The sequence below is a fragment of the Candidatus Blochmannia ocreatus genome (genome assembly GCF_023585745.1).
GTDB classification, from domain to species: Bacteria; Pseudomonadota; Gammaproteobacteria; order Enterobacterales; family Enterobacteriaceae; genus Blochmanniella; species Blochmanniella ocreatus.
Window position 1 is genome coordinate 403701 of the sequence record NZ_CP097762.1, and the last position, 342621, is coordinate 746321.

General features: G+C 27.7%; 258 protein-coding genes, 21 tRNA genes, 2 rRNA genes, 1 other RNA gene and 4 pseudogenes (1 of these 286 cut by a window edge). 110 read left to right on the forward strand and 176 right to left on the reverse strand.

The features are described from left to right. On the forward strand, positions 1–897 hold the 3' portion of the coding sequence (locus M9405_RS01795) for an inverse autotransporter beta domain-containing protein (protein ID WP_250223002.1). It extends 1110 nt beyond the left edge of the window; the window shows 897 of its 2007 coding nt (coding positions 1111–2007); its start codon lies off the left edge, out of view; it ends in the stop codon at positions 895–897. A gap of 105 nt (positions 898–1002) precedes the next feature. On the opposite strand, the gene M9405_RS01800 is transcribed toward M9405_RS01795, so the two are convergent. The 12 genes from M9405_RS01800 to M9405_RS01855 all read right to left on the reverse strand — a co-directional run bounded on the left by M9405_RS01800 (position 1003) and on the right by M9405_RS01855 (position 16825). Beyond that, positions 1003–1599 (reverse strand): UbiX family flavin prenyltransferase, encoded by a 597-nt coding sequence (locus M9405_RS01800; protein ID WP_250223003.1) that lies wholly within the window; start codon positions 1597–1599, stop codon positions 1003–1005. Between the two features lie 138 nt (positions 1600–1737). Then, positions 1738–2526 carry a 3-deoxy-manno-octulosonate cytidylyltransferase gene (gene kdsB / locus M9405_RS01805; RefSeq protein WP_250223005.1) on the reverse strand — a complete coding sequence of 263 codons (789 nt, stop codon included), beginning with the start codon at positions 2524–2526 and terminating at the stop codon, positions 1738–1740. A gap of 25 nt (positions 2527–2551) precedes the next feature. Then, the gene (locus M9405_RS01810) at positions 2552–2707 is read right to left on the reverse strand and encodes a Trm112 family protein (RefSeq protein ID WP_250223552.1); all 156 of its coding nucleotides are present in this window, start codon (positions 2705–2707) and stop codon (positions 2552–2554) included. 120 nt (positions 2708–2827) lie between these two features. Continuing rightward, positions 2828–3829: a tetraacyldisaccharide 4'-kinase gene (gene lpxK, locus M9405_RS01815; protein ID WP_250223006.1), complete on the reverse strand. Its 1002-nt coding sequence runs from the start codon at positions 3827–3829 to the stop codon at positions 2828–2830. A gap of 1 nt (position 3830) precedes the next feature. Then, on the reverse strand, positions 3831–5585 hold the full coding sequence (gene msbA, locus M9405_RS01820; RefSeq protein WP_250223007.1) for a lipid A ABC transporter ATP-binding protein/permease MsbA: 1755 nt from the start codon (positions 5583–5585) through the stop codon (positions 3831–3833). Positions 5586–6194: 609 nt separating this feature from the next. Continuing rightward, a complete protein-coding gene (gene rpsA / locus M9405_RS01825; protein ID WP_250223008.1) occupies positions 6195–7889 on the reverse strand; it encodes a 30S ribosomal protein S1 in 1695 nt (564 codons plus the stop codon). A gap of 75 nt (positions 7890–7964) precedes the next feature. Continuing rightward, positions 7965–8690, reverse strand: a complete 726-nt coding sequence (gene cmk / locus M9405_RS01830) for a (d)CMP kinase (protein ID WP_250223009.1) — start codon at positions 8688–8690, stop codon at positions 7965–7967. 107 nt (positions 8691–8797) lie between these two features. Then, a complete protein-coding gene (aroA, locus tag M9405_RS01835) occupies positions 8798–10099 on the reverse strand; it encodes a 3-phosphoshikimate 1-carboxyvinyltransferase (protein ID WP_250223011.1) in 1302 nt (433 codons plus the stop codon). Between the two features lie 130 nt (positions 10100–10229). Continuing rightward, positions 10230–11324, reverse strand: coding sequence for a 3-phosphoserine/phosphohydroxythreonine transaminase (serC, locus tag M9405_RS01840; RefSeq protein ID WP_250223013.1), 1095 nt, complete (start codon positions 11322–11324; stop codon positions 10230–10232). 376 nt (positions 11325–11700) lie between these two features. Next, positions 11701–12990 carry a serine--tRNA ligase gene (gene serS, locus M9405_RS01845; RefSeq protein WP_250223014.1) on the reverse strand — a complete coding sequence of 430 codons (1290 nt, stop codon included), beginning with the start codon at positions 12988–12990 and terminating at the stop codon, positions 11701–11703. 763 nt (positions 12991–13753) lie between these two features. After that, on the reverse strand, positions 13754–14347 hold the full coding sequence (gene lolA / locus M9405_RS01850; RefSeq protein WP_250223015.1) for an outer membrane lipoprotein chaperone LolA: 594 nt from the start codon (positions 14345–14347) through the stop codon (positions 13754–13756). Between the two features lie 138 nt (positions 14348–14485). Continuing rightward, a complete protein-coding gene (locus M9405_RS01855; protein WP_423775032.1) occupies positions 14486–16825 on the reverse strand; it encodes a DNA translocase FtsK 4TM domain-containing protein in 2340 nt (779 codons plus the stop codon). A 527-nt stretch (positions 16826–17352) separates the two neighbouring features. Here M9405_RS01855 and trxB point away from each other — a divergent pair. Further along, complete coding sequence (gene trxB, locus M9405_RS01865) at positions 17353–18309, forward strand: thioredoxin-disulfide reductase (RefSeq protein WP_250223553.1); 957 nt, start codon at positions 17353–17355, stop codon at positions 18307–18309. A 282-nt stretch (positions 18310–18591) separates the two neighbouring features. Continuing rightward, positions 18592–18810 (forward strand): translation initiation factor IF-1, encoded by a 219-nt coding sequence (infA, locus tag M9405_RS01870; protein ID WP_250223016.1) that lies wholly within the window; start codon positions 18592–18594, stop codon positions 18808–18810. 166 nt (positions 18811–18976) lie between these two features. On the opposite strand, the gene M9405_RS01875 is transcribed toward infA, so the two are convergent. Further along, on the reverse strand, positions 18977–21178 hold the full coding sequence (locus M9405_RS01875) for a TonB-dependent receptor domain-containing protein (RefSeq protein WP_250223017.1): 2202 nt from the start codon (positions 21176–21178) through the stop codon (positions 18977–18979). Positions 21179–21677: 499 nt separating this feature from the next. Here M9405_RS01875 and M9405_RS01880 point away from each other — a divergent pair, with 499 nt between their 5' ends. Further along, positions 21678–22364, forward strand: a complete 687-nt coding sequence (locus M9405_RS01880; protein WP_250223018.1) for a winged helix-turn-helix domain-containing protein — start codon at positions 21678–21680, stop codon at positions 22362–22364. A gap of 251 nt (positions 22365–22615) precedes the next feature. Here M9405_RS01880 and M9405_RS01885 read toward each other — a convergent pair whose 3' ends face one another. Together M9405_RS01885 and mntR are read right to left on the reverse strand one after the other, a co-directional pair. After that, positions 22616–23266 (reverse strand): transglycosylase SLT domain-containing protein, encoded by a 651-nt coding sequence (locus M9405_RS01885; RefSeq protein ID WP_250223019.1) that lies wholly within the window; start codon positions 23264–23266, stop codon positions 22616–22618. A gap of 198 nt (positions 23267–23464) precedes the next feature. Next, positions 23465–23929 (reverse strand): manganese-binding transcriptional regulator MntR, encoded by a 465-nt coding sequence (gene mntR / locus M9405_RS01890; protein WP_250223020.1) that lies wholly within the window; start codon positions 23927–23929, stop codon positions 23465–23467. Positions 23930–24528: 599 nt separating this feature from the next. Here mntR and mnmA point away from each other — a divergent pair. After that, a complete protein-coding gene (gene mnmA, locus M9405_RS01895; RefSeq protein WP_250223021.1) occupies positions 24529–25644 on the forward strand; it encodes a tRNA 2-thiouridine(34) synthase MnmA in 1116 nt (371 codons plus the stop codon). Between the two features lie 290 nt (positions 25645–25934). Beyond that, positions 25935–27317, forward strand: coding sequence for an adenylosuccinate lyase (purB, locus tag M9405_RS01900; RefSeq protein ID WP_250223554.1), 1383 nt, complete (start codon positions 25935–25937; stop codon positions 27315–27317). Positions 27318–27684: 367 nt separating this feature from the next. On the opposite strand, the gene M9405_RS01905 is transcribed toward purB, so the two are convergent. From M9405_RS01905 to rluC, 16 genes are all read right to left on the reverse strand, one after another. Then, positions 27685–28926: an FtsX-like permease family protein gene (locus M9405_RS01905; protein ID WP_250223023.1), complete on the reverse strand. Its 1242-nt coding sequence runs from the start codon at positions 28924–28926 to the stop codon at positions 27685–27687. A 1-nt stretch (position 28927) separates the two neighbouring features. Continuing rightward, positions 28928–29638 (reverse strand): ABC transporter ATP-binding protein, encoded by a 711-nt coding sequence (locus M9405_RS01910; protein WP_250223024.1) that lies wholly within the window; start codon positions 29636–29638, stop codon positions 28928–28930. Then, on the reverse strand, positions 29631–30842 hold the full coding sequence (locus tag M9405_RS01915; RefSeq protein ID WP_250223025.1) for an FtsX-like permease family protein: 1212 nt from the start codon (positions 30840–30842) through the stop codon (positions 29631–29633). Before M9405_RS01915 ends, M9405_RS01910 begins: the two co-directional genes overlap by 8 nt. Before the next feature lie 154 nt (positions 30843–30996). Then, the gene (locus M9405_RS01920) at positions 30997–31497 is read right to left on the reverse strand and encodes a penicillin-binding protein activator LpoB (protein ID WP_250223026.1); all 501 of its coding nucleotides are present in this window, start codon (positions 31495–31497) and stop codon (positions 30997–30999) included. Positions 31498–31724: 227 nt separating this feature from the next. Continuing rightward, the gene (locus M9405_RS01925; protein ID WP_250223027.1) at positions 31725–32078 is read right to left on the reverse strand and encodes an HIT domain-containing protein; all 354 of its coding nucleotides are present in this window, start codon (positions 32076–32078) and stop codon (positions 31725–31727) included. A 247-nt stretch (positions 32079–32325) separates the two neighbouring features. Then, positions 32326–33114 (reverse strand): YchF/TatD family DNA exonuclease, encoded by a 789-nt coding sequence (locus tag M9405_RS01930; RefSeq protein WP_250223029.1) that lies wholly within the window; start codon positions 33112–33114, stop codon positions 32326–32328. 6 nt (positions 33115–33120) lie between these two features. Further along, complete coding sequence (locus M9405_RS01935) at positions 33121–34128, reverse strand: DNA polymerase III subunit delta' C-terminal domain-containing protein (protein WP_250223030.1); 1008 nt, start codon at positions 34126–34128, stop codon at positions 33121–33123. 5 nt (positions 34129–34133) lie between these two features. Further along, positions 34134–34781, reverse strand: a complete 648-nt coding sequence (tmk, locus tag M9405_RS01940; RefSeq protein WP_250223033.1) for a dTMP kinase — start codon at positions 34779–34781, stop codon at positions 34134–34136. 342 nt (positions 34782–35123) lie between these two features. Further along, entirely contained in the window at positions 35124–35954 is an 831-nt protein-coding gene (pabC, locus tag M9405_RS01945) for an aminodeoxychorismate lyase (protein WP_250223034.1), read from the reverse strand. 358 nt (positions 35955–36312) lie between these two features. Next, positions 36313–36567: an acyl carrier protein gene (gene acpP / locus M9405_RS01950; protein WP_250223035.1), complete on the reverse strand. Its 255-nt coding sequence runs from the start codon at positions 36565–36567 to the stop codon at positions 36313–36315. A 117-nt stretch (positions 36568–36684) separates the two neighbouring features. Then, positions 36685–37419 carry a 3-oxoacyl-ACP reductase FabG gene (gene fabG, locus M9405_RS01955; protein WP_250223036.1) on the reverse strand — a complete coding sequence of 245 codons (735 nt, stop codon included), beginning with the start codon at positions 37417–37419 and terminating at the stop codon, positions 36685–36687. Positions 37420–37445: 26 nt separating this feature from the next. Beyond that, the gene (gene fabD, locus M9405_RS01960; RefSeq protein ID WP_250223037.1) at positions 37446–38399 is read right to left on the reverse strand and encodes an ACP S-malonyltransferase; all 954 of its coding nucleotides are present in this window, start codon (positions 38397–38399) and stop codon (positions 37446–37448) included. Positions 38400–38430: 31 nt separating this feature from the next. Next, the gene (locus M9405_RS01965) at positions 38431–39387 is read right to left on the reverse strand and encodes a beta-ketoacyl-ACP synthase III (RefSeq protein WP_250223039.1); all 957 of its coding nucleotides are present in this window, start codon (positions 39385–39387) and stop codon (positions 38431–38433) included. Positions 39388–39395: 8 nt separating this feature from the next. Continuing rightward, positions 39396–40409 (reverse strand): phosphate acyltransferase PlsX, encoded by a 1014-nt coding sequence (plsX, locus tag M9405_RS01970; RefSeq protein ID WP_250223555.1) that lies wholly within the window; start codon positions 40407–40409, stop codon positions 39396–39398. A 70-nt stretch (positions 40410–40479) separates the two neighbouring features. Continuing rightward, the gene (rpmF, locus tag M9405_RS01975) at positions 40480–40650 is read right to left on the reverse strand and encodes a 50S ribosomal protein L32 (RefSeq protein WP_250223041.1); all 171 of its coding nucleotides are present in this window, start codon (positions 40648–40650) and stop codon (positions 40480–40482) included. Between the two features lie 793 nt (positions 40651–41443). After that, positions 41444–42448 (reverse strand): 23S rRNA pseudouridine(955/2504/2580) synthase RluC, encoded by a 1005-nt coding sequence (gene rluC / locus M9405_RS01980; protein ID WP_250223043.1) that lies wholly within the window; start codon positions 42446–42448, stop codon positions 41444–41446. Between the two features lie 486 nt (positions 42449–42934). On the opposite strand from rluC, the gene rne reads away from it, so the two are divergent. Both rne and lpxL read left to right on the forward strand, forming a co-directional pair. Then, positions 42935–45556 (forward strand): ribonuclease E, encoded by a 2622-nt coding sequence (gene rne / locus M9405_RS03240; RefSeq protein ID WP_250223045.1) that lies wholly within the window; start codon positions 42935–42937, stop codon positions 45554–45556. Positions 45557–45891: 335 nt separating this feature from the next. Further along, positions 45892–46815 (forward strand): LpxL/LpxP family Kdo(2)-lipid IV(A) lauroyl/palmitoleoyl acyltransferase, encoded by a 924-nt coding sequence (gene lpxL / locus M9405_RS01990; protein WP_250223046.1) that lies wholly within the window; start codon positions 45892–45894, stop codon positions 46813–46815. A 1424-nt stretch (positions 46816–48239) separates the two neighbouring features. On the opposite strand, the gene M9405_RS01995 is transcribed toward lpxL, so the two are convergent. After that, positions 48240–48322: transfer RNA gene (locus M9405_RS01995), tRNA-Leu, on the reverse strand. 617 nt (positions 48323–48939) lie between these two features. After that, positions 48940–49506, reverse strand: coding sequence for a CDP-diacylglycerol--glycerol-3-phosphate 3-phosphatidyltransferase (gene pgsA, locus M9405_RS02000; RefSeq protein ID WP_250223047.1), 567 nt, complete (start codon positions 49504–49506; stop codon positions 48940–48942). Positions 49507–49937: 431 nt separating this feature from the next. Here pgsA and M9405_RS02005 point away from each other — a divergent pair. Continuing rightward, positions 49938–50010, forward strand: a tRNA-Lys gene (locus M9405_RS02005). A gap of 338 nt (positions 50011–50348) precedes the next feature. Here M9405_RS02005 and M9405_RS02010 read toward each other — a convergent pair. Next, positions 50349–50435 (reverse strand) — tRNA-Ser (locus M9405_RS02010). Positions 50436–51174: 739 nt separating this feature from the next. Here M9405_RS02010 and hspQ point away from each other — a divergent pair. The 4 genes from hspQ (at position 51175) to M9405_RS02030 (ending at position 55751) form a co-directional block, all read left to right on the forward strand. Then, on the forward strand, positions 51175–51492 hold the full coding sequence (gene hspQ / locus M9405_RS02015; protein WP_250223048.1) for a heat shock protein HspQ: 318 nt from the start codon (positions 51175–51177) through the stop codon (positions 51490–51492). 571 nt (positions 51493–52063) lie between these two features. Further along, on the forward strand, positions 52064–52582 hold the full coding sequence (gene fabA, locus M9405_RS02020) for a bifunctional 3-hydroxydecanoyl-ACP dehydratase/trans-2-decenoyl-ACP isomerase (protein ID WP_250223049.1): 519 nt from the start codon (positions 52064–52066) through the stop codon (positions 52580–52582). A 343-nt stretch (positions 52583–52925) separates the two neighbouring features. Further along, entirely contained in the window at positions 52926–54338 is a 1413-nt protein-coding gene (gene asnS, locus M9405_RS02025) for an asparagine--tRNA ligase (protein WP_250223050.1), read from the forward strand. Positions 54339–54551: 213 nt separating this feature from the next. Continuing rightward, positions 54552–55751 (forward strand): amino acid aminotransferase, encoded by a 1200-nt coding sequence (locus M9405_RS02030; RefSeq protein ID WP_250223051.1) that lies wholly within the window; start codon positions 54552–54554, stop codon positions 55749–55751. A gap of 127 nt (positions 55752–55878) precedes the next feature. Here the strand turns inward: M9405_RS02030 and M9405_RS02035 are convergent, their stop codons facing one another. After that, positions 55879–56520, reverse strand: a complete 642-nt coding sequence (locus M9405_RS02035) for an MBL fold metallo-hydrolase (RefSeq protein WP_250223052.1) — start codon at positions 56518–56520, stop codon at positions 55879–55881. A gap of 234 nt (positions 56521–56754) precedes the next feature. After that, complete coding sequence (locus M9405_RS02040; protein ID WP_250223053.1) at positions 56755–57540, reverse strand: enoyl-ACP reductase FabI; 786 nt, start codon at positions 57538–57540, stop codon at positions 56755–56757. Positions 57541–58843: 1303 nt separating this feature from the next. On the opposite strand from M9405_RS02040, the gene ribA reads away from it, so the two are divergent. The 7 genes from ribA to trpA all read left to right on the forward strand — a co-directional run bounded on the left by ribA (position 58844) and on the right by trpA (position 67455). Then, positions 58844–59428, forward strand: coding sequence for a GTP cyclohydrolase II (gene ribA / locus M9405_RS02045; protein WP_250223054.1), 585 nt, complete (start codon positions 58844–58846; stop codon positions 59426–59428). 1415 nt (positions 59429–60843) lie between these two features. After that, positions 60844–62409 (forward strand): anthranilate synthase component 1, encoded by a 1566-nt coding sequence (locus tag M9405_RS02050; protein WP_250223055.1) that lies wholly within the window; start codon positions 60844–60846, stop codon positions 62407–62409. A 2-nt stretch (positions 62410–62411) separates the two neighbouring features. Further along, positions 62412–63014 carry a glutamine amidotransferase-related protein gene (locus M9405_RS02055; protein ID WP_250223056.1) on the forward strand — a complete coding sequence of 201 codons (603 nt, stop codon included), beginning with the start codon at positions 62412–62414 and terminating at the stop codon, positions 63012–63014. Position 63015: 1 nt separating this feature from the next. Then, positions 63016–64008 carry an anthranilate phosphoribosyltransferase gene (gene trpD / locus M9405_RS02060; RefSeq protein ID WP_250223057.1) on the forward strand — a complete coding sequence of 331 codons (993 nt, stop codon included), beginning with the start codon at positions 63016–63018 and terminating at the stop codon, positions 64006–64008. Positions 64009–64019: 11 nt separating this feature from the next. Further along, on the forward strand, positions 64020–65390 hold the full coding sequence (gene trpCF / locus M9405_RS02065; RefSeq protein ID WP_250223058.1) for a bifunctional indole-3-glycerol-phosphate synthase TrpC/phosphoribosylanthranilate isomerase TrpF: 1371 nt from the start codon (positions 64020–64022) through the stop codon (positions 65388–65390). 34 nt (positions 65391–65424) lie between these two features. Further along, positions 65425–66594, forward strand: a complete 1170-nt coding sequence (trpB, locus tag M9405_RS02070; protein WP_250223059.1) for a tryptophan synthase subunit beta — start codon at positions 65425–65427, stop codon at positions 66592–66594. Between the two features lie 24 nt (positions 66595–66618). Continuing rightward, positions 66619–67455, forward strand: a complete 837-nt coding sequence (trpA, locus tag M9405_RS02075) for a tryptophan synthase subunit alpha (RefSeq protein ID WP_250223060.1) — start codon at positions 66619–66621, stop codon at positions 67453–67455. 769 nt (positions 67456–68224) lie between these two features. On the opposite strand, the gene M9405_RS02080 is transcribed toward trpA, so the two are convergent. Further along, positions 68225–68770, reverse strand: a complete 546-nt coding sequence (locus M9405_RS02080) for a TonB family protein (protein WP_250223061.1) — start codon at positions 68768–68770, stop codon at positions 68225–68227. 772 nt (positions 68771–69542) lie between these two features. Between M9405_RS02080 and cls the strand changes: the two genes are divergently transcribed. Further along, the gene (gene cls, locus M9405_RS02085) at positions 69543–71006 is read left to right on the forward strand and encodes a cardiolipin synthase (RefSeq protein WP_250223062.1); all 1464 of its coding nucleotides are present in this window, start codon (positions 69543–69545) and stop codon (positions 71004–71006) included. 283 nt (positions 71007–71289) lie between these two features. On the opposite strand, the gene M9405_RS02090 is transcribed toward cls, so the two are convergent. Next, on the reverse strand, positions 71290–71883 hold the full coding sequence (locus M9405_RS02090; protein WP_250223063.1) for a thymidine kinase: 594 nt from the start codon (positions 71881–71883) through the stop codon (positions 71290–71292). Between the two features lie 488 nt (positions 71884–72371). Here M9405_RS02090 and hns point away from each other — a divergent pair, with 488 nt between their 5' ends. The 8 genes from hns to M9405_RS02130 all read left to right on the forward strand — a co-directional run bounded on the left by hns (position 72372) and on the right by M9405_RS02130 (position 81151). Next, the gene (gene hns / locus M9405_RS02095) at positions 72372–72782 is read left to right on the forward strand and encodes a histone-like nucleoid-structuring protein H-NS (RefSeq protein WP_250223064.1); all 411 of its coding nucleotides are present in this window, start codon (positions 72372–72374) and stop codon (positions 72780–72782) included. Between the two features lie 1130 nt (positions 72783–73912). Further along, positions 73913–74722, forward strand: coding sequence for an exodeoxyribonuclease III (xthA, locus tag M9405_RS02100; protein ID WP_250223065.1), 810 nt, complete (start codon positions 73913–73915; stop codon positions 74720–74722). Positions 74723–74895: 173 nt separating this feature from the next. After that, entirely contained in the window at positions 74896–76779 is a 1884-nt protein-coding gene (gene sppA / locus M9405_RS02105; protein WP_250223066.1) for a signal peptide peptidase SppA, read from the forward strand. Positions 76780–77128: 349 nt separating this feature from the next. After that, positions 77129–78127, forward strand: a complete 999-nt coding sequence (gene gap / locus M9405_RS02110) for a type I glyceraldehyde-3-phosphate dehydrogenase (RefSeq protein WP_250223067.1) — start codon at positions 77129–77131, stop codon at positions 78125–78127. A gap of 320 nt (positions 78128–78447) precedes the next feature. Beyond that, on the forward strand, positions 78448–78981 hold the full coding sequence (gene dsbB, locus M9405_RS02115) for a disulfide bond formation protein DsbB (RefSeq protein WP_250223068.1): 534 nt from the start codon (positions 78448–78450) through the stop codon (positions 78979–78981). 377 nt (positions 78982–79358) lie between these two features. Further along, positions 79359–80039 (forward strand): septum site-determining protein MinC, encoded by a 681-nt coding sequence (gene minC, locus M9405_RS02120; RefSeq protein WP_250223069.1) that lies wholly within the window; start codon positions 79359–79361, stop codon positions 80037–80039. A 16-nt stretch (positions 80040–80055) separates the two neighbouring features. Next, positions 80056–80871 (forward strand): septum site-determining protein MinD, encoded by an 816-nt coding sequence (minD, locus tag M9405_RS02125; protein ID WP_250223070.1) that lies wholly within the window; start codon positions 80056–80058, stop codon positions 80869–80871. Between the two features lie 7 nt (positions 80872–80878). Then, on the forward strand, positions 80879–81151 hold the full coding sequence (locus M9405_RS02130; RefSeq protein ID WP_250223071.1) for a cell division topological specificity factor MinE: 273 nt from the start codon (positions 80879–80881) through the stop codon (positions 81149–81151). A 341-nt stretch (positions 81152–81492) separates the two neighbouring features. Here M9405_RS02130 and tsaB read toward each other — a convergent pair whose 3' ends face one another. Beyond that, positions 81493–82200 carry a tRNA (adenosine(37)-N6)-threonylcarbamoyltransferase complex dimerization subunit type 1 TsaB gene (tsaB, locus tag M9405_RS02135; protein WP_250223072.1) on the reverse strand — a complete coding sequence of 236 codons (708 nt, stop codon included), beginning with the start codon at positions 82198–82200 and terminating at the stop codon, positions 81493–81495. 342 nt (positions 82201–82542) lie between these two features. Here tsaB and pabB point away from each other — a divergent pair, with 342 nt between their 5' ends. Further along, a complete protein-coding gene (gene pabB, locus M9405_RS02140) occupies positions 82543–83931 on the forward strand; it encodes an aminodeoxychorismate synthase component I (RefSeq protein WP_250223073.1) in 1389 nt (462 codons plus the stop codon). A gap of 61 nt (positions 83932–83992) precedes the next feature. On the opposite strand, the gene M9405_RS02145 is transcribed toward pabB, so the two are convergent. Continuing rightward, positions 83993–85558 (reverse strand): TerC family protein, encoded by a 1566-nt coding sequence (locus M9405_RS02145; RefSeq protein ID WP_250223074.1) that lies wholly within the window; start codon positions 85556–85558, stop codon positions 83993–83995. A 508-nt stretch (positions 85559–86066) separates the two neighbouring features. Between M9405_RS02145 and manX the strand changes: the two genes are divergently transcribed. The 3 genes from manX to M9405_RS02160 are packed head-to-tail and all read left to right on the forward strand — an operon-like array spanning position 86067 to position 88785. After that, positions 86067–87041: a PTS mannose transporter subunit IIAB gene (gene manX, locus M9405_RS02150; protein WP_250223556.1), complete on the forward strand. Its 975-nt coding sequence runs from the start codon at positions 86067–86069 to the stop codon at positions 87039–87041. A gap of 58 nt (positions 87042–87099) precedes the next feature. Continuing rightward, on the forward strand, positions 87100–87912 hold the full coding sequence (locus M9405_RS02155) for a PTS mannose/fructose/sorbose transporter subunit IIC (RefSeq protein WP_250223075.1): 813 nt from the start codon (positions 87100–87102) through the stop codon (positions 87910–87912). Between the two features lie 12 nt (positions 87913–87924). Next, positions 87925–88785 (forward strand): PTS mannose transporter subunit IID, encoded by an 861-nt coding sequence (locus M9405_RS02160; RefSeq protein ID WP_250223076.1) that lies wholly within the window; start codon positions 87925–87927, stop codon positions 88783–88785. A gap of 326 nt (positions 88786–89111) precedes the next feature. Here M9405_RS02160 and cspE read toward each other — a convergent pair whose 3' ends face one another. The 3 genes from cspE to zwf all read right to left on the reverse strand — a co-directional run bounded on the left by cspE (position 89112) and on the right by zwf (position 92502). Next, the gene (gene cspE / locus M9405_RS02165; RefSeq protein ID WP_250223077.1) at positions 89112–89321 is read right to left on the reverse strand and encodes a transcription antiterminator/RNA stability regulator CspE; all 210 of its coding nucleotides are present in this window, start codon (positions 89319–89321) and stop codon (positions 89112–89114) included. 592 nt (positions 89322–89913) lie between these two features. Then, positions 89914–90831, reverse strand: a complete 918-nt coding sequence (gene htpX, locus M9405_RS02170; protein ID WP_250223078.1) for a protease HtpX — start codon at positions 90829–90831, stop codon at positions 89914–89916. Positions 90832–91020: 189 nt separating this feature from the next. Continuing rightward, a complete protein-coding gene (gene zwf / locus M9405_RS02175) occupies positions 91021–92502 on the reverse strand; it encodes a glucose-6-phosphate dehydrogenase (protein WP_423775050.1) in 1482 nt (493 codons plus the stop codon). Between the two features lie 534 nt (positions 92503–93036). Here zwf and pyk point away from each other — a divergent pair. After that, on the forward strand, positions 93037–94479 hold the full coding sequence (gene pyk / locus M9405_RS02180; protein WP_250223080.1) for a pyruvate kinase: 1443 nt from the start codon (positions 93037–93039) through the stop codon (positions 94477–94479). Positions 94480–94632: 153 nt separating this feature from the next. Here pyk and mepM read toward each other — a convergent pair whose 3' ends face one another. Beyond that, on the reverse strand, positions 94633–96051 hold the full coding sequence (gene mepM / locus M9405_RS02185) for a murein DD-endopeptidase MepM (protein ID WP_250223081.1): 1419 nt from the start codon (positions 96049–96051) through the stop codon (positions 94633–94635). A gap of 277 nt (positions 96052–96328) precedes the next feature. After that, the gene (gene aspS, locus M9405_RS02190; RefSeq protein WP_250223082.1) at positions 96329–98056 is read right to left on the reverse strand and encodes an aspartate--tRNA ligase; all 1728 of its coding nucleotides are present in this window, start codon (positions 98054–98056) and stop codon (positions 96329–96331) included. 465 nt (positions 98057–98521) lie between these two features. Here aspS and argS point away from each other — a divergent pair, with 465 nt between their 5' ends. Beyond that, on the forward strand, positions 98522–100288 hold the full coding sequence (gene argS, locus M9405_RS02195; RefSeq protein WP_250223083.1) for an arginine--tRNA ligase: 1767 nt from the start codon (positions 98522–98524) through the stop codon (positions 100286–100288). Positions 100289–100304: 16 nt separating this feature from the next. On the opposite strand, the gene murJ is transcribed toward argS, so the two are convergent. Next, complete coding sequence (gene murJ, locus M9405_RS02200) at positions 100305–101849, reverse strand: murein biosynthesis integral membrane protein MurJ (protein WP_284345866.1); 1545 nt, start codon at positions 101847–101849, stop codon at positions 100305–100307. A gap of 564 nt (positions 101850–102413) precedes the next feature. Between murJ and mdtH the strand changes: the two genes are divergently transcribed. After that, positions 102414–103637: a multidrug efflux MFS transporter MdtH gene (mdtH, locus tag M9405_RS02205; RefSeq protein ID WP_250223085.1), complete on the forward strand. Its 1224-nt coding sequence runs from the start codon at positions 102414–102416 to the stop codon at positions 103635–103637. Between the two features lie 222 nt (positions 103638–103859). Beyond that, positions 103860–103951 (forward strand) — tRNA-Ser (locus M9405_RS02210). Between the two features lie 612 nt (positions 103952–104563). Here the strand turns inward: M9405_RS02210 and M9405_RS02215 are convergent. Beyond that, a tRNA-Ser gene (locus M9405_RS02215) sits at positions 104564–104657 on the reverse strand. Between the two features lie 200 nt (positions 104658–104857). Between M9405_RS02215 and M9405_RS02220 the strand changes: the two genes are divergently transcribed. Then, positions 104858–104930 (forward strand) — tRNA-Asn (locus tag M9405_RS02220). A 99-nt stretch (positions 104931–105029) separates the two neighbouring features. On the opposite strand, the gene gutQ is transcribed toward M9405_RS02220, so the two are convergent. Both gutQ and M9405_RS02230 read right to left on the reverse strand, forming a co-directional pair. After that, positions 105030–106007 (reverse strand): arabinose-5-phosphate isomerase GutQ, encoded by a 978-nt coding sequence (gene gutQ / locus M9405_RS02225; RefSeq protein ID WP_250223557.1) that lies wholly within the window; start codon positions 106005–106007, stop codon positions 105030–105032. A 173-nt stretch (positions 106008–106180) separates the two neighbouring features. Further along, complete coding sequence (locus M9405_RS02230; RefSeq protein ID WP_250223086.1) at positions 106181–106504, reverse strand: DUF496 family protein; 324 nt, start codon at positions 106502–106504, stop codon at positions 106181–106183. A 1517-nt stretch (positions 106505–108021) separates the two neighbouring features. On the opposite strand from M9405_RS02230, the gene hisG reads away from it, so the two are divergent. The 8 genes and pseudogenes from hisG to hisIE all read left to right on the forward strand — a co-directional run bounded on the left by hisG (position 108022) and on the right by hisIE (position 115201). After that, a complete protein-coding gene (gene hisG / locus M9405_RS02235) occupies positions 108022–108921 on the forward strand; it encodes an ATP phosphoribosyltransferase (protein ID WP_250223087.1) in 900 nt (299 codons plus the stop codon). A 6-nt stretch (positions 108922–108927) separates the two neighbouring features. Continuing rightward, on the forward strand, positions 108928–110259 hold the full coding sequence (gene hisD, locus M9405_RS02240; protein WP_250223088.1) for a histidinol dehydrogenase: 1332 nt from the start codon (positions 108928–108930) through the stop codon (positions 110257–110259). Then, complete coding sequence (gene hisC, locus M9405_RS02245; protein ID WP_250223089.1) at positions 110237–111304, forward strand: histidinol-phosphate transaminase; 1068 nt, start codon at positions 110237–110239, stop codon at positions 111302–111304. The genes hisD and hisC overlap by 23 nt, the downstream gene beginning before the upstream one ends. 43 nt (positions 111305–111347) lie before the next feature. Then, the gene (hisB, locus tag M9405_RS02250; protein WP_250223090.1) at positions 111348–112427 is read left to right on the forward strand and encodes a bifunctional histidinol-phosphatase/imidazoleglycerol-phosphate dehydratase HisB; all 1080 of its coding nucleotides are present in this window, start codon (positions 111348–111350) and stop codon (positions 112425–112427) included. Then, positions 112424–113016, forward strand: a pseudogene (gene hisH, locus M9405_RS02255) (imidazole glycerol phosphate synthase subunit HisH). Before hisB ends, hisH begins: the two are co-directional and overlap by 4 nt. 3 nt (positions 113017–113019) lie before the next feature. Further along, entirely contained in the window at positions 113020–113760 is a 741-nt protein-coding gene (gene hisA / locus M9405_RS02260; protein WP_250223091.1) for a 1-(5-phosphoribosyl)-5-[(5-phosphoribosylamino)methylideneamino]imidazole-4-carboxamide isomerase, read from the forward strand. After that, positions 113742–114521 (forward strand): imidazole glycerol phosphate synthase subunit HisF, encoded by a 780-nt coding sequence (gene hisF, locus M9405_RS02265; protein ID WP_250223092.1) that lies wholly within the window; start codon positions 113742–113744, stop codon positions 114519–114521. The genes hisA and hisF overlap by 19 nt, the downstream gene beginning before the upstream one ends. Beyond that, the gene (gene hisIE, locus M9405_RS02270; protein WP_250223093.1) at positions 114515–115201 is read left to right on the forward strand and encodes a bifunctional phosphoribosyl-AMP cyclohydrolase/phosphoribosyl-ATP diphosphatase HisIE; all 687 of its coding nucleotides are present in this window, start codon (positions 114515–114517) and stop codon (positions 115199–115201) included. The genes hisF and hisIE overlap by 7 nt, the downstream gene beginning before the upstream one ends. A 262-nt stretch (positions 115202–115463) precedes the next feature. Here hisIE and gndA read toward each other — a convergent pair whose 3' ends face one another. Beyond that, positions 115464–116876 (reverse strand): NADP-dependent phosphogluconate dehydrogenase, encoded by a 1413-nt coding sequence (gene gndA / locus M9405_RS02275; protein WP_250223094.1) that lies wholly within the window; start codon positions 116874–116876, stop codon positions 115464–115466. Positions 116877–117258: 382 nt separating this feature from the next. Here gndA and metG point away from each other — a divergent pair, with 382 nt between their 5' ends. Continuing rightward, positions 117259–118914, forward strand: coding sequence for a methionine--tRNA ligase (gene metG, locus M9405_RS02280; protein WP_423775051.1), 1656 nt, complete (start codon positions 117259–117261; stop codon positions 118912–118914). A 537-nt stretch (positions 118915–119451) separates the two neighbouring features. On the opposite strand, the gene folE is transcribed toward metG, so the two are convergent. Then, a complete protein-coding gene (gene folE / locus M9405_RS02285) occupies positions 119452–120117 on the reverse strand; it encodes a GTP cyclohydrolase I FolE (RefSeq protein ID WP_250223095.1) in 666 nt (221 codons plus the stop codon). A gap of 690 nt (positions 120118–120807) precedes the next feature. Here folE and rplY point away from each other — a divergent pair. Further along, positions 120808–121104 carry a 50S ribosomal protein L25 gene (gene rplY, locus M9405_RS02290; RefSeq protein WP_250223096.1) on the forward strand — a complete coding sequence of 99 codons (297 nt, stop codon included), beginning with the start codon at positions 120808–120810 and terminating at the stop codon, positions 121102–121104. 248 nt (positions 121105–121352) lie between these two features. After that, positions 121353–121426, forward strand: a tRNA-Pro gene (locus M9405_RS02295). Between the two features lie 63 nt (positions 121427–121489). On the opposite strand, the gene M9405_RS02300 is transcribed toward M9405_RS02295, so the two are convergent. The 3 genes from M9405_RS02300 to gyrA form a co-directional block, all read right to left on the reverse strand. Further along, positions 121490–122560 carry a D-alanine--D-alanine ligase family protein gene (locus M9405_RS02300; protein WP_250223097.1) on the reverse strand — a complete coding sequence of 357 codons (1071 nt, stop codon included), beginning with the start codon at positions 122558–122560 and terminating at the stop codon, positions 121490–121492. Positions 122561–122727: 167 nt separating this feature from the next. Then, positions 122728–123849: a porin gene (locus M9405_RS02305; RefSeq protein WP_250223098.1), complete on the reverse strand. Its 1122-nt coding sequence runs from the start codon at positions 123847–123849 to the stop codon at positions 122728–122730. Positions 123850–124457: 608 nt separating this feature from the next. Then, the gene (gene gyrA, locus M9405_RS02310; protein ID WP_250223099.1) at positions 124458–127010 is read right to left on the reverse strand and encodes a DNA gyrase subunit A; all 2553 of its coding nucleotides are present in this window, start codon (positions 127008–127010) and stop codon (positions 124458–124460) included. Positions 127011–127278: 268 nt separating this feature from the next. Between gyrA and ubiG the strand changes: the two genes are divergently transcribed. From ubiG to yfaE, 4 genes are all read left to right on the forward strand, one after another. Continuing rightward, on the forward strand, positions 127279–127983 hold the full coding sequence (gene ubiG, locus M9405_RS02315; RefSeq protein ID WP_250223100.1) for a bifunctional 2-polyprenyl-6-hydroxyphenol methylase/3-demethylubiquinol 3-O-methyltransferase UbiG: 705 nt from the start codon (positions 127279–127281) through the stop codon (positions 127981–127983). Between the two features lie 450 nt (positions 127984–128433). Further along, positions 128434–130731: a class 1a ribonucleoside-diphosphate reductase subunit alpha gene (gene nrdA, locus M9405_RS02320; RefSeq protein ID WP_250223101.1), complete on the forward strand. Its 2298-nt coding sequence runs from the start codon at positions 128434–128436 to the stop codon at positions 130729–130731. Between the two features lie 72 nt (positions 130732–130803). After that, positions 130804–131934 carry a class Ia ribonucleoside-diphosphate reductase subunit beta gene (gene nrdB, locus M9405_RS02325; RefSeq protein ID WP_250223102.1) on the forward strand — a complete coding sequence of 377 codons (1131 nt, stop codon included), beginning with the start codon at positions 130804–130806 and terminating at the stop codon, positions 131932–131934. Beyond that, complete coding sequence (gene yfaE / locus M9405_RS02330; protein ID WP_250223103.1) at positions 131909–132202, forward strand: class I ribonucleotide reductase maintenance protein YfaE; 294 nt, start codon at positions 131909–131911, stop codon at positions 132200–132202. The genes nrdB and yfaE overlap by 26 nt, the downstream gene beginning before the upstream one ends. A 122-nt stretch (positions 132203–132324) precedes the next feature. Here the strand turns inward: yfaE and M9405_RS02335 are convergent, their stop codons facing one another. The 18 genes and pseudogenes from M9405_RS02335 to fabB all read right to left on the reverse strand — a co-directional run bounded on the left by M9405_RS02335 (position 132325) and on the right by fabB (position 154452). Further along, entirely contained in the window at positions 132325–133830 is a 1506-nt protein-coding gene (locus tag M9405_RS02335) for an NADH-quinone oxidoreductase subunit N (RefSeq protein WP_250223104.1), read from the reverse strand. 34 nt (positions 133831–133864) lie between these two features. After that, on the reverse strand, positions 133865–135397 hold the full coding sequence (gene nuoM, locus M9405_RS02340) for an NADH-quinone oxidoreductase subunit M (protein ID WP_250223105.1): 1533 nt from the start codon (positions 135395–135397) through the stop codon (positions 133865–133867). A 47-nt stretch (positions 135398–135444) separates the two neighbouring features. Next, on the reverse strand, positions 135445–137343 hold the full coding sequence (nuoL, locus tag M9405_RS02345; protein WP_250223106.1) for an NADH-quinone oxidoreductase subunit L: 1899 nt from the start codon (positions 137341–137343) through the stop codon (positions 135445–135447). Continuing rightward, positions 137340–137642: an NADH-quinone oxidoreductase subunit NuoK gene (nuoK, locus tag M9405_RS02350; protein ID WP_250223107.1), complete on the reverse strand. Its 303-nt coding sequence runs from the start codon at positions 137640–137642 to the stop codon at positions 137340–137342. Before nuoK ends, nuoL begins: the two co-directional genes overlap by 4 nt. After that, the gene (locus M9405_RS02355) at positions 137639–138196 is read right to left on the reverse strand and encodes an NADH-quinone oxidoreductase subunit J (RefSeq protein ID WP_250223108.1); all 558 of its coding nucleotides are present in this window, start codon (positions 138194–138196) and stop codon (positions 137639–137641) included. The genes nuoK and M9405_RS02355 overlap by 4 nt, the downstream gene beginning before the upstream one ends. Before the next feature lie 29 nt (positions 138197–138225). After that, positions 138226–138768, reverse strand: a complete 543-nt coding sequence (gene nuoI / locus M9405_RS02360; RefSeq protein WP_250223558.1) for an NADH-quinone oxidoreductase subunit NuoI — start codon at positions 138766–138768, stop codon at positions 138226–138228. Positions 138769–138796: 28 nt separating this feature from the next. Continuing rightward, positions 138797–139741: an NADH-quinone oxidoreductase subunit NuoH gene (nuoH, locus tag M9405_RS02365; RefSeq protein WP_250223109.1), complete on the reverse strand. Its 945-nt coding sequence runs from the start codon at positions 139739–139741 to the stop codon at positions 138797–138799. 23 nt (positions 139742–139764) lie between these two features. Next, positions 139765–142530, reverse strand: a complete 2766-nt coding sequence (gene nuoG / locus M9405_RS02370; RefSeq protein ID WP_250223559.1) for an NADH-quinone oxidoreductase subunit NuoG — start codon at positions 142528–142530, stop codon at positions 139765–139767. A 107-nt stretch (positions 142531–142637) separates the two neighbouring features. Beyond that, positions 142638–143981: an NADH-quinone oxidoreductase subunit NuoF gene (gene nuoF / locus M9405_RS02375; protein WP_250223110.1), complete on the reverse strand. Its 1344-nt coding sequence runs from the start codon at positions 143979–143981 to the stop codon at positions 142638–142640. Next, on the reverse strand, positions 143978–144508 hold the full coding sequence (gene nuoE / locus M9405_RS02380; RefSeq protein WP_250223111.1) for an NADH-quinone oxidoreductase subunit NuoE: 531 nt from the start codon (positions 144506–144508) through the stop codon (positions 143978–143980). Before nuoE ends, nuoF begins: the two co-directional genes overlap by 4 nt. 12 nt (positions 144509–144520) lie before the next feature. After that, entirely contained in the window at positions 144521–146308 is a 1788-nt protein-coding gene (gene nuoC / locus M9405_RS02385) for an NADH-quinone oxidoreductase subunit C/D (RefSeq protein ID WP_250223112.1), read from the reverse strand. A 101-nt stretch (positions 146309–146409) separates the two neighbouring features. After that, positions 146410–147087: pseudogene (locus tag M9405_RS02390) on the reverse strand (NuoB/complex I 20 kDa subunit family protein). 52 nt (positions 147088–147139) lie between these two features. Beyond that, positions 147140–147536, reverse strand: a pseudogene (ndhC, locus tag M9405_RS02395) (NADH-quinone oxidoreductase subunit A). 518 nt (positions 147537–148054) lie between these two features. Beyond that, complete coding sequence (gene folC, locus M9405_RS02400) at positions 148055–149332, reverse strand: bifunctional tetrahydrofolate synthase/dihydrofolate synthase (RefSeq protein WP_250223113.1); 1278 nt, start codon at positions 149330–149332, stop codon at positions 148055–148057. A gap of 60 nt (positions 149333–149392) precedes the next feature. Continuing rightward, on the reverse strand, positions 149393–150262 hold the full coding sequence (gene accD, locus M9405_RS02405; protein WP_250223560.1) for an acetyl-CoA carboxylase, carboxyltransferase subunit beta: 870 nt from the start codon (positions 150260–150262) through the stop codon (positions 149393–149395). 278 nt (positions 150263–150540) lie between these two features. Then, positions 150541–151332: a tRNA pseudouridine(38-40) synthase TruA gene (gene truA / locus M9405_RS02410; protein WP_250223114.1), complete on the reverse strand. Its 792-nt coding sequence runs from the start codon at positions 151330–151332 to the stop codon at positions 150541–150543. Positions 151333–151796: 464 nt separating this feature from the next. Next, complete coding sequence (locus M9405_RS02415; protein ID WP_250223115.1) at positions 151797–152921, reverse strand: 4-phosphoerythronate dehydrogenase; 1125 nt, start codon at positions 152919–152921, stop codon at positions 151797–151799. A gap of 313 nt (positions 152922–153234) precedes the next feature. Then, positions 153235–154452 (reverse strand): beta-ketoacyl-ACP synthase I, encoded by a 1218-nt coding sequence (gene fabB / locus M9405_RS02420; protein WP_250223116.1) that lies wholly within the window; start codon positions 154450–154452, stop codon positions 153235–153237. A gap of 762 nt (positions 154453–155214) precedes the next feature. On the opposite strand from fabB, the gene prmB reads away from it, so the two are divergent. The 3 genes from prmB (at position 155215) to M9405_RS02435 (ending at position 157462) form a co-directional block, all read left to right on the forward strand. Further along, positions 155215–156147 (forward strand): 50S ribosomal protein L3 N(5)-glutamine methyltransferase, encoded by a 933-nt coding sequence (gene prmB / locus M9405_RS02425; RefSeq protein WP_250223117.1) that lies wholly within the window; start codon positions 155215–155217, stop codon positions 156145–156147. Between the two features lie 2 nt (positions 156148–156149). After that, positions 156150–157223, forward strand: coding sequence for a chorismate synthase (gene aroC / locus M9405_RS02430; protein ID WP_250223118.1), 1074 nt, complete (start codon positions 156150–156152; stop codon positions 157221–157223). A 167-nt stretch (positions 157224–157390) separates the two neighbouring features. Further along, positions 157391–157462: transfer RNA gene (locus M9405_RS02435), tRNA-Arg, on the forward strand. A 193-nt stretch (positions 157463–157655) separates the two neighbouring features. Here the strand turns inward: M9405_RS02435 and M9405_RS02440 are convergent. Beyond that, a complete protein-coding gene (locus M9405_RS02440) occupies positions 157656–158903 on the reverse strand; it encodes an Nramp family divalent metal transporter (RefSeq protein WP_250223119.1) in 1248 nt (415 codons plus the stop codon). A gap of 295 nt (positions 158904–159198) precedes the next feature. Between M9405_RS02440 and M9405_RS02445 the strand changes: the two genes are divergently transcribed. After that, on the forward strand, positions 159199–160401 hold the full coding sequence (locus tag M9405_RS02445) for a NupC/NupG family nucleoside CNT transporter (protein WP_250223120.1): 1203 nt from the start codon (positions 159199–159201) through the stop codon (positions 160399–160401). A 90-nt stretch (positions 160402–160491) separates the two neighbouring features. Here the strand turns inward: M9405_RS02445 and M9405_RS02450 are convergent. Beyond that, a tRNA-Ala gene (locus M9405_RS02450) sits at positions 160492–160564 on the reverse strand. A gap of 275 nt (positions 160565–160839) precedes the next feature. Then, positions 160840–162264, reverse strand: coding sequence for a glutamate--tRNA ligase (gene gltX / locus M9405_RS02455; RefSeq protein ID WP_250223121.1), 1425 nt, complete (start codon positions 162262–162264; stop codon positions 160840–160842). Between the two features lie 175 nt (positions 162265–162439). Between gltX and M9405_RS02460 the strand changes: the two genes are divergently transcribed. Both M9405_RS02460 and M9405_RS02465 read left to right on the forward strand, forming a co-directional pair. Continuing rightward, positions 162440–162514: transfer RNA gene (locus M9405_RS02460), tRNA-Val, on the forward strand. A gap of 44 nt (positions 162515–162558) precedes the next feature. Further along, positions 162559–162631 (forward strand) — tRNA-Lys (locus M9405_RS02465). A gap of 152 nt (positions 162632–162783) precedes the next feature. Here the strand turns inward: M9405_RS02465 and ligA are convergent. Next, entirely contained in the window at positions 162784–164574 is a 1791-nt protein-coding gene (ligA, locus tag M9405_RS02470) for an NAD-dependent DNA ligase LigA (RefSeq protein WP_250223122.1), read from the reverse strand. A 220-nt stretch (positions 164575–164794) separates the two neighbouring features. Between ligA and cysK the strand changes: the two genes are divergently transcribed. The 3 genes from cysK to ptsI all read left to right on the forward strand — a co-directional run bounded on the left by cysK (position 164795) and on the right by ptsI (position 168084). After that, positions 164795–165742, forward strand: a complete 948-nt coding sequence (cysK, locus tag M9405_RS02475) for a cysteine synthase A (protein WP_250223123.1) — start codon at positions 164795–164797, stop codon at positions 165740–165742. A 315-nt stretch (positions 165743–166057) separates the two neighbouring features. Continuing rightward, positions 166058–166315: an HPr family phosphocarrier protein gene (locus tag M9405_RS02480; RefSeq protein ID WP_250223124.1), complete on the forward strand. Its 258-nt coding sequence runs from the start codon at positions 166058–166060 to the stop codon at positions 166313–166315. A 56-nt stretch (positions 166316–166371) separates the two neighbouring features. Next, positions 166372–168084, forward strand: coding sequence for a phosphoenolpyruvate-protein phosphotransferase PtsI (ptsI, locus tag M9405_RS02485; protein WP_250223125.1), 1713 nt, complete (start codon positions 166372–166374; stop codon positions 168082–168084). A gap of 395 nt (positions 168085–168479) precedes the next feature. On the opposite strand, the gene cysA is transcribed toward ptsI, so the two are convergent. Genes cysA through cysP form a run of 4 tightly spaced genes read right to left on the reverse strand, consistent with a single transcriptional unit; the run spans position 168480 to position 172289 of the window. Next, positions 168480–169547, reverse strand: coding sequence for a sulfate/thiosulfate ABC transporter ATP-binding protein CysA (gene cysA, locus M9405_RS02490; RefSeq protein ID WP_250223126.1), 1068 nt, complete (start codon positions 169545–169547; stop codon positions 168480–168482). Positions 169548–169574: 27 nt separating this feature from the next. Next, the gene (locus M9405_RS02495; RefSeq protein WP_250223127.1) at positions 169575–170402 is read right to left on the reverse strand and encodes a sulfate ABC transporter permease; all 828 of its coding nucleotides are present in this window, start codon (positions 170400–170402) and stop codon (positions 169575–169577) included. 24 nt (positions 170403–170426) lie between these two features. Next, the gene (gene cysT / locus M9405_RS02500) at positions 170427–171263 is read right to left on the reverse strand and encodes a sulfate/thiosulfate ABC transporter permease CysT (RefSeq protein ID WP_250223128.1); all 837 of its coding nucleotides are present in this window, start codon (positions 171261–171263) and stop codon (positions 170427–170429) included. Positions 171264–171266: 3 nt separating this feature from the next. Beyond that, positions 171267–172289 (reverse strand): thiosulfate ABC transporter substrate-binding protein CysP, encoded by a 1023-nt coding sequence (gene cysP, locus M9405_RS02505; RefSeq protein ID WP_423775052.1) that lies wholly within the window; start codon positions 172287–172289, stop codon positions 171267–171269. A gap of 1453 nt (positions 172290–173742) precedes the next feature. Here cysP and tkt point away from each other — a divergent pair. Beyond that, positions 173743–175770, forward strand: coding sequence for a transketolase (gene tkt / locus M9405_RS02510; protein ID WP_250223129.1), 2028 nt, complete (start codon positions 173743–173745; stop codon positions 175768–175770). Between the two features lie 141 nt (positions 175771–175911). After that, complete coding sequence (dapE, locus tag M9405_RS02515) at positions 175912–177102, forward strand: succinyl-diaminopimelate desuccinylase (protein WP_250223130.1); 1191 nt, start codon at positions 175912–175914, stop codon at positions 177100–177102. Between the two features lie 146 nt (positions 177103–177248). Here the strand turns inward: dapE and M9405_RS02520 are convergent, their stop codons facing one another. The 11 genes from M9405_RS02520 to guaB all read right to left on the reverse strand — a co-directional run bounded on the left by M9405_RS02520 (position 177249) and on the right by guaB (position 188841). Further along, the gene (locus M9405_RS02520; RefSeq protein ID WP_250223131.1) at positions 177249–177578 is read right to left on the reverse strand and encodes a hypothetical protein; all 330 of its coding nucleotides are present in this window, start codon (positions 177576–177578) and stop codon (positions 177249–177251) included. 24 nt (positions 177579–177602) lie between these two features. Further along, positions 177603–178514, reverse strand: a complete 912-nt coding sequence (gene dapA / locus M9405_RS02525) for a 4-hydroxy-tetrahydrodipicolinate synthase (protein WP_250223132.1) — start codon at positions 178512–178514, stop codon at positions 177603–177605. A 749-nt stretch (positions 178515–179263) separates the two neighbouring features. Further along, positions 179264–179890 (reverse strand): uracil phosphoribosyltransferase, encoded by a 627-nt coding sequence (gene upp, locus M9405_RS02530; protein ID WP_250223133.1) that lies wholly within the window; start codon positions 179888–179890, stop codon positions 179264–179266. 737 nt (positions 179891–180627) lie between these two features. Further along, positions 180628–181236, reverse strand: coding sequence for an urease accessory protein UreG (gene ureG / locus M9405_RS02535; protein ID WP_250223134.1), 609 nt, complete (start codon positions 181234–181236; stop codon positions 180628–180630). A gap of 72 nt (positions 181237–181308) precedes the next feature. Further along, on the reverse strand, positions 181309–182010 hold the full coding sequence (locus M9405_RS02540) for an urease accessory protein UreF (RefSeq protein WP_250223135.1): 702 nt from the start codon (positions 182008–182010) through the stop codon (positions 181309–181311). Between the two features lie 340 nt (positions 182011–182350). After that, positions 182351–184060: an urease subunit alpha gene (gene ureC, locus M9405_RS02545; protein ID WP_250223136.1), complete on the reverse strand. Its 1710-nt coding sequence runs from the start codon at positions 184058–184060 to the stop codon at positions 182351–182353. A gap of 4 nt (positions 184061–184064) precedes the next feature. Beyond that, positions 184065–184379 carry an urease subunit beta gene (locus M9405_RS02550; protein ID WP_250223137.1) on the reverse strand — a complete coding sequence of 105 codons (315 nt, stop codon included), beginning with the start codon at positions 184377–184379 and terminating at the stop codon, positions 184065–184067. 33 nt (positions 184380–184412) lie between these two features. Next, entirely contained in the window at positions 184413–184715 is a 303-nt protein-coding gene (locus tag M9405_RS02555) for an urease subunit gamma (protein ID WP_250223562.1), read from the reverse strand. A 10-nt stretch (positions 184716–184725) separates the two neighbouring features. Then, the gene (locus M9405_RS02560) at positions 184726–185550 is read right to left on the reverse strand and encodes an urease accessory protein UreD (protein WP_250223138.1); all 825 of its coding nucleotides are present in this window, start codon (positions 185548–185550) and stop codon (positions 184726–184728) included. A 106-nt stretch (positions 185551–185656) separates the two neighbouring features. Next, the gene (gene guaA, locus M9405_RS02565) at positions 185657–187279 is read right to left on the reverse strand and encodes a glutamine-hydrolyzing GMP synthase (RefSeq protein ID WP_250223139.1); all 1623 of its coding nucleotides are present in this window, start codon (positions 187277–187279) and stop codon (positions 185657–185659) included. A 95-nt stretch (positions 187280–187374) separates the two neighbouring features. Continuing rightward, on the reverse strand, positions 187375–188841 hold the full coding sequence (gene guaB, locus M9405_RS02570) for an IMP dehydrogenase (RefSeq protein ID WP_250223140.1): 1467 nt from the start codon (positions 188839–188841) through the stop codon (positions 187375–187377). Between the two features lie 398 nt (positions 188842–189239). On the opposite strand from guaB, the gene mqo reads away from it, so the two are divergent. Then, a complete protein-coding gene (gene mqo / locus M9405_RS02575; protein WP_250223141.1) occupies positions 189240–190805 on the forward strand; it encodes a malate dehydrogenase (quinone) in 1566 nt (521 codons plus the stop codon). Between the two features lie 49 nt (positions 190806–190854). On the opposite strand, the gene der is transcribed toward mqo, so the two are convergent. The 6 genes from der to M9405_RS02605 form a co-directional block, all read right to left on the reverse strand. After that, positions 190855–192327, reverse strand: coding sequence for a ribosome biogenesis GTPase Der (gene der / locus M9405_RS02580; RefSeq protein ID WP_250223142.1), 1473 nt, complete (start codon positions 192325–192327; stop codon positions 190855–190857). A 214-nt stretch (positions 192328–192541) separates the two neighbouring features. Beyond that, a complete protein-coding gene (gene hisS, locus M9405_RS02585; protein ID WP_250223143.1) occupies positions 192542–193834 on the reverse strand; it encodes a histidine--tRNA ligase in 1293 nt (430 codons plus the stop codon). 56 nt (positions 193835–193890) lie between these two features. Then, positions 193891–194976, reverse strand: a complete 1086-nt coding sequence (gene ispG / locus M9405_RS02590) for a flavodoxin-dependent (E)-4-hydroxy-3-methylbut-2-enyl-diphosphate synthase (protein WP_250223144.1) — start codon at positions 194974–194976, stop codon at positions 193891–193893. Positions 194977–195211: 235 nt separating this feature from the next. Beyond that, the gene (gene rlmN / locus M9405_RS02595) at positions 195212–196342 is read right to left on the reverse strand and encodes a 23S rRNA (adenine(2503)-C(2))-methyltransferase RlmN (protein ID WP_250223145.1); all 1131 of its coding nucleotides are present in this window, start codon (positions 196340–196342) and stop codon (positions 195212–195214) included. A gap of 248 nt (positions 196343–196590) precedes the next feature. Further along, positions 196591–196992 carry a nucleoside-diphosphate kinase gene (gene ndk / locus M9405_RS02600; protein WP_250223563.1) on the reverse strand — a complete coding sequence of 134 codons (402 nt, stop codon included), beginning with the start codon at positions 196990–196992 and terminating at the stop codon, positions 196591–196593. A gap of 230 nt (positions 196993–197222) precedes the next feature. After that, on the reverse strand, positions 197223–198395 hold the full coding sequence (locus tag M9405_RS02605) for an IscS subfamily cysteine desulfurase (protein ID WP_250223146.1): 1173 nt from the start codon (positions 198393–198395) through the stop codon (positions 197223–197225). Positions 198396–199008: 613 nt separating this feature from the next. On the opposite strand from M9405_RS02605, the gene M9405_RS02610 reads away from it, so the two are divergent. Continuing rightward, complete coding sequence (locus M9405_RS02610; RefSeq protein WP_250223147.1) at positions 199009–199821, forward strand: inositol monophosphatase family protein; 813 nt, start codon at positions 199009–199011, stop codon at positions 199819–199821. 100 nt (positions 199822–199921) lie between these two features. On the opposite strand, the gene glyA is transcribed toward M9405_RS02610, so the two are convergent. The 7 genes from glyA to lepA form a co-directional block, all read right to left on the reverse strand. Further along, on the reverse strand, positions 199922–201178 hold the full coding sequence (gene glyA / locus M9405_RS02615) for a serine hydroxymethyltransferase (protein WP_423775034.1): 1257 nt from the start codon (positions 201176–201178) through the stop codon (positions 199922–199924). Between the two features lie 374 nt (positions 201179–201552). Beyond that, complete coding sequence (tadA, locus tag M9405_RS02620) at positions 201553–202041, reverse strand: tRNA adenosine(34) deaminase TadA (RefSeq protein ID WP_250223148.1); 489 nt, start codon at positions 202039–202041, stop codon at positions 201553–201555. 75 nt (positions 202042–202116) lie between these two features. Then, positions 202117–202500: a holo-ACP synthase gene (gene acpS / locus M9405_RS02625; RefSeq protein ID WP_250223149.1), complete on the reverse strand. Its 384-nt coding sequence runs from the start codon at positions 202498–202500 to the stop codon at positions 202117–202119. After that, a complete protein-coding gene (gene pdxJ, locus M9405_RS02630) occupies positions 202497–203237 on the reverse strand; it encodes a pyridoxine 5'-phosphate synthase (RefSeq protein WP_250223150.1) in 741 nt (246 codons plus the stop codon). Before pdxJ ends, acpS begins: the two co-directional genes overlap by 4 nt. Positions 203238–203763: 526 nt before the next feature. After that, on the reverse strand, positions 203764–204459 hold the full coding sequence (rnc, locus tag M9405_RS02635; RefSeq protein WP_250223151.1) for a ribonuclease III: 696 nt from the start codon (positions 204457–204459) through the stop codon (positions 203764–203766). Positions 204460–204588: 129 nt separating this feature from the next. Next, positions 204589–205587, reverse strand: a complete 999-nt coding sequence (gene lepB, locus M9405_RS02640) for a signal peptidase I (protein WP_250223152.1) — start codon at positions 205585–205587, stop codon at positions 204589–204591. An 18-nt stretch (positions 205588–205605) separates the two neighbouring features. Continuing rightward, complete coding sequence (lepA, locus tag M9405_RS02645; protein WP_250223153.1) at positions 205606–207408, reverse strand: translation elongation factor 4; 1803 nt, start codon at positions 207406–207408, stop codon at positions 205606–205608. 290 nt (positions 207409–207698) lie between these two features. On the opposite strand from lepA, the pseudogene ung reads away from it, so the two are divergent. Continuing rightward, a pseudogene (ung, locus tag M9405_RS02650) lies at positions 207699–208369 on the forward strand (uracil-DNA glycosylase). 256 nt (positions 208370–208625) lie between these two features. Here the strand turns inward: ung and grpE are convergent. After that, positions 208626–209204, reverse strand: coding sequence for a nucleotide exchange factor GrpE (grpE, locus tag M9405_RS02655; RefSeq protein ID WP_250223154.1), 579 nt, complete (start codon positions 209202–209204; stop codon positions 208626–208628). 128 nt (positions 209205–209332) lie between these two features. Here grpE and nadK point away from each other — a divergent pair, with 128 nt between their 5' ends. Both nadK and M9405_RS02665 read left to right on the forward strand, forming a co-directional pair. Further along, positions 209333–210223: an NAD(+) kinase gene (gene nadK / locus M9405_RS02660; RefSeq protein ID WP_250223155.1), complete on the forward strand. Its 891-nt coding sequence runs from the start codon at positions 209333–209335 to the stop codon at positions 210221–210223. A 50-nt stretch (positions 210224–210273) separates the two neighbouring features. Beyond that, a complete protein-coding gene (locus M9405_RS02665) occupies positions 210274–210624 on the forward strand; it encodes an outer membrane protein assembly factor BamE (protein ID WP_250223156.1) in 351 nt (116 codons plus the stop codon). 57 nt (positions 210625–210681) lie between these two features. On the opposite strand, the gene M9405_RS02670 is transcribed toward M9405_RS02665, so the two are convergent. After that, on the reverse strand, positions 210682–211140 hold the full coding sequence (locus M9405_RS02670; protein WP_250223157.1) for a type II toxin-antitoxin system RatA family toxin: 459 nt from the start codon (positions 211138–211140) through the stop codon (positions 210682–210684). Positions 211141–211267: 127 nt separating this feature from the next. On the opposite strand from M9405_RS02670, the gene smpB reads away from it, so the two are divergent. The 4 genes from smpB to pssA all read left to right on the forward strand — a co-directional run bounded on the left by smpB (position 211268) and on the right by pssA (position 214442). Then, positions 211268–211738: an SsrA-binding protein SmpB gene (gene smpB, locus M9405_RS02675; protein ID WP_250223158.1), complete on the forward strand. Its 471-nt coding sequence runs from the start codon at positions 211268–211270 to the stop codon at positions 211736–211738. Between the two features lie 74 nt (positions 211739–211812). Continuing rightward, positions 211813–212215: a transfer-messenger RNA gene (ssrA, locus tag M9405_RS02680) on the forward strand. 279 nt (positions 212216–212494) lie between these two features. Continuing rightward, entirely contained in the window at positions 212495–212824 is a 330-nt protein-coding gene (locus tag M9405_RS02685) for a DMT family transporter (protein ID WP_250223159.1), read from the forward strand. A 226-nt stretch (positions 212825–213050) separates the two neighbouring features. Beyond that, the gene (gene pssA / locus M9405_RS02690) at positions 213051–214442 is read left to right on the forward strand and encodes a CDP-diacylglycerol--serine O-phosphatidyltransferase (RefSeq protein ID WP_250223160.1); all 1392 of its coding nucleotides are present in this window, start codon (positions 213051–213053) and stop codon (positions 214440–214442) included. A gap of 110 nt (positions 214443–214552) precedes the next feature. On the opposite strand, the gene M9405_RS02695 is transcribed toward pssA, so the two are convergent. The 3 genes from M9405_RS02695 to M9405_RS02705 all read right to left on the reverse strand — a co-directional run bounded on the left by M9405_RS02695 (position 214553) and on the right by M9405_RS02705 (position 219614). After that, a 23S ribosomal RNA gene (locus M9405_RS02695) occupies positions 214553–217597 on the reverse strand. 206 nt (positions 217598–217803) lie between these two features. Continuing rightward, positions 217804–217876, reverse strand: a tRNA-Glu gene (locus M9405_RS02700). A 154-nt stretch (positions 217877–218030) separates the two neighbouring features. Next, positions 218031–219614: ribosomal RNA gene (locus M9405_RS02705) — 16S ribosomal RNA — on the reverse strand. The 16S and 23S rRNA genes sit together here with 1 tRNA gene alongside, the layout of an rRNA operon. Before the next feature lie 398 nt (positions 219615–220012). On the opposite strand from M9405_RS02705, the gene purH reads away from it, so the two are divergent. Continuing rightward, positions 220013–221653 carry a bifunctional phosphoribosylaminoimidazolecarboxamide formyltransferase/IMP cyclohydrolase gene (gene purH, locus M9405_RS02710; RefSeq protein WP_250223161.1) on the forward strand — a complete coding sequence of 547 codons (1641 nt, stop codon included), beginning with the start codon at positions 220013–220015 and terminating at the stop codon, positions 221651–221653. Positions 221654–221986: 333 nt separating this feature from the next. Here the strand turns inward: purH and rpoC are convergent, their stop codons facing one another. The 17 genes from rpoC to aroK form a co-directional block, all read right to left on the reverse strand. Next, positions 221987–226321, reverse strand: coding sequence for a DNA-directed RNA polymerase subunit beta' (rpoC, locus tag M9405_RS02715; protein ID WP_250223162.1), 4335 nt, complete (start codon positions 226319–226321; stop codon positions 221987–221989). An 83-nt stretch (positions 226322–226404) separates the two neighbouring features. Then, a complete protein-coding gene (gene rpoB / locus M9405_RS02720; RefSeq protein WP_250223163.1) occupies positions 226405–230430 on the reverse strand; it encodes a DNA-directed RNA polymerase subunit beta in 4026 nt (1341 codons plus the stop codon). A 231-nt stretch (positions 230431–230661) separates the two neighbouring features. Then, positions 230662–231033 carry a 50S ribosomal protein L7/L12 gene (gene rplL / locus M9405_RS02725; RefSeq protein ID WP_250223164.1) on the reverse strand — a complete coding sequence of 124 codons (372 nt, stop codon included), beginning with the start codon at positions 231031–231033 and terminating at the stop codon, positions 230662–230664. Between the two features lie 86 nt (positions 231034–231119). After that, the gene (rplJ, locus tag M9405_RS02730) at positions 231120–231626 is read right to left on the reverse strand and encodes a 50S ribosomal protein L10 (RefSeq protein WP_250223165.1); all 507 of its coding nucleotides are present in this window, start codon (positions 231624–231626) and stop codon (positions 231120–231122) included. Positions 231627–232047: 421 nt separating this feature from the next. Next, positions 232048–232764: a 50S ribosomal protein L1 gene (gene rplA, locus M9405_RS02735; protein ID WP_250223166.1), complete on the reverse strand. Its 717-nt coding sequence runs from the start codon at positions 232762–232764 to the stop codon at positions 232048–232050. Between the two features lie 6 nt (positions 232765–232770). Beyond that, positions 232771–233202 carry a 50S ribosomal protein L11 gene (rplK, locus tag M9405_RS02740; protein WP_250223167.1) on the reverse strand — a complete coding sequence of 144 codons (432 nt, stop codon included), beginning with the start codon at positions 233200–233202 and terminating at the stop codon, positions 232771–232773. A 116-nt stretch (positions 233203–233318) separates the two neighbouring features. Further along, complete coding sequence (gene nusG, locus M9405_RS02745; RefSeq protein ID WP_250223168.1) at positions 233319–233867, reverse strand: transcription termination/antitermination protein NusG; 549 nt, start codon at positions 233865–233867, stop codon at positions 233319–233321. 4 nt (positions 233868–233871) lie between these two features. Beyond that, complete coding sequence (gene secE / locus M9405_RS02750) at positions 233872–234246, reverse strand: preprotein translocase subunit SecE (RefSeq protein WP_250223169.1); 375 nt, start codon at positions 234244–234246, stop codon at positions 233872–233874. 78 nt (positions 234247–234324) lie between these two features. After that, the gene (tuf, locus tag M9405_RS02755; protein ID WP_250223170.1) at positions 234325–235509 is read right to left on the reverse strand and encodes an elongation factor Tu; all 1185 of its coding nucleotides are present in this window, start codon (positions 235507–235509) and stop codon (positions 234325–234327) included. 47 nt (positions 235510–235556) lie between these two features. Further along, positions 235557–237680, reverse strand: coding sequence for an elongation factor G (gene fusA, locus M9405_RS02760; RefSeq protein ID WP_250223171.1), 2124 nt, complete (start codon positions 237678–237680; stop codon positions 235557–235559). Between the two features lie 173 nt (positions 237681–237853). Beyond that, positions 237854–238345 (reverse strand): 30S ribosomal protein S7, encoded by a 492-nt coding sequence (gene rpsG, locus M9405_RS02765; protein WP_250223172.1) that lies wholly within the window; start codon positions 238343–238345, stop codon positions 237854–237856. Between the two features lie 140 nt (positions 238346–238485). Beyond that, entirely contained in the window at positions 238486–238863 is a 378-nt protein-coding gene (gene rpsL / locus M9405_RS02770; protein ID WP_250223173.1) for a 30S ribosomal protein S12, read from the reverse strand. Positions 238864–240544: 1681 nt separating this feature from the next. Continuing rightward, positions 240545–241123, reverse strand: coding sequence for an anthranilate synthase component II (locus M9405_RS02775; RefSeq protein ID WP_250223174.1), 579 nt, complete (start codon positions 241121–241123; stop codon positions 240545–240547). A 253-nt stretch (positions 241124–241376) separates the two neighbouring features. After that, positions 241377–242387 carry a tryptophan--tRNA ligase gene (gene trpS, locus M9405_RS02780; protein ID WP_250223175.1) on the reverse strand — a complete coding sequence of 337 codons (1011 nt, stop codon included), beginning with the start codon at positions 242385–242387 and terminating at the stop codon, positions 241377–241379. 207 nt (positions 242388–242594) lie between these two features. Next, complete coding sequence (gene rpe / locus M9405_RS02785; protein WP_250223176.1) at positions 242595–243263, reverse strand: ribulose-phosphate 3-epimerase; 669 nt, start codon at positions 243261–243263, stop codon at positions 242595–242597. A gap of 377 nt (positions 243264–243640) precedes the next feature. Then, complete coding sequence (aroB, locus tag M9405_RS02790; protein WP_250223177.1) at positions 243641–244729, reverse strand: 3-dehydroquinate synthase; 1089 nt, start codon at positions 244727–244729, stop codon at positions 243641–243643. A gap of 53 nt (positions 244730–244782) precedes the next feature. Beyond that, positions 244783–245319, reverse strand: a complete 537-nt coding sequence (gene aroK, locus M9405_RS02795; RefSeq protein ID WP_250223178.1) for a shikimate kinase AroK — start codon at positions 245317–245319, stop codon at positions 244783–244785. Between the two features lie 1281 nt (positions 245320–246600). On the opposite strand from aroK, the gene M9405_RS02800 reads away from it, so the two are divergent. Then, positions 246601–247194, forward strand: coding sequence for an NfuA family Fe-S biogenesis protein (locus tag M9405_RS02800; RefSeq protein WP_250223179.1), 594 nt, complete (start codon positions 246601–246603; stop codon positions 247192–247194). Positions 247195–247388: 194 nt separating this feature from the next. Here the strand turns inward: M9405_RS02800 and asd are convergent, their stop codons facing one another. Beyond that, positions 247389–248513, reverse strand: a complete 1125-nt coding sequence (asd, locus tag M9405_RS02805; RefSeq protein WP_250223180.1) for an aspartate-semialdehyde dehydrogenase — start codon at positions 248511–248513, stop codon at positions 247389–247391. Between the two features lie 217 nt (positions 248514–248730). Between asd and M9405_RS02810 the strand changes: the two genes are divergently transcribed. Continuing rightward, entirely contained in the window at positions 248731–249324 is a 594-nt protein-coding gene (locus tag M9405_RS02810) for a YhgN family NAAT transporter (RefSeq protein ID WP_250223181.1), read from the forward strand. 478 nt (positions 249325–249802) lie between these two features. On the opposite strand, the gene yigL is transcribed toward M9405_RS02810, so the two are convergent. From yigL to dapF, 4 genes are all read right to left on the reverse strand, one after another. After that, positions 249803–250612 carry a sugar/pyridoxal phosphate phosphatase YigL gene (gene yigL, locus M9405_RS02815; protein WP_250223182.1) on the reverse strand — a complete coding sequence of 270 codons (810 nt, stop codon included), beginning with the start codon at positions 250610–250612 and terminating at the stop codon, positions 249803–249805. 236 nt (positions 250613–250848) lie between these two features. Beyond that, entirely contained in the window at positions 250849–251793 is a 945-nt protein-coding gene (corA, locus tag M9405_RS02820; RefSeq protein WP_250223183.1) for a magnesium/cobalt transporter CorA, read from the reverse strand. Between the two features lie 1073 nt (positions 251794–252866). Then, the gene (gene yigB / locus M9405_RS02825) at positions 252867–253589 is read right to left on the reverse strand and encodes a 5-amino-6-(5-phospho-D-ribitylamino)uracil phosphatase YigB (RefSeq protein ID WP_250223184.1); all 723 of its coding nucleotides are present in this window, start codon (positions 253587–253589) and stop codon (positions 252867–252869) included. 177 nt (positions 253590–253766) lie between these two features. Then, positions 253767–254597 carry a diaminopimelate epimerase gene (gene dapF, locus M9405_RS02830; protein ID WP_250223185.1) on the reverse strand — a complete coding sequence of 277 codons (831 nt, stop codon included), beginning with the start codon at positions 254595–254597 and terminating at the stop codon, positions 253767–253769. 648 nt (positions 254598–255245) lie between these two features. Between dapF and hemC the strand changes: the two genes are divergently transcribed. Beyond that, positions 255246–256163 (forward strand): hydroxymethylbilane synthase, encoded by a 918-nt coding sequence (hemC, locus tag M9405_RS02835; RefSeq protein ID WP_250223186.1) that lies wholly within the window; start codon positions 255246–255248, stop codon positions 256161–256163. A gap of 32 nt (positions 256164–256195) precedes the next feature. Next, positions 256196–256945, forward strand: a complete 750-nt coding sequence (gene hemD / locus M9405_RS02840) for a uroporphyrinogen-III synthase (RefSeq protein WP_250223187.1) — start codon at positions 256196–256198, stop codon at positions 256943–256945. Positions 256946–257025: 80 nt separating this feature from the next. On the opposite strand, the gene M9405_RS02845 is transcribed toward hemD, so the two are convergent. The 18 genes from M9405_RS02845 to rpmE form a co-directional block, all read right to left on the reverse strand. Further along, positions 257026–257099 (reverse strand) — tRNA-Pro (locus M9405_RS02845). A 135-nt stretch (positions 257100–257234) separates the two neighbouring features. Further along, a tRNA-Leu gene (locus M9405_RS02850) sits at positions 257235–257323 on the reverse strand. Between the two features lie 61 nt (positions 257324–257384). After that, a tRNA-His gene (locus M9405_RS02855) sits at positions 257385–257457 on the reverse strand. Between the two features lie 96 nt (positions 257458–257553). After that, positions 257554–257627: transfer RNA gene (locus tag M9405_RS02860), tRNA-Arg, on the reverse strand. A 353-nt stretch (positions 257628–257980) separates the two neighbouring features. Beyond that, positions 257981–259240: a transcription termination factor Rho gene (gene rho, locus M9405_RS02865; protein ID WP_250223188.1), complete on the reverse strand. Its 1260-nt coding sequence runs from the start codon at positions 259238–259240 to the stop codon at positions 257981–257983. Between the two features lie 363 nt (positions 259241–259603). Next, a complete protein-coding gene (gene trxA / locus M9405_RS02870) occupies positions 259604–259948 on the reverse strand; it encodes a thioredoxin (protein ID WP_250223189.1) in 345 nt (114 codons plus the stop codon). Positions 259949–260110: 162 nt separating this feature from the next. Further along, a complete protein-coding gene (gene ilvC / locus M9405_RS02875) occupies positions 260111–261592 on the reverse strand; it encodes a ketol-acid reductoisomerase (RefSeq protein ID WP_250223565.1) in 1482 nt (493 codons plus the stop codon). 61 nt (positions 261593–261653) lie between these two features. After that, the gene (ilvA, locus tag M9405_RS02880) at positions 261654–263198 is read right to left on the reverse strand and encodes a threonine ammonia-lyase, biosynthetic (protein ID WP_250223190.1); all 1545 of its coding nucleotides are present in this window, start codon (positions 263196–263198) and stop codon (positions 261654–261656) included. A 9-nt stretch (positions 263199–263207) separates the two neighbouring features. After that, positions 263208–265064: a dihydroxy-acid dehydratase gene (gene ilvD / locus M9405_RS02885; protein WP_250223191.1), complete on the reverse strand. Its 1857-nt coding sequence runs from the start codon at positions 265062–265064 to the stop codon at positions 263208–263210. An 80-nt stretch (positions 265065–265144) separates the two neighbouring features. After that, on the reverse strand, positions 265145–266065 hold the full coding sequence (locus tag M9405_RS02890) for a branched-chain amino acid transaminase (protein WP_250223192.1): 921 nt from the start codon (positions 266063–266065) through the stop codon (positions 265145–265147). 54 nt (positions 266066–266119) lie between these two features. Next, positions 266120–266359, reverse strand: a complete 240-nt coding sequence (ilvM, locus tag M9405_RS02895) for an acetolactate synthase 2 small subunit (RefSeq protein WP_250223193.1) — start codon at positions 266357–266359, stop codon at positions 266120–266122. 6 nt (positions 266360–266365) lie between these two features. Continuing rightward, positions 266366–268015 carry an acetolactate synthase 2 catalytic subunit gene (ilvG, locus tag M9405_RS02900; RefSeq protein WP_250223194.1) on the reverse strand — a complete coding sequence of 550 codons (1650 nt, stop codon included), beginning with the start codon at positions 268013–268015 and terminating at the stop codon, positions 266366–266368. 567 nt (positions 268016–268582) lie between these two features. Continuing rightward, positions 268583–268654: transfer RNA gene (locus tag M9405_RS02905), tRNA-Trp, on the reverse strand. A 21-nt stretch (positions 268655–268675) separates the two neighbouring features. Continuing rightward, positions 268676–268750, reverse strand: a tRNA-Asp gene (locus tag M9405_RS02910). A gap of 87 nt (positions 268751–268837) precedes the next feature. Next, positions 268838–268910, reverse strand: a tRNA-Ala gene (locus M9405_RS02915). A gap of 1065 nt (positions 268911–269975) precedes the next feature. Beyond that, positions 269976–270866: a methylenetetrahydrofolate reductase gene (metF, locus tag M9405_RS02920; protein WP_250223195.1), complete on the reverse strand. Its 891-nt coding sequence runs from the start codon at positions 270864–270866 to the stop codon at positions 269976–269978. A gap of 439 nt (positions 270867–271305) precedes the next feature. Further along, positions 271306–272454, reverse strand: a complete 1149-nt coding sequence (gene metB, locus M9405_RS02925; protein ID WP_250223566.1) for a cystathionine gamma-synthase — start codon at positions 272452–272454, stop codon at positions 271306–271308. 205 nt (positions 272455–272659) lie between these two features. Next, positions 272660–272872 carry a 50S ribosomal protein L31 gene (gene rpmE, locus M9405_RS02930; RefSeq protein ID WP_250223196.1) on the reverse strand — a complete coding sequence of 71 codons (213 nt, stop codon included), beginning with the start codon at positions 272870–272872 and terminating at the stop codon, positions 272660–272662. Positions 272873–273722: 850 nt separating this feature from the next. On the opposite strand from rpmE, the gene M9405_RS02935 reads away from it, so the two are divergent. Further along, positions 273723–274478: an FAD-binding oxidoreductase gene (locus tag M9405_RS02935; protein ID WP_250223197.1), complete on the forward strand. Its 756-nt coding sequence runs from the start codon at positions 273723–273725 to the stop codon at positions 274476–274478. Positions 274479–274641: 163 nt separating this feature from the next. After that, on the forward strand, positions 274642–275409 hold the full coding sequence (tpiA, locus tag M9405_RS02940; RefSeq protein ID WP_250223198.1) for a triose-phosphate isomerase: 768 nt from the start codon (positions 274642–274644) through the stop codon (positions 275407–275409). 198 nt (positions 275410–275607) lie between these two features. Here tpiA and pfkA read toward each other — a convergent pair whose 3' ends face one another. The 6 genes from pfkA to M9405_RS02970 all read right to left on the reverse strand — a co-directional run bounded on the left by pfkA (position 275608) and on the right by M9405_RS02970 (position 280187). Then, the gene (gene pfkA / locus M9405_RS02945) at positions 275608–276570 is read right to left on the reverse strand and encodes a 6-phosphofructokinase (RefSeq protein WP_250223199.1); all 963 of its coding nucleotides are present in this window, start codon (positions 276568–276570) and stop codon (positions 275608–275610) included. A 498-nt stretch (positions 276571–277068) separates the two neighbouring features. Next, a complete protein-coding gene (cysE, locus tag M9405_RS02950) occupies positions 277069–277848 on the reverse strand; it encodes a serine O-acetyltransferase (RefSeq protein WP_250223200.1) in 780 nt (259 codons plus the stop codon). A gap of 1 nt (position 277849) precedes the next feature. After that, on the reverse strand, positions 277850–278905 hold the full coding sequence (gene gpsA, locus M9405_RS02955; protein ID WP_250223201.1) for an NAD(P)H-dependent glycerol-3-phosphate dehydrogenase: 1056 nt from the start codon (positions 278903–278905) through the stop codon (positions 277850–277852). A gap of 30 nt (positions 278906–278935) precedes the next feature. Next, positions 278936–279391, reverse strand: a complete 456-nt coding sequence (secB, locus tag M9405_RS02960; protein ID WP_250223202.1) for a protein-export chaperone SecB — start codon at positions 279389–279391, stop codon at positions 278936–278938. A gap of 59 nt (positions 279392–279450) precedes the next feature. After that, positions 279451–279714, reverse strand: a complete 264-nt coding sequence (gene grxC / locus M9405_RS02965; RefSeq protein WP_250223203.1) for a glutaredoxin 3 — start codon at positions 279712–279714, stop codon at positions 279451–279453. Positions 279715–279749: 35 nt separating this feature from the next. Then, positions 279750–280187: a rhodanese-like domain-containing protein gene (locus M9405_RS02970; protein ID WP_250223204.1), complete on the reverse strand. Its 438-nt coding sequence runs from the start codon at positions 280185–280187 to the stop codon at positions 279750–279752. Between the two features lie 504 nt (positions 280188–280691). Here M9405_RS02970 and rfaD point away from each other — a divergent pair. From rfaD to coaD, 5 genes are all read left to right on the forward strand, one after another. Then, a complete protein-coding gene (gene rfaD / locus M9405_RS02975) occupies positions 280692–281633 on the forward strand; it encodes an ADP-glyceromanno-heptose 6-epimerase (RefSeq protein ID WP_250223567.1) in 942 nt (313 codons plus the stop codon). 42 nt (positions 281634–281675) lie between these two features. Beyond that, positions 281676–282728 carry a lipopolysaccharide heptosyltransferase II gene (gene waaF, locus M9405_RS02980; protein WP_250223205.1) on the forward strand — a complete coding sequence of 351 codons (1053 nt, stop codon included), beginning with the start codon at positions 281676–281678 and terminating at the stop codon, positions 282726–282728. A gap of 30 nt (positions 282729–282758) precedes the next feature. After that, positions 282759–283724 (forward strand): lipopolysaccharide heptosyltransferase I, encoded by a 966-nt coding sequence (gene waaC / locus M9405_RS02985; protein ID WP_250223206.1) that lies wholly within the window; start codon positions 282759–282761, stop codon positions 283722–283724. 1148 nt (positions 283725–284872) lie between these two features. Next, a complete protein-coding gene (gene waaA / locus M9405_RS02990) occupies positions 284873–286153 on the forward strand; it encodes a lipid IV(A) 3-deoxy-D-manno-octulosonic acid transferase (protein WP_250223207.1) in 1281 nt (426 codons plus the stop codon). A gap of 555 nt (positions 286154–286708) precedes the next feature. After that, entirely contained in the window at positions 286709–287209 is a 501-nt protein-coding gene (gene coaD, locus M9405_RS02995) for a pantetheine-phosphate adenylyltransferase (protein WP_250223208.1), read from the forward strand. A 39-nt stretch (positions 287210–287248) separates the two neighbouring features. Here the strand turns inward: coaD and rpmG are convergent, their stop codons facing one another. Next, on the reverse strand, positions 287249–287419 hold the full coding sequence (gene rpmG / locus M9405_RS03000; RefSeq protein WP_250223209.1) for a 50S ribosomal protein L33: 171 nt from the start codon (positions 287417–287419) through the stop codon (positions 287249–287251). A 21-nt stretch (positions 287420–287440) separates the two neighbouring features. After that, on the reverse strand, positions 287441–287671 hold the full coding sequence (gene rpmB, locus M9405_RS03005; RefSeq protein ID WP_423775036.1) for a 50S ribosomal protein L28: 231 nt from the start codon (positions 287669–287671) through the stop codon (positions 287441–287443). 381 nt (positions 287672–288052) lie between these two features. On the opposite strand from rpmB, the gene coaBC reads away from it, so the two are divergent. The 8 genes from coaBC (at position 288053) to yihA (ending at position 296325) form a co-directional block, all read left to right on the forward strand. Continuing rightward, positions 288053–289261 (forward strand): bifunctional phosphopantothenoylcysteine decarboxylase/phosphopantothenate--cysteine ligase CoaBC, encoded by a 1209-nt coding sequence (gene coaBC / locus M9405_RS03010; RefSeq protein ID WP_250223210.1) that lies wholly within the window; start codon positions 288053–288055, stop codon positions 289259–289261. After that, positions 289245–289700: a dUTP diphosphatase gene (gene dut, locus M9405_RS03015; protein WP_250223569.1), complete on the forward strand. Its 456-nt coding sequence runs from the start codon at positions 289245–289247 to the stop codon at positions 289698–289700. The genes coaBC and dut overlap by 17 nt, the downstream gene beginning before the upstream one ends. 768 nt (positions 289701–290468) lie before the next feature. After that, positions 290469–291341, forward strand: a complete 873-nt coding sequence (locus M9405_RS03020; protein WP_250223211.1) for a YicC/YloC family endoribonuclease — start codon at positions 290469–290471, stop codon at positions 291339–291341. Between the two features lie 902 nt (positions 291342–292243). Further along, complete coding sequence (locus tag M9405_RS03025) at positions 292244–292696, forward strand: MarR family winged helix-turn-helix transcriptional regulator (RefSeq protein WP_250223212.1); 453 nt, start codon at positions 292244–292246, stop codon at positions 292694–292696. Positions 292697–292933: 237 nt separating this feature from the next. Then, positions 292934–293569 (forward strand): guanylate kinase, encoded by a 636-nt coding sequence (gene gmk / locus M9405_RS03030; protein ID WP_250223213.1) that lies wholly within the window; start codon positions 292934–292936, stop codon positions 293567–293569. A gap of 91 nt (positions 293570–293660) precedes the next feature. Beyond that, on the forward strand, positions 293661–293861 hold the full coding sequence (rpoZ, locus tag M9405_RS03035; RefSeq protein WP_423775037.1) for a DNA-directed RNA polymerase subunit omega: 201 nt from the start codon (positions 293661–293663) through the stop codon (positions 293859–293861). 286 nt (positions 293862–294147) lie between these two features. Further along, complete coding sequence (gene glnA / locus M9405_RS03040) at positions 294148–295581, forward strand: type I glutamate--ammonia ligase (protein WP_250223571.1); 1434 nt, start codon at positions 294148–294150, stop codon at positions 295579–295581. Between the two features lie 144 nt (positions 295582–295725). Next, positions 295726–296325, forward strand: a complete 600-nt coding sequence (gene yihA / locus M9405_RS03045) for a ribosome biogenesis GTP-binding protein YihA/YsxC (protein WP_250223214.1) — start codon at positions 295726–295728, stop codon at positions 296323–296325. A gap of 81 nt (positions 296326–296406) precedes the next feature. Here the strand turns inward: yihA and polA are convergent, their stop codons facing one another. The 10 genes from polA to ftsY all read right to left on the reverse strand — a co-directional run bounded on the left by polA (position 296407) and on the right by ftsY (position 312767). Further along, entirely contained in the window at positions 296407–299223 is a 2817-nt protein-coding gene (gene polA / locus M9405_RS03050) for a DNA polymerase I (RefSeq protein ID WP_250223215.1), read from the reverse strand. 279 nt (positions 299224–299502) lie between these two features. Continuing rightward, entirely contained in the window at positions 299503–300132 is a 630-nt protein-coding gene (gene dsbA, locus M9405_RS03055) for a thiol:disulfide interchange protein DsbA (protein ID WP_250223216.1), read from the reverse strand. A 391-nt stretch (positions 300133–300523) separates the two neighbouring features. Beyond that, the gene (ubiD, locus tag M9405_RS03060; RefSeq protein WP_250223217.1) at positions 300524–302023 is read right to left on the reverse strand and encodes a 4-hydroxy-3-polyprenylbenzoate decarboxylase; all 1500 of its coding nucleotides are present in this window, start codon (positions 302021–302023) and stop codon (positions 300524–300526) included. 181 nt (positions 302024–302204) lie between these two features. Then, entirely contained in the window at positions 302205–303842 is a 1638-nt protein-coding gene (gene ubiB, locus M9405_RS03065; RefSeq protein ID WP_250223218.1) for a ubiquinone biosynthesis regulatory protein kinase UbiB, read from the reverse strand. Positions 303843–304265: 423 nt separating this feature from the next. Further along, positions 304266–305024: a bifunctional demethylmenaquinone methyltransferase/2-methoxy-6-polyprenyl-1,4-benzoquinol methylase UbiE gene (ubiE, locus tag M9405_RS03070; protein WP_250223219.1), complete on the reverse strand. Its 759-nt coding sequence runs from the start codon at positions 305022–305024 to the stop codon at positions 304266–304268. Between the two features lie 144 nt (positions 305025–305168). Continuing rightward, positions 305169–306650: a DNA recombination protein RmuC gene (rmuC, locus tag M9405_RS03075; RefSeq protein WP_250223220.1), complete on the reverse strand. Its 1482-nt coding sequence runs from the start codon at positions 306648–306650 to the stop codon at positions 305169–305171. A 233-nt stretch (positions 306651–306883) separates the two neighbouring features. Then, positions 306884–307666, reverse strand: a complete 783-nt coding sequence (gene udp / locus M9405_RS03080) for a uridine phosphorylase (RefSeq protein WP_250223221.1) — start codon at positions 307664–307666, stop codon at positions 306884–306886. Positions 307667–307901: 235 nt separating this feature from the next. Then, positions 307902–310193, reverse strand: coding sequence for a 5-methyltetrahydropteroyltriglutamate--homocysteine S-methyltransferase (gene metE, locus M9405_RS03085; protein WP_250223222.1), 2292 nt, complete (start codon positions 310191–310193; stop codon positions 307902–307904). A gap of 266 nt (positions 310194–310459) precedes the next feature. Then, complete coding sequence (rpoH, locus tag M9405_RS03090; RefSeq protein WP_250223223.1) at positions 310460–311326, reverse strand: RNA polymerase sigma factor RpoH; 867 nt, start codon at positions 311324–311326, stop codon at positions 310460–310462. Positions 311327–311834: 508 nt separating this feature from the next. Next, positions 311835–312767 (reverse strand): signal recognition particle-docking protein FtsY, encoded by a 933-nt coding sequence (gene ftsY / locus M9405_RS03095; protein ID WP_250223224.1) that lies wholly within the window; start codon positions 312765–312767, stop codon positions 311835–311837. A gap of 380 nt (positions 312768–313147) precedes the next feature. Here ftsY and rsmD point away from each other — a divergent pair, with 380 nt between their 5' ends. Next, entirely contained in the window at positions 313148–313714 is a 567-nt protein-coding gene (gene rsmD, locus M9405_RS03100) for a 16S rRNA (guanine(966)-N(2))-methyltransferase RsmD (protein ID WP_250223225.1), read from the forward strand. 127 nt (positions 313715–313841) lie between these two features. Here the strand turns inward: rsmD and pgi are convergent, their stop codons facing one another. From pgi to M9405_RS03115, 3 genes are all read right to left on the reverse strand, one after another. Beyond that, positions 313842–315497 carry a glucose-6-phosphate isomerase gene (gene pgi, locus M9405_RS03105; RefSeq protein WP_250223226.1) on the reverse strand — a complete coding sequence of 552 codons (1656 nt, stop codon included), beginning with the start codon at positions 315495–315497 and terminating at the stop codon, positions 313842–313844. 382 nt (positions 315498–315879) lie between these two features. Beyond that, entirely contained in the window at positions 315880–316764 is an 885-nt protein-coding gene (locus M9405_RS03110) for a homoserine O-succinyltransferase (RefSeq protein ID WP_250223227.1), read from the reverse strand. A 278-nt stretch (positions 316765–317042) separates the two neighbouring features. Beyond that, positions 317043–317117, reverse strand: a tRNA-Ile gene (locus M9405_RS03115). A 560-nt stretch (positions 317118–317677) separates the two neighbouring features. On the opposite strand from M9405_RS03115, the gene mnmG reads away from it, so the two are divergent. The 10 genes from mnmG to glmU all read left to right on the forward strand — a co-directional run bounded on the left by mnmG (position 317678) and on the right by glmU (position 328034). Then, positions 317678–319585 (forward strand): tRNA uridine-5-carboxymethylaminomethyl(34) synthesis enzyme MnmG, encoded by a 1908-nt coding sequence (mnmG, locus tag M9405_RS03120; RefSeq protein ID WP_250223228.1) that lies wholly within the window; start codon positions 317678–317680, stop codon positions 319583–319585. Positions 319586–319909: 324 nt separating this feature from the next. Further along, entirely contained in the window at positions 319910–320725 is an 816-nt protein-coding gene (atpB, locus tag M9405_RS03125) for a F0F1 ATP synthase subunit A (RefSeq protein WP_250223229.1), read from the forward strand. Between the two features lie 56 nt (positions 320726–320781). Continuing rightward, the gene (gene atpE / locus M9405_RS03130; protein WP_250223230.1) at positions 320782–321021 is read left to right on the forward strand and encodes a F0F1 ATP synthase subunit C; all 240 of its coding nucleotides are present in this window, start codon (positions 320782–320784) and stop codon (positions 321019–321021) included. A 67-nt stretch (positions 321022–321088) separates the two neighbouring features. Beyond that, positions 321089–321571 carry a F0F1 ATP synthase subunit B gene (locus M9405_RS03135; RefSeq protein ID WP_250223231.1) on the forward strand — a complete coding sequence of 161 codons (483 nt, stop codon included), beginning with the start codon at positions 321089–321091 and terminating at the stop codon, positions 321569–321571. Continuing rightward, positions 321572–322120: a F0F1 ATP synthase subunit delta gene (locus M9405_RS03140; RefSeq protein WP_250223232.1), complete on the forward strand. Its 549-nt coding sequence runs from the start codon at positions 321572–321574 to the stop codon at positions 322118–322120. It begins immediately after the preceding gene. Positions 322121–322149: 29 nt separating this feature from the next. After that, a complete protein-coding gene (gene atpA, locus M9405_RS03145; protein WP_250223233.1) occupies positions 322150–323691 on the forward strand; it encodes a F0F1 ATP synthase subunit alpha in 1542 nt (513 codons plus the stop codon). Positions 323692–323729: 38 nt separating this feature from the next. Next, the gene (gene atpG, locus M9405_RS03150) at positions 323730–324605 is read left to right on the forward strand and encodes a F0F1 ATP synthase subunit gamma (RefSeq protein ID WP_250223234.1); all 876 of its coding nucleotides are present in this window, start codon (positions 323730–323732) and stop codon (positions 324603–324605) included. A 37-nt stretch (positions 324606–324642) separates the two neighbouring features. Beyond that, positions 324643–326040, forward strand: a complete 1398-nt coding sequence (atpD, locus tag M9405_RS03155) for a F0F1 ATP synthase subunit beta (protein ID WP_250223235.1) — start codon at positions 324643–324645, stop codon at positions 326038–326040. Between the two features lie 41 nt (positions 326041–326081). After that, positions 326082–326537 (forward strand): F0F1 ATP synthase subunit epsilon, encoded by a 456-nt coding sequence (locus M9405_RS03160; protein ID WP_423775038.1) that lies wholly within the window; start codon positions 326082–326084, stop codon positions 326535–326537. A 93-nt stretch (positions 326538–326630) separates the two neighbouring features. Then, entirely contained in the window at positions 326631–328034 is a 1404-nt protein-coding gene (glmU, locus tag M9405_RS03165) for a bifunctional UDP-N-acetylglucosamine diphosphorylase/glucosamine-1-phosphate N-acetyltransferase GlmU (RefSeq protein WP_250223236.1), read from the forward strand. Positions 328035–328274: 240 nt separating this feature from the next. Here the strand turns inward: glmU and mnmE are convergent, their stop codons facing one another. Genes mnmE through rpmH form a run of 4 tightly spaced genes read right to left on the reverse strand, consistent with a single transcriptional unit; the run spans position 328275 to position 332186 of the window. Further along, positions 328275–329714, reverse strand: a complete 1440-nt coding sequence (mnmE, locus tag M9405_RS03170; protein ID WP_250223237.1) for a tRNA uridine-5-carboxymethylaminomethyl(34) synthesis GTPase MnmE — start codon at positions 329712–329714, stop codon at positions 328275–328277. Positions 329715–329756: 42 nt separating this feature from the next. Next, on the reverse strand, positions 329757–331688 hold the full coding sequence (gene yidC, locus M9405_RS03175; protein ID WP_250223238.1) for a membrane protein insertase YidC: 1932 nt from the start codon (positions 331686–331688) through the stop codon (positions 329757–329759). Continuing rightward, positions 331652–332014, reverse strand: a complete 363-nt coding sequence (gene rnpA / locus M9405_RS03180) for a ribonuclease P protein component (protein ID WP_250223239.1) — start codon at positions 332012–332014, stop codon at positions 331652–331654. Before rnpA ends, yidC begins: the two co-directional genes overlap by 37 nt. Positions 332015–332045: 31 nt before the next feature. Further along, positions 332046–332186, reverse strand: a complete 141-nt coding sequence (gene rpmH / locus M9405_RS03185) for a 50S ribosomal protein L34 (RefSeq protein WP_250223240.1) — start codon at positions 332184–332186, stop codon at positions 332046–332048. Between the two features lie 313 nt (positions 332187–332499). Between rpmH and dnaN the strand changes: the two genes are divergently transcribed. The 3 genes from dnaN (at position 332500) to M9405_RS03200 (ending at position 336972) form a co-directional block, all read left to right on the forward strand. Continuing rightward, positions 332500–333612, forward strand: a complete 1113-nt coding sequence (gene dnaN, locus M9405_RS03190) for a DNA polymerase III subunit beta (protein ID WP_250223241.1) — start codon at positions 332500–332502, stop codon at positions 333610–333612. A gap of 303 nt (positions 333613–333915) precedes the next feature. After that, entirely contained in the window at positions 333916–336327 is a 2412-nt protein-coding gene (gyrB, locus tag M9405_RS03195) for a DNA topoisomerase (ATP-hydrolyzing) subunit B (RefSeq protein ID WP_250223242.1), read from the forward strand. 234 nt (positions 336328–336561) lie between these two features. After that, on the forward strand, positions 336562–336972 hold the full coding sequence (locus M9405_RS03200) for an Hsp20 family protein (protein ID WP_250223243.1): 411 nt from the start codon (positions 336562–336564) through the stop codon (positions 336970–336972). 135 nt (positions 336973–337107) lie between these two features. On the opposite strand, the gene M9405_RS03205 is transcribed toward M9405_RS03200, so the two are convergent. Next, positions 337108–338121, reverse strand: a complete 1014-nt coding sequence (locus M9405_RS03205) for an AI-2E family transporter (RefSeq protein WP_250223244.1) — start codon at positions 338119–338121, stop codon at positions 337108–337110. Positions 338122–338470: 349 nt separating this feature from the next. Between M9405_RS03205 and glyQ the strand changes: the two genes are divergently transcribed. Beyond that, a complete protein-coding gene (gene glyQ, locus M9405_RS03210; protein ID WP_250223245.1) occupies positions 338471–339391 on the forward strand; it encodes a glycine--tRNA ligase subunit alpha in 921 nt (306 codons plus the stop codon). An 18-nt stretch (positions 339392–339409) separates the two neighbouring features. After that, positions 339410–341512, forward strand: coding sequence for a glycine--tRNA ligase subunit beta (gene glyS / locus M9405_RS03215; RefSeq protein ID WP_250223246.1), 2103 nt, complete (start codon positions 339410–339412; stop codon positions 341510–341512). A 129-nt stretch (positions 341513–341641) separates the two neighbouring features. Here glyS and M9405_RS03220 read toward each other — a convergent pair whose 3' ends face one another. Next, positions 341642–342262, reverse strand: coding sequence for a Fe-Mn family superoxide dismutase (locus tag M9405_RS03220; protein ID WP_250223247.1), 621 nt, complete (start codon positions 342260–342262; stop codon positions 341642–341644). A gap of 283 nt (positions 342263–342545) precedes the next feature. On the opposite strand from M9405_RS03220, the gene M9405_RS03225 reads away from it, so the two are divergent. Then, positions 342546–342619: transfer RNA gene (locus M9405_RS03225), tRNA-Pro, on the forward strand. Positions 342620–342621: the final 2 nt, after the last annotated feature.

A 342621-nucleotide genomic window follows, 5' to 3' on the forward strand; every position in this document is an offset into this window, starting at 1 on the left:
ACAGTAGACAATACACAATCATTAATAAATCCAGGAGATAATATTGTCGCATTAAACAATGACGCTTATATTGTTCGCTTATCTAACACCCCTGAAACAACAGAAGTTATAGATATAACATATACTAAAAGCCAAAATAAAACCAATAAACTAAATGAATTACGCGTTATAACAAAAAGCTTTCCAAAAAATACTATTCCTGATCAACAAATTAATGACCCCGATATTAACACTAGTGATGAATTCAAAATAAACCTTAAAAATAATACTATTCAACAAAATAAACAAACACATGAAATAATACCAACAATCAATTCAAATAATTCAAAATATGACAGCAGTGATGATGATAACATCATATTAGATCAAATCCCATACATAGAAAATCAATATGATGATACAACTATAAAAACAAATGATTTTGTATTTCCAACGCCACCACCTATGTTAGAATCTCTAGAACTTTTTTCAACAAACACGACAGAAACGCCTCCAAGTAGAGCAACATCAACACAAAATGATAATAATAATAAAATTCCAACAACAACTGCTGCAGAATTCCAAGAAATGGAACCAACTCCTCTATCATCAAGCTTATCAACAAAAAAAAATGACAATTCTATTCACACAGAAGAAAATTATCAAAACAATGCATTAAATATGCAAGATGATAATCTTTCATTATCAATGCTATTAATTAATAACAAAAATAAAAATTTCTCTTCCATAGGAACCCAAGAATATCTTGATAAAATTGAAAATACTATAAAAACTCAAAAGAACACTAAAAGATACAGTGATATAGAAAAAGTATTTATGAAATTACATCAAACTGATTCTTCTTCTTCCATAAGTGAAGATTGTTTAACTGATGACAGTAATAACAGTTACTACTAAAATTGATTAGTACATCAAAATCTTTGTAAATACAAAAATAATATCTACAACAATCCCTTACTAATACTAGTATTAGTAAGGGATTGATAAAAAATATCATAATTATTACTTTTTATGAATTGAGTTAATTCCCAACCAAGCAGAAGCAATACTATTGGTATTAATACCAAACAAATTAAGAGCTCTTGCTACTGTATAACACACAATATCATCTATAGTTTTGGGATGCGAATAATACGCAGGAACTGGCGGCATAATCACAGCCCCAAATTCTGCCAGTTTAACCATGGTACGCAAATGTCCTAAATGTAATGGAGTTTCGCGTACCATTAACACTAATTTACGTTTTTCTTTTAAAGTTACATCTGCAGCTCGACCAATTAAAGAAGATGTTACCCCAGAACTAATCTCAGACATAGTCTTAATAGAACATGGTGCCACTAACATTCCCAATGTTAAATAAGATCCACTAGCTATAGACGCCCCTATATCCTGCGGACAATATACTACATCCGCTAATTCATACACAGCTTTCTTATTGATCTGAAATTCTTGGCGTAATGTTAACAACGCATTCCTAGTTACGATAAGATGTGATTCTATATTAATATTACATCTTTTTAATATAGTTAATGCTCGCAATCCATATATTCCCCCAGAAGCACCAGATATCCCTATTACTAAACGCAACGGTTTTGCCATTATATATTCCATAATGAAATATTACCTAATTATACTTTTTCATAAAAATACTCTAGAACCTCTCACAGATCAATAACGTACAAATACAATTTCAACAAAAAGCACACTAACACATATACTATATATATTATAGTATAACTAAATATTATTTTTAAATAAAATATTTACCTGTTCTAATGATTCTAAAGTATTAACACTAACATTAAATTCAGTATTAACTATAGATACATATATTAAACCTTGATTCCATAACACCCTTAGTTGTTCCAATTTTTCCAAACGTTCTAAAGGACTAACATCCCAATTTACATAATTATGTAAAAATTTAGCTTTATACAAATAAACACCCATATGACATAACAAAAAATCAGATAATTTTTTCATATTATTATCCCGATCTTTGCTGACATTACATATATTAATCCATGGAATCATAGAACGAGAAAAATAAAGAGCATAATTTTTGGAATCTATAACAACCTTAACTATATCAGAGTTACACGCTTCCTTATAAGAAGATATAGGCGTAGCCAATGTAACCATCATATTATCAGTAATATTAATTAAACTAGCAGCATTCACTAATTCATGAATCATATCTGTCGAAATTAATGGTTCATCTCCTTGAAGATGTACTATTATTTGATCATCTGGTATTTTATAATGAACTACTATTTCAGCGATACGCTCAGTCCCAGACTGGTGATTTAGTTTTGTTATATATACTGATAAATTACTAAATTTCTGTGATTTAATAACTTTAGCTATACGCATACTATCAGTAGCTACTATTACTGTATTAGCATTAGAATTTAACGCATTTTCTAACACCCTTATAATCATAGGCTTTCCGTGTATACTTGCTAATGCTTTTCCTGGTAAACGCTTAGAAAAAAATCTAACAGGAACAACTATAATAAAATTCATATATCAATACTTATAATATCAAATCTCAAATTTTATTTTTCAAAAGTACTGGAATACCATAACGTATTGGAAATATTACATTATCAATGTTACATACTAACTCCTCTCGTTTCGAGTTAAAAGATAATTTCCTATAACATATAGGGCACACAATAATCTGAAATAATAACTCTTTTCTCACCAAAATAAGAAATCCCAAAAAAATTCATTATTAAACATAATGTTCTGAATTAAATCAAACATCACTATTGTACAAACAGTATTTTCTAATACACATTTAAAATTCAACAACTAACATAAATCACCCCCTATAATATCTAATTTTATCTTCTACCATACTTAACAAATGCGCTGTATCTATTTTGTTTATTTGCACTTCTAAATAAACATACCACCAATTTTCATGAGCAAAATCAAAACACTTAACTGCATCCTTTTCCGTCATTAATAAAATTTCATCTTTTTTAGTTAGAGAAACTAAAGTTTTTTCAGAATATATATAATGATCAGCGAACGAAATAACTCTTACAGGATTTAACCCAAATCTTCGTAAAGTATCAAAAAATTTCATAGGATATCCAATTCCTGCAATAGCAACAACATTTTTCAAAAAATTAATAGGTTTACATTCTCCAGTTAATATATTTATTGCAGTACTTGGAAAAAATTGCATTAATATTTCTCCAGCATTTACTTTATAATCAAAACCGTTTATAATAATAGCTTGTACTTTCTTCAACCTACTAATACGCTCCCGCATTGGACCAGCAGGTAACCAACAACCATTTCCAAAACGTAAATTACTATTAATTATTACCCATTCTATATCTCTAAAAAGAGCATAATGCTGTAATCCATCATCACTAATAATTACATCTAATTCTTTATGTCTCCTTAACAATGCAAACACTGCATCTACTCGCTTTGGAGATACTGCTACTGATACTCCAGTACGCTTCCAAAGCAAAATTGGCTCATCACCACATTCATCAGCATGACTATTAACATCAATAACTATTGGATAATTATTAGATTTACCTTTATACCCCCTGGAAATAACTCCAACTCTCCATCCACGAATTTTTAATTGTTCTACTAACCATAACACCATTGGTGTTTTTCCATTACCTCCTATTGTTAAATTACCAATAATTACTATAGGTACTGAAAACCTGTGCACTCTACGCCATCCACGCTGATAACTAATTCTATTAATTAAACTCACTAAACCATATATCCAAGACAACGGCAACAAAAATAAATAAAAAAAAGACGATTTAAACCAAATACTACTAATAAACATTTTAAGAAAATTGCAACTTATATAAATTAGCGTATACTCCTTTACTATTCATTAATACTGAATGCACCCCACGTTCTACAATACAACCATTTTCTACTACTAATATTTGATCTGCATTTTCAACTGTAGACAAACGATGAGCAATAATTAATAAAGTTCTATGTTTTTTTAATGAAAAAATAGATCTTTTAATAAAATATTCTGATTTTAAATCTAAAGCAGATGTAGCTTCATCTAAAATTACAATAGGACAATTGCGTAACAAAGCACGTGCAATTGCAATACGTTGACACTGACCACTCGACAACAATACTCCATTTTCACCTATTACTGTATCTAAACCGTATTTCATTTTAGAAATAAAATCCATAGCATACGCCATGTGTGCTGCTGTCTCAATTGATTTTCTAGAATAGAAATTCTTACGTGCATATGCAATATTATTTGCAATAGTATCATTAAATAAATGCACTTTTTGAGAAACTACAGCTATTTGATTACGTAAAGAAGATAATTTATAATCATTCAAATTAAAGCCATCTAATAAAATTCGGCCCTTATACATATCATAAAAACGAGTTAATAAATCTACTATAGTAGATTTACCTGAACCAGATCGTCCTACTAACGCAACAGTTTGTCCCGCTTTAATAGTAAAATTAATGTTAGAAAGTGACGGTGTGTTTCTTTCTGGATAAATAAAAGTAACATTATCGAATACAATATGTCCATTAACTCGTTTAATATCAATAAAACCATGATCTTTTTCAGTTTCTAAATCTAGAATAGAAAACAAAGTCTGACAGGCCGCCATACCTCGTTGAAATTGCGCGCTAACATTAGTTAGCGATTTTAATGGCTTCATTAATACTATCATCGACGAAAAAATAACAGTTACAGTACCAGCCGTAAGAACTTCCATAACACCAGGAATACTAGCTGTATAAATCACACAAGCTAACGCTAATGAAGCTAAAAACTGAATTAACGGATCAAAAACAGATAATGTCTGTACCATTTTCATACTTTGCTGTCGTATTCTATTGCTCACGCAATTAAATCTAATTTTTTCTGTATGTTGTCCACCAAAAATTAATACCTCCTTATGTCCTTTTAGCATTTGTTCAGCGCTACTAGTTAACTGACCCATAACACTTTGCATTTTTTTACTAATCATTCTAAATCTATATGATACAAATTTAATTGATATAGATACTATTGGGGCAATGACAACTAGAATTAACGATAATTGCCAACTATAATAAAACATCATTGTACACAAACCTATAATAGACGCTCCCTCTCTAATTACTGTAATTAATGCCCCAGACGAAGAAGAAGCAACTTGCTCAGAATCATAAGTAATTCTAGATACCAATGTGCCAGTAGACTGTTTTACAAAAAAAGATACTGGCATATCCATGATATGCTTAAATAATTTACATCTAATCTGCATTACTACTTTTCCGGATACCCAAGATATACAATAAGTAGATATAAAACTACTTATACCCCTAATCCCCATTAATCCAATAAGAGCTAAGGGCATCCATAAAAACACTTCTTTATCAGAGCGTCCAAACCCATCATCCAGTAAAGGTTTCAATAAAGATAACATAAACGCATCACTTGTCGCATTTACAACTAAAGTGATGGACGCAATGATTAAACCTGCTCTAAACGGGAAAATTATAGGCCAAAGACGTCGGAAAGTACTCCAGGTAGAAGCGTGCTGCTGATCACTATACTGTAACATTTATACCTTAGAATTAGATTTTGATGTTTGTATAAAAATTTAACACTAATTTTATAAATATAAAACTATATAAACTTATTTATATTTCAAGTATTTAATATGAGTTCTTACTCAAGATAACGATATTTTACAATAAACCCTGATTTTTTTATAACAAAAATATTTTATCAGAGCACCAAAAAAAATTAACTTTTTTATATTTTAGCATATTAACATTCAAATAACATATACATTATTATATCTACTTATAATAGATATAATACTTGAATACTAATCACTATATATAAACATTTACTATACAAATAAAACATCTATTTATTGCTGCGACATGATACTTAAAACTTAATTCTATTCAAATAATAAAATCAAAACTTTATAAAAATAAAAAGTATTTATACCAAATAACAAAACAATCAATAACACATCATCACCGATGATGACACATTTTTTTAAAAATAAACAAATTAATTATAAAATAATAAAATAAAAATATTGTAACATGAATATATTGTTTATTCTGTCTACACAATTAAATATGACATAACTACGCATCTAATATAATAATATTACCCACTATAATGATAATATATAAAAACTTTATAACACATATTACTCATTTTTAGTTGCAGCTTTAAATGCTTCAACCATAACATTAGAAAAATGCCGATCTTTTTCCTGCTTATTACTACTAATAGAATGCGCCTCTGCTTTCTTATTTAGTTCACATAAGTTATATTCAGACAAATTAATAATTCTATTTTTACGATCTACCCCGTCCAAAATAGCTTGAATTTCACTACCTACGATCCACGGTTTATCAAATTTATTATTCATAATACTATTATGTAATGATTCAGATAAGAACAAACGACCTAAAATAATATTCTTGTCTAACGTTACAGTAACACCTTTTTCATCTATAGCAATAATCTCCCCAGACACAACACTTCCTTTTTTATGCGCTGATAAATAAATATTTAATGGGTCTTCAGTTAACTGCTTTATACCTAAAGAAATACGTTCACGCTCTGAATCTACCTGTAAAACAACCGCCATGATATTATCACCCTTTTTATATGTCTTCATAACCTCTTCAGCTGATAAGTACCAAGATACATCAGATAAATGCACCAAACCATCTATTCCTTCATCTAAACCTATGAAAATTCCAAAATCAGTAACAGACTTAATTTTTCCCGTAACTCGCGCTCCACGATCATATATCTCTGAAAATCTCTGCCAAGGATTAACTGTACACTGCTTTAATCCTAAAGAAATTCTTCTACGCTCTTCATCAATATCTAAAATCATCACTTCTATTACATCTCCTACTGATACTACTTTAGAAGGGTGAATGTTTTTATTAGTCCAATCCATTTCAGACACATGCACCAATCCTTCTACACCCTCTTCAATTTCAATAAAACATCCATAATCAGTTAAATTAGTGACTTTTCCGGTTAATTTTCCTCCTTCAGAATAACGTTGTACAATTGCTGACCAAGGATCTTCCTCCAATTGCTTTAATCCTAAAGACACCCTAACACGCTCTTTATCAAATTTTAACACTTTCACAACAATTTCATCACCAATACTGACTATATCGCTAGGATGTTTAACACGTTTCCAAGCCATATCAGTAATATGTAACAACCCATCTACACCTCCTAAATCAATAAAAGCACCATAATCTGTTAAATTTTTAACTACGCCCTTAATTTCTATGCCTTCATGTAATTGATGCAATAACTGATCACGTTCAAAACTATTTTCAGATTCAATTACAGCGCGACGTGATACTACAACGTTATTACGTTTATGATCTAATTTAATAACTTTAAACAAAAGCGATTGTCCTTCTAGCAAAAAAGAAGTATCACGTATCGGTTTCACATCTACTAAAGAACCCGGCAAAAACGCGCGAACCCCATTTAATTCAACAGTAAAACCACCTTTAACTTTACCGTTAATAATTCCTGTAACAGTAGTCATATCTCTATGCGCTTGCTCCAATAACAACCAAGATTCATAACGTTTTGCTTTTTCACGAGATAAAACAGTCTCTCCAAAACCATCTTCCACTGCATCTAACGTCACATCTACACAATCACCTACTGCAACTTCTAATTCTCCCTGAGCATTAAAAAATTGTTCAATAGGAATAGCAGATTCCGATTTTAATCCAGCATCTACTAACACTATCTCTTTAGATATAGAAACCACCACTCCTTTAATAATCGCACCAGGATAAATTTCTATTTCTTTTAAAGATTCTTCAAATAATTGAGCAAACGATTCTGTCATTTTCATAATTTTCAATTTTTAATTAACTTCCATCATATATCCATTATTGATGGTCTATTAAGAAATATCTAATCACTATCTTCCTTGATTATGAATGCAATTATATAATACTCTCGGTGGTAACACCATAATACTTTCTTTGATATGCATAAGAACTATAGAATTTACTTCCTCTTCTGATAAATACGTAGAATCCAATACCAACGCATCAATTGCAGGAACTAATGGCGCTAATCTACGATTAAAATCACGATCATCACGTTCTCTGATGTGAGATAAAAACTCTTTATAATTAACACTATTTTTTTTCTCCTTTAATTGATACAAACGCCGCTTTTCTCTTTCTTCACAAGAAGCATAAAGAAAAATTTTCAATAATGCGTTAGGAAATACCACTGTACCCATATCACGTCCATCAGCCACCAAACCAGGCCACTTACAAAAGGCACGTTGATATATTAATAAATTTTTACGCACTGTAGATAAAGCAGCAATTTTAGATGCATAATTCCCTATAGTTTCTGTATAAATATCTTGTGTAACTCTGATTCCATTAAATAATATAATAAAACTATCGTAACTTTTTACAAAATTAATTTTTATAACTTTAATAAGTTCCAATATTTTTTCTTCATAATTTATATCAACTTTATATATCAACATTATTAATGCTAAAACTCGATAAATTATGCCAGAATCCAATAAATTCCATCCAAGAATTTTTGCTAATTTTCTAGATAAAGTTCCTTTTCCTGATCCGCTAGGACCATCAATAGTAATGACTGGAAATACGTCACTCACAATTTCATCTCTAACATAAAATAATTATTATTTATTTAATACATTACTAATCATTTAGTTCAAATTTTATACATACAACACATTATAATCATAATTTATACTCTATACTATTGAAATATACTAATATTAGACAATTGCACAAAAAAATCTGGAAAAGTTTTATAAGTACATTTAGGATTATTAATTGTAATATGAGCATCAGATAATGCAGCTAGAGAGAAACACATTGCTATACGATGATCATCGTATGTATGTATACAGGACGATTTAACTTTAATAGGAGGAAAAATATATAAAAAATCCAACCCTTCTTTAACTATAGCGCCTAATTTTTGCAATTCAGTAGCCATAGCAGATAATCTATCACTTTCCTTAACTCTCCAATTGTAAATATTACGTAATATCATAGGTCCATCTCTGACAAATAGCGCCATAACAGCTAAAGTCATAGCTACATCCGGAATTTCATTCGCATCTAAATCAACAGCACTTAATTTATTTCCACGACTACATTCAATATAATTCTCCCCCCATATTATTATAGCACCCATCTTCTCTAAGATATTAACAAAACCAATATCTCCTTGTATACTATCTCGACCAACTCCTATGGTACGAACAGTACCCCCTTTAATAGCTGATGCTGCCAAAAAATAAGATGCACTAGAAGCATCACCTTCTACTAAATAAGAGCCAGGAGATTTATATACTGAATTTCCTTTACAATAAAAAACACGATAATCTTCATGATCCACGTAAACTCCAAAACTCTTCATCACAGATAGAGTAATGTCAATATATGGTTTAGATACCAACATTCCTTCTATTTTTATACATGTATCTTTAGGAGCTAATGGAGCCATCATAAGTATAGAAGATAAAAATTGACTAGAAATATTCCCTTTAATTTTAATATTCCCTCCGCAATATCCACCATTTAATCGTATTGGAGGATATTGATCATGTTCCATATAATCAACATATGCTCCGCCTTGCCTTAAAGCCTCCACTAAATGTGATATAGGTCTTTTCAACATACGAGCATTACCAGTAAGTATAATATCTTGTGGTTTAATAGACAATGCTGCTAATAAGGGGCGCATAACAGTACCAGCATTTTCTACAGAAATAATTAATTTATTATAAATATTTCTTCCCTGCAAAGCACCGCCAACTCCATTAACTGTACAAATCTTTCTGTCCTTCGATAAGTGAAAAATCACTCCCAAATTGCACAAAGCATTCAACATACAACGCACATCACCACTATCTAACAAATTAATTAATCTTGTGGTACCTACAGATTGTGCAGCTAACAACAAAGCACGATTCGATATACTTTTAGAGCCTGGTAAATAAACAACGCCCTGAATTTTTTTAATAGGATCTAATTTAATAAAATCACTCACACAACACCAAATATTTTTATATGTATTAGATTTTAAAATCTGTCTCTTATCATAAATTTATATATTTATAACTACAAATCATTTAATAATAAACAATACATTGTTATTTCTAAAAAATTAATAAATAATGCTAACTATATTTTTTAGAAAAAAAATTCATAAACTCAACTAATCTTTTTACTCCTCGCAGTGACATAGCATTATATAATGACGCTCTTATGCCACCTACAGATCTATGACCTGATAATCCATATAATCCAAAACTAATAGACTCCTGTAAAAAAATATTAGTTAACTTTTTATTTCTTAAAAAGAACGGAACATTTATACAAGAACGATTAACCCTATCAATATCATTATAATAAAAATCACTAGAATCAATAGCAGCATATAAAACTTTTGATTTTTCTAAATTATGTCTATTAATCATTTCTAACCCACCCTGATTTTTTAACCACCTCAACACTAAACTAGCAATATACCAAGAAATAGTAACAGGAGTATTAAACATAGAATAATTTTTAGCTAAAATTTTATAATTTAAAATAGATGGAACTTCTTCTCGAGAAACTTTTAGTAAATCCCTACGAATAATTACAACTGTCAATCCAGATATACCAATATTCTTTTGCGAAGCCGCATAAATTATACCAAAACGACTCACATCAATAGGACATGTTAACAACATTGATGAACAATCTGCTACTACTATTTTATTAAAAAACTTTGGGGGGTGGTCATATACAGCTATTCCATCAATTGTTTCATTAGGGCAGTAATGAATATAAATACTATCTGATGAAATATCCCATGCATGTATTGATTGAATACTGCGTATTCCATTATTTTTAACTCTAACATCAATGACACGAGGGACACAATACTTTTTTGCTTCTAGAGCTGCGCTATATGACCAATATCCGGTATTTATATAATCAGCGTGTTTTGATGTCGTCTTACATAATAAATTCATAGGAATTGCAGAAAATTGACCGCGAGCTCCACCATGACAAAATAAAACTTCATAGTTTTCTGGAATATTAAGAAGTTCACAAAAGTCCTTTTTCATACTATGCATTAATTGTACAAATTCTTCACTACGATGACTCACTTCCATCACTGATACACCCATATTATTCCAACTATGTAACTCTTCTTTAACTTGATGTAAAACTGAATGAGGTAACATTGCTGGACCGGCGCTAAAATTAAATATCATCTGCATAATAAATACATACCAATTAGTAATAACACTGATTAAAAATAATGATTCTTATAAAAATAACACTGCAATCTTCATGGATTTTCAAAAATATACAAATTCATAGTCATTTTGCACCCTGTAAATATTTTTATAAAATATGGAACTAATAAAAATCTAATTAAATAATTAAATTTATAAATACTAAAAAATCAATAAAACAATAAATCAACAATTATTATACAATGTATGTATTATTATTACTCATAAAGATATATAAACCTCATCGCACCACTGACTAAAACACAACACATATTATATATTGTAAAGATTATCCAAATACTAATCCTTTGATAATCAAATATCATTATGAATAATTTATATATCTCTAGTAAAAATATTAACTAATATAACTAGTACCATTCATATATGGTAATAATACTTGGGGTACTTCGATTCGTCCATCTTGTAATTGATAATTTTCCAAAACCGCGGCTAAAGCTCTCCCTACAGCTACTCCAGAAGCATTCAAAGTATGTAAAAATTTTGTTTTTTTACTTAATTTCTCTCTATATCGCGCTTTTATGCGACGTGCTTGAAAATCTCCTACATTTGAACAAGACGCAATTTCACAATAAGATTTTTGAGAAGGAAACCATACTTCTAAATCATACGTTTTGCATGCAGAAAAACCAATACTTCCTGTGCATAACAACATTTTTCTATATGGTAATTTAAGTTTCTGTAACACATGCTCTGAATGACCAGTAATTTCTTCCAACGTATATGTTGATTTATCTGGATGTACAAATTGCACCATTTCAACTTTATCAAATTGATGCATTCTAATTAATCCGCGAGTACTATGACCATATGATCCAGCTTCGGCTCGAAAACATGGAGTATGCGCAACCATTTTCATGGGTAATTCCCGTTCATCTATTATTATATTACGTACTAAATTTATTAAAGGAACTTCACCTGTTGATATCAACGTATAAAAATTCATAGAAGATGACTCTGTATTCTTTATATGAAATAAATCATTATAAAATTTTGGTAATTGACCCGCTCCATATAAAGACTCTTTATTCACCAAATATGGTAAATAATACTCTTCATATCCATGATATTTGACATGAAAATCCATCATAAATTGAATTAAAGCACGATGCAAAGATGCTATCTTCCCTTTCATAACGACAAAACGAGAACCAGTCAATTTTGCGGCACTAAAAAAATCTAAACCACCTATAGATTTACCTAAATCTATATGATCTTTTAATGGAAAACTACACCGTTGCGTATTACCCCAACGCATAATTTCTAAATTATCTTCATCCCCTAAACCATTAGGAATCTCATCATCGGGTATATTTGGTATGGATAACGCATATTCTGTCATATTGCATTGCAATGCTCTATATTTTAATTTTAAAGATGTTAATTCTTTCGCTAGAACATGTGCTTCTTGACACAAAGATTCCACATTTTTTCCAATAGATTTCTCTTCACCTATAATTCTAGCCATATTTTTACGTTTAATACGCAAAACCTCTAGTTTTTTTTGCAAAAACTTACGTAAACTTTCCTGTTGAAGAAATCTATCGATATCAAAAATAAATTTTCTACGAGCTAGCTTTTTAGCAACTAAATTAATATTTTTACGTAACAAACTAGGACTCAACATATATAACAACTATTCCACATTTATAAAATTCCATTCTCAATTTAAAATTAAAAATAAATATATTTTATAAACTTATAATTTATATTTCTAATAATAATATATTGTACATTAATTACAATACAGATATAATATATCTGAACGCTACTTACATATTTATATTAATAATAATTTACATATATTTATCATAAATCATTAATATGTATCGTATGTACGATACCAAATTAAAATTTCCATATACACATATTTATTTGCATAACAAATTAAAAATATAAACTTTAATATAAATATTTTTATACTATTAATAATAGTAAAAATCACTTAATTAATACTGCATTAATTTTTTATATGTTTTAACAACTATTTATTTTAACATACTTATATATAAAATCTCAATATATACACTGAAACGTATATATGTGCACTATACACATAAAAACTCTAAACTTATATATTAATTTAAATAATAAAAAGATTACATAAAAATTTACATAAAGTTCTATATTTCAGAATATTATTTAATAATAACTAAAATTTATTAAAATACTTAATCAATACTTTAATACTCTGAAAGCATTACTTCTAAAAATTTATGTATAATATACTTATAATAATAAGTATTACTATAAAAATAAAAACGCATTTATATCGCATAAAACAATTTTTACATGCAAACCCACATTATTTAATGTACTATTTAAATATAAAAAATTTTATTTTTTATAAAAAATAATATCTATTAATGTAAAATTCATATAGCCTATACTTATCTTATATAAGACCATAGTCGTTGATCATCTAATTGAATTTCTTTATCAAGAAAAAAATAAAACTTATTAATATCTATTATATTACTAACTTGATTTAAAAAAATATAATTTATATATTGTCCTGATTTTTCAAAAACTCTAAAACTTTTTAATACTCCAGACGCAGTAATTTCAATTACACATTTTTTAAAATTAAAATTATTGCATGTTGGTACTAAAATAAATACATCATCTTGATTTAATACATTAAAATGGTTCCATTTAGATAATTTATCATCAAAAAATAACAGAAAAAAAATATTGTCAGTAATATCTGTCAACCAATATGCAGTAACCTGTTTAATCGCAGGAATATAAAACCAAAGCGTTATTCCATCAGATATCAAAAAATTCTCTTCCGGTCCTACTGTATGCCAATTAAATAAATTAGGACGTTTTACCCAAAATGTTCCATTATTTTCTAATAACACTTTATTATTAGAAGTCACTACTTGTTGCACAAACTTTGCATGAAAACTCTTTATTTTTCCAAGACGTTCATGCAAATCAACTACCGATAAATCATTGGCATATACTGATACTATCATCATAATTAGATAAAAAATAAACATTATCCACTTAATTATATTAAAACACCTACTCCTTACAATCATATAAAATATATTTATTACCTATACGAAATTTATAAAAACATTTTAAATATTTCCATAATAATTTACATATATGCATTAATTATTACTTTTCCAAAAATTTACTACTGCATATATTTCTTTATCGCTTACAAATGCTCCGTGCGCTCTAATAAAAATAGAAGAATTAGATCCTAAATACAACATATCACCCATACCTAATAATAATTCTGCTCCAGAGTGACCTAAAATAGTACGAGAATCTATCGTACTAGATACGGTAAACGCAACACGCGCTGGAATATTTGCTTTAATTAATCCGGTAATTACATTAACTGAAGGTCTTTGAGTAGCTAATATCATATGAATTCCCGCAGCCCGTGCTTTTTGTGTTAATCGTACAACTAATTCCTCTATTCTTTTACCAATTGTTATTATTAAATCAGCAAATTCATCTATTACAATTATAATATAAGGTAATTCTTCCAAAACACTTGGTTCATATACAGAACGATTTTCATTAAAATTTAAATTTTCTCTGCTCATTCTTAAATTCTTTTTAGAATTTAATTCCAATACATAAGAATTAAATTGCTCCAAATTACGAACCCCGAAACTAACCATTAATTTATAACGTCGCTCCATTTCTTCTATACACCACTGTAATACCGAATATGATTCTTCTACATCAGTGACAACTGGTTTCAAAAGGTGCGGTAACCCTGAATATACTGATAATTCTAACATTTTAGGATCAATCATAATAAAACGTACTTCTTTTGGAGTAGCTCTATATAACAAGCCAATAATTATAGAATTAATACTTACTGACTTACCAGATCCAGTAGTACCTGCGATTAATAAATGTGGCATTGATCTCAGATCAACAATCAACGGTACTCCTGATATATCTTTGCCCAATACTAAAGGTAATGAATGATTAATTTTTCTAAACTGATCTGACACAATTATATCGCCTAAACATACTGTACTACGTATCTTATTAGGAATTTCTAAACCAACATATGGCGTCCCAGGAATTACTTCTACAACTCTAACAGAAGCAATAGATAAGACACGAGCTAAATCACGAGATAAACCAGAAATTCTTGAAGATTTTACACCAGGTGATAAGTTTAATTCAAATCTAGTAAGCACTGGGCCTGCAGTAATGTTCACAACATGCGCCGAAATACGGTATTCCAGTAATTTTTCTTCTAATAATTGCGAAACTATTTTAAATTCCTGAAAATTGATCAACATGTCTTGAGGAGACATAGTTAATAACTTTATATCTGGAAAGATAATAGGTTGTTTTTTACAAAGTAACTTTTTGTTATTTACAGATATAAGTTTTTTATATTTATATGAAGAAATATTTTTCATTATCTCATCACTATAAAAAATTTTTTCTTTTCCATCTTCATGATCATAACGAATGATATTCGGTTTTATTTTCATACCAAGTACAAAAAAAAATTTATTCTTTATTTTTTTTTGAGAAATACCATTATCTTCCTTAACATTATCAAAAATTATTTTTTTATTTTTATTCTTTTTTTTCAAAAATTGTTGAGATTCAATAAACACATTGTGATTTTTTTTCTGATCATTATCATAAATTGAAAATAATTTCTTCACAAAAATCCAAAAATTGACTAACACCTTCTTTGTATTATAAATAATATATTTTTTAATACTAAAAAAAAACATCTTAATTAATTCATTATTTTTTTTTAAAATATTAAAAACCACATATATATTTAATATACTATTTTTTAATTTTGTTAAAAAATTTTTATTTTTATAAAATAAAACTAAAAAACTTATGAAGTTTTCCTTATAAAATTTTTTATAATTAAATTGATTAAGAATTTTTTGATAATTAACCATTAAAATATTTACGTTATATGTAAAACTAAATAATTTTCTTTGTAAAATATTTAAAAATATTCCAAAAAATCTATAAAAACTCAATATAACATTAGTTATTAAAATTAATAAAAATATGATTAAATTATCAAAAGTACTAAAATTAGTATAATGTGACATACAATCACATAAAATACTACCTATAATTCCACCGGCATCAAAATAAAAAAAATCATAAAAAACTAAATGCATTATACTACATAATGCAAATAACGATGCCAAAATTCTAACCAACTTTAAAAAAACATTAAAAAAATCAATACTTAACCGTTTAAAAAAACATCTCCATAAATAAAATAAAATAAATATTGGAACTATATATGCTGAAATACCAAAAACAAAAAATAAAAAATCAGCTATCCGTGCGCCCAATAAACCACCAAGATTATAAATTGATCCATGCCAAGTACTCTGCATCCAACCAGGGTCATTAGGACTAAAACTAAGTAATATAATAATTAAATACAACAACAACACATTGGTACTAACTAATATGATTATTATCATAATAAAAACATATTAATTAAACATTAATTAATAATTTTATACTTAATTATATCCATTTGTATTAAATATTTCTATTTAAACAAAACAGTTACTTGGTATATAAATACTTTCATATGTATAAATCATATAATTACTCTTATTAAGGATATCATGATATTCCATAAAATTAATTCAAACTCACTTGAAAATTATTTTTATAAAAAAATCAAATATTAAAAATTAATTCACAGCATAAATAAATTATTTATTAAATATTTAGATAATAACTAAATACTCAAAATGTATAATACTGAATTATTCTCTTATTTTAACCTATAAAATACTTTTTATAAAAAAAATTAAAAACATAATTATACTGCACAAACATAAAATTTTAATTGAATAATAAAAAATACTAAATATTCAACAACATAAAATATTATTTCATACACATGATATGTGTTATACTTATATGCATAATTTTTATTATTACATATTAATGCTAATTTTAAAAAATAAAATCTAGATATATTAGGTATATTATGACAATAATAACAAAAAAACACTGTAAACTCCTTATACTAGGAGCGGGTCCTGCTGGATACACCGCAGCTATTTATGCAGCACGCGCTAATTTGCACCCTGTATTAATCACTGGTTTAATACCAGGAGGACAACTCAGTACCACAACAGACATAGAAAATTGGCCTGGAGATGCAAAAAACTTAACAGGCCCTATATTAATGGATCGTATGTATGCACATGCATCTAATCTAGACACTAATATAATTTCTGATTGCATTATTAATGTTAACTTAAAAAAATATCCCTTTCAATTGTATGGAAATATACATGAATACACATGTAACGCATTAATCATAAGTACAGGTGGATCCGCGCGTACTCTCGGAATACCGTCTGAAGAAAAATATAAAGGAAAAGGTGTGTCATCCTGCGCAACTTGTGATGGATTCTTTTTTTCTAAACAAATTGTAGCAGTTATTGGAGGCGGTAATACAGCAGTAGAAGAAAGTTTATATTTATCTAACATTGCTTCTGAAGTACATCTTATACACCGTCGAAACAAACTACGCTCAGAAAAAATACTAATTGATCGATTTATGTATAAAGTACATAACAGCAATATTTTTTTACACACTGATTGTGTTGTAGAAGAAATACTAGGCAATGATACTGAAGTAACTGGATTACTTATAAAAAATAAAAAAGAAAATAATAACTATGTCCTTTCTGTACAAGGAGTATTTATTGCAATCGGATATGATCCAAACACCTCTATTTTTAGTCAAGAACTGGAATTACACAATGGATATATATCTGTACAATCCGGTACAGATGGCAATGCAACAGCCACCTCTGTACCAGGAGTTTTCGCGGCAGGTGATGTTATGGATCATAATTACCGCCAAGCAATTACTGCTGCAGGCTCAGGTTGCATGGCTGCAATAGATGCAGAACGTTATTTGTCTCATTCTCAACCTTAATTTAAAATTAATTCATTTAAAACAATTAAATATAAATTTAATCATATTAAAACCCACAAATTATATTTAAATTCACTAAAAGTTAAAAACTTAATTAAAACTTATCATTTAACTTAAAACATCCAAAAACTATAATTTTAATAATTTAATATCATTAAAGCATTTTAATGAGTACTTTTAAATCGCCACATAATATTAATTTTTATATATAAATTCATTATTGAACACATATAAATATTATGATAAAATGAAAAATATCATTTAACTCATTCTATATATAAAATGGCCAAAGAAGATAATTTTGAAATGCATGGAGTAGTATTAGATACTTTGCCAAATACAATGTTTCGAGTCAAACTAGAAAATGGACATACAGTATTAGCGCATATTTCTGGAAAAATAAGAAAGAATTATATCCGTATATTGACTGGAGACAAAGTAACTGTAGAACTGACACCATATGATTTAAGTAAAGGAAGGATTACTTTTCGTAGTAGATAAAACAAACGCACAATATACTTCCTCACTGTGAATCAGTTGTACATTTAAAAAATTATTTTTAAATATAAAAATCTAAAAATTAAATAGAATAATATTCTTATTATAAATATCAATAAACTATGACTCTATACTCTCAAGCATAAAATAGTGATATAATTTTGATGTTTTATAAAATCATGCCTAATTTTACCCACCAGACACGACCTGGTTCATTAATTGGTTTACCCGCAGTCATAACACCAAATCTCTTATGAATACGTGCACTCAAATACTCTCGATAAGAATGATTTAACAAATTATCCACGCCGATACTAAATTTATAATATTTAGAACCATTCCATACTAAATATGTTGATAAAGTCCCGCATCCTGCAACACGATCCACTATATTTTCCTGAGAAATAAATACGTTATTACTACGATTACATAATAAATTTTGAGATAATATAATACACTTATTAGATCGAGGCGCAAATAATCTCCATAAAAAATTAACACTATAGTCCCCATGAATCCATTGACCAATAATCCTACCTTCTAACGGAGGCATCTGCGTCAAAGAACAACGATCATCCGAATTATATCCCCAAGCCCAAAACATGTTACTCTCAACACAGCAATAATTACTAAATTTATACTGTACCCCTGCTTCAGCACCGCATGTTTTAACATGCGCATTTTTTATTATGTTACTCTCTTTACTAAACAGCAAATAATTATTCTGTGCAGTAGAAATAACAAAATCTTTAATATATCCCGCGTAAGACGATACCCAACCATTAATATTCAAAAACTGAAAATTTGCACCAATATCTAACTGTATAGTCCTTTCAGGTTTTAATTTACACACTAAATCATTATTTTTTGACACATTCTCATCATTATAAACTAAATTAGTCGAAATAAACTCCCAATAATTAGGAAAACATAAACTCGTTCCACAACCAATATAATATAACAACAATGGATTAACATTATTCTCATAACGTATAAATCCAGCAGGGTATATCTTACTATATCCTTCACTCCAGATAAAACTATCAAAATCAAATATACTATGTTCCAAACGCATTCCTCCAATCCATCTCATATTAGAAACAGAATCTAAAACTAATTCAGTAAACACACCAAAATCCTGAGAAATAACATTTTTTTTCCAACTATAGTTAGTCCTATCAAACCTTCTATGCCGATTAATCTGCACATCTATACCGCTAGAACATTGAATATCTTGCAACTGAGTAACAGTAATACCACGAAACCCCCATATTAAACGATCAACATTATTAATATTACTATTATTATCATTACAATGATAATCTTTCTTATCAGAAATACCGCAACACATATCTATAAACAATTCTGGGTTCGAATATTTTGTATTATATCCCATAACATGGTTAATATAATAATACCAAAATTGCAATTCTAATTTATCTAATAATGGCATAAAATCTATATTTTCTATTTTTATACCATAACTTTCTCTTGCAAAACATAATCCATCCATAGATCGATCAGCATAATTCGCATAACCATTCCCTTGTCCTAAATTAATTTCCAAATGCGTATTATTTTCATAAAAATTATATGATAATGTTGCATCAGCGTTCCATTTATACCATCCAGAATGGAAATAATTTTTATGTCCATCACAATAATCATTAGAATAAGCAGTATTACCTATTAATCTAATATAACCAGATTTATCACCTACAATAGTATCAATATTTTTAATAATTTTATTATTCGAGCCAACTAATGCATTACTACGCAATTGAATGTTTGATCTGTAAAAATTAGGACAATAACGTTCAAATTGCAGTGTACTTCCAGAAACCATAGGACCCCATAAGACTGTTTGGGGTCCTTTAATAATATTTAAAATATCAAAATTTTCTGCTGTAATATATGCGCTAGAAGGATCCATATGCGATGCGCAGGCACCTAATATTTCTCCGTGATCCATCAAAATACGCATTCTAGATCCAGACATCCCACGAAATAATAATTCATTATTTACTCCACCATGACGCCTAATAGAAAATCCAGAAATAGTCTTCAAATAATCAGCTGTATCAGTGATATTTGATGATTGTAAAGATATTACAGGTGAATAAATAAGAATGGTCGGAGAACTTTTCTCATCAAAAATTGTTATAATATCACCATATTCTCTATTACTTAGTAATAGAGAAGTATCATGATCTGTATTGAACTGTAATTCATCAAAATTAGTATTTCTACTAAAATGTATATCTTTTACACTAGAGTGAATTGTTGTACTAAAAAAAAATATAATTGATAAAAAATATATTAAAAAAACAAATGTTAAATTAAACAATGTTCTATATAAATAACATTTCATAACACATATCCATATATAAATTTATTTTTTTAATAAAAATTAAAAACCTTTTATCACTAGAAATAACTAAATGCACCACATATATAAATAATTTGTTTTAATCTATAAATTTTATATATTAAATTTTAAATATCTAAAAAATTTTAGAAAAATATTATATAAACCATATATATAAAACATATAAGAATTTTAAAAATATACACTTATATTTTTTATCAATATCAATAAACTGCTAAATACTGTTTAAAACATAGTATAATACATTAAGTATTTGTGATATATATATTAAATAATCTAAAAATTTATAAATTTAATTCATGTGTTAATATTAACACACTAGATTTTAAAATCTAAAATGTATTATTTATAATAAACTATAAATATTTAAAATATTACAATTAAATATGTCCACTTAACATCATTATATGTAATTAATATTACAATATTATATTGTAATAGAATATTGATCTGACACAGAACTTTTATATATAGAATACGTATGAAATATATTATTCAATCAATCATAGAATTTAATACCACCGAATATATTTTAATATCATTAATTGATTCTAAAAAAATAATAAAATTATCAAACTCTGCCGGACGCATATTAGAAGAACTTATTGAAAAACGTAATATAAATACACCAGTAACTCGAGAACATTTGTTCTCAGTAGTATGGAGAACATTTGGTTTAGAACCATCTCATGGTAATTTAAATCAACAAATTAGCTTAATAAGAAAAAGTTTACTATGTTTAGGGTTAAAAACCCCACCTATTATCACTATCCCTAAAAGGGGATTAAAAATTAATGATAAATTAATTATAAAAAAACTTACTGAAAATAAACCCTATCTGTCTTCTGATACCCAAATAAATTGCAGCAAAAATAATTTATATAATTCAACAATCCTATTAAATTTTAAAAATCATATAAGGTATATGATTTTATTCACAATAACTATAATTATAATATTTATTATAGGAATTTTTTTATTACATCACAAACAACATAAAACTAAAATTTATTGTTGCAAAGAATTAAATACATGCAAGATCTGCGCTTTTAATACAGAAATAGGATCAGAACATTGTGAAAGCGTGATGCAATGCACCGAAATCACAGAAAATCAACAAAAACGCTCCAATTTACATCAAAATAAACCACCCTGCCATCATTCTTAATACAATAAAGCAACTGTAATAATTATTTTATTTATAAAAATTGCAGCAAACCAATTACTATAAATATTTCTATGCATATTCATAAATGTAATATAATAAAAAAATTTGCATTTAATACACACAAATAACTACTTTAATAAAGTATTACACTTGTAAATACATATTAACACACTGATAAAAATAAATTGAAACAATTCATATCTAACTAAATAACAATGCCAAAAATTATGTTTTAATGATAAAAAATTATATTATCCGCTATGAACAACATAAATAGCATTAACTTTAGCTAAATAACGTTTAGCCTGTTGAGAAGGATGATGTGATTGTATATATTCATAAAATTGCACTGAGTCAAGTTGATTTATTTTTGCAATTGCATTGTTATGGTCAGCATCAAATATTCTGAATAAAGCGTTTAAACCATTTACATATGCAACGATCAGAGCATAACGTCTGGTATTATCATCAATAATTCCATTTAATTTTTTTTGTAATATAGATAAATACGCCGTACCAATATCAATATTAATTGCAGCATTTTTTAATTCATTAATACTAGGTTTTCCCATCCATCCTTTTAAACGATAAGCATCCCTACCCGCAGTATCAGCTTTAACTTGCATTAATCCAATAGCTTTAGATTTACTAACAACAGTAGGATTATAATTAGATTCTACTTGAATGATTGATTTTACCAAAGATTCTTCTACTCCATAATTAACTGCATAATAATGTATATAATCATGATACAAATCGCAATTATCCTTGTTAGGATAATTTAAAATCTCATATTTTAAATGAACAGGAAACTTATTATACATAGTATATTTTTCAACATTTTTCCACGCACAACTTGTCAAAAATAAAATTATTATCAAATACAACACTTGTATTTTCATAATCCTACAATAAATAACATACATTTCACATATAAAATCATATTTTATATATAAGATTAAAATTCAGACATATATCCGACATATTTAGCATTAAAACTATACTACATATTGTAATACAATATGTAATTGTATACAGATAATACTTACACTAAAAATAATTTATTCTAAAATAGAACATTTTAAAAAATCCATAAAATTTTATCTGTATATATTGTTAGAAAATTGACTAAATGCCAATAAAGTTTCATAACTAACATGATGTTCCATACCTTCCGCATCTCGCTGTGCAGTTTGCTGACTAATACCTAAAGCCATAAGAAAAGTCTGTACAATCTTATGCCGTCTATGATTTTCATATGCCAATTGTCTACCTTTTTTAGTTAAAAACACCCCACGATAACGTGGATGCTGAATTAATTCAGAAGCAATCAATTTTTTTAACATTTTTGCTACTGTAGGTTGCTTAACACCCAGTCTTAAGGCTAAATCTACTTGACGTGCTTCACCAAATTCCCGAATTAAATCCGCAATCAACTCAATATAATCATCAATAAGTTCACGACGATGTGCAGCCCTAACCTGCATAAACCCTTGCAAATCATCTGTTTTTTTTATAAAAAACGATAAATCCTTAGACACTGATCTAATATTATTCTTAGTCATAAAAGCTCGTTTAAAATTATAAAAATATTTACACTACTAAGAATAGTATATCAAAAAATAAAAAAAATTCATTGTAGAACAACTCTATCGTAAAATAAATAACATTTTAATTTTAATTTAAACGTAAATATTAAATAACATATATAAATAAAAATTTATATACACCAATGCTTATGCAGTGATAAATATATCAACATATATAATTACGTATTAAATACATTTAATAAAATATTAAAATACTAGAAATAATTATATTATAATTAATATCGTTATGATTCTTATAAATTTAAAAAATTTTTCATTAAAAATTAATAATTAAAACACCAAACACTATTTATAATCAAATTATAGATATATAAATAATACAATAACTATTTTTAAAGAAAATTAACCAAAAAATTTTATTTAATAAATATTAATTTCATTTTTAAAATATTAAAATATATATAAATTATTTTTATATGTATAAAAATTATTACATTTAAACATTCCTAAATAAAAAATTTGATAATAAATTAAATTTAATAATGAAACAAAATTTTGTTCTTTAAAAAAATTATATATAATATAGATAATTAATATTTAAATACAATGATATTATGACTAACAATCATAAAAAAAAAGTTATAGTTGGAATGTCTGGAGGAGTAGATTCTTCTGTAGCCGCGTGGATATTAAAACAACAAGGCTACAAAGTAGAAGGATTATTTATGAATAATTGGGAAGAAAATGATGAAGAAACAGAATATTGTACTGAAGCTGCTGATTTATCTGATGCTTTCACAGTATGTGACGATTTAAATATATATCTACATACTATAAACTTCTCTAAAGAATATAACGGGAAAGTATTTAAAATATTTTTACAAAAATACAAATCTGGATGCACTCCGAATCCTGATGTTCTTTGTAATAAAGAAATTAAATTTAATACTTTTTTAAAATTTGCTTTAAAAAATTTGCAAGCAGATTTAATAGCAACTGGTCACTATGTTCGTAACATTAATACAAACACTAATACTTATCTAATAAAAGGAACCGATAAAAATAAAGATCAAAGTTATTTTTTGCACACAATTAGTCATAAAAAATTAAAAAAATGTTTATTTCCTATTGGAACATTAAAAAAAACACAAGTTCGAGATATTGCTAGAAAATTAAAATTAAAAATAGCTAATAAAAAAGATTCAACTGGTATTTGTTTTATTGCACCCAAAAATTTTAGAAAATTTATACAAAATTATATACCAATACAACCAGGCAATATCTTAAATACAGATGGTAATATAATTGGCGCACACCAAGGCACATCGTTTTACACATTAGGACAAAGAAAAGGATTAAAGATAGGAGGTATAAAGACAGGAAATGGGCAACCGTGGTATGTAGTAGATAAAAATACAGCACATAATACATTAATTGTAGCTCAAGGTAAAAATCATCCACGCCTTATGTCTAAAGAATTTATAACTGAAAAAGTATTATGGATAGAAAGGAAGATACTAAAATATCCTTTATATTGTACAGTTAAAACTAGATACAGACAACCTGATATTCAATGTTGTATATATCCTATTTTTAAAAATAATCTTAAAGTAATTTTAAAACATCCAATTGCAGCAATCACACCAGGACAATCTGCGGTATTTTATCTAAAAGAACGATGTTTAGGAGGAGGGATAATTTATAAAACATTTCCTATTATCACTGTCTAATTCTAAATTAGAAACTAAATATAAAAGTAATTATTATTTACTTATTAATAGTAGTATTAATAAGATTAATTTCACAAATCAAAAATTTATATATTAAATATGATATAATTTATTTATAAAGTAAATTACTATTAAATCAATCTGCGCATTAAATGCAACTATTTTTTATAACTGTATAAAACTACAATATATATTTAATCAGATAAATATATAGAGATAATAATAGATATCTAATAAACAGATGTATACTTATATGTATATGTAAATTAAAATAATATAGGAATAACGTGATACAATTATCTCCATTAACTGCTATTTCACCCATAGATGGGCGCTATTACAAACAAACTACACATTTGCGTAATATTTTTAATGAATTTAATCTAATAAAATTTAGATTATACATAGAAATTCACTGGTTAAAAAAACTATCTAATACCACAGAAATTAAAGAAATACCTTTCTTTACCCCAAAAGAACACTATTTCTTAAATAATATAATAAAAAATTTTTCTATGCAGGATGCAAAAAATATAAAAAAAATAGAAAAAATTACTCAACACGATATAAAAGCAATAGAATATTTTTTAAAAGAAAAAGTCGATATTTTACCTAATCTAAAAAAAATCAGCGAATTTATCCATTTTGGATGTACTTCAGATGATATTAATAATCTCGCATATGGATTAATGCTAAAAAATACTAAAAAAATAGTGCTATTACCTATGTGGAAAAAAATTATTGATGAAATAAAAAAAATGAGTGTTAACTATAAAAACATCCCATTTTTATCTAGAACACATGGACAACCTGCCACTCCTTCTACAATGGGAAAAGAAATGGCTAATATTGCGTATCGACTAATACGACAATATCATCAATTAAAATCAATAAAAATTCTGGGAAAAATGAATGGAGCAGTGGGCAATTACAATGCCCATATATTAGCGTACCCAAAAATAAATTGGAGAAATATCAGTAGAGAATTTGTTACATCTTTAGGGATCACATGGAATCCATACACTACGCAAATAGAACCACATGACTATATTGCAGAATTATCTAACTGTATTAGATTATTTAATACTATTTTAATAAAATTTAATAGAGATATATGGGGTTATATAACCCTAAATTATTTTACACAAAATCGTAACAATATGACTATTGGTTCTTCTACAATGCCGCATAAAACAAACCCTATAGAATTTGAAAATTCTGAAGGAAATTTAGGACTAGCTAATACGCTGCTTAATCATTTCTCTCATAAACTACCAATATCACGTTGGCAACGTGATTTAAGTGATTCTACTGTACTAAGAAGTTTAGGTACAGCAATAGGATATGGTATAATAGCATACCATAATTTACTAAAAGGTATTAATAAACTAATAATTAATAAACAACATATATCAAACGAATTAAATAATAACTGGATAATATTAAGCGAAGCTATTCAAATAATTTTAAGAAAAAATAAAATTCACAAATCTTATGAGCACACCAAAAAATTTTTTGACAATAATACAAAAATTAATTCTGAAACAATAAAAAAATTTATACAATCACTTCCTCTACCTAAATCAGAAAAACTACGTTTAGAAAAAACTACTCCATCTAACTATATTGGCTTATCTAAGGAAATAACTAATGACATTACAGATATTACATAACCTCCATAATAAAATATATTTAATACAAATTAGTACCAGTAAATTTTACATTTCAACAATAAAACATTGCAATATTAATTTTATTAAATAAAAATAAAACAAAAATTAAATATTTAATTCAAAAATATTAACAGTTTAATGCATTTAAAAACACCAAAAATATTTTTATATACTACACGCCTCAAAAATATAATCAGTTTTTTATAATCATAATGACAAATAACTTCATATTCTTGAAATAATATACACATCTCAATATACAATATGTTTTATAGCATTAATATTATAATAAACACAACATACACTGAACATTATGAATTATTTAAATAATTAATAAAATATATCCATTATAAACAATTACTATAAATTATTTTAATATTTGACATAAATTTATTGATTTTATTGTTTTTGATACTGTATAATAACTAGTTGTTATACCAAACAATAATGTTAATACTAATATCAGTAGTATATCCCAGATATCTAGTTTAGAAGGCAAAAAATCAATAAAATAAATTTTTGATAAAAAAATTTTTTTATTTAAAAATTTCTCAATAAATATAACTAAGTTATTTAAATTTAAAGATAGTAATATACTTAATACAGATCCTAAAATACTAGAAATTATATAAATAAGTAATCCATACCAAAAAAAAACACTTTCTATAAAAAAAGCCTTAGCCCCTAATGCACTAAATATTGCAATGTCGTGCTGTTTGTGTTTTATTGACAAAATAAGCGTTGCAATAACATTAAACACAGAAATTCCCACAATTAAAATCATTATTATATATATAATAATATATACCATATAAATATCCTTATAAATATATCCATAATTATCTATCCAACTGTAAATATATACTTTTTCTTTTAAAACTTTTCTAATTTTCTGTACAACACTATTAACTGTAAAAATATTATTTACTTTAATCTCTACTCCTATAATATTAAACAACTCATTACAATAACTTTCTGCCTCTAAAAAAGATATAACTGCAAGATTACAATCTAATTGGCTCTGCAAATTTAACACTCCAGCTACTTGTAAAAATATTTTTTTGCATAGATAACGGTTATCTTGAGAAAAAAAATTATTATCAATTGCAATAGAAACCCAATCTCCTATTGTAACACCTAAAAAATCCGCTAATCCTTTTCCTAAAATAATTTGTTTTGTTTTTTTACAGAAAAAATTCCAAGAATTTTTATCTACAAAATCATATAGATCACTCGTCGCGCAAAAATTCTGATCAATATATACACTTCTAATACTAACTAAATGCCACTTATAATTACACTCAATAATTCCGGAGAAATTAATGTAAGGATTCGCATATATAATATCTTTAATACCCTTAATACGGGGTAAAATAACCTTCCAATCAATACAAACTCCTTCAGCTGGCCTAATCTCCCCATGTGGAATCACTGCCAAAATACGATGACCCAATTCATATTTAAAACCATTTATTGTGCTTAACGTTACTATAGACATAGTAATACCTACTATAATCCCAAGAATAGAAATCACAGATACTAAAGATATTAGTGCATTATTTTTTATACCTCTGTGTAATTTAAAAGCAATTCGTAATGATAGTATCATGCTACACAACCATATCCTGATGGATACGTGTACAAGTTACCAACTTTCCATTAGATATCGTTAATATTTTATGACATTTTTTAGCTAAATTTAAATCATGTGTAGCAATTAAAAAAGTTGTTCCATAATTAACATTAATTTTTTTTAACAACTTAAAAATACTATTCGAATTTTTTTGATCTAAATTACCAGTAGGTTCATCTGCTAAAATTAAATCTGGATTATTTATTAATGCTCTAGCTATAGTAACTCGTTGATTTTCTCCTCCAGATAATTCAGACGGAAAAAAATTAACACGATTTTTTAATCCAACGGATTCCAATGCACAATATGCCTTATCTTTTGCTTTTTTATACTCCATACCTCCAATTAATAAAGGCATCGCTACATTCTCTACTATATTAAAATCTAGCAATAAATGATGGGATTGATAAATAAAACCTAAAAACTTATTACGTATCATAGCACGTGTGCTATCAGATAAATCATGTAACGCATATCCTTTAAAAAATATGGTTCCAGAAGTAGGATGATCTAATCCCCCTAATAAATGCAACAATGTACTTTTGCCAGAACCTGATATCCCAATAACAGAAATCATTTGATTACTTTGTATACTTAAAGTAACACCATCTAATACTTTAACTAAAGAATTAGCAACCTTATAATATTTAGTTAACTGAATGCAATGCAATAATGAAATATTAGTCATAACGTAATATTTTAGCGGGGTAAACAGACGCCGCCTTCCATGCAGGATATAAAGTAACTAAAAAAATTATGGAAAATGTCATAAAAATTATACTCAACACTTGAAAATACCATAATTCTATAGGAAGCTGATAAACAGCAGGAAACACTCTTAATAAATACAATATTTGATTTAAATTTTTAGCTAAAAAAATCCCTAACCCTGTTCCTAATATAATGCCAAATACACCATTGCTCATACCCTGAATTATAAAAATTAATAAAATCTGTACACGAGTTATACCATATGTTCGCAACACAGCAATTTCTATTTGTTTTTCCGAAATTAACAACACTAAAAATGCAATAATATTAAAACTTGCTGTCACTATAATAATACTTAATAATAAAGACATGATATTTTTTTCTATTTTTATTGCTTGAAATAATGATCCCTTATATTCTTTCCAATCTTTATAAATCCAATCCTTGGAAAAACCTAAATAATTTTTTTTGTAAATTAAAAATGGATCATGCAACCATATGTGCCAGCCAGTAATACACTGAAACGGATAATGCATTAAAACAGCAGCATCCGAGTAATTTACTAATATTCGATCAGAATAACCAACCTCTTCAGTAATATCAGTATAAATATTTAATACTGTAAACAAACGCTGACTCGGAATACAACCAATAGGAGTAATTTGTATTACAGAAGGAACAATTAATCGAATTTGATCATTTACACATACACCAAGTGCTTTAGCTATTGATGATCCAATAATTATATAATACTTGCCTAAAACTAATGCCCGTATATATTTACTATCGATATAATCTGATAAAGGCTCACAGTTATTTGGATCAATTCCTAACATTATTCCACAAGCTAACTGTCTATTACTCTGCAGTATGACATTAGATATAACTAATGGTTTTAATGATACTTCATTATTTAAATCATTAAATATTACACTTGGCTTATTAACAATGCTAACATAACCTGCTAAATTCGTAAGTAATATATGGGGAATAAAATTCAAAAGATCTTTCTTAAATTCATTCTCAAATCCATTTAATACAGATGACACAACAATCATTGCCATTACACCTAATGCGACCGCAAAACCAGATGTCCAATAAATATACCGACTAAATTTATTGATTGATTTGCCCCACACATAACGTAATGCTATTGTGAATAACACAGTTAGTCGAGCCATTATAAATGCTTTTAAATACCGATTGAACCTATCTTTACTTCTCTTTAAAATCAGAATATAAGTATAATATATATAATCAATTTATTAAATGTTCTATATATGATATTAATTTTTAGTAATAGACATTATTATACTGAATACTTTAAAACTTTATCTATGCAGCACCATACATAACATATATTATTTCTCCGGATTTTACTGATATTAACTGAAACTCTAAATTCGGTTTGTCTGCATTTCCACATGCAATGCTATATAATACATAATTAGCTTTTAAATAATTTGCAATTTTTATCGAAAAATTGTAAGAATTTTCATTATATTCTGGAAATACGCCAAATATTCGGTAAGCATAATATAACGTATCCATGTTGATAACGCTATAACTTTTAACGTTCTCTATTATACATTGAATTAATGTGTTGGTAATATTATATATTTGTAATATACCATTAGTATTATTTTTTATAATATTTACTAACAACACACTATCCTTTTCAAGGATATCAAAAAAAAGATTTTTTTTTAAAATATTTAATAAAATTGGTTTCCAATCGACTAAACTAATTTTTTTTGGCGATAAAACAACTGGCGTTGTACATAACAAATCTATATTTTTACTGGACATACCGACGCCGTTACAAAAAAAAACCATACTAAAAAATAACAAAAATTTTAATATTTGTATGTACGTAATGTTTATAAAATACCTATAATAATTTATGTTATTCAAATAATTTTAAAATCAATAAAATTGAACAATTAAAACTAAATTTACTTAATCAAAAATTTTCACATGTTAAATAACTATGTTGTATATAAACATTATGTACAACATAAATAAAACAATTCTTCATAAATATAACACACAAAAATTTAATTTTATATGATTGATAATAAAGGACCTAAAAACTGACCACCTAATAAATGCATATGAATATGATACACTTCTTGACCAGAATGGTAATTACAGTTAATTATCAAACGATAACCTGAATTATGTATATTATTAAATTTTGCTATTTTCGCTGCTACTGTAAATAATCTGCCTAACATCTGTTCATCTTGGTCAGTAACATCGTTAACTGTAGGAATTAATTTATTAGGCACAATTAATACATGAACAGGTGCTTTGGGATTCTTATCATGAAATGCAGTCACTAAATCATCCTGATACAGGATGTCTGTTTTTATTTTTCCAGTAATAATGTCTATAAAAATATTATCTTTTTTCATATTTTAGACGGACACACTCATTCTACACATTACTTACTATATAAATATTAATTTTCTTAACTCTAAATTACCAAAAAATCCAAATTTAGATGCATAAAAGCAAAATTTGTTCTTATTAAATACCACAATAAAACAATTTCATACAAACTTAAAATTTCTATATGTACATAATACATATTCATTAATATATAAAAATCACTTTAAAATATAATTTTTTATTATAAATAATTCAAAAAAATCCTTTCTTTTAAGATTCTAACTGAAATAAAGCAAAAAAATTTTTTGTAGTAACCATAGCTAATTCATCAAGATCCACATTCTTTATATGTGCTACATATTTAGCAATTTCATATACGTAAGCTGGCTGGTTTTCCAAACCACGATATGGAACTGGAGTGAGATACGGAGAATCCGTTTCTAATAAAATTCGATCTATAGGAACATATTTAATTACTTCTCTCAACATATAAAATTTATTAAATGTTACCATACCAGAAAAAGATATATAAAAATTAAGATTTAATAACAATCTTGCATTTTCTAAATCTTCACTAAAACAATGCAATACACCGCTGCACTCTATAGCCTTTTCTTTACGCAATATAACAATGGTATCTTGAATAGAATTACGACTATGCACAATAATTGGTTTCTTTATTGACTTAGCAACATGAATATGCTCTTGAAACACTTTTTTTTGTTTTATTTTATCCTGCACATTCGAACTATGATAATAATCTAAACCAGTTTCTCCAATAGCAACAACATTTGTTTTAGATGATAAAATATATAACATATCACTACTAAAATTTATTTCATTAAACACACAAGTAGGATGTACTCCACAAGAAAACACAACATCTTTCCTACATCCTACAAGTTTCACCATATTATCATAATCCGACATCACAGTACTGACTGACAAAAATAAATTTACCCCTTTTTTATTTGCTTTATTTAAAGCGTCTGAAACATTAGCATGAATACTTGTATAATTTAATTTATTTAAATGACAATGCGAATCTACTAAAAACATAATGTTTTATATACTCCAAGAGTTTAAACAATCTTCAGTAATATCATATTTCCAATTTAATAATCTATAAGTTAATAATAATTCACGATTAATATTAGTATACTGTTTTAAACAACGCAAAAGTACCCACCATTTTTGTAAATGGTCACTAAGAGATAAAATATCCCATCTATCTGCAATAGCACTAATTAATTCTAGTTGATCTAAATTCATTAGAAATATATTCTTTACCCCCTGTTTCCACTTTAATGCATCTAAAATTATAGTAATCAACCAATATAAACACATATTTTCTATATAACTCAATCTAGATGAAAGTTTTAAAAAATCTCCATTAGTGATAATAGTATATGTAAATTTAAATAATTCCAATCGCTGTTCCCATAAATTTGATTTAAAAATATTTTTTGCTGCTATAGGAAATCCATCGCATAAACGTAATGCACACCTTGCTGATACAATATCAGCAGTAACTTGTTGTTTCATTAACCATCGCAATCCAATTTCTTCTTTTGGAGAAGTAATACACCAACGCATACATCGACTCAATAAAGTCATTGATACCTGATTATAATCTTTAGTATGAAAGAAAAAAAAAGTATTTACAGGAGGCTCATCAATTATTTTTAATAAAGAATTAACAGCGGCATCCGTTAAACATTCCAAACGGCGTACAAATACAATTTTTGTTTTATTAGCATAAGCGCACTTATATATAGAATTTATACAAACACGTATAGTATCAACACCGACAATTCCAATGCTATCTTTCGCAATTATATCATAATAATTAGGATGATTACCAACATGCATTAACTTACAATCATAACAAGCATTACAATATTTAGTATTGTATGGTTTCATACAAAATAACCAACGTATAATAAAATAAATTAAAACATCAACACCATTATCTTGTTTACTACTAAAAAGTAACGCATGATGTCCTTTTTTGTTCTTGTAAATACCTAATATTTTATTATAAATATAGCTTAACCAAGGATACAAATACATAAGCATTACACTCTTAAAAGATCTTGTAACCACCAATCTAAAAACTTAAAAACAATACGACAAACCGAGTATAAACTTTGAGAGGCATCAATTACAATAATTTTTTCTGTCGAATCAGAAATTAATTCCCAGTAACAAGATCGCACCTTTCTAAAAAAAATTAAAGACTCCTTCTCAATACGATCTAAAAACATTCTGTTTTTTATACGAGATACACTGATTTCTGGAGAAATGTCAAGATATAATGTGAGATTTGGAGATAAAAAATCCATAATTTTTTTAGATAAAATTTTTAATAACAACTCATCAACCCCTCTTCCCCCTCCTTGATATGCCTGAGAAGATAAATTATATCTATCTCCTATTACCCAATAACCCTGAGATAAAGCTGGTTTTATAACATTGGTCACTAATTGGAATCTTGCAGCATAAATCATCAATAATTCTGATATATCATGCACTGACTCATCAGCATAGCCACCATATTTTATCAGTGTACGCAATAAATCAGCTACCGCAGTACCTCCAGGATCACGAGTAGTTGTTATTTTAACAATACCATATTTTTTATATAAATATCTTTTTATTGCATAAACAACAGTTGTTTTTCCTGATCCATCTAATCCTTCAACAACTATAAACTTGCTATTCACACTGCTCTCTAAATTTAGATATCAATTCCAGCAATAATATTCAATATACCTATATTAACTTTATGTAATAACATTAATTAAAATGCATACATATAAATATCTTTAAATTATTAAGAATTAAATATAACTTTGAAAATATTTCCATAAAAAAGAAACAAACACCAATAATCAAATTTCAATATATATAAAATACCAACAAATAATTAAACATTAAAACAATTATTATAATTTTTCCAAATTTTAATTATAAAAAGAATAAATTCTCACTAATAAATACTATTTACATGATATTTTATGCAAATTATTTATTTTTTTCATGAATTACTTCAAAAATAAAAAAATCTATAAAATTAGATTATTCTTAATATAAGAGTTTAACAAATTAAATAATGTCTTCTTTGAATATACACAATCATCAATAGATTTTACAGATACTATTGGTAATAAAGTATTAGTAATAAATACCTCATCAGCACATTTTAAATGTTTTGGTCCCACCATAACTTGATTTACACTAAATCCTAATTCTGACAGCAATTTTATTACTAATTGTCTCATAATTCCATTAACACCAGCATAATACAAAGACGGTGTAAATACTTCATATTTATATCGCCAAAAAATATTAGCACTACAACATTCTACAACGTTCCCATCAGTATCTAACACAAGCGCTTCATCTGCATCTGAATTTTTACCTATCCAATTAGCAATCATAACTTGTTCTAATCTATTAATATGTTTGATACCTGACAAAATATCATTCCTAGACAACCGTATAATTGCCGTTTTTAATCTAATGCCTAAATTAACCCATTGTTCATAACAATTGGATAATTTACTTACACAAATAATACGCAACGGTTCAATATCACTTATATATCTGTATTTACACGGTGCATTATACAGATCAGATCTCACGATAATTACTTTAATAACATCGAATTTACCACTGCAACTTGCCGCACTTAACATTTCTTTACGTATCACATTTATATCAAAACAATTAAACATTAATCTATTTGATGATATAATTAACCTATCTAAATGCAAGTCTAAAAATTCTATTTTTCCATTATTTAATTTAGCAGTAGTAAAAAATCCATCTCCAAAATGTAAACCTCTATTATTTAAAGAAATCTTTTTATGGGGCACGCCATTTAACCAATACATTTTATACCAAAATATTAAATTAATGATATTATAACTTATATGTATTTTGATTATCTAAAAATAAATAATATGAATCAGTATTTATCATTTTAGTAACATCTTCATACTGCAAAGCAACCAAATATTATTAGCAATAATAATATTATAACAGTATCTTTATCATTCAAATAAAAACAATACACCATATAACAACTTCTACGTATATCAAGATTATTTATAATAACTTATATATAAGTATAGACTAAAAAATCTACGTAATTACAAAGAGTTATTTATAAATTTAAAATTTATACAACTATATATTTTATATACTATATATTTACATGTTCTTTGTCAATTAAACATTAAAAATACCAAATTAATCAGTAATAACATTATTTTGATCATTATTACTTATAAAATCAATTGCTGCTTGTACAGTTGTAATTTTTTCAGCTGCTTCATCCGAAATTTCAATATCAAACTCCTCCTCTAAAGCCATAACTAATTCAACAGTATCAAGAGAATCAGCGCCAAGATCATTTACAAATGAAGCATGATTAACTACTTCTTCTATTTTTACCCCTAATTGTTCAGCAACTATTTTTTTAACTTTTTCTTCTATAGTACTCATGTCTTTACTTTCCTATCAAAATAAATAGTTTTGCATCAAAATACAATACTATATTATCTATGTATCATTAAGATGATATTAAATTTTCTGTGCAATTAATAATACTACTACGTATATTTACCCCATATACATTCCTCCATTAATATGAATAGTTTGTCCAGTAATATATTTTGCGGCATCAGAAGCAAAAAAAATCACCGTAAAAGCTACATCCTGTGGATCCCCAAATTTCTTAACAGGTATTTTTAATAAAATATCATTTTTTTGTTTATCAGTTAATTTATTTACCATATCTGTGCAAATAAATCCTGGTGCTACTAAGTTTACTGTAATCCCTCGAGAAGCAATTTCACGAGCTAAAGATCTAGTGAAACCAATTAATCCTGATTTAGCAGCAGAATAATTAACCTGACCTGAATTACCTGTAAAACCGACCACAGAACTAATACTAATAATCCTACCATAACGTTTTTTAATCATAGATTTTATCACTGCTTTAGACATACGATAAGCAGCAATTAAATTAACATCAATTACAGAATGCCATTCATCATCTTTCATATGTAATAAAAGGTTGTCCTTAGTAATACCAGCATTATTTATTAATATATCAACACTACCAAATTCTCTATATATCTGTTCTAAACCAGTATTAATAGAATATTGTTCGGTAACATCAAGCCTAATACCTTTGCCATTCTTTCCTAAAAAAATATTAATATCCTCTACACCCGATGCATTAGTTGCTGTACCTACTACAGTTGCTCCGTGTTCTGCAAACATTTCAATAATAGCGCGACCAATCCCACGTCTTGCGCCAGTTACCAAAACAATTTTGTCGCTAAAATTCATCAAAAATAACACTCCTATACTGATATTTACATATCAACAATTAATTTTATAGATTTTTTTAAAGAACACATACTATTTACCGATATGCTCAACACATTACTAACTAAATTTTTTAATAATTTAGTTAAAATATTTCCGGGTCCTATTTCTACAAAATGACTAATCTTTTTTTTATCCATACAATACCGTATTATTTCATACCAACGCACCGGAGTATATAATTGTCGTATTAACGATTCTCGAATTATATCAGGATCCCATACAATACGCACATCAGTATTATTTATCACTGGTATAGTAGGGGGGTTAATAACAATATTTTTTAATATGTTTGAAAACTTATGAATCATGGGTTTCATTAACGCACAATGTGAAGGAACACTAATAGGGAGTATAAACACATGTTTCGCTCCAGCATTTTTACACAAGTTATTAACGCTATCTACTGCTTCTTTATCACCAGAAATAACTACATACCCAGGCGCATTAAAACCTGCAGGAGATACAACTTGCCCTGTTTTTTCTACTTCATTACATAGTTCACAAATAATTTCATCATGCAACCCAATAATCACTGACATAGCCCCTTTCCCATAAGGAACCAATTCCTGCATTAAAGCCCCACGCATCTCTACTAATTTGACTGCAGAACGTAATTCTATACTTTCTGAGCATACTAAAGCAGTGTATTCCCCTAAACTATGACCAGCCATAATACTTGGCATACAACCACCAATTTGAGACCATATTTTCCACACTGCTACTGAAGCCGTTAAAATAGCTGGTTGCGCCTTATAAGTTTTGTTTAGCTCTGAAACAGGTCCATATTGAATTAATCTCCATAAGTCATACCCCAACTCCTCTGATGCTTCAAAGAATATTTTTTTTACTATAGAATAATGCAACGATAAATCTTTTAACATACCGACTTTTTGAGATGCTTGACCTGGAAATATTACAGCTAATGTATTACTATTCATAATGCCGTTTAATCCTATATATAACTAATAGTCAAAATCTTAATAATACAGAACCCCAAGTAAAACCAGCGCCAAATGCTTCCAATAATACCAATTGATCCGGCTTAATTCGACCATCACGTACAGATGCGTCTAATGCCAAAGGTACAGACGCTGCAGATGTGTTACCATGTCTATCGAGAGTAACAATTACCTTTTTCATATCTATACTTAATTTCTTAGCAACTGCAGAAATAATTCTTAGATTAGCTTGATGTGGGATCAGCCAATCTAATTCGTCTTGACATAAATTATTCACATCAAGAGCCTCATTAATAACACGCGTTACAATAGATACAGCCATCTTAAATACTTTATTGCCAGACATTTTTAAATAATTATCAGACATAGAAGAACTATATCTATTATAATTAGATAAAGTTAATAAATTCCCATAATAACCGTCCGCATGCAAATGCGTAGAAATAATTCCCGGAGTTTTTGATCTTCCAAGTATCACAGCTCCTGCTCCATCTCCAAATAAAATTAATGTTCCTCTATCCGTAGGATCTAAAGTATGACTTAATATATCTGAACCAACAACTAAAGCATATTCTACATTTCCATGTTTAACATACTGATTTGCTATATCTAAAGCATACACAAATCCAGAGCAAGCTGCAGACAAATCAAAAGCAATAGTATCTTTTATACGTAAATCACGTTGAATTTGGCACGCAGAACTTGGAAAAGCATGACTAGAAGTAGTAGTTGCAACAATAATAATACCTACTTTCTCAGCATGAAGACAAGACATTTCTAAAGCTTTTTTAGCAGCAAAATACCCCATTTTAGCAACAGTTTCATTTGCATTGGAAATATGACGCTCCTGAATACCAGTGCGCGCAACAATCCACTCATGCGATGTATTAATCATCTTTTCTAATAAAGCATTAGATCTAATATATTTTGGTAAATAACTACCTGTTCCAAATATTCTAGTAAACATGTATTGTTTTAACTATCTTTTTTAGACAGCACTGTTCTTAATCGCGTAAAAATTTTTTCTGGTACTCTACACTCTATAGAATGAATCGCTTGTTTAATCGCAGAAACAAATGCGCGTCGATTAGCTGCTCCATGACTTTTTATCACTGTGCTCTTTAAACCCACTAAATGCGCACCGTTATACCAATCAGGATGTAATCTACTAAATTTATTAAAAAAATATTTATTTAATAAAAATCTAATCAGCTTAGTAAACCAACGCAATTTATTATATTGCTTACCAGATAATTTCATAGTTGATAAAATAATGCGTATTACCCCTTCCATAGTTTTCAAAGTAATATTTCCTGAGAATCCATCACATACTAAAACATCTGATTTTCCCATAAGAAGGTCATTTGCTTCTATATAACCAATATAACGAATCAACGGGATATTATGTAATATTTTGGAAGCATAACGAATATTATCTAAACCTTTAGTTTCTTCTGATCCAATATTTAATAGTGCTACTCTAGGATTATTAATGCCTAAAATCTGTTCTGATAACACTGATCCCATAATTGCAAACTGCACCAACATTTCCCCATTACACACAATGTTAGCACCTAAATCTAATATAACGGTTTTACCTGTTTCACTATATGGTAGCAGTGTCGTTAAAGCAGGGCGCTCAATACCATCTATAGATTTAAGTATTAATTTAGATAAACCCATAAGAGCGCCTGTATTACCGGCGCTTACGCAAGCGTCTGCATGGCCAGAACTAATAAGCTCTAAGGCAACACGCATTGATGTATTTCTACTAATCCTAATAGCATGACCAGGTCTAATATTAGAGCTAATAACTGAATCAGTTGGAACCACAGTAAGTCTGTTAATACGAGATAACTTATTGTATTCCGATAAAATAGGCATAATCACTGCAGGCGTTCCAACAAGCAACAACTTAAGCGTAGGATGCAAAGATAATGCTTCTAAAGCTGCTGGCACAGTGACAGTGGGACCGAAATCGCCACCCATCGCATCTAATGCGAGTACTAAATTTTTAGATTGCACACTATTACTACCATTATCATCATTACTCAAAAAATTATTTCTCCATCACTTTTTTTCCACGATAAAATCCATCACAAGATATATGATGACGTTTATGAGTTTTACCAGAGACACAATCTACTGATATAGATGCGAGCTTCAACGCATGATGCGCCCTGCGCTTCCCTCTAGTAGCACGAGTTGATTTATTTTTCTGTACTGCCATGTTTTTGCGCCTCCCCTATTTTCCATATTTCTAGGCAATAACCTTAATAAACTTAATAACATTAATAAAATCATTATATTCACATGCTAATATACCACGAACTAATGGCTATATATTATAAATCTTGGAAAAATAAATATAACGCATTATCTATCTAATACTAATTGTTTAAAATTTAAAATGATATATCTATAAAAATTTGTTGAATGTACCAACATTATAGCAACTCAACAAAAAATTAATTTTATCCATCATAGAAATACTCAAAAAATAATATTTTTAATTAATCGAATTTAGAAGCTCTTTACATAAAGAGATTATCTATAACTATCAGCACTTATTCAACACCTTTTCAAGATATTATATTGTTGTAGATAATCCATATAATTAAATACCAACATAACTAATTTAAATAAAATTAATCTTTACTTTAAATAAAGTTTTTAATATACAAACCATATATAAAACTTATATATAAACACATATCTTAACAATCAATATACTATATATCCTAAACATAATTTATTTAACATTCTAAACTTCAACCATCAACAAAAGTCAATTACGATTAATACACAATACATACTCTAATGAACATAATTGCATTATTTAATTATTAAAAATTAATATATAATCATAATATCAAAATATTATTTAATCGTATACTATACGAATTTTCTAAACATTAAATATATAATAAATGTATAAAATCAATAATAATACCTTCAAATATTTAATATAAATAAATATTTAAAAATGATGTACCTATGAACTGATATTTCATTGTGAAATATTAAAGCTTTTCTAATACTTTTAATGCAGAAATATAACGAGTAGTAGCTAAATTTCTTAAAAAGAATAAACAATCATAAAATAATTGATCTAACGATGCTTGCACAAAAAAAAATTTTTTTGTATATGGATGTATAAAACATAACATATAAGCATGTAAAAATAATCTATTAAAACCAAACTGTTTAAATTTAATATCAAATTCATAATTTCCATAAATCTTGTCTCCTATTATAGGATGCTGTGCATATTGAGCGTGTACTCTAATTTGATGAGTACGTCCGGTAATAGGTCTAATATCTAAATAAGTTGCTGTATTAGCATACTTTTCTATTATCTGAAAATGAGTAGTGGCAATTTTACCATTCCTTGAAACTACACGCATTATCTTCTTATTAGAAGTATAAAAAACATTAGTTTTTAATAAAGATTTAGAGACTGTGCCTAAACTGGCATCCCATACACCATGTACTAAAGCTAAATATTTTTTTTCTATATTTTTTAGACGCAGTTGTTCATTTAAATACAACAAAAAAGTACGATTTTTAGCAACTAATAACACACCAGAAGTTTCTCTATCTAAACGATGCACTAATTCTAAAAATTGTGCTCTAGGACGCAACATACGTAACCCTTCAATTACTCCAAATTTAAGTCCGCTGCCTCCATGCACAGCAATACCAGCCGGTTTATTAATCGCTAAAAAACAATCATCTTCATAAATAATAAAACTTTCTAAAAATTTAATTTCTTCTAAAGATTGTATATTGCATTTATTGATGTTTATATTTTTTATAATAGGGATCTTTAATATATCTCCTATGCGTAATTTATAATAGAATTTGATTCTTTTTTTATTAACACGTACAACACCAGTTCTAATTATTCTATAAATCATAGATTTTGGCACTGTCTTTAAGTAACACAACAAAAAATTATCGACTCTTTGTCCAACAAAATTTACAGAAATTTTAATAAATTGTGCATGAATGTTACTCTCTTTCATAAGAAACCATAGAAATTACAGCAACGTTTTAATATAATAAGAGTATATAATAAATATCTAATTATAGAATATATAAAATTCAGTAAAATCTATTAAACAACACATATAAATTAATAATACTATTTGTATGTCTAATATATACATACTAATGTAAATAACATTTTACTATCCACTACAAGTGAGTATCTTATAATCTATAACTATAATAAAATTTTCTTTTAAGAACAAATTAACCTCAAAATAACAAACAATCATCATGCATTACAATAACAATAAATATTTTATTAAGAATCATAAACACATATATAAATGTGTAGCATATACTATTAATAATTTTACATTATCTATATAAAATATATGTATGTATTACTGTACAAAATAAAAACCTAATAAATATAAAATTATAAGCTACCAAAATAATTACAGTATACCAATCAAAAACGTATATCTATATTCCAAAACATCACACATTGAGCAAAAATTATCATGAAAAGAATGTTAATTAACGCTACTCAACATGAAGAACTAAGAGTAGCATTAGTAGATGGACAAAAATTATATGATCTAGATATAGAAACAATAGGTCATGAACAGAAAAAATCAAACATTTACAAAGGGATAATTACTCGTATTGAACCGAGTTTGGAAGCAGCATTTGTAGATTATGGAGTAGAAAAACACGGATTTTTACCTGTGAAAGAAATTGCTCGTGAATACTTCAATAATATATCATGTTCTTATAATAAAAATAATATCAAAGAAATATTATATGAAGGACAAGAATTAATTGTGCAAATAGATAAAGAAGAAAGAGGTAATAAAGGCGCAGCATTAACCACTTTTATCAGTTTAGCTGGTAGCTATTTAGTCCTTATGCCAAATAATCCTAAAGCTGGGGGCATATCAAGACGTATTGAAGGAAATGATCGTATTGAATTAAAAGAAATTCTATCGACTTTAGAATTACCAGAAGGAATGAGTCTAATTATTAGAACTGCTGGTATGGGAAAATCTACTGAAGCATTAGAATGGGATTTGACTTCCCGGTTAAAACATTGGCAAACTATTAAAAATACTGCTGCTACAAAATTAGCACCCTTTTTAATACATCAAGACAACAATGTAATTGTACGTGCATTTCGAGATTATTTACGGCCAGATATAGGTGAAATTTTAATTGATAATCCCAAAATTCTGAAATTAGCTAAGGAACATATGAACTCTTTAGGTAGACCAGATTTTGCTAAAAAAATAAAACTATATAACGGTGATATTCCTTTATTTAGTCATTATCAAATAGAGTCACAAATTGAGTCTGCATTTCAACGAGAAGTAAGATTACCATCTGGAGGATCTATTGTCATTGATACTACTGAAGCATTAACTGCAATTGATATAAATTCTTCTCGTTCTACTAAAGGAATAGATATTGAAGATACAGCTTTTAATACTAACTTAGAAGCTGCTGACGAAATAGCACGCCAACTACGCCTAAGAGACGTAGGGGGGTTAGTAGTAATAGATTTTATAGATATGACATTAATTAAACATCAAAAAGAAATTACAAATAATCTTAAACTTGCAGTACATCAAGATCGCGCGCGAATTCAAATAGGCCGTATCTCTAAATTTGGCCTATTAGAATTATCACGGCAAAGACTCAGCCCATCTCTAGGCGAGTCAAGTTACTATGTGTGTCCACGCTGCAATGGAATGGGTAACATACGAGATAATGAATCACTTTCTTTATCTATTTTACGTTTAATTGAAGAAGAATCATTAAAAGATAATACTTATGAAGTACACGCTATTGTACCTATAGCCATCGCTTCATATTTACTAAATGAAAAAAGAAAAGCTATCAATGATATTGAGCAACGCCAAAAAGGCGTACGTGCAATCATTGTGCCTAATGAATACATGCACACTCCAAATTATGAAGTAAGACGTATTCGAAAAGGCGAAACGATAACTAACAAACCTAGTTATTTGTTAGCTAAAACGTTCCAATATAACGATCAAATACTAATTCAGTCATCATCAACAACAATACAAAATAATAAAGCAACATCTACAAATCCTGATAACATACTATCGTTAAAGCAATCAAAAAACTCAACTCTATCAAGAGTCATATATATTATGATATATAATATACTATACTACAATAAATTACTATATTTATCGTATTATAAATACATAAGTAAAAATTTTTGGTTTAATATATTAAACAGTTGGTACATTTTTTTTAATAAACTCATAAAAAACTTCAATATACTTAAAAAGTATTTTTTTAAAACAATCAAAAAAAACACTAAATCCACACTTAAATATTTTTTTTATAAAAAATCAGCGTTTCAAACATTAGACAATATACATCATTATGATCAAGTAATACATGCAATAAAAAATAATACAATACAGCATAAAACATATAACATAAAAAATTTTATTAACATCAATAATCAAAAAAACAATACTATGTATTTAGCATACAACTGCAAAAGACGTGATAAAACTCATTTAATGTCTTGTCCACTGTATTCAAAAAATATTATTCATAAAAAAAATAATAAAACCCTTACTAATATTAAAAAATATAATAAACAATATCAATATACTGAACATCATAAAAACTTAAAAAAAACATGTTCAACACAATACAACATATATTTAAAATATAATAATTCTAAACACTCTAGAACACCTGCTCCGGGGTATACAACAGAAAAAAAATCCATTATGCACATCCAACAACCCCACAAAATAAAAAAACTATCCAAAAATATAAATCTATTCTCAAAAAAACTTATTGATTTATCTAAAAAAAACAACATCAAAGCTAATAATAACAATATTGTTATGCCTTCCCATTTTAAATTAAAGCCATTAGACATTACAAGTAATACGCATCAAAAAAATATCATACATAACAACAACTCACATACAAATAATAATAACCGATATTATAATAAGACAATATTCCACCAATTAAAAAATAATACTCATACACCAACAATAATGCGTTACTTCCGAATAAATTATAAAAATCAACTCCATCAACATAAAGACAAACAATATTTTAAAATTAAAAAACATAATAAATAAATAATTACATACTATTTTAGTACTGTACTCAATATTAAAAATGAATGTATTTTAATTATTTATACTAAATATGCTAACTAACTATTCTCATTTAAAATGCTGTGTAAAATTATATACAAAACAATATATATAAATATTCAAAAATCAATTATTTTTTTAATTAAATAATTCTATTATAGTTTCTAACAGATCAGCGCAAATACCTGCATTAATTTTAAATAAAACTTAATGTATATTATACAATCTGTCTTTAAAGACAGCTATAATAATATTGATATAATCCATAATATATATTGTATAATATACATCTATTAAATTCTTAATAAGAAAATTGTATGCATAAAATTCCAAAATTTCACTACTACTTCCTGCATCCAAAATTTTGGCTAATTTGGATAGGAATAGGAATACTATATGTTATAGTATCTTTGCCTTATTCTGTTATATATTATCTCGGAATTCGATTAGGACGAATGACGAAATATTTTTTATTACATCGTATGCATATAATTAAAAGAAATTTAGACCTCTGTTTCCCGAATTTATCTACCAAAGAAAAAAAAGATTTATTCAATAAAAACTGTGAATCGATAGGAATGGGAGTGTTAGAAACCGGTATGGCTTGGTTCTGGTCAGAACACAGAATTAAACGTTGGTTTAAAATTAAAGGATTAAAAAATATTACTCAAGCTAGAAAAAACAAAACCGGAATCTTATTAATAGGTATACACTTTCTTACGCTAGAATTAGGCGCAAGAATTTTAGGCACACTGAATCCAGGAATAGGCGTATATCGTCCTAATGACAACCCATTATTAGATTGGATACAAACTAAAGGAAGATTAAGATCTAATAAAAAAATGTTAATCTGCACCAATGTTACAGGTATGATTAAAGCCTTAAAAAATGGCGAAATAGTCTGGTACGCGCCAGACCACGACTATGGACGAAAAAACAGTGTTTTTGTACCATTATTTGCTGTACCAAAAGCAGCTAGTACTATAGGAACTTATATTCTGACTAAAATCGCAAAACCGGCGCTTATCCCGTTTATAGCCCGTAGACTACCAAATTCTTTTGGATATGAATTAATTATTTTCCCAAATAAAAAAAACGAAGTTCCCCTAAACACCAGTACCGACATGATCAAATATATAAATAAAATAATAGAACAAATAATATTACTAGCTCCCGACCAATACATGTGGCTACATCGTAGATTTAAAACGCGACCACCTGGAGAACCATACTTATACTAATAGTATAATACACGACCCGTTACTATTAATACAGTTATTATTCAATTATTCAAATACATAACGCGCCCATTGTTTAACAAAAACAATTTATAAACTTATTATAATACAATATTGTATTGTATTTTTGTTATTTCACTCTGTAAATTTACATAAAACAATTTATTGTATAATTTTTAATACCCAACATCCGTGCTAAATTAAAACAACAATTAATATTGTTATATAGTTTATTAATAAAATAAACTTATTTTAAATGCATAAACCATGCCCTAATTTAGGATTAAGCATAACTTTATATTATATAAAGCATAATAAAATTATTTAAGTAATATACGAAAATACAAATTAAAAATATATATATACTCTATATAACACTAATTATAATAATTAATATTATATGTAGTTATCCTTCATATATAATTACTTATAGGTAACCTAAAAATAATGATAGATTCATCGAAAAAATATAATAATTTCTATTTAAAAATAACCAATTTTCCCAGAATGCTTTGCGAACAAATTTACAGAAGATATAATAAATAATATATTAACGTCACCAAACCAAGATTAGTATATCTTTCAAGACCAAAAAATACAATTAACTATTCCACGTCAATTAAGTGATTCTGCCTAACACACCACACATAGATATTATTAATAATACTTAAAATACGATTAATCATACTTTTATCCTAAAACAGATCATTCCATTATAGTATTACCCATAACAATCGGTACGATTAAAAATCGTACCGATTGTATTGTCACACCTTAATAAAACATAAACAATCCAGTTGGATGCTCATTAAAATATGCGTAATGAATATCTAAAACATAAAAAATATTGACTAAAATATTTTCATTAGCACCTAATAAATTCCATGGGCTGATATATATATTGTATTGTGCCTACACAATAATTTTGCTATTCACAAAACTAATTGTAGTTTTAGAATTAGACCAAGAGTTATAAGAGAGTGTATCAAATTACATCCAAAGAACATCAAATTATTTTTAATATTAATAAAATTAGAACAAAAGTGCGATTTATCAATGCACCTATGATACCTATTATCATATAATTAAATCAGATGACATATAATATCTAGAAATCCACAGTTCTTATCTTATACAAAACACAAATATTTTTTCAAATGAAAGAATAAAAAAATACTTAAAAAATAAAATCAACTGTACAAGTTGGTACACACATCAACTATAATAATATATTTAAAAAATGCACAACAACGTTCTGGAATCCTGTCAACATTACTTCAAAAAACTTAGAAAAATAATTCAATCATATTAATGACTTAACAATCAGTTATATTTAAAATTTATAATAATTAAAATGAACAGTCCACTACTATATCTATATATAAAAATACTCATGCACATAAAATAAGTCGCAATTACCTATTTATTACCCGGGACGAGACTTGAACTCGTATAGCAAAAAGCTGAGGGATTTTAAGTCCCTTGTGTCTACCAATTCCACCACCCGGGCTTTAAAATAAATGCTTCAATAAAATTTACATATAATATACCTTATTTATTAAGGCGCGCCTCGGAATTGAACCGAGCTAAACGGATTTGCAATCCGCTACATAATCCAATCTGTCAACGCGCCTCATTTTTATCCATTTATTGTAGCATTCATTATTAATGCTATAATAATATATACAAACAATCAATTAAATTTGCAATCATTCATCATGATTCCAAAATTACATATTAAATATTAATTTATTATTTATCCAAATAAAAAAATAAAAACACACTCTAATAAAATTTAAAACTATAATAAATCATATTAATAATAAGACTTTATTTTTAATAAAATAACTAAAAATACAATCTCAATATATAAATACGATATACAATTAATATATACCGATTCACTTAAAGTACACATAAAAATTAATGCACTAAAAAATAACAAAACATAAAACAAAACTTATTTTACTGTAATAAATAAAAAATGTCTTTATAATACTAATATAAAACGTATAACTCTTAAACAAATATCATAGTATATATACAATTGATTAAAAAAATACTTAGCATACTGACGAACACAGCTAATTAACATATATAACATATAATAACGTAAGATCTCAGAAATTAACAACGCAAAAATAATTTATGACGAGCAGTATACATATACATAATCATCGACCAAAAAGTCAATAACACTGCTACATACAACGCTACAATGCCAGTAGTTATTATCCAAATATCAGGGCTCCATAGTAAAGCGGTTAATGCTAACATCTGAACGCATGTCTTAATTTTGCTAACATAAGATACTTCAATTCTTTTATTATTAATACTAATCTCGGCAACCCACTCACGTAAAGCTAATACAATAACTTCACGAATAATCATACCTGACACAGGTAATGTGACCCACCACACATGAAAATTTTCTTCTATTAACACTAAAGCTGTAACTATCATAACTTTATCTACAACTGGATCTAAAAATCCACCAAATCTAGTAATCTGATTCAAACGACGCGCTAAAAACCCATCTATCCAATCTGTAATTGCTGCAATAAAAAAAATAATAGTACAAACCATTGGAGCCCAACACATAGGTAAATAAAAAACTGTAGTAAAACAAGGCACCATAATTAAACGAAACAAGGTCAAATACGTCGGGATGTTAATGACATCTGTAATAAACATAAAAATTACTTAAAGTTATAACTTTACTAATTTTAATAAAATTAAATTGTTTAAAAAATATTATCAAGCATATTTAAATCATTTACATAATACTACTGCAATATATATTGCATATTTTACAATAAAATTGTAATATCATATTTGTGCCAAAATTTTACACCTGTTTTGATATAAAATAATCAAACCAAATAAAAAAATATGCTATCCTATACTGAATTATTAAAAATAAACCAATATTTAAACATAAAATCAACACTGATTGCAATATATCAACAATAATAACAATATATACTGAAATTCTATTAAAAATTACAATCAACTATTAGCATTAAATGAACTATTTATACAAAAATATTTTTATACTAAAAATTAATAAAGCAAATAAATCTGATATAAATCTTATATAAATACTTACCTATTAACGACAAATCGGGTCGTTAGCTCAGATGGTAGAGCAGTTGACTCTTAATCAATTGGTGGTAGGTTCGAATCCTACACGACCCAAATACTTTTTCATAAACAACCCTTGTTTAATTACAAAATAAAAAAATAATTAAATATAAAATACATCATTAATTAACATCTAATTTTATTAGATATATATAAAATGATCTGTTATACACAAAAATAATTTTTGCGATAAATTATTTTATAAAATTTATTCACAAAAAGTTACATAACTAAAACTATGTAATAGTTACAAACGCTATATACATATATCTAATTTTGCAATATTGCTAAAAATATCTATTTTATACCCATATAAACAAAAATAAAACTATTTTTATACATCCTACACATATAAATAAAAGCTATTAAATTCTAAAAATCTTATTAAAAATAGGAGGAGTAGAGATTCGAACTCTAGAATGCTAAAAAACATTATTGGTTTTCAAAACCAACGCCTTAAGCCACTCGGCCACTCCTCCAAATATTGAAATACACATCAATACTTACAATAATAATATATTATTATATTATTGATATCCCTAATGTAATTAAAACTATAAAACCAACCCTCTTCTCATGCACTTAATAAAAATGTAATCACATATAATACTATTATACGCTCCCAATTTTAGAAAAATCTACATATTAAATAATGAATATTAACAATAATACTTATGCATGTAAGTACAACAAATTATTTATAAAAACATCTATATCATACAAGATTTTTATAAAAACCCAATGCAAGATTACGCTAACATCTAAAAATATTTAATATGCATTAAAACAACACACAAATATTATAAATAACATTTGTTATACAATTAGAATAATCTTCTATTATCTATACTAACAAATTATATATTCTATGCAAACATGCTACATGCTATTTAATATGACTCAAAATATTTGATGACTAAAAAATATCATCATACTTAAATAAAAAATCAAGAAACAATTAATATTTATACATCTTTTCTCTTTAAATCATAATAAAATTACTAAATTTCCTAATAGATTAAGCTTAAAAATTTAAATATACTTTATGTTATATAACGATAATTAATATAGTTATGCTGCATTATAAAAACATATATAAATATATTGTATTAAATAATTTAATATATGTTAATAACGCTATTTATTAACACATTGCCCTTGATTTTGTAATCTTCTCCCACATCTCACTCTAGAGTGCAATCCACACATGAGGTATTTATGATATTAAGCAAATTCAGTATAGGACAACAAGTACGACATAAATTACTAGGCTACTTAGGTGTTATAATAGATGTTGATCCAGAATACTCTTTAGATAAACCTATGTTAGACGAAATTACCAAAAATGATTCTTTAAAAAAATCTCCGTGGTACCATGTTGTTATGGAAGATGAAGAAGGTAAACCGATACATACTTATTTAGCAGAAGCGCAACTAGGATACGAAAATACTCATATGCATTTAGAAAAGACAACTCTTGACGAGCTATCTGAGTCTATTCGTTTGCAACTTCAAACACCAAGATTAAGAAATTAATCTTAAAACATATAAAAACTTATATTGTCATAACAGTACAATCAAGTAACTAATTAAATCCTTTTAATTACATGATAACAACAAATAAAAATTAAATTAATGCAATTATATATCTCAGCACAGCAATAAAATACAAACATTGAAGTTGTCTATTATAATATTATTAAATAATATATCAAGTTAACATACTTATTATTATTCTATTTATAAGACGCCTATTGACTTAATAAATTCATATCTTTTGTATACAGATAAAATCTGTAATTACATATTATCCAACCTCATAGAAAATACTATTACCGAAAAATATTCAAATATATTATATTTTGCGTGAACACTATTCCGTGAATAAAATATATTAATTCATAGTATAAAAAACTTATATAAAAATTTAGAGATAAATCAATATTCTTATATGTATGCAAATACATCATATGAAAAATACAATTTTTAATTAGAAATATAGAATACTTTGATAAACAACTAATTCATAATGTTAAAATATTAACAATATCTAAATATCTAATAATTTTATTAAAAACATAAATAAAAAAATTCGGGAAAATATATTATGCTTAGTAAACGTGAATTTTACACTAAAGAAGATCTATTAGCCTCTAGTAGAGGTGAGCTATTTGGGAAAAATGGCCCTACACTACCAGCACCTAATATGCTAATGATGGACAGAATTATAAAAATGACTAGAAACGGAGGTAATTATAATAAAGGATTTATAGAAGCAGAATTAGATATTAACTCAAACATGTGGTTTTTTCATTGTCATTTTATAAAAGATCCTGTTATGCCAGGATGTTTGGGGTTAGATGCGATGTGGCAACTAGTAGGGTTCTATTTAGGTTGGTTAGGGGGTCAAGGAAAAGGACGAGCGTTAGGAGTAAAAGAAGTAAAATTTACTGGTCAAATTTTACCTACATCTAAAAAAGTGACTTATTTTATTCATTTAAGAAAAGTAATTAATAGAAAATTAACTATGGGAACAGCCGATGGCGAAGTGTCATGTGATGGAAAAACTATCTATACTGCTACTGATTTAAAAGTCGGATTATTCAATAAAATAACAGCATTTTAAATTTTCAAATAATACACAATATTTGTGTATCCATAAAACACATATCCACTCCAATACTATATTTTGAGCCAAACTGCATAATATTTCATTATACATATGAAATATTATGAAATAAACAACATATTTACTACCATAATTAATACATTTATACTAATAATGTAAAATTATTACAGTTATTTTTAATAACACAATACATTTAAACTAAATTTAATCTCTGCGATTTACAACGCAGAATTCTTCTGATCAGAAGAAATATACATTCTTATAAACAGAATTAGATTCTAATAAAATTTGCATAACTCAATAAAATATCATTAATTTAAATATAATTGGAGATCACGATATGTATGTAGTGTCAGTAGCAGATGTATTATACGGCTACGTATCAAAAAATACCGAAATTACCATAAACGGTTGGATCCGTACCAAAAGAAATTCTAAAGCTAAAATTTCTTTTCTTGATTTATATGATGGTTCTTGCCTTGCCTCATTACAAATTATAGCAAACCATAATTTACACAATTACAGTAACGAAATATCACGTGTAACTAGTGGTTGTTCCGTCACAATTATTGGAACAATAATTGAATCTTTAGGAACAAAACAACATGTAGAAGTAATCGCAAAAAACATCACAATTTTAGGATGGATAGAAAATCCTAGCACTTATCCTATAACTGCCAAACATCATACTATGCAATATTTACGAGAAGTTTCTCACCTAAGACCACGAACTAACATTATCGGAATAATTTCTCGAGTAAGAGATACGTTATCTCATGCTATTCATAAATTTATGAATAAACATAAATTTATTTGGATTCCCACTCCTATAATTACTTCCTCTGATACTGAAGGCATAGGAAAAATGTTTTGCGTATCTACAGAAAAAACAAAAAAAAATATTAATTGTTCAAAAAACGAAGAAAAAATCAAAAAATATTGTCCATATGATTTCTTTGGAAAAGAAGCATTTTTAACAGTATCAGGCCAATTAAACGCAGAAGCTTACGCTTGCGCTTTATCAAAAGTGTATACTTTTGGCCCAACATTTAGAGCGGAATACTCAAACACTAATCGTCATTTAGCTGAATTCTGGATGGTAGAGCCAGAAGCAGCATTTGTTAATTTAAACGAAATTATTATTTTAGCCGAATCTTTTCTGAAAAATGTCATTAAAACCATTTTAGAAAAATGTTCAGATGATTTAAAATATATCGCAAATCACATAGATAGTGACATCATATCTCGTTTAGAAAATTTCATTAACACTAGTTTTATACACATTGAATATACTGAAGCAATTAATTTATTAAAAAAATCCCATAAAAAATTCAAAAATTCAATATATTGGGGATCTGATTTATTTTCTGAACATGAAAAATATCTGTCAGAAAAATATTTCAACGCACCTGTAGTTATAAAAAATTATCCAAAAAAAATCAAAGCTTTTTATATGCGTTTAAATAAAGATAATAAAACGGTTGCTTCTATGGATATTTTAGTACCTGGAATTGGCGAAATCATTGGAGGTTCACAAAGAGAAGAAAGACTATCAAATTTAGATGAAAGACTGCGAGAAAATAATTTAACACAAGAAAATTATTGGTGGTATCGTGATTTAAGACGTTATGGAACAGTGCCTCATTCAGGATTTGGGTTAGGTCTAGAAAGACTAATACTATATATAACTGGAGTAAAAAATATCCGAGATGTTATTCCATTTCCCAGATCCACAAAAAATATTAATTTTTAATAAAAAATATTAAATATTTATTTTTTTATATGTATTATACATAATATTAATTTTAAAAATTAAACTATTTTTTTATAAAACTCTATCAAAATTATTATTTTGATAATTTTTAATTTTAAATTAAAATATTTATATAAATAATTGGCAAATAATAATAGTTTTGATATATATAAAATATTTTATATCACAATTACAATATATAAGGTTTATACTATGTTTAAATTTATTAAAATGGCTCCTGCTGATCCTATTCTAGGTTTATCAGAAATTTATGATAATGATGTAAGAGAAGACAAAATTAATCTGGGTATAGGAGTATACATACATAAAAATAATAATGCTCCTATCTTAAATAGTGTAAAAAAAGCAGAAGAATGGCTTTTAAAACATGAAACTAGTAAAAATTATCTTAATATAGAAGGAATGCAAACTTTTAATACCGCTACACAAGATCTATTGTTTCAGGATATACACCACCAAGTCATCGTACCAAAACAGTATATGAACACAGTTCAGACCCCTGGCGGAACAGGCGCGTTACGAATAGCAGCAGAATTTATTATAAGCAACACCAATACCAAACGTATTTGGATTAGTTCTCCAAGCTGGATTAATCATAAAAATATATTTCTTGCTGCAGGTTTAGAAATACACACTTACCCTTACTACGATGATATAACTGATACATTAAATTTTGATGAATTATATTCATCCTTGAAAAATATTCAATCAAACGATATTGTATTATTCCATGGATGTTGTCACAATCCTACAGGTATTGATTTAAATGCTGAACAATGGGAAATTATATCAGATCTATCAATAAAAAATAAATGGCTACCTTTATTTGATATAGCTTACCAAGGTTTTTCCTGTGGAATAAAAGAAGATCTTAAAGGATTATATATTTTCTGTAAAAAAAATATAGAACTAATAGTATGTAATTCTTATTCAAAAAATTTTGGATTATATAATGAACGTATTGGTGCTTGCACCATTGTAACTAATAATACTAAAAAAACAACTCATATATTAAGCCAACTACGAGCTATTATCAGAGCTAATTATTCTAATCCTCCAGCACATGGAGCATCCATAGTATCACTCATTTTAAATAATAAAATATTAAAATACGAATGGGAAACCGAACTAAATAATATGAGAATGCATATCAATAATATACGAAAATTATTTTTTTATACTTTACAAAAAAATAATAACAACAAAAAAGATTTCAGTTTTATTAATAATCAAACTGGAATGTTTGCATATCTCAACTTGAATACAGACCAAGTAATAAAATTAAGAAAAGAATTTGGAATATATTTAGTAGGTTCTGGTCGAATTAACCTAGCTGGAATAACTAATGAAAATGTAAACCGTGTATGCCAGTCAATTATAAATGTTTTATAAAGTATCATCGACTATTTAGAAATAAAATATCTTATATCTATACAAGATAATCGATGACGTTCACTATATAAAATATGATTACATATTACTTTTATATGTAATATGTATTACGAGCCTTTTTAAAAAATCACACGATAAAACTATTATGTACTCGTTCATCTCCTAAAGTTGATATAGCACCATGACCGGGTAAAAACATAATATCATCACCTAATGTAAATAACTTATTCTTAATAGAACTCATTAAAATCTTAAAATCCCCCCCGGGTAAATCTGTTCTACCAACACTATTTTTAAATAAAACATCACCCATAACTATAAATTTTTGCATTTTATTCCAATAAACTATATGCCCTGGAGAATGCCCAGGACAATGCAATACATATAATACCTCACGTCCAATATGAATTTCATCCCCATCGTCTAACCAAATATCCGGAGAAACTGAAACCTTCATGCTATATGGAAAGGGTATACCTAGCGCATTACATTGAGTACGCAAATCATTCAATAATAATCGGTCCGCTTGATTAGGACCAAAGATTAAAACATTATAATAATGCTTTAATTCCATTGCACAACCAACATGGTCAACATGACCATGCGTCAATAAAATTTTGCTAATTTTAATTTCTAATGTATTTATTTTATTTACTAATTTATCAAAATTTCCTCCAGGATCAACTATAGCGGCTTCACGGGTTACATCACACCAAATTATCGAACAGTTTTGCTTAAAACAAGTAACTTGTATAATACAATATTGCATATTTTATCCTATATATATATACAAAAAATTGATAAAATTTTTTTAATTTTATGAAAAATTGAAGAAATAAATACTACCTAATAATATAGGCTCACAATTTAAAAAAAATCAAACTAATGTTAAATATTAACAATATCCTTAAAAATATCCCCTAAATCAATGAGCTTTTCACGCACTAGAAATACAGCTTACAAAAAATAGTAATCACACAATACATATAGATATGTATATCTATTACATAGAATAATCCACATTCATAACAATATTAACACCACCATCAACATAAATTATTTCACCAGTAATTCCAGAAGATAAATCAGAACATAAAAAAGCTGCAACATTCCCAATTTCTTCAATTGAAATATTACGCCGAATAGGTGATATATTTTTGCAATATGATAACATCTTATTAAAATCTTTAATTCCAAAAGACGCTAAAGTACGAACAGGACCACAAGAAATTGCATTAACTCTAATACCATCTTTTCCCATAGAACTAGCCATATAACGAGTATTAGCCTCTAGAGAGGCTTTAGCTAATCCCATAACATTATAATTCGGTATAGCACGCATTGCTCCCAAATAAGTTAATGTTACTAAAGATGCTTTATCACTCAACATATCTCTACAAAATTTCGCCATACTAACAAAACTGTATGAACTAATTTCATGAGCCGTGATAAAACCTTCCCTGGTCACATTATTAACATAATCACCCGTTAACTGATCTGTAGAAACAAATGCTATTGCATGAATAAAACCATCGAAAGTTAACCATCTTTTCTTTAATTCAATAAATAACCGATTTATAGATGTTTCTTTAGATACATCACATGGTAATATAATATCAGAATTAAAATTCTTAGACAACGTTTGTACCCTTGCTTTTAATTTTTCAGTATAATAAGTAAACGCTAACTCCGCTCCTTCTTTATGCAATACTTTTGCAATACCATATGCTATAGATTTACTGTTAGCCATACCAGTGATTAAAATACGCTTATTACTAAGCCATCCCATATTTATCTCCAAAAATTTTAACAAATTTAATTTATATAATTTTTACATTTTATAAAAAATTTTTACGCTTAATCAATACTACTATTTTTTTAATAAAAATATTCAAATCAATTTAATAAAACAAAATATAACACAAATATTATAAATATAATATGTATAATCTTAAACATAGTATAAAATACACATATATTTTAATTTTTAAACAATAATTTTCTTAAAGTGTAAAATTTAAATACATAAAACATGCTACAGTACTTTATGAAGTAAATAAAACTATATATTTTCATTAACAAACCATAAATATTTAATGATATTTCAGATAAATATCTGACATAAATAAATTAATAAAAACTTTATATTCCTATAATATATTTTATAGTTAATTATGTATTTCTTAAGTTTTATAAATGAAATAATTTTCATAACAACCTAAATTTAGATCAATATCATATAATCATATCAATAATTTTTTATTATGATAAAACCATAAATATAAAAATAGTTTATTTTTCAACAAATTATAAATATAATATTTTTTAAATTATTTTAAACTTTTTAAAATAATTTAAAAAAATCACCAATAATCAATATTAAATTATATTAATAAATATATTAATATCATTAAAACTAAAAAACAATTATAACACATATAAAAATCAATATAATTGAGTAAAAATAAAAAATTTCATACAAATTAATTTTTATAAAACTTTAAATAATATATATTAATATAATCAAAATTATAATATATTGAACAATATATTACATGTGTAATACAATAAATATTGTTATAATTTTTACATATAAAATACAATAACTATTATATAACGTAATAATTAAATTCTAATAAAAAACATCAAATTTAATTTAATTAATATTAATAATTCTATATAAAAATATTTAATTTTATAAAAATAAAAACACATAACTATCATAGATACTATTATAAATTTTAAAATCAAAAGCTATACAATAAAAACATATGAAATAAATAATTTTTATTATATATCACATAATTTTAATTAATTAAAAATAATACAATAATTATTCATAAATTTTATATAATATATTATAATTATTATACTTCTAATTACACGCAAAATTTCTATACATAAAATATATTAATATTATACTTTATTAATAAAAATTATATTCAAATATATTAAATAAAAAATTTTTATAATCAAATTTTAATAATCATAAAATTCATTAAAAAATAAATTCTTATAAAGAAAAGAATACTAATATTATAGTTGTAACACAATATTTAAATTAAAAATTATATCTTTACAGGAAGAATACAATGAGAATTAGGCGTGTAACAGAAGCTAAACTACCAACATTTTGGGGTAATTTTCTAGTAATAGGATTTGAAGAAAATTCTACTGGACATCATCATATAGCGCTAGTACATGGAAACATATCTGGATCAGATCCAGTGTTAACGCGAATACATTCTGAATGTCTAACGGGCGATGCTTTATTTAGCTTACGTTGTGATTGTGGATTCCAACTAAAAACAGCATTACATTACATTGCAAAAGAAAAACGAGGCATCTTAATCTATCACAGACAAGAAGGACGTAATATCGGATTATTAAATAAGATACGCGCGTATTCCCTACAAGATAATGGAGCCGATACAGTCGAAGCCAATCAATGTTTAGGATTTGCTGCAGATGAAAGAGATTTCACAATTTGTGCAGATATTTTAAAATTACTGTGCGTAAAAACAATACGTATTCTTACTAACAACCCCAAGAAAATAGAAATCCTAAATAAATCATGTATTCATATTACAGAAAGAATTCCACTAATAACAGGAAGGAATCCAGAAAATTCTAAATATTTAAATACTAAATTATCTAAATTAGGACATTTATTGTGATAATCTTACATCTACAATAATTACAAGTATATTATATATAATATTCTAATAGAATATAATTTTTTTTTAAATTCAGGATAAATTATCCTGAAATTACTTAAAATAATATGAATATTATATTATTCAACAATTTAAAATTTATATAAAAACTATTAATTAATTTTTTATTTATCAGCAACACAAACATAAAATTATAAATAATAATTATAAATTTTTATTGAAATACTTTACAATTCACTATTCCATATATAAATATGTTATAGATTATTCATCTATATAAAATTATAGACTAAAAATATTAATAAAATTAAATATAAAAATATTTATTTAATAAATAAAAAATAATTTGTAATTATCAAACAATTTATTTTTTAATAATAAAATAAAAAATAAAACTTATTATGAACATTTATTTCAAACTATAATTTAATTATATTATATTTAATAATATAATTACTCATTTATATTTATAAAATAAATTAAATATTATTAAATTAAATTAAAAAATTTTAAAAACTTTATATTATATTAAATATATATATAATAATTATATAATATTTTTAATTATTAATAAATATAAAAATTTTAAATAATTCTGTTAATATAACATTGATACGATTTAACATTAAATCATTAAATTTCAAAAATATTCATTTTACTAAATTTTAGTCTAAATAAATATAAAAAAAATTAACTAACACTATATAAACAAATAAAATTATTTATAGATAAATGTCTATATAACAATCAGAATATAAATCTTATTATATGTAATAAAAAAATTATAAAAATTTACAATAATATATACAACATAACTTATAAAATTATATTATTAATAATACATAATATATTTGTTCTTCATAACAGTAATCCCATGAATTCAATTAATTCATTAATATATTATAAATAATTTTAATAAAAATATTTTAAAATTAAATTTGAACAATTTTTAAAATTTTTTAAATAAATTTATATAACATTAAAAAATATAAAAATAATATGAACTCATTTATTAAACATAATTAAAAATTTTTTTATAACTTTAAAATTAAATAATTAACATAATTTAATCTGAAAAATACAAAAACAGTAATACAATAATTAATAATAAAATATATATTGTTAATATAGTAACATTATATATTAATAATATTAATAAAATTTTATTAATAAGTTATTTATAAAATAATAAATTTCATTATTATATATTTAATATTTTATTATATATTATATATTTAAAAAAATAATATTTCTGTTAAAATTAATACATATATATCAAATTAAATATATATAAAAAATCACAAAAACTATATTTTATTATTCAAAAATACCAACCATATAATATATATAAATTACCTTAATAATATAATAAAATATAAGTAAATTATTAAATAAATAACTAGGAAAAATAAACAATGGATTTGAAAAAAAACCAAATAGAATGTTTAACTGTTCCAGTACAGTATCATGCAAACCCTACAACCGTTTTTAATCAATTATGTAATAAACGTAATTCAACATTATTATTAGAATCATCAGAAATTAACAAAAAATACAATATAGAAAGCATGATGATTATTGACAGCGCATTAAGAATTACTGCATATGGTACAACTGTCACTATACATGCACTAACTCAAAATGGAGCTAGTCTTTTACCTATACTAAAAAAAACATTCCCTAATCAAATAAGAATTTGTAGTAATTTCAACACAATAAAATTAATATTTCCTACAACACAAACAATAATGGATGAAGACACACGTTTACATGCTATATCAATATTTGATAGTTTAAGAACATTACTAAAAATTTTACAATCTCCTAAAAATCATCATAAATCTATTTTTCTAGGAGGCTTATTTTCTTATGATTTAATATCATGTTTCGAACATTTTCCAAATTTAACAAACTCTTACATATGCCCAGATTTCTGCTTTTATTTAGCAGAAACATTATTAATTTTCAATCACAAAAAATACACATCTTTCCTGCAAAGCACTATATTTAGTGCAAAAAATACTTTAGAAAAACAACGTCTTCAAAACAGAATAAAACAATTAAGTATACAATTGAGACAAGAACCCAAAACCATTCCATTCAAAAAAATACGCAACATGAAATTACATTGTCATCCAAACGATGCACAATATAAAAAAATTATAGAAAATATACAATATTCCATACGTACAGGAGAGATTTTACAAGCCGTCCCATCAAGACGTTTTTTTCTGCCTTGTCCTTCTCCACTAGCAGCATATCATGTATTAAAACAACATAATCCTAGTCCCTATATGTTTTTCATGCAAGATTCAATATTTACATTATTCGGAACTTCCCCAGAAAGTTCTCTAAAATATAATGCAAATACTAGACAAATTGAAATACATCCTATCGCCGGGACACGTGCCAGAGCTTTTTGTTCCGATGGATCATTAGATACTGATGCAGATAACCGAGTAGAATTAGAAATGCGCTTAAACCATAAAGAATTATCTGAACATTTAATGTTAGTAGATTTAGCAAGAAATGATTTAGCACGTGTTTGTACACCAGGCAGCAGATATGTAGCTGATCTATTAAAAGTAGATAAATACTCTTATGTTATGCATTTAGTATCTAAAGTTATTGGAGAATTACGACCAGATCTTGATGCGCTACACGCTTATCGCGCATGTATGAATATGGGTACATTAACTGGAGCTCCCAAAACAAGAGCTATGCAAATTATCTACGAAACAGAAGGTGTCCGTAGAAATACCTATGGTGGAGCTATAGGATATTTAACTGGATCTGGAAATCTAGATACATGTATTATAATTCGATCAGCTTATGTTACTAAACAAATCGCTACAATACAAGCAGGGGCAGGAGTAGTTATAGATTCTATTCCGCAAGAAGAAATTAATGAGAGCTGTAACAAAGCACGCGCTGTTCTACGTGCTATTGCTATAGCACACGATGCCGAGGAGATATTTTAATAATGGCAAATGCAATATTATTAGATAATACCGATTCATTTACATATAATTTAGTAGATCAATTAAGGACCAACGGACACCAAGTTTTGGTTTATACCAATCAAGTACCAATATCAATAATTACAAAAACACTAACACATACAACCGATCCAGTTTTAATACTGTCGCCAGGTCCTGGCACTCCTAATCAATCTGGTTGTATGATGCAACTAATACAAAAAGCAAATAAAAAAATTCCGATTATCGGAATCTGCTTAGGATATCAAGCTATTATAGAATTTTATGGCGGACATATAATACAGGCAAAAGAAATTTTTCATGGCAAGTCATCTTTGATATACCATGATAATTTATTTATGTTTAAAAACATACCAAATCCTTTATTAGTAGGAAGATATCATTCATTAATAGGCAAAAATATACCAAACACTCTAACAATTAACGCTCATTACAATAAACAAATAGCAATGGCAGTACGTAATGATCCCGACAGAGTTTGCGGCTTTCAATTTCATCCAGAATCAATATTAACTACTCAGGGGACACGGTTAATTCAACAAACCATTAAATGGGCAATAAAACTTTATAAAAGGAATGAAAAATAACATGCAAAATATTCTCGAGGTTCTATATCATGGGCATCATCTAAACCAAGAACAAATTGAAACGCTATTGCATAATATAATAAATAAGCAACTGTCTTCCATACAAATTACAGCAGCACTTATCAGTATGAAAGTTCTTGGAGAAACGTATGAAGAAATAGCAGGAGCAGTAAAGATATTATCACGTTATTCTAAAAATTTTCCTAGACCAAACGCATTATTTGCTGATATAACTGGAACTGGAGGCGATAAAAAAAATACCATTAACATTTCTACTATAAGTGCAATAGTAGCGTCAACCTGTGGAGTAAAAATTATTAAACACGGAAACAACCATATATCCAGTAATGTAGGATCTGTAGATATATTAAAAAAACACAATTTATATGCTACACATAGCGTAAACGAATCATGTAAAATTTTTGAAAAATTAGGAATATGTTTCTTACACGCCCCTCAATATTATGAGGTATTTAATGATATAATGTCAATACGTCAAGAACTAAAAACACCAACGCTATTTAATATAATAGGACCTCTGCTTAATCCATCAAAACCCCCAATTACATTAATCGGGGTATATAAAAAAAAATTAATATCACCTATCATCCAAGTACTAAAATTATTTAAGTATCATCGAGCTATAGTAGTACACTGTGATGGAATAGACGAAGTAGGGCTACATGCTCCCACTCATGTTGCTGAACTAAATAATAACAATATATACAACTATATTATAACAGCATCAGATTTTGGCCTAAATTATTATCCTCTAGAGGATATATGTTGTGCTTCAAAATATCAAGCATACGAACACATGACTAATATACTAAAAGGTAAAGGCAACCCTGCTCATTCTGCTGTAATAGCTGCTAATGTATCATTATTATTAAAATTATTTGGAAATGATAACCTACGTTCTAACGCACAGTTAGCTTTACAAAAAATGCAATCTGGCATACCATACACACAGCTATTATCTTTGTCAAGATAAGGGTATAAAATATGCAACATTCAGTGCTTCACAAAATTTTATTGTACAAAAAACAATGGATATCTAAAAAAAAACAATATTACCCATTACATATCTTACAAAATACAATAAAAAAAAGTAAACGTAATTTCTATAAAGCTCTATCTAACCAAACACACCAAACAATACTTATATTAGAATGCAAAAAAGCTTCTCCTTCTAATGGAATTATTTGCAACAATTTTAATCCTATTGAAATTGCAAAAATCTATAAAAATTACGCTACTATAATATCAGTACTAACTGATAAAAAATATTTTCACGGAAATTTTAACATTCTAAAAAATATCAGCAACCATGTGGAACAGCCAATATTATGTAAAGACTTTTTTATATCAGAATGGCAAATTTATTTTGCACGATTTTATCAAGCTGATGCTATTTTACTAATACTATCAATTTTAGACGATGCAACATATCAACAATTAGTATATATAGCTCATAAATTATGTATGGGTGTACTTACAGAAATTTCAAATGAAAATGAATTACATCGAGCGAAATATTTAGGAGCTAAAGTTATAGGAATAAATAACCGTAATTTACATAATCTTTCAATTGATTTAAATCGTACCATTATTCTCGGTAAAAAAATACCTAAACATATTACATCTATTAGTGAATCTGGTATCGAATGTTACGCTCATATAAAAAAACTCAAACACTATGTCAACGGATTTTTAATTGGCACAAAATTAATGAGTCAACCAAAATTAGATATAGCAATAAAAAAACTAATTTTTGGAGAAAATAAAATATGTGGGTTAACTAAAACACAAGATGCAAAATTTATTGACAAATTAGGAGCAATATACGGCGGATTAATTTTTGTACCTAATTCAATGCGATACATTAGTATCAAATCTGCAGAAAACATTGTTTCTGGCACTAAAAGATTATGCTATGTTGGAGTATTTGCTAATGAAAATATTTCTCATATTATTAATATAGTAAATATATTACATCTATCTGCAATACAATTGCATGGTGCGGAAGATCAAAATTACATTAATATTTTACGAAATCAATTACCTTCTACATGTCATATATGGAAATATATTGATATGAATCATACTGTATTAATAAAGCAACATAAATTAATTAATGTTCATCGTTATTTAGCAGATAACGGAGGCGGAAGTGGAAAAACGTTTAATTGGACACTATTATCTACTATGAAACGAAGAAAAACCATTCTAGCAGGCGGATTGACAATAGATAATTGCGCTAAAGCTGCACAAATGGGTTGCGCAGGTTTAGATTTTAATTCTGGAGTAGAAATTCTACCAGGAATTAAAGATCATCAAAAACTTACTAAAATATTCCGCATACTACACGTATAATAAAATAATTATTAAAGGAATTAAATAAATTTATATGAAAAGATTAAAATCTTACTTTGGTGAATTTGGAGGTATGTATGTACCACAAATATTAGTTCCAGCACTCATACAATTAGAAAAATCGTTTATATCTGCAAAAAATGATCCTACATTTCAAAAAAAACTAAAACACCTTTTAAATAATTATGCTGGAAGACCTACACCATTAACACTGTGCAAAAACCTTACAAAAAATACTAATACTAAACTATACCTAAAACGTGAAGATTTACTGCATGGAGGATCACATAAAACCAACCAAGTTCTAGGTCAAGCATTATTAGCTAAACGCATGTTAAAAACTGAAATAATTGCTGAAACAGGCGCGGGTCAACACGGAGTAGCTGTATCTATTGCATCATCTCTACTGAATTTAAAATGTCGCATTTATATGGGAGCAAAAGATATAAAAAGACAACGATCCAATGTACTAAAAATGCAATTAATGGGAACAAAAATAATACCAGTACACCACGGAACTGCCACATTAAAAGACGCTTGTAACGAAGCTATGAGAGCATGGTCTAAAACCTATGAATATACACATTACATGATTGGTACAGCAGCTGGTCCACATCCATTTCCCACAATTGTTAAAGAATTTCAAAGCATCATTGGAGTAGAAACATACAAACAAATACAATTATATGAAAAAAGATTACCAGATACTATTATTGCTTGTATTGGTGGTGGATCTAATGCAATTGGAATATTTTCTAAATTTCTTAAAACACCATCCGTACAGTTATTAGGAATAGAAGCTGGAGGATTAGGAATTGATACTGCAAAACATGGTGCTTCTTTACAAAAAGGACAAACGGGAATACATTTTGGTATGAAAACTAAAATTTTACAATCTTCAGAGGGTCAAATAAAAAATTCTCATTCTATTGCTGCAGGATTAGATTTTCCATCTGTAGGCCCAGAACATGCTCATTTAAAAAATATTGGTAGAGCACAATATATCTCTGTTAATGATATAGAAGCGATAAAAGCTTTTAAAATCTTATCAACACAAGAAGGTATCATACCAGCATTAGAATCTGCTCACGCTTTAGCTCACGCCTTAAAAATTATCGCAAAACATCCTGATAAATCTCAAATTTTAGTAGTTAATCTATCTGGACGCGGAGATAAAGATATAGAAACAATTTCTAATGTATAAAACACACCAATTAAGATATATAAAATGAACCGTTATAAAAAATTATTCAAATTTTTAAATAAAAAAAAATCTGGAGCATTCGTACCATTTGTTACGGTCGGTGACCCAGATCCTATTATTTTTATGAAAATTGTCAATACACTAATTACGTCTGGAGCTGATGCAATAGAATTAGGAATACCATTTTCTGATCCTATATCAGATGGTCCTATAATACAAAGAAGCATAGAACGTGCTTTCAAATCTGGCATAAATCTGTCTAATTGTTTATCTATGATAAATACCATACGTAAAAATTATCCATATTTACCTTTAGGATTACTAATATACTCAAATTTAATATTTAAAAAAGGACTAAATAATTTCTATACATGCTGCTCAAATCTAAATATAGATTCTGTTTTAATTCCTGATCTTCCTCTAGAAGAGAGCAAACCATTCTGTAAAATTTCTGCAAAACAAAAAATTTCGCAAATATTCATTTGCCCAACTAATGCTGATGAAAAATTAATACAAAATATTATTTCTAAAGGACAAGGATATATATATTTATTATCCCGACCAGGTATTACTGGAATACAGTCCAATACAGAAAACGATAAGATCGAACACTATGACAATATATTACACAAATTAATTATATCTATAAAAAAACAAAAAAACACACTTCCTATACTACAAGGATTCGGAATATACACACCAAATCAAGCTAAAAAATCATTACTATTAGGTACCTCCGGAATCATCGTGGGTTCTGCAATTGCCCAAATCATTGAAGAAAACATTGATCATTCAGAATTAATTCTAAAAAAATTACAAAAATTCGTATTTTCCATGAAAAGATCTATGAAAATAATTTAAATTACATTAATAATAATTTATTATTACACTTATATTAAGCAATAATTAATATTAATTTCAAATACTTAAGATAAATATAATATGTGCTTCTCATCCTATTTCATAAAGATAAATTTAAAAATTTCAAAAAAATAACAAAACATTTATAGATACATATAAATTATGTTAAAATATAATTTTTCCTATTTATTAGTATCTCAAGCGCACAACTTTAAATAAAAAACCAGTATTTTCTATAAAAATACTAAATTAAAAATATGAAAAATTCATAAAACCTTTCAGTATTCTCAATAATGCAGAGTAAATAATTAACGTACATTATGAAACATAAAAAATATATTACTATCTAATAATATATAAAAAATTAAATTTGCAATGTGCAATATATTGATAATATTAATAAATTCTATTAATTAATAATAATTACATAATTTTCTGAAAATTACTATAATTCTATTAAAAATAATCATACTATCATATTAGTACCTAATTAAAGCACACAATTTTCGATAATATTGATTATTATTTAATTTATTACATTTTAAAGATTATATATTAATAATATAAATTATTTTTAATATGCAGTTAAAATTTAAAAATTTTTCAAAAATAAAAAATATATATCACTCTATTAAAATAGATATTTAACTATCATTTAATATTTATTGCTAATATAAGTTACTAATATTTTAAGTAATTTTAAAACTAATCCAATACATACAGTTACTAACTTTTAATATATTAAAAATTTATTAAGTCTCAAAAAATCTTATTTTTTATGAACTTTATAACTACTATCTTTAATAACTATTTTATCATGTAAACAAAATCTAAATGTAACAACTAAATTTTTTTCTGGTCTATTACTTTCATACCGCCAAGTACGCATTGCTGCATTCACACACTTCTCAAATACCCCAACAGGACTTGCCAATAAAATACGTATATTTTTAACTGTTCCATTGACATTGATATCATACTGTACAATTATTCTCCCTTCAATACCTAATACCTTAGCTTTTCTAGGATATTCCGGATTAACTCTATGAATAAAGTGCACTCTCAAACCTCTAGAAGAGACTAATTGATCTTTCTTAGGTAACACAACAGCATCAGTTTTAGGGCAAGAAATATCAGCGCTATATTTTAATGATGAAACATCATGTGTTTTAGATGACAGTTTATTAGCAATATTACGATTAATCACCGTGTTTTCTATACAGTTTTTAACTTTAATATCATATTTATCCTGAAGATTTTTTTTTATATGAGGGGATTGTGGATGCTCCAATATTTTTTGAGAACATTGATGCATATTTAATATGGATACTGAAATTGTCTCATGTTTCTGTATATGAATGGTCTGATTGAAAAAATAAGAAAAATAATAAAATAACGCAATTATAACTAATGTGTGTATTATACATGATAAAAAATAACAAAAAAACATCAACATAAATATTGTATTTTTACATAATCTAATTAATCTTTAAAAACCATTTTTTCAATATAATAAGAAATTCTATTTTGCATAAAATTCTATGTATACACAACATACTTGTTTACAACAAGTATTTTTATAAACACATAATTTTATTTAAAATACCAAATTACATATTTAAATCACTAATTTTATACGCTCTTATATTATATATAAATTATATAAATTTTTTTATAAAAGACCAATCTTCTTATATTAAATATAATAATTTATGTATTCATATTAACGATATCTTTTAAAAATATTAAAATCATTATAATTACATAATTATAAAATATTTACACAAAAATAATCATATTTTTTTAATTTTTTAAAATTTTGTAAAATTTGAAAAAAATATATTATATTAAAATATAGTATAAATACTTTAAAAAAATTATTTTATATTTTATTATCTTATCAGTAAACACTTATCAAGTCATAATAAACATAAAATCTTACAACACAAGGTTTGTTTAAAATATTATTAAATATATTTAATACATAAACTTTCTATATACTGAATATTATGTAAATAATTACATGCAATAAATATAATAACTTACCATTCTTATTAAGAAGATCATAAATAAGGTTTATCATAAATATGATTGCAGCTCATACTATATTGAATTATATTTTTTTCTGCAGTTATTGGTTAATTATCTTGTTAGTTACATACAAAATTCTTATAAAACGCAGAGCCATTCCATCATCTATGGCATGGTTATTAATAATTTATGTAATACCATTAATAGGTGCTATCACATATTTATTATTTGGAGAATATAATCTTGGCAAACACAGATCGAATCGAATTAAAATAGCATGGAATTCTACTATGGATCGTATTAAAAAACTTAAAACTTACAAACACATATTTCCCACAAAACACAGTAGAATAGCTGCTTCATTATTTAAATTATGTGAACATCGTCAAGGTATCGGAGCGCTCAAAGGCAACAAAATACAATTATTTAAACAAACTCAAGATACTATCTTATCAATAATAAAAGATATTGAGTTGGCAAAAAATAGCATTGATATGGTCTTTTACATTTGGGAATCAGGAGGGTTGGTTGATCAAGTTATCACAAAACTGATCACAGCAGCCAAAAAAGGAATTCGATGCAGAATCTTGTTAGACTCTGCTGGATGCGCCAATTTTTTTAACAGTTCATATCCTGATATTATGAGACAATCTGGTATTAATATCGTAGAAGCATTACACGTTAATTTACTAAGAATTTTTCTACGTCGTATGGATTTACGACAACATAGAAAAATGATATTAATTGATGACCATATTGCATATACCGGCAGTATGAATATGGTAGATCCACAAATCTTTAAACAAAACATTGGAATAGGACAATGGATAGATATTATGGTTCGTATAGATGGCCCAGTGACCTCAGCAATGAGTATAATATTTTCTTCCGACTGGGCTGTTGAAACTGGACAGTATTCTTTATTTCCACTACTTCTAAATCCATGCACAAACACACATAAAGTAATTACAGGACACACTATACAAATTATTCCCTCCGGTCCTGGATACCCAGAAGGAATAATGCACCAAATATTACTAATGTCATTATATGAAGCACGAAAAAAGCTTATTATTACTACTCCATATCTAATACCTAGCGATGACTTACTATATGCTATTTGCACAGCAGCACAACGAGGCGTCGAGGTACATATTATTATACCAAAATACAACGATTCAATATTAGTAAAATGGGCTAGCAGAGCTTTTTTCAGCGAACTACTAAATGCTGGAGTATTAATACATCAATTTCAAAATGGATTATTACATGTAAAAAGTGTGCTAATCGACCAACAAATTAGCTTAATAGGTAGTGTGAATTTAGATATACGTAGCTTGTGGTTAAACTTAGAGATTACTCTAATAATAGATAGTAAAGATTTCAGTAACAAATTAGAAAAAATACAAAACAATTATATTAATCTTTCTCAAAAACTCGACCCAAAAAAATGGGCTAACAGACCCTGCTGGGAACGAATTGTTGAACGCTTATTCTATTTCTTAAGTCCACTATTATAATAAATCTATATTTTTACACTCGTAAAACAAATAAATACTGCACTGCTCAATAAAATAACCATTAGCATAATATTCATTATCAAACATAAATCTGCTTTAAAATTTTCAATATTTTATAAGCCTATAAAATATATTTTCTATCAAAATAATATTTTGAAAAACTAAATTATAAAATTATGTATCTAACATTTTAGATGAGTATAATATTCTTAATTATATTGAAACTTATAAACGAATAAAATTCGTAACAAATGTTATCTCAAAAAAAATTGGATACTGTAGATTATGATGGTAATTTGATTTTATCTATAAAATGCTTACGACACACAGAAACATAACGATCATTTCCTCCCAGCAAAATTTGATCGCCATCGCTTGTCACTGCACCTTTTTTATCTAATCTTAATACTCTATTAGCTTTTCTTCCGCAGTAACAAATAGTCTTTAATTCAATTAATTTGTCCGCCCAAGCTAATAACCAAGCACTTCCTGCAAATAAATCTCCTCTAAAATCAGTACGTAAACCATAGCATAATACTGGAATATTCAAAATATCTACTATTTTACTTAAATCTACAACCTGATCACGATTCAAAAAATGACACTCATCTATTAAAACGCAGTGCACAATACTATTGTGATTTATCTCTGTTATTTGATAAAAAAAATTAGTTGTCTTATTGAAAATTCTCGCAGATGAAGTTAATCCAATACGAGATCTAATGATTTTATTTATAAAATGCGATTTTAAAGACTCTATTTCAAAAGTATATAATACTGTATGCATACCTCTCTCTTTATAATTATAAGAAGATTGTAATAAAGAGGTAGTTTTTCCTGCATTCATTGCAGAATAATAAAAATATAATTGCGCCATATAATGTATATCCTTTTCTTACAAAAATAAAACATCTATTTAATTAATAATAAAACTTTCAAAAACAAAAAATCTTTTATAAACTATATGCTCATTAAACTAAATAATTTTAACAAATTATTTATAAAAAAATAAATGTTATTTATTATATAGAACTATTGAAAACAATATGTATATTCTAATATTATTCATATAATGAAAATTATAATATGACAACAAGACTAATACTTAAATCTAATTTTTGCGATTATTTAATAAAATTAAATAATATATATTATAAATAATTAATGAAAATTAAATAATAAGGTTACTTAAAATATAAAATAAAATTAATAATGATTTTTAATCATATAAAATAAAAACTTAAATTATAATAATTTATTGCATAATTAATCTTATTAAAATGTTAATATATAAATATTATAGTAGTTAACATTTTCTATCCCAATCAATAAAATTTATCAATTAAAATATTTGAGATTCAATCTATGAAAGAGGCATTTAAAATTCTTAATAATATCCGTACTCTACGCGCAAAAACTAGAGCATTAACTCTTGAGACACTAGAAGAAATGCTAAAAAAATTAAAAATTATTGTTAATGAACGTCGCGAAGCTAATAATCAAGCTCAAGCTAAAATAGAAAAACACACTAGAAAATTACAACAATACCGAGATATGCTAATGGCTGATGGCATAAATCCTAATGAATTATTACAAAATACAAATAAAATAAAAAAACTATTACATAAAAATAAACGCACATCACGACCAGCAAAATATAAGTATATTAACAAATTCGGTGAAATAAAAACATGGACAGGTCAAGGACGAACACCTGCAATAATTAAAAATGCTATAAACACACAAAAAAAAACACTAAAAGACTTTTTATTGTAAATAAAAATTTTCTATAGTTACATGTTATCGTGAAATAATAACATGTAACTATATCGTGCGCCTAACATTAAATTTAAAATACATAAATGCAAAAAACTATTATAAATATCTTAAGGACTATATTTTACATTCATAAAATCTAATATTTCTTTATGAGAACAAAACAACAATACCCTAAAAAACTTATGTTTATAAGTCTCTATTAATTTGAACAAATACTAAAATATTATATTTTATAATATAATTTGAGTTAATTTAAATACATTCAATCATCAATATGTAAATATAAACATTCCTAATAATATTATTATATCAATATAATTTTATGATCCCAAAAAATCTTGTACTTTAAAAAACTAAATAAAAATAAATTCAATCATTGTGTTTGAAACAGTAACAACTTATAAAAGTTTCACTCAATATTAATAATAAAATCAATAAACAAGACAACACTGTATTTAAAAATGAAATTATAAAAATGTTCTATTTTTATAACACTTAATATAAAAATACTATTTTTAGTGCATATATCTTAATATAAAATATCCCTGTAAATCATATTCATATTATGATCATCACCAATACTTCTATTAAAGTTATTAAATAACATTTCATGCTACATAAAATTATTAATTTATATAAACAAAACCAGATATTAGTATATTTGAATAAAATTATTAATTTAAAAATCATTGCTACATTGAAATTAAATTAATAATTATGATACTAGTTAACTTTTAAAAACAAATAAAATATCTTATTTAATAAGAATTAATATTTTTTATAATAAAAATAACACATCAAAAATCCAATCTAAATTTATAAAAATTTACTATTATCAATAAACTTGTAGCGTTATAATAAATTTATTTATAAATATAATATTCTAAAGAATTGAAAAATTATATTTACTATACAAAATAACTAATTTCATGTAAATTTAACCAATACATAATACGCTCGGAGAAACTAAATATTTTACATACACAAAAACAATAAAAAATTTAAATTTACTATATCATTAATAATATAAAATATTACAAATATACTGTATAATATAATGTAGGATTTACACACTACAAAATAATATTGTATCTTACAACATAAAAAATTTAAAAATTCTTATAAAGATGAGATTTGTTTCTTTTAATATAAATGGAATACGCGCCCACATACATCAATTAAATTCAATTATCAACAAATTAAAACCTGATGTAATTGGATTGCAAGAAACTAAAGTACATGATGATTCTTTTCCTATAAAGGAAATATCACAATATGGATATTATGTATATTTTTATGGTCAAAAAAAATATCATGGAGTTGCACTTTTTTTAAAAAAAAAACCAATTTCTGTCTTATATGGATTTAATGATGATAACCAATTGTCTCAAAAAAGAATAATTACAGCTAATATAGCAACACCCATTGGAAATTTAACTATTATAAATGCTTACTTTCCTCAAGGTGAAAATAGAAATCATGAAGAAAAATTTGGTTATAAAAAATATTTTTACGAAAAATTACAAACACATATAGAACTCAGTTATAATAATAATGCATTATTATTAATAATGGGAGATATGAATATTAGCCCAACAGATTATGATATAGGTATTAATGATAAAAACAAACAAAATTGGATACAAACAGGACGTTGTTCTTTCTTACCTGAAGAAAGAAAATGGATAAACAATTTAATTAATTGGGGATTAATTGATATATATAGAAAATTACACCCACAAAACAAAAAACGCTATTCTTGGTTTAGCTATCAATCAAATAGCTTCAAAAATAATATAGGACTACGTATAGATTTAATATTAGTTACACATCCTTTAGCAAATCTATGTGAAAGCATTGGTATTTGTTATAATATTCGAAATATGCATAAACCTTCTGATCATGCGCCAATATACGCAGATTTTTATTTATCATAAGTAATTTTAATTATTAAAAAAATAAGTAATAAAACTATTATCTTAAAATATAAATATTATTTCCATCTTACCTAGTAAGATCATTAAATTAAGTAATTAATATAATTCGCGTTTAACTTAACATTTAAATGCATAAAATATAACAAACAGAACATGTATGTAGGATGCAAAGAATGTCTTTCATAAAGAAAACGTATATATGGAATATATATAGAATTTTATATAAAGTGCTAAAATATAGCATAAAATTTTTACATTTCGTTCGCATTACAATAACAAACATACTGTTCATGCTACTTATAATATTAATTATTATTATATACTTAAATGTACGTAATCCTGTAAAATCACTACCAAAAAACACTGCATTAGTTTTAGATATTAATGGCACAATAGTAGATAAACCTGCAACATATAATACATTTAAAAAAATTAGCCAAAATTTACTAAATACAACCACACCCAATACTCAAGAAAACTCTCTTTTTGATGTTATAAATATAATACGTCAAGCTAAAAACGATTCTAATATAACTGGATTAATATTGTCACTAAAAAATTTCTCGGGTTGTAACCAGACATCATTAGAATATATAGGAAAAGTTTTACGAGAATTTCAAAGTTCCGGAAAAGTAATTTATGCTATTTCTGATTACTATAGTCAATCACAATATTTTCTAGCAAGTTATGCAAATAAAATATTTCTTACTCCACAAGGAACAGTAGATTTAAGAGGTATGTACACTAATCGATTTTATTACAAATCTTTACTAGATAATTTAAAAATTAATACACATATTTTCAGAGTGGGAGAATACAAATCGGCTGTCGAACCTTTTATGCAAAATCAAATGTCGCTTCATGTACGTAATGAAGAAAAAAAATTAATAAATTATCTATGGAATCAATACTTAAATATTGTTGCTATCAATAGAAAAACAACAATACAAAAAATTTTTCCGGGTATCACCACTATAATAAATGGATTATCTCAAGCCCATGGAAATACAGCGGTTTACGCACTAAAAAATAACTGGATTGATGAAATTGCGCCTTATTCCGAAATAGAAAACAAAATGAAAAAAATATTTGGGTACGACATAACCAATTCATCACTCCATGCAATTAGCATGTATGATTATCATATAAAAACTCCCAAAAAACACAATAATCAAATAGCCATTATTTGTGTAAATGGACCGATTATCGATGGCACTGATAATGCAGGCATAATTGGTGGAGATACTATCGTACAAAACATTCGTAATGCTCGACTCAATCCTAAAGTTAAAGCAATAGTACTCAGAGTAAATAGCCCAGGAGGCAGTGTTAATGCTTCAGAATTAATTAGACTTGAACTAATATCTACTAAAAACTCTGGAAAACCAATAGTTGTATGCATGGGAAGCATAGCAGCTTCAGGAGGGTACTGGATTTCAACTCCAGCTAATGTTATTATTGCTAATAATAATACTCTCACCGGTTCAATAGGAATATTTGGTATTATTAATACATTCGAAAAATCTCTTGATTCTATAGGAATACATAGTGATGGCGTAGATACATCGCCTATAGCCAACATTTCCTCGACTAAATCGTTACCCCCGGAATATGTTAACATGATGCAAATTTACGTAAACACTAACTATCATTATTTTGTTAACACTGTAGCTACCGCACGTTGCAAAACTATAAATGATGTTAAAAAAATCGCTCAAGGCCATATATGGCTGGGACATGATGCAATACGTTATGGTTTAATAGACTGTATCGGAGACCTAGATGATGCAATTAACACAGCTGCTAATTTAGCTAATTTAAAGGAGTACCAAATTAACTGGTATAAAGATCAAGCAAACTGGATCGATTCTTTAATGAAAGCAACTAATAAAATTTTATTAAATATAATAACTGACCTATTCAACCAACATAATCTATTTACTAATTTCAATAAAAATATACAAATAAACTATTCTGACATAATCTCACCATTCAAATGGAATGATCCTAAAAATTGCTATGCCCTTTATTCAAATTATGACCCATTTATAAAATAAATGATTCATAAAAACATTTTTATACAAAAACTATACATATCACATCGATATCATACAATGTACTTGTATATAATATTTATATAATCTGAAACAAAATTTTCACACATGATTTTCATTTATTAAAAAGTATAATACAATACCAAATTGGTAAAATATTTACTATTAAACTCTAATAAAGATACAAATAAACAGTCAAAACACTATTGACATGTTTATATAACACCTATATTAAATAGCATCTTTAAGATCTAATAAACTGGATGACATTTTTATATGGTCTACATAAAAATGTTTTTTAGACAAAAATAATATCATACAATATATTTTGATTAAAATAGGAGTAAAATCTATGGTAGTAAAAATAGGTATTAATGGATTTGGTAGAATAGGTCGAGTAATTTTTAGAAACGCACAAGATAGAAAAGACGTAGAAATTGTAGCTATTAATGATATACTAAGCATTGAACATATAGCATATCTACTAAAATATGACTCCACCCATGGAAAATTTAATGGAACTATTTATACAAAAAAAAATTGTTTAATTATAAATAATAAAGTTGTTCATTATACCTCAGAAAAAGACCCAAAAAAATTATTTTGGAAAAAATTTCATGTAGATGTTGTTGCTGAATCCACAGGAGCTTTTCTAACTCAAGAAAAATCTTACGGACATATACTATCTGGCGCCCAAAAGGTAATACTAACAGCACCACCAAAAGATAATACTCCTATGTTTGTTATGGGAGTAAACCATAACTTATATAATGGAGAAAAAATAATATCTAACGCATCATGTACCACTAATTGTTTAGCACCTTTAGCAAAAACTGTCCATGAAAATTTCGAAATCACTGAAGGCATGATGACTACTGTACATGCAGTCACTGCTACTCAAAAGACTGTAGATGCTCCAACACATAAAGATTGGAAAATTGGACGCAGCGCATACCAAAATATAATACCATCTTCTACTGGAGCAACTCAAGCTTTAGGAAAAGTGATTACAGAATTATCTGGAAAATTAATAGGAATGTCATTCAGAGTACCTGTGGCAAATGTATCTGTTGTAGATTTAACTGTACATTTAAAAAAATCCACATCTTATAAAGATATTTGCGACGCAATACAACATGCCGCTCAAAACCAATTAAAGGGTATTATGGGGTATACCAATGAAAAATTAGTATCTAGTGATTTTAATGGAGAAAAATTAATTTCTATATTTGACGCGCACACTAGTCTAGCATTAAATAACAATTTTTTTAAGTTAATATCTTGGTATGATAACGAGACAGGATATTCTGATAAAATATTAGATTTAAGCGTATTTATTTCTAATAAATAAACTTATATTTAATATAAATACAAATAATAATACCGTTAATTTTATATTTTTATAACTTTTAAAATTAAATAAAATAATATATAAAATAAACCAAATTAATTCTTTGCATTTTATATAAAAAATTTAATCTTTGATACTTTAAAAAATTTTTTATAACACATAATAAACATGTGCTACTATACAATTTAAGATACAAAATAAAATGGTATAATATTTTTATACATGCAGCAAGTGAAATAATATGAAAACATTTATCTAAATTAGATAATTTTAAAAAATTCCTATATCACGTTAATATAATTAATTTTAGATGATGGTCTATGCTGTTGTTCTTACGTAACTGTTCTAAAATTAGAAAATACTGGTTTTTATTAATTCTAACAATTATTACCTTAGAATTAACTGCTTTATATCTACAACATATCTCTATATTTATACCCTGTATATTATGTATATATCAAAGATGCGCTTTGGGCGGCATAGGAATTGCAGGTATAATAGCAATAATTTCCCCAAAAATTTATATTATAAGAATGTTAGCTGTATGTATTTGGATATACAGCGCTTGGAAAGGTTTTTTACTAGCTAAAGAACAAATCAATATACAATCAAACCCCTCCCCATTTCTTACATGTGACCTATTTGTCCAATTTCCTAACTGGATCCCCTTAAACAAATGGTGGCCTAACGTATTTGAAGGACAAGGAGACTGTGCTACAAATACACAACATTTTCTATTCCTAGAAATATCTCAATGGATGATAATAATTTTTACCAGCTATTTACTAATATCAATACTAATATTTCTCTCACACATCCTTCACACAAAAAAAAGAAAAAACCCATTACTATAGATAAAACACACTCCATAAAAATTATTTATTTAATATTTTTTTAAAATAAACAACACTAATTGTACAATATAACTAATATATTTCGATACCAAAATATAAATTTTAAAAACATTTTTGTAAAAAGCTGATCTATTTAAAAAAAACTATAATAATATTATACAATGACTTATAAAGTAAAAAATCTACATTGTTAAATAACATTTAAATAAAAACAAATTAGTACTATTATTCTATATAATATGATATTCTTATTCAGTAGAATATACACCAAAATTTACTATTAACTATTAAAATAATTAATTATATATTATGTACACTTAATAAGTTACTATTAAATTGCATGTTTCTGCAACATACAAAACTGTGAAAAAATTAATGTGTCTATTAGCATAAAAACAACCAACTTCTCCTTATTAGTAGTGCATATTTACAGCGCATGCTTAAAAACAATAAAAATTTCATTAATAGAAAAAATCAAAAAAGCGCCATATTTTTTATCAGAAAATACACCAGTTTTAATAAATGTTGAAAATCTCAACCATCAAAGCAACTGGCATGCTATATATCAAATAATATCAGATTCTGGATTGTTAATAGTTGGAGTATGTTGTTGTTACAACGAAAAATTAAAAGAAATTATTGCTTCTAGTGGTATACCAATTTTCCCTAAACAAAATAATTATATTATAGGAAATAACTTAACAAAAAAACATAAAGATAATTCAATTAATTACAAAACAAAATTAATTAATACACCAATACGATCTGGACAAAAAATATACGCTCGTCTCAGGGACCTCATTATTGTAGCAAATGTTAACGCAGGAGCAGAAATTATCTCTGATGGTAATATACATATATATGGAACAATGCGGGGACGTGTATTAGCAGGCGCATCTGGAAATAAAGAATCTCAAATATTCTGCACCCATTTATCTCCAGAATTAGTGTCTATTGGCGGGAAATATTGGCTCAACGATCAAATCCCGCAAGAATTTTCAGGAAAATCAGTTAGACTCAGTCTAAAAAACAACAAACTTATCATTCAAAATTTATAATACTCGGAATGTATGCATGACCAGAATCATAGTTATAACATCAGGTAAAGGTGGTGTAGGAAAAACAACATCAAGCGCTGCGATTGCTACCGGATTAGCATTAAAAGGTAAAAAAACCGCTGTAATTGATTTTGATATCGGACTTCGAAATCTTGATTTAATTATGGGATGTGAACGTAGAGTGGTATATGATTTCATCAATGTCATACAGGGAGATGCTACACTAAATCAAGCTTTAATTAAAGATAAACATACTGCGCATTTATATATTTTACCTGCTTCACAAACAAAAGATAAAAACTCTTTAACTCTAATAGGAATAAAAGAAATATTTAATAATCTTAATAAAATGAATTTTGAATTTATAATATGTGACTCACCAGCAGGAATAGATAGTGGTGCTTTAGCCGCTTTATATTTTGCTGATGAAGCTATAATAACCACTAATCCAGAAGTTTCTTCAGTACATGATTCAGATCGTATGCTAGGTCTTTTATCATCAAAATCTAAACGCGCCGAAAATAATATAGAAGAATCTATAAAAGAATATCTATTATTGACCCGATATAACCCCGATCGCGTTAAAAACGGAGATATGTTAAGTTTAGAGGATGTAATGGAAATACTAAGAATACCTTTAATAGGAGTAATACCTGAAGATAAATCAGTACTAAGAGCATCTAATCAGGGCACGCCTATTATTTTAGACAAAGCATCAAAAGCGGGGCACGCATATTCAGATACAGTGAAGCGCTTATTAGGCGAATCATGCCCATTCAGATTTACTGAAGAAAAAAAAATAAGCTTCCTTAAGCGAATTTTTGGAAGGTAATACTATTATGGTATTATTAAATATCTTTTCCTTAAAAAGAAAAACACCAGCTAATATTGCTAAACAAAGATTAAAAAATATTATTTCTAAAAACTTAAAAAACAAAAATATTACAAATCCTTATTTCTTAGCTCAACTAAAACTTGATTTAATACAAGTAATAAATAAATATATACACAAACCACATGTACTCACAGTACGATTGGAACAAAAAGAAAATGATATATCTTTACTAAGATGCAAAATAATTATATTCGAAAAAAAAAGCAAAATTATTTAATTTAAAACAAACAATTTCATTAATAAATTAGACAATTAATATATCTTATTATGTGCATATAATAAGCTAAAAGTACGATATTTCTTTACTTTTAAAAAACCACATACATCTAATTCACCAATAATAATGTATATTATACTGAACAAGTATCACCAACAAACAAATTAATATCTCTATAAAATAATCAATACAACACTACGTACTATGTAGTTCTATAAAATTTTAGAAATCAACATCCTAAATTAAAATATAAAATTAAATATTCAATAAAATTATTATACATGAAATATATACACATAAATGCAATATATACAATAACTATTGTTCACATAAATAAACTATTACTTCTTTATAATATTTAAATCACGCAAATACACAGGCCTTACTTGATAGGGTGTAATAAATCTCTTATTTTTCCAACTACACATGCCCACCAATAACATATCCTGCGCTTCAGGATACATAATGCTTCTTTTTAAGATAAATTCATTACATGCATTTATTTCTTGCAACACCAAATATTTATTCCAACCTGTTCCTACAAAACCCCAATTTCCTAAAAATAAATTACCAAAAAATAGCAATTTTTCTGCTATAAATTCCGCTTTTGACCGAAATTCATTAATATAGCTAACCCAACAATTACAATCACTTAACTTATAATAATACGCCCAATATAATTCACCCATCTGCGCATCAATCACAGATATTACATGCTTAGTAGAAAAAATACGAAAAGCTCCTTGAGCTAATACCTCTAAAGACGATACTGCTACTAATGGCAAATCAGCACCTAACGCTAAACCTTGGGCTACACTTATTCCAACACGCACACCAACAAAACTCCCAGGACCTCTATTAAATATAATACAATCAAGGGATTTTAAATTAATACCAACCTCTATTAATAACGTATCAATCATACATAATATTTTTTCCGCATGTTTTCTAGCAGCTATTACCTTATTGCTATAAATATGATTATTAATCATTAAAGCAACAGAACATAAATCAGTAGTAGTATCAAAAGCTAAAATCCGAATTGGCATATTATTAAATGATTAAAACACAAATTATTAAAACAAATAATAAATTTTAAAGTATTTTTTTACAACACTAATTTAAAATATAAAATTTTATTGCAATTGTATTCATAATATTGAACACATACAAAAATAAAATTCAAAATTAAAATATTTATTATTAGTAATATATAGTGTTCTCTGCAAACAAATACAATTTGTAAGTTTTACAATATATATACTATTTATTTACTGAGCAATAGCATGTATAATTACATATTTAATATCCAATTAAATAAATCATAAAAATAATGTTTCATCTCATTAAAGAAAATATATATATATTAATCACTGCAAGGTTTACGTTTAATGCAAACACAGATTATAGAGTTATCGTATTATCCTGATATCACAGTTAATCTTTTTGCGCCTTTATCTCACATCAACTGGTCTATATTATTATATTCTGGAGATAATAATAAACATTTAGGTGGTAGATTCGATATATTAGTCACTAATCCCATTCTGACTCTAGTTTCTCAACATAACATTACTAAAATTTCATATAATAAAAAATACCACATTAGTAATATGAATCCATTTCTTTTGCTAAAAAAATATCTTCATAATACCAATATACGCATACATAATGATTGTCACATACCTTTTCAAGGAGGATTATTAGGAGTATTTGGATATGATCTCATAAGATATATGGAAGAATCAATTCCAACAATAGCACAAAACGACTTATTACTACCAGATATGGCGGTCGGGTTATATAAATGGGCTATCATAACAGATCATAAACTATACAAAAGCTATTTAGTTGCTCAAGATAATCCTAAAAAAATACTATCTTGGCTATATAATCAGAAATATATATATTATAAAAAAATTTTTTTAAAACAACAATTTAATATTAAACAACCTTGGAAAAGCAATATAAATAAACACGAATATTCAAAAAAATTTGATATTATTAAAAATAATATAATTCTGGGAAATTGCTATCAAACATGTCTTGCTCAACGATTTTATACATTATATTCAGGTAATGAATGGTTAGCATTTCGCCATCTATTGCGTCACAATCACGCACCTTTTTCTGCTTTTATTAGGTTACCTAATAAAATTAGCATATTGAGTTTATCTCCAGAACGCTTTCTAAAATTACATAACTCCAAAATAAAAACACAACCAATCAAAGGAACATTACCAATATTAGAAAATAAACAGGATAATTTACAACAAATCATTAAACTATCACGCTCAAAAAAAAATCAAGCAGAAAACTTGATGATTGTTGATTTATTAAGAAATGATTTAGGAAAAGTATCTATACCAGGCAGTATTCGTGTCACTAAATTATTTGATATACAGTCATTTTCAGGAGTGCATCACATGGTTAGCACAATCACAGGAATACTGGAAAAACATTATTCCGCTTGCGACTTATTGAACGCGTGTTTTCCTGGTGGATCAATAACTGGCGCGCCAAAAATCCAAGCGATTAAATTAATCGAGCAATTAGAACCACAACGTCGAAATATTTGGTCAGGTAGTATTGGATATTTAAGTTACTGTGGTAATATGGATTCTAATATTGCAATTAGAACATTATTAACTACAAAACAAAAAATATTCTGTTCTGTAGGAAGTGGTATTATTTTTGATAGCAAAAAAGATGCAGAATACCAAGAAATACAAGATAAAGCATTTACTCTACTACAACCACTATTAGATAAATTTTATTAACAATAACTATTATAATAAATAAATTTTATTGTATTTAATACTAAAAATAAGATTGTCAATACTAATTAGGTTTATTATTATTAATAAACCGCTCAATTTCAACTAATTCAATACGATATTCTATCATCTTTCTAATTATAAATTTCCATGTATTAATTATTAGTATATCACCTTCTTTGGGTATATGATCACAACGAGATAATAACAATCCTGCTAAAGATACTATATGATCATCACAGCGATGTACTAAATCATATGTTTGTAAAGCTTGCTGCAAAGCATGTAAGTCCATACCACCTTTTGCTAACCAACCTGTTCCGTTGTTAATACTTTCAATTTCTGGAGTTTCATCTTCATCGGGAAATTCACCCGCTATAGCTTCTAATACATCTAAAGGAGTAATTAAACCTTGTATAATACCAAATTCATTTGATACTATCACCATACTACCTTTTGCGCGACGTAATTCTCTTAATAAATTTAAAACATCTAAAGTTTCCGGAACTACGACAGGAGCGCTATCTGCAGCAAATTGCGCAACTTGCTCACCAAGAGAAATAGCCGCCATTAAATCTTTAGCGCGCACTATACCTATCAGTTGATCTAACTCACCATCACATACTGGAAACATATTATGTGGAGTATTCATTAATATAGAATATAATTCTTGCACGGGCTTTTGAGCATCTAACCATGAAATTTTATTTCTAGGAGTCATTATACTCCGTAAAGTACGAGAAGCCAATGATAATACTCCAGTAATCATATGACGTTCTTCTTCAGCAAAATGCGTTTCTGATACAGACACAACAGAGCATTTCTCTGCAATAGGACTCCGTTCTGTCATATTATCTCCACCCATTAATCGCATAATAGCTTCCGCTGTACGTTCTCGCATTGATGTAGTCGACTGATTTTTTATAAAATTACAATGAGCAATCTGATTAAATAATTCAATCAAAACAGAAAATCCAATCGCAACATATAAATATCCTTTTGGAATATAAAAACCTATCCCTTCTGCAATTAAACTTAAACCAATAATTAATAAAAAACTTAAACATAAAACTACTACAGTTTGATGATTACTAATAAAATTAATTAACACACGCGATAATAACACCATTAAAATTGTTGCAATCACTACTGATAATACCATTACTATTAAATTTTCTACAGTACCAACTGCTGTTATTACTGCATCAATTGAAAAAATAGCATCAAATACCACAATTTGTATAATTACCACCCAAAAACTAGCATATCCACGATGACTAGAATGATTATGAGATTTATGCTCTAATTGTTGATGTAATTCAGTAGTTGCTTTAAATAACAAAAAAATACCACCAAACAATAAGATTAAATCTCTTCCAGAAAATAAAAAAGAAAAAATTCTACACAAAGGATGGGTAAGCGTTGCCAACCATGAAATTAAAGACAATAATCCTACACGCATTATTAATGCAAAAGTCAACCCAATAATACACGCACGTTCACGCTGCTTTTTCGGTAATTTATCAGCTAAAATAGTAATAAATATTAAATTATCAACACCTAATACAATTTCTAAAATTACTAAAGTTAATAATCCGACCCACATCGATATGTCTGTTAAAAAATCCATAATTCTATTCTCCATTAAATATTAAATAACAAACCACTATATGATGTATTTATATTTAAAATATACATATTAAATAATCGATCACATAATTAATGACAAGAAATGAATTAAATAATAACTAATATAATTTAGTATCAGAGGAGGTTATTGCTCAAAGAATCAATATATAAAAATATCATATACCTATTATTTTATAGCATGCTATTATCATAATGTAGTACACAAAATACTTTTTATCAAATATTCTATTAATTAATAGAAATATAAAAAAATCAACTTTTATTGTGCTAAAAAACAGTATAATATACTTCATATTTTTATAATTTTTACTAATTAATTCAATACATACTACGTATATATAAATAATTCAGATACAATAACAAAATATTGATATATTTTTATAAAGTTAATTTTCTATTAAAAATAAATAAAATAGTGAACTTTTATAAAGCAAACGCCTATTCTTAATAGAATAAATTTGCGCAAATCTATACAAGAGGACAATATAGTGACTATTGCTATCATACTAGGAGCTCATGGTACTGTATCGGAACAATTAATTAGAACTGCAGAAATTATTGCAGGAAAACAAAAAAATGTAGCATGGGTTAATTTACTGCCTGAGGAAAATACTGAAATATTAATTAAAAAATATAATGAACATTTATCAAAACTTGATATAAATATTGGTCTATTATTTCTAATAGATACGTGGGGGGGCAGCCCTTTTAATGCTGCACATAATATTATTTCATATAAAAAAAATTGTGATATAATCACTGGTGTTAATATACCCATGTTAATAGAAATATTTCTAGCACGAGAACATATAAATTCTCTCCAAAAATTAGTCAAAATTGCATTAACATCTGGAATAGAAAGTGTAAAATCCGTAAGATTTTCAGAAAATATCGACAATGAACATACAATACACGATGTTGACAAACCCATTACTCAATTCGATATTTTAAATAAAAAAAATAGTAATAATATGCTCATTTGCATAGCACGTATAGATGATAGACTAATTCATGGACAAGTAGTAACGCGTTGGGTAAAAGAATATAATATTCAACGCATTATCGTAGTAAATGATAATATCGCTAAAGATTCAATTAGAAAAACTTTACTTACTCAAGTTACCCCTCCCGGGGTGACCGCCCATGTATTAGATGTAGAAAAAACTATACGTGTATATAATAACCCAAAATATGCTGAAAATAGAGTAATTATGTTATTCACAAATCCCACAGATGTCTTAAGATTAGTTGAAGGCGGAGTACCTATACGTTCAGTAAATATTGGAGGAATGGCATTTTATGAAAACAAAAAACAAATTAACAATGTTATATCAGTAGATAAAAAAGATATAGAAGCTTTTAAAAAACTCGATACATATGGAATCGAATTAGAAGCACGTAAAGTACCATCAGATCCACCAACAAAAATTATGCAAATAATAAATACAATAAATAACTTATAACTAAGTTACCTACATAATATAAATATTATATTATTTTGTATATATTCAGGAAACCAACATGGAAATTAGTACACTTCAAATTACATTATTATTTATTGTCTCTTGTGTCATAGGTATGGGCTCAATATTAGACGAGTTTCAATGTCATAGGCCGTTAATTGCATGTACACTAATAGGATTAATACTAGGAGATATAAAAACCGGTATTATGATAGGAGGAACCTTAGAAATGATAGCGTTAGGATGGATGAATATAGGAGCTGCAGTGGCGCCTGATACTGCCTTAGCATCTATCATATCTACTATTTTAGTAATTTTAGGAAAACAACCTATAGGAACAGGAATAGCATTAGCTATTCCTTTAGCAGCAGCGGGACAAGTATTAACCATTATTGTTCGTACTATTACTGTAGCCTTTCAACACGCCGCTGATACAGCAGCAGAAAAATGTAATATAACAATACTAAATTGGATTCATATTTTAGCACTAATGTTACAGGCTATGCGAGTTGCCATTCCAGCTACCGTAGTTGGAATTTCTGTAGGAACTGAAATTGTACATAGTATGCTACGTGCAATTCCAGAAGTAATAACTAATGGTTTAAATGTTGCTGGGGGTATAATTGTCGTAGTAGGATACGCTATGGTTATTAATATGATGCGAGCTGGATATTTAATGCCATTTTTTTATCTAGGATTTGTTATTACAGCATTCAGTGACTTTAATTTAGTCGCATTAGGTATAATTGGCGTTATACTAGCTATATTATATATACAGCTTTCTCCACGTTATAATCAAGCTCCAAAAAATAATAACCCTCATACATCAACTATTCAATCTACAAATACACTGGACAATGAACTAGATTAATAGGTAATAATAATGATTAATACTTCTAAAATGATCAAAGATACTCAACAAATAAAAAAAATAAACAACAGTGATATACGTGCTGTTTTTATTCGTTCTAATATTTTTCAAGGGTCCTGGAATTTTGAACGTATGCAAGCTTTAGGGTTTTGTTTTTCTATGATTCCAGTAATAAAACGTTTATATACTAAAAATAGTACAGAACAAAAAGAAGCAATTAAAAGACATTTAGAATTTTTTAATACACACCCATATGTTGCTGCTCCTATATTAGGAGTCACTATGGCAATGGAAGAAAAAAAAGCTAATGGCGCCTCTGTAGATAATGCTGCTATAAATGGATTAAAAGTAGGATTAATGGGTCCATTTGCTGGAATAGGAGACCCAATATTTTGGGGCACTGCTAGACCAGTGTTTGCAGCATTGGGGGCTGGAATTGCTATTAGTGGAAATTTATTAGGACCATGTCTATTTTTCATACTATTTAATATAACACGATTAATAGTACGTTACTATGGAATAGTATATGGTTATAAAAAAGGAATTAATATCGTTAATGATATGGGAAAAGGTGTATTACAAAAATTAACAGAAGGTGCTTCTATTTTAGGTCTATTTGTGATGGGCGCGTTAGTAAATAAATGGACTCATATCAACATGCCATATGTATTATCTACTGTTACCGATAATAGCGGCAATGTAACTATTACTACCGTTCAAAATATCTTGGATCAACTAATGCCGGGTTTTGTGCCTTTATTATTAACATTTATGTGTATGTGGTTGTTAAACAATAAAATTAACGCATTATGGATAATTATGGGATTTTTTGGATTTGGAATTTTTGGGTATTGGTTTGGTATTTTGAGTTAAAATTATTATATATTAGTTACCACTAAAATAGAGAGTGAGGGCGCATCAACACAACATTCGCCCTCACTCTCTATTTTAGTGGTAACTAATATATAATAATTTTCCTAATTTCATATATATAATATCTATAATGAATTATACCAAAACACTAACAACTATTATATTAACTCAAAAAAATCAACTTACAATATATATTAGCATATCACGTATACCATCAATAACTTACTACTTATACAATATAATAATCTCCTTGAAGATTTATTTAAAAACACCTAATTATACTATGCAAAATGCTAATAAAAATTAGTATTTTGTACTTAAAATTATCACAATGCTATAACATTAACAGCGGACGGACCTTTATGACCATCTTGAATTTCAAATTCAACGTTTTGTCCCTCAGCAAGAGTTTTAAATCCATTACCTTGAATAGCAGAAAAATGTACAAATACATCTTTACTACCATCCGACGGAGTAATAAAACCAAAACCTTTAGATTCATTAAACCACTTTACTTGACCTTTAATTTTTGCCATCTTACATATTTCCTTTAAAGTATTTACATTTACCACAACAACGATTAAAAGACAAACCGAACTTATTATCTCGAGCAATATTTAAATAAAAGGAAATTACAGTATAGTACAATACTCTCTTTACTAAATTTACTAAAACATCACCTGCACACAGAAACATATATCGGTTTACCTAACATTTATTATATACCTTATAACTAAAATAAAAAACACAAAACAATTATATTGTACATAACACTTCTATATTAGAATATAGAAAATTTCTATTTCTAATACTAAAATAATAAAAATTTAATATAACTAACCTATAATAACTACCCTCCAATCTACAAGATATTTCAAATTAAAAAACAATAAAAATATTAATAATAATTAAACCAACCTACCTTAATCATTACATTGACAATATAACATTTATTCTTTAATTTGTAAATCTCATGAAACAACCATTTAAATACACAAACAAACAACCGTTATTATAACAACAAATATAATATATATTAATTCATACAAAACTATTCGAACAATAAATTTAACAAAAAATTAAAAAATATTTTTACTGCTAAAAATACATTTTATTCTATTGATATTTTTAAAAATAAGTACCATTACGTAATGCTTCTATACGATGCTCTAAAGAAGGATGTGATGCAAACAAATTACTTAAAATATTAGTTTTCTTAACACTATTAATATACAATGTCATCACGCTATTGGATATATTATTAGATTCAATATCGCATTGCAATTCTTGTAAAGCACAAATCATATTTTTACATCCTACTAACTTTGCTGCTCCAGAATCTGCATAAAATTCACGACGACGTGAAAACCAAAATACTACTATGCTTGCAAGCATTCCAAATAACATTTCTAATATTGATGTTATAACAACATATATTAAAGAAGGCGTATCAAAATTATAATGATCATTATCATGCGCGCTAATACTACTATTCCGATCACTGTTATATAACAAACAAAATTCAATTAATCTAGAAAGACTACGCGATATAAAAATTACAAAAGTATTCATAACTCCTTGAATAAGAGTCATAGTTACCATATCACCAGAAGCAATATGACTAATTTCATGAGCAATAACAGCTTCTATAGAATCTCGACTCATATTTTTTAATAAACTGCTACTAACAGCTATTAATGCTGCATTTTTCCTAAACCCAGTAGCAAAAGCATTCATATCTACAGAATCATAAATAGCTAATTGCGGTGCAGAAATACATAATTTTTTAGACTGATTACGAATACTCTCCAATATCCAAATTTCCATGTCATTAGATGCTTTATTAATTACAACACCATTAACTGTAGATAAAGCTATAAATTTTGATAACAATAAAGAAATAAACGCTCCCAAAAAACCAAAAATACTAGCAATTTTTATCAACTCAAATGTACTAGATGAACAATTTCCAATACAACTTAAAACACTACCAAACAATATCATTACTAATAAATTTGTAACAATAAACAACATAATACGCATCATGAAATTTTATTTTCTCCTAAATAAAATAAATATTTTTATACATACATATATTAATACCGTCCAACAAAGAATGAGCTAATATATACCAAATAATTTAAATTTCTACATGAATACTCATTCTAAAAACATTCAAAATTTTCTTACAATCCCTACAACAATAATACACTATATAACATAACAATAATATATTTAATATTCATTCCAAATACGTCCGTCTTTAGATATCATACTATTTGAATCTTTAGGACCCCAAGTACCAGCACGATATAACTGAAGTTTAGCAAACATCATATTATTTTTACATGTCCAGGATTGTATAACCGAATCAACCCATTTCCAAGATTCTTCTATTTCATCGTGTCGTACAAATAAAGCTTGATCTCCACGCATAATTTCTAACAATAAACGCTCATATGCATCAATAAATACATATTCTTTCGAAAAAACTTTATGAAAACTTAAATTTAAATCAGTAACTTTTAAACGATGTTGATAGCCTAATCCGGGTATTTTATTCAAAATTTGAATATTTATGCCTTCGTGTGATTGTAATCTAATAATCAACTTATTATTCGGTAAATCAACATGTGAATCACAAAATAAATTAATTACTGGCTTTTTAAAAAACACCACAATCTCAGAAAACTTATCTGGTAATCTTTTTCCGGTACGCAAATAAAAAGGTACTCCGAACCAACGCCAATTATCTATATTTACACGAATCGATACAAACGTCTCAGTATTACTATTTTTATTAGCGCCTTTTTCTTCTAAATATCCTGGTACCGGTTTCCCTTTAATAAATCCAGATGTATACTGTCCACGTACCGAAACAAAAGGCATATTACTATTATCAATTTTCCGTAACGCACGAAGCACTTTAACTTTTTCATCCCTAATATAATCAGCGCTTAAACTAACCGGAGGCGACATAGCTATAATAGTAAGAATTTGTAATAAATGACTTTGTATCATATCCCGCATTTGACCTATCGCATCAAAATAACCCCAACGACCTTCTATACCTACTTCTTCTGCTACAGTAATTTGCACATGATCTATAGTACTATTATCCCAATTTGCAAAAAACAAACAATTTGCAAAACGTAATGCCAATAAATTTAAAATTGTTTCTTTACCTAAATAATGATCCATACGAAAAATTTGTTTTTCTTCAAAATATTTTGCAATTTGTGCATTAATACATCGAGCAGAAACCAAATCAGTTCCTAATGGTTTTTCTACTACTACACGATTCATTGTTTTATTTAAACCAATAGAACTCAAACCTTTACATATAGAACCAAAAGTACTAGAAGGAGTTGCAAAATAATGTATTGTCACAATATCTAAATTTTTTATTTTATCTAATAAACACACAAAACGTTCAGTATGACACACATCTAAATTGCAAAAATCAATCCGATTACTTAAAATATTCCAAATAGATTCCTCAATCGGTTCCCGTATAAATTTTTTTAAAGCAACATATATAAATTCAATATATAAAAATATATCCCATTTAGCACGACCTACACCAACAACACGTGTATCCGGATGCATAACACCTAATTTCTCTAGTTGATATAATGATGGAAATAATTTCCTACACGCTAAATCACCTTTAGCTCCGAAAATAATTAAGTTACATGCTTGAAGCGCATAAGGCATTGATTGCATATTAATTCTCTGATTTTAGAAATACAACACTTTTAATAACATTTAAAATATAAAAATATTAAACCGTATAATAAAACATACACATCATAAATATATAAATTTACACAAGTAAAACCGTTTAATTCTATTGAATACTGTATATAGAATACAACCTAAATATAATTAAATGATTATAGAATCATTATATTTTATATATCTATAAGTAGATATCATACAAATACTCAATAACAAACGCTATATATCCCACAACACACACACTTAAAAATATCACAATAAACCAAAAAAATTTTTGGTACAAAATATCAAAATTAATTAAATTACATAAATTATAATTTAAATAAAATTTTTTTCCATATAAAATACAAACAATTATAAATATTATCAATTTAATATCACTTGATTATATTATCAATCTTTTTAAAAATTTATCAAATTGTTTAAAGATATCGATAGCAAATGTTAAAATTATATTGATATATAAAATATCCTGTATAAAACCATATCCTAAACAATAAAGGAGTTTACATGACACAATTATTTAGAAGAACCAAAATTATTGCTACTTTAGGTCCTTCTACTGATAAAAATAACAATCTTGAAAAAATCATTATTTCAGGAGCAGATATTGTACGATTAAATTTTTCTCATGGCGATAAAAAAAAACACTTCATACGAGCAAAAAAAGTACGAGAAATAGCCAATAAACTCGGAAAGTTTATTGCTATCTTAGGAGATTTACAAGGACCTAAAATTCGGATTTCAACTTCATATGGCAAATCAGTACTGCTAAAACATGGAGATAATCTATTGCTAGATCCAATAACAAAAAATAATAAAAATCATTATAAATGTCTAGGAGTAGATTATGAAAATCTTGGAGAAGATGTGCAACCAGGAGATTTATTACTGCTAGACGACGGAAAAATTCAAATAAAAGTTATAAAAATTCATAACAATAAAATCTTTACTACAGTTATTACCGGAGGAATATTATCTAATAATAAAGGACTCAATAAATTAGGGGGCGGGCTTAGCGCTAAAGTCTTAACAGAAAAAGATAAAATAGATATAATCACTGCAGCGGAAATAGGAGTAGATTATTTAGCAATATCTTTTCCTAGGAGTAGCATAGACTTAAATGATGCGCGAAAATTAATTAAAAAAGCTGGAAGTCATGCAAAAATTATCTCCAAAATAGAACGAGCAGAAGTAGTAGTTTCTAATGAAACAATAGATGATATTATTACTGCATCAGATGCTGTAATGGTAGCACGCGGAGATTTAGGAGTAGAAATTGGAGAACCAGCATTAGTAGAGATACAAAAAAAAATAATAAACAGAGCGCGTATTCATAATCGAGCAGTCATTACTGCTACACAAATGATGGAATCGATGATATATAACCCCATGCCTACAAGAGCTGAAATTATGGATGTAGCTAACGCAGTATTAGATGGAACTGATGCAGTAATGTTATCTGCTGAAACCGCTACAGGACAATATCCATCCGAAACTGTAGCTACTATGGCTAAAGTATGCTTAGGAGCTGAAAAAATTTCAGATCCCAACTATTTAACTAATTTTAATTATAAAAAAAAAATTAAAAATACTGATGAAGCTATTGCTATAGCCGCTATGTATACAGCGAACAATTTGGAAGGAGTTAAAGCTATAATTGCTTTAACTGAATTTGAAAATACTACACTGTTAATGTCTCGAATCAATTCAAAATTACCTATTTTTGCATTATCACATCATAAACATATTTTAAATATTATGACTCTATACAAAGGGGTAATTCCGATTTATTTTCATAGAACTACAGATAATTTTACAGATGCTAGATACGCTAGTAATTTACTATATAAAAAGGACTTTATATTACCCGGAGAACTAGTAGTTATAATACAAAATAATACGCACTCTAAATGTAGAGTTACCAATATTAGTTATATTTTACAAGTGTAATTGTTTAACATACTATATAAAATTTCAATATATAAATATATGACCATTAAATTTCTATATTTTTAAAAAATATATAGACTCCTACATTTAATGTATTTGCAAATTTTACGTAATTAAAATTGAATAAAATGTAAAAATTTATTTAAGTAAAATTTAATCAAAATGTAACACAGAAGAAATCTTTTTTATTTGCTCTAAAAATATTAGACGTTCACTACCTAATAATTTCTCAACATTTACAATATTAAAAGTTAATGGATTTACAGGACGATGATTAATCCACATTTCAAAATGCAAATGGGGTCCAGTAGACCTACCAGTATTACCAGATAATGCTATTTTTTCTCCCCTTATCACTTTTTGCCCAGAATATACTAAAACCTTTTTTAAATGCATATATCGCGTTACACAAAAACATCCATGTTTAATAGCAATATAATTACCAGCAATTTTACTATACTTACTTACAATAACTTCACCGTCTCCTACAGAACAAATAGGTGTTCCAACTGGAACAGCAAAATCAACTCCAGCATGCGGGGACACTTTACCAGTTACAGGATTTAATCTATTTAAATTAAAGTTAGATGATATACGAAATGCTCTACCTATTGGAAAACGTATGAAATTCTGCCCTAATCGCATAGCTTCTCTATCATAAAATTGACCATTATTTGCTCGAAAAATATAATAATTTTTTCCGGAAGTATACAATCTAGCTCCTATAAGCTTACCATCTACAATATGATTATTTTGCAATATTACAGAAATTAATATGGCAAACCTATCGCCCTTATGTAATTTTCTAAAATCTAATTGATATTGCAGCGCATTAACTACATCTTTAATATACTTCTCTTTAATTCCTAAAGAACGAGCACCCTCAATAAATGTTCCATTTCTTAACTCACCTATAAATAAAATAGCAGGAGTTATTTCATTACCTAATAAATTTAAAAATTTAATCACACCTTTTACAAAAGAGGTATCAATATTTTTTAAAAAAATATCAATATTTCTATCAGAACAATTAGCAATCATCAGGAAAGACATTATTTTTTTTATCGTAACGATCCACCAAAATAATATTTGGTCTATATATCTATTTTTTAATGCCAGAGATTGTTTTATTACAACCATAATACCTGATCTATTTACATCATAAAACCCACTGTCCAACACCTTTAGTCTAGTATTAAAAATATTATTTTTCTCTGATATATTAGAAATTGTGCAAAAATCCTGTGATAATTTTTTGTTATATAAACAAATACTATATAATAAAAAATTATCATAAGATTTGTAACTAATTTTTTTTTTATTTTTTACACAATCGTCACTGTAATAGAAATCATTACTTCTAATAAAAAAAATTGCTTTATTAAAATGCTTGTTGTTTCTATTTAATGTGTTTTGAATTAAAGATTTCCAAATAACCATAATTATAAATATAGATAACACAAACAACATTGCAAAAAAATATTTATACAAATAACGATATACCAATCTCAAAAAACTAACTATTACATCACACCAAATACTGATTTGTATCTTTATACTGTAATATCTCAAAAAATATTCCTAATAAAATTAAAACATAAAAATAAAATAAAAATTTTAATTTGTATACCTACATATCTATACACATATATGTAATCTGCATCATTAGATTTACGAATTAATACTTCATATATTTTACTAAAATAAAATTTTATTCTTTACTTTTAAAAATTTAATGTTTATTCACTCACTTTAATATATGATTAATTTATAATGTGCTCATACACATATTCAATAATTTTCTAAAAATCAAGAATTATAATTATCTAAATACTCCATAGTAAAACCACTAATCAGGAGCATCAACCATAATATCTGTCCCTGCTGTAGTTTTAGGAAAAGCAATTACATCTCTAATATTTTTAGAACCAGTTAATAACATAACTAAACGATCTAATCCCAGCGCTAATCCAGCATGTGGAGGTGCTCCATACTTTAATGCTTCTATTAAATAACCAAATTTTTTTCGTTGTTGTTGCAAAGAAATTCCTAAAATATTAAACACCGCCTCTTGCATATCAAATAAATTAATACGCATAGACCCACTACCCACTTCACACCCATTTATCACCATATCATATGCTTCTGAAGTTGCTAATAACGGATTACTTAATAACTCCCTAACATCACAATTTTTAGGAGCAGTAAACATATGATGCATAGAAACTAATTTATTATCATCGTTTTTTTTAAACATTGGAAAATCTACTATCCATAATGGCGCCCAAATATTTCTCTTAACTAAAGATAAATTATCACCCAGTTGATTTCTTAAAGAATCTAACAAACTTATATCAAATTTATTATTTTTGTTGTGACTAATACCAAAAAATAAAAGATCATTATTTCTAATAATTATTTGCTGTAATAAAAAATCTATCTCAGATACTGTCATAAAACCATTAATTAATTTTTTCATTTCTTTTACTATTTTTTCACCAACTACATCAATTTTTAACCATATTAATTTCTGTAAATTACATGTTTCTAAATAACTAATACATCTATTAAATTGTATTTTAGATAAATTTATTCCATTAGTAATTTTAATTGCAACAATCTGTATATTCCTATTGTTTATATCTGGAGACAATAAATTACCTCTCAACATCGATTGACATAAATGCGTAATATCAAAAATTTCTACGGGATTCCTCAAATCAGGAGCACTAGAACCGAAACGTCGCATCACTTCAGCATATGTAAACTGCGAAAACTTATCTAATTCTACATTCAAAATTTTTTTCCAAATAACTCTAATTAACATCTCCATAAGGAAACGTATTTTGGATGCTTCCATAAAAGAAGTTTCAACATCAATCTGCGTAAATTCTGGCTGACGCCCTGCACGTAAATCTTCATCTCTAAAACATTTAGCTATTTGATAATATCTATCAAATCCAGCAATCATTAATAGCTGTTTAAATACCTGAGGTGATTGAGGTAATGCATAATTTTTACCTGCATGTAACCTACTAGGAACAATATAATTACGTGAACCTTCTGGAGTACCCTTCGTTAATATTGGCGTCTCAATATTTAAAAAACCTTCTAACTCCATAAAATTATGAACAATTGATATAACACGAGATCGTATTTTTATACGACTCAACATAGATGTAGATCTTAGATCAAGATAACGATACTTTAATCTATTCTCCTCAAAATTCTTTTGGTTAATATTTAATGGTAATGGATCAGAGCTATTTAAAATAAAAACAGATTCTGCAGCTATTTCAATTTCACCTGTAGATATATCATAATTAATTTGGTTTTTTGGTCTTTCTTTAACTATACCTATAACTTTTATACAAAATTCCGGTTTTAATATTACTGCAGACTCATACATTTCTTTGTATTGCATAATATCAAAACATACTTGTACATAACCTTCTCTATCACGTAAATCTACAAAAATTAATTTACCAAAATTACGATATCTATTCACCCAACCACATAACACTACTTTTAAACCTTTATGAGATATATTTAATTGCCCACAATATGCAGTACGCATAAAAAATCCTTAATTTATTAACTTTATTAATAATATACTATTTACTATATAGTACTTGTAATATACATATATAACAATCTTCATATAAAACAATCCATGTTATTCCTATCGATCACAAACCATATAAATAATATTTATCTTTTTATTAAAACTATCTTAATAAGATTACATATAAATAATCTATATAATAGAATATAAACTTACAATGTTTCATTGCATCATATATAACTTATATTTAAATACTCTAAATTACTAAAATATGTAAAATATATAAATATATAAACAATCCCAAAAAACTTTTAATATAAACTCATTATATGATTAATACCAATATTATTAATATTAAAGTGTAATATTTCTATAGAATATTTATTATTATAAACAATAAGCTATTACAACTTACAAAAATATTTTTGTACACAAATTATCTTCAATTAAAATTACACATACCTTTAAATAACTTATATGAATATTCAAATACTTTTACTTAAAAAAATACATCAAACTTTATTACCAATTATCAATAAATCTCTTTTATCTACAATACAAGTTCAACAATCAACACAAAAAAAATTTGGAAACTATCAAATTAATGGAATAATCAAACTGTCTAAAAAAATAAATATTCCTATTGAAACACTTCTAAAAAAAATTATTAATGTTATTAACTTAAATAATATTGCTAAAAAAATAACAATCGAAAAACCAGGATTTATTAACATATCTTTATGCCCAAAATGGATATCTATACAACTTAACAATATTTTTATTACATCTAATTTAGGGGTTATACCAACAACTACTGCAAAAACTATTGTCATTGATTATTCTAGCCCAAATATCGCAAAAGAAATGCATGTTGGACATTTAAGATCTACGGTAATTGGAGATAGTATCGCTCGTATTTTATCGTTCTTAGGACATAATGTAATTAGAGTAAATCATCTAGGAGATTGGGGTACACAATTTGGCATGCTTATTGCATATATAGCAACACATATTCAAAAGGAGCTTTTACTAAATCATCAGATAACAACATTATCTAAATTAGAAAGTTTCTATCGTAAAGCAAAAAAAATTTATGATAACGATCCTAAATTTGCTGAATTATCCAGACATTATGTCGTTAAATTACAACAAGGCAACAAACAATGCTCTCAAATATGGAAACAACTAGTAGACATCTCCATCCTAAATAATCAAGATACATATAAACGATTAAATATCACTTTAAAAAAACACCACATCATGGGAGAAAGTTTTTATCATCACATGGTACCAGATATTATAACAGATCTAAAAAATAAAAAATTAGCGGTTAAAAGTAACGGAGCAACTGTAGTATTCCTTAAAAATTCTCATCAAAGACATAATTCTTCTGACTTCGGAGTTATTATACAAAAAAAAGATGGTGCATATTTATATAGCACAACTGATATTGCTTGCATAAAATATCGTTGTGAAACTTTAAAAGCTGATCGAATTATTTATTATACTGATTCTAGACAAAAACAACACTTATCTCAAATATGGGAAATCGCTAAAGCAGCTAACTATATAAAAAAAACAACTATATTAGAACATCACGTTTGTGGCATGTTATTAGGAAAAGACGGGAAACCATTTAAATCACGTTCTGGTTATACTGTAAAATTAAAAACATTACTAGATGAAGCTTTAGAGCACGCTCATAAATTAATATCACAAAAAAAATATAATTTAAAATATAAAAAACAAATCAACAAAATAGCACATACTATTAGTATAGGAGCTATTAAATACTCCGAATTATCAAAAAATCGTACTACAGATTATATATTCAATTGGGACAATATGTTGAATTTTAATGGCAAAACCGCTCCATATATACAATACGCATATACTAGGATCTTTTCAATTTTTAAAAAATTTAAAAATTCTAAATATTACCATCACAAATTTACAAAAAATAATATACAGTTAGAAACTTCGGAAGAAATATCTTTAGCTATATGTTTATTACAATTTGAAGAAACCATCGTTAACACAGCCAATCAAGGCAGCCCGCATATACTGTGCTCATATCTATATAAAGTTTCTGTGCTATTTTCATCATTTTATGAAAATTGCCCAATTCTTCAGATCAACGATATCTATAAAAAATATAGTAGACTTAAATTAGCATTTATTACTGCACGTATTTTAAAGACAGGTTTAAACCTTTTGGGAATTAAAACAATAAGATATATGTAAAGATTACATGATCACATTAGTTTTGTTTACCCAAAAAAACAAAATCTTTTACACGAATACCCACACACCATAAAACAACACAATAACTACTAATAACTAACACTAACACCATTATCATTTTAATAAATCTATATATTATACCTCCTTGCGACCAATCAGGTATATATATTAATAACCCTAAACACACTAATAACATTACGAAAATCGATATTATTATTCGACTAAAAAACAAAAACCATCTAGATTTATTACAAAAATAATATTTTTTTTTAAAAATCCAGTATAATAAACCTGCATTAAACCATGCACTTAAACTCACAGAAACAGAAAAAACTACATGTTTTAACACATGAATACATGATATATTAATTACTTGAGCAAAAACCATTGTAATCATTACAATATAAATTGGAATTCTAATATCAGAACGTGCGTAAAAAGCGGATGTCAAAACCTTAATCAATATTAATGCAGGTAATCCTATTGCATACGCAATTACTGAATACTGTGTCATTAACACATCAAATTCTGAAAATTTTCCGTATTTGAATAATGTTATTACCAATGGTTTAGATAAAACACATAAAATAACAACGCATGGCATACTTAACACATAAGACAATCGAATCCCGATTTTCACTATGTTAAAATAATCTTTATAATTTTTCTTAAAAATACATCGAGATAAATACGGCGACAAAATAGTAGTTAATGTTACTCCAAAAACTCCTATAGGTAATTCCATTAATCTATCTGCATAATACATCCACGAAATAGACCCATCTTGTAAAAAAGAGGCAAGAAAAATATTAATAATGAATGATATCTGACTACTTGAAACCACAATTATCGCAGGAATCATCAATCTATATAATCTACATACTCTATTATCATTAAAATGTATTTTTGGATAAACTAACATATCAATTTTCTTTAACAAAAACATACAATAAATACACTGTAAGCCACCTCCTACTATTACCGACCAAGCTAATCCTATAATAGAAACATGACAATATAAATATTCTGAAAACAACATAAAACTTATCATACTTAAATTCAAAAAAATCGGTGTTAATGATGGCGCAATAAAAATATTATAAGTATTTAAAACAATTCCTATTAATGATGCTAATGATATTAATAATATATAAGGAAACATGATTCTAAACATTGAAACAGTAATAGAAAATTTTTCTACAGAATTGTTAATTCCAGGAACAGTTGATATAATGATTCTGGGTGCTTCTAGCAAGCCAATGCATATTATAATACTAATTATTAGCATTAAAATACCAGAAACTCTTGAAATAAATACTCGTACTTCTTCTGTATTTGCGCAACATCTATATTTTGATAATGTCGATAAAAAAATTTGACAAAACACTCCTTCCGCAAAAATACGTCGTAATAAATTAGGTAATCTAAAAGCTATAAAAAATGCATCCGTTATAATCCCAGCCCCAAAATGCCTAGCTATACATGTATCTCTAATAAAACCCAAAACACGAGATAACATCGTTACTATACTAGTCATAGTCAATGATTTTAATAAATGCATACTATTTTAATGAAACAATATCATAATATATAATATACTTATTATCATTTAAGTAACCCTATTATTCATAACTAAATTAAAATTTTAAATTTGCACTATTATTCTAAATACTACCTATATAAATAAATATGATATCTAATCAAATCTATACCATAATAGATATATCCACTATAATGCCTATATCTCTGATATAATATACCATATGTAATAAAACATATATTTTTACAAAAAATATACAAAATTAAACTATATAATCTATTTATATGAAGACAACGTGTCAATGACAACACTATTATCTTGATAAAGATAATAGTGTTGTCATTGAGATAAAAATATTTAATCAACACAACATAATTCACTAATTTAATTAATTTTAACTAATAAATCAGAGATGCTATATAAAATATATTTATAAAAATCACCGCACATTTACATTGATCAATGACACATTCGTACATCTTGTGCTGATACGCTATATACGCTTAAAAATAAATATTGCCACTTTCAAATATTAAGCACATAACACAGTGAATAGTAACTTATATACAATATATATGGTGATACATGGGTACAATATCAAAAGCTAGAAGATCAGGGAAATATTTTTTAATTATAGACAATATGTTTGTGGTAATAGGTTTTTATGTTGTATTTCCACTTATCTCAATATATTTTGTAGAACAACTAGGTTGGGGAGCATTTTTAGTAGGATTTGCGTTAGGATTAAGACAATTTATTCAGCAAGGCTTAGGTATAATAAGTGGAGCATTCGCCGATAAATTAGGTGCTAAACCTATGATTGTCTCTGGACTATTTATGCGAACTCTAGGATTTATTATAATGAGTATGTCAAATACTCCTATACTATTATGCGTATCATGTATATTCTCCGCTCTAGGAGGAACATTATTTGACCCTCCAAGAACAGCGTTAGTTATAAAATTAGTTCGACCATGGGAATTAGGAAGATTTTATTCTATTCTAATGTTAGAAGACAGCATATGCGCTATAATAGGCATAGTGCTAGGTACATGGCTATTACAATATAATTTTAAACTAGTATGTTTTACTGGAGCAGCGCTATTCTTTATAGCAGGAATTTTTAATGCATGGAGACTACCAGCATATAAAATCTCTAGCTCACATTATTCATTATACGAAGGAATAAAAAAAGTTCTCAATAATCAACGCTTTATAATTTATGTTTTTACACTCACCGGTTATTATATTCTATCTGCTCAAGTAATATTAATGATACCTATTCGCATTCATGAAATTTCTGGACAATTATCATATATAAAATGGATATACATTATAGAAGCAATTTTATCTCTAATATTCATTATTCCCATTAATGTTTGGAGTGAAAAATACTTCACACTAGAAACACGATTAATGATAGGCTTAATAACGATGATAATTAGTTTATTTCCTATTGGATTAGTAACAAATCTACATACATTATTAATACTAATTAGCTTATTTTATATTGGATCTATTATTGCTGAACCTGCTAGAGAAACATTGGGAGCGCTATTAACAGATTATAAAGCACGCAGCAGCTACATAGGCTTTAATAAATTAAGTATTGCTTTAGGAGGCACCTTAGGCTATAGTGGCAGTGGTTGGTTATACGATATCGGAAAAGAATATAACTTTATACAATTACCATGGTTCGTTTTAAGCATGATTGGATTAATCACGTTACTAGGATTGTACTATCAATTTCGACATTATTCTTTTAAATCTTTACTGCATAATAATTACCCTAAAAAAAACAAATTTTAATTTATGTAAAAATTTTAAGAAATTAATTTAATATAAATTAAATATACATTTAATAAAATTAAACTTAAAAAACAAATAAATTCATATTATATAAAACAAAAATATAAAAACTACAACATTCATAAATATTACTCTCTACTCAATGAAAGTAAAATTTTATATAACACAAAGTTTATATTAAACTATTATAAAAATGAGGTATATTATATATAGATAGATGCAGGTGAGATGTCCGAGAGGCTTAAGGAGCATGCCTGGAAAGCATGTATACATACAAAATTAATGTATCAAGGGTTCGAATCCCTTTCTCACCGTATTCCTTTCTTCTTACATATCACTAATACTATATTTATAACTGTACTATTAACAATATCTATCTATATATTTTTCAATATATATATTATTATTTAAAATAATAAAATTCACTAACATAAAAATATTTATGCACTAAATATATGTCTGATGTACAATTAAACAAAAAAATTATATTTAATTATAATTAAATATCTATAATGACTCTAAATTCTATAATAACTAATTATTACGTTTAATAAATTTAAATCCTAATATAAGATATATTTATATATGAAAATCATGCGCTGTACACATAAAATTAATATGTAATTAATAATATTCTATGCATAAAAGACCTACATATAATAATATGTAGTATTGGTATATCTATTTTATAAAAAAATAAAAACACATAAATTTATGCATATAACGATTTATATTCAATATCAATAAATATTAACTCTATATTATTTAATAAATAAATAATTATTACTCTAACAATACACTTGACAAATACGTAGCGTTACTACAAAGTAGTAATTAGCATAATTGTTCTTATAATATATTTAATATATAAATCTATATTTATTTATAGTAATTCAATTATACAACAATCTATCAAATTTTATAAACGGAGAGAAAGGGATTCGAACCCTTGAAAGATAAAATTATTATCTTTAAAACGGCTTTCGAAACCGTCCCGTTCAACCACTCCGGCATCTCTCCTAATAATTAATGAACATATAAAACTATAAATACTAAAAAATTAACTAACTATCATTATACAATACACATCAACAATATATATTGTTCTCATATTAAAACACAATGCTAAATCAAAAATTACTATTTTTAAAATAAAACACTTGTATTATTTTAGATACCAAAGTAGTATTATATAATTGTTTTAAAAAATAACATTTGGTTCCTCTGTAGTTCAGTTGGTAGAACAACGGACTGTTAATCCGTATGTCACTGGTTCGAATCCAGTCAGGGGAGTCAAACTTAAAACAACTTTTATATATATAAAAGTGCATTTTTATGCTAAAAAAGCTTTGTTTACTGCATTGATTTTATCATTTCATTAAAAATTTAGAATTAAATATTAATCCCAGATCTATGTAAATCATGTATGTTTATTAAACCTACTAACGTTCCAATTTTATCTATTACTGGAGCAACCGTAATATTGCGCTGATATAAAGCTTTTAAGGCAATACTTGCATGCCATTCTTTAGAAATACAGTATCCAGGTTTAGTCATCGCAATATTTATTGGGTCCTTTAAAGAATGTCCACGCGCTATCCAGCGCCTTAAATCGCCGTCAGTAAACACTCCAATAACACGATTTTTATCATCACATACTGTAGTTAAACCAATGCCAGTGCGACTCAGTTCAAACATTGCGTCCATTACAGTAACATCTGACCCACACACTTTAGATATATGCTTACCAGTACGCATTAAATGATATACATAATTTAATAATTGTGTTCCTATTTTACCTCCTGGATGAGATTTGATAAATTGTTCTAAACTAAATCCTCTATATCTCATAAGAGCTATAGTAATAGCATCACCCATCATTAAAGTATTCACTGCACTAGAAGTTGGTATAAACGCCATAGGATTTGTTTCTCGTTGTATTTTAATATTTAAAGTACAAGTAGCACGTTGAGCTAACGGCGAACTCATATCACCAGTTAATGCAATAACTGGGATATTATTACTGACTAACAAAGGCATTAATGTAATAATCTCATAAGTACGACCCGAATAAGAAATAAAAATTACTACATCCTTTTGGCTGACCATACCTAAATCACCATGCAATGCTTCTGCAGCATGCACAAAAAAAGCAGGAGTACCAGTACTAGCTAAAGAGGCCGCAATTTTTTTTCCAATATGCCCTGATTTTCCTATTCCTGACACTACCACTTTTCCCGTACAATTTAATAATATACGACATGCAAATATAATGCTTTCATCCAATCTATCTAACATGTTTTGAGCTTCTTGAATCTCAAAACTTAAAGCTTCTTTAGCATATTCTAATAGCAATACATTATTAGTAATAATCATAACTACCGCAATAAATATAATGATATTTACCTAAAACCACCAGAATCATGTAACTTATACCGCATTAGTATAAAAATTGCATGATATAAAAACTTATATTCTAACATCAAATTGTCACAAAATACTAAATGTTAGAAATCACATACCATAATTCAATCCACATAAATTTACTCTATAACTGACTCTGTAAATTTTTTTAACTTTCTAGCTAATTCACGACGTTCCTTTGATAATTCAGCGTTTTTTATAATATATTCATCAATACGATCTTCATAATCATGACGCATATTAGCAATTATAATTTGTATTTCTGTTACAGAAGTTTTAGATTGAATATAATCTCTTAAATTTTTTAATAACAATATTCGCTTTTGATTGTCACGAATTTTTTTTTCATTATCTATAATTTCTCGTTGTAATTTATTCTTACGCCTAAATATACGCACAAACTCTAATACGTTACCAAACGACTGATTAACTTCATTGTTCATATAAAACAACCTTTTATACTATAAATAATTACCGATTATAAATCCTGACGCATATCAATAATTATAAAATTTGCTAAAATTATCAACATTTACTAAATAACAAAAATTTTTTAAAATTAACCACCTATACAACAAACTAGTAAAATTACACAATAATACTATTATATATAATCCAAAAAAATCTTATATAAAATAAACACCATACATATATTATATAATATATGTATAAGATCTATACTAAAACACAAACAATCGAAAAATATTATATTATATAATATAAATTAAAATCCAATTAACATATCGATACAATCAACACAATACACTACTACTAAACTAGGAGCATTCAATATCTTACCAAAATAAGAAATAATATTCTTTAATATTTAACACAAATAAATATAAATTTTTTAATTCTATATAAAACTATAGTAATATAAATCTTACTTAATATAAAATATTAAAAGACGATATTTAAAATTTAAATATATTTAAACCAAAATAAATAGCGCATTATACATTTATATTATGAAATATATAAGACAATATGAATATATTAAATACTACAAAACTCATATAAATGAACAGAAAAATTTTTGTACAAAATATGTATATAATTTATTTTAATTTTTAATATAAACTAAAAAGCTAATTTTACTATTACATAACGCAATCTATATAAACATATCACAACATTAAATATATGATTATTTTCTATAAATTACTTGAGGTTTCTTATTAAATATTAAATTACACACAAATCTATTAAACAATTTTATCTATATGAATAGATAACAGTATATATAAATTATACTATAATATAGTATATACTAATTGATAATCTATTTAAAATCATCATTGTACTGCTACATACTCCAATAACATTAAAATATCTTTAATAACATGGAAAAATTATGTATTTAAATTCTATAAATAATAATACTAATACATATGCTAAATATCAAAAATAAAAAAATTAATATTCATTAATAACACCATAATTTAATCTAAAATCTTCAGTAATAACACTACCGTAATATTTATATTATAATAATATTTTCATCTCATATAAATATAATTATAAATATATATAAATAACTATAAAAATTAAAATCTATAATTTCAAATATTTACTACACTAAAATTTATATTTATAACATACCGAAAAACTTCACCAACACATTAATAAATTATTATTTACATATAAAAAATAATATTTAAACATATATTTAATTTAATTAATTTATTAATTATATACATATAATATAAAGTAACTTTATAAAATTTAACCCTATACAAATTTAATTATATTCGATAAAATATTGAACGGAAGGATGATGTTAACAAAGAAATTATGCTGTACATATTAATTTTACTATCATAATTCTAATTAATCTTCCAAATAAATTAACAATAAACACATTAAATACTTATTTATTAAAATTAAAAAAATATTTTTATTGTTAAAATTTATTGAAATACTAGATACATATAAATTTATTATATAAGGCAACAATATTATGTTGGACAAATCAAGATTAAGAATAGCAATTCAAAAATCAGGAAGATTAAGTAAAGAATCACAACAACTTCTTGAGCAATGTGGAATTAAAATTAATTTACAGCAGCAACGCCTACTCGCTTTTGCAGAAAATATAGCCATAGATATTATGCGAGTAAGAGATGATGATATACCTGGTTTAGTAATGGATGGAATAGTAGATTTAGGTATCATAGGAGAAAACGTATTAAAAGAAGCCCTACTGGCAAGAAAATCACAAGGAGATAATCCTTATTATATTATGTTACGCAGATTAGATTTTGGAGACTGTAGACTATCTATGGCGCTGCCTATAGATGAACCATGGGACGGGCCAAAATGTCTACAAGGGAAAAGAATTGCTACATCATACCCCCATTTACTAAAACAATATTTAGATAAATTAAATATTAATTTTAAATCTTGTTTACTAAATGGTTCCGTAGAAGTCGCTCCGAGAGCTGGATTAGCAGATGCAATATGTGATCTTGTATCAACAGGTGCTACGTTAGAAGCTAACGGATTGTATGAAGTAGAAGTAATTTATAGATCCAAAGCATGCCTAATTCAAAGAACTGGAAAATTATCCAATGTTAAACAATCTTTAATAAATACAGTAATGCTTCGAATTCAAGGGGTCATTCAAGCAAGAGGGTCAAAATACATCATGCTACATGCACCTACCGAACAATTAGAGGAAATTATTAGTTTACTACCTGGGGCAGAAAGTCCAACAGTATTACCATTGGCGGGTAATCAACATCGTGTAGCTATATATATGGTAAGTAATGAAACATTATTTTGGGAAACTATGGAAAATTTAAAGAATCTTGGTGCTAGTTCTATTTTAGTGTTACCAATAGAAAAAATGATGGAATGATAAATTATGAATTCTTATGAAGAATTTACATCTATTGATTGGAACAAGTGTTCTTTTTCTGAAAAAAAGATGCTATTAACTCGACCAATCTGTAATAAACCAAACAACATAACGCAAAAGGTTGCCAATATACTGCATGAAGTAAATAAAAATGGAGATGATGCTCTACATAAATTTAATTTAATTTTTGACAAAATAAAATTAAAACAACTAAAAATTTCATATGAATCTATTGTAAAATCAGGTTACAATATATCCGATGAGATAAAACAAGCTATAAACACTGCAATATCCCATATCACTCTCTTTCACAAAACACAACATTATTCTGATATAAAACTGGAAATTATACCCGGCGTCAATTGCCAACAAATCACACGCCCATTAAATATTGTGGGGCTATATGTTCCGGGAGGTACCGCTCCATTAATTTCAACGGTAATGATGTTAGGAATTCCAGCAAATATTGCTCAATGCAAACGTATTATTCTATGTTCACCGCCTATAATACCTGAAGTACTTATATATACAGCAAAGCTCTGCGGAATTACAGAAATTTACCAAATTGGAGGTAGTCAAGCTATTGCAGCTATGGGTTTTGGAACCAAATCTATTCCGAAAGTCGATAAGATATTTGGTCCAGGTAACATATGGGTTACAGAAGCAAAACGACAAATTAACAGCATGCCTAACGGAGCAGAAATCGATATGTTGGCTGGACCTTCCGAAGTATTAATTATTGCAGATGATACAGCTAATCCTATTTTTATAGCAGCAGATCTTTTATCACAAGCAGAACACGGCATTGATTCACACGTAATACTTGCAACCCCTTGTATAAAAATTGCAGAACATACAAAAAAAGAATTGTATGAACAATTACAAATTTTACCCAGAAATCATATTATTAAACACTCATTAAAAAATAGCCGAATCATTATTACTAATGATTTAATGGAATGCTTTTCAATAAGTAACACATATGCTCCGGAGCATTTAATATTACAAATTCAACACGCAGAAAATTATTTACAACATATTGTTAACGCGGGATCAATATTTCTGGGTCACTGGTCACCAGAAACTGCTGGAGATTATATAAGTGGAACTAATCATGTATTGCCTACATATGGACACGCTACTACCAAATCAGGTTTAGGAGTTATAGATTTCCAAAAAAGAATCTTGGTACAACAACTTACACAAAAAGGACTCTTAAAATTATCATCAACAATTAAAATATTGACACAAATTGAACAATTACAAGCACATTTATATGCAGTAACACATCGTACCAATTACATTAAGGAAAACAATGAAGATTCAATCTCTGGCTAGACATGATATTTTATGTCTAAAACCTTATCAATCTGCCAGGAAATTAGCTCGATCATCAGCAGGACACTTATGGTTAAACGCTAATGAATTTCCTATTGCTCCTAATTATTACTCACTGAATCAAGAAAAAATCCATAGATATCCTATGTGTCAACCACAAGAAATCATTCATAAATATGCTTGTTATGCTGGAATACAATCCAAACAAATTTTAGTATCCAGAGGAGCTGATGAAAGTATTGAATTATTAATGAAAGTATTTTGTAATCCCACAAAAGATACTATTATATTTTGTCCACCAACATATGGTATGTATAAAACTACCGCTGACATTTTAGGAATTAAGTATAAAATTATACCGAAGAAAAAACACTGGCAAATTGATTTAGCACACATTAAATCACAATTAAATAATGTTAAATTAATTTATATTTGTAATCCAAATAATCCTACAGGTAATTTAATACATTTAAATAGTTTAAAAAAATTACTAAAAATTACTAAAAATAAAGCACTATTAATTATAGACGAAGCATACATTGACTTTTGTATCAACTCCAGCCTAGCAAGCTGGTTATCAGCATATTCGAATCTAGTAATTTTAAGAACACTATCTAAAGCATTTGCTTTAGCAGGATTACGATGTGGTTTTACTTTGGCCAATCCAGAAATTATTAACTTGTTAAAAAAAGTAATTGCTCCTTATCCTATATCTACTCCAGTAATTGATATAGTTACTCAAGCTTTAACTCCAGAAAGTATAAAATATACACATGAACGAATTAACACAATTAACAAAAACCGAAATATTTTAATTGCAGCATTAAAACAATGTACTTGTGTTCAAAAAGTATTTATTAGTTATGCAAATTATGTATTAGTAAAATTTAATCCAAAATATAAAGTTTTTAAAAAATTACTGAAAAAAGGAATAATATTAAGAGATCAAAGTTATCAACCAGGTCTCAATAATTGCGTCCGAATTACTGTGGGTACATATAATGAATGTCACTATCTAATTTCTATTTTAAAAAAAATTATATAACTAACTCCAAACTTATATAAATGAATAACTATCAGGAATACTCATGTGCCATAAAATTTTATTTATAGATAGAGATGGAACATTAATCCATGAACCTAAAGACAATTTTCAAATCGATTCAGTAGAAAAACTTTCATTAGAACCATATGTTATTCCAGCGCTTATAACACTACGAGATATAGGTTTTAAATTTATTATAGTAACCAATCAAAACGGATTAGGTAGTGATAAATTTCCGCAAAAAAAATTCGAAACACCACACAAATTAATGATAGATATCTTTCAATCACAGGGAATTACATTTCATCAAGTATTAATTTGCTCTCATTTTCCTGAAGAAAAATGCAATTGTCGTAAACCAAAAACTGGGCTAATAGATCATTGGCTAAACAACACACAATTAAACAAATTTAATAGTTATGTTATAGGAGATCGAGATACTGATATAATTTTAGCGAATAACATGGGAATTTCAGGAATACAATACCATAGAACTAACTTTGGATGGGAAAAAATTACAAAATACTTGCTCAAACATTATCGCTCATCCTACGTATACCGAGCTACTACAGAGACTAATATAAAAATTAAGATATGGCTCGATAAAAATGATAAGAATGATAAAAATCATATTAGCACTGGAATAAATTTTTTTAATCATATGTTACATCAAATCGCAATTCATTCAGGAATATCTATGAATATCATAGCTCAAGGCGATACCAATATAGATGATCATCATACTATAGAAGATACTGCATTAGTATTAGGAGAAGCCCTAAAAAAAGCATTAAATAAAAAACGTGGCATCAAAAGATTTGGGTTTACTTTACCTATGGATGATAGTATTGCACAATGTGTCTTAGATATATCTGGACGATCATATTTTTACTATAAAGCTCATTATAATTTTCAAAAAATAGGAGATCTCAGCACTGAAATGATAGAACATTTTTTTAGATCCTTAACAACAACAATGGGCTGTACTTTACACTTAAACGTAAGTGGAACTAATGATCACCATAAAGCAGAAAGTTTATTTAAATCTTTCGGAAAATCATTAGGCCAAGCTATTTCGATCGAACATAACAGTATCCCTAGCTCTAAAGGAGCGCTATTATGAATATAATAATTATAAATACCAAATGCGCAAATTTATTTTCTGTACATAATGTTCTGTATAAATTAGGATATAATGCAGTAATCAGTGATGAAGCCGATATCATATCTAAAGCAGATAAGTTACTTTTACCAGGAGTCGGCACAGTTACAGCAGCAATGCAACAATTAAAAAAAAAAATTTAGTAAAATTAATACAACAATCTACTCAACCAATATTAGGTATTTGTTTAGGTATGCAACTCTTGGGGATCAACAGTGAAGAAAATAATCATATTAACACTTTAAAAATTATTGATATACCTATTAAACATATAAAATCTGGTAATCTACCTCTCCCACATATGGGATGGAATACTATTTCCATACCAAAAAAAAAACATCCCCTATTTTACGATATAAATAAAAATGATTATTTTTATTTCGCACATAGCTATTATATAGATATATGTCATGTAACAATTTCTCAAACATGGTATGGTCACTACTTTAGTGCAGTGATAGAATATAAAAATTTTTTTGGCGTACAGTTTCATCCAGAAAAATCCAGTACACCCGGAGAAAAACTAATAAAAAATTTTATGGAGATGTGATCTATGATAATTCCCGCATTAGACATTATAAACGGTGAAATAGTTAGATTGTATCAAGGTACTTATAGCAAAATTACTAAGTATGGTAACCCATTATCATTCCTCAAACAATATATACAACAAGGCGCAAAAATTATACATTTAGTAGATTTAAACGGAGCTAAAGACCCAAAAACACGACAAATTTCTTTATTTACTAAATTAATACAAACAATCTCCCCTGCGCTAAAAATACAAGTTGGTGGAGGAATACGTAGCGCAAAAGATATAGAGACTCTTTTAAAATCCGGAGCAACACGCATTGTATTAGGTTCTATGTCAGTAACGCAACCTAAAATAGTAAAAAAATGGTTTGAATACTTTGATCCAAATAATTTAGTTCTAGCAATAGACATACACTGTTATTCTATAAAACATTGCAAAGTATTTATTTATGGTTGGCAAAAAGAAACAAACTTAGAATTTAACCAAATTATGGAAGAGTATTATTCTTCAGGTATAAAACACGTGTTATGCACAGATATCGCTAAAGATGGAACTTTACTGGGTAGTAACATATCATTGTATAAATCAATATGTAATTCTTGGCCAAAAATATCTTTTCAATCCTCCGGAGGAATTAATACTTTAGAAGAAATAAAAACATTACGTAATTCTGGAGTTAAACACATTATTATTGGTCGTGCATTTTTAGAAAAAAAATTTACTATTTCTGAGGCCATATCATGTTGGCAAAAAGAATAATTCCGTGTCTTGATGTAATAGATAATAAAGTAATCAAAGGTATACAATTCAAAAAACATACAATTATAGGAGATATTGTAGATTTAGCTAATCGTTACGCACAAGAAGGAGCTGATGAACTAGTATTTTATGATATAACTGCATCACCTCATAAAAAAATAGTAGATAAAAAATGGATTACTCGGGTTGCTAAAGTGATAAACATACCATTTTGTGTTGCAGGAGGTATTACGACTTTAGAACAAGCCAAACAAATTTTGGAATCTGGAGCAGATAAAATTTCAATTAATTCTCCTGCTTTAATTAATCCAGCTCTTATTAAAGAGCTATCCGAAAATTTAGGTAAACAATGCGTAGTAATTAGTATAGATATCTGGAAAAATACACAAAAAGATGATTCTTATCAAATCCAATATTATACTGGTGATAGTACTCAAACATGCACAACAACATGGGAAATATTGGATTGGATTAAAACAATCCAAGAATATGGAGCCGGAGAAATAGTATTAAATATGATGAACCAAGATGGAATGAAAATCGGATATAATTTAGAACTATTAAAATATATTAGACAATATTGTAAAGTGCCACTAATTGCTTCCGGTGGCGCTGGTACTGCTCAACATTTTTTAGAAGCTTTTCGCGATGCTAATGTAGATGGAGCGCTAGCTGCTTCAGTATTTCACAAAAAAATTATTAATATTAACAAATTAAAATATTTTTTAACACAAAAAGGTATACAAATTAGATTATGCTGATTAACACGCAACTTCATCAAAACAAAATTAATTGGACGAAAACAAATAATAATAAACTTATACCTGCAATAATACAACACGCCACATCGGGTGAAGTATTAATGCTAGGTTATATGAATGAAGCCTCAATAATACAAACAGAAAAAACAAGGAAAGTAACATTTTTTTCAAGAAGTAAAAATAGATTGTGGACTAAAGGCGAACAATCTGGAAATATATTACAATTAATTGATTGGTATTTAGATTGTGATAATGACTCATTATTAATTCTTGCATTACCACATGGTCCAACATGTCATTTCCATACTAATAGCTGTTTTCATCCTGCCATAACAACCTTTAGCTTTCTCTATCAATTAGAACACTTTCTATCCTTAAAAAAAAATATATCCCACCAATTGGGTAATACACAATCATCTTATACAGCTAAATTATACTCTCAAGGCATAAAACGTATTGCACAAAAAGTCGGAGAAGAAGGCATAGAAACTGCTTTAGCAGCAGTTACACACAATAATAATAAAACAGAAATTATCAACGAAGCAGCAGACTTAATATATCATCTATTAGTATTACTACAACATACATCATTAACATTTAGCGTTGTACTACAAGAATTACAAAAAAGACATTATAATAATCAAAAAAAATCTACAACCCATAAATCTCATGATAAATAGAAACAATAAATTACACTGATTAAATAGTTTACTTAAATAATTTAACTAACAAAATGAATTGCGGTAATAATATCACTCTAAAAATTTACTTACACATCGCCCATAATATATTTCATCCTACATATACTCAACACTTTTATATAATCACTTTATGATAATAAAATTAAAAAATTTTAATTTTATGTATGCAGTCTTATGCAATTAAAATATAAACCTAATTATATTAAAAATAATAATTTTTATATCAACTGTAATTATATTACTATTTTAACCAACACGTATGGAAAACGCCGGGTCTATCAGACCGAGCATAAGTATGTGCCCCAAAACAATCTCTTTGAGCTTGAATAAGATTTGCAGGTAACACTTTACTACGATAACTATCATAATATGATATGACCGCAGACAATGCAGGCATAGCAATACCATTTTTTATTCCAAATATTACGATTTCCCTTAACATATTTTGATAATTATTAATAATAGTTGTACAATACGGCGCTAACATCAGATTATTAATATCTGGATTCTGAGAATATATATCAATAATCCTTTGTAAAAATTTCGATCTAATAATACATCCAGCTCGAAAAATTTTAGCAATTTTTTTAAAATTTAAATTCCAATTATATTTATTAGAAGCAATAGCTAATTGATGAAAAGCTTGTGCATATAAAATAATTTTTCCTAAATATAATGCTTTCCGAGCTTTTTCAATATACAATAACCGAAGTTCGGGAGAAATTTTTTGTTTCTCAGGTCCTGACAATATATTAGATGCTGTTAATCTTTGCTCCTTTAACATAGAAACATAACGAGAAAATACTGACTCTGCAATTATATTAGATGCAACCTGTAAATTACAAGCATCTTGCACCATCCAAGATCCTGTGCCTTTACTATCTGCAATATCTAGTACATAATCTACGATATTACAATTATCCATATCTTTTTTTAAAAATATACGACTAGTTATTTCTAATAAATAACTGTTTAATTCTCCTTGATTCCAATGATGAAATATTTCTCCTAAGTTATCATAAGTTACATGAAATACATTTTTCAATAAAAAATATATTTCAGAAATTATTTGCATTTCTCCATATTCTATACCATTATGTACCATTTTTACATAATGTCCAGCACCATTCGGTCCCAAATATGTTACGCACGGTTCATTATCAATGCACGCAGCAATATTTGTTAAAACTTTCTGCACTTTCTTATACGCATGAAATTCCCCTCCAGGCATCAAAGATGGTCCATATAACGCACCACTTTCACCTCCAGAAATCCCGAGACCCATAAAATCTATTCCTTTTTTTAATAATGCAAGACTACGACGCATAGTATCTTTATAAAAAGAATTGCCTCCATCAATTAATACATCTCCTGGGCTTATATATGCAGATAATTCTTTAATAACATTATCAACATATATGCCTGAAGTAATCATTATAAATATAATACGGGGCTTAACCAAAGATAATACAAAATCTTCTATAGAATAAGATGGCAGTATATTTTTATTACAATTATTAGCAATTATTTTATCAGTTCTACTTTTCGATCGATTGTAAATAGCAACATAGTATTCTTTACTTGCAATATTTAGAGCTAAATTACTACCCATCACGCCCATTCCAATAACACCAATGTTTGGTTGTTCTGACATTTTCTCTCCTATTAAACTATATAAAATATTTTATATGTATGAAAATACATAATCTATAATATTAATTCAAAATTCGCGCCGCATTACACATTAATATATCTATGATAACAATCAGTTAAATAATATTATGTTAAAATATAAAACTTTTAATAGAAATATCACGATATACACAGCATGTGTAATACAAAATATATACTTTTTTTACAAAAAAAAAATCAAAATACAATATAATATGTATTAAAACATACTAACAATAAACTCACTCATTGTACATTTATATAATATACACATTTATTTTACTAAATCCATATAGAAAATTAAAAATATACTTTATGATATAATTTAAATATGATTAAATTAAAATTTAATAAATTCTTAAATCATTATCATGACTACTAAAAAAATATTAGTTACTTGCGCTTTACCTTATGCTAATGGTTCATTGCATATTGGACATATATTAGAGCATATTCAAGCAGATATTTGGGTTCGTTATCAGCGCATGCAAGGACATCAAGTATATTTTATTTGTGCAGACGATGCTCATGGTACAGCTATTATGTTAAAAGCCCAAAAACTTAACATAAATCCTGAAAAAATGATTACACAGATACAATTAGAACATGAAAGAGATTGTTACGCCTTTAGCATTAGCTATGATAATTATCACTCTACTCATAGTAAAGAAACACATGAATTATTAAACATGATCTATTTTCGATTAAAAAAAATGGGATTTATTAAGTGTAAATCTGTCTCTCAACTGTATGATTCCGAAAAACAAATGTTTTTGCCTGATCGTTTTGTAAAAGGAACATGCCCAAAATGTACAGCATCAAAACAATATGGAGATAACTGCGAAATATGTGGTACCATATATACTCCATTAGATTTGATACATCCAAAATCAGTGCTATCCAACACAACTCCTATAGTAAAACAATCCAAACACCTATTTTTTGATTTACCAATATTTACAAATATGTTAAAAACATGGATACATTCTAGCGCTTTACAAAAAGAAGTAATCAACAAAATTGAAGAATGGTTTAAATTAGGATTAAAACAATGGAATATTTCTAGAGATGCTCCATACTTTGGCTTTAAGATACCTAACACTACAGACAAATATTTTTATGTTTGGATGGATGCGCCTATAGGATACATGGGTACTTTTAAAAATTTATGTAATAAAAATAATAATATATCTTTTCAGGATTTTTGGCATCCAGACTCTACAACAGAACTGTATCAGTTTATTGGAAAAGATATTATTTACTTCCATTGTTTATTTTGGCCTGCAATTTTACAAGGTAGTAACTTTAGAAAACCAACAAATATCATTGTGCATGGACATGTAACTATAAACGGAGCTAAAATATCAAAATCTAAAGGAACAGTAATTCATATACAAACCTACTTGTCGCATTTACACTCAGATTATCTAAGATACTACTATGCTACAAAACTCTCATCTCGTATTAATGATATAGATTTAAATTTAACTGATTTTACTAACAAAGTAAATGCAGATATTATCAATAAAATATTAAACTTAGCTTCCAGAAACGCTAAATTTATATCTCAATATAATAATGGACAATTATCAAATAAATTAGAAAATCCAGGATTATATGAAAAATTTGCTAATTCTAGACATATGATAGAAGAATTATTTAATAAACGTGATTTTAATGCTGCAATAAAAAAAATTATGAAATTAGCAGATGAAGCTAATCAATATATTGATAAACTCGCTCCTTGGCACATTGCAAACAAAAACAATCAAAAAGATAAAATCTTATCTATTTATTCTATGGGTATTCAACTATTTCGTATTTTAATGATTTATCTGAAACCTGTATTACCCAAATTAGCTAAATATAGTGAAAATTTTCTTAATACTGATTTAACATGGGATAGCATTATGACACCTTTATTAAATCATCGTATTAACCAATTTAATACTGTCTTTTATCGAATTAACTCGAAACAAATTTCATGTATTAAAAATGAATCAAAATTAAATAATGACTAGTAATAAAAATTTACTCATTATAAATAATGTATTATATATAATAAACTTCAATTCCCGTGTTAATAACGTGACATAAACTATGTAGTAATATCATAATTATAGTTATAATGTAACAATACGCAAAATTACAACAATAATAACACTTTAAAAATCTTTTTCTAATAATCTAGAATCTGATTCTGCAAATTAATTTTTATATGTATTTAAAACAATACGATCTATAACACTATTTAATTGCTTTAATATTATAAATATTATAATACTTATTATATAAATAAACCAAAATATATATTTTATATAAAATACACCTATACTATTTCATTTACTGTGTAAAAACATACATCATACAAAACATATAACTTATATATTATATAAACATAGTAGACATATTTTATTTATATGACTAATAATAACATTAACGATAATTCTATACTTTCTATAGATCTCAATGCATAAGTTAAAGATATTGAATATAAATATTATATGTATAAACGATAATATTATATAACTTCATGATGTTTTAACACATCATGTATATTACTTATTGTAATGTACAACTAAATACAAAAATTCTTTACGAGTATTCATACTGTCTTTAAACAATCCTCCTAATTCAGTAGTAGTAACGGTGCTATTAGAATCGTGTATCCCTCTAGCTTTTACACAATAATGCATTGCATCAATAAATATTGCTATACTATCCGTATTTAACAATACCTTTAGGGCTAAAAAAATTTGTTTAGTTAATCGTTCTTGTAACTGTGGTCTTTTAGAAAAAAATTGCACTATCCTGTTAATTTTTGATAAACCAATTATGTTATTCTTAGGAATATAAGAAATAGTTATTGTTCCATCAAAAATAATAAAATGATGTTCACAAATACTAGTAAAATTAATACCCCGCACTGTGATCATATCATGAACTTTCATGACATTTTTAATAATGTTAATTTTAGGAAAATTAGAATAATTTAATCCTGAAAAAATTTCATCGACATACATTGTAGATACACGTTTTGGAGTATTTAATAAACTATCACTTTGTAAATCTAATTTCAGAAGATGTACTATTGACCTCATGTGACTCTCAATAAGATGTTTACGTACACTATAACTAATATTTAAACAAATTATCGGATTTTCTAAACCTTTTTCTAACAACGCATTACGTACTAATAATGCCTCTTGCGTCAAGATAGACATGATCTATTCCTGAAAAACTTAGTGTCTTATATAATATAATTATATTATATTGAAAAATTATAGGAAACTGAGTGTTATATTATTTTATTAATATAAATACATTAACTAATTAATAATAAATTTTACATTGCTCTATTAAATAATATAAAAAGTTCATTTACTATATACAACATAATAAATAATATTTTTTATAAAAAAACTATATTAAGCACAACTTATGCTCTATATAACAAAATTAATACAAATTTTGTATGCCTCTACATACATTAGAAACACAACAAAAGAGAAGACTCTTATTACTTGTATTTTTCGTGCCCACATGACACACCATATTTTTAATAAAAACTATTTAAATAATTGTATATTAATTATGTTAAATACAATATTTCAGTATCATTATAAATTTACAAAATATTTTAAACATTAAGCATATGTATATTAAATTTAATTTCTTTATTTAAAAATACACATAATATTATATACACAAATATACAAATTAAAACCAAGAAATATTATCAAATAATAATATTTACAAACCAAATATTTATAGATATATTATTTAATAAAATTCAATATAATGAATAACTAAAATGCGTTTAAACATCAATTATATTAATAATTAATATATCTAAATAATAGATTATTATTAATATTCAACAATTAAAATAAATAAAATCATGGTATTAAATAATGTTAACAATTAATGCAATTTCTAGAATTGATATCAAAAAAAGTGCAACCAGAAAATTACGTACACAACACAAATGTCCTGGTGTTATATACAGTAAAAAAAATAAAGAAAATTCATCATGTATTTCGCTAAATCAAAATGATTTATTACGACCAGATATTGCTAATATATTACGTAAAAATAATATCCTGCAATTATCGATTAATAATAAAGCATCTATTACAGTAAGAATTCAAGATATTCAATATCATCCTTTTAAATTAAAAATAATTCATATTGACTTTACTATAATCTAATATTATATAATTATATTTTCATACATAAATTTTAAAAACAAACTTCTATATGAATATTGTTGCTATTAACATAAATAAACATACATCTTGTATGATGATACAATTTTTATGAAAAAATAAAATTTTTCAATTCTATTAAATTAATTTAAATATTAAAATGAGCAATATTGTCTAGTTTTTTAATATTTTATTTCTTTTGAAATATAGAATATTAAAAATTTCTACTCTAAACTATAATAAATATACTACGGCATGTAGCGCAGTTTGGTAGCGCACCGTCATGGGGTGTCGGAGGTCGGAGGTTCAAATCCTCTCATGCCGAAAAATTTTTTAAAAATCTACAAAACTACACAACAGTATGCATTAAAATACATAAATAATGTTATTAATATTTATGACGCTCTAATGCTAAATCTATTAATTTTGTAATCAATTCCCGAACACTTAAACCAGTAGCTTCCCATAGTTTAGGATACATACTATTCTGAGTAAATCCAGGTACAGTATTGATCTCATTAATAAAAATCTTATTTTCAGGAGTTAAAAACATATCTACCCGAGCCATTCCAGTGCAATGGAACAACCTGACAGCACATAAAACAACTTCTGTTATAACACCTTTTATTATATTATCAACAGCAGCAGGTATTTTAATTTGAACAACATTATCTAAATACTTATGACAATAAGTATAAGTATCTCCTTCTGGTAATATAATTTCACCAAATACACTAATTTCTAAGTTATCATTACCCAATACCGCACATTCTAATTCTCTTCCATAAATCGCTTGCTCTACTAATATTTTATTACTAAAAGAAAAAGCATAAAGTACTGCTTGATGAAAACTTTTATCACTAAAAACTTTTTGCACTCCTATCGAAGAACCTTGATTCGCAGGCTTTACAAATAATGGTAAACCAAACAAATTTACAAGATCTGCAAAATTTATATCATCTTGATGATTACTATAAAACGTTCTAAACGGGGCAACTAATAAACCAGAATCACGCAATAAACATTTAGTTATATTTTTATCCATACACACAGAAGAGGCTAAAATATCAGATCCAACATAAGGTACATTCATTATACGTAATAAACCCTGTAAAGCTCCATCTTCTCCTGGGCTTCCATGTACCACAGGAAAAAAAACATCACATTCTACTGATAAATAATTAATATTATTGCAACTCAATGCCAATTTATGCAATTTTTTTTGCAAAACAATTGAAACACATGTGTCATCTTGTTGACACTCTAATAAATCCTCAAAATTTATATCTCTTAAATACCAACACCCTTTCTTGTCTATTAATAATATCACTACTTTAAATATATTAATATCAATAGATTGAGCAATATAAATTGCTGATCTTAAAGATATTTCATATTCAAAAGAAAAACCACCGCAAATAATACCAACACATAACTTCTTTTTTTTTAAAATATGCATTTTAATAACATATATTTATCTAATGTGTTATAAAATACGAATTTAATATAAAACAGGCAAAGACCAAATATCATAGTTGGTCTGTACCCGTGTTATATACAACATACACAAAATTTTTTAGTGCAATTATTATGTATTTTATATTATTCTATAATAATATAGAAGAACTAAAACACATATGCTATACCTAAAGCAATAACATTATCAGTACTAATGTTTGCTGCACGAGAAAAATCACTTCTACTTAATAAATTAAGCCTATAATCTATAGTGGTACAAACATTTTTATTAAAAACAAATCCAGTTCCAAACGTAATGCTTCTTTTTAAGAACTCACCATATCCGCTATTATCCATATCACTAGATTTAGAATGAACATAAGATATAGAAGGACGTAATCCAAAACCAAATTGGTATTGTGCTACTAACTCAACATTTTTCGCTTTATTAGCAAAACCACAAACACTGTCTGGGTTTAAAACATCAGAAAAATTGCCAAATGGAGTCATATTAAAAGTCTCACCATAAGTAGCTGCAACATACATACCCTTTCTATCATATTTGACTCCTAAATTATATGCTTCAATATTATCACTATATCTGTTGTTAGAATCTAAACTGATCTGAGACGCAAGACGTTTACTGTTATTATAAGCTACAGCTATAGACAATCCATTATCCAATGAATAAGATGCTGATACTCCATATCCCTCTCCATTAGCAGTTTTTACAGTACGACCAGTGTAATGATTAACATTATTCTTGCCTTGATACTGCAAAGCAACATCTAACCCATTAACATAACCAAAAAGATTTTTATTACGATATGTTACTACATTGGAACTACGACCAGATAAAAAATTATCTGAAATAGATATATCACCGCCAAATCCTGGCACTACATCGGTCCAAGCTCCTACATCATATAATACCCCATAATTTCTGCCGTAATCAATGCTTCCAAAATTCCCAAAATGTATTCCTGCATAACCAAGCAATATTCTATTACTATTACTCATATTAGTTCTTTCCACACCTCGCAAAGCAATTTCATGCTCCCAAACACCAAACCCAATAATGCTGTCGTTCACATATGTTTTACCAGAAAATCCATATCGTACAAATGAATTATCTCCGTCTTTCACGCAATCTTTAGAAAAATAATGCCCTCCCACAATAGTACCAAACATACTTAATGTATTTCCATCTTTTTCATAAATCTCAGCAGCTCCGGCTGTACTTGCCATAACTATAGTAGCAATCAGGCTAGTAAGACACCGTAATTTCATATTAATACCTCAATCTATATAGTAAAAATAATATTATTAAAATTTAACATTTAAATACTGAAATAAATGTAAAATCTCATTTTTATTAAAAATATACAATTCTGATACTTATCATACATAAACCATTATTAAATAATAATATATGACCTTATTACACCATTAAACTTTTAACACACTAACTATCTATATTAAATATATATATACATTAAAAATACACACATGCATATATATTAATATAATTTTTTTAAATCCCTTACCGACAATAATAAAAATCCGTTATATAAGTACTGTCTCCACCAATTTATATTGCTATATATTGTAGCATATATAATGTTTTGGATTCATAATATGAATAATGAATCTTTTTAAAATAAGATACCTATATAATATAATTACAATATAAATTGCACTCCATAATCACATTGCATAAACACATATAATATAATTTTCCACGATTAATTTATTATTAATACCTATAATATTATATATATAACCTGAAAACTATTTCAATATATGCAAGATAATATCAGTTGAATTTCTAAAAAATATCAATTTTTATAAAATTAAAAAATTATAGTTTGTATTTTCAGTATAACTGAAAACTTAATTTATACAAAACCATTTTCACTTTCTACAGACTCAACAACGCGCTGTAACCCAACTACATGTTCATTATAATCAGTGCGAATTAACATCACCCCTTGGGTATTGCGACGAATAATATTAACTTCTGACACGCGTGTACGCACTAATCTACCTAAATCAGTAATCATCACTATTTGATCTGATTGATTAACTTGCACTGCACCTATTACATTACCATTTCTTTCAGTAACCTTAATAGAAATTACACCCTGAGTAGCACGTGATTTAATTGGATATTCTGCTTGTTTAGTACGTTTTCCAAAACCATTCTGTGTTACAGTCAGAATAGAACTCTTATTTTTTGGTATAATTAAAGATACTACACGATCACCCTTCAATAAATGGATACCCCTTACTCCAATGGCTGAACGACGCATACTACGAACTTCTGTTTCTTTAAACCGCACAACTTTTCCATATGCAGTAAACAACATAACTTCATCTGAACCACTTGTAATATCTGCTCCAATTAATTCATCGCCATCATTAAGATTTAAAGCAATAATTCCAACATTCCTCGGACGACTAAAATCAACCAACGGAGTTTTCTTCACTATTCCACTACTAGTCGCCATAAATACCTGATAACCTATAGTATAATGCTGAATTGGTAATATTGCAGTAATTCTTTCATTTACATCTAAAGGTAATAAATTAATAATTGGCTTCCCTCTAGAGCCCCGACTCGCTTCAGGTAATCTATAAACTTTCATCCAATATATACGCCCATAATTAGAAAATAATAACACAGTATCATGAGTATTAGCTATTAATAAACTGGTAACAAAATCCTCTTCTTTAATACGTGTTGCTAATTTTCCCTTTCCTCCTCTTTTTTGAGCTTCATAATCTTGTAATGGTTGATATTTAACATAACCCTGATAAGATAAAGTGACCACTACATCCTTTTGATTAATTAAATTTTCTATTTCAATACTTTCAATATTATTTCTAATTTCAGTCAAACGAACACTATTATACTCTTTTTTTATAAATAATAATTCAGCTTTAATTATATCCATAAGCCGATTTGGATTCTTTAAAATGTTAAGTAAATCTTCTATCTTTTCCAGCAAATTATTATATTCTTTCAATAATTTTTCATTTTCTAGTGTAGTCAATTTTTGTAATTTTAAATCTAAAATAGCTTGAATTTGATTTTGAGTAAAATAATATTGATTATTATGAATAGTATTACTAAATTCTATCCATTCAGAACAAATAACATTAAAAGAAGTGGATCTCCTCATATTTAAGACATCACCCAATCTCCAAGATTCAGATTTCAAAATAGAACTTGCTGCCATAAAATTATCAGATTTACGAACTAATTCAATAACAGAATCAATATTAAATAAAGCAACCGTTAACCCTTCCAAAATATGAACACGAGCACGAGCCTTTTTTAATTCAAACATAACGCGTCGTGTTATTACAGAGCGACGATGAGATACAAAAGCAGATAAAACATCTTTTAAAGACATTACTTTTGGTTGACCTTGATATAAAGCTACCATATTAATACCAAAAGAAATTTGTAATGACGTTAAAGAATATAAATTATTTAATACTACTTCACTAATAGCATCACGTTTAATTTCAATAACTATACGCATGCCATCTTTATCAGATTCATCACGTAAATTGTGTATACCGTCAAGACGTTTTGCCTTTATTAATTCAACAATCTTCTCTAATAAACGAGACTTATTTACTTGATAAGGGATCTCATATATCACAATAGATTCTCGGCTGCTTTTTACATCAGTCTCAATTTCTGCACGCGCGCGAATATAAATTTTACCACGACCAATACTATATGCATCTTTCAGTCCGCTACTATCATTGATAATAGCAGCAGTAGGAAAATCTGGACCAGGAATATATTTCATTAACTCTTCAATTGAAATGTCTTGATTATCTATAAAAGCCAAACATCCATTAATTACTTCAGATAAATTATGAGGAGGAATATTAGTGGCCATACCTACAGCAATTCCAGACGCACCATTAATCAGAAGATTCGGAATTCTAGCTGGCAATACTACTGGAACCTGTTCAGTTCCGTCGTAATTTAACTCGTAATCAACAGTATTTTGATCTAAATCTAATAACAATTCATTTGCTATTTTCGACATACGTATTTCAGTATAACGCATAGCAGCTGCTGGATCTCCATCCACTGACCCAAAGTTTCCTTGACCATCTATTAATACATAACGCATTAAAAATGGCTGAGCCATACGTACAATAGTTTCGTATACAGCCGCATCTCCATGCGGATGATATTTACCAATAACATCACCTACAACCCTAGCAGATTTTTTGTAATTTTTATTCCAATAATTATTCAAAATCTTCATAGCAAATAAAACACGACGATGCACAGGTTTTAATCCATCTCGTACATCTGGTAATGCACGCCCAATAATAACCGACATAGCATAATCTAAATAAGAGCGTTTTAGTTCTTCCTCTACATCAATTGATATGATTTCTTTAGCAAAATCACTCATATACTTATATCCTCTAGTTCTATTATATTTCAAATATATGTCATATATTTGAAACTATTTATTTAGTCATAATTCAATCAGATGAACAATTCGATCTTATCTAATTCTATGGATATCTATATAAAGAATATATAAAATATTTTATATCATATTTATATATTCAATAATTATCAATAGTTTATATACCTTGATAAATATCAAAACAATTGATTTTTTTAAATTTAAAGTATACTTATATGAAAATACGATATTTACGAAATTTACAAAAATGCAAAAAAATATAAATTATAAAGAAATTAAAAAATTTGACAAAACTGCATCTCAATGGTGGAATATCTCTGGTCCGTTTAAAACATTACATCAAATAAATTCAACACGATTCCATTATATTGCTAAATGCAGTAATGGATTATTTGGTAAAAAAATATTAGATGTAGGATGCGGAGGGGGAATTTTAACAGAAAAACTCGCAAAATCAGGCGCAAAGGTTACTGGATTAGATATAAGCGCTACCACCTTAGAAATAGCAAAAACGCATGCTTTACATCAAGAATTAAATATCTTGTACTTACAAGAAACAATAGAAGATCATTCATCACACAATGTCAATACTTATGATGTAGTAACATGCATGGAAGTATTAGAACATGTACCAAACCCTCAATCAATTATCAATGCTTGTGCTAAAATCATTAAAAAAGGTGGTTCTGTATTTTTCTCTACACTAAATCGCACTATTAAATCATGGTTGCTAGTTATAATAATCTCTGAGTATTTATTAAACTTACTACCAAAGGGCACTCATAATTTCAATAAATTCATTACTCCCGCTGAATTACTAACATGGATAGATGCAACAACATTAGAAGAACAAAACATCATAGGTTTATACTATAACCCTTTAACTAAAAAATGTATACTAACGAGAAACATTAATACAAATTATATACTACACACTCAACGTAAAAAATAAATACCTTTATACAAAACAAAAACGTTTCATAAAAATCTATTTATTACAATAATGAATAAATTATATTATAATTATCTTTAAATAAATTTAAACATCTGTTGTTGTTATTACACTAATTATAGATATTGTTTATTGACTATAATGATATATAAACTGTACTATGCTCGGTTATATTCAACAACATAAATAAAATACATCAAATTATGTTATGTAATTACAACTTTCAAAATAAATCAAATGTGATTTTGTTACAAAAACATATATTTTGCGTTTAAACATATATAAAACAATATCTTATAAAAGATAAGATAATTCTGTTTATTAAATTAAAAATAAAGAAAATGTCATGATCATTTTATTTATAAATTAAATATTTTATGCGATAACTTATTCATTATAAAATTATAATAACTAATATTATTATTACATTATAAACAGGTATAAAACCATATGCACCAAACTTTACTAGTTACTAAACGTAATGGACAACAAGAACCTATTAATCTTGAAAAGATTCATAAAGTTATAAACTGGGCTGCACAAGGCCTCGAAAAAATTTCTGTTTCACAAGTAGAATTACGTTCTCATATACAATTTTATAATGGAATAAAAACTGCTGATATTCAAGAAACTATTATAAAAGCAGCAGCAGATTTAATTTCTGAGGAAGAACCAGATTATCAATACTTAGCAGCACGGTTAGCAGTATTTCATTTACGTAAAAAAGCTTACGGTGAATTTGAACCTCCAAAACTTTATGATCATGTGTTACGATTAGTGAAAATTGGTAAATATGACAAAAAACTACTAGATGATTATAATGAAAAGGAATTTATACAAATGAACACATTTATCGATCATTGGAGAGACATGAATTTTTCTTACGCCGCTATAAAACAATTAGAAGGAAAATATTTAGTACAAAATAGAATAACTGGAGAAATTTACGAAAGTGCTCAATTCCTATATATTCTAACCGCAGCATGTCTATTCTCTAAATACCCAAAAAAAACTAGAATGAATTATGTTAAACAATTTTATGACGCAATTTCAACTTTTAAGATATCTTTAGCAACACCTATCATGTCGGGAGTACGTACACCAACAAGACAATTCAGTTCCTGTGTTCTAATAGAGTGCGATGATAATCTTGATTCTATCAATGCAACATCTAGTGCCATTGTCAAATACGTTGCGCAACGCGCTGGAATTGGTATTAATGCCGGAAGAATAAGAGCTTTAGGAAGTCCCATACGTAATGGAGAAGCATTTCATACTGGCTGTATTCCATTTTATAAACATTTTCAAACGGCGGTAAAATCATGCTCTCAAGGGGGAGTACGCGGCGGAGCTGCTACACTATTTTACCCAATTTGGCATTTAGAAATAGAAAATTTACTCGTATTAAAAAATAACCGAGGCATTGAATCTAACAGAATACGCCATTTAGATTATGGCGTACAAATTAATAAATTAATGTACCAACGCCTTATTACAGGAAAATACATTACATTATTTAGTCCATCTGATGTACCTGGGTTATATGAATCTTTTTTTTCTAACCAAATTGAATTTGAACGATTATATAATATTTATGAAAAAAACCATGAAATTAGACATAAAAAAATTAAAGCAATAGACCTGTTTTCTTTAATGATGCAAGAACGTGCTTCTACCGGCAGAATTTATATTCAACATACCGACCACTGTAATACACACAGTCCATTTAATAGTATCACTACTCCAATTAAACAATCTAATTTGTGTTTAGAAATCACCTTACCTACTAAACCTTTAAATAACATTAACGATCAAAATGGTGAAATCGCTTTATGTACATTGTCTGCTTTTAATCTAGGAAATATTGAAAATCTCAATGATTTATCTGAATTATCCAACTTATTAGTACGCGCTCTTGATGCGCTATTAGATTACCAAGATTATCCTGTACCAGCGGCACAACGCAGCGCAATACAAAGACGCTCTCTAGGCATTGGAGTAATAAATTATGCATATTATCTGGCTAAAAATGGAGTACGTTACTCAGACGGTAGCGCTAATATATTAACACATCGTACTTTTGAAGCTATACAATACTATTTACTAACAGCATCTAATAATTTAGCTAAAGAAAAAGGCCCATGCGCATGGTTTCATGATACTTTATATGCAAAAGGTATATTACCTATTGATACATATAAAAAAGATCTTAATGATTTTATTAACGAACCACTACGCTACAATTGGGAAGATTTACGCGCTAACATTAAACAGTATGGCCTAAGAAATTCTACATTATCTGCATTGATGCCATCAGAAACTTCATCGCAAATCTCTAATGCCACAAATGGAATAGAGCCTCCAAGAGGATTCATCAGCATAAAAGCATCAAAAGATGGCATTTTAAAACAAGTAGTTCCAGACTTTGGTAAACTAAAGTCTGCTTATGAACTACTGTGGCAAATACCAAACAATCGTGGTTATCTGCAATTAGTAGGAATCATGCAAAAATTTATTGATCAATCTATTTCAACTAACATTAATTATGACCCATCTCGTTTTTTTAAATCACAAGTTCCTATGAGACAATTGCTTGCAGACTTACTATACGCTTATAAAATTGGTATAAAAACTTTATATTATCATAATACTCGTGATGGAACTCAAGAACAACAACAAAAAATATTGCCACAACAACAATTCTCCAATCAATCGAACATTTGTGCCAGCGATGCTTGTATAATATGAAACTATATGATGATATATTACTTAAAATAAGTACTTGCGCGCAATGTATTTAATTTATAAAAAGGAATACATATGATTTATACTACTTTTTCTCAAAACAAAAACAATCAGCTTCTTGAACCAATGTTTTTAGGCCAATCAGTAAATATTGCGCGGTTTGATCAACAAAAATATATTATTTTTGAAAAATTAATAGAAAAACAACTCTCTTTCTTTTGGAGACCAGAAGAAATAGATATTTCTAAAGATCGAATAGACTATCAATCACTACCAGAACATGAAAAACATATATTCATCAGTAATTTAAAATATCAAACATTATTAGATTCAATACAAGGACGTAGCCCTAATATAGCCTTACTCCCATTAATTTCTATACCAGAACTAGAAACTTGGGTAGAAACATGGTCATTTTTCGAAACTATTCATTCTCGTTCTTATACACATATAATTCGTAATATTGTTGCTAACCCCTCTTTAATATTTGATGATATCATCACAAATAAAGAAATTTTAAAAAGAGCGCAAGATATATCTGCGTACTATGATAATTTAATTGAATACACTAACTACTATCACACAGTAGGATCTGGTACACATAAAATTAATAACAAATTCATTAAAATCAATTTATCTGATCTTAAAAAGAAATTATATTTATGTTTAATTAGTGTAAACGTTTTAGAAGCAATTCGTTTTTACGTAAGCTTTGCCTGTTCTTTTGCATTTGCCGAACGTGAATTAATGGAAGGAAATGCTAAAATCATACGACTTATAGCACGTGATGAATATTTACATTTGACTGCTACCCAACATATGCTTAATTTAATACATGCAGGAAAAGACGATCCAGAAATGACTGAAATTAGCAAAACATGCAAAGAAGAAAGCTATAAGATATTTTTGATGGCTGCAGAACAAGAAAAAGATTGGGCGAAATACTTATTTAAAAATGGTTCTATGATCGGTTTAAACAGAGAAATATTGTGCCAATATATCGAATATATCACTAATATGCGTATGCAAGCGATTGGTTTAAATATGCCTTTTAACACTAGATCTAATGTTATTCCTTGGATTAATTCTTGGCTATCCTCAGATAACGTACAAGTAGCTCCCCAAGAAGTAGAATCAAGTTCCTATTTAGTTGGACAAATTGATACTAAAATGAACGATAATGAATTTGACAATTTTCAATTGTAAAATAATATTTTCTGATAAACAGCGCTCTTTAAACATAAAATTTACACATAATAGTCCACATTATTCTACTTTATTAGAAGCATTAGAATGGAATAACATACCAACAAACTATCAATGTAAATCAGGTTACTGCGGAGTTTGTCGTATTTTCCTAATACACGGACAAATAAAATATAAACAAGAACCTTTAGGTTATATTAGCCCTAAAGAAATTCTAAGTTGCTGTTGTATACCTGTAAATAACCTAATTATAAAATTAAAAGCATAAAATAATAAAATTATCAATCCATTCTTCTATATATTTAACACTATAGTTAATTACTCTAATGCACACTAATTAACACAATATATCTAACAACTCAACTAACTAACAAATACATATAAATTGTTCTAAAAATATATTAAATGTATTAAATTAATAATTGGTTGCGGATAAAACCCAAAAAACAGTATACATACAGTTATAATGATCACTGCTATACCTACTACGCTAGTTATCCAATTTTTTTGAGACAATACAGAAATATTGCAATTATTATTAATAAACATACTTTTTACAGGCGCTAAGTATAGGTTTATTATTATTCTTAAATAATAAAATATACCAATAACACTATTTATAGCTACAAAAACAGTAAACCACCATAATTTACTGTATATTCCAGACATAAATATGTAAAATTTACCAATGAAACCTAATGTCATAGGAAAACCAGATAAAGATAACATTGTTATTGTCAATAATATTGACAATATAGGATTTTTCCAAAAAAGACCACGATAAACACATAAATCATATACACTATTTTTAGTAAAATTACTTTTATAAATAACAGAAAATATGGAAATAATACCGAAAACCCCTGTAATAGATAACACGTAACTAATCAAATATATTCCAAGAGCTTCTGCAGTAATTAAATCAAATTTAAATTTCATTGCCGAAATAATTCCAATCATCATGTAACCTATCTGAGCAATAACAGAATAAGCAAGAAATCTCTTGATATTGCATTGCCCAATAGACATCAAATTCCCAAATAATACAGAACAACATGCTGATCCAGATAAAAATACATATAATATATTTTGATATTGATCAGGAAAAATCATAAATAAACGAATTAAAATTGATAAAATAGCTATTTTGACACTAGTAGTTAAATACAATGCGACAGAAGACGATGACCCCTGATATATATCAGGGACCCAAAAATGAAATGGTACCAATGATAACTTAAATCCAAATCCAACCATCAACATACTTAATCCTATTAAATATATAGGTTGATATGCAATAAAATATTGCGAGTGTACAATATTACTAATACCTAAAAAAGATAAACAATTAGAAACAGTATATATTAAAGCTATCCCAAACAACATAAACGACGTAGATATCCCAGATAAAATTATATATTTAATACTTGCTTCTAAAGAAAATTTTTTAAAATAAGAATAACCAATTAATCCAAATAAAGGCAAAGAAATTAATTCAATCCCCAAAAATAAAATAACTAAATGATTTGCAGAAATTAATAAAATTCCACCAATATTTGAAATTAATAATAATAACAAAAACTCATCACGAACATTTGGATGATTTAATAAATAATTATAAGACAATATAACACTAACTATACTAGATAGTAATATCAATATCCCATAAAATATAGTTGTATTATCTACATATATTAATTCTAAAACATTCCTAGTATTTTGGTGCCAAATTAACCAAAAAGATACAACAGATAAACTTAGACCAAAAATTGTCAAAAATGTATGAAACAACAAATTTCTCTTGTATATTGAAATAAATAACATGATAACAATAGTAGTTATTCCAACAACCATTACAGGTAACAGCACTATACCTGTTTCTAACATCATAATCATGACGAAATATAACCTAATTGGGAATAAATAATCTCTATTTTTTCAACCAAATATTAAGATATTTCATAGATTCATGTGAAATATCTAAAATATATTTTGGAAAAAATCCAATAAAAAAAATGCTTATTAATAAAAAAATAGCAATCAATTTTTCTCTAAATTCCATATGTTTTAAACCGATAAAACTCACATCTCTAGGATTAGAGATATAAAAAATCCCATAAAATATACGTTGCATTAAAAGTAAAGAATATATAGATGAAAATACTATCCCAAAACAAACTATTATTGTAATAATAGGACTTACCCGAAAATTACTACACAAAACAGTAACTTCCCCAACAAAATTCCCAGTCCCTGGTAATCCTAATGTTGCTAAAATAAAACATAAAAAAAATGCTGGAAAACAACTCATTTTATTCCATAATCCTCCCATAAAACGCATATCTCTAGTGTGTAGACGCTCATATAATTGTCCGCATAATATAAACATTCCAGATGCAGATAAACTATAGGAAACCATCAGTATTACTGATCCCTGATAAGACATCTCCAGACCACTATAAATAGCAATTAGTAAAAACCCCATATGAGATATACTAGAATATGCAATTAAACGCTTAATATCAGTTTGCGCACAAGCCATATAAGCTCCATAAAAAATATTTAACACACCTAAAAACATAGCAATCGGAGTAAAAGACTGTGAAGCATATGGAAATAATGGTAACACAAATCTAAATAAGCCATACGCTGATATTTTTAATAACATTCCTACTAAATCTACGGATCCAGCGGTTGGTGCATAACAATGCATATCCGGCAACCAACCATGAAATGGAACTATGGGCATTTTTACTGCAAAAGCTAAAAAAAAACCCAACATTAATAAATACTCTACATTTCTCGGCAAAACTATGTGCAATAAGTCTTGATAATTAAAAGACCAAATACCATTCATTCTATAATTTATAGAAGCAAGTGTAATAATAGAAATTAACATTAATAATCCACTACACTGAGCATAAATAAAAAATTTAACAGCAGTATTAATACGCACATTACTATCTATATCATTATGTCCCCATAACGATACTAAAAAATACATTGGAATTATTATCATTTCCCAGAAAAAAAAGAATAAAAACATATCAACTGATAAAAATACACCAATTACTCCTCCTATTATCCACAATAAATTACAATAAAATAAACCCTGATCATGTTTAATTTCATTCCAAGAACATAAAACAGCCATGCATCCTATAAATCCAGATAACATAATCATCAACGCAGAAAGCCCATCTAATGCTATATGCAAACTAATACCAAACCTTGGTATCCACGGATAAGAATATTCTAATTTCCATTTCGGAAAATTCGTGTATATATTGGTAACACTAGATGCATCATCCCAATGCAATCGCCATAGAAATATAATAAATAATAATATTATACCTGAGCTAAACAAAGCTATCCAACGCGGTAGCCAACAGGCGACGCGCTCTGTTCGCCAACATAAAACACTACAAATAAAAGGAATAAGTATTAAGATAATTAAAAACATTATGATTTATTCATCTCTTTAAATATGTCAATTACTATGTAATATATTTATAAAAACACAAATATAGTAACAATTAATATTGTTATTGCTCCTATATTCATAGATACTATATAACAACTTATTTTTCCATTACTAATTAATACCAAAATATTTTTTAACCAACACAAAAACCATACCATAGTTTTTGTTACCATATCTAATGGATCACAATCAGACAATTTCTTTACTATAAATAAATATGGTTTTACAAAAGTAAATTTGTATAACCAATCAAATCCCCAACCATAATAACATAACAAAATTATATGTCGTTTTATTAAACATAAAATATTACTATTAATTACCTTGCGCGACCCAACAAATTTTTGGGGAATAGAATTCTTCCAAAATACTGATGCTACCCAAATAGAAAAAATACTTAACACTCCAAATATCAATCCATAAAATATTTTAATATAACTAAAATACTCATTTATTCTGATATTTATAGCATCTATTGATATAGGTAATGTGATCCAACTACTAATAAATGTAGAAAATATTAATAATATAATTAAAGGAAAACTATGAGTTATTTTATTCTTACATACACATAAATGATTTTTTTTTAACCCATGAAAAATTACAAAAATCATACGAAATGTGTATATTGGAGTTAAGATAGCTCCTAATAATCCGGAAAAAAAGAAAAAATAGTTATTACTGAATAAAGTTTCTAACATAATCATTTCTTTTGAATAAAAACCAGAAGTAATTATAGGAGCACCAGATAAAGATAAACCACCCACTAAAAAACAAATATATATTAACAATACCGATTTATATGAAACTCCCATCTTAAAAATATTTTGTTCATTACGACAAATATAAATCAATGACCCCGCCGCTAAAAATAACAAAGCTTTAAAAAAGGCATGAGTCATTAAATGTAGCATTGCTGCATACCAATGCCCACCTCCTAATGCCAGAAACATATATCCTATTTGACTTACAGTAGAATACGCTAAAATTTTTTTAATATTACTTTGTAATAATGCTGAAAAACCAAATAACACTATTGTTAATGATCCAATTAAACCGATTAAATATAATATTTTCGGAGTTACCAAAAAAAAATTGCTCATACGAATTATTAAATATACCCCAGCAGTTACCATAGTAGCTGAATGAATTAATGCTGAAACCGGTGTTGGCCCAACCATTGCGCTTATTAACCAATTCTGTAAAGGCAATTGTGCCGATTTACCAAGAGCTCCAATCAATAACATAAAAGATATCCACGCTGTTAAATTTCCAAAATTATCATGTGATACATACTTTAATTCTAAACCTATTAATTCACTAAAATTTAAAGTGTGATATTGATGATAAATCATGAATAAAGCACATAGCATGCATATATCTGAAAAACGTGTAATAATAAATGCTTTTAAAGCAGCTATGCCATTAATTTTATTTAAATGATAAAACCCAATTAACAGATAACTACATAGTCCTACAACTTCCCAACCAAAATACATTAATAATAAATTCTCTGATAATACTAAAAGCACCATATTTGCTATGAATAAATTAGTATATGCAAAAAATCGAGCATACCCCTCGCTACCACTCATATACCACGCTGAATACACATGAATAATTAACCCAATACCAATAATTATTGATAACATTATTAATGATAATCCATCTAATCTTAACGATATCGGAATACATACAAAATCCATAGGAATCCAATTCCACATGTTTTTGATAAAAACAAAATTTAAATCATCATAAAAACTATGATACGTATCAAATATTATATAAATAGTAACAAAACTTGATAGCCCTATAGATCCGACCCCAACTGCTGCAGAAATATTCTCTGACCATTTCCCCTGAGAAATAGCCAAAACAACAAATCCCAACAACGGAAACAATATAGTTAATTCAAGAAAATTCATCCACGCATCTCTCCAATATTGTCGGTATGTAATGTACAATAACGACGATATAATTGAAGTAATAAAGCTAAAGCAATGGCAGATTCAGAAGCAGCTAAAGTAATTATTAAAATATACATAATCTGACCGTCTGTTTGATTTGTATATGCTCCAACTATTACAAAAGCTAAAGCAGCAGAATTAATCATAATTTCTAGGGACAATAAGACAAATAACAAGTCACGCCTTATTATTACTCCTATTAAACCTAAAAAAAATAAAATTACAGATAAACTTAAACCATGCGATAAAGGAATCATATCCTATTTTCTTTTGACTTACTAGATACACTATAATTATTAGATAACTTATGTTCTTGTGCTAAATAAAAAACCGAGATTAAAGCACCTAATAATAAAAAAGATGCCAATTCTACTATAAATATATAAGGACCAAATAATGCTATACCTACTTGTTTAATGCCCACTGCTTGATTTTGTATACTTATAAAAGAATTTGGAATTTTAAAACATACATATAGTACAATTGCGCATAAAATACTATTTAAAATAATTATACCACAGCACCAACTAAGTTTTATAAAATTATTTTTACCTGTATTTTTTATGCTAAATATAATGTTATTAGTATTAAGCATCATGACAGAAAATATAAACAAAATCATAATAGCTCCAGCATATATAATTACTTCTACAGCGCCAGCGATAGGTGCTCCTACAATAAAAAAAATACAGGATATTGCTAAAAAAGACATTATCAAAAATAATAATGCATATACTGGATGACGATTGAGTATGACACATATTGTAGAAATTATTGCTAAAATCCCAAAAAAATAAAATAAAACTACCATTTTATATTCACCTACACAATTTTATAAAACTAAGGTAATATATTTTTGACATTTATAGGAACTGATTCATTATGTGCGCTACCTTTCTGTTTGCCTATATATGCATGACCAGCAAATTTATAAAAATCATAATTATGTTGTTTACCAGGACCTGATATTAATAAATCAGATTTTTCATATACTAAATCACGTCTTTCAAAGTCACTCATCTCAAAATCTGAAGTTAATTGTATAGCTTCTGTGGGACAAGCTTCTGCGCACATTCCACAAAAAATACATCGAGAAAAATTGATTCTAAAAAATTTAGGATACCATCTTCCATCAGATCTTTCCCCTTTTTGCAAAGCAATACACCCGACTGGACAAGCAGCAGCACACAAATTACAAGCTACACAACGTTCTTCACCAGCTGGATCTCTAGTTAACACAATACGTCCTCGATATCTAGATGATGGAATATATGGAATATCTGGATACATTTGAGTTTCACGTTTACTAAACGCTTGTTTTCCTATCATCCATACACTACGCAAAATAGATACAATATCTAGAACAAATCTTTTTAGGATCATCATAATAATATCACCACATTAAAAATAATTATATTAAAACAATAAATGCAGTACTCAATAAATTAATCATTGCGACAGGAAAGAGAACGATCCAACCTATTCGCATAATTTGATCATAACGTGGTCTAGGTAATGCTGCACGTATTAATATAAATAATACTAAAAATAAAAACACCTTAGCAGCAAACCAAATAAATGGAGAAAAAAATGGACCCTTCCAACCCCCAAAAAATAACACTACAATAAAAGATGCAACCACTATCATAGTAATATATTCAGAAATAAAAAACAAACTAAATTTCATACCCGAATACTCAATATGATAACCATCTGCTAATTCTTGTTCTGTTTCTGGTTGATCGAACGGGTGTCTATGACATAAAGAAATTCCTGCAATGAAAAATGTAACAAATCCTAAAAATTGGGGTACTATATTCCATATATAACATTGATCTTCAACAATTTTTTGTAAATTAAATGATCCAGATTTTGCAACTACACCCATTACAGACAATCCTAAAAACACTTCATAACTTAATGTTTGTGCCGCAGCACGTACAGCGCCAATTAAAGCATATTTATTATTACTAGACCAACCAGCTAATAATACTGCATACACCATTAATCCTGATGTCATTAAAAAAAATAACACACCAATATCACAATCCCAAATTAACCAAAAAGGAGTAAATGGAATATACAACACATTTATTAATGATAAAATAAACGCAACTGTTGGAGCTAAAATAAATATAGTACGATCAGAAAAAGGAGGAATCCAATCCTCTTTAAAGAGGATTTTAATTAAATCAGCTAATAACTGTAATGATCCATGCCAACCTACTCGATTAGGACCATAACGATTTTGAAACAACGCTAACAATCGACGTTCTAAAAAACTCATATATGATCCAAAAAACACCATTATAAATAAAATTAAAAATGCTTGAATAACTGCATATAAGCATTGCATAATATTTTCTCAACTATACACAATCATAATATAATTCCTGATACATCATAAGCATACATACCAGATAAAAACACTGGAATATCTGGAAAACCTATTGGTAATCCAATATGATGTATAGGCAAATTATGACTTAATTTTATAGGTAAACATAATATTTGCTCAGAACACGTAAATCGAAGTAACATATTTTCTTTTATTTTTAAATAAGAAGCATCTCGTGGATTAAGCATAGCATAAGGACCAGGCATACAATCTCGGATTGCCTGAGACTTCTGAGAAGTTTCTTCGCTACCAAATAAATGCCAATACGGCACAATTGTCCATTGTTTAACATGTTTAACAGACTTATTGATAGATTCAGGAATTATATTAAACCAATTAAACTCCCTAATATTATTATCATTACAAATTATTCTAACTCCTGGATTACCAGAACATAAATTGCCACCTACTTCATCTTGAAATTTATTCCAAGCTTGAGGCGAATTCCAACCAGGAGCCCAAGCAAATGCTATTTGCTTATGTAAAGATTTAACATTATGACTGCCTTCCATAGAAAATGAAAACATTGTATTCTTATCTTCTACAGTATAAGGTTCATGTACATTACTATTTGCATGAATAGCCGTACGACCACTATAACGATGTGGAGCACGTGCTAATTTTTGACCATAGACACGGAATGATGCATCCGGCGCAGCTTTTTTAATATTTACTAACTCTGGAAAAATACAAATAACAGAATCTATTACTTGATCAATACACAGATTTTCTGTTCTAACATTATTTAAATAATAATCCTGTATCAAATACAACCATCTCCAACTCTCTAATACAGTTGCATTTTTGTTATAATCACACGATTTGAACAAACGAAAAAACCTCTGAGCCCGCCCTTCATAATTAATCACAGTCCCATCACTTTCAGCAAAACTAGATGATGATAAAAATAAATCAGCTTTTTTATGAATCACATGATATTGATGATCTAACATAATTAAATAATTAATCTTATTTAATATAGCATTAACTTTATTTTTTGAAGCATGACGATATAAATCATTTTCCAATACAACTAAACCAATAGACTCAGTATTACTATTACAAATATCTATAACAACATCATCAAGATTTTTTTTACTTAACACCATTGCACCAATACTATTCACATCACTTACAATAAAAGTAATACCCACATTACTACCGCGATTTCTTAAAGCATAAGCAATATTCGCGGATGCTGTAATTAATTCCTTACTACCAGCGTTACTTCCAGAAATAATTAACGGCTTACGTGCTTGCATCAATATATTTACAGCTACCTCTAATTTTTTATTTAATTCAGTATCAAAATCTTTAACTTCAGGCGCATTACCATCTATTGCGTGTGCAATAGCAAAACCAAACCTTGCCTGATTTTGTAGTGAATCATAATAAGTCAATATCGCAATATCATCTAATTTAGTTTTATCTATTCCAGTAATTAACAAAAAATTATTTTTAAAATTTTGAGAATTATTTAGAACAGCAGCTGATTGCCAAGAATAAATACCTTGCTTCTTTGACTGATCAAAAAGATTACTTTTCATTGCTTGACGCACTGATAATGCCATTCGAGCGCCAGTTTGAGTAATATCTTCACCTAATATTAATATAACATCATAACTTTCTATTTCATGCAAAGTCGGAATATAAAAATTCTTATTACACAATATTTGATATATTAATAATAACCTTTCGTATTCAAAACCACTAATGCCAATATAAAAGTTCTCTGAACCCACTAGTTGTGATAAAGCAAAATTACTTTCTATACTAGCACGAGCAGAACCAATACCAATAATTCTACTACAATTATTTTTTAAATTATCTGCTGCTAATTTTACAGCCTGCATACTATTTAAAATAACCCAGTCATCACCTTGTTTTTTGATAGGATTCTTGGGGTTTTCAGAAAAATTTACATAATCACAACCAAATCTTCCACGATCACACAAAAAATAACCATTAATATCGCTATTATATCTATTTTCAACGCGACACAAATTACCATAACGCTCACCTATAATAATATTACATCCAATACTGCACTGATGACAAATACTAGGAGCAAATAAAGTATCCCATTTACGCGTATAATACTTCGACTGAGTTTTATCAGTAAAAACGCCTGTGGGACATATCTCTATTAAATTTCCGGAAAACTCACTTTGTAACATACCATCCTTGACTCGTCCAAAATAAATATTATCATGTACCCCGAACACCCCTAAATCGTCACCACCAGCATAATCTTGATAATAACGAATACAACGATAACATGTAATACATCGATTCATTTCATGTGAAATCAATGGTCCTAAATATTGATTATAATGCGTGCGTTTAGAAAATCTATACCGACGATATGTTTGACTAACCATGACCGTTACATCCTGAAGATGGCAATTACCACCTTCTTCACATACAGGGCAATCATGTGGATGATTAATCATTAACAATTCTATTATATTCTTTCTGAACTCTTTTACTTCATCATCAAAAAGTATAAAAAAATTACCTGGAGATATTGAGGTCATACAGGACATAACTATATTTCCAGATCCACTATTATATTGCTCAATATTGGCATATTGTTTTACCGCGCATTGTCTACACGCTCCAATACTTCCTAACACAGGATGCCAACAAAAATAAGGAATATCAAACCCAAGAGATAAACATACCTCTAATATATTTTTAGAATTCTCTACTAAATATTTCTGTCCTTCTATATAAATAGAAACCATCATTTCAATATACCAATATATATATTATATACATTACAATACTAGTATTAAATATGAATAAATATATCTTTTAAATATATTAACCACAACCTATCTTCAAAAAAAGATTAATCCAATTGTATAAAATTAATATCATTATTCATTTTTTTACACATATTAAATTCACAAATACCCAATTCAAATTCATGACGAAAATATTTTAATGCGCTTTTCAAAGGACCTACAGCTCCTGGTGCGTGTGCGCAAAAAGTTTTTCCAGGACCTAGTAAATAACATAATCTTTCTAATAACTCTATATCCCCATTTTTGGCCTTTTTATGTTCTAAAGCAATTAATAATTTTACTATCCAAGGTAATCCATCTCTGCATGGAGTACACCATCCGCACGATTCTCTAGAAAAAAACTCTTCCAAATTACGCATGAATGACACTATACTTACAGTATTATCTATTACTATAGCCATACCTGTCCCAAATCTACTACCAAGATTCTGAATATTTTGAAAATCCATCGGTGTATCTAAATTAGTTTGCAGTAAAAAATCTGTACTAACACCACCTGGTTGCCAGGCTTTTACAAAAAATCCAACACGCATACCCTGAGCATAATCTTCTAAAATTTCTCTAGCAGTTGTTCCAAAGGGCAATTCCCAAACTCCAGGATTATTAACTTTTCCAGAAAAACCCATCAATTTTGTACCAGAATCATTACTGTTTTTGGCAGATAAATTTTTGTACCAAGACACTCCATGCTCAATAATACCTGGAATATTACATAATGTTTCTACGTTATTCACACAAGTCGGTTTACCCCATAAACCCATATCACTCGGAAATGGGGGTTTAGCCCTAGGTATACCACGACGACCCTCTAATGAATTAATTAATGCTGTTTCTTCTCCACAAATATAACGCCCTGCACCAGTATGCAAATATAAATCTAAATTAAATCCGCTATTTAAAATATTTTTGCCAAGCAATCCAATTTCGTGAATTTCATTAATAGCGCGTGTTAAATATGCGGCTGCTGTCATATATTCATATCGTAAAAAGATATACGCACAAGTTACCTGTAAAGCATAACTTGAAATTAATATTCCTTCTAACAATAAATGAGGTAAATTTTCCATCAAAAATTTATCTTTGTAGGTACCCGGCTCCATTTCATCTGCATTACATATTAAATAACGAGCATCATTAGATTTATTTTGAAACATTATTGACCATTTTGTCCCAGTAAGAAACCCACCACCACCACGACCCCTTAAACCAGACTCCTGAATTAATTTCACTATCTCCTCTGGAGACATATAATTTATCGCTGTATATACTGATTTATACCCATTTTTAGCCTTATACTCACGTAACCATACAGGCTTTTTTTTATCAAAATGCATTCTCCAAGTTAACGGATGACTTTCTGGACGAACATTATTATGTATTTTACTCATAAATACTTTCCTAATAATTTTGAAATTGTCTCCGGTACTACATAACAATAAATATCTTGATTTACCATAATTACAGGAGCTTTATCGCACATCCCTAAACAACAAGTCGGTAATAAAGTAAAATTATTATCTGCAGTCGTCTCTCCTGCGCATATCCCTCCTAAAATATTAATTAATTTATTTTTAATATTTTCATACCCAGTAAGGTAACACACTGCACTATCACAATAACGAATTATATAACGTCCAACAGGCTGACGAAAAATTTGATTATAAAAAGTAGCTACTCCCTCTAAATCAACAGTGGAAATACGCAAAATTTTTGCAATAGATACTATCGCATTGTCTGATACCCAACCCCTATTTTTTTGCACAATTTTTAAAGCTTCAATAGAAGCTGCACGATTATTTTTGTAAAAAGTACACTCCTTTCTAATAGCATTATGTTCTTCTGTGCTTAGCTGAAAATCATGCGTACCACTTGTTTTTCTAACAATTTTCTTATTATAAATATTGATATTACTCATATTACTCCAACATTAACGATCTACATCAGACATAACAAAATCAATACTACCTAAATATACGATTAAATCCGATATTAAGCTACCACGAATTACAAAAGGAATCTGCTGTAAATGTGGAAAACTCGGCGTACGAATACGTGTACGATAACTCATAGAACCACCATCACTAATTAAATAATAACTATTAATACCTTTGGTAGCTTCAATCATTTGTAATGATTCATTGGGAGGTATTATCGGTCCCCAAGCTACTTGAACGAAATGTGTAATAAGTGTTTCAATATGTTTTAAAGCATATTCTTTTATAGGAGGAGTGGTCAACGGATGATCAACTTTAAAAGTTCCCATAGGCATATTCTGTAAACATTGTTCCAAAATTCGCACACTTTGATAAATTTCTTCTACCTTTAACATAACTCTACTATATGAATCACTAATTCCATTGCCTATTGGAATATCAAAGTCAAAATTTTCGTAACCAGAATAAGGACGTACTTTACGTATATCAAAATCAATACCAGTTGCACGCAATCCAGCTCCAGTTATTCCCCAATCCAAAGCATCTTGTGCCGTATAAGCTCCTACACCACAAGCACGTTTTTTTAAAATACTATTTTTTAACACCGATTTCACATAAAAATCAACACGACTCGGTATCCAATCTAAACATTTCTTTAATAAAGTACTCCAATTTTTAGGTAAATCATTTGCAAGTCCTCCTATTCTAAACCATGCTGGATGCATACGGGCTCCAGTAATTAATTCAATAACATCATAAATTTTCTGCCGATCAGTAAATGCTAAAAACACCGGCGTCATAGCGCCTACATCCTGTAAGTAAGTACTAATATATAACAAATGACTATTAATTCTAAATAATTCTGACAACATAACGCGAATTACTTTTATTCTATCTGATACAGTAATGCCAGCAAGTTTTTCCACAGCTAATATATACGGCATTTCATTGATACAACCGCCTAAATACTCAACACGATCAGTATAAGGTATATAACTATGCCAAGTTTGCCTTTCTCCCATTTTTTCCACACCTCTATGGTGATAACCAATATCTGGCACGCAATTTATAATTTCTTCTCCGCTTAATTGTAAAATAATACGAAATACTCCATGTACTGACGGGTGATTAGGACCTAAATTGAGAAACATAAAATTTTCATCCTCATTATATTTCCGCATTCCCCAATCTTCTGGTTTAAACAATAATGCTTCCATTGCTAATTTTTCTTTTTCTCTATTCAAAGTAAAAGGATAAAATTCTGTAGCGCGAGCTGGGTACTCTTTACGTAAAGGATGTCCTACCCAATCTTTTGGCATAATAATACGTCTTAAATTAGAACGATACTTAAAATATATTCCAAACATATCCCAAATTTCTCTCTCATACCAATCTGCGTTCATAAATACAGATACTATTGTAGGAATATGTAAAGATTCTTCAAATAACGGAACTTTTATGATTATATCATTATTACGCAATATAGAAATAATATGATAAAATACTGTGAAATCTGATTTAGGTAACCCATCACGATGAGTACGCAATCTCTCATCTATTGCGTGTAAATCGTATAACATAACATATGGTTGTGAGATTTTTTTTAAAAATTTTAATACAGCAATTAATATTTCACGTTTAATCCAAATAATCAAAGATTCCTGTATACAAGTAGTTTGTATAGTAAAAGAACTAGCACCAAACACAGAAAATAAAGCATTTAATACTGATGAATAATGATTCTGAATATAAGACTGTTGTTGTGTATATTTATTGCACATTCTATGTATTATAGATTACATAATTTATTTCAAGTGCTGTTAATATTACCAATACTAATTAATACTACATATGACTTTATTAACGACAACAATAAAACCAATCATTCATTTTCAGAATCTAATATAGTTTCAGCCATACGTTTAGCACTTTTATTTTGACGTTCTGATTGCATATTTTTTTTATATATACCCGTATTACCTAAAACCCAAGACAATGGACGTCTTTCTTGGCTAATTGCTTTCTTTAATAATAACAAACCTTGAATATATGCTTCCGGTCTAGGAGGACAACCTGGGATATAAACATCCACTGGCAAAAATTTATCTACTCCTTGTACCACTGAATAAATATCATACATACCACCAGAATTAGCGCAAGCTCCCATAGAAATCACCCACTTGGGCTCTAACATTTGATCGTACAATCGTTGAATCACCGGAACCATTTTAATAAAAGGAGTACCCGCGATAACCATAAGATCTGCTTGTCTCGGTGATGCGCGTAATACTTCAGATCCAAATCGAGCTACATCATGAACCGAAGTGAATGCCGTAGTCATTTCAACATAACAACACGACAATCCAAAATTATAAGGCCATATAGAATTACTGCGACCCCAATTCACAATTTTATGTAACATTACACTTAATTTTCCAAAAAAAAACATTCCGTTGTACTTTTTCTTCTAAAGGATCAGAGACAACATAATTTTTTTGTAGAGGATACAAATCATTTTTTTATCATTACTAGTTTTAGCTACTGTTAAAGTATACTTCATAAATTATTCCTGATAAAATGCTCTAAAGCATTAATAATTATACTAAATAATACTAATAATTATTTTTTGATATAGTCACAGGCTTTTTTATCCAATTAAACACATCCATTCTTATTAAATACAATAAACCTACCAACAAAACTAACACAAAAACAAACATTTCGATAAATCCTAACCATCCAACATCACGTATAGATATCGACCATATATATATATATACCTTCCACATCAAAAATTACAAAAACCATCGCTATCAAATAAAATTTTATAAAAAATTTAACTTTTACGCTCCCTAAAGACTCAACACCAGATTCAAATGGTACATTTTTAGAATACGCAATAGAACGCCCGCCTAAAAAATGTCCACACAATAACATAAAACCACACAAAATTATAATTCCAAATACAAATGCTAGAATACCACAGCATTGAGGACTTAAACATATCATACAATCCCACCACACACATTGACCAAATAATAATAATAAATTTTATAAAAACTTTTTTGATATTATTAATAATTTATTCATACAATGCAAAATTAACTTAATATTCTAACTAATTATTATATCATATAATATTCCTATATTTAATCACACTATCTGAAGTTAACATTATAAAAACCTAATTATAATATTATATTAATAAAATATAATGATATAAACCTATACTATTATAATAATGTTTATCAATATAAAATTCTTAATATTCTAATAATGCAATTTTTTAATTATAGAAATAACTGAAAAATTACGATTTTATTGCAATACCATACATAAACAATCTTGATTTATATTAAACATAAATATTAATTTACATTACAAAAAATTTTTTATCACATAATCTATGTGCATACAGACAATCATGTTAATTATGACTAATATATTATAATAATATCTTAATATAATTAAGAATTATCTTTATAAATAATATTCTTCAGACAATGCTTTAAATAAGTAACTGTTTGTCATATATAACAAACATCTATTTGTTTTAAAACTGGACTTACAGCATAAAACGATCCAAACACTACTATACAATCTTCACATGATGAATCTAATACTGCTTTGTTTAAAGCATCTAATATACTATCAAATTTTTGAACATTACAATTTATTAAATATTTAGAAAAATCTGAACAACTAGCAGAAAACGGTGTATTTAAACTCGCACAATACCAAAAATTTACTACAGAACGTAAATAATAAATAGTTCCTGAAATATCTTTATGTTTTAGCATGCCTATAACCATTCTTATGGTACCTAATTTTTTTGAAAAAAAAACAACTAATTTTTTAATTAGAAAATTAGCAGCATGCGGATTATGCCCAACATCTAATATGATAGTCGGTTTTTTCCTAATAATCTGAAAACGCCCAGGCAAAAACGCTGACTCTAACCCTGCGTGTATCTCCGATTTAGATATCAAAAAACTTGATTGTTTTAACGCGCTTAATGCAACAGCAGCATTTTCTACGGGAATTTTCGGAATCGGTAAATTATCATATATTAATTTATAATTATCTGCTTTACTCCACCAAGACCATTGGTTTTTAAAAACTTGAAAATCCCAATCACGTCCTCTTATGAAGAGAGAAGTTTTAAAAAAATTAGCCCTCTCAATAAGAGAGTATGGACAATCACTATCACCAATTATTGCTGGTTTATTAAATCGAAATATTCCAGATTTTTCTCGTGCAATCATTTCACGACTGTTACCTAAAAATTCAGTATGATCTATTCCGATATTTGTAATAACAGAAATATCAGCATTAACAACATTAGCAGCATCTAATCTGCCACCCAATCCAATTTCAAGGATGACTACATCTAATGTATATTGTTTAAATATATATAAAGCAGACAAAGTAATAAATTCAAAATAAGTTAATTTGATAAAACCACGAGCCTTTTCTATAGTTGAAAACGCTTCAACATGAATACTATCTGATAATTCTCTACCACAAACTCGAACTCTTTCGTTATAAGATAATAAATGAGGAGATGTATACAAACCAACCGTAGTATTATTACGCAATAATATAGTTTCTAGAACACAACACGTAGTTCCTTTTCCATTGGTACCGCCCACTAATATTACATACTCTGCTGGATGAATTAAATCAAGAGCTATAGCTAAAGCACGTACTCTATTAAGATTTAAATCAATAGTTGCACTATGCAAATTCTCAATATAAAGCAACCATTCTATTAAAGACGACTGCGCAGTAACAACTATGTTCATTAAAAAATCTCATATATAGTAATTATATAATAATAAGATATAAATAATTAAATAAAAAAATCAATTAAAAACCTTTGGGACTGGTTGTTGAGTCAACTTCGCTAATAAACTTGCTATTTTATATCTTAAATCCAATCTACGTACAATTAAATCAATCGCGCCTTTTTGTAATAAAAATTCACTTTTTTGAAATTCTAATGGTAATTTTTCCCGAACAGTCTGAGCAATAACTCTAGGACCAGCAAACCCTATAAGTGCTTTAGGCTCAGCAATATTTATATCGCCTAACATAGCTAAACTAGCGGACACCCCCCCCATAGTAGGATTAGTTAAAACAGAAATATATGGTAAACACTCTATATATAGATTAGCTAACGCTGCGCTAGTTCTAGCCATCTGCATTAAAGATATAAAAGCCTCTTGCATTCTAGCACCCCCGCTAGCAGAAAAACAAACTAAAGGACATCTTAAAGACAAAGCTCTGTTTACTGCTAGCACAAAACGTGCTCCTACTACTGAAGACATAGATCCGCCTATAAAATCAAATTCAAATGCCGCAACAACAATGTTCATACCATATAATTTACCTTGCATTACTACTAATGCATCTTTTTCTTTTGTTATTTTTTGTGCTAAGATCAATCGATCTTTATATTTTTTTAAATCTTTAAATTTTAAAATATCTTTAGGACTTAATTCAATAGCTAATTCCGACGCACTTTTTGGATCTAAAAAGGATAATAAACGAACCCGAGCTGAAATTTTCATGTGATTATCACATTTAGGACATACTTCTAAATTACGCTCTAATTCTTTTTTATATAGCAATTGCCCACACAAATCACATTTGGTCCATATACCCTCTGGAATTTTTTTTTTGCGAGTCGGTATAATTGTCTTCTTGCTAAGAATACGTTCAATCCAGCTCATCATAAACCTTATATAAAAGAAATGACATTTTCTTTACTCTAAATAAAAAATTGCATAATCTTATCTACATAAGATAAAACTATTATACAATAATATATTATCTTATTTTCAATAATCATTGACTTGAATAAATATCCACGCCAATAAACTATAAAAATAAAATTAATACAACAAAAAATTATTTATAAAAATTTTTATAAAATATCAATATAATTTTACCATAATTCTATCTAAATAATATTACAAAACTCTAACAATAAATATACATAGAGCATTCATTAGTATTCCGGTAATAACTCATCTACACCCGATGAAGGAATAGAAAAATGCATAGGATATTTTACTTCTAGAAAATATAACCCACTAGATGGAGCTATAAAACTGACTGCATCCGCCTTGCCACAACTTTTTAATACTTCTAATATCCAGATTTCAGGTTTTTCTCCGCAACCTACTCTTACTAAACAACTTACAATTTTTCTGACCATATGATACATAAAAGAATTAGCCTTAACATCTATAATAACATATTGTCCTTTACGTATAACATGTAGATGATACATTCTTCGGTATGTAGAGCGAGATTGACATCCTTCAGAGCGAAAGGCAGAAAAATCATTCTCTCCTAATAAATACTTAGCAGCATTAATCATTTTATTAATATCTAAGTATTTCTTATAATGCCAAGTCTTCTGAAATAACAATGCAGATCTTATGCAACTATTGTATATAATATAACAATAACGACGAGATATTGCACTAAAACGCGCATGAAAATCCTTATCCACTGGTTTTACCCAACGAACACAAATACTTGATGGCAAATAATGATTGACTCCTAATATCCAAGCAGATTGTTCACGTTGTACATTAGTTTCAAAATGCACCACTTGTCCTAACGCATGAACTCCAGAATCAGTACGACCTGCACAAAAAATTGTTATTGATTCAGATGATACTTTTTTTAAAGCTCTTTCTACACAATATTGTACACTAAGAGAATTTTTTTGTTTTTGCCAACCACAATATTCAGTGCCATCATATTCAATACCTAAAGCTAGTCGTATCATAATGTTTAAATTAAACGCATTTTTAAACTATTATTATAATATTAATTTCCCCATCTAAAAATAAATAGAATATGTGTAAAATACCACTAGCCAATCATTAAAATAATTATAAAAATTACATTAATTTTTATAAAAATTATTACAATTTGTTTCTTAAACAAACTATGTGTATTTATCTTAACAATTACTAAAAATTATGATACTTATATAAATGTGAGATATTCCATACACAATATAAAAATAGAATTTTTCACATTACCTAATGTAACATAAAATAAAAATCTAATAACAAAATTAATATTAATAAAACTATATTTTAGTTATATGTAATATCTATAATTTCAACAGAAAACCCTTCATTTTAGTAATTAATTACATATAAATGATGTATAAAAATTTCTGTAAAAAATTGATATTATCTATAAAATCATAAAACTATGAAATATAATATTTTATATATTTAATTACACAACACTAAAACCTAATTTTATTAACATTTCATAAATACAATCTACACAAGTCTTGACACACAAAGATGACCACTCTCTCCGAGATGCATAACAACTACGTATTCTATCAAAACCTCCTAATACATTAGCAAAATTTCTTAACATATTATCGTCATAATTTATATTATAAATTAACTTAATTAATCTATTTAATAAAATTTCATCCAATTTTTCTTTTACTTGTATATCATGAATAATAGAACGACCTAACACAGATATATTCTCTGTCTCTAAATCAGAGAATCCAAAAAAATTGCAATACTCATTATATACCCGCATTATGCTACGAATTTTGCTCTCAATAGTATAACCAGCTATATGTGGAGTACCAAGATCTACATACGATAATAAAGGAACTGATACTATTGGTTCTGATTCCCACACATCTAAAACAACATTTAATTTTTTACCATTTTTTAAAATTTTTAATAATGCGCTGTTGTCTATAACAGCGCCTCTACAGGTATTTATTAAAATACTGTTATCAGGTAAAGCATCTAAAACATCAAAATCGACCATATGCCATGTAGGATAATACCCCTCCATAATTAATGGAGTATGTAAAGTTAAGATATCCACTTCTGACACTAATTTTTCAAAAGATTTCCAAGATTCGCTGGTATTTAATTTTTCTAATGGAGGATCGCATAATAAAGTCTGCACACCGAAACTACATAATCTTTTATTCAATAAACTTCCAATATTACCAACCCCTACAATTCCAATCACCTTGTCACGTAAAAAAAAATTATCACGCGATGCTAACCAAAATAATGCTGCAAAAACATATTCCACTACTGCTACTGCATTACTTCCAGGAGTATATACAAAATTAATCCCACAATCCTTCAAATAATTACAATCAACATGATCGATGCCAGAAGTTACAGTACCTATAAATTTTATAGCACTATTATTTAACAAAATTTCATTAACTTGAGTGATAGAACGTACTATTAATATATCTACGTCTTTAACATCTCTATTACTAATAGAACGACCTTCACATAATTTTACTATATTATGCAAACCAAATAACCTATTAATATAGGGTATATGCTTATCAGCTAAAATCCTCAAAATAATCTCCTTAACTACTCTCCTCTATATAAAATAAATAATAAGTAATTTTAAATTATTTTTATTTAATATAAAACAACAACCCCTTCCAATAGGGATACATTATATTGCTATGTTATAGCAATATAATTTATTGACGATATCATAAAATTTCCAAATTTTATTTTGACAAAATTCCAATATTTATTACTAATAATAAACTATATTTTTCAATAAAATAATCAATGTTTAAATAAAAAATACCAAAATATATTTTTTCACTTATATCAATAAGAACTAATTAAATTATTTAACATTACTGATGGTCAATATACTAATTATGTTTTTTCATCACTAAAGTAGCATTAGTTCCTCCAAAACCAAAACTATTACTCATAACAGTATTTAATTTACAAAAAATAGATTTATTAACAATAATTTTCATATTATTTATGTATGGGTCCAAATTATTTATATTAATGCTTGGAGCAATAAAATTATTTTCTAACATTAATAAAGTAAAAATAATCTCATGTACTCCCGCCGCACCCAATGAATGACCAGTTATTGATTTAGTAGAAGAAAACGCAGGATGTTTATTACCAAAGGTTTCACGGATTGCCCAAATTTCTTTAATATCACCTATTTGAGTCGATGTTCCATGTACATTTAAATAATCTATTGGAGTATTTATATCACACAAAGCTAATTTCATGCATCGCATCGCCCCTTCTCCAGAAGGCACAACCATGTCACATCCATCTGATGTAGCACCATATCCAATAATTTCTGCATAAATATGAGCGCCACGACTTACAGCATGTGTCAATTCCTCAACTACAACAATTCCGCCGCCTCCAGCAATTACAAAACCATCTCGATCAATATCATAAGGACGAGATGCCATTGCTGGCGCTATATTGTATTTAGTAGATAATGCACCCATCGCATCAAATTCACATGCCATTTCCCAACATAATTCCTCTCCACCTCCAGCAAAAATAATATCTTGTTTTCCTAATTGGATTAACTCAAATGCATTGCCAATACAATGTGTAGATGTAGCGCACGCAGAACTTATAGAATAACTGACGCCTCGAATTTTAAACGCCGTCGATAAACAAGCAGATACGCCGGACGCCATAGATTTCGTCACCATATAAGGACCAACACCTCTTAACCCGCGCAAACGCATTCCATCAGATCCAGATACTTGATTATGCGGTGAACCTCCACCAGAACCTACTATCAATCCTGTTTTATTATTACTAATCATATTTAAAGATAACCCAGAATCTGCAATTGCTTGCTCCATAGATAAATATGTATAAACAGCTGCATCACTCATAAATCGAGCCACTTTTCTATCAATCAATTTTTCTATATTTAATTGCTTAATACAACCCCATACATGACTGCGCATACCAGATTCTTTTAATTCTTGAGAAAAAGTAATGCCAGAACGACCATTTTGTAAAGCTGTTAAAACCTCATGTTTATTATTTCCAATACTTGATATAATCCCTAAACCAGTTATAACAACACGTTTCATTTTTAATACACCTCGCTCTCATTATAGTAACTATTCCATAATAATAAAATGACACTTAATCTGACAAAATATCTATTTAAAATGTAATTATAGGGATTATTGATACAGAAAATAAATTTATTATAATATTATAATAAATAACTTAAAAATATTTTTATATTAATTAAAACTAATTCTCAACACATAATACACCTTTACTTATATAAAAGTCATAACATAAACCATACTTATGGTTACGATTTTTTTAAAAAAATCAATAATTTATACACGTGATATACATAGTCTTTAATCAAATAAATAATAAATTTTTAACCATCTATATCTAATGGATTAAATAATAAAAATTAAACATGTTATAATATTTACTTATATTATATAATCATATCTAGTACTGTATAACTTATCACTCTTTAAACGCTTATATATAATATACTCGATGAAATATCTATCTATACTTATCTAATTCGGATATCAAATATAATATGCCAAATTAGTTTATATATAATATAATAAAATATTTATCACTAGACCACTATAATAGTAGTTACACATAATTTAAAGTTAAAACTAACATTTAAATTTAAATATAGCAATCCTATATATTAAACAATTCATGCATTGCATTAAATTACAAAATTTAATATATAAATATTACCTAATTATATTAAAATAATACTTTATTAAATATCTAGAAATAGACATATGTCAAAATATTTTTCACATAAAATATTGAACCTACCATCGTGGTAAATACTGCAATTTATGAAAAACGTAAAAACAGAAAAATTAACAGAAATAATAACAATATTAGACATATTACGGTGGAGTAGCAGTAAATTTAATTCTGTCCCTATTTGTTATGGACATGGTACTGACAATTTTTGGGACGAAACGCTACATCTAATTCTCAGTGGTTTAAATTTACCTATAAATATTCCAACTGAAATGTATCACGCCCGATTAACTACAAAAGAACGCAATAAATTAATACAATTAGTTTTTCGTCGAATTATACAAAGAGTACCAGTCCCATATCTTGTTAATAAAGCTTGGTTTTGCGGACTAGAATTCTATGTAGATAAAAGAGTATTTATACCGCGTTCTCCAATTAGCGAATTAATTATGTCATGTTTTCATAATATATTACCTGATAAACCACATCGTATACTAGATATTGGTACCGGCAGCGGATGTATTTCGATCGCTATTGCAATGACTAATCCAAATGCTATAATAGATGCAGTAGATATTTCTATAGATGCACTAAAGATAGCAGAAAAAAACATTAAATACTATAATTTAGAAAATCGTATTACTCCTATACATTCTGATATATTTAGCAATATACTAAAACTAAAGTATGATTTAATAATCACTAACCCTCCTTATGTAAATAGTACAGATATATATAAATTACCAAAAGAATTTCTTTATGAACCTATAATAGCTTTATCCGCAAATAAAAAAGGCCTCAGTATCATTAATAAAATCCTTAAGAATGCGATACACCATTTAAATCAAAATGGTATTTTAATATGTGAAGTAGGTGTAGCTAAAACGGCATTAATAGAACATTATCCTAATGTACCATTTCAGTGGTTACAATTTACTAATGGCGGAGAAAATGTATTTATGTTGAATTATGAACAAATATTATCTTTTCATTACCACACATTTACAATGAGGAATATTTAATCATGGCTGGAAACAGTATTGGACAAATTTTTAGAGTTACGACATGCGGAGAATCACATGGTCCTGCGTTAAGTGGTATTATTGATGGCATGCCACCTAATTTTCCTTTAACAGAAAAAGACCTACAATATGATCTAAATAGAAGAAGACCAGGATCTTCCTCGTATACTACTACAAGATCAGAATTAGATATAGTGAAAATTTTATCTGGAGTGTTCAAAGGAAAAACAACTGGTACTAGTATTGGTTTAATGATACAAAATACTGATCAAAGATCCCAAGACTATGAAAATCTTAAATACTTATATAGACCTGGTCATGCAGATTACACATATGAAAAAAAATATGGATTAAGAGATTATCGAGGCGGTGGACGTGCATCAGCTCGTGAAACAGCTATGAGAGTAGCAGCAGGAGCTATAGCTAAAAAATATCTTCTAAATCAACATAATATAAAAATTCGAGGATTTTTAGCGCAAATTGGTAATATACACTGTACTCTACAAGATTGGAAACAAGTAAATAAAAATCCATTTTTTTGCCCAAATACTGAACAACTAAGTATATTAGATAAATTAATAACAAACTTAAAAAAAACTGGAGATTCTATTGGAGCTAAAATAACAATAGTAGCAGAAAATATACCTATAGGATTAGGCGAGCCTGTATTTGATAGACTTGATGCAAGTTTAGCGCATGCAATTATGAGTATTAATGCAGTAAAAGGCATAGAAATTGGAGATGGTTTTTCAGTAGTCACACAACATGGAAGCGAACACCGAGATCAAATTACATCAAATGGATTTAAAAGTAATCATGCTGGTGGCATATTAGGTGGTATTAGTAATGGACAACCTATTATTATGAATATTGCTATAAAACCAACATCTAGTATTAGCATACCAGGAAAAACTATTACAAATACTAATGAAAATGTAGAAATTATTGTAACTGGTAGACATGATCCTTGTATTGGAATAAGAGTTATTCCAATAGCAGAGGCTATGACATCTATTATTTTAATGGATCATTTATTGAGATACCGAGCGCAATGCGGGACACAACATCATATATAATTATGAAAAAATTTCAATTTAACATTACTAATAGAAATAAAAATACACCGATTTTAATATATAAAATCAAAATGACTTACAAAATTTTTTAAAAAATCTAAAAAAATATTAATATTTCAAATAAAAAAACAACTGATAATGCATATTTATTTTAACAATCAAAATATGTCTTCGTAGTTAAATGGATATAACAAGCCTCTCCTAAAGGCTAATTGCAGGTTCGATTCCTGTCGAAGGCATAATATATTATGAATTATATATCATAATAAACAAACAAATTTATCTTCTAAATATAGGAATACTGCGACAAACTATATCATTAACGGAGCAGATACAAAAAATCACAATATAATTAAAAAATTAACACTCTATCCCTAGAATAACAATTCTATAAATATAGAAAATTCAAAAAAATAAAAAATAAATTTTTATTTATATAAAAATACCGATTAATAAATAAATATTTAATGTAATTACTATTATTGTGATTATCCACCCCACCAAATTAACCCATCCAGAATTTACTAATTCTTGCATTAACTTTACATCTCCAGTAAATATCAGCAACGGTATTAATGCTAATGCAATACCAAAACTCAACAGCACTTGACTCATTATTAAAATTCTTGTGGAATCTATTCCACAAGAAATTACAATAAACGAAGGCAACATAGTAATAATACGACGTAATAATACTGGGATATAAAAATGCACAAAACCTTGCATTACCACTTGACCCGCTAAAGTCCCAACGACTGTTGATGATAAACCTGCTGCAGTCAAACTTAAACCAAAAATTACCGCGGCGCTATGATTTAATAACGGAGATAATGTTAAATAAGCATCATCTAAATTAGATACACCAATGTGTCCGCTATAATGAAATACTGCTGCTGCAGTTGCCATCATAGATAAATTTACAAATCCAGCAATAGTCATTGCAATAGCTACATCTAATTTTGTAGAAGAGTAGCGTTCCGCTCTACTGGCTGATACTTCATCATATTCCTGAGTTAATGAAGAATGTAAATAAATTACATGCGGCATGATTGTTGCACCTAAAACTCCTGCGGATAAAAAAACTGCTTCTTTATTAGGAATAACAGGAAATAACATACTCATTCCTAATAACATTAGTTTAGGTTTAGAATAAAATAACTCAATAACATAAGCAAATGCTACAAACAATAGTAAACCACCAATAACAAATTCTAATGGTTTTCTTCCATAATTCTGTAAAGTTAAAATTAAAAAAGTAATTAATCCAGTCAAAAATGCCCCTTGTAACAAGGATATACCAAATAATATTTTAAACCCAATAGAAGCTCCAATAAATTCTGCTAAATCCGTAGCCATAGCAATAATTTCTGCTTGCACCCAATACATCCACACTACAGACTTTGGAAATTGATCACGAATATGTTCTGCTAAATTCTTACCGGTAGCAATACCTAATTTTGCAGAAAGCAACTGAATTAACATAGCCATAATATTTGCCCATACTACAACCCATAATAACTGGTACCCAAAAGTAGCGCCAGCTTGAATATTAGTGGCGAAATTTCCTGGATCAATATATCCAATAGCAGCAATAAACGCAGGACCAAGCAACGCAAATTTAATCTTCCTTTTAGAAACAGAACCACCACGTCCATCGTTTAGATCATGCTTTTTCAGCATATTTATAACCCTCAAAAATTATATTACTTAATTAACTTTACTTATTTTAATACAAATATACTGTGACAATAAATCCAAAATCAATTCAATCAATATTTGTGAAATTGTCATAAATATGATAATACCTTACTATATAAGTATAGCATAGGCTAATTTTAGAATTACAATTTTTTTAAAATTCATTAAAAATTCTTATATAATGAAAAATTCATTTATATTCTAATACTAGATAAACAATTTTTTAATTTATATACAACACCAAAATTTAATTCTCTAATAACGGAAACAAAAAATAATGTCTCGTGTTATACACTTTCTATTAAGCTTTTCTATAATAATAATCTTATCACTATTAATTAGTAGTAATCCCAAAAATATTCGTATACGTTTTATTGTACAAACACTCATGGTAGAAATCATACTAGGATATATCATCCTACATTCACCATCCGGATTAATAACAATTCAAAAAATATGTACTTTATTTCAGACTTTATCAATATTTGCAGCAGAAGGCACAAATTTTGTTTTTGGACAAACATCCCGTGTTACACAACAACAAGAAACTACTAATTTCTTCTGTACAATACTATGTCCTATCATTTTTATGTCTGCAATAATTGGTGTATTAAAACACACTCGTATATTAGAATTTTTTATTAGAATAATCGGAACTATCTTATCTAAAATAAATGGTATGGGAAAATTAGAATCCTTCAATGCTATCAGTTCTCTAATATTAGGACAATCTGAAAATTTTATAATTTATAAAGATATAATACAAAATATATCTGCTCCGCGTATGTACACTATGGCAATAACTGCAATGTCTACGGTTTCTCTCTCTATAACAGGAGTATATATAACAATGTTGAACCCAACATATGTTATTGCTGCACTAGTCTTAAATATGTTTAGTACCTTTATTATTGTATCATTAATCAATCCTTATGTAATAAAACCAGATCAAGATTTAAACATACTGAGTATATTTACTAACGATAAACAAAATATCTTTGAAATTATAGGAGAATATATTTTAATTGGGTTTAAAATAGCTGTCACTGTTGCTGCAATGTTAATAGGATTTATTGCAATCATTTCTGCTTGTAATGCAATATTTGAAAATTTATTCCATATATCGTTACAAAAACTATTAGGTTACATATTCTATCCATTAATTTGGGTCATGGGCATACCAAAATGCGAAATATTACAAATTAGTAGTATTATAGCTACCAAACTAATATCTAATGAATTTATTGCTATAATATATCTAAATAAAATCTCTAATACTTTATCTCCTAATACAATTGCTGCAATATCAGTTTTTCTGGTTTCATTTGCTAACTTTTCATCTATTGGAATTATCATAGGATCTATCAAAGGAATAAATACAATGCAAGGCAACCTAATATCCGGCTATAGCTTTAAACTAATATACAGCTCAACATTAATTAATATATTATCAGCAATAATTACGCAACTTATTATATAAATTAACTTATATCACATATTCCATTACTCTTAAAATTTAAAATCAATATAAAATATCCATATGTATACATACATGACCATTAAATAAATTTGGAGTCAAGCGGATTCGAACCGCTGGCCTTTTGCATGCCATGCAAACACTCTACCATCTGAGCTATGACCCCAAGAGCGATTTAACACATAAATAATGCACGCGCATCACATATTTATTATAATAAATACATCCCAATACAGAAGATATGCATGCATATCTTCTTATCACTACTACATGATAGATATATAATTCCAAAAATATTAGCAATAATAAGAAAATTTTTCCATTTTATACAATTTTCTGTTTATTATGTTAAATACTATAAAATTAACAAATAACTCCCTTGCTGATCTGTTGCTACGTATTCAAAATCTAAACATCCTTTTAGATAAGAAACCATTTAATTTAATAATACATACTTATAACATAATTTATTGCGTTATTAAGACGCTCTAAAACACGAGACTTCCCTATAGTATATATAGTATCACTAATATTAGGTGATTTATCTGCTCCAATTAACACTACACGCAAAGATATACCTACCGTACTCATACTAATATTTAATTCATTTACAATATCTTTAATAAGACATTTTATGGTATTTGGTTTCCAATGTATCAAACTATTAAATTTTTTCTTTAATAACTTTAATAATATTAAAGTTTCTTTATTTAAAGTACTTCTAGCTATTTTACTTTCAAATATATTAAAATCTTTATAAAAATAAAAACAATTTTCTGCAAGATCTTTTAAAGTATATGAACGTTTAGCAAATAATTTTACAATATCTACTAACTTTGGTCCATTACTTATATCTAAATCTTGTTTAGAGATATATGAAAAAAAATTTTCAGCAACATAATCGTGTGACAAATGATTCATATAAAAACGATTTAACCACAATAATTTTTTCATATTAAAAATAGCCGGAGATCTATTAATTTTATAAAAATCAAAATATTCTTGCATTTGTTGAACAGTAAAAATCTCTTGATTTCCATAAGACCATCCCAACCTTACTAAATAATTTAGTATAGCTTCTGGAAAAAAACCATTATTACGTAGCTCTATAATACTTAACTTCCCTAACCGCTTTGATATCTTTTTTTGATCATTATCTAAAACCCTTGAAACATGAGCATATATAGGTATGGAAGCATTTAAAGCTTTTAATATATTAATTTGTCTTGGAGTATTATTAATATGCTCTTCACCACGAATTATATGAGTAATATTCATATCCATATCATCTACTACAACACAAAAATTATATGTAGGAGATCCATCTGCACGACAAATAATTAAATCATCTAATTCTGTATTATTAACTGTAATGGTCCCTCTAATTTTATCATGAAAAGTCACTTTCCCGGCGGTAGGATTACAAAAACGTATTACATAAGGATATTGCATGCCAAAAACATTATTCATGGTTTTAGTGCGTACAAAACGGCAATAACCATCGTATCTTGGCTTATCTCTATTTTTAATTTGATTTGATCGTAATAATTCTAATCTTTCTGCAGAACAATAACACTTGTACGCAATTCCATGTTTTATCATATAATCTATAACTAATTTATAACGAGCCATACGATTTCTTTGATAATATGGCCCTTCATCCCAATCTAAATTTAACCATTTCATATCTTCCAGAATAGATTTAGCAAAATCACTAGATGAACGTTGTTCATCAGAATCTTCTATACGCAATAAAAATTTACCGCCATTCTTACGCGCATATAACCAAGCATATAAAGCAGTACGAATATTACCAATATGCATAAAACCAGTAGGACTTGGGGCAAATCGAGTTTTAACACACATAAATACCTATACCTATCTGTCCATATATATTATTATATAATAAATATTGTTTTAATTAATTATACAAAAATATAACTAAAAATTAATGAAAAAATCTACTTAAATTTTATTTTTTTAAAAAACCATTGACTCATGTTGACGAACAAATATAATTCAAACCAACAACACAAAAATAAGGTGATTAGCTCAGATTGGTTAGAGCATCTCCCTTACAAGGAGAGGGTCGGCGGTTCGAATCCGCCATCACCTATATACTATGCTAAAATCAATACAGTCAACATATATAACAACATCGGGTCGTTAGCTCAGATGGTAGAGCAGTTGACTTTTAATCAATTGGCCGCAGGTTCGAATCCTGCACGACCCAAAATTAGTATATACATATTTTATTATATTTATCATAATACAATATTATCACTCAATAATAATATTAAAAATATCTAAAACTTAATTCAGTGAAGTTAAATATAAGTATATATAACATCATTAGTACTTATATTTATTTATATAAATATATTTTTATATAATAGAGTACAAATTTATACCAATAGAAGGCTCAAAAAATTTTTTAATATTTTTCATATTATCTGAGTCTCTAAAAAAATAATATATATTTTCAGCAATTATTGGGCCTATATATTCTAAAGACGACAAAGATTCAAAATCAGCAGTAACCAAATTTTCAAATTTTTTATATGAAAGCGCTAAATTAGTAGCAATTGATTCCCCTACGTTATAAATACCTAATGCATATATAAATCGCGCTAACGTCACTTTTTTAGAAGATTCAATAGCTGTTAACAAACGTTCAATACTTAACATACTCAATCTATTTAAAGCGAGTAATTCATGCTTTTTTAGCACGAACAAATCTGAAAGAGTAGATATTAATTTTTTATCAACCAATTGATCTATTATCTTACTCCCTATCCCTGAAATATTCATAGCCTTTCTAGACACAAAATGTCTAAACATTGCTTTTCTTTGTGCAAGACACGATAATCCAGCATTACAACGTAAAATTGATGTATGATATCGAGCTATAATTTTTGTTCCACATTCCGGACATAAATATGGAAACTCTATACTTTTCGCATAATTGGTACGTTTTGACATTACTACATCCAAAATTTTTGGGATAACATCACCAGATCTTTGAATACGTACCGTATCACCAATCATTAATCCTAATTTTTTTACTGAATTTATATTATGAATATTAACTTTTCTAATGACAACACTAGAAATTACAATAGGATCTATATATGCAATGGGAGTAATAATACCAGTCCGACCTACTTGAAATGCTACTCGACGCACTTTAGTCAATCCTATTACTGGTGGAAATTTATAAGCAATGGCCCAATTTGGAGCTTTAGATCCACAACCTAATTTATTTTGAAATAAGCAACTATTTACTTTAATCACGACTCCATCAATATTAAAATGTAAATCAGATCGAATTATTTTCATATTAGAATAATATGCCAATATTTGATCTATTTTACTATATAAAAATATGTGTTCACTCACAGGGAATCCCCAAGATCTACATAACTGTAATCTTTTCCAATGACTATCTGGCAAATCCAATTTACCAGAAAAATAACCAATACCATAGCAATAAAAACTTAAGAAACTTGTAAGTTTAACATCAGAATTTAACTGACGTAATAAACCTGATGCAGCATTTCTAGCATTAGAAAAAATTTTTTCTCCCTTTTGCACTTTAATTTCATTTAATTTTAAAAAAGATTCTTTAGATATAAACACTTCCCCTCTAATTTCTAATATATTTGGAAAAGTATTATTGAAATTAACACAATTATAATTCTGTAAACAAATAGGTATTGATGGTATGACACGCGCGGTTTTAGTGATATCTTCTCCTATTATGCCATCACCCCGAGTTGCCGCATACACTAATTTTCCATTTTTATATAATAAACTAGAAGCCAATCCATCTATTTTTAATTCACAACAATACGTAATATCGCAAGTACTATGCAGATTTTTTTTAATTCTTTTGTCAAAAAATATCAACTTTGATTCTTCAATTACACTATTTAAAGATAACATAGGTATCTTATGACGTATTTTTTTAAAACTTTTCTGTGGCATTCCGCCTACACGACAAGTAGAAGAATCATCTGTCACTAGATATGGATATATCTTCTCTAATCTCTGTAACTCTAATAATACTGCATCATATTGTTCATCAGATACCACAGGCTCATTTTTTACGTAGTATAAATATTCCCAATAACGTAATTTTTGCTTTAATTTTTTTGCTTTTTTAAAAAAATTCATAATACTATTAATATTAAATATATTAAAAATATTATTTTTGCTAAAAAATCATCTAAAATACAAATATTTTATAATATATAATTCTGTAAAAAAACATATTTGATATTATACAAAATAACTTTAAAGATTTATCAGCATAAATAATATTTTTATAAATATCATTTAAATTGCATTCTAACACAACACTAAATATCTATTTAACAAAAATAGGAATATTAATATGAATAAAATTTACAAAGACAACTCTTACACTATCGGTAATACACCATTAGTTCGTCTCAATCATATAGGAAATAACTGTATTCTAGTAAAAATAGAAGCCAGAAATCCCAGTTTTAGTGTCAAATGTCGTATTGGTGCAAATATGATTTGGGATGCAGAAAAAAGAAACTTAATAACTTCAGATACAACACTTATAGAAGCAACTAGCGGTAATACTGGTATTGCCTTAGCCTATGTAGCGGCCGCTCGTCGCTACCAACTCATTTTAACTATGCCAGACACTATGAGTACTGAGCGCCGAAAACTTATCACTGCATTAGGAGCTAAAATTATTCTAACGGAGGGAAAATATGGAATGGCAGGAGCTATTGCTAAAGCAGAAGAAGTTGCATATTTGTCTCCCAAAAAATATTTTTTATTAAAGCAATTCAGTAATCCTGCAAACCCAGAAATTCATGAAAAAACCACAGGACCCGAAATTTGGAATGACTCTAATGGAACAATAGATGTATTAGTGGCCGGTGTAGGTACTGGTGGCACAATTACTGGAGTCGGCAGATTTTTAAATAAACATAGCAAAAAAATTGACAAAAAAATTACTATAGTAGCAGTAGAACCATCAGAATCGCCAGTAATTACTCAAACTCTATCTGGTCAAGATATAACACCAGGTCCACATAAAATCCAAGGTATCGGTGCAGGATTTATTCCAAAAAATCTAGACCTAACCTTAATTGATCATGTAGAAACAGTTAGCACAGATGCTGCGATTAAACATGCTCAGCACTTAATGAAACAAGAGGGTATCTTGGCAGGAATCTCATCAGGAGCTGCGTTGGCAGCAGCAATACAATTACAAAGAAATCCTATATATTCTAATAAAAATATAGTAGTAATATTACCATCTTCTGGAGAACGCTACTTAAGTACTATACTATTTTCATAAAAAAACATAAAAATATTATTCAAGCAATAAAAACATATTAGTAAAGGCGCATTTGCTCATTACTAATATGTTTTTATTGCTTGAATAATTTACAAAAATATTGAATTAATTACATTATATTAATAGAATGCTATATTTTCTACATATAAATATATTTAGTCACATTATATTTTGAACACAATATATATTGCATAACATATACTTATATAGAGTGCATAAATTAATTCAATACGTCAATTACTAACGATATTTATTAATATAAATTTATCGACATCATTATATGTATAATATCAATGAATTTTAAAGGAGATCAAAATGTACCAAAAAGAAATTGTTATCACTACCTGTAACGGTTTACATACTCGACCTGCCGCTCAAGTTGTCAAAGAAGCTAAAAAATTTAATTCTGATATTAAAATTATTGCCAATGGAAAAACTGCAAACGCTAAAAGTTTATTTAAATTACAAACATTAGGATTAGTTAAAGGATTAAAAATTATTATATCAGCCCAAGGAATCGATGAAAAACACGCTGTTCAACACTTATATAAATTTATTTCTGAACTTAAATAATAAAAAATAATAAAATAAACATAATTAATTATCTACCACTTCAAAAGGGTACAATCATGACTGCCGGCATTCCAGTATCACCTGGCATCGCCTTCGGAAAAGCGCTGCTACTACAAGAACATAAAGTTATTATTAATTCAAAAAAAATCAGTCACGACATTATTGAACAAGAAATTCAAAAATTCCTGCATGGATTATATGATACTTCTAAGCAACTAAAAAAAATCAAGAAAAAAGCACAAAAACAGCTAAATGAAAAAAAAGAAGCAATATTAGAAGGACATATAATGTTATTAGAAGATGAAGAACTAAAACAAGATATTATTGCTCTAATCAAAGAAGAATTATTCAGCGCTGATGCCGCAGTATATTTTGTTATTGAAACTCAAGCTAAAGCTCTAGAAAAACTAGAAGATGAATATTTAAAAGAACGATCCACTGATGTAAGAGATATAGGAAAACGACTATTAAAAAATATATTAAATATACCAATCATAGATTTAAATTCTATTGACGAAGAAGTTATCATTATCGCAGAAGACCTTAGTCCATCAGAAACTGCTCAATTAAATCTAAAAAAAGTATTAGGATTTATTACTGATAACGGCAGCAAAACCTCACATACTTCTATAATGGCGTGTTCCTTAGAGTTACCAGCGATTGTCAATACTGGTAATATCACTAAACAAGTAACACACGGCGATTTTATAATACTCGACGCAATAAACAATAAAATTTATATCAATCCAAGTCTAGATATTATCCGACATAATACCATTTTAAAAAAAAAATATTCTGCTGAAAAACATGCGCTCAATAAACTGAAACATCTTCCTACTATTACTCTGGATCAACATCAAGTACGTATATGTGCTAACGTTGGAACAATACAAGATATAAAAAAAGCCAAAGAAAATGGCGCAGAAGGAATCGGTCTATATAGAACTGAATTCTTATTTATGAATCGCAACACATTGCCTACAGAAGAAGAACAATTTCAAGCCTATAAAAATGCCGCAGAACTCACAAAAGATACAGCGATAGTTATACGTATCATAGATATTGGTGGAGATAAAAATTTACCTTATATGAATCTTCCAAAAGAAGATAATCCATTTCTTGGATGGCGAGCAATACGAATTATATTAAATAGAAAAGATATCTTACATACTCAGCTACGAGCTATCTTAAGAGCTTCATTTTTTGGAAAATTACGTATAATGTATCCTATGATTATTTCAGTAGAAGAAATAAAAACTTTAAATACAGAATTAAATTCTTTAAAAACACAACTCAGAAATGAAGGAAAAAAATTTGATGAAAATATTAAAGTTGGTATAATGATAGAGACTCCAGCAGCAGCGATCATTTCGCACCTTTTAATTAAAGAAGTAGATTTTTTTAGCATAGGCACAAACGATTTAACTCAATATACTCTTGCAGTAGATCGTGGAAATAAATTTGTATCACACCTATATAATCCTATTGCCCCATCAATATTAATTTTAATTAAACGTGTTATTGATGCCGCACATATTGCAGGAAAATGGACTGCTATGTGCGGAGAAATGGCTTGTGATGAACACTCTACAATTTTATTGCTAGGTATGGGATTAGACGAATTTAGTATGAGCTCTACATCTATTCCGCGCATAAAAAAAATCATTCGCAACACATATTATAATGATGCAAAAATGTTAGCAAAAAAAGTATTAAATTGTTCTACAACAGAATCAATAATGCAATTAATTATAAAAAAAACAACATAATTATCATTATCGATATAATAATGCAAAATATAAACACACTTTCATCAAAAAAAATTTTAACAACATGTAAAAAATACTAATTTTCATTAATTAATACTAATTTATTATTATACTATTTTATGTGCTAGTATTGTTATGTTTATACACATAAATCTTAGTCTCTATTTATGGCCACTACACTAGAATAACATATATCACAACACCTAATATTATTATGTTATTAACAATAATACACATAAATACATACATATTTTTAATATTTTATACTACTGACAAAACAATCATCATATTTAATGATGAAAATCTATAATATATAACACACATATTTTATATTCTAATTTAGATACAATTAATACTAACGTTTTAATATAAAAATATTTAAATAAACACTGATATTACAGCGCTACTTCACGAGAATATAATCTCAAATTATGTCCACTTAAATAACAAATTTGACCACATTCTGGCGCGCCAAAAACATCTTTAATCCATAAAACTATACTTAACAAATCCTTATGCCATCCTAATGGCTCTACACTTAACTGCCAATAATAACCATGAAAACTAACATGTACTATTTTTGCTGGTAATGAATGCAATACGCTTGGTTCTTTACTTATCTCCATTTCCCAGGGACGAAAAAATGCCTCTACTTTCCCCTGAAAAGATGGTTTATAAGATAATACCCAACAATAAGAACCAATAAATAATTTTGAGCCACATACTATTCCTTGCAAACAATTTACTTCACTTAAAAATTCTAATACAAAACGAGTTGCTGGAAAATTCCAAATATCTTTGGGAGTACCTATTTGCTCAATGGATCCTTTATTCATAACTGCCACTCTATTAGCAACCTCTATAGCTTCCTCCTGATCATGTGTAACGAAAACACTAGTAAATTTAAATTCACTATGTAATTTTCTTATCCAACGACGTAAATCTTTCCTAACCTGTGTGTCTAATGCACCAAACGGTTCATCTAATAATAAAATTTCTGGTTTAATTGCTAAAGCACGAGCCAAGGCTACGCGTTGTTTTTGTCCACCAGAAAGTTGAGCAGGATATCTATTAGCCAAGCTTTCTAGCTGAACCATATCTAACAAACTCATCACCATACTATTAATTACATGCATGCTAGGACGTTTATAACTTGGTAACATTTTTATTCCAAAAGAAATATTTTCTAAAACTGTCATATGTCTAAATAATGCATAGTTTTGAAAAACAAAACCAACACGTCGATCACGTGCATTAATCCTAGTAACATCTTTACCGCTAAATCGTACAAATCCACTATTATGTTCTTCTAATCCAGCAATTATACGTAATAAAGTTGTTTTCCCAGAACCCGAAGGACCTAATAAAGCTACTATTTCTCCAGTCTCTACATACAAAGATATATTAGATAAAACCTTATCTCTATTAAAAAATTTAGTAACTCTATCAATATCAATACTCATGTATAATTACCTCAATCATAATATTAATTAATACACTAAACGATTTTTTAAATAATGTTTTATTAACAATATAATAATTGAAATACACGCTAACAACGATGCAGCAATAAAAGCACCAACAGTATTATAATCTTGATATAATAATTCCACATACAAGGATAGTGTGTAAGTTTCACCTCTTATCAAGCCTGAAACTATAGAAATCGCTCCAAATTCTCCAATAGCACGCGCATTAGTAAGAATTGCTCCATATAACAAAGCCCAACGAATATTTGGAAAAGTAACATAACGAAACATCTGCCAACCGGATGCACCAAGCAACACTGCTGCTTCATCTTCTTGTTTCCCCTGATGTATCATTATCGGAACAAGCTCATGTACTACAAAAGGACATGTAACAAAAATAGTTACCAATACCATTCCTAACCAAGAAAACATTATCTGTATATTATGTATATCTAACCAATGCACTACCACATTATTATCGGTATAACATAATAAATATAACAACCCAGCAATAACCGGAGACACTGCAATCGGAACATTTATTAATGTGTATAATAATCGTGTTCCATAAAAATTAAAACGTGTGACTAACCAAGATATTAACACTCCAAAAAACACATTTATTGGGACTACAAATAATGCTAAAAATACCGTTAAAAAAATAGCATGCATCATATCTTTATGTATTAGATTAATTTTTATTACAGAAAAACCTGCTGAAACAGCAGAAAAAAAAATAAACAACAATGGAACTAGTAATAATACTATTACAAATAGTATACTTATACTAATTAGTATCCATTGAGTCCAGGTAATAACACCGCTATAACGACCCTGATTATTTTTCATACTATTAAATAATTTACCTATAATTCAAGAACCTATATACTTATGATGTATACATAACTGAAAGATATTTACAAAAAACAACAATAATAAGGAAATCATTAAAATTACAGAAGCAATGGCGCTAGCAGCTGGATAATCAAACTCTTGCAACCGCACAAAAATAATTAAAGATACCACTTCATTTTTCCAAGAAAAATTACCAGATATAAAAATAACTGCTCCAAATTCACCTAAACTACGTACAAAAGATAAAGATGTACCAGATAACCAAGCTGGTAATAATTCTGGAAAAATTATCTTGTAAAAGATTTGCCAGGTACTCGCCCCTAAAGTTTTTGCTGCTTCTTCAATTTCGATAGCACATTCTTCTAATACTGGTTGCACAGCTCTAACTACAAACGGAAAACTAGTAAAAATCATTGCAATAGATATGCCCATCCATGTATAAGATACAGTAACACCTGTATTATTAAATAACCATTCACCATACCACCCATATTTTGAAAACAACGTTGCTAAAGTTAATCCCGCTACTGCAGTTGGCAAAGCAAAAGGTAAATCTATTAACACATCTAATACTGTTCTTCCAATAAATCTATATCTAGCTATAACCCAAGATATTAATACCCCAAATATCGAATTAAATACTGCTGCTACCCCAGCAGTAAAAAAAGTTATTTTATAAGATTCTAATAATTCTGGATCTGTAATTATATCCCAATACTGAGCAACACTCATATGTGATAATTGCATAAATAATGCGCTCAAAGGCAATAATATAATTAAACACATAAACAATATACTACTACCAAACGCAATTCCAAATCCAGGTAATGAATTTTTAGATAAAAAAAATAACATAAATTATGTTCGTCCTGCTAATAATAATCTATCCAATTCACCGCCATGTTTAAAATGCGTATCCATAATGACATTCCAATTACCAAATTTTTCTTCAATTCGAAATAATTGATTTATAAAAGACGTATTATAATATATTCCGGAATTTGTACTACTAGTACATATACGATATCCAAATTTTTCAATACTCTTTTGAGCCTCAGGAGTATAAAGATAAGCTAAATATGCTTGCGCTACATCTTTAGTTCCATTACGCGCAACATTTTTATCTATCCAAGTAACTGGAAATTCTACTAAAACATTTGGATATGGTATAACAATTTCATAAACATCTGACGCATGTAAATTCTGTACAAATTTCACTTCAGATTCAAAATTAATTAATACATCTCCTTGATAACGATCAACAAAAGTAGCAGTCGCAACTCGACCTCCTATATCAAATGCAATGACATTTTTTAAAAACTGCTGCATCAAAGCTCTGGTTTTTTCTAAATTTCCATTATTTTTGAGAAAGAAAGCATACCACGCAGCCAAATATGTATAACGACCATTACCAGAAACTTTAGGGTTAGGAAATACTATTTCTACCCCTGGTTTTACCAAATCGCACCAATCATAAATTTTTTTTGGATTACCTTTTCTTACTAAAAAAGCCATAGTTGAATAAAACGGGGAACTATTATTTGGAAAACGTTTTTGCCAGTCTGAAGGAATTAATTTTCCACGATCATGCAAAATCTGCACATCTATTACCTGATTATAAGTAACTACATCTGCACGTAATCCTTGTAATACAGTCATAGCCTGTCTAGTAGATCCCGCATGAGATTGACGAATAATTAATGTATCTCGATTATCAGTATTAGAATTCTGGCTATTCCAATATTTAATAAAATTAGTATTTATTTCTAGAAATAACTCTCTAGATACATCGTAAGAACTATTTAATAAAATAGTTGCATCAACCATGTTGCAAAATAAATAACAAAAAAATACTATTATTTTAATAATTTCTAAAATAATACTCATATAAGCATCCAAAAAAATAATTTATTGAAATATTAAAGTTAGTAATATCAAAAATTAATATATTATAAAAATAACCTATAATATAAATAATAAATAGCTTATAAGCGTTAAGTATATAAAATATTTAACAAAACTAAAATTCTAGAAGAATGCTTACTAATATATAAATTATTTAAAAACTCATTAATATTCAGTAATATATCGTAATATTTTTGTAAACACCACTACAGATAAAATTTATACAAAAAATAAAAAATTATTTTCAATAATGCAATATGCAAATATTTTTAATATTATTGAAATTACATTATTAATGATATTTTTAATATTAAAATTTCTTATAAAAATTATACTTAACTTTATATATATAAAGTCTATAATTTATTATTTAATAAATTCATATTAGAAACTACATAATTTTTAATGAAACACATTATGTATACCATCTAATTAATATATTTAATAAAACTAACATCAAAACAATAAACACTATATTATATGTATTTATGAATCAAACAAAAAACATACTAACAGCAGTTTATAAAATATAATTATTTTATACAAAAAATTTTGTTCCATATATAAACTAATCTTTATATAGAAAATTTAAGACAATTTTATATTAAAACAATAAAGAATAGATTATTACAAGAATCTGTATAAGTAGAATTTTTTCATTTTTTTATGATTTATGTCTGAATAAATCATAATATATTTAAATCCAAATATAATTTTTATTAATGTATGATGAATAATAAAACTCAATAATTTTCTATAAAAATATCTTTTTAATTTATATAAATACTATTATCAATAATACAAAACGTATCAATCCCTATTATTATACCATAACATGGTATTTAAGATATTACATATAACATAATAAGTAATTTAATAATATTAATGATTATTTAATAATTTGAAGTGATTATGAAATATTTATTAAAGCATCATTATCGTAGTAATTAAAAAAATAATATTTTTAATATATAAAATTAATATAATAAAAATTATTACAATCACTAAAATTAATATAAGCTACAAATATTAAGAAATTAAATATATATTTATTATGAATAAATATAATCTTATCTTTAATATAACTTATTAAAATACTGAGAATCCTGTATATAGTTAAAACCATATAATATTAAACTTAACGCAACATAATATTATCATGTTAGCAAATCATACGCACTTGACTATCTATACTGCTAATCTTATAATATAATTATTAAAATGAGTTTTATATTCAAATCAACAAAATATAAATATACAAGAATAATTATATTATAATAATTTGTTAAAAATGAAAATTTATTTTTTCAACAACATAATGAATATATTTTATCAAATAAAAATAAACTATAATAAATTTTAAACATTACATTTCAAATATTAAAAAACAAATTGATTTATACTAATTCAAGTTTTGGAATCATTGAGTATGATAATCGACGAAAATACTTTAGCTAATTCCATACGTATATTAAGCATAGACGCCGTACAAAAAGCTAATTCTGGTCACCCAGGATGCCCGATGGGGATGGCGAATATAGCGGAGGTATTGTGGAGAGATTATATAAATCACAATCCAAATAATCCGTATTGGATCAATAGAGATCGGTTCGTTCTATCTAATGGACATGGATCAATATTATTGTATTGTATACTACATTTAACTGGATATGACCTATCAATAGAGGATTTAAAAAATTTTAGACAATTAAACTCCAAAACACCTGGACATCCAGAATATCCAAATACTGATGGAGTCGAGATAACAACTGGTCCATTAGGACAGGGCATTGCTAACGCAATAGGATTTGCAATTGCAGAGCGCACCTTATCAGCTCAATTTAATCGTCCTAAATACAACATTATAGACCACTATACATATGTATTTGTAGGCGATGGATGTATAATGGAAGGAATTTCTCATGAAGCTTGTTCAATAGCTGGTACTATGAAATTGCATAAATTAATTGTATTTTACGATAATAATGGAATATCAATAGATGGGCATGTAAAAGAATGGTTCACAGACGATACTGCTATGCGTTTTGAATCTTATGGATGGAATGTAATACGTAATATTGATGGACATAACCGAAATTCTATAAAACTTGCTATAGAAAAAGCTAAATCAACATTAATAAATAAGCCATCACTATTAATATGCAACACTATTATTGGATTTGGATCGCCCAATAAAAGCGGAACGCACAAAATACATGGATCGCCCCTAGGACCAGAAGAAACACATGCTACTAAAAAAGCACTAAATTGGGATAAACCAGCATTTGTTATTCCGACTGAAATATATAAATTATGGGATTCTAAAGAATCCGGACAAAAAAAAGAAAATTCTTGGAAAAAATTATTTCAGGAATATACATTGTCTTATCCTGAATTATCAAAAGAACTACTAAGACGAATTCAAAAAAAATTGCCACATGAATGGAATAAAAAAACACACAATTTTATAAAAAGCTTACAAAAAACACCAAAAAATATCGCCACACGACAAGCATCACAAATATGTATTGAAAATTTTTCTGCTACACTTCCAGAACTATTCGGTGGATCAGCAGATCTTACTCCCAGCAATCTCACTACTTGTTCTAACTCTGTATCTATTACACATAAAAAATGGGGAAATTACATCCATTATGGAGTTCGTGAATTTGGGATGACTGCTATTGCAAATGGTATAGCCAATTACGGAGCATTTTTGCCTTATACTGCCACATTTTTAACCTTTTCAGAATATGCTCGTAATGCTGTACGCATGGCAGCTTTAATGCACAGTCACCATATTATAATTTATACCCATGATTCCATTGGATTAGGAGAAGATGGACCAACACATCAGCCTATAGAACAACTCGCTAATTTACGTATGACGCCAAACTTAATAGTTTGGCGCCCTTGCGATCAAGTAGAAACTGCTGTAGCCTGGAAATCAGCGATTGAATATCGAGGACCTTCAGCTTTAATATTATCTAGACAAAACCTCATGCAACAAGAACGTACTCATACGCAAATTGATAATATTTCTCGTGGTGGGTACATACTAAAGAACTGCTATGATGATGTAAATACTCCAGAACTAATTATTATTTCGACAGGATCAGAGATATCCTTAGCCATAAATGCATATAATCAACTAACTCAAGAAGGATATAAAATACGTGTAGTGTCTTTACCGTCTACTAATATATTCGATAAACAAGATAAATTATATCGTGAATATGTATTACCAAAAACCGTAATTAATAGATTAGTTATTGAAGCAAGCAGTATTGATTATTGGTATAAATATGTCGGATTGCATGGTAAAATAATTGGTATGAACACATTTGGAAAATCAGCTCCATCCGACCAATTATTTAAATATTTTGGTTTTACTATACACAACGTGCTCAATACAGCATATAAATTATTAAATAGAGATCCAATAAAATATAAATAAAAAAGATAAAAAAATCTAATAAATTCAGAAATTTTTTAAATTACCAAAAAAATAATTTTTCAATTAATTAATAAAAATTGTTATATATATATTGTCATCTCTAATAACTTTTATTATTAGACTGCGCTGAGGAATTATCTGATGAATATAAATGTTCGGACCGAATCAGTAATAACATTGGCTCAGAAATTAATACAACAACCCTCAATAACATCAACATCTTGTAACTGTCATAAAATAATTAATAATTATCTACAACAACTCAATTTCAAAATAGAATTCATGAAATTTAAAGATACTATTAATATCTGGGCGTATCATAATGGAAATAGAAAAAATAAATATATAAAAACACACACATTGTTATTTTTAGGACATACTGATGTTGTAACACCTGGAACGCTAAAAAATTGGAAGTACCCTCCTTTTTCTGGAGTAATACACGATAATATTCTATATGGCAGAGGCGCTGCGGATATGAAAGGTGCCCTGGCTGCTATGCTAATAGCTGCTAAAAACTTCGTGCATAATAATTCTGATTATCCAGGTAAAATAGCATTCCTTATTACCTCTGACGAAGAAGGAAAAGGTACTAATGGCACCATAAAAGTTGTACAATCTTTATTAAAACGAAATGAAAAAATAAATTATTGTATAGTTGGAGAACCAACTAGTCAAAATAAAATAGGTGATGTGATAAAAAATGGCAGAAGAGGATCATTAACGGCAACACTAACAATACTTGGAATACAAGGACATGTAGCGTATCCGCAATTTTCTAAAAATCCAATTCATTCTATTATTCCAGCTATATCGGATCTTTTAAATACCAAGTGGGATCAAATAAACAATACACTGTTTCCTGAAACTACTATGCAAATCACTAATATTATATCTAATAATAACAATAATAATAATATTATTCCAAACGAAGTTACATTACAAATTAATCTTCGTTTTAACACTTTAACTTCTGTAAATAATATAAAAAAACAAATACATAAAATATTACAATCCAATAATTTAAATTATAATATTAATTGGCAATTACACGCAGAACCTTATTTTAGTAAACCTGGCAAATTTACCAATATTGTTATAAACATAATTAAAGATAGTCAAAAATTTACTCCTGTCTTAGAAACTACAGGAGGTACTTCTGATGGACGTTTTGTTGCTAAAATGGGATCAGAAATTATAGAGTTAGGTGCGCTTAATTGTAGTATTCATAAATTTAATGAACATATTCATATAAAAGACCTAAAAATCCTTCAATTTCTGTATCAAGAAATACTAGAAAAGTTATTCATCAATGCAAGTAATTTACTATAAAGCAACGGCTTTTTATTATTATATTTACCGAATAATATATATTATTAATTATTATGAATATAATGCAAAACATATATCGCGTATTATCATAGTAATATAAATACGTACATAAACAAATAAAAATAACTTATATCTACAACTAATTATTAATCAGTATTAATTAAGCACGATGAAATATCACATGTATTATCTATAGATAATATTGAAGGAGGGTATATATTCAAGCGTTTTCCTAATGTTTTATCAGATAACTCAGATGCAGTATTATTGATTAACGGAATGGTATAATCACTATTTATATTCATAGTATCCGGCAAAAAATTTATATCTTTTGGTATCCTGAGATATGATAAAGGTTCAGTGTTCAAATACCAAAAATCTGGATCAAATTGATAATCCTTACCCTTATTATATATCCCAAAAGAACACGCTGACATTAAAATTAAAATAAATAACATTTCTAAAAATATTAACATGATTAATCAATCCTTTATTTTATATTAGTAATTATTATTACTACTACACTTGTTTTTATAAAACAACCCGGACTTTATTAAAGCTTTCTGCAATACATGACAGTATTTTTCTGATAAATTAGTCATAGGTAAACGCAAAGTATCATAAGATATTAAACCTAATTTCTTACAAGCCCATTTAACCGGAATAGGATTTGAATCTAAAAATAATGCATTATGAACAGGCATTAAATTTTGATTGATCTTTTGAGCATTTACAAAATCGTTATTTTTTGCGAGTCTACATAACTCAGACATTGCTTTAGCAGCAATATTCGCAGTTACAGAAATAACTCCAACCCCTCCAAGTTTTATAAAATCTAATGCACTTAAATCATCTCCACTTAATAAAATAAAATCTTTATGCACTAGTTGTTTTAATTGATTAACTCGATTTAACTGACCTGTAGCGTCTTTTATGCCTATAATATTTTTGATTTTTGCTAAACGAGAAACAGTAATGGGTAAAAGATCGCATCCAGTACGTAATGGAACATTATATAATATTTGTGGCAATTTTGTATTTTCTGCAATTGCTTTAAAATGCTGATATAATCCTTCTTGATTAGGTCTATTATAATATGGAGTCACACTTAAACAAGCTGCTACGTTACTATCATTAAATTTACTAGTTAAAAAAATAGCTTCCGCAGTTGAATTAGCTCCAGTACCTGCGATTACAGGTAATCTACCATTACTAAATTCTACAGTCCACATCACTACATCAATATGTTCAGTGTGTGTTAAACCAGACATTTCCCCAGTAGTACCAACAGATACAACAGCCGACGTACCATTTATCACATGATAATCAATAAGTCTTTTCAAACTCACTTTATCAACTGATCCTTTTAAATCCATCGGGGTAATTAAAGCCACTATACTACCCGAAAACATGCACGATCATCTCCATTAATTAATAAATAAATAATAAAAAAAATTATTGCTCTATTTGTTAAATAATCAAGTAATATTGATTTTTAATAAATAAAATTTAATATAACATCAATATTAAATAGAAATAATATTACACTTATATTGATATTATTTTATCAGAATACATACACTTAGGTAAATAAGTGTATATAAACAAAATTGTATAATTAACTATATTACATTAATTAAAAATTATTTTCATTACATTTTTATTTATTAAGTAAATTATTTTATGTCAATAACATTAAATATATTCATTTATTTTTATGTAATAAATTTTTATAATTTAATAGTGCATATAATCTCTGTATTGTATAGTTACATAAACATAAAAATTATGTATTTGTTAATAAATAATAATAAAATATGAAATTTTACCATATAAAATATTAATAACATTTTTTCAAAATTATTTTTGTAAGTATAAAATTGATAATTTTTAATATTAAAATATTTGATTTTTAATATCTTTATTATGCATGTAAATTAGCAGTACAAAACAATTTATTAAAATAAAAATTTAATATTTCAACATATACATATGATCGAATTTACATCACAATAAAATTTTCTATCAAATGCAACAGAATAAAATAAATAATAACAAGTTATATGCATAAAATAATTATACATCAAAAACTTAAATACATTATTGTTACTAAACATTCAATTTTTACGATACATTTATTAATAAAATCAATACGTTATTATTATTTGGTACCAAATATTTTATCTCCAGCATCTCCAAATCCTGGAATAATATATCCATGCTTATTTATTTTGTGATCTACAGATGCTAAATACAACTCAATATCCGGATGTTTTTTCTCCAAAGCATCAATACCTTCTGGAGCTGCTACTATAGATAACACTTTTATATTGAAACACCCAGATTTTTTTAACAAATCAACAGCAGCAATTATTGAACCACCAGTTGCTAACATAGGGTCCAAAACCATAGCCATACGTTGACTAATATCTGACACTAATTTATAAAAATATGGGATTGGTGCAAGAGTTATTTCATCTCGATAAATGCCTATTATACTAATGCGCGCGCTAGGTAAATGCTCTAAAACACCGTTCAGCATACCTAATCCAGCCCGTAAAATTGGTACGATTGTTATTTTTTTGCCTTTAATCCGTGTAATATTTACTAAACCACACCACCCTTTAATAGATACTAATTCTGTATCTAAATTATCAGTAGCTACATAGGTTAACAAACTACCTAATTCAGATGAAAGTTCTCGAAAACGTTTGGTACTAATACCACAGATACGCATCAGTCCTAACTTATGTTGCACTAAAGGATGTTTAACTTCAACTACTTTCATGTAAATTTGATTACCTATAACTATGAATAGAAATACACAATCAATATTTTTATTTAAAATTTAAAGTATTCAGCATATACACAACCCTTATATATTTATAATTAATATAATATAAACATTAAGTAATAAGAAAAGCATAACTTTTATTCAAAATAAAATATAAACAATATATTATAATTTATAAAAAATTTTTCTATTTGTTTTAATAGAAATTAACTTTTAAAGAATTATATTTTTAAAAAAGATGATAAATAAAATTTAAATAAGTTAAATTTTTTTCTAAAAAACATACAAAAATATTTTTAAAATATATTTCCATAAAACTCTTTTATTTAAATTAAAATATTGATTATCTGCATTCATTATATGCATAAAATACAAATATTTTATATATAATCTTTATAATTTAACAACTTAGTAATGTATATTATTATTATAATAATATACATTGTATTTATATGATAAATATTGTAAGACTAATTCATTTCAACTATATAAACACTACACATACAAATATATAGTCTTAATACGATAATAATTTTATAGAAATAAAATCTCATTTATAAAAAAATTAAATTCAACACATATTGACGTCACTAACTTTAACAATATTAAATGTAATTAATTTACAAAATAAATCTGTACATTTCTTATGTATATTAATTTTCTAAAATACACTAAATTTTTAAAAATAAAACTTGTATAAAATAAAATATAAAATTTTTATATATTAATACTTAATTAATAACTATAGAGAAAATATAATTTATAATAAATTTCACACCATACCCAGTTTTCAAATTAGTAAAGCACCAAGGTAAATTGTTTCTTAAGAAATTTATATCTGTGGTCATTAATTCTAATGATGCTCCTACATACATAGCTAAATCTACTTTATTAACTATCAATAAATCAGAGCTAGTAATACTAGGCCCGCCTTTTCTAGGAATTTTATCTCCTGCTGCTACATCTATAACATAAAAACTTATATCTGATAATTCTGGGCTAAAAGTAGCACTTAAATTATCTCCACCACTTTCAATAAAAATAATATCCAAATAATTAAATTTATGTATCAATTCTTCTATAGCTAATAAATTCATAGAAGCATCCTCCCGAATAGCAGCATGAGGACAACTCCCAGTTTCTATACCAATAATACGATCTGATTCTAATGCCTTAGAATCTATTAAAATACGTTGATCTTCTTTAGTATAAATATCATTAGTAACTACAGCTAATTGATAATTATTTCCCATATTTTTACATAATACTTCCAATAATGTAGTTTTACCGGATCCAACTGGCCCACCTACACCAATACGTAATGGTTTTTTATATGACATATCTTCTAAATACTCTCTTGTATTATAAGAAATATGAATATTTAATTACACTAAGCATTTTACAGAACATATTTAAGAACGAAACAAACGACAATACTGTGTTTCATGACAAGCAGATGCAATAGATTGCAATAAAAAACTACTACCTAATTCACTATCTGATATAGTTTTAGATTTTTCCCAAGCTTTAGGGAGTATTGTGATAAAATATCTTAATAAAGATTGAGCACTACTCTGACCAAACAACACTAATTTTAGTCCTACCATTACAGACGCTTCCAACATATTATAAGCATATCCTAATGCTAAATTATGCAAAGGAATACCGCACATACACCCTAACCATGCTATTGATGCTAATCCACTTCGTTCCAACGCTAATAACCAAATAGTATTATTTCTTTGATTAGTAAATAATGTTGGGTACCATTGCAATACTAATTTTTTCATAGCTTTTCCACGTTGTTGTTCTTCTAATCTAAGTTCATAAGTGTCACGATATGACAAAATATGTGATGTACATTGAAAAAAATTTTTTTCGTCAGAAATTTTTGTATAATAATAGCAACGTTTAAGCATAGGCCAATCCAAGTATACCAAAGTACCATTAATCCATTGCTCTTGCCAGGAACAAAAAGTTTTTTCAGAATTAACTAATTTGTATTCTATAGCCCATTCTAATCCTCTAGAATACATAAAACCACCTACAGGTAAGTTAGAACTAATTAACTGCATTAAAAATAATAATGATACACTATTTTGTTTGATACACATAATAATTTATTTCATAAAACTACTTATAATACTTTTATTATACAAAAATAAACAATTAATAATATTAATTACGCGTTAAACATACATAAATATTTCGTCTATATATTTCTAAAACGTTTTTATCAAATATTATAATATTTGATAAAAACAGACATATTTATAATGTATTATCTGCGTAACACATACAATCAATACATTTTATATGTATAATGTTTCTATACAAAAAAAAATAAAATGTTTCATTTATATTGATTTTGAATAAGTACTGTATAACTAATAACATAACGCTATTTTGTATATAACACATAACTGGTTGTCTTAATAAAATATTTATATAAACTTAAAATAAAAAATAACGCTGAGACATAGGCAAATCATCGGCTGGAGCACAAGTTAATAATTCTCCATTAGCCCTTACCTGATAAGTCTGAGAATCTACTTCAATTATTGGCTGCCAAGAATTATTAACCATGTGTTTTTTTTGAATAGTTCTGCATTTACTAACTTTCCCAATTAAACTTCGCAAATTTAAATCACTAACTATATTAGAATCATATGCAATCTGAGATAAAAATGTCATGCGTGTAGAATTGTTCGCTTTTCCATAGGCTCCAAACATTGATCGATAATGTACAGGTTGTGGCGTTGGAATAGATGCGTTAGGATCTCCCATCATAGAAGCAACAATCATGCCCCCTTTAATAATCAATTCTGGTTTAATTCCAAAAAAAATAGGCGACCATAATACCAAATCTGCTAATTTTCCAATTTCAATAGAACCAACTTCATGAGCAATCCCATGAGTTATAGCAGGATTAATAGTATATTTTGCAATGTACCGTTTAATACGAGTATTATCATTATATTTATCATTATCTAACAACAATGGGCCTCTTTGTAATTTCATTTTGTGTGCAGTTTGCCAAATACGTAAAATGACTTCACCAACGCGCCCCATAGCCTGAGAATCAGAAGAAATCATAGATACAGCGCCAAGATCATGTAATATATCTTCAGCAGCAATTGTTTCTTTACGAATTCTAGATTCTGAAAATGCTATATCTTCGGGAAGATGGGGATTTAAATTATGACATACCATCAACATATCTAAATGTTCATCTATTGTATTATTAGTATACGGCATAGTAGGATTAGTAGAAGAAGGCAACACATTATTATAACCACACATACGGATAATATCTGGAGAATGTCCGCCTCCAGCCCCTTCTGTATGATAAGCGTGTATTGTTCTACCGTTAATTGCAGATATAGTGTCTTCAAAAAATCCAGATTCATTTAAAGTATCAGTATGAATAGATACTTGAATATCGAAAGCATCTGCTACATTCAAACAACAATCAATGGAAGCAGGTGTTGCTCCCCAATCTTCATGGACTTTTAAACCAATAGCACCAGCAATTATTTGTTCTTCTAACGCTTTAGGTAAAGAAGCGCTACCTTTTCCTGTCAATCCAACATTTACAGGCAGAGTGTCCACTGCTTGTAACATACGAGATAAAAACCAAGGTCCTGGAGTACATGTTGTTGCATTACTTCCAGTCGCAGGTCCAGTTCCACCACCAATCAATGTAGTAATACCCGAACATAATGCTTCTTCTATTTGTTGAGGGCAAATAAAATGAGTATGAGCATCTATTCCTCCGGCTGTAATAATTTTTCCTTCTGCTGATATTATTTCCGTACCAGGACCAATATTGATTGATATATCAGGTTGTATATCAGGATTACCTGCTTTGCCAATGCCAGATATACGCCCATTATTTATACTAATATCTGCTTTTATTATGCCCCAATAATCAATAATAATAGCATTAGTAATAACTAAATCAGCACAATTTACACTACTCATTTGCCCTTGACCCATACCATCACGTATAACTTTACCTCCACCAAATTTTAATTCTTCTCCATATACAGTGAAATCTTGCTCTATCTGTATCCATAATTCAGTATCTGCTAGACGCACAGAATCTTTTGCAGTAGGACCAAATAACTTAGCATAATCATATCGAGATAATATATTTGTCATAAAACTAATTTGAAGTAATAGCACCCATTATTAATTTACAAAACCCATAAATTTTACATGCATCTACATATGCAACCAATTCTACGTTTCTAGATTGCCCTGGTTCAAAACGTATTGCAGTACCAGAAGGTATATTTAAACGAAATCCAAGCGTAACAACCCTATTAAATTTTAATGCAGTATTAACTTCATAAAAATGAAAATGAGAACCAACTTGTATAGGTCTATCTCCACAATTTATAACTGTTACTAAAATTTTTTTTCTACCAAAATTTAATTCTATTTCTCCGTGAGAAATATGCCATTCACCTGGAACCATGTAATTTTATGTTAATTATTAATAATATAATTTCTAAATAATAGGATCATGTATTGTTACTAATTTAGTACCATCCACAAAAGTGGCTTCTACTTGTATATTAGAAATCATCTCTGGTACTCCTAACATTACATCGTTCCTAGTTAATATATTTTTACCGAGCGACATTAATTCCGATACATTTTTCCCATCACGCGCTCCTTCTAATATTGTATAACTAATTAATGCCACTGCTTCTGGATAATTCAATTTTAACCCTCTATGACGACGTCTTTCAGCTAATAATGCAGCTGTAAAAAGTAATAACTTATCCTTTTCACGTGGTAATAATTTCATAGAAAACCCTTTACGTAAACCAAATGCGAGGTATAGTGACATCTTTTCCAATTACAGCAGGACGTACAATATACCAAATACGATGAATTAATTGTTTTATAAATTGATGATCCTTCCCTAATAACCGTACTATCAGTATAGTATCTAACAAAGATGCCCCACCGATATAAGAAGATCGTACAGGTTTAATTAATGTTCGTACTTTTTTTAATATTTCATAATCTGAAGGAATTGCAAATAACATAGCACTGATAAAAAATCCTCCTAATTTTTCAAAATATTCTAATTCAGTCACTTTAAATCGATCTTGTAATCCAACAGAATTAGATATAATAACATTTAAATAAATATCTGTTTCTTCTGGATAAAGTAATACATGGGATGATAGATACCCAAAACATAATGTTTCAAAAGCAATAACTCGAGCTCCTTCTTCTAAAATAAAAGTATTATGAATTTTTGCTTTTGTTTTAGGGAAAAAAATACTACTTTGCGGAACCCACTCTAAGGTAGTATTTTTTCTTAATTTAAACATATTCGTTTGTTCAGCATAAAGACCATTGCTGCGATAAAATCTAGAAGCGCCAGGAGTTGTAAGTAGCGCGCTACTATTAGGTTCTAATTGAACATTTAGTATTAACTTATCTCCTCCCACTAAACCGCCTGGTGGATGTAATAAATAAACATGCGGAATATCATCATTTCTGGGATAAAAACATTTTTTCACATAGAAAGGACCAACATGCTGACATTTCGTCAAAACACTTATTCCTTGTTTTAATGAAAAATTTAACTGTAACTTCCCCAACCATACTTGACTCGAGTGTTTATCCATTAATTTTTATCCATAACACATAGTATTATATGTAATAATTTTTACAATTACAATAATCACAGAAATTTTATATGTATAAATAATTGAATTACTGCTAAATATAAATTTATTCCCACTCAATAGTTGCTGGAGGTTTAGAGGAAATGTCATATACTACTCTAGAAACACCTTCCACTTCATTAACTATACGATTAGATACTATACATAAAAAATCATAAGAAAATTGCACCCAATTTGCTGTCATAAAATCTGTAGTTTCTACCGCTCTTAGAACAATAACCCACTTATATTTTCTTTGATCTCCTTGTATTCCAACTGAATATACAGGTAAAAATACTGCAAAAGCTTGACTCACTTTTTTATACCAATCATGCCGATGCAATTCTTCAAAAAAAATAGAATCAGCTTTTCTTAAAATTTCACAGTATTCTTTTTTTACTTCACCTAATATTCTAACAGCTAAACCAGGACCTGGGAATGGATAACTATATACAATATCATACGGTAAACCTAAATTTAGTCCAATATTACGTACTTCATCCTTAAATAAATATTTAATTGGTTCTAATAAATGAATATTTTTAATTCCAGTAAATCCGCCAACATTATGATGTGATTTAATTACATTTTTAAAAACAGAGAACGACATACCGGATTCAATAACATCTGAATATATAGTACCTTGAGCTAACCATTTTATAGAAACTAAATTACTGATTTGCTCAGAAAAAATTTCTGTAAATACTCTGCCAATTATTTTTCTTTTTTCTTCTGGATTCGTAATACCAATTAAAGCATCTAAAAATCTTTTTTCTGCCGAAATACGAATAATATTAAAATTATAATGTTTAATACAAAAATCATAGACTCTATTAGATATAGAGTTATCCAGTAATAAACCATTATCTATAAAAATACAAATAAACCGGCGACCAATCGCATGATGTAATAATATAGCAGTAACTAATGAATCAACCCCACCTGAGAATGCAAGTAATACCTGATCAGTTTTACCTACTGTAATACTAATTTTATTAATAATATCCTTAGTAATATTATTTATCTGCCAAGAAGATACACAACAACAAATTTCTTTAATAAAACGTTCTAAAATATTTTTACCTTTTTTAGTATGTGTTACTTCTGGATGAAATTGTATACCATATAAATTTTTGTCCTCATTAATCATAATAGCAACTTGTTGATTTTTATTGACACCCACAATGTTAAAGCCATCGGGAACAACAGTCACTACATCTCCATGACTCATCCATACATCTATTATAGGATAACCCGTATCATCGTCAATATAATCATAAATATCTTTTATAAGAACATTGTCGGACAATAACATAATTTCAGAACAACCAAATTCACGTTGCAACACTATATTCTTTACCGTCCCACCCAATTTGTACGCCATAATTTGCATACCTAAACAAATACCTAGTATTGGAATTCCTAAAGTAAACAAAGCATTAGGAATATTTGGATAAGAATTATTAACAATACTATGAGGACCGCCTGATAAAATAATACCATTAGGATTAAAATTTGATATTTTAGATATATCAGCATTCCAAAAAGAATAAGTTTCAGAGTATACACCCAACTCACGAATTCTTCTGAGTAATAATTGTGTGTATTGCGATCCAAAATCAATTACCAATATACGATAAGTATCGCAACAATTATTATTAATAATAATTTTATTATTGCTGGTAATCATCTATTAACAATCCATAAAGTCAATTATGATAAATTGTACCAATATTATTTCTGATAATAAGAAAACATTTAATTTTCACAAATAAATAATATAATTTAATAAAATATCGGATAATTAGGTGATTCTTTTGTAATTATTACATCATGTACATGACTTTCTTTCATACCAGATGAACTAATACGAACAAACTTGGCATGTGTTCTTAAATCATTAATAGTTCGACAACCAGTTAAACCCATACAAGAGCGTAATCCACCTATTAATTGATGAATAATTATTTCTAATTTTCCTTTGTAAGGCACTCTACCTTCAATACCTTCTGGAACTAACTTACATACAGAATCTCTTTGTTGAAAATATCTATCTGCAGATCCTTGAGACATAGCTGCTAATGAACCCATGCCCCGATAAGTCTTAAATGATCTACCTTGATAAAATTCTATATCTCCAGGAGATTCTTCAGTTCCAGCCAGTAATGAGCCAATCATTACGCAATGTGCACCAGCTACAATAGCTTTAGCGATATCTCCTGAAAATCTAATTCCACCGTCTGCAATAATCGGAATATTAACATTCTTCAACGCGCTTGAAATATCAGAAATAGCTGTAATTTGAGGAATTCCTACACCCGTTACAATACGTGTCGTACAAATAGAACCCGGTCCTATTCCTACTTTTACTGCATTAACACCAGAATCTACTAATGCCATAGCTCCTAATTTAGTAACCACATTACCTCCAATAATAGGCAAATTAGGGTATATAGCGCGAATGTTTCTAATACATTTTAATACTCTATCCGAATGACCATGGGAAGAATCAATTAATAAAACATCTAAACCAGCCTCTACTAATTTAGTAACACGTTCTTCATAATCACAATCTATTCCAATAGCAGCTCCCACTCGTAATCTTCCATAATTATCTTTACACGCATATGGTTTACGTTTTGCTTTTTCAAAATCTTTAGCTGTAATCATACCTTTTAAACAAAATTCAGAATCAACTAATAACACTTTTTCTACTCTTTTATTATGCATTTTACTTAAAACTATTTCTCGACTTTCCTTTTCTAAAACTGTCACTAAACGCTCTTTAGGTGTCATAACAGAAAACACATAATCTGATAAATTACTAGCAAATCTAACATCTCGGCTTGTAATAATCCCCACTAAATTCTTTCCATTAATTACTACTGGATATCCTCCAAAACCGTTGCGAACAGTAAGTTCTTTAACTTGTAACAAAGTCATATTTGGAGTAACACATTGCGGATTAGCAACCACTCCACTTTCATAACGTTTAACACGGTAAACTTCATTAACTTGCTGCTCCAATGACATGTTTTTATGAATAAAACCTAATCCCCCTTCTTGAGCTAAAGCGATAGCTAAAGCCGACTCCGTAACTGTATCCATAGCTGAAGAAACAATAGGAATATTTAAAAACACAGAACTAGTTATAGAACTTTTCAAAATAGTCTCAGTAGGTAACACTCTTGAATAAGCAGGCACAATTAAAACATCATCAAAAGTCAAAGCTTCCTTCAAAACATTAAACATTCTATTATCCATCACGTAAATCTAATATTTAATTGTATATATAACATGTTATATATGGTTGACCCCCGCGCACCTAACGGTTCCATTTCTAGCATAATTTTTATAATTAATCAAGTTTAAAGTATGAGATTTATGAGGATTTGTATTACTAATTAAAATTAGTATATTTATTAGAGACTAATAGTTTTAATAGGTTTCGAAAGTTATAAATAGATTTTATTTTAATTAGTATTAGTTTATTATGTTTATTTTGATGTATATAATTAATATTAAATTATTACTTGTATGTTATACATAACAGTATTGATATTAGATTTTTGTGAGTTAAATATTTTGATTGATATTTAAAATTATTTTAGATGATATGTGAAATTATTTGTTATATTTGAGTGGCGTAAATGAAAAAAATTACTATTTTACCTGAATCGTGTGGTTTTCTAGAACGTAAATCATCTGTGGATGTGGTATTAGTTGGAGCGGGTATTATGAGTATAACTTTTGGAATGTTTTTGACTTACCTTGAGCCAACTTGGAGTATTCATATATATGAACGTCTTGATGGTTCAGCTCAGGAAAGTACTAACATTTGGAATAATGCTGGAACTGGTCATGCAGCTTTTTGTGAGTTGAATTATACGCCGTATGGTAAGGATGGAGTTGTTAATATTGAAAAAGCGATTGCTATTAATGAAGCGTTTGAGATGTCACTTCAATTTTGGGCTTTTTTGGTAGAAAATGAAGTTATTCATTATCCAGGTTCGTTTATTAATAATGTGCCACATATGAGTTTTGTTTGGAATAAAGAAAATGTTGATTTTTTAAAACGACGTTTTCAAGCATTGCAAAATAATATTTTATTTAGTGGAATGATGTATTCTGAAGATTTAGAACAAATTTATAAATGGGCTCCTCTTATTATGAATGGACGTAGCATGTCTCAGAAAGTAGCTGCTACTTTTATGCAGATAGGGACAGATATTAATTTTGGTGAACTTACTAAACAGATGTTTAGTGCGTTAAAAAACAATATAAATTGTAGTGTATATTTACAACATGATGTAATTTCGTTGCATTGTAATAGTGATGCTACTTGGAGGGTGCATATACTAGATAAGCGGTGTAGACAAAAAAAAGATATTTGTGCGAGTTATGTTTTTATAGGCGCTGGGGGTAGGGCATTAAATTTATTACAAACTTCTAGAATTCCGGAGATTTTTAAATATGCTGGATTTCCGGTAGGTGGAAAATTTTTAGTTACTAAAAATCCTGCAATTGTTTCACAGCATTTTGCTAAAGTATATGGTCAAGCATCCATGCATGCACCGCCAATGTCAGTGCCACATATGGATACTAGAATTTTGAATGGTAAAAAATTTTTATTATTTGGTCCATTTGCTACTTTTAGCAGTAAGTTTTTAAAAAGTGGTTCATGGTTAGATTTGTTTAATTCATTAAATAGGCATAATTTATTTTCGATTCTACAAGTAGGTATAGATAATTTTGAGCTAATTAAGTACTTAATTAATCAATTAGTAATGTCAGATAAAAAGCGTATTGCTAAACTAAAAGAATATTATCCTAAAGCTAATTCATCAGATTGGATCTTAGTTACAGCAGGACAGCGCGTTCAGATTATAAAGACAAATGATGACAGTGATGAAAAAAGAGGGGTATTACAGTTTGGGACAGAAGTAGTTAGTTCTCATAACGGTACTTTATCAGGATTACTAGGTGCTTCTCCTGGAGCGTCTACTGTAGTTGCTATAGTATTAGAAATATTACAGAAAATGTTTAGAGGTAAAATGGATAGTATAGCGTGGAAAGAAAAGCTCATGGATATGATACCTACTTACAAGTGTAAGTTAAGTCATGATATTGTATTGGTAAATAAAATTAGACGGTACACTTGTGATAGGTTGGGGTTAAAGTATTTAGAAGCTGTTTCTCATAAAAAATGCAGTTAGATTTTATGTATTTTATTTATTATTTAAATATATTAATAGATTGAAGGTGTTATTTTTTATTTAGCAGTGATTTAGCGGTATTTTTGAAATATATATGCAATAGAATTCCAGTTATTTTAAGTGTACGGTAAAAAAAATTTTTTAAATATTGTTGATAGTGTTTAGGAAGTTTGTTGGCATGAGGACCGTGAATAATGAAAGTTAATGGATTATTTTTTCCAATATGAATGTGTTTTAATTTTATTTGTTTACTCTTATTAAAAGGTGGGGGAGGAACTTTAGTAGTAGCAGCGTATAAAATTGATATGAGTTTTGTTGTAGTGATATTTTTTATAGAATTTAGATGTGTGTTATGTATTGATTGGAAGAGCTTTTTTATTCCTGTTCCATATAAGGCTGAAATAAAATATATTTTTGTGTAGTGAATAAAATGTATTTTATTATATAGTGATTGTTTGATTGTATGTTGTGAAGTTTTAGAAATTTTATCCCATTTGTTTATTGCGATTATTAGTGCTGCACTATTTTTTAGTATAAAATGTAACAACTGTAAATCTTTATTGGAAATTCCCATACTTATATCATTTAAAAATAATACAATTTGTGCAGTTTTTATAATTTGGTATGTTTTAAGTGTATAAATTTTTTCTGTAGTATTGCGATTTTTTTGTATTCCGGCAGTGTCAATTAATATATATTTTTGCTTATTATAAATAATAGGTATGCTGGTACTATTTCTAGTAGTACCGGGTGCGCTATCAGCAATTACACGATTAGTTTTTAAAATATAATTAATTAAGGTAGATTTACCAGAATTGGGACATCCTACAATAGCTAGGGTTACAGCGTTTTTTTCTGTTTTTTTTATTATGGGTAATTCCGTATGTAATTTGGTACAAATAATTTTATTATTTGTTGATTTAATTTTTTTAGTATTATTTTTACTATGCAAAATTTTTTTATGTATATGATTTAGCAGATTATTTTTATTATGACCGATTTTATTTTTAGCAATACATAAGAATAATTGTTTTATTAGGTTTTTTATTCCATAACCATGCATTGCAGATATAAACATTATATGTTTTGTGTAGTAAAAAGGATATTCCCACAGGGAATTATTTATTAAGTTTTTGACGTTATCAATTTTATTGATAATAAAAAATATATGTTTTTTTTCTGTTTTTACTAAATTTTTTATTATTTCATTGTCTGAAGTAGATTGATGAGCGCGTTTGTCTGTAATATACAATAGAATATCAGATTCTTTTATAGCTAAATTCGTCTGATAAAAAATGCTACTTTGAATGGTTTCGTTTTTATTATTGTGTAATTCATCAATTCCTCCAGTATCAATTAGAATAGATTTAAAGTTTTTACATTGAAAGAAACCATACTGTCTGTCCCGTGTCGACCCCGGGTAGGGAGAAATTAAAGAATCGTTTTTTTGCGTTAGTTTATTAAATAGAGTAGATTTTCCTACATTTTTCCTCCCAATTAAGGCAATAATGGGCATTGTCATTTTAGTTTTTAATATTTTATGTTGTTAATTTATAAGTGTTCTTATTAAGACATAGTACTATAGTAGTTATTATAGCTCAATATTATAATATACATAATAGTTGGTAATATTTGTTTCGTATATTTTATAATGTATGGTGTGTTTTATTTTATATATATTGTATATGTATAATATTTTTGTATAAATTTTATCGGTAATATATTATTTTTATGTGTTATATATTTAAGATGTATTTTAATTTCGTATTAATTTCATGCAATTTCAGTATTTCTTCTGCATTTGTTTGTAAGTTTTTTAATATAATAGTTTTTTTTAAAAAATTTTCTTCATTTAATATTAGTAAAATTTTTGTTTTATTTTTATAAGCGAGATGTATTTGTTTTTTTATACTGTCTTTTCTGTGGTGTACTATTAATCGAATAGATGGGAATTCTGATCGAATATTTTCAGATATTAAAATTGCATGTTTTTGTATATCGAAATCTGAAGAATTAATTAAATATACATCGTTATGGATATTTTTATTAAAAATTTCATGATTAATTGCTTGCATTAATAATATTATGCGTTCTATTCCCATAGAAAAACCTATGGCGGGTACCGATGGTCCCCCGAGTTCTTGTATTAGTGTATCGTAACGGCCACCTGCACAAATGGTTTTTTTTTTGTTATTATGATCAGTAGTAGTAATCCATTCGAAGACTGTCTTATTGTAATAATCTAAACCACGTACTAAATATGGATTAATTGTATATGGTATTTTTGTCGCATCTAATAACTGACATAATTTAGAAAAATGAGTGTGTGAATCGTTATCTAAATAATCATTTATCATTGGTGCTGCATGTAATAGTTCTTTAGTTGCGTGATTTTTTGTATCTAAGATACGTAGTGGGTTGGAATGTAGTCGGCGTAAAGCGTAATGATCTAATTTTTTTAAATGTTTTTCTAAAAAAGATATTAATTTTTTACGATAATTCGTCCTAGATTGTATGGAACCTATTGAATTTATTTCTAAAGAGATATTTTTGTTGATGCCTAATTTTTCCCAACAACGCGCAGTAATCAGAATTAACTCAGCATCTATATTTGGTCCAGTACATCCAAAAGCTTCTGCGCTGAATTGGTGAAATTGTCTATGACGACCTTTTTGTGGTCTTTCATAACGAAACATTGGTCCATAGTACCATAGACGTTGTTCTTGATTATTATAAAATAATCCGTGTTCAATTCCAGCCCTAACACATCCCGACGTGCCTTCTGGACGTAGTGTTATGCTGTTTTCATTACGATCTTTAAAATTATACATTTCTTTTTCTACTACATCGGTAATTTCTCCAATAGATCGTTGAAATAAATTTGTATTTTCTACGATAGGAAATCGTATTTCTTTATATCCGTAATCGTGTACAATAGATTTTAGAGTATGTTCTATATATTGCCAAATTATAGTGTCTTTTGGTAAGATATCGTGCATACCTCGGATAGATTGGATACTTTTATTCATACTTGTATTATTAAATAAGATTGGTTATTTGTTTGTTATAGTAAAAATTTTTTATTCTAAAATTTAGATTTTTTTCTAATTCGACGTTCTAATTCTTCCACAATCCTGTCGTTATCACAGCGTGTTTTTTGTCGAATCCCATCTTCATATATACCGCTCTTTTTTTTTGCTCCGGCAACTCCGATAGTTGATTTTATCGCTTCACCTGGACCGTTAACTACGCAACCAATCACAGAGACATTCATGGGAGTAGTAATATCACTAATTTTTTCTTCTAGAGAATTTGCTACTTTAATTACATCAAATTCTTGTCGAGCGCATCCTGGGCAAGCTATAATGTTTACACCTTGCTGGCGTAAATTTAATGTCCTTAAAATGTCAAATGCTACTTTTACCTCTTCTACGGGATCTGCGGCCAAAGAAATGCGCATTGTATCTCCAATTCCTTCATTTAACAAAAATCCTAATGTTATAGCAGATTTTACTGTTCCGTTACGGAATGTTCCAGATTCAGTTAGCCCTATATGTAGCGGTTGATCTATTTTTTTTGCTAGTTCACGATATGCTTGTATTGTAATTAGAGCATCAGAGGATTTAATACTAACTTTAAATTGATGAAAATTTAGTTTTTCTAAAATGTTTACATGTTTCATTGCAGATTCTAATAAAATATTTGCTGTTATTTTACCATTGTATTTTTTTTGCAAATCATGTTCAAGAGATCCAGAATTTACACCGATACGGATAGATATATTTTTGTCTTGTGCACAGTGTACTACAGATTTAATTCTTTCAATATTTCCAATATTTCCAGGATTGATTCGTAAGCAATCTGCTCCATATTCTGCAGCTTTTAATGCAATACGATAATCAAAATGAATATCTGCTACTAATGGAACATCAGTAATTTTTTGTTTAATTATTTTAAACGTTTCTGCAGCGTCAATGGTGGGTATGGATATTCGTATAATGTCTACTCCTGCTTTTTTTAAAGATTGGATTTGTTGAATAGTTGCTGCTATATCTGTAGTACGAGTATTCACCATAGATTGTATTGAGATTGGTGCGTTATCTCCAATTGGGACGTTGCCTACATAGATTCGTGTAGATTTTCTACGTATAATGTTTGATAAATTTTTCATATTTCTTCCTTTAGATTGTTGAGAAAAATTTAATATACATGAGTTATATATTGTATAATTTTTTATTTACTATGTTCTAAATTATAGAATATTATAAGTAATATGCTGTTAAATATAGAACATACTATATTTATAATATGTTTGTAATGATATGTTATAATTTTTTATAGTTTGTGTTTATTTAATTTATATAATAAAGTTTTATTAGCGTAGTATTTACTATTAATAAAATTAATTAAGTAATATTGTTTACTGCAATATTGTTAGTGTAATTTGTACAGTTAGAAATATTAAAATTTATACGATTTGTTATTGTTCCTGTTAATTGTCCACAAGCAGCATTGATATCTGCTCCTCTAGTTTTTCTGATGATAGTGTTAATTTTGTACTGTAATAAAATTTGTAAGAATTTATGTATACGAATACGTGAGCTACAGGTATATGGAGTATTTGGAATTGGATTCCATGGTATTAAATTAATTTTACATGGAATTCCTTTAAGTTTTTTTGCTAATTGATGAGCATGTGATATATCATCATTAACATGATTTAATAGAATATATTCTATTGTTATTCGTCTGTGATTAGATTTAAAGTGTTTTGAGTATTTATTTACTGAATTTAATATATTACTAATATTATATTTATTATTAATTGGCATAATTTTGCTTCTAATATGATCATTTGGAGCATGTAGTGATATAGCTATTGGTATATCTACTATATCTGTTAGTTTTTCTATGCCAGGGACTATCCCAGCAGTTGATAAAGTAATACGTCTTTTTGAAATTCCAAAGCCTAATTTATCTAATATAATCTTTATAGCTGATGTGACATTTTTAATATTTAGGAGTGGTTCTCCCATTCCCATAAATACAATATTAGTAATTGGAGAATATTTATTATGTGTAATATTTTTATTTAGTTGAATAGTTTTAGATATTTGCCATACTTGACCCACAATTTCTGATACTTTCAAATTTCTATTAAATCCTTGTTGTGCAGTTGCACAGAAACTACATCCTACAGCGCATCCAATTTGTGATGATATACATAATGTAGTTCTATAGATTTCAGGAATATAAATTGTTTCTATTTCTTGTGTATCAACTTGCATAGTCCATTTTATTGTGCCATCTAAAGATATTTGTTTTTTTTTTATTATTGGAGCGCGTATTTCAGAGATTTTTGCTAATTTTTTTTTTAAATTTATACTGAGATTTGTCATTTGATTGAAATCATTGCAGTAATAATGATAAATCCATTTCATTATTTGATATCCTCGAAAAGGTTTTTCACCGATTTTTTGGAAAAAGTTTAATAATTCTTCTCGGTTCATATTCAGAAGATTTATTTTTGTGTTCATTAATGAGTCCCTAATTATTAATTTATTGTATATAAACATTAGCACACATACTTTATGTACTAAAGTAGCATGGTTTTATATTTTTAAAAAATATAAATTTACTTGTTATAAAAGGTTAATTCATATTAATATATGATGTGTGCTATTGATTAATTTTAATTTTTATGAACAGTTTATTTATTAATACGTAATATATATGTTTTTACAATTTGAGATATTTTAATTTAGTATAATTAAGTTGTTATTTTTTAAAAAAAATAAGAAATTTCACGTATGGCGGATTTTTTAGAATCAGAACCATGAATAGCATTTTTAGTGCAATTATAGCCATAATCAGATCGGATAGTACCCGATAAAGCAACAGTTGGGTCAGTAGCTCCCATGATTTCTCGATTTTTTTTTATAGCTTGATAACCCTTTAATATTTGTATAAATATAGGACCAGAAATCATAAAATTTATTAATTCGTTAAAAAAGAATTTATTTTGATGTGCTGCATAAAATTCGGATGCTTGTATTGAGGTAAGTTGTAGTATTTTGGCATTTACTATCATTAAACCTGAAGTTTCCAATCTATTAATTATAGCTCCGATAACATTTTTAGCTACTGCGTCAGGTTTGATAATAGACAATGTATGTTCTGTTTTAATAGACATAAATATTCCTATTGTTGATTAACATAGCGTGCAGTTTACTTGTTTAAGTTTTGTTAAATTTTAAATAAACAAAGTATTTTTATTTTTTTGATTTTTAAGATATCTGTGCTTATTAATAGTATATATCTTATGTGTTTATTTTAATTTTGTTAAAGACAAAGACTATATGTTCATTGTGTTTTGGTTATATATTCAACACTATATATTAGTGTTGGTATTTATTATTAATATAATATATTAGTCATTGTATTTAATTTCAATATAGTATTGATGATATGCTGAATAGCGTATTTTATCTCTGCTTCAGTAGTAAATCTACCAAAAGAAAATCGGATGGAATTATATGCAGTTTCATCTTTTTTGCCTAAAGCTTTTAATACGTGGGATGGATTTAATTCTCCAGATGCACAAGAAGCACCAGAAGATAAGGCAAAATCTTTTAATACTGTCATGAGTGTTTCTCCATCTATATTGTTAAAACTGATATTTAGTATCGTGTCAACACTGTATTTTAGATCTCCATTAATTGATATACCTTCGATATGTTTTAGTCCTTTCCACAAATTATTTTTTAGTTTTTTTAATTGTATCATTTCGGTTGTCATTGTTTCTTGGGCTAAACGGTACGCTTCACCCATTCCAACGATTTGATGCACGGGGAGAGTTCCGGAACGTATATTATTTTCTTGACCACCTCCATGTATTTGTGTAGTAAGATAAATTTTTGGGTCTCTATGTTTTCTAATATATAATCCACCGATTCCTTTTGGTCCATATATTTTATGGCTATTAAAAGACATTAAATCTACCGGCAGAATAGATAAATCAATGTGTAATTTCCCAACACTTTGTGTTGCATCTACGTGAAAAATTATATCATGTAGTCGACATAATTTACCAATGCTTGCAATATCCTGTATAATGCCAATTTCGTTATTTACATGCATAATAGATACTAAAATAGTATCATCTTGTAGTAGTTTACTGATTTGATTTAAATTTATTAATCCATTAGATTGTGGTATGATATAAGTAACTTTAAATCCGTTGCTTTCAAGGTATTTACAAGTATTTAAAACTGCTTTATGTTCTGTTGCGCTTGTAATAATATGTTTGCCTTTTTTTTGATAATTTTGACTTATTCCTTTTATAGCAAGATTTATTGACTCAGTAGCGCCAGATGTAAAAATAATTTCGCATGACTCAGCCCCTATTAAGTTAGCGATTTGTTTGCGTGCTATATTTATTGCTGCTTCTGCTTTCCAGCCATAGTAATGGGAACGAGCCGATGGATTTCCAAATATTCCATCTATAGTAAGGTATTGTAGCATTTTTTTTACTACTCTAGGATCCACTGGGGTAGTAGAAGCATAATCAAAATATATTGGTAATTTCATTTAAAATACTCCAATACTAAATTTTATTGCATATAAATATGAGAATTTATATTTCATACACATTATATGAAATATAAATTATTTAATATATTTGATCTTGATGGAATATGTATTAAATACATTCTATTCTATAGTATTATAATAATATTTAATTTAATAAAATTAAAAGTAATATATATTTTATTTTATGTATGTAAAACATTTATTTTAAATGATTGATTTAATAGTCCTTTTCTATCTAAAATAAAGAATAGTATATGATTTTTGCAAGAGGTATGTAAATTGAATTTTACATTATTTTATGATCTATAAATTAACTAACGTAGTATAAATTTATATAAGTTATGCTATGAGACTTAATTATTAATATCTTCTTTATAAGATTATTTTTTAGTTTTATTAGTGTATATGATAGTTTTTTATTTTAAAAATAAATTATATAGATTTTATCTAATGAAAATTTATTAATAAGATAAAATAATTGTAAATTATATAATGTTTAATAATTTTATATACTAAATATTTAGTTATAAAAATAAATTTTTATGTGTGTAGTATATAATATTAATACTTGTTTTATTTATATATAGAACATTACTGGATAAAATTATTTATGCATCCAATGTTGAATGTTGCGGTGCGAGCTGTAAGAAAAGCTGGCATTTTTATTATTAGACAATATGAATTATTAGATAAAAACATTATACGATCAGTTGATATAAGAGATTTTGTGTCACGGGTAAATTTTGAGTCAGATTCTATAATAGAAGAAATTATTCATAAGTTTTATCCATTGCATATTGTTATTACCACTAAAAATACTCAAAATTTTAATTTTGAATTAAAATCATATCAAAAAATGCAAGATACTTTTTGGATGATTAGATCTATAGATAGTAGTATTAATTTCATTAAGCAATTTCCTTTTTTCGCTTTGTCTATTGCGATTCAGATTAAAGGTCATGTGGAAATTGGCGTAATATATGATCCAATTCATAATGAATTATTTAGTGCTTGTCGGGGAAGAGGAGCTTGGTTAAATGGTTATCGTATTCGTGTGAACACCACTAAAAGTTTACACAATTCTATTTTAGCGATTTCTTGTATACTGAATAGACAGGATACAATGATTAATTTAATTAATAAATTATCTTTAAAATGTGTAAATTTTCGATATACTGGAGAAAGTATTTTAGATTTTGTGTATGTAGCAGCGGGTCGTTTGGATGGTTGTATTGCTATTTTAGTTAAAAATATTAATAGAAACCAGAAAATTTTAGCTAGCGCTATTTTAATAATTCGTGAATCTGGTGGTTTTATTATTGATTTTGCTGGTACTGATAATTATTTTATGTCCGGAAATGTAATTGTTGGGAACATAAAAGTTACGCGCATGATTTATGCAATAATTCAGGAGTCTGAATAGCAGCACTTAGATATATGTTGATTATAAAACATTTCTGTAAACAAAATATGCGTGTTTCAATGAAATTAAAATGTTTTTAGAAAATATTAAAATAATATTGTTAATTTTTGTTAATATTAGAGTAAATAGGATATTTTTTGCAAATTGTTTCTACTTTGTTTTTAATATCTAAGATTATTTTTTTATTATAAATATTATTTAATATATCACATATCCAATGTGATAATTGTTGGATATCATTTTTATTGAAATTTCGTCTAGTTATAGCAGGTGTACCTATACGTATACCAGATGTAAAAAAAGCGTTATTTTGATCGTCAGGTATACTGTTTTTGTTAACAATAATATTAGCTTGCTCTAAAGTATCGCTAGCATCTTTGCCGGTAATGTTTTTATTAGTTAAATTTAATAAAAATAAGTGATTATATGTTGTGTTTGATACAATAGTGAATTTACGTGATAAAAATTCTTGCACCATAGTTTTAGCATTTTTTATGATTATTTTTTGATATTCTGTAAAAGATGGATCCATTGCTTCTTTTAAAGCAGCAGCTTTTGCAGCAATAACATGCATTAAAGGTCCTCCTTGAGAACCAGGGAAAACAGCTGAATCTAATTTTTTGTATAATTCATAATCTCCACCTCTTGCTAATATTAAACCGCCTCTTGGGCCTGCTAGTGTTTTATGTGTAGTAGCGGTGACTACATGTGCATGTGATAGTGGATCAGGATATATTTTTGCTGCTACTAATCCCGCAATATGAGCCATATCGACAAATAAATATGCATTTATAGCATCGGCTATTTGTCGCATTTTAGCCCAGTTTATAATTCCCGAATAAGAAGAAAAACCTCCTATTATCATTTTTGGTTTATTTATTATAGCTATATCATATAATTTTTCGTAATTAATGCAGCCAGTGTATTCAACTCCATAGGATATGGAGTTATAAAATTTTCCTGAAAAATTTACTTTAGATCCGTGAGTTAAATGTCCACCATGTGTTAAATGCATCCCTAAAATAGTATCTCCAGGATTTAATAGAGCATTGTAAACGGCAAAGTTAGCTTGCGATCCAGAATGTGGTTGTATATTTGCATAATCTGCTGAAAATAATTTTTTTGCCCGGTTAATTCCTAATTGTTCAATCATATCCATATATTCACATCCACCATAATAACGGTTTCCAGGATAACCTTCAGCGTATTTGTTTGTTAATTGAGATCCTTGTATTTTCATAATTTGAGGGCTTGCATAGTTTTCCGATGCAATTAGTTCGATATGTTTTTCTTGTCGATTAATTTCTTGTTGTATTATTTGCCATAGTTCAAAATCATAGTTTGTATATATAGACATAATTATCACCATGATAAAAGTAAAGATGTTATTATAGCGTGTATATAATATTTTAGGTATTAATTATTTTAATGTGTATTAATAATGACGTGTGTTTAATAAAAATTGTATCATATAAAAAATATATTTTTGTATAAATGAAAAATTTAAATGAAATTATATTCATGTAGGTTAGGGCTGCAGATAGAACGGTTGTTCTGTATCGATTGTATTTTATATTAAGAAATTTATTAAAATTTTTTCAATAATTATTTATTTAGTGAATATGAACAGTATTATAGATGAATTTAGTTAGTTATATGTTATATATAATTAATACGTATGGTTTTCGTAATATAAGTTATTTGAAAATATGTATGTATATTACATACATATTATTTTTTATAGTTTTTGCGAGAATTCCGTTGACGTTTAAAAAAATAATTTAATTGATTAGCACATTCTTGTTCTAGTATTCCGGTTGTTAAAGATATATTATGATTTTTTGTAGGATGTTGTAGCATATTTTTCAAATATGTTGTTGTATACCCAATTTTATTATTTTTTGCTCCACACACTAATCTATAAATACGAGCATGAATAATAGCACCTATACACATTATACATGGTTCTAAAGTTACGTACAAAGTAGTATCTAATAATCTATAGTTGTTTAAAAATTTACCTCCTGTACGTAATGCTATAATCTCAGCATGAGCGCTTGGATCATTTTGGTGAATGGAAGCATTCCAGCCTAAACCTATTAATTTATTATTTTTAATAAGTACTGCTCCGACTGATATTTCTCCCATAACACTAGCGTAGTTAGCTAGTGTTATGGCATGACGCATCCATAATATATCTATGTTCTCTATTGTATACATAAATTTTATATATTTAAATTTATTGCTATTGTAGTATGGCCATTTGCATGAAAAATATTATTTCATGAGCTGTGTTTATCGTTCAAATATAGCCAATGCGTACGCATAGGTTTCAGTATCGGATAGAGTGATATGCATTTTTTTTAAAGATAATTTTTTTGCTAGAAGCTCAGCATATGCAAATAAATTTATTGTTGGTTTGCCAAATTGATCGTTAAAAATTTCTATTTGATTAAATGTGACGCCCTGACTTATTCCTGTGCCAAATGCTTTGGTTATTGCTTCTTTTGCGGCAAAACGCTTAGCTATAAAACGAATACGGAAAGATTTTTTTTTATTTTGATAAATCGTCCATTCTAATTTGCTAAGAATGCGTTTAGCTAATTTATCACCACTGTAGGTTATTATGTGGTTTATTTTTTTTATATCTACTATATCTATACCAATTCCATAGATCACTCCTGACCTCGTCTAGAATTTTTTAATAAATTTTTCATATCTTTTATTGCTTGTGCTAATCCACAAAATACAGATTTGCTTATTATAGCATGTCCTATATTTAGTTCTTGTATCCAAGGTAATCTAGCAATGGGTTTAACGTTATAGTAATTTAGACCATGTCCAGCGTTAACCCTTAACCCTTGTTTTACAGCATGTTGTGCGCTTGTTTTGATACGGTTTAATTCTAAGTTTTGCATTGTTTTATCAGTTGCGTTTGCGTATAAACCAGTATGTATTTCTACACAGTTTGCTCCTATTTCATGTGCAGCTTCAATTTGTTGTTCATTTGGTTCAATAAATAGTGACACTCTTATACCTGAGTTAGTAAGTTTTAATATTATATCTTTTAATTTTTTAGTATTATTGATGATATTTAATCCCCCTTCAGTTGTGAGTTCTTGTCGATTTTCTGGAACTAGGCAGCAATAATGTGGTTTCAATTCACAGGCCGCATATACCATAGAATCAGTAGTTGTTATTTCTAAATTCATAGCTGTTTGTATGGTTTGTCGAAGTAATTTGACGTCATTGTGCGTAATATGACGGCTATCTTCTCTTAAATGAATAGTAATACTGTCTGCTCCGGCTTGTTCTGCAATAAATGCAGCATATACAGGATTGGGGTATTGTGTTCCTCTTGCGTTACGTAATGTTGCAATATGATCAATATTTACACCTAATAGTAAATCGGACATAACATATGCTCTACAGTTTATTATATTTTATTTAAAGATAGTTATTTCTAAAAATAGAAAGAATTTTATTCTATTTACTTATTTAATTTGTTTGGAATTAGACATGTAATCTCTATTACATAGAGATTAATAATTATTAAATAAAATTAAAAATTTTTCATATTTTTAAATATAATTATAATTATTTTTAAATAATTTAGTTTAATTATTCAGATTACTATAAATATAGTAACGATTATTGTATCATATTTATATTATAAGTATGATTTATTTTTAAAATATGGTGTATTGATTATCAGATAGTTGATAGCAGCAGGATGCTGTTATTAATTCATGGTATGATTAATTTATGTACATTTAATGAATATTAATATATAAGTTTATATGCAGTATATCAGACTCATGTGGTAATTTAATATTGATAAATTATTTATATTTTTATTTATAAATAAAAACTACTTATTAGTTATAAGCAGTAAATATTTAGATAATTTTAAATATTTTTTGTTAAATAGATTTAAATGAATTATTTATTTATATGATATGAATTTGTGATTTTTAGTATTTCTAAAATTTTTTTTGCTGAATTTTGTTCAGCCTTACGTCTGCTGGAGCCGTATCCAGTGACTGGATACGGTAGTTTACTAATATAACAATTAATAGAAAATATTTGGTTATGTGCTTCTCCAATAATTTGATTTAATTTATATATAGGTAAAGATAGATGATAATATTGTAGATATTCTTGTAATAGTGTTTTTGGATCTTTTTGTTTATTGTTATGTGGATCTATTTGATTTAATCGGGTTTTGTACCAATGAGAAATTAAAATTGCAATAGTTTTTATATCACTGTCTAGTAGTATACTACCTATGAGTGCTTCTATTGCATTAGCTAAAATAGAGTCGCGTTGGTATCCTCCGTTTTTTAATTCACCTGATCCTAGTTGTAAATAATTGCTTAAATTAAATTCTCGTGCTATTTGCGCTAAGGTATGTTTACAAACTAAATTAGCACGCATTCTACTCATACGTCCTTCAGTGACATTTGGAAATTGGTGATATAGAGTATTAGTGATTACGTAATTTAATATAGAATCTCCTAAGAATTCTAATCGTTCATTATGTTGAGAACTGTAACTTCTATGAGTAAGTGCTTGCAACAATAAATTATTTTTACTAAAAGTATAACCGAGTTTCTTTTGAAGAGTATTTAGTGACATAACATATGTTCTATATTGAATATAATTAATATAATATTAATTATTCTAATAATTTAGATTTGTTAAAATTTTTGAAAATTAAATGTTTATTCAAGGTATAAAATTTTATTTAACATGAACTGTGTTAAATTATAGGATGTATCCTATTCTGTGTATTTGAATGTTAAATGGCCATGTTTTTTCTGACTGTATAGTAATATTCATCCAGATTATTGATGCTTTTCCTATTATATTATGTATTGGAACAAATCCCCAACATCGACTGTCTGAGCTGTTGTCTCTGTTATCTCCCATAACAAAATATTGTTTTTCTGGAACTATCCACTCAGATATTAAATGTGACTTGTTTTGGTTATAGATTTTTGCTGAGTTTTTATCTCCTGGAGGTATCATGGTTAAAATATTATACTTAACATCATTAAGTGATTCTGTGCTTTGTATTAGTCTAATACCGTTTGGATATTTTTTTTGTGAGTTTTTTATAGAAACGAAATTAGTTTTAATTTTTCCATTGTCATTTGTATGGAATGTTTGAACAAAATTGCTTGAGACAATGTTACTGTAAATAATAGGTAGTGGATTTTTTAAATTTTCTACAGAATTAGTTTTTTGAGTTTCTTTAAAACAGGGGTATATTATAAGTTGTTTAGTAATTACATTGTAAATTACTTTATCTCCTGGATTTCCAATAACTCGTTTAATATAGTGTAATGTAGGATTATTAGGATATTTAAATACTATTATATCCCCTCGTTTGGGGGAGCTGACATTAATGAGTGTTTTATGTGTGATTGGGTTTTTAATGTTGTACACAAATTTTTTTACTAAGATAAAATCTCCTATTAGTAAAGTTGGCATCATAGATCCAGATGGTATTCGGAATGGTTCGAATATGAATGATCTTATTATAAATACTGTTAATAACATTGGAAATATGGAAGAGAAAAATGCTGTAATATGTGTGACGTATGTTTTGATTAGAATAAGACATCTGTTTTTTTTGAGTGTTTTGAAAGGAAGTTCTTTATATTGAGTTTTATTGTAAAAGATTTTATATAATATTTTTGCAAACCAAAAAATACCTGATATTCCTGTGAATGTAGCTAATATGCAGACAAATGTATTCATTATTTAAATTAAATTCCTTTAATTATTTTTATTAATATTACATATTTCAAAAAAAATATTATTTGGAAAATTAATATTTCCTATTTTTTTCATACGTTTCTTACCTTCTTTTTGATTATATAGTAATTTTTTTTTCCGAGTAATATCTCCTCCGTGACATTTCGCTAAAACATTTTTTCTTAACTGTTTAATTATTTCACGAGATATTATTTTTTTTCCAATAGCAGCTTGAATGACAATATCGAATTGTTGTCTTGGAATTATTTTTTTTAGTTTGTTTATTAACATGCGTCCGTGGGATATAGATTTATCTTGATGTATTATCGTAGATAGTGTGTCGATGCGTTTTTTATTAATTAATATTTCTACACATACTAAGTTGGCGGTTTGAAAACGATTGAATTTATATTCAAATGAAGCATATCCATGTGATATTGATTTTATTTGGTTAAAAAAATCTAATATTATTTCAGATATAGGTAATTCATAAGTTAATATAATCTGAGTATTATAATATGATATAGCAATTTGATTTCCTCTTTTTTTCGCGCATAAGGTAATAATTTCTCCAAGGTATTTTTTGGGGAATAATATGTTGCATGAAGCAATAGGTTCTCTGATTTCTTTAATTTTTTTTAAATCGAGTAATTTTGATGGATTATCTATGTGTATTGTTTTATTGTTATTTGTTAGGACTTCGTAAATTACGCTTGGGGCCGTAATAATTAAATCAAGTGAATATTCACGTTTTAATCTTTCTTGTATAATTTCCATATGTAATGAACCAAGAAATCCGCATCGATATCCTAGACCTAAAAATGCTGATCTTTCTGGTTCATAATATAAAGATGCATCATTTAAACTAAGTTTGTAAAGAGCGTTTTGAAAAGTTTTTTGGTCTTTTGACCCAAGCACAGGAAATAGACTAGCGTATACATATGGGTTTAATTTTTTAAAACTGTTGCATAATTCTTTTGCAGGACGGTTTAGTAAAGTTAAGGTATCTCCTACAGGGGTATGTGTAATATTTTTATTAGTACATACCAACCATCCGACTTCTCCGCAATTTAGTACTTTTCTCTTTATTTGTTTTGGAGTAAAAATTCCTATTTGATCAACAGTGTATTTTTCTCCTGTATTCATGGATTTTAATATATCGCCTGTACGCAGTTTTCCATTTTTTATACATATCAATGATACAATTCCTAAATATTTATTAAACCAAGAATCAATGATGAGTGCTTGTAAAGGAGCGGTTTCGTCTCCATTTGGGTGTGGAATATCATGAATTAAACGTTCTAGTAGTTCTGGAACACCTATACCAGTTTTAGCGGAACATTGTATAGTTTCGTTGGAATTTATTCCGATGATATTAAATACTTCTTGGGAAGCCCGAAGAGGGTCTGCGGTTGATAAATCAATTTTATTGAGTACTACAATAACTTTTATGTTCATTTTTTTTGCAATTTGGTAATGTGCTATTGTTTGGGCTTCTACTCCTTGTGTAGTATCTACTACTAGTAAAGCTCCTTCACATGCCGATAAAGATCTAGAGACTTCATAAGAAAAATCAACGTGCCCAGGAGTATCAATTAGATTTAATGTATAAGTTTTATTATTTTTAGCAGTATAATGGAGTGTTGCATTTTGAGATTTTATGGTAATACCTCGTTCTCGTTCTAGTTCCATGGAATCTAGTACTTGAGATGTCATTTCCCGAGCGCTTAATCCTCCGCAAGTTTGAATAAATCTATCAGATAATGTTGATTTTCCATGATTGATATGTGCGATAATGGAAAAATTTCGTATATATGTTATCATAGTAAGTTTTTTAAAATAAATTATGTAGTTTTAATAAAGCTTTTTATTAATTTATATATTTCAATATATTTAAAATCGAGTATATAAATACTTTTAAGTATGTAAATAATATTTATTACATTAAAAAAAAATTTATTCTTGTGTGTATATCTTTATAAATAAAAATAATTTTTTGGTAACTTGCGTTAAGTTTGTAGATTTTATAATTTTCATAAATTTTACTATATTTACAGAATTTCTTATATATTATAAGAATATAATTTTTTAGATTATTTAGTGAGAATTGTGTAATGAGACAAGAATTAACTTGGAAATATTTTTTATCAGAAGAAAAGAAAATGTCTTATTTTAAGAATATATTTTTTTTTTAAGAGAACAACAGAATAAAGGTATTATAATATATCCGAAACAGAAAGATATTTTTAATGCATTTCGATGGACTAGTTTTAAATCTACAAAGGTTGTAATTATAGGACAAGATCCTTACCATGGTCCTAATCAAGCGCATGGTCTTGCTTTTTCTGTATTACCCAATGTTTCATTACCTCCTTCACTAAAAAATATTTATACAGAATTATCTTCTGATATTCCAGATATAGTAATTCCACGTCATGGACATTTAAAATGTTGGGCGCAGGAAGGGGTATTATTGCTTAATAGCATTTTAACTGTTGAAAATGGTAAAAGCGGATCACATGCTAATATTGGATGGGAGATTTTTACAGATAAAGTTATTAGTGTACTGAATTCTTATAAAGAAAATATTGTATTTATGTTATGGGGTCAGTATGCTCAGAAGAAGGGGCGTTTTCTTAATAAAAGCAGACACCATGTGTTAATGGCATCACATCCATCCCCTATATCTGCGCAAAAAGGATTTTTAGGATGTCGTCATTTTTCTATTGCTAATATGTTTTTATTAAAAAAAAATAAAAAAATCATTGATTGGCAACCTAAATAGGAATTTTTTATTATGCAGTAATAAATAGACTCTAATTTTTCAGAAAACACCCCTATTACTACATAACGTGAATAAATATACTATATAAAATATTTATTTTTTAGTTTGTTTCATTTGAAAAAAATATTTTGTTATTCACGCATCAATATATAACTCATAGTATTTACAATACTAATACCATTTAGTTATATATAGCACATGTAATAAATACATATACGTATATTTATTATTTAATTTTTTATAATGCATCATATATTCAGCATTTTTTTTGTGAAACTGTTACCATAGCTGGTCTAATTAATCGATTATTAAGAGAGTATCCTTTTTGAATAATCGTTAATACTTGGTTTGATTCGTGATCTGGAGATTCTACTATAGATATTGCTTGATGTATATCTGGGTTAAATGGCACAAGAATATCTTGTATAGGTTTTAATCCGAATTTATATACTGTATCTAAAAATGATTTTAATGTTAATTCAATACCTTCTATTATTGAAGATAGCTCGGTATTTTTTTTATCTGTTATATTTAATGTACGCTCTAGATTGTCAATGACCGGCAACAGTTCAAATATAAATCTTTCTAATCCAAATTTATGTATCTTTTCTATTTCGTGAGAATTTCTGCGACGAATATTTTCTATTTCCGCTTTAAGACGTAATACTATATCGCGTTCATGTTCTTTTAATTGAGCTAATTGAATTTTTAATTTAATAATTTGTTCATTTTTTGGATCAATAATATTTTCTACAGTTTGTTTAGATTCTGTAAGTTCTTCTTTATCTGTTTTTGGTAATATTTCAGTAGTATTTTTTACGTTATTATTAAGCATGAATTTTCTCCTTTTTTGTAGATCATATGTTCTATAATGCAGTTATTATAAGGATGAATAATAGGTATTCAAGATATCATTTATAATGAATAACAGTTATAACCAAAACAGAAAGGATTCATAATTATATGACTTCTTCTATTTTTAATACTATTGGTATTATAGGATATTCTCGATATCCGAAAGTTATACATACGTATAATATTTTATATAATTGGTTATGTAATCAAGGTATCACCGTGATGATTGAACATCATACCGCTGATTTGTTAAATACACAAAAAATACCGAAAGTAATTATAGGTGATCTTAATGAAATTGGGAATCATGCTGATTTAGCGATAGTTGTAGGAGGAGATGGTAATATGTTGAGAGCTGCAAATATTTTGGCACAACATGATATTAAAGTGATTGGCATTAATAGAGGCACTCTTGGTTTTCTTACTGATTTAGATCCTAATTCAGCATTGTTGGATTTATCTGATATGCTATCAGGTAATTTTATTAATGAAAAGCGTTTTTTATTAGATGTTATAATAGATTGCTATAATAATACTATTAGATTAGGTAGTGCGATGAATGAAGTCATTTTACATACAAGTGCTGTGGGGCGTATGATTGAATTTGAATTGTATATTGATGATAATTTTACTTTTTCTCACAGAGCTGACGGATTAATTATTGCTACTCCTACTGGATCAACTGCTTATGCTTTATCTGCCGGAGGACCTATTTTAAGCCCTTCAGTCGATGCAATTGTATTAGTATCTATATGTCCGCATACTTTGTCGTTTAGACCGGTAGTAATTGGTAGCTCAAGTGTAATTTGTTTGAAGTTTTCGAAGGTTATATCTGAATTAAAAATTGGTTGTGATAATCAAAAACCTATTCTTATATGTTCAAAAAAGAATATTTTTATACAGAAAAGTAGGTATTATTTGGATTTAATTCATCCTAATAATTATAATTATTTTAAAATGTTAAATATTAAGCTTGGTTGGTCAAAAAAGTTTTCTTAAAGAAAAATGTTAGTTTTTTATTAAAAATTTATTAATTGTGGTAAATTTGTATGTCAGAGAATAATACTATGGAGATAAAAATATTTAATAATTTATTGTATACTATAGTTATAGTAATGATACTTTTCATGGTATTTTCTGTATTGGAACAATGTATATCTAGTTGTATTGATGTTAGACAAGGTATGTATTTATCTCAAGGAGATATGAAAAATATATGTATTGGTATGAAAAAAAATGAAATTTTTTCTAGTTTTGGGTCACCAGTGATATATAGTTTATTTGAATCAAATGTATGTTATTATGTGTATTATCACATGTATGGTAATAAGATATTAAATCATCAGATTTTAAAGTTAACATTTGATTTGGATGATATCTTAATAAGGATTAATGATTAATTTTTATATAAAAATTGTTTATTTTATATACTACAAGAACAGATATTGACTAATAATTTAATTTTTTTTAACAAATAATTTTTTGTGACCGTATATTGTATTAGCTCTAGATATAAAAGAGTTCATTATGTTTTTATACTTTTCTTGGAAGATATTTTGGAAAAGCTTTTCAATAAATATTGATTTGAATTCATAATAAGAAATGTATGTAATTTTAGTGATAGTAGTAGTAACGGGAATGAAATTCCAGTGTCCATAGAATGATTTAAATGGACCTTTTATTAAAAGAATTATAATGCTTTTATTTTCTATGAAGTAATTATGAGTTATTAAAGAAATTACGATTCCGTTTGTGGTTATATGCATTTCTGCGATTAATTCATTGTTACTTTTTTTTAAAATTGTACTAAGACAACATCCAGGTAAAAATTTAGTATAAGAACTAACATCATTTACTAGATGAAACATTTGTTTTATATTATATGGTGCTAATAAAAAACATTCTATATTAGGCATATGTGATATTTATATAGTGAAATCTGTATTAGTTAGTATATGTAAAATTTTAACATTTAGAGTATAAGTTTTGATAAATATTACATCAATAATATTTTTTTTGAAATAGAAAAATTTTAGCAGTCTTATGAATAGATTAATTTTAAAAAAAATTACTCAAAATACACGTATTTATCATAAATATTTTATTGAAAAAAAAATTGAATCCGGTATTGCATTATTAGGATGGGAAGTAAAATCTGCGCGTTTTAATAGAGTTGCAATTGATAATTGTTATGTATCTGTTTGTAACGCAGAAGCTTATGTGTATAATGCTGTGTTTCAATCAAATAAAATTCAATATGATAACGGGATATATAATACAATTCGGGTGCGTAAATTATTGCTAAAGAAACATGAAATATTATTTTTGATGGAAAAAGTTGCACAACAAGGTTACACTGTGGTAGTTTTAGATTTGTATTGGAAGAATTCTTGGATAAAACTGACCATTGGTATTGCTAAAGGGAAAAAACAGCATGACAAAAGAAATGCAATAATTATGCAAGATTGGAATAGGGAAAAAATGCGTATCATGAAATACAAATATGTTAAATAAATAAAGTTCGTGCAAAGGGTTAGTATTTGTGTTAGAATTAAAAAGATTTTTTTATGGAATTTTAATTAAAAATTGGGGCTGATTTTTGGATTCGACGGGATGTTGAATATTTAGAGCGCATGTCGAGGTGAGGTAGGCCTCGTAAAAAACCTCAAAAAAATAATTGCAAATAATCGTTCATATAATGGATCCGTTGCCTTGGCAGCCTAAGTCAGATTAATACTCTGAGGGTTCCCTTTCTTGTTTTAGTATTTACTCTTAGATATTAAAAGATTTCTTAAGAAAGGTTATAGAGATAAGAGGAAGCGTTATTGTTTGTTTGCTTTAACACATAGCGTTTTTTTGAAAAGCTAATTAGTTTAGTGATTGATCTTAATATATCTAGACTAGTGAAATGTTCATTAAGATCTAAGCATGTAGTTTGCAAAAAATATTAAATATTTCTGGACGCGGGTTCGAATCCCGCCAGCTCCATATTAAGTTTTAAATTTATTATTTACAGATAGTAATAATGGTATACATAAAATGTTCGGTATGGTGTTTAAATATTTTTATAAGAAACATAGCAACATTGTTGTGAGGTGTTTTATTTTTTGTTTATAAGTCATTATTTATTTTATTATAAATAGTAGAGTTTATTTTTTTGGTGTTTTGGTGTGTCAAGTATATCAATAATGTTGATATGGTTATTTATTATTGCGAATAAATTATATTGTGAGATATATAGTTTTTTAGATTTATTTAAAATAAGGTTGTATGGATTATTTATATTTGTTTATCGCTGTTCTTTCGGAAGTTGTTGCAACTGCTGCTTTAAAAGAGTCTGATGGTTTTAGTAGATTTTGGCCTATTATTTTGGTAGTAATAGGCTATTCTGTTTCTTTTATATTATTATCTTTAGTATTACGCACTATACCCATAGGAATAGTATATTCTTGTTGGGCTGGTATGGGGATTGTCTGCATTACTACGATAGGGTATTTTTTATATAATCAAAAATTAGATAGTATAGTGATTCTTGGAATAGTTTTTATTATTATTGGTATAGTATTAATTAATTTATTTTCTGTGGTTAAAAATTATTGATAAATTTTACTTAAATAAAAAGAATTTTCTATTTTAGTTGTAGAATATCTTAGTGTTAAAGAGTATTGAATGTAGGGTTGGATATTATTAATTTTTCGATTGTTATTTTAAATTATTTTTTTGGATATTTTGGTTGTTATTTGATTGATATATATTAAGGTTTTTAATTTTATTTGTTATAAGTATATGTGTTGTTTTAATATAGAAAATATTTTGTATGTTTTTTATGAAAAATAAAAGGTATGATTTTTTAAGTTCTCGTGATGTACATTATCAGTTTCTTGTAGAATTACCGAAATTAATTCAAAGGACAGATGGTTTTAAAATTTTATATTCTCCTAAGGAGTTTTTTAGTGAGTTATTACTTGCTATTTCTCAAGCTTACAGGCGTATCTGTTTAGTTGCGTTATATTTGGAAGGTGATCAAGGAGGAAAAAAAGTTTTTGATGCTTTGTTAAGAGTAAAACAAATTCGTCCTCAAGTTAATATAAAAGTTTTGGTAGATTGGAATCGTGCTCAAAGAAGACGTTTTGGTCCTTATAGGAAAAGTGGAAATGCAACGATAAAAAACGTTGATTGGTATGCGGATATTATGAATAAATATCCGCATATGGATATTCCAATTTATGGGATACCGATTAATGTCAATGAAGTTTTGGGAGTATTACATTTAAAAGGGTTTATTATTGATGATCAAGTATTATATAGTGGCGCTAGTTTGAGCGAGGAATATTTGCATGTGAATGATAAATATCGTTATGATCGGTATCATATCATAAGGAATCGAAAATTATCTAGTATTATGTTGAATTATATTGATGAGGAATTATTATCTGCAAAAGTAACAAATAAATTAGGTTGTCGGGATTCTTTAGTAAATCGCTTGATTAAGCGTAATAATATTCGCTTGTTACGTCGTAATTTACGTCGAGTTTGTTATCGTTATCGAGGTAATAATATTTCTTCTGGGAATTTAGCTATTGCGCCATTAGTGGGCCTGGGAAAAAATAGTGCTTTAAACAAAGTTATTTATCATTTGATTTCTTCGGTGAAAAATAAAATTGTGTTGTGCACTCCTTATTTTAATATGCCTAATGTGTTAATGTGTGCTGTTGTTGGAGTTTTACGTCAAAATAAAAAAGTGGAGATTATTGTGGGAGATAAAGTAGCGAATGATTTTTTTATCCCTATGAATAAGCCATTTGCTTTGTTTGGTATATTGCCTTATTTGTATGAAGTGAATTTGCGTTTTTTTTTGAAGCAATTACAAGAATATATAGATAATAAACAATTGGAAGTACGTATATGGCAAGAAGGGTGTAATGGTTATCATGTTAAGGGTATTTGGGTGGATGACGAATGGCAATTACTTACTGGTAATAATCTTAATCCTAGAGCTCTAAGTTTAGACTTAGAGAATGCTTTACTTATTCATGATCCGCGTGGAGTATTGTGTATGCAAAATAATAAAGAATTGAATATGATTCGTACCCATACGAAATTAGTTATGCATTATACAGTATTACAAAAAATTTCAGATTATCCAGAAAAAATTGGACAATTGTTATCTAACATGCATAAAATAAGATTTGATAAATTAATAAATAGAGTTTTATAAAAATTTTATTTATTATTACTAATATTTTAGTTTAGTTAGAATGGGTATTGGAGATTATCGATCATAATTCACATATTATGATCGATAACTAAAAAAATCTAAGAATTGCGAAGTTAAGTTCTCACGGGTCATTAGTATCGGTTAGCTGAACGTTTCACAACGCTTACACATCCGACCTATCAACGTCATAGTCTTTAACGTCCCTTTAGGGGGAATTCTCTTCCCCAGGGAAGATTCATCTTGAGGCAAGTTTCCCGCTTAGATGCTTTCAGCGGTTATCTTTTCCGCACATAGCTACCGGGCAATGCCATTGGTATGACAACCCGCACACCAGAGGTGCGTCCACTCCGGTCCTCTCGTACTAGGAGTAGCCCCTCTCAATCTTCCAGCGCCCACGGCAGATAGGGACCGAACTGTCTCACGACGTTCTAAACCCAGCTCGCGTACCACTTTAAATGGCGAACAGCCATACCCTTGGGACCTACTGCAGCCCCAGGATGTGATGAGCCGACATCGAGGTGCCAAACACCGCCGTCGATATGAACTCTTGGGCGGTATTAGCCTGTTATCCCCGGAGTACCTTTTATCCGTTGAGCGATGGCCTTTCCATACAGAACCACCGGATCACTAAGACCTGCTTTCGCATCTGTTCGAATCGTCATTCTTACAGTTAAGCTAGCTTATGCCTTTGCACTAACCTCACGATGTCCAAACGTGATTAGCTAACCTTTGTGCTCCTCCGTTACTCTTTAGGAGGAGACCGCCCCAGTCAAACTACCCACCAGACACTGTCCTTAATCCGGATAACGGATCCAAGTTAGAGTATCAAATATTAAAGGGTGGTATTTCAAGGTTGGCTCCATAAAAACTGGCGTCTTTACTTCATTGCCTCCCACCTATCCTACACGTCAACATTTAATATTCAGTATCAAGCTATAGTAAAGGTTCACGGGGTCTTTCCGTCTTGCCGCGGGTACGCCGCATCTTCACGGCGAATTCAATTTCACTGAGTCTCGGGTGGAGACAGTCTGGCCATCATTACGCCATTCGTGCAGGTCGGAACTTACCCGACAAGGAATTTCGCTACCTTAGGACCGTTATAGTTACGGCCGCCGTTTACCGAGGCTTCGATCGAAAGCTTTTCTTTTTGCAAAGATAACTTTCTCAATTAACCTTCCGGCACCGGGCAGGCGTCACACCGTATACGTCCACTTTCGTGTTTGCACAGTGCTGTGTTTTTAATAAACAGTTGCAGCCAGTTGGTATCTTCGACTGGTTTCAGCGCTGGAAGCAACATATTTTTTATGTTGTTCTTTTACTTACTCCCAGTGTGCCTTCTCCCGAAGTTACGGCACCATTTTGCCTAGTTCCTTCACCCGAGTTCTCTCAAGCGCCTGAGTATTCTCTACTTAACCACCTGTGTCGGTTTATGGTACGATTAGATATAACCTAGAGCTTAGAGGTTTTTCTTGGAAGCGTAGCATAAATTACTTCGCCATATTTATTATGGCTCGTCATCACGCCTTAGTGTAAGAAAGATTGGATTTTCCTGATCTTTCCACCTACACGTTTAAACCGAGACTACCGTCCCTCGGAGAATCTAGCTTTCTTCGTTACCCCATCGCAGTCATATCTAGTACAGGAATGTTAACCTGTTTCCCATCAGCTACGCCAATTGGCCTCACCTTAGGGGTCGACTTACCCTGCCCCGATTAACGTTGGACAGGAACCCTTAGTTTTTCGGCGAGCGGGTTTTTCACCCGCTTTATCGTTACTTATGTCAGCATTCGCACTTCTGATACCTCCAGCGTGTTTTACAACACGCCTTCTCAGGCTTACAGAACGCTCCCCTACCCAATAAACTTTATAATTTTCATAAATCTTTTTTCCTTTATTAAAAGAAGCCTATCTATCTACTAGAAACAGATAAGATAGATAGTTAAAGATTCATTCATGTCATATTATTTATTGTCGCAGCTTCGGTGCATGATTTAGCCCCGTTAAATCTTCCGCGCAAGCCGACTCGACCAGTGAGCTATTACGCTTTCTTTAAATGATGGCTGCTTCTAAGCCAACATCCTGGCTGTCTATGCCTTCTCACATCGTTCTCCACTTAATCATGACTTAGGGACCTTAGCTGGCGATCTGGGTTGTTTCCCTTTCCACGACGAATGTTAGCACCCGCCGTGTGTCTCCCGTAATAACATTCTTTGGTATTCGTAGTTTGCATCGAGTTGGTAGTCTGGGATGACCCCTAGTCGAAACAGTGCTCTACCCCCAAAGATGAATTTACGAGGCGCTACCTAAATAGCTTTCGGGGAGAACCAGCTATCTCCCGGTTTGATTGGCCTTTCACCCCTAACCACAAATCATCCGCTAATTTTTCAACATTAGTCGGTTCGGTCCTCCAATCAGTTTTACCTAATCTTCAACCTGTTCATGGTTAGATCACCGGGTTTCGGGTCTATATCCTGCAACTCAACGCCCTTTTAAGACTCGGTTTCCCTACGGCTCCCTTATTTTATATAGTTAACCTTGCTACAGAATATAAGTCGCTGACCCATTATACAAAAGGTACGCAGTCACACACTAATGAAACTGTGTGCTCCTACTGCTTGTACGTACACGGTTTCAGGTTCTATTTCACTCCCCTAGCCGGGGTTCTTTTCGCCTTTCCCTCACGGTACTGGTTCACTATCGGTCAGTCAAGAGTATTTAGCCTTGGAGGATGGTCCCCCCATCTTCAGACAAGATACCACGTGTCCCGTCCTACTTTTTGAATTACAATTACTGATTATATTTTCGGATACGAGGCTATCACTCTATTTTGCTAATTTTTCCAAATTATTCTCCTAATATATCCAATAATATTACATAATTCTGGCTGTTCCCAGTTCGCTCGCCACTACTAAGGGAATCTCAAATTGATTTCTATTCCTCAGAGTACTAAGATGTTTCAGTTCCTCTGGTTTGCTTCATTTAGCTATGAATTCACTAAATGATAATGCACTTTTTAATTTGCATTGGGTTTCCCCATTCGGAAATCACCGGTTAAAACGTTTCGAATCAACTTACCGATGCTTTTCGCAGATTAGCACGTCCTTCGTCGCCTTTGACTGCCAAGGCATCCACCGTGTACGCTTAAATCACTTAACTTCGCAATTCTTAGATTTTTTTAGATTCATTACCATGAATATGGTCTTATTTACATTTACATTCATTTAAATGTAAATATTATCCACATTTATGTTTTAATGTTAAGTTATAAGCATTTATCTTGATTGTTAAAGAGCAAAACACTAATTATTTATCTATTTTTATTATTTTATTAATACAGCTAGTATGTTATCACTATATATTATGTCCCCTAGGGGCTTCGAACCCCTGTTGCCGCCGTGAAAGGGCAGTGTCCTAGACCTCTAGACGAAGGGGACGTAAGCTCTCTAGCTTTACTACATATAGTGCTACTTACTACAAGAAAAACACAGTACTTTCCGGTATATTTTCATAATAATCATTAAAATTTATATAAAAATTACTGTATTAAATAATTTATGTGAGCACTCTTACTCATATGTAATTAATAATTAAGGAGGTGATCCAACCGCAGGTTCCCCTACGGTTACCTTGTTACGACTTCACCCCAGTCATGAATCACAAAGTGGTAAGTGCCCCCCAATATGGTTAGACTACTTACTTCTTTTGCAACCCACTTCCATGGTGTGACGGGCGGTGTGTACAAGGCCCGGGAACGTATTCACCGTGACATTCTGATCCACGATTACTAGCGATTCCGACTTCATGGAGTCGAGTTGCAGACTCCAATCCGGACTAAGACGTATTTTGGTGAGGTTCGCTGGCTCTCGCGAGTTTGCTGCTCTTTGTATACGCCATTGTAGCACGTTTGTAGCCCTACTCATAAGGGCCATGATGACTTGACGTCATCCTCACCTTCCTCCGGCTTATCACCGGCAGTCTCCTTTGAGTTCCCGACTTTACTCGTTGGCAACAAAGGATAAGGGTTGCGCTCGTTGCGGGACTTAACCCAACATTTCACAACACGAGCTGACGACAGCCATGCAGCACCTGTCTCAAAGTTCCCGAAGGCACTCTCATATTTCTATAAGATTCTTTGGATGTCAAGAGTAGGTAAGGTTCTTCGTGTTGCATCGAATTAAACCACATGCTCCACCGCTTGTGCGGGCCCCCGTCAATTCATTTGAGTTTTAACCTTGCGGTCGTACTCCCCAGGCGGTCGATTTAACGCGTTAGCTTCGAAAGTCACAGCTCAAAGGCTACAACCTTCAAATCGACATCGTTTACAGCATGGACTACCAGGGTATCTAATCCTGTTTGCTCCCCATGCTTTCGTACTTGAGTGTCAGTCTGCGTCCAGGGGGCCGCCTTCGCCACTGGTATTCCTCCAGATCTCTACGCATTTCACCGCTACACCTGGAATTCTACCCCCCTCTACGAGACTCTAGCTTATTAGTTTCAAATGCAGTTCCTAAGTTAAGCTCAGGGATTTCACATCTGACTTTATAAACCACCTGCGTACGCTTTACGCCCAGTAATTCCGATTAACGCTTGCACCCTCCGTATTACCGCGGCTGCTGGCACGGAGTTAGCCGGTGCTTCTTACATGGGTAACGTCAATTAACATTGATATTAGCAATATTAAGTTCTTCCCCATTGAAAGTGCTTTACAACCCGAAGGCCTTCTTCACACACACGGTATAGCTGCATCAGGGTTTCCCCCATTGTGCAATATTCCCCACTGCTGCCTCCCGTAGGAGTCTGGACCGTGTCTCAGTTCCAGTGTGGCTGGTCATCCTCTCAGACCAGCTAAGGATCGTAGCCTAGGTGGGCCATTACCCCGCCTACTAGCTAATCCTATCTGGGTTCATCCAAAGGCATAAGGTCTTTTTTATAATAACAAAAACTTATTCTAATAATAGATCCCCTACTTTGGTCAAACCGACTTTATGCGGTATTAGCTATCGTTTCCAATAGTTATCCCCCTCCGTTGGGCAGATCCCCAGATTTTACTCACCCGTTCGCCGCTTGCCAGACAGAATAACAAAAAATGTTACTCCCTGTTTGCCGCTCGACTTGCATGTGTTAAGCTTACCGTCAGCGTTCAATCTGAGCCATGATCAAACTCTTCAATTTCAAAAAAATCTATCATCAATGTTACACACGAGTTATATCATATGATCATACAATATAACAAATGCATACATATTAAATAGTTTAGTACATTACACTTATATGCGTTTAAGTGCCCACATAAATTATTTAAATAAAGACTTAATTTTTAAAGAACTGTTCTATGTATTATACAAACAACATAAAATTAATTTTTATCATTAATTTTAATGTATGTCAAGAGTAATTTTATTTTATATTTAAAAAATTTAAGATAGGCTATCTGATAGAATTTTATTAATTTAAGAATAACAACTATACTTAATACATAAGCCTATGTATTAAGTATAGTTGTTACTATGTCATAGTATTATGTAAATATTTAATTATTAATTATAAATATAATATGTTATGAGGATTTTATGATGAAATCGTTGTTATTTATTCGTCGTGCTTTAATAAGTGTTTTTGAAAAATCTAATGTTTTAAAATTTTCTCATTCTTTAAATCAAAAAGGTGTTCAATTGCTTGCAACCGGTGGTACAGCGCAAGTTTTATTAAATTTTGGTTTACCAGTATGTAAACTTACTGAATATACTAAAGCGCCAGAAATAATGAACGGACGCATTAAAACATTACATTACAAAATATTTGCTGGTATTCTTAGTAGACCAGCATTAGATAGTTCTATTATGCATGAAAATAATATTCAGCCTATTGATATGGTAGTAGTTAATTTTTATACTTTTAGTTCTTTATTTTTTAAAAAAAATAAATGTTCTGCTGAACAAATATTAGATTGCATTGATATTGGTGGACCTAGCATGGTTAGGGCAGCAGCAAAGAATTATAAAAATGTAGTGGTCATAGTGGATAATAATGATTATAGCAGAGTTATAGAAGAATTAGATGATAATCGTGGATCAATAAGTTTACAAACTCGTTTTTATTTAGCTACAAAAGCGTTTAAATATGTCGCTGCATATGATAGTGCAATTGCTGATTATTTTGATGCTCAAATAAAAAGTGATGTTTATATTCCAGTTGTAAATGGAAAAAATTTTGAAAAACAGTCTTGTGATGCTTTTCCGAAAGATTTAAATATTATGAATATTAAATTTAAGAAAAAACAAAATATGCGTTACGGAGAAAATCCACATCAATACTCTGCATTATATGTAGTAGATTTGGAGCAGCGTACTGGATCTGTAACTACCACTCGACAATTGCAAGGAAAACCGTTATCTTATAATAATATTATTGATGTAGATACAGCTTTGGAATGTGTGAAACTATTTGATCAGCCGACTTGTGTCATTATAAAACACGCAAATCCCTGTGGTGTTGCTACATCAGATACAACATGTGATGCTTATATGAAGGCTTATCAATCAGATCCCGTTTCTGCTTTTGGTGGAGTTATTGCATTTAATAGGGATTTAGATGGAACCACAGCACAAATGATTTTAGAAAATCAATTTGTAGAAGTGATTGTTGCTCCAAATATTCATGTAAATTGCATTGAAATTTTGTCTAAAAAACAATTAATACGAGTTTTGGAATGTGGGATGTTAGGTTTTAGTGAAAAATTTGTAGATTTTAAGCGAGTTAATGGTGGATTGTTAGTACAGAATTATAATAATTCTATTTTAAATATAAAAAATTTAGAAGTAGTGACTTTACGTCAACCAACATCTGCAGAAATTAAAGATGCTTTATTTTGTTGGAAAGTAGTTAAATTTGTTAAGTCTAACGCAGTTGTTTGTGGTAAAAATTGTCAGACTATTGGTATTGGTGCAGGGCAGATGAGTCGGGTATCTGCGGTTAAAATAGTTAATGATTGTGTTAATAACAACGGGGTTTTATTAAATGAACACAAAGAATTAGTTATGGCTTCTGATGCGTTTTTCCCTTTTTCTGATGTAATACATATTGCTTTTCAGATGGGTGTTAGTTGTATTATCCAACCAGGAGGTTCTATTAGAGATAAAGAAATTATTAAAATTGCTGATAAATACAATATTTCGATGATTTTTACGCATATGCGGCATTTTAGACATTAATTATATGGAAAATGATATGATTATTGATAAAAACGCAGCTCTTTGGTTATAGACTAAGGATTAATTTGTTTATTTAAAGTTAATATTGTCAAGGATTAAATATTTATTATAATATTGTATATTACGTAACTTTTATTATAAGTAAATTATATAATTTATCGAAAAAATTCATTGTTTATGTGTAATGAACGTGCTTCATTATTATTTGGGATGTAATTTAAATTTTACTAGAGTCATCTAGTGAATTTTTATAATTGTAAAAGTAATATATTTTATATATAAATATTTTTGCATTTAATGTAACCTATACATGGTTGGTATAAATATATTTATTTAAGTTTTATTGACTGACGTTTCTTTTATATGTTGTGCATTTAACAATTCAGCTAGGTTAGCAGATGCTTCGTCTGCGGTTATTTGTGTAGATATATTTTTTGTATTAGTAGATTTATTGGAAGAGTAAAATTGATGTTGTTTAACAGTACTAGTTTTAAAATTATTAGCATTATTATTTTTACGACGTTGAAGTTGATTATGTATACGCTCTTGATGATAAGAGTATCCAGTTCCTGCTGGGATTAATCTTCCAACGATTACATTCTCTTTGAGACCACGTAATTCGTCTTTTTTTCCAGCTACGGATGATTCGGTGAGTACACGTGTAGTTTCTTGAAAAGATGCTGCAGAAATGAATGATTCTGTAGTGAGCGATGCTTTAGTAATACCTAGTAAATTACGTACAAAGCGTATTTTTGTTTTTCTTTCTTTTTCTAATTGTCTATTAGCAATTTTTATACGCGCGTATTCTATTTGTTCTCCTGCAAGAAAATCAGAATCTCCTGATTGGATAATAGTAGCTTTACGTAACATTTGACGTACGATAACTTCTATATGTTTATCGTTAATTTTTACCCCTTGTAAACGATATACCGCTTGTACTTCATTAACGATATATTGCGTGACTTCATGGACTCCACGCAACCTTAATATATCATGCGGAGATTCTGGACCGTCTGAAATAATATCACCTTTGTCTACATATTCACCTTCAAAAACATTAAGGTGTCTCCATTTTGGCACCATTTCTTCGTAAGTATCTTCATTATTATTAATAGGAACGATCATTAAACGACGTTTACCCTTAGTCTCCTTTCCAAAGGAGATAACTCCACTAATTTCTGCTAGAATCGCTGATTCTTTTGGTCGCCTTGCCTCAAATAAGTCAGCAACACGTGGTAATCCTCCAGTGATATCTTTGGTTCCGCTATGTTCATGTGGTAATCTTGCTAATGTATCTCCACATATGATTCTAGAACCATCAATTAATTGAATCACACTTTTTCCAGGTAAAAAATACTGTACTGGAACTTCTGTTCCTGGAAGACAAATGTCATAACCATTGATATCTACTATTTTTAGAGTTGGTCTTAAGTCTTTAGCGCCAATCATTCTTTCAACTGTATCTAAAACTACTATAGAAGTTAACCCTGTTAATTCATCAGTTTGTTTAATAACACTTTGTCCATCTATCATATCAACAAACCGGACAAATCCGCTAACTTCTGCTACTATTGGTATAGTATGTGGATCCCAATAAGCCACTATTTCTCCATGTGTTACTTCTTCTCCATTTTTTTTATTTATTATGGCGCCATAAGGTATTTTATAACTTTCTTTGGTACGGGATAATTGATCTATAATTTTTAGTTCTGTATTACGTGATGTAATTACTAATTTTCCATCGCCATTTACTACAGATTTAACATTTTTTAAATGAATAATGCCTCGATTTTTTATTTTAATGTTTGATTCTAAAGCAGATCTAGATGCAGCTCCTCCTATATGGAAAGTGCGCATGGTTAGTTGGGTTCCTGGCTCACCTATAGATTGTGCGGCGATTACACCAATGGCTTCGCCTTTGTTGACAAGATGGCCGCGAGCTAGATCTCTTCCATAACATTTGGTGCATACACCAAAATCAGTGTCACAGGTGACCACAGATCTGACTGTTACAGTATCAATGGAATATTGATCTATAATATCGCACCAGTGTTCATCTAGTAATGTATTGCGGGGTATTAATATTGTGTCATTATTTTTTTGATGCGATTCTAATAATATATCTTCTGCTGTAACTCGTCCTAATACTCGTTCTCTTAAAGGTTCCTTGACATCTCCTCCTTCAATTATGGGGCTTATTGTTATTCCAGATAATGTATTACAATCGTCTTGAGTAATAACTAAATCCTGTGCTACGTCCACTAGACGGCGTGTGAGATAACCAGAATTCGCTGTTTTTAAAGCAGTGTCAGCTAAGCCTTTACGTGCTCCATGTGTAGATATAAAGTATTGTAGCACGTTTAATCCTTCTCGGAAATTTGCAGTTATAGGGGTTTCAATAATTGATCCATCTGGTTTTGCCATCAAACCTCTCATACCTGCAAGTTGACGTATTTGTGCTGCTGAACCGCGTGCTCCTGAATCTGCCATCATAAAAATGTTATTGAATGATGCTTGTGATTCAATTTGATTGTTACGGTCTATTACAGTTTCAATAGCTAAGTTATCCATCATTGCTTGTGCAACGCGTTCATTAGCTGCAGCCCAAATGTCTATAACTTTATTATAACGTTCACCTGCAGTGACTAATCCAGTTTGAAATTGTTCTTGTATTTCGGCAACTTCAGATTCTGCTTCTTTTATAATATTAGCCTTTTTTTTAGGTATAATCATGTCATCAATACCTACAGACGCTCCAGAACGAGCTGCATAAGCAAAACCAGTATACATGATGTTGTCAGCTAGTATTACCGTGGCTTGTAATCCTAAAGTTCTGTAGCAATTATTTAACATGTCGGATATGGCTTTTTTACCAAGTACTTGATTAACTAATGTAAATGGCAGCCCCCTAGGTATTATCATCCAAAATATAGCACGTCCTATTGTGCTGTTTATAATGTTTGTGTGTTTCAATAGTTCTTTTGTGTTTTTGTTGTATTTATATTCAGTAATACGTATTTTTATACGTGCGTGTAGGTCAGCTAAACCTAAATTATATAAATATTCCGCCTCCTTTGGCCCCGTTAATATCATACCTTCACCTTTAGCGTTAGTACGTTCTCGAGTCATATAGTATAATCCTAATACTACATCTTGAGATGGAACAATAATCGGTTCCCCATTAGCAGGGGATAAAATGTTATTAGTAGACATCATAAGAGCTCTGGCTTCTAATTGTGCTTCTAGCGTCAATGGAACGTGCACAGCCATTTGATCACCGTCAAAGTCAGCGTTGTATGCAGCGCATACTAATGGGTGTAATTGAATGGCTTTTCCTTCGACCAATATAGGTTCAAATGCTTGAATACCTAATCTGTGTAATGTAGGCGCGCGATTTAGCATAACTGGATGTTCTCGAATTACGTTATCAAGAATATCCCAGACTATTGCTTCTTCTTTGTCTACCATTTTTTTTGCCGCTTTTATAGTACTGGCAAAACCTTGTAATTCTAATTTTCCGTAAATAAATGGTTTGAATAATTCTAACGCCATTTTTTTAGGTAATCCACATTGGTTTAATTTTAGGTAAGGTCCTACAGTAATCACAGAGCGGCCAGAATAATCAACACGTTTCCCTAGAAGATTTTGACGAAATCTACCTTGTTTTCCTTTAATCATATCAGCTAGAGATTTTAAAGGTCTTTTATTAGATCCTGTAATGGCGCGACCTCTGCGTCCATTATCTAAAAGCGCATCAACTGCTTCTTGTAACATTCTTTTTTCGTTACGTACTATAATTTCTGGGGCAGTTAGATCTAGCAGTCTTTTTAATCTATTGTTTCTATTAATAACACGTCGATATAAGTCATTTAGATCTGAAGTAGCAAAACGACCTCCATCTAGCGGAACTAATGGTCGTAAATCTGGGGGTAGAACTGGTAAGACGTTTAAAATCATCCATTCAGGTTTATTTGCAGAGTGTATAAATGATTCTATCAATTTTATACGTTTTGTAATTTTTTTTCGTTTAGTTTCAGAATTACTATCATTTAGTATTGTTCGAAGATATTTACATTCACTTTTTAAGTGTATGTTTTTTAATAAAATTTGAATGGCTTCAGCTCCCATTTTTGCTTCAAATTCATCTCCGAATTCTTCTAATGCATCTAAGTATTCTTCTTCAGTTAAAATTTGGCGACACTCGAGGTTGGTCATACCACTTTCAATTACTACATAAGATTCAAAGTATAAAACACGTTCTATATCGCGTAAAGGCATGTCTAATAATAAACCAATACGTGATGGTAATGATTTTAAAAACCAAATGTGAGCGGTAGGAGAGGCTAGTTCTATATGTCCCATGCGTTCACGTCTTACTTTACTTTGTGTTACTTCTACTCCACATTTTTCACATACTACACCGCGATGCTTTAAACGTTTATATTTGCCGCATAGACATTCAAAATCTTTAATTGGTCCAAAAATACGTGCGCAAAATAAACCATCTCTTTCAGGTTTAAAAGTACGATAATTGATAGTTTCTGGTTTTTTTACTTCTCCGAAGGACCAGGATTTAATCATATCTGGAGAAGCAAGTTCTATTTTGATTGAGTTAAATTCTTCTATTTGAGTATTTTGAGTTTTAAAAAATTTTAATAAATCTTTCACAGACTAGCCTTTATTAGAGTAAATATAATTATATTTGTGTATAAAATATTCTGTTTAAAATAGCAGGTACGTTAATTGTACTACTAATCTTCTAATTCTATGTTTATTCCTAACGATCGAATTTCTTTTAATAGGACGTTAAAAGATTCTGGCATTCCAGGATCCATAGTATGATTTCCTTCAATAATGTTTTTATACATTTTAGTGCGTCCGGTAACGTCATCTGATTTTACAGTGAGCATTTCCTGTAATGTGTAAGATGCTCCATAGGCTTCTAGCGCCCACACTTCCATTTCCCCAAACCGTTGTCCACCAAACTGTGCTTTTCCCCCTAATGGTTGTTGAGTTACTAAACTATAAGAGCCTGTGGATCGCGCATGCATTTTATCATCTACTAAATGATTTAATTTTAGCATATACATATAACCTACAGTCACTTGTCTTTCAAAAGCTTCTCCTGTGCATCCATCAAAGAGTGTTATTTGACCAGAAATAGGTAGTTCAGCTAATTTTAAAAGATCCTTAATTTCTTTTTCTGTAGCGCCATCAAATACTGGTGTAGCTATAGGGAGGCCTTGTTTTAAATTTTCAGCGAGCTTCAGTATGTCTTCATCTGATAATGCATTAAGATTTACGTTTTGTCGTGATCCTGCTCCTATATCATAAGCCTTTTGCATAAATTTTCTTAATTTATCAATTTTTTTTTGTTGTTCTAGCATAGAATGGATTTTATTCCCAATACCTTTTGCTGCCATACCTAGATGAGTCTCTAAAATTTGCCCAATATTCATACGAGATGGGACTCCAAGTGGATTAAGCACTATATCTACAGGCACTCCGTATTGGTCATATGGCATATCTTCTATTGGATTAATTTTAGAAATAACCCCTTTATTTCCATGTCGTCCAGCCATTTTATCTCCGGGCTGTATTTGTCGTTTAACAGCGAGATATACTTTAACTATCTTGAGTATACCAGGTGCTAGTTCATCTCCTTGGGTAATTTTACGTTCTTGAGCTTCCATCTTTTTTTTGAAGATGTTTTTTAGATTAGTATATTGTTTTGAAAATTGAGACAATTGTTGTTGTGTATTTTTGTTAGGAACTATGAAATTAAACCAATTGTTTCTATTAGTTATTGATAATTGATCTTTTGTAATTCCACTATTTATTAATATATCATAAACTCTATTAAATAATACTATTTCGAAAATTTGTAGTTCTTCATTTAAATCTTTTTTAATTTGTTCTATTTTTGCGGTTTCAATAATTAATGAACGTTTATCTTTATTTATGCCATCTCTGGTAAATATTTGTATATCAATTACAGTTCCACATACTCCATTAGGAACACGTAAGGATGAATCTTTGACATCGGAAGCTTTTTCCCCGAATATAGCGCGCAATAATTTTTCTTCTGGTGTTAGTTGTGTTTCTCCTTTGGGGGTAACTTTTCCGACTAGTATGTCTCCTCCTGTTACTTCTGCTCCTATATAAATTATTCCTGATTCATCTAATTTAGATAAAGCTGTCTCTCCTATATTTGGAATATCAGAGGTAATTTCTTCTGGTCCTAATTTAGTATCACGTGATATACAAGTTAATTCTTGTATATGTATACTTGTAAATCTGTCGTCTTGAACAACACGTTCTGAAACTAGCATAGAATCTTCAAAATTATATCCGTTCCAAGGCATAAAGGCGATTCGCATATTTTGTCCCAAGGCTAACTCTCCTAAATCTGTAGACGGGCCATCCGCTATGACATCACCTTGTTTTACTATTTCTCCCAAAGAAACACATGGTTTTTGATTAATGCAGGTATTTTGATTAGATCTAGTATATTTAGTTAAGTGATATATATCCACGCCTGATTCGTTGTTATGTGTCTCGCAGTTATTTACGTGAATTACGATACGTGATGCATCTACGTATTTAATAGTGCCACCGCGTTTCGCTATTACAGTTACACCAGAATCTATAGCTACTGCTCGTTCCATTCCAGTACCTACTAATGGTTTTTCGCTGCATAAGACAGGGACTGCTTGACGTTGCATGTTTGCGCCCATGAGTGCCCGATTTGCATCATCATGTTCTAAAAAGGGAATTAAAGAAGCAGCTACTGATACTATTTGTTGTGTAGATACATCCATATAATTTATTTGATTTGTTTTGAATAAACCAGATTCTCCTTTATATCTACATGTGATTAAATCATCAATAAATTCCCCTTTTTCATTTAGATTAGTATTAGCTTGTGCAATTATAAAATCGCCTTCTTCAATTGCTGATAAGTATTGAATATTATTACTCACTACACCGTTATGTACTTGACGATAAGGTGTTTCCAAAAATCCGTATTGATTAGCTTTAGCGTATACAGATAATGAATTAATTAATCCGATATTTGGTCCTTCTGGAGTTTCAATGGGGCAAACTCTACCATAATGTGTAGGATGAACATCACGTACCTCAAAGCCTGCTCGTTCTCTGGTTAATCCACCAGGCCCTAATGCGGAAATGCGTCTTTTGTGAGTGATCTCTGATAATGGATTATTTTGATCCATAAATTGTGATAATTGACTAGAACTAAAAAATTCTTTTATTGCAGCTGATATTGGTTTAGCATTAATTAAATCTTGTGGCATTAGTTCATCTATATCGCCTAGAGCTAGGCGTTCTTTTACTGCGCGTTCTACTCTGACTAGTCCAATTCTAAATTGATTTTCAGCCATTTCTCCTACAGAACGTATTCGTCTGTTTCCTAGATGATCTATATCATCTACATTTCCTTTACCGTTTCTAATATCGATTAATTTTTTTATTACATCAACGATATCGGATTTTTTTAAGGTGACTGATGTGTCTGTTTGGGCGCGTTGCAATGTGTGATTGAATTTCATTCTTCCTACAGCAGATAGGTCATAGCGTTCTTCTGAAAAGAATAAATTTTCGAATAGATATTCAGCGGACTCTTTAGTAGGAGGTTCTCCAGGACGCATCACTCGATAAATTTCCATTAAGGCATCAGATTTATTAGTAGTAGTATCAATCCTTAAGGTTTCAGATATATAATTACCATGATCTAGATCATTACTAAATAATGTTTCTATAGTTTTATATCCTGCATTAATTAAGTTATTTAATATATTAGAAGATATTTCAGTATTAGCTGTAGCAATGATTGTACCTGTTTTTTTGTCAATATAATCTTTTATAATGACTTTACCTATAATATAATCTATAGGAACTTTAATTTTTGAAATATTATCTTGTTTTAATTGCAGAATATGTTGTGCTGCGATACGACGGCCTTTTTGTACATATATAGTATTATTAGCTGTGATATCAAAAGATGCTGTTTCGCCCCGTAATCTTTCTGGAACTAAATGCATATATAGAGAATCATGTTGAATTTCATATGTAACTGTGCAAAAAAACGTTTGCAATATTGCATCTGTAGTGAAGTTTAACGCACGTAATATAATAGTAGCTGGTAGTTTTCTTCTTCTATCAATTCGTACAAATAAATTATCTTTTAAATCAAATTCAAAATCTAACCAGGATCCACGGTATGGAATAATACGTGCATTATATAAGACTTTTCCAGATGAATGTGTTTTACCTTTATCACTGTCAAAGAAGACTCCTGGACTCCTGTGTAGTTGGGATACTATTACACGTTCAATTCCGTTAATAATAAAAGTACCATTATCAGTCATGAGAGGAATTTCGCCCATGTATACTTCTTGTTCTTTAATATCTTTTATAGTGTTCTTTGATCCATTGCGTTCGTAAATTACTAGTGCTAATAACACTCTGAGTGGAGCAGAAAATGTGGTGCCACGAGTTTGGCATTCTTTCGTGTTGAAAGTGGGGACGCCTAATTTATATTTTAGATATCTTAATTCAGCGTTTCCATTATAGCTTTTTATGGGGAAAATTGATTGAAATGCGATTTCTAATCCACATTGTTTTTTTGTATTACTTTGGATAAAACTTTGAAAAGAATCAATTTGAATAGATAGTAGATATGGAATGTCCAGAACTTGAGGGCGTTTTCCAAAATCTTTACGTATACGTTTTCTTTCAGTATAGGAATACACCATGAAATTCCTCGAATAATTAATGATATAGGTGAGTTTAAAAATTTTAATTTAGTAGTTTTGTAAATGATAGTCAGTATTTAGTATTTTTAAGTATTTGATTGTATATAAAGTATGTATTACACAATTTTACTGTGTTTCAACTAAGCGAATTTTATTATTTAATGGAATAAATTTTATTTAATTAAAGTTAATTTATCAGATAAGAGCATTGGTTTTGTTGGTTATCTTATTTTATTTAATATCTACAGATGCTCCTATTGTTTCCAGGGTTTTTTTGATAGATTCAGCATCATTTTTATTTATTGACTCTTTTAACATGACAGGAGCTGATTCAACTAGTTCTTTTGATTCTTTTAATCCCAGTCCAGTGATACTACGTACTGTTTTTATAACAGGAATTTTGTTGTTTCCTATAGCAGTCAAAAATACGTTAAATTCAGTTTGTTCTTCTACAATTTTTTGTACTACTTCAGTAGTAGTAGATTCTAATGGCTTAGTGGAAGTAATGCCGAATTTTTTTTCTATCATAGAAGTTAATTGTACTACATCCATCACAGACATATCAGAAATAGCGTCTAAGATTTGTTCTTTTGTTAGAGACATAATAATTTCCAAAAATGTAAAAATATAATTTTTTATATGTATATTGTATACAATATATTATTATTAGTTTAATTAAGTGTTTAAATCTAATTGATTTGGTGTTTGTTGTGTTTATTAGACCATAAATATAATATACTTATTAAGTTTCCTATGCTATTTATGTGTATAGCATTAATTAATTTATAAATAGCTTCTTGTTTATTGGGCAAGTTATATAAAATACTGATTTGCGACGCAGGAATAAATTTACCTTCAAAGGCTGCTCCTTTTATTTGGAAGTTTTCATGATGTTTGGAAAAATTTACAAAAATACGCACAGAATCTTGTGGTTGTTTCATAGAAAATGCTATTATGTTTTGTCCGAAAAGCGTGTTCTTTAGACACTCTAAAGAAGTGTGTTCTATTATTTTTTTTATCAATGTATTTCTAATAACGTACACATGTACGTTAAGATTTCTTGCTTCTTTTCTTAAATAAGAAATCTCATTTACTGAGATTTTTTCTATAGAGGCTATCACCGCAGATAATGCTTGTTGGGCAATTTTGTTAATATTACAGATTATGTCTTTTTTTTTCTGAAATCCCAATACCATTACTATACCTTTAATAAATTTAATATGTATAACATACTAATTATATCCTATTTAATTAGTGTAATTTGTAGTAATTTTTTATTTTATGCGTTAAATTAACTACAATTATGAATTTTTTATAACACGATATTTTATTTTAAAATTAAATTTAGTTTATAGTTTTGTGTAAAACTGATTAACAAAGATAACCACAACCTTGCATCAACAAGGTAATTTCTGTATAGATTACAGAATCGTATTATTTTAGCATATGATAGAATCATCAGCGCATCCTTACTGGATTATATCATTTAATTTTAGAAAATTATATAATTTATTATTATAAATGTTGCATAATAATATATTATGCTTGCTAAAATTTAATTATAATCTGTAAAGATGCCAAATTTTTGATAAAAATTTAAATAGCATTTATATATTGCTAAATGCTATTTTGATCAATAGTTACTGACTTACCCATAGTAGTGGAGATATTTATTTTTTTTATATAAGTTCCTTTGTGTGTGTATGGTTTGACGTGTTTAATCGATAAAATTAATGTTTCTAAGTTTTCTCTAAGATAAGAGGTATCGAAATTAATTTTTCCAATAGTAGCATGAATAATACCATTTTTGTCATTTTTGTAACGTATTTGCCCTAATTTAGCTTTTTTTACCGATTCTGATATATTATTGGATATAGTGCCCATTTTAATATTAGGCATTAAACCCTTGGGTCCTAAAATAGGACCAAGTTTGTTGATCAATGGCATTACATCAGAAGATGCAATAATTACATCTGGTAAATATTTTTCTATCTTTATTTTATTGCATAAATCTTCTAATCCGACTATGTCGGCTCCTGCGTCTTTAGCTAATTTAATATTTTCCCCCTGCGCAAAAACAGCAACTTGTATATTGCGTCCAATTCCATGCGGTAAAACGACAGAACTACGTATATTCTGGTCAGATTTACGTGTGTCAATACCTAAATTAATCGCAACATCAACACTTTCGATGAATTTTGCTTTTTTCATTTTTTTTAATATTTCTAATCCATCGGATATGTTATATTGTTGAGAGTTGTCACAATCTTTTTGCATTATATATATTTTTTTATTTTTTTTTCTATTTTTTTTATTTTTGTTAAATTTGTTCATAGTATATTAATCTTCCACTTCAAGCCCTATAGAATGAGCTGTGCCTATAATAGACCGTGACATTGCTTCTATGTTAGCTCCTGTCATATCGTCGGATTTAATTTGTGCGATATTATAAATTTGGGTGCGTGATATTTTTCCTGCATTTATTATTTTTGTTTTTCCTGATCCAGACGTAATATTTGCAGATTTTTTTAGTAAAAATGCAGCTGGAGGGGTTTTAGTAATGAATGTAAACGAACGATCGTTATATACTGTAATTATCACTGGAATTGGTAGAGTTTTTTCAAGTTTTTCAGTTTTTTCATTAAATGCTTTACAAAATTCCATGATATTAATCCCTTGTTGACCTAAGGCTGGTCCAATGGGAGGGCTGGGATTAGCGGTGCCAGCTAAAATTTGTAGTTTAATGCGAGCTTTTATTTTTTTTTTTACCATATTAATCACCTATAGAACAAGAATCAATAATGTTTATTAGATAATATATCTAATATTTTTTAGATAATTATATTTTTCTGTGTACATATGTTTATATATGTAAATAATATTTAAAATTATGATTTTTCAACTTGAGAAAAATCTAGTTCTACTGGGGTAGATCGACCAAAAATAGATACTGATACTTTTAAACGATTTTTTTCATAATCTACTTCTTCTACAATAGCATTGAAGTCAGAAAATGGACCACTGTTTACTCGAATTAATTCTCCAGGCTCGAATAAAGTTTTAGGACGCGGTTTATCACCTATTTGTTGTAATCTGCGCATAATATTATCTAGTTCTTTATCTCCGATAGGCGCAGGTTTATCGCATGTTCCTCCAATAAAACCCATAACATGTGGAATGTTTCGTACCAAGTGCCAACTGGATTCAGTCATTACCATTTGTATTAATACATAACCAGGAAAAAATTTACGTTCACTTTTTCTTCTTTGTCCAAATCGCATTTCCACTACTTCTTCGGTAGGCACTAGTACTTCACCAAACATTAATTCCATGTTATGGAGTTTAATATGTTCACGTAAAGAGCGAGCTACTCGATTTTCGAACCCAGAAAATGCTTGGATAACATACCAACGTTTTTTTATTGAAGTATTAGTCATTTTTTTATAGTTTTAACCCAAATGATATGATATACACTAGAACAGTGTCTAAACCCCACAGTAATAATGACATAATAATAGTTACTCCTATTATAATAAGAGTAGTGTTTAGTCCATCTTTATAAGTAGGCCATACTACCTTTTTTAGTTCAATATGCGCTTCTTTTCCAAATTTAATTATTAGTTTTCCAGATGTAGTAGTTAATATAATGCATGAAGCGACACTTATCACCAGCAGTAGAACAACGCTGCGCATGTAGATATTATATTGACAATATAAATAATTACCGATGATAGAGCTGATCAATAATATGCCTGCGCTTATCCATTTTGTTATTTCTAATATATATTTTTCTTTGTTTGTTTTATTTTTTTGCATGTAATATGCATTATTTATTGTGTAAGTTTAAGAATTATATTGCAGAATATAACCATTAGTTGTTAATTATGTAATGATTTAAGATATAACTTTAGATACAATACCAGCTCCTATAGTACGTCCACCTTCTCTGATAGCAAATCTCAATCCTTCATCCATAGCTATTGGAGAAATTAGCTGCACTAACATTTTAATGTTATCACCGGGCATTACCATATCAATATTTTTTGGTAGTTCAATAGTGCCAGTAACATCTGTAGTACGAAAATAAAATTGAGGACGATAACCTTTAAAAAATGGAGTATGTCTGCCTCCTTCGTCTTTATTTAAGACGTATACCTCTGATTCAAAACAAGAATGAGGTTTTATGTATCCAGGTTTAGATAAAACTTGCCCTCTTTCTACTTCATCTCTTTTAGTTCCACGCAATAAAATACCAACATTTTCTCCAGCGCGCCCTTCATCCAATAACTTTCGAAACATTTCTACTCCAGTACAAGTAGTTTTTACTGTATTTTTTATACCAACAATTTCTATTTCTTCTCCAACTTTAATGATACCACTTTCTATGCGTCCAGTAACAACAGTGCCTCTTCCAGATATAGAGAATACATCTTCTATAGGCAGTAGAAATGGTTGATCAATAGCACGTTTAGGTTCAGGGATATAGCTATCTAATATATTAGATAATTCCAATATTTTGTTTGACCAGAGTTCATCGCCTTCTAATGCTTTTATTGCAGATCCACGAATTATAGGAGTGCTGTCTCCTGGAAAATCATATTGAGATAATAATTCCCGCATCTCCATTTCTACTAATTCCAATAATTCTTCATCATCAACCATATCACATTTATTGATAAATACAATAATATGAGGTACTCCTACTTGTCTAGCTAATAAAATATGTTCTCTAGTTTGGGGCATAGGTCCATCGGTAGCTGCTACCACTAGAATTGCTCCATCCATTTGTGCAGCACCAGTGATCATATTTTTTACATAATCGGCATGTCCTGGGCAATCTACATGAGCGTAATGTCTGGATTTAGTGTCATATTCGACATGCGAAGTGTTTATGGTAATACCGCGTGCTTTTTCTTCTGGAGCATTGTCGATTTGATCAAAGGCACAGGCAGACCCACCATAATATTTAGATAAAACAGTAGTTATAGCAGAAGTTAAAGTAGTTTTTCCGTGATCAACATGACCAATGGTGCCGACATTAATGTGTGGTTTTATGCGTTTAAATGTTTCTTTAGACACTTTATATTCCTCTTATTTTATAGTAAGGCCAGTATTAATTATTTATTTTATTTAATACGAGTATTTATAATAGTTTGTGTAATGTTATTAGGAACTTCATTATATTTTAAAAATTCCATAGAATAGGAAGCGCGTCCTTGAGTCTGTGAACGTAAACTAGTAGCATATCCGAACATTTCAGATAAAGGCACATGGGCATAAATTATTTTATCATTAAACTCAGAATTTTTTAGATTGTTAATTATACCACGTCTGCGGTTTAAATCTGCTATAACATCTCCCATATATTCTTCAGGGGTCTCAATTTCTACATGCATAATAGGTTCTAGTAATATGGGATCAGCTTTCATAAATCCTTCTTTAAATGCTATGGAAGCAGCAATTTTAAATGCTATTTCTGATGAATCAACTTCATGATAAGATCCATCAAACACGGCCACGCAAATATTTACTATTGGATAACCGGCGAGTACCCCATTGTGTATTTGTTCTTGTATACCTTTATCAATAGATGGGATATATTCTTTTGGAATTGCTCCGCCTATAATTTCATTTAAAAATTTATAATTTATTTCTTTTTTTGTTGTTTTATTTTTATGTATAGGTTCGATGCGTAACCAAACATGCCCAAATTGCCCTCTTCCTCCTGATTGTCTGATAAATTTGCCTTCTTGTTTTACGCTGTTTCGGATAGTTTCTCGATAAGCAACTTGTGGTTTTCCTACATTAGCTGTTACATTAAATTCTCGTTTCATGCGTTCTACAAGTATTTCTAAATGTAATTCCCCCATACCAGCTATAATAGTTTGTCCAGAATCTTTATCAATCCAGACTCGAAAAGATGGATCTTCTTGAGCTAATCGATGTAAGGCTAAACTCATTTTTTCTTGATCTACTTTAGTTTTTGCTTCGACCATAACAGAAATTACTGGTTCTGGGAATTCCATACGTTCAAGAATAATGGGAGCATTAGGATCACACAAAGTATCTCCAGTAGAGACATCTTTTAACCCAATAGCAGCAGCAATGTCTCCAGAATGCACTACTTTAATTTCTTCTCTTTTATTAGCATGCATTTGTACGATTCTTCCAAAACGTTCATGTTTTTCTTTTGTAGCATTAAAAATGTTATCTCCGGAATTTACGACGCCTGAATATACTCGAAAAAAAGTTAAATTTCCTACAAATGGATCTGTAGCTATTTTAAAAGCTAGAGCTGAAAATGGTTCATGATCGCTAGCGTTTCTTGTGATCTGTGTAGAGTTATTTTTAATTACTCCGGTAACAGATTTTATATCGCTTGGAGCTGGTAAATATTCTATAACAGCATCTAACATTGCTTGTACACCTTTATTTTTAAAAGCTGATCCACATGTTACTAATACAATTTCATTGTTTAGAACTCTTTGACGTAATGCAGATTTAATTTCTTTTTCTGTTAATGAATTATTTTCAGATAAATATTTTTCCATTAATTCTTCAGAGGTTTCCACAGCAGCTTCTATTAAATATTTATGCCATTTATGTGATAATTCTGTGAATTTTTTAGGTATATCGCTGTAAGTAAAGGTAACTCCTTGGTCTGATTCATTCCAATGAATGGCTTTCATTTTAATTAAATCGATAATTCCTTTGAATTCATCTTCTGAACCTAAAGCTAATTGAATGGGCACGGGATTTGCACGTAGTTTAGTTTTTAACTGATTTACGACTCGTAAGTAGTTTGCGCCCACTCTGTCCATTTTATTTATAAACGCAATACGTGGTACTTTGTATTTATTTGCTTGACGCCATACTGTTTCAGATTGTGGTTGTACGCCTCCTACAGCACAATAAATCATTACTACTCCATCAAGTATGCGCATAGAACGTTCTACTTCTACGGTAAAGTCAACATGACCAGGAGTATCTATAATATTAATACGATGCGCATCGAATTGTTTTGCCATACCAGACCAAAAGCATGTTGTTGCCGCAGAAGTGATAGTTATACCTCGTTCTTGTTCTTGTTCCATCCAATCCATTGTTGCAGAACCAGTATGTACTTCGCCAATTTTATGATTTACACCTGTATAAAATAAAATTCGTTCAGTAGTAGTAGTTTTTCCTGCGTCGATATGCGCACTGATACCAATATTACGGTACCGTATAATCGGTGTTACACGAGCCATTTCTGCCCTCAATAAGTAATATAATATAGTTTTTAATAAAATATTTTGTTTATTTCATTTGAAAATTTATGAGCTTTAGTATTGTAAAAAGTATATATAAAATTTATATAAGAATGTTAGTGATTATTAAATTTTAAGTGTTAAAAGAATTCATTTAAATTTAATAGTATCAATCACCAGCGATAATGCGCAAAAGCTTTATTGGATTCTGCTATTCGGTGTATTTCTTCTCGTTTTTTTACGGCGTTTCCTTTGTTTTCTGTAGCATCTATTAATTCATTTGCGAGACGTAATTCCATAGATTTATCTTGTCTTTTTCGAGCTGATTCAATAATCCACCGCATTGCTAAAGTATTTCTACGTGTTAGACGTACTTCTACGGGCACTTGATAAGTGGACCCTCCAACTCTTCTGGATTTTACTTCTACAATAGGACGTACGTTATTTAAAGCTATTTCAAATATTTTTAAACAGTCTTCTTCTTTTTTGTTATGATTACGCTGGAATTTTTTAGACAACATATTTAATGCTGAGTATACTATTGTTTCTGCAATGGATTTTTTTCCATTTAACATTAAAATATTAATAAATTTTGCTAATAAATCAGACCCGAATTTTGGTTCTGGGGAAATGTTGCGTTTCATGATAAAATGACGGCGCGACATACATTTTTACTCCTTTTAAAATTTACCCCTATTACTAGGTAATGCAGTTGTATCGGTGTAAATTTAATATGATATATATTTAAAATATGACGCAATAAATGCGCTCGATGATTATTTATATAATGTTACTATCGTTACTGTCAATGGGATTTTTTGTTTTTTGTACCGTATTTAGAGCGGCCTTTTTTTCGAGAATTAACGCCTGAGCAGTCAAGAGCGCCTCGAATCACATGGTACCGTACACCTGGTAAATCTTTAACGCGACCTCCTCTAATCAGAATAGAAGAGTGTTCCTGTAGATTGTGCCCCTCCCCTCCTATATAAGAGGTTACTTCTAGCCCATTAGTTAATCGCACGCGACATACTTTTCTTAATGCAGAATTCGGTTTTTTTGGAGTAGTGGTGTATACTCGTATGCATACGCCTCTTTTTTGAGGACATGCATTTAACGCTGGAACAGTGCTTTTAAAGGTCTTTTTGGGACGTGCAGTGCGTACAAGTTGGTTGATGGTAGTCATTATTAAATTTCCTATCTCTTAATTTTCAATTATATTAATTTTTATTATACATTATTAATGGCATTTTAGATGTAATGTTGGTTCAAAAATGCTATTATTATTGAATAATAAAGTCAAGAGAATTATATTACTACCCAGTAGTTTGTTGCTACTTTATAGAAAGATGTATTGATTTTATCGTTATTGTTATAACACAAATTTTAATATAATTAAAAAATTATTCTGATTTATTTATCAAATAGGAATTTTTATCAAAATTACACTATGCATAAATTATACAAAATTAATACGAATAATTAAATAGTGTATTAGCATATAATTAGTTGTTTTGCAAAAGCGCGTTATTAGTTGCTATATTACGTGTCTTCACATTATTTCATAAAATATTATGTTTTATATATTATAGATTTAAGTATATTAACTATATACTATTAGTGTAGTCATGTTTTTGAGAAGTAGTATACTGAAAATAGAGAGAGTTTGATTCGCATTTGTTGTATTTTAAATTGGGGTATATTTAAGTTAATAGATAATTCCGGTCAACGCTAAAGAAATAATAGAAATAAATAAAATAAATTTAATAAGTAATGATTTCATAGATTGCCTTGTTATAATAATTTTATATGATTATTTATATAGAATGTTTTCTAATTCTGAGTAGTTAATTTTTTATTATTTTAAATTTAATACTATAGATATATTTATATAGTATACTATTAGTGTTTATAAAAGTTAATAGTTTAAAAATATTATGAGTGATATGTCTATTAAGTATTAAATTAGTGTTTGTTTATATTTTAAATTAGACAGGTAATACTTTAAATGATATTAAACTTATAGGGGTGTTAGTATTTTTATTTGACAAATATGATGTTTCATATTGATTAATAAATCGATCATGATTTGATTACATTGATAATAGATTATAATATTGATGTGTAATGTTTATACATATAAACTATATTTAGTATTTAACTTAAGTGATTACTTAAGTTAAATGTATTGTTTGTTGAGCGTTCGTTTAAGTATATTAATTGTTTAGTTTAAATGTTCATTTTGTTAAATAATACAGTTTTGTTAATAACAAAAATATCTAATATATAGGAATTAATAGTATGTGGTGGTATAACGCTATTGGTCATACTAATAACTATAATACAGTAAATGGTTAGTATGAATAATTTTAGAAGTTTTATTTATTGAGAGTTATGTGAATGTTTCGGTGTGTTATGATAGATTTATAGATTAGTTTTTGATAAAAATTTTCTATTATTTACAATAGAATTATAATAATGTTAATTGTTTGTTTGCCAATAAAAATTTGATTTTTTTTGAAAAATTAATATTGTTTGATTTTAGGAGAAAAAACTATAATTGATAATTGCATAATATATTACACATTGTGTAATAGAACTTAATGTAATTAAGGTACCGGAGGTAGTTTTATAAATATTGATAAAAATTTCTATTTTTAGAAATTAAGATGTTTATGAAATTAAATAGTGTTAGATTGATTTTTGGGTATTTAGTGCGCTCAATAAAAGTAGAGGGTGTTATGGAAATATTGTTACTATAGTAGTAAATTTAATATTTATAGATGAATATATTTTGAAGCGTAATGGTTGTTTAGAACTGCGTGATTTAGTAGTTTATATGTTGAATGGTTATTTCTAATGTAATTTTATAGAAAGTTAGCTAGGATATTGTGTCCTTGTTCACTTAATACGCTTTCTGGATGAAACTGTACACCTTCTGTTTTGAAGGTTTTATGACGGATACCCATAATTTCTATTAAGTTGTTGTTATTTATAACATTCCAGGCTGTTATCTCCAAACATTTGGGCAGGGTATTTGTCTCTACTATCCAGGAATGATAACGTATCACATTTAATGGTTGTGTTATTCCTGAAAAAACCCCAGAGTTATTATGATAAATTTTGGAGGGTTTTCCATGCATTATTTTATGCGCACGTCGTAGTTTGGCGCCAAAAAATTGGGCTATTGCTTGATGTCCTAAACATATTCCAAGAATAGGCAATATTTTATGAAAATAAGCAATTACTTCTAGTGAGATGCCTGCGTTTTTTGGAACGCCAGGTCCTGGAGAAATAATTAAATGTGTAGGGGATAATTGTTTAATATCTGCTATGTGAATATTATCATTTCTTTTGACTTGTACGATTTTTCCCATTTCTCGGAAATATTGATATAAATTCCAAGTAAAGGAATCATAATTATCTATAATAAGTATTTTATTCATTATAAGATCCTAATTATTTTAGGCTTGTAATTAAAGGTATAGTTATTTAACGATGATATTTATATGTAAAAATACAAATTATGTATATGATATATTATAGTGATATTTTATGTATTTAATACGTGATTTTTTTGTAAAAAATATTACATAATTATTGTGTATTTTTGAATGAGCTATTTCATAGAATCTTTGCTTTTTACATTTTAAATTTAAAATACTACTGTATTAGTGTATAAAAATGAAACTAATTATTTTAAGTTAATAGTCCAATTGTTTTTTGTACTTTATATAACATGAGTTGAGCTTTTTTTCGCGCTTTTTTTGCTCCAGCATCTAGAATAGAATATAACTTATCTTCGTTATTACGTTCAATACAGTAACGATCTTGTAGTGGTGTTAGTATTAGTGATATCGCTTGTATAATTGCAGTCTTTAGTTGGGAATAAGTTTTATTTAGAAATATTTTTTCTAAATATACAATAGGTTGCTCACGTATTCCTGAAAGAATTTCTAATAAATTAGAAATACCAGGTTTCTTAATAAGATCATATTTAATTATTGGTGGATTATCAGTATCAGTAATTGATTTTTTTATTTTTTTTGATGCGATGCTAATATCATCTAAAAGAGTAATAATATTATTAGGGTTATGATCAGATTTAGACATTTTTTTGTATGGGTCTAATAGTGACATAATACGAGCACCATAGTTGGGAATTAATATTTTTGGTATAACAAAAATAGTATTATTGTATTTATAATTAAAGCGTTTAGCAATATTTTGTGTTAGTTCTAAGTGTTGTTTTTGGTCTTCACCTACCGGAACAAAATTAGTTTGATATAGCAAAATATCTGAAGCCATTAATACTGGGTAATTAAATAATCCAAGATTAATGTGATTTTTTTGTTGAATAGTTGATTTTGTTTTAAATTGATTCATGCGTTGTAGTTCCCCAAAATATGTATAGCAGGTTAATAACCAATTTAGTTGACTATGTTCTGGGACATGAGATTGAATAAATATTATGCTATTATTTGGATTAATACCGCATGCTAAATATAATGCTAGAGTGTCTAGTGACATTTCATATAATTTATATGGCGTTTTATTATCATGATTTGTAATAGAGTGTAAATCAGCTATACAATATATACATTGATAGTTATATTGCATTTTAACCCATTGTCGTATTGCTCCGATATAATTACCAATAGTAAGTTGTCCGGATGGTTGAGTGCCACTAAATACAATTGGTTTATTCATAGTATTATTTTATAATGTAAATATAGTATTTTGTTTTTATTGTTTAGTTTATATTAATAATTACTTTAAAATATTTGATTTATTAAATTTTAAATCGATTAAATTTAATTGATTTAAAGTATGCATATAATTAGTAATTGAGATTAGTTAATTTAATTAAATATTATGGTATATATTGTGTTATTTTTTAATTAAAAGTATTATTTTTTATGTTTTTGATAATATGCAGCGAAGAGTATTTATAATTTTATGATAATTTGGAGCTTTAAAAATAGCGGATCCTATAACAAACAAATTAGCGCCAGCTTTTGAAATTTCATATATATTGCTTGTATTAATTCCTCCATCTACTGATAAATCAATATTGCGATTAACATTATCTATAAGTTTACGTGTTTTACATATTTTTTTTAAAATTGTTGGAATAAATACTTGTCCGCTAAAACCTGGATTTACTGCCATTAATACGATTAGATCAATTTTATCCATTAAATATTCTAGATAATTGAGCGTGGTGCTAGGGTTAAAAACTAATCCTGCTTTGCAGCCATGTTCTTTAATTAATTCTACAGATCGATCAATATGTTCTGTTGTTTCTGGATGAAAACTAATGTAATCCGCTCCCACAGAAGCAAAATCTAATATTAATTGGTCTATTGGTTTTGTCATGAGATGCACATCTATAGGAATATTAATGCCATATTCCCGCAAAGATTTTAATACCATAGATCCCATGCTTAAGTTTGGAACATAATGATTATCCATTACATCAAAATGTAATATATCTGCTCCAGCAGATATGACATTAGTAACATCTTCTCCTAATTTAGAAAAATTTGCTGAAAGGATGGATGGCGCTATTAAGAAATGTTTCATTATAATTCTCGACAAAATTTAATGTTATAAAATATAAATAGATCTTAAAATTTAAGTGAATTGTTTTGTTGATGTATTAGTGGTATTCTTATTATAAGAAATACGTATTTTATATCTTATAAAATATAATATATTACATATACTATTATATGTTTTATATATAGTATATAGTTAAAATTTAATATGTTGCGCAAAATACCATATATGTAGTTTTAATTTTTAATTAAGTTTTATATATAAATTTAAATTTATATTATAATATAATTTATATGTTTAAATGTTGTTATTGCATTGTGTGGTTCTAATTTTCTAAAAAATTAGAACAATAAATATATACGTAATTATACGTGTTTTCACGTTATTAATATTAAATATTCTTAATAAGAATTATTCTGAATAGATAATGATATTACTTCCGGTTTAACATTAAAAAATGTTTTTACTTTTCCTATAGCAATAGGTAACACTAAATTTATTTGTGTTGAATTTGATTTCTTGTCGCGTATCATATATTTCATATAATTTTTAGGCGTCATGTTTTTAGGGCCTTGTACAGGTAAATTAGCTCTTTTTAATAATAATATTACACGTTTAGCATCGTTTTTATCAAATTGTTTTAAATGTAATGCAGCGTTTATCGCCATAATTATTCCTGCTGATACGGCTTCTCCATGAGACCATTGTGCATATTTCTGATATGACTCTATTGCATGTCCATAGGTGTGACCTAAATTTAGTGAGCTTCTGGCATGTTGATCATATTCATCTAGCTCAACTATGTATTTTTTTAATTCGCAACAACGACGAATACAATATGTCATTGTTGATGGATTTAGAGTTAATAAATTGTTTAAATTATTTTCTAACCAGTTAAAAAAATTTGCATCAAGTGCGATAGCGTATTTTATTATTTCTGCTAATCCTGCAGAAAAATCTTTAGTTTTTAGTGTATGTAGAACACTTGGATTAATAAGTACTGCAATGGGTTGATAGAAAGCACCTATCATATTTTTCCCAAGTGTATGATTAATGCCAGTTTTTCCGCCAATAGCTGCATCTACCTGTGAAAGCAGTGTCGTAGGGACTTGAATAAAACGTATTCCACGCTGGTATGTTGCAGCAGCGAATCCAGTTATATCCCCAATAACTCCTCCTCCTACAGCAATTAGGATTGTATTTACTCGGTCATAATTATTTTTTAATAATTTGGTAAATATTTGGTTGAGTATATTTAACGATTTATTTTTTTCACCATCTGGTAAAATTAATTGATCAGTTTTAATTCCTGATCTATTTAATAGAGTGGTTAATTTATCTAAATATATAGGCGCTACTTTATTATTAGTTATAAATACGATTTGATCATTTATGTTTATTGGCCAAAAAGATGAAAAATCATCAAATAATTTATTTGTAATAATAATAGGATAAGTTTTTTTGTGCAATCTGACAATAATTTTTTCCATAATAAAATTATATATTTTATATATGATGATATTTAATAAATTTTATAAAATTGCTAAGTATTTTTTTGATTACGCAGTGTTATAATTTTATTAATTAGAACTTTGATATTTTGTTCGTCAGTTAATATTGTTATATCTGCAATTTCTTCATACAGAGGATTCCGTTCTTTAGCTAATTTTTCTAAAAATGTACGAATATTTTGTTTTGATGTTGATTTTCTTAATAAAGGACGTCTTTTATCGTGTTTTGTTCGAATTAATTGTTTATCTATAGTTGTTTCTAGATATACCACTAGCCCACGTGTTAATAAATTATTTCTGGTTATATGAGAAATAATAGATCCGCCTCCAGTAGCCAAAACTATACCTTGTTTTTTTGTTAGTTCATTGATAATTTTTTCTTCTCTATCACGAAATTTTATTTCTCCCTCTACATCAAATACCCAGCTAATATTTGCTCCAGTATGAGCTTCAATCGCTTGATCTGAATCAAAAAAACTCATGTTTAATTGATTTGCTAATTGGCGTCCAATAGTGCTTTTTCCTGCTCCCATGGGTCCTATTAAAAAAATGTTATTTTTCTTTAACATACGTTGTTGCCATTATAAAATTATTTATAAATATTTTATGTTTATTTTTCATAAATATTTAATCAATTTTTGTTTTTGTTTAAAAGCGTTACTAACAAAAAATATTAAAAATTTTTAATTGTATAATTTAATATAAGTCGTGCATATAATTTCATATTGTTAACTGCAAATGGCATATTATAGTATATGTTAATTTTAATACAAATTTTTTTGTAGATGCAATGTAATACACAAACTTATTTATTATTTTATACTTGCAAAGTTGCTTGCAAGTATATAGTTTTGTGTTAATAAATATTAATTTATACTCGTATTAATACATATATTTTTAATATTGGTAATAATATATAATATATAGTGCTTTTTTATTAGTAGTAAAGTAATTTTATAGAAATTATTATATAATTTTATGGTACTAATATTTTTAGTGTCATCTTGTTAGTTATAGTTAATGTAAAACTAAATGTATATATATTAATTGGTCGATAAATAGCTATAAGTTTTTGATCTTTGTACAAATTTAAAAATAAATTTATATAAAATTTTTATTGATTTTTTATATTGTTGTAGTGTCAATTGAATATTGACAGAGTTTATATTTGTATATTTCATACATTTTTTTATTAGGTATTTACTAAATTAGTTAGGATTAAAGATTTTATTTATATTAAGCTTTAATATATAGTATGTATTAGAACGCATATTAAGTATGTAGTTTATATTTTAATGACATCCTGTTATTTTTAAGGAATTTTGTTAAGTTTTATGTTTCAGTGCATTGAATTTATTTTTTTACAAAATATTAATTTTTGGTAATGTTTATTTTTGATAAAATTTAATTGTGAAAAATGAACGTTGTGTATTAATAATTTTAATTTTATTGAAAATTAAAGATTTTGTTTTAAATAGAATAAATTTCATTTAAAAGGTTACGATATGTTAGTAAGGAAATATGGGAATTTAGGTATAAATATTGTATTTTATAATGCGCATGAATTAGATTAATTTTATATTGATAGTTTTATTTTAGAGCATTGTGTACTATAAAATAGTATTTTAAATAGTTGAAAATTTATTTTTTATAGTGTGTAAAGTTCTTGTGAAGATTTTATATGGATTTACTAATATTTTTATATTAAGAGTTAATATGATATAACCATAATGGTTTTTGATGAAGATAGTTGTATTAATAATACATAATAATTTTGATGTATTAAATTAAATTGATTATAATTACTTATAAAATATTGTTATATAACCGGATTCATAAATTAATAGATTATGATTAATATATCTTCTGCAGCGCAGGAATATTTTATTAAATTATTGTCGGATAAGAAAAAAAATACTCAGATTAGAATTTTTGTAATCAATCCTGGTACTGATCAGGCAAAGTGTGGTATTTGTTTTTGTTTTCCTGAAGAGTTTAAATATAATGATGTTATTATCAAATTTGAATGTTTTTCTGTTCGTATAGAACAGAATTATACGGTCTTTTTAAAAGATACGAAAATTGATGTTATGGTAGTTGATACATTAGAAACACAACTTACTATTAAAGCTCCGAATATTTATAAAAATTCTGATGACAATATTGAGAGTATATCTGGTTCTTCATTAGAAGAACGTGTTAATTATGTATTGCAACACCAGATTAATCCGTATTTAGCTCTTCATGGTGGGCATGTATCATTAATCCGAGTTACCCAGGATTTTTTTGCGGTTATTAAATTTTATGGTGGATGCAATGGCTGCGCGATGGCTAATAATACTATAAAGGAAGGGATAGAATTTACTTTAAAAAAAAATTTTCCGGAATTAAAAGGAGTACAAGATATTACGCAGCATCAACATGGTATTCATTCATATTATTAATATTTTTATATGTAAAACATAATATTTTCTGTTCTATTTTCTATAGATATAGAGTTTTATACAAATATTTTTTATAAAATGATTGTCAAATATTTTATTATATTTTTTAAATTCGTATGATATATTGAGTTTTGAGTCATGAATACGTATATATTGGCACAATGTTATTGGAGCTTGGGTACAACTAAATTTAGTTAGGTTACTAATTTAATTAGCATTCTGCGTAATGGTTCAGCTGCTCCCCACAATAACTGATCACCAACACTAAATGCTGAGATGTATTTTTTTCCTGCATTGAGTTTACGTAATCGACCGATTGGCACAGTGAGCGTACCGGAGACCCCCACTGGGGTCAGTTGTTTTAATGAGTGTATAGCTTCATTTGGGATGACTTTTACCCATTTGTTATGAGATTGTAATATTGTTTCAATCTCTTTTAGAGGGATATTTTTTTTTAGTTTTATCATAAAAGATTGGCTATGGCAGCGCAATGCTCCAACACGTGCGCACATACTATCAATTATAATAGGTTTATTATCAGTATAATTAAGAATTTTGTTGGTTTCTGCTTGTCCTTTCCATTCTTCTTGTGTTTGTCCGTGACACATATAATTACCAATCCACGGGATTATATTGCATATTAAAGGTGCTTTAAAACAATCTGTTGCTAATTTATCGGTTTTACTAAATGTAGTAATTTTATTTTCTAATTCTAAAATTTTCATAGCAGGAGATTTTGTTAGAGTATCATCTATAATGTTATATATTTGTTTTATTTGAGTAATTAATTCATATATAGCCCTTGCCCCATATCCAGATGCTGCTTGATATGTAGACACAAATATTTTTTCAATTAAATTATGAGCAAATAATCCACCTAAAGACATTAACATTAAACTTACAGTACAATTGCCTCCTACGAATGTTTTTATTCCATTATTTATACTGTTTTCTATAAATAAATAATTAATAGGGTCTAGGATAATAATTGCATCTTTATTCATTCTTAAATGTGAAGCACTATCAATCCAGTATCCTGTCCAACCAGTTTTATTAAGTTTCGGATATATAATATTGCTATATGCGCTGCCTTGACATGTAACTATAATATCTAAAGAATGCAATAGGTCTATATCCCAAGCGTTTTGCAACCGAAATTCTTGTGAATGCTGAATATTTGGAGCATTTTTTCCTATTTGAGATGTAGAAAAAAATATAGAATGAAAGTGTTTGAAATCATGGTTTTTTTTCATACGGTTTATTAATACGGAGCCTACCATGCCTCTCCATCCGACAAACCCAACAGTTTTCTTAGTCATTTTTATTATTTAATATCATTTGTATATTTTATTAATATTAAAAAGATTGAATTTTATTTAAATGTTTTATGTAAAATATTACATATTCTAATATGTGATAACTAACATATTTAGTTATGTAAATATCATGTATTATATTGTGTGTAACAATGTTTATAATTTACTGCATAAAATTCGTAATGTATATAAAACATAAATAACTTTTAGGAAAATAATAATGAATGAAATGATATCGGCTACAATTTTGTTATTTTTGATAATGGATCCTATAGGAAATTTGCCAATTTTTATGTCAATTTTAAAAGATTTAGATCCAAAAAGACGTCAAATTATTATCATAAGAGAAATGATAATTGCTTTATTATTAATGTTAGGATTTTTGTTTGTTGGAGAATATATTTTAAAATTTCTTAATTTGCATACGGAAACAGTTTCAATTTCTGGAGGTATTGTTTTATTTTTAATTGCTATAAGAATGTTATTTCCTTCAGATGAAGGAAATAACACTGGATGTTCTCCAGGTGAAGAACCGTTTTTAGTACCGCTCGCTATTCCTTTAGTTGCTGGTCCTTCGGTATTAGCAACATTATTATTATTATCGCATCAATACCCACAAGAAATTAAATTATTAATTTTAGCATTGGTTGTAGCTTGGGGATTATCGATGCTAGTTTTAATGTTATCTAATGTGTTATCTCAATTATTAGGGGTTAAAGGTATTAGCGCACTAGAGCGATTAATGGGATTGTTATTGGTTATGATTTCTACACAGATGTTATTAGATGGGGTACATAGTTATTTTAATTTATAAAAATTAAAGAATTTATAGTATGTAATAATGTTATATTTTTATATAAAAATATTTGAATTTGTTAAAAATTGATAATTGTATTATATACATACATATATAATAGTATGTAAAGTTGTATATTAGAATTGTGATAATTTATTAATTGTGGAAGAGTATTGTAAAACTAAAATTTCTTAATAATATATTATTTATCTAATTACTTAGAGTGTTTATTTGTATAGATTATATAATAGGGTTAATAAATAATATTATATTAGATTATATTATTGAGAAATTTTGTATTTTATTAGGGTAATAGAAAAAAATTCAATAGATGACTTAGTTTTAAGTGTCATTAGTAGTTGTTTTAATATCATACGTAATAAATTAATTACTAAGGAATAATTTTTTGTTTTTAAGTGGATACAATAATTATTGATGGAATTAAGTGTATTCCATTAGAAAATTGAATTTTTAATTAACAAAGATTTAAATAAAACTAAATTCTCAGATTGTATAGATATTGTAAGTAATATGAAACAGCTTCGTTATTATTATTACCAATTATTTCTAAAAATGGGAGTTTTTCTTTTAATCTTTGTTGAGCGTTTTCCATAATACATCCTTTTCCTGTCATTAAAAGCATTTCTTGATCATTCATACCATCTCCAAAAGAAATACAGTCTTTCATTTGATACCCTAATAATTTAACTACCTTTTTTAAGGCATGTCCTTTAGAGATGCCTTGTGGCATAACTTCAAGGCAAGTTGGTAATGAGAAGCTAATATTAATACGATGACCCCATAGTGTGTTAAGTTCTTTCTCTAAAGAAAGTAATTGCTGATAATTATGACTAGTAAAATATATTTTACAAATATTATCTAAAGATAACGTTTTTCTACAATAAATATGGAAATTAGTGGCATATAAATAATTATAAGAGGGTGTACCTGGTGATATTAATCGGTTGATTAACCATTTGTTTTTTTGAAATACATTAGTAATAATATTTGGATTATAATGTGCTATATTTAATAATGAAGACACAACTTTGGTGTCTAAATTATGTGAATCAATTAATTTCCCATCGGCATTATGTATTCTGGCGCCGTTTGAAGTAATCATATATGAATTAATTTTTAAGTCATCACGTATTGGTATTACGTTTTTATGATGTCGACCAGTAGCAAAAATGAAATGGATATTGCGATGTGTTAACATTTTTATAATTTTTTTTGTAAATGGTTTTAATTGATGCGTTGAAGTTAGCAAGGTACCATCTAAATCGGATGCAACAATATGAAACATGGTATGTGTTATCCTTATATAATTTTGTTAGTAAATATTTTTATTAAAATGTTTAGTTCTATTATAATAAGAGTGAATTCTAAAAAAATTTATGTCAGATAGTATGCGCGCGTATCTTATTATATGAATATAAAATAACAGAATTGTTATTCTATATGAAATTATTTAATTGTGTAAGTCGCAAGAGTTTTGAATTTTAATAAGAATATTGTGAGTCTTTAGTGGGATTTAAAATATTACAACCAGTTTTTATATTTAAAATAAACGTATGGAGCTACGCTAGACAGAATCATTAGAATGACGGCGCCAGGATAACCAAAGGTCCATTGCAGTTCAGGCATAAATTCGAAATTCATTCCATAACTAGATGCTATTAACGTAGGAGGCAGGAATATTACTGAAAAAATTTTTATGATTTTATTTTGTTCAATATTAATAAATCCCATTACTGATTGGTTTAAAGCGTTGATTTGGTGAAATATATATTTGTTATGTGGTAATAGTGATTTAATGTTATCTAAAATATTATTAGCGTATTGTTGTTGTGTTTTAAGTAATTGCGCATTATTTATAATAAATTTTATTGCTCTTTCAGAATCTAATAAATTAATTTGTATTTTCCATCCTATATTTTCCAAATCAGATAAATCAGATAATGTATGTTCGTATTCGTCAATTTTTTTTTTGTTTATAATAGTGATACTTAGTTGTTCCAAAATTTTATAAATATGTTCTATTTTATTTGTTAGATCTTCAATTTTTGATTCAAATAAACTTAATAGTAGTTCATAGGCATTTTCATTAATTAGCTTATGAGTATTTAAATATTTTTGATGTATGCAGAATACTGGACATTCTTCTTGACGTGAAGTAAATAAACATCTATCAAAAATAGTAAAAGATACAGTAGTATTATTTATTTTTTTTTGATTATTATATGAAAAAAAGAAAGATTGCATATACAAGATGTTTTCATCTTTTAAAAATCGTTTAGTTTTATTAAAATTTTTTGGCGTAAAAAATTTTAATTTTTGTTGTAAAGTTATATTTTTAATAATTTTATGTACGGCATCGCTTGAATCTATTATATCAACCCAAGTTATTTTTTTTAAAAATGATATGTTTTCTTTTTCGTTAATACGAAATAAATGATTATTTTTTAATTGAAATATGTTAAACATATATCATTCTGTCCTCAACAGATAAAAGAATATATTTAATTATAGTAATTGTGATTAATACTAATTTAATGTTATGTATAGTGTGATATAAAATATTTATATAAAGAATAGTTGCATAAAAATTGTTTTTGATAAACAAATAATTTATAATAGTACATATAGTTACTATACATGTTTATTTTGAGATTTTTCAAAATTATTGATAGTAATGCATGTGTTTTGTCAGTCTTCTTACTAAGATATTTAATATGACTGTGTTAATTAATAAGATTAATGAGTAGTATGTTATGCTTAGAATTAAAAATTTGTCAAATATTTCTTAATGTTTGTATATATTTATATTTAATATCCAAATATTGCATTTGGATATTGTGTTATGATAATTATCAAGATAATTGATTTATTTATTATTTAAAATAATGCAGATATATTTTTGTCTAATATGTTTTCATAAAATTTTCTCGTATTTTTAAAATTTTTTAGATATTTATTTAAATACATAAAGTTTTTGTATTTTACAAGGAAAAAATTTTTTTGAAAAATACATTATTCATTTATATTATAAATATAATATATTGATTATTTTGCTGTATTCCAGATAATGAATATTAATGCATAATATTATGACAATTTTTTAGTTTTTAAAATATTAAAAATATTTAAATAATTTTAACTATTTTATATAAGTTGTATTAATTTCAATATTTTATATTTTCATTTTATTTTTTAATATAAATTTTTTGTTTTTATCTTGGAATAATAAAGAAATTATTTTAATGAGGCATTAATTATCTTTAAGTATATAATATTTTATATATATATATTTTTTGTATAAATGATTAAATGTGTCATTTAACAAATTGTATACATTTATTTATATGATATAGTTTAATATATTCTATGTTATGATACAAACTTATTGTTAAGTATAATAAATAGTACAATAATTTAAGTTATTTTATTTAGTAATTTTATGTGTTTAGTATAGATTAGTTGCATTTGGTTAGCTAACCATTTCCGAATTATTCCCAGTGAATTTCGTTTAGTAGAGTTACCCAATTATTAATTTTGGGTTATAGGAATTTCGTTAACGAGACTAATGTTGAGATTTTGAAATTTGGTAAGAATTTTTTATTTATTGTGACGTAATCATTTATATAGTGATTATATCTATTAATCCAGCAAGATTGCATACCAGCAAATATTGCGCCTTTTATATCTGTATTTAAATCATCTCCAACGTGTAAAATATTTTTACAAGGTAGACCTAGTCGTTTTGATGCTAATTGATACATATCTGTGTGCGGTTTAGCTCGTCCATCTACTCCTGCGCGTAATATATCGTAAAAATATTTGTGTAATCCACAAGAATTAGGGTTTGCATTACCATTAGTTATTGCAATTAATGGCCATTTAGAGCTTAAAGCCGATAATATATTATGTGTTTTAAAAGAAATATTAATTTTATTTCTCCAGTATATAACAATATCTGTAGCAGAATCAGCAGCTGATTCTGCTAAATTCTTAGTAAGACCAGCATTGAGTAAAGTTATTCTTAAAGATTCCCAACGTAAATAATTTGCGTTATGGGGAATGTTAGGTGATACTATTTTTAGTAGTGTGCGCGTGCGATTATAATCTTTTTGTTGTAGTGTTAATAATGCTGGATGATATTTTTGCAAAAATGATATTGATTCCGATTCAGCCTGATTAATTATTGGATGATTATTGTATAGAGTATTATCTAGATCTAGCGTTATAGCTCGGAATGGTTGCAATATACGATAAAAATGCATACATTATACCTGTTCTATTAATTAATAAAGTATGTCATACTATTATGATTTATATCAGTACTCAATGTTATGTTAGAATCCATTGCATAGCACGATGTTGAGTTAATAAGTTGTTGTAAATGACATTGTGTTATGTGTTTATTATAGAATATATATAATTATTTATAATAGGTTTTTTTATTTTAAAACCGGTAAATATCCATCATAAACGTAGGATGTTGCTCCTGTCATGTATAATGGATGGCCTGCGCCTTTCCATGTTATTAATAAATGTCCCGAAAAAAAATTAACTTTTACTGTTTCGCATAATATTTTTTGTTTAATACCTACAGCAACTGCTGCGCATGCTGCAGTTCCACATGCTTGTGTTTCCCCTACACCTCGTTCATAAACTCGTAATTTTATATTATTTTTATTTATAATTTGCATAAAACTTATATTTATTTTTTTTGGAAAGCAATGGTGATGTTCTAATATGGAACCTAATGAATTTAGTTTAGTAAAATTAATGTCTTTAACTAAGATAATACAATGAGGATTACCTATAGACACTACTCCGCACAGTATTATATCCTGTGGCAGGAATAAAATATAATTTTTTTGGTAATTTAATACATTAAATGGAATAAGTTTTGGGTCAAAAATTGGTAATCCCATATTGGCAGATATATTAGTATCGTCTACTTTAGAGAGAGTAATGTTGGTGGATCGTGTACTAATACGTATACACTGTTTATCAGTTAATTTTTTCATATAAACGAATCGTGCTACGCAACGTATTCCATTTCCACATTGATCCACTTCTGTTCCGTCTGCATTATAAATGCGACAATGGAAATCTATTTTAGGGTTGTGAGCTGATTCTATTATTAATAATTGATCGAATCCAATTCCATAATATCTATTAGATAAATATTGTATTTTTTTAGAAGTAAAATTTATATTTTGAGATATTGAGTCAATAATGATAAAATCATTACCTAACCCATGCATTTTTGAAAAGTGCATATATTCCTCATATTATTACATAATAGTGTTTATATTATATGAGAGATTATTTTATAAAAGTAAAACGTGAATTATATCATAATTAGTATTATTTTGTGTTAAATAATTTTTATTAAATTATCGTGATTAAAGAATTGCTTATTTTATATTGATAAAAAATTATTTATTTATTTAATGTGAAATATTTGTTTCAATAAATTTTACTTAAATAAAGTAAATTAATTCTTGAAGATATGCTTTAAAGATAAATGTATTAGAATTTATATGTGTTATTTATATAAATAAATTTTATAACAAAATAAGGTTTAAGAATCAATAAGATTTTAAAAATATTAATACTAATTTAGATATTGAATAATATTATCATATTAATGATATTTAACATGTTTTTTATTTTTAATTATTATCATTTTGATATATAAATGTTTGAGAATTTTAATAATTCAAATTGTATATAAATACTGTTTTTGATTTGGAAAGAGTATATTTTTAATATATAACATATTTTTAAATAAAAATATTTTTATATCCTTATAATTTAATCAATGTCATCATTAATAGTTATTAATTTATTTTATTTACAATAAATATTATTATTTTTATAAAGTTATACAATTTATGTAATATGATTAGATATTAATTATAGTTATGAATAATAAAGTTTTAAGAATTGCTACAAGAAAAAGCCGCCTTGCTATGTGTCAAGCAAAATATGTTTGTGATGAATTAAAACGGTATCATCCATCTATTAAATTAGAGCTGGTACCGGTTGTGACAACAGGCGATAAATATTCGTTTTATTCTATGAAAAATAATATCAAAAAAGGAGCCTTTATTAAGGAATTAGAATATGCTTTAATAGATTCGCGAGCTGATATTGCTGTTCATTCTATGAAAGATATGACAGCATCTTTACCAAAAGGGTTAATATTACCAATTTTGTGTAAACGTCATGATCCACGTGATGCATTTGTTAGTTTGAAATATTCAAATATATATGAATTACCTGCTGGTGGCATTGTAGGTACATCTAGTATACGTAGGCAGTGTCAGATTTTAGCGCAGCGCCCAGATTTAATATTAAGTAATTTGCGAGGTAATGTAGACACTAGATTAAACAAGTTACGATATGAACATCAGTATGATGCAATAATTTTAGCTGTAGCTGGTTTGGAACGATTAAATCTTAGTAAATATATTCGTGTTTATATTGATCCAACTGATGTATTACCAGCTATGGGTCAAGGGGCTATAGCTATAGAGTGTCGTGCTACTGATTTTGATACATTGTCATTATTGTTACCTTTAAATCATAAAGATACTGCATTATGTATTACCGCAGAGCGTGCTGTTACAACTTATTTAGGGAGTTATTGTCAATTTCCTGTTGCTAGTTATGCTGAGATTATAAAAGATCAGATATGGTTGAGAGCGCTTATTGGGCTGCCGGACGGTAGCAAAATTACACGTGTTGAGGGTCGGGCGCCTATAGAACAAGCAGAAAATTTAGGGATAATTTTAGCAAAAAATTTGTTATTTCGTTTTCGAAATGACGTATTCCTTTAATAAAAGGAAATTATTAAATTGTAAATAAATTTATGACTATTTTAGTGACGCGTCCATCTCCTTATGGAGAAAAATTGGTTAGTAAATTACTTTCTTTTGGTAAGAAAGCATTTCATTTACCATTAATTTATTTTTCTACTGGAAAAACTTTATATTTATTAGAAAAACAATTAAATTTATTGTCTAAAGGAGATTTGTTATTAATAACATCACAGCAAGCTATTAATTATGCTCATCGTCGATTAATTGATATTAGAAAATCTTGGCCTATTGGATTAATATATTGCGCAATTGGTAGGTCAACCAGTAAAAAAATGCATAATTTGTCAGGAATATTAGCGAAATATCCTATAGACGAAGAAACTAGTGAATGTTTGTTGCAATCGCCTGAATTAATGCATATTAATGGCAAGCGTGTTTTGATTTTACGAGGTAATAATGGTCGTACTATTTTAGATGATGTTTTAAGACAAAGAGGCGCAATGGTTTTATCTTGTGAATGTTATAGCAGGAACTTATTAAAGTATGATGGGTTGGAACAGTGTCTCAATTTATTAAGATTAAATATTGAAATATTAGTTATTACGTCTGGGGTAGTATTGGAGCAATTATATTATTTGATTCCTAAGTTTTATCGAATAGGTTGGTTAATACGGTGCAAATTAGTGGTAGTAAGTATGCGTTTAGCAAGTGTAGCACGAAATTTAGGGTGGACGGATATTATTATCGCAAAATCTGCGGATAATAATTCTTTAATTCAAGTTTTGGTTGAAGAATTGTAAAATATTAAAAATGTAATTTATTAATTTATATATAACTAGAGGTGGATATATATGAAAGTTTGGAATGAATACATACGTTTTCGGCGAGAGAGGATTTGAACCTCCGACCTCCTGGTCCCAAACCAGGAGCGCTACCAAACTGCGCTACTCGCCGAGTTATTATATATGGTGTATATATATACAAATTTTTAATTACTTTGATATTTTAAAAGAAAAAATAATTTCTAAATATCTTATCGTGAGATAAGTAGCATACATATACTTTGCATCATATCTTAATGTAATATTTTGCGAAGGGAGAGGGTTGAACTCTCATATCTTGTGTAAAGATCCTAACTCCTGAAGCTAGTGCGTTTACCATAATTTCGCCACCTTCGCATTTTATATATTTATTAGTTCTTTATATTTATATAGATAGTGATAATAATATAATTAACTGGGTGATTGATGGGACTCGAACCCATGACGACTGGAACCACAATCCAGAGCTCTACCATCTGAGCTACAATCACCGTAATTTTAATATTAGCATATATATTATATCAGTTTTGTTTTATATATGTATTGTATATTATGCATAGTGTTTTATAGAAATTTGAAAAATCAAATGCGTCCGACAGGATTTGAACCTGAAACCTTTGCCTCCGGAGGGCAAAGCTCTATCCTATTGAGCTACGGACGCGGTTAATAATTAAATATGTTATTTAAATTAATCTAAAGTACAAGTGTAATTGTAATAATATTACAATTACATAAAACATAATTAATATCTTTAATATTAGAACAGTATTCTATAAATATAGAATTAAAAGTATATAATATTTTCGCTATTTTAAAATTTAATTAAGGCAACAAAATAGTATAAACCAATAATATTCATTGTTATTGGTTTATGTAATATTTAAATATTTAACGCATCTAATCATTGGTAGATGATATAAAATTGTGGTTATTTTTATTTTCTAAAACTATATATCTATAATAGATTTTATTTTTAGATTTTTATAAAGAACATAATTTAGTGTTTTAGTAAAATTAACATCTTTTCATCATATTGAAAAATTCGTCATTGGTTTTAGTCATAGATAATTTGTTCATCATAAATTCCATAGCGTCTATTTCGCTCATTGGATGAATAATTTTACGTAAGATCCATATTTTTTGTAGTTCGTCTTGAGTTGTGAGTAGTTCTTCTTTTCTAGTGCCAGATCGGTTATAATCAATTGCTGGAAAAACACGTTTTTCAGCTATTTTTCGTGACAAATGCAATTCCATATTTCCAGTGCCTTTAAATTCTTCATAAATAACTTCGTCCATTTTTGATCCAGTATCAATTAACGCGGTTGCTATAATAGTAAGACTGCCTCCTTCTTCCATATTACGAGCGGCACCAAAAAAACGTTTTGGTCTATGTAACGCATTAGCGTCTACTCCACCTGTTAGTATCTTTCCAGAGGCAGGTACAATAGTATTATAAGCTCTGGCTAGTCTAGTTATAGAATCTAACAAAATAATAACATCTTTTTTGTGTTCTACTAATCTTTTTGCTTTTTCAATGACCATTTCAGATACTTGTACATGACGAGATGCTGGTTCATCAAAAGTGGATGCAATCACTTCTCCATTTACTAAACGTTGCATTTCAGTTACTTCTTCTGGTCGTTCATCTATCAGCAACACTATTAAAACACAATCTGGATAATTATGACTAATACTTTGCGCTATATTTTGCAATAATATGGTTTTTCCGGCTTTAGGAGGAGCAACAATTAATCCTCTTTGCCCACGTCCTATAGGAGACGCTAAATCTAATACTCTTGCGGTTAGATCTTCAGTAGAACCATTGCCTCGTTCCATGCGTAATCTTGAATTAGCATGCAGAGGTGTTAGATTTTCAAATAGAATCTTACTACGTGCATTTTCTGGTTTTTCGTAATTTACATCGTTAACTTTGAGTAAAGCAAAATAACGCTCTCCTTCTTTTGGAGGTCGGATTTTTCCAGAAATAGTATCTCCAGTGCGCAAGTTGAAACGTCTTATTTGACTGGGAGATACGTAAATATCATCAGGTCCAGCAAGATAAGAACTATCGCTTGATCTAAGAAATCCAAATCCATCTTGTAAGATTTCTAAGACACCATCACCAAAGATGTCTTCTCCTGTTTTAGCATGTTGTTTAAAAATAGCAAAAATTATGTCTTGTTTACGCATACGCGCTAAGTTTTCTAACCCCATACTTTCTCCTAGATGGACTAGCTCAGAGACTGGTGTATTTTTTAATTTTGTAAGATTCATAATTACCGGATTCTTGAATTAGAAGTATATATCTGTCGATATCAAAGAGATATGTTTTAAAAATAAAATTTTATTTTAAAGTAAGACTATTAGTATTTATATTTTATATGTTTAGTTAAATACTAGTGTCAGGTATTTAATTATTAGAATGTTATTGAAATAATTTAAAAATCTTCAATATTTAACAGTTAAATTAAATGTTTTTATTTTATGTATATATATTATATTTTAATTACAAAGCGTAAATATTTTATATATTTATAAAATATTTTATTAAATTGAAAATGATATATTACATTCTACTGTAATATTACAGTAACGTCTACTAACATATGTAAGAATTTTAAAAATATAGACATAAATTTATGATATATATTGTTGTAAAAATTCTTCTAATTCTTTTTGAGACAATAATCCTATTTTAGTAGATAAGACTGCGCCATGACACATCAGTAATAGTGTTGGGACACTACGTATATTATACTGTTTAGTAGTTATGGGATTTTCATCAATATTTAATTTTGCCACTTGTAATACATCACAAAATTTTTTTGCAATATTTTCTAAAATAGGCAGCATTGCTTGACAAGGTTTGCACCATTCCGCCCAAAAATCAATGAGAAATGGATTATTTTTGGGAGCGTTAGAAATAGTTAACACTTTTTTTTTAAAATTGGTATCAGTTAGATGAATAATGGTGTGATTCATTTTTTTCTCCTGAATATTAGTGAATTATTATTTATTAAATAATTTTATTAATCGATATATATAATGTGTTGTGATAGCGTATTGTTATTGTTTTATAAAATCAACTAAATTTTAATTTTTAAAATTATGTATAATGAATGTTATACAGAAATAAAATTTATTTTATTTCTGTATAAATGAAAGGTTTTTCATATTTGTCATGTGATTTCTCAGTGTAACTCCAATTTTTTCTATTGTATGATTTCTAATGGAATTATTAATATTACGTAATTTAATATTATCTATTTTTATATTTTTGTGCATTGTACCTATATCACCATCTTCTAAATTAGACATAAAATTTGTTTTTAACAGTGGTACCGCAGTATTACAAAACAAATAATTACCGTATTCAGCAGTATCAGAAATTACTATGTTCATTTCATATAATCTTTTACGTGCTATAGTGTTTGCGATTAAAGGTAATTCATGCAATGACTCATAATATGCTGATTCTGCAGAGATTCCAGATTTTATCATAGTTTCGAAAGATAGTTCTACACTTGCTTTTACTATAGCTACCATCAATACTCCATTATCAAAATACGTTTGTTCAGAAATATTTTGCTGAAATATTGGTGTTTGTTCTAAAGTTAGTTTATTAGTTTGTTCGCGCCATTCCAGCAATTGTGCATCATTATTATTCCAATCTGCAATCATATTTTTTGAAAATGTTCCATTAAGTATATTATTCATATGTTTTTCAAAGATGGGTTGTAGTATTTTTTTTAGTTCTTTAGATAGTATATGAGCTCTTATTTTAGCAGAATTAGACAATCGATCCATCATTAATGTAATTCCTCCTTGTTTTAATGATTCAGTGATGACTTCCCAGCCATTTTGAATAAAGTTACTAGCATATTTATGATTTATCCCATGATTAGTCATGTGATCAAAACAAATAATTGATCCGGTCTGCAACATTCCGCATAAAACGGTTTGTTCTCCCATAAGATCTGATTTAACTTCTGCAATAAATGATGATTCTAATACTCCAGCTTTGTGACAACCCAGAGCAAAAGACCAAGCTTTTGCCAATGTTATTCCAGTGTTATACATATTGTTTTCTTCGTGTACGGCAATTAAAGCTGGTACTCCAAAGCCTTTTTGGTATTCTTGACGCACTTCTGTGCCCGGGCATTTTGGCGCTACCATAATTACGGTAATATCTGGACGAATTTTCTTTCCAATTTCTACAATATGAAATCCATGAGAATAACCTAATGTAGCTCCATATTTTATTAAAGGTTCTATTTGTTGTATAACTGATGTATGGTTTTTGTCAGGTGTTAAATTAATAATAAGATCAGATTGTGGAATCATTTCATCGTAAGTTCCTACAGAAAAACCGTGTTGTTTTGCGCGCATCCAAGATTTGTTTTTATTAATTATAGAATCTTGTTTTAAAGCGTATACAACATTTATACCAGAATCTCTCATATTTAAACCTTGATTTAAGCCTTGTGACCCGCAACCTACTATGGTTATTTTTTTAGATTGTAATGCTTGTATTCCATCTGAAAATTCGTGTTTTTCCATAAGTCGACATTTTTTTAAATGTTGTAATTTTTGCATAAAAGTAAGTGTATTGAAATAGTTGTTCATCATAATGTATGCCTTTAGTATAATTAATATTTGTATAGTTTATATAAAAATTATAGTGTATTTATTTTAAAAATACTTTAAATATAGGATTTGTAGTAACGTCACGCCATTCATATCCTAATTTGGATAAATGTTGAAAAAATTCTTCTTTTTTTTGATGAGATAGTTCAAATCCAGCTAGCACGTGTCCATAATCAGTTCCATAATTTCTGTAATGGAATAAAGAAATATTCCAATTTTTTCCTAAAGTATAAAGAAATTTGAGCAATGCACCTGGAGATTCTGGAAATTCAAAGCTAAAAATACGTTCTTGTAAGGGATGAAATAAACGTGCTTCTATCATATATCTAATATGTAATTTTGCTATTTCATTATTAGAAAGGTCTATTACTTTAAAACCATTAGTAAGTATTTTTTGTATTATTATATTTTTTTCGGAACTTCCATGTTTTAGACGTATTCCAATAAAAATACAGATATTTTTAGATCCGTTATAACGATAATTGAATTCTGTTATAAAGCGCTTTCCTAATATTTTATAAAATTTTAAAAAACTACCTTTTTTTTCCGGTATAGTAATTGCTATAAGTGCTTCGCGTTGTTCTCCTAATTCGCAACGTTCTGAGATGTAACGTAATTCATGAAAATTTATATTGGCCCCAGAAAGAATGTGCGCTAATCGTTCTCCGTTTATTGCATATTTTTGAATGTATTTTTTCATTCCAGCCAAAGCTAAAGCACCTGATGGCTCGGCAATAGCGCGTACATCTTCAAATAGATCTTTTATAGCAGCACAAATAGCATCATTATCTACCGTAATTACATCATCTAAATATTTTTCGCACAAACGAAATGTTTCGTTACCTACACATCTTACAGCTACACCTTCTGCGAATAGACCAACTTTTTGTAAATGTACTGGCGTTCCAGCAGATAATGCAGCGCATAAAGATGCTGATTCTGTTGATTCGACGCCGATAACTTTTATATGTGGCATAAGATGTTTAATGAGTACTGCTATACCTGCGGCTAACCCACCTCCACCAACTGGGACAAAAATACGATCTAAATGAGCATCTTGTTGCAAAAGTTCCATTGCTAGTGTTCCTTGTCCCGCAATTACTGTTGGATGGTCAAATGGTGGAATAAAAGTTAATTGATATTTTTTTGCTAAATACATAGCCTTAATTTTTGCTTCATCAAAATTTGTGCCACATAGTAGTGTTTTCCCTCCAAAACTATGTACAGCTTCTACTTTTATAGCAGCAGTATTAACAGGCATAACGATTAGAGATGTAATTCCTAGATAAGCAGCAGAAAAAGCTACTCCTTGCGCATGGTTTCCAGCTGATGCTGTAATTATTCCAGAAGATTTTTGTGTTTCGTTAAGACTAGATATCATTGCATAAGCTCCGCGCAATTTGAAACTATGCACTGGTTGTCTGTCTTCACGTTTCACTAATACTGTGTTTTTAAGACGTTTGGATAGTTTATGCATAATTTCTAGTGGCGTAATTTGTGCCACTTCATATACGTGAGAACGTAAAGAAATTTTTAGATATTCCGCAGGACATGGGTTATGAATATATGATTGATATTTTGTCATTTATGTATTTCATATTGATAATTTTGATTTATCACGTACAGCACCTTTGTCAGCACTTGTCACTAAATAAGCATACGCTCTTAAAGAAACAGATACATTTCTTGTTCTATTCAATGGAGTCCATGCTTTTAGTCCTCTTGAGATTTCTGTTTGATATCTTATTTTCAAGATATTTTCTGATACAGCTAATGTAATGCTGCGTGCATTTATATCAATATGAATAATATCTCCGTTATGTATCAGCGCGATTAATCCTCCATTAGCTGCTTCTGGCGATATATGTCCTATAGATAACCCGGATGTTCCACCTGAGAATCTTCCATCTGTTATTAACGCGCAACACGCATCTAGTTTCATAGATTTCAAAAAGGAGGTAGGGTATAGCATTTCTTGCATGCCAGGACCGCCTTTTGGCCCTTCATATCTAATAACGATTATGTCGCCCGGGTATATCTTATGTGTCAATATGGCTTCTCCGGCCTCTTCTTGGCTATCATATACTTTAGCTGGCCCGCTGAATTTTTGAAGATCTTTACAGATTCCAGCTGTCTTGACAAGACAGCCATCTATAGCAATGTTTCCGTATAATACCGCTAAACCTCCATCTTGGCTATAAGCATATGTTTTAGAACGAATACAACCAAATTTTCTATCTGTATCTAATGAATTCCATCGATTTTTTTGAGAAAATGCTTGTGTAGTACGTATACCGGCTGGAGCAGCTGCATACATATTTTTTGCTTTAAAATTTTTTTTATGTGTGGTAAGAATATCGTATTCTAATAAAGTCTCTACTAGAGATTTATTTAAAATATTACGTGTATTTTCATGTAATAATTTGCAACGATATAGTTCGTTCAATATACCCATTACTCCTCCGGCTCTATGAAAATCTTCCATATGGTATTGTGGAGTATTTGGGGCCACTTTACATAGATGTGGAATTTTTCTAGAGAGTCTATCGATATCAGCTATACTAAAATTTATTTCTCCTTCTTGCGCCGCTGCTAGAAGATGCAAAACAGTGTTAGTAGAACCACCCATCGCTATATCTAACATCATTGCGTTTTCAAAAGATGCTTTATTAGCAATACTTCTTGGAAGTACAGAATAGTCATTATTTTCATAAAAAGATTTAGCTAAATGAATAATATATTTTCCAGAATTTATAAATAATTTTTTTCGATCGATATGTGTCGCTAATAAAGATCCATTACCGGGTTGTGCCAGTCCTAATGCTTCTGTTAAACAATTCATAGAATTTGCAGTAAACATTCCTGAGCAGGACCCACAAGTTGGACATGCTGATTCTTCAATATTTTGTTGTTCTTTTTCAGATATGTTTGGATCAGCAGCATAAGTTATTGCATCAACTAAGTTTAGTTTAACGTTTTTGTTAAATAATGTTGTTCTTCCAGATTCCATGGGTCCGCCTGAAACTAATATAGTTGGAATATTTAAACGTAATGCTGCCATTAACATGCCTGGTGTAATTTTATCGCAGTTAGAAATACATACCATGGCATCTACACAATGAGCATTTATCATGTATTCTACAGAATCAGCGATTAGTTCTCTTGATGGCAAGGAATACAGCATACCACTATGGCCCATAGCAATTCCATCATCTATTGCGATAGTATTAAATTCTTTTGCAATACCTCCATGCATATGGATTTGTTCTGATACTATTGTTCCTACGTTGCGTAAATGTATATGTCCTGGGACAAATTGAGTAAATGAATTTACTACTGCTATAATCATTTTATTAAAGTCTTTATTTGTCATTCCAGTAGCTCGCCATAGTGCTCTTGCTCCAGCCATATTTCTACCATATGTAGTTGTAGTAGAACGATATTTCGGCATAATATTAAACCCTCAGTTTTTACTATTTTAAAAATATTAATTTTTGAAGTATCATGGATAATTTAAAATAAGTTATATTTTTATATAGGATCTAACCAATTCCATTTATCTTCAGTTTTTCCGGTAAATAAATTAAAAAATAGATTTTGTAGTATTGTAGTAATAGGGCCTCGTATACCTGAACCAATTTGAATTTTATCTATACTACGGATTGGCGTTATTTCAACAGCGGTTCCGGATATAAATGCTTCATCAGCTATGTATAGAGATTCTCTGGATAATATTTGTTCTTTTATTTCTAAACCGGCATATATTGCCAATTTAATAATAGTATCTCGTGTTATTCCAGGTAGAATAGAAGATTCATAAGGGGGGGTTAGTATAATATTGTTTTTAACTATAAATAAGTTTTCTCCTGCGCCTTCTGCAACATGACCGTGTATATCTAATCCTATTCCTTCTTGATATCCATAACGATGTGCTTCGTTGCTAATTAACATAGATGACAAATAATTCCCTCCAGCTTTAGCTAAGTTAGGAATAGTATTCGCAGGGACTCTTCTCCAAGAGGAGATCATGACATCTATACCTTTTTTTAAGGAATCAGCACCTAAATAAGATGACCATAAGAATGTTGCTATCGCAACATTAGCGGTATAATCAAGTATTGGGTCAATTTCTAATCCTATATCTCCAATAAATGCGATAGGACGTATATATGCATTAGTTAAGTTATTTTTTTGTATGATAGTTTTGCAAGCTTGCATTAGAGCGTTGATATTCCAGGGAATAGGTATTCGGTAGATTTTGGCAGAATTGTGTAATCTTTGCATATGTTCACGGTGACGAAATATCACTGGTCCTTTATGTGAGCTATTATAACATCGAATTCCTTCAAATACTGATGATCCATAATGTAGTGCATGAGACATGACGTGTATTGTGGCTTTTTTCCAAGGAATTACTTGTCCGTTGAACCAAATAAAATCGGCTTTATTCATTGTATACCTTGTGTCTAATATTAGAAATTTTCATAGATTTTATTATTATAGAATTTATTGAATTTTAAGATAATATATATCTATTAATTTTTTTAATTGTTCAGATAATATATATATTTTTTTTTTGCTAGAAACCGTAATAATAAGATGTATGTTTTTTCTATTATTTGTATTCATATATGATGACATATATAATGTGTGTAGTTCGAATCTTCTATGACGTATAACTCGGAGTATACGTTCTAGTACCTCTGGGCAAAATCTAGCTTTAATAGACAAAGAATGATATATCATATTATATTATTTCTCCAGCATAGTTGCATTAGAGGATCCAGGCGGTACTAACGGCCAAACATTTTCACATTCATTGATAATTACGTGTAGTAAAAAAGTACCTGTATATGTAAATAAAGTTTTTATTGCATTGGAGATTTGAGATTTATAGGTTATAGATATTCCATCGATTTCAAATGCTTGTGCTAAAATTAAGAAATTGGGGTTATCTGTTAGGGTAGTTTCGCTGTAGCGCTTTTTAAAAAATAATTGTTGCCATTGACGTACCATACCAAGGCGTTTATTATCTAATAAAATAATTTTTATAGGTAATTTTTTACGTTTAATAGTAGCGAGTTCTTGTACATTCATCATGAATGATCCATCGCCAGAAATACATAGTACTGTGCTACGAGGTCGTCCAATTTGAGCGCCAATAGCAGCAGGTGTGCCAAACCCCATTGTACCTAATCCTCCAGAAGTAATAAAGTTTTCTGGTTTATTAAATCTCATATGTTGCGCAACCCACATTTGATGTTGCCCAACATCAGTAGTAATGATGGTATCATCCGGAGAATGCTCGCTAATTTTATTCAGCAAGTAAGGAGCATAAATTTTATTACTAGATGATTCATAAGACCATTGGTATTGTGTTTTTAAAGATTTTATTTTTTTTCTCCATGTATCAATAGATAGAGGTTGTGTTAACATAGGTAATAAATTATTTAAATTCCCTAATAATGTTACGTTTGCTATGCGCAGTTTATTAATTTCTGCTGGATCAATATCTAAATGGATGATTTTTGCTTTTGGAGCAAAGGTATCCAGTTGTCCTGTTACTCGATCATCGAATCGAGCTCCGATTGCAATTAATAAATCACATTTTTGTACTGCCAAATTAGCTGCTTGATTTCCATGCATACCCAGCATTCCTAAATAGCAATCTTCTGTGTAATCTGGCGCTCCCAATCCTTTCAATGTTACTACAGTAGGTATTTGTGTTACAGAAATAAATTTACGTAATTCACCTACTGCTGCAGCTATATTTACACCGCCTCCTACATATAATACGGGTTGAAGCGCTTGTGACATTAATGTACGCGCTGTTGCTATGTCTTGTTTAATATTGCGTTGTATGTATTTATTGTTAATATAAGCATTAGGTTTATTAAAAGATTTAATAATAGACAATTGAATATCTTTTGGAATATCTATTAGTACTGGCCCTGGTCTACCTTGAGTAACTATGAGGAACGCTTCTTCAATAATATTAGGTAAATCACTTAATGATTGTATTAAAAAGCTGTGTTTTGTACAAGCTAAAGATAAACCTAAAACATCTATTTCTTGAAATGCATCAGTACCAATTAAATCTGAACCTACTTGTCCAGTAATAGCTATTATAGGAATTGAATCTAATAATGCATCAGCCAATCCTGTAATTAGATTAGTAGCTCCTGGGCCAGATGTAGCGCAACATACTCCAATATTGCCAGTAGCTCTAGTATATCCAATAGCGGACATAACAGCTCCTTGCTCATGTCTGCATAATAAATGCTCTATTTTAGAATCAAATAATGCATCATATATCGGCATGATAGCGCCACCAGGATAACCAAAAATGATGTTTACGCCTTTTTTTTGTAATGTTTTTATTAGCCACTGGGCTCCGTTCATATTTTATTTTCTCATATGATTGTATTGGTTATTTTATTATTAAATTAGTGTGCTGTAATAGATTTTATCTGCAAAGTTTATATGAGATATATAAAATTGTACTGTTTGTGTAGTTAAATTTTTTATACATATAAATATTATTTTTATATAAAAAGATTGTTATTCTAATAATATTATTATATTAATTATTTTATGTAATGTAAATATTGATATTATTATTACATAATATTTTATGGGAGAGGTATTATAATCAGTGTGTTTGTTATTTTATAGCATTAAGAATATATAAAATTCTTTGTAATATATTTATGCTAATATATAAAAGCTATCATTTAATTGATTTAGATATTAATATTGTACTGATAATGTTATTTTATAATATTATTAATATCTTTTATATACTTAAAATGATTAATGTTATACATATAAATATTTTGTAAAAAAGGTGTTTTATAATTGAAATTTTTCAGAAAATTAAACATGATTTCGTATAGTGACAATTATAATTGTATGTTTTTATTGAGCTAATTAATATTTCATTGGTACAGTAATAACAGAAAATATTAACAGGGGTGAAGAGATTTGAACTCCTAATTCCCGGTTTTGGAGACCGATGTTCTACCGTTGAACTACACCCCTAGTGATAAGAAGGTCTCGATGCGGTGCGGACGGGATTCGAACCCGTGACCCCCGGCGTGACAGGCCGATGTTCTAACCGTGCTGAACTACCGCACCTTCTTAATTTTTATTTATTTTATAAAAGTTAATACAATAATATATTGTTGTGGTATTATTTGAAATATATCATAAACAATGTTGTTATGGAGCTAAGCGGGATCGAACCGCTGACCTTCTGCGTGCAAAACAGATGCTCTACCAATTGAGCTATAGCCCCATCGTTAATAAACATAAGGACTATAACAAATTTAATATTAATATGCAAATATTAATATTAATTGCCATTTATTTAAACATTTAAATTTATTTAATTTAATATTAAATGTAGTATTACATTAGAGTTAATTTTATAAATTTATAAGTAATGTATTATTATGTTTAGTAGTTTAATTGGAGTAATTTTGTATTAATAGAAATTATTAATTGATTGTTTTATTTTCATAAAAATTATTTAATTTTATAAGATTAAATATTAATTTAATTTTTTGTAATATACATTATAAATGTATAAATTTTAATAATAGTTATTCAATGATAAATTTAATTATTAAAAATACATTCCAATCAAATTAGATTTTAGTGATAAAGATAATTTAGTTAAAATATTTGCAATATGAAATTGATTAATAGTATTTATATTATATATGAGAAATTTAATTTTGTATTTAGTGGTTATAGTGTTAGAATTTTTTAAATAATTTTTTTATAAAATATAGTAAATAATTTTTATTTTTAATACATATTTATATATGTTATACTAAAAGTTAATGTTAATTAATGTAACTGATAATAATATTTAGTTTTTAAATTATTTTTAGAAAGATGGAAAAATTCAGTATATAGCATAGAAACACGGTTATAAATTCTGTATTTTAATAGTTTTATGTTATAAAAATTAATATTTTTAGTAAAAAAAATTTTAGGTTTTTTATTTGATTTGGAATGTTATTCCACTTAATAATAAGTGATTTTTTAATTTTTATAAAAAATTTCATTGTTGGATAAATGAATGATTCTTTTACAAAGAAAAGAAAAATTATATACACATATATAATATAGATGTATGAAAAGTGTTTATGTAGTTGTTGTTAGAATTTTATAGAAATATTCTAAATTATTGTAATATGTGATGTTTTATAAAAATCATTGCATAAATATAATATTATATTTATGCACTTAATTCATATTTACTATTATATAGTAATTTTAAGTAAAATTAATAATGTGTTGTTTTTTATTAAAATGTTCTATTTAGAATTGGCTATTATTGTATAGCATATCATTAATTATGTATGTATTTTACTAAGGTATGGCATATAGCGTATGTTATATCTGATCTGTTAAGGGTATAAAAATGAAAATTTTTTACTCCTTCTTTAATGAGAATTCGGATCATATTCATAGCTACAAATGTTCCAAGCATTTTTTGTGTTTTGAAATCATTATCTAGTCCTCGAAACATCATAGATATCCAATGTGGTATTTTTACTTTGGTGATACTTGTGAAATATTGTAATTGACGAAAATTGAAAATTGGTAATATACCTGGAGTAATGTCTATATCAATTCCAATAGATATACACAGATCTCGAAATCTTAGATATTGTTCTACATCAAAAAAAAATTGTGTTATTGCGCGATTTGCTCCAGCATCTATTTTTTTTTTTAAGTGAATTATATCTGATTGTGCATTTTTTGCCTCTGGATGTACTTCAGGGTAAGCAGCTACTGTAATATCAAAATTTCCGATTTTTTTTAATAAAGATACTAAATCTATAGCATGCATAGAGGGTTTGGGGTATTTTGTAGATTTATCTCCTCTTAAAGCAATAATATTACGTATACCGTTATCCCAATATTTCTGAGCTATATATGTTAATTTTTGTTGTGTTTCATTAATACATGTTAAATGTGGTGCTGCTATTAATCCAGTACGTTTTTTTATCTTTTTAATTGTCTTATCAGTATAATCTCTTGTGCCAGAATTTACACTGTATGTCACGGAAACAAATAACGGATTTAATTTACTTAATTTATTTATAGTTTTCCATAATATTTTTTCCATTTCAGTGGTTCTTGGTGGAAAAAATTCAAATGATATATTAATGTTGCCTTGAGATTCAGTAAGATATTGATTTAAAATTTCTTGTTGAGTAGCATGAAACATACTCATATTTTCCTCTTATATATTGTTATTAGTTAATATTGCATTATAGATAAAGTCTATGTACAATGATGTTGTTATTTAACAATAAATGTTATTTTACACATATTATGTTTTATAATTTCGTGATTTTTGTTGAATAAAATTTCATGTGTTTATAACAGAACAGAGTTGTAAATAAATTAGTTTATTTTTTAGTTAATGTATTACATACCGAATATAAGATGTCTTTAAAATTATGTAATCTTAATAAACATAGAAATTAATAAATATAACATGCATATAATATGTGTTAGTCCAACATATAGACTTTTTGAAAAAAGTGAGAATTTGTATTGTGTTGTATATAATGCATATTTTTTATAAAATATTGTTTGGGTTTTATAAAAAATTTAAATACATATTTAATATCGATAATTTCATCAATAATTTTTTAATGAGTTTATTTTCATATTAATGAAAATGATTTTTTTAAATCAGCGATGAGATCATCGCTATCCTCTAGCCCTACGGATATACGTAACAACATATTATTTATTCCAGCTTTTTTTTGAATATTGTCTGGCATCGCGGCATGCGTCATAGTGGCTGGATGTGCAATCAAACTTTCTACTCCTCCAAATGATTCAGCTAAAGTAAATAGTTTTAATGCTTTTAAAAATTTTAACAATTTATTCTTATTACCCTTTAATTCAAAGCTGAATATTGATCCAAATCCACTTTGCTGTTTATTAATAATATGGGATTCAGAATGATTTGATAATCCTGGGTAATACAATGTTTTAATATGATCTTGTTTTTGACAAAAATCAACAATCTTTGCAGCATTTTTTTGCTGCTGATGAACACGAGGAATTAAAGTTCGCATGCCTCTTAATAGTTGATAGCTATCAAAAGCGCTACCAGTCACGCCAAGTGTGTTCCCCCACCAATTTAGTTGATTAGCTATATAAATATCTTTAGTTATGACTGCTCCTGCTATTACATCGGAATGTCCGTTTAAATATTTACTGCAAGAATGTATGACTATATCTGCACCTAAAAGTAATGGATTTTGTAATACTGGCGTCATAAATGTATTATCTACAGCGCATAAAGTGTCGTTTTTGACACTACAGATAGTATTTATATCTACTATGCGTAACATAGGATTACTGGGGGTTTCTAGAAAAATTAATTTGGGATGGTATATTTCGAATAATTCTAATAGTTTTTTTATATCCCTTTGGTCAGTAAACAATACTTTGCATATACCTTTTTTGTGTAAAGCATCTAATAATCTATATGTACCGCCATAACAGTCATAAGGAGCAATTAATACATCATCTTTTTGTAGAAAAGCGATACAAACTAGATAAATTGCAGACATTCCACTGCTTGTTATAATAGTATGTTTTCCATATTCTAAATTTGACAGAAGTGTTTGAGTTAAGTCCCTAGTAGGGTTTTTTCTTCTTGAATAGTCGTAAGGTCGAGGTTTGTTGAATTCTAAAAAATTATAAGTGGTTGAAAGAGTTATCGGTGGAACAACACATCCGTGTTGTTCGTCGCTATTTAAGCCGTTTCGAATACTGATAGTAGATTGTTTTATATCCATGTAACCTTTATTAGGGTATGATTTCAACTTAAGATTAAATAAAATGTGTAGTGTTAGTGTGTATTTAAATATTGAGCATGTACTTTTACATGTTGATATGTAATAATTTTTTTATTGATTTAATATATCGTTAGCATAATGTATTACAGATCAATAATAACTGAATTGTAGAACATTATTATTTTTATATCAATAAGATATTTGTTTAATATTTGCAAAGAGTTTTGTAACGTTTTTTAAATAAATTAACTTGTCCTCGTGTATCTATTATGCGTTGTGTACCTGTGTAAAATGGATGACATTTATTGCAAATATCTAGATTTAAATCTTTATTTAAAGTGGATTTAGTATGGATTATATTTCCACACGCGCAGTATGCGGTGATCTTTTTATATTTTGGGTGTATGTTTTTTTTCATATTAATGAATTTAGAATAAATTTATGTTAGTGAATAATTTTCATAAAAAATTAGTTTATTGCTTATATATTTTGTGAATTTCCAACTATAGAATAATGTGCAAATATAATTTAATCAAATATTTTTTAAAAAAATATTCTAAATTTATATGGATAATAAAAAGGTTTTTTTACATATATATTGTGTTGAAATATTTAATTTTTTATATAAAATATATATTTTATATATTAAAACTCCGGAATAAATGTACTGAAAAATATTTCATAAAATTAAACAATTTATAATCAATTTATATTTACTTTTGACAGGATAATTATATTTTCAGTAAATTTTTTTATTAATATAATTTTTTAAAATATATTGGATTTATGCTAAATAACATTAGTAAATTCATAAAAAGTTTTACTTTATTGAATAGTAATTTAATTTTTATGTGTATTCTACAGTAGAAAAATGTTTTTTATTATTAAATTTTTACTATTTCAAATTTAATGTTTATATCTTAATTAATATGAATTATTAAATCACATCCAAGTATAAATATTTATAGAAATTATAAATTCTGATTATAGCAGAACAATGCATAAAATTTTGTTTTGAATGAATCGATAAATTTTTAACAATAAATTTTATTTTTTATTAAATTAGTAGTACAGTGTGATATTTTTATCATTTTAAATAATTATATAAATAAACAGAATTTATAGATAAATTTTATAATTTTAAATTATTTTATACTATTAGGATAAATTATATATCTTAACAGAACTAGTAAAGTAATTATTTTGTGTGATAAATATCTATAACGAAATTGATTAATTATATCATAAGTTTATATAAGGTATGCTATATGTCTGAATGGGTTACAGGTCAGGTTGTTAATATAACATATTGGACTGATCAATTATTTAGTTTAATTGTCAAAGCTCCAGTAAACAAATTTATTGCAGGTCAATTTACGAGAATTGGAATAAAAATTAATAATCGTATTATTCAGCGCGCTTATTCATATATTAATGCTCCAAACGATACATATTTAGAATTTTATATAGCTACTATATCATCAGGAAAATTTACGCCTATGTTACATAATTTACGTCCTCATGATTTTATCATGTTGACTAAAGAATCTTATGGGCATTTTATATTAGATGAAATACCAAATTGCACAAATTTATGGATGTTAGCTAGTGGTACTGGAATTGGTCCTTATTTATCAATATTAACAGATAATTGCCGTAATAATAAATTAGATAGATTTTCTAACATTATTTTAATACATGCAGTACGTTTTGCTAGAAATTTAAATTATTTAACTAGAATGCATAAATTGCAATGTTTTTATCGTGGAAAATTACATGTGTATACAATAATTAGTCGTGAAGACTCTGTGCATTCATTGTTTGGTCGAATACCATTTTTAATAAAAAATGATATTTTAGAAGCAAAAGTAGGGTTCAAGCTAGATAATAGGAGTAGTCATGTAATGTTATGTGGTAATCCGTATATGATACGTGATACTAAAAAAATATTACAGATAAAATATAAGATGCAGGATCATTATAAAAATAAACCCGGTCATATAACACAAGAACGTTATTGGTAATGTTTAAAATTTATTTTAATAATTACGAAATAATTGAAACTTAACATTAATTATTTAATATAAAATTATAATTTTATTGAGCTGTATTTTTATTAAAATTTGTTTAATAACTTAAACGTTATTTATAAAAGTTTATGTAGATTGATTTTAATCGGAGAAAAATGTGAGAAATTCGTTAATAGTAGGAAATTGGAAATTAAATGGTAATAAGTATCATATAACTAACTCCGTTGCTAAGTTAGTAGAGTTATGTGCTTCTATTTCCAGAAGTTATATAGCTATTGCGCCACCGGTTGTATATTTAGATATGGTAAGACGTAATTTGAGAGATAGTTGCATTAAGTTGTGCGCACAAAATGTAGATCCTTATATATCTGGAGCGTTTACCGGAGATGTTTCTCCGATTATGTTGCAAGATCTTAATGTTAAATATGTGTTAATTGGTCATTCTGAACGTAGAATTTATCATAATGAATATGATGCATATGTTGCGCAAAAGTTTTGTATTGTAAAAAAAATAGGATTAATTCCAATTTTATGTATAGGAGAAAATAAAAAAGAACATGCATGCGGATATACTGAATCAGTATGCCTTAATCAGATTAAAGTTATTATTAAATTATCAGGGGGAACAGTAGAGGTTTTTAAAGATTCAATTATTGCTTATGAACCCGTGTGGGCTATAGGTAGTGGTGTAAGCGCTGTACCTGAAGAAGTGCAGATGATACACAAGTCAATTCGCAATTATATAGAAAGTTACAGTATTAATATAGCTAGCAGCGTAAGAATTTTGTATGGCGGTTCTGTAACTCCAGAAAATGTTGTTAATTTTTTAAATCAAAAAGATATTGATGGTGTTTTAATAGGTTCAGCATCTTTAGATGCAGATAAGTTTCATGATATTATAAAATTATCAGAAAAGTTAAATTAAATTTAATATTACATGCAAAATATTTATTTTATGAATACAGAAAATTTAGTTTTTGTAAAAAACCTAAAATATTTTAGGAATATGTTATAGAATAAGGTATGTATTATTTTTACTCATAGGTTGATATAAGATATCTATTATATAGATACTCAATTTTTGTACTAGTAACATTATATTTTTGATGCTTTTAAATATAGTTTAAAAAAGTTTTTTAGCTATTTGTAACAAATCTGTTCGAAACGGTCTACGTGTGCATTGCGTAGCGTTGCCTATGTCGTGATGTACTAGTTTTTCGTTTTGAATACCAATGCACCTACCAGTGTGTCCTTGTAAAAGGAGTTCTATGGAATACGCACCCATTCTGGAAGCTAAAATTCGATCGTATGCTACTGGTTTACCTCCTCGTTGCAAATATCCTAATACAGTAGCCCGGGTTTCCCTGCCAGTTTTTTGCTCAATATATTGAGCTAAACATACTATGTTGCATATGTGTTCGGTAATAGTGATGATTGCATGTTTCTTTCCTTTAGAGATTCCAGATTTAATCTCATTTACTAAATCATTTTCATTAAATTCTATTTCTGGGACTACAATAAATTCACATCCACCGGCAATTGCTGCAGCCATAGTTAAATCTCCACAATAACGTCCCATAACTTCTATAATAGAAATTCGTTGATGAGAAGAAGATGTATCACGTAATTTGTCGATAGCATCTACGATAGTATTTAGCGCTGTAAAATAACCTATAGTATAGTCAGTCCCTGCAACATCATTATCAATCGTTCCTGGTAATCCTATACAAGGCAATCCTGCATCGTTTAATTTTTTAGCGCCTAAATATGATCCATCTCCTCCAATAACAACTAGTGCATCAATATGATGTATATTAAGATTGTTAATGGCCACGATTCTAGTAGAGTTATCTTTGAATTCGGGGAAACGAGCAGACCCTAGAAAAGTACCTCCTCGATTTATTATTTCTGAAACACTACGATGGTTTAATCGTATCATACGGTTTTGGAATAAACCTAAATAGCCGTCATATATTCCATAAATTTCTAATCCTTCAGAAAGTCCAGCTCGTACTACACCTCTGATGGCTGCATTCATTCCAGGAGAATCTCCTCCGCTTGTTAATACTCCTATTTTTTTGATCATTTTAAATAGCTCTATTATGTTATTATAGATATTACAGTCAAAATATATTGTTTATATTGTCAATATGACAAAGCAAATATAATTAATGATATTAATATATATATATATGAGTTGCATTAAATTTACTATAAATTGATAGTATATTAAATATTTTTCGTTTAAATACTATTTAATAAAAATTAAATAAGAACATCAATATAATTATTATGTATAAATAGAATTAATTATTATTAAATAATTTATATTTTAGGTGCCTATTTTATAGGAATATTATATTATTTATGTAATAGATTATTTATCTTTGTATTAGTGCATATTTTATAGAACTAATATTATTTAGTTTATATAAAATATATAGATAATTTTTTTATTCATATAGATAAAAATTAATCTACTAGATTTTATAAAAACATTAAGAATAACAATGTTATGTTGTAGTGGAAAAATTTTTTTCTTCTTAAGTTATTAACGTTTATTCAATAAATAATTTAATAACTTTTAAAGTTTTTTGATTAGTTTCGCTGGTATACCTGTTACAGTGGAATAAGGCGGTACAGAATGCAATACAACTGAACCCGCTCCAATTTTAGCTCCATATCCTATTTCAATATTCCCTAAAATAATAGATCCAGCGCCTATCATTGCTTTTTGTCTAATTTTAGGGTGACGATTTCCTTGAGTTTTTCCAGTACTACCTAAAGTTACTGATTGCATTATAGTTACATTATTTTCTATTACTGACGTTTCTCCTATTACTATACCAGTTGCATGATCCATCATGACACCGCATCCAATATTAGCAGCAGGGTGAATATCTACATTAAAAGTCTTAGTGTTATAATTATAGAGATATATAGCTAGTTCTTGACGATTATTGTGCCACAACCAATTTGAAATTCGATGAATTTGCAAAGTATGAAATCCTTTTAAATATAAGAAAGGAGTAATGTATTTAGTTATAGCTGGATCATTCGCGTGTATTGCATAAATATCTTTTGCAGCAGCAGTAATTATATTTTCATCAGAATCATATATGTTTTGTATTATTTTTAATATACCAGTGATAGATACATCTATATTAGCTAATTTTTTAGCAATAATATGTATTAATGCATCCTTAAAACTTTTATGTTTTAATAAGGAGTTATATATGAAATTAGTTAAAATAGGTTCAGAATCAATTAATAATCTTGATTCAATTTGAATATTATTCCAAATAATTTCTAGTACATTTTTAGGAATAGAAAAATTTTTTTGGGCAATATGTAAATTATTCATATTAATTGTCAAAAAATTTAGTTGTTTTATGTAAGTTATGTTTTTGTGTATCTCTTAATAAAGAGATAGCTGCATCATGAATATTTTTTTTGTGATGTAGTATGTTGTATATTTGAGTGGTAATGGGCATATAGATATTATGTTGTTTAGATAGCATATGTACTTCTTTTATATTGTATAATCCTTCTATTGTTTGTTTAACTATTTTTTGTGCTTTATTTTTGTCGAGTCCTTGTCCTAATAGCATTCCAAATTTACGGTTTCTTGATTGATTGTCGGAACAAGTTAACAGAAGATCTCCTATTCCAGCTAATCCCATAAAGGTCTTTGATTGTGCTCCGATAGCTAATCCAAGTCTTGACATTTCTGCTAAACCCCGTGTAATTAACGCAGTTCGTGCATTAGCACCTAATCTCATTCCATCAGAGATACCTGCTCCAATAGCTATGATATTTTTCACTGCTCCAGCGATTTGTACACCAATAGTATCTGTACTATTATAAATTTTAAAGTTTTTATTGCAGTGTAATATTTGTTGTAAATCATGAGTTACAACAGAATCACTAGAAGCTAATATGATAGCTGTAGGTAAACCTATAGCAATTTCTTTAGCAAAAGTAGGCCCAGATATTATCGCAATAGGAGTGTTTTTACCAAATATATCATATACTACGTCTTGTAATAATCGTCCGGTTTGGGGTTCTAAGCCTTTAGATGCGATAATAATACGAGTATTGCGTTGTGGTTTTGATTTTTTTATTTGTGTTAAAACTTCGTTGAATACGTAGCTTGGAACAGCTATTAATATATTTTTACAATTAGATACGGCTTTTGTTAAAGATGCTTCTGGATATAATAATTTTGGAAAATGAATTTCGGGTAGATAAGTTGGGTTACACCGTTGCGTGTTAAGTTTATGTATATGTATAGGATTATGTCCCCATAATAATACCGTGCGTCCGTTATCAGATAAAGTTATAGCCATAGCCGTACCGTAAGAACCAGCTCCAATGATAGTTATATCAGGATATATAGTCTTCTTAGAAGCGTTTTTCATGGGGAAATTAAAATATTTATTATATTTAAATTAATTTGTAGTTTTATTATTGTTATTGTTTTTTTTTAAAGATTGTATAAATAAGGTATTAAAATTTATTGGATTTAAATTAATTTGGGGAAATGATCCTTTAGATATTTGATTATTAAAACATTCATTAACATATGGAAATAATATCTCTGGACAATATACGTGAAGATAACGTGCTATTTGTGTGTCGTTCAGTCCTGATATATTAAAAATACCAGCTTGTTTAATTTGACATAAAAAAGCTGTATTTTCGCCAATTTTTGCAGTTGCAGTAACACATAATGTTACTTCATATATATCTTTATATATGTTCTTAGAATTAGTATTTAAATCAACTTGAATTTTAGGACTCCAATGAATCTGGAAAATCTCGGGAGTATTTGGTGATTCGAATGAAATATCTTTAACGTAAATTCTTTGTATACAAAATGATATTTTATCGTTATTTTTTTGCACAAAAACTCCTATTTAAATAGTAGGTAGTAGGTAATAATGGATATGTTTTAGTTTTTATACTATTTTAACAGTATATCTAATTTTCCTGAATCATTTAATAGAATCAAATCATCTGATCCTCCAATATGTTTATTATTTATGAAAATTTGAGGAACCGTGGTGCGTCCGTTAGATCTTTCTATCATAGTTTTTACAATATTGTTTGATAATTGAAGATTATCTATAGAAATTTCTGTAAAATTTAGTGATTTTTTTATTAGTAATTTTTTAGCACGATCACAGTATGGGCAGTTTTTTTTTGTATAAATTTCAATATTAATCATATATTGTATATACCTTTATATGTTGAGACATTTCATTATTTCAATAACACAGGAAAATTTCCAGTTTTCCAACCGATTATACCTCCATGTAATACATATACTTCTTCAAATTTTAATTTACATAAGTTTCTCCTAACGGAATGAGCAATTATGTTATTATCATGTACTATAATTAACGGACTTTTTTTAAACTTTTTTAATTTATAAATATTATTATTTTTAATATCTGATATTAATATATGGAGGCTATTTATTATATGTCCTGATTTGTAATCATCTTTGTTACGTATATCTATGACTATTGCGTTTTTTTTATTAATCAATAAAACAGCTTTATTGCTTTTAATTTCAGAGTTTCTAAATATCCAATTGTTAATCGATGTTGATATAACGAGTACTAACAATACTATCCATATGGCACATAATATCATATGTTGTTGTATAAATGTTTTTATTTCTTCTATATAAATCATATTAAATTTTTTATTTAAATAAGTTATTTGTTAAACTTTAAGGTTTTGCAGTGTGGAATACACTAATATTACTATATGTAGCAATGATGATTACTGATTGATTTAAATTACAGCATATATTTTAAAAAATATTTTTAATATTATTAATATTTAATATGTAAAATAATATACATGTTATTTTAACATGTGTTAAAGTATTTTCAAATATAACCATCCAATGTTATTGGATAATAACGACTTTTTTTTTAGCATTTATAGTAATTAACTATTCTATAAACACTTTAGAATATGCATATGTGCTTATTTTTTATAAGGATTATTTTTGTTTATAGTTATTTTGCGGAAAAAATTTTTGGTATTATTGTAGCGCGTATAATTTATTAAATTAAAATTAATATTTTATGAAAAATTAAAAAATTTTTGAAAATAAATATATTATTAGTTTTAGTAAATGAAACATTTAAGATTTTTTTGTGTTCTGAATACTTAATATGAGTAACAATGATGATTATAGTTACAGGTGGTGCAGGTTTTGTGGGTTGTAATTTAATCAGAGCCTTAAATAAGATAAAACGTAAAGATATTTTAGTAGTAGATAATCTAAAAAATGGAAAAAAATATGTAAATTTAATAGGTTTGTACATTACAGATTATATAGATAAAAATTATTTTCTTAAATGTTTACTTACAGAACCTTCTTACATAAATAATATAGATGTGGTATTCCATCAAGGGGCTTGTTCTTCTACTATTGAGTGGGATGGAGAATATATGATGAGAAATAATTATCAGTATTCTAAAGAACTATTATCATATTGTATTAAAAATCATATTCCCTTTATATATGCTTCTTCTGCATCAGTATATGGAAAAAGTACTGATACATCGTTAGAGCACAAGCAACGTGAAAAACCTATAAATATATATAGTTATTCTAAGTTTTTATTTGATCAATATGTACGTTCTATTTTGCCAAAAGTTACCTCTCAGATATGTGGATTAAGATATTTTAATGTTTATGGTCCATATGAAATGCATAAAGGTAATATGGCTAGCATTATATATAGATTATATACACAGATTAAATCTAAAAAACATATAAAGCTATTTTGTGGTAGTAATGATATAAAAAGAGATTTTGTATATATTTCAGATATTGTGGATATAAATATTTGGGCCTGGGATACTGGAATATCCGGTATTTTTGATTGCGGTACTGGTGAATCCCAATCTTTTGAATTAATAGCTAATATTGTTTTAGATTTTTTCGATCGGGATTTAACTATTAAGTATATTCCTATGCCAAGCTATTTATGCAATCATTATCAATTTTTTACTAGGGCAAATGTTGAACAGTTAAGAATAGTGGGTTATGAAAAAAAATTTTTTGATGTAAAAAATGGTATATTTAATTATTTAAATTGGTTGTTATATAACGGTATTTAATATGTTTTAAAGAACATAAGTTATATATGGTGTGTTCATTTTATGAAATTATTAGTTATTAGTCCTTCTTGGCTTGGAGATGCTGTGATGTCTCATAGTATGTATCGTTTGCTTGTAGCACGGTATGCTCCTAAATCTGTAAGAATAGATGTAGTAGCACCGACGTGGTGTAAAGATGTGCTTAATTATATGCCAGAAATTAATAAAACTTTTGTTTTACCTTATAGTCATGGGGACTTAGCATTATTGAAATGTTATAATTTTGGAAAACTTTTAAGATTTAAAAATTATCAGCAAGCTATAGTATTACCTGATTCATTGAAATCAGCTTTAATACCGTTCTTTGCAAAAATCCCACTTCGTACTGGGTGGCTTGGTGAATATAGATATGGTTTTTTAAATGATGTAAGGATATTAAATGTTCAATCATTTCCATTGATGATTCAACGTTACGCATCATTAGTATATAATAAAAATGTTGTGCGTAATTTTTGTGATTTACCTAGTCCATTACCTTATCCGTGTTTGGATATCAGCGAAACAGAAATTTCAAGTGTATTATGTAAATTTAATTTGCATGATCACAGAAAGCGTTTAATTGGTTTATGTCCAGGAACGGCATCTGGGTTATATAAAAGTTGGCCGCAGTGTTATTATGTAACACTAGCAATACAATTAATTTATCGCGGATACTATATAGTTATTTTAGGGGCATATCAAGATAATATAATTAGTAAATTTATTGATTGCAGCATATTAACAAATTTAGAAAAATATTATTTCAATCTGATTGGCAGAACATCAGTAAAAGAAGTTATTGCTATAATCGCTTCTTGTAAAGCAGTAGTCAGTAACGATTCTGGTTTAATGCATGTAGCTTCTGCGTTACAATGTCCTGTAGTAGGAATATATGGATTATTAAGTAACCCAAAATTCACGCCTCCCCTGTATAAACGATCTATTATATTACGTGATATTAGTGAGGATTATTATAATAAAAACTTATATGGAAGTAGCACTGATCATTATCATAGTAGTTTAATAAATATTAAACCTGATAGGGTATTAGAAGCATTAGGAATATTGTTAAGCTAAATTAATTATTTTTAAAATGGCAGTGATTTTATGAAAGTTTTAATTGTCAAACTTTCTTCTATGGGAGATATTATACATACTTTACCTGCTGTCACTGATGCAGCAAATTCTATACTAAATATAGAATTTGATTGGGTAGTAGAAGAGACTTTTTCTGAAATTCTTAGATGGCATCCTGCGGTATTTAAGGTGATTCCAGTCAATCTAAGGATGTGGATAAGGAATTTTTATCATTTTTCTTCATGGAAGCAATATTATTATTTTATTAGTAGGTTAACAAAAAAAGAATATGATATTGTTATTGATGCTCAGGGTTTATTAAAAACGTCTTTATTAATAACCCGTATTGCTCGTGGTGAAGTACATGGGATGGATTGTGAAAGTGTTCGGGAAACTATGAGTGTTTTTTTTTATCATAAAAAACATTTTATTGAAAAGAAACAACATTCTATTGAAAGAATTAGACAATTGTTTTCTTGTAGTTTAGGTTATTCAGTACCTCAAGCTATGGGGCAATATGGTTTGCGTTCTTTATTTTTACGAAAAAAAAATAATGTTCCTTATTTGATCTTTTTTCATTCTACTACTAAAGCGAAAAAACATTGGCCAGAGTTTTATTGGCATTTTATTATAAAATATGCTATATCTTCCGGATATCATATAAAATTACCTTTTTGGGGGAGATCAGAGGAATTACGAGTGCGGCGATTAGTAGCTTCTTACACTCATCAAACTACTATTTTGTCAAAATTAACATTACGAGATATTGCTGTTCAAATATCTGGTGCGACGGCAATTATATCAGTTGATACTGGATTAAGTCATTTAGCAGCAGTATTGGGTTGTCCCAATTTAACGTTATATGGCCCGACGGATCCTAAATTAATTGGGACATGTGGGAAAAATCAAGTTATTTTGCATTCTGCTACAAAAAAAATGGAAAATCTTTCCCCAGAAGAAGTGTGGGAGGTTTTTCAAAAAGTGTTAAATATGTGATATTATATATTTAATTGTAAAATACTTCAAGTTTTATAATAAAATTAACTGTAAATTTGACTGATATTAATGTGTTGCATGATTGTAGTAATTTAAAATTTGATAATTTATTTATATAATTTAGTGTATAAGATAGTGTATTAATTATATTAAATATTTTAAATTTATATTTAAAATAATGTTTTATATATTTTATATGTGCTAATGATAATTATATTTAATTAAGTATATTTAATGTTTAAAAATTTAATTTTTTGAAATTAATGCTCTTTTTATTTGTTATTAAACAACTAAGTAAAAAATTTTATAAATATTATTTGTATTATAATTAATTTTATATTAATGTATTTAATTTATAAAAATTAAATAATAATTAATTATTTGTGAATAGAAATATATTATATTTATATATAATTGATAAGATCGAGTTATAACTAGAATATTTAATAGATCTAAAAATTATTAAAATAAAATTATTAAATATAATCAAATATATTAAAATAGTATTTTAATATATTAATCACAGACATAAAAAATTTATTTATTTTTAATTAGTATACTGTATGTTTAGTAAAAACGTGAATTTTTATTAATATTAATAAATAATTATAATGTTTAAATTTTATATAAATTTTAATTTATGACATTATTGAATATATTTCAATATATATTAAAAGTATAAAAGATCATTTATTTGATGCATATATAAATAATTATATAAAGTATTTTATTTAATGTAATAATATTAAAATATAAATTTTTGGAATTGTTTTTTAGAAATATAATTTTGTATTTTACAATAAATTGTTTTTGCAATAAAATTTAATTTATTTTTATTATTAGAAACTATATATCTTATGTATATTAGATAATTATAATATAGAGAATAATATTTATTATAATGTATATTATTACTAATAACTGTGGTGTTATATTATTAATTAAGTTTTGAAGAAATAAAAGTTTTATTTTTTTTTAAAACTAAATACAAAATATATAAATTGATTGATTAATATTTAATAAAATTTAATTAGTTTTTATAAATATATTTTTAATAAATTATATTAGCGAATAAATTACATTTATTTATAGAATTTGCATTATTTTAAGCATACGAAAATATATAATTTATTGTTGTGTAGAATGCTATGTATACTATATATATAGTGATATATCGTGTTATTTTATATGTCATTCAACCATTAATTTGGATAAGTTTGCTATGGTATTGCATAAGATTTCCGTATTATCGTAAAAATTGGTTGGAGCGTTATGGATTTTTAAATAAGAAGCGTGTTAAACCTAATGGGATTATATTGCATGCTGTGTCTCTAGGAGAGACTCTAGCGGCTGTTCCTTTAGTAAAGATTTTACAAAAACATTACCCAGGAGTTAATATTACATTAACAGCAATGACTCCCACTGGAATAGAATTAGCTAAATCTATTTTTAAAAAAAATGTTATTTGCAGTTATTTACCGTATGATTTGCCTGGTTCTGTAAATCGATTTGTTTCTCGAGTTCAACCCAAATTAGTTATTGTTATGGAAACAGAATTGTGGCCGAATTTAATCAATATATTATATAAACGCGATATTCCTTTTATTATCGTTAATGCACGATTATCTTGTCGTTCTTTTAAAAGGTACAAAAAATGTGGTTATTTTATTTCATTGCTTATGAAACGTGTGACTTTAGTAGCTGCTCAAAATATAGAAAATGCTTCTCGATTTTTACAACTCGGTATGAAAAAGGATAGATTATTCATTACTGGTAATTTAAAGTTTGATATAGAAATATCGTATGATTTATTAAAGAAAATTTCGGTTTTAAAAAAAACTTGGGTTAAAACTCGTCGAGTATGGATAGCTGGCAGCACACATTCTGGGGAAGAAATTGTATTATTGCAAGCACATAAAATTCTTTTAAAGAGCTTTCCAGATTTATTATTGATTATTGCACCTAGACATCTGGAGCGTACCTTTAGTGTTAAAAGTATTACTGAATGTGCTGGTTTTTCTTATATTATGAGTAGTGATAAGATAGATCCATCAGCAGAAATTCAAGTGGTAATTAATGATGTTGTTGGTGAATTAATGTTATTGTATGGAATATCAGATATAGCATTTGTTGGCGGTAGCTTAGTACGGCATGGTGGGCATAATCCATTAGAACCAGCAGCGCATTCTATTCCTGTAATTATGGGTCCATATACTTTTAATTTTTATGATATTTGTATGAAATTACATGAATCGAATGGATTGATTACTATTTTTGACGATAAGTCTTTAGCAAGTGTCATTACTCAGTTATTAATTGATGGTCAGGCTCGTAGAAATTATGGAGATAGAGCATTTAAAGTATTAAAATGTAATCAAGGTGTTCTAAAAAATTTATTATATCTATTGAATCGTTATCTATTAGTTTAAATGTAATGTTATGTTAATGATATTAGTTGATTGATTTCGATAATATGTTTTTGTTATTTTTAATAGCTTAAATAAAATTAACGAATTTATTATATAAAATAGTTATTTTTTTAAATTTTACATATAAATTAATTGTGATATCAGATGAGTTATATAATGAACATTAAAATACACTGCTGTTATACAGCAGTTCAATACAAATAAGTATTATTTGTGATATATAATGTTAAACAGATATATATTGATATATCCTTTTCAGGATTTATATAATAAAGTATTATTAAGTTATATATTAAATAGTGTTGTGAAAAATTAATTTTTTATATATAGGTATTTATTTTTTATTGTCGCTATATAATATAGCGAACCTTGATATCAGTAATTATAGATAATTTTAGAATGTGTGCAGAGGGTATAAACATTATAATTTTGTAGGATTATAAGAGAATACTATATTGCGCAAATAATTTATTTATATGTTAGTTTATAAATTGAATTATGAATGTAATTTCGTTTATAAATCAAATATACTCTATAGTATAGAGATATCGTATTATGATCCTTAAAGCTATATATCCAGGAACTTTTGATCCGTTGACTTATGGTCATTTAGATATTATTACTAGAGCACGTAAAATTTTTAGCAAAATATTTTTAGCTGTGGCTGAAAATCCGCAGAAAAGACCTTTGTTTAGTTTGAAAGATCGTGTGATGCTTGCAGAAAAAGCTACATCTATATTTTCAAACGTTGTAGTATTTGGTTTTAATGATTTAACTATTAATATCATGCGCGAAAGACAAATAAAATTTATAATTCGTGGATTAAGAACAGTCGCTGATTTTGAGTATGAAAGACAATTAGTAAGTATTAATAATCATTTAAATAGTGAAATAGAAACTGTATTTATGATGTCTACAGGTATATGGGGAGGGTTATCTTCTAAATTGATAAAAGAAATAGCTCAGTGTGGAGGTGAGCTAAAAAATTTTATACCTGAAGTTATTTTGGAAAAAGTCTTAGAGAGACTAAAAAATGCACCTATTCATGCAGGTTAAGTTATTGTTTATGCAATGATTTTTTATCCAAGTTCTAATTTATTTGGATGTTTTTCGTTCCACATATAGAATATGTTTTCTTAAAATAGGGTCAAATTTTTTTAATTTTATTTTATCAGGGCTGTTACGTTTATTTTTTGTAGTACTATAAAAATGTCTATTATTAGATTCAGAAAACAAACGTATTATTTCTCTTTTTTCTTTCGCCATAATTTGATTGCTCTTTATATGTTATTTATTTTTAATGTGCGAATAAGATGATAAAAAATTTTCAATTCCTAATTTATCAATTAATCGCATAGCTTTGGTGGATATCTTTAATTTTAGAAAAGATTTTTTGCTTACTATCCAAAAACGATGCGTCTGAATATTTGGTGCAAACCAACGTTTGGTAGCATTCATTGCATGAGAACGTTTATGTCCTTTCATTGGTTTTTTTCCTGTAATTTGGCATGTGCGCATAATGTGTATTAAACCTGTTTGCGTTGGCAAAATACATACACAAATAAAAATTTTTATATTTGTGTATGTATTTTCTATGTTTTATTTTATGTTAATTATATTGATGTTTAAATTATTAATATTTAAGTTTTTAGGATACAATTGCAGTATATATCATTGTATTTCCGAAATTTTCATATGGATACATAGAATATAATACTATATAATTTATTCTTTGTGCACAAAGATCCTAAGGATATTATATGAGAGTTTATTTATATGCACAATATAATTATATCCTATATAGAATGTTTTTAGTAATTTTTACTATATTTGTTAATATGTTGATGCAAGATAGAAAAGAATAATTTTTAAAATTGTGTGATTGATATATAAAATAATATGGCGGGCTTAATTGATAAACATATCATATTAGGAATCAGCGGTGGTATAGCGGCATATAAAACGATAGATTTAGTTCGATATTTAAAAGAACAAGGTTCAGATGTTAAAGTAATTATGACTAAATCTGCAAAGAAGTTTGTAGCTCCGTTAAGTTTACAAACGATATCGCGTCATCCAGTGTTGGATAATTTTCTTAGTACTCAAACGGAAAGCAGTATGCCTCATATTGCATTAGGCAAATGGGCTGATTTAGTGTTAATAGCTCCAGCTACAGCTAATTTATTAGCTAGGTTAGCTGTTGGTTTGGCTAATGATTTATTATGTAGTTTATGTTTAGCTACAACAGCTCCTATTGCTGTTGCTCCTGCTATGAATCAACAGATGTATAAAGCTATTGCTACTCAAACAAATTTAAATACTTTAAGAGATAGAGGAGTATTGATTTGGGGGCCAGATTACGGGCATCAAGCATGTGATGATATTGGTTATGGGCGTATGATAGATCCTAAGGTACTTGTTGAGTATATAAATCATTATTTTTCTCACGATGATTCTTTAAATCATCTCAATATTATGATTACTGCTGGGCCTACGCATGAGGCTTTAGATCCAATTCGTTTTTTTACTAATTATAGTTCAGGGAAAATGGGTTTTGCTATTGCGCAAGCTGCTGCGGATAAGGGGGCTAAAGTCACTTTAATTACGGGTCCAGTTCATTTATCTACGCCTATCCGAGTTCGGCGTATTGATGTTATTTCTGCTTTAGATATGAAATCAGCAGTTATGCAAGAGATTAAAAATCAACATATTTTCATTGGTTGCGCGGCGGTATCAGATTATCGTATTTATCATTCTTCTTTGGAAAAAATTAAAAAAGATAAAGATATTTTAAAGTTAGTAATGGTTAAAAATCCTGATATTGTATCAGAGGTAGGTTCGTTAATTGAAAAGCGTCCTTATGTTGTTGGATTCGCTGCAGAAAGCAAAAATATACAACAGCATGCAAAAGATAAGCGTATTAGTAAGCATTTAGATTTAATTTGTGCTAACGATATTTCTTATTTAAATCAAGGTTTTAATAGTGATAATAATTCTTTATATTTATTTTGGAACAAAGGAAGTGTTATCTTACCTTTAAGAAAAAAAAGAGTATTAGCACAACAATTAATTAGAGAAATAATTAATCTTTATAATGAAAATAATTAATATTAAAATTATTGATAATCGTGTCTACAGTTATTTTTGTTGCCCCAAATATGCAACAGCAGGTTCTGCTGGGTTAGATTTACCTGCATGTTTAGATGATGATCTTGTTATTATTCCTGGGAAGGTATATTTAATTTCTACTGGTATTGCTGTGCATATTGCTGATTCTAGTATAGCTGGTATTGTTTTGCCTCGTTCTGGTTTGGGTCATAAACATGGTATTGTATTAGGAAATTTAGTAGGTTTAATTGATTCTGATTATCAAGGAGAATTAATGGTGTCTTTATGGAATCGTAGTGCGAAGGAATATATTATTACTCCTGGTAAGCGGATCGCGCAATTAGTCTTTATATCAATATTTCAGGTGAAATTTTCTATTGTTGAGTCGTTTTTATTACCTAGTGTGCGTGGAACCCGAGGTTTTGGTCATTCAATATAGAGATAACAGAGTGTTAAAAATAGTGATTTATATTTTTATACCCGGTTATTATTACTCGAAAGAGAAGAGATATTTTTCGTATATGTAGATTATTTTATATTTAATATCATTTAATATTTATAAAAAAATAAATTTGATGATTTTATTTTTATGAAATGTTTATACAGCAAAATATATGATTATTAAATCATATATACTAATATAGTATAAATATAAATTGGAATATAAATTAAATATTTACATATAATTTATATTAAATTGAATACTATTTATTTATGATTTTTTTTATTAAAATGATTAATGTTTTTTAGTATATGAATTGTTGTTATTATTTAATAATAATAGAATTTATTACAATTTGAATTGATTCTAGTAATTTATATTGATTTTAACTATATATTTTTATTGATATTTATTTTATCCTGATTAAGCTAACAAAGCATTAATTAATATTAGTGATTATTTATTTGAATAATTTAAGAATTTAAGTAATTTAATTTATTTTTTAATTTATATACTTGTATTGAAATAAAAAAATTAATCTATTTACAATAAAATTATATTTTACAGTTGTGTATTTTAATGCAAAGTAATATTTATTTGGTGAGTTTTAATATGTCAAATATTTATGATTTTTATTTAATAAAATAAAATCGTTTATTAAATTAACGTTTATTATGATGGAAGTTTAGCGTTGTTTGTTTAATGAAAATATTAATTTTAATTAATAGTATTATTTATTAGTTTTAAAGAAATTTGGGTATATTTATGGTTTATAGTATGACTGCTTTTTCAAAATATGAGGGTAAGTATACGTGGGGTAGTGTGACTTGGGAAATTTATTCTTTAAATCAACGCTACTTAGATATTCATATTAATTTACCTAAAAATTTTCATAATATATTATCAATAATTCGGAAAGAAATTAAGAATGTCCTTGTGAGAGGTAGATTAGAATGTACTGCTACAGTAAATATGAATGATGATTATAATCATAAAAATTTTTTTATTGATAAAAAATTAGTGCATCATTTGATTAAGTCTGCAAAATGGATAAAAACATTAGTGAATACGGGAGATATTGATCCGTTAAAAATTTTGTTTTGGCCAGGAGTAATTAATTATGAACATAATATTCTTGTAAAAGAGGATATATATCCTGAATTATTTATATCTTTTAAAGAGGCATTGAGTGGTTTGATAAAAGATAGAGAAAGAGAAGGTATTTGTTTAAAGAATGGAATTGCAGAGAGATTAAATTTAATTTCCAAGGAAATTAATAAAATTAGGCGATATATTCCTAGCGTATTAGATGATAAACGCAAGAAACTTTTGGAATATATGCAAGATGTTTGCGTTTATACTAATGCGATTAGATTAGAGCAAGAATTATTAATAATAGCTCAAAAAATTGATATTTCAGAAGAAGTTGATCGATTAATTAGTCATATTAAGGAAATGAATAATATTCTTTCATCACTGGGTCCAGTGGGTAGGCGTTTAGATTTTATGTCGCAGGAGTTATATAGAGAAGCTAATACATTAGCATCGAAATCTATAAACTCGTATATTATTCAATTAGCCGTTTCTGTAAAACTCTTGATTGAACAGATACGAGAACAAGCACAAAATATTGAATAGGAATAATATATAGTATTATTAATGTGGTTTATTTATAAAGAAGTGTTTTTCTACTTAAATATGATAAGTAATATGTATATTTTATAATAATATAGTTTAGTTTAACTTTTTAAAAGTATTTCCGGTATTTTGGATAAATAAATATCTATTCTAGGACGTAATACTATTACATTTAGTTTAAATAAATATTAATAAAATTATATCTATTTAAGCTATTGTATAGCTTCTATAATTTATTCTCTACAAAATTTTTAATACTCGATATTTTATATAAATATAGTTTATATTAGTAAAGTAATACTTTAAATTTAACAATACTATTATTAGTCTAATATATTTATAGTTACTAAATAATAGTATATTAAAATAAATATTTTGTTATTAAAAATAAATTCTTATTTAATAAATTAATAAAAATAAAAAAAAATTATTTTTATATAATATTTTATTTATATTTTTATATTTTTATATTTTAAAATATAAAAAAATATTTTTTTTTATAAAAAAAAATTACAAAAAAATATTTTTTTTATTAAAAAAAAAAAAATTAATTCATTTTTCTTTTTACTGCTGTGATATTTCAAAATTAAAAAAACTCCGATAGAATAAAACAATAATAATGTAAATTAAATATTAGAATATATTTATTGAATTAAAACATTTTTTGTTCATGAATATATAGATATTAGTTTAATATAGTCCTAATAATAATTTAGGAGGTGGATTACAAAAATTTATTGGATAAAATTATTGATTATCATCAAATGTAAAATATTTGATTAAAACTAATTTTTTAAATAAACAATATTAAAAATAGTTAATTTAATAATTTAAATTAGTGGTTCATACATACTGTGAAGTACAGTTTTTTTATTATTGATATAATGTAGAGATATATAACTATGAATAGATTAACAGATATTTCAAATATGGTGGAATCCTTATCTCGTATTTATCATCGTTTACGTAAAGAAATAAACGGTCAGTTAATTAATGAAGGTCTTTCTATGTCTAAAATGAAAATTTTGCACTTAATTACTACTGGTAAAACTAGCGCGACAGATATTAAAAATTATATGGGATTCTCTTCGAGAACTGTTGTAACAGTATTAGATGCGTTAGAAAAAGATGAAATGTTGCGCAGGCAACAAAGTTTTACAGACCGAAGAGTAAAATATGTTCATATTACAGAAAAAGGGCGAGATAAATTGCGTATCGCTAAGGATACACATAATATCATTTTAAATCGTATGTTTGCTCCTATATCTGATATGCAACTTCAAAATTTTAAGGAAATATGTAATTTGCTTGAAATGCGACAAAAAAATAATGAAACACGGCAAGATGTTACGTGATATAGATATTTATATGAAATAAATATCTAGAATATTTAGCAGATCCTGAGTACAATATAGGGATATTGCTTGAATTAATATGGCAATTTTTTGATGTTAAATTATTTTTTGTTTTTTAAATTTTAGGATCTGCTATAATATAAAATTGGAAGTTTGGTATTTATGTATTGCATCTATATATAAAATAGATAAATCTTTTAAGTAAGATAACTATTCTTGCAAGTTTAAATGTGCTTCATGTCAAGGAATGTAGGAATTTTGTGTGTTATATCTGCTCCTAGTGGGACAGGGAAATCTTCATTGATTTATAGTTTAATACGTGATAATCGAGTTCCTGATGGAACTAAATTATCTATTTCTTATACTACTCGCTTAAGAAGAGCTAGTGAGGTAGATGGGAGGGATTATTATTTTATTTCGAAAAAAAAATTTGAAAGCATGATTAAAAAAAAAATGTTATTTGAATATGCTCGGATTTTTAATCAGTACTATGGCACTGGCTTAGATTATGTTCAGTCTATGTTATATAATGGAATGCATGTAATATTAATTATAGATTGGAAAGGGGCTCGGCAAGTTCGCGAAAAAATATTAAATAATAATATTTATACTATTTTTATTTTACCGCCCTCAAAAGAGGAGTTAGCACGTAGATTGCGTAAAAGAGGGCAAGATTCAGAAAAGGTTATTGCTGTACGTATGAAACAAGCAATAAATGAAATAAGTCATTTTAAAGAATACGATTATATTGTTATAAATGATAATTTTGATGTTGCTTTAAGACATTTGCAAGCGATCATGTTAGCTGAACAATTAAAAATTGTATTGCAAAAAACAAGTTGTGCCGATTTACTTGACAGTTTGTTGGTATAATAAAAATGGAAACGGAGTATTTATCGAAATTGATAATTAATATCATTTAGTTTAGTATAATTAAAATGTACGATACAAGAAGAAGGAAGATATGGTGGATAATATTAGTGCTATACAGAGTTCTGTAGAAAGTGTCAATAATAAGTTTGATTTAATATTAGTGGCTGCTCGACGTGCTCGTCAAATGCAATTTGATGAAAAATCAGTGTTATCGGTAAAAAATAATTATAGTAAATACGCAGTTTTAGCGCTTAAGGAGCTTGAGGACAATATTTCAAAAAATAATTATTAATTTGTATTTATGCGTGAGGAATATAATAGAAAATTATTAGTTTTTATACTTTTTCTTTAAAAGTATATTTAATACAAGCAAAATGCATATTTTTGGGGTTTTTTACAAGATATCGATTAATAATATTTGATAAATTTAATAATAAAATTAGTTTGTGTATTTAATAGAATTAAATTATTAGACAATAATTTAATTAAAGGTTATATAAGTTTCCATGTAAATGCAGATATTATCTGTTAGAATAATAGATTCTACTTGTTTAGAATTTGTTGAGAGATTAAATATGATGGGTGTTGAACGAATTTTTTCTTTTATTCATGAAAATCGAATAAAATTTATTGATTTACGTTTTACTGATATCAGAGGTAAAGAACAACATATCACAATTCCTACATCGTATGTAAATAAAAATTTATTTAGTAACGGTAAAATATTTGATGGATCGGCTATTAAAGGTTGGAAACAAATTCATGAATCTGATATGGTGTTGATGCCAGATTGTAATAGCAATTTTATTGTTGATCCGTTTTATAAAGAACCTACAATAGTAATGCGTTGCGATATTTGTAACCCTTGTTCTTTAGAGAATTATGATAGAGATCCTAGATCTATAGCGAAGAAAGCGGAGAAATTTTTATATAATTCTGGTATCGCTGATCTTGCAATGTTTGGACCAGAACCGGAATTTTTTTTATTTGATGATATTCGATTTAAATCTTCAGTATCAAAGTCTTATGTAATAATTGATGATATAGAAGCATCTTGGAACAGTGGTAAGATATATAGCAATGGAAATAAGGGTCATCGTCTGCAAATTAAAAGCGGATATGCTGCAATTCCTCCAGTGGACTCATCACATAATTTACGTTCTTTTATGTCTATGATAATGGAAAAAATGGGATTAGTTGTAGAAACTCATCATCATGAAGTTGCAACTTCTGGTCAGAATGAGATAGCAATTCGTTTTAATACTCTTACAAAAAAAGCAGATGAGATACAAATATATAAATATATAGTACGTAATGTTGCGAACGATTTTGGAAAAACCGCTACTTTTATGCCTAAACCTATTTTAAATGATAATGGTTCTGGTATGCATTGTCATGTATCTTTGTTCCAAAATGGTATTAATTTATTTTCTGGAAATTCGTCACAACATTTATCAGATATCGCTTTATTTTATATTGGAGGTATCTTATATCATGCTAAGGCGTTAAATGCTATAACTAATCCTACTACAAATTCTTATAAGCGTTTAGTGCCAGGATATGAAGCTCCTGTGATGTTAACTTATTCAATGAGTAATCGTTCTAGCGCTGTTCGTATCCCATCGATTTCTAAAACATTAGATAAAGATGATAACAATAAGTCTTGTCGTATTGAGATTAGATTTCCCGATCCTGCTGCTAATCCTTATTTAGCTTTTTCTGCATTGCTTATGGCAGGATTAGATGGGATTTTTAATAAAATCCATCCTGGAGAACCAGTTAATAAAAATTTATATATTTCTTCTGCTGAAGAAATATTTTCAATGCCTCGTATGGCTTCATCTTTTGATGAAGCATTAATACATTTAGAAGCAAATTGCCAATTTTTAATGCGTGGTAATGTATTTACTAGAGAGTTTATTGATACGTATATTGCATTGTGTCGAGAAGATATTAGATTATTGAATATTACGCCTAATCCTATAGAGTTTGAATTGTATTATAATGTGTAGCATTAAAATTATCTGTTTTAGATAAAATATTATCTATTTATTGTTAAATATTAGAATAATAGTTTTATATGTTTTGTGTGGGTTTATTTAAGTAATTAATAAATTTTCATATATTTTAATAAAAGATTTTTATATGGTAGTTTAATGTATAACTATAATGCTACTCGTTTCTTTATGAGTGTCCCAAAAATTTATCGTTTATCTAATAATAAAAATATTATGGGGATAGAAGTGGCTTTTGTTGGTTATTCTAATAGTGGCAAATCTAGTGTTATAAATGCTTTGACTGGGAAAAAAAAATTAACTAAGGTTAGTAAGAATCCAGGCTGCACGAGATTTATTAATTTTTTTGAAGTACAATTAGGCGTATATTTAATTGATTTTCCTGGTTATGGTTACTCTAACGATAATACAATACAAAAAGATTATTGGAATCATGTAATATATGAATATTTAAAAAAAATCAGTGTAAAAGGATTAATTGTAGTTATAGATATTAGAAGGTCAATTAGAAGTTTAGATAAAAAAATTATTGAAAAAGCATTACTTATGAATATTCCTATTTTAGTTTTATTGAATAAATCAGATAAAATCTCTAAAAACACTTTGTGTATTATGTCAAAAAAAATAATAAAAGATTGTCAAAGTATTTTTAGTACAGATATTCAAGTTGAAATATTTTCTGCTGTTAAAAAATATGGAATATTTATTTTGCATAAAATTTTAAATAATTGGTTAAAATAATTATTTTTGCGCATGATATTATTATTACAATAAGCTTACATTATAAAGATTTTTATGAGATCGAGTCCAGATAGGTTTGTTTTAATGAGCTTGTTCCCAATTTTTTCCAATTCCAATATCTACCCTTAAAGGGACTTTAAGTACATAACATTCTTCCATTAATTTTTTGATTTTTTTTGTAAAAAAATCCACAATACTGTTTTGTACTTCAAATACTAATTCATCATGTACTTGCATGATGATTCTGGCTGGAATGTCATCTGTTTGCAACCAGTTATCAATAGATATCATAGCTTTTTTTATAATATCAGCTGCACTGCCTTGCATAGGAGCGTTAATAGCTGCCCTTTCCGCGCTTCTTTTTTGAGATATATTATTAGAATAGATATTTGGTAGATATAATTTTCTTCCATTTAAAGTATAAACATAACCGTATTTTTTTACGTGTTCTCGTATGTATTGCATATATTTCATAATACCAGGGTAACGTTTAAAGTAGCGATCTACATATTGTTGCGCTTCTTTACGTGTTACAGATAGTTGTTGTGCTAATCCAAAAGCGCTCATTCCGTAAATTAATCCAAAATTAATAGTTTTAGCTTTATGTCTTTGTTCGTTAGTGACTGATTGTAGAGTAGTTACAAATATTTCAGCAGCTGTTAGAGTATGGATATCTTTTTCAGAAAGAAAGTCATGTATTAATTTAATATCTTTAGATAAGTGAGCCATAATTCTTAGCTCTATTTGTGAATAATCTGCAGCTATAATTAAAAAATTTTTTGGAGCAATAAATGCTTGTCGTATTTTTCTACCTTCGTAATTCCTATTAGGAATATTTTGCAAATTAGGGTTATTAGAAGATAAACGTCCTGTAGAAGTTCTAGTTTGATTATATGAAGTATGTACTCTGTTTGAATGTTTATTAATCACATCGGTTAATTTATTGGTATAAGTAGATTTTAATTTAGATAAACTGCGATATTGCAGAATTATTTTTGGTATTGGATATTTTTTTGCTAGTATTTTTAATACCTCTTCATTAGTTGAAGGTGATCCATGAGGTGTTTTTTTTAAAATTGGTAGTTTTTGTTTGTTGTATAATATTTCCTGTAATTGTTTAGTAGAAGCTAAGTTAAAAGGTGTTCCAATTAATTTATATGCAGTTAATTTTAGTGTGTTAATTTTAGAATTTAGTTCTTCTGAGTGATTATGGAGTAATTGTTTATCAATTAGGACTCCGTAATTTTCTATACGCGATAGCACAGTTATTAAGGGTATTTCTATTGTTTTAAATATTTCTTTTAGTTTAGGGTTTTCTGATATTTTTATCCATAAAATATTATGTAATTTGGACATTGATTGGGTGAGTTGAATAGAATGTATAGATCTTAACTGTACATTCCCTAAATCTAATGTTTTTTTGTTTTTTTCGTAAAAATTATAATTTTCTTTAAAGTTTAAAATTGCGTTGAATGTATTTATATCTAAGAAGTTTTTTATATTTTTAAAATTAGCTGTACCGTATAGTACATATAATTCTAAAATTACATCAAATTCTATACCTAATAAATCAATGTTATATCGTTTAAATATAGAATGGCTAAATTTCAGATTTTGTCCAATTTTTTTTATTTTTGAATTTTCTAAAATAGGTTTAAGAATATTTAATGTTTTTTTGAGACATAAAAAATTATAATAATTTTTAGAGTAATCAGTTTGTATAGGAATAAATGCATTTTCTTTAGAGTCTATAGATAGACTAATACTAATAATATTAGCTGTAGAAGCATTAAAATTATCTGTATCTAAATTAAATGTAAAAATTTTAGCAACATTAATTTTTTTTATCCAATTAAATAGCATATCGGTATCATGTATTATTTTAATAGTTTTTTCTTGATAGAAATTTGTTAGTAATTTATTTTTTTGTAAATTTAATTTATTTTCTGAAAATTTAGTTGGTAGTGTAATATTATTTGCATAATTTTTATGAATTAACCATGTACCTGATTTTAAGTCTATTAACCATTTTTCAAATTCATATTTTTTAAATAAAGATAATAATATATCAATATTTGCTGTTTTAATGGATAATTGATAATCTGCTTCTTTTAATAGTATATTGGTATTAATAGTTGTTAATTTATAATATAAAAATAGTGCGTCTTTATTAATTTTTAATGCATTTTTTATTGTTTTAGTGTTACGTAGATTTAATGTATCAATTTTTTCTAGTTGTTCGTATATTGTCTTTAAGTTTCCTATTTTATTTAATAAAATTTGAGCAGTTTTTTTACCTATTTTAGGAATGCCAGGAATATTATCTGAGCGATCACCGATTAATGCTAAATAATCGGCCATTAGATTCGGAGGAATACCAAATTTTTTTTCTATTTCTGCAGGAGTAACAATATTATTTGATGCACTATTAATAATAGTGATTTGTGGAGATATAATTTGTGTTATGTCTTTATCTCCTGTACTAATTAATACATGATTTTTTTTTGATTTTTGCGCAAAAAACACAGACAATGTTCCTATTATATCGTCTGCTTCTATTCCAGGAATTTTAAGTATTTTTATACCCATAGCTTCTATTATTTGACATAAAGGATTCATTTGAATAGAAAGGTTTATAGGAGTTTTAGGACGATTAGCTTTATATTGTGCATATAAATCTTTTCGGAATGTTTTTTGTCCTATTGTGTCAAATATAACAGCCATTTGAATTGGTTTGTGTTTTTTTAAGAGACTGTTTATCATTTTTAGCACACCATATATTACCCATATTGGTTCTCCTAGACTATTAATTAACTGTGGGAAGGCGTAATATGCACGATATGCATAATAAGAACCGTCCACTAAGATTATTGGATTTTTTATATTTATTATAGTCATAACAATGTAAAAATTTTTAATTTGGTGGAATTAGGTGTTGCATTACAGCTTAATAAGCTATTTGGTGTATTTGTTTAAGTTTATTAAATATTAACATTAGCACACAAAAATATATATTGACAAATTTATTATTTATCACTCATAATAATGAGTCTTATGATTTCATGGTAATACATATTTATTATAATGACAGTAATTATTGCAGTATATGTTATTACAATCTTGTAGAGAATACATTTAATTATTTATTAAAGATAGAATATTCCATATAATGGAATATTATTTTTTCTCTATAAGTAAATTTAATAATTCACAGAATTGTTGAATATATGCATTTACCGATGATATATCTAATTTATCATTTTTTACCATATATTGTCCATTTATAAATATTGATGGTACTCCTTTTAAACAAAAGTCTATTGCTGCTTGTTCTTGATCTAAAATTAAAGATTTTACTAAAATACTATTCCAAGCAGTATCAAATTCTTCAGATTTTATACCAGATTTAATAAATATTGACCTAATATCTTCTGTGGTGCGAATAGATTGTTGTTTTTGTATTGCTTCAAATAATATAGGACTAATTTTAGTTTCTATGCCTAATGCGATTGCTACAGCCCATGCATGTGTTAATTGTTTTCCTAAATTTCCTAAAAAATTAACATGATATTTATAAAAATATATGTTTTTAGGCAATGTTTGTTGTATATGATTGGAGATATGATAAATTTGTTCAAATTGGTAACAATGCGTGCAGTAAAAAGAAAAAAATTCTAGTATTTTCGGTGCATTATGAACAGGTTTATTTAAACGAATGTATTGTCTTCCCTCAATTATTGATGAAGATATACTTTTGCATGAAAATATTAAAAAAATTATCATCATTATTAGATGTAATTTTTTCATATTCCCCCCTTAATAAACCATATTAAATTATAAATAGAACATAAATGTATTTTATTAGAAATATATTACTAAAATTGAATTTATTTTAATTTTGAATATTGGTAATTTTTGTTATTGAAATATATTTATATGTTTTAAAGTATATAGATTTTTTTATTATTTTTATCCTTTAAGAACTGTATCAATAAAAATAATTATATAATATTTATTTATTATGATAATAATGAAATGTTATGTTGGAATTTTATATTAATAAAAAATATTTATATATTTTTTATTATATGTTTAAGTATAAATTTATTTATATTATTTAGTGAGTTAACTTAATATATTGTTTCATTTAAAAATAAAAACTTTTATATGATTTATTTATATAAAGATATTATACAATCTATTTATTAGAGTTATTATTTTTGTTTTTATGGTTTAAAATGTTGAGTTTTTCCCAAATGCTATCGATATAGCAGCATATTGCACTACTCATATTTATTGGATCGCCCCATTTTCTGTTAGTTTCTCCTGGCCATTTATTTGTAGCATCTATACCTATCTTAGATCCTAATCCAGCAATAGGACTAGCAAAATCGAGATAATCAATCGGTGTGTTTTTAACGATCGTAGTATCACGATCTGGGTCTACTCGTGTAGTTATAGCCCATATTACATCATTCCAATTTCTTGCATCAATATCATCATCACATACAATAATAAATTTAGTGTAAATAAATTGCTCTATGAACGACCATACTCCAAAGATTATACGTTTTGCATGTCCAATATATTGTTTTTTTATAGTGACAATAGCTAATCTATATGAACATCCCTCTGGAGGTAAATAAAAATCTGTGATTTCTGGAAATTGTTTTTGTATTATAGGAATAAATATTTCATTCATTGCAATACTAAGCATTGCGGGTTCATCTATGGGTTTACCAGTATATGTAGAATGATAAATTGGGTTATTTCTTCGAGTTATATGAGTAATAGTGCAAATTGGAAATTTATTAGTAGTATTGTAATATCCTGTATGGTCTCCAAAAGGACCTTCTGTCGCAAGGATATTACGTTCTAAATATCCTTCTAATATAATTTCAGAGTTTGCTGGAATCTCTAAGTTACATGAGATACATTTAGTAACTTCTGTTTTTCGTCCTCTTAATAGACCGGAAAAAGCATATTCTGATAATGTATTAGGAATAGGCACTACTGCGCCTAGTAAAGTAGCGGGATCAGCACCTAATGCTACAGTAATTGGAAATCTTTTTTCTGAAGTATTTTCTGCCCATGATTTAAAATCTAAAGCACCCCCACGATTAGATAACCATCTAATAATAATTTTATTTTTTGATAATACTTGTTGACGATAGATGCCCAGGTTTTGCCTTTTACTATGTGGTCCACGAGTTATAGTGATTCCCCAAGTTATTAATGGAGATATATCCCCAGGCCAACAGCGCATTATTGGCATATGTGTGATATCTACATCTGTATCATAGTAAATATTTTCCTGACATGGAGCAAAACTTACTTGTTTAGTAGGCATATGTAATATATGCCGAAAATTAGGTACATTAGAAAAAAAATCTTGTATATTTGTTGGTAATTCTGGATATCTTAAAAATGCAAGTAATTTCCCAATATCTCGTAGTGCCATAACGTTTTTTTTTCCCATACTTAGAGCAATTCTATTAAGTGTGCCGAATAAATTACAAAGTACAGGCATTGAATATCCTTTAGGATTGTTGAAGAATAGTGCAGGTCCATTTGATTTAATAGTACGATGGGAAATTTCTGTCATTTCTAGATTCGGATCAATAGGAATGTCGATACGTTTTAATTCACCGTGATGTTCTAAAATTTTAATAAATTCGCGCAAATCATTATATTTCATAGTTCAAATTTATTTACAGATTAATTATTTGATAATTAATTTTTCTTATTAAATTAATTGTCGAGTAGTATATAATATCATTTTTAATAAAAAATTTATTAATTATTTTTTTGTATATTTTAATTTTATATGAAAATATAATATTAATTTACAATTTTATTGATTTTGTATCATTTTATTTTTAAATGCGTCTCCATCCTACAGTCCATATGTATATCCCTATGATAAATAGGAAAATAGAAAAGTTTTTAAAATATTTATCTTTTGTATATAAAAAGATGCTACTTATTATAATAAGTATTGTTCCAATACTAAATAAGAACACAGCTCGGTGATGATTAGTACGTTGTTTTATTAATTTTGTTATTAATTTTTCTATTTTTTGTTGTAGAAAAAAAGAGTGTTTAAATTCATGACCTAATATATTAGGTAATTCTATAGTTTTATTGATCAAATAAGGTATTTTATTTTTAATGCTACACATGATTGTTGAAAATTTTAATTGGTCTTGTATCCATTTTTCGAAAAATGGTTGCGCTGATATCCAAAGATTTAAATGAGGATATATTTCTCTAATTATTCCTTCAATATATAGCAGAGTTTTTTGTAATAAGATTAATTGTGGTTGCGCCTCCATATTAAAATATCTTGCAGTATTAAATAAATAAAATAGTATTTTACTAAAAGGGATGTTTTTTAATGGTTGTGTAAAAATTGGTTCGAATACTGTTCTAAGTGCACCTTCAAAATCTTCAATGTTAGTATTCGTTGGTATCCATCCGGAATCTAGGTGTAATTCGGCAATTTTACGGTAGTCTTGTTTTAAAAATGCAATGAAATTAGCTGCTAAGTAATATTTGTCTTTTTTATTTAATGATCCAACAATTCCACAATCTATAGTAATGTACTTTGGATTATTTGGATACTTACAGCTAATAAAAATATTTCCGGGGTGCATATCTCCGTGAAAAAAACTATCTCTAAATACTTGTGTAAAAAATATTTCTATTCCGCGTTTTGCTAATAATTTCATATTAGTTTTTTTTCTTTTTAATGTGACTATATCATATATCGGTATTCCATAAATACGCTCCATTACCATGACATTTTTGCTACATAAATTTACATATACTTTTGGTATATATAGTATTTTACTATTTTTAAAGTTTCTTCTTAATTGTAGAGTGTTTGCAGTTTCTTTTAATAAATTAAGTTCATTGAAGAGGGTTTTTTCGTATTCCTTAAGAATTTCTGAAAATTTAAATTTTCTTCCTTCTGGAAGAAATTTATAAACCCAATATGATAATTTATGCATTAAATATAAATCTGATTTTATAATTGGTACAAGACCTGGTCGAATAACTTTAATTACTATATCTTTGTTGTTTTTTTTTAATTTTGCAGAATGTACTTGTGAGATAGATGCAGAGGCTAATGGTGTTTCTTGAAAATTTTTAAAGTATGTATCTAATGGGTGTCCAATAGCACGTTCTATATATGTTTTAGCAATCATGCTGTCAAAAGGTTTTACATGATCTTGTAGAATTGCTAATTGATCTGCAATAGAATCTGAAAAAATATCACGACGCGTAGCTAGCATTTGTCCAAATTTAACCCATATAGGCCCTAATGTTTGTAATGCTAAACGTAATCTATTTTCTAAAGTTAGATGTGTATGTTTGTTAAAAATCCGTAATAAAAATCTGTTTTTTATTTTAAACAGGAAAATTAACCGATGATCTGGAATAAAATCGCTTAATCCATAATGTAGTATTATTTTTATTATATAATAGAGTCGGTATATTTCAGTAAAAACCATTATTTTTCCTGTAATTTTACATAAGGTATAAATATACTTTATTTTATTTTTAAATAATAGTTTTTATAAAATTATGATGTTTTCAAGCAGTTTTAAAAATAACTTTTTAAAACATTATTATATTTTATATAATGATTTTAAAAATATTATGTTGTATATTTAATTAAATCTTAATGCTTATTTTAGTATAATTTTTTTTATTTTAAAGTAAACGTCTTAATATTCTAAGATTAGATTTTTTTATAAATAATAATTATTTGATATTATGCTTTATATAAATAATCATTTTAATATTTACTATATGTAATATATTACTAGTGTTGGGTATTATGATTTCTCAAAAATTAATATTTAATTTATTAGTGACAACGTTAAACAAGACTGGAGTTATGCAGGTGTGTTAAAAAACAAACATAGTGTTTTTTATTTTTTATAAGCGCTATATAACACAGCAATTCCACCGGTTAAATTAGTATAACTAGCATTAGTGAATCCTGTTTGTGTAATAATATCTTTTAATGTTTCTGGATCTAAATTCATACGAATAGATTCTACAAGATATTGATAACTATCATGACTGCTTGTTATAACTGCGCCTAATTTAGGTAGGACGTTAAATGAGTACAAATTATACAGCTTTTTAAATGACGAAAAAGTAGGCGCTCCAAATTCTAAAATTAATAGTTTTCCTCTAGGTTTTAGTACTCTGTATACTGAAAACAGTGCTTTTTCTTTATTTGTAAAATTTCGTAATCCAAAAGAAATTGCAATACAATCAAAAGTATTACTAGGAAATGGTAAATATTCGGCATCAGCCTGTATATATATTATATTGTTCAGTATTCCTAAATTTCGTAATCTATCACGCCCTTTACATAACATAGTATAGTTTATATCTAGTAGCACTACTATTCCTGTGTTGCCGACTAGTTTTGAAAATTTTATGCTTAAATCCCCAGTACCTCCAGCCAGATCTAAAACTTTGTTCCCAGAGTGTACTTCACTATGTTGTAGTGTATAATGTTTCCAAATTCTATGTATACCAAATGACATTATATCATTCATTAAATCATATTTATTTGCTACAATATCAAATATATTAGATACCATAGAATTTTTTTTTGTTTTTTGAATATTTTTAAATCCGAAATGGGTCATGTCTTTATCGTGTTTATATTTCATATTTTATAATAATATTTATTATGTATATTAGATAATTAAAATTTAACAAAATTAAACTTGTTGTTTCAATTTTTATGAAATTAATGATTTTTTATTATTAATAATGAAATTATTTTCTTTATTAAGAAAAATCTAAAAAAAAATTTATTTATATGTACTTGTTATACAAGTATTATCATGTGATTCCTTGTGAGAAGGAGTAGTAGTAGTGATAATTGGTTGTTTTATTTGTACCCCGAGTGCTTTAAAACTTTCTGCTTTGCTAATAATATTTCCTTTTCCTTCAGAAAATTTATTTTTTGCCGCGTTATATACAGTCTCAGCTTTATGTAAATAAACTCCAATTTTATTTAAATCATCTATAAATAACCTTAATTTATCGTATAAATTACTTGCTTTATCAGCAATTTTTTTTGCATAGCAGTTTTGATATTCATATTGCCATAAATTATTAATAGTACGTAAAGCTATTAATAATGTTGTAGGGCTAGTTAACATAATATTACGTTTCATAGCATCTGTTAATAATGATGGCTCTGTTTTTATGGCTAAAATGAATGCTGATTCAATTGGTATGAACATTAAGATATAATCTAATGTATTTAGTTCAAATAATTTTTGATAATCTTTTTTATTTAATGATTTTATATGATTACGTATTGAATTAATATGATCGGTAATAGCTAATCTTTTTTCTTCTTTATTAGTGCTATTAAAATAACGTTCATATGCTATTAAAGATACTTTGGAATCAATAATTACCTTTTTATTTTTAGGTAAATGTATTACAACATCAGGTTGTAATCTGTATCCATCTTTATGTTTTATACTATTTTGTATATGGAATTCATATCCCTCACGCATTCCAGAAGATTCTAACGCACGAGTTAGAATAACTTCGCCCCAGTTTCCTTGTATTTTATTATTTCCTTTTAAAGCTTGTGTTAAATTAACAGTTTCTTGAGTGATTTTTGCATTTAATTGATGAAGAGTACGAATTTCATAGGTTAATGAATGTGTTGTTTTTTCTTCTAAATTAAAATTATTTTGCATTTGTTTTTTAAATATATCTAATTGTATTTGTAAGGGAGATAGTATGTTTTCAAGGGAGAGTTTGTTTTGTGTTTCTAACTGTGATCTGTTTTTCTCAAAAATTCGATTTGCTAAATTTTCAATTTGTATGGTTAATTTATGTTCGTTATCAATAAACAATTTTTGTTTTTCTTCTGTTGATATTTTATGTTCTTCTAATCGGATAGATAATTCTTTTATTTTTAATGCTTGTATATGATTCAGATCCATTTGCTTTTGCAATTCTACATTTAATTTCTCATATTTTTGATAATAACAATTGAATAATTTTAATTTTTCTTCAGCAGTGGATAGTTTTCCGTGTAATTCGCATACTGTTTGTAATGTATGTTGTAATTTTTTTTCAGTGTTTTGACGTAAATTAGATTCATTTTTTAAATTTTCTGTAGAAATAGATAGAATTTTTTTATGATTTAAATAATTTTTTTTATATTTTTTTATATAAATTTTAACTGTAATTACAGAAAATATTCCGGTTATTATAAATCCTATAAATATGTTAATTATATCATAAAAATATATTGGTATGTTCATTGTATATTTTTTATAAAAAATAATATTTTAATATTGGTTTAGTTAATAGGAATTATATATAAAATAATATATTTTTTTAAAAAATTTTCTTTTTAAATCATTTCTTATGAATGAAAATTCATTGTTGTTGTAAGTAACAAGTTGTTTCATTTGTTGAAAAGCATTGTATAAAGTATTTGGTATTAAAAATAAGAAATTTTTCAAAATTTATTATATTTTTTAATGTATAAAATTTATATAATTTGTATATTTTTAGTGAGAATGATATGGGCTCCTTCTATCACTACTTTTATAGCATGTTCTTCAGCAGATTGTATTATTTTACAATTGGGGGTTTCATTTTTTGCACGATTGATTACAACGCCTGCAACCATTCCTGCTTTTAGTTTTTGGGTTAAACACATAGTTAATAGTGTTGCGGATTCCATTTCGTAACTTATAACACCTATATTTTTCCACTCTTTTATAGAACCCCTGAATTTTTTAATGATTTTTCCAGAAAATGTATTATATCTTTCTTGACCTGGATAAAATGTATCTGAAGATACAGTTACACCAATATGATATTTAATACCAATTTTTTTTGCTGCTTTAATGAGTGATAGACTGCATAATAAGTCTGCTGCTGCAGGAAATTCTATAGGAGCAAAATGTCTGCTTGTTCCGTCATACCGAACTGCAGCAGTAATAATTAGTATATCTCCTGTATTTATATATTCTTGGATAGCACCCGCAGTACCCACCCGTAAAAATGTTGTTATACCTAATTGAGATAGTTCTTCTACAACGATCGAAGTAGAAGGTCCACCGATACCGGTTGAACATATAATGACTGTATTTCCATTAATTTGAGCAGACCACGTATTAAATTCACGATTACTACAAATATGTTTTGGATTATTCATTAGGAGTGCAATTTTTTTTACCCTATTTGGGTCTCCTGGAAGAATAGCTAAAGTCGCATCTTGTATGTCTTTAATGTGTAATCCTAAATGAAATGTATGAGTGATAGGCATATAATAAGTTTTATGTGATTTTTAATTTGTATTAAAAGTATTTTTTTAATTTTTAAAAATAATTATTGTAATTTCTTATGCATAAGATTATTTAAAAATAAATATTTTAGTGTTATTAATGTTGATTAGTTAAACATAGATAAAATGAAAATATTCAGTGTATTTACATAACAATAAGCAAAAATATAACTGTTCTAATATAAGAATATAGTATTGAACAGTTTTTGTGATTTTACTACTGGTCACGCAGCGTTTTTGCGGCGGATATCATGTTATTTAATGATTTTTTTATTTCTATCCATGATCTTGTTTTTAATCCGCAATCAGGATTAATCCATAATCGAGTTTTAGGAATATATTTTAATAGTTGATTAATTTTTTTTATTATTTCCTTCTTTGTTGGTATGTTTGGAGAATGAATATCATATACTCCAGGGCCAATTTCATTTAAATTATTTATACAATTATGTATAGATGTTAGTATGTTTTCATTAGATCTAGATGCTTCAATACTAATCACATCTGCATCTAATCTTCCAATAACGTGCATTATATCATTAAATTCGGAATAACACATGTGTGTATGTATTTGGGTTGTATCTTTTACTGATGATATAGTTGTATTAAAAATATTAATTGCCCATTCTAAATATTGTTTTTGATCGCGGTATTTTAGGGGTAATCCTTCTCTTAAAGCAGGTTCATCAATTTGTATAATTTTAATACCTGTTTGTTCTAAATCTAATACTTCTGCTCGTATAGCCAGCGCTAGTTGTAGAGCTATTGTTTTAAGTTCTATATCTTCTCGTAAAAATGACCAAATTGTTATAGTAATAGGTCCAGTTAATATGCCTTTTATTGGTTTTTTAGTTAATGTTTGTGCATAATGTATCCATTCTTTAGTAATAGGTTTGGATCTACTAATATCACCAATAATTATGGGTGGTTTCACACAACGTGATCCATAGCTTTGTATCCATCCATTTTGCGTAAAAATAAAACCATCTAAGTTTTCTCCAAAGTATTCTACCATATCATTTCGTTCAGGTTCTCCATGTACTAGTACATCGAGCCCTAATTTTTCTTGTTCTGTAATAATTTTTTTAATGTATTTTTTAATATTAATATTATAGAAGTTTTTTTCTATTTTATTTTTTTTTAAATCTGCGCGAAGTTTACGGATTTCTTTAGTTTGAGGAAATGATCCTATAGTAGTTGTTGGGAGCATTGGTAAGTTAAGTGTATTATGTTGTAATACAGATCGTTTTACATATTTGGTGTTTCTAGTTTTTGGAATATTATCAATGTTTTTTAATTGTTTTGCGATATTAATATTGTGCATTATATCGTAATGTGTTTTAAAATATTTGTAGTCATTACAGTATGATAACAATGTATCTGCACATGCATTAGAATCATTTGTATTTTTAGAATTTAGCGCAGCACACAACATTTTTATTTCTAGACATTTTTGTATTGAGAAAGCAAAACATTTTTTAATGTGTGTATCTAATTGATTTTCTAGATCCAAATCTATTGGAATGTGTAAAAATGAACAAGAAGGTCCAATCCATAATTTTCTTTCTGTTACTATAGGGGATAATTTTTTAAACCAATTGTGTAGATTAGTTTTCCATATGTTACGTCCATTTATTATTCCGGCAGATATGACCCAATGTTTTGGTAGTGTTTGGTGTAGTAGTGATATATTATTAGAATTAGAAACTAGGTCTACATGTAATCCATCTATTTTTAATTGTGTTATAGTATTAAGTTGATGGTGTATGTCATCAAAATAAGTAGTCAATAATAGTTTTACTTTTCCATGTAATTGTTCATAAGTACTTAAATACGCTGACGTCCATAATGTTGGTAGTTCTAATGATAATATAGGTTCATCAATTTGAATCCAATTAATATTTTTTTTTGATATTATCTTTAATATTTTTTTATAAACTTTTAATAAACTAGGTAATAGTGATAATCGGTTAAAAGTTTTGCCCGTTGTTTTCCCTAACCATAGGTAACTTATTGGTCCTAATAGTATTGGTTTGACCGGATATTTTAGAGATAGAGCTTCATCAATTTCGTCGAATAATTGCATCCAATTTAATTGGAAGTCTTGATTTTCAGAAAATTCTGGCACTATGTAGTGATAGTTAGTATTGAACCATTTTTTAAGTTCTGATGGTGCTATTAGTTTGTTATCTATAAAACAACCTCTACTTATTCTAAATAGTGTATCTAAATTAGCTTGTTTTTCATTGTCACAACGATGTCTCTTTGGAATATTGTTTACCATTAAACTAGTAGATAAAACATGATCATACCATGCAAAATCACCAACCGGAATCCAATCCATACCGCATTCTTTTTGTTTCTCCCAATGACGAATCCTAAGCATACGTCCTATTTCTAATAATTGTTCTGGTTTAATTAAGTTGTTCCAATAACTTTCTAAAGCGTATTTTAATTCTCTGTGTGCTCCAATGCGAGGAAACCCTAATGTATGACCAATGATCGTCATAATTTGCTCCAAAGGTTATTTAATATTTTGCAGTGTTTTGAAATCAGAATAATGTAAATTACGAAAAATAACATACTTTTATTAAAAGTGAACGAGAGACTTATATGATCTCTTCATAATTACATAAATTTTTATAATTTAAATAAATTAAACATCATATACATTAATTACTTTGTATCACTGATAATTATACTAGTTACTTACATATAGTCAAATAACAAAACTATAAATATTTATTTATAGTTTTAAGGATTTTAATTTATTTATTAGTTTTGGATCATAGATTTCATTTTTTTCATTGCATTTTTTTCTAATTGACGCACTCGTTCAGCAGATACTCCATATTGATTGGCTAATTCTTGTAACGTAGTCTTATTATTATTTACATTTAACCACCTTGCTTTAATAATATGTTGACTACGTTTATCTAAAGTGTTTATGGCAATCTTTAGTTTATTATTTATTCGATCTTGCCATTCATTTTCTTCATTGGAAATAGTTATATTATCTTGTGAATAATATAGTACTGCTGGAGTAGTTATCGTGGTTAAAAAATTTCGGTGATCTTCATCTGAAGGTTGCTCAAATGTCATATCTTGCGCGGCCATACGTGATTCCATTTCTCTTACGTCTTTACTAGTGACATTTAGTGTTTTTGCTACTATTTCAATTTCTCCTGCATTAAACCAACCTAAACGTTTTTTAGTTTTTCTTAAGTTGAAAAATAATTTTCTTTGTGCTTTAGTAGTTGCAATTTTTACTATTCTCCAGTTTTTTAAGACATATTCGTGTATTTCTGACTTAATCCAATGTACCGCAAAAGATACTAAGCGCACATCTAGTTCTGGATTAAATCTACGCACAGCTTTCATTAAGCCAATGTTACCTTCCTGTATTAAATCAGCTTGTGGCAATCCATATCCCGAATAATTTCTCGCAACGTGTATAACAAATCTCAAATGTGAGACAATGAGTTTTTTTGCGGCGTCTAGATCGCCGTGGTAATATAAACGTTTAGCCAAGGATCGTTCTTCTTCTGCTGTTAATACAGAATAAGTATTAGCTGTTCTTATGTAAGCTTCTAAGGTTCCTTGAGAGATTAAGGTTTTTCGATTTTGTATGTTTTTTGGCATCTATACTCCTGAAATTTCATGTATGCAAAAATTATTATTAGTGTAATAAGTTTTGGTAAGAATTTTAAATTTTATACCAAGCGTGTGAATCATGATTATAGTTACATTAATTAATGGAATTATAACATGATTATTATTGATATAACTGTTAATTTCATGATATTTGAATTGTTCATAATTTGTAATTAGTTATAAATATTTGATTCTTTATGTTATAGTGAAAGATATAAATAATTTATGATAAGTAAAATATTTAATAGTTTGAAATTGGATAGTTTATATAAAACTATATTGTATTTTCATGCATAAAAAGTTAATGTATATATTTTTCAGTTTTATTATTTATTACTTAATAAGTAAAAAATTGATTTTTTTAAAATTGATTTTCTAATACAGAAATATAGATTACAGTATAAGCATACTGAAAAATAATAAATGTATGCTTTAGATTTCCTACAGTTAAAGAGCATTTTTAAATACAGTTAGTATGTGGATTTAAAGATTAGTTTTATTTTGACAAAATAGCTTCAACAAAATCATGTGGTTTAAATGGTTGTAAATCATTAATATTTTGTCCTATTCCAATATACCGTATTGGAATAGAAAAGTGATCTGCTATGGACAACAATGTCCCCCCTTTAGCACTGCCATCTAATTTCGTCATTATAATACCGGTTATGTTGATAACATCATGAAAAATATGTACTTGATTAATAGAGTTTTGTCCAGTATTAGCATCGAGAACTAGTATAGTTTCTTGTGGAGCTTGGGGATTTATTTTTTTTATGACTTTAACAATTTTTTTTAGTTCCGAAATTGCATGGAGTTGATTTTGTAATCTGCCTGCAGTGTCTATAATTAATAAATCTGCAGATTTTAATTGCGCTATTTTAATAGCTTTAAATATTACGGCAGCAGGGTCAGAAGTAGTATAATTTTTTATTATTTCATTACAACCGCTGCGTTTTCCTAAAATTTCTAGTTGATCTATTGCTGCTAATCTGCTAGTATCACCTGCAGCTAGTATGACTTTTTTTCCCCCTAATTGGTAATGATAAGCTAATTTTCCAACAGTGGTAGTTTTACCTGATCCGTTTACTCCAATCATTAATATAATAAATGGTTTTTGTGTGTCTGGTATAAGTAATGGTTTATTAGAAGAGTTGATTATTTTTAGCATTTCATCCTGTAATATTTGATAAAATAAATTTTTGTTACAATTTATATTGGTATGAATGTAATTTTTTAAATTATTGATGATTTTTTGAGTAGTTTGGATACTTACATCTGCGAGTAATAATTGATGTTCAATATTATTAAGTAATGTAGTGTCAATTTTTTTTTGTCCATATATCAAATTAATAATATTGTCTCCTATTTTTTTTCGGGTATTTAATAAGGTCTTTTTTAATGTATTTAAAAAATTATTTTTATAGTTCATATAGATTCCTTTAATTAGTACCAATATATAAATTTTAAGTTAATTTATTACGCACGAATTACCTTATAAAGGTTTATACTGCTCGAATATAAGATATTATATAGTTTTATAGTAGTAGTTTTGATTATTTTTTGTACAGTGATTTAAATATATTTAAGATGATAATTAATTATATAGTATATGTTGCGCGCTAAAATTAGTAGTTAATGATTAATTATAAGTATATGAAATTTATAAAAAGTATGTACAATTTTGATAAACATTTGTTTATAGAGTAGTGTTGCGTAAATAGAAATTTATTAAGAAATTATTAATTTTGATAAAGATATATTTCTGATATAAGAAAAATTATAAATCTATAAATAATCAGAGGTATAAATATGTTTGGTACAATTAGAATTACTGGAGGCAAGTGGAAAGGGCGTAAAGTATTTGTTGGAAAAGATTCTCAAGTTCGTCCAACTACTAATCGTATTCGTGAAATGTTATTTGATTGGTTAAATCCTATTATTTTTAAATCTCTATGTTTAGATTGTTTTGCTGGTAGCGGAGCATTAGGTCTAGAATCATTATCTAGAGGAGCCAATAAAGTGACTTTTTTAGATATAGATTATACTTGCATTAAAAGATTATTAGAGGTGACTAGATTATTTTTAGTATTGAATAGTAATGTTATATGTATTGATTGTTGCACATGGTTAAAAAAATCAACTGAAATATACAATGTGGTTTTTATTGATCCTCCGTTTCAGAATAATGATTTAATAACTAAAGTTATCAACTTATTAGAGAAATATAATCGTTTGTCAACGGAATCTTGGATTTATGTAGAGAATTTAAGATACAAATATACTCAACATACATATATAGTTCCAGCTAATTGGGATTTATATAAGAAAAAAGATACTAAAAGAATTACGTGTAGTTTGTTTTGCAGAACATCATAACTATATATTATTAGTGGCATATAATATATAGTTATGTTTATAACAAAATTTTTGTTGTATATAACTTTCATTGTACATATGATGATACAATCATATATTTAGCTGTTTTAAATAATTTGTATAAATTTTAATTACTCCAAGATTTATAAACTTTAATTAATTCATAAGATGAACTGTCATAATGATTAGTAAAAATTAAATTTTTATGTTTTATCTTTGGGAGAATACTGCTGGATAATTGTTTCCCCAATTCGACGCCCCATTGGTCGAAGGTATAAATATTTAGTATGATGCCTTGGGTAAATATTTTATGTTCATACAACGCAATTAGCGCTCCTAAAGTATAAGGGGTAATTTTTTTAATTAATATAGAATTACTAGGGTTATTTCCTTTACATGTTTTAAAGGGAATTAAATTTTTTGCATGTATGTCATGCATGCTTATTTCTTGCTGTATATCTATTGTTGTTTTGCCAAAGGCTAAAGCTTTAGTTTGAGCAATAAAATTTGATACTAATTTTTCATGATGATCAGAGATAGACACGTGACTATTTATTGGTATTATAAAATCGCATGGAACCATCTTTGTTCCTTGATGTAATAATTGGTAAAAAGAGTGTTGCCCGTTCGTACCTGTTTCACCCCATATAATTGGTCCAGTTTGATATGTAACAGGTAATCCGTTGCGGTCTGTACATTTTCCGTTAGATTCCATGTTTAATTGTTGTAAATATGCTGTGAAACGATGCATGTATTGATCGTATGGTAATACTGCTTCAGTTTCTGTGTGAAAGAAATTATTGTACCAAATTCCAATAAGAGCTAATATGACAGGCAGGTTTTTATTAAAAGGTGTATGGTAAAAATGTGTATCCATAGCATGAGCGCCAGTAAGTAATTCTTCAAAATTATCTGGTCCTAATGACAGCATAATAGATAATCCAATAGAGGACCACAAAGAATAACGTCCGCCTACCCAATCCCAAAGTTTGAACATGTTTGTTATTGGATTAATACCAAATCGGTTTACTTCTGTGGTATTTGTAGATAACGCTATGAAATGTTTAGAGATGTTTTCTTGGTGATGATTTTTAATGTTTTTTAAAAACCAATGACGCGCACTATGTGCGTTAGTCATAGTTTCTTGAGTAGTGAAAGTTTTTGACGCTATTATAAATAGCGTAGTTTCTGGATGTAAATTTTTAAGCGTTTCGAAAATTTGGGTACCATCCACATTAGAAATAAAATGTATGTTCAAATGGTTTTTGTAGGGTGTTAATGCTTCGGTTACCATGTGAGGACCGAGATTAGAGCCACCAATTCCTATATTTATAATATCTGTAATTTTTTTGTTTGTATAACCTGTCCATTTTCCTTGAATCACGGAATTACAGAATTGTTTCATTTTTTTTAACATTGTATTGATTTTCGGCATGATGTCGTATGCATCTACTAGAATAGGTGTGTTTTTTCTATTTCTTAGGGCTATATGCAATACAGCACGGTTTTCAGTTCGGTTAATTTTTTTTCCACAGAACATATCAGAAATAGCGTTTGTAAGATCACATTCTATTGCTAAAGATATAAGATATCTGATAGTTTCTTCTGTGATTAAATTTTTGGAGTAATCAATTAATATTTCATTTTCGAACATTTCAGAGAAACTAGAAAATCTAGTTTTGTCTTGTTGAAATAAAGTAGAAATTGATGTATTTTTTATTTTTGAGAAATGTTGTTTTAAATATTTCCAAGATGTAGTTTTAGTGGGGTTAATATTTTTCATAATTTGTATTATTATTTTTATAAATTTAGTTATAGAAAACATTTCATGTTAATTATTGCGTTATATGAAATTTTTTCAATTTTTTTCGAAGTTCATGATATGTGAACGTAATGGTTAATTATTTTAATATAAATACTTTATGTTAAGATAATATTGCAAATATATAAATTTAGACAATAAATTTTAATGTATTGGATGTTTTTTACAAAATTAATTTTTTATTGAATTTTATCTTATTTAGTTTTTATGTTTATGAAAAAGAAAATTATGTATTGTTATTATTTTAGTGTATTTAAAAGATTTAAAATAAATGTAGATTTATGTATTTTAGTGAAATTTTAATGAATTTATTTAAATACATAAACTTGAGTGAAAGTATTATTTAATATACGTAATAATTTAACCAATTAGCAAATAATAAATATGCGTGGCTTCTCCAAGTAATTTTTGGAGTTAATTTTGGATTATTTTGAGGAAAATAATTATCAGGTAGTGACGGATTTAATCCTAAATTAATATCACGAAAATATTCTTGTGATAACGTTTGAGCATCGTATTCAGGGTGTCCTGTTAAAAATATCAGTTTTTTATTTTCGTTAATCATTAGATAAACACCAGCTTCATCAGATTCTGCTAAAATTTTTAAATCTGTATTTTGATAAATTAGGTCTTTTGGGAAATCTGAATAATGAGAATGTGGAGCCATGAATATTGTGTCAAATCCTTTTGTTAAAGCAGTATAAGTATTTGTAGTATGATGTTGATAAATTCCAACTATTTTTTTTTTTCGAACGCATTGCGGAAAATTATATAATATTTTTAAGGCTGCTTGGGTCGCCCAACATACAAATAAAATGGAAGTGATATGTTCTTTTGCCCATAAAATTAATTGCTTAATTTGAGGCCAAAATGTTATCTTAGAGAATTCAATTAGCCCCAAGGGAGCTCCAGTAATTATAAGGCCATCAAATTCTTGATATTTTACATCTGTAAAGTTACAATAAAATTTATTTATGTGTTCGGAAGGTGTGTTTTTGGAAATATGGTTATCTATGCGTAGCAGTTGGATATCAATTTGTAAAGGAGAATAAGACAATAGTCGTAAAAATTGATTTTCTGTTTCAATTTTTTTTGGCATTAAGTTGAGAATTAATATTTTTAGTGAACGAATTTTTTGAAAAATGTCCCGCGATTTTTGCATTATGAAAATATTTTCTTTTTTCAATGATTGAACCGCAGGCAATTCGTCTAATACCCGAATCGTCATATTATTACAACCTTAGTACAAAAAATATATGTAAGATGTATATCTTAATTTATATCGTGTATCTTGTGTATTTTTTATAGAAATTTTTAAAAATATATAAATTTATGTTAAATAATCTGGATAAGAATTTATGGTATTAAAAATAATAAACTCACTTTATTCCTGAGGGTTTCAGGATATTGAAATTATTTATACAAGAATACTGAATAACACTTAGTTTAGTTTATTTTTTTCATGGAATATTTATGTTTTATAAATGCTTATTCTATTATTAGATATAGGCCTGAGTGGAATTGAACCACCGACCTCACCCTTATCAGGGGTGCGCTCTAACCAATCTGAGCTACAAGCCCATATATATAATACTATATAGAGAAATTATATATATATTTTCAATATCGTATTTAATTTATATATTAATTATTTAAATTATCTGTGTGAATAATTATGTATTAAGTGCATATCCAGATATTTTTATCGCAAAAATATTCCGTAATTATAGCACAATTGATTACTTTAATTCAAGTGATTATGTTGTTTTAGTTTTTATAATTAATTTAATTAATATTAATTATTTTTAATGATTCATTATATTTAAATTTTGAAATATGTTAATTAACTTTTATTGATTAGTATTATTTTAATATTTGAATTAGTATATAATAAATATTATTAAATAATATTTAATGTTGTTCTATAAAAAACAATGTTTTTATTGAGTTTTTTATGATTTTTGACATAATATAATTTTTAGATTAGATAAATAATTTTTAGAATTATTATTGTTTTTGTGAATTGAGATTGTAATTGCATATGCGAATTATATTATATAACTATAAGGGCTCATCGATAATTAATTTTACCTTTAATTATTATATTATTAATTAATAAAAACATTAGGATTGTATTGTTTATGTATTGTTCTAGTAAATTTGATGTTATTGTTGTTGGAGGGGGTCATGCAGGAACAGAGGCGGCTTTAGCTTCTGCTCGGATGAAATGTAATACTTTATTAATTACTCATAATATCGATATGCTTGGACAAATGTCTTGTAACCCAGCAATAGGCGGTATAGGAAAAGGGCATTTAGTAAAAGAAATTGATGCAATGGGTGGAGTTATGGCTTATGCAATAGATAGGTCAGGTATACAATTTAGAATATTGAATAATACTAAGGGTGCTGCTGTTAGAGCGACAAGAGCACAAGCGGATAAAATTTTGTATCGTCAGATAATACGCAACATTTTAGAATATCAAGAATTTTTACATATTATTCAAGGATCAGTAGAAGATTTAATAATTGTTGACAATAAAATTATTGGAGTGGTTGCGCCTAGAATAGGAGTTAAATTTTATGCTAGGTCTGTAGTACTGACAACAGGCACATTTCTTAATGGGAAAATACATATTGGTATGAAGAGTTTTAGTGGCGGGCGATCTGGAGATACAGAGTCATCTACATTGTTATCGGAGCGACTAAAAAATCTATCGTTTCGAATAGGTCGTCTAAAAACTGGTACTTCTCCTAGAATACATTCTAGAAATATTAATTTTGATATATTAAATATTCAATATAGTGATGATCCTGTGCCTGTATTTTCATTTATTGGATCAGAAACACAACATCCTGAGCAAGTACCATGTTATATTACGCATACTAATCATGAAACGCATGAGATAGTGAAATCAAATTTGCATCAAAGCCCTATATATACTGGATTAGTACAAGGTAAATCACCAAGGTATTGTCCATCTATAGAAGATAAAATTATACGTTTTTCAGATAGAAATTCTCATCAAGTTTTTTTAGAACCAGAAGGATTAAGCACCCCAGAAGTTTATCTGAATGGTATTTCTACAAGTTTACCATTTGATGTGCAAAAAAAAATAATTAAATCTATTAAAGGTTTAGAAAATGCTAATATTACTAGACCGGGTTATGCAATTGAATATGATTTTTTTGACCCTCGTGATTTAAAGTTAACGTTAGAAAGTAAATTGATTGTTGGTTTATTTTTTTCTGGACAGATCAATGGTACCACTGGGTATGAAGAAGCTGCTGCCCAAGGATTGCTAGCAGGTATTAATGCGGCAAGATTTGCTAAAAATAAAGAGGGATGGTATCCGAGAAGAGATCAGGCTTATTTAGGAGTGCTTGTAGATGATTTATGCACGCATGGTACTGAAGAACCATATCGTATGTTTACTGCTCGAGCAGAATATCGTTTATCTTTACGAGAAGACAATGCAGACTTGCGATTAACTGAAATTGCAAGAAACTTAGGTTTAATAGATGATATACGGTGGAAAAAGTTTTGCATGAAAAAAGAAAGTATTGAAAAAGAACGGCAAAGACTGCGTGGTATTTATATTTTTCCGTGTAGCCCAGAAATAACGAAATTAAATAATTTTCTTAAGTCACCTTTGACACGTGAGATTAATGGGGAAGAGTTGTTAAGAAGACCAGAAATTGATTATATTAAATTATCTCGATTAAATACTTTTTTTCCGTCTATTTTAACTATAGATAAAAAAGTATTAGAACAAATCGAAATTCAGATTAAGTATGAGGGATACATTCATCGTCAAACAGAAGAGATAGCAAAGCATATTTTTAATGAAAGCGTTCTATTACCTGCCGATATAGATTTTAATAGTATTTTTGGTTTATCTAAAGAAGTAGTTGAAAAGCTTAATAATTGCAGACCTTATTCTGTCGGACAAGCTTCTAGAATTTCTGGCGTTACTCCCGCAGCTATTTCTAATTTACTAGTTTGGTTAAAAAAACAAGGTTTATTAATTAAAAGTAATATGTATTGAAATACATAGATTTTAACAAAATTAACACAATGTTTTATTGATGTTATCATGTATATGTAGACTGTTTATATAGTGTTATTTATATTTAGTAGTCCTAATTAAATTAGGACGGGATACATAAAAGTTATATATTTATTTGTATTTTTTATCGGTTTAGATGATAAGTTGATATGTTTGTTTATCTAAAAAATTGATTTAATATTAATTTTATAAGAAATATATAAAGTGTATATTTTTTAATCAGTACTAATTATGTTCTCAGTATGTAATAGTTTTGTGACTACTAAATTAGTTGTATAAATAATGTTTTTTTGGAAGGTATTAATGTTATTAAACATACAAAGTAGTTATCAGGAATACATAGGGCATCATTTACACCATTTACAGTTTGATTTAAGTACTTTTTCATGGTTAGAGTCAGGAGATTCTTCGCATTTTTGGATATTGAATATAGATTCAATATTTTTTTCAATATTATTAGCTGTATTATTTGTGTTGGTTGGTAGTGTCGTAGCAAAATCAGCTACTTATGGTGTTCCTAACAAATTACAAACATTTATTGAATTGTTAATATTATTTGTTGATAATAATGTAAAAGATATGTTCCATGGAAATAGTAAATTGATTGCTCCATTGTCCATGACAGTGTTTGTTTGGGTTTTTTGTATGAATATTATGGATTTAGTGCCTGTAGATTTTTTACCCTATATAGCTCAAAATGTATTGGGTGTTTCTGCTTTACGTATTGTCCCTTCTGCTGATGTTAATATCACTTCTTCAATAGCTTTAAGTATATTTGTGCTTATTATATATTATAATATTTGCACTAATGGTATTATAGGATTCTTAAAAAGATTAGGATGTCATCCATTTTCTCATCCAATGTGTATTCCAATAAATTTAATTCTTGAAATTATTAGTTTACTATCCAAACCAGTATCTATGAGTCTGAGACTATTTGGGAATATGTATTCTGGTGAATTAATTTTCATTTTAATATCTGCGTTATTACCGTGGTGGGGACAATGGATTTTAAGTTTGCCTTGGTCTATTTTTCATATTTTAGTTATTACATTACAAGCCTTTATTTTTATGGTATTAACAGTGATTTATTTATCTATAGCTCATGATCCGTATTGAGATTAATAATAAATCTTATGTTATAAATTTCACAAATTTTAGAGGGTATTATTATTATGGAACATTTAAGTTACGATATGTTATATATCGCAGTAGCAATAATGATGGGATTAGCAGCAATAGGTGCTGCTATTGGTATAGGTATATTAGGTAGTAAATTCTTAGAAGGAGCTGCGCGACAACCGGATCTTATTCCAATTCTTCGTACTCAATTTTTTATTGTTATGGGATTAGTAGATGCTATACCGATGATTACTGTGGGTATTGGTTTATATGTAATGTTTACTGTAGCGTGATTATTAATGATAAAGTATATATGTAATGTATTATTTAGTTTTTTATTAAATTTTGGGATTATATATTGTGAATATTAATGCAACTATATTAGGCCAAGCTATTTCGTTTATTTTATTTGTTTGGTTTTGTATGAAATATGTTTGGGCTCCATTTATGTCTATTATTGAAAAGCGCCGAAAGGAAATAGCTGATGATTTTGCTGTAGCTAAACGTGTTAGACAGGAATCTGATAATGCTAATGTTGCAGCGAAAATTTGTTTAACCCAGGCACGAATTAGAGCTAAAGAAATTATTACTCAGGCAAATATGTGTAGAACACGTATTCTGGATGAAGCTAAAAATATAGCAGAAAAAGAATATAATAAATTTTTATCTAAGGCAAGAGAACAAATTGCCCATGAAAGGCAGTGTGTTTCAGCAGAATTAAAAAAACAAGTTGGTCAACTTATTATTGAAAGTGTAGAAAAAATCATAGAATGTTCTATGAATGAGACAATAAATTCAGATATCGTCAATAAAGTAATTGATACATTATCATATGAGGATTAGATGGAAAGTAGTGTGTTAACCATTGCGTATATATATGCAACAGCTGTATTTGATGTGGCTGTGTCTCAAAAGAATATAGATACGTGGCAAAAAAGTTTAAGTATATTTTCTAAAATAATAGAAAATACTCTTATGAAATCTTTATGTTTTAGATGTTTAGCTCCTAAAAAGTTATCAGAGATATTTTTAAAAATATGTGAAGATTATCAGAAAAAAAAAATGGATATTTTTAGTAAAAATTTAATTTATATAATTTCAGAAAATAATAGATTGTTACTATTACCAGTAATTTTTAAAGAATTTTTACGTTTACGTTATATATATGAAAATTCTATAAGAATTAAAATTATTACCGCTTGGCCTTTAAATTCTTATCAGTTAAAAAAAATTAATAAAATTATGTCTAAACGCTTGTCTAAATCGGTAAATTTAGAAAACATTGTAGACAAACAAATATTATCTGGAATAGTGATCCAGATTGGAGATACTATAATTGATAACAGTGTACGTAATCGTATTTTTCGTTTAAATCATATATTACAATTTTAGTATATTACTTTTAGGTTTTAAAAAATATTATGCAATTGAATTCTAGTGAGATTAGTGAGTTGATTAAAAAGCGCATTATGCAATGCGACATTACTTCGGAAATTCGTAATGAAGGTACGATTATTGCAGTAGGAGATGGAGTTATTCGTATATATGGATTGACAAATGTAATGCAAGGTGAAATGATTGCTTTGCCAAATGAGCAATTTGCTGTTGCTCTAAATTTAGAGCGAGATTCTGTAGGCGCAGTAGTTATGGGGTCGTGTGTAAATATTTCTGAGGGGATGATAGTACGATGCACAGGAAATATATTAAGAGTTCCTGTTGGTTATGAATTATTGGGCCGAGTAATAAATACATTAGGTGTGCCTATAGATAATAAAGGAACTATACAGTGTTCAGAGTATCTTCCAATAGAAGCTTCTGCTCCTAGTGTTATTGATCGTAAATCAATAGATGAACCGATTCAAACTGGATATAAATCTATCGATTCTATGATACCTATAGGACGTGGGCAACGGGAATTAATTATAGGAGACAGACAAACTGGAAAATCTGCTTTAGCAATTGATACGATCATCAATCAACGTTTTAGTGGTGTTAAATGTATTTATGTTGCTATTGGGCAAAAAGCAATAACTGTAGCTAATGTGGTAAAAAAATTAGAAGAATATGATGCATTATCTAATACTATTGTTGTTCTTGCATCTGCTTCTGAATCCGCTGTGTTACAGTATTTAGCGCCGTATTCTGGATGTGCTATGGGTGAATATTTTCGTGATCTTGGTGAAGATGTATTGATTGTGTACGATGATCTTTCTAAACAAGCAATTGCTTATCGGCAGATTTCTTTATTATTAAGGCGTCCACCTGGAAGAGAAGCATATCCAGGAGATATATTTTATTTACATGCCCGTTTATTAGAGCGAGCGTCGAGAGTAAGCGCTGATTATGTTGCCCATTGTACTAATGGAAAAATAACAGGAAAAACTGGTTCTTTAACTGCATTACCTATTGTTGAAACGCAAGCTGGTGATGTTGCTTCTTTTATTCCAACAAACGTTATTTCTATTACTGATGGTCAAATTTTTTTAGAATCTCGTTTGTTTAATGCTGGTATTCGGCCTGCAGTGGATCCTGGAATTTCTGTATCGCGAGTTGGAGGATCAGCGCAAACTAAAATTATGAAAGTTTTATCTGGTGGTATTCGAACCGCTTTAGCTCAGTATCGTGAATTAGAGGCGTTTTCTCAATTTGCGTCAGAATTAGATGATATAACGCAAAAGCAATTACAGTATGGTCAAAAGGTTACTGAATTATTAAAGCAAAAGCAATATGTTCCTATGTCTGTTAGTTCTCAATCTATTGTTTTATTCGCAGCTATACATGGTTATTTAGATGATATTGCTATATCAAAAATAAGTGATTTTGAATCTTCTTTAATATTATATATGAATTATGCAGAAACAGAATTAATGCAAATAATTGATAAAAGTGGTATATATGATACTAATATTGAAAATAGATTTAAAAGTATTCTTAATACTTTTAAAAAAAATCAGTCTTGGTAAAATATAATAATGATCGTAAATAATGGTATAATGATAATATGTCAGGACTACAAGAAATACGTTTGAAAATTAATAGTGTACGTAATATACAAAAAATAGCAAAAGCCATGGAGATGATTTCTGTAGCTAAAATTCATAAAGCTCAAAAACGTATGTTAATTAGCAAACCGTATGCAGAAACTGTATTAAAGGTTATTAATCATATTGCTTCTGGAAATTTAGAATATAAGCATCCCTATTTTAAACATCGGAACGTGCATAAGTCTGTTGGTTATTGGGTTATATCTTCTGATAGGGGATTAGCTGGGGGATTAAATGCAAATTTGTTTAGAGCATTATTACATGATTTTAATAAGTGGAATACTATGGGAATAGTTATTCAATTAGCTGTTATTGGGGCAAAAGCAGCCTCTTTTCTACATGGTATAAAGTGTACAAAAGTAGTTAGTTGTATTTCTGGAATAGGAGATACTCCTAAGATGTCCGAATTAATTGGTTCAGTTAAAGTTATGTTAGAATTATATGAAAAAAATAATATAGATAGATTGTATATAGTATACAATGCATTTGTTAATACTTTAACTCAAATTCCGAAGATTATACAAATTTTACCAATTGTTTCTAAACATAATATTAATCATATATCTGCTAAATATTGGGATTATTTGTATGAACCAGATTCTAAAGTGTTGTTAAATAATTTGTTACAACGATATATTGAATCACAGGTTTATCAAAGTGTTGTAGAAAATGTAGCTAGTGAACATTCTGCTAGAATGATGGCTATGAAAACAGCTTCAGATAACGGAGAAATTATTGTTAATGATTTGAAGGTACTTTATAACAAAGTAAGGCAAACTAAAATCACGGAAGAACTTACAGAAATTATTTCGGGAGCTTCTGTAATACAATGATCAATATAAATATATTAAAAGAGGTATAAATTATTATATGGATTCTGGGAAAATCATTCAAATTATTGGCGCAGTAGTTGATGTTGAATTTAGACAAGATTCAGTTCCTAATATATATAATGCGCTTGAAGTACGTGTAGATGCAATGAGTGGTAGTAATACTAAATTTATACTAGAAGTAGCACAGCAGCTAGGTATGGGAGTAGTACGTTGCATTGCTATGTGTTCTACAGATGGATTACGTAGAGGACTGACGGTTATTAATTTAAAAAATCCTATTCAAGTTCCAGTGGGAAAAGAAACATTAGGTCGTATGGTTAATGTATTAGGTGAAGCAATTGATATGAAGGGTATTATTAACGCAGCAGAAAAATGGTCTATTCACCGTCCTGCTCCAGGGTATTCTGAATTATCCGATAAACAAGAACTATTAATAACTGGAATCAAGGTTATTGATTTAATATGTCCATTTGCTAAAGGAGGAAAAATTGGGTTATTTGGTGGGGCAGGTGTTGGAAAAACTGTAAATATGATGGAGCTTATTCGTAATATTGCTGTAGAGCATTCTGGTTATTCAGTATTTGTGGGGGTTGGGGAACGTACTCGTGAAGGTAATGATTTTTACCATGAAATGATAAATTCTAATGTTATAGATAAAGTGGCTTTGGTATATGGCCAAATGAATGAGCCTCCTGGTAATAGATTACGCGTAGCTTTAACTGGTCTTACTATGGCAGAAAAGTTTAGAGATGAAGGTCGTGATGTGTTGTTATTTATAGATAATATATATCGTTATACTTTAGCTGGCACTGAAGTATCGGCTTTATTAGGTCGCATTCCTTCAGCGGTTGGATATCAATCGACGTTATCAGAAGAGATGGGTATGTTACAGGAGCGGATTACTTCTACAAATTTAGGGTCTATTACTTCTGTGCAAGCAGTATATGTGCCAGCAGATGATTTGACCGATCCTTCTCCCGCTACTACTTTTTCTCATTTAGATGCTACTATAGTTTTAAGTAGACAGATTGCTGCTCTTGGTATTTATCCTGCAGTAGATCCACTAGATTCTAATAGTCAGCAATTGAATCCACTAGTTGTAGGACAAGAACATTATGATGTAGCACATAGTGTTAAATCTATATTGCAAAAATATAAGGAACTTAGAGATATTATTGCAATCTTAGGGATGGATGAATTGTCAGATACGGATAAATTAACAGTTTTACGTGCCAGGAAGATTCAAAGATTTTTATCGCAGCCTTTTTTTGTTGCTGAAGTATTCACTGGATTTTCTGGGACATATGTTCCTTTGAAAGATACTATTAGTGGATTTAAAGCAATAATAGAAGGTGAATTTGATATGATCCCAGAGCAAGCGTTTTATATGGTGGGTTCCATAGAAGAAGTAATAAAAAAAAGTAAAACACTTTGAATAAAAATTTTTATTGTTTGTTTATATAGGTATGAAAATTGATGTTAATCACCAATAGTTATCGTTTAATTGTTGTGTCTGTAGAAAAACAGATATTTTCTGATGCAGTGCGAAAAATTCAAGTGAATGGTACTGAAGGAGAAATGGGGATTTTTCCTGGTCACTCTCCTTTACTTACATCTATTAAGCCTGGGGTTTTGCATATAGTTAAATTATGTAATAACATAGAATATGTATATATTTCTGGAGGTATTTTAGAGATTCAGAATACTGTGGTTACAATATTAGCAGATACTGCGGTTCGAGCAGACGAACTAGATGAACAACAGGCTAATTTAGCAAAATTAGCAGCGGAAAATTATATTAAAAAATTTTATGATAGTGGTGGTAGTAGTAATAAAAAGGATATTAATTATATCAAAATTTCCTCAGAAATGTCTCAAGCTATTGCAAAACTTAGATTAATTGAATTGTATAAAAAATATAAGAACAGTTGATTTTTTTAGATACAGGTTTTAGGAAATTTTAAAAAATTTGTGTTGGATAAGAATAATTTTTTTGTAGTGGTTTATTTATATAAAAGATATTTTATGTCATATTTTAATTTAAATGCAATTATATTAGCTGCCGGTATGGGTTGTAGGATGTTATCAGATATACCGAAAGTGTTATATAAAATTGGTGGTAAATGTTTGTTACAGCATGTAATTGATGCTGTAATGCAATTAGGAGTAAAATCTATATATGTGGTATATAGCTCCAACAATGGCAGGAATATTATGCAAACAATTGATACACGTCACTATACAAATATTCCGGTACATTGGGTTTTGCAGAGACATTTAATTGGCACTGGAAATGCTATTCAGCAAGTTTTGCCAGTTATTAATGATGATGAAGATATTTTAGTGTTATATGGTGATGTACCATTTATTTCATGTAAAACATTACGGGAATTATATGGATTAAAATCTAAATGCGATTTAAGCATGCTGACAGCTATTTTAAATAATCCAGATGGTTATGGACGTATTATAAGAAATAAAGAAGGTATGGTGATCAATATTGTGGAACATGCAGATATTATTGATAATATTCATAATACAATTAAAGAGATTAATACAGGTATATTTGTTGCTGTTGCTAAAAATTTAAAATGTTGGTTGCATGAAGTAACTGCTGATAATATAAAAAATGAGTTTTATTTAACAGATATTGTACATATAGCTCATGCTTCGGGTTGTGTCATAAACACAATGCATCCTTTCGATTTATTTGAGATTTTAGGAATAAATAGTAAATCCGATTTAGTTGTTTTAAACAGAAAATATCAAAAAAAGCAAGCGGATAGTTTATTATCTTCTGGAGTTATGATAATTGATCCAAACAGATTTGATTTACGAGGAACATTAGTACACGGGCAAGATGTTTGTATTGATATAAATGTGATTTTAGAAGGACATATTGTTTTAGGAAATAGAGTACAAATAGGATCAGGTTGTATTTTAAAAGATGTGGTTATTGGTAATGATGTAACTATATTTCCATATTCAATAATTGAAGATTCAAAAATTAATAATTTTGTTAGTATTGGTCCTTTTGCTAGATTAAGATCTGGAAATAATTTATTGGGTAATAATCATATAGGAAATTTTGTTGAAATGAAAAATACATTATTTGGTAAGTATTCTAAAGCAAAGCATTTGAGTTATTTAGGTGATGCAGAAATAGGTGAATATGTGAATATTGGAGCCGGAGCAATTACTTGCAATTTTGATGGTTTTAAAAAGCAACGTACTATTGTTAGTGATCATGTTTTTATTGGCGCAGATAGTCAAATTATTGCTCCAGTTGTTATTGGTAAAAACGCAACTATTGGAGCTGGAACAACTGTAGTTAAAGATGTGGCGGATAATGATACTGTTATTAGCAGAACAGAACAATTTTCTATTGCATGTCACCATAAACATTCAAAGACTAAAAATAGTGTTTAATAGTTCTACATGTGTATTGTTTTGTGTTGTTTAAGATTTTTAAATGTTTTAAAAAATGCAATTTTTCATATAGATTAATACTAATATTATTATATAATGTATAGAGAATCATATCTATTTTATTATAGAAGAGTTGATTTTTTTTATAAAAATTAAAATTTTATCTTGTTTTATAAGATTTCTTTCGTTTAAGAGTGACTTTATTAAGAGGTTCTTTGAAAGAATGCAGTGAATTTAGAGTTATTTTCCAATACAAAATGTAGAAAATATTTTTTTTAATAAGTCTTCAGTAGTAAATTTTCCAAATATTTTTATTAGTTCGTTATGTGCTAGTTTAATATCTTCTGCAAAAAATTCATTAACATATTGTGTAGATATTAATTGGTTTTTAGCGGATAACAGATATTTAAAAGATTTTTCTAGTATGTTTAAATGACGTCTTCTAGTAATCAAATTACTTTGATTGTTAATAAATCCTGGAGGAAGATCTTTATAGGATTTATATGTTATATTATTAATCAAGTAATTTTTTAAAAGATCTATTCCTGAATTGAATAGAGCTGATAATGTGATAAATGTATGATTCTTTATGGTATAAAGTTTGTTTTTTTCTTTACTTAAATCAGATTTATTACGAATTATAGTTATGGGAATTTGTTGATTTTTATGAAGTAATTTTTTTCGTATATTATTGAAAATATCTTCATATTTTTTGTTAGAGTATTGCCTATCTTCATAAGCATTTATGACCCATAATATATGATCGGCATTGTTTAGTTCTTTTATTGCGCGTTGGATACCAATTTTTTCTACTTCATTATTGATATTATTTTGGAATCCAGCAGTATCGATGATATGGAATAAAATACCATTTAATTGTATACATTCATGTAATATATCTCTTGTGGTACCAGAGGCGTCATTAACAATTGCTCTTTCAGTACCAATTAATGCATTGAATAAACTGGATTTACCTACGTTGGGTTCTCCTGCAATCACTATTTTTAAACCTTCACGTAGTATAAGATTATGACAAGCTGATTGATGCATCTTTTTTATGTCATATATGATATTATCTAGTAATTTTATAGTTTTATCATATGATAAAACATGCACTTCTTCTGAGAAGTCAATAGAAGATTCTATGTATATACGTAGTTCAGTAAGTTTGTTCAATATTGCACGTATCTGTTGTGAAAAATGACCTTGTAAATAATTAGATGCTGATTTTGCTGCTTGATATGAATTAGCATTAATTATATCTGTTATTGCTTCAGCTTGAACAAGGTCAATTTTTCCATTTATAAACGCTCTTTTAGTAAATTCTCCTGGTTGCGCTATTCGAATATTTGGAGAAGTTTTTAAGATACGTTCTAATAGAATATCTAATATTATAAGTCCGCTGTGTCCATGTATTTCTAAAGTATTTTCTCCTGTAAAAGAATTAGGTTCTGGAAAAAACAGTGCTATTACTTGCTCCAATATAGTACCATCTGTATCAAAAATTGGTAAATATTCCGCTTTTCTTGGAATTAGATTTTTTTTATGTAATAACTCTGGAATTATTATCGGTACTAATGGTCCTGATACGCGTATTACCCCAATTCCTCCTATGCCTATAGGAGTAGAAATAGCAGTTATTGTATCTGTAGAGCTATGTATAAACTTATTATTTAACATTATAAAATATGTATTAACTCTAATATCAGAACATTAGTTTTATTAGCGCTGTTTATTTTGTAGACCTTTTTTTTCTAAAACTTTATAAATCATTTGTTGTTGAATAATAGTAATGATATTACTTACTATGTAGTATAACACCAATCCGGATGGGAACCATAAAAAAAATATAGTAAAAATTATTAACATAATAGTCATTATATTTTTTTGTATTGTATCACCAATAGCATTAGGTGATATTTTTTGTATGTAAAACATGGTTATTCCCATTAATATTGGAAGTATACAATATGGATCCGGTGCAGATAAATCATGAATCCAGAAAATGAAATTAGCATGTCTTAGTTCTACAGAACTTGATAACATATAATATAGAGCTAAGAAAATTGGCATTTGAATAAGTACAGGGAGACATCCGCCTAATGGATTTAATTTTTCTTCTTTATATAATTTTATGGTGTTTTGATGGTATTGGTATTTATCGTGTTTATATGCTGTGTGAATTGCAGATAATTTAGGTTGTAACATACGTATTTTTGCCATAGAAGTATACTGTGCTTTAGTTAAAGGATACATAATAAATCGTATAATTAGTGTAGTTATGACAATTGATATGCCCCAATTATTTACGTATTCATGTATAAGATTTAATAGATTAAATAGTGGTTGAGAGATAAACCATAACCATCCATAATCAATGATTAAATCTAGATTCTGGTTTACTTGTGTCATTTTTTTTTGAACTTTTGGGCCCATCCACAATATAGATTGTAGTGTTTCTTGTTGTCCCATAGGGATATGTATCGAAGAAGTTTGAAAACCTATTATGGCATTTTTTTGGTCAAGGAAAGTAGTATAAAATGTTTTAAATCCTTGGTTCAATGGAATCCAAGCAGTTGCGAAGTATTTTTGAGACATAGCTATCCAACCACTAGAAGTATTAATGTTTAAATCTGACTTTTTTATATCTTTAAAACTATATTTTTGATATTTTTTTTTGTCAGTAGAGTATATAGTACCTCGATATGAATATAATGGGAAACTGTCTTCGTCGTTGTTTCTATTATTATATTCAATAGGATAAGATATGGATTGTACTAAATTTCCCAATAATTTAATGTTTATTGAGTTATTACTCATATTACTTATAATGTAGTCTACGTGTATGGAGTAATCATTTCGATTAAAAGTGTAATTTTTAGTATATTTTATTCCATTATTGTCATGATGTATTAAACTCACTTTTAACGTATTTTCTTTTTTTAGTAATTTATAGGTATCTTGATTATTTGAAGTGGTGTACAAAAATTTTTTGTTAAAGAATGGTTTTTTTAACGATTCAGACGTTTCATTGATTATATTGATATTTGCATTGTATACAAAATTTTTTTTGGTACATAATAGATGATAAGGTGTTTTAGAATTTAAATTTTCTTGATAATTCATTAGGTAAGCTTCTTCAATATCGCCTCCATAGGTATTTATTTTTAGTAGAAATACATCTGTTTCTACAGTGATTAGATGATTTTCTTTATAAGAATATGTTATTTCATTGTCATTTTCAGCATTATCTAAGGTATATATGTTGTCACGTGTGTTTATTATTGTTTGGATATTTTTATCTTGATAATGTTCTGTTTGCCATGTTTGCCATAGTATAAATGACATAATTAAAAAAGCTATCAAAAAAAAATTACGTTGTGAATCCATATTGATTACATCCTGAATATGTGAATATGAGTAATATATGAAATCTTCATTGTTATTATCGGCTAAAGGATGACAGTGTAATACGCGAATAAAAGTCATCCATATACCTTGTATAATTCCGAATGTTTTTATTGATTGTATACTATATTGAGAGCAAGTAATTTGAAAACGACAGTGATGACCTAATATAGGGCTAATAATAAATTGGTAGGTAGATATTAACCATATTATGTGTTTTTGAATGAATAAAAATGGCGATTCCATAACTTTTGAAGTTCTTTTATTAATGCGTGGTTTTTAAGATAAATAATTTTTTTAGAGTTAATAACTAATATAAAATCATTAGATGATAGCTTATGTTGATTAGTACGAAATGTTTCTCGCATATGTCTTTTAATTCTGTTACGTTCATGAGAAAGTTTAATATACTTTTTTGAAATTGTTAATCCTATACGTGGATATCCTAAGTTATTAGATCTACTAAATAAAGTTATTCCGATAGATTTTATGCATGTTGGTTTTTGGAACACAAAAATAAATTGTTTTTTAGTCAACAATTTTATTTTTTTAGGTAAACTAAATTTATTCATTTAGTTATTAATATGAATACACTAATGAATTTTATGTAGACACAACTAATTTAGTACGTCCTTTAGATCTACGTCTTGATAATATCTTACGACCTTTTTTTGTTAACATTCTTACTCTAAAGCCATGTGTTCTATTGCGTTTTAGTACAGAAGGTTGAAAGGTGCGTTTCATATTGGATTTTATACTATCTATAATGGTTATTGATTTTAGTTAGTTTTCAAATGCAGAACAGAAAACATATTATAATACAGTTGATATAAAGTCAAAAATATTTAAAAGTTTTATATCATTTGATAAATAGTTGCATTCTAGGGCACTATTTTTATTAGAATTAATTAGTTGTATAATATGCGTATACACCGTGTGGTATATTTATTTTTTAAATTTTGTACATTATACTACATGTAGTAATATATATGTAAATTTTGATTTAAAATAATTAGTTTATTTGAATAGTAAAGCTTTTTGTTTAAAGATTGTAATTATGAATTTTGTAATTAATAAAAAATGTTTATATAAGTCATTGCAAAAAGTTATAGCTATTGTAGCTAGCCGCCCTAGAATTCCTATATTAACTCATATTTTATTAGAAGTTAGTAGAAATCATCTATTTATTACTGCAACGGATTTAGAAATTGAAATAATAGCGTATTTGATGTTAGAACAGGAATATCCATGCCCTTTTAGGGTTACTGTATCGGGTCGTAAGTTCTTTGAAATTTGTCGTAGTTTTCCTGAATCTGCAAAAATTTCTATAACTTTAAAAGACGAAAGATTAATGATTTGTTCTGGTACTAGTAAATTTTCTTTGTCAACTTTATGCGCAGAAGATTTTCCCAAATCGGATGAGTGGAAAGACGGTGTGAAATTAACAATATCGCAACTTAGTCTAAAAAAAATGATTGAGTTAACTCAATTTTCTATGGGTTCTCAAGATGCTCGTTATTATCTAAATGGAATATTTTTTAAAACTGCAAAAGATTCTGTTCGTATCGTAGCAACTGATGGACATCGTTTAGCAACATGTAAGACATCCGTTTCAGGTGTATTATCGGAACAATCAATTATTATTCCGCGTAAAGGAATTGTAGAGATTTTGCGTTTATTAACGATGCAAGAAAAATTAGTTGATATTTATTTTAATAAAACTAGTGTTCGTATCAAAATTGATAATTATGTTTTTACATCTAAGTTAATTGATGCTGTATTTCCAAATTGTTGTGATATTTTTTTAAAAAAACAATCAAGAAATGTTTTAGAAATTACGTGTGAGGTTCTTCGGCATGCTTTAAAGCGTGTTGCTATTTTGGCAAATGAGAAACTTCGTATTATTCAATTTGTATTGATGAAAAATCAGTTAAAAATAACGTCTTATAATTTTTCACATGAAACTTCAGAAGAAATTTTGGATGTTTCTTATTGCGGTGAGAATATGGAAGTATTTTTTAATGTAGATTATTTACTAAATATTCTTAATGTAATGTTAGATCAAGAGATATTACGATTTTTTTTAACTGATTCAATATCTAGTGTGCAAATAGAGAGCGCATCAAGAATTTACGCAGCTACATACATAGTAATGCCAGTGCGGACATAATAGTGATAATATTATCAAATGGTATATATATGTTATATAAGTATGTTGTATTTTTAAATAAAAATATTTAATGATATTAAATTAATGTAGTTTTATATAGATTTTGTTTATTATTTAATTTTCTTCATAAAAATTATTTTTAATTACATAATTTTAATAAAATTAAAGTAATCGTATTTGAAATTTTATTTAATATTCAATGATTAATGTGGTATTAATCATTGAATATTAATGTTTTATTGATGATATATATGTTTTGAAAAATTTCTATATAAATATACCTTCTTGTATAAGGACCAGATTATGTTAGATACTTATGATTCTTCAAGTATTAAAATTTTAAAAGGATTAGATGCAGTACGGAAAAGACCAGGTATGTATATTGGAGATACTGATGATGGAACGGGTCTGCATCATATGGTATTTGAAGTAGTAGATAATTCTATTGATGAAGTTATTGCAGGGTTTTGCACAGAAATAATAGTGACAATACATAAAGATAATTCAATTTCTATACAGGATAATGGTCGAGGCATACCTACAGGTATACATGAAGAAGGTGTATCTGCTGCTGAGGTTATCATGACTGTATTGCATGCTGGAGGAAAATTTGATAATAGCAATTATAAAGTATCAGGAGGATTGCATGGTGTGGGAGTATCAGTAGTAAATGCATTATCAGAAAAATTAGAATTAGTTATAAAAAGAGATTTTAAAATCTACAAACAAATTTATCGTAATGGTATACCAAAAGCGCCTCTAAAAATTATTGGTAATAGCGAAAATAGTGGTACTGCAATACGTTTTTGGCCGAATTTAAAAGTATTTACAAATAAAGTTGAATTTCAGTATGAGATTTTATCCAGACGTTTTCGAGAATTATCTTTTTTGAACTCAGGAGTGTCGATTGTTTTACGTGATTGTCGTAAAAATATAATGGACAATTTTCATTGTCTGGGAGGAATAAAGGCGTTTGTAAAGTATTTAAATATTAATAAAATGGCGATTCATCCTAATATATTTTATTGTGTGGGAAATAGAGGAAAAATTAATATAGAAGTTGCTTTACAATGGAATGATTCTTTTCAGGAAAAGATATATTCTTTTACTAATAATATTCCGCAACGAGACGGTGGAACACATTTAACTGGATTAAGAACTGCGATTACGCGAACTATGCATTTTTATATGGATAAAGAAGTACATGCTAGAAAAATTAAAGTTATTACAATAGGAGATGATGTTAGAGAGGGGCTTATTGCTATATTATCTGTTAAAATGCCAGATCCAAAATTTTCCTCTCAAACTAAAGAAAAATTAGTGTCTTCCGAGGTGAAAACAGCTGTTGAATCTTTAGTGTATGAAAAATTAATAGAGTTTTTTTTAGAACATCCAGCTGATTCTAAAAATATAATAAATAAAGTTATTAGCGCAGCGCGTGCCAGAGAAGCGGCTCGTAAAATTCGTGATTTAACGCGACGTAAGGGATTATCTGATTTTTCTGCTTTACCCGGTAAATTAGCTGATTGTCAGGAGAAAAATCCTGCTTATTCTGAGTTATATTTAGTGGAAGGGGATTCTGCAGGAGGTTCTGCAAAACAAGGTAGAAATCGTAAAAATCAGGCTATTTTACCGCTTAAAGGTAAAATATTGAATGTAGAAAAAGCGCGTTTTGATAAAATGTTAACTTCTCAAGAAGTAATGACATTAATAACTGCGCTTGGTTGTGGTATTGGTCCTAACGAATATAATATAGATAAATTAAGATATCATAATGTCATAGTTATGACAGATGCAGATGTAGATGGAGCGCATATACGTACTTTATTATTAACTTTTTTTTATCGACAGATGCCAGAAATTATAGAAAGAGGGCATATATTTATTGCGCAACCTCCTTTATATAAAGTACAAATAGGACACCAAGAAAAATATCTTAAAGATGAAGAAGAAATGAATCGATATCAAATGTCTATAGCAGTAAATAAATCTCGTTTTTATATTAATTCTAATACTCCTCCTTTGACTGGTAAAAGTTTAGAGCAGTTAATTCATGATTATTACTTAATACAAAAAATGATTGTTCATATGGAAAGAAAATTTCCAAAAACATTGTTAACTAGATTAATGTATCATCCTGTTCTAACTGTAGAAGAATGGTGTAATTTTGAAATTGTCAAGGATTGGATGATAGATTTAGTTGCTTCACTAAATTATTACGAAGATTATGGTAATAGTTATGAGTATACTATACTAAAACATAACAAAAAAAAATATTTTGAACCAGTATTATATACCCATATTTATGGAATCAGATCAGAATATGTGTTAAGTATAGATTTTTTTAAGAGTTATGAATATAAAAAGTTAATATCTTTTGGAAATAAAATAAATAAATTATTGCTTTCAAATGCGTATATAGAATACGGAACAAATAGTAAGAAAGTAAATTCTTTAGAACAGGCAGTAGATTGGTGTATGAAAGAATCTAGAAAAAATTTAGTAGTACAACGTTATAAAGGATTAGGAGAAATGAATCCTGACCAATTATGGGAAACTACTATGAATCCTAAAAATAGATGTATGTTACGTGTCACAATAAGAGATGCAATAGAAGCTGATAATTTATTTACTACTTTAATGGGCGATTTAGTTGAACCAAGACGTATTTTTATAGAAGAAAATGCTTTGAATGCAACTAATATAGATTACTAATTAATATAGTATATTTGTTTCTTGTATTTTATTGAAATAAATTTATATGGTGGGGTTGTTTTTATGATTAATAGATATATATAACTATTGTTATATGATATATTAAATGCGGTAGTTATTAATTAATAATTCTATTATGTATATAGATTTATTTTAATTTTAGTGTCTAAAATTATTAATTGAAAATTATATTTTTATGTATTGAATTAATAATTCTATTATAGGAGTGCATATATGCGTAATTTTGATTTTTCCCCTTTATATGGATCTGTAATTGGATTTGATAGGTTAGTGAATTTTTTAGAAATTGGACAAAATGATGGTAATTATCCTCCTTACAATGTTGAATTAGTAGATGAACATAAATATACTATTTCTATAGTGGTTTCTGGATTCAAAAATAGTGAATTAGATATTACAATGCATGATAATATGTTAGTAGTGAAAGGGACGCATAGTGATTCTCCCCAAGATTCTAAAAATTATTTATATCAGGGTATTACAGATCATGATTTCGAAAGAAAATTTCAATTAGCTGAGCATATTAAGATAAATGGAGCAAATTTGGAGTGTGGAATTTTATATATACATTTAGAAAGAATATTGCCTGACACGTTAAAACCGAGACGCATTGAAATTAAATAGTAACAGTATTTATTGTAGAACGCAATTATGAGTTTTATATATAATTAGATATTATGCCCGGACCTCATAATGTTTTATGGATGTTTGGGCATAAGGTTATGTATTTAGTGATATATTTATTTATATGTCTTGGTATTAAATTATTTTTTTTGAACGTAATTCAATTTTTAGATAAGCATAAAAAATTGGAGCTGCTATTAATCCTTCTAAGCCAAATATTGATTCTAGTATAAGCATAGATAATATAAGTTCCCAAGGATTAGCGTTAATTTTATTACCAATGATTTCAGCATTGAGAAAGTATTCTAGTTTGTGAATTAATATTAAATAAATTAACATTATAATCCCAATACCTAATGAAATAGATAAAGCAGAAATAGTAATTAGTATGTTTGATATAATATTTCCCACAATCGGTAGTAATCCAAAGAAGAAAGTAATAATGATTAAAGTTTTTCCTAATGGTAAGGGTTTTTCAAGTAATGGAAATATGATAAAAATCATAAAAGATGTGAGCAATGTATTTACTGAAGAAATTTTTATTTGCGCAAAAACTATTTTGTGGAATGCTTGTGACATATGATGTATGCGTTCTAATAGTTGGGTGACAAAATATGTATTGTGTGTATGTTTTACTCTAGATGAAGAACATGATATTAATATACCGATTATTAGTCCTATTAAAAGCGTAATAAATGCGTGTAAAAAGTTGTGGCCCATATTACGAATAAATATTATATTCGATTCTATCCAATTAAATATTTGATGTTTTAATTCTTCTGTAGTATTTGGTAAAAAATTTAGTAAAAAAAAATTATTAGGTAATCTGTTTTTCAAATCAGAAACAATTCGATTAATTTCAATAGAAATGTTCATTTGGTTTAAATCTTCTGTGAAGAAATTAGTACAATTTATAATACTAAATGTAATAACAATCATTATACTTGCAAGAATTAATATTACTGAAATCCAGCGAGCATAGATGATTTTAATAAATCGTTCGAAATGTGAAGAAAGAGATATTATAATTTCATATGTTAAAAATCCAGAAAAAAAGCATGGAAATAAACCTAATGGTATTACCATAATTATACATATGAACATTATTGCATAAGAAATAATCATTATTGATTTTTTTTGGAAGATCATGCTATATTTTGCTCTGTTTGACAATTCATGTTGTTATGAAAGTGTTATATATCAAAAATATTGATACTTTATATATGAAAGTTATTGCATGTGTTATGCATAATTTATTTTATATGTAAAAAATTTATTAAATAAAAAATTTTTCATTACTATTTGCATAGTAAAATGTTTATACAACAAATATATTCATATAGTATTATGATTTTTAAAGTTTTGATTCTTTTACATAAAGTTTATTGTACCTTGCAGGTATAGATTTATATGAAATTAATGCTATTCTATAATAGCTATTATTATAAATAATAGTAATTGTTTGGTATATGAAATTTTAGTGCTTTAGATTAATTAAATGTATATTAAAAACAATGTAAATACTTTTCAAAAATTGATAAAGGTATTGAAAAATTATTGGGAGGATTGTGGTTGCAGCATAGTGCAGCCATTAGATATAGAAGTAGGTGCAGCTACTTCGCACCCTGTTACATTTTTTAATGCTATTGGACCAGAACCTGTTTTTGTATCTTATGTTCAATTATCTAGACGTCCTATGGATAGTAGATACGGAAAGAATCCCTATAGATTACAGCAATATTATCAATTTCAAGTCGTGATAAAACCATCTCCTAAGAATATGTTATCTTTATATTTAGATTCTTTAAAAATGTTAGGATTAAGCTGCGAGAAAAATGATATTAGTTTTGTTGAAGATAATTGGGAAAATCCTACACTTGGAGCCTGGGGTTCTGGATGGGAAGTTCGATTAAATGGGATAGAAATAACACAGTTCACCTATTTTCAACAAATGGGTGGATTAGAATGTAATCCTGTAACTGGAGAAATAACATATGGTTTAGAACGTTTAGCGTTATTTTTACAGAATGTTCATAATGTTTACGATTTAATCTGGAATAATAGTAAAAGAGGACCTCTTTTATATAGAGATTTATTTTTTTTTAATGAAGTGGAACAATCTATATACAATTGTGAGTATACGAATGTAGAATTTCTATTGACACTTTTTAGTCATTATGAGAAAGAAATAAAATATCTTATAAATATGGAAAAATCTTTAATTAGACCGGCATATGAACGTGTTTTAAAAGCGATACATATTTTTAATTTGTTAGATGCTAGGAAAGTTATTTCTACTACAGAAAGGCAAAATTATATTTTACGTATTAGAAAATTGTCCCATATGATAGCAAAAGTATACTATCTGTCTAGAAAAAAATTAGGTTTTCCCATGCTAAAAACAATTATTAATTCATAATAGAGATAAAATTTTTAAATGAAAGAACATGTTTTTTTAGTAGAAATTGGTACTGAGCCATTGCCATATAAGATTTTAAAAAAATTAGGGCAAGATTTTTTTTGCGGTGTTGTTTTAAATTTAAAAAAGAATAGACTCTTATATAAGGAAGCGGTTTGGTTTGCATCTTCATGTCGTCTAGCTGTTAAAGCTAAAATAATTTTTAAAAAAAATTTAAATATTAATAATTTTAATAAAAATCATTTAAATAAAATATTTGCTAATGAATATAGTCAACGTGTTTTTAAAAATCCGAAAATTATATCTGATATTAATATGAAAGATGATACTACTAATGTAGTTAATACTAATTTAGAAGAATTTGTTACGAGTCCAGAAGAAGTAGAAGTATTATATAAAAACTTACAGCATTTGTTATATGCAACAGTAAATAATGCATTAAAGCAATTGAATAATTATAAAATGATGCGTTGGGGCAGTATAAATACTGCATTTATAAGACCAGTGCGTACTGTCACAATTTTATTAGATTCATATATTATTCCAGGATGTTTTTTTGGTATAGACATAGATAGAATACTGTATGGAAATATAAATATGGTGGAACAATATAAAATTGTTTTAGAGCACGCTAAGGATTATCCAGATGTTTTAATTAAAAGTGGTTGGGTAATAGCAGATTATTTTAAAAGAAAAGAGATGATAAAAATTGCTATAGAAAAAGAAGTTAAAAAGTTAGGAGGGATTGTAAGGAGTCAAGATAAAGATAGTATCTTATTGGATGAAGTTACATCATTAGTAGAATGGCCTGTAATTCTTTATGGTAAGTTTAATAAAAAGTTTCTTGCATTGCCGTCTGAAGTGATATTACATATTATGAGATATGATCAAAAATATTTTCCAGTTTTTAGTATTACCCAAAATGATGTTTTACTTCCATATTTTATTTTTGTAGCTAATACGGTTAATAATAATTACAAGAATATTGTCACAAGACATGAATATGTAATGGACACGCGTCTGATAGATGCAAAATTTTTTTGGGAAAATGATAGAAAATATCGTTTGGAAGATTACGTTTCTAAATTAAGTTCAGTGTTATTTCATAGAAAATTAGGTACTTTATGCGATAAAAGTCATCGAATAGAATATTTATCTGCTTGGATAGCAGGAGTCATTGGGATTGACGTGCAAAAAGCTAAACGTGCTGGATATTTATGTAAAGGTGATCTGATGAGTCACATGGTTTGTGAATTTCCTTCTACACAAGGAATTATTGGCATGCATTACGCTTATAGGGACGGAGAATCATCTGAAATAGTATTAGCACAAAAAGAACATTATCAACCAAGGTTTTCTATGGATAGATTACCTACTATTTATACTGCTTGTGTAGTATCTGTTGCAGATAAAATGGATACTATATCTGGTATATTTGGTATTCAAGAATTACCTAAAGGAAACAGGGACCCATTTGCTTTGAAAAGATTAGCAGTGGGAATATTACGTATTCTTATATACAGGAAATTTCCATTAAATTTATCTATTTTAATTCAAGAATCAGTAAAGTTATACCAAGAAAAATTAACAAATTTAACGGTTATTGAAGATATTAATAATTTTATGTATAAAAGGTTGTTTTTTTGGTATTCTACCAAAGGTTATAGAACTGATATTATTAAAGCAGTATTAAAAGTTAATTCTGTTGATTTAATTGATGTGGATAGACGATTAGTAGCGGTTTCTACTTTTTTTACTATACAGAAAGAAAAAAGCGTTATATTGAATGTAATGTATAAGCGCATATCTAATATTATATTAGATAAAGAAATTCCTTGTGATATGCAGATTCAATATAGTTTGCTTAAACAAGCGGAAGAAATATGTTTAGTGAATCAGCTGGACATGGTAGAAAGAAAAATGCAAGTTTTATGTTCTCAATATCGTTACTATGATGCATTAGTTGATTCTGTGAAAATTTTTGATGCAGTTAATAAATTTTTTGATAAAGTAATTATCATTAATAAAAATAAACATATACAGATGAATCGATTACTTTTATTAAATAAAATTAAAAGTTTGTTTTTGAAAATTATAGATATTTCTTTATTATCTACTTAATTAGATGTTGAGAATACAATTAATTATTACAATATATTTATTTATTAATTAACGAGATAAAACTGCTTGTTATTTAAAACATGGTTCCAAAACGGTTAGATAATAATTAATGGAACCATGTTAATAGTTTTATACGTAGCGTTCAAATTGATTTGATACTTCGTTCCAATTAATTACATTCCAAAAAGCTTTAATGTAATCTATACGTCGATTTTGATATTTTAAGTAATACGCATGTTCCCATACATCAAGACCAAGTATTGGGTACCCATGTGTTCCAGAGATTTCTAATCCCATTAGCGGATTATCTTGATTTGCAGTGGAAACTATGGACAAAGTGTTTTTTTGTTTTATTAACCATACCCAACCGGAACCAAAGCGACTAATAGCAGTTTTTTCAAAGCAATCTTTGAAATAAGATATATCTTTGAAGTTAGATTCTATTGCATCTTTTAGTGGACCTTGAAGAATAGTGTTCTTTTTAAGATATTTCCAAAAAAAACTATGATTTATATGTCCTCCAATATTATTGCGTAATATAGTTCTTTTATTTTTAGGTAAATCGTTTAATTTTTTTATCAGTTCTATAGCTGTAAAATTAGAAAATTCAGGCAAATCTGATAATGCTGCGTTAGCATTATCAATATATGTTTGATGATGTTTTGTATAATGAATTTCCATAGTTTTAGCATCAAAAAATGGTTCTAATGCATTATATGTATAGTTCAAAGGAGGTAATATAAATTTCATAAAATTTCTCCATAATCACATTAATGATTTTTTATCAAATCAATAAATATAAACTATTATAACATCTTATTAGATTAAGAAGCATTTTATTCTAATTAATTTATTGATGTATGCTGATATATATATTATGATCATTTTATTCATTAAAGCACTTAAATTTATAAAAATAATTTATTGAAAGATTTAATATGTTTCTAATTCATTTAATTATTAATGATATTAATTTTATTAAGTATTCTAAAATATAGAGTTTTATATTTTTTAAAATTTATACTGTTATTAACGGCGAGTAGCGCAGTTTGGTGGCGCAATACGTTCGGGACGTATAGGTCGGAGGTTCAAATCCTCTCTCGCCGATA

Excerpts from the sequence above, each read along its gene's own strand:
- ureC (WP_250223136.1), bottom strand. The coding sequence starts at position 184,060 with ATGACAAATATATTATCTCGATATGATTATGCTAAGTTATTTGGTCCT.
- waaA (WP_250223207.1), top strand. The coding sequence starts at position 284,873 with ATGTATACTATATATATAGTGATATATCGTGTTATTTTATATGTCATT.
- ubiD (WP_250223217.1), bottom strand. The coding sequence starts at position 302,023 with ATGAAATATAATGATTTGCGCGAATTTATTAAAATTTTAGAACATCAC.
- ispG (WP_250223144.1), bottom strand. The coding sequence starts at position 194,976 with ATGAAAAATTTATCAAACATTATACGTAGAAAATCTACACGAATCTAT.
- tkt (WP_250223129.1), top strand. The coding sequence starts at position 173,743 with ATGATAATCGACGAAAATACTTTAGCTAATTCCATACGTATATTAAGC.
- ligA (WP_250223122.1), bottom strand. The coding sequence starts at position 164,574 with ATGAATTTTTTTAAAAAAGCAAAAAAATTAAAGCAAAAATTACGTTAT.
- M9405_RS01880 (WP_250223018.1), top strand. The coding sequence starts at position 21,678 with ATGAAATATATTATTCAATCAATCATAGAATTTAATACCACCGAATAT.
- waaF (WP_250223205.1), top strand. The coding sequence starts at position 281,676 with ATGAAATTATTAGTTATTAGTCCTTCTTGGCTTGGAGATGCTGTGATG.
- trpCF (WP_250223058.1), top strand. The coding sequence starts at position 64,020 with ATGCAACATTCAGTGCTTCACAAAATTTTATTGTACAAAAAACAATGG.
- serC (WP_250223013.1), bottom strand. The coding sequence starts at position 11,324 with ATGCAGATGATATTTAATTTTAGCGCCGGTCCAGCAATGTTACCTCAT.
- ilvG (WP_250223194.1), bottom strand. The coding sequence starts at position 268,015 with ATGAACGGAGCCCAGTGGCTAATAAAAACATTACAAAAAAAAGGCGTA.
- rplY (WP_250223096.1), top strand. The coding sequence starts at position 120,808 with ATGTTAACAATTAATGCAATTTCTAGAATTGATATCAAAAAAAGTGCA.
- gltX (WP_250223121.1), bottom strand. The coding sequence starts at position 162,264 with ATGTGTGTTAAAACTCGATTTGCCCCAAGTCCTACTGGTTTTATGCAT.
- M9405_RS02890 (WP_250223192.1), bottom strand. The coding sequence starts at position 266,065 with ATGAATAAAGCCGATTTTATTTGGTTCAACGGACAAGTAATTCCTTGG.
- cysA (WP_250223126.1), bottom strand. The coding sequence starts at position 169,547 with ATGAGTATTGATATTGATAGAGTTACTAAATTTTTTAATAGAGATAAG.
- glyS (WP_250223246.1), top strand. The coding sequence starts at position 339,410 with ATGAAAGAACATGTTTTTTTAGTAGAAATTGGTACTGAGCCATTGCCA.
- accD (WP_250223560.1), bottom strand. The coding sequence starts at position 150,262 with ATGAGCTGGATTGAACGTATTCTTAGCAAGAAGACAATTATACCGACT.
- smpB (WP_250223158.1), top strand. The coding sequence starts at position 211,268 with ATGAATAGATTAATTTTAAAAAAAATTACTCAAAATACACGTATTTAT.
- der (WP_250223142.1), bottom strand. The coding sequence starts at position 192,327 with ATGACAATGCCCATTATTGCCTTAATTGGGAGGAAAAATGTAGGAAAA.
- M9405_RS02305 (WP_250223098.1), bottom strand. The coding sequence starts at position 123,849 with ATGAAATTACGGTGTCTTACTAGCCTGATTGCTACTATAGTTATGGCA.
- guaA (WP_250223139.1), bottom strand. The coding sequence starts at position 187,279 with ATGATTACCAGCAATAATAAAATTATTATTAATAATAATTGTTGCGAT.
- waaC (WP_250223206.1), top strand. The coding sequence starts at position 282,759 with ATGAAAGTTTTAATTGTCAAACTTTCTTCTATGGGAGATATTATACAT.
- M9405_RS01910 (WP_250223024.1), bottom strand. The coding sequence starts at position 29,638 with ATGACTAATATTTCATTATTGCATTGCATTCAGTTAACTAAATATTAT.
- atpD (WP_250223235.1), top strand. The coding sequence starts at position 324,643 with ATGGATTCTGGGAAAATCATTCAAATTATTGGCGCAGTAGTTGATGTT.
- rpmH (WP_250223240.1), bottom strand. The coding sequence starts at position 332,186 with ATGAAACGCACCTTTCAACCTTCTGTACTAAAACGCAATAGAACACAT.
- hisF (WP_250223092.1), top strand. The coding sequence starts at position 113,742 with ATGTTGGCAAAAAGAATAATTCCGTGTCTTGATGTAATAGATAATAAA.
- gndA (WP_250223094.1), bottom strand. The coding sequence starts at position 116,876 with ATGTCAGAACAACCAAACATTGGTGTTATTGGAATGGGCGTGATGGGT.
- ilvM (WP_250223193.1), bottom strand. The coding sequence starts at position 266,359 with ATGATATATCATTCTTTGTCTATTAAAGCTAGATTTTGCCCAGAGGTA.
- murJ (WP_284345866.1), bottom strand. The coding sequence starts at position 101,849 with ATGCATTTATTAAAATCATTGACTATGACTAGTATAGTAACGATGTTA.
- mnmA (WP_250223021.1), top strand. The coding sequence starts at position 24,529 with ATGACTAACAATCATAAAAAAAAAGTTATAGTTGGAATGTCTGGAGGA.
- M9405_RS01930 (WP_250223029.1), bottom strand. The coding sequence starts at position 33,114 with ATGTTTTTAGTAGATTCGCATTGTCATTTAAATAAATTAAATTATACA.
- dapF (WP_250223185.1), bottom strand. The coding sequence starts at position 254,597 with ATGCACTTTTCAAAAATGCATGGGTTAGGTAATGATTTTATCATTATT.
- mdtH (WP_250223085.1), top strand. The coding sequence starts at position 102,414 with ATGGGTACAATATCAAAAGCTAGAAGATCAGGGAAATATTTTTTAATT.
- kdsB (WP_250223005.1), bottom strand. The coding sequence starts at position 2,526 with ATGAATTTTATTATAGTTGTTCCTGTTAGATTTTTTTCTAAGCGTTTA.
- nuoI (WP_250223558.1), bottom strand. The coding sequence starts at position 138,768 with ATGATCCTAAAAAGATTTGTTCTAGATATTGTATCTATTTTGCGTAGT.
- hemC (WP_250223186.1), top strand. The coding sequence starts at position 255,246 with ATGAATAATAAAGTTTTAAGAATTGCTACAAGAAAAAGCCGCCTTGCT.
- M9405_RS02090 (WP_250223063.1), bottom strand. The coding sequence starts at position 71,883 with ATGGCGCAATTATATTTTTATTATTCTGCAATGAATGCAGGAAAAACT.
- M9405_RS03205 (WP_250223244.1), bottom strand. The coding sequence starts at position 338,121 with ATGATCTTCCAAAAAAAATCAATAATGATTATTTCTTATGCAATAATG.
- prmB (WP_250223117.1), top strand. The coding sequence starts at position 155,215 with ATGAAAAACGTAAAAACAGAAAAATTAACAGAAATAATAACAATATTA.
- M9405_RS02550 (WP_250223137.1), bottom strand. The coding sequence starts at position 184,379 with ATGGTTCCAGGTGAATGGCATATTTCTCACGGAGAAATAGAATTAAAT.
- ureG (WP_250223134.1), bottom strand. The coding sequence starts at position 181,236 with ATGTCATATAAAAAACCATTACGTATTGGTGTAGGTGGGCCAGTTGGA.
- M9405_RS01965 (WP_250223039.1), bottom strand. The coding sequence starts at position 39,387 with ATGTTTACTAGAATATTTGGAACAGGTAGTTATTTACCAAAATATATT.
- M9405_RS02670 (WP_250223157.1), bottom strand. The coding sequence starts at position 211,140 with ATGCCTAATATAGAATGTTTTTTATTAGCACCATATAATATAAAACAA.
- gap (WP_250223067.1), top strand. The coding sequence starts at position 77,129 with ATGGTAGTAAAAATAGGTATTAATGGATTTGGTAGAATAGGTCGAGTA.
- M9405_RS02540 (WP_250223135.1), bottom strand. The coding sequence starts at position 182,010 with ATGTGTATCAAACAAAATAGTGTATCATTATTATTTTTAATGCAGTTA.
- pyk (WP_250223080.1), top strand. The coding sequence starts at position 93,037 with ATGACACAATTATTTAGAAGAACCAAAATTATTGCTACTTTAGGTCCT.
- M9405_RS02605 (WP_250223146.1), bottom strand. The coding sequence starts at position 198,395 with ATGAAATTACCAATATATTTTGATTATGCTTCTACTACCCCAGTGGAT.
- M9405_RS03200 (WP_250223243.1), top strand. The coding sequence starts at position 336,562 with ATGCGTAATTTTGATTTTTCCCCTTTATATGGATCTGTAATTGGATTT.
- ftsY (WP_250223224.1), bottom strand. The coding sequence starts at position 312,767 with ATGAACTATAAAAATAATTTTTTAAATACATTAAAAAAGACCTTATTA.
- cspE (WP_250223077.1), bottom strand. The coding sequence starts at position 89,321 with ATGGCAAAAATTAAAGGTCAAGTAAAGTGGTTTAATGAATCTAAAGGT.
- ribA (WP_250223054.1), top strand. The coding sequence starts at position 58,844 with ATGAGAATTAGGCGTGTAACAGAAGCTAAACTACCAACATTTTGGGGT.
- hisIE (WP_250223093.1), top strand. The coding sequence starts at position 114,515 with ATGCTGATTAACACGCAACTTCATCAAAACAAAATTAATTGGACGAAA.
- glmU (WP_250223236.1), top strand. The coding sequence starts at position 326,631 with ATGTCATATTTTAATTTAAATGCAATTATATTAGCTGCCGGTATGGGT.
- M9405_RS02230 (WP_250223086.1), bottom strand. The coding sequence starts at position 106,504 with ATGAACAATGAAGTTAATCAGTCGTTTGGTAACGTATTAGAGTTTGTG.
- polA (WP_250223215.1), bottom strand. The coding sequence starts at position 299,223 with ATGACTATAATAAATATAAAAAATCCAATAATCTTAGTGGACGGTTCT.
- nuoE (WP_250223111.1), bottom strand. The coding sequence starts at position 144,508 with ATGAGTAATATCAATATTTATAATAAGAAAATTGTTAGAAAAACAAGT.
- nuoK (WP_250223107.1), bottom strand. The coding sequence starts at position 137,642 with ATGATTCCTTTATCGCATGGTTTAAGTTTATCTGTAATTTTATTTTTT.
- gyrB (WP_250223242.1), top strand. The coding sequence starts at position 333,916 with ATGTTAGATACTTATGATTCTTCAAGTATTAAAATTTTAAAAGGATTA.
- dsbB (WP_250223068.1), top strand. The coding sequence starts at position 78,448 with ATGCTGTTGTTCTTACGTAACTGTTCTAAAATTAGAAAATACTGGTTT.
- hisS (WP_250223143.1), bottom strand. The coding sequence starts at position 193,834 with ATGAATAAAAGTATCCAATCTATCCGAGGTATGCACGATATCTTACCA.
- ubiB (WP_250223218.1), bottom strand. The coding sequence starts at position 303,842 with ATGGTTTTTACTGAAATATACCGACTCTATTATATAATAAAAATAATA.
- msbA (WP_250223007.1), bottom strand. The coding sequence starts at position 5,585 with ATGTTACAGTATAGTGATCAGCAGCACGCTTCTACCTGGAGTACTTTC.
- rplL (WP_250223164.1), bottom strand. The coding sequence starts at position 231,033 with ATGTCTCTAACAAAAGAACAAATCTTAGACGCTATTTCTGATATGTCT.
- nrdB (WP_250223102.1), top strand. The coding sequence starts at position 130,804 with ATGATTTATACTACTTTTTCTCAAAACAAAAACAATCAGCTTCTTGAA.
- M9405_RS01935 (WP_250223030.1), bottom strand. The coding sequence starts at position 34,128 with ATGTATTTGTATCCTTGGTTAAGCTATATTTATAATAAAATATTAGGT.
- zwf (WP_423775050.1), bottom strand. The coding sequence starts at position 92,502 with ATGCCTTATGCGCTTCAAGCATGTAACTTAATTATTTTCGGAGCTAAA.
- M9405_RS01885 (WP_250223019.1), bottom strand. The coding sequence starts at position 23,266 with ATGAAAATACAAGTGTTGTATTTGATAATAATTTTATTTTTGACAAGT.
- M9405_RS02145 (WP_250223074.1), bottom strand. The coding sequence starts at position 85,558 with ATGGATTTTTTAACAGACATATCGATGTGGGTCGGATTATTAACTTTA.
- M9405_RS02480 (WP_250223124.1), top strand. The coding sequence starts at position 166,058 with ATGTACCAAAAAGAAATTGTTATCACTACCTGTAACGGTTTACATACT.
- yigB (WP_250223184.1), bottom strand. The coding sequence starts at position 253,589 with ATGCATTTTTATCGTATATTGCAACCATTCCGAGCTATAACGCTAGAT.
- dapE (WP_250223130.1), top strand. The coding sequence starts at position 175,912 with ATGAATATAAATGTTCGGACCGAATCAGTAATAACATTGGCTCAGAAA.
- fusA (WP_250223171.1), bottom strand. The coding sequence starts at position 237,680 with ATGGCTCGTGTAACACCGATTATACGGTACCGTAATATTGGTATCAGT.
- rplK (WP_250223167.1), bottom strand. The coding sequence starts at position 233,202 with ATGGTAAAAAAAAAAATAAAAGCTCGCATTAAACTACAAATTTTAGCT.
- rsmD (WP_250223225.1), top strand. The coding sequence starts at position 313,148 with ATGTTTGGTACAATTAGAATTACTGGAGGCAAGTGGAAAGGGCGTAAA.
- ptsI (WP_250223125.1), top strand. The coding sequence starts at position 166,372 with ATGACTGCCGGCATTCCAGTATCACCTGGCATCGCCTTCGGAAAAGCG.
- guaB (WP_250223140.1), bottom strand. The coding sequence starts at position 188,841 with ATGTTTAATGTTTTGAAGGAAGCTTTGACTTTTGATGATGTTTTAATT.
- upp (WP_250223133.1), bottom strand. The coding sequence starts at position 179,890 with ATGAAAGTAGTTGAAGTTAAACATCCTTTAGTGCAACATAAGTTAGGA.
- acpP (WP_250223035.1), bottom strand. The coding sequence starts at position 36,567 with ATGAGTACTATAGAAGAAAAAGTTAAAAAAATAGTTGCTGAACAATTA.
- grpE (WP_250223154.1), bottom strand. The coding sequence starts at position 209,204 with ATGCTTAATAATAACGTAAAAAATACTACTGAAATATTACCAAAAACA.
- rpmB (WP_423775036.1), bottom strand. The coding sequence starts at position 287,671 with ATGCGCACATGCCAAATTACAGGAAAAAAACCAATGAAAGGACATAAA.
- trpD (WP_250223057.1), top strand. The coding sequence starts at position 63,016 with ATGCAAAATATTCTCGAGGTTCTATATCATGGGCATCATCTAAACCAA.
- purH (WP_250223161.1), top strand. The coding sequence starts at position 220,013 with ATGATGAAATCGTTGTTATTTATTCGTCGTGCTTTAATAAGTGTTTTT.
- rpe (WP_250223176.1), bottom strand. The coding sequence starts at position 243,263 with ATGAAACATTTCTTAATAGCGCCATCCATCCTTTCAGCAAATTTTTCT.
- rpmG (WP_250223209.1), bottom strand. The coding sequence starts at position 287,419 with ATGGCGAAAGAAAAAAGAGAAATAATACGTTTGTTTTCTGAATCTAAT.
- ubiG (WP_250223100.1), top strand. The coding sequence starts at position 127,279 with ATGCAAAAAAATATAAATTATAAAGAAATTAAAAAATTTGACAAAACT.
- atpG (WP_250223234.1), top strand. The coding sequence starts at position 323,730 with ATGTCAGGACTACAAGAAATACGTTTGAAAATTAATAGTGTACGTAAT.
- fabB (WP_250223116.1), bottom strand. The coding sequence starts at position 154,452 with ATGAAACGTGTTGTTATAACTGGTTTAGGGATTATATCAAGTATTGGA.
- M9405_RS02440 (WP_250223119.1), bottom strand. The coding sequence starts at position 158,903 with ATGCTGAAAAAGCATGATCTAAACGATGGACGTGGTGGTTCTGTTTCT.
- plsX (WP_250223555.1), bottom strand. The coding sequence starts at position 40,409 with ATGGGTGGCGATTTCGGTCCCACTGTCACTGTGCCAGCAGCTTTAGAA.
- rho (WP_250223188.1), bottom strand. The coding sequence starts at position 259,240 with ATGAATCTTACAAAATTAAAAAATACACCAGTCTCTGAGCTAGTCCAT.
- gyrA (WP_250223099.1), bottom strand. The coding sequence starts at position 127,010 with ATGAGTGATTTTGCTAAAGAAATCATATCAATTGATGTAGAGGAAGAA.
- glnA (WP_250223571.1), top strand. The coding sequence starts at position 294,148 with ATGGGTGTTGAACGAATTTTTTCTTTTATTCATGAAAATCGAATAAAA.
- M9405_RS03025 (WP_250223212.1), top strand. The coding sequence starts at position 292,244 with ATGAATAGATTAACAGATATTTCAAATATGGTGGAATCCTTATCTCGT.
- nuoF (WP_250223110.1), bottom strand. The coding sequence starts at position 143,981 with ATGAGTAAAATACATAATAATGTTCGTCCAGAAAGTCATCCGTTAACT.
- lpxL (WP_250223046.1), top strand. The coding sequence starts at position 45,892 with ATGCATAAAATTCCAAAATTTCACTACTACTTCCTGCATCCAAAATTT.
- M9405_RS03140 (WP_250223232.1), top strand. The coding sequence starts at position 321,572 with ATGGAAAGTAGTGTGTTAACCATTGCGTATATATATGCAACAGCTGTA.
- dnaN (WP_250223241.1), top strand. The coding sequence starts at position 332,500 with ATGAATTTTGTAATTAATAAAAAATGTTTATATAAGTCATTGCAAAAA.
- atpE (WP_250223230.1), top strand. The coding sequence starts at position 320,782 with ATGGAACATTTAAGTTACGATATGTTATATATCGCAGTAGCAATAATG.
- secE (WP_250223169.1), bottom strand. The coding sequence starts at position 234,246 with ATGCAAAAAAATAAAACAAACAAAGAAAAATATATATTAGAAATAACA.
- M9405_RS02030 (WP_250223051.1), top strand. The coding sequence starts at position 54,552 with ATGTTTAAATTTATTAAAATGGCTCCTGCTGATCCTATTCTAGGTTTA.
- nrdA (WP_250223101.1), top strand. The coding sequence starts at position 128,434 with ATGCACCAAACTTTACTAGTTACTAAACGTAATGGACAACAAGAACCT.
- rfaD (WP_250223567.1), top strand. The coding sequence starts at position 280,692 with ATGATTATAGTTACAGGTGGTGCAGGTTTTGTGGGTTGTAATTTAATC.
- M9405_RS02055 (WP_250223056.1), top strand. The coding sequence starts at position 62,412 with ATGGCAAATGCAATATTATTAGATAATACCGATTCATTTACATATAAT.
- serS (WP_250223014.1), bottom strand. The coding sequence starts at position 12,990 with ATGTTGAGTCCTAGTTTGTTACGTAAAAATATTAATTTAGTTGCTAAA.
- lepB (WP_250223152.1), bottom strand. The coding sequence starts at position 205,587 with ATGAATACATTTGTCTGCATATTAGCTACATTCACAGGAATATCAGGT.
- hisB (WP_250223090.1), top strand. The coding sequence starts at position 111,348 with ATGTGCCATAAAATTTTATTTATAGATAGAGATGGAACATTAATCCAT.
- nuoG (WP_250223559.1), bottom strand. The coding sequence starts at position 142,530 with ATGGTTTCTATTTATATAGAAGGACAGAAATATTTAGTAGAGAATTCT.
- M9405_RS02035 (WP_250223052.1), bottom strand. The coding sequence starts at position 56,520 with ATGCAATATTGTATTATACAAGTTACTTGTTTTAAGCAAAACTGTTCG.
- lpxK (WP_250223006.1), bottom strand. The coding sequence starts at position 3,829 with ATGTTTATTAGTAGTATTTGGTTTAAATCGTCTTTTTTTTATTTATTT.
- M9405_RS02155 (WP_250223075.1), top strand. The coding sequence starts at position 87,100 with ATGGAAATTAGTACACTTCAAATTACATTATTATTTATTGTCTCTTGT.
- M9405_RS02050 (WP_250223055.1), top strand. The coding sequence starts at position 60,844 with ATGGATTTGAAAAAAAACCAAATAGAATGTTTAACTGTTCCAGTACAG.
- lolA (WP_250223015.1), bottom strand. The coding sequence starts at position 14,347 with ATGATGATAGTATCAGTATATGCCAATGATTTATCGGTAGTTGATTTG.
- metE (WP_250223222.1), bottom strand. The coding sequence starts at position 310,193 with ATGACGATCATTGGTCATACATTAGGGTTTCCTCGCATTGGAGCACAC.
- M9405_RS01925 (WP_250223027.1), bottom strand. The coding sequence starts at position 32,078 with ATGAAAAAAGATAATATTTTTATAGACATTATTACTGGAAAAATAAAA.
- M9405_RS02520 (WP_250223131.1), bottom strand. The coding sequence starts at position 177,578 with ATGTTAATATTTTTAGAAATGTTATTTATTTTAATTTTAATGTCAGCG.
- M9405_RS02445 (WP_250223120.1), top strand. The coding sequence starts at position 159,199 with ATGTCTCGTGTTATACACTTTCTATTAAGCTTTTCTATAATAATAATC.
- hemD (WP_250223187.1), top strand. The coding sequence starts at position 256,196 with ATGACTATTTTAGTGACGCGTCCATCTCCTTATGGAGAAAAATTGGTT.
- trxA (WP_250223189.1), bottom strand. The coding sequence starts at position 259,948 with ATGAATCACACCATTATTCATCTAACTGATACCAATTTTAAAAAAAAA.
- grxC (WP_250223203.1), bottom strand. The coding sequence starts at position 279,714 with ATGATTAATATTGAAATTTATACAAAAAAAAACTGCCCATACTGTGAT.
- pfkA (WP_250223199.1), bottom strand. The coding sequence starts at position 276,570 with ATGATCAAAAAAATAGGAGTATTAACAAGCGGAGGAGATTCTCCTGGA.
- M9405_RS02560 (WP_250223138.1), bottom strand. The coding sequence starts at position 185,550 with ATGGATAAACACTCGAGTCAAGTATGGTTGGGGAAGTTACAGTTAAAT.
- truA (WP_250223114.1), bottom strand. The coding sequence starts at position 151,332 with ATGATACGACTAGCTTTAGGTATTGAATATGATGGCACTGAATATTGT.
- rpsG (WP_250223172.1), bottom strand. The coding sequence starts at position 238,345 with ATGTCGCGCCGTCATTTTATCATGAAACGCAACATTTCCCCAGAACCA.
- M9405_RS02080 (WP_250223061.1), bottom strand. The coding sequence starts at position 68,770 with ATGCATCAATGTTCTCAAAAAATATTGGAGCATCCACAATCCCCTCAT.
- lepA (WP_250223153.1), bottom strand. The coding sequence starts at position 207,408 with ATGATAACATATATACGAAATTTTTCCATTATCGCACATATCAATCAT.
- rluC (WP_250223043.1), bottom strand. The coding sequence starts at position 42,448 with ATGAAAGAGAGTAACATTCATGCACAATTTATTAAAATTTCTGTAAAT.
- dsbA (WP_250223216.1), bottom strand. The coding sequence starts at position 300,132 with ATGAAAAAATTACATCTAATAATGATGATAATTTTTTTAATATTTTCA.
- rne (WP_250223045.1), top strand. The coding sequence starts at position 42,935 with ATGAAAAGAATGTTAATTAACGCTACTCAACATGAAGAACTAAGAGTA.
- coaBC (WP_250223210.1), top strand. The coding sequence starts at position 288,053 with ATGGCGGGCTTAATTGATAAACATATCATATTAGGAATCAGCGGTGGT.
- M9405_RS02935 (WP_250223197.1), top strand. The coding sequence starts at position 273,723 with ATGTCTGAATGGGTTACAGGTCAGGTTGTTAATATAACATATTGGACT.
- mqo (WP_250223141.1), top strand. The coding sequence starts at position 189,240 with ATGAAAAAAATTACTATTTTACCTGAATCGTGTGGTTTTCTAGAACGT.
- fabG (WP_250223036.1), bottom strand. The coding sequence starts at position 37,419 with ATGAATTTTAGCGACAAAATTGTTTTGGTAACTGGCGCAAGACGTGGG.
- ubiE (WP_250223219.1), bottom strand. The coding sequence starts at position 305,024 with ATGAAATATAAACACGATAAAGACATGACCCATTTCGGATTTAAAAAT.
- M9405_RS03110 (WP_250223227.1), bottom strand. The coding sequence starts at position 316,764 with ATGACGATTCGGGTATTAGACGAATTGCCTGCGGTTCAATCATTGAAA.
- rplJ (WP_250223165.1), bottom strand. The coding sequence starts at position 231,626 with ATGGTATTGGGATTTCAGAAAAAAAAAGACATAATCTGTAATATTAAC.
- fabD (WP_250223037.1), bottom strand. The coding sequence starts at position 38,399 with ATGAATAGTAATACATTAGCTGTAATATTTCCAGGTCAAGCATCTCAA.
- mnmG (WP_250223228.1), top strand. The coding sequence starts at position 317,678 with ATGTATTGTTCTAGTAAATTTGATGTTATTGTTGTTGGAGGGGGTCAT.
- M9405_RS01915 (WP_250223025.1), bottom strand. The coding sequence starts at position 30,842 with ATGGCTCGACTAACTGTGTTATTCACAATAGCATTACGTTATGTGTGG.
- infA (WP_250223016.1), top strand. The coding sequence starts at position 18,592 with ATGGCCAAAGAAGATAATTTTGAAATGCATGGAGTAGTATTAGATACT.
- rpsL (WP_250223173.1), bottom strand. The coding sequence starts at position 238,863 with ATGACTACCATCAACCAACTTGTACGCACTGCACGTCCCAAAAAGACC.
- cysT (WP_250223128.1), bottom strand. The coding sequence starts at position 171,263 with ATGTTATTTTTTTTATCTAAAAATTCATTACCTGGATTTGGAATTGCG.
- glyA (WP_423775034.1), bottom strand. The coding sequence starts at position 201,178 with ATGTCTATATATACAAACTATGATTTTGAACTATGGCAAATAATACAA.
- M9405_RS01855 (WP_423775032.1), bottom strand. The coding sequence starts at position 16,825 with ATGATAATAATCATATTAGTTAGTACCAATGTGTTGTTGTTGTATTTA.
- nuoL (WP_250223106.1), bottom strand. The coding sequence starts at position 137,343 with ATGAATTTTCTTGAATTAACTATATTGTTTCCGTTGTTGGGATTTGTT.
- glyQ (WP_250223245.1), top strand. The coding sequence starts at position 338,471 with ATGTATATTAAAAACAATGTAAATACTTTTCAAAAATTGATAAAGGTA.
- hspQ (WP_250223048.1), top strand. The coding sequence starts at position 51,175 with ATGATATTAAGCAAATTCAGTATAGGACAACAAGTACGACATAAATTA.
- pssA (WP_250223160.1), top strand. The coding sequence starts at position 213,051 with ATGAAAAATAAAAGGTATGATTTTTTAAGTTCTCGTGATGTACATTAT.
- argS (WP_250223083.1), top strand. The coding sequence starts at position 98,522 with ATGAATATTCAAATACTTTTACTTAAAAAAATACATCAAACTTTATTA.
- htpX (WP_250223078.1), bottom strand. The coding sequence starts at position 90,831 with ATGATGCGTATTATGTTGTTTATTGTTACAAATTTATTAGTAATGATA.
- pabB (WP_250223073.1), top strand. The coding sequence starts at position 82,543 with ATGCAAACACAGATTATAGAGTTATCGTATTATCCTGATATCACAGTT.
- xthA (WP_250223065.1), top strand. The coding sequence starts at position 73,913 with ATGAGATTTGTTTCTTTTAATATAAATGGAATACGCGCCCACATACAT.
- metF (WP_250223195.1), bottom strand. The coding sequence starts at position 270,866 with ATGAGTATGTTTCATGCTACTCAACAAGAAATTTTAAATCAATATCTT.
- nusG (WP_250223168.1), bottom strand. The coding sequence starts at position 233,867 with ATGACTAATACTTCAATAAAAAAACGTTGGTATGTTATCCAAGCATTT.
- M9405_RS02775 (WP_250223174.1), bottom strand. The coding sequence starts at position 241,123 with ATGAATAAAATACTTATTATAGATAATTATGATTCCTTTACTTGGAAT.
- ilvC (WP_250223565.1), bottom strand. The coding sequence starts at position 261,592 with ATGAACAACTATTTCAATACACTTACTTTTATGCAAAAATTACAACAT.
- nuoH (WP_250223109.1), bottom strand. The coding sequence starts at position 139,741 with ATGCAATGCTTATATGCAGTTATTCAAGCATTTTTAATTTTATTTATA.
- cls (WP_250223062.1), top strand. The coding sequence starts at position 69,543 with ATGATTGCAGCTCATACTATATTGAATTATATTTTTTTCTGCAGTTAT.
- M9405_RS02495 (WP_250223127.1), bottom strand. The coding sequence starts at position 170,402 with ATGAAAAATAATCAGGGTCGTTATAGCGGTGTTATTACCTGGACTCAA.
- aroB (WP_250223177.1), bottom strand. The coding sequence starts at position 244,729 with ATGGAAAAAATTATTGTCAGATTGCACAAAAAAACTTATCCTATTATT.
- fabA (WP_250223049.1), top strand. The coding sequence starts at position 52,064 with ATGCTTAGTAAACGTGAATTTTACACTAAAGAAGATCTATTAGCCTCT.
- cysK (WP_250223123.1), top strand. The coding sequence starts at position 164,795 with ATGAATAAAATTTACAAAGACAACTCTTACACTATCGGTAATACACCA.
- gmk (WP_250223213.1), top strand. The coding sequence starts at position 292,934 with ATGTCAAGGAATGTAGGAATTTTGTGTGTTATATCTGCTCCTAGTGGG.
- M9405_RS01905 (WP_250223023.1), bottom strand. The coding sequence starts at position 28,926 with ATGATACTATCATTACGAATTGCTTTTAAATTACACAGAGGTATAAAA.
- asd (WP_250223180.1), bottom strand. The coding sequence starts at position 248,513 with ATGACTAAGAAAACTGTTGGGTTTGTCGGATGGAGAGGCATGGTAGGC.
- M9405_RS02355 (WP_250223108.1), bottom strand. The coding sequence starts at position 138,196 with ATGGTAGTTTTATTTTATTTTTTTGGGATTTTAGCAATAATTTCTACA.
- M9405_RS01800 (WP_250223003.1), bottom strand. The coding sequence starts at position 1,599 with ATGGCAAAACCGTTGCGTTTAGTAATAGGGATATCTGGTGCTTCTGGG.
- M9405_RS02335 (WP_250223104.1), bottom strand. The coding sequence starts at position 133,830 with ATGATTATGATGTTAGAAACAGGTATAGTGCTGTTACCTGTAATGGTT.
- rpoB (WP_250223163.1), bottom strand. The coding sequence starts at position 230,430 with ATGGTGTATTCCTATACTGAAAGAAAACGTATACGTAAAGATTTTGGA.
- M9405_RS02810 (WP_250223181.1), top strand. The coding sequence starts at position 248,731 with ATGAATGAAATGATATCGGCTACAATTTTGTTATTTTTGATAATGGAT.
- rnpA (WP_250223239.1), bottom strand. The coding sequence starts at position 332,014 with ATGAATAAATTTAGTTTACCTAAAAAAATAAAATTGTTGACTAAAAAA.
- ilvD (WP_250223191.1), bottom strand. The coding sequence starts at position 265,064 with ATGCCGAAATATCGTTCTACTACAACTACATATGGTAGAAATATGGCT.
- hns (WP_250223064.1), top strand. The coding sequence starts at position 72,372 with ATGAAAGAGGCATTTAAAATTCTTAATAATATCCGTACTCTACGCGCA.
- yidC (WP_250223238.1), bottom strand. The coding sequence starts at position 331,688 with ATGGAATCGCCATTTTTATTCATTCAAAAACACATAATATGGTTAATA.
- trpB (WP_250223059.1), top strand. The coding sequence starts at position 65,425 with ATGAAAAGATTAAAATCTTACTTTGGTGAATTTGGAGGTATGTATGTA.
- mnmE (WP_250223237.1), bottom strand. The coding sequence starts at position 329,714 with ATGTTAAATAATAAGTTTATACATAGCTCTACAGATACAATAACTGCT.
- aroC (WP_250223118.1), top strand. The coding sequence starts at position 156,150 with ATGGCTGGAAACAGTATTGGACAAATTTTTAGAGTTACGACATGCGGA.
- minD (WP_250223070.1), top strand. The coding sequence starts at position 80,056 with ATGACCAGAATCATAGTTATAACATCAGGTAAAGGTGGTGTAGGAAAA.
- asnS (WP_250223050.1), top strand. The coding sequence starts at position 52,926 with ATGTATGTAGTGTCAGTAGCAGATGTATTATACGGCTACGTATCAAAA.
- M9405_RS02685 (WP_250223159.1), top strand. The coding sequence starts at position 212,495 with ATGGATTATTTATATTTGTTTATCGCTGTTCTTTCGGAAGTTGTTGCA.
- aspS (WP_250223082.1), bottom strand. The coding sequence starts at position 98,056 with ATGCGTACTGCATATTGTGGGCAATTAAATATATCTCATAAAGGTTTA.
- coaD (WP_250223208.1), top strand. The coding sequence starts at position 286,709 with ATGATCCTTAAAGCTATATATCCAGGAACTTTTGATCCGTTGACTTAT.
- rmuC (WP_250223220.1), bottom strand. The coding sequence starts at position 306,650 with ATGAACATACCAATATATTTTTATGATATAATTAACATATTTATAGGA.
- ilvA (WP_250223190.1), bottom strand. The coding sequence starts at position 263,198 with ATGACAAAATATCAATCATATATTCATAACCCATGTCCTGCGGAATAT.
- yigL (WP_250223182.1), bottom strand. The coding sequence starts at position 250,612 with ATGTTTCATATTGTTGCATCCGATTTAGATGGTACCTTGCTAACTTCA.
- rplA (WP_250223166.1), bottom strand. The coding sequence starts at position 232,764 with ATGAACAAATTTAACAAAAATAAAAAAAATAGAAAAAAAAATAAAAAA.
- hisC (WP_250223089.1), top strand. The coding sequence starts at position 110,237 with ATGAAGATTCAATCTCTGGCTAGACATGATATTTTATGTCTAAAACCT.
- M9405_RS02130 (WP_250223071.1), top strand. The coding sequence starts at position 80,879 with ATGGTATTATTAAATATCTTTTCCTTAAAAAGAAAAACACCAGCTAAT.
- M9405_RS03020 (WP_250223211.1), top strand. The coding sequence starts at position 290,469 with ATGGTTTATAGTATGACTGCTTTTTCAAAATATGAGGGTAAGTATACG.
- corA (WP_250223183.1), bottom strand. The coding sequence starts at position 251,793 with ATGTTTAACATATTTCAATTAAAAAATAATCATTTATTTCGTATTAAC.
- nuoC (WP_250223112.1), bottom strand. The coding sequence starts at position 146,308 with ATGTGCAATAAATATACACAACAACAGTCTTATATTCAGAATCATTAT.
- yfaE (WP_250223103.1), top strand. The coding sequence starts at position 131,909 with ATGAATTTGACAATTTTCAATTGTAAAATAATATTTTCTGATAAACAG.
- folC (WP_250223113.1), bottom strand. The coding sequence starts at position 149,332 with ATGAACATAGTTGTTACTGCGCAGTCGTCTTTAATAGAATGGTTGCTT.
- rpoH (WP_250223223.1), bottom strand. The coding sequence starts at position 311,326 with ATGCCAAAAAACATACAAAATCGAAAAACCTTAATCTCTCAAGGAACC.
- rlmN (WP_250223145.1), bottom strand. The coding sequence starts at position 196,342 with ATGAACACAAAAATAAATCTTCTGAATATGAACCGAGAAGAATTATTA.
- M9405_RS03160 (WP_423775038.1), top strand. The coding sequence starts at position 326,082 with ATGTTAATCACCAATAGTTATCGTTTAATTGTTGTGTCTGTAGAAAAA.
- gpsA (WP_250223201.1), bottom strand. The coding sequence starts at position 278,905 with ATGAAAAACGCTTCTAAGAAGACTATATATCCTGATATAACTATCATT.
- yihA (WP_250223214.1), top strand. The coding sequence starts at position 295,726 with ATGTATAACTATAATGCTACTCGTTTCTTTATGAGTGTCCCAAAAATT.
- M9405_RS02800 (WP_250223179.1), top strand. The coding sequence starts at position 246,601 with ATGATTAATATATCTTCTGCAGCGCAGGAATATTTTATTAAATTATTG.
- M9405_RS02300 (WP_250223097.1), bottom strand. The coding sequence starts at position 122,560 with ATGCATATTTTAAAAAAAAAGAAGTTATGTGTTGGTATTATTTGCGGT.
- dapA (WP_250223132.1), bottom strand. The coding sequence starts at position 178,514 with ATGTTTTCGGGTAGTATAGTGGCTTTAATTACCCCGATGGATTTAAAA.
- trpA (WP_250223060.1), top strand. The coding sequence starts at position 66,619 with ATGAACCGTTATAAAAAATTATTCAAATTTTTAAATAAAAAAAAATCT.
- pdxJ (WP_250223150.1), bottom strand. The coding sequence starts at position 203,237 with ATGTCCGATTTACTATTAGGTGTAAATATTGATCATATTGCAACATTA.
- atpA (WP_250223233.1), top strand. The coding sequence starts at position 322,150 with ATGCAATTGAATTCTAGTGAGATTAGTGAGTTGATTAAAAAGCGCATT.
- tadA (WP_250223148.1), bottom strand. The coding sequence starts at position 202,041 with ATGTATACAATAGAGAACATAGATATATTATGGATGCGTCATGCCATA.
- M9405_RS02665 (WP_250223156.1), top strand. The coding sequence starts at position 210,274 with ATGTCAGAGAATAATACTATGGAGATAAAAATATTTAATAATTTATTG.
- cysE (WP_250223200.1), bottom strand. The coding sequence starts at position 277,848 with ATGAATAATTTACATATTGCCCAAAAAAATTTTTCTATTCCTAAAAAT.
- M9405_RS03220 (WP_250223247.1), bottom strand. The coding sequence starts at position 342,262 with ATGAAATTTATATTACCTCCTTTGAACTATACATATAATGCATTAGAA.
- nadK (WP_250223155.1), top strand. The coding sequence starts at position 209,333 with ATGACTTCTTCTATTTTTAATACTATTGGTATTATAGGATATTCTCGA.
- M9405_RS02555 (WP_250223562.1), bottom strand. The coding sequence starts at position 184,715 with ATGAAATTATTACCACGTGAAAAGGATAAGTTATTACTTTTTACAGCT.
- mntR (WP_250223020.1), bottom strand. The coding sequence starts at position 23,929 with ATGACTAAGAATAATATTAGATCAGTGTCTAAGGATTTATCGTTTTTT.
- hisD (WP_250223088.1), top strand. The coding sequence starts at position 108,928 with ATGAATTCTTATGAAGAATTTACATCTATTGATTGGAACAAGTGTTCT.
- M9405_RS01920 (WP_250223026.1), bottom strand. The coding sequence starts at position 31,497 with ATGGTTTTTTTTTGTAACGGCGTCGGTATGTCCAGTAAAAATATAGAT.
- M9405_RS01875 (WP_250223017.1), bottom strand. The coding sequence starts at position 21,178 with ATGAAATGTTATTTATATAGAACATTGTTTAATTTAACATTTGTTTTT.
- pgsA (WP_250223047.1), bottom strand. The coding sequence starts at position 49,506 with ATGTTTATTACAGATGTCATTAACATCCCGACGTATTTGACCTTGTTT.
- rnc (WP_250223151.1), bottom strand. The coding sequence starts at position 204,459 with ATGTCACTAAATACTCTTCAAAAGAAACTCGGTTATACTTTTAGTAAA.
- atpB (WP_250223229.1), top strand. The coding sequence starts at position 319,910 with ATGTTATTAAACATACAAAGTAGTTATCAGGAATACATAGGGCATCAT.
- nuoM (WP_250223105.1), bottom strand. The coding sequence starts at position 135,397 with ATGTTTTTAATTATCTTAATACTTATTCCTTTTATTTGTAGTGTTTTA.
- trpS (WP_250223175.1), bottom strand. The coding sequence starts at position 242,387 with ATGAATAAACCAATTGTATTTAGTGGCACTCAACCATCCGGACAACTT.
- aroK (WP_250223178.1), bottom strand. The coding sequence starts at position 245,319 with ATGTTAAAGAAAAATAACATTTTTTTAATAGGACCCATGGGAGCAGGA.
- hisG (WP_250223087.1), top strand. The coding sequence starts at position 108,022 with ATGTTGGACAAATCAAGATTAAGAATAGCAATTCAAAAATCAGGAAGA.
- M9405_RS02610 (WP_250223147.1), top strand. The coding sequence starts at position 199,009 with ATGCATCCAATGTTGAATGTTGCGGTGCGAGCTGTAAGAAAAGCTGGC.
- sppA (WP_250223066.1), top strand. The coding sequence starts at position 74,896 with ATGTCTTTCATAAAGAAAACGTATATATGGAATATATATAGAATTTTA.
- pabC (WP_250223034.1), bottom strand. The coding sequence starts at position 35,954 with ATGTATTGGTTAAATGGCGTGCCCCATAAAAAGATTTCTTTAAATAAT.
- metB (WP_250223566.1), bottom strand. The coding sequence starts at position 272,454 with ATGGATATAAAACAATCTACTATCAGTATTCGAAACGGCTTAAATAGC.
- rpoZ (WP_423775037.1), top strand. The coding sequence starts at position 293,661 with ATGGTGGATAATATTAGTGCTATACAGAGTTCTGTAGAAAGTGTCAAT.
- pgi (WP_250223226.1), bottom strand. The coding sequence starts at position 315,497 with ATGAAAAATATTAACCCCACTAAAACTACATCTTGGAAATATTTAAAA.
- rpsA (WP_250223008.1), bottom strand. The coding sequence starts at position 7,889 with ATGACAGAATCGTTTGCTCAATTATTTGAAGAATCTTTAAAAGAAATA.
- rpmF (WP_250223041.1), bottom strand. The coding sequence starts at position 40,650 with ATGGCAGTACAGAAAAATAAATCAACTCGTGCTACTAGAGGGAAGCGC.
- M9405_RS02970 (WP_250223204.1), bottom strand. The coding sequence starts at position 280,187 with ATGATTTATATAGAAGAAATAAAAACATTTATACAACAACATATGATA.
- tsaB (WP_250223072.1), bottom strand. The coding sequence starts at position 82,200 with ATGCCAATTCGGATTTTAGCTTTTGATACTACTACTGATTTATGTTCT.
- folE (WP_250223095.1), bottom strand. The coding sequence starts at position 120,117 with ATGTCTATCTTGACGCAAGAGGCATTATTAGTACGTAATGCGTTGTTA.
- hisA (WP_250223091.1), top strand. The coding sequence starts at position 113,020 with ATGATAATTCCCGCATTAGACATTATAAACGGTGAAATAGTTAGATTG.
- M9405_RS02160 (WP_250223076.1), top strand. The coding sequence starts at position 87,925 with ATGATTAATACTTCTAAAATGATCAAAGATACTCAACAAATAAAAAAA.
- rpmE (WP_250223196.1), bottom strand. The coding sequence starts at position 272,872 with ATGAAAAAAAACATACACCCAAAATATAAAAAGATCACCGCATACTGC.
- M9405_RS02040 (WP_250223053.1), bottom strand. The coding sequence starts at position 57,540 with ATGGGATGGCTTAGTAATAAGCGTATTTTAATCACTGGTATGGCTAAC.
- udp (WP_250223221.1), bottom strand. The coding sequence starts at position 307,666 with ATGCCTATCACTCATACATTTCATTTAGGATTACACATTAAAGACATA.